This window comes from Ochrobactrum sp. SFR4 (assembly GCF_019730395.1).
Taxonomy (GTDB): Bacteria; Pseudomonadota; Alphaproteobacteria; order Rhizobiales; family Rhizobiaceae; genus Pseudochrobactrum.
The window spans coordinates 1-380,645 of record NZ_JAAPBB010000002.1; the positions used below are offsets into that span (position 1 = coordinate 1).

General features: G+C 50.6%; 377 protein-coding genes, 5 tRNA genes and 1 pseudogene. 224 read left to right on the forward strand and 159 right to left on the reverse strand.

What is annotated here, in order from left to right:
• Positions 1 to 206 precede the first annotated feature (206 nt).
• Both HBA93_RS02255 and HBA93_RS02260 read left to right on the forward strand, forming a co-directional pair.
• Positions 207 to 782, forward strand: a complete 576-nt coding sequence (locus tag HBA93_RS02255; RefSeq protein WP_286201708.1) for a hypothetical protein — start codon at positions 207 to 209, stop codon at positions 780 to 782.
• Positions 783 to 1,175: 393 nt separating this feature from the next.
• Positions 1,176 to 1,358 carry a hypothetical protein gene (locus tag HBA93_RS02260; RefSeq protein WP_121991777.1) on the forward strand — a complete coding sequence of 61 codons (183 nt, stop codon included), beginning with the start codon at positions 1,176 to 1,178 and terminating at the stop codon, positions 1,356 to 1,358.
• Positions 1,359 to 1,422: 64 nt separating this feature from the next.
• On the opposite strand, the gene HBA93_RS02265 is transcribed toward HBA93_RS02260, so the two are convergent.
• Positions 1,423 to 2,112 (reverse strand): HAD family hydrolase, encoded by a 690-nt coding sequence (locus tag HBA93_RS02265; RefSeq protein WP_221722204.1) that lies wholly within the window; start codon positions 2,110 to 2,112, stop codon positions 1,423 to 1,425.
• A 496-nt stretch (positions 2,113 to 2,608) separates the two neighbouring features.
• On the opposite strand from HBA93_RS02265, the gene HBA93_RS02270 reads away from it, so the two are divergent.
• A complete protein-coding gene (locus HBA93_RS02270) occupies positions 2,609 to 3,742 on the forward strand; it encodes a site-specific DNA-methyltransferase (RefSeq protein WP_121991775.1) in 1,134 nt (377 codons plus the stop codon).
• Positions 3,743 to 3,920: 178 nt separating this feature from the next.
• Here HBA93_RS02270 and HBA93_RS02275 read toward each other — a convergent pair whose 3' ends face one another.
• Together HBA93_RS02275 and mutY are read right to left on the reverse strand one after the other, a co-directional pair.
• Entirely contained in the window at positions 3,921 to 4,538 is a 618-nt protein-coding gene (locus HBA93_RS02275) for a class I SAM-dependent DNA methyltransferase (RefSeq protein WP_221722205.1), read from the reverse strand.
• Positions 4,539 to 4,555: 17 nt separating this feature from the next.
• Complete coding sequence (gene mutY / locus HBA93_RS02280) at positions 4,556 to 5,662, reverse strand: A/G-specific adenine glycosylase (RefSeq protein ID WP_221722416.1); 1,107 nt, start codon at positions 5,660 to 5,662, stop codon at positions 4,556 to 4,558.
• Positions 5,663 to 5,883: 221 nt separating this feature from the next.
• On the opposite strand from mutY, the gene HBA93_RS02285 reads away from it, so the two are divergent.
• The 6 genes from HBA93_RS02285 to HBA93_RS02310 all read left to right on the forward strand — a co-directional run bounded on the left by HBA93_RS02285 (position 5,884) and on the right by HBA93_RS02310 (position 13,958).
• Positions 5,884 to 6,651: a glycosyltransferase family 25 protein gene (locus tag HBA93_RS02285; RefSeq protein WP_121991773.1), complete on the forward strand. Its 768-nt coding sequence runs from the start codon at positions 5,884 to 5,886 to the stop codon at positions 6,649 to 6,651.
• 1 nt (position 6,652) lies between these two features.
• A complete protein-coding gene (locus HBA93_RS02290; RefSeq protein WP_121991772.1) occupies positions 6,653 to 7,942 on the forward strand; it encodes an O-antigen ligase family protein in 1,290 nt (429 codons plus the stop codon).
• A gap of 9 nt (positions 7,943 to 7,951) precedes the next feature.
• The gene (locus HBA93_RS02295; RefSeq protein WP_121991771.1) at positions 7,952 to 8,461 is read left to right on the forward strand and encodes a DUF721 domain-containing protein; all 510 of its coding nucleotides are present in this window, start codon (positions 7,952 to 7,954) and stop codon (positions 8,459 to 8,461) included.
• A gap of 178 nt (positions 8,462 to 8,639) precedes the next feature.
• A complete protein-coding gene (locus HBA93_RS02300; RefSeq protein ID WP_221722206.1) occupies positions 8,640 to 9,302 on the forward strand; it encodes a DsbA family protein in 663 nt (220 codons plus the stop codon).
• Between the two features lie 135 nt (positions 9,303 to 9,437).
• The gene (smc, locus tag HBA93_RS02305; RefSeq protein ID WP_221722207.1) at positions 9,438 to 12,902 is read left to right on the forward strand and encodes a chromosome segregation protein SMC; all 3,465 of its coding nucleotides are present in this window, start codon (positions 9,438 to 9,440) and stop codon (positions 12,900 to 12,902) included.
• A gap of 162 nt (positions 12,903 to 13,064) precedes the next feature.
• Positions 13,065 to 13,958: a cation diffusion facilitator family transporter gene (locus HBA93_RS02310; protein WP_122093355.1), complete on the forward strand. Its 894-nt coding sequence runs from the start codon at positions 13,065 to 13,067 to the stop codon at positions 13,956 to 13,958.
• Between the two features lie 58 nt (positions 13,959 to 14,016).
• On the opposite strand, the gene HBA93_RS02315 is transcribed toward HBA93_RS02310, so the two are convergent.
• Positions 14,017 to 14,364, reverse strand: coding sequence for a VOC family protein (locus HBA93_RS02315; protein WP_221722208.1), 348 nt, complete (start codon positions 14,362 to 14,364; stop codon positions 14,017 to 14,019).
• A gap of 348 nt (positions 14,365 to 14,712) precedes the next feature.
• Between HBA93_RS02315 and ppdK the strand changes: the two genes are divergently transcribed.
• Together ppdK and HBA93_RS02325 are read left to right on the forward strand one after the other, a co-directional pair.
• On the forward strand, positions 14,713 to 17,379 hold the full coding sequence (ppdK, locus tag HBA93_RS02320) for a pyruvate, phosphate dikinase (RefSeq protein ID WP_221722209.1): 2,667 nt from the start codon (positions 14,713 to 14,715) through the stop codon (positions 17,377 to 17,379).
• Positions 17,380 to 17,476: 97 nt separating this feature from the next.
• Positions 17,477 to 18,355 (forward strand): polysaccharide deacetylase family protein, encoded by an 879-nt coding sequence (locus HBA93_RS02325; RefSeq protein WP_221722210.1) that lies wholly within the window; start codon positions 17,477 to 17,479, stop codon positions 18,353 to 18,355.
• Positions 18,356 to 18,377: 22 nt separating this feature from the next.
• Here the strand turns inward: HBA93_RS02325 and HBA93_RS02330 are convergent, their stop codons facing one another.
• Positions 18,378 to 18,758, reverse strand: coding sequence for a hypothetical protein (locus tag HBA93_RS02330; RefSeq protein WP_221722211.1), 381 nt, complete (start codon positions 18,756 to 18,758; stop codon positions 18,378 to 18,380).
• Positions 18,759 to 19,149: 391 nt separating this feature from the next.
• Between HBA93_RS02330 and HBA93_RS02335 the strand changes: the two genes are divergently transcribed.
• On the forward strand, positions 19,150 to 19,998 hold the full coding sequence (locus HBA93_RS02335; RefSeq protein WP_163026141.1) for a DUF1499 domain-containing protein: 849 nt from the start codon (positions 19,150 to 19,152) through the stop codon (positions 19,996 to 19,998).
• A gap of 90 nt (positions 19,999 to 20,088) precedes the next feature.
• On the opposite strand, the gene HBA93_RS02340 is transcribed toward HBA93_RS02335, so the two are convergent.
• Complete coding sequence (locus HBA93_RS02340; RefSeq protein ID WP_221722212.1) at positions 20,089 to 21,009, reverse strand: MBL fold metallo-hydrolase; 921 nt, start codon at positions 21,007 to 21,009, stop codon at positions 20,089 to 20,091.
• Positions 21,010 to 21,195: 186 nt separating this feature from the next.
• On the opposite strand from HBA93_RS02340, the gene puuE reads away from it, so the two are divergent.
• From puuE to HBA93_RS02380, 8 genes are all read left to right on the forward strand, one after another.
• Positions 21,196 to 22,113, forward strand: a complete 918-nt coding sequence (gene puuE, locus HBA93_RS02345) for an allantoinase PuuE (RefSeq protein ID WP_221722213.1) — start codon at positions 21,196 to 21,198, stop codon at positions 22,111 to 22,113.
• A 1-nt stretch (position 22,114) separates the two neighbouring features.
• Positions 22,115 to 22,621: an ureidoglycolate lyase gene (locus tag HBA93_RS02350; RefSeq protein WP_221722214.1), complete on the forward strand. Its 507-nt coding sequence runs from the start codon at positions 22,115 to 22,117 to the stop codon at positions 22,619 to 22,621.
• A 149-nt stretch (positions 22,622 to 22,770) separates the two neighbouring features.
• Positions 22,771 to 24,252, forward strand: coding sequence for a xanthine dehydrogenase small subunit (gene xdhA, locus HBA93_RS02355; protein ID WP_221722215.1), 1,482 nt, complete (start codon positions 22,771 to 22,773; stop codon positions 24,250 to 24,252).
• Positions 24,249 to 26,618, forward strand: a complete 2,370-nt coding sequence (gene xdhB / locus HBA93_RS02360) for a xanthine dehydrogenase molybdopterin binding subunit (RefSeq protein WP_221722216.1) — start codon at positions 24,249 to 24,251, stop codon at positions 26,616 to 26,618. Before xdhA ends, xdhB begins: the two co-directional genes overlap by 4 nt.
• Positions 26,619 to 26,624: 6 nt before the next feature.
• The gene (gene uraD, locus HBA93_RS02365; protein WP_221722217.1) at positions 26,625 to 27,146 is read left to right on the forward strand and encodes a 2-oxo-4-hydroxy-4-carboxy-5-ureidoimidazoline decarboxylase; all 522 of its coding nucleotides are present in this window, start codon (positions 26,625 to 26,627) and stop codon (positions 27,144 to 27,146) included.
• Between the two features lie 27 nt (positions 27,147 to 27,173).
• Positions 27,174 to 27,530, forward strand: coding sequence for a hydroxyisourate hydrolase (gene uraH / locus HBA93_RS02370; protein WP_121991886.1), 357 nt, complete (start codon positions 27,174 to 27,176; stop codon positions 27,528 to 27,530).
• An 82-nt stretch (positions 27,531 to 27,612) separates the two neighbouring features.
• Positions 27,613 to 28,434: a DUF2793 domain-containing protein gene (locus tag HBA93_RS02375; RefSeq protein WP_221722218.1), complete on the forward strand. Its 822-nt coding sequence runs from the start codon at positions 27,613 to 27,615 to the stop codon at positions 28,432 to 28,434.
• Between the two features lie 414 nt (positions 28,435 to 28,848).
• Positions 28,849 to 30,714, forward strand: coding sequence for a polysaccharide biosynthesis protein (locus tag HBA93_RS02380; protein ID WP_221722219.1), 1,866 nt, complete (start codon positions 28,849 to 28,851; stop codon positions 30,712 to 30,714).
• Here the strand turns inward: HBA93_RS02380 and HBA93_RS02385 are convergent, their stop codons facing one another.
• Positions 30,715 to 31,701: an MraY family glycosyltransferase gene (locus HBA93_RS02385; protein ID WP_502910019.1), complete on the reverse strand. Its 987-nt coding sequence runs from the start codon at positions 31,699 to 31,701 to the stop codon at positions 30,715 to 30,717. It abuts the gene before it with no gap.
• Between the two features lie 336 nt (positions 31,702 to 32,037).
• Between HBA93_RS02385 and HBA93_RS02390 the strand changes: the two genes are divergently transcribed.
• The 6 genes from HBA93_RS02390 (at position 32,038) to HBA93_RS02415 (ending at position 39,312) form a co-directional block, all read left to right on the forward strand.
• A tRNA-Gln gene (locus HBA93_RS02390) sits at positions 32,038 to 32,112 on the forward strand.
• Positions 32,113 to 32,550: 438 nt separating this feature from the next.
• Complete coding sequence (locus HBA93_RS02395) at positions 32,551 to 33,705, forward strand: GGDEF domain-containing protein (protein ID WP_121991756.1); 1,155 nt, start codon at positions 32,551 to 32,553, stop codon at positions 33,703 to 33,705.
• A gap of 275 nt (positions 33,706 to 33,980) precedes the next feature.
• The gene (locus tag HBA93_RS02400) at positions 33,981 to 34,727 is read left to right on the forward strand and encodes a DUF2865 domain-containing protein (RefSeq protein ID WP_221722221.1); all 747 of its coding nucleotides are present in this window, start codon (positions 33,981 to 33,983) and stop codon (positions 34,725 to 34,727) included.
• Positions 34,728 to 35,316: 589 nt separating this feature from the next.
• Positions 35,317 to 36,324 carry an ABC transporter substrate-binding protein gene (locus HBA93_RS02405; protein ID WP_121991754.1) on the forward strand — a complete coding sequence of 336 codons (1,008 nt, stop codon included), beginning with the start codon at positions 35,317 to 35,319 and terminating at the stop codon, positions 36,322 to 36,324.
• Between the two features lie 226 nt (positions 36,325 to 36,550).
• Positions 36,551 to 37,621: an ABC transporter ATP-binding protein gene (locus tag HBA93_RS02410; protein ID WP_221722222.1), complete on the forward strand. Its 1,071-nt coding sequence runs from the start codon at positions 36,551 to 36,553 to the stop codon at positions 37,619 to 37,621.
• A complete protein-coding gene (locus tag HBA93_RS02415; RefSeq protein ID WP_221722223.1) occupies positions 37,618 to 39,312 on the forward strand; it encodes an ABC transporter permease subunit in 1,695 nt (564 codons plus the stop codon). Before HBA93_RS02410 ends, HBA93_RS02415 begins: the two co-directional genes overlap by 4 nt.
• A 68-nt stretch (positions 39,313 to 39,380) precedes the next feature.
• Here HBA93_RS02415 and HBA93_RS02420 read toward each other — a convergent pair whose 3' ends face one another.
• Positions 39,381 to 40,568 carry a pyridoxal phosphate-dependent aminotransferase gene (locus tag HBA93_RS02420; RefSeq protein WP_221722224.1) on the reverse strand — a complete coding sequence of 396 codons (1,188 nt, stop codon included), beginning with the start codon at positions 40,566 to 40,568 and terminating at the stop codon, positions 39,381 to 39,383.
• A gap of 239 nt (positions 40,569 to 40,807) precedes the next feature.
• Between HBA93_RS02420 and HBA93_RS02425 the strand changes: the two genes are divergently transcribed.
• The 8 genes from HBA93_RS02425 to ycaC all read left to right on the forward strand — a co-directional run bounded on the left by HBA93_RS02425 (position 40,808) and on the right by ycaC (position 48,051).
• Complete coding sequence (locus HBA93_RS02425; protein WP_221722225.1) at positions 40,808 to 41,050, forward strand: hypothetical protein; 243 nt, start codon at positions 40,808 to 40,810, stop codon at positions 41,048 to 41,050.
• Positions 41,051 to 41,121: 71 nt separating this feature from the next.
• Positions 41,122 to 41,709 carry a hypothetical protein gene (locus HBA93_RS02430; RefSeq protein WP_122093371.1) on the forward strand — a complete coding sequence of 196 codons (588 nt, stop codon included), beginning with the start codon at positions 41,122 to 41,124 and terminating at the stop codon, positions 41,707 to 41,709.
• 154 nt (positions 41,710 to 41,863) lie between these two features.
• Positions 41,864 to 43,162: an extracellular solute-binding protein gene (locus HBA93_RS02435; protein ID WP_221722226.1), complete on the forward strand. Its 1,299-nt coding sequence runs from the start codon at positions 41,864 to 41,866 to the stop codon at positions 43,160 to 43,162.
• Positions 43,163 to 43,259: 97 nt separating this feature from the next.
• The gene (locus HBA93_RS02440) at positions 43,260 to 44,243 is read left to right on the forward strand and encodes a carbohydrate ABC transporter permease (protein WP_353619310.1); all 984 of its coding nucleotides are present in this window, start codon (positions 43,260 to 43,262) and stop codon (positions 44,241 to 44,243) included.
• A gap of 13 nt (positions 44,244 to 44,256) precedes the next feature.
• Entirely contained in the window at positions 44,257 to 45,099 is an 843-nt protein-coding gene (ugpE, locus tag HBA93_RS02445; protein ID WP_221722228.1) for a sn-glycerol-3-phosphate ABC transporter permease UgpE, read from the forward strand.
• 19 nt (positions 45,100 to 45,118) lie between these two features.
• Complete coding sequence (locus HBA93_RS02450; RefSeq protein WP_221722229.1) at positions 45,119 to 46,222, forward strand: sn-glycerol-3-phosphate import ATP-binding protein UgpC; 1,104 nt, start codon at positions 45,119 to 45,121, stop codon at positions 46,220 to 46,222.
• Positions 46,223 to 46,237: 15 nt separating this feature from the next.
• Positions 46,238 to 47,263, forward strand: coding sequence for an endonuclease/exonuclease/phosphatase family protein (locus HBA93_RS02455; protein ID WP_353619311.1), 1,026 nt, complete (start codon positions 46,238 to 46,240; stop codon positions 47,261 to 47,263).
• Positions 47,264 to 47,424: 161 nt separating this feature from the next.
• Positions 47,425 to 48,051, forward strand: coding sequence for an isochorismate family cysteine hydrolase YcaC (gene ycaC / locus HBA93_RS02460; RefSeq protein ID WP_022710061.1), 627 nt, complete (start codon positions 47,425 to 47,427; stop codon positions 48,049 to 48,051).
• Between the two features lie 51 nt (positions 48,052 to 48,102).
• On the opposite strand, the gene rpoN is transcribed toward ycaC, so the two are convergent.
• Positions 48,103 to 49,413: an RNA polymerase factor sigma-54 gene (gene rpoN, locus HBA93_RS02465; protein WP_221722230.1), complete on the reverse strand. Its 1,311-nt coding sequence runs from the start codon at positions 49,411 to 49,413 to the stop codon at positions 48,103 to 48,105.
• 93 nt (positions 49,414 to 49,506) lie between these two features.
• On the opposite strand from rpoN, the gene HBA93_RS02470 reads away from it, so the two are divergent.
• Both HBA93_RS02470 and HBA93_RS02475 read left to right on the forward strand, forming a co-directional pair.
• Positions 49,507 to 51,171: an FGGY-family carbohydrate kinase gene (locus HBA93_RS02470; RefSeq protein WP_286201710.1), complete on the forward strand. Its 1,665-nt coding sequence runs from the start codon at positions 49,507 to 49,509 to the stop codon at positions 51,169 to 51,171.
• 58 nt (positions 51,172 to 51,229) lie between these two features.
• Positions 51,230 to 53,596 carry a heavy metal translocating P-type ATPase gene (locus tag HBA93_RS02475; RefSeq protein ID WP_221722231.1) on the forward strand — a complete coding sequence of 789 codons (2,367 nt, stop codon included), beginning with the start codon at positions 51,230 to 51,232 and terminating at the stop codon, positions 53,594 to 53,596.
• Positions 53,597 to 53,646: 50 nt separating this feature from the next.
• On the opposite strand, the gene betB is transcribed toward HBA93_RS02475, so the two are convergent.
• The 3 genes from betB to betI form a co-directional block, all read right to left on the reverse strand.
• The gene (gene betB, locus HBA93_RS02480; RefSeq protein ID WP_221722232.1) at positions 53,647 to 55,110 is read right to left on the reverse strand and encodes a betaine-aldehyde dehydrogenase; all 1,464 of its coding nucleotides are present in this window, start codon (positions 55,108 to 55,110) and stop codon (positions 53,647 to 53,649) included.
• Positions 55,111 to 55,287: 177 nt separating this feature from the next.
• The gene (gene betA / locus HBA93_RS02485; RefSeq protein ID WP_221722233.1) at positions 55,288 to 56,937 is read right to left on the reverse strand and encodes a choline dehydrogenase; all 1,650 of its coding nucleotides are present in this window, start codon (positions 56,935 to 56,937) and stop codon (positions 55,288 to 55,290) included.
• A gap of 10 nt (positions 56,938 to 56,947) precedes the next feature.
• A complete protein-coding gene (betI, locus tag HBA93_RS02490) occupies positions 56,948 to 57,556 on the reverse strand; it encodes a transcriptional regulator BetI (protein WP_221722234.1) in 609 nt (202 codons plus the stop codon).
• A gap of 203 nt (positions 57,557 to 57,759) precedes the next feature.
• Between betI and HBA93_RS02495 the strand changes: the two genes are divergently transcribed.
• Both HBA93_RS02495 and HBA93_RS02500 read left to right on the forward strand, forming a co-directional pair.
• The gene (locus HBA93_RS02495) at positions 57,760 to 58,788 is read left to right on the forward strand and encodes an asparaginase (protein ID WP_286201711.1); all 1,029 of its coding nucleotides are present in this window, start codon (positions 57,760 to 57,762) and stop codon (positions 58,786 to 58,788) included.
• Positions 58,789 to 58,902: 114 nt separating this feature from the next.
• Positions 58,903 to 59,373, forward strand: a complete 471-nt coding sequence (locus tag HBA93_RS02500) for a GreA/GreB family elongation factor (protein WP_221722236.1) — start codon at positions 58,903 to 58,905, stop codon at positions 59,371 to 59,373.
• 19 nt (positions 59,374 to 59,392) lie between these two features.
• Here the strand turns inward: HBA93_RS02500 and corA are convergent, their stop codons facing one another.
• Positions 59,393 to 60,391, reverse strand: coding sequence for a magnesium/cobalt transporter CorA (gene corA / locus HBA93_RS02505; protein ID WP_122093382.1), 999 nt, complete (start codon positions 60,389 to 60,391; stop codon positions 59,393 to 59,395).
• A 278-nt stretch (positions 60,392 to 60,669) separates the two neighbouring features.
• Between corA and HBA93_RS02510 the strand changes: the two genes are divergently transcribed.
• Positions 60,670 to 61,956 (forward strand): CynX/NimT family MFS transporter, encoded by a 1,287-nt coding sequence (locus HBA93_RS02510; protein WP_286201712.1) that lies wholly within the window; start codon positions 60,670 to 60,672, stop codon positions 61,954 to 61,956.
• Positions 61,957 to 62,002: 46 nt separating this feature from the next.
• Here the strand turns inward: HBA93_RS02510 and HBA93_RS02515 are convergent, their stop codons facing one another.
• Positions 62,003 to 62,365, reverse strand: coding sequence for a DUF2267 domain-containing protein (locus HBA93_RS02515; protein WP_121991882.1), 363 nt, complete (start codon positions 62,363 to 62,365; stop codon positions 62,003 to 62,005).
• A gap of 225 nt (positions 62,366 to 62,590) precedes the next feature.
• Between HBA93_RS02515 and HBA93_RS02520 the strand changes: the two genes are divergently transcribed.
• A complete protein-coding gene (locus HBA93_RS02520; RefSeq protein WP_121991881.1) occupies positions 62,591 to 64,096 on the forward strand; it encodes a helicase HerA-like C-terminal domain-containing protein in 1,506 nt (501 codons plus the stop codon).
• A 47-nt stretch (positions 64,097 to 64,143) separates the two neighbouring features.
• On the opposite strand, the gene HBA93_RS02525 is transcribed toward HBA93_RS02520, so the two are convergent.
• From HBA93_RS02525 to HBA93_RS02540, 4 genes are all read right to left on the reverse strand, one after another.
• Entirely contained in the window at positions 64,144 to 64,737 is a 594-nt protein-coding gene (locus tag HBA93_RS02525; RefSeq protein WP_221722237.1) for a class I SAM-dependent methyltransferase, read from the reverse strand.
• Between the two features lie 49 nt (positions 64,738 to 64,786).
• The gene (locus HBA93_RS02530) at positions 64,787 to 65,923 is read right to left on the reverse strand and encodes an aminotransferase class I/II-fold pyridoxal phosphate-dependent enzyme (protein WP_221722238.1); all 1,137 of its coding nucleotides are present in this window, start codon (positions 65,921 to 65,923) and stop codon (positions 64,787 to 64,789) included.
• Between the two features lie 27 nt (positions 65,924 to 65,950).
• Positions 65,951 to 66,589 carry a helix-turn-helix transcriptional regulator gene (locus tag HBA93_RS02535; RefSeq protein WP_286201713.1) on the reverse strand — a complete coding sequence of 213 codons (639 nt, stop codon included), beginning with the start codon at positions 66,587 to 66,589 and terminating at the stop codon, positions 65,951 to 65,953.
• 109 nt (positions 66,590 to 66,698) lie between these two features.
• The gene (locus tag HBA93_RS02540) at positions 66,699 to 67,409 is read right to left on the reverse strand and encodes a L,D-transpeptidase (RefSeq protein ID WP_121991735.1); all 711 of its coding nucleotides are present in this window, start codon (positions 67,407 to 67,409) and stop codon (positions 66,699 to 66,701) included.
• Positions 67,410 to 68,037: 628 nt separating this feature from the next.
• On the opposite strand from HBA93_RS02540, the gene HBA93_RS02545 reads away from it, so the two are divergent.
• The 4 genes from HBA93_RS02545 to HBA93_RS02560 all read left to right on the forward strand — a co-directional run bounded on the left by HBA93_RS02545 (position 68,038) and on the right by HBA93_RS02560 (position 71,832).
• On the forward strand, positions 68,038 to 68,634 hold the full coding sequence (locus tag HBA93_RS02545) for a superoxide dismutase (protein WP_221722239.1): 597 nt from the start codon (positions 68,038 to 68,040) through the stop codon (positions 68,632 to 68,634).
• Between the two features lie 176 nt (positions 68,635 to 68,810).
• A complete protein-coding gene (locus HBA93_RS02550) occupies positions 68,811 to 69,245 on the forward strand; it encodes a c-type cytochrome (protein WP_121991734.1) in 435 nt (144 codons plus the stop codon).
• A gap of 147 nt (positions 69,246 to 69,392) precedes the next feature.
• Positions 69,393 to 70,331: a cytochrome c gene (locus tag HBA93_RS02555; RefSeq protein ID WP_121991733.1), complete on the forward strand. Its 939-nt coding sequence runs from the start codon at positions 69,393 to 69,395 to the stop codon at positions 70,329 to 70,331.
• A 172-nt stretch (positions 70,332 to 70,503) separates the two neighbouring features.
• Positions 70,504 to 71,832: an acetamidase/formamidase family protein gene (locus HBA93_RS02560; protein WP_221722240.1), complete on the forward strand. Its 1,329-nt coding sequence runs from the start codon at positions 70,504 to 70,506 to the stop codon at positions 71,830 to 71,832.
• 76 nt (positions 71,833 to 71,908) lie between these two features.
• Here HBA93_RS02560 and HBA93_RS02565 read toward each other — a convergent pair whose 3' ends face one another.
• The 4 genes from HBA93_RS02565 to msrB all read right to left on the reverse strand — a co-directional run bounded on the left by HBA93_RS02565 (position 71,909) and on the right by msrB (position 76,014).
• A complete protein-coding gene (locus HBA93_RS02565) occupies positions 71,909 to 72,823 on the reverse strand; it encodes an MBL fold metallo-hydrolase (RefSeq protein ID WP_221722241.1) in 915 nt (304 codons plus the stop codon).
• A gap of 194 nt (positions 72,824 to 73,017) precedes the next feature.
• A complete protein-coding gene (locus HBA93_RS02570) occupies positions 73,018 to 73,362 on the reverse strand; it encodes a hypothetical protein (RefSeq protein ID WP_502910021.1) in 345 nt (114 codons plus the stop codon).
• Between the two features lie 88 nt (positions 73,363 to 73,450).
• The gene (locus HBA93_RS02575; protein WP_221722242.1) at positions 73,451 to 75,547 is read right to left on the reverse strand and encodes a S9 family peptidase; all 2,097 of its coding nucleotides are present in this window, start codon (positions 75,545 to 75,547) and stop codon (positions 73,451 to 73,453) included.
• 47 nt (positions 75,548 to 75,594) lie between these two features.
• Complete coding sequence (msrB, locus tag HBA93_RS02580) at positions 75,595 to 76,014, reverse strand: peptide-methionine (R)-S-oxide reductase MsrB (protein ID WP_121991729.1); 420 nt, start codon at positions 76,012 to 76,014, stop codon at positions 75,595 to 75,597.
• Positions 76,015 to 76,816: 802 nt separating this feature from the next.
• On the opposite strand from msrB, the gene HBA93_RS02585 reads away from it, so the two are divergent.
• Positions 76,817 to 77,245 (forward strand): Ros/MucR family transcriptional regulator, encoded by a 429-nt coding sequence (locus tag HBA93_RS02585; RefSeq protein ID WP_022710037.1) that lies wholly within the window; start codon positions 76,817 to 76,819, stop codon positions 77,243 to 77,245.
• Between the two features lie 87 nt (positions 77,246 to 77,332).
• On the opposite strand, the gene HBA93_RS02590 is transcribed toward HBA93_RS02585, so the two are convergent.
• A complete protein-coding gene (locus HBA93_RS02590) occupies positions 77,333 to 77,611 on the reverse strand; it encodes a cytoplasmic protein (protein ID WP_221722243.1) in 279 nt (92 codons plus the stop codon).
• Between the two features lie 539 nt (positions 77,612 to 78,150).
• On the opposite strand from HBA93_RS02590, the gene HBA93_RS02595 reads away from it, so the two are divergent.
• Together HBA93_RS02595 and HBA93_RS02600 are read left to right on the forward strand one after the other, a co-directional pair.
• A complete protein-coding gene (locus HBA93_RS02595) occupies positions 78,151 to 78,441 on the forward strand; it encodes a helix-turn-helix domain-containing protein (protein ID WP_221722244.1) in 291 nt (96 codons plus the stop codon).
• A complete protein-coding gene (locus HBA93_RS02600) occupies positions 78,438 to 79,244 on the forward strand; it encodes a DUF6456 domain-containing protein (RefSeq protein WP_221722245.1) in 807 nt (268 codons plus the stop codon). Before HBA93_RS02595 ends, HBA93_RS02600 begins: the two co-directional genes overlap by 4 nt.
• Before the next feature lie 82 nt (positions 79,245 to 79,326).
• Here HBA93_RS02600 and HBA93_RS02605 read toward each other — a convergent pair whose 3' ends face one another.
• Together HBA93_RS02605 and HBA93_RS02610 are read right to left on the reverse strand one after the other, a co-directional pair.
• Positions 79,327 to 79,758 carry a SufE family protein gene (locus HBA93_RS02605; protein WP_121991724.1) on the reverse strand — a complete coding sequence of 144 codons (432 nt, stop codon included), beginning with the start codon at positions 79,756 to 79,758 and terminating at the stop codon, positions 79,327 to 79,329.
• A 203-nt stretch (positions 79,759 to 79,961) separates the two neighbouring features.
• Complete coding sequence (locus tag HBA93_RS02610; RefSeq protein ID WP_122093393.1) at positions 79,962 to 80,378, reverse strand: DUF5330 domain-containing protein; 417 nt, start codon at positions 80,376 to 80,378, stop codon at positions 79,962 to 79,964.
• A 428-nt stretch (positions 80,379 to 80,806) separates the two neighbouring features.
• Here HBA93_RS02610 and HBA93_RS02615 point away from each other — a divergent pair, with 428 nt between their 5' ends.
• From HBA93_RS02615 to HBA93_RS02625, 3 genes are read left to right on the forward strand one after another with little or no spacing between them, the layout of a single operon-like run.
• Positions 80,807 to 82,864: a sensor histidine kinase gene (locus HBA93_RS02615; protein ID WP_221722246.1), complete on the forward strand. Its 2,058-nt coding sequence runs from the start codon at positions 80,807 to 80,809 to the stop codon at positions 82,862 to 82,864.
• Entirely contained in the window at positions 82,839 to 83,885 is a 1,047-nt protein-coding gene (locus HBA93_RS02620) for a peptidoglycan-binding domain-containing protein (protein WP_221722247.1), read from the forward strand. Before HBA93_RS02615 ends, HBA93_RS02620 begins: the two co-directional genes overlap by 26 nt.
• Before the next feature lie 31 nt (positions 83,886 to 83,916).
• Positions 83,917 to 84,258, forward strand: coding sequence for a DUF1491 family protein (locus HBA93_RS02625; protein ID WP_221722248.1), 342 nt, complete (start codon positions 83,917 to 83,919; stop codon positions 84,256 to 84,258).
• 72 nt (positions 84,259 to 84,330) lie between these two features.
• Here the strand turns inward: HBA93_RS02625 and HBA93_RS02630 are convergent, their stop codons facing one another.
• From HBA93_RS02630 to HBA93_RS02645, 4 genes are all read right to left on the reverse strand, one after another.
• Complete coding sequence (locus tag HBA93_RS02630) at positions 84,331 to 85,407, reverse strand: DUF2336 domain-containing protein (protein WP_221722249.1); 1,077 nt, start codon at positions 85,405 to 85,407, stop codon at positions 84,331 to 84,333.
• 185 nt (positions 85,408 to 85,592) lie between these two features.
• Complete coding sequence (locus HBA93_RS02635) at positions 85,593 to 86,141, reverse strand: DUF1254 domain-containing protein (RefSeq protein WP_221722250.1); 549 nt, start codon at positions 86,139 to 86,141, stop codon at positions 85,593 to 85,595.
• On the reverse strand, positions 86,138 to 86,722 hold the full coding sequence (locus tag HBA93_RS02640; protein WP_221722251.1) for a DUF1214 domain-containing protein: 585 nt from the start codon (positions 86,720 to 86,722) through the stop codon (positions 86,138 to 86,140). The genes HBA93_RS02635 and HBA93_RS02640 overlap by 4 nt, the downstream gene beginning before the upstream one ends.
• Before the next feature lie 103 nt (positions 86,723 to 86,825).
• Positions 86,826 to 88,928 (reverse strand): transglycosylase domain-containing protein, encoded by a 2,103-nt coding sequence (locus tag HBA93_RS02645; protein ID WP_502910022.1) that lies wholly within the window; start codon positions 88,926 to 88,928, stop codon positions 86,826 to 86,828.
• Between the two features lie 446 nt (positions 88,929 to 89,374).
• On the opposite strand from HBA93_RS02645, the gene HBA93_RS02650 reads away from it, so the two are divergent.
• From HBA93_RS02650 to HBA93_RS02795, 30 genes are all read left to right on the forward strand, one after another.
• Entirely contained in the window at positions 89,375 to 89,854 is a 480-nt protein-coding gene (locus tag HBA93_RS02650; RefSeq protein WP_221722253.1) for a hypothetical protein, read from the forward strand.
• Between the two features lie 7 nt (positions 89,855 to 89,861).
• Complete coding sequence (locus tag HBA93_RS02655) at positions 89,862 to 91,133, forward strand: DNA-packaging protein (RefSeq protein ID WP_502910023.1); 1,272 nt, start codon at positions 89,862 to 89,864, stop codon at positions 91,131 to 91,133.
• Positions 91,134 to 91,163: 30 nt separating this feature from the next.
• Positions 91,164 to 92,375 carry a phage portal protein gene (locus HBA93_RS02660; RefSeq protein ID WP_221722255.1) on the forward strand — a complete coding sequence of 404 codons (1,212 nt, stop codon included), beginning with the start codon at positions 91,164 to 91,166 and terminating at the stop codon, positions 92,373 to 92,375.
• Positions 92,372 to 92,743 (forward strand): DUF6107 family protein, encoded by a 372-nt coding sequence (locus HBA93_RS02665; protein WP_221722256.1) that lies wholly within the window; start codon positions 92,372 to 92,374, stop codon positions 92,741 to 92,743. The genes HBA93_RS02660 and HBA93_RS02665 overlap by 4 nt, the downstream gene beginning before the upstream one ends.
• Positions 92,733 to 93,236 carry an HK97 family phage prohead protease gene (locus tag HBA93_RS02670; protein ID WP_221722257.1) on the forward strand — a complete coding sequence of 168 codons (504 nt, stop codon included), beginning with the start codon at positions 92,733 to 92,735 and terminating at the stop codon, positions 93,234 to 93,236. Before HBA93_RS02665 ends, HBA93_RS02670 begins: the two co-directional genes overlap by 11 nt.
• A gap of 57 nt (positions 93,237 to 93,293) precedes the next feature.
• Complete coding sequence (locus HBA93_RS02675) at positions 93,294 to 94,571, forward strand: phage major capsid protein (RefSeq protein WP_286201715.1); 1,278 nt, start codon at positions 93,294 to 93,296, stop codon at positions 94,569 to 94,571.
• A 106-nt stretch (positions 94,572 to 94,677) separates the two neighbouring features.
• On the forward strand, positions 94,678 to 95,241 hold the full coding sequence (locus HBA93_RS02680) for a head-tail connector protein (protein ID WP_221722258.1): 564 nt from the start codon (positions 94,678 to 94,680) through the stop codon (positions 95,239 to 95,241).
• The gene (locus HBA93_RS02685) at positions 95,238 to 95,573 is read left to right on the forward strand and encodes a phage head closure protein (RefSeq protein WP_221722259.1); all 336 of its coding nucleotides are present in this window, start codon (positions 95,238 to 95,240) and stop codon (positions 95,571 to 95,573) included. The genes HBA93_RS02680 and HBA93_RS02685 overlap by 4 nt, the downstream gene beginning before the upstream one ends.
• A complete protein-coding gene (locus HBA93_RS02690; protein WP_175576060.1) occupies positions 95,570 to 95,737 on the forward strand; it encodes a hypothetical protein in 168 nt (55 codons plus the stop codon). Before HBA93_RS02685 ends, HBA93_RS02690 begins: the two co-directional genes overlap by 4 nt.
• A complete protein-coding gene (locus HBA93_RS02695; protein WP_221722260.1) occupies positions 95,734 to 96,165 on the forward strand; it encodes a DUF3168 domain-containing protein in 432 nt (143 codons plus the stop codon). Before HBA93_RS02690 ends, HBA93_RS02695 begins: the two co-directional genes overlap by 4 nt.
• Positions 96,166 to 96,168: 3 nt before the next feature.
• A complete protein-coding gene (locus HBA93_RS02700) occupies positions 96,169 to 96,582 on the forward strand; it encodes a phage major tail protein, TP901-1 family (protein WP_221722261.1) in 414 nt (137 codons plus the stop codon).
• Positions 96,579 to 96,929, forward strand: coding sequence for a gene transfer agent family protein (locus HBA93_RS02705; protein WP_286201716.1), 351 nt, complete (start codon positions 96,579 to 96,581; stop codon positions 96,927 to 96,929). Before HBA93_RS02700 ends, HBA93_RS02705 begins: the two co-directional genes overlap by 4 nt.
• Positions 96,930 to 96,946: 17 nt before the next feature.
• On the forward strand, positions 96,947 to 97,135 hold the full coding sequence (locus tag HBA93_RS02710; protein ID WP_221722262.1) for a rcc01693 family protein: 189 nt from the start codon (positions 96,947 to 96,949) through the stop codon (positions 97,133 to 97,135).
• Positions 97,132 to 97,701: a phage tail tape measure protein gene (locus HBA93_RS02715; protein WP_221722263.1), complete on the forward strand. Its 570-nt coding sequence runs from the start codon at positions 97,132 to 97,134 to the stop codon at positions 97,699 to 97,701. The genes HBA93_RS02710 and HBA93_RS02715 overlap by 4 nt, the downstream gene beginning before the upstream one ends.
• Before the next feature lie 11 nt (positions 97,702 to 97,712).
• Positions 97,713 to 98,345 carry a DUF2460 domain-containing protein gene (locus HBA93_RS02720; protein WP_221722264.1) on the forward strand — a complete coding sequence of 211 codons (633 nt, stop codon included), beginning with the start codon at positions 97,713 to 97,715 and terminating at the stop codon, positions 98,343 to 98,345.
• Positions 98,345 to 99,232, forward strand: a complete 888-nt coding sequence (locus HBA93_RS02725) for a phage/gene transfer agent baseplate hub protein (protein WP_221722265.1) — start codon at positions 98,345 to 98,347, stop codon at positions 99,230 to 99,232. The genes HBA93_RS02720 and HBA93_RS02725 overlap by 1 nt, the downstream gene beginning before the upstream one ends.
• Positions 99,232 to 99,669 carry an NlpC/P60 family protein gene (locus HBA93_RS02730; protein ID WP_502910024.1) on the forward strand — a complete coding sequence of 146 codons (438 nt, stop codon included), beginning with the start codon at positions 99,232 to 99,234 and terminating at the stop codon, positions 99,667 to 99,669. The genes HBA93_RS02725 and HBA93_RS02730 overlap by 1 nt, the downstream gene beginning before the upstream one ends.
• Before the next feature lie 33 nt (positions 99,670 to 99,702).
• The gene (locus HBA93_RS02735) at positions 99,703 to 103,500 is read left to right on the forward strand and encodes a baseplate multidomain protein megatron (RefSeq protein ID WP_221722267.1); all 3,798 of its coding nucleotides are present in this window, start codon (positions 99,703 to 99,705) and stop codon (positions 103,498 to 103,500) included.
• Between the two features lie 321 nt (positions 103,501 to 103,821).
• Positions 103,822 to 104,175 (forward strand): hypothetical protein, encoded by a 354-nt coding sequence (locus HBA93_RS24480; RefSeq protein ID WP_502910014.1) that lies wholly within the window; start codon positions 103,822 to 103,824, stop codon positions 104,173 to 104,175.
• Between the two features lie 153 nt (positions 104,176 to 104,328).
• The gene (locus tag HBA93_RS02745) at positions 104,329 to 105,009 is read left to right on the forward strand and encodes a response regulator transcription factor (RefSeq protein ID WP_121991702.1); all 681 of its coding nucleotides are present in this window, start codon (positions 104,329 to 104,331) and stop codon (positions 105,007 to 105,009) included.
• A gap of 88 nt (positions 105,010 to 105,097) precedes the next feature.
• Positions 105,098 to 106,426, forward strand: coding sequence for an ATP-binding protein (locus tag HBA93_RS02750; protein WP_221722424.1), 1,329 nt, complete (start codon positions 105,098 to 105,100; stop codon positions 106,424 to 106,426).
• A 158-nt stretch (positions 106,427 to 106,584) separates the two neighbouring features.
• The gene (locus HBA93_RS02755; RefSeq protein WP_221722268.1) at positions 106,585 to 107,031 is read left to right on the forward strand and encodes an RT0821/Lpp0805 family surface protein; all 447 of its coding nucleotides are present in this window, start codon (positions 106,585 to 106,587) and stop codon (positions 107,029 to 107,031) included.
• Between the two features lie 142 nt (positions 107,032 to 107,173).
• Complete coding sequence (gene ccmI, locus HBA93_RS02760) at positions 107,174 to 108,367, forward strand: c-type cytochrome biogenesis protein CcmI (protein ID WP_221722269.1); 1,194 nt, start codon at positions 107,174 to 107,176, stop codon at positions 108,365 to 108,367.
• 62 nt (positions 108,368 to 108,429) lie between these two features.
• The gene (gene ccmE / locus HBA93_RS02765; protein ID WP_221722425.1) at positions 108,430 to 108,867 is read left to right on the forward strand and encodes a cytochrome c maturation protein CcmE; all 438 of its coding nucleotides are present in this window, start codon (positions 108,430 to 108,432) and stop codon (positions 108,865 to 108,867) included.
• Between the two features lie 95 nt (positions 108,868 to 108,962).
• Complete coding sequence (locus HBA93_RS02770; RefSeq protein WP_221722270.1) at positions 108,963 to 110,951, forward strand: heme lyase CcmF/NrfE family subunit; 1,989 nt, start codon at positions 108,963 to 108,965, stop codon at positions 110,949 to 110,951.
• 5 nt (positions 110,952 to 110,956) lie between these two features.
• On the forward strand, positions 110,957 to 111,460 hold the full coding sequence (locus HBA93_RS02775) for a cytochrome c-type biogenesis protein (protein WP_221722426.1): 504 nt from the start codon (positions 110,957 to 110,959) through the stop codon (positions 111,458 to 111,460).
• A 127-nt stretch (positions 111,461 to 111,587) separates the two neighbouring features.
• Positions 111,588 to 113,120 carry a Do family serine endopeptidase gene (locus tag HBA93_RS02780; protein ID WP_221722271.1) on the forward strand — a complete coding sequence of 511 codons (1,533 nt, stop codon included), beginning with the start codon at positions 111,588 to 111,590 and terminating at the stop codon, positions 113,118 to 113,120.
• A gap of 87 nt (positions 113,121 to 113,207) precedes the next feature.
• Positions 113,208 to 113,918 (forward strand): response regulator transcription factor, encoded by a 711-nt coding sequence (locus HBA93_RS02785; protein ID WP_022709997.1) that lies wholly within the window; start codon positions 113,208 to 113,210, stop codon positions 113,916 to 113,918.
• Positions 113,915 to 115,333 (forward strand): sensor histidine kinase, encoded by a 1,419-nt coding sequence (locus HBA93_RS02790; RefSeq protein WP_221722272.1) that lies wholly within the window; start codon positions 113,915 to 113,917, stop codon positions 115,331 to 115,333. The genes HBA93_RS02785 and HBA93_RS02790 overlap by 4 nt, the downstream gene beginning before the upstream one ends.
• Before the next feature lie 242 nt (positions 115,334 to 115,575).
• On the forward strand, positions 115,576 to 118,506 hold the full coding sequence (locus tag HBA93_RS02795; RefSeq protein ID WP_221722273.1) for a bifunctional [glutamine synthetase] adenylyltransferase/[glutamine synthetase]-adenylyl-L-tyrosine phosphorylase: 2,931 nt from the start codon (positions 115,576 to 115,578) through the stop codon (positions 118,504 to 118,506).
• Between the two features lie 2 nt (positions 118,507 to 118,508).
• Here HBA93_RS02795 and HBA93_RS02800 read toward each other — a convergent pair whose 3' ends face one another.
• Positions 118,509 to 120,893, reverse strand: a complete 2,385-nt coding sequence (locus HBA93_RS02800; RefSeq protein ID WP_221722274.1) for a PAS domain-containing sensor histidine kinase — start codon at positions 120,891 to 120,893, stop codon at positions 118,509 to 118,511.
• Positions 120,894 to 121,253: 360 nt separating this feature from the next.
• On the reverse strand, positions 121,254 to 123,893 hold the full coding sequence (gene pepN / locus HBA93_RS02805) for an aminopeptidase N (RefSeq protein ID WP_221722275.1): 2,640 nt from the start codon (positions 123,891 to 123,893) through the stop codon (positions 121,254 to 121,256).
• Between the two features lie 272 nt (positions 123,894 to 124,165).
• On the opposite strand from pepN, the gene HBA93_RS02810 reads away from it, so the two are divergent.
• Positions 124,166 to 125,122, forward strand: a complete 957-nt coding sequence (locus tag HBA93_RS02810) for a DMT family transporter (RefSeq protein ID WP_502910015.1) — start codon at positions 124,166 to 124,168, stop codon at positions 125,120 to 125,122.
• A 5-nt stretch (positions 125,123 to 125,127) separates the two neighbouring features.
• On the opposite strand, the gene HBA93_RS02815 is transcribed toward HBA93_RS02810, so the two are convergent.
• Positions 125,128 to 126,426, reverse strand: a complete 1,299-nt coding sequence (locus HBA93_RS02815; protein ID WP_221722276.1) for an MFS transporter — start codon at positions 126,424 to 126,426, stop codon at positions 125,128 to 125,130.
• Positions 126,427 to 126,800: 374 nt separating this feature from the next.
• Positions 126,801 to 127,706 (reverse strand): uracil-DNA glycosylase, encoded by a 906-nt coding sequence (locus HBA93_RS02820; protein ID WP_221722277.1) that lies wholly within the window; start codon positions 127,704 to 127,706, stop codon positions 126,801 to 126,803.
• Between the two features lie 358 nt (positions 127,707 to 128,064).
• On the opposite strand from HBA93_RS02820, the gene HBA93_RS02825 reads away from it, so the two are divergent.
• A complete protein-coding gene (locus HBA93_RS02825; protein WP_221722278.1) occupies positions 128,065 to 129,729 on the forward strand; it encodes an electron transfer flavoprotein-ubiquinone oxidoreductase in 1,665 nt (554 codons plus the stop codon).
• A 210-nt stretch (positions 129,730 to 129,939) separates the two neighbouring features.
• Here the strand turns inward: HBA93_RS02825 and HBA93_RS02830 are convergent, their stop codons facing one another.
• The 4 genes from HBA93_RS02830 to HBA93_RS02845 form a co-directional block, all read right to left on the reverse strand.
• Entirely contained in the window at positions 129,940 to 130,980 is a 1,041-nt protein-coding gene (locus tag HBA93_RS02830) for an endonuclease/exonuclease/phosphatase family protein (protein WP_221722279.1), read from the reverse strand.
• Positions 130,981 to 131,094: 114 nt separating this feature from the next.
• Positions 131,095 to 132,621, reverse strand: a complete 1,527-nt coding sequence (locus HBA93_RS02835) for an AMP nucleosidase (RefSeq protein WP_221722280.1) — start codon at positions 132,619 to 132,621, stop codon at positions 131,095 to 131,097.
• A gap of 86 nt (positions 132,622 to 132,707) precedes the next feature.
• Positions 132,708 to 132,884 (reverse strand): hypothetical protein, encoded by a 177-nt coding sequence (locus HBA93_RS02840; protein WP_022712261.1) that lies wholly within the window; start codon positions 132,882 to 132,884, stop codon positions 132,708 to 132,710.
• The gene (locus tag HBA93_RS02845) at positions 132,881 to 133,084 is read right to left on the reverse strand and encodes a hypothetical protein (protein WP_121991690.1); all 204 of its coding nucleotides are present in this window, start codon (positions 133,082 to 133,084) and stop codon (positions 132,881 to 132,883) included. The genes HBA93_RS02840 and HBA93_RS02845 overlap by 4 nt, the downstream gene beginning before the upstream one ends.
• 407 nt (positions 133,085 to 133,491) lie before the next feature.
• Here HBA93_RS02845 and HBA93_RS02850 point away from each other — a divergent pair, with 407 nt between their 5' ends.
• Positions 133,492 to 134,211, forward strand: coding sequence for a glutathione S-transferase family protein (locus HBA93_RS02850; protein ID WP_221722281.1), 720 nt, complete (start codon positions 133,492 to 133,494; stop codon positions 134,209 to 134,211).
• Between the two features lie 51 nt (positions 134,212 to 134,262).
• On the opposite strand, the gene HBA93_RS02855 is transcribed toward HBA93_RS02850, so the two are convergent.
• Positions 134,263 to 134,607, reverse strand: coding sequence for a DUF2147 domain-containing protein (locus tag HBA93_RS02855; RefSeq protein WP_121991688.1), 345 nt, complete (start codon positions 134,605 to 134,607; stop codon positions 134,263 to 134,265).
• 400 nt (positions 134,608 to 135,007) lie between these two features.
• On the opposite strand from HBA93_RS02855, the gene HBA93_RS02860 reads away from it, so the two are divergent.
• A complete protein-coding gene (locus HBA93_RS02860; RefSeq protein WP_121991687.1) occupies positions 135,008 to 135,268 on the forward strand; it encodes an SEL1-like repeat protein in 261 nt (86 codons plus the stop codon).
• 75 nt (positions 135,269 to 135,343) lie between these two features.
• On the opposite strand, the gene HBA93_RS02865 is transcribed toward HBA93_RS02860, so the two are convergent.
• Positions 135,344 to 135,994 carry a YitT family protein gene (locus HBA93_RS02865; RefSeq protein ID WP_121991686.1) on the reverse strand — a complete coding sequence of 217 codons (651 nt, stop codon included), beginning with the start codon at positions 135,992 to 135,994 and terminating at the stop codon, positions 135,344 to 135,346.
• A 521-nt stretch (positions 135,995 to 136,515) separates the two neighbouring features.
• On the opposite strand from HBA93_RS02865, the gene HBA93_RS02870 reads away from it, so the two are divergent.
• The gene (locus HBA93_RS02870; protein ID WP_121991685.1) at positions 136,516 to 137,175 is read left to right on the forward strand and encodes an antifreeze protein; all 660 of its coding nucleotides are present in this window, start codon (positions 136,516 to 136,518) and stop codon (positions 137,173 to 137,175) included.
• A 114-nt stretch (positions 137,176 to 137,289) separates the two neighbouring features.
• On the opposite strand, the gene HBA93_RS02875 is transcribed toward HBA93_RS02870, so the two are convergent.
• A complete protein-coding gene (locus tag HBA93_RS02875; RefSeq protein ID WP_221722282.1) occupies positions 137,290 to 138,030 on the reverse strand; it encodes a helix-hairpin-helix domain-containing protein in 741 nt (246 codons plus the stop codon).
• 407 nt (positions 138,031 to 138,437) lie between these two features.
• Positions 138,438 to 139,508 (reverse strand): porin, encoded by a 1,071-nt coding sequence (locus tag HBA93_RS02880; RefSeq protein WP_221722283.1) that lies wholly within the window; start codon positions 139,506 to 139,508, stop codon positions 138,438 to 138,440.
• A gap of 638 nt (positions 139,509 to 140,146) precedes the next feature.
• Between HBA93_RS02880 and HBA93_RS02885 the strand changes: the two genes are divergently transcribed.
• The 4 genes from HBA93_RS02885 (at position 140,147) to HBA93_RS02900 (ending at position 143,400) form a co-directional block, all read left to right on the forward strand.
• A tRNA-Ser gene (locus HBA93_RS02885) sits at positions 140,147 to 140,236 on the forward strand.
• A 200-nt stretch (positions 140,237 to 140,436) separates the two neighbouring features.
• The gene (locus HBA93_RS02890) at positions 140,437 to 141,516 is read left to right on the forward strand and encodes a porin (protein WP_221722284.1); all 1,080 of its coding nucleotides are present in this window, start codon (positions 140,437 to 140,439) and stop codon (positions 141,514 to 141,516) included.
• A 286-nt stretch (positions 141,517 to 141,802) separates the two neighbouring features.
• On the forward strand, positions 141,803 to 142,729 hold the full coding sequence (locus HBA93_RS02895; protein WP_028233875.1) for a tyrosine-type recombinase/integrase: 927 nt from the start codon (positions 141,803 to 141,805) through the stop codon (positions 142,727 to 142,729).
• Between the two features lie 311 nt (positions 142,730 to 143,040).
• Complete coding sequence (locus HBA93_RS02900) at positions 143,041 to 143,400, forward strand: DUF423 domain-containing protein (RefSeq protein ID WP_502910016.1); 360 nt, start codon at positions 143,041 to 143,043, stop codon at positions 143,398 to 143,400.
• A 144-nt stretch (positions 143,401 to 143,544) separates the two neighbouring features.
• Here HBA93_RS02900 and HBA93_RS02905 read toward each other — a convergent pair whose 3' ends face one another.
• Entirely contained in the window at positions 143,545 to 145,593 is a 2,049-nt protein-coding gene (locus HBA93_RS02905; protein ID WP_121992967.1) for a lytic transglycosylase domain-containing protein, read from the reverse strand.
• 183 nt (positions 145,594 to 145,776) lie between these two features.
• Between HBA93_RS02905 and HBA93_RS02910 the strand changes: the two genes are divergently transcribed.
• From HBA93_RS02910 to smpB, 3 genes are all read left to right on the forward strand, one after another.
• Positions 145,777 to 146,076 carry a hypothetical protein gene (locus tag HBA93_RS02910; RefSeq protein WP_221722285.1) on the forward strand — a complete coding sequence of 100 codons (300 nt, stop codon included), beginning with the start codon at positions 145,777 to 145,779 and terminating at the stop codon, positions 146,074 to 146,076.
• A 557-nt stretch (positions 146,077 to 146,633) separates the two neighbouring features.
• A complete protein-coding gene (gene dapA, locus HBA93_RS02915; protein WP_122092916.1) occupies positions 146,634 to 147,518 on the forward strand; it encodes a 4-hydroxy-tetrahydrodipicolinate synthase in 885 nt (294 codons plus the stop codon).
• A gap of 337 nt (positions 147,519 to 147,855) precedes the next feature.
• Positions 147,856 to 148,332 carry an SsrA-binding protein SmpB gene (gene smpB / locus HBA93_RS02920; RefSeq protein WP_121992884.1) on the forward strand — a complete coding sequence of 159 codons (477 nt, stop codon included), beginning with the start codon at positions 147,856 to 147,858 and terminating at the stop codon, positions 148,330 to 148,332.
• A gap of 47 nt (positions 148,333 to 148,379) precedes the next feature.
• Here the strand turns inward: smpB and HBA93_RS02925 are convergent, their stop codons facing one another.
• Positions 148,380 to 149,084: a uracil-DNA glycosylase gene (locus tag HBA93_RS02925; RefSeq protein ID WP_221722286.1), complete on the reverse strand. Its 705-nt coding sequence runs from the start codon at positions 149,082 to 149,084 to the stop codon at positions 148,380 to 148,382.
• A gap of 15 nt (positions 149,085 to 149,099) precedes the next feature.
• On the reverse strand, positions 149,100 to 149,672 hold the full coding sequence (locus tag HBA93_RS02930; RefSeq protein ID WP_022711959.1) for a LabA-like NYN domain-containing protein: 573 nt from the start codon (positions 149,670 to 149,672) through the stop codon (positions 149,100 to 149,102).
• A 486-nt stretch (positions 149,673 to 150,158) separates the two neighbouring features.
• Here HBA93_RS02930 and rpoZ point away from each other — a divergent pair, with 486 nt between their 5' ends.
• The 11 genes from rpoZ to acpS all read left to right on the forward strand — a co-directional run bounded on the left by rpoZ (position 150,159) and on the right by acpS (position 162,582).
• On the forward strand, positions 150,159 to 150,560 hold the full coding sequence (gene rpoZ / locus HBA93_RS02935; protein WP_022711960.1) for a DNA-directed RNA polymerase subunit omega: 402 nt from the start codon (positions 150,159 to 150,161) through the stop codon (positions 150,558 to 150,560).
• A 367-nt stretch (positions 150,561 to 150,927) separates the two neighbouring features.
• Positions 150,928 to 153,162, forward strand: a complete 2,235-nt coding sequence (locus HBA93_RS02940) for a RelA/SpoT family protein (protein WP_121992881.1) — start codon at positions 150,928 to 150,930, stop codon at positions 153,160 to 153,162.
• A 17-nt stretch (positions 153,163 to 153,179) separates the two neighbouring features.
• Positions 153,180 to 153,758: an orotate phosphoribosyltransferase gene (gene pyrE, locus HBA93_RS02945; protein WP_022711962.1), complete on the forward strand. Its 579-nt coding sequence runs from the start codon at positions 153,180 to 153,182 to the stop codon at positions 153,756 to 153,758.
• 295 nt (positions 153,759 to 154,053) lie between these two features.
• Positions 154,054 to 154,776: a helix-turn-helix domain-containing protein gene (locus tag HBA93_RS02950; RefSeq protein ID WP_286201744.1), complete on the forward strand. Its 723-nt coding sequence runs from the start codon at positions 154,054 to 154,056 to the stop codon at positions 154,774 to 154,776.
• Positions 154,777 to 154,967: 191 nt separating this feature from the next.
• Complete coding sequence (locus HBA93_RS02955) at positions 154,968 to 156,545, forward strand: peptide ABC transporter substrate-binding protein (RefSeq protein WP_221722287.1); 1,578 nt, start codon at positions 154,968 to 154,970, stop codon at positions 156,543 to 156,545.
• Positions 156,546 to 156,798: 253 nt separating this feature from the next.
• Positions 156,799 to 158,379 (forward strand): cytochrome ubiquinol oxidase subunit I, encoded by a 1,581-nt coding sequence (locus HBA93_RS02960; protein ID WP_121992879.1) that lies wholly within the window; start codon positions 156,799 to 156,801, stop codon positions 158,377 to 158,379.
• Positions 158,380 to 158,400: 21 nt separating this feature from the next.
• Positions 158,401 to 159,549 carry a cytochrome d ubiquinol oxidase subunit II gene (gene cydB / locus HBA93_RS02965; protein ID WP_286201719.1) on the forward strand — a complete coding sequence of 383 codons (1,149 nt, stop codon included), beginning with the start codon at positions 158,401 to 158,403 and terminating at the stop codon, positions 159,547 to 159,549.
• Between the two features lie 33 nt (positions 159,550 to 159,582).
• A complete protein-coding gene (cydX, locus tag HBA93_RS24715; RefSeq protein WP_221722288.1) occupies positions 159,583 to 159,780 on the forward strand; it encodes a cytochrome bd-I oxidase subunit CydX in 198 nt (65 codons plus the stop codon).
• Positions 159,777 to 161,114, forward strand: a complete 1,338-nt coding sequence (gene hemN / locus HBA93_RS02975) for an oxygen-independent coproporphyrinogen III oxidase (RefSeq protein WP_221722289.1) — start codon at positions 159,777 to 159,779, stop codon at positions 161,112 to 161,114. Before cydX ends, hemN begins: the two co-directional genes overlap by 4 nt.
• A gap of 491 nt (positions 161,115 to 161,605) precedes the next feature.
• Positions 161,606 to 162,187: a DUF2062 domain-containing protein gene (locus HBA93_RS02980; protein ID WP_221722290.1), complete on the forward strand. Its 582-nt coding sequence runs from the start codon at positions 161,606 to 161,608 to the stop codon at positions 162,185 to 162,187.
• Positions 162,184 to 162,582 carry a holo-ACP synthase gene (gene acpS / locus HBA93_RS02985; RefSeq protein ID WP_221722291.1) on the forward strand — a complete coding sequence of 133 codons (399 nt, stop codon included), beginning with the start codon at positions 162,184 to 162,186 and terminating at the stop codon, positions 162,580 to 162,582. Before HBA93_RS02980 ends, acpS begins: the two co-directional genes overlap by 4 nt.
• A 39-nt stretch (positions 162,583 to 162,621) precedes the next feature.
• On the opposite strand, the gene HBA93_RS02990 is transcribed toward acpS, so the two are convergent.
• The gene (locus HBA93_RS02990; RefSeq protein WP_221722292.1) at positions 162,622 to 163,071 is read right to left on the reverse strand and encodes a GNAT family N-acetyltransferase; all 450 of its coding nucleotides are present in this window, start codon (positions 163,069 to 163,071) and stop codon (positions 162,622 to 162,624) included.
• A gap of 476 nt (positions 163,072 to 163,547) precedes the next feature.
• On the opposite strand from HBA93_RS02990, the gene lepB reads away from it, so the two are divergent.
• The 4 genes from lepB to recO all read left to right on the forward strand — a co-directional run bounded on the left by lepB (position 163,548) and on the right by recO (position 166,940).
• A complete protein-coding gene (gene lepB, locus HBA93_RS02995) occupies positions 163,548 to 164,333 on the forward strand; it encodes a signal peptidase I (protein WP_121992872.1) in 786 nt (261 codons plus the stop codon).
• A gap of 54 nt (positions 164,334 to 164,387) precedes the next feature.
• Positions 164,388 to 165,092, forward strand: coding sequence for a ribonuclease III (gene rnc, locus HBA93_RS03000; RefSeq protein ID WP_121992871.1), 705 nt, complete (start codon positions 164,388 to 164,390; stop codon positions 165,090 to 165,092).
• A gap of 165 nt (positions 165,093 to 165,257) precedes the next feature.
• Positions 165,258 to 166,202 carry a GTPase Era gene (gene era, locus HBA93_RS03005; RefSeq protein ID WP_122010529.1) on the forward strand — a complete coding sequence of 315 codons (945 nt, stop codon included), beginning with the start codon at positions 165,258 to 165,260 and terminating at the stop codon, positions 166,200 to 166,202.
• A 12-nt stretch (positions 166,203 to 166,214) separates the two neighbouring features.
• Positions 166,215 to 166,940 (forward strand): DNA repair protein RecO, encoded by a 726-nt coding sequence (recO, locus tag HBA93_RS03010; protein ID WP_075654596.1) that lies wholly within the window; start codon positions 166,215 to 166,217, stop codon positions 166,938 to 166,940.
• On the opposite strand, the gene HBA93_RS03015 is transcribed toward recO, so the two are convergent.
• Positions 166,941 to 168,173, reverse strand: coding sequence for an MFS transporter (locus HBA93_RS03015; protein ID WP_221722293.1), 1,233 nt, complete (start codon positions 168,171 to 168,173; stop codon positions 166,941 to 166,943).
• 366 nt (positions 168,174 to 168,539) lie between these two features.
• Here HBA93_RS03015 and nadA point away from each other — a divergent pair, with 366 nt between their 5' ends.
• The 6 genes from nadA to panB are packed head-to-tail and all read left to right on the forward strand — an operon-like array spanning position 168,540 to position 174,181.
• On the forward strand, positions 168,540 to 169,616 hold the full coding sequence (gene nadA / locus HBA93_RS03020; protein ID WP_221722294.1) for a quinolinate synthase NadA: 1,077 nt from the start codon (positions 168,540 to 168,542) through the stop codon (positions 169,614 to 169,616).
• 10 nt (positions 169,617 to 169,626) lie between these two features.
• Complete coding sequence (locus tag HBA93_RS03025; RefSeq protein ID WP_221722295.1) at positions 169,627 to 171,192, forward strand: L-aspartate oxidase; 1,566 nt, start codon at positions 169,627 to 169,629, stop codon at positions 171,190 to 171,192.
• Complete coding sequence (nadC, locus tag HBA93_RS03030) at positions 171,192 to 172,055, forward strand: carboxylating nicotinate-nucleotide diphosphorylase (RefSeq protein WP_221722296.1); 864 nt, start codon at positions 171,192 to 171,194, stop codon at positions 172,053 to 172,055. Before HBA93_RS03025 ends, nadC begins: the two co-directional genes overlap by 1 nt.
• Before the next feature lie 37 nt (positions 172,056 to 172,092).
• Complete coding sequence (gene panC / locus HBA93_RS03035) at positions 172,093 to 172,950, forward strand: pantoate--beta-alanine ligase (protein ID WP_221722297.1); 858 nt, start codon at positions 172,093 to 172,095, stop codon at positions 172,948 to 172,950.
• A 17-nt stretch (positions 172,951 to 172,967) separates the two neighbouring features.
• Complete coding sequence (locus tag HBA93_RS03040; protein WP_221722298.1) at positions 172,968 to 173,375, forward strand: ASCH domain-containing protein; 408 nt, start codon at positions 172,968 to 172,970, stop codon at positions 173,373 to 173,375.
• Positions 173,372 to 174,181: a 3-methyl-2-oxobutanoate hydroxymethyltransferase gene (gene panB, locus HBA93_RS03045; RefSeq protein WP_221722299.1), complete on the forward strand. Its 810-nt coding sequence runs from the start codon at positions 173,372 to 173,374 to the stop codon at positions 174,179 to 174,181. The genes HBA93_RS03040 and panB overlap by 4 nt, the downstream gene beginning before the upstream one ends.
• Here panB and HBA93_RS03050 read toward each other — a convergent pair.
• Genes HBA93_RS03050 through ygfZ form a run of 3 tightly spaced genes read right to left on the reverse strand, consistent with a single transcriptional unit; the run spans position 174,172 to position 176,679 of the window.
• Complete coding sequence (locus HBA93_RS03050) at positions 174,172 to 175,176, reverse strand: NUDIX hydrolase (RefSeq protein ID WP_221722300.1); 1,005 nt, start codon at positions 175,174 to 175,176, stop codon at positions 174,172 to 174,174. The genes panB and HBA93_RS03050 overlap by 10 nt on opposite strands.
• Complete coding sequence (locus tag HBA93_RS03055) at positions 175,169 to 175,789, reverse strand: YfbR-like 5'-deoxynucleotidase (RefSeq protein WP_221722301.1); 621 nt, start codon at positions 175,787 to 175,789, stop codon at positions 175,169 to 175,171. Before HBA93_RS03055 ends, HBA93_RS03050 begins: the two co-directional genes overlap by 8 nt.
• A complete protein-coding gene (ygfZ, locus tag HBA93_RS03060) occupies positions 175,789 to 176,679 on the reverse strand; it encodes a CAF17-like 4Fe-4S cluster assembly/insertion protein YgfZ (RefSeq protein ID WP_502910025.1) in 891 nt (296 codons plus the stop codon). The genes HBA93_RS03055 and ygfZ overlap by 1 nt, the downstream gene beginning before the upstream one ends.
• Positions 176,680 to 176,832: 153 nt before the next feature.
• On the opposite strand from ygfZ, the gene HBA93_RS03065 reads away from it, so the two are divergent.
• Together HBA93_RS03065 and HBA93_RS03070 are read left to right on the forward strand one after the other, a co-directional pair.
• Positions 176,833 to 178,167, forward strand: coding sequence for a dihydroorotase (locus HBA93_RS03065; protein WP_221722302.1), 1,335 nt, complete (start codon positions 176,833 to 176,835; stop codon positions 178,165 to 178,167).
• 175 nt (positions 178,168 to 178,342) lie between these two features.
• Positions 178,343 to 179,323 carry a phosphatase PAP2 family protein gene (locus HBA93_RS03070; protein ID WP_221722303.1) on the forward strand — a complete coding sequence of 327 codons (981 nt, stop codon included), beginning with the start codon at positions 178,343 to 178,345 and terminating at the stop codon, positions 179,321 to 179,323.
• On the opposite strand, the gene HBA93_RS03075 is transcribed toward HBA93_RS03070, so the two are convergent.
• The 4 genes from HBA93_RS03075 to HBA93_RS03090 all read right to left on the reverse strand — a co-directional run bounded on the left by HBA93_RS03075 (position 179,280) and on the right by HBA93_RS03090 (position 181,591).
• Positions 179,280 to 180,086, reverse strand: coding sequence for a hypothetical protein (locus HBA93_RS03075; RefSeq protein WP_286201720.1), 807 nt, complete (start codon positions 180,084 to 180,086; stop codon positions 179,280 to 179,282). The two genes, HBA93_RS03070 and HBA93_RS03075, sit on opposite strands and share 44 nt — an antisense overlap.
• A 92-nt stretch (positions 180,087 to 180,178) precedes the next feature.
• On the reverse strand, positions 180,179 to 180,436 hold the full coding sequence (locus tag HBA93_RS03080; protein ID WP_022712213.1) for a hypothetical protein: 258 nt from the start codon (positions 180,434 to 180,436) through the stop codon (positions 180,179 to 180,181).
• Between the two features lie 231 nt (positions 180,437 to 180,667).
• Positions 180,668 to 181,054: a TIGR02301 family protein gene (locus HBA93_RS03085; protein WP_121992859.1), complete on the reverse strand. Its 387-nt coding sequence runs from the start codon at positions 181,052 to 181,054 to the stop codon at positions 180,668 to 180,670.
• A 57-nt stretch (positions 181,055 to 181,111) separates the two neighbouring features.
• Complete coding sequence (locus tag HBA93_RS03090; RefSeq protein ID WP_286201721.1) at positions 181,112 to 181,591, reverse strand: NUDIX hydrolase; 480 nt, start codon at positions 181,589 to 181,591, stop codon at positions 181,112 to 181,114.
• A 37-nt stretch (positions 181,592 to 181,628) separates the two neighbouring features.
• Between HBA93_RS03090 and HBA93_RS03095 the strand changes: the two genes are divergently transcribed.
• Positions 181,629 to 182,426 carry an SOS response-associated peptidase gene (locus HBA93_RS03095; protein WP_221722430.1) on the forward strand — a complete coding sequence of 266 codons (798 nt, stop codon included), beginning with the start codon at positions 181,629 to 181,631 and terminating at the stop codon, positions 182,424 to 182,426.
• 161 nt (positions 182,427 to 182,587) lie between these two features.
• The gene (locus tag HBA93_RS03100) at positions 182,588 to 183,235 is read left to right on the forward strand and encodes a LysE/ArgO family amino acid transporter (protein WP_286201722.1); all 648 of its coding nucleotides are present in this window, start codon (positions 182,588 to 182,590) and stop codon (positions 183,233 to 183,235) included.
• On the opposite strand, the gene HBA93_RS03105 is transcribed toward HBA93_RS03100, so the two are convergent.
• Positions 183,209 to 183,391 carry a hypothetical protein gene (locus HBA93_RS03105; protein ID WP_122092893.1) on the reverse strand — a complete coding sequence of 61 codons (183 nt, stop codon included), beginning with the start codon at positions 183,389 to 183,391 and terminating at the stop codon, positions 183,209 to 183,211. The two genes, HBA93_RS03100 and HBA93_RS03105, sit on opposite strands and share 27 nt — an antisense overlap.
• 367 nt (positions 183,392 to 183,758) lie before the next feature.
• Between HBA93_RS03105 and cysS the strand changes: the two genes are divergently transcribed.
• The 4 genes from cysS to rarD all read left to right on the forward strand — a co-directional run bounded on the left by cysS (position 183,759) and on the right by rarD (position 188,441).
• The gene (gene cysS, locus HBA93_RS03110) at positions 183,759 to 185,273 is read left to right on the forward strand and encodes a cysteine--tRNA ligase (RefSeq protein WP_221722304.1); all 1,515 of its coding nucleotides are present in this window, start codon (positions 183,759 to 183,761) and stop codon (positions 185,271 to 185,273) included.
• Positions 185,255 to 185,743, forward strand: a complete 489-nt coding sequence (locus tag HBA93_RS03115) for a GFA family protein (RefSeq protein ID WP_122010513.1) — start codon at positions 185,255 to 185,257, stop codon at positions 185,741 to 185,743. Before cysS ends, HBA93_RS03115 begins: the two co-directional genes overlap by 19 nt.
• 46 nt (positions 185,744 to 185,789) lie before the next feature.
• Positions 185,790 to 187,403 carry a citramalate synthase gene (cimA, locus tag HBA93_RS03120; RefSeq protein WP_221722305.1) on the forward strand — a complete coding sequence of 538 codons (1,614 nt, stop codon included), beginning with the start codon at positions 185,790 to 185,792 and terminating at the stop codon, positions 187,401 to 187,403.
• A gap of 117 nt (positions 187,404 to 187,520) precedes the next feature.
• On the forward strand, positions 187,521 to 188,441 hold the full coding sequence (rarD, locus tag HBA93_RS03125; RefSeq protein ID WP_221722306.1) for an EamA family transporter RarD: 921 nt from the start codon (positions 187,521 to 187,523) through the stop codon (positions 188,439 to 188,441).
• A 70-nt stretch (positions 188,442 to 188,511) separates the two neighbouring features.
• Here rarD and pssA read toward each other — a convergent pair whose 3' ends face one another.
• The 4 genes from pssA to HBA93_RS03145 form a co-directional block, all read right to left on the reverse strand.
• Positions 188,512 to 189,336 carry a CDP-diacylglycerol--serine O-phosphatidyltransferase gene (gene pssA, locus HBA93_RS03130; RefSeq protein WP_121992854.1) on the reverse strand — a complete coding sequence of 275 codons (825 nt, stop codon included), beginning with the start codon at positions 189,334 to 189,336 and terminating at the stop codon, positions 188,512 to 188,514.
• Positions 189,336 to 190,034, reverse strand: a complete 699-nt coding sequence (locus HBA93_RS03135; protein ID WP_122092888.1) for a phosphatidylserine decarboxylase — start codon at positions 190,032 to 190,034, stop codon at positions 189,336 to 189,338. Before HBA93_RS03135 ends, pssA begins: the two co-directional genes overlap by 1 nt.
• Before the next feature lie 286 nt (positions 190,035 to 190,320).
• Complete coding sequence (locus HBA93_RS03140; RefSeq protein ID WP_121992852.1) at positions 190,321 to 192,207, reverse strand: ABCB family ABC transporter ATP-binding protein/permease; 1,887 nt, start codon at positions 192,205 to 192,207, stop codon at positions 190,321 to 190,323.
• Between the two features lie 215 nt (positions 192,208 to 192,422).
• Positions 192,423 to 193,733, reverse strand: coding sequence for an Ig-like domain-containing protein (locus HBA93_RS03145; protein WP_221722307.1), 1,311 nt, complete (start codon positions 193,731 to 193,733; stop codon positions 192,423 to 192,425).
• 336 nt (positions 193,734 to 194,069) lie between these two features.
• Here HBA93_RS03145 and HBA93_RS03150 point away from each other — a divergent pair, with 336 nt between their 5' ends.
• Positions 194,070 to 194,675 (forward strand): LOG family protein, encoded by a 606-nt coding sequence (locus HBA93_RS03150; protein WP_121992850.1) that lies wholly within the window; start codon positions 194,070 to 194,072, stop codon positions 194,673 to 194,675.
• 104 nt (positions 194,676 to 194,779) lie between these two features.
• On the opposite strand, the gene HBA93_RS03155 is transcribed toward HBA93_RS03150, so the two are convergent.
• From HBA93_RS03155 to purF, 3 genes are all read right to left on the reverse strand, one after another.
• Positions 194,780 to 195,319, reverse strand: coding sequence for an AAA family ATPase (locus tag HBA93_RS03155; RefSeq protein WP_221722308.1), 540 nt, complete (start codon positions 195,317 to 195,319; stop codon positions 194,780 to 194,782).
• Between the two features lie 191 nt (positions 195,320 to 195,510).
• Positions 195,511 to 196,251, reverse strand: coding sequence for an SDR family NAD(P)-dependent oxidoreductase (locus HBA93_RS03160; RefSeq protein ID WP_075654620.1), 741 nt, complete (start codon positions 196,249 to 196,251; stop codon positions 195,511 to 195,513).
• Positions 196,252 to 196,312: 61 nt separating this feature from the next.
• Positions 196,313 to 197,887: an amidophosphoribosyltransferase gene (gene purF, locus HBA93_RS03165; RefSeq protein WP_121992847.1), complete on the reverse strand. Its 1,575-nt coding sequence runs from the start codon at positions 197,885 to 197,887 to the stop codon at positions 196,313 to 196,315.
• 449 nt (positions 197,888 to 198,336) lie between these two features.
• Here purF and HBA93_RS03170 point away from each other — a divergent pair, with 449 nt between their 5' ends.
• Both HBA93_RS03170 and HBA93_RS03175 read left to right on the forward strand, forming a co-directional pair.
• The gene (locus HBA93_RS03170) at positions 198,337 to 198,954 is read left to right on the forward strand and encodes a TetR/AcrR family transcriptional regulator (protein WP_121992846.1); all 618 of its coding nucleotides are present in this window, start codon (positions 198,337 to 198,339) and stop codon (positions 198,952 to 198,954) included.
• Positions 198,951 to 200,171 (forward strand): DUF418 domain-containing protein, encoded by a 1,221-nt coding sequence (locus HBA93_RS03175; protein WP_221722309.1) that lies wholly within the window; start codon positions 198,951 to 198,953, stop codon positions 200,169 to 200,171. Before HBA93_RS03170 ends, HBA93_RS03175 begins: the two co-directional genes overlap by 4 nt.
• A gap of 55 nt (positions 200,172 to 200,226) precedes the next feature.
• Here the strand turns inward: HBA93_RS03175 and HBA93_RS03180 are convergent, their stop codons facing one another.
• The 9 genes from HBA93_RS03180 to rpsF all read right to left on the reverse strand — a co-directional run bounded on the left by HBA93_RS03180 (position 200,227) and on the right by rpsF (position 209,100).
• Positions 200,227 to 200,802, reverse strand: coding sequence for a CvpA family protein (locus tag HBA93_RS03180; protein ID WP_121992844.1), 576 nt, complete (start codon positions 200,800 to 200,802; stop codon positions 200,227 to 200,229).
• A gap of 299 nt (positions 200,803 to 201,101) precedes the next feature.
• Positions 201,102 to 202,505, reverse strand: coding sequence for a DNA repair protein RadA (gene radA, locus HBA93_RS03185; protein WP_221722310.1), 1,404 nt, complete (start codon positions 202,503 to 202,505; stop codon positions 201,102 to 201,104).
• A gap of 11 nt (positions 202,506 to 202,516) precedes the next feature.
• Positions 202,517 to 204,028, reverse strand: coding sequence for a replicative DNA helicase (locus HBA93_RS03190; protein ID WP_121992842.1), 1,512 nt, complete (start codon positions 204,026 to 204,028; stop codon positions 202,517 to 202,519).
• 196 nt (positions 204,029 to 204,224) lie between these two features.
• Entirely contained in the window at positions 204,225 to 204,893 is a 669-nt protein-coding gene (locus HBA93_RS03195) for a hypothetical protein (protein ID WP_221722311.1), read from the reverse strand.
• Positions 204,894 to 205,093: 200 nt separating this feature from the next.
• Positions 205,094 to 206,383 carry a cyclopropane fatty acid synthase gene (locus tag HBA93_RS03200; protein ID WP_221722312.1) on the reverse strand — a complete coding sequence of 430 codons (1,290 nt, stop codon included), beginning with the start codon at positions 206,381 to 206,383 and terminating at the stop codon, positions 205,094 to 205,096.
• Positions 206,384 to 206,704: 321 nt separating this feature from the next.
• Complete coding sequence (rplI, locus tag HBA93_RS03205) at positions 206,705 to 207,274, reverse strand: 50S ribosomal protein L9 (RefSeq protein ID WP_121992839.1); 570 nt, start codon at positions 207,272 to 207,274, stop codon at positions 206,705 to 206,707.
• A gap of 42 nt (positions 207,275 to 207,316) precedes the next feature.
• A complete protein-coding gene (locus HBA93_RS03210; protein ID WP_121992838.1) occupies positions 207,317 to 208,276 on the reverse strand; it encodes a DUF2232 domain-containing protein in 960 nt (319 codons plus the stop codon).
• A 150-nt stretch (positions 208,277 to 208,426) separates the two neighbouring features.
• Complete coding sequence (rpsR, locus tag HBA93_RS03215; RefSeq protein ID WP_022712184.1) at positions 208,427 to 208,675, reverse strand: 30S ribosomal protein S18; 249 nt, start codon at positions 208,673 to 208,675, stop codon at positions 208,427 to 208,429.
• Complete coding sequence (gene rpsF / locus HBA93_RS03220; RefSeq protein ID WP_022712183.1) at positions 208,675 to 209,100, reverse strand: 30S ribosomal protein S6; 426 nt, start codon at positions 209,098 to 209,100, stop codon at positions 208,675 to 208,677. Before rpsF ends, rpsR begins: the two co-directional genes overlap by 1 nt.
• Positions 209,101 to 209,556: 456 nt before the next feature.
• On the opposite strand from rpsF, the gene fabD reads away from it, so the two are divergent.
• The 7 genes from fabD (at position 209,557) to gmk (ending at position 217,297) form a co-directional block, all read left to right on the forward strand.
• On the forward strand, positions 209,557 to 210,501 hold the full coding sequence (fabD, locus tag HBA93_RS03225) for an ACP S-malonyltransferase (RefSeq protein WP_221722313.1): 945 nt from the start codon (positions 209,557 to 209,559) through the stop codon (positions 210,499 to 210,501).
• 107 nt (positions 210,502 to 210,608) lie between these two features.
• Positions 210,609 to 211,346: a 3-oxoacyl-[acyl-carrier-protein] reductase gene (fabG, locus tag HBA93_RS03230; protein WP_121992837.1), complete on the forward strand. Its 738-nt coding sequence runs from the start codon at positions 210,609 to 210,611 to the stop codon at positions 211,344 to 211,346.
• 453 nt (positions 211,347 to 211,799) lie between these two features.
• The gene (locus HBA93_RS03235; protein WP_121992836.1) at positions 211,800 to 212,036 is read left to right on the forward strand and encodes an acyl carrier protein; all 237 of its coding nucleotides are present in this window, start codon (positions 211,800 to 211,802) and stop codon (positions 212,034 to 212,036) included.
• A 409-nt stretch (positions 212,037 to 212,445) separates the two neighbouring features.
• Positions 212,446 to 213,708: a beta-ketoacyl-ACP synthase II gene (fabF, locus tag HBA93_RS03240; protein ID WP_122092879.1), complete on the forward strand. Its 1,263-nt coding sequence runs from the start codon at positions 212,446 to 212,448 to the stop codon at positions 213,706 to 213,708.
• Between the two features lie 472 nt (positions 213,709 to 214,180).
• Entirely contained in the window at positions 214,181 to 215,434 is a 1,254-nt protein-coding gene (mltG, locus tag HBA93_RS03245) for an endolytic transglycosylase MltG (RefSeq protein ID WP_502910026.1), read from the forward strand.
• 108 nt (positions 215,435 to 215,542) lie between these two features.
• The gene (locus HBA93_RS03250; RefSeq protein WP_221722314.1) at positions 215,543 to 216,472 is read left to right on the forward strand and encodes a YicC/YloC family endoribonuclease; all 930 of its coding nucleotides are present in this window, start codon (positions 215,543 to 215,545) and stop codon (positions 216,470 to 216,472) included.
• A gap of 165 nt (positions 216,473 to 216,637) precedes the next feature.
• On the forward strand, positions 216,638 to 217,297 hold the full coding sequence (gene gmk, locus HBA93_RS03255; RefSeq protein ID WP_122092877.1) for a guanylate kinase: 660 nt from the start codon (positions 216,638 to 216,640) through the stop codon (positions 217,295 to 217,297).
• A gap of 51 nt (positions 217,298 to 217,348) precedes the next feature.
• On the opposite strand, the gene rsmA is transcribed toward gmk, so the two are convergent.
• The 6 genes and pseudogenes from rsmA to lptF all read right to left on the reverse strand — a co-directional run bounded on the left by rsmA (position 217,349) and on the right by lptF (position 225,530).
• A complete protein-coding gene (gene rsmA, locus HBA93_RS03260) occupies positions 217,349 to 218,176 on the reverse strand; it encodes a 16S rRNA (adenine(1518)-N(6)/adenine(1519)-N(6))-dimethyltransferase RsmA (RefSeq protein WP_121992833.1) in 828 nt (275 codons plus the stop codon).
• Positions 218,177 to 219,220, reverse strand: a complete 1,044-nt coding sequence (gene pdxA / locus HBA93_RS03265) for a 4-hydroxythreonine-4-phosphate dehydrogenase PdxA (protein WP_221722315.1) — start codon at positions 219,218 to 219,220, stop codon at positions 218,177 to 218,179.
• 95 nt (positions 219,221 to 219,315) lie between these two features.
• Positions 219,316 to 220,218 carry a SurA N-terminal domain-containing protein gene (locus HBA93_RS03270; protein WP_502910027.1) on the reverse strand — a complete coding sequence of 301 codons (903 nt, stop codon included), beginning with the start codon at positions 220,216 to 220,218 and terminating at the stop codon, positions 219,316 to 219,318.
• Between the two features lie 655 nt (positions 220,219 to 220,873).
• Positions 220,874 to 223,081: pseudogene (locus tag HBA93_RS03275) on the reverse strand (LPS-assembly protein LptD); the annotation flags it as partial.
• A 158-nt stretch (positions 223,082 to 223,239) separates the two neighbouring features.
• Positions 223,240 to 224,328 carry an LPS export ABC transporter permease LptG gene (lptG, locus tag HBA93_RS03280; protein WP_121992830.1) on the reverse strand — a complete coding sequence of 363 codons (1,089 nt, stop codon included), beginning with the start codon at positions 224,326 to 224,328 and terminating at the stop codon, positions 223,240 to 223,242.
• Positions 224,325 to 225,530, reverse strand: coding sequence for an LPS export ABC transporter permease LptF (gene lptF, locus HBA93_RS03285; RefSeq protein WP_221722317.1), 1,206 nt, complete (start codon positions 225,528 to 225,530; stop codon positions 224,325 to 224,327). Before lptF ends, lptG begins: the two co-directional genes overlap by 4 nt.
• A 279-nt stretch (positions 225,531 to 225,809) precedes the next feature.
• Between lptF and HBA93_RS03290 the strand changes: the two genes are divergently transcribed.
• The 4 genes from HBA93_RS03290 to HBA93_RS03305 all read left to right on the forward strand — a co-directional run bounded on the left by HBA93_RS03290 (position 225,810) and on the right by HBA93_RS03305 (position 229,368).
• Entirely contained in the window at positions 225,810 to 227,297 is a 1,488-nt protein-coding gene (locus HBA93_RS03290) for a leucyl aminopeptidase (RefSeq protein ID WP_221722318.1), read from the forward strand.
• A gap of 331 nt (positions 227,298 to 227,628) precedes the next feature.
• A complete protein-coding gene (locus HBA93_RS03295) occupies positions 227,629 to 228,234 on the forward strand; it encodes a hypothetical protein (RefSeq protein WP_221722319.1) in 606 nt (201 codons plus the stop codon).
• 130 nt (positions 228,235 to 228,364) lie between these two features.
• A complete protein-coding gene (locus tag HBA93_RS03300) occupies positions 228,365 to 228,814 on the forward strand; it encodes a DNA polymerase III subunit chi (RefSeq protein WP_221722320.1) in 450 nt (149 codons plus the stop codon).
• A complete protein-coding gene (locus HBA93_RS03305; RefSeq protein WP_221722321.1) occupies positions 228,814 to 229,368 on the forward strand; it encodes a hypothetical protein in 555 nt (184 codons plus the stop codon). Before HBA93_RS03300 ends, HBA93_RS03305 begins: the two co-directional genes overlap by 1 nt.
• Before the next feature lie 175 nt (positions 229,369 to 229,543).
• Here HBA93_RS03305 and HBA93_RS03310 read toward each other — a convergent pair whose 3' ends face one another.
• Both HBA93_RS03310 and HBA93_RS03315 read right to left on the reverse strand, forming a co-directional pair.
• A complete protein-coding gene (locus HBA93_RS03310; RefSeq protein ID WP_221722322.1) occupies positions 229,544 to 231,451 on the reverse strand; it encodes an ABC-F family ATP-binding cassette domain-containing protein in 1,908 nt (635 codons plus the stop codon).
• A 77-nt stretch (positions 231,452 to 231,528) separates the two neighbouring features.
• Positions 231,529 to 232,041, reverse strand: a complete 513-nt coding sequence (locus tag HBA93_RS03315) for a DinB family protein (protein WP_075654823.1) — start codon at positions 232,039 to 232,041, stop codon at positions 231,529 to 231,531.
• A 344-nt stretch (positions 232,042 to 232,385) separates the two neighbouring features.
• On the opposite strand from HBA93_RS03315, the gene ndk reads away from it, so the two are divergent.
• On the forward strand, positions 232,386 to 232,808 hold the full coding sequence (gene ndk / locus HBA93_RS03320) for a nucleoside-diphosphate kinase (RefSeq protein ID WP_075654638.1): 423 nt from the start codon (positions 232,386 to 232,388) through the stop codon (positions 232,806 to 232,808).
• A 185-nt stretch (positions 232,809 to 232,993) separates the two neighbouring features.
• On the opposite strand, the gene HBA93_RS03325 is transcribed toward ndk, so the two are convergent.
• From HBA93_RS03325 to HBA93_RS03350, 6 genes are all read right to left on the reverse strand, one after another.
• Positions 232,994 to 233,788 (reverse strand): YbaY family lipoprotein, encoded by a 795-nt coding sequence (locus tag HBA93_RS03325; RefSeq protein ID WP_075654639.1) that lies wholly within the window; start codon positions 233,786 to 233,788, stop codon positions 232,994 to 232,996.
• A 464-nt stretch (positions 233,789 to 234,252) separates the two neighbouring features.
• A complete protein-coding gene (locus HBA93_RS03330) occupies positions 234,253 to 234,729 on the reverse strand; it encodes a molybdenum cofactor biosynthesis protein MoaE (protein WP_221722323.1) in 477 nt (158 codons plus the stop codon).
• Positions 234,730 to 234,733: 4 nt separating this feature from the next.
• Positions 234,734 to 234,991, reverse strand: a complete 258-nt coding sequence (gene moaD, locus HBA93_RS03335; protein WP_121992957.1) for a molybdopterin converting factor subunit 1 — start codon at positions 234,989 to 234,991, stop codon at positions 234,734 to 234,736.
• 8 nt (positions 234,992 to 234,999) lie between these two features.
• Positions 235,000 to 235,578 (reverse strand): CDP-diacylglycerol--glycerol-3-phosphate 3-phosphatidyltransferase, encoded by a 579-nt coding sequence (pgsA, locus tag HBA93_RS03340; RefSeq protein ID WP_221722324.1) that lies wholly within the window; start codon positions 235,576 to 235,578, stop codon positions 235,000 to 235,002.
• 253 nt (positions 235,579 to 235,831) lie between these two features.
• The gene (gene uvrC / locus HBA93_RS03345; protein ID WP_286201746.1) at positions 235,832 to 237,886 is read right to left on the reverse strand and encodes an excinuclease ABC subunit UvrC; all 2,055 of its coding nucleotides are present in this window, start codon (positions 237,884 to 237,886) and stop codon (positions 235,832 to 235,834) included.
• 38 nt (positions 237,887 to 237,924) lie between these two features.
• Complete coding sequence (locus tag HBA93_RS03350; protein ID WP_221722326.1) at positions 237,925 to 238,707, reverse strand: SDR family oxidoreductase; 783 nt, start codon at positions 238,705 to 238,707, stop codon at positions 237,925 to 237,927.
• A gap of 413 nt (positions 238,708 to 239,120) precedes the next feature.
• Between HBA93_RS03350 and HBA93_RS03355 the strand changes: the two genes are divergently transcribed.
• Positions 239,121 to 239,771, forward strand: coding sequence for an outer membrane protein (locus HBA93_RS03355; protein WP_221722327.1), 651 nt, complete (start codon positions 239,121 to 239,123; stop codon positions 239,769 to 239,771).
• A gap of 107 nt (positions 239,772 to 239,878) precedes the next feature.
• On the opposite strand, the gene HBA93_RS03360 is transcribed toward HBA93_RS03355, so the two are convergent.
• Positions 239,879 to 240,106 carry a hypothetical protein gene (locus HBA93_RS03360; protein WP_221722328.1) on the reverse strand — a complete coding sequence of 76 codons (228 nt, stop codon included), beginning with the start codon at positions 240,104 to 240,106 and terminating at the stop codon, positions 239,879 to 239,881.
• Between the two features lie 110 nt (positions 240,107 to 240,216).
• On the opposite strand from HBA93_RS03360, the gene HBA93_RS03365 reads away from it, so the two are divergent.
• Positions 240,217 to 240,867, forward strand: a complete 651-nt coding sequence (locus tag HBA93_RS03365; RefSeq protein WP_121992820.1) for an outer membrane protein — start codon at positions 240,217 to 240,219, stop codon at positions 240,865 to 240,867.
• Between the two features lie 78 nt (positions 240,868 to 240,945).
• On the opposite strand, the gene HBA93_RS03370 is transcribed toward HBA93_RS03365, so the two are convergent.
• The 4 genes from HBA93_RS03370 to HBA93_RS03385 form a co-directional block, all read right to left on the reverse strand.
• Positions 240,946 to 241,548 (reverse strand): glutathione S-transferase family protein, encoded by a 603-nt coding sequence (locus HBA93_RS03370; protein WP_221722329.1) that lies wholly within the window; start codon positions 241,546 to 241,548, stop codon positions 240,946 to 240,948.
• 21 nt (positions 241,549 to 241,569) lie between these two features.
• Entirely contained in the window at positions 241,570 to 242,199 is a 630-nt protein-coding gene (locus tag HBA93_RS03375; RefSeq protein WP_502910028.1) for a ribonuclease T2 family protein, read from the reverse strand.
• 226 nt (positions 242,200 to 242,425) lie between these two features.
• A complete protein-coding gene (locus tag HBA93_RS03380; protein ID WP_121992818.1) occupies positions 242,426 to 242,863 on the reverse strand; it encodes a phage portal protein in 438 nt (145 codons plus the stop codon).
• Positions 242,864 to 242,968: 105 nt separating this feature from the next.
• Positions 242,969 to 243,853, reverse strand: a complete 885-nt coding sequence (locus HBA93_RS03385) for a 23S rRNA (adenine(2030)-N(6))-methyltransferase RlmJ (RefSeq protein WP_121992817.1) — start codon at positions 243,851 to 243,853, stop codon at positions 242,969 to 242,971.
• A gap of 319 nt (positions 243,854 to 244,172) precedes the next feature.
• Here HBA93_RS03385 and HBA93_RS03390 point away from each other — a divergent pair, with 319 nt between their 5' ends.
• The 3 genes from HBA93_RS03390 to HBA93_RS03400 all read left to right on the forward strand — a co-directional run bounded on the left by HBA93_RS03390 (position 244,173) and on the right by HBA93_RS03400 (position 247,746).
• Complete coding sequence (locus tag HBA93_RS03390) at positions 244,173 to 245,024, forward strand: DMT family transporter (protein ID WP_221722330.1); 852 nt, start codon at positions 244,173 to 244,175, stop codon at positions 245,022 to 245,024.
• Positions 245,025 to 245,126: 102 nt separating this feature from the next.
• A complete protein-coding gene (locus tag HBA93_RS03395) occupies positions 245,127 to 247,283 on the forward strand; it encodes a molybdopterin oxidoreductase family protein (protein ID WP_221722331.1) in 2,157 nt (718 codons plus the stop codon).
• Between the two features lie 16 nt (positions 247,284 to 247,299).
• Positions 247,300 to 247,746 (forward strand): GNAT family N-acetyltransferase, encoded by a 447-nt coding sequence (locus HBA93_RS03400; protein ID WP_353619314.1) that lies wholly within the window; start codon positions 247,300 to 247,302, stop codon positions 247,744 to 247,746.
• Positions 247,747 to 247,814: 68 nt separating this feature from the next.
• Here HBA93_RS03400 and HBA93_RS03405 read toward each other — a convergent pair whose 3' ends face one another.
• The 3 genes from HBA93_RS03405 to purM form a co-directional block, all read right to left on the reverse strand.
• Positions 247,815 to 248,327, reverse strand: coding sequence for a DUF992 domain-containing protein (locus HBA93_RS03405; RefSeq protein WP_121992813.1), 513 nt, complete (start codon positions 248,325 to 248,327; stop codon positions 247,815 to 247,817).
• A 330-nt stretch (positions 248,328 to 248,657) separates the two neighbouring features.
• Positions 248,658 to 249,299 (reverse strand): phosphoribosylglycinamide formyltransferase, encoded by a 642-nt coding sequence (purN, locus tag HBA93_RS03410; RefSeq protein ID WP_221722332.1) that lies wholly within the window; start codon positions 249,297 to 249,299, stop codon positions 248,658 to 248,660.
• Positions 249,296 to 250,396 (reverse strand): phosphoribosylformylglycinamidine cyclo-ligase, encoded by a 1,101-nt coding sequence (gene purM / locus HBA93_RS03415; RefSeq protein ID WP_221722333.1) that lies wholly within the window; start codon positions 250,394 to 250,396, stop codon positions 249,296 to 249,298. Before purM ends, purN begins: the two co-directional genes overlap by 4 nt.
• A gap of 516 nt (positions 250,397 to 250,912) precedes the next feature.
• Here purM and HBA93_RS03420 point away from each other — a divergent pair.
• Both HBA93_RS03420 and hdaA read left to right on the forward strand, forming a co-directional pair.
• A complete protein-coding gene (locus HBA93_RS03420) occupies positions 250,913 to 252,004 on the forward strand; it encodes an AI-2E family transporter (RefSeq protein WP_502910030.1) in 1,092 nt (363 codons plus the stop codon).
• A gap of 247 nt (positions 252,005 to 252,251) precedes the next feature.
• Positions 252,252 to 252,971: a DnaA regulatory inactivator HdaA gene (gene hdaA, locus HBA93_RS03425; RefSeq protein WP_221722334.1), complete on the forward strand. Its 720-nt coding sequence runs from the start codon at positions 252,252 to 252,254 to the stop codon at positions 252,969 to 252,971.
• 116 nt (positions 252,972 to 253,087) lie between these two features.
• On the opposite strand, the gene HBA93_RS03430 is transcribed toward hdaA, so the two are convergent.
• Positions 253,088 to 253,990, reverse strand: coding sequence for a hypothetical protein (locus HBA93_RS03430; protein ID WP_221722335.1), 903 nt, complete (start codon positions 253,988 to 253,990; stop codon positions 253,088 to 253,090).
• Positions 253,991 to 254,406: 416 nt separating this feature from the next.
• Here HBA93_RS03430 and HBA93_RS03435 point away from each other — a divergent pair, with 416 nt between their 5' ends.
• The 3 genes from HBA93_RS03435 (at position 254,407) to HBA93_RS03445 (ending at position 255,681) form a co-directional block, all read left to right on the forward strand.
• Positions 254,407 to 254,745 carry a COG4315 family predicted lipoprotein gene (locus HBA93_RS03435; RefSeq protein ID WP_353619317.1) on the forward strand — a complete coding sequence of 113 codons (339 nt, stop codon included), beginning with the start codon at positions 254,407 to 254,409 and terminating at the stop codon, positions 254,743 to 254,745.
• Positions 254,746 to 254,868: 123 nt separating this feature from the next.
• Entirely contained in the window at positions 254,869 to 255,324 is a 456-nt protein-coding gene (locus HBA93_RS03440; protein ID WP_221722336.1) for a GNAT family N-acetyltransferase, read from the forward strand.
• 96 nt (positions 255,325 to 255,420) lie between these two features.
• A complete protein-coding gene (locus HBA93_RS03445; protein ID WP_116089179.1) occupies positions 255,421 to 255,681 on the forward strand; it encodes a DUF2171 domain-containing protein in 261 nt (86 codons plus the stop codon).
• Positions 255,682 to 255,747: 66 nt separating this feature from the next.
• Here the strand turns inward: HBA93_RS03445 and HBA93_RS03450 are convergent, their stop codons facing one another.
• Together HBA93_RS03450 and HBA93_RS03455 are read right to left on the reverse strand one after the other, a co-directional pair.
• Positions 255,748 to 256,362 (reverse strand): methyltransferase family protein, encoded by a 615-nt coding sequence (locus HBA93_RS03450; protein ID WP_221722337.1) that lies wholly within the window; start codon positions 256,360 to 256,362, stop codon positions 255,748 to 255,750.
• Positions 256,363 to 256,511: 149 nt separating this feature from the next.
• On the reverse strand, positions 256,512 to 256,844 hold the full coding sequence (locus HBA93_RS03455) for a YnfA family protein (RefSeq protein WP_221722338.1): 333 nt from the start codon (positions 256,842 to 256,844) through the stop codon (positions 256,512 to 256,514).
• Between the two features lie 253 nt (positions 256,845 to 257,097).
• Between HBA93_RS03455 and HBA93_RS03460 the strand changes: the two genes are divergently transcribed.
• Positions 257,098 to 257,676 (forward strand): hypothetical protein, encoded by a 579-nt coding sequence (locus HBA93_RS03460; protein ID WP_286201726.1) that lies wholly within the window; start codon positions 257,098 to 257,100, stop codon positions 257,674 to 257,676.
• A 59-nt stretch (positions 257,677 to 257,735) separates the two neighbouring features.
• Here the strand turns inward: HBA93_RS03460 and HBA93_RS03465 are convergent, their stop codons facing one another.
• Positions 257,736 to 258,857 (reverse strand): linear amide C-N hydrolase, encoded by a 1,122-nt coding sequence (locus HBA93_RS03465; RefSeq protein ID WP_502910031.1) that lies wholly within the window; start codon positions 258,855 to 258,857, stop codon positions 257,736 to 257,738.
• Positions 258,858 to 259,035: 178 nt separating this feature from the next.
• Between HBA93_RS03465 and HBA93_RS03470 the strand changes: the two genes are divergently transcribed.
• On the forward strand, positions 259,036 to 259,872 hold the full coding sequence (locus tag HBA93_RS03470) for a hypothetical protein (protein WP_286201727.1): 837 nt from the start codon (positions 259,036 to 259,038) through the stop codon (positions 259,870 to 259,872).
• Between the two features lie 57 nt (positions 259,873 to 259,929).
• Here HBA93_RS03470 and HBA93_RS03475 read toward each other — a convergent pair whose 3' ends face one another.
• The 18 genes from HBA93_RS03475 to HBA93_RS24485 all read right to left on the reverse strand — a co-directional run bounded on the left by HBA93_RS03475 (position 259,930) and on the right by HBA93_RS24485 (position 270,422).
• Positions 259,930 to 260,487, reverse strand: a complete 558-nt coding sequence (locus HBA93_RS03475) for a cysteine hydrolase family protein (RefSeq protein ID WP_221722340.1) — start codon at positions 260,485 to 260,487, stop codon at positions 259,930 to 259,932.
• Between the two features lie 136 nt (positions 260,488 to 260,623).
• Positions 260,624 to 261,223 (reverse strand): type VI secretion system-associated protein TagO, encoded by a 600-nt coding sequence (locus HBA93_RS03480; protein ID WP_221722341.1) that lies wholly within the window; start codon positions 261,221 to 261,223, stop codon positions 260,624 to 260,626.
• A 117-nt stretch (positions 261,224 to 261,340) separates the two neighbouring features.
• Positions 261,341 to 261,727 carry a hypothetical protein gene (locus HBA93_RS03485; RefSeq protein ID WP_221722342.1) on the reverse strand — a complete coding sequence of 129 codons (387 nt, stop codon included), beginning with the start codon at positions 261,725 to 261,727 and terminating at the stop codon, positions 261,341 to 261,343.
• A 104-nt stretch (positions 261,728 to 261,831) separates the two neighbouring features.
• The gene (locus HBA93_RS03490) at positions 261,832 to 262,449 is read right to left on the reverse strand and encodes a GGDEF domain-containing protein (protein ID WP_163026117.1); all 618 of its coding nucleotides are present in this window, start codon (positions 262,447 to 262,449) and stop codon (positions 261,832 to 261,834) included.
• Between the two features lie 608 nt (positions 262,450 to 263,057).
• Positions 263,058 to 264,083: a tyrosine-type recombinase/integrase gene (locus HBA93_RS03495; RefSeq protein ID WP_221722343.1), complete on the reverse strand. Its 1,026-nt coding sequence runs from the start codon at positions 264,081 to 264,083 to the stop codon at positions 263,058 to 263,060.
• Positions 264,067 to 264,318: a hypothetical protein gene (locus HBA93_RS03500; RefSeq protein WP_075654663.1), complete on the reverse strand. Its 252-nt coding sequence runs from the start codon at positions 264,316 to 264,318 to the stop codon at positions 264,067 to 264,069. The genes HBA93_RS03495 and HBA93_RS03500 overlap by 17 nt, the downstream gene beginning before the upstream one ends.
• A gap of 153 nt (positions 264,319 to 264,471) precedes the next feature.
• Positions 264,472 to 265,347 (reverse strand): hypothetical protein, encoded by an 876-nt coding sequence (locus HBA93_RS03505; RefSeq protein WP_221722344.1) that lies wholly within the window; start codon positions 265,345 to 265,347, stop codon positions 264,472 to 264,474.
• The gene (locus HBA93_RS03510; protein ID WP_221722345.1) at positions 265,344 to 265,529 is read right to left on the reverse strand and encodes a hypothetical protein; all 186 of its coding nucleotides are present in this window, start codon (positions 265,527 to 265,529) and stop codon (positions 265,344 to 265,346) included. The genes HBA93_RS03505 and HBA93_RS03510 overlap by 4 nt, the downstream gene beginning before the upstream one ends.
• Entirely contained in the window at positions 265,526 to 266,212 is a 687-nt protein-coding gene (locus HBA93_RS03515) for a DUF551 domain-containing protein (protein WP_221722346.1), read from the reverse strand. The genes HBA93_RS03510 and HBA93_RS03515 overlap by 4 nt, the downstream gene beginning before the upstream one ends.
• Positions 266,212 to 266,631, reverse strand: a complete 420-nt coding sequence (locus HBA93_RS03520) for an HNH endonuclease (RefSeq protein WP_286201728.1) — start codon at positions 266,629 to 266,631, stop codon at positions 266,212 to 266,214. The genes HBA93_RS03515 and HBA93_RS03520 overlap by 1 nt, the downstream gene beginning before the upstream one ends.
• Positions 266,619 to 266,852: a hypothetical protein gene (locus tag HBA93_RS03525; protein WP_221722347.1), complete on the reverse strand. Its 234-nt coding sequence runs from the start codon at positions 266,850 to 266,852 to the stop codon at positions 266,619 to 266,621. The genes HBA93_RS03520 and HBA93_RS03525 overlap by 13 nt, the downstream gene beginning before the upstream one ends.
• A complete protein-coding gene (locus tag HBA93_RS03530; RefSeq protein WP_151157913.1) occupies positions 266,849 to 267,274 on the reverse strand; it encodes a recombination protein NinB in 426 nt (141 codons plus the stop codon). Before HBA93_RS03530 ends, HBA93_RS03525 begins: the two co-directional genes overlap by 4 nt.
• 541 nt (positions 267,275 to 267,815) lie before the next feature.
• The gene (locus HBA93_RS03535) at positions 267,816 to 268,151 is read right to left on the reverse strand and encodes a hypothetical protein (protein ID WP_221722348.1); all 336 of its coding nucleotides are present in this window, start codon (positions 268,149 to 268,151) and stop codon (positions 267,816 to 267,818) included.
• Positions 268,151 to 268,972 (reverse strand): ERF family protein, encoded by an 822-nt coding sequence (locus tag HBA93_RS03540; RefSeq protein ID WP_221722349.1) that lies wholly within the window; start codon positions 268,970 to 268,972, stop codon positions 268,151 to 268,153. The genes HBA93_RS03535 and HBA93_RS03540 overlap by 1 nt, the downstream gene beginning before the upstream one ends.
• Positions 268,969 to 269,157 carry a hypothetical protein gene (locus HBA93_RS03545; RefSeq protein WP_221722350.1) on the reverse strand — a complete coding sequence of 63 codons (189 nt, stop codon included), beginning with the start codon at positions 269,155 to 269,157 and terminating at the stop codon, positions 268,969 to 268,971. Before HBA93_RS03545 ends, HBA93_RS03540 begins: the two co-directional genes overlap by 4 nt.
• The gene (locus HBA93_RS03550) at positions 269,154 to 269,354 is read right to left on the reverse strand and encodes a hypothetical protein (protein WP_221722351.1); all 201 of its coding nucleotides are present in this window, start codon (positions 269,352 to 269,354) and stop codon (positions 269,154 to 269,156) included. Before HBA93_RS03550 ends, HBA93_RS03545 begins: the two co-directional genes overlap by 4 nt.
• Positions 269,354 to 269,629, reverse strand: a complete 276-nt coding sequence (locus tag HBA93_RS03555) for a hypothetical protein (RefSeq protein WP_221722352.1) — start codon at positions 269,627 to 269,629, stop codon at positions 269,354 to 269,356. The genes HBA93_RS03550 and HBA93_RS03555 overlap by 1 nt, the downstream gene beginning before the upstream one ends.
• Positions 269,630 to 270,293: 664 nt before the next feature.
• Positions 270,294 to 270,422, reverse strand: coding sequence for a YHYH domain-containing protein (locus HBA93_RS24485; protein WP_221722353.1), 129 nt, complete (start codon positions 270,420 to 270,422; stop codon positions 270,294 to 270,296).
• 394 nt (positions 270,423 to 270,816) lie between these two features.
• Here HBA93_RS24485 and HBA93_RS03565 point away from each other — a divergent pair, with 394 nt between their 5' ends.
• The 3 genes from HBA93_RS03565 to HBA93_RS03575 all read left to right on the forward strand — a co-directional run bounded on the left by HBA93_RS03565 (position 270,817) and on the right by HBA93_RS03575 (position 272,856).
• Positions 270,817 to 271,011, forward strand: a complete 195-nt coding sequence (locus tag HBA93_RS03565) for a hypothetical protein (RefSeq protein ID WP_221722354.1) — start codon at positions 270,817 to 270,819, stop codon at positions 271,009 to 271,011.
• On the forward strand, positions 270,953 to 271,561 hold the full coding sequence (locus HBA93_RS03570) for a GNAT family N-acetyltransferase (RefSeq protein ID WP_221722355.1): 609 nt from the start codon (positions 270,953 to 270,955) through the stop codon (positions 271,559 to 271,561). Before HBA93_RS03565 ends, HBA93_RS03570 begins: the two co-directional genes overlap by 59 nt.
• 554 nt (positions 271,562 to 272,115) lie before the next feature.
• Positions 272,116 to 272,856 (forward strand): outer membrane protein, encoded by a 741-nt coding sequence (locus HBA93_RS03575; RefSeq protein WP_221722356.1) that lies wholly within the window; start codon positions 272,116 to 272,118, stop codon positions 272,854 to 272,856.
• Positions 272,857 to 273,194: 338 nt separating this feature from the next.
• On the opposite strand, the gene HBA93_RS03580 is transcribed toward HBA93_RS03575, so the two are convergent.
• Positions 273,195 to 273,581 carry a helix-turn-helix domain-containing protein gene (locus HBA93_RS03580; protein ID WP_221722357.1) on the reverse strand — a complete coding sequence of 129 codons (387 nt, stop codon included), beginning with the start codon at positions 273,579 to 273,581 and terminating at the stop codon, positions 273,195 to 273,197.
• A 103-nt stretch (positions 273,582 to 273,684) separates the two neighbouring features.
• On the opposite strand from HBA93_RS03580, the gene HBA93_RS03585 reads away from it, so the two are divergent.
• From HBA93_RS03585 to HBA93_RS03630, 10 genes are read left to right on the forward strand one after another with little or no spacing between them, the layout of a single operon-like run.
• A complete protein-coding gene (locus HBA93_RS03585; protein WP_221722358.1) occupies positions 273,685 to 273,924 on the forward strand; it encodes a hypothetical protein in 240 nt (79 codons plus the stop codon).
• The gene (locus HBA93_RS03590; protein ID WP_156831396.1) at positions 273,921 to 274,280 is read left to right on the forward strand and encodes a hypothetical protein; all 360 of its coding nucleotides are present in this window, start codon (positions 273,921 to 273,923) and stop codon (positions 274,278 to 274,280) included. The genes HBA93_RS03585 and HBA93_RS03590 overlap by 4 nt, the downstream gene beginning before the upstream one ends.
• Positions 274,277 to 274,576, forward strand: a complete 300-nt coding sequence (locus HBA93_RS03595; protein WP_221722359.1) for a hypothetical protein — start codon at positions 274,277 to 274,279, stop codon at positions 274,574 to 274,576. Before HBA93_RS03590 ends, HBA93_RS03595 begins: the two co-directional genes overlap by 4 nt.
• On the forward strand, positions 274,569 to 274,877 hold the full coding sequence (locus tag HBA93_RS03600) for a hypothetical protein (RefSeq protein WP_238481584.1): 309 nt from the start codon (positions 274,569 to 274,571) through the stop codon (positions 274,875 to 274,877). The genes HBA93_RS03595 and HBA93_RS03600 overlap by 8 nt, the downstream gene beginning before the upstream one ends.
• A gap of 48 nt (positions 274,878 to 274,925) precedes the next feature.
• The gene (locus tag HBA93_RS03605; RefSeq protein ID WP_221722360.1) at positions 274,926 to 275,279 is read left to right on the forward strand and encodes a RusA family crossover junction endodeoxyribonuclease; all 354 of its coding nucleotides are present in this window, start codon (positions 274,926 to 274,928) and stop codon (positions 275,277 to 275,279) included.
• Entirely contained in the window at positions 275,276 to 276,175 is a 900-nt protein-coding gene (locus tag HBA93_RS03610) for a phage replication initiator YdaU family protein (RefSeq protein ID WP_221722361.1), read from the forward strand. Before HBA93_RS03605 ends, HBA93_RS03610 begins: the two co-directional genes overlap by 4 nt.
• The gene (locus tag HBA93_RS03615) at positions 276,135 to 276,584 is read left to right on the forward strand and encodes a hypothetical protein (protein WP_221722362.1); all 450 of its coding nucleotides are present in this window, start codon (positions 276,135 to 276,137) and stop codon (positions 276,582 to 276,584) included. Before HBA93_RS03610 ends, HBA93_RS03615 begins: the two co-directional genes overlap by 41 nt.
• Positions 276,584 to 277,069 carry a helix-turn-helix domain-containing protein gene (locus tag HBA93_RS03620; RefSeq protein WP_221722363.1) on the forward strand — a complete coding sequence of 162 codons (486 nt, stop codon included), beginning with the start codon at positions 276,584 to 276,586 and terminating at the stop codon, positions 277,067 to 277,069. The genes HBA93_RS03615 and HBA93_RS03620 overlap by 1 nt, the downstream gene beginning before the upstream one ends.
• Positions 277,070 to 277,079: 10 nt before the next feature.
• On the forward strand, positions 277,080 to 277,343 hold the full coding sequence (locus HBA93_RS03625; protein ID WP_221722364.1) for a DUF2312 domain-containing protein: 264 nt from the start codon (positions 277,080 to 277,082) through the stop codon (positions 277,341 to 277,343).
• 9 nt (positions 277,344 to 277,352) lie between these two features.
• A complete protein-coding gene (locus HBA93_RS03630) occupies positions 277,353 to 277,892 on the forward strand; it encodes a hypothetical protein (RefSeq protein ID WP_116088213.1) in 540 nt (179 codons plus the stop codon).
• Positions 277,893 to 277,995: 103 nt separating this feature from the next.
• Here the strand turns inward: HBA93_RS03630 and HBA93_RS03635 are convergent, their stop codons facing one another.
• Positions 277,996 to 278,157: a hypothetical protein gene (locus tag HBA93_RS03635; RefSeq protein WP_221720123.1), complete on the reverse strand. Its 162-nt coding sequence runs from the start codon at positions 278,155 to 278,157 to the stop codon at positions 277,996 to 277,998.
• 65 nt (positions 278,158 to 278,222) lie between these two features.
• Positions 278,223 to 278,474 carry a hypothetical protein gene (locus HBA93_RS03640; RefSeq protein ID WP_221720124.1) on the reverse strand — a complete coding sequence of 84 codons (252 nt, stop codon included), beginning with the start codon at positions 278,472 to 278,474 and terminating at the stop codon, positions 278,223 to 278,225.
• Between the two features lie 905 nt (positions 278,475 to 279,379).
• Between HBA93_RS03640 and HBA93_RS03645 the strand changes: the two genes are divergently transcribed.
• From HBA93_RS03645 to HBA93_RS03725, 18 genes are all read left to right on the forward strand, one after another.
• Positions 279,380 to 279,901, forward strand: a complete 522-nt coding sequence (locus tag HBA93_RS03645; protein WP_221722365.1) for a helix-turn-helix domain-containing protein — start codon at positions 279,380 to 279,382, stop codon at positions 279,899 to 279,901.
• Entirely contained in the window at positions 279,885 to 281,456 is a 1,572-nt protein-coding gene (locus tag HBA93_RS03650) for a terminase family protein (protein WP_221722366.1), read from the forward strand. The genes HBA93_RS03645 and HBA93_RS03650 overlap by 17 nt, the downstream gene beginning before the upstream one ends.
• Positions 281,450 to 281,953 carry a hypothetical protein gene (locus HBA93_RS03655; RefSeq protein ID WP_221722367.1) on the forward strand — a complete coding sequence of 168 codons (504 nt, stop codon included), beginning with the start codon at positions 281,450 to 281,452 and terminating at the stop codon, positions 281,951 to 281,953. Before HBA93_RS03650 ends, HBA93_RS03655 begins: the two co-directional genes overlap by 7 nt.
• Positions 281,943 to 282,146 (forward strand): hypothetical protein, encoded by a 204-nt coding sequence (locus HBA93_RS03660; protein WP_022710425.1) that lies wholly within the window; start codon positions 281,943 to 281,945, stop codon positions 282,144 to 282,146. The genes HBA93_RS03655 and HBA93_RS03660 overlap by 11 nt, the downstream gene beginning before the upstream one ends.
• Position 282,147: 1 nt before the next feature.
• A complete protein-coding gene (locus HBA93_RS03665; RefSeq protein ID WP_221722368.1) occupies positions 282,148 to 283,863 on the forward strand; it encodes a portal protein in 1,716 nt (571 codons plus the stop codon).
• Complete coding sequence (locus HBA93_RS03670; protein WP_116088206.1) at positions 283,860 to 284,168, forward strand: Bbp19 family protein; 309 nt, start codon at positions 283,860 to 283,862, stop codon at positions 284,166 to 284,168. The genes HBA93_RS03665 and HBA93_RS03670 overlap by 4 nt, the downstream gene beginning before the upstream one ends.
• A gap of 15 nt (positions 284,169 to 284,183) precedes the next feature.
• The gene (locus HBA93_RS03675) at positions 284,184 to 285,038 is read left to right on the forward strand and encodes a hypothetical protein (RefSeq protein ID WP_221722369.1); all 855 of its coding nucleotides are present in this window, start codon (positions 284,184 to 284,186) and stop codon (positions 285,036 to 285,038) included.
• Positions 285,039 to 285,070: 32 nt separating this feature from the next.
• On the forward strand, positions 285,071 to 286,090 hold the full coding sequence (locus HBA93_RS03680) for a major capsid protein (protein ID WP_022710429.1): 1,020 nt from the start codon (positions 285,071 to 285,073) through the stop codon (positions 286,088 to 286,090).
• 45 nt (positions 286,091 to 286,135) lie between these two features.
• Positions 286,136 to 286,336: a hypothetical protein gene (locus HBA93_RS03685; RefSeq protein WP_221722370.1), complete on the forward strand. Its 201-nt coding sequence runs from the start codon at positions 286,136 to 286,138 to the stop codon at positions 286,334 to 286,336.
• 4 nt (positions 286,337 to 286,340) lie between these two features.
• Positions 286,341 to 286,463 carry a hypothetical protein gene (locus tag HBA93_RS24105; protein ID WP_286201729.1) on the forward strand — a complete coding sequence of 41 codons (123 nt, stop codon included), beginning with the start codon at positions 286,341 to 286,343 and terminating at the stop codon, positions 286,461 to 286,463.
• Complete coding sequence (locus HBA93_RS03690; protein ID WP_221722371.1) at positions 286,460 to 287,035, forward strand: phage connector family protein; 576 nt, start codon at positions 286,460 to 286,462, stop codon at positions 287,033 to 287,035. The genes HBA93_RS24105 and HBA93_RS03690 overlap by 4 nt, the downstream gene beginning before the upstream one ends.
• Entirely contained in the window at positions 287,035 to 289,422 is a 2,388-nt protein-coding gene (locus HBA93_RS03695; protein WP_221722372.1) for a phage tail protein, read from the forward strand. The genes HBA93_RS03690 and HBA93_RS03695 overlap by 1 nt, the downstream gene beginning before the upstream one ends.
• Before the next feature lie 47 nt (positions 289,423 to 289,469).
• A complete protein-coding gene (locus HBA93_RS03700) occupies positions 289,470 to 289,943 on the forward strand; it encodes a hypothetical protein (RefSeq protein ID WP_221722373.1) in 474 nt (157 codons plus the stop codon).
• Complete coding sequence (locus HBA93_RS03705; RefSeq protein ID WP_221722374.1) at positions 289,943 to 292,747, forward strand: lytic transglycosylase domain-containing protein; 2,805 nt, start codon at positions 289,943 to 289,945, stop codon at positions 292,745 to 292,747. The genes HBA93_RS03700 and HBA93_RS03705 overlap by 1 nt, the downstream gene beginning before the upstream one ends.
• A 77-nt stretch (positions 292,748 to 292,824) precedes the next feature.
• Complete coding sequence (locus tag HBA93_RS24110; RefSeq protein WP_286201730.1) at positions 292,825 to 295,851, forward strand: hypothetical protein; 3,027 nt, start codon at positions 292,825 to 292,827, stop codon at positions 295,849 to 295,851.
• Positions 295,852 to 296,132: 281 nt separating this feature from the next.
• Positions 296,133 to 296,855, forward strand: coding sequence for a hypothetical protein (locus tag HBA93_RS03715; RefSeq protein ID WP_221722375.1), 723 nt, complete (start codon positions 296,133 to 296,135; stop codon positions 296,853 to 296,855).
• Positions 296,856 to 296,970: 115 nt separating this feature from the next.
• Positions 296,971 to 297,363, forward strand: a complete 393-nt coding sequence (locus HBA93_RS03720; RefSeq protein ID WP_221722376.1) for a hyaluronate lyase N-terminal domain-containing protein — start codon at positions 296,971 to 296,973, stop codon at positions 297,361 to 297,363.
• 69 nt (positions 297,364 to 297,432) lie between these two features.
• The gene (locus HBA93_RS03725) at positions 297,433 to 299,187 is read left to right on the forward strand and encodes a hyaluronate lyase N-terminal domain-containing protein (protein WP_221722377.1); all 1,755 of its coding nucleotides are present in this window, start codon (positions 297,433 to 297,435) and stop codon (positions 299,185 to 299,187) included.
• Between the two features lie 141 nt (positions 299,188 to 299,328).
• Here HBA93_RS03725 and HBA93_RS03730 read toward each other — a convergent pair whose 3' ends face one another.
• Both HBA93_RS03730 and HBA93_RS03735 read right to left on the reverse strand, forming a co-directional pair.
• Entirely contained in the window at positions 299,329 to 300,393 is a 1,065-nt protein-coding gene (locus HBA93_RS03730; protein WP_221722378.1) for an acyltransferase family protein, read from the reverse strand.
• Positions 300,394 to 300,787: 394 nt separating this feature from the next.
• Entirely contained in the window at positions 300,788 to 301,090 is a 303-nt protein-coding gene (locus HBA93_RS03735; RefSeq protein ID WP_075657625.1) for a DUF982 domain-containing protein, read from the reverse strand.
• Between the two features lie 94 nt (positions 301,091 to 301,184).
• Between HBA93_RS03735 and HBA93_RS03740 the strand changes: the two genes are divergently transcribed.
• The 3 genes from HBA93_RS03740 to HBA93_RS03750 all read left to right on the forward strand — a co-directional run bounded on the left by HBA93_RS03740 (position 301,185) and on the right by HBA93_RS03750 (position 302,584).
• Positions 301,185 to 301,937 carry a glycoside hydrolase family 108 protein gene (locus HBA93_RS03740; RefSeq protein WP_286201732.1) on the forward strand — a complete coding sequence of 251 codons (753 nt, stop codon included), beginning with the start codon at positions 301,185 to 301,187 and terminating at the stop codon, positions 301,935 to 301,937.
• Positions 301,934 to 302,194 carry a hypothetical protein gene (locus tag HBA93_RS03745; protein WP_221722379.1) on the forward strand — a complete coding sequence of 87 codons (261 nt, stop codon included), beginning with the start codon at positions 301,934 to 301,936 and terminating at the stop codon, positions 302,192 to 302,194. The genes HBA93_RS03740 and HBA93_RS03745 overlap by 4 nt, the downstream gene beginning before the upstream one ends.
• A gap of 96 nt (positions 302,195 to 302,290) precedes the next feature.
• On the forward strand, positions 302,291 to 302,584 hold the full coding sequence (locus HBA93_RS03750) for a hypothetical protein (protein ID WP_116089428.1): 294 nt from the start codon (positions 302,291 to 302,293) through the stop codon (positions 302,582 to 302,584).
• Here HBA93_RS03750 and HBA93_RS03755 read toward each other — a convergent pair.
• The 8 genes from HBA93_RS03755 to HBA93_RS03790 form a co-directional block, all read right to left on the reverse strand.
• Positions 302,571 to 302,798, reverse strand: a complete 228-nt coding sequence (locus HBA93_RS03755; RefSeq protein WP_116089427.1) for a hypothetical protein — start codon at positions 302,796 to 302,798, stop codon at positions 302,571 to 302,573. The genes HBA93_RS03750 and HBA93_RS03755 overlap by 14 nt on opposite strands.
• Before the next feature lie 119 nt (positions 302,799 to 302,917).
• Positions 302,918 to 303,127, reverse strand: coding sequence for a cold-shock protein (locus HBA93_RS03760; protein ID WP_028233511.1), 210 nt, complete (start codon positions 303,125 to 303,127; stop codon positions 302,918 to 302,920).
• A gap of 307 nt (positions 303,128 to 303,434) precedes the next feature.
• Complete coding sequence (locus HBA93_RS03765; RefSeq protein ID WP_022710448.1) at positions 303,435 to 303,611, reverse strand: EsV-1-7 cysteine-rich motif-containing protein; 177 nt, start codon at positions 303,609 to 303,611, stop codon at positions 303,435 to 303,437.
• A 279-nt stretch (positions 303,612 to 303,890) separates the two neighbouring features.
• A complete protein-coding gene (locus HBA93_RS03770) occupies positions 303,891 to 304,145 on the reverse strand; it encodes a hypothetical protein (protein ID WP_151159697.1) in 255 nt (84 codons plus the stop codon).
• Positions 304,146 to 304,405: 260 nt separating this feature from the next.
• Positions 304,406 to 304,482: transfer RNA gene (locus tag HBA93_RS03775), tRNA-Arg, on the reverse strand.
• Positions 304,483 to 304,506: 24 nt separating this feature from the next.
• Positions 304,507 to 304,818 carry an ETC complex I subunit gene (locus tag HBA93_RS03780; protein ID WP_163026116.1) on the reverse strand — a complete coding sequence of 104 codons (312 nt, stop codon included), beginning with the start codon at positions 304,816 to 304,818 and terminating at the stop codon, positions 304,507 to 304,509.
• A gap of 92 nt (positions 304,819 to 304,910) precedes the next feature.
• Positions 304,911 to 304,987 (reverse strand) — tRNA-Pro (locus HBA93_RS03785).
• 160 nt (positions 304,988 to 305,147) lie between these two features.
• Positions 305,148 to 306,326, reverse strand: a complete 1,179-nt coding sequence (locus HBA93_RS03790; RefSeq protein WP_221722380.1) for a cystathionine beta-lyase — start codon at positions 306,324 to 306,326, stop codon at positions 305,148 to 305,150.
• 288 nt (positions 306,327 to 306,614) lie between these two features.
• Between HBA93_RS03790 and HBA93_RS03795 the strand changes: the two genes are divergently transcribed.
• The 5 genes from HBA93_RS03795 (at position 306,615) to HBA93_RS03815 (ending at position 312,457) form a co-directional block, all read left to right on the forward strand.
• Positions 306,615 to 307,472 (forward strand): phosphatase PAP2 family protein, encoded by an 858-nt coding sequence (locus HBA93_RS03795; protein ID WP_221722381.1) that lies wholly within the window; start codon positions 306,615 to 306,617, stop codon positions 307,470 to 307,472.
• Between the two features lie 287 nt (positions 307,473 to 307,759).
• A complete protein-coding gene (locus HBA93_RS03800) occupies positions 307,760 to 308,791 on the forward strand; it encodes an amino acid ABC transporter substrate-binding protein (RefSeq protein WP_121992950.1) in 1,032 nt (343 codons plus the stop codon).
• A 370-nt stretch (positions 308,792 to 309,161) separates the two neighbouring features.
• Positions 309,162 to 310,355, forward strand: a complete 1,194-nt coding sequence (locus HBA93_RS03805) for an amino acid ABC transporter permease (RefSeq protein ID WP_075655871.1) — start codon at positions 309,162 to 309,164, stop codon at positions 310,353 to 310,355.
• A gap of 1 nt (position 310,356) precedes the next feature.
• Complete coding sequence (locus tag HBA93_RS03810) at positions 310,357 to 311,511, forward strand: amino acid ABC transporter permease (protein ID WP_121992796.1); 1,155 nt, start codon at positions 310,357 to 310,359, stop codon at positions 311,509 to 311,511.
• A gap of 196 nt (positions 311,512 to 311,707) precedes the next feature.
• Positions 311,708 to 312,457, forward strand: a complete 750-nt coding sequence (locus HBA93_RS03815; RefSeq protein WP_033315959.1) for an amino acid ABC transporter ATP-binding protein — start codon at positions 311,708 to 311,710, stop codon at positions 312,455 to 312,457.
• Positions 312,458 to 312,512: 55 nt separating this feature from the next.
• Here the strand turns inward: HBA93_RS03815 and HBA93_RS03820 are convergent, their stop codons facing one another.
• The gene (locus HBA93_RS03820; RefSeq protein ID WP_121992795.1) at positions 312,513 to 312,890 is read right to left on the reverse strand and encodes a glyoxalase superfamily protein; all 378 of its coding nucleotides are present in this window, start codon (positions 312,888 to 312,890) and stop codon (positions 312,513 to 312,515) included.
• A gap of 88 nt (positions 312,891 to 312,978) precedes the next feature.
• Here HBA93_RS03820 and HBA93_RS03825 point away from each other — a divergent pair, with 88 nt between their 5' ends.
• A complete protein-coding gene (locus tag HBA93_RS03825; protein ID WP_221722382.1) occupies positions 312,979 to 313,392 on the forward strand; it encodes a GNAT family N-acetyltransferase in 414 nt (137 codons plus the stop codon).
• Here the strand turns inward: HBA93_RS03825 and HBA93_RS03830 are convergent.
• Positions 313,387 to 313,749, reverse strand: coding sequence for a VOC family protein (locus HBA93_RS03830; protein ID WP_221722383.1), 363 nt, complete (start codon positions 313,747 to 313,749; stop codon positions 313,387 to 313,389). The two genes, HBA93_RS03825 and HBA93_RS03830, sit on opposite strands and share 6 nt — an antisense overlap.
• 16 nt (positions 313,750 to 313,765) lie before the next feature.
• Entirely contained in the window at positions 313,766 to 314,293 is a 528-nt protein-coding gene (locus HBA93_RS03835; protein WP_221722384.1) for a GNAT family N-acetyltransferase, read from the reverse strand.
• A gap of 195 nt (positions 314,294 to 314,488) precedes the next feature.
• Between HBA93_RS03835 and HBA93_RS03840 the strand changes: the two genes are divergently transcribed.
• A complete protein-coding gene (locus tag HBA93_RS03840; RefSeq protein ID WP_221722385.1) occupies positions 314,489 to 314,911 on the forward strand; it encodes a VOC family protein in 423 nt (140 codons plus the stop codon).
• Positions 314,912 to 314,986: 75 nt separating this feature from the next.
• Here the strand turns inward: HBA93_RS03840 and HBA93_RS03845 are convergent, their stop codons facing one another.
• Positions 314,987 to 316,228 (reverse strand): FAD-dependent monooxygenase, encoded by a 1,242-nt coding sequence (locus tag HBA93_RS03845; protein ID WP_221722386.1) that lies wholly within the window; start codon positions 316,226 to 316,228, stop codon positions 314,987 to 314,989.
• Between the two features lie 180 nt (positions 316,229 to 316,408).
• Positions 316,409 to 316,666 carry a zinc-finger domain-containing protein gene (locus HBA93_RS03850; protein ID WP_121992791.1) on the reverse strand — a complete coding sequence of 86 codons (258 nt, stop codon included), beginning with the start codon at positions 316,664 to 316,666 and terminating at the stop codon, positions 316,409 to 316,411.
• A 399-nt stretch (positions 316,667 to 317,065) separates the two neighbouring features.
• On the opposite strand from HBA93_RS03850, the gene HBA93_RS03855 reads away from it, so the two are divergent.
• Complete coding sequence (locus HBA93_RS03855) at positions 317,066 to 319,270, forward strand: RNA degradosome polyphosphate kinase (RefSeq protein WP_502910032.1); 2,205 nt, start codon at positions 317,066 to 317,068, stop codon at positions 319,268 to 319,270.
• On the forward strand, positions 319,267 to 320,790 hold the full coding sequence (gene ppx, locus HBA93_RS03860; RefSeq protein WP_221722387.1) for an exopolyphosphatase: 1,524 nt from the start codon (positions 319,267 to 319,269) through the stop codon (positions 320,788 to 320,790). The genes HBA93_RS03855 and ppx overlap by 4 nt, the downstream gene beginning before the upstream one ends.
• A 62-nt stretch (positions 320,791 to 320,852) precedes the next feature.
• Here the strand turns inward: ppx and HBA93_RS03865 are convergent, their stop codons facing one another.
• Genes HBA93_RS03865 through rnd form a run of 3 tightly spaced genes read right to left on the reverse strand, consistent with a single transcriptional unit; the run spans position 320,853 to position 322,546 of the window.
• Positions 320,853 to 321,182, reverse strand: coding sequence for a dihydrofolate reductase family protein (locus HBA93_RS03865; protein WP_221722388.1), 330 nt, complete (start codon positions 321,180 to 321,182; stop codon positions 320,853 to 320,855).
• 18 nt (positions 321,183 to 321,200) lie between these two features.
• A complete protein-coding gene (locus HBA93_RS03870; RefSeq protein WP_221722389.1) occupies positions 321,201 to 321,389 on the reverse strand; it encodes a dihydrofolate reductase family protein in 189 nt (62 codons plus the stop codon).
• A 2-nt stretch (positions 321,390 to 321,391) separates the two neighbouring features.
• Positions 321,392 to 322,546: a ribonuclease D gene (gene rnd, locus HBA93_RS03875; protein WP_221722390.1), complete on the reverse strand. Its 1,155-nt coding sequence runs from the start codon at positions 322,544 to 322,546 to the stop codon at positions 321,392 to 321,394.
• A gap of 417 nt (positions 322,547 to 322,963) precedes the next feature.
• Between rnd and aspS the strand changes: the two genes are divergently transcribed.
• Complete coding sequence (gene aspS / locus HBA93_RS03880) at positions 322,964 to 324,751, forward strand: aspartate--tRNA ligase (RefSeq protein WP_221722391.1); 1,788 nt, start codon at positions 322,964 to 322,966, stop codon at positions 324,749 to 324,751.
• 123 nt (positions 324,752 to 324,874) lie between these two features.
• Here the strand turns inward: aspS and HBA93_RS03885 are convergent, their stop codons facing one another.
• Entirely contained in the window at positions 324,875 to 326,116 is a 1,242-nt protein-coding gene (locus HBA93_RS03885) for an aq_1923 C-terminal domain (RefSeq protein ID WP_121992787.1), read from the reverse strand.
• Between the two features lie 254 nt (positions 326,117 to 326,370).
• On the opposite strand from HBA93_RS03885, the gene parC reads away from it, so the two are divergent.
• Complete coding sequence (gene parC, locus HBA93_RS03890) at positions 326,371 to 328,623, forward strand: DNA topoisomerase IV subunit A (RefSeq protein WP_221722392.1); 2,253 nt, start codon at positions 326,371 to 326,373, stop codon at positions 328,621 to 328,623.
• 77 nt (positions 328,624 to 328,700) lie between these two features.
• The gene (locus HBA93_RS03895) at positions 328,701 to 329,129 is read left to right on the forward strand and encodes a GNAT family N-acetyltransferase (RefSeq protein ID WP_122092839.1); all 429 of its coding nucleotides are present in this window, start codon (positions 328,701 to 328,703) and stop codon (positions 329,127 to 329,129) included.
• A gap of 136 nt (positions 329,130 to 329,265) precedes the next feature.
• On the opposite strand, the gene HBA93_RS03900 is transcribed toward HBA93_RS03895, so the two are convergent.
• The 4 genes from HBA93_RS03900 to hemB all read right to left on the reverse strand — a co-directional run bounded on the left by HBA93_RS03900 (position 329,266) and on the right by hemB (position 332,934).
• Positions 329,266 to 330,153, reverse strand: coding sequence for an aminoglycoside phosphotransferase family protein (locus HBA93_RS03900; RefSeq protein WP_221722393.1), 888 nt, complete (start codon positions 330,151 to 330,153; stop codon positions 329,266 to 329,268).
• Positions 330,154 to 330,213: 60 nt separating this feature from the next.
• Positions 330,214 to 330,969, reverse strand: coding sequence for an arginyltransferase (locus tag HBA93_RS03905; RefSeq protein WP_122092837.1), 756 nt, complete (start codon positions 330,967 to 330,969; stop codon positions 330,214 to 330,216).
• Between the two features lie 316 nt (positions 330,970 to 331,285).
• The gene (locus HBA93_RS03910; RefSeq protein ID WP_121992782.1) at positions 331,286 to 331,756 is read right to left on the reverse strand and encodes an RDD family protein; all 471 of its coding nucleotides are present in this window, start codon (positions 331,754 to 331,756) and stop codon (positions 331,286 to 331,288) included.
• 173 nt (positions 331,757 to 331,929) lie between these two features.
• Complete coding sequence (hemB, locus tag HBA93_RS03915; protein WP_221722394.1) at positions 331,930 to 332,934, reverse strand: porphobilinogen synthase; 1,005 nt, start codon at positions 332,932 to 332,934, stop codon at positions 331,930 to 331,932.
• A gap of 214 nt (positions 332,935 to 333,148) precedes the next feature.
• Between hemB and HBA93_RS03920 the strand changes: the two genes are divergently transcribed.
• The 11 genes from HBA93_RS03920 (at position 333,149) to HBA93_RS03970 (ending at position 345,489) form a co-directional block, all read left to right on the forward strand.
• The gene (locus HBA93_RS03920) at positions 333,149 to 334,216 is read left to right on the forward strand and encodes an enoyl-CoA hydratase/isomerase family protein (protein WP_221722440.1); all 1,068 of its coding nucleotides are present in this window, start codon (positions 333,149 to 333,151) and stop codon (positions 334,214 to 334,216) included.
• A 27-nt stretch (positions 334,217 to 334,243) separates the two neighbouring features.
• Positions 334,244 to 334,675, forward strand: a complete 432-nt coding sequence (locus tag HBA93_RS03925; RefSeq protein WP_221722395.1) for a DUF6163 family protein — start codon at positions 334,244 to 334,246, stop codon at positions 334,673 to 334,675.
• Positions 334,676 to 334,854: 179 nt separating this feature from the next.
• Complete coding sequence (locus HBA93_RS03930) at positions 334,855 to 335,400, forward strand: hypothetical protein (protein WP_121992780.1); 546 nt, start codon at positions 334,855 to 334,857, stop codon at positions 335,398 to 335,400.
• A 326-nt stretch (positions 335,401 to 335,726) separates the two neighbouring features.
• The gene (locus HBA93_RS03935) at positions 335,727 to 337,034 is read left to right on the forward strand and encodes a L,D-transpeptidase family protein (RefSeq protein ID WP_122092834.1); all 1,308 of its coding nucleotides are present in this window, start codon (positions 335,727 to 335,729) and stop codon (positions 337,032 to 337,034) included.
• A 457-nt stretch (positions 337,035 to 337,491) separates the two neighbouring features.
• A complete protein-coding gene (glyA, locus tag HBA93_RS03940; RefSeq protein ID WP_022710481.1) occupies positions 337,492 to 338,799 on the forward strand; it encodes a serine hydroxymethyltransferase in 1,308 nt (435 codons plus the stop codon).
• Positions 338,800 to 339,012: 213 nt separating this feature from the next.
• Positions 339,013 to 339,495 carry a transcriptional regulator NrdR gene (gene nrdR / locus HBA93_RS03945; protein WP_121992777.1) on the forward strand — a complete coding sequence of 161 codons (483 nt, stop codon included), beginning with the start codon at positions 339,013 to 339,015 and terminating at the stop codon, positions 339,493 to 339,495.
• A 219-nt stretch (positions 339,496 to 339,714) separates the two neighbouring features.
• Positions 339,715 to 340,887 carry a bifunctional diaminohydroxyphosphoribosylaminopyrimidine deaminase/5-amino-6-(5-phosphoribosylamino)uracil reductase RibD gene (ribD, locus tag HBA93_RS03950; RefSeq protein ID WP_221722396.1) on the forward strand — a complete coding sequence of 391 codons (1,173 nt, stop codon included), beginning with the start codon at positions 339,715 to 339,717 and terminating at the stop codon, positions 340,885 to 340,887.
• 26 nt (positions 340,888 to 340,913) lie between these two features.
• Positions 340,914 to 341,522, forward strand: coding sequence for a riboflavin synthase (locus tag HBA93_RS03955; RefSeq protein WP_122092832.1), 609 nt, complete (start codon positions 340,914 to 340,916; stop codon positions 341,520 to 341,522).
• 415 nt (positions 341,523 to 341,937) lie between these two features.
• Positions 341,938 to 342,399 carry a 6,7-dimethyl-8-ribityllumazine synthase gene (locus HBA93_RS03960; protein ID WP_221722397.1) on the forward strand — a complete coding sequence of 154 codons (462 nt, stop codon included), beginning with the start codon at positions 341,938 to 341,940 and terminating at the stop codon, positions 342,397 to 342,399.
• A 1-nt stretch (position 342,400) separates the two neighbouring features.
• Positions 342,401 to 342,907, forward strand: a complete 507-nt coding sequence (gene nusB, locus HBA93_RS03965) for a transcription antitermination factor NusB (RefSeq protein WP_121992774.1) — start codon at positions 342,401 to 342,403, stop codon at positions 342,905 to 342,907.
• Between the two features lie 443 nt (positions 342,908 to 343,350).
• Positions 343,351 to 345,489: a sodium-translocating pyrophosphatase gene (locus tag HBA93_RS03970; RefSeq protein ID WP_221722398.1), complete on the forward strand. Its 2,139-nt coding sequence runs from the start codon at positions 343,351 to 343,353 to the stop codon at positions 345,487 to 345,489.
• Positions 345,490 to 345,812: 323 nt separating this feature from the next.
• Here HBA93_RS03970 and HBA93_RS03975 read toward each other — a convergent pair whose 3' ends face one another.
• On the reverse strand, positions 345,813 to 346,325 hold the full coding sequence (locus HBA93_RS03975) for an outer membrane protein assembly factor BamE (protein ID WP_075655863.1): 513 nt from the start codon (positions 346,323 to 346,325) through the stop codon (positions 345,813 to 345,815).
• An 89-nt stretch (positions 346,326 to 346,414) separates the two neighbouring features.
• Between HBA93_RS03975 and HBA93_RS03980 the strand changes: the two genes are divergently transcribed.
• The 6 genes from HBA93_RS03980 to HBA93_RS04005 all read left to right on the forward strand — a co-directional run bounded on the left by HBA93_RS03980 (position 346,415) and on the right by HBA93_RS04005 (position 351,700).
• Entirely contained in the window at positions 346,415 to 346,954 is a 540-nt protein-coding gene (locus HBA93_RS03980; protein WP_122092922.1) for a ubiquinol-cytochrome C chaperone family protein, read from the forward strand.
• Between the two features lie 56 nt (positions 346,955 to 347,010).
• Positions 347,011 to 347,586, forward strand: a complete 576-nt coding sequence (locus HBA93_RS03985) for a DUF177 domain-containing protein (protein WP_221722399.1) — start codon at positions 347,011 to 347,013, stop codon at positions 347,584 to 347,586.
• 335 nt (positions 347,587 to 347,921) lie between these two features.
• Entirely contained in the window at positions 347,922 to 348,998 is a 1,077-nt protein-coding gene (plsX, locus tag HBA93_RS03990) for a phosphate acyltransferase PlsX (RefSeq protein ID WP_121992771.1), read from the forward strand.
• Positions 348,999 to 349,350: 352 nt separating this feature from the next.
• Positions 349,351 to 350,322, forward strand: coding sequence for a beta-ketoacyl-ACP synthase III (locus tag HBA93_RS03995; RefSeq protein WP_221722400.1), 972 nt, complete (start codon positions 349,351 to 349,353; stop codon positions 350,320 to 350,322).
• A 147-nt stretch (positions 350,323 to 350,469) separates the two neighbouring features.
• Positions 350,470 to 350,796 carry an integration host factor subunit alpha gene (locus HBA93_RS04000; protein WP_022710773.1) on the forward strand — a complete coding sequence of 109 codons (327 nt, stop codon included), beginning with the start codon at positions 350,470 to 350,472 and terminating at the stop codon, positions 350,794 to 350,796.
• A 379-nt stretch (positions 350,797 to 351,175) separates the two neighbouring features.
• Complete coding sequence (locus HBA93_RS04005) at positions 351,176 to 351,700, forward strand: MerR family transcriptional regulator (RefSeq protein WP_022710774.1); 525 nt, start codon at positions 351,176 to 351,178, stop codon at positions 351,698 to 351,700.
• Positions 351,701 to 351,766: 66 nt separating this feature from the next.
• Here HBA93_RS04005 and HBA93_RS04010 read toward each other — a convergent pair whose 3' ends face one another.
• A complete protein-coding gene (locus tag HBA93_RS04010) occupies positions 351,767 to 352,186 on the reverse strand; it encodes an META domain-containing protein (RefSeq protein ID WP_221722401.1) in 420 nt (139 codons plus the stop codon).
• 181 nt (positions 352,187 to 352,367) lie between these two features.
• Between HBA93_RS04010 and HBA93_RS04015 the strand changes: the two genes are divergently transcribed.
• From HBA93_RS04015 to HBA93_RS04030, 4 genes are all read left to right on the forward strand, one after another.
• Positions 352,368 to 352,811: a MarR family winged helix-turn-helix transcriptional regulator gene (locus tag HBA93_RS04015; protein WP_286201734.1), complete on the forward strand. Its 444-nt coding sequence runs from the start codon at positions 352,368 to 352,370 to the stop codon at positions 352,809 to 352,811.
• A gap of 175 nt (positions 352,812 to 352,986) precedes the next feature.
• Positions 352,987 to 354,630, forward strand: a complete 1,644-nt coding sequence (locus tag HBA93_RS04020; protein ID WP_502910033.1) for an MFS transporter — start codon at positions 352,987 to 352,989, stop codon at positions 354,628 to 354,630.
• A 27-nt stretch (positions 354,631 to 354,657) separates the two neighbouring features.
• Positions 354,658 to 355,704, forward strand: coding sequence for an HlyD family secretion protein (locus tag HBA93_RS04025; protein WP_221722402.1), 1,047 nt, complete (start codon positions 354,658 to 354,660; stop codon positions 355,702 to 355,704).
• Between the two features lie 29 nt (positions 355,705 to 355,733).
• The gene (locus HBA93_RS04030) at positions 355,734 to 356,267 is read left to right on the forward strand and encodes a GNAT family N-acetyltransferase (RefSeq protein WP_121992768.1); all 534 of its coding nucleotides are present in this window, start codon (positions 355,734 to 355,736) and stop codon (positions 356,265 to 356,267) included.
• Positions 356,268 to 356,284: 17 nt separating this feature from the next.
• On the opposite strand, the gene HBA93_RS04035 is transcribed toward HBA93_RS04030, so the two are convergent.
• Both HBA93_RS04035 and HBA93_RS04040 read right to left on the reverse strand, forming a co-directional pair.
• Positions 356,285 to 356,596 carry a hypothetical protein gene (locus tag HBA93_RS04035; RefSeq protein WP_286201736.1) on the reverse strand — a complete coding sequence of 104 codons (312 nt, stop codon included), beginning with the start codon at positions 356,594 to 356,596 and terminating at the stop codon, positions 356,285 to 356,287.
• A gap of 94 nt (positions 356,597 to 356,690) precedes the next feature.
• Positions 356,691 to 356,942, reverse strand: coding sequence for a hypothetical protein (locus HBA93_RS04040; protein ID WP_121992767.1), 252 nt, complete (start codon positions 356,940 to 356,942; stop codon positions 356,691 to 356,693).
• 254 nt (positions 356,943 to 357,196) lie between these two features.
• Between HBA93_RS04040 and HBA93_RS04045 the strand changes: the two genes are divergently transcribed.
• From HBA93_RS04045 to HBA93_RS04060, 4 genes are all read left to right on the forward strand, one after another.
• On the forward strand, positions 357,197 to 357,952 hold the full coding sequence (locus HBA93_RS04045; protein ID WP_221722403.1) for a glycosyltransferase family 32 protein: 756 nt from the start codon (positions 357,197 to 357,199) through the stop codon (positions 357,950 to 357,952).
• Positions 357,953 to 357,965: 13 nt separating this feature from the next.
• Positions 357,966 to 358,751 carry a glycosyltransferase family 25 protein gene (locus HBA93_RS04050; RefSeq protein WP_221722404.1) on the forward strand — a complete coding sequence of 262 codons (786 nt, stop codon included), beginning with the start codon at positions 357,966 to 357,968 and terminating at the stop codon, positions 358,749 to 358,751.
• Positions 358,752 to 358,790: 39 nt separating this feature from the next.
• On the forward strand, positions 358,791 to 359,615 hold the full coding sequence (locus tag HBA93_RS04055; protein ID WP_221722405.1) for a glycosyltransferase family 25 protein: 825 nt from the start codon (positions 358,791 to 358,793) through the stop codon (positions 359,613 to 359,615).
• Between the two features lie 75 nt (positions 359,616 to 359,690).
• Positions 359,691 to 359,767: transfer RNA gene (locus HBA93_RS04060), tRNA-Pro, on the forward strand.
• A 179-nt stretch (positions 359,768 to 359,946) separates the two neighbouring features.
• Here the strand turns inward: HBA93_RS04060 and HBA93_RS04065 are convergent.
• The 4 genes from HBA93_RS04065 to HBA93_RS04080 all read right to left on the reverse strand — a co-directional run bounded on the left by HBA93_RS04065 (position 359,947) and on the right by HBA93_RS04080 (position 361,901).
• Entirely contained in the window at positions 359,947 to 360,219 is a 273-nt protein-coding gene (locus HBA93_RS04065) for an LptA/OstA family protein (protein ID WP_121992763.1), read from the reverse strand.
• 230 nt (positions 360,220 to 360,449) lie between these two features.
• Entirely contained in the window at positions 360,450 to 360,935 is a 486-nt protein-coding gene (locus HBA93_RS04070; protein WP_221722406.1) for a DUF3060 domain-containing protein, read from the reverse strand.
• 73 nt (positions 360,936 to 361,008) lie between these two features.
• Entirely contained in the window at positions 361,009 to 361,353 is a 345-nt protein-coding gene (locus HBA93_RS04075; RefSeq protein ID WP_028233603.1) for a DMT family protein, read from the reverse strand.
• 248 nt (positions 361,354 to 361,601) lie between these two features.
• Positions 361,602 to 361,901: a hypothetical protein gene (locus HBA93_RS04080; RefSeq protein ID WP_075655621.1), complete on the reverse strand. Its 300-nt coding sequence runs from the start codon at positions 361,899 to 361,901 to the stop codon at positions 361,602 to 361,604.
• Positions 361,902 to 362,344: 443 nt separating this feature from the next.
• Here HBA93_RS04080 and HBA93_RS04085 point away from each other — a divergent pair, with 443 nt between their 5' ends.
• A complete protein-coding gene (locus HBA93_RS04085) occupies positions 362,345 to 363,979 on the forward strand; it encodes a phosphoethanolamine transferase (RefSeq protein ID WP_221722407.1) in 1,635 nt (544 codons plus the stop codon).
• Positions 363,980 to 364,047: 68 nt separating this feature from the next.
• On the opposite strand, the gene HBA93_RS04090 is transcribed toward HBA93_RS04085, so the two are convergent.
• Positions 364,048 to 364,341, reverse strand: coding sequence for an AAA family ATPase (locus HBA93_RS04090; protein WP_221722408.1), 294 nt, complete (start codon positions 364,339 to 364,341; stop codon positions 364,048 to 364,050).
• 53 nt (positions 364,342 to 364,394) lie between these two features.
• Positions 364,395 to 364,646, reverse strand: a complete 252-nt coding sequence (locus HBA93_RS04095; protein WP_121992758.1) for a GlsB/YeaQ/YmgE family stress response membrane protein — start codon at positions 364,644 to 364,646, stop codon at positions 364,395 to 364,397.
• A 352-nt stretch (positions 364,647 to 364,998) separates the two neighbouring features.
• Here HBA93_RS04095 and HBA93_RS04100 point away from each other — a divergent pair, with 352 nt between their 5' ends.
• Entirely contained in the window at positions 364,999 to 366,135 is a 1,137-nt protein-coding gene (locus HBA93_RS04100; protein ID WP_221722409.1) for a GGDEF domain-containing protein, read from the forward strand.
• A gap of 326 nt (positions 366,136 to 366,461) precedes the next feature.
• Here the strand turns inward: HBA93_RS04100 and HBA93_RS04105 are convergent, their stop codons facing one another.
• The 4 genes from HBA93_RS04105 to HBA93_RS04120 all read right to left on the reverse strand — a co-directional run bounded on the left by HBA93_RS04105 (position 366,462) and on the right by HBA93_RS04120 (position 371,318).
• Positions 366,462 to 367,784, reverse strand: a complete 1,323-nt coding sequence (locus HBA93_RS04105) for an O-antigen ligase family protein (RefSeq protein ID WP_286201737.1) — start codon at positions 367,782 to 367,784, stop codon at positions 366,462 to 366,464.
• The gene (locus tag HBA93_RS04110) at positions 367,781 to 369,325 is read right to left on the reverse strand and encodes an undecaprenyl-phosphate glucose phosphotransferase (RefSeq protein ID WP_221722410.1); all 1,545 of its coding nucleotides are present in this window, start codon (positions 369,323 to 369,325) and stop codon (positions 367,781 to 367,783) included. Before HBA93_RS04110 ends, HBA93_RS04105 begins: the two co-directional genes overlap by 4 nt.
• Positions 369,326 to 369,567: 242 nt before the next feature.
• Positions 369,568 to 370,707, reverse strand: a complete 1,140-nt coding sequence (locus HBA93_RS04115; protein ID WP_353619315.1) for a glycosyltransferase — start codon at positions 370,705 to 370,707, stop codon at positions 369,568 to 369,570.
• A 47-nt stretch (positions 370,708 to 370,754) separates the two neighbouring features.
• Positions 370,755 to 371,318: a polysaccharide biosynthesis/export family protein gene (locus HBA93_RS04120; protein ID WP_116088154.1), complete on the reverse strand. Its 564-nt coding sequence runs from the start codon at positions 371,316 to 371,318 to the stop codon at positions 370,755 to 370,757.
• 419 nt (positions 371,319 to 371,737) lie between these two features.
• Between HBA93_RS04120 and HBA93_RS04125 the strand changes: the two genes are divergently transcribed.
• Positions 371,738 to 373,996 (forward strand): Wzz/FepE/Etk N-terminal domain-containing protein, encoded by a 2,259-nt coding sequence (locus HBA93_RS04125; RefSeq protein WP_286201738.1) that lies wholly within the window; start codon positions 371,738 to 371,740, stop codon positions 373,994 to 373,996.
• A gap of 88 nt (positions 373,997 to 374,084) precedes the next feature.
• On the opposite strand, the gene HBA93_RS04130 is transcribed toward HBA93_RS04125, so the two are convergent.
• A complete protein-coding gene (locus tag HBA93_RS04130) occupies positions 374,085 to 375,230 on the reverse strand; it encodes a GNAT family N-acetyltransferase (protein ID WP_221722411.1) in 1,146 nt (381 codons plus the stop codon).
• 2 nt (positions 375,231 to 375,232) lie between these two features.
• The gene (locus HBA93_RS04135) at positions 375,233 to 375,445 is read right to left on the reverse strand and encodes a DUF2842 domain-containing protein (RefSeq protein WP_075655607.1); all 213 of its coding nucleotides are present in this window, start codon (positions 375,443 to 375,445) and stop codon (positions 375,233 to 375,235) included.
• Positions 375,446 to 375,710: 265 nt separating this feature from the next.
• On the opposite strand from HBA93_RS04135, the gene HBA93_RS04140 reads away from it, so the two are divergent.
• Positions 375,711 to 376,724, forward strand: coding sequence for a COX15/CtaA family protein (locus HBA93_RS04140; RefSeq protein WP_502910034.1), 1,014 nt, complete (start codon positions 375,711 to 375,713; stop codon positions 376,722 to 376,724).
• A gap of 30 nt (positions 376,725 to 376,754) precedes the next feature.
• Here HBA93_RS04140 and HBA93_RS04145 read toward each other — a convergent pair whose 3' ends face one another.
• From HBA93_RS04145 to speB, 3 genes are all read right to left on the reverse strand, one after another.
• Positions 376,755 to 377,606 carry an aminoglycoside phosphotransferase family protein gene (locus HBA93_RS04145; RefSeq protein WP_221722412.1) on the reverse strand — a complete coding sequence of 284 codons (852 nt, stop codon included), beginning with the start codon at positions 377,604 to 377,606 and terminating at the stop codon, positions 376,755 to 376,757.
• Positions 377,607 to 377,624: 18 nt separating this feature from the next.
• Positions 377,625 to 378,557 (reverse strand): N-acetyl-gamma-glutamyl-phosphate reductase, encoded by a 933-nt coding sequence (gene argC, locus HBA93_RS04150; RefSeq protein ID WP_221722413.1) that lies wholly within the window; start codon positions 378,555 to 378,557, stop codon positions 377,625 to 377,627.
• Between the two features lie 191 nt (positions 378,558 to 378,748).
• Positions 378,749 to 379,699 (reverse strand): agmatinase, encoded by a 951-nt coding sequence (gene speB / locus HBA93_RS04155; protein WP_116088148.1) that lies wholly within the window; start codon positions 379,697 to 379,699, stop codon positions 378,749 to 378,751.
• Between the two features lie 176 nt (positions 379,700 to 379,875).
• Here speB and HBA93_RS04160 point away from each other — a divergent pair.
• A partial coding sequence (locus HBA93_RS04160; RefSeq protein WP_221722414.1) for a 5'-nucleotidase, lipoprotein e(P4) family occupies positions 379,876 to 380,645 on the forward strand: 770 nt, incomplete at its 3' end.

The window sequence follows — 380,645 nt, forward strand, 5'->3', positions numbered from 1 at the left end:
TTTTTGGATAAAATGCGCGATAACAAAGATGGCGCATTCCAAAAAGTGTGAAACGGTTTTTGGATAAAATGCGCGATGATGAAGAATTTACGCATCCGATAAAGAGTGGAACTCTTCGGAAGATGCGGAAAACGAGACAACAGAACAGTTACGGCGCATTGCCGGAGCGGTTCGCAAACAGGTTCAATATTCAGAAAGACCGGTTTATGCAGAAAACTACCTTCGGACGTTTAAATCCTCTTTCATTGCGGTTTACCCGTTTGGGTGGAGCTGCTTTGCTTGGTTTGTTTGTTGCCGGTTGCTCAACCAGCGGCAGTCAGCAGGGCACTGTGTCCACATCCGGTGAGCAGCGTGTGACACAGGCGGATTTGCAGGCCTATTGTCCGCGCGTCAGCCTGCGTGAGGGAACGTCATTCTTCAGTACCTATGAAAAGGGCGGAAACGGTGACAGCAGCCGTGTGATTTATCAGGCATCGATCAGTGATGTGACACGGGATTGCCGGCGGGATAATGGTACGCTGACAATCACTGTTGCAGCCGCAGGCCGCGTTGTACCAGGGCCGAAATTCCGTAACGGCACAATCAATATGCCGATCCGTGTTGTGGTGATGGAAGGCGATAAAGTGCTCTCCACAAAGCTGCATAAACAGGCAGTTGCGATGAATAATTCACAGTCGGCAACGCAGTTCCTGTTTACGGGGGCGCCGTTCAGCGTGTCTGAAGCATCGGCACGTCAGGTGCAGATCTTTATTGGTTTTGACGAAGGCCCGAACAAGGGGTAATCTGAAGTCACAACAGTTAAAAATGCCGTATTCCTGATAAGGAATGCGGCATTTTTTATTGTGCTGAAGCACAATGCAGATCGGTGATATTGTTAAAACCTGCAGGCAGGCGCGGTATTCTGTCTGGTATTTGCCAAGTGTCTAAAATTAGTGCATAAATTATTTACTATAGGTTCATATTGCCGTGGGTTTTGAAGACCGGAAAATCTGAAAGCTTCTTACGGTAAATAAAACTTTTATCTGAAAAATATTATTTAATATCAATTATTTGCGAATTTTTTGTCAGTGATTTGTCCGGCTTCCGGATCCGCTTACGGGAAAATACCGCCTGTTCATCGTTAAAGCGATGAAAGAATGAAACTATTTGTAATCTCTAACGTTTAGACTGCTGACATGATGACAGTATATGAACTCATTCAGGAACCAACCGACACCTGGGCCATTTTTGAAATGGATTCCGGTGAACCGGTTATGATTGAAGGCCGTCCGATGATTGGTCTCAGCGAGGCAGAAGCACAGCAGATTTATGCTGCACTGACTGCTCCCGTGAAAGACGCGAAGAAATCAGCAGCCTGATCATCACGATATAAAAAAAGGGCGTGCTGCAAGCACGCCCTTTTTTGCATATTTCACGAAGTTATCAGAAGCCTTCGTTCCACTCTGCCATAGCTTCAATCACGGCAGGCAGATCGCGGTGGCGGTTAATTACGGTTTCCGCACCAGCCTCAGTCAGCTTGTCTGCATGACCCGGATAGGTGTGAGCACCGCCGGTAAAACCGATGACCCGCATGCCTGCAGCGCGTGCCGCATGGATGCCATGGCTTGAATCTTCAATCACAAAACAGCGTTTCGGATCGGCGTTGAACTGTTGTGCCGCATAAGTGTAAACATTCGGCGCAGGCTTTGGTTCTTTATTACCAACTTCACGTGATGCATAAATATGCGGGGCAAATGCATCATAAAGCGTTGAACGCTTGAGCATCAGTTCCAGAGATTCCGAATTGGAATTGGAGCAGATGGCTTTCGGATATTTCAGCTGGCTCACCACATCTTCGATACCGTCGACGGTCAGCAGTTCTTTGGTAATCCGCTCTTTCATGATCTTGCGTGATTTTTCAATCAGTGAAGCTGAGATCGGAATAGAGGATTCCCGTTCAATTTCCATCAGAATGCTCGGCCATGTCAGACCGGCAAAACGCTCGGCAATTTCCTCCGGTGAAATCGGATAGCCGGCATCGGTCAGAAGTTCGGATTCGACCTGTGCGGCAATATACTCGGAGTCGACCAGAACACCGTCACAGTCGAAGAGGATCAGCTGGGGTTTTGACATGAAAAATCCGTAAATGTTCAGAAGCTGCAAAAGCCGGAACAGGGTTCTGCAACAAAGGGGAGGGAGGACGAGCACTGTTTATACTAAAAGCATTTCCAGCAAAAGTGGGAACCGGTTTTGCGTAGGATAATGCGTATAAGTGAAAAATTAGAGCAGTCCAACAATTCAGCCTTAACTGGGCTGCTCTAAAACGATTGAGGGTCAAAATGATAAAAGAAATTGCCGGCTCTTCTGTGTTTCATCAGCAAGGCAAATCAGCAAGCAAAATCGGGTGGTTTGTGGTGCCTGATTTTAAGCTTTGGAGCCGCAATTTTGCCAAGTGTTAAAAATTACTAAACATTTACAGTGGTTTGTGAGTACTATTTTGTGTTGATTTTAAAGAAAATTGACGATTTTCGCGCTTCATAACGGTTTTTAACAATTCGATTAACCCCATGTTTACCCTGTTCGGTAACCATAAGGACAGTAAAGCGTTCCTATGTTTAGCGAGTATCACATGTCCGTTGTTCGTCTTGTGAAAGATCTGCCAGAAGCTGCACCGCGCTCGGTCTGGCTCGATACAATTCTTAAGGGTGACTGCGTAGCTGCGCTCGATCGTTTGCCGGATCATTCGGTAGATGTGATCTTTGCTGATCCCCCTTACAATCTTCAGCTTGAAGGTGCTCTGCACCGTCCGGATCAGACCAAGGTCAATGCAGTTGACGACCATTGGGATCAGTTCGACAGTTTTCAGGCTTATGATGCCTTTACCCGTGCATGGTTGCTGGCCTGCCGCCGTGTGCTGAAGCCAAACGGCACCATCTGGGTTATCGGCTCCTATCATAATATTTTCCGCGTCGGCGCATCGCTGCAGGATCTGGGTTTCTGGATGCTCAACGATATTATCTGGCGTAAAACCAATCCGATGCCGAATTTCCGTGGCCGTCGTTTCCAGAATGCGCATGAAACGCTGATCTGGGCATCCCGTGATCAGAAGAGCAAAGGCTATACGTTTAACTACGAAGCCATGAAAGCCGCTAATGATGATGTGCAAATGCGCTCTGACTGGCTGTTTCCGATTTGCACCGGCGGAGAGCGTCTGAAGGATGATAACGGCGATAAGGTTCATCCGACTCAAAAGCCGGAAGCATTGCTTGCCCGTATTCTGATGTCCTCATCGAAGCCTGGTGATGTGATCCTCGATCCTTTCTTTGGCTCCGGCACCACCGGTGCGGTTGCCAAGCGTCTCGGCCGTCATTTTGTCGGTATTGAACGTGAGCAGTCTTACATTGATGCGGCAACCAAGCGTATCGAAGCTGTTGAGCCTTTGGGCAAAACCGAGCTGAAAGTTATGACCGGCAAGCGTGCTGAACCACGCGTGGCTTTCGTCAGCGTGATTGAAGCCGGCCTGCTGCGTCCGGGTACAGTTCTGTGTGATACCAAACGTCGTCATGCAGCGATTGTTCGTGCAGACGGTACCCTGTCTGCCAATGGCGATGCCGGTTCCATTCACCGCATGGGTGCCAAAGTGCAGGGCTTTGATGCCTGCAATGGCTGGACATTCTGGCACTATGAAGAAAATGGTGTGTTGAAGCCTATTGATGCACTGCGTGCCGAGATCCGTGTGAATATGGCTCAGGCTGGCTCATAAGCCACTGCTTCATAAAACGAAGGGCAGAATACCGGCACCCGATACTGGTGTTTTCTACAGTATTTTGCGCTGGCCGGATATGTTTATCACAGGCCACGCATAATTATCGGACTGACCTCCAGAGATGTCTGATCTTTAAAGCGCCGGTGCAGCACCGGCGCTTTTTTTATGGGCTGCTTCAGGTGGTTTTACGGCAGAGCCATACTGTGTGATTGCCGCAATGCGGGTCATTCTCCACATATTGCATAACGTCAAAACCGTTGTCGGACAAAAGCGTGCGATATTCTTCCGGTGCGAGGCTGGAGTGATACAGTGGCTGGCCTTCAAGAGTGCCGATTGCTTCGCCATTTGAAGTACCACTGGTAAACATCAAGACGGCATCCTCTTGAGCGTGTACTGCAAAGCGGGGGAACATCCGGCGCTGCTCATCGCGTTGCAGATGGAAAAAACTGTTCCATGCGAGCATGCCGTCAAATTTCTGCGGCAGAGATAGCTCACGCATATCTGCGACCAGCCATTGCTGCTGCGGGAAGCGGGTGCGGCAGATGTCTATCAGGCTGGCAGAACTGTCGACGCCGGTCAGCTGAAAGCCTGCCCGGATCAGGTGGCCAGCCATAGGTTCGCCTGCACCGCAGCCAATATCCAGAACTGAGCCTTGATGAGGTAATAGGCTGGTAAAATGTTTCAGCCATTGGGTTTCCATCAGGCCTTTGGCAGCATTGTCACGCCGGATATGATCCCATTTCTGCGCATGAGTTTCATATAGCGGAATAATGTTTTCTGCGTCTTTGGACATAGCATTTTTCCGGTTGTTTAGTTGAAGGCGTCAGGAAGAGCCGCACTGATGGCTTTTTTCATCACTGTCGGCAGCGCTTCTTCGCTAAGGTTGTCCTGAGCAACCCACCAGCTGTTATTGCTTGGCGGTACTACAGTGACATCGGCCTTATAAACGCTGAGACGCAACTCAAAATGTGTAAAAATATGGGTGATGCTGCCACTTGACTGCCACTGCGCTGCAAAAGGAGCATGCTCTGCACTGGTTAGTTGCGCAATATGCTCAGGTGCTGTGCTTTCCTCCGCTGCAATCCAGTCACTGTTGGGTACTTCGCTCATACCGGCCAGCAAACCTTTGTCAGGGCGTTTGCGCAGATAGACTTCACCTTGAGGGGACACAATAATAAAGGCCGCACCATAGCGGACAGGCCGCACCTTTTTCGCTGCTTTCACAGGATATAGCTCCGGTTCGCCTTCCACGAGTGCTTCGCAATTTTCATTCAACGGGCAGAGAATGCAGGCCGGTTTTTTGGGTGTGCAGATCGTGGCACCGAGATCCATCATCGCTTGTGCAAAATCACCGGGGCGGGTTTGCGGAGTGAGTTGCTCTGTAAATTGGCGAATTTCACTCTTGGCCTGAGGCATCATGGTTTTGATCGCAAACAGGCGGCTGACCACGCGCTCGACATTACCGTCAACAACTGCAGCCGGAATATCAAAGGCAATGGCGGCAATGGCGGCAGAGGTGTAATCGCCGATGCCCGGCAATTGTTTGAGACCTTCCACACTCGCCGGAAACTGCCCTTTATACTGAGAGGCCACCATATCCGCGCATTTTTTTAAATTGCGGGCTCGGGAATAATAACCAAGTCCAGCCCAACCGCGCAGCACATCGTCTTCAGTGGCAGCTGCAAGCGACTGCACGTCCGGCCACAGGCCGGTAAATTTCAGAAAATAAGCTTTAACCGCTTCAACCGTCGTTTGTTGCAGCATGACTTCCGATAACCAGATGCGGTAAGGGTCAGGACGCACACCTTGTCTGTGCTCAACGGGAGTTACACGCCATGGCAAAATACGGTGATGACGATCATACCATGCCAGCAGCTTTTGCGCAGGAGCATTATCTCCTGACACGGACAAAGGCATCGTTGAATTGTTATTGGTGAAGGCTTGGAGGCGCTTTTTCGTCATATTGTGTCAATAAATGATCTGTTTTCGGAATGCACCGGAAATTATTTTTAGCTTGTGCTTACAATGTGAAACCGTTTTGATTATGCAACAGATAGTTTGACTATTGAAATATTGCTGAATAGCACAATTTTATAAACCTCATTTTGTTGATGGAATAGTATCCGAAAGGCTTGATATTGCAGAACAAACAAAGCTTTCCGGTCTATGTTCTCAATCTTGACCGTTCAAAAGACCGCTGGGATTCGTTGCTTGATCATGCACAAAAAAACGGTATTACGCTTCAGCGCGTGCCGGCGATTGACGGTAAATTGCTCGCAGAAGCGGATAAACGCTGTTTTGATGATGCGGCTTTCCGACGCGATCACGGGAAGGTTGCCTCTTCTGCGGAGATTGGCTGCTATTTCAGTCATATGAAAGCTCTGGAAATGATTGCAACCGGCGATGCGCAAGCCGGAGTGATTATTGAAGATGATATCCGGTTTTCTGAAGCATTTGTTCCGGTTGTTGAAGCCGCAACGGACTTGCAGGGCTGGGATGTTATCAAGCTTATCCATAACCGTCTTGTAGGCTTTCGCGCGGTTGAAAATCTCACAAATGATGTGGCGATCGGGCGTACTACCCACGGACCGCTTGGCAATGCCGGAGCCTATATTGTTTCAAAGGAGGGGGCCGCAAAAGTGCTTAAGGCACTGCAGGTGATGCATCTTCCCTATGATGTTGCACTGGAACGCGGCTGGGCGGGTTCGTATGATTTCTTCACTGCCAGCAGGGCTGTGGTGAGCAATGCCAATGAAAGCGCTTCAACAATATCCGAGGATATTAAAACCTATTCACGGGCAAAATTACCGGCCCATAAACGGATCGGTACATTATTCTTTCGTATGAAAGACTATTTGCAAAGACTGTTTTACAGTTTCCAAAAAACGAATATCCGGCAACGGTGATATGCGAATTCTGCAAAAAAACTTTCTGATACGCCGCCGTATTGATCTCTGGCTTTTATGTCTGGCGGCAATAGCAATGCCGGTCCGTTATGCTCTCGGGCCGATTATCCTGTTCGTGTATAGCTGTATCGGTTGCTATCTGGCTTTGTACAAACATCGCTGGCACCGGATGTATGGTGCGCATTTTTATGTCCTGATATCTGCCTATATGATCTGGAGCCTCAGCCTGATGGCATGGCGTGGTGAACTCAGCATCGCTAACCGGCAGGTGGGATATGTACTGCTGTTATGGCTCTATTCCTTTGCCGGACTGGGGATGGTTCTCATCCGTGATCCGCTAAAAATACTCGCATTCGGCTCCCGCATCGGGATCATTTTGTGTGCAGTAGTGGTTGCAGGAGAGGCGTTATTATGGGGTGGCCGCATCGGTGTTGGCGGTAATCCTGCTGTTTTTGCCTATGCAGCAGCAATTTCGGCAGTTGCAGCAACATTACCGATAAAAAATGCTCCTCGTCTTTTACCGAACGGGCCATGGTATCTGATCATTGGTACAGGGATTGTCTTTGCCTCCGAAACCCGTGCAGTTATGATTACGCTGGCCTTGCTGGCAGTATTTGAAATCATTGTGCTGATCGGCCGTATTGCCAGTCATAAGGTAAAAATCGGCAGTTCGCTCATTTTTGCTGCCTGTCTGACCGCCGTCTTTACTGTTGGTCCTGCTGCCGGAGTCCTGTCGCAGCGCTTTGCCGGTATGGTACATTATTATGAAACCGGTGACAGCAGCCAGTGGGCGGATAAATCCTCTGCAGATACACGCGAGCAGATGTGGCGCGGTGCGGTGAAGGTTGTTAAAAAACATCCTTTGATCGGAGTTGGTTCGGAACAGAAAATGCCAGAGGTGCGGGCAGCTCTGGGCGATCAGGCAACTTTGCTTGACGGCTATATCCATGTGCATAATTCAGTTTTTGATGAATTACTGGTCAATGGTGCAATCGGCTTTCTGTTGCTGCTGGCAGCGGCAATATCCGGCTTCATTTTCTTCTGGCGGAATAATTCAGACTGCACGGTCCGGCGTGTGTTGATTTATTTCACAATCAGCTGGGGCAGCTATGCTATGCTGCATAATCCGCTTCTGCATGAGACCAGTATTGCTGTGACTATGTTCTTTTTTAGTGTGGTTTATGCGGGTACAAGTCGCAATATTTTGCGACGCAACAGTGAAGCCCGCAATGCTCTCGCATTTTATAACCGAGAAGAATCATCGCCCGTTGCGGCAATAAAACCGGCATAAAGGACAGAGATGAGCAGAGAGGAAAAATCGGGTTTTAAACCTCTGGCAGACACGGCCGGTAGCGTGCTCGATCCTGTTTTGCGCAAACGTGCCGGTATTAATTTGTCGCTGATACAGGCATGGGAAGATGTGGTTGGTCCGCAGATCGGCGCGCAGTCGCGTCCGTTGCGCATTCTCTGGCCACGGCGCGCCCATGAGGATGATCCGTTTCAGCCGGCAACGCTGATTATTGGTTGTGAAGGTATGGCGGCGATGCGCATTCAGCATTCCAGCGGCGAGATCATCAATCGTGTGAATTCTTTTCTGGGCTTTGCAGCTATTGCCCGCATCCGTATTGAGCAAAAATCCGTTGCTCCGGCAGCGCAACGCAAAGTCACGCCACTGATGCCGGTTGGTGCGCCTGCCGAGAAAAAGCTGGCGCAGGCAACAGTCGGTATTGAAGATGAGGCTTTACGTGCTTCATTGATGCAGCTTGGTCGTAATATTCTGGCTGAAAAGGCCAATAAAAAGCCGCGCTAGAGCATTTGTGAGCTAAAAGCAGGAGCCGCTCTAGCCATAGTGCGTAATGGCAAGTTATTGCCCGTTAAGTCTCTGTAGACGCACTGTTTATTAAAAACTCTTAAGCTGCCTGACAAAATTCGGGCATTTTGCTCTACTATCGAAAATTAATAGCAACGTGAATGAACGGGTGATTCGTATGATGTCTCAACTGAACCGCAGACAGCTTCTTGGAACTGCAGCTCTTGCAACTGCGGCATTGTCTGTATCTGCTGCCGGCAGTGCTGTGGCACAGACAGATGTCCCGAAGTCTGACGGCTCTGTCGATATGAAAAAACTGCTCGAAAAAGGTGCACTTGAGGATAAAGTGCTGGGGCAGGCTGATGCACCGGTAACAATCGTTGAATATGCATCTATGACATGTTCGCATTGTGCGGCTTTCGCTGTGAATACCCTTCCGGCAATTGAAGAAAAATACATCAAGACCGGCAAAGTACGTCTGATTTTCCGCGAATTCCCGTTTGATCCGCGTGCAACGGCTGCTTTTATGCTGGCACGTTGCGCACCGGATGACCGCTATTTCCCGATGGTGGATGTGCTGTTTAAACAGCAGATGCAGTGGGCTGCGGCCGATGATGCACAGGCTGCATTGCTGCAAATTTCAAAACTGGCCGGTTTTACACAGGAGACATTCAATGCCTGCTTGACGAACCAGCAGCTTCTCGATGATGTGAATGCGGTTCGTGAACGTGGCGCTGAGTTCGGAGTGAATGCAACGCCTACATTCTTTATTAATGGTCAGAAATATTCCGGAGCTCTTTCGGTTGAACAGATGTCGGCAGTTATCGACTCTATGCTCTGAACCTGATGCATATTCATGCAGCGGGGGCTTTTTTGCGCCCGCTGCATTTTCATATTTAAAAAAAATAGTGTCTGATTTTATTCCGCTCTTTATCGCTTTGTTTTTACCGCGTCCGGTTGCACGGAGTGCCGGCTGATGCGTTTTACCAAGCTGCGCCTTCTCGGATTTAAATCTTTTGTCGAGCCGATGGAATTCGTCATTGAAGGCGGATTGACCGGTGTTGTCGGACCGAATGGCTGCGGCAAATCCAATCTCGTTGAAGCCCTGCGCTGGGTTATGGGTGAAAACTCCTATAAGAATATGCGCGCTTCCGGCATGGACGATGTTATTTTCTCCGGTTCCGGCACACGTCCTGCACGCAACAGTGCGGAAGTCACACTCTTTCTCGACAATAGCGACCGCTCTGCTCCGCCATCCTATAATGACGTGGATGAGCTGCAGGTCTCGCGCCGTATTGAGCGTGAATCCGGTTCTGTCTATCGCATCAATGGCAAGGAGGTCCGTGCCAAAGATGTGCAATTGCTGTTTGCTGATCAGTCTACAGGCGCGCGCTCACCATCTATGGTCGGGCAGGGGCGTATTGGTGAATTGATTCAGGCCAAGCCGCAGGCAAGACGTGCATTGCTGGAAGAGGCTGCCGGTATTTCCGGTCTGCATTCCCGCCGCCATGAAGCCGAATTGCGTTTGCGTGCTGCTGAAACCAATCTTGAGCGTCTGGAAGATGTGGTTGGCGAACTTGGCACACAGATCGAAAGCCTGAAACGCCAGTCGCGCCAAGCCAATCGTTTTCGTGCACTCTCTGCGGATATTCGTGCGGCAGAAGCGATTTTGCTGCATCTGCGCTGGTCGCAGGCCAAGCAACACGAGGGTGAGGCACAAAGCGCGCTGTCTACGGCAACATCTCATGTTGGGGCCATGGCGCAGGCGCAGATGATTGCCGCCAAAGAGCAGGCCATTGCCGCGCAGCATCTGCCGGAGTTGCGTAATCAGCAGGCATCCGCATCTGCAGCCTTACAGCGTCTGACGATTGCGGTTTCGCAACTGGATGAAGAAGCGACGCGTCTGACACAGCGCCGGTCTGAGCTGTTAAAGCGTCTTGAACAGCTGAGTTCTGACATCACTCGTGAAGAGCAGATGTTGCAGGAACATGCTGCTGTACTTGAGCGTCTGGACGATGAAGAGCAGGATATTCGTGAGCAGAACGAGGCTTCCGGCGATCGTGCGATTGAAGCGGAAGAACTATTGTCTGCCGCACAGGAGCAATTGCAGGGGCATGAAGCCGAGCTGGCGCAGATTACCTCGGCTCGTGCGGAAGCCGCAGCAGAGCGCACGCAGAGTGAACGGCTGGTACGTGATATTGCCGAGCGTAATGAGAGGCTATCTGCGCAGTTACGCACAGTTGAACAGGATATTGCTGCGCTGGAAAACCAGCTGAAACTTCTGGCCGGTACGGAAGAAAAAGCCGCAAGAGTAGCACTGGCTGAAGAAGCCGTTCAGGCTGCGGAAGAACAGGCGCTGGCTTGCGAAGAAATGGTAGAACTGGCGCGGGAAGCTGAAACCGGCCACCGCCAGCCATTGGCGCATGCGCGCGAAGAGCTGAACCGGATTGAAACCGAAGCACGTACTCTGGCCAGTATTCTCAATAGCGGCCAGTCCTCCACCTATATCGCTGTTGTTGAGCAGATGCAGGTGAAAAAGGGTTATGAGACTGCGCTTGGAGCTGCTTTAGGCGATGATCTCGAAGCGCCGGCTAATCCGCAGGCGCCGGTTTTCTGGACGGATATTGATAACCAGAATAAGCGTGATTTTGGTCAGCTGCCGCAAGGGGCGGTGCCGCTCAGCACTGTGGTGGACGCACCTCCGGTATTGCAGGTACGTTTGTCCCAGATTGGTCTGGTAGACGACAGTGAAGGTGCAAATCTTCAGGCGCAATTACAAAGCGGTCAGCGGCTGGTGAGCCGTGAGGGCAGCCTCTGGCGGTGGGATGGTTTTACAGCACGTTCCGATGCTCCGACTGCCGCCGCACAACGGCTGGCACAGAAGAACCGTCTGGCGGAACTTGAGGCTTCGGCTGTTACTGCGCGCAACCGTGTAACACAGGCTGAAACGGCCTTGCGTCAGGCCGAAACGGCTTTGCGTGAGGCAGTGGAACGTGAGCGCAGCCTGCGTGACCATTGGCGTGCCGCGCAGCGTGAACTGGCGCAGGCGCGTGACATATTGGCGGAGGCCGAGCGTGTTGCGGGACAACTATCCAGCAAACGGGCAGCGCTGGATGAGGCGAAAACCCGCCTTAGCGATAGTCTGGAAGAAAACACCATTCAGCTCGAAGAAGCACAGATCAGGCTTGATGATCTGCCGGATCTGGCTGCATTGAACCTGAAAATGACATCGCTGACCACGCAGGTCATGGCCGATCGCGCTGCAATGACTGAAGCACGAGCCGCGCATGATAATCTGCGCCGTGATGCAGAGAACCGTCTGCGTCGCTTGGAAATGATCGGGCACGAGCGCAAAAGCTGGCAGTCGCGGGCGGAAAATGCCCGCAGACAGATTACAGCGCTAACAGAACGCAGGGCTGAAACCAGTGATGAAGCGGAAGATCTGGCCGAAGCACCGGCAGATATTGAGGAGCGCCGCCGCGAGCTGCAAAGCGCAGTAGAGGATGCTGATGCGCAACGTAAAGAAACCTCTGACCGCTTGAGTGTTGCCGAAACCGAACAGGCCAAGCTGGATAAGCGCGCAACACTGGCTATTCAGGAGTTGGCCTCATCGCGGGAAATGCGGGCGCGTGCGGAAGAGCGTCTGGCGGCTGCAGAAGAGCGCCGCAAAGATACTGAAGCACGTATTGTTGAGGTGCTGAATTGTGCACCGCACGAAGCCTTCCGGCATACAGGTCTGAATACCGGTGATCCGCTGCCGGATATGGATCAGACCGACCGTCAGCTTGACCGGTTGAAGATTGAGCGTGAACGTCTCGGTGCGGTAAACCTTCGTGCCGAAGAAGAACAACGGGAATTGTCCGAACGGCAGGATGCGATCATCAATGAACGCGAAGACGTTATCGAGGCGATCAAAAAACTGCGTCAGGCCATTCAGAGCCTGAATAAAGAAGGGCGTGAGCGCCTTCTGGCTGCGTTCGATGTGGTCAATGAGCAGTTCCAGCGTCTGTTTACGCATCTTTTCGGTGGCGGTACTGCGGAGCTGCAATTGATTGAATCGGAAGACCCGCTGGATGCCGGTCTGGAAATTCTGGCACGTCCTCCGGGTAAGAAACCGCAGACCATGACATTGCTTTCCGGCGGTGAGCAGGCGCTGACAGCAATGGCGCTGATCTTTGCAGTGTTCCTCACCAATCCCGCGCCGATCTGCGTGCTGGATGAGGTGGATGCACCGCTTGATGATCATAATGTGGAACGCTATTGCAATCTGATGGATGAAATGGCCGCTTCCACACAGACGCGTTTTGTTATCATTACCCATAATCCGATTACCATGGCGCGCATGGATCGTTTGTTTGGTGTGACCATGGCCGAGCAGGGCGTGAGCCAGCTGGTTTCTGTTGACCTGCAAACCGCTGCTGCCATGCGCGAAGCCGTTTAAATATCTGCTGCTAATAGCTTTTTTGTTACAACATTGCCGCTGTTAAATTGAGCTTATCGACTTTTCTCCTGAATTGCTGAATTCAGTAGACACCCCATCTGAATGTTGAAATAGTCTTGTATATTAGAGGTGTGTAAGCTTCTTTGAAGCAAAGGGTTGGTAATGAGCGGTGATCATAATCATGCGGATGTGAGTGCAACGCCTATCCCCAGGCTTTGGCTTGCTTTAGGCCTGACCGGTAGTTTCATGATTGCCGAGATTATCGGCAGTTATATTACCGGAAGTCTGGCACTGCTGTCTGATGCCATGCATATGGCGACGGATACTTTCGCTCTGGCACTTGCGCTAATCGCGATTTATCTGGGACGGCGTGCGGCGGATATTTTCCGTACCTATGGCTATTCCCGTTTTGAAATTCTGGCGGCAGCAATCAATGCCGTGCTGTTATTGCTCGTCGCATTCTATATTCTCTATGAAGCTTATGAGCGTCTGTATCAGCCTGCAGAAGTACAGTCTGTCGGCATGATGGTTGTTGCGGTTTTCGGGCTGATTGTGAACCTCATTTCAATGCGGCTGCTCAGCGGCAAGAAGGATGAGAGCCTGAATGTCAAAGGCGCTTATCTTGAGGTTTGGGCGGATATGCTGGGCTCTGTCGGTGTCATCGCCGGCGCGGTGATTATCTATCTGACGGGCTGGCAATGGGTGGACTCGGTTATTGCTGTCGGTATCGGTTTCATGGTGTTTCCGCGCACATGGGTGCTGCTCAAGGAATGTATCAATATTCTGCTGGAGGGCGTGCCGGTCGGACTGGATTTGCGCAAGCTGGAACAATCTGTGTTGGGCGTTTCAGGTGTTGCGGAACTGCATGATCTGCACGTCTGGTCGCTGACCAAAAGCCAGCATTCCCTGACCGCACATATTGTGCTGCAACCTGAGGCGAATGGTGAAACGGTGCGCCGTGCAGTTGAGCAGGTGTTGCAGGAGCAATATGATCTCCATCATACGACTTTGCAGATGGAAGCGGAAAACTGCGCCCGTGAGGAAGATATTCACTAAACGAGCATGGCATCATTTCTGGTGCCATGCCTGTTATTAATACGGTATCTGATAAGGCTTAATTCTCGCTCCACACGGCCAGTTCATTACCGGACGGATCAGTGAAGTGGAACCGGCGGCCACCGGGAAAACTGAATATAGGTTTGACAATTTTGCCGCCTGCTTTTTCAACATCAATCAGTGTCTGTTCCAGATACTCAGAATAGAGCACCGGCAGTGGCTTGGCATTTTTCGCCTCATCGCCCTGATAAAAACCACCGTCTAATCCTTCGGAGTGGGCGGCATAATCGGGGCCGTAATCGGTGAAGCTCCAGCCGAAGGCATCAGCGTAAAAGGCTTTGACGTCCTTCAGACCGCTCTGGCCTGCAGGCATTTCTATATAGTCGAGTTTTCCGGTTTTACGCATATTGATCCCCGAAACAAGGTTGAGAATGGCACTTCTTGATAGCAGATTCCGTATCGTTTTCATGTGCCGGAATCAAACTCTCAGCTGATTCCGTTAAGTTGCGGAAATGCAGATGAAATCGCTTTCTGTGCCGCCGTAAATTATTCATCTGTTCAGACAATAAACCGGAAACGAATTCCGCAAAATCGATTTAAACAAATATACAAGCATTGCGTTGCGCTTTGTTACCGTTTTTCTGTATTTTTCAGTAGCCCGCGGCAGTGCTATCGCTTAAGCAGAATGCGTGTATCCGGTATCGGTTATCATGACTTACATTCAGCCTGAGCCGGACATAACAGGAGGACGGGAATGGTTAAGTGGGTATATCACTTCGGTGACGGCAAAGCTGATGGCGCTGCAAGTGATCGTAATCTTCTGGGCGGTAAAGGTGCGAACCTTGCTGAAATGAGCAGTCTCGGACTGCCGGTGCCTCCGGGCTTTACCATTACCACCGATGTCTGCACCTATTATTACGACCATGACCGGACTTATCCTGAAATTCTGAAAGATCAGGTCAAAGCTGCGCTGGAACATATCACTGCGCTGACCGGTCGCCGTCTGGGAGATGCAACCCGTCCGCTTCTGGTTTCAGTTCGTTCCGGTTCCCGTGCATCCATGCCGGGTATGATGGATACGGTGCTTAATCTCGGCCTCAATGATGATACGGTTGCTGCAATCGCAGCCGAGGCCAATGATGAGCGCTTTGCCTATGACAGCTATCGTCGCTTCATTCAGATGTATTCGGATGTGGTGCTGGGCGTTGACCATTCCTTCTTTGAAGAAATTCTCGATGATGCCAAAGCCAGTCTCGATCTGGATGTCGATACCGATCTGACTGCAGACGACTGGCGCGGTGTGATCGACCAGTACAAGGCCAAGGTTGAGGAAGAGCTGGGTGAGCCGTTTCCGCAGGATCCGGAAGCGCAGCTTTGGGGTGCGATCTCCGCCGTGTTCTCCTCATGGATGAATGCCCGCGCGATCACCTATCGCCGCCTGCACAATATTCCGGAAAACTGGGGCACTGCCGTTAATGTGCAGGCCATGGTCTTCGGCAATATGGGTGATACATCGGCAACCGGCGTGGCCTTTACCCGTAACCCTTCCACCGGTGAGCGCAAGCTCTATGGCGAATTCCTCGTTAATGCGCAGGGCGAAGATGTGGTGGCCGGTATCCGCACCCCGCAGAATATCACCGAAGAAGCCCGTATTGAGGCCGGTTCCGAGCGTCCGTCGCTTGAGAAACTCATGCCGGACGCATTTGCTGAATTTCTTAAAATCGCTGATCGTCTGGAGCAGCATTACCGCGATATGCAGGATCTGGAATTCACCATTGAACGCGGCAAGCTCTGGATGCTGCAGACCCGTTCGGGTAAGCGCACTGCTAAAGCCGCGCTGAAAATGGCCGTGGAAATGGTCGGGGAAGGGCTGATCGGCAAAGAAGAAGCCGTCAACCGTATTGATCCGGCATCGCTGGATCAGCTGCTGCATCCGACCATTGATCCGAGAGCCGAACGCCATGTCATCGGTATCGGCCTGCCAGCCTCTCCTGGGGCGGCAACCGGTGAGATCGTGTTCTCTTCGGAAGATGCGGAACAGCTGAAATCAGAAGGTCGCAAAGCCATTCTGGTGCGCATTGAAACCAGCCCTGAAGATATTCACGGTATGCATGCGGCGGAAGGTATTCTGACCTCGCGCGGCGGCATGACCAGCCATGCGGCCGTGGTTGCGCGTGGTATGGGTAAGCCTTGTGTTTCCGGTGCCGGTACGCTGCGTATTGACTATCGCAATGGTACGATGCTGACCGCAGGCGGTACGTTCAAAAAAGGCGATATCATCACCATTGACGGCGGCAGCGGGCAGGTGCTGAAAGGCACTGTAGCGATGCAGCAGCCGGAGCTCTCCGGTGACTTTGGCAAGCTGATGGTTTGGGCAGATGAAGCCCGCCGCATGAAAGTACGCACCAATGCGGAAACACCGGCGGATGCCCGTGCAGCGCGATCCTTCGGTGCGGAAGGGATTGGCTTGTGCCGTACCGAGCATATGTTCTTCGAGGGGCCGCGTATTCTCGCTATGCGTGAGATGATTTTGGCGTCGGATGAAAAAGGCCGCCGTGTTGCGCTGGATAAACTCCTGCCGATGCAGCGTGATGATTTCACCGAGCTGTTTGAAATCATGCAGGGGCTGCCGGTCACAATCCGTCTGCTCGATCCGCCATTGCATGAATTCCTGCCTAAGACTGCGGAAGAAATCGCCGAAGTCGCCAATGTCATGGGCGTTGATGTCGACAAACTGACCGAGCGTGCGGAAAGCCTGCATGAGTTTAACCCGATGCTTGGACATCGCGGTTGCCGACTGGCTATTTCCTATCCGGAAATTGCTGAAATGCAGACCCGTGCGATTATTGAAGCGGCGATTGCCGCTGCCAAAGAGACCGGTGAAGCGGTTATTCCGGAAATTATGGTGCCGCTGGTCGGTATCAAAGCCGAGCTGGATTTTGTGAAAGCGCGGATTGATAAAGTGGCCGCACAGATCATTGCCGAGAGCGGCGTGCAGGTTGATTATATGGTTGGTACCATGATCGAACTGCCGCGTGCAGCCTTACGGGCAGGGGAACTGGCCGAGACGGCTGAGTTCTTCTCCTTCGGCACCAATGACCTGACACAGACCACTTTTGGTGTATCGCGTGATGATGCTTCATCCTTCCTCACCCAATATCAGGCGCTGGGCATTATCGAGCAAGATCCGTTTGTAACGGTGGATTTCGACGGGGTCGGCGAACTGGTGCAACTGGCCGCTGAGCGTGGTCGCAAACAGCGGGCCAATATCAAGCTTGGTGTTTGCGGTGAACATGGCGGCGATCCGGCGTCGATTGGCTTTTATGAAAAGACCGGTCTGGATTATGTGTCCTGCTCTCCGTTCCGCGTGCCGATTGCACGACTGGCTGCGGCGCAGGCAGCCATTGCGGCAGCGAAGTAATTTTGTAAATAATCAGAATGATGCGCCGGATGCTTCATCCGGCGCATTTGTAGTTTATGGTGCTATAAGTTCATCACTGAATCACGAGCCGTGCGAGATGTCTGTCATTAAATCCTTAGTATTGGGCTTAAGCCTGAGCATTGGTACAACTGCTGCGTTTGCAGCGGATGAAGCCTTACTCTCGTCTAAAATTTCGCAGCGCCATCTGATTATTGAGCCGCAGCTTAATCTTGCAGGAAAATCAAATCCGATACAGGTGGCACTGACACTGGATGCCTGTTCGGGCGATGTCGACCATCGTATTCTTGATGTTCTGGTGAGGGAGAAAATTCCGGCGACCTTGTTTGTGACTGCGCGCTGGCTGCGCCGTAATCAGGCGGCGATTGAAGTGCTCAAAGCGCATCCGGATTTATTCGCGATTGAAAATCACGGGGCGGAGCATGTGCCTGCAATTACCGTGCTGAAAACCATGTATGGTATTCCGACAGCCGGTACACCTGCTGCAATTGAAGCAGAGGTCAAAGGCGGTGCGGACAAGATCACTGCAATCTTTGGCAAACAGCCGCAATGGTACCGTGACGCGACAGCCCGTTATTCCACTGATGCAGTGCGCCAGATTGAGGGCATGGGCTATAAGGTTGCCGGTTATTCGCTTAATGGTGATCGCGGCGCATCCCTGCCTGCGGCAACGGTTGCCAAACGTATATCCTATGCCAAAGACGGTGATGTGATTATTTCACATATCAATCAGCCGAAACGTGTCTCCGGTGCCGGTGTGGCAGAAGGTATTCTGGCGCTGAAGAAGAAAGGCGTGCAGTTCAGGCTGCTGCGGGATATGACCGCGCACGCGGCACCGAATGTGGTGAGTGAAACTGCGCCGCCCAATGAATCTGTTTCGCAGAAAGATAATAAAACCCATTCTAAAATAAAGACAAAACCTGCATCGGCAGAGCCTGCTCCGGTCTCTGCGCAATGATATAACAAGTGTTTGAATGATTTCAGAAATCGTTCTTTAGCTTGCCCATAACGGCAGCATAATTGCGGCCGAGGCTTTCAAACAGAACATTATTGCCCGAGAGCGGTGCGTGGGAAAGAGTAATCCCGTCATTCAGTAAAGTAACGAAAACAACCTGATCCTGCATGGCGGACGGCACAAGAATGGCACCGATACGTTGCGCATTGGTAGTGTCCAGCGCAGGCATATTAAACAGGACTTCACCGCCGACAATTTCAGCAGCTTTGGCCAGCGACAGATCAAAGCCATCGGTCAGAACATCCTGAGCGCCGAGGGCAAATTCAACTTCAACTGCTTCTAAAGACGCGTTCTCCTCAGACGCGGCTATCAGGTTTTCGTCGGTGGAGGAGGGCGTTTGCCTCATTGGGGGAGCGTCTCCGGCTGTATAATTCTTCTTATCCGCAAACTGATTGTGGCAGTTTGTGGATTTGATGCAATCTCATTTTAGTGATTTGTTATAATATCATGATAAATAAAAATATTTCTCTTTTATCTATCGTTAATCACAGATCTTTACCTCTTTTGCTACCTGATGAAATGAACAGTTCTTGCAGGCGGTGATGCGGATCGCGTATTGTTTATGCTCGGCAGACCCTGAATATTGTGCGAAGCGCCTTCGCGGGACTGATTTCTTTACCCGCCTCGATGCGTAAAACAAAGAGACAGAGCGGTTTTACGATTCCGTGTTTACCGGAACCGCTCTATAACCGGCAGTGCGGCAAGTGATGCTTGAAAATTATTACATCCGGCGCAAAGTGAGACGTCGTTCCTCGCGGTCGGCGAAATATGCACCGGCTTGCGCTTTAGCCGGTCTGGGGTTGCTCATCGCTGCGGTTACAGCACATCGTTTCGGTTTGATACAGCAGCCGGATCTGGTGTTTATTGTGACACTTGCGGTATTTTTTGCTCTGGTGGCTTTGCTGCTTTCAGCTAAATCTTTTTATAATTTATGGCGCAGCGGCGATGCCGGAGGGCGGCGGGCCATGCGCGCCTGTTTTATCGCGCTGGTCACGTTGACCCCGCCTGCGCTCGTGCTGGGGCAGATCAGCGGCACACCGCGTATTCATGATGTTTCCACCGATCTCGAAAACTCTGTGCAATTCAATACTGTTATGAGTAATGAGCAGGATTTACTACAGGATTATAAGCCGGATTTTCGCGTGCAGCTGCTTCAAAAACTGGGGCTGGGTGATCTGACTGTGCAAAATAGTCTGAGTACCGATGCTGTGCCGGATATGTTGCAGCAAATTTCTGCCTATCCGGAAGTGAGTGGCAGGCAATATGACAGTGCGCAGGATCACGTCTTAAAAGCTGTGCTTAAAGTGTTGAAGGAGCAGGGATTTGCTGTAGGGCGCACGTCCGGTATTGCCGGTGAGGACATGGATGTGAGTGTCGAGGCAACTACCAAAACCTTCATTCTGGGTTTGCACAGCGATGTGGTGGTGCGGCTCAGGGACGAAGCCGAACAAACCACAGTTGATATGCGTTCTGTCTCGCGTTACGGGCGCTATGATATGGGGTTCAATGCCGGATTGATTGATACATTTTTTAATGCACTTGATCTGGAAATGCGCAATGCCGTGCCGGATGCACCGGAAGAATAAGGATTAGAGCGCCGTGCGCCCTTTTGGTGCACAAAAACCGCTCTAACACTTTATATGTACGGCATAATTTTACCTTAAACTGATCCAGGTTTAAGGAATTATGCTGTGAGCCGGCCGGTAGAGACTATCCGGCATTGGGTCGCCATCTGTAACAACCAGCCCGCGAGATACCAGATCTTCCAGATGGGCAAACACCGAAAGCCCCGCAGCGCCAAAGAGGCGCGGATCGGTGTCACGATAGATTGCAGCAACCATCTGAGCGATGGTTTCATCACCCTGCATCACACGCTCGAGTACTGCCCGTTCACGCATCTTACGATGTGTTTTTAGTCCGCGCAAAAAACGGTGCGGTTTGGCAATCGGTGCGCCATGCCCCGGAAAATACAGAACATCCTTTCGTTTGAGCAGCTTTTCCAGAGAGTGCATATAGGCGCGCATTGAGCCGTCCGGCGGTGCGACGATCGTGGTTGCCCATGCCATGACATGATCGGCGGAAAACAGAATGCCACGATCATTCAGGGCAAAACAGGCATGATTGGCCATATGACCGGGGGTATGGATTACCTCTAATGCCCAGTCAGAATTGGTGAAAATCTCACCGTCTTTGGCGCAAATATCAGGTGCAAAATCTGTGTCCACACTGGCATCCAGTGCATTGCTCTCGCCGTCAAATAACGGGCGGGCAGACTGATGCGGGCCCTGTGCAACAATGGTCGCGCCTGTCTCGCGCTTCAGCCTTGAGCTAAGTGGTGAATGATCGCGATGGGTGTGGCTGACAAAAATATGGCTGAGCGGTCTGCCCGCAATGATGCGCAGCAAGGTTTCGAGATGCGCTTCATCTTCAGGCCCCGGATCAATAATGCCGAGCTGGTCTTTGCCGATAATATAGCTGTTGGTACCAAAACCGGTAAATGCATTGGCATTATTCACGGTAACGCGCAGAATATCCGGTGCAATCTGTACCGCTTCACCATAGGCCGGATCAAATTGCGTATCGAATTTCAGAGACATCAAAGAGACTTTCCGGCAGGCATCACGATAATAACAGAGTGTCTATAAAGGCTTTTCGGAGACTTGTCCTGCTTATCCGCCCGATATAGTATAATCGACAATTATTGTTAAAATTGTCGACAATTTAACATTGACAAAAGCGTGGTTGTTTTATCAATCTGCGCAAAGACAATTGGGGAGCAGAATATGCAGAAATGTGGTGATCGGGAATTTATCGGTTATGGCCGTCATACACCGGATCCGCGCTGGCCGAACGGCGCACAGATCGCGGTGCAGTTTGTGGTTAATTATGAAGAGGGCGGCGAAAGCTGCATTCTGGACGGGGATGCCGGTTCCGAATGCCTGCTCTCCGAAATTGTCGGCGCGCAAAGCTGGCCGAAACAGCGCAACCAGAATATGGAATCGATCTACGAATATGGTGCCCGTGCCGGTTTCTGGCGGTTGTGGCGCATGTTCACCAAGCGCAATATGGATGTGACAGTCTATGGTGTGACCAAAGCGATGGAACGTAATCCGGAAGCCGTTGCAGCGATGAAAGAAGCGGGCTGGGAAATCGCCAGTCATGGTCTGCGCTGGCTGGAATATAAGGATTTCACAGAAGAAGAAGAACGCCGTCATATTCAGGAAGCGGTACGCCTGCATACAGAACTGACCGGCGAGCGTCCTTACGGTATCTATCAGGGCAAACCTTCCGACAATACGCTGCAGCTGGTGATGGAAGAGGGTGGTTTTGTCTATTCCGCTGATTCCTATGCCGATGAACTGCCTTATTGGATCGAAGGGCCAAAAGGGCCGCATCTGATCGTGCCTTATACGCTCGACACCAATGATATGCGTTTTGCCACGCCGCAGGGCTTTAATGCCGGTGACCAGTTTTTCAATTATCTGAAAGACACCTTCGATGTGCTTTACCGCGAGGGCGGGGAAGGCGCACCGAAGATGATGTCTGTCGGTCTTCACTGCCGCCTTGTTGGCCGTCCGGGGCGCGCCGCAGCACTGGAGCGCTTTTTGGATTATGTGCAGTCCCATGACAAAGTCTGGGTCGCCAAGCGTATTGATATTGCCCGCCATTGGCACGAAAATCACAAACCGGCAGGGCAATAAAATGGAACTGATCAATTTGCCGGTACAGGCTTTGACGCCGGAAAATTTCGCACCTTTCGGGGATATTATCGAAACCGGTTTGGGTGAAGTTAAGCTCATCAACTGGGATATTACCGAACGTCACCACGCGCTGGCGAAAGCCGATGTTATTGGTGAGGATGCTCATGTTTTGATTAATATCTTCCGCAGCAAGCCTTGGGAGCTGCCGCTGACCATTAAGATGGTTGAACGGCATCCGCTGGGTTCACAAGCCTTTATGCCGCTGAGCGGACGCGACTATCTGGTGGTGGTTGCAGATGATAATAATGGTGTTCCGCACACGCCGGTGGCATTTCTGGCGCGGGGCAATCAGGGCGTGAATTATCACCGCAATGTCTGGCATCATCCGCTGCTGGCACTGGATGAGACTTCGGATTTTCTGGTGGTTGATCGTGGCGGTGCAGGCAATAATCTGGAGGAATATTACTTCCCGCAGCAAAATTTCACGATTTCTGGCAGGAGTATTTGACCATCCGGTCAGATGCTTCGAATCCACATAGTTTAAAAGCGGCATGAAACAGATCGGAAATGTCGCTTTAAAACGCAACTCAAAGCTAATTTGCCGCATTTGTCACGCCACATCTTGACGAGTATTCAGAGGCGTAACAATCTGGTTGTATGACACAGATGATCCGTTTCTTTCTGAATGGTCACCGGCAGGATGTTCAGATCCGGCCAGATACAACGGTTCTGGAATGGTTGCGCGGGGAGGCGCGGCTCAAGGGAACGAAAGAAGGCTGTGCCGAGGGGGATTGCGGGGCGTGCTCCGTTTTAATCGGCACAGATATGGATGCTATTGCGCAGGCTGACACTGCGGCGGGTGAACCACAATCAAACAAGGATGACGGAGCGTTTCGCTACCGCGCTGTTAACAGCTGTATCCTCACAATGGGGCAGCTGGACGGCAAAGCTTTGGTCACAGTTGAGGGGTTAAAAACCACACAGCTTCATCCGGTGCAGGCAGCAATGGCCGAAAACGGTTCGTCGCAATGCGGTTTCTGTACACCCGGTATTGTGATGTCGCTGAGCGGACTGGCTGCGGATTGTGCCAGTACCGGTGCCAAAGCCAACGATCAGCTGATCCATGATACGCTGGCGGGTAATCTCTGCCGTTGCACCGGTTATCGCCCGATTGTCGAAGCTGCACGCAAGGTGATTGCAGAAGGTGGCGCACCGGTAGCACAACCGCTTTCCGGTTCTTTACAGGATATCCGCCCGCAATCGGGTTTCAGCCATAATGGCTCAACCTACCATCAGCCGCAGACACTTAAAGAACTGGTGGAACTGCGCGCGCAATATCCGCAGAGCCTGCTGCTGGCTGGCGGGACTGATCTTGGTGTGGCGCTGGCCGATTATCACAGTGACTGGAATGAAGTGATCTCGACGGCGCATGTGCGTGAATTGCGCGATATCCGTGAGGATGCAACGTCCTTCCGGTTTGGCGCTGCGGTGACATGGGCGGAGGTGCTGAAGACTATCGGCAATCATTACCCGTCACTCACTATTTTGCTGCGCCGTTTCGGCTCTGTGCAAATCCGCAACCAGGGCACGATTGGCGGTAATATCGGCACGGCCAGTCCGATCGGGGACGGGCCGCCAGCGCTGATTGGTCTTGGCGCTGAGATTGAACTGGCTGGTGCTCATGGTAGGCGCACATTGCCGCTGGAAGATTTCTTTCTTGATTACCGCAAAACAGAATTGCGCAGTGATGAGGTGATTGCCTCGGTCACGCTTCCGAAGCTGGCTGCCACACAGGATTACCGCGTTTATAAAATCTCCAAGCGCTACGATCAGGATATTTCCACTGTTTGCGGTGCATTTCGTGTGACGCGTGAGGGCGGTATTGTAACAGATGCCCGTATTGCCTTTGGCGGTATGGCAGCGATACCAAAACGGGTGAAAAGTGCCGAGCAGGCGCTGACCGGCAAGGCGCTGGATGGAGCTGCAGTTGCGGCCTGTGCGCAGACTATTGCCACAGAGCTTGCGCCTTTAAGTGACTGGCGCGGCAGTGCCGAATACCGGCTGATGGTGGCACAAAATCTGGTTGAGCGCCTGCGCCATGATCTGGCCGGTGAAGTGGTGGAGGTGATGGCACTATGATCGCACTTAATCAGCCTTTTCCGACGCCGGAAAACGTAGGCAAAGTCGAGCGCAGTATTGTCGGACATGGTGTTGTTCATGATTCCGCGAGCCGCCATGTGGCGGGTGCCGCAATTTATATTGATGACATGCCGGAGCTGCCGGATACGCTTCATGCGGCTTTTATCTTATCACCGGTTGCCCATGGCCGGTTGAAAAGCATGGATGCTAGCGAGGCTTTGGCGCAGGCCGGTGTTATCGGTATCTGGGATGTGCATGATATTCCGGGCATCAATGATGTTTCGCCGGGGCTTCCCGGTGAACCGCTTTTTGCTGAGGAACTGCTTGACCATCAGGGACGGGCAATTGCGGTGATTGCCGCGACCAGTTTTGAGGCGGCCTATAAGGCAGCCAAGCTGGTGAAGCTGGATATTGAAGAACTGCCACCGGTGCTGGATGTGGAAGAAGCACACCGGCAAAAGAGTTATGTGATTCCGCAACAGGTGGTGCAACAGGGCGATGCCAAAACCGCCATTACCAATGCGGAACATCAGTTTTCCGGCCGTCTTTCCATGGGCGGACAGGATCATTTCTATCTCGAAACCCATATTGCCTATGCCATTCCCGGTGAAAACTGGCCGCAGGAAAACGGCGATATGCTGGTGCATTCCTCGACCCAGCATCCGAGCGAAGTGCAGCATCATGTGGCGCATGTGCTGGGGCTTCATGCCCATGCGGTAGAATGTCAGGTGCGGCGTATGGGTGGCGGCTTCGGCGGTAAGGAGAGTCAGGCGACGATTATTGCCTGTGCTGCGGCACTTGTTGCAGCTAAAACCGGACGCCCGTGTAAAATGCGTCTCAAGCGCCGCGATGATATGATCGCCACCGGCAAGCGCCATGATTTTGTGGTGCATTGGCAGGCCGGAACCGATAGTCGCGGGCGGATCAAAGGACTGGATATTGAGTTTCTTGCCCGCGCCGGAAACCTGCCGGATCTCACAGGGCCGGTGATAGCCCGTGCGCTGACCCATGCTGATAATTCCTACTTCATTGAACATGCGCATTTCATCGGCCATGCTTGCAAAACCAATACTGTGTCCAATACGGCATTTCGCGGCTTTGGCGGGCCGCAGGGAATTATCGCGATTGAAGCGATTGTCGATACGATTGCCCGTGAGTTGAAACTTGATCCCAATCAACTGCGTGCTATCAATTATTACGGTGACGAGACAGGTGATGAAACGCCTTATGGGCAGAAGGTTGAAGATAACCGGCTGGTACAGGTAACCGAAACTCTGCTGAACAGCAGCGAATGGCAAAAACGGCGTGCGGAGATTGATGCCTATAATGCGGGTAATCCGCTGATCCGTCGCGGGCTGGCAATGATGCCGGTGAAGTTTGGTATCTCGTTCAATCTCACAGCGCTCAATCAGGCGGGTGCTCTGGTGCATGTCTATCAGGATGGTTCGGTTTTCCTGAATCATGGCGGCACGGAAATGGGGCAGGGATTGTTTGTCAAAGTCGCGCAGGTGGTGGCTGAAGTGTTCCAGATTGATCTGGACATGGTGCGTATCTCGGCGACAGCGACCGGCAAAGTGCCGAACACCTCAGCAACGGCTGCTTCGACCGGTTCTGATCTCAACGGTATGGCAGCCTTTAAAGCAGCAACGGCAATCAAAAGCCGCATGACTAAGGTCGCTTCAGAACATTATGGTACTGAAGAAAGCGAGATCATTTTCCGTGGCAACCGTGTCTATGCGGGCAATGAATCCATGTCTTTTGGCGAACTTGCCAAACTCACATGGTCAAAGCGTGTGCAGCTTTCGGAAGCTGCCCATTATGCGACGCCGAAAATTCATTGGGACGGCAAGACGATGCGCGGTCGCCCGTTTTTCTATTTCACCTATGGTGCGGCTGTTGCCGAAGTGGCAGTGGATACTCTGACGGGTGAAACGCGCTGCCTGCGGGCGGATATTTTGCAGGATGTCGGCTTTCCGCTTAATCCGGCGATTGATCTTGGCCAGATTGAAGGTGCTTTCGTGCAAGGGATGGGCTGGGTCACTTGTGAGGAGTTATGGTGGGATAAAGCCGGACGGTTACGCACGGCAGGCCCTTCGACCTATAAAATTCCGGGATCGCGTGATGTGCCGGAAATCTTCAATGTGCGGATATTAGAAAATGCACCGAACCGCGAGGAAACGGTATTCCGTTCCAAAGCTATTGGCGAACCGCCGCTGATGCTTGGCATTTCCGTCTGGCTGGCAATCCGCGATGCCATTGCTTCGATTGCGGATCACCAGTTTTCACCGGAGCTGGATGCACCGGCCACACCGGAAACCGTGCTGAAATCGATCATGAAACTGCGCCAGCGGCAAAAGCAGGAATAGTTCGTTATGAATTTGCAGGAATTGAATAGCTTACCTGAGGCAGATTTTATCGCTGCGCTGGGCGGTATTTTCGAACATTCCCCTTGGGTGGCAGAAGCTGTGGCGGGAGACAGGCCGTTCGCTTCTGTTTCTGCCTTGCATCAGGCAATGGTGCAGGCAGTTGAAAAAGCAGGTGTGGCCAGGCAATTGACGCTGATCCGTGCGCATCCCGATCTGGCGGGGAAAGCTGCCCGTGCAGGCAATCTGACTGATGCTTCCACTAACGAGCAGAAGGAGGCAGGGCTCGACCGGCTGGATGATGCGGAATATGAGCGGTTTCATCGCCTGAATGATGCCTATAAGCAGCGCTTTGACTTTCCTTTTATTCTTGCAGTGCGTGGTTTCGACGGCAAAGGGCATGACAAGCATTCGATCCTTGCCAGCTTCGAAAGCCGTTTGCAGAATACACCGGAGCAGGAAATTTCTGAGGCACTGCGGCAGATTGCGCGTATCGCAGAACTGCGGCTGGGGGATATGCTTGACCAATAAAATATATGCAGCAGAAAAGGTATGGTTATGGCAAAACTCTCAACCCATGTTCTTGATACTGCCCATGGCAAACCGGCTGCCGCAATGCGTCTTGAGCTTTATCGGGTGAAGGGCAGTGGTGAGCTGGAACTGATTAAACGGACGGCAACCAATCTTGATGGCCGTACCGATGAACTGCTGCTCAATGAGACAGAAATGTGCATAGGCACTTATGAAATTCAGTTTCATGTGGCCGAATATTTTGAATCGCAAGGTGCGGATCAGGCGAAGCCGCCATTTCTTGATTTGATTCCGATCCGGTTTGCGATTGCTGATGAGAGTGCCAATTATCATGTACCGCTGCTGGTCAGCCCGTGGGCCTATTCCACCTATCGCGGCAGTTAAGGGCCTGACGGGGTAAATCTATCCCCGTCTTTCATTTTATCCGTAGACTTTTTTCGTCATTAAACAGCGGGAAACAGCGGATATGGAAACAACCCCTAATCTGAAAATGCCTTATATTCTGCCCAGTCAGGCGCAGAAGCACGTCACGCATAATGAAGCTCTGCGTTATCTCGATGCTCTTTTGCATCTGTCTGTTTTAAGCCGGCAATATTCCTCACCACCGGCAACTGCGCAGGAAGGTGATCGCTACCTTGTGCCAGCAGGGGCTGCGGGTTTATGGGAGGGGCAGGTGGGTAATCTTGCTGCTTTCATGGATGGCGAATGGTTCTTCTTCGTACCTTTGCGCGGATGGATCATGCATATTGCCGATGAAAATGCACTATTCATATTTACCGACAGTCAATGGCGGGCGCTTCTGAATCCGCAGCCTATGGCCGGCATCAACACGGAAGCTGATGCTTATAATCGTCTGGCTGTAGCCTCTGATGCAGTTTTGTTGACACACAATGGCGCAGGGCATCAGTTGAAAATCAATAAAAACCTACGCGAGAATACAGCCTCTCTTTTGTTTCAGAGTAACTGGACCGGTTATGCTGAAATGGGAATCACCGGTGAAAACAATTTCAGCATTAAAGTTGCTGATGATAGCGGGCAATGGCGGCAGGCATTGCGGATTGATAGTGCAAGCGGAAATATAGCAATAGGCTCAGTCTGGCCAACAGTGCCTTTGCATGTCGACGGGGCGATTCGTCCCGGAAATTATGAAGCAGGCATTTTACCGGATGCTGAACAAAGCGGTGCCGGAGCACTTATCTTTATAAAAACTGATCAGGTCAGGAAGCTTGCTTTCAGCGATGGTCAGCAGTGGCTTTGGATCGATAATAATCAGCCGGTTACTTTATAGCATTGTTAATATTACATGATTTTGTTGCGCGGTTTCTAAAAAGTACCAACTGATTTAGCTTGTCAGACCGCGCAACTGAAACGAAACTGGTGAATCATAAATGCTGAATAAATTTCTTTTACGAAATCCATGAAAGCTTGATTGGTAAGGCAGAGACCGATGGTTCAATTTAGAAAAATTGAAGAAAAACAATAGTTTTTGTTTTTCGGTCATTCATTGCCTTTCTGCTTGGATTTTTTGTGAATACAGGGAGATTGGCTGGTTTTGATATAAGTATTTTGTTAGTCAGTATGAGTGATACATTTAAATAAATTCAAATACTTGATTGATTTCATCATGTTATTTTGTTGCCCGATTGTATTTGTGAAAGCAGGGGATGAATTTTGCTGAAGAATAAGGTGAGAGACTGACCATATGAAAACAGCAAGTTTTTCCAGACGGATTGCAGGACTTCCGCGATTTGTAAAGCAGCTTATCATGCTTGGCATGGATGTGACCTTGCTGCTGCTTGGCGTTTATGTTGCTTATGTTCTGCGCTACGGTTTCCTGTTCGTACCGAATATCAAGCAAATATTGCTGATGCTTGTAGCGCCGCTGGTCGCTGTGCCTGTTTTTATCCGCTATGGTCTTTATCGTTCAGTTATCCGCTATCTTCCGGAAAAGGCGATTTGGTCTATCTTTCAGGCAACTGCCGTTGCGGCTTTACTGTGGGTTGCTGTAGCCTTCCTGACCGAAATGACCGGCGGAACGGGCGTTCCGCGTTCTGTTCCTTTGATCTACTGGTTGGTGATTACTATTTTGGTTTCCATCTCCCGTTTCGGAGCCAAATGGATTTTGCGCGACAGTACAGGGCCTGTGTCACGGGAAGTGGCTTTGATCATTGGCACCGGTGAGGCAGCGCAGCAGCTGGCAGCGGCATTGCGAGTTCATCGTGACACTTATGTGGCCGGTTTTATTGACCGGGATCCGTCATTGCTCGGTATGGATATTGCGGGAACCCGTGTTTATGCACCGGCATCTATAGATGATCTGGTTAAGAATTATGGTGTTTGTCAGGTTGTTATTTCGGATCCGTCGATGGGAGAGGCGGAGCGAAAAGCCTATGCCAGTATTTTGGGGCGCCTGAAAATTCGCACCAGTATTTTGCCACCGATTGCAGATTTGTCGCGTGGGAAATATCTGGTTGGTGCACTGCGTAATATTGAAATTGATGATTTGCTGGGGCGCTCGCCGGTGCCGCCGGATGAGGCAATGTTGCAGTCGATGATTGAGGGGCGCTCAATCATGGTGACAGGCGCGGGCGGTTCTATCGGCAGTGAATTGTGCAGCACTATTATAAACTGGAAGCCGCGCAAGCTGGTTTTATTCGAAGTCGGGGAATTTGCGCTCTATCAGCTGGAGCGTAAACTGAAATCTGTCGCGCATTGCGAAATCGTTCCGGTATTGGGTTCTGTAACTCAGCAGGAATTATTAGAGAACGTCATACGCTCTCATGGGATTGATACGATTTATCATTGTGCAGCCTATAAGCATGTACCTTTGGTTGAGGCGAACCCGCTTGAAGGTATCCGCAATAATGTCATGGGCACGAAGGCTGTTGCTGACGCCGCGCTGAAAACCGGCGTGGAGCGCTTTGTTTTGATTTCATCAGATAAAGCCGTTCGTCCGACAAATGTAATGGGTGCAACGAAAAGATGGGCAGAATTTGTTATCCGTCATTATGGAGACCTTGCGCAGCAAAAAGGTGCAGCACAGTCATTTTCGAGTGTGCGTTTTGGTAATGTTTTAGGGTCTAATGGTTCGGTTGTACCGCTGTTTCGTGAACAGATTGCTGCAGGAGGTCCCGTAACACTGACCGATGAAAATATGACCCGTTATTTTATGTCGATCCGTGAGGCGGCAGAGCTGATTATTCAGTCTGGTGCGGTAATTAAAAGTGGCGAGACGGCTTTGCTGGAAATGGGAAGTCCGGTGAAAATCAGAGATTTGGCTGAAAATATGATCCTTATGGCCGGATTATCTGTGCGTGATATTAAAAATCCTGACGGGGATATTGCAATTCGGGTGACCGGTATTCGTGAAGGTGAGAAGCTTTACGAAGAACTGTTCTATGATCCGGACAAAGCATTGCGCACCCGCCATCCTAAAATACTTTGTGCGGAAAAACGCGGTACAAAAGCCAGCGAGATACCGCAGCGCCTGCCGCAGATGCAACAGTTCCTTAATAACAACGATGCGGAAGGCGCTAAAGCACTGCTGTTCGATTACATCCGTCAGTAATCAAACTGTTTTGCGGAAAAACAGGATTAGCAGTGTTGTAAGCACAATTGCGCCTATCAGGCCGGATAGCTGCCCCATAAAGGTGCCGGACCATAATACGGCTGCTGTGATTATGCCCAATATCAGATTGAGCATCGCTAGGTTGCCGGTAACAAAATATACGGATTTTCCTGAACGTTTTGCGATCTGATAGGCATGGGAAGAGTGAGCCTGTAATATGTTCTCACCCTTGCTGAGACGTAGAATAATCGTGCTGCCTGCGTCGAGAATATAATAAAGCGGCAGAATGAGAGCGGGAATAATGCCTGCTTGTCCGGCAAAGAGCAGAAACACTGCACCGGTAATCAGACCAAGTGGCAGACTGCCGGAATCACCGAGAAAGATTGAGGCTGGCGGGCGGTTAAAAACTGCAAATCCTGCGAGAGCGCCAGCCATCGCCAGACTAATAGCTGGTATTGCAGGTTCTTGAAGAAATATGGACGAAAGAATTCCGAGCAGGAATAATGGAATTCCAATTCCGGTGACAGTCAGCCAGTCCAGACCGTCCATAAAGTTGGCGACATTAATACTGCCGAGGATGGCGATGGTCAAAAGCAGTATCTCGAGCCAATAGGAAAGAAGCTCGGATAGGAGCCGGAAATCAGCGCCTAAACTGTAAACAGCAAACATTGCGGCGAGAAGCTGCAGAGGAAGTCTTGCACGTACAGACAGTTCTTTTTGGTCATCCAAATAGCCGGTAACCCAGACTAGCGTGGCCGCAATGATCAGGCTGATGCTCATCCGTGCTGGTATCATTTCCGATAGGCCAAAAATAATAAGTGCAAATATGAAAACCGGAATACAGGATAATCCGCCGATTTGTCTGGCGGGAACAGAATGGTTGGAGCGCGGATTGAAGCCTGCAGAAAGAAAACCTGCAGGAAGCCTGTGTTTTAAAATTAGGAGCAGGAGCGTGGAAAAGATGAAGCAAAGAGGAAAAATCCACAGATAAGCTGACAAGCTGCTGTCTCCCAAGGGGTAAGATAATCCGGCAAGCGGTTGGATGTGGTATCTAATCTGAAGCAGGTTGCCTGAACCCGCCAAAAAAATCGGATCGCAGTCAAACTTTCTCAAGTGATATTGTCTTTACGCGTTTGTGAACAGCTTTTCCAGAACGTTGAGGAGCGCTAAAGTTGTGAAATGGTGGTGGTGAAATGTATTTTTGACATCAGAGAAATTTGCTTTGTTTTAAAATGTAAAAATCTGATTTCAATGCATTGCACAATGGATTTCTTGCGGCTATAAGCCGGTTCATCCGCCACGGAATCTCTCCGTGATTTGTTTTGGGGCGTAGCCAAGCGGTAAGGCAGCGGTTTTTGGTACCGCCATCCCCTGGTTCGAATCCAGGCGCCCCAGCCAATTTTCCCCGCATCACGATTTTACGCATTTCAGAGTGCAGTAATTTTTTCGCATCTTAAAAACTTTGTATTCGTAATGCTGTCACTACGCTGGCTATCTTCAACTTGGATATGTACTGGGAGCAGAATGGATAAAACTAAGTTTTTTATAATATAGTTTAAACAGTCTGTCTGAACTCAATAATATTAAGTTTTTCTGAAATATATCTTATTTTGTTATCTGCTATTCAAAATATCGCTTTTTGCGTTAAAAGATGATAGCGGGATATTTTTGCATAATGTTATGGAAATGTGATGCTCTCTGACATGGCGGCACACCTTATGAATATGTTTGGTTTACAGAGCCGCATACTGACATCTTCCCCTTGACGGGCAGGACTCTGAGATAAAGCGCATTCCGGGAGTATTTCGTTTGTCGACGTGAAGGATTTGATTGTCGATGCCCATTCAATACCTGGCAGATATTGATCCAAATTCATTATTTACCGTAAACGCTATTTCTCTGGCAGCGTTTGCGATTGCTTTCTTTTGTATCTGGCTGAAGCAGCGTGACAGAACCTACTGGTTATACTGGGTGGCAGCGAATACAGTTTTGTCTGTAGGTTTTACAGCATTTGTTATTATTGATCGTACAAAGATGTTGCAATTGATTGTTGTAAACAGCTTTATGGTCATGGGGATAGCGCTGCGATGGCAGGCTTTGCGCAGTTTTTTTTACCGTAAAAATTATATTGAGATTAATTTACTCATTATCTTGATTTTACTGCTGCCTTATCTGTTTTCGGCCTATCTGAGCAACAGATTCATATTTGGTTTTGTCAATTTTATTTTTCTGGTTGAAATCATTTTGGTTATTCGTGAGCTGGTTCGGCCGAACGGTGAGACTTTGCCATCCCGCTGGGGGTTGATTATTGCTTACGGAATTGTGGGCGGTGCATTTGTCTCACGCGTGTTGCAGGGATGGATCTTGGGGCCGCAAAATATGACCCTGTTGCCGCAAGACGGCTTTCTTACAGCTATGCTTCTGATAATTTCGGTGCATATTGTTGCGAGCGGTGCCTTCGCGATATCGATTGCCTATGAACGCGGAATTTCTGAGCTCAAGCAGATGGCTCTGCTTGATCAGCTGACAGGTCTGTATAACCGCCGGGCTTTCGAGCTGACTTTGGCGGAGCGTGATCCTGCGGATGGTTCACTCGCTTTGATTTTGCTGGATATCGATCATTTTAAGCGGATTAACGACCAGTTCGGTCATGCTGCCGGTGATATTGCTTTGCAGCGTTTTTCCGGAATTCTGATGACAGTTTTCCGGAAAAAAGACTTTATTGCCCGTATAGGCGGAGAAGAATTTGCTGTCATTCTGCCCGATACGGCGATGAGCGAAGCCTATGAATTTGCCGAGCGTGTTCGTCAGGCAGCCGAGAATGATGCGTTTGAGCATGGTGACGGTATTGTGCGCCTGACAATTAGCGCCGGGGTCTGTCAGGCAGTGGCAGGTGTAACCTCTTTTTCCGATATGACAAAAAAAGCAGACATCAGCCTGTATATAGCTAAAAATAATGGTCGTAACCGGGTTGAAATATTTGCTACATGATTCACCGGTAAAGCTTTGTAATTCTTTGCTCAATTCGGCCGTTATATAAACATGCGGAGGGGACTGTGGTTAAGTGGAGGATGTCAAAAAGGTTCTGTGTTCCGGTTGTGACTGCGCTTATGGTGCGTTGGATTACGTTCCGTCAGATATTGCTTCTCATACTTACCCTGATTGTAACGGGCGTAGTCTCTCCTGCTCTTGCTGCGACATGTTCTGATAATTCGCTGATTGCTGCCGATATAATTTTAAAGCGCCAATTAACTGCCTTGAAAAATATGGAACGCGGCCGGAAATGTACGGCTGAAAATGCTCAAGGCGGCTTTTTTAATGCTTGCCGTGATTTAGCTCAGCGGCGCGGTGACATACAAAAGCAGTTACAGAAAAGTGCTGCGGCACTGGCAAAATGCAGTGGTACATCTGCCGTTGCAGTAATATCAAAACCAAGCGGGCAGGGCAGTAAAACCCAGCTTGCCAAAAATACCAATCTGTTTGGCGGCCAATATTCAGGGACACCATTATTATTTTGTGTGCGTCTGTCTGACGGATATTATTTTCCGGCGCCGCATTCACAATATGCCCGAAGTGATAAGATCAAAGAGACTTTGGCGCAGTGCCGTTTCATTTGCGAAACACCTGACGTCAATTTGTATATTTTGAGCGATCCTGCTGCCGAAACGGCAGATATGGTATCTGTCGATAAGCGTGAATCTTATGTCAATCTGAGCTCTGCTTATGCCTATCAGGCCTCAGAGAGTTTTCAGAAATGTAACTGGGCAAAATATTTTTCCTATATTGAACAGGTGCGGACAAGCTCCGGAAAATCCAGGAAAAAAACCATTATATCTGAAAAGCCGGTGAGTGTGCCGGTTTCGGTTCCGGTTATTGAAAACGATATATCCGACCGCACTGTACGGATTGTCGGGCCTGCTTTTTTACAGGACGGTAATGACAGGCTGGCCAATCTGGGAAGCAGGCGGGAGCAGCCGGCGGCTGGCACAGAGGTTTTTAACAGTACAGAGTGATCGATTTTGTCTCATGAGAGAACTGGTCAGATGCGATATTTATTGCCGTTAAAAGGACAATAAATATCGTAGTTTTAATGCTTGTTTGTTGAAATGTTTATTATGACAAAATGCGCTGTTTTTTGCCGCTTACGGACATGCGCATGAACCAAAGCACAGGCACAGTTTTGAGATTATCCTGATGGGGACGGCTTTTGATCCGTTGCTCGGCTCTGATTTTTATACAAGATCGTGAATGCAATGCCGGTGTGGAAAACACGCCTGTAGCCACAGACTTTAGAGTATTCCGTCGTTAAATGGTCTCATTCAACGGCCGCGATAATATGACCAATCCGGAATTCGGAAGCTGACCTGACAGATTTACTTTTCTGTGAGGTTGTGCGGAGCATTGTTTAAAGAATGGTCTCATTTTGAGATCATGTTAATGCGACCAATGAAGCAACGGGAATGAATGCAGCGGGAGGGGGCACGCGCAGTGTGTTCCGGTGTGTTTTCAAAATTTCGCATTGATATCTGTGGCTATTTCATCATTATGTGCGGGAACTTTTTATAAAAACTCAAACAAAATCCATGGGATGGGGGCTTTGATATGCGCAAGACTTATCTGAAAACTCTGGGTGCGCTGGCCGCAACTTTGATGGCCGGTTCTGCACTGGCCGAGACGCTGACGGTTTATACTGTTTATGAAGAAGATGAGGCCGCAGCTTTCCTCGCCGAGGCGAAAAAAGCTTTGCCTGATCTGGATATTAATATGCTGCGCCTTTCCAACGGCGACCTTGTTGCGCGTATCATTGCCGAACAGGCAAATCCGCAACATGACGTGCTGTGGGGCGTTGCAGTTACCTCGCTGTTCAATCCTGAAATTATTAAAACGCTGGAGCCTTATAAACCTGCGAATATCGATGCTGTACCTGCACAATTCCGTGACAAGGAAGACCGCTGGTTTGCGGTTACCGGTTATATGGCTGCTTTTTGCGTCAACAATGAGCGCCTGAAATCCAAAGGCCTGACAATGCCGAAGTCATGGGCCGATCTGACTGACCCTGCCTTTAAAGGTGAAGTGGTGATGCCAAACCCTGCATCATCCGGTACCGGCTATATCCAGATTGACTCGCTGATCCAGCAGATGGGCGAAGAAAAGGGCTGGGCTTTCCTCGACAGTCTGGACAAGAACGTAGCGCAATATATCAAATCCGGTTCCAAGCCGTGCAACGTCGCTTCAATGGGCGAATATACTGTGGGTGCCTCTTTTGAGCTGCGCGCAATCAAGAATATTGCCGAGGGCTATCCGATTACCATGGTAATCCCGTCGGAAGGCGCAGGTAATGAGCTGGAAGCCAATGCGCTGGTCTCAACATCCAAGAACAAAGACGCAGCTAAGCGTTTTCTGGACTGGACTGTGAGCAAGCAGGCTGCCGACGAATATTACAAGTGGAAAGCCATTGTAACGATTCCGGGCGGCGCAATGCCGGACAAGTTCAAAGAAGCCGGTCTTCCTGAAGATGTGTCCAAGGTTATGTATGCAGTTGATTTCAAAGCCGCAGCCGATGATCGCACAAAGATCATTGAAACATGGCAGAAGAAATACGAGCGTTAATTGTTAAACAGACCGGACAGCCTTGCAGCTGTCCGGTCTTGTTCTTTATCTTCAAAAGTTTCGAACGAACTGCTTTCTGCGCCGTAAAAAATATATGAAAAGCAAAGATTTAAAGCTGTCGCTTGAATCAGTCTGACAAGCATCTGCATGAAATGTCATGCATCGGGGAATGCGCAGGGATTTTCATCTGCGCCCATAAAAACAAAATACCAAAGGAAATATACCAATGGATTTGAACATTCAGAATGTCATTAAAAGCTATGGCGCAGTGAAAGCCCTTGATAATGTTTCTCTGAATATTCCGCATGGTTCTCTGGTATGTTTTCTCGGGCCTTCCGGTTGCGGCAAGACAACCTTGCTGCGTGCTGTTGCGGGGCTGGAAGATATAGATTCCGGCAGGATTATGCTGGGTGACAATGACTTGTCACATTCGCCCGCGCGGTCGCGTAATTTCGGCGTTGTGTTTCAGTCCTATTCGCTGTTCCCGCATATGACGGCGGCGCGCAATATTGCCTACGGGCTTGAGTGCCGGAACTGGACAAAAGCACAGATCGCAGCGCGTGTGCGTGAAATGCTGGATCTGGTGCATCTGGCTAATCAGGCCGAAAAACTACCGGCGCAAATGTCCGGCGGTCAGCAGCAGCGTATTGCTATTGCCCGCGCACTGGCTCCCAATCCGTCACTCTTGCTGCTTGATGAGCCGCTTTCCGCGCTGGATGCAAAGGTGCGTGAGGAATTGCGCAATGAAATCCGCGCGCTGCAAAAGCGGGTTGGTATTACCACCATTATGGTCACACACGATCAGGAAGAAGCTTTGGCTATGGCTGATGTGATCGTGGTGATGAAAGACGGACATATTGAGCAAACCGGTACGCCGCAGACGCTCTATCAGCAGCCTTTAACCAGCTTTGTTGCAGATTTTATCGGCCGTATGAATATTTTGCCGCTGGATAAAGTTGCCGGTAACAGCCTGCATTTTGCAGATAAAGTGCTCAAGCTGGATACCGCAGCAGAGTCCCGCTCCGTACCTGTGAGTAAAGTCGGTATCCGTCCTGAGGCTGTCAGTCTGCTGCCTGCAACGCAAACCATGCCGGATGATAATCATTTTCCGGCAACAATCCGCAGCCAGATTTATCTGGGGCATATATCGCGGCTGGAAGTAGTGCCGGATAAACGGCCGGATGTTAAAATCAGTGTGGAAATGCACGGCACCTCCAACAGAGCAGGGTACTTGCCGCAAACAGGTGATGCAGTAACGCTGCACCTGCCTGCAGATGCTTTACGGGTGCTGTCATGAGCAGCGCTGAGGCTTCTGTAACCACAACGACCGGTGCCGGTTTAAAGCGCGGTCTGTTCAGCGATAATTTTATGTCATGGGCTGTCACTATTGGTGTCACAGCACTGATCCTGATTTTCCTTGTTATGCCGCTTTGGGCAATTTTGGTGCTGGGTTTCAGCACGCCGGAAGGTTTTGGTCTCGGCAATTTTACCCGCACTTTCACAACCGCGCGTTTCTGGACGCTGGTGCTGAACAGTCTTGGTATGGCACTGACCTGTACCATTATTGTGACCGGCATGGCCTATGCCTATGCCTATACGCTGCAGCGTGCCCATGTACCGTTTAAATCCCTGTTACGGATGGCGGCACTTATTCCGCTCTTTGCTCCGTCACTTGTGCAGGCGCAGGGGCTGGTGCTGCTGCTCGGTCGTAACGGTATTCTCAACCGCTGGATGGGCATGGATATTGATATCTATGGTTTCTGGGGGGTGGTGATTGCCAATGCGCTTTATGCTTTCCCCTATGCTTTCCTGATCCTCTCGGCAGCGCTGGCTGTCAGCGATGCGCGGCTGCATGAGAGTGCGGAAGTGCTGGGGGCAGGGCCATGGCGCATTTTCCGTACGCAGACTTTACCCGCAACACGCTATGGTTTGGCTGCCGCCTGTTTCGTGGTGTTCAATCTGGTGATGACCGATTTTGGTAACCCGATGGTGATCGGCGGCGATTTCAACGTATTGGCTACGGAAGTCTATAATCAGGTGATCGGGCAGGCGCAGTTTGGTCTGGGTGCGGTTATCGGTATTGTGCTGCTGATGCCTGCCATTGCCGCCAAGATTGTTGAAAAACGCCTGACTAAACAGCAGCAGGCGCTGCTCACCTCACAGGCGCGGCCAATGGTTGTGCGTCCGTCTGGTAAACGTGATCTGCTGCTCGGGCTTTATGCTTATTTCACAATGGCGCTGATCCTGAGTGTCATTCTGATTGTGGTGCTGGCAAGCTTCGTCAAGCTCTGGCCATATAATATGAGCTTTACGCTTCAGCATTATCAGTTCGATGTGCAAAACGGCACTGCGCCTTTGTGGAACAGTGTGAAAATCAGTCTGGCAACGGCTGTGCTGGGCGTTGCAATTGCCGGTATGACTGCAATTGCGGTGCAGAAGTTCAAGAATCCGCTCACCGGCCCGCTGGCATTTCTGGCCATCTTGCCGTCAGCCGTTCCGGGTATGGTGCTGGGGCTTGGTTATGTGCTGGCCTTTAACAATCCGTCCAACCCGCTGCATTTCCTCTATGGCAGCTTTGCGCTGATCATTATTCTCAGTGTCTATTATAACCATGCCCACGCATTCCTGATTTCCTCAACCAGTCTGAAACAGATCAGCGGCTCGTTTGATGAAGCATCAACCATGCTCGGTGGCAGCGTGCTGACAACACTGCGTAAAGTGACACTGCCGCTGTTGTGGCCGACATTGCTGGGCGTGGGTGTTCTGTTCTTCATGCGCACCATGGTATCGCTGTCTGCGGTGATCTTTCTCACCACGCCGGCAACGCAGGTCGCTTCAATCTCAGTGCTGCAATTGTCTGATCGCGGGGCGGTCAATCAGGCGGCGGCTTTCTCGGTCTGTATTATGCTGATTGTGATTGCAGCTTTGCTGATCGTGCGCGGTATCCTCTGGGCATTTGGTGCCAAGCATGTGACACTGATCCGCTAAAACCGATATGAAAAACAAAAAAGCCCGCCTCATCACTGAGGCGGGCTTTTGAATTTACTACAAACCAATCAGGCCGCTTTTTCCAGCGTAATACGCTGTGCTAGCCGCACCATTCCGGCGCAGGCTGCATCAATCTGGTCATCTGCGACGCTGAGGCTGAGGCGCAGGAAGCCAACCAGATTGCTGCCGAAGGAATCGCCGGGCATTGTTGCAATCTTTTCTTCTTCCAGCAGGCGCATGGCAAACTCCGCACCGGTCATGCCGGTGGCGCGGATATCTGCCAGAATGAACATGCCTGCCTGCGGGATCTTGCAGGAAATTCCGGCCTGACCATCTAGCCGCTCGGAAATCATCTGCGCACGGCGGTAAAAATTCTCCAGCATTTGCTGAGCGGCTGTTGCAGGACGGTTAAGCGCATAGGCAGTCATATCCGCAATGAAAGGCTGCACGCCGAACAGTAAATATTCTGACAAAGGCAGCAGGCGATCCGTAAATTCTTCCGGTCCGATGCACCAGCCGCTGCGGAAGCCCGGCGCGGAATGGGATTTGGAAATCGAGGCAACCACAACGGTACGCTCGGCCAGTTCTGGCAGATCAAGCGGAGAAGCAAACTCACCCTCAAAGACCAGCAATTCATAAACCTCGTCGGAGATGATCCAGAGGTTGTGCTTGCGGCAGACTTCCCCGATGGCTGCGATTTCCTCACGGCTCAGCATGGCGCCGGTAGGGTTATGCGGTGAGTTGAGCAGCAGCACGCGCGAACGTGGTGTGATTGCTTTTTCCAGATCGGCAGCCTGCAGGCGGAAGCCGTTGGTTTTACTGACCGGCACATAGACCGGTGTGGCACCGGTTGCTTTAATCACGCCTTCATAAGTCGCATAGCACGGATTGGTGGTGATGACTTCATCACCTTTTTCGGCCAGACCAAGCATGGCAATTGCCAGTGCGCTTTGTGTGCCCGGAAAGCAGAGAATCTGCTGCTGGCTGATCTTGCGGCCGGTGCGCTTCGAATATTTGTCAGATAAAGCTGCAAGAATCGACGGCTCGCCGCGGCCACTGGTGTAGCGGGTGCGGCCTGCGCGCATGGAGCGGGCAGCCTCATCAATCATATCGGCGGGTGTCGGAATATCCGGTTCACCGATAGTCAGCTCTATAATATCTTCGCCTGCGGCTTTCAGCTCGCGGGCGCGCATATGGACAGCCCATTTGTGTGAGCCTTTACTGCTCAAACGCTCGGTAATACGCGCATAATGCATCTTGAGCGCTCCTCCGTATTTTTATTCATGCTTGCTGCATCTTTTAATAGTCCACGCGTTGTATCGCATGAACTGAAGATAAGACCAGTGTTGTTTCTGCATGACATCAGAAAAGTGCATAAATTATGATGGGAATTATTACGTCGCATTATAATGTATTAAAATCTTAAAGCTTGTCATGCGCGGGCAGAGTTTATAACGATCACTGATAATTTTATAATCTGACCGGTGAAACTTCTATGACCAATACCAATCTCACGCTTTTTATCTGCGACCTGCTGAGTGCCGCCGGTTCATTCACACTGCTGATCGGTTTGCTGGTCGTTCTGTTCTCCACATCCCTGCATGGTGATGCGGGTCAAAGCGATGACAAGGGCTTGGTTGTTAAAGCATCCAAACATTTCAGAACCGGTTTGATTCTGGCAATTCTGGGTGCGCTGCTCCTGACAATGTCGGCATCATTTGAGCTGATAGTTTATTAATGTACTGAACAACAGCCGGAGGGGATGTAATCCGGCAGTTGTAATACGCATATCCGGAGGGGAGCTTGCCAATGGCAGCGGATATTCTTGTCAGTCAGGCTGATGTTTTCTCGCATATGCGCATTATCAACGGCATGGGCATAAGCCTGTGCCTGTCGCGCTTGCTGGTCTTCGCGTCCAAATTTATTCAGCACCCTTCGAAGAACAAGATATCCTATATACACATCGGCTGGGTACTGGTCGTATTTTTATGGATTATTCAGTTCTGGTGGGATTATCTCATCGAGAGCAACAACAAAACCTACGACATTGTTACTTATATCTTAGAGCTGTTCTATGTCTTTGGTCTGTTTTTCATCTGCGTTACCCTGACGCCGGATGACATTAAAGAATACGGGGATTACGAGACCTATTTCTTTTCGAGAAAGAAATGGCTTTTTGCCCTCTTTATTTTCATCAACAGCATGCAGTCTTTCGAACAGATCAGAACAGCCTTCATTAAAAATGAAACTGATAATATGGTCGTTCTTCCGGTTATCATGGTGCTGGAAACCATCGTTATTCTGATTGCGATGAATATTAAGCGCAGGCGATTTCAATATGTGATGATAGGCCTGTTATTTTCCACGATCATTCTGGATTTCATTTTCCTGTCGTGAGGTAGGACAATTTAGGTTTGCACAGGGCAGGCAGTGGCAGATTTATGCAGCTCGCCGGTTTCGGTGTGTTTCATAAATCTGATTCATTCCTGTTAATTCGGTGTCATATCCACCCTCTATTGCGGAACCAGTTTTTCAACAAACGGGATCTGCAATGTTCAGAAAACTTTCTATCGCCGCTTTGACACTCACCGTCTCTGCTACATCGTCAATGGCTGCAACCAATATCAGCTGGTGGCATGGCATGGGCGGCGCGAATGCTGACGTGATTAATGAGATCTCCAAGCGCTTCAATGAATCCCAGCAGTCCTGCGCGCTGACACCGGTTTCCAAAGGCTCTTATGAAGAAGCTCTGGCCTCCGGCATTGCTGCATTCCGCTCCGGCGAACAGCCGAATATTCTTCAGGTTTTTGATGCCGGTGCAGCCACTATCATCAATGCAAAAGGCGCAACTGTTCCTGCTGAAGACCTGATCAACAATGCCGGTTACAAGTTTGATCGTGAAGCCTTTATCGAAGGCGTGCGCTATTTCTATGCGGCTCCGGATGGCAAATTCGTTGGTATGCCGTTCAACTCCTCCGCGCCGATCATGTATATCAACACGGATGCGTTGAAAAAGGCTGGTGTTGAAGCGCCGAAAACCTGGGAAGAGTTTGAAGCCATTGCGCCAAAGCTCAAAGAAGCAGGCTATATCCCGCTGACCGCTTCGCAGCTGACATGGCAGTTCACCGAGAACTTCTTCTCTCGTCAGAACATTCAGTTCGCCACCAATAATAACGGTTATGACAGCATTCAGGACACCAAACTCAATGTGACTGATCCGAACCTCATCATGATGTTCGATAAGCTGAAAGACTGGGCTGATAAAGGCTATTTCGGCTTCTACGGCGCGGGCTGGGCAGACAATCAGAAGCCTTTTGATGAAGGTAAAGTTGCTTTCTGGATTGGTTCTTCCGGTTCTTTCGGTGGTCTGCAGAAAACTGCCAAAATGGAATTCTCCGCCGACTTCCTGCCATACTGGAAAGCCGTTGACGGTGCAGGCACCAATACATTTATCGGTGGTGCGGCTCTGTTCGCCATGGCCGGTAAACCAGACGCAGAAAATAAATGCGTTGCTGACTTCTTCCAGTTCCTGACTTCGCCGGAAGTGCAGAAATATTATCATCAGGCAACCGGCTATGTGGCAATCACCAAAGCTGCATATGAACTGGCTAAATCTGAAGGCTATTACGAAAAGACACCGGTTGCCGAAGTCGGCATCAAGCAGCTGATGCTGCCGTCGGGTGAATGGTCGAAGGGGTACCGCCTCGGTTTCTACCCGCAGATCCGTACCATCATGGAACGCGAATATAACCGTATTTTCTCTGGTGAAACCACTGTTAAACAGGCTTTCGAGACAGTTGAAAAAGAAGGCAATGACTTGCTGACCCGTTTCGCAAAGACCGCGAACTAACAACTGAGATTTTCTCAATGTGATGAGCGGGGTCGGAGCAAATCATGCCTGACCCCGTTTTTAATAGATGCTTCTCAAAAAGACGGGGATTTGCCGCGTGGCATATATCCAGATTTCTCAACCATCAAAACTCGCTGCGTTTTTCTCGCGTTTGCCGCTGATTGCCCCACTGTTCGGTAATGCAAAACAGACAGAAGCAGCCAAGCGCGTGCAGTTTAATTCACGCCTGCTGCCCTATCTTCTGCTGGCACCGCAGCTGGCTGTCGTTTTGATTTTCTTCTACTGGCCGTCTGTTCAGGCCATTCAGTCGTCCTTCTATATTGAAGACCCGTTCGGCTTCGGTGCGACCTTTGTCGGATTAGAAAACTATACGGATGTGCTGGTCAGCCCTGAATATCGTGGCATTGCTGGTTTTACGGTGATCTTTACGATTATTGTGACAGCCCTGTCGCTGGGCATTGGTATGTTGCTGGCGGTAAAAGCTGATGCGGTTATCCGTGGCAATGCTGCCTATAAAACAGTGCTGATCTCGGTCTATGCCATTGCGCCGCCGGTTGCCGGTCTCATCGGGATGATGATCTTCGACCAGCATATCGGCCCGTTTGTAAAAATGGCTGCGTGGTTTGGCTGGGATATGAAAGTCGGGCTGAACTATTTCGATACTGCTTTTGCGATGATCGTCGTCTCGGTTTGGAAGCAGATTCCATATAATTTCATCTTCATCTTGTCAGGCTTACAGGCGGTTCCCGCCTCGGTGCGCGAAGCAGCGGTGATGGATTGTCGCTCCGGTGCCCGTCGTTTCCGCACGGTTATTCTGCCTTTGCTGGCGCCGACCGTGTTCTTCCTGCTGATTATCAATATCACCTATTCGCTGTTCGATACTTTCGGTGTGATCGACGTGATGGTGAAGGATAAAGCCGCCAATAACCCGATTACGCTGGTCTATAAAGTATTCATGGACGGCTTCCGCGGCAATGATATCGGCAGTTCTTCCGCACAATCCGTCATCCTGATGGTGGTCGTGTTTACCCTGACCATCGTGCAGTTCCGCTTCGTCGAGCGGCGCATCCACTATAACTAAGCAGGCTATAAAGATGCATAAAGTTAAAATTACCGATCATCTGATCCTGCTTGCCGGAGCGCTGTTTCTGATCCTGCCGGTGGTGGTGGCTTTCACCACCTCCAGCCATACGGCAGCGGATATTCACTCCAATGGTCTGTCTCTGAGCTGGGGCGGCAACTTCACGGAGACCTATGAAAAGGTGCTGACCCGTGAGGGTGGTTTCACCGGCCAGATCACCGGCTCGCGGATGTTGCTGAACTCGCTGATCCTCGGCCTCGGTTTTGCAATCGGCAAGATTGTGCTGTCGATGCTCGCGGCCTATGCGATTGTCTATTTCCGCTTTCGCTTTGCCACGCTGGCATTCTGGCTGATTTTCACCACGCTGTTGCTGCCGCTGGAAGTACGTATCGTGCCTTCCTATCAGGTGGTGTCGTCCTTCGGTATGCTCAACAGCTATTCAGGTCTGATTGTGCCGCTGCTGGCCTCGGCTACGGGTACTTTCTATTTCCGGCAGTTCTTTAAATCGGTGCCGGATGAATTGCTGGAAGCTTCCCGCATAGACGGGGCAGGGCCGGTGAAGTTTTTCATTGATGTGCTGCTGCCACTATCGCGCACCATGATTGCCGCGATGTTTATCATCATGTTTGTCTATGGCTGGAACCAATATCTCTGGCCAATGCTGGTGACGACTGATGAGAGCTTCTTCACGCTGATGCGCGGTATCAAGCAGATTTTGCAGGTGTGGGTCGGGGCGCAAATTCCGGATTATAACGAAGCTTTTGCTCTTGCCGTGCTGGCCATGGTGCCGCCGGTGCTGGTGGTTGTGGTGTTCCAGCGCTGGTTCATCAAAGGCCTGACCGAGAGCGACAAGTAAGAGATTTTAGGAGCCTTCAATGGCACAGGTTAAAATTGAAAATGTATCGAAAATCTATGCGGGCGGCATCAAAGCCGTCAGCGCAGTAAATATCGATATTAAAGACGGTGAATTCATTGTTCTGGTCGGGCCTTCCGGCTGCGGAAAATCCACGCTGCTGCGTATGGTGGCAGGACTGGAAGCCATCTCGGAAGGTGAGGTTGCAATCGGCAACCGTACCGTGAATGAGGTGGAACCGGCAGATCGTGACATTGCCATGGTATTCCAGAATTATGCGCTTTATCCGCATATGAGCGTCTATGATAATATGGCTTATGGTCTGCGTAATCGTAAAACGCCGAAAGCCGAGATCGAGGCGCGTGTGGCAGAAGCTGCACGGATGCTGGAGCTGGAACCTTATCTGCCACGCAAGCCGCGTGCGCTTTCCGGTGGTCAGCGCCAGCGTGTGGCGATGGGGCGTGCGATTGTGCGCAAGCCTGCGGTGTTTCTGTTTGACGAGCCGCTGTCCAATCTTGATGCCAAATTGCGTGTTTCCATGCGCGGAGAAATCCGTCAGTTGCAGCGTCGTCTTGGTACAACCTCGATTTATGTGACCCATGATCAGCTGGAGGCGATGACACTGGCTGACCGTCTGGTGGTGCTGAATGGTGGTGAGATCGAGCAGATCGGTGCACCGCTGGAGATTTATCACAAGCCCGCATCGATCTTTGTCGCCAGCTTTATCGGTTCACCGGCAATGAATCTTGCTGACGGTACTGTACATCAGGAGCAGCTGATGCTGGGCGAAGATATTCTGAAACTCGGCACAGAGCCATCCGTGCAGGGCGAGCTGACAATCGGTATTCGTGCAGAAGATTTGCATATCGCTGAAGCGAATGAGCAGGCCATACAGTTCCGCACCGAATATGTGGAAGAGCTGGGCGCACAGCGTATCGTGCATGGTTATGCGGGCAATCAGAAGCTGGTCGCCGCACTGCCCCCGCAGGCTGAAATCCGCGACCAGATGCGACTGGCGGTAGCAAGTGAAAAACTGCATTTTTTTGATAAGCAAACCGGTAAACGCATTGAGTTGTCGCAAGCCGCAGCAACTGCTGTAAAAACAACCCAAGCTGTTTCTGCCTGAAATCTGAGAAATGATATGACTGAAGTAATGACTGTTGAAACCATGGTCCGCGCTCGTGTTGCTGCTCTGGATGTGCCATCCCATGAAGAGCGCCAGAGCATCACGCAGCTGGATAAAACCATGGCTGCCCATGACGCCAAGCTGGTTGCAATGGAGTGTATGACCCGTGTGGAAACCGGTGGTCAGGTTGCTTCAACCGCACCGCTGGCGTTTCCGTTTAATGTCACGGCGTGGAATCTGGAGCGTTGTCTTTTTCCTGAGGAAAGTGCTGTGAAAATGCTGGCAGAAAAACCGGCCGTCGCACTGTTGACCGAGATGGATAATGGCATGGCGCGCACCGCGCAGAAGAATATGACAGCGGAAGTCGCCCGCCATATGGGTATGGAATATGCTTATGGCGTGGAGTTTATCGAGCTTGGCCTTGGCTCGGAGATTGAGCATTCCTTCTGTAAAGATGATTTCAATGAAAAAGGTTTCCACGGTAATGCGCTGATGTCCTCTGTGCCGATGCAGCGTATTTTTGTGCAGCGTCTGGCCGGTGAGCGCCTGTGGTTCTTCAATGGTGGCGATCAGCCCCGTCTGGGAGAACGCAATGCAATAGGCGCAGTGATTGAAACCGTTGACGGGCCGTTTCTCGCGGTGTCCGTGCATCTGGAAAGCGCATCTCCGGCAGCCTATCGCGAAAAGCAGGTGGCGCAGCTGATTGATGCGCTGGAAGCAGAATTTGGCGCTATGCCAACACTGATCGGCGGCGATCTCAATACCGGCAATCATGCGGAAGGTGACTTCGAGGCGGAGGGCTTGTTCCGCGTCGCTGCTGAACGCGGCTTCACCCGTCACAGCGGTGCGCTGGATCAGATGACCACACGTCCGAGCCTGATTACACGCTGGCCTGATCGCGCCATGAAACTGGACTGGTTCCTGAGCCGTGGTCTGAATATTACTGAGAGCCGCATCATTTCTTCACTGGATGATAATCAGCGTCCGCTTTCCGATCATGATCTGATTGTTTGCCGTGTTGATGGTTTCAGCGCTGCATAAATCGTGTTGATATGCCGGAGGGAAGCCTGTCTTCCTTCCGGTTTTGTAAAGAGCCTGATTGTCTCTTTATTGGGACGTTGTGGTGCCAAATAGCTATCTTTTGAAGTTTTCGTCTTACGGGTAGGTTCATTTCATCAACTTGAAACCATGGAGTTTTGAAAATGTCTAAGCCTTATAACCGCCTCGATAAAGACAATGCAGCCGTTCTTCTCGTAGACCATCAGACAGGTTTGCTGTCGCTGGTTCGTGACATTGATCCTGATAAATTCAAAAACAATGTGCTGGCACTTGCTGATCTGGCAAAATATTTCAACCTGCCAACCATTCTCACCACATCTTTCGAAGATGGCCCGAACGGCCCGCTCGTACCTGAGCTGAAAGAGCTTTTCCCGAATGCGCCTTATATTGCCCGTCCTGGTCAGATCAATGCCTGGGATAACGAAGATTTCGTAAAAGCCGTTAAGGCAACCGGCAAGAAGCAGCTGATTATCGCTGGTGTTGTGACCGAAGTTTGTGTGGCTTTCCCTGCGCTGTCGGCTTTGGCTGAAGATTTCGAAGTGTTCGTGGTGACCGATGCGTCCGGTACATTCAACGAGATCACCCGTCATTCCGCATGGGATCGTATGAGTGCTAACGGTGCACAGCTGATGACATGGTTCGGTCTTGCCTGTGAGCTGCACCGCGACTGGCGTAATGATGTGGAAGGTCTGGGCACTCTGTTCGCAAACCACATTCCGGATTACCGCAACCTGATTAACAGCTACAACACTGTTAAAGCTTCGAAGTAATCTTCTGAGCCCATAGCTTAAGGATAAGGCCGCGCAATTGATTACGCGGCCTTATCTTTTTGGGGCATGTAGTTTCATTTCCCGCCGTCGTTTTGCGGAGGAGGGAATGCCGATTTCCTCTCGATATTTGGCAACTGTCCGGCGAGCGATCACAATACCTTCTGCATCAAGTTTTTGCACAATGGCCTCATCAGACAAAACGCTGTCGATGTTTTCCTGCGCAATCAGCGTGCGGATTTTGATGCGCACAGCTTCCGAGGCAATGTCATCGCCGGTTTTGCCCCTGATCGCCGAGTTGAAAAAATAGCGATATTCAAACAGACCTTGCGGGGTCATCATATATTTCTGATTGGCAACGCGGCTGATGGTGCTTTCATGCATCTCAATAGCATTGGCCACCATCTGCATTGTCAATGGTTTGAGCGCAACCGCACCGCTTTCCAGAAAAGCCTGTTGGTGGGTGATGATTTGCTCGCCGACATTGAGCACGGTCTGTGCACGCTGATCGAGAATACGCGTCAGCCAGTTGGCCTTTTGTTTGCAGGCACGCAGAAACTGCCTTTCATCTTTGGAAAGATTATTGTCACTGAGCTTGCGGCTATAATTTTCATTCATCAGTACACGGGGCAGAGCTTGCGGATTGAGCGTGATGCTCCATTCGCCGCTTGGCGTCTTGGTAACCAGCAAGTCAGGAATAATGGTTAGCGCAGGTGTGCTGTCAAAAATTAGGCCGGGTTTGGGGTTCAAACCACGGAGTTCGTCCAGTAGTTCTGCCAGTTCTTCATCATCTGCATCGCAGAGCTTTTTAAGTGTTGTGAAATCACGTTTCGCTACCAGATCAAGATGCTTAAGCAGAATGGCCATTTCTGCAGTCAGGCGATCATCGGCAATGAGTTGCAGGCGCAGACATTCCGCCAGATTGCGGGCGAAAAGCCCTGCTGGTTCAAAAGCCTGACATTGGCGCAGAACACGCATAACCTGTTCCGGTGTCACATTCAGGTGCTTGGCGATCTGCGCCAAGTCTGCATGGAGATAACCGGATTCATCCAAAGTCTCGGCAAGCGCTTCGGCAATATGTCGTTCGGTTTTGTCTCTGATACTCAGATTGATCTGCTCGGCCACATGGTCCTGCAGGGAATGTTGCACGGTGCCGAAATCTTCAACTGAATATTCTGAAGAGCCGGAGGGGGGCAGTGCACCGCTTGGCGCTCTTTGCAAAAGCGGATTGGCTTCTATTTCACTTTGTACAAAGTCTTCCAGCTCAGCACGGCTCATTTGCAGCACTTTGAGCGATTGCTGCATTTGCGGTGTCATGGTCAGCGATTGGGTCTGCCGCAAAACGGGCTTGGAAGAGAGAGCCATTGATCTGTTTATAGCACTCTTTTCAGTGCTATTGATACGTCATGAAATTGTTGTAAGCACGGAATCAAAGTTTTCTTCTGTGCATGAGGATTGATGATGCGCCACTATATTGGAATTGATGTCGGAACCGGCAGCGCCAGAGCAGGGATTTTTGACAGCAAAGGCCGGTTACTGGGCACTGCAGCTTGTGTCATTGAAACCTTTCGCCCGCAGGCGGATTTTGCCCAGCAAAGCTCGGCGCATATCTGGGCATCGATCTGCTCGGCTGTGAAAAACGCAATGGCTGAAGCCGCAATCGCTGCTGACAGTGTTGCCGGTATCGGCTTTGATGCCACCTGTTCGCTGGTTGTTGCGGATGCGGAGGGCAAGCCGGTCACTGTTAGCCCGAAAGGCGAGTCGGATCAGGATGTTATCCTGTGGATGGATCACCGCGCGATTAATGATGCCGAAGAGATCACCGAAATCGGCGGTAAGGTGCTGAACCATGTCGGCGGTCGTATGTCGCCGGAAATGGAACTGCCGAAAATCCGCTGGTTCAAGCGTGAACTGCCGCAAAGCTGGACGCAGACCGCTGCTTTCTGGGATTTGCCGGACTGGCTGGTGCATCGCGCGACCGGCACCGATATGCGCTCGCTTTGCTCACCGGTGTGCAAATGGACTTATCTCGGCGATCGGGGCAAAGCCGGTGAGGGCTGGGACAGCGCGTTCCTTGAGAATATCGGCCTTGAAGAACTGGGAGACGACAATTTTTCAGCCATTGGCAACCGCTTTGGTGCGGCCGGTGAACTGGCCGGAAAATTGTCGGAACAGGCCGCAACGGAGCTTGGTCTTAAAGCTGGTGTCGCCGTTTCCACCGGCCTGATCGATGCTTATTCCGGTGCGCTCGGCACGCTGGCTGTTGCAGACAGTGCCGGTGTGAGTGCAACGAAACAGCGTCTGGCGCTGATCGCTGGCACCTCAACCTGCCATATTGCGCTGAGCAAAGAGCCGGTATTTGTCTCCGGTGTTTGGGGGCCATATTATTCTGCTCTGCTGCCTGATCTCTGGGCAAATGAAGGCGGGCAGTCGGCAGCTGGTGCTTTGATTGATGCTGTGATTGCACGTCATGCTGCGTCCGTTAAACTGGCGGCAGAAAATCCGGGTAAGCGCATTGCCGATCTGCTGGATGCGCATCTGGCCAAAATGGCTGAAGAAACGGCTACTCTGACCCGTCACCGGCATGTACAGCCGGATTTCCACGGCAACCGCTCACCGCTGGCGGAAAGCTGGCGCAAAGGCGCGATTGTCGGCCTGACACTGGATCACGAGCTTGATGATCTGGCGCTGGATTATCTTGCAACCATTCAGGCGCTGGCCTATGGCACAAGGCATATTCTTGAAGAAATGCGCCATGAAGGCATGGAGATTGACACGCTGGTGGTCTCCGGCGGTCTGGCTCGCAATCAGCTTTATTTGCGTGAACATGCGGATGCCACCGGCTGCCGCGTGTTGGTACCGGAGCAGGCCGAGCCGGTGCTGCTGGGTTCTGCCATGCTTGGTGCAGTTGCCAGCGGTGATTTTGTCGATTTGCCGGAAGCAATGGCGGCAATGAGCGGTAAGGGTGAAGTGCTGGAGCCACGCACCGGTGTAATCGCTAACTATCACGATGCGAAATATCTGGTTTATCGTCGTATGCAGATGGATTATGCCGATTATGCAGAACTGATGGACGAAAATCCGGTTGCTGATGATGAGGAAGAAGCTGAATCTATAGCTTGACCTTGCTATAGTGGGAACCTTTATCCTGCCTGTTAATTGACAGGCAGGAGAGATTCTTATGAAGCATACTGCATCGCATACGACCCATGCCGATGATGCGCATCACGGGCATCATCACGGCGACCATGATCATGGCAATAAAGTGAAAGATCCCGTCTGCGGGATGATGGTCGATCCTGCCGCCGGCAAGCCGCACATGACCTATAAGGGGCATGAATATCATTTCTGCTCAGATAGTTGCCACGGTAAATTCAAAGCTGATCCTGAGAAATATCTCACTGCACAATCTGCTGCCGCACCTGCAATCAAAGGGGCGCAATATACTTGTCCGATGCATCCGGAAGTTATCCGCGATGAACCGGGCTCATGCCCGATTTGCGGTATGGCGCTGGAACCGGTTATGCCGTCGCTTGATGACGGGCCTAACCCTGAACTTATAGATTTTACACGCCGCTTCTGGGTAAGCGCGATCTGTTCTATTCCTTTGCTGATAGTCACAATGGGACCAATGCTTGGTTTGCCGATCCGTGAATGGATCGGGGAGCAAAGAACGGTCTGGCTGGAGTTTATACTGGCGACACCGGTGGTGCTCTGGGCAGCGCTGCCGTTTTTCAAACGAGGGGTCGACTCGTTTAAAAATCGTAGCCCGAATATGTGGACGCTGATTATGATCGGTGTCGGAGCCGCCTATCTTTACAGCGTGGTTGCAATCCTGTTTCCGGATATGTTCCCGCATTCCTTCCGTGGTCATGGCGGTTCGGTTCCGGTTTATTTCGAGGCTGCTGCGGTTATTGTTACGCTGGTCTTTCTCGGTCAGGTGCTGGAACTGCGCGCTCGCGAGCGTACAGGTTCGGCGATCCGCGCTTTGCTTGATCTGGCGCCGAAAACTGCACGCCGTATTGCGGCTGATGGCAGTGAAGCCGATGTGCCTCTGGATGAAGTGCAGGCCGGTGACAAGTTACGTATCCGCCCCGGTGACAGCGTGCCGGTAGACGGTATCGTGGTGGAGGGTCGTTCCTCTGTCGATGAGGCGATGATTACCGGCGAACCGGTGCCGGTTGAAAAGACCGAAGGCGATAAAGTGATCGGTGGTACCGTGAATAAAAACGGCTCGCTGGTCATGCAGGCGGAGAAAATCGGCGCAGAAACCATGCTGTCGCAGATTGTGGATATGGTGGCCAAAGCCCAGCGTTCCCGTGCGCCTATTCAGGGGCTGGCTGACCGGATTTCGTTCTATTTTGTGCCGATGGTTATTGTCGTTGCAATCCTTTCCTTTATCGGTTGGGCGCTGTGGGGGCCGGAGCCGAGCATGATCTATGCCATTGTGGCGGCGGTTTCGGTGCTGATTATCGCTTGCCCCTGTGCGCTGGGACTGGCAACACCAATGTCTATCATGACCGCAACAGGACGCGGCGCGCAGGCTGGTGTGCTTATCAAGGATGCCGAGGCACTGGAGCGTATGGCGAAAGTGGATACGCTGATTGTTGATAAAACAGGCACACTCACAGAAGGTCGTCCGAAACTGACGGATGTGGTGGCGGTTTCCGGTGTCGATGACAACACGCTGTTGCAACTGGCCGCGAGCCTTGAGAAAGGCTCAGAACATCCGCTGGCGGAAGCCATTGTTGCCGGTGCCGAAGCAAAAGGGTTGAAGACCGATAATGTTGATGCCTTTGAAGCGATTACCGGCAAAGGTGTTGCTGGTACGGTAAAAGGGCGGGCAGTTGCGCTTGGTAATCCTGCGATGATGCAGGATATGGGGCTGGATATTGCTGCCATTCAGGCGCAGGCCGATACATTGCGGGCAGAAGGTAAGACTGCGATGTTTGTTGCTGTTGATAACAAGCTGGCTGGTCTGGTTGCTGTGGCTGATCCGATTAAGGAAACAGCCGCAGAGGCTATCCGCACACTCCATGCGCGCGGTTTGAAAATCATTATGGCAACCGGTGATAATGAACGCACGGCGCGAGCTGTGGCGGCTAAACTTGGCCTTGATGATGTGCGTGCCGATGTGCTGCCGGAAGATAAAAAAGCACTGGTTGATGAGTTGCACAAACAGGGTAAAAAAGTCGCAATGGCAGGGGATGGTGTGAATGATGCACCGGCACTGGCCGCTGCTGATGTGGGTATTGCTATGGGCACGGGTGCTGATGTGGCCGTGGAAAGTGCGGGGATTACGCTGCTCAAAGGTGATCTCACCGGCATAGCCCGCGCGCATCATCTGGCAGAAGCGACAATCCGCAATATCAAGGAAAACCTGTTCTTTGCTTTTGTTTATAATGCGCTTGGTATTCCGGTGGCAGCGGGGCTGCTCTATCCGTTCACCGGAACTTTATTGTCGCCGATGATTGCAGCAGCGGCGATGAGCTTGTCCTCTGTCTCGGTGATTGCCAATTCATTGCGGCTGAGAGCATTGAAACTTTGAATAAAAAGAAAGCGGGCAAAATGCCCGCTTTTTACTTTTCTGAAGCAAACTCAGTAAGGGCTGTCGACCTTACCGGTTTCCACATAGACCGTTTTGATCTGGCTGTAATGGGAGAGGGCGGCGAGGCCGTTCTCGCGGCCGATACCGGAGTTCTTATAACCGCCGAATGGTACTTCCACCGGTGTCAGATTATAAGCATTAATCCAGCAGGTGCCGGCCTTGAGCGCCGCGATCACACGATGGCCGCGGGCGCTGTCTGCGGTGAATACACCGGCAGCAAGGCCAAATTCTGTATTATTGGCGCGGGCAACGACTTCATCTTCATCGCTGAAGGTCAGAATGCTCATCACAGGACCGAAGATTTCTTCCCGTGCAATGGTCATATCATCGCTGACATTGGTGAAAATCGTCGGCTCGATATAGAAACCGTTTTCCAGTCCCTGCAAGGCCGGCACGCCGCCGCCGCAAGCGAGAGTTGCGCCTTCAGTCTTACCCTTTTCAATATAGGACAAGACCTTGTCGCGCTGGGAAAGGCTCACCATTGGTCCCATCTGGGTGTTAGGATCAAGCGGATCACCGATCTGAATAGCGCGGGTGCGCGCAACCAAACGGGTTACAAAGCGCTCGGCAACAGCCTCATGCACGAAAACGCGGGTGCCGTTGGAGCAGACCTGACCGGTGGAATAGAAATTGCCAAGCATGGCGCCGCCAATAGCATTTTCCAGATCGGCGTCATCAAATACGATCAGCGGGGATTTGCCGCCGAGTTCCATGGTGACCTGTTTCATCTCGCTACCGGCCTGAGCCATGATTTTCTTGCCGGTCGGCACGGAGCCGGTGAGCGAAACTTTGGCAACTTTAGGATGGCTGATCAGTGCGCTACCTGCGTCACCAAAGCCCTGAACTACGTTGAAAAGTCCGTCCGGCAGACCGGCATCCTTGTAGAGCTGTGCGAGTGCCAGAGCTGACAGCGGTGTATTTTCTGATGGTTTGAACACCACTGCATTGCCCATTGCCAGAGCAGGGGCAGATTTCCACGAGGCGATCTGGATCGGGTAATTCCATGCGCCGATACCGACGCAAACGCCCAGTGCCTCACGGCGAGTATAGGCAAAAGGTCCGCCAAGTTCGACAAACTCGCCATTGAAACCGGAAATCACACTGCCGAAATATTCCATCGCATCGGCACCGGAGGCCGCATCGGCCACCAAAGTTTCCTGAATGGCTTTACCGGTGTCCAGTGTTTCCAGTTCCGACAATTCCTGATTGCGCTCGCGCATCAGGTCTGCAGCACGGCGCAGGATGCGGCCACGCTCAACAGGCTTGAGTTTTGCCCATTCAACCTGCGCTTTGGCTGCGGCTTCAACAGCCTGATCGACAATGGCCTGTGTCGCGCCATGCAGGCGGGCAATGACTTCGCCGGTGGCAGGATAGATCACATCAAAAGCACGTCCTGCCGTGTCTTCAACAAACTGACCATTGATAAAATGTGAGGCTTGCGGCTGTGCGCGCATGGGAAATTCCTTCAAATTCTTAGAACTTTATGAATTAGAGCATAGCTCAAAAAGTGTCAGGCCGTGGCGAAAAGGGTGTTTTCGAGAACCGGAACGCAATGTACCTGTAGTGTACATGAGTACCGGAAGCGCAGAAAATGCCTTTTGCAGACCGGCATGGCGGTTTTTAGCATGCTCTTAGCGATCGGATACTTGCCAGCGCGGATTGACCCACGGTTCTTGGTTCGAACGTGGCAGCGGTGTTTTGCCTAAGATATGATCTGAAGCCTTCTCACCGGTCATGATCGACGGGCCGTTGAGGTTACCGTAAGGCACGCGCGGGAAAATTGAACTGTCAGCCACGCGCAGACCTTCAACACCAATCACACGGCATGCCGGATCAACCACAGCCATCGGGTCGTTGACTGAACCCATTTTACAGGTGCCGCATGGATGGAATGCGCTTTCTGCATGGTCGCGGATGAAATTATCCAGCTGTTCGTCTGTGACCTGATCATCGCCCGGCTGAATTTCCCGCCCGCGATAGGCATCAAAAGCCTGTTGGCCAAAGATTTCGCGGGTGAGGCGGATGCAATGACGGAAGTCGCGCCAGTCATCGGGATGTGACATATAATTGAACAGGATTTTCGGTTTCTCTTTTGGATCATTGGAGCGCAGTGTGACCGAACCGCGCGATTTGGAACGCATCGGCCCCACATGTGCCTGAAAACCGTGGCCGCCTGCTGCTGCTTTACCGTCATAGCGGATCGCAACCGGCAGGAAGTGGAACTGGATATCCGGATATTCCACACCCGCAGCCGAGCGCACAAAAGCCGCGCCTTCAAAATGGTTGGTCGCGCCGAGACCGGATTTGAAGAACAGCCACTCCGCACCGATACGCGCTTTGGAAAACAGGTTGAGGCTGGAATAAAGTGTAATCGGCTGCAGGCATTCCTGCTGCACATAGACTTCCATGTGATCCTGCAAATTCGCGCCGACACCGGCACGGTCTGCCACGACTTCAATGCCGTGTTCGCGCAAATGATCCGCTGGGCCAATACCGGAAAGCATCAGCAGTTTTGGCGAATTGATGCTGGAAGCAGCTATAATCACTTCGCGCTTGGCTTTGATAACACTGACCGTACCGGATTTTTCGATCTCAACGCCGGTCGCGCGGCCATTCTCGATTACAACTTTGCGGGCGAAAGCACTGACCAGTGTCACATTGCGGCGCTTAAGGGCAGGGCGCAGATAGGCATTGGCGGTTGACCAGCGACGGCCGTGATGGATGGTTTGCTCCATTGGGCCGAAACCTTCCTGTTTCGAGCCGTTATAGTCATCTGTTGTTTCAAAACCAGCTTGTTTTCCGGCGTCGTTGAAAGCTTTAAACAACGGATTGCTGCGCTTGCCGCGCTGCACATGCATCGGACCATTGGTGCCGCGCCAGCCTTCCTCACCGCCATGGGAGTGTTCCATGCGCTTGAAATAAGGCAGCACATCCGCATAGGACCAGCCGCTGGCGCCACTCTCCGCCCAATGGTCGAAATCTTTGGCGTGTCCGCGCACATAGACCATGCCATTGACGGATGAGGAACCGCCGATGACCTTGCCACGTGGGGTGACGAGACGGCGGCCGTTAAGGTGCGGTTCCGGTTCGGTGTTAAAGCCCCAGTCATAAGTGGACATATTCATCGGGAAAGACAAAGCTGCCGGCATCTGGATCAGCGGCCCTATATCGGTGCCGCCATATTCGATGACGATTACAGAATGCTTGCCGTCTTCCGACAGGCGATAGGCCATGGCAGAACCGGCAGAACCGGAGCCGATAATAACGAAATCTGCTTCCATATTGGTTTCCTTAATGCTGGTTGCTGACGGCTTTCGGCGGGTTCTGTACCAGTTGGACGGTGATGTAATCCTCAACCAAAGCAATGGCTTTGGGCGCTTCCGGTGCGTCGGCACCGAGCGCATGGCGGATATAAAGGCCGTCGATGAGAGCGCCGGTACCTTCAGCAATATGTTGCGCGGTCTGTTTGTCTGTGAGTTGCTCCAGAGCAAAGCTCAGGTTGGAATGCAGGCGGCGGGCATAAATCCGCAACAGACGGCGCATCTCTAGTGATTGCTTGGCATGGGCATAGAAGGTGAGCCATGCGGCAATCGTTTCATGGGCAAACTGTGAGGCAGAAAAATTCACGCTGATAATTGCAGAAAGCCTTGCACGCGGGCTGTCTGCTGCCTGTAAGGCGAGGCGCAGATCAGAGCCGAGCTCGCTCAGCAAGTGACGCATCGTGGCTAATAGCAACTGGTCTTTGCCGCCGAAATAATGGTGCGCGAGCGCTGCTGATACACCGGCTTTGCGGGCGATTTGCGCAACAGTCACATCAAGCGAGCCCCGCTCACCGATTGTCTGAATGGCGGCCGAAATCAGGTCTTTCCGGCGCAGCTCCTCCATTCCTATCTTAGGCATGTCTGACTCACAAAATTGTTTGGATTGGACTGATTATCGTTTTTATTGATTGATCAGTCAATCAAGAGTTTATTATCGTTTTATTTCAATACTATGACGTGATTATAAAATGAGAAAATCCGCCACCTGATGAGATTGATGCGTTTTGACGGCATAAGACTATTTTGCTAGAGCACCGGCAGTGAATGATGCGGAGTTTTAAAATGGCAAATCCGGTTTTGGTTGAAGTTGTGCGCGGTAAAGTGGTGGAAAGCCGTCACAGCGGTGCGCTGGCGCTGTTCGATGGTGACGGTAAGACCGTTCTGAACATCGGCGATGTAACGCGCCCGACCTATCCCCGTTCGGCAATCAAGGCTATTCAGGCGCTGCCATTTGTGGAAAGCGGTGCTGCTGATGCCTATGGTTTCGGCAATGAAGAACTGGCTATGGCTTGCGCTTCCCATTCCGGTGAGCCGGAACATGTGGCGCGTGCGGCCTCGATGCTCGCGAAGGCCGGTTTGTCCTGTGAAGATCTGGAATGCGGTGCGCATTGGCCGTCTGACCAGAAAGTGCTGATCGAAGTTGCCCGCAGCGGCAAGGAGCCGACTGCGCTGAATAATAACTGCTCCGGTAAACATGCCGGTTTTCTCTGCACCTGCGCGCATATGGGCCTGAAGGTCAAAGGTTATGTGCAGGCTAATTCGCAGATCCAAACCATTGTGCGTGAAACCATGCAGGAAGTGACCGGCGCGGTGCATAATGCTGATGAATATGGCACGGATGGTTGTTCCATCCCGACCTATGCCATTGGTCTGGATGCTATGGCGCATGGTTTTGCCCGCATGGCAACCGGTACAGGTCTGGCACCTGTTCGCGCTAAAGCCGCCAAGCGCTTGCTGGATGCCTGTATGGCTGCGCCGTTTTATGTGGCCGGTAGCCGTCGCGCTTGCACTGAGCTGATGGAACTCGCACCTGGTCGTATTTTTGTTAAAACCGGTGCGGAAGGTGTGTTCTGTGGTGCTGTGCCGGAGCTGGGCTTGGGCTTTGCCATGAAATGTGATGACGGCACCACTCGTGCAGCAGAAGTGATGGTGACACGTTTACTGGCGCAGCTTTTTGCCAAAGATGCAGAACTGTCAGGCAAGCTGGAAGCACGTGCAACGCGCCGTATGAGTAACTGGAATGGTATTGATTTCGGTTATATTGCACCATCAACTGCTCTGGTTGATGAATTGAAAGACGTTTCTTTCTGAAAATAAAAAATACTATAAGTATTTGATAATTAAGCCGCGCATCATAAAGATGTGCGGCTTAATTGTTTTGCCGCATGGCTTGCTTTTATTGCGGTTACTTCCTACCTTTCAACTATGAGCAGAGCTTTTACAAAAGAACAGGACGATGTTCCTTCCGGTTTGGTGGAACGTCCGGTCAGTCACCACCGCAATCTGGTTACTCAAAACGGCCTCAGACTGATTGAGGCTGAACTGTCACGTCTGCAAACCGAATTGGGGCAGGCGACAGCCAGCGGGGATAAGGCCGCAATTGCTCATGTCTCCCGCGATCTGCGCTATTGGACAGCGCGGCGGGAGAATGCAGAACTGACACTGGCCGATAAAGACGGTGAAGTGATCCGCTTCGGTATGCAGGTCATTGTTGAGAATGAAGATGGTCGTCAGCAAAACTGGATGATTGTCGGTGAGGATGAGGCGGAGCCGTCTAAAGGCACGATCTCACATATTTCACCGCTTGCTGTTGCCTTATTCGGCAAAGGCAAGGGTGATCTGGTGACTGTGAATGGTCGCGAGTTGGAAATTATTGATTTTAAAGCCATCAATTAGGATGAGTTGCCGGCCCTGTTCAGAGCCAGCCTTTTCTGCGGAAGAAGTAGAGCGGGATCAGTGCGGAGATAACCATCAGCCCCAGCGCTGCGGGATAGCCCCATTTTTCTGATAATTCCGGCATGAAGCTGAAATTCATGCCGTAGATCGAAGCGATCAGTGTCGGAGGCATGAAACCCACCGCTGCCACTGAGAAGATTTTGATAATCGCGTTTTGTTCAACCGAGATCAGCCCGACAATTGTATCGAGCAGGAAATTGATTTTGTTGTTGAGAAAATCAACGTAATTCTCAAGCGACTGCGTATCGCGTTCCAGTGTTTTCAGCCATGCACGGGTATCTTTGGCCTGTGTCTTGGGAGAACTGTTAGCGGTAATATAGACCAGCAACCGGCGAATGCCGGACAGACTTTCACGCATCCTTGAGAGAAATGTACCATGGGCGCCGATTTCATTGAGAATTTCGCGAAAATTCTGGGTCGACATTGGTCGCCTGTTATCCGGACGACGGTAAATGCGGTGTGACGCATTGTCGATTTTTTCGCTCACCCCTTCAATAAAATCTGCAAGGCGGTTGGTATTGGTCTCGATAATGCCAAGCAAAACACAAAGACTGTTGGTGCGGCTGTTAATCAGGCCGTTACCGCTTTTGGCTGTGCGTGCAACATAGAGCACAAAGGATTTTGGCTGCGCATAACGCACGCTGATGAGCAGTTTATCCGTCAGAATGAAAGTGACAGGGCTGACAATCCGGTGGTCATCTTCTGCAAGATGCAGGAATGGTGCTGTCAGATATTGCGCGCCGTTCTCACTATAGAACCGGCTGGATTCTTCAATTTCCCCCATGTCTTCCCGCGTCGGGATGGGAATATTCGCCCATTTTTCAACCTGACTTTCCTCTTCGGCAGTCGGATTGACCAGATCAATCCAGAGTGATTTTTGCAGAAGATCGTCCGTAATCTGTGTGGCAGGTTCAACCGGAATGAGAAGGTCGCCGTTGCGATAATATACAGTCAGCATCTTTGCTCAAAAATCCCTGTCAATAAAATGAAACAGCACTATAGCTGTATATATGTAAATAAGGCATGTCGATGCCGCAGACATATATCGGCATACTGTGGACACATCCCGCGGTTAGAGATATATCAATCAGAGTTCAAATAACTGACTATAGCACCGGCTCAAAAAACGGAGCCGGTTTTCGCAAAGCGCGATGCATAGTTTCAATAATTTAGAGTGTTTTTCGTGCGTGTGAATGAATGCACGATGCTCTGAAGAAAAACAGGAATAGTAATTTCATGTCTGTTACGGGCGAGCCGCTGCTGGCTGAAGGTAATCTGAATACGATAACTGAAACAGCAATATCAGAGTCCGTTCAGTCTAAGCCGGCATCATCTGCCCGTCACAGCATGACGCCGGTTTATCGTTTTCTTGCAGGCCTGTGTCTGGTGCTGATTGCCCTGAATCTGCGTCCGTTATTCTCAAGTTTTTCAGCACTTCTGCCTGAAATTATTGCTTCGACAGGTATCAGCTCTTTAACTGCAGGATTGTTAACGACTTTACCGGTTTTTTGTCTGGGGTTCTTTGCACCTTTAGCTCCTAAATTTGGTGAGCGTATCGGCATGGAGCGTACATTGTTGCTGGCAGTGTTGTTGTTGGCCTTTGGTACATTCCTGCGTGGCACCGGTCCGGTTACATTGATGTTTGCCGGTACAGTGCTGGCAGGAGCCTGTATTGCAACCTGTAATGTGTTGCTGCCCGGTATTGTGAAGCGTGATTTTCCTGACAAAGCAGCTTTGCTGACCGGTTTTTATACGATGGCGCTGAGTGGTGGTGCGGCAATTGCCGCTGCGGTGACGTTGCCCGTTTACAGGGCACTTGATAACTCATGGCAGCAGGCACTGAGCCTGTGGGCGGTTCCGGCACTGATTGTCGGTGTGCTCTGGGGTGTGCTGACTTGGCGTGTGAAGCATCAGCGTGCGGCCAATAAAAGCAAGGTAACCGGATTATGGCGTGATAAGATCGCGTGGCAGCTGACCTTCTTCATGGGCTTGCAGTCATCGCTGGCTTTCACTGTGTTCGGCTGGTTGTCACCGATCCTGCGTGAGCGCGGGTTGGACGGTATTACGGCTGGTGCTGTGGTTTCCGTCTCCATTGGCATGCAGCTGATTGCCTGTCTGATTGTGCCGACAATTGCGGTGCGTTCACGCAATCAGAGCCTTTTGAATGTGATACTGATTGCCTTTGCGACTATCGCTATGCTGGCCATGTTGTTTATGCCGCTCTGGTCGGTCTGGTATTGGGCAGTTCTGCAAGGAATCGGTCTTGGCGGACTGATTGCTGCGGCTATGACTGAAATCGTGCTGCGCTCGCCAAATCCGCGTGTGGCTTCACATCTGTCCGGCATGGTGCAATTTGTCGGTTATATGATTGCATCGGTTGTGCCGCTGCTGATCGGCATTATCCATGATCTGACCGGAACTTACACAGCCAGTGCCATGCTGTTTGTGGCTATCGGTGTTGTGGCGGCATGGAACGGCTGGGGAGCAGGGCGCGCTCTGCATGTGCAGGCCGACAGTGAGTAAATAAAAAAGCCCCTCGAAAGAGGGGCTTTTTGCTGAGGTAATGGCCTCAGATAAACTGGCCGAGACCCGGAATAGAGTTCACAACATCATCAACTGTCTGTGCGCCGGCTTTTTCTTTCGCAAAAGCAATGGTTTCTTTCGCTACGCCGGTGATTTCACCCATACCGAGACCAGCACCCATCAGCTTGGAGCCAAGGCCCATAACGCCGCCCATCATATTGGAGAGGAAGCCGCCTTTATCTGCCGAGGCAATCAGTTCCTGTGCGCCCGGAATACCGGCGATCAGCGCGCCGACTTTATCCTGCGGGCCTTCTTTTTCGAGAAAGGCAAGGATCAGGCCGACAGCTTTTTCTGCTGTTGCGCCATCAACACCAACATTATTGGTAATACGTGAAATCAGCTCTTCCATGATAGTCTCCCAAAAATTGACGTTTACGTAATAAGCACTCTGCGGTGATGAAATCAAGCCTGCTCTGATGCCGGTGTACCATAAAATGCAATGAGCAGGCAGGAAATAGCCCGTGAACAGGTGGCAGAATATTGTTCTGATGTTACAGGATGATTATAGATTATAATGATCTGTGCCGTGGCTCAGATTATTCGGCGTGAAAATGAACGGATGAGGAGTATGTCGATGCCTGCTGAAGGAAGCATTTTTCTGGGTGCCAGTCGTAAACCGGATAATAGTTACCAGCAACCGGAAGAACTGGCATTGAAATATGCCAACCGGCACGGGCTTGTGACGGGCGCTACCGGTACCGGTAAAACCGTGAGCCTTCAGGTTATGGCTGAGGCTTTTTCCGCTGCCGGTGTGCCGGTTTTCTGTGCGGATATTAAAGGCGATTTGTCCGGTATTGCGGCCGTTGGCGAGAAAAACGATTTCTCGGTAAAACGTGCAGAAGAGATTCACCTTGATCCTTATGAAATGCATGCCACGCCGGTAATTTTCTGGGATATTTTCGGCGAGCAGGGACATCCGATCCGTGCTACGATTTCGGAAATGGGGCCTTTGCTGCTTGCACGTCTGATGAACCTGACGGATGCGCAGGAAGGCGTGCTGAATATTGCTTTCCGTGTGGCGGATGAGGAGGGGCTTCTGCTCCTTGATATGAAAGATTTGCAGTCTCTGCTGACTCATGTGGCCGAGCGCGCGCCTGAACTTTCCATCCAATATGGCAATATCAACAAGGCATCGGTCGGTGCAATTCAGCGCTCGCTGCTGGTGCTGGAGCAGCAGGGCGGCACGTTCTTCTTTGGCGAACCTGCACTGAGCATTTCTGATCTGATGCGTACAACAACAGACGGGCGCGGCCTTGTCAGTGTGTTGGCTGCTGACAAGCTGATGATGAATCCGCGGCTGTACTCTACATTTCTGCTCTGGCTGATGTCGGAGCTGTTTGAGCAATTGCCTGAGGTTGGAGATCCGGAGAAGCCGCGTCTTGTGTTCTTCTTTGACGAGGCACATTTGTTGTTTGATGAAGCGCCAAAGGCTCTGCTGGATCGTATTCAGCAGGTTGTGCGCCTGATCCGCTCCAAAGGCGTGGGCGTTTATTTTGTGACACAGAATCCGCTGGACGTGCCGGAAGTTGTGCTGGCGCAACTCGGTAACCGCGTGCAGCATGCGTTGCGTGCCTATACGCCGCGCGAGACAGCGGCGGTTAAAACCGCTGCGGATACATTCCGGCCTAATCCGGATTTTGATACATTCAAAGCGATTACATTACTGTCTACCGGTGAGACGCTGGTCTCGACCTTGCAGGCAAAAGGTATCCCTTCCATGGTGCAGCGCACTTTGATGCGTCCGCCTGCATCGCGGATCGGGCCTTTGACAGCGGATGAGCGGGCGAAACTAATCGCAGCCAGTCCGGTTGCCGGTCAGTATGACCGTGCAATTGATCGTGAATCTGCCTTTGAAATTTTGCAAAAACGCGCGCAGGAAAAAGTCGCTTCAACTGAGCAGCAGCAGGCGGAGCAGGATAGCGGCAGCTGGACAGATTATCTGTCATCCACATTGGGCGGCGGCAAACGCGGCAGTCGTCAGACCGTTGCGGAAACCGCAGTGAAAAGCGTGGTGCGGACTGTGAGCAATTCGCTCGGCCGTGCCATTGTTCGCGGTATTCTGGGCGGTTTCAAACGCTGATAAAGAATACGCCCTGCTGATGAAGCAGGGCGTATTCTCATATGATCTTATTTTTCTGCGGACACATGCAGCCAGTCGGTTGGCTCATTATCATAGCCGCTGCCGGTCATTTCCGTGATCTCAATCCGGCGCCAGCCAAACTGTGCATAGAGCTCTGTCAACCATTCAGCCGACGGATAGTTGTAAAACCGGCCAAAACGATCCCGGCCTTCCGCTTCTCCGGCTTTGAAACTGGCATAGAATATGCCGGAAGGTTTTAATGCTGTATGGATATTGCCGATTATCGCAGGCAGTGCGGCACGCGGAACATGCAGCAAACACGCATTTGCGAAAACACCGTGATACTGTGCCTGTGCATCAATATCTTCAAACAGCAAAACACTGACCGGATGGTTGAGGCGCCTGGCAGCTTCCGCAGCAATTTCCGGTGTGCCGTCGGTCGGATGCACATCAAAACCGCGTTCCAGCATATAACTGCTGTCCTGACCACCGCCGCAACCCAGTTCCAGAATGGAAGCACCCGCAGGCAGGCGCTCCAGAAAGTTATCAAGCTGAAGAACTGCCGGTTCCCGCCCGCGGGATGCATAGGTCTCAGCTTCACTGGCATAAAAACGGATTGTGTCATTATCTCTGGCAGTCATAACGCAATCCTTTCCATGCGATGTCTTGAAAACAATGCCTGTTTTAAGCTTATTGATGTGCTTGTAAATATGTGCGCCAGGCATCAAGACCCGCGCTGATATTCTTGCGTCCGAAACCAACGCGAAAGCGGTCGGTTGCTACCGGCAATAATCCGGAGGCAAAGAGCGAAGATGACAGCAGCAGAACACCTGCTTCTTCAACCAGATGACGGCAATGCTCATCAGTGCTGTCTTTTCCCAGATAGCGGGCAAAGCCGACACAACCGCCATCCGGTGCCTGCCATTGATAGAGATGCGGATATTCATTGAAAAACGTGCCTAGTAATTGCAGGTTTTCACTGCATAAAGTGCGGTTGCGGCTGATAATCTGATCACGGGCTTTCAGTGCAATGACGGCAAGGATTTCACTTGGTGCAGAATTACTGATGGAAAGATAATGTTTCATCTTCTCCATCCGCGCCAGAAGGTCATGGTCACGACAGGCAATCCAGCCTATACGTAAGCCCGGCAGGCCATAGGCTTTAGACATCACATTGAGTGAAATGCCCTTATCGAAAAGTTCGGCAGCTTGCGGCAGTTGTTTTGCTGGGTCGCGCTCCAGTCCGCGATAGACCTCATCGCTGAACAGGTGAATATCCCGCTCTTTGCAAAGTTCAACCAGTGCCGTGAATGTTTTTTGATCTGCAATCGTACCGGTCGGATTATTCGGGAAATTGACCGCGATCAGGCGGGTATTCGGGCGCAGGGCTTTTTTGACATCTTCAATATCCAGCCCCCAGTTGTTTTCCGCACGAAGCGGCACGCCGGAAACCTGTTTACACAGAGAGACAGGCAGTGTCTCCATCGACTGGTAGTTGGGCACGGTGATAATCGCATGGTCGTCAGACCCGAGTAATGCCAGCATAGCGCAGTAAAGGCCTTCTTCGGCACCGGCAAAGCACAGAATATCGTCGCTGGTCAGCCCTTGATAGGTGGAAGCGATTGTCTCGCGCAGAACAGGTTTGCCCCATGTTTCGGTATAGCCGAGGGTGAGTTTTTCCCATGCTTCGCGATCTGTATCATCTGCCAGCACCAGCAAATCAGACATGCGCATGGTTTCTGCGTCGCTGGCTGTCATGTGGTAGCGCGCTTTAAACTCCCAGCGTGAGAAATGTGTTTCCAGCCGGAAATCCGGTAATATAGCCATAGGTTCCCTCCGATATAATGCTGAATTTTATGAGGTTTTTTGATCGCGTATTTCGTTCAGATAATTATAGATGGTTGCTCTTGAGCTTCCCATCAGGGCGGCCAGATGCTCTGCCGCATAGCGCGTTTCAAAGAGTCCGTGCTCTTCAAGAGCGGCAACAAGGGCGATCTTGTCTGCTTTTTTGAGAGCTGAAACAGCAAGTTGCTGTTTTTGTAACCATTGGTGAAAGGCAAAGCTGATTTGTTCGCGCGGATCACGGGCAAATAAGGCATCAGGCCGGTTCAGCTGCGGAGTGATGAAGGCAGATAACATGCGTTGTGCCGCGTCCAAATGAGACACATCAAGATTAATGCAGAGCAGAGCATCTGCCTTGCCCTGAGTATCGCGCAAAATTGCTGTGACGGATTTGAGTTTCTGCCCGCTGTCACCGGTCTTCTCGTAAGGGCCGAGTATGGCTTCTGCCGCGTAGCTTGCCGGATCATCGTCCAGCATTGAGAGATCACCGCTTTTACGTCCGGAAAAACTGTTCCAGATTGCAGCAATTTTACCTGTTGCCAGATTGTGCAACACAATCTCTGCATGGGGGTAGAGCAAGGCATTGAGTGCCATGGCAATCGGTGTGGCCATAGTCAGATAATCGGGCGATGATGTTTGATTATGAGTCATAATTAGATTTAAAGTCTAAATTTGAAATTATGTCAAATTTAAAATGAATAATAAAAAAGCCGGACTGCAATACAGTCCGGCTTTGAGGAAAGGTTATCGGATAAAAGAATCACAAAACCAGAATTGGTGTTTTATTCGGTACGCGGTCATAGAGATCAATCACGTCCTGATTGACCATGCGAACACAGCCGGAAGACACGGCTTTACCGATCGACCACCATTCCGGATTACCGTGGATACGATAAAGCGTATCAACACCATCCTTAAAGATATAAAGGGCGCGTGCGCCAAGCGGATTGGTCAGTCCCGGTGCCATACCGCCATTGCGGGCACTGTATTTTTCCAGCTCCGGCTGACGGCCGATCATATCATCCGGCGGAGTCCAGCGCGGCCATTTACGCTTCCATTGAATAAGTGCGCGGCCGGACCATGAAAAGCCCGCACGGCCGATACCCACGCCATAACGCAGTGCCTGGCCATCCTGCAGAACCAGATAGAGAAAGCGGTTTGCGGTGTCGACAATCACTGTTCCCGGCATTTCACCTGTCGGATCCTGAACGAGCTGGCGGTAATATTTAGGGTCAATTTTCTGAAACGGCACAGCAGGAATTGAATAGCCTTCGTCTTCAACCGCCGCATACATGCTTGCATAAGGGCCGGTTGCGACGCTGTTATTGACAGGCGGAGCGACCGGAGCCGGACCGCCGGTCATGTCGATCACCGGTATATTACGGCTGATCTGCGTACAACCTGCCAGACCGGCAGCGGCTGTGACCGACAGCGCCGACATAAAAGAGCGGCGGGATAAAGATTTTTCCATATTTAAACCAGTCTTTTCAGAACGTTTTTAAATTATGAGTGTGTACCTGATACATACAGCGGTTAAATCCGCGAGAGCACATATTCAGGCACGACCCGACAGAGCCGTTCAATCCGTGTCGCAAAGGGCAGCAAACGGAACGGTATAATGGCCTGACGGCCGGAAAGGTGGATCTGCCTGAGAATTACGCTGTGTGAAAATATGGTGAGGATTCCGGCAGAGCATTCCTTCATAAAGCTGGTCAAAAATTGCCACAATATGGCTAAGAACTTATGAATTTTTAAGATTACACACATGCTTATATATCTGTTGCTGTCTTGCAACAGGAAATGTTATGTTATTACTATGGGGATCATGAATTATACAGTGCAGCAACATTCAAAGATGTGTTCTTGAGCTGCTGCCGTTGTGGTAAAAAACGGTTTTCATGTAATCGTTTGGTTTTATTGCAGCTTTGATTGAGCGATTACCCACAGTCTCATGTGATAATAACTTAAAATTTCCGTGATTTTTCACAGAACCGGCGTTCTCTGCATTGCCCGCGTGCCTGTGTCGGCCTATGTAATACAGGCATGAAGAATTTGGGTGGCGGAAACTTGAAGCCGCCCACACCAAGAGGAGAAACACCATGGCTTTTGAATTGCCTGCTCTGCCTTATGACTATGATGCGCTTACCCCTTATATGTCCCGTGAAACTCTCGAGTTTCACCATGACAAGCATCATCAGGCCTATGTAACCAATGGCAACAAACTGCTTGAAGGTTCGGGTCTGGAAGGCAAGAGCCTTGAAGACGTCGTTAAAGAAAGCTACGGCAAAAATCAGGCGCTCTTCAACAATGCCGGCCAGCATTACAACCATATCCACTTCTGGAAATGGATGAAGAAAAACGGCGGCGGCAACAAGCTGCCTGCTAAGCTGGAAGCTGCAATCAAATCCGATCTCGGCGGTTACGACAAGTTCCGTGAAGATTTCATCGCTGCCGGCTCCGGTCAGTTCGGTTCGGGCTGGGCATGGTTGTCGGTCAAAGACGGCAAGCTGGAAATTTCCAAAACACCAAACGGCGAAAACCCGCTGGTACACGGCGCGACACCAATTCTCGGCGTCGACGTATGGGAACATTCCTACTACATCGACTACCGCAATGCGCGTCCGAAATATCTGGAAGCTTTCGTCGACAGCATGATCAACTGGGATTATGTGCTTGAGCTTTACGAAAAAGCTTAATAATTCGGCCTGATGAAAAGCCTCCTTCGGGAGGCTTTTTTATTGTTACAAAAAATTAATCTGATGAACTGACGTTTTTATAGATATTCTAAATCGCATTACTATAATCATTCTAAATTGAGTGTTGTGCTGGCAATATTCAAAAAGCTCATATTTGCGATTAAAGGACGCTGTTCATGCAAAAATCTTTGGCAATTTTTTCTGCTTTATTCATGATGACAACTGCGGCTTCAGCGTCACCTGTGACTGACCGTCAGGCGTTGATGAAAGATGTTGGCCGCTCAATGGGTGTGCTGGGACCAATTATGAAAGGCGACAAGCCGTTTGAAGCGGAAGCCGTTCAGGCCGCGCTTGAGCAGCTGAAAGCAGATGCCATTAAGATGGATGCTGAAAAGCTGTTCCCGAAGGGATCGGAAAGCGGTGATACTGCTGCTGCACCTAAGATCTGGGAAGATGAAGCCGGTTTTAAAGTTGAAATTGAGAAATTCCGCACAGCGACTGCAGCCGCTGCGGATGCCAAGCCGCAGGATGTTGATGCACTCCGTGTTAGCATGAAAGATGTCGGTGCAAGCTGCGGCACATGCCATCAGGCTTATCGCATCAAAAAATAACAGGCTTAGCCTGACATGCATCCCGAAAATTGTTTCGGGATGCATGTTCACTTAAAGCGATCAATGTTTTCAGTCTGAAATCATATTGGAAATGTTACAGGCGCTGCGCAGATTATTCCTTGCGCTATAACAGGGTAAAAATTTGATATGAAACGTAAATTGATATCCGCTGCTTTGCTTTGTGCTGTTACCGGTGCCGGTGTTTTCTGGTTTCTGACGCAGCCTGTGCATGTTGACCGCGCCGCGCTGGACAAGCTGGCAGCAGGGGATGTCAAAAACGGCGAACAGGTTTTCTATGCAGGCGGCTGTGCTTCATGTCATGCGGCTCCGGGGGCAACCGGTGATGCCAAGCTGGTTTTATCCGGCGGTCATGAACTGAAAACTGATTTCGGGACTTTCATTGCACCGAATATTTCACCGTCTGCCGCCGGTATCAAAGACTGGACATTGGCTGAGTTTGCCGATGCTATGCTGGAAGGTACAGGGCGCAACGGAGAACATCTCTATCCGTCCTTTCCTTATACATCCTATACCCGCATGAAATTGCAGGATGTGGCGGATCTTTATGCCTTCATGAAAACTCTGCCGGCTTCTGATGAAGCATCGAAACCGCATGAGCTTGGCTTTCCGTTCAATGTGCGCCGCGGGCTTGGCCTCTGGAAAATGCTTTATCTGAATGATGCGCCTGCCGTTCAGTTGAATAATCCGGATGCGCAGCTGCAACGTGGGCAATATCTTGTAGAAGCCATGGGGCATTGCGGCGAATGCCATACGCCGCGTAATGCATTTGGTGGTTCTGATACAGCGCAATGGCTGGCCGGTGCTGTTTCGGCAGAAACTGACAGTCAGGGAAAGCGCGGTGTCGTGCCGAATATCACAGGCGGTGAGGGCGGCATTTCCGGCTGGAGCGCTGGTGACATTGCTTATGGTCTGGAAAGCGGATTTACACCGGATTTTGACTCGATGGGAGGTTCAATGACCGATGTGATCGCCAATACTTCAAAGCTTCAGGCTTCTGATCGCGAGGCAATTGCCGCTTATCTCAAAGCCATTCCTGCCCATAAAGATGGTTATGTTTCTCAATAGGTTAACCGTGTTTCTGCCTCACAGCTTTGTCATTACTTAAACGGGTTGTTGTCCATTAGCATGATCGTGCCGGTCGGCATATTTCTGTCGGACAGAAGGAATTGCCGCATCCGGAAGAGTGTGAAGCCTGTCTGTTCGCCTGAACAGCGCATCGTTTCTGGAGGATGCAGGAATGCAAAATGATAAAAGCCGGCAGAAAAGCACTGCCTGTCGCACAGTCTATGTAACCGAACTCACCGATGGTATTCTTGACCCTGAGCGCGCTATGCTCGGGCCTGTAGCTGATGGCGGTACGATTATCGCCAATACTGCGCCCGGTTGCTGGGGGCCTATGATTACCCCCGCCATTCGCGGCGGTCATGAGGTAACGCGGCCCGTAGCTGTTGAAGGTGCTGAAATCGGTGATGCTATTGCCATTCGCATCCGCTCACTTGTTGTAACATCTGGTGCTACGGCTTCCGGTTCGGACAGTGTGGTGACAGGTCGCAATAATGGTGATCCGTTCTGTGCTGCTGTTTGTGCGGAATGTGGTACGGAATGGCCAGACACCCATATTGAAGGCATCGGCCAGAGCGCTATCCGTTGTGACAAATGCGGAGCCGATGCCACGCCGTTTAAGATTGAAAACGGTTATACAATTGTCTTTGATGACGAGCGCAGCATTGGTGTAACTGTCGGAAAAGCCAGAGCCGAGGCCATGGCACCGGATGCGGCAAAGATTATGGCGCTGCCGGATACATCCATTCAAAATCCGGTTATGACTTTTGCTCCCGCTGATCTGGTCGGAGTTGCCACACGTCTGCGGCCTTTCCTCGGGCAGTTGGGAACAACACCTTCAAAAGCGATGCCTGATTCCCATAATGCCGGTGATTTCGGTTCGTTTTTGCTCAATGCGCCGCATAAATATGCACTGACACCGGATGAATTGGCGCGCAACAAAACTGACGGCCATCTTGATGTAAATTCTGTACGACAAGGGGCGATACTGATTTGTCCGGTGAAAGTGCCGGGCGGCGGTGTCTATCTGGGCGATATGCATGCATTGCAGGGTGACGGGGAAATTGCCGGTCATACCTGCGATGTCGCCGGCGTGGTCACACTCGAGGTGCATGTTATCAAAGGACTGGCGATTGACGGGCCCCTGCTGTTTCCTGTGGCTGAGGATGTGCCTTATCTGGCTCGTTCTTTAAATACCATTGAGCGGCAGCGTGCCGAGGCGCTGGGCAAGACCAATGGCGTAACAGCAATAGAGCGGGATGCGCCGATTACCGTGATCGGCAGCGGGGCTACGCTGAATGAAGCGACAGAGAACGGCCTGAAACGTGCGGCGGATCTTTTTGATGTTACGGTTCCTGAAATTATGAACCGTGCAACAATGCTTGGTGCGATCGAAATCGGCCGTCATCCGGGAATTGTGCGTGTTACATTCCGTATGTCGCTGAAAAAGCTGGAAGAGAAGGGGCTGGCCGGGTTTGCCCGCTCACTCTATGATCTTGGCTGATCTGCTCCTGCAGAATGGTTTAAAAGAAAAGCACCGGAATTTCCGGTGCTTTTATATTTCAGAGATGGGAGACGGATTATTCCCACTCCATTTCGCCCTTAATGACTTTGGCACCTAGCTCAAGGCTGGATATGCCACCCAGATCAGGATAGCGTTTTTTCATAGCTGCAATCAGTTCTTCACTGTTTTTGGCTTTGGCCTGTTCTTCCTCAAAAGCCACCAGATAGTCTTTGGTGAAGGTAACCGCAGAAATATCGGTTTTTGAACCGGCGCTCATATGGGCAGGTAGGACAATTTCAGGATTGCGTGCCGCAATGGCATCAAGGGTTTTGATCCATGCCTGACGCTGTTCTGCTTTTGGTGTATCAGCAAGCCATACATGTTCACCGGCAGTGACCAGAACGCCGCCGAAAACAGCCTTCAGAGAAGGTACCCAGAGATAACGGCGGTTCGGCATATTCTCCGCATCAATGATCTCGATTTTTTTACCTTCCAGATACAGCTCTTTGACGTCTGAAGCCTCAGGCATCACCACATCAGCCAGCGTCTGCGGGCCGTTTTCTTTCAGCTGCGGACCCCAGACTTTCAGTTTACCTTCCACATTGCCTTTAATGGCTTCAACCGTCGCCGGTGCTGCAATCACTTTTGCATCGGGAAACGCGGTTTTGACTGGGCCGAGGCTGAAATAATAATCAGGGTCGCTCTGGCTCACATAGATTGTTGTCAGTGTTTTGCCGCTTTCCTTGATTTTCTCTGCGAGAGCTTTGCCGTCTGAAAGTGTGAAGCCGCCATCCAGCAGAACCGCTTCTTTTTCGCCGGTCAGCAGAACGGGTGTGCGGAGAAAGCCATTTTCATCTGCCTGAAAGAATTGCCAGTTCAGTGCTTTATTTTCCTGCGCATGGGCAGAGGATACGGAGAGGGCGGAGGTTGCGATTGTTGCCGCAAAAGCTGCTTTGCTCAGAAATTGTGTTGCTGTTTTTAAGAATGTCATGGTTTTTCCTTCACCGGAGGGATGATATCGGTGTTACGGAAATTAAGGAGCTAAGCGCCGCTGACAAGAAGGCATGTAAAAATCCGCAGGTTACGGCAAAGTAACCGGTCGCGGCTAAAAAGCGGGATTTAAAGGGTTTTCAGCAGATTCCGCTTTGTTTCATCACAGTAAACACAGTGTATATAGCGCGGTTTTCAGCGTTTCAGGCATTTGGCTGCGCGGGGCAGGCCTGCGCTATAGAGACTTTGCATTGTGTACAGCCAGCCTTTGCATTCTTCCAGCGAGGAAAAACAGCGATAGCGGCTGATCACTTCCGGATAGTCGCTGCTGACAAAAGCGCTTTCGCCAAGCCCCTGAAAAATGCCGACAATAACACCGCTGCCACGCGGAGGCGGATTGCAGCGCTGCCCTGCATATTCGCTGACATTTTTACGAACCGCGGCTTCTGCCTGCGGTGTTGAGATGGTGGACAGAGCCAGAATGCTAAAAGCGGACACGCAAAGCTGTAGCCCGCTTTTGCTGAGGAAATTCAGAGACATGAATGGCATGGCTTAATCCTTTCCTGTTTTCGGAAGGCATGGCAGAGCAGAAAATTCTGCTCTGCCGGTTCATATCTTTATGCGCTTGTTACAGTCTGTCTGCAACCTTAAGCGCGAAAGCATAATTATAGGCGACTTCTTCCAGCTGCGAGAAACGCCCTGAAACACCACCATGGCCTGCTTCCATATTGATTTTGAAAAGCACAGGATTGCCGCTGGTGGACTGATCGCGCAGTTTAGCAACCCATTTTGCCGCTTCCCAATAGGTAACACGCGGGTCTGTCAGGCCTGCTGTTGCCAGTATCGGCGGATAATTCTGCGCGGAAACATTGTCATAAGGGGAATAGGCGGCAATGGTGCGGTAGTCCGTTTCCGATGCAATCGGATTGCCCCATTCCGGCCATTCCGGCGGGGTCAGTGGCAGGCTGTCATCCAGCATAGTATTCAGCACATCCACAAACGGCACATCGGCAATAATCCCGCCAAAGGCTTCCGGTGCCATATTGGTGATAGCGCCCATCAGCATACCGCCTGCCGAACCGCCATGGGCGATAATCCGGTCATGACGGGTGAAATTCTCTGCCACAAGATGTTTTGCTGCGGCGATGAAGTCAGTGAATGTATTGACCTTATGCTCCCGCTTGCCATTCTCATACCAGGCAAAGCCTTTATCTTTGCCCCCGCGAATATGGGCAATGGCATAGATAAAACCACGGTCAACCAGAGAGAGGCGTGTGGTCGAAAAACTTGCCGGAATGGAGCTGCCATAAGCGCCATAGCCATAGAGAAGACATGGTGCAGAACCGTCCAGCGGTGTGTCCTTATGGGCGAGAATGGAAACCGGCACCAGTTCACCATCTGCCGCCGGTGCAAGGAGCCTGCGGGTGACATAATTTTCAATCACATGGCCACTTGGCACTTCCTGCGTTTTCAGCAGCACGCGTTCGCGTGTGACCATATTATAGTCAAAGAGTTGGCTTGGTGTGGTCATGGATGAATAGGAAAAACGAATTACATCCGTGTCATATTCAGCGCTGCCATGCAAACCAAGCGAATAGGCTTCCTCGTCAAAAGCAATGGCATGTTCTGCTCCGCTGATCCGTTCACGGATAACAATGCGCGGCAGGCCATTATTACGCTCCAGCCAGACCAGATGATCTTTATACGCTCCAACATCCAGAATAATCGTGCCTGATTTCTCGGCAACGACTTCTGTCCAGTTTTGTTTTTGCGGGGCGCTGACCGGTGCGGACATAATCTTGAAGTCCTTCGCACCGTCAATATTGGTGAGAATATAGAAAACGTCTCCGCCTTCTGTGAGGCTGTATTCAATACCGGTTTCGCGCGCTGCCACGAGCTGTGGCTTTGCCTGCGGATCATTGGCCGGTATCAGCCAGACTTCAGAGGTTTCATGATCCTGAATATTGATGAAAACAAAATCATTCAGTGAGCTGCCGGAAACATTCATGAAAAAACCGGCGTCTTTTTCTTCATAGATCAGCGTATCCTGACCCTGTTGCGTGCCGGTAAGGTGATAGAATAATTTGGCAGGGCGATGATTATCATCCATCTGCACATAGAAAACACCCTGACTTGCTGCATCCCATACAGTTCCGCCTGCCGTTGATGTCAGCAGATCCGCATTGTCTTCCAGCGTGGAGAGATCGCGGATCTTGATGTCATAAAATTCGGAGCCTTTAGTGTCCGCGGACCATGCCAATGCTTTATGGTCAGGCGAATAGTCCAGTCCGCCAAGGCTGAAATAAGCAAGGGATGCGGCTTCCTTGTCGCCGTCAATCAGAATGGTTTTGTCGCCGCCATTCCGCGGGATTCTGAAATATTGCGGATGCTGACCGCCGGTGACATAGGAGATACCATACGCATAGGCACCGTCTTTGACCGGCACACTGGAATCATCTTCCTTGATGCGCCCCTTCATTTCCGAGAACAGTTGTTTCTGCAGATCTTGCGTATCTGCCATTAAAGCTGACTGATAGGTGTTTTCAGCTTCAAGATGTGAACGGATTTGTGTATCCAGCAGAGAAGGATCACGCAGAACATCCTGCCAGTTGGCAGCGCGCAGCCAATGATATTCATCTTGGCGGACAATACCGTGGCGCGTGTCGCTGAACGCCTTCTTCTCAGTTGCTGGGGCGTTGTGCTTAGGGAATGAATGCTGGTTCATACTGTTTCCGGTATTGTTGCCAAAATAAGATGCAAAACCTGAGGCTGTCAGGCTTCAGTAAAATATAATGCTGTGCCATTCATGCAAAATCGCAGTCCGGTTGGTGCAGGGCCGTCAGGAAATACATGGCCGAGATGTGCATCACAATCGGCGCAGCGTATTTCTGTACGGTTCATACCATAGGAATGATCCTCAAAGGCATTGACAGCTTCCGGCTCAGCCGGACGGACGAAGCTCGGCCAGCCTGTTCCTGAATTGAATTTATCTTCTGAATTATAGAGCAGACGGTCACAGCAGATACAGTGATAAGTGCCGTGGAGTTTGAGGTCAAAATCAGGACTGGAAAATGCACGTTCTGTGCCGTGCTGGCGCGTGATTTTATATTGCTCCGGTGTGAGCTGTTCACGCCATTCGGCATCTGTTTTCTGAACTTTAAGCGGGCGTTGGGGCATGTTTTTCTCAGACATGGTGGTTCTCCGGCGGTTCAGTGTACATTCGGAAAGTATAATGCGTTGTTGCACCGAATGTGCGTTATTCAAAGAGGCAGGTCAGAAGAGCAGGTCTGATCTGGTTTACTCAGGCCTGTCCGTGTTCAGAATAGTCATTTTTCCAATATATGGGGATATTAACCGCTTTTTAAAAGGTGAATATACAACTGTGTATTTTCAAAGGCATAATATGAAACTGCACAGGCGTTTGACCTGTTTGTGCAGCGGATAATCTTACAAAAGCAGATTTTTTTGAAAAAATCGTTGTATAAAATATCTGTTGTCATGAATTGCCAGAAAAATGACTTAATATAGAAATACAGGTTTTTTTGATAGAATAGCAAATATCCGCAAAATTGCTTCATATCGTAGTGTTTGCTGAGTTTTACTGTAGTTTGTTTCGAGAGGCGAAATTTCACGTTTGAGGTGAATTTGTTTGCTGGAGATAGTTTCAGAGGCATGTTTTTACATTGTACTACGTGTATAGCAGGCTCAGATTGATTATCTTCAGGCGAGAAGAGAAATAGTTTTCTGTTTTCGACAGGTTTGCAGATATTAATTCTCGTGATTTTGAGTGTTGAAATTTAATTATTTAGTCAAAAATTGCAGCATCACTTAACAAAATTGTGAAATAAATTGACATTTTACAAATTTTACAGATATGAGAAGATGATTGCGGGTGGCAAGCTAAGGTTAAACTGGTTGATTGGTGAATGGATAGAATTCTCATGTATTTTCAGAGAGTTTCCAGTCAGCAATATTTATAGGTAAAGGAAGTATAATGGAACATCCAGAGACTGTGGTTTCTGCTGACGAACTGCTGCTCAGTCTTACAGCTGATGTTGTTGCCGCTTATGTCAGCAATAACTCTATACGTGCCGGTGAAGTGCCTGCATTGATCGCTGATGTTCATGCAGCATTTGCCCGTTCAGGTGTTCGTGAAGAAGTGGTTGCCGTGGTTGAAAAGCCTAAACCGGCAATCAGCCCTAAGAAATCAGTTCACGACGATTATATTATCTGCCTTGAAGACGGTAAGAAGTTTAAATCGCTGAAGCGTCACCTGATGACCCATTATAATCTGACACCGGAACAATATCGTGAGAAATGGGATCTGGATCCTAACTATCCGATGGTTGCGCCGAACTATGCTGCAGCCCGTTCGCAGCTTGCCAAGAAAATGGGACTTGGTCGTAAGCGTAAAGCTGCCTGATCCGGCCTGCATCTCTGCAAAGAGATCAAGAAATAAACAACGGCACGAAAGTGCCGTTGTTTTTTTATGAGAACTTGTCCGTTATTATTAAAGCAGTTGCAGCAGGCGGGTTTGAGCTTGTTTTAGAGCAATGTGACGGTTGAGATCGTAACTCCAATGCTTGTTGAGACCTTTTAGCCGCTCTCTTTTGATGAGCCGCGATAGTTTTGCTGCAATATTTGCTCTTTTTTCGGCTGGAGCATTTAAGGCTTGCTGCAAGTCGATGCCGCAGCTCATTTGCAGAGCAAATGATTGTGCTGCCTGAAGTGCATCTTCTTTACGATTTTCCAGAAATAATTGTTTTTCCTGTTGCAGTGTGGCTGACATTGTTAATCCCCGTTTTTATGACGGGAATTATGATGTTTTACTGCCGGTGGGGGATAAGCAGATATGATTAAAATTAAAATGTAGTATTTGTTGTTTGAGTATTATTTCTATAATTAAAATTTATTGTTTAATAAAACATTTGTATTTAATGGCTTATCTTTGTTTATATGTTCTTTTTTAATATTTGTTGTTTGAATTGAATTATATATTTATATTTTAAATCTCAGTTTTATCTTCGTATAAGGTTTTTATATTATTGATATGTCGTCTGCGGAGGGCATATGTTGAACAATTTTTCAGATTTTTTATCCGCTCACACGGATTCACTTGGTGTCTTGCATAATTTGCCGGAACTATCGCGCTTGCATTATTTATCCGGCGGACAGGAAGCGCATTGCAGACAGAATAGTATTAGTAACAAACGCATGACAGAGAATGCGTTGTATCTGGCTGACCTTATGCAAAGAAACAGCAGTGTTAAAGGCCAGCTGACAAGCAGGGAGCGGCAAGTGCGCGCCTGGAATTTGTGCGGAGCATTAATGACGCTGTTGTCCGTGTTTTTTCAGGTGTCCCTGCAAGATTTGCGTAGCCCGCAACGGGGCACTTGTCATGTCGCCAGAATCCGGCAATTCGGCATGTATATCGCACATACGATGTTCGGCCTTTCTATGTCTGAAGTGGCCTATGCATTTTGCCGTGAAAGAACCACGGTTAAACATGCCTGCCATTTGATTGAGGACATGCGGGAAAATGAGAAATTTGATCGCAATGTCAGTTCGTTTGAATATCTCATTCGGGCGCTTTATCCGTGCGGGAGTGCAGGCGAATGAGCAAAACCATCACTGCATTATCCCCGACAGATCAATATTCTGCTTTGCGGTTACTCAGATTTTTGCTGCGGTCACCGGCAAGGCTGGAAGGAGAGGAAGGGTGCCGGTTATTGAGCGGTGAGGAGGGCGGTACAATTGCTTGTGACGAACCGGTGTTGCAGCAATTGCTGAAAGGCGGGTTGGTAAAAGCAACACGAGATAAAATCACCCTGGAACTTACAGGACGGGATCTGCTGAAGAAGCTGAAGAAAGCCGTTGAAGCGAAACAGTCTCAGGAACCTGTTGTACAGACGGCAGGTGAAAACATCCGGTCTCGTTCCGTCAATAATGCCGAGTCCCCGTTGGCTATGCTTTACCGGAAGAATAAGCAGACAGGCCGGCGTTTTCTGAGTGATGACGAATTTCATGCCGGAGAGCGGTTGAGAGCCGATTTTACGCGCGGAAATATGATGCCACGGATTTCTGCCAATTGGGATGCGAGTGTCGCCGGACGTGTCAGGGGAGAACGGGGAGGCGCAGCCGAATTGAGTGATAACGCACTGGATTGCCGGGATCGGGTGAATAAGGCGCTCATTGCCGTAGGGCCGGAATTATCCGGTATATTGCTGGATATATGTTGTTTTCTCAAAGGGTTGGAATTGGTGGAACGTGAGCGTTCATGGCCGGCGCGTTCAGGAAAAATGATGCTGAAAACAGCACTCAGCATTTTGCACCGCCATTATAATGCAGGGCGACTGCCGGAAGGGGGAGCTTTACCAGTAACCTATCACTGGGGAACACCGGATTACCGGCCTTCACTTTAGTTATTTGTTGCAAGTTCAAAACAGAACATGCGCATCGATGAAACCGGTGCGCATGTTTTAGCATAATGCATGACGGGAAATATCAGGCGGCGTTTTGCAGGGCGCTTTGTGCGTCATTGCGCACACGCTGCACCATGGAGCGCAAGCCGTTGGAACGCTGTGGTGTCAGATGTTCATCAAGGCCCAGGCTTTTAAGCACATTTTCTGCATCAATTTTCAGAATGGAAGATGCAGTTTCGCCGGAATAAAGGGCAAGCAGGATCGCAACCAGACCGCGGACAATATGCGCATCGGAATCGCCTAAGAATTCCATAACCGGATCGGTACCCTGACCTTTTCTGGTCAGCAGCCAGACCTGACTGACACAGCCCGGAACTTTATGATCCGCATCGCGGGCTTCTTCCGGATAGGGCTGTAAATCGCGTCCCAGTTCAATCACATAGCGATAGCGGTCTTCCCAGTCGTCAAGAAACTCAAAGTCCGACGCAATCGTGCTGATCTTTGAATTTGTCATAGGTCTCTCCGCATTAACTGAAGCATGCCGCGCAAAAACGAAAATTCGTTCCGCTCAAGGCATGCAGATAAATATACACTTGGCGCGGCTTATAGACCATTTTTATGGCAATTGGAAAGTTCCGGTTCTGACGATCGCAATAACCAGAGCGCCGGTCACCCCATTGGGCGCACAAAACTCGCTCTAACACTTTAAATTATGTTCTATCCGGGACGCTGCGCAGGAACAGGAATTTTGAACGCAGGTGCCTGCTCTGTTACTGGCGGAACGGGTGGTTGGTTGTTTTGCGGAGCGCTACCGGATAAAACCTCTTTCGCGCGGATTAATGCCTGTTCACCACTTTGCTGAACCGCTGCTTTTCCGGCAATACAAAGAGCGGGATTACGCTCACAAAATGTGCTGATTTCTTGCAGGGTTTTACCGGCCTGCAGCCATTGCTCCACGAGATCGGGACTGGCAGAGGACGGAGCCTGTTGCTGGTGCTCTGAAGACGGATGGTTTTGTTGCGTTTGTGCCTGTGGCGCTCGTGGTGGCTGTATGTCTGTTGACTTGCCTGTCAGTCCGGGCATCAGCAGAAAAACGCCCCCCAACCAGAAAATGCATTTAAGCAGAAATCTCATGATCTTTATTCCTGCCTGTTTGCACGGTCCTGTCGGGTTGCTGAGCGTGATAAATATATAAGTTTAAATTATTCATATAATTATCAGTTGTTTAGTCTGTTTCATCTCAAGGTTTTCAGGCAAGCGAGAAACAATGGTTAAAGCATGAGACATATTTCTGAAGATTCTGATAAAATGTTTTTAAGATTGTCTTGCCATGCGGAGGAGCCGGAAATATTCCGTTTACCATAGGGGCAAAAGCTGCTCCTTTTTCGCGGAAAAAAGGCTTTCACGGGCATCACGCTCCGCCGTTTTATCTATTCCTTAAAGTCTGGGCGTCCATTCTGTCACTGTTCGGTGACTGTTTTTTCACTCCGGTGAAATGAGACAGTTGAAGTGAGATTGTGTCAGAGTGAGTATGCTGCGTGTACGGCATTTATGCGAAAACAATGAAAATGATTAAAGGCGGTATGCATAATACCGTTGCGGATCATCACCTGTTGACGCAGGAAAATGCGGAATTCCATGCTTCTGTTACCGCTGTTCAATCCCGTAAGTCCGACCATTTTTCAGCATTTGATTTGCGCTGCGCATTGCTGTTGTTTCCGCTTTTTCTGGCAATGGCTTTTTACAGTATTTTCCCGACCGCTTCGCTCAACGCATTGTTGTTTACCGCTCTGTCTTTTACCGGCATATCCGTTCTTTTGCTGGCAGCGCAGGCATTTGGTATCCGCAACAGCCTGACGGGTCTTGTTGCTTTGTCATTCTATAGCGCAGTACTGGCTTTTACCGCTCTGTTTGCAGGTGCGGAGAATGGTCTGGTCTGGGCGATGGTTCTGGCATTGCCGCTTGAGATCTGGCTGGTAACGCGCCATCGTGCAGCGGCTGTTGCCGGTGGTTTGATCACTGTTGTCCTGATGGCAACATCCCTGACTAAAGGTATCAACACACAGCTGATGCTGCCGGCTGGTGTCTCAACGACTTTCCTGTTCATCTATGTCGGCGCAATTTTGCTGCGGGTGATGCGTTTGGCGCTGCCAGTTGCAGCAGTCCGGCAGAATACAGCATCTGCTCATAATGCGGACAGCGATCTGGAAACAGCGCTGGATGCTCTGGTTATCCGTCTTGATCAGGACGGTCATATCCGTACTTTGTCGGATCGTTGTATTGAGCAATTTGGTGTTGATCGTGCAGTCCTGACCGGCACATTGCTTCTTGACCGTGTGCATGTGGCTGACCGCGTTCAATATCTTGCATTTCTGAATGGCCTGAAGCATGGCAATTCACCGATGAAACTCGGTGGCAAAACAGAGATTCGTCTGCGTTGCGTGGAACCTGCTCAAGGCAATAAAAACGAACAGCCTAAAATCTATTTCAATATATTTGAAATGGAAGGTCAGGCAAAAAGCACGGCTCAGAATGAGCAGGATGCCGGTTTCCTGATTGTTGCGCGCAATCTTGCACAGGCACAGGATACGCAGCAGCATATCGTTCAGCAGAATACGACCATTGAGAATCTGGAAACCTCACGCGGACGTTTGCTCGGTGCCGTCAGTCATGAGTTGCGCACGCCGCTGAATTCGATCATCGGTTTCTCTGATCTGCTGTTGCATGATGTGGCCGGACCTTTGCAGAGCGACAAGCAGCGCGAATATATTGACCTGATCCGCAAGTCCGGCAATCATCTGCTGGAAGTTGTCAACGGTATTCTGGAAACTTCACGCCTTGAGGCCGGCCAGTATCCGGTTCAGCATGAACGCTTTTCTGTGCAGGACAGCGTAACAATGTGCAGTTCCATGCTTATGCCGATGGCCGAGAAAAAGGGCGTTATTCTCTGTGACCGCATTCATCCGGATGTGACGGATATGATTGCTGATCGCCGTGCAATTCGTCAGATTTTGATTAATCTGGTGTCCAACGCCATTAAATTCACGGATCGCGGCGGTTGCGTAACCATTGATGTGATGCCAGATGAGACAAAGCGCGGCTATGCAGGCGCTGAGCGTAGTCTGGTTATCTCCGTTTCTGATACGGGTGTTGGGCTGGAAGCGCATGAGATTGAACGTCTGTGCCAGCCATTTACCCAGATCAATAATGCACAGACCCGTATGCAGGAAGGCTCAGGCCTCGGACTTTATCTGGTCAAAGGTCTTGTCAGTCTTCATCAGGGTGAGATGAATATTCACAGCCGCAAGGGCCAGGGCACAACAGTTTCAATCAGGTTGCCGCAAACAGCACAGCAGGTTGTGGATAAGGCCGGATTGGTTGCAGGCACGGCCGCAAATCAGGCATCATCGCATCCTATGCAGCAGGCTGACCGGATGCAGACAAATACAGTTTCAACCGATATTCGCAGCGCTCTTGAGCAGGTGAAAACAGCAATTATTAATCTTCAGGCCGAACAGACTGAATATAGTCAGGCAGAAAGTAGTTATGACGGAAAAACAGAGCCGCAGCGGTACGAAACGCAAGGGGACTTCCATGCGCAAAAACGCAAAACGGCGTAGTTTTGGCAGACGTTTTTTTGATGCATGCCTGACCGGCGTGTCACGCATGGCATTGGCTGCCGGTGATATAGTCGCGCGCAATCCTGTGGTAGCCGGTGGTGCAACCGCATTTCTGGTGACGCTTGGTTTTGTTGCCAGCAATGCGATCTGGTATCAGCCGCAGGCGCATGATGGTGTCTTCTTTAAAACACGGCCGGAGCAGGTTTTTCGTGCCGTCGCAAAAGACAATAGCGAAGCAGCACGCAGGCTGACAGGCAATGTGGCTGCGCAGGAACCCGTGCGCCAGATTACCGGTAATGAGGCTGCGCCGGCAACTGAGAAACCGCAAGTCGTTGCGACTTTGCCCGAGACAACTGTTGACGGCGGGGATCTGCCGGCTCTGGCGCCGAATGGCGACAAGCAGGTTGCGATTATGCAATATAATCTGAAGCAGCTTGGCTTCTACAGTGGCAATGTGGATGGTCTGACAGGGCCGCAAACCCGTGCTGCGCTTGAGCAATGGCAGAATGTTCAGGCCAAGCTGGCACCGGATCAGAATAATGCGGCTAAACCTGCAGAGAAACAGCTGAGCATCGAGGAGGCCATTGCTGTGGCCGTGCCTGTAGCCAGACCTGAGACTCGGTCTGGGACCCGGCCTGAAAATCTGACTGAAAACAGCGCACGTGCTGTGCCTGTTGCAGAAAAACGATCTGCCCCGATTATGGTCAGAACCGCAGAAAAAACACCGGTACAGGCTGTACGGAGTAATTCTGCGTCACAGAATACAACGGAGACAACAGCTGTTGTTCAACCGGTATCCGTAAGAACATCATCCGGCCAGACAGTCAGTGCTGAGGAGCTGGTGCGTATTCAGGCGGGGTTAAAAGCATTCGGGAATGATATGGTTGTCGTGGACGGTGTTCCGGGCAAAACCACAGAAGATGCTATCCGCGAATTTCAGAAACTGTTTCGCCTCAATGTCAGCGGTAAACCTGATTCTGAGCTGATCGGAAAAATGCGTGAAATCGGCCTGATTAGCTGATGTGATATGCAATGAGCAGGTATTTCAGTCCATGCGTCTGACAAGTGAATTCTGGGTTTCCGCATTCATGCGCCGCGTGCGCATGGCTGATGGTTTCGCTTATCTGGTCAGGCGCGGTGCTGCTGAGGCCGGCGCAATCTTTATCAAGATCCGCAATCGTGACGGTAATTTTGATTTATATATGCCTGCGCCGCAAAGCGAATATGATCCGCAGCGTGCGGATGAGCGCCGTTTTGTTTTATATCAGCACAGCGAAGACGAGCAGTTGATTAATACGCAGCTTGAAAAAGAGCTGCGCTTTGATCCTGATCTCTGGCTTGTCGAGGTTGAAGATTGTGCTCAGGCTGCGGAATTGCTGACCACAGGCCTGTAAATTAGAGCACCGTGCGCCCAATCGGGCACACAAAACTCGCTCTACACTTTAAAAATTAATGCTCTAATCGGATTATTGTGCTTTTTTGTGCGGGAAAGTACCGTCATTATTGGCTGCACTGGTAAAACTTTCCGATGCACGCTCAGCCAGATCGCGCAACTGGTTGCGCAGACGCTCATTCGTATCATCTGTTTTCCAGCGTTTTACAGCTGCAGCTGCCTGTTCAGAACTGATAGAGCGGTAAATATGGACAAATTCCCGCAATTGCTCACGCTCACCGTGGATTGTACCAAGAACAGCAGTCAGGATCAGATAAGTATCCTGTGCAGTAAGACCAATAGCTTTAAGCGCCAGCGGCAGCTGGGAATTCGGCCATGAACCGATAATGGTTGCGGCACGCGCATAGCTGACATCCAGCGCATCGGCCAGTGCGGTGCGGAACATGTTTCCGTCTATCAGCAGCGCCATATCAATAAGATATTCCGCCCGTGCCGGTTGCAGATATGAAGACAGCGACAGAGCACTGAGATCATATGCCGGCAATGATTGTGTTGCGGCAGGGGGAGCGGTATGGGTTGTTGCCGCCGGTTTGCTCTCTGGGCGTTTGTTTACAGGTGTTGCTGAAACATAATGCGCTTCCTGTACATCCGCTATACTGGTTTCCACGGCAGCAGGTACGGTGGGAGCAACTGCTTCTGTAGTCAGTGTCTGGCTGATAAGCTGGTCGTCAAAGCTCTCAAGGATTGGCAGCAGCAGCGGATCAACCGGCTGACGGCGTGCAATGATACGGGCGTGAGACAGGCCGTGCTGGCCGGTAATGTCCATGAGGTCGGCAGTTGTCAAAACAGGCGAGCGCAGCAGGAGCGGAGCAGCGACTTCAATACTGTCATTGGCGAGAGCCAGAACCAGCTTGCGCGGGGCTACATCATGCTGGGCAAGAATAGCTGAGACCTGACGACGGGCACGCGGCGTGGCTGTTTCCAGCAGTGGTAAAGCCAGATCTTCAAATTGCTGACTTTCGTAGCGCCCCGGACGGGTGAGGGACGTGAAACCTGCCACGGCAGCAGCCAGCAGATCATCGGTCTTGTGGTGTGCGGAATGACCACTTCCGGATAATACTTCCAAAGCGCGGAACTGATCGGTGGTCACGCGTATTTACCCCTTACGCCTACGCAACACAGACAAAATACACCTCTCCCTGTTGAAAATATAAGGAGAGCTTTCTGCACTTTAAGGGAGAACACTTAGCAATGAATTAACCATCGGTGCGTTGATGGTAATTTACTGACCTGTAAATCAAATATTTTTCGGGAGACGCGGCATCGCAGATATCTTTAATTCTCAATCGAAACACTCATGCATTCTGCAGATTTAAGAAATTCTCCAGTTTCATCTTGCCATGTCGCATCCGGCTCGAAGACCCTTAGCACTGCAATCGCTTCATTAACGGACTGGGTGATAAGCACCGATTGTTCCAGTTGCTGCGGAATGCTTTGTTCGAGCAGGATTTTCTGTAGAGGTGAGACAATCAGCAGATCGGTGGTTGGTGACACCTGATCATTGAGGCTGAAAGTGATATCGCCTACATGATTGTAAATTGCCAGTGACCAGAACGGCACTTTACCGACAGCGCTGATATGGACCGGTCCGTTGGTCAGATCAAAGCGGCATGCAGCACTGCGCATTAGCGGATCTCGGCGCTTTGCCCAGTTCGCGCCCTCCAACCTGTGAAAACTTTCTGCGGGACCAAGTGCTTCCACCCGTTTCCATAGAGTTTCTGAGGCATCATCAGGCACGAGCAATATAATCGCAATATGAACGATGGCAGCGCCGATGAGGCCGAGAGTGATGGCATAGAGAAACTGCAACAGCGAATGTCTCATCGTCCGGTTCCTTTGCAGCTGTCCTCTGCCAAAGAGAGTACCGGCATTTGCGGATTTTCAAAGCCAATGGATGTACCCAGATCGGTATCATACAGAGTCATTACCAGCTGATAGGGGCGCGATGTATTAATCGCCAGCCAGTTTCCCGATTGTGCGGAGGGAGAGACAGAGATGAGGAAACTTGAGTCATGCTGATACCAGATCATCTGGCTATGCAGCTCCTGTGGAAACCCTTCCTTTTGCGCGAGGGGCAGGTCGTACAAATCGCTGGCATAAAGCGTCCAGAAACGGAAGGCGGGGGCTTTGCCCTGTAAATGATAGGTGCAGCGTGGATCAAGTTTTGCACCATTCACATCATGTCTCAGAACAAAACGCTGCCCTTCGGCAGCGCCCAGCGGCAGCAATGCGGCGCGGCTGCGTTGCGCGCGGGCATAGGGATCAGCGTCGGCGCTGCCATAGAGTGGCGAAGCATGCCATTGTCCGATTGTAAGCTGATTGAAACCTTCAAAATTATTGAGAGCATAAAGCGCACTGGCTGCGCCGCCCGCCAGAGCAATCAGGCAGGTTAATACTGTCAGCAATATGGTTCTTAAATTGCTCATGGAGAATCTATAAAACACGTCCGGTTAAAATTGCCTGTCATTATCAGGTGGCCGGATTAAATGGCCGGTTCATTTCAATGAATCAGAGTGACGATAAAGTCGTGCGAATCCGCTGCGGTGTTTCATAGGTGCGGAATTTTTCGTTCAGACTGCGCATAAAGCGTGTCGTTTCCGAGGACAGAACACGCGGATAATCCGGAACTGTGTTTGGCAATTTCTCACCGGCGCCGCTGCTTTGTGCTACCAGTTTCGGATCAGCTGGCTGTGCCGGTTTCGGGAACGGATTGCTGATGCCCGGAATTGGTTTCAGGTCAATATTCTGATGCGCCTGCATCATCATCATCTGCCATGTCATGGCAGGGATAATACCGCCGGTCAGATTATTCATCGGTGCATAACTGTCATTGCCGAACCAGACGGCCGCCGTGTAATTGCCGGTATAACCGACAAACCATGCATCACGATAGCTCTGGGTGGTACCGGTTTTGCCTGCAACCCGTGTCATTGGCAAAGCTGCACGTCTCGCCGTGCCGCGCTCCGGCACCTGCACCAGCATGGAATTCATTTCAGAGGCAGCCTTTTCAGACAGCACACGCTTTGGCTCCGGTGTATCCCGCTTAAAGTCCCAGAGAATTTTACCCGCCGGATCGGAAACTTGTACAATACCGTGACGCATGCCTGCAAAGCCACCATTGGCAAAAACGCTGAATCCGGTGGCCTGATCCATCACTGTCATGCCGGATGTGCCAAGCACCATGGTTTTGTGATCGGAGATTTCTGATTCAATGCCCATCGCTTTGGTGAGTGCTACAATCGGCTTTGTTGTCAGGTAGTCTTTGGCAAGGCGCACCGGCACCGTATTATAGGATTTGACCAGAGCGGTTGCGAGATCGACACGGCCAGCAAAGGAGCGGCCGTAATTGCGCGGCATCCAGTTGCCCCATGCAATCGGCGCATCGGAGACGATCGTATTCGGGGTCAAGCCCTTTTCCATAGCAACGGCATAGACATAGGGTTTGAAGGAAGAGCCGGCCTGACGGAGCGCCTTGGTTGCGCGGTTGAACTGGCTTTCACCATAATCGCGCCCGCCGACAATTGCCCGCACCGAGCCGTCATCGGCGATCACTACGGTAGCTGCTTCAGTTACCTTATATTCGGCACCATACTGGCGCAGGTGAAATTCAATCGCATCTTCGGCAGCTTTCTGGATATTGCGGTCTAATGTGGTGCGCACCACCAGATTATGCTGCGGGATAGTACGTGTGATTTTTTTCACCTCGTCAAAAGCCCAGTCCAGAAAATAGTCGGGATTTTCACCCTTTGCGCGGTCAACAACACTGGCAGGATTGCGTCGTGCATAGGCCAGCTGACCTTCGCTCATAAAGCCTGCATCAGCGAGATTGGACAGAACAACATTAGCGCGCGCACGGGCGGCGGGCAGATTGACATGCGGGGCATATTTCGCCGGGGCTTTGAAAAGACCAGCCAGCATTGCTGCTTCTGCCAGAGAAACATCTTTGACATTTTTACCAAAGTAAAATTCGGAAGCCGCTGCAATGCCGAAGGTGCCGCCACCCATATAAGCGCGGTCGAGATAGAGCTGCAGGATTTCCGTTTTGCTTAAATTGGCTTCCAGCCAGAGTGCAAGAAAGGCCTCATTGATTTTGCGTTTCAGCGTTCTTTCATTGGAGAGAAACAGGTTTTTCGCCAGCTGCTGAGACAGGGTGGAGCCACCCTGAACCACACCATTGGCACGCATATTCTGGGTGAGCGCGCGGCTTAAGCCCCAGAAATCGATGCCGATATGTTCATAAAAACGGCGGTCTTCAGTCGCCAGAACGGCTTTGATAACATGATCCGGCAATTCAGCGATGGGTACTGCATCACGATGCATGATGCCGCGCTGGCCGATTTCATTGCCATAGCGATCGAGAAAAGTGACGGCGTAATCGTCTTGCGCACGCCAGTCTTTCTTGGTTTCCTCGAATGCAGGCATGGCCAGAGCAAGCAGAACAACGCTGCCGAGAACGCCAAACGTAAAACCCTCATCGGCAATTTCTACAAAAAGCCGTTTCCAGCCGCGCACGCGGAATTTGCGGGAAAATATAGTGGCGGCTTCCCAGAACGTAGCAAAATGTGAGCGCAATCTATACAGGCTGCTATCCAGCCAGGCATCAATAGCCATCAGAAACGGGCTGCGGGTCAGGCGGCGCGTTTTTCTGGTCTGGTCATTTTTGTCAGTCTGTTGGCTCATAACCGAAAAATAACCCGTTTTGCTCGCTGAAAGAGGGGCGATAATGTCCCATTCTAGCACATCCTTATGAATGGCCAATAAAGCAGAAGTGCCAATGAAGGGTTTAAAATTATGCTTAACGAATAAAGCTATTATCTCAATGCGATAAATATTTCGGTAAAATTGAATGTGAAGAAATCACCTGTGAAAGCAGAAAAATAGGAATTTTATCCTTGACGGCGTCACGGTGTTGCAGTAGGTTTTCTATACAGTCAGAGAAGTGTGGCTGAGACAACTCAATAGAATTTGATAGGGCGTGGCATTCGGTGCTGCGCTTTTTTGTTTTGAAATTCTGAAGCCGGTTATGCGTTTGGAAAAAAGCGGAATCGGTGCAATCGATGCCAAAAAATATCGGGCCAGAAAACAGAGAGACGACTAAGCCGCAATATAATGCGGCTCATGAGCGTTTGCAGGCTGTTCATCGGCTGCAGCGGCGCTACCGGATTGCCGGACAGGACATGGCTTTTCTGCTGAGGATACAACCGGACATCTACCTCAGGCGGTTGAAAAAGGCAGGGCTGGACAGCAATGCGAGTGGTTTGCCGCAGCTTGATATCGAAGACCTGCTGATTAAAATTAATACGGAATTGCAAAACTTCTCTAAAGCCGATGGCCTGCCGGAAAAGAATGCGGTTGAAGCTTTGGCGTCGCTGGCAAAGGCGGTGAAGAGTATCAGCGAATTGTCCAAGGAAACGCGGGCAGAGCAGCAGGGAAACCAGCAGGAGCAAAACAATGAGACAGGCGGTGTGAAGCCGGAGGATGTACGTGAAGCCCTCAGCATCATCAGCGCCAGAATTACTGAACTCCGAACTGCTTGAACTGCTGATCAATGCGGGCATTGATGCGCAGACCATTGTTGCAACCAGTAAAGAATGGCTGTTTCAGGGGCGGTTGGCGCAGCTTCCAGTTTTCCCGCGTAATGACTGGCGCAGTTGGGTGATTATGGGCGGGCGCGGTTCGGGTAAAACCCGCGCCGGTGCAGAGTGGATCAGCGGTATGGCGCAGGGGCTGGCACCTTTTTGTGACAGAGCTTGCGGTAATATTGCTTTGGTGGGGGAGACGCTTGCCGATGTGCGTGAGGTAATGGTTGAGGGGCCTTCGGGTATTCTTTCCGTATCACGTTTGCAAAGGCCGAGGCTGGAAACGACACGGCGCAGATTGGTCTGGGAAAGCGGGGCGGTGGCTTCCTTTTATTCGTCAGAAGATCCGGACAGTTTGCGCGGGCCGCAATTTTCTGCTGCATGGTGTGATGAACTGGCGAAATGGAAAAACCCGCAACAGACATGGGATATGCTGCAATTCGGCCTGCGTCTCGGCGATTTCCCGCGTCAGGTGGTGACGACTACACCGAAAATGCAGGCTCTGTTGCGCGATCTGTTGAGTGATCCGGCAACGATCATGACCCATATGCGCACGGATGAAAATGCGGCGCATCTGGCACCGGCCTTTTTGTTGGCCATGCAGCAGCGTTATGCGGGTACGGCTTTGGGGCGGCAGGAACTGGATGGTGTGCTGATTGCAGACCGTGAAGATGCGCTATGGTCGCGGGAGCAATTGGAGACGCTACATGATCCGCAAGTGCCGGAATTGCAGCGCATTGTCATTGCGGTTGATCCGCCTGCAACTTCAACCAAGAATTCTGATGCCTGCGGTATTATCGTCGCCGGACTGGATGCGGATGGTTTGGCCTGGGTGCTGGATGACGCAACATTGCAAGGCGTGAAGCCGCATCAGTGGGCAGCGCAGATTGTGCAGTTCTACCATCGCTATCAGGCTGATCTGGTGGTGGCGGAGGTCAATCAGGGCGGTGATATGGTGATGGCCGTGATCCATGCGCAGGATACATCCGTTGCGGTGAAGTCTGTGCGGGCGCAGCGAGGCAAATATCTGCGCGCTGAGCCGGTGGCAGCACTCTATGAGCAAGGGCGTATCCGCCATGCACGCCGCTTTCCTGAACTGGAAGATGAGATGTGTGACTTTGCCGTGAACGGGCTGTCTTCCGGTCGTTCGCCAGACAGAATGGATGCGCTGGTCTGGGCGCTGCATACGCTTTTGCTTCAGGATACGCATAAGCCGAGAATCCGGCAGCTTCGATAAATTTTATAATTAAGGTCGAGTGAGGTGAACATGGCTTGGAAATGGCCGTGGCGGCATAGTGCTGCCCAAACGCAGGAGCAGAAAAGCGCACAGGTGCCTTCTGTAAAAATGCAGCAGGGTTTTGTCGCGCTGCATATGGATGCGCAGGCACGCTGGACAAGCCGCAATTATATGGCGCTGTCGCAGCAGGGTTTTATGCGCAATCCGATTGTGCATCGCTGCGTGAAAATGATCAGCGATGCCGCGGCCAATGTGCCGTTGTTGCTCTATCAGGGTGAGACCGAGCTTGAAGATCATCCGCTGTTGAGTTTGCTGCGTGCTCCCCATGAGGGGGCTTGTGGTTCCGGCTTTTTCGAGCAGCTTTACGGGCATCTGCTGCTATCCGGCAATGCCTATATCGAGCGGCTGGATTATGACGGGCAGCCAAAGGAACTGCATCTGTTGCGCCCAGAGCGTGTGACGATCGAGAGCGATAGCAATGGCTGGCCGCAGACTTTGCTCTATCGCAATAATACCACCAGCCGCCGTATCAGCCTGAATTTTGGTTCCGATACGGGGTTGTCTACGCGGGCGCTGCATTTGCGGTTGTTTCATCCACTGGACGATCATTACGGTTTTCCACCTTTGGAAGCCGCTTCTATGGCACTGGATATTCACAATGCCACGGCGGCCTGGAACAAGGCGCTGCTTGATAATTCTGCGCGGCCTTCCGGTGCGCTGGTCTATGCGCCGAAAGATGGCGGTAATTTAAGCGAAGAGCAGTTTGACCGGCTGAAGACCGAGCTGGAGGAGGGCTATACCGGTGCCGGTGGTGCAGGAAGGCCGCTGCTTCTGGAAGGTGGGCTGGACTGGAAAGCCATGGGACTGTCGCCCAAAGATATGGATTTCATTGAGGCCAAACATGTTGCGAGCCGGGAAATTGCGCTGGCTTTTGGCGTGCCGTCGATGCTGCTCGGCATTCCCGGTGATAACACCTATGCCAATTATGCCGAGGCCAATCGTGCTTTTTACCGGTTGACCATTCTGCCGCTGCTGACCCGCACTGCGCAGGCTTTGAGCAACTGGCTATGTCCTTCTTTTGACGCGGATTTACGACTTGAACATGACCATGACCGTATTGACGGGCTTGCCGAGGAGCGGGAAGCCTTGTGGCGGCGCATTGGTGCGGCGGACTTCCTGAGCGATGCGGAAAAACGTCAGGCCGTTGGCTATTCTTCTGAGCCGGAAGGAGGAGTGCTATGAACCTCTTCAACCAGCCGGACGCACTTACTCAGGAACAATGGATATGGCTAGCCAAAATCACCGGCGCGGTGAGCGGTTCGGCCGTTTCGCTGGCCTATATGCTGCCAAAGGGCAAACGCGAGGCGGCAATCCGTTTCGCGGTTGGCCTTATGTGCGGCATGATTTTTGGCGGTGCGGCGGGCGTTAAAATCGCAGACCACCTGACATTGAGCAACAGCCTTGGACAGGCGGAGCTGATGTTGATGGGCTCTGCTGCTGCAAGTTTTGCTGCATGGACAGCGCTCGGTTTTTTCAAACCCTTTACCGACCGGCTGAAAAATCAGGTTGGTGGTTCCGTCCGGCAGGAGGGGGAGCGCGATGAAGGCTAAGGCAGAGCAGTCTTTATGTTTCAGCGGTTATGCCAGCCTGTTTTCGCTCACTGATTTGAGTGGTGATATTATTGAGCGCGGTGCTTTTGCCAAGTCTCTGCAGCGTGGCGGCAGCGTGCCAATGCTCTGGCAACATCAGGCCGACAATCCCATTGGCATCTGGACAAAAATCACCGAGGACCAGCGCGGTCTTTATGTTGAGGGGCAGTTAACGCAAGGCGTGGCACGAGCTGACGAGGCTTGGCAGCTGATATCCGAAGGGGCGCTGGATGGCTTGTCGATCGGCTTTCGCGCTATTCGCAGCAAGAAGTCAGCCTCCACCGGAAAGCGGCATATTCTGGAAGCCGAGCTTTGGGAAATATCGCTGGTGACATTTCCGATGTTGCCGCAAGCGCGTGTTCATCCGGTGCAGAGCAAAAATCACGATGATATGAGTTCCGCGCAGATTATCCGCCATGCGGCCGCCTGTCTGAAAGCGCAAACTTCTTTTTGAAACCTCCGTCCGGTCGGTTTGTACCGTCTTTTTACACCAAGCCCGAAGGGACAGGAAATGACGATCAAACATAAAGCAACAGCAGCGCAAACACAGGTGCTGGAGATTAAGGCGCTGAATAGTCAGCAGGAAGTCGGGCAGGCTTTTGGTGAGTTTATGCAGGCCTTTGAAGGATTTAAACAGGCCAATGATGAGCGTCTGACACAGATTGAAAAACATGTCGGTGCGGATGTTCTGACCGTTGAAAAGGTAGAGCGTCTCAACCGTGCAATGGATGAGCAAAAGGCGGCGCTGGATCAATATGTATTGAAACAGGCGCGTCCTGCGCTTGGTGGCGAGACACGATCACTGCTCGGTGGTGTTGTGCAGGAGCATAAACAGGCTTTTGACAATTATGCCCGTCGTGGTGATGAGCAGGCTTTGCGCGGGCTTGAACAGAAAGCGCATTCCTATGGTTCGGGGCCGGACGGCGGTTATCTTGTGCCGTCTGAACTCGAAACAGCGATTGGCACACGTCTGGCCGCACTTTCTCCGGTGCGTGGTCTTGCAACTGTGCGACAGGTTTCTGGCGCGGTACTCAAAAAGCCGTTTTCCATCAGCGGCCCTGGTACTGGTTGGGTTGGTGAAGAGGGCACACGCCCGCAGACTACCAATGCCAAGCTTGCCGAACTACAATTCCCGACCATGGAAATTTACGCCATGCCTGCAGCGACAGCCAGCCTGCTGGATGATGCAGCGGTAGATGTGGAACAGTGGATTGCCGCCGAGGTTGAAACAGCTTTTGCCGAGCAGGAAAGCGCTGCCTTCATCAATGGCGATGGTGTGAACAAGCCTCATGGTTTTTTGGCCTATGATACGGTTGATGAAGCGTCATGGGCATGGGGTAAACTTGGTTGCCTGAAGACGGGCGTTGCCGGTGCGCTGCCTGCAACCAATCCGTCTGATTTGTTGATAGATCTCGTCTATGCGCTGAAATCCGGCTACCGCCAGAATGCCCATTGGATGATGAACCGTAAAACCCAGTCTGCGCTGCGCAAGCTGAAAGACAGCAACGGTAATTATCTCTGGCAGCCGCCGGCGTCTCTTGGACAGAAGGCTTCCTTTATGGGCTTTGGTCTGGTGGAAGCGGAAGATATGCCGGATATTGCCACGGATAGTACGCCGATCGCATTTGGTGATTTTGCACGTGGTTATCTGATTGTCGATCGCATCGGTATCCGCGTGCTACGCGATCCGTATTCTGCCAAACCATATGTGTTGTTCTATACCACCAAGCGTGTCGGCGGTGGTGTGCAGGATTTTGATGCGATCAAATTGCTGAAATTTACAGCGTAAGTTTGCTGGCGGGGCGGTTTTGCTCGACCTTTGCAAAACGGCATGAATCATTCTGTCAGAGAGTGATTTTATCTTACTGAATCTATTATAAATTACAGGAGATAGCATGGTTCTCCAACTTATAACGCCGCCGGTAAAAGAGCCGGTGACGACAGCAATGTTGCGCGATTTTTTACGACTTTCTTCCGATCAGGAAGAGGAAGTACTGGAACGGCTGATCCGCACTGCGCGGGAGGTAATCGAGCAGCATTGTAATCTGGTGATGCTGCCGCAGTGCTGGCAGTTGCAGCTCGCCAACTGGCCGCAATCGAGCAGAATTGCGCTCTATAAAGCGCCGGTAATATCCATCGATAAAGTACAGGGTTTTGCTGCCGATGGTAGTGAGGTTTTGTTTGGTGAGGATGATTGGCGTCTGGATACGGAGAGCCGTCCGCAACGGTTATATTTACGCAGGCCTCCGCATATTACCATTGCTCGAGGACTTGAGATTGAGCTGACTGCCGGTCTGGCGAATGAGCCTTCAGGTCTGCCTGAAACATTGCGCCATGCCTGTGTGGTGTTGGCAGCGCATCTCTATGACAACCGCAATTCTTATGAAGCGGTGATGCACAATCTGCCGGATATGGTTGCACAACTCGTGTCACCATGGTTGCGTCGGGGGCGGTTATGAACCTGCAATTCATTGATGCGGGGCAGTTCAAAACATTTCTGAACCTGCAAGAGAACCGCCCGCTCTTCGATGAGACCGGCGGTTATCAGGAACGATGGACGGAAATTGTCACGCTCTGGGGCAGGATTGAGCCGAAGAAAACCGGCAGCCAGAACTTTGCCGGACAGGCTATTCCCCATGTCACTCATCTCATCACAACCCGTTATCGCAGCGATATTGCGGTCTCCATGCGTCTCACGCAGGGGACAAGGCACTTCATGGTGCTTGGCTTGCACGACCCCGATGAAAGCCAACGCTATCTCATTTGTTCTGTTCGAGAGGAAATCCGATGAATTTTTCTATGCGTTTTATCTTTGAAGCTTTGCTGCGCACATTGCGTCTTGTCGGCTTGCAGGCCTGTGAGCAAGCTCTGTCCAATAAACGCGACGGGCTGTTTCTGAAAAGCTCTGAGCCTAAGGCGCCACCTGCTCAAACCGAACAGGACAACAAGGGATGAATGGCGCAGCGTTTGTTTTACAAAAGGCAATATTGGCGTGGCTGCAAGCCGCGCCTTTGCTGATGGAGAAACTGCACGGGCAGGGCATCTACGATCATGTGCCACCCCATGCGCAGTTTCCTTATATCAGCTTTGGCCAAAGTCAGATCTATGCCTGGGATACCGATAGCGGCACTGGCGAGGAGCACAATCTGGTGCTGCATATCTGGGCGCGTTCCAATGGCCGCAGGCAGGTGCTGGAGCTGATGATGCTGGTGGAAGGGCTGATGGAGGCTTTGGCAAGCAGCCAGCAGAAGCCGGATATCGGCGGTTATCATCTGGTCAATCTGACTTTGCAATCCTCACAGACCCGCAATGACGACTTGCGTGACGGCTACAATGGCCAGTTACGTTACCGTGCGGTGACTGAAAAAATTGAAGGAGCGTAATTAATGGCAGCTCAGAGAGGGAAAGACCTGTTGCTGAAAATTGCAGCGGCAGGTGACACATTCCAGACCTGTGCGGGTTTGCGCAGCAAGCGCATTGCTTTCAATGCAGAGACGGTTGATGTGACAGATGCTGATGCTACAGGGCGTTGGCGACAATTGCTGGCTGGCAGCGGTGTGCAGCGTGCATCGGTCAGCGGTGCCGGTATTTTTAAAGATGCAGCATCAGATGCGCTGATCCGCACGGCGTTCTTCAATGGTGATATTCTCAACTGGCAGATTATTGTGCCGGATTTTGGCACTGTCAGCGGTTTGTTTCAGATCACCGCGCTGGAATATGGCGGGGTTCATGATGGCGAGGTGACATTTGAAATCGCGCTGGAATCTGCCGGCCTTATCAGTTTCGGAGTGCAGCCATGATGGTCAATGCCAGACGCGGTGAAATTGCCGCCGTTTTGAATGATAAGGATTGGGTTTTGTGCCTGACACTTGGTACATTGGCTGGTCTTGAGGCTGCCTATGAGACAGAAGACCTTTCTGCTCTGATCGCCCGCTTTTCAACAGGCAGTTTGAAGTCTGTAGATATGATCCGCATTGTCACTGCAGGTTTGCGTGGTGGCGGTCATGATGTGGCCGAGGATGATGTGGCGGATATGCGGATTGATGGCGGGGCTACCGGCTTTGCGCGACTGGTGGCGCAATTGCTGGAAGTGACTTTTGGCATGACTGCTGAAAATCCGGAAAACACAGCACAATCAAAAAATTAGAAGCCGCAATTGAATCAATGTCTTTCCCCTGGGATGCGCTGATGCATTTCGGGTTGGGACAATTGCGGCTGTCGTCACGGGATTTCTGGCAGTTGAGCCTGCCCGAGATCAGGGCGCTGAGCCAGTCCATACGCGGTGGCAGGAAAGCGCCATCGCGTGATGTTTTAAACACGCTGATGCGGGCTTTTCCGGATGGTGAATCATGAATGATACAGGCACACAACAATCAGTCACGGTTTCGGTTGAGGCAGATACCAGTGGTTTTGACCGTGCGCTGGATAATTTGCAGAAGCGTTCCGGCTCATTCGGGCAGAGCCTGACTTCGGCTTTCAAAAGCGCAGTCACATCCGGCAAAGGGTTGGACGATGTGTTGCGCGGGCTGGCATCGAATATGGCCTCCATGGCGCTGGATGCGGGAATGAAGCCATTGCAGGGATTATTTTCCTCGATGTTCTCCGGTCTGATGGGCGGGCTTGGCGGCTTGGGTGGGGTTAAACCTTTTGCCAAAGGCGGTGTGGTTTCCAGTCCGACATATTTCGGACTGGGCAGTGGTTTCGGCGTGGCCGGTGAGGCAGGAGCTGAAGCGATTTTGCCATTGGCACGCGGCAGTGACGGCAGTCTTGGCGTGGCTATGGGCAGTGGTGGTGGCGGGCGAGCCATGCAGATCAATTTTAATATGTCATCGCCTGATGCTGCTTCGTTCAGCCGCTCGGAAGCACAGGTCAGTGCCATGCTGGCGCGTGCAGTACGCCATGGCACCAGACGCATGTGAAAGGGCACATTATGCAGGATTTATCTTCATTTCATGATGTGCATTTTCCGCTTGGTGTTTCCTTCGGTGCAACCGGAGGGCCGGAATGGCGTAATGAGATTGTGGGACTGACGTCCGGCCATGAAAAGCGCAATGCGCGCTGGTCAATGTCGCGCCGCTTTTATGATGCCGGAACGGGGTTGCGTTCGCTCAACGATCTGCGCGATGTTCTGCGTTTTTTTGAGGCGCGGCGCGGTTCGCTCTATGCCTTCCGGTTTCGCGATCCGTTTGACCATCTCTCATCGGAGCAGGATGCGCCGCCGCAACCAACAGATCAGTTTCTGGGGCGAGGAGATGGCATTACAAGACAGTTTCAGCTGGCGAAACATTATGGAGATTATCAGCGCATTATCACCAAACCGATCGTAGGAACTGTGCAATTAGCAGTGGAGGGGGAGGTGCTTGCGGGGGATGCATTCAGCGTGAATTATCTGACCGGCATAGTGGAAATTCACGAGGACCATGTGCCGCCGCCGCAGGCAAAGGTGACGGCGGGTTTTCTCTTTGATGTGCCGGTGCGTTTCGATACGGATCGCCTGAGCGCCAGTATTGCCAGCTTCAAAGCCGGTGAAATTCCGTCCATTCCGATTGTTGAGGTGAAGTGATGCTGACACTGGATCCGGAATTTGAATCACATTTGCAAGGTGATGTGACAACGCATTGTTTCGCATGGATTTTACGACGCAAAGACGGAGCAGTTTTCGGCTTTTGCGATCACGATAAATTCTTGCCGGTTAAGGGTATAAATTGCTTTCCGCAAAGCGGGATGAATGGATCTGAAGCCGGAAGTCAGATGGGGCTTTCCGTAGATAGTTCTGAGATTGAAGGCGCGCTGACCAGTGACGCTTTGAATGATACGGATATTGAACGCGGGCTCTATGACGGTGCAATAGTCGAGACTTATCTGGTCAACTGGGCGCAGCCGGAGCAGGCGGTGCTTTTACGCAGCAGTATGATTGGTAAAATCACCCGCAGCGGAATGAGTTTTACGGCTGAGCTGAAAAGCAGCGCCGCTCTGCTGGATCGTGTTTTCGGACGACGTGCCAAACGCGGTTGCGATGCGGAATTTTCAGATAAGCGCTGCGGCATCAATCCTGCCGATCCGCGCTATGCCGGTGAGGGCATTGTAGAAGACGTGAACGGACAGGATATGACTGTTTCAGGTTTGGGTACTTTTGCAGCGCACTGGTTTGAGCGGGGAAAGATCACTTGGGCAAGCGGCCAAAATCAGGGCAGCACAAACAGTGTTGTCTCGCATCTGAGACAGGGAGACACTGCCAGTCTGATCCTGCAGGATTTGCCGGTCTATGAAGTCCAAATTGGTGATCGTTTTCGTGTGTTAGCGGGATGTGACAAGAGTTTTCAGCACTGCCGTGATCGCTTTGCCAATCATGAGAATTTTCGCGGCTTTCCACATATTCCCGGTAATGATGCCGCCTATTCTTTTGCAGGCGGTGAGGGCAATTTCGATGGCGGGGTGCTGGTGCCATGATGACAGGGCCGGTTAATGACAGGGTTTTAGCGATTGCTGAAGAATGGCTTGGTACACCTTACCGGCATGGTGCCAGCCGCTTGCAGGTTGGCTGTGATTGTCTCGGATTGATACGTGGCATCTGGCGGGAGCTTTATGGCACGGAGCCTGAGGATACGGGTACTTATTCCCGCGACTGGGCGGAACTAAGCCGTGATGAACCGCTGATTAATGCAGCACGGCGACATATGCATTTGAAGCCGCTCTCTGATATCGAAGCCGGTGATCTGCTGATTTTTCGCTGGCGGGACGGTGTATCCGCCAAGCATTTAGGTGTTATGGCGGAGAATAACCGTTTCATCCATGCCTATGAGGGGCATAGCGTGACACTTTCCGCACTGGTTCCGCAATGGCGGCAGCGCATCGCCGGTGTCTTTGCATTTCCAGAGAGTTGTTAGAATCCTTCGGTTTGAAGACAGGTCATCTTTTTCATGAGTACACTGGTTCTTCAGGCGGCAGGCGGCATGATAGGCGGGTTGTTCGGCCCTGTTGGTGCGGCAATCGGCAGTGCTATCGGTGCGATGGGCGGCTATATGGTCGATACTGCGCTGATTAATTCAACGCGGCGTATTGAAGGACCGCGCCTTTCCGGTACGCGTCCGATGCAGGCGGAGGAAGGGGCGGCACTGCCTGCTGTGTATGGCACAATGCGTGTCGGTGGTACTCTGATCTGGGCAACACGTTTTGAAGAAGACAAAACGACCACCCGTCAGGGCGGAAAGGGTGGTCCGAAGACGACAACCTACAGCTATTATGCCAATGCTGCTTTTGCGGTGGCGCAGGGCGAGATTTCCGGCATCCGGCGCATCTGGGCGGATGGTAAAGAGCTGGATCAGACGCAGGTAACAGTCCGTATTTATAAGGGCACTGAAATCCAGCAGCCCGATCCGCTGATTGAGGCGCGGCAGGGAGAAGGCAAGGCACCTGCCTATCGCGGCACTGCCTATGTGGTTTTTGAGCGCCTGCCGGTCGATGTCTATGGTAACCGGTTGCCATTGCTGCAATTCGAAGTGGTGCGCAGTGTCGGCAGATTGGCACAGGATATTCAGGCCGTGGCGCTGATCCCCGGAGCAACGGAATTTGGCCTGTCGCCGCAGATGGTACGCGACGAGCCGCGGCCCGGTGAGACACGGGCGCTGAACCGTAATACTCTGCGCGCGCAGAGTGACTGGTCAGCATCGCTGGATGAGTTGCAGGCATTATGCCCGAATTTGAAAACTGTGGCGCTGATCGTGCCGTGGTTCGGTACGGATTTACGTGCCGGAGAATGCCGGATTTTGCCCGGTGTGACAGCGCAGGCAGCTAGGAAGCCGAGCCATGAATGGCGCGTGAATAATGTTGACCGCTCTGGTGCGCATCTGATTTCCGACAACGGGAGTGAAAAAGCCTATGGCGGTACGCCTGCCGATTTTTCCGTAATTGCCGCGATCAAAGATGCACGGCAACGTGGGCTGAAAGTCACTCTCTATCCGTTTATTATGATGGACATTCCGGCAGACAATCAGTTGCCCGCGCTTGATGGTGAGGGCTTTCAGCCAGCCTATCCGTGGCGGGGCAGAATTGGCGTGCCGGCAGGATCAGATAAAACGTCACAAGCGGGAATGCAGCTGGAGCGTTTTACTAATGATGTCTGGGGCTATAAGCGTTTTATCCGCCACTATATTGATCTTGCTCGTAATGCCGGTGGTGTGGATGCATTTTTGATCGGCTCGGAACTGCGTGGCCTGACGCAAATCCGCAATGAGCAGAATGAATTTCCTTTCGTTGTACATCTCTGTGAACTGGCTGATAATGCACGCACATCTTTAGGTGTCGCCTGCAAAATTACCTATGGTGCGGATTGGTCAGAATATTTTGGCTATCACCCGCAGGATGGCAGTGGTGATGTCTATTTTCATCTTGATCCGCTCTGGGCGCATCCGGCAATTAATGCCATCGGTATTGATAATTACATGCCTCTGAGCGATTGGCGTGATGGTGATGAGCGCAGTATTTATCCTGCCTTGCCATCTTCGGCGTATGATGAGACCGCTTTGCAAAGTGCTATTGCCGGAGGTGAGGGATATGACTGGTATTATGCCTCGGATGCGGACAGACGTGAGCGCAAACGCACGGCAATAACGGATGGTCTGGCGGGTAAGCCTTGGGTGTTTCGCTACAAGGATTTGCGCGCATGGTGGCAAAATCAGCATTTCAATCGCATCAACGGTGCAGAGCAGGCGCAGCCGACAGCTTGGCAGCCAATGTCCAAACCATTCTGGTTTACCGAGCTTGGTTGTGCTGCGGTTGATAAAGGGCCGAACCAGCCGAATGTATTTCCTGACCCGAAATCATCTGAAAATGCCTCGCCTTATTTTTCTGACGGGTCGCGCAGTGACCTTGCGCCGGATCGTTTTCTGCGCGCGCATTCTGCCTATTGGAATGCTGCAGGAGATCATAATCCGGTGTCACCGCTTTATGGCAGCACAATGCTTGATCCCGAGCAGATTTATGTCTGGGCGTGGGATACGCGACCGTTTCCGGAATATCCGTTGAAGGCTGACATCTGGGGGGATGCCGCCAATTGGGCGACAGGGCATTGGCTTAATGGCCGTTTGAGTGGTGTGGCGCTGGATGAATTGTTGCTGGCATTGCTGAAAGATGTTGGACTGGAAGGATTAGCGGATTGTCGTGGGGTTGAGGGCTATTTGTCGGGCTATACTGCCGACAATCCGGCCAGCGGGCGGGCATTGCTGGAGCCGCTGATGGATGCATTCGACGTGGTGGCTTTTGAGCAGGCCGATGAACAGCATAAGCTGGTATTCCGTAGTCTGTCACAGCGTCTGCAACCGCTTGTGCTAGAAGATTATGCACTGGAACGTGATGACCAGTGGCCGGTTCGCACATTGGAGGATGTCGAGGAACTGCCTGCCAGTGCTGAAATCTATTTCAGTGATCCCTTGCGCGATTATCAGTCCGGCAGTGCTTTGGCGCAAAAGTCCGGCTGGCAGCGTGCAGGGCATGAGAGCCTGTCTTTGTCTGCCGCAATGGAAAGCGGGCAAGCACAGGCATTGGCTGAGAGTTGGCTGGAACGAAAACGAGCGGAACGCCGGACAGTTAGTTTCTCTCTGCCGTGGACACAGGCTCAATTGACAATAGGTGACAGGGTGCGTGTGCCGGAATTGGCTGGCAATCGTGATTACCTGATCGTGAGTTTTGAAGACGGCGCGGCACGGCGTGCTAAAGCTGTGGCACTGGCTCCTGTTTTGCGTCGTCCGGACCGTACCCGTATGCCAGCGGTTCCTGATTCCGGTGGTGGTGTGACCGCCGGTCCGCCACTGTTTCACATGCTGGATTTGCCGATGTGGCCTGGTGTTGATAGTGAACAACATCAGCTTCGTATTGCCTGCTATGCAAAGCCGTGGCGGGAGGTGTCGCTTTATGTTTCGCCAGAAGCGAGTGGTTATCAGTTGCGCACAGCAATCCCCTATGCTGCAATCATGGGGGAACTGACAACAGAACTCACAGGATCACCAAGCGGTCGCCTTATGCACCAGCAGAGCTTTGATGTGCGGCTTTATCACGGGGAGTTGCATTCTCAATCCTTATTGCAGGTGTTGAATACCGCCAATACAGCTCTGGTGCAAAATAGCGCAGGCGGGTGGGAGGTTCTGCAGTATCAGAAGGCAGAGGAAGTTTCTGCCGGTCATTGGCGGTTGAAGTCTTTGCTGCGCGGGCAATCGGGTACAGAGCCGGAGGCCAATATTACAAAATCTGCAGGTGCACCCTTTATTCTTCTGGATGATCGGGTTGTTCCTGCAGGTTTACAGAAGGCTGAAAATGGTCTGATGCTGAACTGGCGGGCAGGACCATCCGGCCGGGATTTCTCGGATGATTATTTCAGTACCCAATCCGCTGCCGGTGGCATGAAAGCTTTAAAGCCTTTGAGTCCGGTTCATGTAAGATACAGACCCCAGCTGAACGGGGATATGTATTTTCAATGGATCCGGCGCGGGCGCATTGATGCTGATAGCTGGATGGGGGAGGATATTCCTCTGGGAGAAACTGCGGAAAAATATCTGGTGCAATTGTGGCAGGGTGAGGTGCTTTTGCAAAAAGCGGAAGTAACCCGGCCGCATTATGTTTATTCCGGTCAGCTGCAACGCGATGTGCATTTGCGTTTGGAGGTCGCTCAGATCAGTCAGAGTTTTGGTGCCGGAGAGGCAGCGGTAATATCGTTCCGTTACTAAAATCCGCTCCGGAAAAAATATCTCTCAATATACACGTTGAGTTGAAAATATGCGGATCCTTCGTAATTGACAGTTTTTAATCAATTTGGCAGCTTTGCCGCAGTTATGAAGACTTTCGTTTTTAGGAAACTAATGTTAACGAAAGAAAAATCTAAGCATTTCCGGCAGTACAACAGAATGATTGTGCCGGAAGTAAAGTGAAACGATGAGAGCGGTTCCCGTGAACCAGTCGTTAATGGAAACGCTCCGGATGGGTATCGTTTGTTGGATGTACAAGCTTGTTCATTCAACATTCAGGTAAGAGGCGTTAAAGTGAGCGTTATGATGACACAGAAACCAGTTCGCACATTTTTCGCTGCTTTTACTCTGCTCGCCGGTATGACCGCAGCAGTTTTTACAAGCATTGTTCCATCTGCGGGCGCCGCAGGCTTGCAACGGCACGTACCTGCCGGTTTGCAACAGGCGCAGTCCGCATCATCCCAGTCGCGTATCATTCGCGTTGCCGGTGATTGTGCTGCTATCGGGCAGCAGGTTGCTGCACAGCAGGGCGGTACACTAACCAAAGCAACAGCAGCTGTACAGAACGGCGCGCCGGTCTGTATCGTGGTTGTGCTGGTTCCCGGACGTGACGGGGAACGCCCACGTCGCGTGGAAGTTGCTGTACCGGCTAAATAAGGCGGAAACTTTAAAGTTTCACATATAATTTGCAGGCCGCTGGCCTGCACCTCTCCGGTTTGCTCATTCTTGTAATGTGCTATAAGACAAATGTTGTCTGCGTGGCAGGCAGCATGCTGTATTGTCGCTCCGAAAGTCTGAAAAGGTTTGCTGATGAGAATTCTGATTGTTGAAGATGATAAGGATCTTAACCGTCAGCTGGCTGAAGCTCTCCGTGATGCGGATTATGTGGTCGATTGTGCTTTTGATGGCGAAGAGGGTCATTTTCTTGGTGATACTGAGCCATATGATGCAGTGATACTGGATATCGGTCTCCCGCAAATGGACGGTATCAGTGTTGTGGAGCGCTGGCGTCGTGAAGGTCGTTCCATGCCGGTGCTGATGCTGACAGCGCGCGATCGCTGGAGTGACAAGGTGGCCGGTATTGATGCCGGTGCCGATGATTATGTGGCGAAACCATTCCACATTGAGGAAGTTCTGGCACGGTTGCGTGCATTGATCCGCCGCGCGGCAGGTCATGCTTCATCAGAGATTGTCAGCGGCAAGCTTGTGCTGGATACAAAGGCGTCCAAAGCGACAGTTGACGGCACAGCGTTGAAGCTGACCTCTCACGAGTTCCGGCTTTTGTCTTATCTTATGCATCATATGGATGAAGTTATTTCCCGTACAGAACTGGTGGAACATCTATACGACCAGGATTTTGATCGCGATTCCAATACGATCGAGGTTTTTGTCGGACGTCTGCGTAAGAAAATGGGCGTGGATATGATCGAAACTGTTCGCGGAATGGGATATCGCATCCGCTCTGACAATAACGATGACAGTAAAGATTAAGATGCCGCTGTTTTCCGGGAAAGTCTTTGCTCTCGGTTTGCGCTCGCTGGCTTTGCGTGTGGTGACACTGTCAACATTATGGGTCATTATTGCCCTTGTTGTTGTTGCTACGTTTATTCAGTCGCTTTATCGGGATGCTGCGGAACGTAGTTTTCAAAGTCTTTTATCGGCACATCTTTATAGTCTCGTCGGTGCAGTCAGTCTGACACCGGATGGGGAACTTTACGGCAGGCCCGAGCTTGGTGAAATACGCTATGCAAGCGTAGGTTCAGGCTGGTATTGGTCGGTTGACCCTGTATCTGCAAGTGTGCGCGGTCATCTGGGGTCGGTTTCACTTGGCACCAAAATAATCCCTGTAAAGTCAGTTTCTGAAGCGCCTTTTGACCAGTCCTTTATGCGCAGCTATGTCGTACAAACCAGCACCGGTGAAGAGCTTTCTGTTGTTGAGACAGAAGTTGTTCTCGACAGCACGGACAAAATTGCCCGTTTTCGCGTGATGGGAAATCTGAATGAAGTAAAAGAGGAAGTCAGCGATTTCCGCAACCGGCTTTATATCTATCTGGGGTTGTTCGGTCTTGGCAGTATTCTGATTAACGCGGCGATTATCCTGTTTGGTTTGCGGCCGTTGGATCATGTGCGCCGTACTCTTGCAGACATTCGTGAGGGGCGAAGCAATCGTGTGGACACAGATTTGCCTTTGGAAATCGCACCGCTCGCGCAGGAAATGAATGCCCTGATAGAAAATAATCACCGTATTGTAGAGCGTTCGCGGACACAGGTGGGAAATCTTGCACATTCTCTGAAAACGCCGCTTTCCGTGCTGATGAATGAGGGGCGCAATATTGGCGGGCGTCAGGGACAGCTTGTAATAGAGCAAAGCGATGCGATGCAGGTGCAAATCCAGCATTATCTGCAGCGCGCGCGCGTTGCAGCGCAGCGGGATAGCGTTGTGTTCAGGGCTCCGGTCACGCCGGTGCTGGAGCGTATGATTCGTGTGACGGCTAAGCTTAACCCGCATTTAAACGTTAGCTTTTCCAATCAGTTCCGTGCTGCAATTTTTGCCGGCGAAAAAGAAGATCTCGAAGAGATCGTCGGAAATATTATGGAGAATGCTTCTAAGTGGGGACGTTCAAAAATTCATCTGTCACTGCGTTCTGTACAAAAATCAGATATAAACGACGGCGCAGGTAATTTGTTTGAAATCCTGATTGAGGATGACGGAGCCGGTTTGCCTGCGGATAAAATGGCCGAAGCTCTGAAACGTGGAAAACGCATTGATGAAAGCAAGCCCGGTACAGGTTTGGGGCTGGCAATTGTTCAGGATACGGTCAGGGAATATGGTGGAACTTTGGGGCTGGGTAAAGCATCGTTGGGTGGTCTTGCAGTACAAATTACTTTGCCTGCAGTTTTAAGCTAAGCTTTGCTTTTACCGGATTTCAGGTATAAATGGCTGCAGTCAGGGCGCGTTATTCCTGATTTTGTTTTATGTTGAGATCTCAAGGGAATGATTGCAGAGTGTGCTTTCAGTAGTCATAATGCCCTGCAAAGCGTTGCTGACAGGATGTTAAATTGCTCATGAAGTCGTCTTCCGTAGGTATATTGCGTAAACTTACTTTTATTCTGCCGCTGTTCGCTCTTACAGCCTGCTCCACATTGAACGCTTCAACATCAGGTTCGCCATCCGGAAATCCGCTAGCCGGAGGATCGGTCAGCAATGCTGTGCTTGCGCCGATGGGCAATGGTATTCTGGGGGCTGCCGGTTCGCAGCTCGCGGCTTCTGACCGCAGATCAGCAATTGAGGCGGAATATAAAGCGTTGGAATATGCGCCGAAAGGTGAAGCGGTTTCATGGAAGGGGCGTTCAGGTAAAGCGTCCGGCGAGGTAACTGCTGCACAGCCATATCAGGTCGGTTCTCAGAATTGCAGGCAATATAGCCATAGTTTCACTGTGGACGGAGCGCCGCAGCTGGTACGCGGCACCGCCTGCCGCAATGATGATGGCAGCTGGACTCCGCTGACCTGATTTTGTTCGGTGCAAAACTTGTTTGTGGCAGGTTTTGCACAGAGCTGAACTGACGGACAGCTTTGCGGCCAAATGACCTATACCCCGATAATTTGCCAACAGGCTGTTGGTTTTACCGGGCAGGTAGATTAAGTCTCCGGTCATGGATTTCTGGCTTGTTTCTGCACTTTTAACTTTCGCTGCAATTCTTATCGTCATGTTGCCTCTGACACGAAAAGACACCGTGTCCGTGGCTGAAGGCGAGGAAGACCGCTCGGTTTATATTCAGCAGCTGAAAGAGATTGATTCCGATCTGGCGCGAGGTCTGCTGGATGAGCAGTCGGCCGAGCAGGCTCGACTCGAAATATCCCGTCGTATTCTTAAAAACGACCGTCGCATGACGGATGCGGCTGCTGGCGTTGAAGGCAAAAGCACAGACGCTGCTGAAAAGAAATATCTGTTCAGTGCAAGCGACCGTTGGGCGATTATTCTTGTCTTATTGTTCATTCCGGCAGTCAGCTGGGGTGTTTATGCTGCAATCGGTACACCTGATCTGCCTGCTCAGCCTCTGGCTGAACGCAAAAATAGAATGATTCAGGATAAAAGTGCAGCCGAACTGATCGCGCAGGCTGAAGCGCATTTGGCAACAACGCCGGATGATGGCCGTGGCTGGGCGATACTTGCGCCGATATATCTGCGCATCGGTCGCGTTGACGATGCTATTAATGCCTATCGCAAGGCTCTGGAACTGCTTGGTGATGATGTTGATCGTCTGATCGGCCTAGGGGAAGCGTTGACGATTAAAGCCAACGGGCAGGTCACTGAAGAGGCACTTGCTCTCTTCGAAAAAGCCGGAACAATCGAGCCGTCTGACATGCGTCCGCCTTTGATGAAAGCACGGGCATTGCTGCAGGCCGGTAAACGGGATGATGCAATCAATGTCTTGCAGATTATCCTCAATACGTCTCCTGAAGATGCTCAATGGCGTGCTGATATTGAGCAGACGATTGCCAATCTGAAAGCAGGCGCTGCGGCTCCTTCAACTGCGCAATCGCCAGCAGTACCGGCACCGGGGCCGACGGCTGAAGATGTGGAAGCTGCTGCCACCCTGAGTGAGCAGGGACGGAAAGATATGATCCGCTCAATGGTGGATGGTCTGGCCGCAAAACTACAAGATAATCCGACAGATATTGATGGCTGGGAGCGTTTGCTGCGCGCATATGTCGTGCTTGGTGAGCGTGATAATGCTGCTGAAGCTTTGCGAAATGCTGTTAAAGTTCTGCCGGAAAATGACCGGAAGCGTCTTACTCAGGTAGCAACCCGGTTAGGACTGGATACGACGGGAGTTCAGAAGTGACCCATAGTCAGATATCGGCATCATCCTCTGCAGAAAGCCGCACGCGGCGGGTTTCACAGGTTATGCGCAACCGCAAACGTAAGCGTCTGATTTTGATCTCCGGTGCTATGGCTGTTCTGGCACTGGCAATTGGTCTGGTTCTGATCGCCTTCAGTCAGGATATTCGCTATTTCCGTACCCCTGATGATGTGACGGCTGAAGATATTGCATCGGGTGCGCGTTTCCGTCTTGGTGGTCTGGTCGAGGCTGGTTCTGTGGTCCGTGGCGCTGATAAAAATGTGCAATTTGCCGTCACAGATACGCTGAAACAGGTGACTGTCACCTATGAGGGTATTCTGCCGGATCTGTTTCGTGAAGGACAGGGTGTTGTCGCAGAAGGCCGCTTTACACCCGATGGTGTTTTTATTGCAGATAATGTTCTGGCAAAGCATGACGAAAATTACATGCCGAAAGATGTTGCGGACAGTCTGAAAGAAAAAGGTGTCTGGGAAGGGAACTAAGCTGCTCTTAAGCAGGCTGTGTTTGAACCTCCCATTCCAAAAGCTGAATATTGCGTGTTTCGGATGCGCAATATTCAACAGGCAGGATAAATAGAATGAGCGTTGAAATCGGACATTTCGCACTGGTACTGGCACTGGCTTTGGCCTTGGTGCAGTCCTTTTTGCCGGTCATCGGAGCAAAACGGAATGATTCCCGGTTGATGAGCGTTGCAGAGCCTTGCTCTGCGGCCGTGTTTGCATTGGTTCTGTTATCGTCGGCAATGCTGGTACATGCCTATGTTACTTCTGATTTCTCAGTGCTTAATGTGGTTGAAAATTCCCACTCGCTGAAGCCTTTACTGTTTAAAATTACCGGAGTCTGGGGCAATCACGAAGGCTCGATGATGCTCTGGGTGCTGATTTTGACATTTTTCAGTGCGCTGGTTGCTGTCTTCGGCAGTAATCTTCCGAACACATTGCGGGCTAATGTTCTGGCTGTGCAGGGATGGATTGCTACAGCATTCTTAAGCTTCATTCTTTTCACATCCAATCCGTTTATCCGGATTATTCCGGCACCGATTGAAGGGCAGGATCTCAATCCTATCCTGCAGGATATCGGCCTCGCCATTCATCCGCCGATGCTTTATCTCGGCTATGTCGGCTTTTCAGTTTGCTTCTCCTTTGCTGTTGCTGCGCTGATTGACGGTCGTATTGATGCCGCATGGGCGCGCTGGGTACGACCTTGGACGCTGACTGCGTGGATTTTTCTGACCGGCGGTATCTCAATGGGCTCTTACTGGGCTTATTATGAGCTGGGCTGGGGCGGCTGGTGGTTCTGGGATCCGGTTGAAAACGCATCCTTCATGCCATGGCTGATCGGCACTGCGCTTCTGCATTCCGCAATTGTAATGGAAAAACGCGGCGCTTTGAAAATCTGGACGATTTTGCTGGCTCTGCTGACATTCTCATTGTCATTGCTTGGTGCATTTCTTGTTCGTTCGGGCGTGCTGACCTCGGTACACAGCTTTGCCACCGATCCGGGGCGTGGCTTGTTTATTCTCGCTATTCTGGTGTTCTTCATCGGTGGCTCACTGGCATTATTTGCCTTGCGTGCACAGACATTGACGACCGGAACCATGTTCCAGCCGGTGTCGCGTGAAGGTGCGCTGGTGCTGAACAATCTGTTCCTGAGCACGGCCACAGCAACTGTGCTGATCGGTACGCTTTATCCGTTGTTGCTGGAAGCAATGACCGGAACCAAAATTTCCGTCGGCGCTCCGTTTTTCAATATGACTTTCGGCCCGCTGATGATCCCGCTGCTGGCAGCCGTACCATTCGGCCCGCTGCTGGCATGGAAACGCGGCGATCTCTATGCGGTGGCACAGCGCCTGATGTGGGTTTTCGGCCTGTGTCTCCTGAGCGTGGGACTGGTTCTTATTCTGATTGATCCGCGTGCTGTCTGGGCTGCTTTCGGTATTGGTCTGGGCATGTGGGTTATTCTTGGCAGCCTGATGGATATCGTGACCAAAGCCGGTTTTGGTAAGGTTGAGCTTTCGCGGGCATTTCCGCGTTTGTTAGGGCTTCCACGTTCAGTATTCGGTACAGCACTGGCCCATATGGGGCTTGGTATCACTTTGCTGGGCATCGTGATCGTAACCAGTTTCGGTACGGAACAGGTTGTCACTATGAAACAGGGAGAAACGGTTGCTTTCTCCGGTTATCAGTTGCGCTATGATGCACAGCAGCCTTTTGCCGGTTCGAACTATACAGAAGATCAGGGATTGTTCTCTCTGCTCGACAGCAGAGGCAATACAATCGGCAATGTTATGGCTGCGAAGCGCTTTTATCCGGCGCGTAATATGCCGACAACTGAAGCCGGTATTCTGACCCGCGGAGTTAATCAGTATTATGTTGCGCTGGGCGATGCTCTTGAAAATGGCGGCATGGTCGTGCGTCTCTGGTGGAAACCATCAGTCACACTGATCTGGCTTGGCACGGTTGCCATGGTTCTTGGCGGCCTCTTATCTCTGATGGACAGACGTCTGCGTGTCGGTGCTCCGGCCAAGGCAAAAAAGACGGTGAAAGCAGTAAGCGGGGTGGCATGATGAGCATGTTGAAAAATCTGTTCAGTCGCTCCTTATGCATCTTGCTCATTACTGTGAGCATTGCCGCCGGTAGTTTTCTGACTGCAAATGTTCAGAATGCATGGGCGGTTAATCCGGATGAAATTCTGGCTGATCCTGTGCTGGAAAAACGTGCGCGTGATCTCTCTGCCGGTTTGCGGTGCATGGTGTGTCAGAACCAGTCGATTGATGATTCCGATGCCGATCTGGCGCGTGATTTGCGGTTGCTAGTGCGTGAGCGTCTGGTGCAGGGTGACAGCGACGAACAGGTTATTGATTTTCTGGTGTCACGGTATGGCGAGTTCGTGCTTCTCAAGCCGCGTCTCGACAAGCAGACAATCATCCTGTGGAGTTTCCCTGTCGTTATTCTGATTATTGGTATCAGCGTTATCTGGTTTTCGCGCCGTAAAGCCGGCAGCACGCAGCCGCAGATTGTTCCGCTGAATGACGAGGAAAAACAACGTCTTCAAAATCTTCTGGACGGCAAATAACCGGAATTTCGTAACCTTACGAAAAATTCATGTTTCAGAAATTATCCGGTAATGTTCACTAAGCTATCTCTTGTGAGGAATAGTTGATAATCTTTAGCTGGTTATCTGCCCTCTCAGGAGATATTTTATGTCTGATATTAAGTCATCTTCCCGTCGCCCGCTGACCCACATTTTCTTGTCCGCCGCTCTGGCCGGTACAATTCTGGCGACTGGCCCTCTGGCATCAATCTCGTCTGCGCAGGCAGCTCCGGTCAGCGTGACCGCTCAGGCACAGCCGGGTTTTTCTGAACTGGTTGAAAAAGTTCGCCCTGCCGTTGTGAGTGTGCGCGTGAAAAGCGATGTGCAGAACACACGCAACGACCGCACCCAGTATTTTGGCGGTAATGGTCTTGACCAGTTACCGGACGGCCATCCTCTGAAGCGCTTCTTCAAGGAATTCGGCAACCCTTATGGTCCTGATGGTGAGCAGGCACGCCCGAATAAGCGTCAGAAGCGCGGTGATCGCGGCCATGCTCGTCCGTTTGCTCAGGGGTCAGGCTTCTTCATTTCTGAAGACGGCTATGTCGTCACCAATAATCATGTTGTGACAGACGGCGATTCATTCTCCGTTGTGATGGATGACGGCACCGAACTTGATGCCAAGCTGATCGGCACTGATGCTCGTACAGATCTTGCCGTGCTGAAAGTCGATGACAAGCGCAAATTCACTTATGTTGCTTTTGATGATGACAGCACTGTCAAAGTCGGTGACTGGGTTGTCGCTGTAGGTAATCCGTTCGGCCTTGGCGGCACTGTGACTGCCGGTATCGTTTCTGCCCGTGGCCGTGATATTGGTGCAGGCCCTTACGATGATTTCATCCAGATTGATGCGGCGGTAAACAAGGGGAATTCCGGCGGTCCTGCTTTTGATCTGACCGGTAAGGTTGTCGGTATTAACACTGCGATCTTCTCACCGTCGGGCGGCAGTGTTGGTATTGCTTTTGCAATTCCGGCATCCACTGCAAGCAAGGTTGTGGATCAGCTGATTAAGAAGGGCTCGGTTGAGCGTGGCTGGATCGGCGTTCAAATTCAGCCGGTAACCAAGGAAATTGCAGATTCACTCGGTCTTGCTGAGGATAAAGGCGCAATTGTTGCCGAACCACAGGCTGACGGCCCTGCCGCTAAAGCGGGTATCGTTGCCGGTGATGTGATCACGGCTGTGAATGATGAAACCGTGAAAGATCCGCGTGATCTGGCAAAGAAAGTTGCTGCGATTAATCCGGGTGAAAAAGCCAGCTTGACGATCTGGCGCAAGGGTAAGGCTGAAACTGTCAGCATTGACATTAAAGCCTATCCGGATGACCAGAAACAGGGTGACAAGGGCGCTGCTACATCATCGGGCGAGAGTGAAACTCTTGATGATTACGGCCTCACAGTCACTCCGGATGACAGCGGTAAAGGCGTTGTTGTAACCGATGTTGATCCGGATAGCGATGCAGCTGACAAGGGTATGCGCGCCGGCGATACAATTGTGACCGTGAATAATAAGGATGTAAAATCTGCATCTGACATTAACGCAGCGATTAAAGATGCTGTGAAAAACGGACGCAAGGCAGTTCTGCTACAGGTTCAGCGTAATGGCCAGAACAGCTTTGTTGCTCTGCCGGTTGATCAGGGCTGATCTGTTCTGATAGGTTGAGACATGTAAAGGCGGTGCTTAAACAGCGCCGCCTTTTCAAACATTTACACTCTGCTTTGAGGGTTGCTGATGCGTATTTTGATTATTGAGGATGACCGCGAAGCGGCACGTTATCTGGAAAAAGCATTTGCTGAAGCCGGACATATTGCTGATGTCGCCGGTGATGGCGAAACCGGCTATACGCTGGCAGAGAATAATCATTATGACGTGCTGATTATTGACCGGATGCTGCCGAAGCGTGACGGGCTTTCTGTCATTGCCGGATTGCGTGCACAGGGGCAAACCACACCGGCGCTCATTCTTTCAGCTCTGGGGCAGGTGGATGACCGTGTGACAGGCCTGCGTGCCGGCGGCGATGATTATCTCACCAAGCCTTATGCATTCTCGGAGCTGCTGGCGCGTGTTGAGGTTTTACAACGCCGTGTCAGCCCGAAAGAGGCAGACACAGTATACCGCGTTGGCGATCTGGAACTTGACCGTCTGTCTCATACGGCGCGTCGTGCCGGAACCGAGATCAATTTGCAGCCGCGCGAATTTCGCCTGCTGGAATATCTGATGCGCCATGCGGGGCAGGTGGTTACCCGCACGATGCTGCTGGAAAATGTCTGGGATTATCACTTCGATCCGCAAACCAATGTGATCGATGTCCATATCTCACGCCTGCGCTCCAAAATCGAAAAAGATTTTGACGAGCCTTTGCTGCATACAGTGCGCGGAGCCGGTTATATGTTGAAGGCGGGAACATCCGCAGCCAAATCCAAAGTGGCGGACAGCCAATGATGAGCCGGCTGAGCGCCTTGCTGAGCACGACAGCCGTCCGGCTGTCGGCTTTATATTTGTTGCTGTTTTTGCTCAGTGCGATGGCACTGTTTTTCTATATGACCAATCTGTCGGTCAATTTTCTGACTGCACAGACACAAAAAGCTTTGCTCGATGAAGTGACAAGCGTCACGCAGTCTTATGAGCGCGGTGGTATTCCGCTGCTGGTGCGCACGATTGACCGGCGCTCCCGCCAGCCTGGTGCTTTTCTTTATCTGATTTCTGATCCCGCAGGGCGTATTCTCTCCGGCAATGTGGAGAGCCTTGAGCCGGGTGTGCTGGATATTAGCGGTATGTCAGACCGGCCATTCACCTATATGCGCTATGGCGAGCAGGGCAGTGCTGAGAAACACAAGGCGATTGCGATTGTCTTCGCTATCCCGAATGGTATGCGCGTTCTGATCGGCCGCGATCTGAGCGAGCCGGAACTGTTCCGCGATATTATGCGCCGCGCTTTGGTGCTGGCATTGGGCATCATGGCGATTGGCGCTTTCCTGATTTGGTATTTTGTCGGGCGCAGGGCACTGCTACGGCTCAAACAGGTGTCCAGCTCTTCACAACGCATTATGGCGGGTGATCTGGGTGAGCGTCTGCCGGTCAGTGGTTCCGGTGATGAATTTGACCGGCTGTCGATCAATCTGAATGCTATGCTGGGGCGGATTGAAGAACTGAATGACGGGCTGAAACATGTCTCTGACAATATCGCTCATGATCTGAAAACGCCGCTGACCAGACTGCGCAATAAGGCGGAAGCCACACTTTCCGGCCAGAAAGACAACACGGAATACCGCGTGGCTCTTGAAGATATTATTGCCGAATCCGATCAGCTGATCCTCACGTTTAATGCGATCCTGATGATCTCGCGCCTTGAGGCCGGTTACTCATCCGAGAATATGGAAGTGCTGCCGGTTAATCCGATCCTGCATGATGTGGCAGAGCTTTACGAACCGGTTGCTGAAGATGCGGGACTGGAGCTTGTGGTTGAGGCCGGTGCGGATATCAGCCTGCGGATCAATCGTGAACTGGTTGGTCAGACTATTTCCAATCTGATTGATAATGCGATCAAATATTCACCGGTCGCAGATGAGAGCGGTGAAAACCGGACAAAGATCACCGTGGCGATGAAGAAAGAGGGCGATCAGGTATTGATCAGCGTTGCCGATCAGGGCGCGGGTATTCCGGAAGCGATGCGCGAACAGGCGACAGAGCGTTTTGTGCGTCTTGAGGAAAGCCGTACACAACCGGGCTCCGGTCTTGGACTCAGTCTGGCAAAAGCGGTGATGAAACTGCATGGCGGCAGTCTGATGCTTGAAGATAATTCACCGGGACTGCGGGTTGTTCTTGCTTTTCCTGCCCTGCCTGAGACAAAACAGTAATCAGGCAGGAATCTACAGCGCATCCCGAAAAGTGCGTAGCGGTTTTCGGATAAGATGCGCGTGGAAACAGGAAGCGCATCCCGAAAAGTGCGTAGCGGTTTTCGGATAAGATGCGCGTGGAAACAGGAAGCGCATCCCGAAAAGTGTGAAACGGTTTCGGATAAGATGCGCGGCAACAAAGGGACAGAGCATTTCTTCTGTTTTAATTGAAACGGGAAATGCTCTGGGGGTGAAATTGCAGCATGACCGGTGTTTTGTTTTTTGATAGTTCGCTGAAATCTCTGACAGTTCCCGATCCGCAACAGGCAAAGATTTACCTGCAAAATTTAAAAGGAGCGGCCACAGAGCGCGGATGCAACGCTCTGAGCCGCTATCTCAAAGCCACAGATGAAACCGGATTTTTAGCAGCAATTCTCGATTGCTCATCCTTCCTGAGGGAAGTGACAGAAACCTGTCCTGAAATTCTGGAAAGCCTGTTTACCGCGCCGCTCGATGCACTGCTGGCACAGGCATTAGAGCAGATCTCTGCTCTGGGTGCTGATCCGGAAATGACGGAAAACCGGTTGATGACGGAACTGCGCCGTCTCAAGAAAACTGCCCATGTGCTGATTGCACTGGATGATCTGGCAGGCTTTGCCGATGTGATGCAAACCACCAATCGCCTGAGCGATCTTGCAGAGGCAAGCCTGCGTGCTGCCGTACAATTCTTGCTGCTTGAAAGCGATACAAAAGGCAAACTGGCTCTGCCGGATCGTAACCATCCTGAAAAAGACAGCGGGCTGATTGTGCTCGGTATGGGTAAGTTCGGCGCAAGAGAACTGAATTATTCTTCCGATATTGATCTGATTATTTTTATCGACAGCGCCCGTCCGGCAATTACTGATCCCTATGAATGTGTTGATCTGTTCTCACGCATGGCGCGGCGGCTGGTCAAGATTTTGCAGGACAGAACGGCGGACGGCTATGTCTTCCGTGTGGATTTGCGTCTGCGCCCTGACCCCGGAGCAACGCCGCTGGCTATTCCGGTGAGCGCGGCACTGCATTATTATGAGGGGCGCGGCCAGAACTGGGAACGCGCCGCGATGATTAAAGCACGTCCAGTCGCCGGTGATATTGCTTCGGGTGAGCAGTTCATCAAAGAACTCGCGCCCTATGTCTGGCGCAAATATCTTGATTATGCGGCGATTGCCGATATTCATTCGATCAAGCGTCAAATCCATGCGCATCGCGGTCATGGCGATATTGCCGTGCGGGGCCATAATGTGAAACTCGGACGCGGCGGTATTCGCGAGATCGAGTTTTTCGTGCAGACCCAGCAGCTGATTGCAGGCGGGCGCTTTCCTGAATTGCGCGGCTCACAAACTTTGGCGATGCTCACCAAACTTTATGAACGTGGCTGGGTGGGTGAAAATGCCCGCGATCAGCTGAGCCGCAATTATCAGTTTCTGCGCAATGTTGAGCACCGTATTCAGATGGTGGCTGATGAACAGACACATATTCTGCCGGAGGATGATGAAGGTTTCAGCCGCATCGCTTCGATGATGGGCTATCCGGATAATGAAAGCTTCACAGCAGAGTTTCTGGCTGTTCTGCGTACTGTCGAAAAACATTATGCGGCATTGTTTGAGCAAGCGCCGGAACTTGGCAGCAGTGGCGGCAATCTGGTCTTTACCGGTGAGACGGATGATCCCGATACGCTGCAAACCCTGTCACAGCTTGGTTTTGAGCGTCCGAGTGATATTTGCCGGATTATCCGCACATGGCATTTTGGCCGTTACCGCGCAACGCAAACGGCCGAGGCGCGTGAACGCTTAACCGAACTCACACCAGCCTTGCTGAATGCCTTTGCAGCAACCGAGCGTGCCGATGATGCTCTGCTGCGGTTTGATGGTTTTCTGCAAGGTCTGCCATCCGGTATCCAGCTTTTCAGCCTGCTACAGTCCAATCCGGCGTTACTTAATCTGTTGGTTTTGGTGATGAGTGCTGCACCACGACTGGCCGAAATTATCACCCATAAACCGCATGTCTTTGACGGTATGCTGGACCCGCGCATTTTCTCCGAATTGCCAACGCGCAGCTATCTCGAAGAGCGGTTGGATACTTTCCTCACCCATGATGAACCTTATGAAGAAACGCTTGACCGTTTGCGTATATTTGCAGCTGAGCAGCGTTTTCTGATTGGTATCCGCTTGCTGACCGGCGCGATTGACGGTGTGCGTGCGGGCAGGGCATTCTCTGATCTTGCCGAGCTGATGATTGACCGTGCGCTGAGTGCGGTGATGAAGGAATTTACCATCCGCCATGGCCAGATTGCTGGTGGCCGTATTGCAGTGCTGGCCATGGGTAAACTGGGAAGCCGCGAACTCACCGCCGGTTCTGATATTGATATCATACTGCTCTATGACCATGATGCGGATGCTGACTATTCAGATGGTGAGAAGCAGCTTGCTGCATCGCAATACTATATCCGTCTGACGCAGCGTCTGATCGCGGCATTGTCCGCACCTATGGCCGAAGGCGTGCTTTATGAAGTGGACATGCGTCTGCGCCCTTCCGGCAATAAAGGACCTGTTGCAACCCATATTGAGGCTTTCGGCAAGTATCAGCGCAATGATGCATGGGTATGGGAACATATGGCGCTGACCCGCGCTCGCGCTATAGCCGGTGACCAGTCATTCCGTGATGAAATTGATGCGGAGGTTGATGCTATTCTCGCCATTCCTTCCGAGGTGAAAAAGACCGCCAAGGAAATGACCGATATGCGTGCACTGATTGCCAGTGAAAAGCCGCCGCGTGATAATTGGGATCTGAAGCTGCGTTCTGGCGGTTTGATTGATCTGGAATTTATCGCGCAGTTCGCAGTGCTGACAGGGCAGGTGGCGACAGATATCCGTCACACTTCCACAGAATTAAATCTGCGTCATCTGAAGCCGGATTTTTCCAGTCCTGCACTGGCCGAAGAACTGGCCGCAGCCCATCATTTCTATAGTAATCTTACGCAGATTATCCGTCTCTGTGTTGACGATAATACGGGGCGGGAGGATTATCTGCCGGGCTTGCTGGAACTGCTGTGCCGCGCCGCTGAATTGCCGGATATTGCCCATGTTGAGCATCAGCTGGATCAGACAACCGAACTGGTCGCCAAAGCCTTCAAACAATTGCTGAAAGGCTAAAATTAAGCTGCTACATCGCCACTGGCAGGAGCGTTGAGCGTTGGTGTTTTGCGATCCGGAATGCGCACAGAGACAATTGTGCCCACACCTTCGGTTGAGCAGATGCGCAGCGCACCATTATGCAGCTCAGCCAGCGAGCGCGAGATAGCAAGACCAAGGCCGGAACCCGTATGGGTCTTGGTGAACTGATTTTCCACCTGTTCAAACGGATGACCGAGTTTCTTCAGCGCGTCACGCGGAATACCGCAGCCGGTATCTTTAATGGTGAGGATCAGAGCACCGTTAGTCTTACGTGCCCGCACCAGAATATTACCGCCGTCACCGGTGAATTTCACAGCATTGGACAGCAGATTAATCAGCACCTGCTTGATCGCGCGGCGGTCAGCGCTGGCGGTAATCGTATCGGCAATACTGGTTTCAACCGTAATATGTTTTTGTTCAGCTTGCAGGGAAACCACACGCACGGTTTCTTCAATCAGCGGATAAAGATCAATCTCTTCGCGATCCAGTGAGAAATGTCCGGCCTCAATCTTCGACATATCGAGAATGTCATTGATAACATTGAGCAGATAATTGCCGCTGGTATGAATGTCGTGAATATATTCTGCGTAACGGTCAGAGCCGAGCGGACCAAACGTACCGGCAGAAATCATTTCGGAGAAGCCGATAATCGCATTGAGCGGTGTGCGCAATTCATGAGACATATTGGCAAGGAATTCGGACTTTGCACGGTTCGCGCTTTCCGCACGTTCCTTTTCCGTCGCATATTTTGAAGCCAGCTCTGACAGCTCGCGCACGCGGTCTTTCTCCGCTTTACGGGCAAGACTCAGATCCTGAATGGTTGCCATCAGACGACGCTCACTATCCACCAGACGTTCCTGATGCAGCTTCAACTGGGTAATGTCTGTGCCAACCGATACCAGACCGCCGTCCTGTGTGCGACGTTCGTTGACCTGCAGCCAGCGGCCGTCACCAAGCTGGCGCTCGAATGTCTGTGCACCGCTACGGTCATTTTCATTGGCCATGCGGCGTTCAAAAGCGGCAGGGCGCAGCAGCGGCTGAATATCTTCGCGCGTTACACCGGCCTTGAGTGCTGTGGCAGGCAGGCCTGCATATTCATTATACTTGCCGTTGGACATGACCAGACGGCTCTCAGCATCCCAGAGAACGAAAGCCTCGGAAATGCTTTCAATCGCCTCACGGATACGCAGGTCAGCCTCGGCTGTAGCCTGCGCAAAACGGTGCTGTTCGCTCACATCAAAGGCAATGCCAACAAGATGCACATCGCCTTCATTGGCGATTTCCGCACGTACGCGCATCCACACCCAGTAGCCGTCGGCATGGCGCATACGCAGCACTTTATCAACCTGACGCAATTCGCCGGACATAACCTGTGTGGCGATTTCGTAAAGATCACCGTCAACAGGATTAACGATGGCTGCAACATCACCGAATGACAGAACGCTGTCGACCGCTTCATAGCCGAGCATTTCATACATGGAGCGCGACCAGTACATGCGTCCGCGCGCCATGTCCCAGTCCCAGAGACCGCAGCGGCCGCGGGCCAGAGCCAGATCAATTCGCCTTTGAATCTGATGGGAGAAATCATCGGCATCGCGGGCACGCGCTGCCTGAGAGAAATAGGCATAAAGAATAGCCAGCAGAACACCGGCGGTTGCGGCAAACAGGGTAATATTCAGCGAGAGAATCTGTCGCCAGTCTTTAAAAATTACTTTTTCAGTATTGAAAGCAATAACAGAAAAGGCACCGGCCGCAGCAGCCTGCACATTTTGCGGTTCAACTTTTTCAGCAGCTGCAAAAGCAGCTTCACTGCGGTATTTTACAGGCAAAACACCGGCGCGGCTGCCAAACATCAAGAGCGGCTGTGCTTCGGTGAACAGCGTCTCCGCCTGAATGCCAAGCAATTGGCGGCTGCTCAGAGCGGCAACGATTTTTGAATTTTCATCGAGAATGGCAAGTTCAAGACCTGCATTAATCAAGCCCTGCGAACGCAGCTCAACCAGTAAATTCTGGATAGAGCTATAGTCACCGTCGCTGTCCGCAGGTGGAACAGTTTCGATCTGCTTTTGCAATTTTGAAGCAACATGCGCGGCAGTCAGCGCCATTTCATGGCGGGCATCACTTTCGATCTCGTCGCGCTGGTTGAGCAGCGACAACATGCGCGCACCGGCGAGAATAATCAGAAAGGCAATAATCAGCACCGGCACGACGCGACGCAGTAACGGCTCAAGGGAAAGGAGCTTGCGGTAGGCAGGGCCCGACAACAGATAAACATAACCGGAAAGCTTGAAACGCTTGCGCGGGCTTTGTCTTTCTGAGGTGTAACGGACACCATTCGGCGCGCGGTACGCGTCGGTATTTGCCATCCTGTGGCCCCTCATCTGAGTGGTTGCTTTTGAAGTGATTCGGGGTGGGAAATCCGAATAACCCTAATGAATCAAATGTGATTCGCTGTGTCCAGTGCTTTTAATTAATAATTAATAAAAAACCTGCGCCGATTCGAAGATGATTCGATCAGTTCTCGGAAGGTGACACATGAGGTCAGTGCTGCATGATTCTGATTTGATTCAGAAATACACTGCCGTTCAGTTTTTATCGTAAAACATTGTGTTCTTTTTAAAGCGTTTCCTGAAAAGCAGGAGATGGACTTGTGCAGTTGTGTGCATAGTCAAATGTGAAGAAATGAGATGCGGAAGTGCCGGTTTGCCTTCCGCACCCTTATTTTGTCAGGCGAGCATACGTTCTGTAATATCACGCACATCGGCGGAGAGGTTTTCAGCCTGAGCGATGGTTTCCAATGCTGTTTTCAGATGCTCGCGGCGTGCCGGTTCCAGTGTTTTCCATGAGCGCAGGCTGGTCAGCAGGCGCGACGCCAATTGCGGGTTTTCGCGGTCAATTGTCAGGATCAGATTGGTGAAAAACGCATAGGTTTTGCCGTCCGGCCGGTTGAAGCCGGTCGGATTGCCTGCTGCAAAGGCACCAAGCAAAGCGCGTGTTCTGTTCGGATTGTCGAGAGAGAACAGCGGATGCTGCATCAGTTGCTGTACAGTTTCCAGCGCATCAGGTGCAGGGCGGCGCGCCTGCACACCAAACCATTTGTCCATCGCCAGCGGTACATTGCCATAGTCTTTCTCAAACTGTGCCAAGGCTTGTGTCGCATTGTCATGACCGTAAAAGCGATGCACCAGCAAGGTCAGAGCTGCAATCTTGTCTGTCATATTGTCGGCATCAGTGAATTGGGCATAGACTCGTGCAGGCTCTTTATCCGAGGCGGCAAGATAGTTCAGCAAGACTGCTTTAAGCGCACGTTTTCCAGCGCCTTTCGCATCGGGCGTGAAAGGTGTGTTATCTTGTAAGCTCTCATAAGTTTTGGCGAATAGTGCGGCATTCTGCGTGGCAATTGCAGAGAGTAATGCTTCTCTGCTGCTGCGGATCAGGTCAGGATCAATATTGCTGCCAAGCTCGCGGGCAATATCCGCTTCTTCCGGCAGTGAGAGGCATAGCGCACGGAAAGCATGATCCAGCGTCTTATCCTGCACCAGTTCAGCCAATAATTCTGCCAGTGCCGGATCAAATGCGACCGGCTCCTGCAGACGCAGTTTTTCAACATTACTCATAATGGCGGTGTTCATCAGCTGATGGATAACCTGCCAGCGACCAAACGCATCACTGTCGTGGCGGGCAAGAAACAGTTGCTCTTCACGGCTCAGTTGCTGGCTGAGATGCACCGGCGCAGAGAAACCGCGCAACAGCGAGAGAGCCGGTTTTTCAGCAATATTGTGAAATGTCCAGCTTTGTGAAGCTTCACGCAGATGCAGAACATCGCCTTCAAGTCCTGCGCCCTCATGGGAAGAAACAGCAATATCTTTGCCATTGGCACCGATCAGCCCGAATTTGACCGGAATATGCATGGGCTGCTTATGGCTCTGGCCCGGTGTCGGATCCGTCTTTTGCCCCAAAGTGAGGCGCAGGCTCCGGCTTGCGGCATCATAGTCACTGCTAACAGTCACAAGTGGTGTGCCTGCCTGATCATACCACAGCGCAAAATGGGCGAGGGAGCGACCGGTCACATCCTCAAAACATTTGATGAAATCCTCAATCGTCGCAGCTTCACCATCATGACGGCTGAAATAGAGATCAAGACCTTTATAGAAAGACGCATCACCGATAATGGTGCGCAACATACGGATCAGTTCACTGCCTTTTTCATAAACGGTTGCCGTGTAGAAATTATTGATCTCCCGATATTCTTTCGGCCGTACCGGATGTGCCAGCGGGCCGCCGTCTTCCGGAAATTGCTGCGCCTTGAGAATTTTCACCTCGTCAATGCGATGAACAGCGCGGGAGCGCATGTCGCTGGAAAATTCGTGGTCACGATAGACCGTCAGCCCTTCTTTCAGGCAAAGCTGAAACCAGTCACGGCAGGTAATGCGGTTGCCCGTCCAGTTGTGGAAATACTCATGGGCAATCACTGCTTCGATACCGGCATAATCCGTATCAGTGGCGGTCTGCGGATCAGCTAGAACATATTTATCGTTAAAGATGTTCAGCCCTTTATTCTCCATCGCGCCCATATTGAAATCAGACACGGCAACAATGTTGAAAATATCGAGATCATATTCGCGGCCATAAACTTCTTCATCCCAGCGCATTGAGCGTTTCAGCGCATCCATTGCATAAGTCGCGCGGTCTTCATTGCCATGCTCGACATAGATATTCAGCGCGACTTGTTTACCGGACATTGTGGTGAATTGATCACTGATCGACCCAAGATTACCAGCAACCAGCGCAAAAAGATAAGATGGCTTAGGATGCGGGTCATGCCACAGCGCATAATGACGACCATTGGCGAGATCACCATTTGCTTCAAGATTGCCATTGGAGAGCAGAATTGGCGCAGCCTGTTTGTCTGCCTCAAGACGAACAGTATAGACCGAGAGAACATCCGGCCGGTCGGGGAAATAGGTTATACGGCGAAACCCTTCCGCCTCACATTGGGTCGTATAGACATTGCTGGAACGATAAAGCCCCATCAGTTGCCGGTTGGTTGTCGGATTAATCCTTGTCACAATCTCCAGCGTAAACGCGCTCTGCTGCGGCAGGGAGCGGATGGTGAGCAGTTCCGGCGTTGCAATATAATCGCTGACCGGTTGTCCATTAATGTGCAGGCTCGCCAGTTCCAGCTCATCACCGTCCAGTATCAGCGGCGCGGTGAGGGAAACGCCATCGCGCCGCTCAATCATCATACGGGCTGTGACAATGGTTTTTTCCGGATCAAGCTGAAAATCCAGCTCTGTTTTGCGTATCAGGTAATCTGACGGGCGGTAATCTTCGAGGCGAAAGACATGACCTGTATCGGTACGCATAACTGCTCCTGCACTGACTTTGAATATTGTGCAGGGAGGTTAGGCCATTTTTTTGGCAGGCGAAACCGCAATCATTGTGAAAATTTTTGCTTGTTCAAAACAAGTATTTATTATGCCCGTTTTTTGAATATGTGACAGATCATTGTCTCTATTGGAATAGTTGTAAATTTAGCAAATAGTGCTGGAAAACTGGGCTCAACCAGCTATGGTGTTTGCATATAAAAAGAGGGAGTCTGCCGTACGAATTTGTCGGCAGTTAAGGAATTTTCATTGTGAATGCCCCTGAGCGCCATCTGCCTTTGGCAGATACACCCGCCGCTGCAGCTGAACCAAGACCATTGCTTGGTATTGCCTGCAAAGTTACATCTGTCTTCATTTTTGTGCTGATGTCGACACTGCTGAAATCCGCAGAAGGCATACCTGCGGGGGAACTGGTATTCTTCCGCTCGTTCTTTGCGATTTTTCCGGTTGTGATCTATCTGGCCTATACGCATCAGCTGCAAGGCGCGATGCAGACTTCGGATATTTTCGGTCATATCTGGCGCGGGCTAGTCGGGGTTATGTCCATGCTCAGCGGGTTCTATGCTCTGACCTTGCTGCCACTGCCGGAAAGCATTGCCATCAATTACGCATCCCCGCTGATGATTGTTGTGCTCAGTGCAATCTTCCTGAAGGAACAGGTGCGCATTTATCGCTGGAGCGCGGTGCTGGTCGGTTTTGTCGGCGTCCTGATTATTGTTTGGCCGCGTCTCAGCCTGTTCTCCGGCGGTGGTGTGAGCCATGGTGAGGCGGTCGGTGCGGTCTTTGCGCTGATCGGGGCTTTATCATCGGCCGTTGCCATGATGCTGGTGCGCAAACTGGTGAAGCGTGAGCGTACCGCAACGATTGTGATTTATTTCTCGCTCACCTCAACGGTGATTGCATTATTTACAATGCCCTTCGGCTGGGTTGTACCGCAAATGTGGCAACTGGCACTGCTGATCGCTGCGGGTTTTGCCGGAGGTATTGCGCAGATTTTCCTGACCGAATGTTACCGTCACGCAGATATGTCGACCATTGCTCCGTTTGAATATACATCCATGTTGCTCGGTCTTGGTATCGGCTATGTGGTTTTCGGCGATGTACCGACTCTGCCGATGCTGATCGGTAGTGTAATTGTTATTGGTGCAGGGATTTTCATCATTTTCCGCGAGCATAAACTGTCAGGTAGAAAACTGAGAAGGCACTGAGAATTTCAGTCCTTCATGTTTTCCGTTGAACTGTTTTCTGCCGAGGTTTCTTCTGTTTCTTCCTCAGGCACATCACTGCGCGGATCCATCTGATAGCTTTCAGGCGTATTGATATTCTTGGTCGCCTGATATTTGAACTCAGTTTTCTGATCGCTGATGGCAGGGCGCTCGCGCAGGCTGATACGCCACAAAGCATGCAGGCCATAGGCGGCAAAACAGATAATCAGCGTCACCGGCATACCGGTCTTGCCAAAGCTCTCCATCATCCGCGCTGCAATCTGCGGGCCGATCACATTGCCGATGCCATAAACAATCAGCAAACCGCCGGAAATTTTAACGAATTCATTGGCTTCCGCATAGTCATTGGCATGAGCGACATTGAGGCTGTAAATCGGAAACAACACCGCCCCCATCAGGAAAATGACCATATAGCCGCTCAGGCCGTCTGCCGGTGAAAACAGCATCAGCACCAGAGACAGAATAACGCCGATAATACCGCTCAGCACCATGACATAACGGCGGTCGACAAAATCCGAAAAACGCCCCAGCGGATATTGAAAAATAGCACCGCCGATCATCGCTGTGACCAGCATGGTCGCGATGCTTAGATTGTCGAGACCATTCATCTGGCCATAAATCGGTGCCAGAATATTCCACGCACCGGCAATAATGCCGGACACGAGGGAGCCGACAACGGCTGCGGGAGAGCGCTTATACAGGCCTTTAATATCCAGCGAAACCTGTGTCAGGGGCTTAGGCGATTCCGCGCGTGACAGGGCGGTCGGGATCAGGGCAAAGCTGTAAATAAGGGTGCAGATGATGAACAGGGTTTGCGTGGAAGGATCACCAAAAGGCAGAATATACTGACCGGACATAGTGCCGACCATGGTGGTGATCATATAGACTGAGAAGATCATACCGCGGCTGTCATTATTGACGCGCTCATTCAGCCAGCTTTCCACCACCATATAACCACCGGCCAGAGAGAAACCGGCCAGCCCGCGAAAGGCCATCCATGCGATCGGGTCGATAATCAGTGAGTGCAGCAGAAGCGACATGCCGAGAATGGTCAGCAAAACTGTAAAGACGCGAACATGGCCGACATTGCGCACAAAGATCGGCACCACCAGACAGCCCGCTGTAAAGGCGAGGGAATAGAATGTCCCCATCCAGCCGATTGTAATGGTTGACCAGCCTTCCATACCAGCGCGGATCGGCAGCAGCAGGCCTGCCAGACCACCGGCCATAAGCATCAGAAGCGTACTGAAAAGAAGCGCTGTAATCGGCAACAACTGAGCTGGCATGGATTTATCCGGACACTGAACCTGAAAGAGCAGGCTATCGTAAATGCGAAAATATTCAGCGACGCTTTATTGTAAAAAACAATGCAGGGATACTGGCATTTTTAGTCGGGAATGAAATTCTTTTTCACGGATGTTTATGTCGCATTTAAACTGGTGATGCAGCTAGAGCGGTTTACGTCCAGACTGGATTATAGCGCTCGCTCCAGATTCTTTATTTGGTCGCATTATCACGGGCGTCAGGTTGATCCAGCTTGACTGTGAAATGCTCTAGAGCGCCGTGTGCCAGACTTGGCACACAAAACTCGCTCTAACACTTTAAAATGAGAGCATAATTTTACCTCAAACTGATCCAAGTTTAAGGAATTATGCTCTGGTCAGACGGCACTTTCGGCCAGACGCATTTTGACCATCAGCCAGTCTTCCCATGCGAAGCGTTTTTGAGCCGGTGTGCGCAGTAAATAATCCGGATGCAGGCTTGGCATAATCGCAATGCTCTGCTCTCCGGCAGTCGTGAGACTGTGCCAGTTGCCGCGCAATTTATAAATCGGCTCACGGGAGCCTGTCAGGGCTTTGGCAGCAGGATCACCCAGTGCAACAATCACTTTAGGTGCAACCAGTTCAATCTGCCGGTCAAGGAACGGGCGGCATAAGTCCAGTTCCAGCGGTGTCGCAGGGCGATTGCCTGGCGGGCGCCATGGCAATGTATTGGCCAGATAGGCTTGCTCGCGTGTCAGATTAATAGCTGCAAGGATGCGGTTGAGCATCTGCCCCGCAGGGCCGGAGAAGGGAATACCTTCCAGATCATCATCACGCCCCGGCGTATCACCGATCACCATCAGTTCTGCATCTGCAGTACCGTCTGCAAAGCAGATATTCTTGGCGGTGAATTTCAGACGGCAGCCGTCAAAACCGGCCATTGCCTGCTGCAAGTCATCAAGACTGGCCGCGCTGCGGGCAAGTTTACGGGCATTTTCCAGCAAAATTTCCGGTGCAATTGCGGCCTGTGCAGGCATAGATGCTGCGGCCTGCGGCTTTTGCTGGGTGCGGTTTGCCGGCGGTGCATCACTGCGTGCCTGAGACTGCATGGCACCAGCCTGTGCAGGTGTGACATTGCGCACAGAATTATCAGGCTGGGATGTACGTTTCGGCTGTGCAGCTGCCAGTGTTGCAGCCTCTGCAAAACGATCAATTGGTGCATCAGCCAGCGCGGAATCCACTCCGGCTTCCGCATAGAAGCGAATCAGATCTTCCCAGTTAGCTGTGATTGCAGTGTCTGACACACGATTGTTCCGGTTGCAGGCTTGTTTACAGTTCTGAGGTCGCAAATTGCAGAAGCTTTGGCAAGGGCTTTCGGGCATGCCTGTTCAAAAACCATTTACATTGACGTAAACGTCAATATTATAGTGATCTGTTAGTGAACAAACGTCATGATCTGAGACGATTTTGGACAATAGGACGCATTTGAACTGTGTTACAACTCTGTATCAGGTGGGGATGAAGCATTTCATCGTCCTTTGATCAGCACGATAATGCGGCAATTAAAAGAATAGAACGAGCGCAGCGGATGTGATGAACACGATACGCTCTGGTTATAAAAAAACGGGAACCCAAGCTGCGCCCGATGCTATGGAGGTATAAATGAACAACGAACACGAACTTCCTGAACGGGAAAGTATGGAGTTCGACGTTGTGATCGTCGGCGCAGGCCCTGCCGGTCTTGCTGCGGCGATCCGTTTGAAACAGAATAATCCGGAACTCTCCGTCGTGGTTCTGGAAAAGGGCGGGGAAGTCGGTGCGCATATTCTGTCCGGCGCTGTTGTTGATCCGGTTGGTATCGACAAGCTGCTGCCTGACTGGCGCGAAGAAAGCGACCATCCTTTCAAAACTCCGGTAACGGATGACCAGTTTCTGGTGCTCGGACCTGCGGGTTCTGTAAGGCTGCCGAATTTCGCAATGCCGCCGCTGATGAATAATCATGGCAATTATATTGTGTCGCTGGGCAATGTAGCGCGCTGGCTGGCTACCCATGCTGAAAATCTCGGCGTGGAAATCTATCCGGGCTTTGCTGCTGCCGAAGTGCTTTATAATGATGCAGGTGCTGTAACCGGTGTCGCGACCGGTGATATGGGCGTGGAACGCAATGGTGAACCAGGGCCGAATTATACACGCGGCATGGAACTGCATGGTAAATATGTGCTGTTTGCAGAAGGTGCACGCGGCTCGCTCTCCAAGCAGGTTATTGCAAAATACAAACTGGATGAAGGCCGTGAACCGGCCAAATTTGGTATCGGCCTGAAAGAACTCTGGCAGATTGATCCGTCGAAGAGCAAGCCGGGTCTGGTGCAGCACTCTTTCGGCTGGCCGCTGGATATGAAAACCGGTGGCGGTTCCTTCCTTTACCATCTGGAAGACAATCTGGTGGCTGTCGGTTTTGTGGTGCATCTCAACTACAAGAACCCGTATCTGTCACCGTTTGAAGAATTCCAGCGTTACAAGACACATCCGACGATCCGTCCGACCTTTGAAGGTGCCAAGCGCATCTCCTATGGTGCGCGCGCGATTACTGAAGGCGGCTGGCAGTCCGTGCCGAAGCTGACATTCCCCGGCGGTGCGCTGATCGGCTGTGCGGCCGGTTTTGTGAACGTGCCGCGTATCAAAGGCTCGCATAATGCGGTGCTGTCGGGAATTCTTGCGGCGGATAAGGTTGCGGAAGCGATTGCTGCCGGTCGTGCGAATGATGAAGTTATCGGCATCGAAAATGAATGGCGTGACAGCGCTATCGGCAAAGACCTGAAGCGTGTTCGCAATGTTAAGCCGTTGTGGTCGAAATTCGGCACCATTATCGGTGTGGCGCTGGGTGGTCTGGATATGTGGACAAACCAGCTGTTCGGCTTCTCCTTCTTCGGTACGCTGAAACACGGCAAGACCGATGCGGCGGCATTGGAACCGGCGGCTAAACACAAGCCTATCAGCTATCCGAAGCCTGATGGTGTGGTGAGCTTTGATCGTCTGTCGTCAGTGTTCCTGTCGAGCACCAATCATGAAGAAGATCAGCCGGTTCACTTGCAGGTTAAAAATCTCGAACTGCAGCTGAAGTCTGAGCATGATGTGTTTGCAGGGCCTTCAACACGCTATTGCCCTGCGGGTGTTTATGAATGGGTTGAGAAGGACGGCAAGGAAACTTACGTCATCAATGCGCAGAACTGCGTACATTGCAAAACCTGTGACATCAAAGACCCGAACCAGAATATTAACTGGGTTACGCCACAAGGCGGCGAAGGACCGGTTTACGCAAATATGTAATATTTGCAGTAATAAACCGTGTCCGTCTCGACCGCCGTAATCAAGAATGTCGGCGAAGGACCGGTTTACGCAAATATGTAATATTTGCAGTATTAAGCCGTGTCTGTCTCGACTGCCGCCAGAAAAATGTCGGCGGGTCCGGTTTGAGTAAACATGAATAATACAAAAACGGCGCCCTGAAAGGCGCCGTTTTTTATTGAGAAATCAGCGTCAGATGCTGACGGCTTCCGGTGCCGTTTGCGGGCTGTCTTCCGCCGGTTCGGAAACTGAAGTCGGAACTGAAAACTCCAGCAGTAACGGAAAATGGTCTGAGCCGAGCGCTTCACCGGTGCGGATATTGTGTAGTTTCACAGTCTCGTTGATGAGAATATGATCGATCGGTAATCCGACCCAGTGGCGCAGGCTATCCGGCAGACGGGTTGTCAGCCATGTCGCACCTGCACCAGCAATGCGTTTGGTCTCGGTGAGCATTTCGTACTGGCGCAGATTGTAACTCCACGGGGCAGCATTGAAATCACCGGCAATAATCACCGGAATACCGTGAGGATTGGCCATAGGCTCCAATGCAGGGCGCAGCATTTCAAACTGCTGTACCTGTTTAAACGGCCATGGCCAAGACTGATGCAATGACGAGACCAGCACATTGGTACCGCCAAGATTAACAAGAGCGGTGGCCAATACGCCGTCACCGGTGCAGACCGGAGAGCCGAAATCGGCAAAAGGACGGCGCGAGAGAATGCCGACGCCCCATTTTTTCGGCAATGTGCCGCATTGGTGACGGTAAGGATAGTTGCCTTCCAGTATTTTAAGCCATGGCTGCCACTGCTCAGAGCCTTCCTGATAGGTGATGATATCCGGATTGTTGCGGGCAACAGCCTGCAACAGAGCTTTCGGATCAGCATTATTTTGCAGCAGATTAATCTGCATCAGCCGGTAGGTGACATTCCCGTCTTGCGCCGTTGCCGGCTGTGAAGAACCGGCCCAGTTCACCGTTGTTGAAAAGGCGCTGAGGCCGAGCAGTGTCACCATTGCCGCTTCACGGCGCAGGCTGGTGAAAAGCAGAAAAATCCCGCCAAGAGCCATGATTGCTGCAATATGGGCGCGAAAATGCGCAAAACTATCCAGAGCCGGATGCACACGGCCAAAGAATCCCAGTACCAGTGGAACCGAGAGCAGGACTAAAAAGATCAGCAGTGCAAAGAGCAGGGGAGATGTGCGTTTTGAAGCAGGAGTTAGTTTTTCACCGGACATAGAGACCACAGAGCAAGAGAAACAAGAATGACAGCACTGTTGGCTGTGAAAAGCAGCTTTATCAAGGCGCACTGCTCTGTAAACAATCTTGCAGAGCAGTGTTGATTGAAGCGTTTACTGGAATGCAGTCTCGAAGAAGCTGCGCAATTTGCGTGAATGCAGACGGTCTTGCGGCATGGCAGCAATTTTTTCCATTGCGCGGATGCCGATCTGCAAATGCTGTGCAACCTGTTTCTTGTAGAAGTCGGTCGCCATGCCCGGCAATTTCAGCTCGCCATGCAGCGGCTTGTCAGACACACAGAGCAAAGTACCGTAAGGCACGCGGAAGCGGAAGCCATTGGCCGCGATCGTGGCAGATTCCATATCCAGAGCCACAGCGCGGGACTGGGAGAGCCGCTGTACAGGGCCGCGCTGATCACGCAATTCCCAGTTACGGTTGTCAATCGTGGCAACGGTGCCGGTACGCATGATGCGTTTCAGTTCATAGCCCTCAAGACCGGTGATTTCCTCCACCGCATCTTCCAGAGCAACCTGAATTTCTGCCAGTGCAGGGATCGGCACCCAGATCGGCAGATCATCATCAAGAACATGATCCTCACGCACATAAGCATGAGCAAGCACATAATCGCCGAGCTGCTGGCTGTTGCGCAAACCGGCGCAGTGGCCAAGCATCAGCCATGCATGCGGGCGCAATACGGCAATATGATCGGTAATGGTTTTGGCATTGGACGGGCCGACACCGATATTGACCATTGTAATGCCCGAACCATCCGGCTTGACCAGATGATAAGCCGGCATTTGCGGCAGGCGCGCAGGTTCTGCACCTTGTGAAGGGGAGTTGTTACCGGCAAAGGTAATCAGGTTGCCCGGTTCAACAAATTTGGTGAAGCCGCCGCCGCCTTCTGCCATTAGTTTGCGGGCATAGGTGCAGAACTCGTCCATATAGAACTGATAGTTTGTGAAAAGCACATAGTTCTGGAAATGCGACGGACTGGTCGCGGTGTAATGCGACAGGCGTTGCAAAGAATAATCCACACGCTGACCGGTAAACGGTGCCAGCGGCATGACTTCCAAAGTCTGGAACTCGGTATCACCATTGGCAATACTGTCATCGGTATTGCCGAGATCCGGTACATCAAACATATCACGCAGCGGATATTTGAAAGCATCGGATACAGATGATTCTACATAAGTGCCTTCCAGAAAGGCAAAATGCAGCGGGATCGGTGTGGTGGATTCCTGAACGGTGACCGGCACACCATGATTTTTAATCAGCAGACGGATTTGTTCCATCAGGTAACTGTCAAAAAGATCGGGACGGGTCAGCGTGGTGGCATATTCACCCGGCAGGCTCACATGGCCATAGGCCAGACGCGTATCCACATGAGCGAAGCTGGCAGTTGAAAAGCAAAGCTCAGGGTAGAACGCGCGGAAACGCTGCGGTGCAACTTCGCCTTTGGCAACCTTATGAAAGGCATCGCGCAGAAAGGCAGTATTCCGGTCATAGAGAGCACGCAATGCGTCAACCGCAGCGCGGGCATCCGTAAATGATTGAGGAGCGACTGGCTCCGGTGTGGCTATGCCCGCAGAAATCAGATCTGAAACAGGGTTGCCCGAAAAAGTGTCGATTCTTTTGCTCATGCGCTACTATAAGCCGGAATTCTTACAGTTTATATGGCAAGCTTTATGCTGTGGCTCCGGTTTTGCAGAATGGTTAAATGCGGGAATTATTTCTGCAGGCTGACAACAAGAACCAGACCGGTTGCTGTAACTTTTCCGCCGGTATTGGCGGCAATGCCGGTAAAAGCAGCAACAGGCGCTACGAAGAATAAGCTGAACACCGCAATGCGCATGGCGAGATAGCATGTGTCGGTCAGAGTGCTGAGAAAATTCGCGGACATCATGGCAGCATCTCCTTTTCCTGTGATTTTGTGAGTGTAACGGCTTGTGCAGGGCGGGAGATTTCGGTTTTCAGGAAAGAATGCGATAATGTCTGAGCCAGATGACCGGTGCGGTTTGTATGATTTTCATTCATCAGCAGCAGGCTGAGAAATACCGTGCCGAGTGCGAACAGGCTGATAATGGTAAACCGGTGATACAACATCGCTTAGCCCCCTTTGGTCGAACATGTCGCTGCGGATATGATAATGTGCGACACAGTCTGGTCAGAAATGATCCTGTTATCCGTAAACTAACGGTCGCGGGCTGAACTCTTGCTGAGAGGGGCGTTCATCGGGCGTTCAAATTCCTGAAATTGCATTAAGCATATATTTTTCAACGTGAAACGAAATTTGGTTTTATGGATTGCCTAATCTGTAGTCGTGACTATATATTGTTTATTGCCGGACAATCACGCATATAATCATGCTGTTTGTCCTTACCGGTTTAACCAGAGCATAATTTCTTAAACTTGAATCATTTCCAGTTGAAATTATGCTCTCATTTTAAAGTGTTAGAGCGATTTTTGTGCGCCCGACGGGGCTCCGGCGCTCTAGTCAGGAGCAGATCTCTATGAGTGCCGATCCTAAAACCCAGACGAAGCCGATTGAACTTTATTACTGGCCGACGCCAAACGGCTGGAAGATCAGCATCATGCTGGAGGAACTGGGTGTTCCTTATGAAGTGAAATATGTGAATATCGGTAAAGGCGATCAGTTCGAGCCGTCATTTTTGAAAATCGCACCGAATAACCGTATGCCAGCGATTATTGATCCCGAAGGGCCGGGCGGCCAGCCGATTTCGGTTTTTGAATCCGGCGCTATTCTGCAATATCTGGGGCGTAAATTCGGTAAATTTTATCCGGCTGATGAACGCAAGCGCGTAGCCGTCGATGAATGGCTGATGTGGCAGATGGGCGGTCTTGGACCAATGTCCGGTCAGGCAGGACATTTCCGTGTCTATGCACCGGAAAAGGTCGAATATGGTATTAACCGCTATACGAATGAAGTGAACCGGCTCTACGGCGTGCTGAACCGCCAGCTTGAAGGCCGCGATTATATTGCCGGTGATTATTCCATTGCGGATATGGCCTGTGTGGGCTGGATCAGTGCCTATAAAAACTATGACCAGAAGCTGGAAGATTTCCCGAATCTGAAACGCTGGTACGAAGCGGTCACAGCCCGTGCAGCGGTGCAGCGCGGTATGGAGCTGGGCAAAGCCGAGCGTGAGAAGAGCAATCTTGCTACGGATAAAGCTGCGCAGAGCGTTTTGTTTAATCAGAAAGCGCGCTGACTATAAAACAAAGCGTTGCGCGATCATCATCCGCAACGCTTTTCATTTGTCTTACTGGCGTGCCAGTTTTTCGGTCTTGCAGATCAGTCCGCCTGCCACACAACCGGCCAGCGATAAAGTGCTGCCGCTGACACTGGCTTTGCCGGAATAGGTCTTGCCTTCGTCAAGCTTATTGACGGTGCCTTTATAGCTGCCGTCTTTACCGTTCATCTTGCCGATGGATTTGCCTTTATACTCACCGTTCAGCACGGTGCCGCAATAATCCTCGCCGCCGCAGCTTTTATATTCAATGATAGTGCCGGATGTGCGTTTCCACGTGCCGACAATTGGTTCCGCTGCCAGAGCAGGGCCGAACGACAGTGTCAGGGCTGTCATTGCAAACAAGATTTTCTTCATCAGTTCCTCCCGAAGATGCGTAATATGTGATGGCATATTGTTTACGCTCACGTAAACGTAATCCAAAGAATGACACTTGAAAAGAGCCGATTTTGCGCTGTGGCAATCGCACCGCTTTTACACATCGTAACCAGCTGATGTGATTATTGGTTAGCGGCAGGTTTAAATTTTCTTGCGCATAAAAACCGTGATTTTTGCAGAAGTCCCGCAAAACCAGCAGAGTTATTCTTAATGAATTCTGATATTTACCCATTGTTGGGATTTTGTTGATTGGCCGTTAAGGATGGTATTTAACGGCGGTTTCAATTCTTTCCGTCATCTTGTTCATAACAACAGCAGAGATCTGCACGGCCTTTCCGGCTTTAAGCGGACCGCAGTTTAACAGGACAGGATAAGAATAATGTTTGCACGTTTCAGCACAAAGTCAGAGAATAATATCAATGCCATGCAGGCCGAAATGCTGTTTGAAACCGGCATGATGTATTATGCAGGGCGTGATTGCGTGGCAGACCGCATCGAGGCTTATAAATGGTTTAATATTGCTGCCATCCGCGGTGATGACCGCGCTCTGCCAATGCGTAGTAAATTGTCAGAAATGATGAGCAAGCCGGAACTGGTACGCGCCTTGCGTGAGGCACGCGAATGGATGGCGCGTCACTGATCCCGCCATCCGGTTTCTTCTAACTTGTAGCCAGATACCGACTTCACTTTAACTTGTGGCCAGATAACGGCTTTGTCAGCTTGTGGCCAGATACCGGCCGGGCTTGTGGTTGATTGCAATAATAACATTCATGACCACAGCGCCGATCAGCGAAATCGCAACCTGTTGCGGGGACAGGTAAAACAGCGATACAGCCATCAGTAGCAGATCCAGAGTAAGCTGCGACCAGCCTGCGCGGATATTGTAATTATCCTGCAAATAAAGAGCCAGAATATTGATGCCGCCGACACCGGCACGGTGGCGGAACAGGGCAAGCACGCCCATTCCCATCAGAGTGCCGCCCATAAAAGCTGCAAAAACCGGTTGCAGGTTGGAGAAATCCACCCACATCGGGAACAGCCGCGTAAAGAGCGACATCAGTGCTACCGCCACAAAGGTGCGGATTGTGAAGCGCCAGCCCATGCGCTTGATAGCCAGATAATAAAAAGGCAGGTTGATAAGGAAAAATACCAGAGCAAACTGCCAGTTGGTTGCGTAATGCACGAGAAGAGCCACACCGGCTGTGCTGCCGGTCATCAGTTTGGCTTGCGCATAAAGAGTTAGTCCGAGGCTGACAAAGCTGGTGCCGATCAGCATCGCCACAACATCTTCATAGAAGCGGTGTCTCTCGGTCACAGATATTGGTGATAGAGCCGGAATCGCATCCGGAGTTGTGACTTCAGCCATGAAAAAAGACCCTGCAACATGCTGCTGCGGCGTATTTTAAACGTCGGACAGGATATTGTTTAAAAGAAAACTGAAAAATAGCAGAGCCTTCATTGATCTCTGCTACAGGCATTATTTAGCCGATAATCTGTGCAAAATCAGCGGTGAGAAAATTGTTATTTTTAGTCCGGCAATAGCGATTTATAAGCAAAATCCGGCTTTTTATATGCCAATAATTGCGCGGATATTATGCCTGAGGCAAAGATGCGGTGGTTAGGGAGAATATGTATAAGCCAAGTTAAAAAGGGCAGTTGAGCGTGATTTACTGCGCAAGAATGCATCTGATTTATAATTTGTTGCATCTCAGGATATTATAAAAATGCTATGTTTGAGGGCTACAATATAAACAATCACGATGCTGTCTCACAACGCGTCAACACTTTTCAGAAATTGTGAAAAGGTTTTGCGTGCGGAATATTATACGATATTGACAGAAAAACGCTTTAGGCACAGTGTTTTAAAACCTAATCAGGAGAACAGAGATGAAAATTCAAACTCTCAGCCGCCTTGGCGGTGCAGCATTGCTGACAGGAATGGCCGTCTTTGTGCTGTCTTCACCGGCAAGTGCGCTGACAATGGCAGAATGCAGCACGAAATATCAGGCTGCAAAAGATGCCGGTACACTGGGTACGATGAAATGGAATGATTTCCGTAAAGCGCAGTGTGGCACTGATGCGGCTGCAACTCCGGCACCGGCTGCTCCGGCGAAACCGGCAACAACTGCTGCAAAGCCTGCCAAACAAGCTCCTGCTGCTGATAGCGCAGATGCCGCTAAGGGGCTGACAATGCAGCAGTGCTCTGCAAAATATAAAGCAGCGCAGGAAACAGGTCTGGCGACCGGTCTGAAATGGAATGCTTTCCGTAAGGCTGAATGCGGCCCTGGTGCTGACCCTGAAAAAGTAACATCCGTATCAACAAAAGAGCCGGCAGCTCCGACTGTTGCTGCGCCAAGCGGTGTTAAATTCCCGTCTGCGGTTTCTGCAAAATATGCGACTGAAACTGAAGGCAAGCAGCGTATGAAAACCTGTTTGGATCAGTATTATGCCAATAAGAGCGCGAATTCTCTGAATGGTCTGCGCTGGATCCAGAAGGGCGGCGGTTATTACAGCCTTTGCAATGCACGTCTGAAGGGCAATTCCTGATCTATTTATCAGGCCTAAACTATGAAAATAAAAAGACCCGCCTCAGTTTTGAAGCGGGTCTTTTTGTAAAGATTGCATTTTGCGCTGAATTCAACACACCTGCCAAAACGTGCTTCAGGCTTTTTCAGTTTTCTTTGCGGGTTTGGATTTGGCTTTTACCGCGGCGGGTTTTGTTACTTTTTTAACCGCACGCTTTGGCGCTTCTGCAGCAGCAGCTTTACTCATCAGTTTCTTTGCTTGAGCAACCCAGTTTTCCCGTTCAGCACGTCCGGCAAAACCGGTGGTGCGGTTCAGCCATGTGATCTGATCCGTATTCAGATCGGTAAGCTGGTCATAATGGAAAATACCGGCATTATATAATTTGGTCTGAATTGCGTTCCCTATACCGGTAATCTGGGTCAGATCGTCAGCTTTATCCTGTCGCGGTTTCTTCAGGCGCTCCGGTTCGGAAGGGGCTGGCGGTGCCGGCGTTTCTGCTGCCGGTGAGGGCGCTGCAACTGCTTCGGCAGGATTTGTTTCCGCAACTTTAGATGCAATATGAAGAACGGGACTATGGGCAGGGCCGACCGGTTCCGCATCCGGTACAATCTTTTGCGTGGCTTCGGTGGTTTCTGTTGCAGCCGGTGTTTTAATGACCGGTTGTGCCGCACTCTCTTGTTTGGATGGGCTTGCCTTCACCGGTGCTGCGGGAGCCGGTTTTTTCTCAGGCTCTTTGCTCTTGGGCGTGACTGCTGTTGCAGGCGGGATAATGCTTGCTGCCGGTTGCTTTGCCTTTGCCGTCGTAAGCTTGCTGTAAATTAAACCAAGGAAGAATACGATTACACCGATCAGGGCGATCCAGAGTAAAAAATCCATATAATTCTCCTTGTGAAACGTGTCGGGCAGGGCAAATGAATGCGGATACATTCTGATTTATCCTGATAAGCCTGCTGATTATCATTAGCTGTTTTAAAGCAGTGCAGAGGATAAGTGTGCTGTAAAATATAGCAGATCACCGGCGACTACAAAATGCCACGCATTATAAAGCGTGGGGATAAAGACCAGACATATAAATACCGCTTGTTATTTAAAGTCAGTTTTAGAGCATGTCGCGGAAAAGTGGGGCCGGTTTTATGATAACAACAGGCGCAAAATAAAGAGGCAGAGCGAGTGCAGCGGATACAATTAAACGCGACGCGTTTTAGGGCGTACAAAACAGAAAACCCGGCAGCGTGAGCTGCCGGGTTTTCTTTAACCTTACGGTCTGTTCTAAGTCGTAAAACTTAGAAAGAACGCTGGAAGCGGATCATACCACCCCAAGCATCTTCGCCGCGAACAGCTGTAGCATACTTGTCGGTGTCTTTCCATTTGGTGTAGGAAACTTCAGGAGTAATTGTGAAGCCTGGAACCAGCTGGTAAGCTACGTTTGCAGTGTAAGCCTGTTTGCCGAAATCTTCGTAAGCAGCCTGCAGGTTGAAAGTAGCTTTGTCGGTTGCCTTGTACTTCAGACCACCCCAGACAGCCCAATCGCCGCCCCAGTTGCCGTACATGCCAACAGCTTCTTCATAAGAAGCGTAACCGCCCTGTACCCATACGGAGAATACGTCAGTTACGTTTACATCGAGGCGAACTTTACCAGCCCACTCTTCGATTTCAGAGTCGTAAGCTGCAACACCAGCGATCGAACCCCAAGCCTGTTCGAACTTCAGACCACCAACAACGTGTGGCATGTAGTCGTCGATTACGCCGTCATAAACGTTGCCGTTGATGTCGGAGAATGCTGTAACTTTTTCACCCTGTTCGGCAGAGATGATTGCCGAGAAGCCGTTACCACCGGTGAAGGTGTAGCTGATCAGGTTGGTGTCGTATGCGCCTGGCGATACAACGTCATCGTTGATTACATCGCCGAGGTAGCCGGAGAATGTGTGGAATGCGGATTCATCTTTACCGATGCGCAGACCGCCCAGTTCGATGTAAGCATATTTCAGCTTGTTCTGTTTGTTTGCGCCGTCGCCGAATTCAAAACGGTTTTCGGTGAAGGTCTTCAGAGTGCCGAGTTCGGTTTCAGTCGCTGTGTGTGTACGCAGTGTGAAACGGGTGTTGGTCGACCATGTCTTACGGTCACGACCAGTGTACACATCGTCGCCGCCTTTGAAGTCAGCGCGAACATAACCGGAAAGACGCAGGCAGGTTTCTGTGCCTGGAATGTAGAAGTAGCCAGCGCCGTAAGCGTCGCAAACGCGTACATATTCTACAGCTTCTGGTTCTGGTGCAACGATGGCGTCGGCAGCCTGAGCGCCGGTTGCTGCAACGAGAGCGGCAGCGGAGCCGAGAAGAAGGCTCTTAATGTTCATTTCTGACCTCCAGTCAAAGTTTTAAATGGGTCTGGGCATTTTGTTTTGGCTGAAGGACAACCTGTCCCCATCCCCTTGGGTGAAAAAGTCGCTACCGAAGCGCTCCTTCTTCTGCCCTCAAGATACTCGTGCTCAGTTTCGTTGCAACACTGAAAACGCATAAGTAGGGGGTAAGATGTTGCTATCGGCATATCGTGTTGCAGAAAAGACACGAAACACACCCTAGGTACCGGATTTTATTTATGTTTTGTTTATATTTATTAAAATAAATTAACGAAAAATTGCTGCTTTTGCGGGGTTTTCTGATGTTTCCACAGGCTGAAACAGCGCCACGTCCCGGGGAGGACTTGAATTGATCTGCCTGGTTTCATCCTCCTTAAGACATAAAACTGGCAAGTGATTTGCCCTGTTCGCGTCAGTGAATCGGTTACCTGATACCAAGGGCTTTGATTCTGTGATTTTGATTCCGTTTCTATGCATTTTGAAGCCGGCTTCTCTTTTTAGAGGGCAGAAAGAGCGTAAAACTATCAGAATTTAATGCCTTTTTTGAATTCCGCCTGTTGATGGATAAGATTTTTTTGCTCCTGATGCGTAAAGTGCTTGAACTCATGATTATTACCGGCTATTGCGCCTTTACCGGAGAGGTGGCCGAGTGGTCGAAGGCGCTCCCCTGCTAAGGGAGTATACCCGGAAGGGTATCATGGGTTCGAATCCCATCCTCTCCGCCATTGTTTCATTGATAGAATGGCTTACAGGCAGCTGGCAGAATTTATTCTTGCCGGTTTTTTTGTTTTTTACACGCTTTTATCCCGTATTTTTTGACTACCGATTTTAGACGTTCAAAAATAAATAATTCTGGTCGTTTTAATAACTTATTGAAAATATTGATTTTTATTGGATGATGCATGTTTCTGACTGGAGGTCAGAAATGAACATTAAGAGCCTTCTTCTCGGCTCCGCTGCAGCTCTCGTTGCAGTATCCGGCGCTCAGGCTGCCGACGCCATCGTTGCACCAGAACCAGAAGCTGTAGAATATGTACGCGTTTGCGACGCTTACGGCGCTGGCTACTTTTACATTCCGGGCACAGAAACTTGCCTGCGCATCTCCGGTTATGTTCGTTTTGATGCGTCTGCTGGTGATGATCCTTATTCCGGCAAGGACAGCGACACTTGGGGTACAAACACCCGTTTCACGCTGCGCACACACACTGCTTCGGAAACTGAACTCGGTACTCTGAAAACTTTCACCGAAAACCGTTTCAACTTCGGTGACGGCGAACAGGGCAGCCATACTCTGAAGCATGCTTACATTCAGCTGGGCGGCCTGATGCTCGGTAAAACTGACTCAGCTTTCCATAGCTTTACCGGTTACCTCGGCGACATCATCAACGATGACGTGGTAAGCGCAGGTCTCTACAATACCAATCTGGTTAGCTACACCTTCACAGGCGGTAACGGTTTCTCGGCAATCATCTCCGCCGAACAGGGTGAAAAAGCTAAAGCTTTCAGCCATGGCAATTCACTTCCGCTCGCTTATGACGCTGTAATCGACGATTACATGCCACACGTTGTTGGTGGTTTGAAGTTCGAACAGGCTTGGGGTTCGATCGCCGGTGTTGCAGCTTATGATGCAGAAATCGAAGAATGGGCAGGTAAGATCCGCCTCGACGTAAACGTAACAGACCAGTTCTCCGTATGGGTACAGGGCGGCTATGCTTCTTACGAAGCTCCAATCGGCATGTATGGTAACTGGGGCGGCGATTGGGCCGTCTGGGGTGGCGCGAAGTTCAAAGCAACTGACAAAGCTACCATCAACGTACAGGCTGCTTACGAAGATTGGGGTAAAACCGCTGTTGCTGCAAACGTAGCTTATCAGCTGGTTCCAGGTTTCACCATCACTCCAGAAATCAACTACACCTCTTGGAAGGGTGATCACCCAGTACGCGTACTTGGTGGAGCTCCTAAGGATGCTTTCGGTGGTATGATCCGCTTCCAGCGTTCTTTCTAAACCATTGGTTTAGTTTAAAAAAAGATACCAGCGGCTATGTCGCTGGTATTTTCGTCTCACACGGGGCGTTCAAGCGGGGACCATCTTTAACGAGATGCGCTTATACAAATACCAGATGTAAATTTTTGTATTGATGGGGCGGACTAAGACTTTTCGAGGGGGCATTTCAGAAACTCAACCAGAGTGGTTTTATCATGCTGACCTCACAAAAATGTTACTCAGACTTGTGTTATGTTCTTATTGGTTCTAAAGCTCCAAGTCGATCAAACGGCTGGGGGGCCTTATGATGGAGCTGAATCGGGACATTTCTTTCGAAAATTCTGAGAATTTTACGCCTGTAATGGGCTATAATCTCAGTTTTACGTCATCCAATACAAAAACACATCGCATTGTGAATCAGTACTCAGTTACTGATTTGTCCGAGCGCTATCTCAATATTTTATGGGACGACGGGTCGCATAAATATAATGTGAGATTGTTTCTTGGTGAAATTAATGAAATTCTGAAGGGGGAGCGTTTCAGCGGCTTTAGTCAGGAAATGCTCGACAGAATTATCGGTTCCCTGCGTGAACGCAATAACAGCAATGCAACCATTAATAGAAAAATGGCTGCACTCAGCAAGTTGTTGCGAAAGGCGTATAAGATGGGGGACATCTTTAGCCTGCCGGAATTCATTCGTCAGAAGGAACGGGCAGGGCGAATTCGTTTTCTTGAACTTGAAGAAGAAGCACGTCTTTTCGCGGCGATTAAAGCGCGTTGCGAAAACAGCTATCGTCTGGCCGTATTTTTGGTCGATACAGGTTGCCGTCTTGGTGAAGCAATCGGCCTGACCTGGAATGATTTACACGATCCGCGTGTCACTTTCTGGCTTACCAAGTCGAACCGGAGCCGTACTGTTCCCTTGACCAAACGTGCCAGAAAAACCTGTAAAATACCGGTTGAGCGTCATAAAGGGCCGTTTTCTATGCTGACGCAGGTCGAATTCCGCGCAGTGTGGAATGATGCCAAATATGAAGTCGGGCTTGGTACAGATACACAGGTTGTGCCGCATATTCTCCGTCATACATGCGCATCGCGCCTTGTGCGCGGCGGTATTGATATTCGTCGTGTTCAGATGTGGCTTGGTCATCAGACATTGCAGATGACAATGCGTTATGCCCATCTTGCGACCAATGATTTAGACAGCTGTGTAAAGGTGCTGGAAGTTCGCTAGGCAATTCAGAGTAATTTATGCTGTTTCCTGTCGTACTGGTTAGCTGATTTGGAGGATACTAACGGCAGTATGTTGTACTCAGGAAACCGGAATGATGTTGCGGATTTATAAAACATACATGTCCGTCATTCAGAAAGATCAGTTCTCGGTAGTCGGGCGAACTTGATGATCTGCTCTAAACTGTTATAGAAGCATTGTTTTCCTGAGTAAGAATGCGCTTTGATACGGACTCTTTGACGACAGCCATTGATTAAAGTTGCGCTTATCTGCATTGATGACGGGCAGATAATCAAATTACAGGATTTATGAAAATGACTGCTGGCGTTGAACGTCTGTTTCTGTTTTTCTCCGGTTTATCCGGTGCTGCTGCAATGACAAGCTATGCAGCATCTGCACACGGCGATCATGCGTTTTTAGGTGTTGTAGCGCCGATTTTGCTGGGGCATGCAGCTGCTTTTTTTGGTTTTTCTTTTTTAAGTGTACGCAGTCGCGCCATTTACTGGGCTGGTATTCTCGTGTTGCTCGGTCTTGTCTTATTTGCTGGTGATTTGATTCTGCGTGATCTGACAGGCAACAGATTGTTCGCTATGGCCGCGCCGACAGGCGGTACTTTGATGATTGGCGGTTGGCTGATGACGGCTCTGTGCGCATTCATCCCTGTAAGAAAATAATATTATCTCCGTTGTTTTCTCCGGAACATCTTAAATTGTAAGATATTTCGGGCTGGAAAAGTTGGATATTCCATACAAAAAAGCCGCGCTGTACGTTCACAGCGCGGCTTTTTTGATAGTTATAGCCAAAAATTACCGGAAAATTTAACCGCGACGACCGCTTACCAGATCCTGCTGAATATTGGCATTGCCATAGAGACGGGATTTATAAACGGCGTAATTCTCCATCACCCGCTGCACATAGTTACGGGTTTCTGTGTATGGAATACGCTCGATCCAGTCGACAACCTGATCGAGATTCTGCCCGCGCGGATCACCATATTTGGCAATCCATTCACTGGCGCGTCTCGGGCCTGCATTATATCCGGCAAAAGTCAGGATATAAGAACCGTTGAAACGCTCAATCTGTTCACCGAGATAATGCGCACCTAAAGTAGCATTATAAGCGGCATCCGTGGTCAGGCGCTTATCGGAATAAGCAAGACCTGCGCGCTGGGCAACGCCTTTTGCTGTTCCCGGTAACAATTGTAGCAGGCCACGCGCACCGGCGCTGGAAACTGCTGAAATATTGAATTCGCTTTCCTGACGGGCTATCGCATAGGCGAGGGCGGCGCCGGAGCCTTTAATATTCGCATTGGCCGGAATGGCACCGGTCGGATGAGATAATGCACCGACATCAAGGCCGCGACCGGCTGCGATCTTGCCGACACGCAGAGACAGGTAATGATTGCTGTTTCGCTCGGCCATAACGGCGAGAAGAGCCAGTTCCCCTGTGCTGCTCAATTCCTGCGCCATGTTTATGTACAGGCTCTGTGCCCGATTGCCATAACCGATGGATTCCAGTCGGCGGATTGCGCGAACCGGTTCACGGCTGTCAAAACGCTCACGGTCTGCAGCGCTTGGTTTCGGATAAGGCAGCTGCAGAACATTATTACCAAGTTTGGCTGCAGCCAGCTGGCCGTAAAATGATGTACCGTAATAGGATGCGCGCTGATACATCTGCTTTGCATTGCCGCCACCACCGGCTTCTGCGGCACGACCCATCCAGTAATAGGCGCGGGATGCTGACATCGGACGCGAGGAAATTTCGGCAATACGGCTAAAATGTTTCTGCGCGGTAGAGGCATCATTCAATGCACGCAGAGCATACCAGCCCGCATGGAATTCTGCATCTGCAGACATTGTCGGTGTTTCCGCACTGTGTGCTGCGGCTAAGCGATAAGCGATTTGCGGTTTACCGATATCCAGCAATTCACGGGATAAAACGCGGCGCTCAATCCACCATGCATCCGGATCAACCAGGGATTTGGCATCTCGCGGTGCCTTCAGCATCAGATTGGCGGCTTCCGTATAGCGTTCAGAACGGCGCAGATACTGGATTTTTGCAAACAAAAACGCAGGATTTGACTGCCATGAACTATGTACAGCATTGAGCTTTTGTGCCGCATCCGGTGCACGCTTGCTGACTGAGACATATGCTGCATAAAGCGATTCCGCATTGGCTGATGCGGCTAAGCGTGATGCTGATGACAGGCGGTTATCATAAAGCATGCGCAGAAAACGTGCCTGATGATCCTCTTTGGTCAATACGCCGGAAAATTCGCGTAAAATCAGCGTTTCATCTTTTGTATCGAGCTTGGCACGCGCCCACCATGGGGCAAGTAACTGGCGTGCCTGAGCACGGTTTCCGCTGGCAAGATAAGCACGACCCAGCAGGATCATACCTTCCGTAGTTTGTGGCTTACGGTTTCCGAGATAGGAAAGAATTGTGTTCGCAGAGGCGTTTTCACGGTAAAGTGCCCGTTCAGTGTTGCGCTGAACTGTTGTCATGCCAGGCCAGTCGCGCAATTCTGCGGCAGCCGCAACATAGTCAGCACTCGACAAGCCGTCAGCACCGGACAAGGCCAGAGCCCATGTCAGGATATGGCGGTCGAGATCACTGGCGGACATGCCATTGCGGATTGCCAGCGCACGGCGTGCATCTTTTGAAGACAGGGCATCCAGCGCGGTTTTCAGGCTGCCGCTCATAGCGGCCGGCGCCTGTGTGCGTGGTATGGTGGCAGTGGTCGTCGGATCCGGCCGCATCATCGGAGCAGGCATATTACGCATTGCCGTTGGTGCAAAAGGGCGCAGCAAAGGCGTCGGCACATTCTCAGCTTCCTGAGCGCTGGCTGTCAGTACATTTCCCGCCATGCTTGCACTTAAAAGTGTAAGGGCTAAAAAAAACTGATCTGGTCGCTGTCCGAAAAGTGCAAATTTACGCATTACAAATCCGTTATAACCCTGTTGAAGCAAATTTAAGGCAGATTTTTAAGATATCCGAGTGAAAACTGAGAGTTATCGAAAAATTGTTTTATGTGTTCAGAGGCTCTGAATATGCTTTTGAATGCTGCCGGTCTTTCCAGAGCATGTCTCCCAAAAGTGGATGCCGGTTTTGGAGGCAAGACATGCGTTGAATTAAAAGATGGAGCGAGCACTGTAGATCAGATTATACGGAGCACGCTCTGTCACCGGAATATAAGCCATACCTGTGAAGGCAATGTTAATGAAGCCTTACCTGAAAGACGGGGTGGTATGGTTTTTAACAATAAATTCATCGTGATTTGCGCCCCAATTTTGCCGGTATTGACTGATGTTTCTCAGAAGGTTGGGGATAAAATGCAAATCACTTGCTAACAGGTTTTCGTCGATATGCGTAAAACATTTCGTCGGAGTGACGAAATATGCGTTTATATTTATCATAGCGATGAAATGCTCATGAATATGTGTAAATTTGCTTGATGCAGCAGTTGTGCAGGACTATGGTGCAGCACTTTTCACGAACAGGTGGTGGTGCCATCATTCTGTATGCGGCTGCAAGGCCTGTATGGATGGTCGTTCTATGGCATTTGTAGTGAATATAATAACATTCTTATAGGCTGTATATTAGAAATCATCATATATGCGGTTTGAAATTACATACTGTCAGAGCAGGGCTTTTTTGATTTTGGAAAATTGAAAACTGTCCGGAGATGCGGGGCTGATTATGTCAGGCCGGATTTCCTTCTGCATATCTGATCTTCAATAATAGAGCGTGGTGCACCCGATCGGGCGCACAAAACCCGCTCTAACACTTTGAAATTAGAGCATACTATTCCGGATTGAAAGTCCGGCGTAATAAACTGCATTATCGGTCGATTTTTCGCTGATATGTAATTCATATTAAAACACAGGCAAACTTTTGGGAGTACCCGATGCTTAAGGGCTCAATCACGGCTATCGTCACACCTTTTACAGAACAGGGTGGTTTTGACGAAAAAGCGTTCCGTGGCCTTGTAAACTGGCAGATCGAGGAGGGGACGCATGGCTTTGTACCGGTTGGTACAACTGGCGAAACTCCGACACTGTCCCATGATGAGCATAAACGGGTAATCGAGGTTTGCGTTGAAGAAGCGAAAGGCCGTGCGCAGGTTATAGCCGGCGCCGGTTCTAATAATACTGTTGAAGCCATTGAGCTTGCCCAGCACGCACAAAGCGCTGGTGCTGATGCTGTTCTGGTTGTGACACCTTATTATAATAAGCCAAATCAGCGCGGGCTGTATGCGCATTTTTCCGCTGTTGCCAAAGCGATTTCTATTCCGCTGGTGATCTATAATATTCCGGGACGCTCGATCATTGATATGACACCGGAAACTATGGGCGCGCTTGTGCGTGATCATAAGAATATTGTTGGCGTAAAGGATGCAACCGGTAAAATTGAGCGTGTCTCAGAGCAGCGTGCAACTTGTGGTACGGACTTTATTCAGTTGTCCGGCGAAGATGCAACGGCTCTGGGTTTCAACGCTCATGGCGGACGCGGCTGTATTTCTGTAACATCCAATATTGCACCACGTCTTTGCGCGCAGTTTCAGGAAGCCTGTCTGGCCGGTGATTATGCAACAGCACTGACAATTCAGGATCGTCTGATGCCGCTGCACAAGGCCTTGTTCATGGAGCCGAACCCGTCTGGTGTGAAATATGCACTGGCACGTACCGGACGCATTACTAATCACCTGCGTTTGCCTTTGATGCCGGTAGAGGCTGAAACTGCAGAGAAAATCGATGCGGCGCTGCGTCATGCAGGCTTGCTGAATCACTAGAGCGCCGTGTGCCAGACTTGGCACACAAAGGCCGCTCTAACACTTTAAAATTAGAGCATAATTTTACCTTTAATTGATTCAAGTCTAAGGAATTATGCTCTAACCCTGCGCATCCGGCATAACTGAACAGTTTACGCTGTTTATTTTGCTGCAAATCATCTATCGCCTGCCGGTACATGAGTATTGAACCGGCAGGCTTTTTTATATTCAGCTTGCTTCAGTTTAAGCCGGAAAAACTCTGGATTCTATAGTGGTCGCATTATCACGGTCGTCAAGTTCATCCAGCTTGACTGTGAAATGCTCTAGTAAAGTTGCGGATCAGATATATATTGCTGCCATGAATACGAAAAAAAATGCACCTGCACGCAAAGTCATCGCAGATAACCGCAAAGCGCGTTATAATTTCGAGATACTTGAAGTGATTGAAGCGGGCCTCGTTCTCTCGGGAACCGAGGTTAAATCTTTGCGTTCCAATCAGGCGAATATCGCTGAAAGCTATGCCAGCTTTGAGAATGATGCGTTCTGGCTGATTAATTCCTATATTCCTGAATATACGCAAGGCAATCGTTTCAATCATGATCCGCGGCGGTTGCGCAAATTATTGCTCAGCGAGAGAGAGATTGTGCGTCTGGCCAATTCCATCGCCCGTGACGGGATGACAGTTGTGCCGTTGAAACTCTATTTCAATGAGCGTGGCCGTGCGAAGCTCGAAATCGCTCTGGCACGCGGTAAGAAATTGCATGACAAACGCGAGACAGAAAAGAACCGTGACTGGAATCGTGAAAAATCACGATTGCTCCGTGATCGCGGGTGATCCCCGAAAGATTAAAACCCTGTTTGAGACAGGGTTTTTTTATGAGCTTATTTCTGGGGATTGTCGTTCAGATAGTCGCGCACATTGCTGAATACGTTACGGAACATGGCCTCTGTGAGAACGCCGGTATTGGTGTTGTAGCGCGAGCAGTGGTAGCTGGAGAAAATGCGCAGCTTTCCGATATCTGTTTGCGCGCCATGGCCGAATTTATGTTTTGAGACCGGCTGGCCAAGGGCACGGATTGTCGATTGATGGGCAATGGTGCCAAGCGTGACAATCGCCTGCAAGTTAGGCAGGCCGGTAATAAACGGTGATAAAAACTGGCGGCAGGTATTGATCTCGGCGCCGGTCGGTTTGTTCTCCGGCGGCACACAGCGAACGGCATTGACGATGGCGCAATCATTGAGCGTCAATGTATCATCAGGGCGCGCTTCGAAATTACCCTGAGCGAAGCCATAATCTTTCAATGTGGAATAGAGCAGGTCACCCGCATAATCACCGGTAAAAGGGCGGCCGGTGCGGTTGGCACCGCGTAAACCCGGTGCAAGGCCGATAATCAGCAGGCGTGCCCGTTCGGCAAAAGCGGGCAGGGTCGTGGTGCAAACTGCTGTTGCACTGTTCTGCGGATCTGTCGGCAGAAAAGCAGGAACCGGAGCATTATGCCATGAAGGCTCATTGCCCCGCCAGACTTGAATAAAGTCGTGAAGGCGGGGGCAGAAAGCGCAATCGCGGGATGGTTCCGGATACTGCAAAGCGGTCAGAAGAGCTTAGTACAGCTCTTCTTCCTCTTCAAAGCGGCGGGCCGGACGCTCACTGGCTTCGCGGCTGATTTCAGACTTCAGAGTTACCAGATCAAGGAAATGGTCTGCCTGACGACGCAATTCATCGGAAATCATTGGCGGCTGTGTTGTGAGTGTTGAAACAACACTCACTTTGCGGCCGCGACGCTGCAAAGCTTCTACGAGGCAGCGGAAATCGCCGTCACCGGAGAAGATCACAAAATGATCGACAGTTTCAGTCAGTTGCATGGCATCGACAGCAAGTTCGATATCCATATTGCCCTTTACCTTGCGGCGGCCGGTTGCATCAGTAAATTCTTTGGCAGCTTTGGTAATGACTTTGTAGCCATTGTAGTCGAGCCAGTCGATCAGGGGACGAATGGATGAATATTCCTGATCTTCAACAAGTGCAGTATAGTAATAAGCACGCAGTAAGTAACCGCGCTTCTGAAAAGCTTTCAACAATTTGCGGTAATCAATATCAAAGCCAAGTGTCTTGGATGCAGCGTAAAGATTGGCGCCATCGATAAAAAGCGCGATTTTTTCGCGTGAATCAAACATTTTGATAATTATCCATTCTTCAGCAAATAATATTTTGCTGATTAATTGTCCGCACTTTTCAATTTTTAGTTTTGAAAAAAGCCTCTCCTAGTTTGCGTTCTAAGGCGCATCTACAGAAAGGCAAGCAATCACAGGTTGTTTTTATTGTCGTATTTGGAAAAGTCAGGGAAAATGTGTGATTAAGATATCACAAATATCATATAAATGAAATCTATTCATTTGGGAGCAAGAGTATAAACGATTTAGAGGACTTTATTGCATCCGTTTGAAGGACCTCGGAACAGTGAAGTTTTTAAAAGATCGGGAGCGATTCTGTGGGGTTTTGTGACGGAAAGATGAAGGTTAGTGGCGGGCAGAGCTGTGTTTGCGCACAGATATAGAAAATCAAAAACGACTCTATGTGCGCTTTTGCTTGTTTTTTGTGTCAAGTGGCGTTATGGAAATCGGGAATTCCTGAATTAATTTTGAGATATGAAAGGGGCATCCATGGCCCGCGTTACCGTTGAGGATTGCGTTGACAAGGTAGACAACCGCTTTGAGCTGGTTCTGCTTGCCAGCCATCGTGCACGTCAGATCTCACAGGGCGGTCAGATTACCATTGATCGCGACAACGATAAAAACCCGGTTGTTGCGTTGCGTGAAATCGCTGACGAGACCCTGTCACCGGGTGATCTGAAAGAAGACCTGATCCATTCGCTGCAGAAGCATGTGGAAATTGACGAACCGGAAGCGCCGGCACCATTGCAGATCAGCGGCGCTCTGGATGAGCTGGGCGGTGAAGTTGTTGTCGGCGCTGAAGACATTGTGACATTCGACAGCATGAGCGAAGAAGATCTGCTTGCTGGTATCGAAGGTCTGGTTGCACCGGAGAAAAGCGACGATTACTGATTTTTGTTGAGGCGCTTTAAGCTGTTTCAACAGATATCCGGCTTTGTTTTCAGGTTGCCGGTATCAGTAAAGATCGGATTATTAAAGCGCTGCAGATCACTCTGCGGCGCTTTATTTTGTGCGTACAAAACTCGATCTAACACTTAAATTAAGAGCATTATTTTAACTTCAACTGATTCAAGTTTAAGAAATTATGCTTTGGCCGTTAAAATGCCGCATGAAAAATGCCGGAACATGCCGGATTATTAGATACTTTAAAATCTGTAGTGCTTTGTGCCGGTTGCGTTTTACGGTAAATTCCGGAGTCGTGGCGCCGGTGTCGTTATGTATGATTTGTTGAATGTGCGGGTAAGAGGAGAGCAGGCTGATGATGCGCCAATATGAGCTGGTTGAGCGGGTGCAGCACTATAAGCCTGATGTGAATGAGGCGCTGCTGAATAAGGCTTATGTTTATGCGATGCAGAAACATGGCAGTCAGAAACGTGCGTCCGGCGATCCGTATTTTTCCCATCCGCTGGAAGTTGCGGCAATCCTCACAGATATGCGTCTTGATGAGGCAACCATTGCCATTGCGCTGCTGCATGACACAATTGAAGATACCGATGCGACCCGTGCTGAGATTGACCAGCTGTTTGGCCCTGAAATCGGCAAGTTGGTTGAAGGTCTGACCAAGCTTAAAAAACTTGATCTGGTTTCCAAAAAAGCCGTACAGGCGGAAAATCTGCGCAAACTTCTGCTGGCGATTTCCGACGATGTGCGCGTGTTGCTGGTGAAACTGGCTGACCGTTTGCACAATATGCGCACCCTTGGTGTGATGCGCGAAGACAAACGTCTGCGCATTGCCGAAGAAACCATGGATATTTATGCGCCGCTGGCCGGTCGCATGGGTATGCAGGACATGCGTGAAGAGCTGGAAGAACTGGCATTCCGTTATATTAATCCGGAAGCATGGCGTGCGGTGACTGACCGTCTTGCGGAGCTGATGGAAAAGAACCGTGGTCTTCTCAGTAAAATTGAGACAGATCTGGCGACATTGTTTGCTGAAAAAGGCCTGCATTCTGATGTTTCCAGCCGGCAGAAAAAGCCATGGTCGGTTTTCCGTAAAATGGAAACCAAAGGCCTGTCTTTCGAGCAGTTGTCCGATATTTTCGGCTTCCGCGTAATCGTTGATAGTGTTGATGATTGTTACAAGGCGCTGGGGATTATTCACCGCACTTGGTCAATGGTGCCGGGGCGTTTCAAAGATTATATTTCAACGCCGAAACAGAATGATTACCGTTCGATCCACACCACAATTATCGGGCCGTCCCGTCAGCGTGTAGAGCTGCAAATCCGCACCCGCGCCATGGATGATGTGGCGGAATATGGCGTGGCAGCCCATTCGATTTATAAAGACGGCCGCAGCAATACGGTGCCGACCGCGATTTCAACAGAATCCAATGCCTATGCATGGCTGCGCCGTACGATTGAAGCCCTGTCTGAAGGTGATAATCCGGAAGAATTTCTCGAACATACCAAGCTGGAATTGTTTCAGGATCAGGTTTTCTGCTTCACGCCGAAAGGCCGCCTGATTGCTTTGCCGCGTGGTGCAACACCAATTGATTTTGCCTATGCGGTGCATACGGATATTGGCGACTCCACCGTTGGTGTGAAGATCAACGGCCGCATGATGCCGCTGATGACCGAGCTGAAAAACGGCGATGAGGTGGATATTATCCGCTCCAAATCACAGGTGCCGCCTGCAGCATGGGAATCCATTGTGGTTACCGGTAAGGCGCGTTCGGCAATCCGCCGTGCAACCCGCGCTGCTGTTCGCAAGCAATATTCCGGTCTGGGTATGCGTATTCTGGAGCGGGCATTCGAGCGCGGTAACAAGCCGTTCAGCAAGGATTTGCTCAAGCCTGCACTGGCACGACTGGCACGCAAAGATATCGAAGATGTATTTGCAGCGGTTGGTCGCGGTGAGCTGGCTTCCGGCGATGTGCTGAAAGCGGTTTATCCGGATTATCAGGATACGCGCGTGACAACGGGCAGCCCTGCGAAAACCGGCGAGAAGGGCTGGTTTAACCTGCAAAATGCTGCCGGTATGATCTTTAAGGTACCGGAGGGTGGTAGCACTGAGGATGTGCAAAAGCAGGCGGCAGCGCAAAATCATGCTGTGCCGATCCGCGGTGCAAATTCGGATCTGCCGGTACGTTTCGCGCCGGAAGGCGCAGTTCCGGGCGATCGTATTGTCGGAATTTTGCAGCCGGGTGTCGGGATCACTATCTATCCGATCCAGTCTTCTGCATTGACCGCCTATGATGACCAGCCGGAGCGCTGGATTGATGTGCGCTGGGATATTGACGGCGAAATGCATGAGCGTTTTCCTGCGCGTATCTCCGTCTCCGCTATTAACTCGCCAGGGTCACTGGCAGAGATTGCGCAGGTTATTTCAGTCAATGATACCAATATCCACAATCTTTCCATGGTACGCACCGCGCCTGATTTTACAGAAATGATTATGGATCTTGAGGTTTGGGATCTCAAACATCTCAACCGCATTATTACGCAATTAAAAGAAAGCGCCTGTGTGAGCGATGCACAGCGCGTTAACGGATAAGAGGTAAGAGGTAACTCATGAATACTGAAGATGTGCTGGGTGTGTTTCGTGAGGCAGGTGCCATTCTTGAAGGGCATTTTATTCTGACTTCCGGTCGCCGCAGCCCTGTTTTCCTGCAAAAGGCGCGGGTGTTCATGCATGCCGACAAAACGGAAAAACTGTGCAAAGCACTGGCTGAAAAGATCAAAGCCGCTGACCTCGGCCCGATTGATTATGTCGTCGGCCCTGCAATTGGCGGTCTGATCCCGTCTTATGAAACTTCACGCCATCTCGGCGTGCCGTCGATCTGGGTGGAACGTGAAAATGGTGTGTTCAAACTGCGCCGTTTCGAGCTGCCGGAAGGTTCCCGCGTTGTGATCGTGGAAGATATTGTGACCACCGGCCTTTCGATCCGCGAGACAATTGATACGCTGCGCGATCTGAAAGCCGAAGTTGTGGCTGCCGCCTGTATTGTTGACCGTTCAGCGGGTAAAGCCGATGTGGGCACCAAGCTGATCGCACTGGCTGAATATGAAGTGCCATCCTACGATAAGGATAATCTGCCGCCGGAACTGGCTGCACTTCCTGCTATCAAGCCGGGAAGCCGCAATATCTGATTGCAAATGTGGCTTTGTGCCATGAGGTGCAAAACCACTGCCTGTTTGTTGCCGGAGCGCATTCCGAAAAATGTGAAGCGGTTTCGGGATAAAATGTGTGTAAAGTAAAAAGCTGGCGCGTTTTTTGACGCAGGCTTGATCGGGATATAGAAATTACTACGTATTCATGGCATGAGGAACCTATTCTTCATACATGAAAATTTTCCTGCACGTCGCATTTTATTTTTACTACGCACAAACCCCGTCGGGGCACTAACAAGGCATCATCGTGGTTTCAGTTCTTACTGCTCAGACAATGCACAATCAGCGTCACCGGGATCCGTGCGGTGCCTGTGCTGATTGTGAAGTGCGTAAAATGGCTATCTGTGCCGCTTTGCAGGATGATGCGCTGTATGCGTTGGAGGCAATCATGTCTTCACGCAAGCTTGAAACCGGCGAGATGCTGGTGGAAGAGGGCGCACCGAAGCTGAAAGTTTTCAGCCTGACTTCCGGTCTGTTGCGGTTGTTTACATTGCTGCCGGATGGTCGCCGTCAGATTTCCGGCTTTCTCTATCCTGGTGACTATCTCGGTCTGGCGGATGACGGAACGTACTCCCAGACAGCAGAAGCTGTTGTACCATCCACATTATGCTGTTTTTCCGTGAATGAGATGGATGATCTGATGGATCAGCATCCGGCATTGAAAGACCGGCTCTATGTGATGACGCGGGAAGCTTTGCGCCAGTCGCGGGATAACCAGCTGGTGCTGGGGCGTCTTGCACCGGTTGAAAAACTGGCTTCTTTCCTGCTGGTTCTGTCTGCACAGGCGAAACGTGTCGGCAGTCCGGACAATCCTGTGCATTTGTCGATGAACCGCACGGATATTGCGGATTATCTCGGCCTGACAATTGAAACGGTCAGCCGGTGCTTCACCAAATTGCGCACCCAAGGGCTGATCCATCTGCCGGATGCCAATACAGTGAGCATTCTCTCGCATCGCTCATTGTCGGCGGTTGCCGGTACTGAATATAAAAGTTGATTTTCCGGTTCTCAGACATTTCAGGGTATACTTGTCCGGCAAGCTGAACAGCTTCATGTCGTTATGCGAAACTGTTTCGCAAACTCAGACTTTTTGCCGTATTTATTGGGATTTTATTGTTCAGGCACATGCGTAATATCGGTGCCGGAGAGGATATTTTTTTAAATCATTTATAATTCAGAGGAGGGGTTATGTTCCGTCCGTTTTTATATTCAGGGCTTTTATTATCTGTATTTTCCGGCTTTGCTCAGGCTGAAACTGTTATCAACCGTGGTAATGATACTGATCCGGCATCTCTGAACCAGCAACTCACAGTGACAGTCGGGGAGGCACGCCTTTTTTCTGATTTGTATCAGGGATTGCTGACTGAGGATGCTAAAGGCACAATCATTCCCGGTGTGGCGGAAACATGGGAGGTTTCTCCTGACGGGATCACCTATATTTTTCATCTGCGCAAGAATGCGAAATGGTCAAACGGTGATCCGGTAACTGCGCAGGATTTTCTGTTTGCATTCCGGCGGATAATGGACCCTGCAACGGCTGCGCCTTATGCCAATGTGCTGTTTCCGATTAAAAATGCTGAAGCAGTTGCAACAGGTAAAATGCCTAAGGAGCAGCTTGGTGTGGACACACCGGATGATTATACGGTGAAATTTACACTAAAGGCACCGACACCTTATTTTCTGCAGCTTATGACGCATCATACAGCACTGCCTTTGCACCGCAAAAGCGTTGAAAAATACGGCGAAAAATTCACCATGCCCGGCAATCTGGTAACCAATGGTGCCTATCAGCTGATCAGTTTTGTGCCTAACGACAAAATCACCATGAAGAAGAACCCGTATTATTATAATGCTGATAAAGTTAAAATTGATGTGGTGAACTGGCTGCCTTTTGAAGACCGTTCCGCTTGTATGCGCCGGTTTGAGGCGAAGGAAGTCCAGACATGCTCTGATGTGCCGGCTGAACAGATGGATTATGTCCGGAAGACTTTTGGCAGTCAGTTACATATTGCGCCGCAGCTGGGCAGTTATTTTCTGGATATTAAGGGAAAAGACGGCAGCCCGCTGAAAGATGCCCGTGTGCGCCGCGCTATATCCATGGTGATTGACCGGGAATTTATCGCCCGTGAGGTCTGGCGGGGGACAATGCTGCCTTCTTATTCTTTTGTACCGCCCGGTATTGATAATTATATCAGCGGAGGAGTGAAGCAGACCTACGCGAATGAAGATATTCTGGATCGTGAGGATAAGGCAAAGACCCTGCTGCAGGAGGCAGGTGTGACCCCGGACAGTCTGACGCTAGAGCTGTATTATAACACTTCAGAAAATCACAAGAATGTAATGGCTGCCATTGCGGATATGTTGAAGAATATTGGCATCACGGCCAGGTTGAATGAAATGGAGGGTACAACCTATTTCAATTATCTGCGGGAGGGCGGAGATTTCAATTTGGCACGGGACGGTTGGATCGCTGACTATAGTGATCCGCAAAGCTATCTGTTTCTTTACAAAACCGGCAGCAGTTTCAACTATCCGAAATGGTCTGATAAAGCTTATGATGCATTGCTGGATCAGGCTTCGGTCACAGCAGATCTGAAGGCACGTGCGGTTATTCTTGCGGATGCGGAACGGCTGTTGCTGCGAGAACAGGTCATTATTCCGTTGCTGACTTATGCATCACGGGCGCTGGTCTCGGATCAGGTTGAGGGCTGGCAGGATAATATCAAGGATGTTCATGCCACACAGTGGTTGTCGCTGAAACAATAGCGGCCGCGTATATTTAAATCAGGTTACGTTTTCGTGTTGCGGCGTTGAACCGGAAATAAACAGGCGTTTTTTGAACGGGCGGGGGTACTCCGCCCGTTTTTTGTTTTTTAGCCATTGATCCAGATCAATGCGCTTTTTCACACCTTTGTTACACCAGCGATAAGGGAGGACGGTCCGTTTGCGGAAAACGGGTCCGGCAAGCTGCTTTACTGTTGCGGAGCAGCGGTTATCCGAATGATAAAAGGCTGGAAGTATGATTGACTTTACTGTCGTTGATCTGTCGCGATTGCAGTTCGCTGCAACGGCGATGTATCATTTTATTTTTGTCCCCCTGACGCTCGGCCTCTCATTATTGATGGCGATTATGGAGAGCGTTTACGTCATGACCGGTCGCGACATCTGGCGTCGCATGACCATGTTCTGGGGCGTTTTGTTTGGCATTAACTTTGCCATGGGCGTCGCCACAGGCATCGTGATGGAGTTTCAGTTCGGTATGAACTGGAGCTATTACAGCCATTATGTCGGCGATATTTTTGGTGCGCCGCTGGCTATTGAAGGCCTGATGGCGTTCTTCCTGGAAGCCACATTTATCGGCCTGTTCTTTTTCGGCTGGGCGCGTCTGTCGCGCGTGGCACATCTGGCAGTCACATGGCTGATGGCACTTGGCGCCAACTTCTCCGCCTTGTGGATTCTGATTGCCAATGGCTGGATGCAAAATCCGGTCGGCGCGGTTTTCAATCCTGATACAATGCGTATGGAAGTCACCGACTTTATGGCTGTGCTGTTCAATCCGGTTGCACAGGCAAAATTCGTGCACACGGTGAGTGCCGGTTATGTGACCGGTGCCATGTTCATCATCGCAATCAGCAGTATCTATCTGCTGCGTGGCAAACATGTGGAACTGGCAAAGCGTTCTGTGACCGTTGCCGCTTCTTTCGGTCTGGCTGCTGCTTTGTCGGTCGTCGTGCTGGGTGACGAAAGCGGTTATGTGGCTACCGAACAGCAGAAGATGAAAATCGCTGCGATGGAAGCCATGTGGGAAACAGAACCTGCACCGGCCGGTTTTAACCTGTTCGCCATTCCGGGTGACGGCAAAAACAGCTACGAAGTGCATATTCCTTATGTTCTCGGCCTCATCACCACCCGCAGTCTGACAACGGAATTGCCGGGCATCCACGATCTGGTGGATATGGCTGAAAAGCGCATCGAAAACGGTATCAAAGCTTCTGTCGAGCTGGATCGTATCCGTGCAAACCCGAATGATGCTGAAGCCCGTGAAGCTTTTAAGGCCAACTGGCATGATCTCGGCTATGGCCTGCTGCTGAAGCGCTATCGTGATGATATTCAGAACGCCACACCAGAGGAAATTCGCAAGGCTGCGGAAGATACAATCCCGAGTGTCGGCACATTGTTCTGGTCGTTCCGTGTCATGGTGGCGCTGGGCTTCTATTTCATCGCCTTCTTTGCAATTGCCTTTGTTTTGGCGAGCAGACATCGCATCAATGAGCATACTAATCGCGCACTGCTTAAAATTGCCGTGCTCTCACTGCCTTTGCCGTGGATTGCGATTGAAGCAGGTTGGATTGTTGCTGAATATGGCCGCCAGCCTTGGGCAATCGAGGGCGTGCTGCCGACATTCTATGCGGCTTCCAATCTCACTATGACTGATCTGGTCATCAGTCTTGGTTTCTTCCTGACCGTCTACACCACTTTGTTATGCATCATGATCTGGCTGATGGTTCGTACCGTCAAAGCCGGACCAAAAGAACCGGTACGCCCTGATGTCGATATGGCACAGGATGCGGCCATCCTGAATATGCAGAACAACGGTTAATCAGGCGAAAGGAGCAAGATAATGACAAATATTCCTTTAGATTATGAAACAATGCGCCTGATCTGGTGGTTGCTGCTCGGTGTTCTGCTGATCGGTTTCGCGATCATGGACGGCTTCGATCTTGGCGTGGGCACTCTACTGCCTTTCGCGGCTAAAACCGATGAAGAGCGCCGTATGCTGGTCAATCTGATCGGCCCGACATGGGAGGGCAATCAGGTCTGGCTGATCCTCGGCGGCGGCGCGATTTTCGCCGCATGGCCTGCACTCTATGCGGTATCATTCTCCGGCTTTTATCTGGCGATGATCGCTATCCTGCTGGCGCTGATCCTGCGTCCTGTTGGTTTCAAATTCCGCAGTAAAGTGGAAAATACCGCATGGCGTTCCACTTGGGACTGGGCTCTGTTCATCGGCGGTTTTGTACCGGCTCTGATTTTCGGTGTTGCTGTCGGTAATGTTCTGCTTGGTGTGCCGTTCCGTTTTGATAGTGCCATGCGCATTTATTACGACGGTAATTTCTTCGGTCTGCTGACACCTTTTGCACTGCTGTGCGGTCTGGTCAGCCTGACCATGCTGGTTGCCCATGGCGCAACAGTGATTGTTGCCCGTGTTCCGGGTGTTGTGGCTGAACGGGCGCGCAGCTTCGGCAAGATTGCAGCTCTGCTCAGCGTGGTTCTCTTTGCACTTGCCGGTGTCTGGCTGGCCTTTGGTATCAATGGTTATGTCGTGACATCTGTGCAGGATGTTGCGGGGCCGTCCAATCCGATGCTCAAGACTGTGACAACCGGCTCCGGTGTCTGGCTGGAAAACTACACCAAACATAGTTGGATGCTGATTGCGCCTGTGCTCGGCTTTGCCGGTATGGCTATGAGCTTCATTGCTCTGCATTGCCGCAAAGGTACGCTGGCTTTCCTGTGCAGCAGTGCCGGTATTTTCGGGATCATCAGCACAGCGGGCGTGTCACTGTTTCCGTTCCTGCTGCCAAGCTCGGTAATGCCAAATGCAAGTTTGACGGTGTGGGATGCATCTTCCAGCCATCTGACTCTGTTCATCATGCTCATCGCGACGGTGATCTTCCTGCCGCTCATCCTTCTCTATACCAGTTGGGTCTATAGCGTGATGCGCGGACCGATTACGAAAGACAGTGTCGATAATACGCCTAATGCTTACTAACCCTTTGAAGAGACAAGAAAAAGGAACAATGAAATGTGGTACTTTTCCTGGATACTTGGATTGGGACTTGCCGCTTCCTTCGCAATTTTCAATGCCATGTGGTTTGAGTTGCGCAACGACGTGCTGGTGCGCGCCCCGGCGCTTGCGCCGAAAATGAAAGATATGTCGGCTGCGCCGAAAATGAAACTGAACGAACAGGCAGCTGTTGCCGGTAAAGGACAAACAGTATGACGGAGATTGCGGCAAGACATTATGCTTCTCTTGCCGTACCCCGCTATACATCTTATCCGACTGCCGCAGATTTCACTCCGGCGGTCGGTAAAGATCAGTATGAGGCGTGGTTACGGCGTTTGAGGCAGGGGGAACCGGTTTCTCTCTATCTTCATGTGCCTTATTGTCGTGACCTCTGCCACTATTGCGGTTGTCACGCCAAGATCGCGCGACGTGATACCGTGATTGAGGCCTATGCCGATATACTGATCCGCGAAATTCGCCAGTCGGGGCAATATCTGACTGAACGCCCGAAAGCTGTTCATCTGCATTGGGGCGGTGGTACACCAAGTATTCTAGGTGGCGAGGGGATTGCCCGTATCACGCAGGTGCTGCGTGAACAGTTTGATTTTGCGGATGATATGGAACATGCGATTGAGCTTGATCCACGCAAAGTTGACAAGAAACTGTGCCGTGATCTGGCGCAGGTTGGTGTCAATCGTGCCAGCCTTGGCGTGCAGGACCTTAATGCGGATGTGCAGCAGGCCATTGGCCGTGTGCAGCCGATTGAGCAGGTTGAATCCGCTGTCAATTCGCTGTGGCAAGTCGGTATAACCAGCCTGAACTTTGATCTGATCTACGGCCTGCCTTTGCAAACGGTCGCTACATTACGTGAGACTTGCGAACGCGTGGCGGCATTCCGACCGAGCCGTATTGCCTGTTACGGTTATGCGCATTTGCCGGCGCGTCGTGCCAACCAGCGGCTGATTGATACCAGCCTGTTGCCCGATGCCGATGCCCGTTTTGAACAGGCGCAGATCGTTGGTGAGACGTTTATGGCTATGGGGTATGAGCCTGTCGGTATTGATCATTATGCTCTGCCGTCTGATGCATTGGCCGTAGCCGCAAAGGCCGGGCAATTGCGACGCAATTTTCAGGGTTATACGGATGATGACTGCCCGACACTGCTCGGTTTCGGCGCATCATCTATCTCGCAGTTCCGTGAAGGCTACACGCAGAATATTGCGGATATCGGCCAGTATAAGGCTGCGGTGCTGTCTGAACGGGCGCCGGTAACACGCGGCTATGCATTTAACGATTCTGACCGGTTGCGGGCGCAGATCATTGAAAAGCTGATGTGCGATTTCCGCGTTGATTTGAATGATGTTGCAGCAGGTGTGAATTTTTCTGATGAACTCGCATTACTGCGTCCGCTGGCTGCCGATGGTATTGTCACGGTTCAGGGCTCAGTGATTGTGATGGCACCGGAACATCATTCGCTGGTGCGGCTGGTCGCAGCAGTATTTGATGAATTCCGCAAGGAATGTGCACATAGCTTTAGTATGGCCATATAAAACCGGCCGGGTTTCAGCATGGCCATCTGATTTTGGCCATGGAAAGAGCTTCGCATTAGCCGCGGGGGCGCGGGCAGATGCGGAGAAGGCAGAGACTGCAGGCTGAAGGGGTAAGCTTCAGCGCGGATTTTGCCTGCAAGAGGCATCGCCTGATCAGCCACGGGGGCGCGGCGGATCAGTGCGATGCTTTTTTGTATTCAAAAAGGCAGTGCAGATTATACGTAAAACTGCCTTTATATTATTGGAAAATGCAGTTTTCGCGGGGACGTATAATCCCGTCTCAAGACGCATTATTCAGGCGGCATACTACCTCTTGCCGCATTGCCGCAGTGCATTCCTCATGCGATAACTATTTGAACTGTTAAAAAAGTCTTAATTCTCGTATAATTGAGATAGCTTCACGGGAGTTTCCCGCCTATGAAGCGAAGCAGTTATGTCTGCGCATCAATGCAGATATACTCAGATTTAGTTAAGGATGGTGGCAGAAAGTCATGTTGTTCAGACGCAGAGAACCCTTGAGTTACAGGGAGCGCCTTCGCACAATGATCTGGCCGCGCAGTTCTTTCTCGCGCTCAATGCGCTATATGGGCAAGCGTATCACCCGTATTACTGCCAGTCCTCATGCGGTTGCAGCTGGTCTGGCTGTTGGTGTTTTTGCGGCTTTTACTCCGTTTTTCGGTTTCCATCTTATTCTTGCGATTGTTCTCGCTTACCTCATTGCCGGTAATATTGCTGCCGCTGCGATTGGCACTGCGCTGGCAAATCCGCTGACAATTCCGTTTATCTGGGGTGGCACCTATGAAGTCGGCCGGATGATCGTTGATGAAAACGGTCAGGCACAGGCTTTGCCTTTGACCCGAATTTTGGAAAGCGAAATTTTTAAGCAGATGAGCTTTGCTGAACTGTGGCAGCCGATTTTGAAGCCCATGCTGTTCGGTTCGCTGGTGCTTGGGCTTGGCTGTGCGCTGGCTGTTTATGTGGCAACGCGCTGGGCAACGATCAGTTATCGTCATAAGCGGCTGCAGCGTATTTCATTAAAGAAAAATCTGGCAGAGCAGGGCGCTTCCCGATGATTATTGGTATCGGCAGCGATCTGATTGATATCCGCCGCATTGAAAAAACACTTGAGCGTCACGGTAGCCGCTTTACAGAGCGAGTGTTCACGGAGCGCGAACGTGCCAAGGCTGCAAGCCGCAAGCGTCAGGCTGATACCTATGCCAAGCGTTTTGCCGCCAAGGAAGCCTGTTCCAAAGCTCTGGGCACCGGCCTGTCTCATGGTGTTTTCTGGCGGGACATGGAAGTGATTAATTTGCCCTCAGGCAAGCCGACTATGCACCTTACCAATGGCGCTGAAGTTCGCCTGCAATCTATGATGCCGCAAGGCATGAAACCTGTTGTGCATCTGAGCATTACAGATGAATATCCGATGGCGCAGGCTTTTGTGATTATTGAAGCCGTACCGGCTTAAAAACAGCGCCCGCTTGATAAATACGGGCGCTTTCGCACATTACAGCATTTTGCGATATTGAATAAAACCGGATTTATTGGCAACACGGTCATAGAGCGCCATCGCATCCGTATTGGTCTCATGGGTCAGCCAGTAGACGCGTGAGCAGTCTGCTTCCGCTGCAGCTTTATAAACATGCTCAATCAGTGCGCGGCCAAGACCTTTACCACGAGCATCCGGATTGACGTAGAGATCCTGCAAATAGCAGTAGCCGCCTGTCGACCATGTGGAGCGGTGGCGGATATAATGTACGAAACCGGCAATTTTACCGTCAATAATTGCCAGCGCACCATTCATAGGTTCATTCGCATCCAGCAATCTTTGCCAGCTTAAATCGGTGATGTTGTCGGCAATACTGGTCTTATAAAAATCCTGATAGGCTTTCCATAAAGGCAGCCATGCGGCTTTATCCTGCGCCGTAAAAAGACGGATCTCTACGGATTGTGACATGATTTTTGTATTCCCCTGAATTTGTATGCAATGCTGACGATTTTTGAATGAGACCGGCTGAGGCTGATTTTTGATATTGCGACACAGAAACCATCACGGGAAATCTGCGCTAACCAGAGCTAAAATGCCAGCCTGTGCAATAATTTGAACAATTTTCAGGATCAGAACGGTTCGTCTTTTAATCTTGAATTATGGTCAGTAAAAGCAAGAGCCGGTATGGAGAATTATACCGGAAAACCGGCCTGTAGCATGCCGCAGAAAAGTGGGTGCCGGTTTTCCGGTAACGGCATGCGCCAAACCAAAGCCATGCCGCAGAAAAGTGGGAACCGGTTTTCCGGTAACGACATGCTCTGGATGCGGGTTTTATGCAACGCAGGCGGGGCGCAGTCCTTTGAGTTGCGAGTTCATGATTGCTTCATGGCTTTGTAGAGGTTAAGAGTCGCACAATAAACGCGCAGAAGCGGAGAAAACCCAGCTTGTCTAACAAGAATGAAGTGAAAAAGTCCGGCGGTGTTGGTGAACTCGTCAGTATTATTGTGCAGGCTTTGCTGCTGGCACTTGTGATCCGTACCTTGTTGTTTCAGCCATTCAGCATTCCGTCAGGCTCGATGCGTCCGACGCTTCTGGAAGGTGATTATCTGTTCGTTTCCAAATATGCCTATGGCTATTCGAAATATTCCCTGCCGCTGTCACCGGATCTGTTTGAAGGCCGCATATGGGGTGCTGAGCCGAAGCGCGGTGATGTTGTCGTATTCAAGCTGCCAAGCGATACCAATATTGATTATATCAAACGCGTAATCGGCTTACCTGGCGACAAGATTCAGGTACGCGACAGCGTTGTTTATATCAATGATGTGGCAGTGCAGCGTGAGAAGGTTGGCGAGATTGCCAATCCTGATGTGACCGATGAAAACCGTCCGATTGAAGTTTATCGCGAGACATTGCCGAATGGCATTTCTTACGAAACGCTGGATGTGAATCCGAATGCTATGGGTGACAATACGCGTGTATTCGAGGTACCAGCCGGTCATTATTTCATGATGGGCGACAATCGCGATAACTCGCTGGATAGCCGCTATTCTGTAGGCTATGTGCCTTATGAAAATCTTGTTGGCCGTGCCAATGTGATCTTCTTCTCCATTTCCGGAAAATACAGCCCGCTGGAACTGTGGCGCTGGCCAACCAATCTGCGGTTTGACCGCTTGCTGAACTGGGTCGGTGCAACGGAAGATCCAAAATCCGTTGTAACGACAAATAACTGATGTGTGTTTTGACTAAATTAAAGAACAATAATGTTGCCGGTCAGGAGCCTGACAATGGTTTCTGATCGCCAGCGTATAAAAATACTGCAAGAAAAAACCGGCCATATTTTTATTGATCATGCGCGCCTTGAGCGCGCATTGACACATTCCAGCGCGCGGCCGCAATCCGGCTCTAACTATGAGCGGCTGGAATTTCTCGGTGACCGCGTTCTCGGACTGATTATAGCGGAAATGCTGTTTGCGGCTTTTCCCGATGCGCCGGAAGGTGAGCTGTCCGTGCGCCTGAATGCGCTGGTCAGTGCTGAAGGCTGTGCATCTGTTGCCGATGAAATCGGTCTGGGTGACCTGATCGAAACCGGTTCCGACATCAAAAGCCTCAATGACAAGCGTCTGCTGAATGTGCGCGCCGATGTGATTGAAGCGCTGATTGCCACGATCTATCTCGATGGTGGCATAGAGGCTGCACGCGGTTTTGTGCTGAAATACTGGGAGCCGCGCTCCAGAGTGAGCGATGCTGCGCGTCGTGATGCTAAAACTGAATTGCAGGAATGGGCGCATCAGCAGGGTAAACAGCAGGGCAAATTGCAGCCTGTTTACCGCATCGTCAGCCGCACTGGTCCCGACCATGAGCCTGTCTTTGTGGTGGAGGTAGCAATTTCCGGTTTTCAGCCGGCAACCGGAACAGGACGTTCCAAACGTATTGCCGAGCAGGATGCCGCTGAAAATCTGCTGCACCGCCAAGGTGTCTGGCAAAAATAACTGATCTTATAAAGTTTCCGTATTTGCGCTAAACTTAAGCACATCCCGAAAAGTGGAAACCGGTTTTCGGAATAAGATGTGCGCTAAACTTAAATAGAGCTCGTTAAACCTGCGCAGGTTCTTCAGAGCATTTCCGATACAGCGCTTGGCTTAAAAGAGATAAAAATGACTGAAATCAACCATCCGCAGGGTGACAGCACAACCACAGCAGAAGCACAGACCCGTTCGGGTTTTGTGACGCTGATTGGTGCGCCGAATGCGGGCAAATCCACTTTGGTGAACCGCTTGGTCGGCACCAAAGTGTCGATTGTGACCCATAAGGTGCAGACCACCCGTGCTCTGGTGCGTGGCATTATCACTGAAGATCAGACACAGATCGTGCTGGTTGACACACCGGGTATCTTCAAGCCGAAGCGCCGTCTTGACCGCGCTATGGTCACAACCGCATGGGGCGGTGCCCGTGATGCCGATCTGGTGCTGATCCTGCTCGATGCACAGGGCGGTCTGAATGAGTCAGCTGAGGCTCTGCTGACCAGCCTTGAAAACACGCATCAGAAGAAAATTCTGATCCTCAATAAGGTGGATCGTGTTGATCCGCCAAAGTTGCTGGAACTGGCACAGGCTGCCAATGAGAAAGTGAAATTTGAAAGCACTTTCATGATTTCGGCGCTGAACGGTTCGGGCTGTAAAGACCTGCTGAAATATCTGGTCGCCCAAATGCCTTACGGCCCTTGGTATTATCCGGAAGATCAGATTTCCGATATGCCGATGCGTCAGCTTGCTGCGGAAGTAACCCGTGAGAAGCTCTATCTGCGCCTGCATGAGGAACTGCCTTACTCCTCAACGGTAGAAACCGAAAAGTGGGAAGAGCGCAAAGACGGTTCGGTACGTATCGAACAGGTTGTTTATGTCGAGCGCGACAGCCAGAAGAAAATTGTTCTCGGCCATAAAGGCGAGACGATCAAGGCAATCGGTCAGGCATCCCGCAAGGAAATGTCTGCTATTCTCGAGCAACCGGTTCATCTGTTCCTGTTCGTGAAAGTGCGTGACAACTGGGGCAATGACCCTGAGCGTTACCGTGAAATGGGTCTGGAATTCCCGAATTCCTGAGGATAGCTGATTATGGAGTGGCGCGACGAGGGCATCATTCTCGGCACAAGACGGCATGGCGAGAGCAGTGCCATTGTGGAGGTGATGACCCGTGCCCATGGCCGCCATATGGGTGTGGTGCGCGGCGGCCGCTCCAAGCGTATGCAGCCGATGTTGCAGGTCGGTAATCATGTTTCGCTACATTGGTGGGCGCGGCTCGATGAGCATCTGGGTTCTTATCAGATTGAACCTTTGAGTTTTTCCGCAGCGCGGCTGATTGATTTGCCGGTGGCGCTGTTCGCTATTCAGCTGGCCGCAGCGCATTTGCGTTTGCTGCCGGAGCGTGACCCGCACGAAAATCTCTATGAGACATTGCAGCTCTTGCTGGAGCATTGTGACACGCCGGTAGCTGCCGGTGAGCTGTTGCTGCGTTTTGAACTGATGTTGCTGGAAGAGCTGGGCTTCGGCCTTGATCTAAAAAGCTGTGCCGCAACCGGCGGCACAACTGATCTGATTTATGTCTCGCCGAAAAGCGGACGAGCCGTCTCCCGCGATGCCGGTGCGCCTTGGGCAGACCGGTTGCTGGCGATGCCGGAATTTGTTTGTAATTCGCGGGTACGGGCAGAGACTGTGCCGGATATTTGTACAGCGTTTAAACTGACCGGCTTTTTCTTCACCCGCCATGTGTGGGAGCCGCGCGGTCAGCAACAGCCGGAGTCGCGCTCCGGCTTTATTTCTGCTTTAAATCGGGCAGCTTAATCAGGCTGCCGCGAGTACAGGACGCTGTACTGCTGTTTCACGGATCGGCAGATGGATAAGCGCCGCAAACAATCCGAGAATAATGCTCAACCACCACACCGCATCATAGCTGTTGTAAATCTGGTAGAGCGTGCCGCCGAGCCAGACACCGATGAATGAGCCGATCTGGTGGGAGAAGAACACCATGCCGCCCAGCAGGCCGAGATGGCGTGTGCCGAACATGGTGGCGACAAGACCATTGGTCGGCGGTACGGTCGAGAGCCAGAGCAGCCCCATAACGCCTGAGAAGATCAGCACACTGGTGCCGGACTGCGGCAGCAGAATAAAACCGGCGACGAGTATCGAGCGCAGCAGATAGATCAGCGCCAGCATTTTCGGCTTGGAATGAGTCTGGCCGAGGAAACCTGCGCCAAGCGAACCGATAATGTTGAAAAAGCCAATCAGTGCCAATCCCCAGACAGCATAATGTTTATCCACGCCGATATCGGAAATATAGGCCGGAAAATGCGTGGTAATGAAAGCCACCTGAAAGCCGCAGACAAAGAAACCGGCTGTCAGAAACAGATAGCTTTTGTGGCTCAATGCTTCTTTGAGCGCCTCGGCAACAGTTTGCTTGGCACTCGTGTCCGGCATCCGTGCATTAGAGGCATTACCGCGCAGCGGGATGGCAAGCAATGGCACCAGCAGCATAGCAACACCCAGCCAAACCAATGCATCCGACCAGCCAAAACGCTCAATCAGACCCAGTGAAATTGGTGCGAAAGCGAACATACCGGCAGAACCGGCAGCAGTGCCCAGACCAAAGACCAGACTGCGCTGCTGTGCGCTGACGTGACGGGCAAAGGCCGAGAGAATAATCCCGTAAGAGCCGGCGGCAACACCAAGGCCAACCAGCACGCCGCCACCGATATGCAGGGCAATCGGGGCATCCGCATGTGCCATCAACAGCAGGCCGGAAGCATAAAAAATGCCGGACATCAGCAAGACGCGCCATGAACCGTATTTATCGGCAATCATACCGAAGATCGGCTGACCGGCACCCCAGAACAGGTTCTGCAATGCCATAGCCAGACCATAGGTGCTGCGATCCCAGCCCTTGTCCCCGATGATCGGCAGCTGGAAAAAACCCATGGCCGAGCGCGGGCCAAAGGTCAGAAAGGTGATGAGACAACCGGCTATAATGATCAGCCAGGGCATGGAAGGGCTTCGATAGTCTTGGGAGGGAGTGGACATGCTGTGCGTTCTTTCAGCGGAGATGCTGGTAAATCTATTGTGTAATAGTGATTACATTATTTTTTTTACGCTTGAAAGAGGTTTGAGTGAGAATGCTTCATCCGCTTGGCTTGTTAATTGATTTTGCAGTGTTTTCAAAAGGTCGGGTACTTGGGTTTTGCACTGTCAGCATAAGTTGATGATTTATTTTACTCACTTTGAGCAAAATAATTCCTTGTCATGAAACTGTAATAAGCATAAAGATTCGCGCCACGGTTTAACCGCTTTTATTTTTCAAATCTTTATACTCATTCTGAGTATAAATGATCGGTGGCGGTTAAGGGGAAAAGGAGAGGGCAGCTTTAGTGCTGCTTTATGAGGCAGATTATGACCACAGCCACCACAAAAGAGAACCTGAGTAAAGGTGAAATCCGCAGCGCGGCAGAACGTTTTGGCGTTTTGGAAATGCCGTCTCTGGACTATACACCGGAGATCGCTGCAGAAACCGAGCATCTCTATCAGCGCGTGGCGCATCATATTCCGCGCATCGAGTGGCCTGCCTATGCGCCTTATGTAGCGGCGATCAACCGCATCAAAAAACAGCGCAACGCCGTTATCCTTGCCCATAATTATCAGACACCGGAAATCTTCCATTGTGTGGCGGATATTGTCGGCGACAGCTTGCAGCTGGCGCGTGAAGCTGCCCGTGTTGATGCCGATATTATCGTGCAATGCGGCGTGCACTTTATGGCGGAAACTTCAAAACTGCTCAGCCCGGAAAAGACCGTGCTGATACCGGATATGAAGGCAGGTTGTTCGCTGGCGGAATCCATCACCGGTGCGGACGTGCGTCTGCTGCGCGAGACCTATCCGGGCGTGCCGATTGTCACTTATGTCAACACTTCTGCTGATGTGAAGGCCGAGAGCGATATTTGCTGTACTTCTGCCAATGCCGTGCAGGTGGTGGAGAGCTTCGGCGTTGATCGTGTGCTGTGCATTCCTGATGAGTTTCTGGCGCAGAATGTGGCGGCGCAGACTTCCGTGAAAGTGCTGACATGGAAGGGGCGCTGCGAAGTGCATGAACGCTTTACAGCGGATGAGTTACTGGCGTACCGCGCCGCCGATCCGTCGGTGCAGATTGTTGCCCATCCGGAGTGCCCGCCGGAAGTGGTGGCTGTGGCTGATTTTGCTGGTTCCACTAAAGGCATGATTGACTATGTGCGCGACAATCGTCCGGCCAAGGTGATGCTGGTGACCGAATGCTCGATGGCTTCCAATATTGCTGCGGAAGTACCGGAAGTGGAATTCGTCAAACCGTGCAATCTCTGCCCGCATATGAAGCGCATTACTCTGCCGAAAATTCTCGACACGCTGGTGAATATGAGCGGTGAGGTTTTTGTCGACGCAACAATGGCTGTCAAAGCGCGGCAGGCTGTTGAACGTATGATCAATCTGAAAAACTGACGGCGTGACGATGAGCACGAAACCCAATCAGATTATACCCAATCAGATTATAATTGTCGGCGGCGGGCTGGCAGGGCTGTTTTGCGCCCTGCAGCTCAATCCTTTGCCAGTCACGGTGATAGCGGCTGCTCCTATCGGGCAGGGCGCATCTTCCGCATGGGCGCAGGCCGGTATTGCTGCGGCTGTGTCATCCGATGATACGGTGGAAAGCCATGTAACCGATACGCTGATCGCCGGTGACGGTATTGTGGATGAGGATGTTATCCGCATGATGGCCTCTTCGGCCTCAGATCGTGTGCATGATCTTCTCGAACTCGGCGTGCCGTTTGACCGCGATCTGGCAGGTCATTTGCAGGTTTCGCGTGAGGCCGCGCACAGCCATAACCGTATCGTGCGTGTGCGTGGCGATATGGCTGGCCGTGCAATCATGCAGGCACTGGTTGCCAAAGTGCGGGAAACACCATCCATTACGCTGATCGAAAATGCTTCGGCCTATCAGCTGATTTCTGATGCAGCTGGTATCAGCGGCATTACTATCCGCCGTACAGATGGATCGGATCAGATTTTGCCTGCCCGTCAGGTGGTGATTGCCAGCGGCGGTATCGGCCATCTCTATCAGGTGACCACCAATCCGGCTGAGGCCAGCGGTTCCGGTATCGGCATGGCGGCACAGGCCGGTGCGCTTTTGGCGGATATGGAATTTGTGCAATTTCACCCGACAGCGCTGGATGTGAAGGCCGATCCGGCACCTTTGGCAACAGAGGCTCTGCGTGGACACGGCGCGCATCTCGTCAATAAAGCCGGTGAACGCTTTATGCTGCGTCACGACAGGTCAGCAGAAATGGCGCCGCGCGATGTGGTCGCACGCGGTATTTATGAAGAGGTGATGAGCGGTCGCGGTGCTTATCTCGATTGTACCAAGGCAATCGGAGAGAGTTTTGCGCAGGAATTCCCGACCGTTTATGCCTATTGTCAGGCGGTCGGTATCGATCCGGCACGTGATCTCATCCCCGTTGTGCCTGCCGCGCATTATTTTATGGGCGGTATCCTCACTGATATGGATGGCCGCACAACGGTTAAAGGTCTGTGGGCTTGCGGCGAGGCTGCCTCCACCGGCGCACATGGGGCCAATCGCTTGGCGTCTAATTCTCTGCTTGAAGCGGTGGTGTTTGGCGCACGGGTAGCTGAGGCGATCAGGCAATTGCCGCAGGAAGAATGTGCGTCTCAATCTGTCGTGCAGGTTTTGCCAGCTGCGAATAAACAGGATTGCACTGAGGCCATGCAGCAATTGCGGGCGGTGATGAGCCGCAGTTTCGGCGTTATCCGCAGGCAGGATCAGATGTTGCAGGGGCTGCAACAAATCCGGCAACTGGCACAGGATAATCATGATCCGCTATTCGCCAATTGCTTGGTGACTGCCGAAGTCCTGGCCGTATCGGCTTTGGCTCGCAAGGAAAGCCGTGGTGGCCATTATCGCAGCGACTATCCTGAGAGCTCGGTCATCTGGCAACATCGCTCAATGATGACTTTGCAAGACGCCCAAGAGACCTATCAAAAACTAGCGGAAACTGCCTGATGAAAACTGCTTATCCTTCTGTTCTGCCGCGCCCGCTGGTTGAAGAGGCTGTGCGCCATGCGCTGCTCGAAGATCTGGGACGTGCCGGAGATATTACCAGTCATGCCACGATTGCCCCTGAGAAACAGGCAACAGCGATATTGACCAGCCGTGAGGACGGTGTACTTGCCGGTCTGGATTTTGTGCGTGCCGCTTTCGCACAGATTGATCCGTCTTTGGAGGTTTCGGTCGCTGTCACAGATGCAACCCGCATCAAAGCCGGACAAGAAATTGCCCGTATCAGCGGCAATGCCCGATCCATTTTGTCGGCTGAACGTGTGGCGCTCAATTATCTGATGGTTCTGTCCGGCATTGCGACTTACACGGCACGTTTCGCGGACAAGATTGCGCATACGCAGGCGAAAATTTGCGATACGCGCAAAACCATGCCCGGCATGCGCTCATTCGCAAAATATGCGGTGCGATGCGGTGGTGGTGCTAATCACCGTTTCGGCCTCGACGATGCAGTGTTGATTAAGGACAACCATATTGCCGTTGCAGGCGGGGTTAAACAGGCGATTGAAGCCGCCCGCAGCTTTGTCGGACATCTGGTGAAGATCGAAGTTGAAGTCGATACGCTGGAACAGATGGAGGAAGCGCTGTCTGTGCAGGCCGATGTGATTCTTCTTGATAATATGCTGCCGAAAACCCTTGTTAAGGCTGTAGAAATTAATGCCGGACGCGCAAAACTTGAGGCGTCGGGCAATATTAATTTTGACACCGTAAAAGCCGTTGCCGAGACAGGCGTTGATTATATTTCAACATCAAAAATCACAATGTCTGCACCAACCTTGGATGTTGGTCTGGATATTGTTGTTGAATGATGAGACAGAGCCGTTACGACTATCGGGAAATGAGCATATGCAGCTGATACGCACGATTTCAAATTTACGGACGGCTCTCAAGGCTGAGCGGAGCCGTGGCAAGAGCATCGGCTTTGTGCCGACGATGGGCTATCTGCATATCGGCCATCTCACCTTGGTTAAAAACAGTCAGCAGCATTGCGATGTGTCTGTGGTATCAATTTTCGTCAATCCCACGCAATTCGCGCCTAATGAAGATCTGGCGCAATATCCGCGTGATCTGCCCCGTGATCTGACACTGCTGGAAGAGCGAGGCTGTGATTATGTTTTCGCGCCTGATGTGAATGAGATGTATCCGGACGGCAGCGGTAAAACATCGACCTATGTTGACGCTGGAGAGCTTTCTACCATTCTGATGGGAGCATTGCGCCCGCATCATTTCCGTGGTGTGGCAACAGTCGTCAGCAAGCTGTTTAATATTGTGCAGCCGGATAAGGCCTTTTTCGGTGAGAAAGATTATCAGCAACTGGCAGTTATTAAACGTATGGTGGCTGATCTCAATCAGCCGGTGGATGTTGTGGGTGTGCCAACCGTACGTGAAGCAGATGGTCTAGCCTGTTCATCGCGCAACAGTCTTTTGAGTGCGGAAGACCGTGCTGCCGCTGTTATCCTGCCGCAGGCGATGCAATTGGCTCAAGCCTTGGTGGATCAGGGCGAGCGTTCAGTTGCGGCATTGCGCCAAGCTGTTGTTGATAAATTGCAGCACGAACCGCGCGGTGAGATTGAGGCCGTGGATATCCGCGATGCAGAAACACTGGCTGAAACAGCGGAGCAGCTCACCGCACCGGCAGTATTGCTGCTGACTGTGCGTTTTGGCAAAACCCGTCTGATCGACCAGCATGTGCTGCGTTTTTAAAACTTAGCGAGAGTGCCTTGAAAATCAAAGCTCTGTCTGTGGTTACACCTTCCGGAACTCTCATTGCGCGTGGCGAGAAAACACTGGAAGTCCGTCGCTGGTATCCGGATATCACACCGGATGAGGATCTGCTGATTATCGAAAACCGGCATTATCTTCGTCAGGACGGTGAAGAAGATTCGGATGGGCATGCTGTTGCTTTAGTGCGAGTGAAGGCTGTGCGGGCATTTGAACGAACGGACATCGCTGCGGCTTGCGCTTCTTACTATGAGGATGGTTGGTTGGCGTGGGAGCTGACAGATATACGTCCGATATCGTGCGATCAGAAGGTAGTCGCCGCCAGAGGTATTTATCAGGTTGAGTTGGGCGATGTGTTGTTGACGTCCGGCACGCTTGAGCAGGAAGATCAAGGGAGAGAGCCATGAGTGTTCAGAAACAAATCCGCCGTATCACGGTGCCGGAAATCCGTGCCCGCAAGGGCGGTGTGCCACTGGTATCCCTCACGGCTTATCATGCCCATACAGCTGCCATTGTCGATCGTTATGCGGATTTTATGCTGGTTGGCGACAGTGTCGGCATGGTGATGCATGGCATGGAATCGACCATCGGTGTGTCTCTGGAAATGATGATTATGCACGGACAGGCGGTCATGCGCGGCTCATCCCGTGCGCTGGTTGTGGTGGATATGCCGTTCGGCTCCTATGAGGAAAGTCCGCAGATCGCTTTTCGCAATGCGGCGCGGATCATGGCGGAAACCGGTTGCGGTGCGGTTAAGCTCGAGGGCGGCGTACAAATGGCTGAGACGATCAGCTTTTTGACCAAACGCGGCATTCCGGTGCTGGCACATATCGGTCTGACCCCGCAGGCTGTGCATGTGATGGGCGGCTATAAAGTGCAGGGGCGCGATCAGGCGCTTTGGGATCTGATTAAGCAGGATGCGCAAGCCGTTGCCGATGCTGGTGCTTTTGGCATTGTACTGGAAGGCATTGTCGAGCCGCTGGCGCGTGAGATTACGGCGCAGGTTGCGGTGCCGACTATTGGGATCGGCGCATCAGCGGAGTGTGACGGGCAAATTCTGGTGCTGGAAGATATGCTCGGCCTGAATGACAAGCCTGCCAAATTTGTCCGTCAATATGGTGCTATTGGTGCAGCCATTGACGAGGCGGTGAAAGCCTATGCAGAAGATGTGAAAAGCCGCAGCTTTCCTGATGAGCGGCATATCTACCGCTGAGACAGCGTTACTTTTAAGCCAGGTGCAGGGCGCTCCTCCAGAACCGCACGGCGGAAACGGTAGAGCGCAGCCGGTCTTCCGCGTTGCTGGCTGAGGCTGGCACCGGTCGGCTCTACCAATTCAGCATTTTCCACTAGGCGGCGGAAATTTTGCTTATGCAGATGACGGCCGGAGATCGCCTCAACAGTTTCCTGCAAGGCGGTGAGGGTGAAACAATCGGGCATCAGCTCAAAGATTACCGGACGGTATTTCAGTTTGGCACGCAGGCGGGCAATTGCGGTTGCGAGAATGCGGCGATGGTCAAACACCATGGCTTTGCCGGTATGGCGTTGCAATTCATCCAGCTGTGCATTTGCGCTGACTGTGCCGTCTATGGTTGCTTCCCGCACCAGACCTGCTTCATAAAGCAGCTCGTAGCGCTCGAGTACGCGCTCCTCATCCCATTGAATACCATCGGTGCCGAAGGCAAGGCGCAGACGTGTCAGGCGTGGTAGCTGATGCAGATCATAGGCCGGATGGCTGCGCTTGTCGCTCTGCGCCCAGTCACGTAAGGCGGGGATAATAAGCTGATCGATGAGTGGCGGCTTGCCGCTGCGCCAGTCTTCCCAAGGCAGAAAATCATACCAATATTGCCAGTCATTTTCCGGCTGTTCACCGCTTTGGCGGGTCAGCGCCAGATAGCCGACAGAAATCACATGGGTATCATCGGTGGGCGTTGAAGACTTGGCACGACCACGGTCGCCGAATGTATAGAGCTGTTCCACATAGCCGAGGCGCAAAGCGGTCTGCGCTTCCACCCATAGCCGCAAACCCATTTCCAGTGTGCGGTGTTTCAGCGGGTCAAACCGCCCGTAAGGCAGCGAAAGCGCGCCGGAAACCTCATGAGCTACGGGCATTTCATGGTCATCTGAACAGAGAATAACCGGACGGTTATTGCTGATTGTAACAACTGCAGCACTCAAACCCACCTCAACGACAGCGGAAACATCATCCATGAATTTGTGTCTCCAATGTGTTGAATCGGTTGATAAAAGCCTGTTCTACTTCGGCGGTCGGTCGTGGTGATAAATCAAAGTGACCGGCATAGAAACCACGCGGACGACCAAAAAACTCTGCGGCCTCTGCCGTGCTGAAACCGGCCAGTTCTGTTGCTTCAAAATAAGCGGAAACAATGTCGGCTTTCTTAATCGCTTTTTTTAAAACTACAGGCACGGTTGCTGGTAAGGAAAAGCGCAGATGAATGGCAGTTTCCAGTCGTGCTTCAATCTGTTTATAGGCACCGCCCATCACCGCCTTGAAGGGCGAGATCATATCGCCGATCACATATTCCGGCGCGTCATGCAGTAAGGCCAGCAGCTGATGCTGCAAGGGAGCATCCGGATTTTGCTCACGGAAAATCTGTTCCACCAGCAGCGAATGCTGCGCCACGGAATAGGCATGATCACCACGGGTCTGGCCGTTCCAGCGGGCAACGCGTGCCAGCCCGTGGGCAATATCACTGATTTCAATATCCAGCGGCGAAGGATCAAGCAAATCCAGCCTGCGGCCGGACAACATACGTTGCCATGCCCGAACCGGTTTTGTTTTGGAACCGCCGGATACTGCCATTAGTCTGCTGCTCCTTCAGGAAATGTGAATTTAGCATAGGCAGGGATTGTCAGGCTGACCTCCGTTTCACCGGCGAGCAGCGGAATATTTTTATCCATTGCGTCTTTCACGCGGTCGATGCGAACCAGAGCGAGTGCATTGTTGCCGTTGACACTACGCAAGGTTCCGACTTCTTTGCCGCCAGCAGTAATGGGCGTGTCGGAAGCGGGCAGATTGGCCTGCGCCGTCACCTGCAAAATCCGGCGCCGTGCAGTGCCGCGATGCTGCATACGCGACACAACTTCCTGTCCGACGAAACAACCCTTCTTGAATGACACGCCGCTAAATTGCTCGAAATTAATATCATGCGGGAAAACATCATTCATGATGAAATCCGCACCGCCTTCGGCAATGCCATAGTGAATACGTAGAGCTGCCCATGCATCGCGCTCAAGCTGTGTTGCAGGGGAGGTGTTGCCGCTTTCAGCATAAAGACGCAGGACTTGTGCTTCTTCCGGGAAGCGCTCATCGCGCACGGCCTGATAATTCTCGCCGGCAATTGAATCACTTTCTGAACTGCCTGAATCAGTTTTCCAGCTAATTCTGATAATTGATTCATTTAAAACAATAATTTCAGCTTTGGCACGCAGGCGATAGAGCACGAGGCGCTTGGAGAAAACCTCTGATCCTTCTTTCGCAAGATCAATGCGGAAGCCGTCTTCAATGCGCGAGATCAAAAAATCGAACTGGATTTTACCCTGCGGGCTAAGCAGTGCCGATGCACGCAAGATGCCGTTTTCGAGGGAACTCAGATCAGCTGTGAAAATGGATTGCAGAAAAGCTTCCGCATCGGGACCGCGCACAAGGATTTGTGTACGGTCATCGAGATTTCCGGTTGATCCGGTAAACAGAGTTAAAGGTTCTGTCGTTGTCATATCAACTTTCCGGTTTATAAAGCAGTGCAGATGCAATTATCTTGATATTCATCGCTTTGTTACGTAAGCCGCATTGCGAGTAATCGCAAGTCAGGAACAGCGAGTTATCGCAAGACAGGAGAGCCGTGAATGACCACAACATTCGATACGATTTTCAAAGGCGCAACGGTAGTCAATCATGACGGTAGTGCCGTCCGTGATATCGGTGTTAAAAACGGTCGCATTATTGCTATCGGCTCCCTGTCAGAGAATGCCGCAGGCGAGGTTATCAACTGCACCGGCCTGCATATTCTGCCAGGTGTTGTGGACAGTCAGGTGCATTTCCGCGAGCCGGGTCTGGAGCATAAAGAAGATTTGCAGACCGGTTCGCTTGCAGCTGTACTTGGCGGCGTGACCTCTGTTTTCGAAATGCCGAATACCAAGCCGCTGACAACTTCGCCGGAAGCGCTGGCTGATAAAGTCAAGCGCGGCACACATCGCATGCATTGCGACTTCGCTTTCTGGGTTGGCGGTACACGCGACAATGCCAAAGATGTAGCAGAATTGGAGCGCCTGCCGGGTGCTGCGGGTATCAAAGTGTTCATGGGCTCTTCAACCGGTGACCTGCTGGTGGAAGATGACGAAGGCGTGGCGTCTATTCTCCGTAATACGCGCCGTCGTGCAGCCTTCCACTCGGAAGATGAATTCCGCCTGCGTGAGCGCGAAGGTCTGCGTGTTGAAAATGATCCGTCCAGCCATCCGGTCTGGCGCGATGAGATTGCAGCTCTGACCTGCACCCAGCGTCTGGTGCGCATTGCCCGCGAAACCGGCGCGCGCATCCATGTGCTGCATATTTCGACTGCGGAAGAAATTGAATTCCTGAAAGACTACAAAGATGTGGCAACCTGTGAGGCGACACCGCATCACCTGACACTGTCTTCGGAAGATTATAAGACACCCGGAAATCTCATTCAGATGAACCCGCCGGTACGTGATGCACGTCATCGTGATGGTATCTGGCATGGTATCGGACAGGGCGTTGTTGATGTGCTGGGCTCCGACCATGCACCACATACGCTGGAAGAAAAGCAGAAGCCTTATCCGGCATCACCATCCGGCATGACCGGTGTGCAGACGCTGGTGCCGATCATGCTCGATCATGTTAATGCCGGTCGTTTGTCGCTGGAACGCTTTGTTGATCTGTCGTCACATGGCCCGAACCGTATTTTCGGCATGTCCCGTAAAGGTCGTATTGCAGTCGGTTATGATGCGGATCTGACAATTGTTGATATGAAACGCAGCGTGACGATCACACACGAACAGGCTGGCTCGAAAGCTGGCTGGACACCATATCACGGCAAGACAGTCACCGGCTGGCCGGTTGGCACAATCGTACGAGGCCATAAAGTGATGTGGGAAGGCGAGATCGTTAATCCTGCACTCGGTGAGCCGGTTGAATTTGCCGAGGCTTTGCCGAGAGGGTAATACCCGGGGCTTTGCCGAGACATTAAGAGAAGCGGCTTTGCCGAGAGGAAAAATAAAGCTCGCTTTGCAGAAAATTATAAGAGACCGCATTATCCGATAATGCGGTCTTACGCATTTTAGAGTGCGCTTCTTTAGATTTACGACTGATCAATGAGTTTGTGTTTATTGATGCAGTATGAAAACACAATCATCTGTCCTGCATCATTATTTTCGGCCTGTAGAACTGGCTCTGCTGGCGATTACCCTTATTACACTGTTGGCAGATGCGCTGTTGATCCTGAGTTCAGGACAGAAGGTTTTTTATTTCGCTTACAGTGCGCAGCTTGTATTTGCTGCATTAATGTTCGGATTAAGTTTTATATATCGCAGAAATGGCCGCAGCGAACTGATCGGCGCAGTCACCATGTGTACCGGTCTGTTTGTGGTTTTTACAGCAGCCATGGGGTTGCTGAATTATTTGTTTTTGCCAAATTTACGCCCGTCACTGGACTTGTGGCTTGTCTCTCTGGATGCCAAACTCGGCTATAATTGGGTAGAGGCTGTAACATGGAGTGTCAGCCATCCGCTGATTAATGATATTCTCCGTTATGCATATACATCCAATCTCTACCAGATTGTTGTGCTGATAGTGCTTTTAGGCTTCAGCGGTCGTATCTATGCTTTGCACGGAATGATTATGACGCTGACACTGAGCGGCGCGTTCACCGTTCTGTTCTGGATATTATTTCCGTCTATCGGCCCCAGCGCGCTGTTTCCGTTGCCGGAGGCAGTTACATCCGTTTCACGGCAGATTGTGGGCACATCTTACGGGAATGAGCTGACTAATCTTTTGCAAAACGGCACGGAAGTTATTCTGCCGAATGATACGCGGGGGCTGATTTCATTTCCGTCTTTTCATACGGTAATGGCACTGGCGGGCATTTGGTATTCCCGTTCAGTTAAATGGCTGTTTCCGTTTTTCCTGCTTTTGAATTTAGCAGTGCTGCCGGCTGTTTTGGTTCATGGCGGACACCATCTTGTTGATATACCGGCAGGTATGGCTGTTTTTGTTCTGTGTGCATGGGCAACAGAGCGTTTTCAGCAACGCTTTGACAGGCAGGGAAAAACGATTGTTAGTCGCCGGCTACAAAAAACTTCCATGAGCCATCCGGCGTAATGCCGAGACGGTAGAAAATATAGGCGCCGACGCCCTTCATTTCCTCAAAATCACCGGCAGTCACAATCTGATACAGCTCAACCATCTGCCGGTCGTCCAGCTTGTCCAGCGGGTAGGCGAAGAAATATGGCCAGACATAAACTTCATTCGGTGTACCGGCATCGAGATGCGCATAGCCGGACTCAAGCAGGTCTACGAGAATGGCCAGCAGTTCCTGACCATTGCTGTCACCGGAAAGGCTTTTGAGAAATTCCAGTGGCGTGCCGTCATATTCACCGAGCGAAAGCATCGGGCTGGTTTCTCCACCGTCACCGAGCAGTGGCTTTAAAGCGTCAATCTTTCCGGCTTTGGCAATATCAAGAATTTTCTTGCGGGTATCCTGCACTGCTTGCGGAAGCTTGGAATAGTCATAGGAGACTTCCGGAATCTTGCCTTCCGGTGAAACATGCGGACGGGTAATATCGCGTTCCGGATTGCCGTTTTCAGAGGCAGCGCCGGATTCAGGTGCTTTATAGGTTTCAGTCGGAACCTGACGCAATGGTCCCGGCAAAGGCACCTGCGCCGGATTGACCTCTTCGCCGTCTTCACCGGCAGGTGTTTCGCTCAAAGCTAAAATCTGCGGTTTTCCGCTTAGTGTTCCGGCGGAGGCCGGTACTGAGACTGATGCGGCAATCATGGCCAGAGCCAGACCGGAGAGGAAAGACGTGCTCAGAAACTTGTCTGAACTGAGCTTGCTCAGCCAGTGGCGGGATGAAAGCAACATCAGAAACTCCGGAAGAGAAATATATATTCAAAATAAATGTTTACGGCATCCAGTAGCATAAATTATGGCGGATGCCGACTGTGCCCGGGAAATTACTGCAAAATACGGTTGGGCAGAAATTCACCGGCAATGATCTGCTCGCGCAATTTATCGAGCAGGCCAAGCGCCGCATCTTCGCCTGTGCTACGCAGAAGTTCGGTCAATGCATTGGCAAAAGCAGCCTCTGCGAGAATCTCGGGTTCAATGCCTTCTGAAATCCCGTCAGCCCAGGCTTCATGCTGATATTCGATCGCCGCCTGTTTTTTCTCATGGGCAATCAATTCATCGAGGTCTGTCGGAGCATGATTCATTAAAATATCACCTTGGCTTTATGCCGTTGGACACTGCATCGCAGAAGACGGACAGGACTTAGCTAAAGAAAGTGCTGTCATAGAGCCATTCAGAGCAGAAACGACTATCTGAAGACCGTTTCTTACACCATCAGCCGATGCATCACCATCAATAATTTAATCTCTTGTTAACAGATTGCGATGGTTTGTGAATGGCAGATTTCGCCTTTATTGCAATGAATGAAGTTTTGGTTAATTGCCGTAATGGGCAACCAGCCCTTCAGAGAGCTTTTCGCCCTGTAATTTAAACCGGTCGATTGCTTTCAGGGCCTGATCGGTGCACTGGCTGTAATTATCAGCATAGCTGCGGTAGTTGTTATTGAAAGCTGAGACCAGATTTTTACGTCGTGTTTCATCCGCTTTTTCAGCGGTAAGCAACTCATTCATCTGATCGCGCCAGAGACTGGTTTTGTCACCGCAAAGATTGCTCAAATAGTGGAGCGAACCGAGGGTGCCTGCCAGTTGGATCATCTGGCTTTCATAAGGCGGACCGCTGGTTTCCTGTGTTTGTGCCTGTGCAGAAATACCGGATGCAGAAAATCCTGTAACCAATAATGAGAAAACAAGAAATCTGGTCATACACATACTCCGCGACTTCACTATAAATTGTGCAGTAATCAGGCTGTTTCAAGGCGTTCAGCCTTCTTCCTGCAGAATACGGCGCGCAAAAGCCAAAGTGCTGACGGTAACAATATGCTGCACCATATCCTCAATTGTCAGCCAGTGCAGCGAAACGGCATCATCACCGGCCTGTTCCTGTCCGCTCAGATCATAAGCGCGAAAAATGCAAAGATTATAGACCTTGCCGTAAAGCCCTTCCTGAGACAGATCAATCGTATCAACCAGTCGCAGGCGGCTGCAGCGCAATCCGGTTTCTTCCGTGAGTTCACGCCGTGCGGCCTGTTCGGCATTTTCTCCGGCTTCTACCCCGCCACCCGGAAAGGCGAGCGAGCCTTTGAGCGGCTCCTTGCCGCGTTTCACCAGCAGGAAACGGTTCTCCTTACGGCAGATGATGGAAGCACCATGGGCGATGAGCGGCTGAGGGGAAATGTCCTGTGTCATAGAATGAGTGGTAAAAACCTGCCCGCTGATTTGCAAGCTTTGTTTGGCAGGCATCTTGACCTTTGTGATAAAACTCGCAACACCAAACATTATGTGTGGACGTTTTGCATTACTGGCAGCGATTGATGAGGTGGAGGCGCATTTCGGCGTGATTGTCGATGAAGCCTTTCCGCCGCGCTATAATATTTCACCGACACAACCGATCATGATTGTGATGGCCGGAGAAACACCGGTACCCGGCAGCAACAGGCCGGATCGTATCGCAATGCTGGTGCGCTGGGGATTTGTGCCGTCATGGACAAAAGACCCGCTGAACTTTCCGCTGATGATTAATGCCCGCTCTGAGACAGCGCATGAAAAGCCGTCTTTTCGTACAGCTATGGAACATCGTCGTAGTTTGCTGCCGGTAACGGGGTTCTATGAATGGCGTAAACTCGGTGACGGCAGAAAACAAGCCTATTGGATACGCCCGCGCCATGGCGGAACCATTGCATTTGGCGCTCTGATGGAAACATGGGTGAGTGGCGATGGTTCGCAGATGGATACGGCAGCCATACTGACGACGGCTTCCAATAATGCATTATCGTATATTCATGACCGCCTGCCGCTGGTGATACAGCCTGAGGATTATCTGGAATGGCTGGATTGCAAGCGCAACCGCGCCAAAGATGTGCAGCATTTGCTCCGGCCTGTACAGGATGATTTTTTTGAAGCGATTCCCGTATCGGATAAGATCAATAATGCCCGTTACTTCGGTACAGACGTACATGAGCCGGTAGAAGAACTGACAGTTTCTCAGGAACCAATCGTCAAAAAGCCGGCTAAACCTAAAAAGTCTGCTGTAAAAAAGAAAACAGATGACAATGACGATCAGTTCAGTATGTTTTGATTAATTCTTTCAAAAACATAACCTACAGTGCATCCCGAAAAGTGGTTGTCGCCTACACGGGGAAATCAGTCCACCGGACTGATTTCTTGTCCCGCTTCGATCGGATAAGATGCACGTTGATGTAAAGTTTGCATCCCGAAAAGTGGTTGTCGGTTTTCGGAATGCGTGTTGAATCTAAAAAGAACGGGTTTGTCGTGGGAACTGCAGCAATTTCGGGCTTTCTGCTCGGATTATCCTTGATTGTCGCCATCGGCGCGCAAAATGCCTATATTCTGAGACAGGGACTGCTGCGCCAGCATGTGTTTATTCTCTGCCTGATCTGTGCTTTGTCTGATGCCTTGCTGATTGCCGCAGGCGTTGCAGGGCTTGGCACACTGATCGCAAAGTCTCCTTCATTGATTATGGTGGTGACGGTTGGCGGCGCGGCGTTTCTTTTCTGGTACGGCTTTTCCGCTTTTCGTCGCGCCATGCATCCTGACGGGTTGCTTGCTGGAAATGGCGGCGCTGTCAGTTTGAAAGTTGCCGTCGGGACTTGTCTTGCGCTGACATTCCTCAATCCGCATGTCTATCTCGATACGGTCGTGCTGGTTGGCAGTCTCTCTGCCCGTTTTGAAGGGCAGACGCGTTTGGCCTATGGGCTGGGTGCGGTAACAGCCTCATTTGTCTGGTTTTTCTCGCTCGGTTATGGTGCGCGGTTGCTGCAGCCGTTTTTCGCCAAACCATCCGCATGGCGTATTCTCGACTGCATTATCGGCATCATTATGTGGGCGATTGCGTTTAGCCTACTTGGTCGCCTGTTGTGGCCTTAAAGTCTTATCCGACGGCAGATAAGAGACGTGCAGCCGCTTTTCATCGTGGTGGCTGCGCGGTGCCGACCTGAGAGCTGCCGCCAAAAAGGCCGGGCCGATTGCGCGGTATTGTTCTGTAAGCTGATCTTTTTTAGATGTGCTGAATATCTTTTTCATGATGTTTCCTTCCCTTACTCAGAGCTCTCATTATCGTGAAAAATGGGACTGAAGCATGGCTGGAAATGTGCAAATCTGAGCGCAAATCAGGGTATTGTCACGGCGGTTATGCAACTTGCCATGATTGTCACCGGTAACAAAAATCTCAGAGCTCTCTCTTGACGCGACGCAGGATCAGAGAGATAAGTGCTGTCATGAAAACACCATTCGCAAACACCATTTGTATTATTGCGGTAATTATTCGCTAGCAGATTGCTGGCTCGGATGTTTTCGTCTTCCTTTTCCTTTTGAAGCAGACAAATGCACCGGCCAGCAGGCTGCGCAAATCTTGTTTGTGCTTTAGAACCGTATGTTAAAGGGAAGTCAGATGTCTGCCACTGAATTGCGTTTGTATAATACGCTGACCCGCAGGAAAGAGGACTTTGTTCCGATCAATCCTGACCATGTGCGCATGTATGTCTGCGGCCCGACAGTTTATGACTTTGCTCATATAGGCAATGCGCGTCCGGTGATCGTGTTTGATGTGCTGTTTCGTCTGTTGCGCCATGTCTATGGTGAGAGCCAAGTGACTTATGCGCGTAATCTCACGGATGTTGATGATAAGATCAATGCCCGTGCCGTACGCGATTATCCTGATCTGCCGCTCAATGAAGCTATTCGCAAAGTCACGGAAAGCACCAATGCGCAGTTCCAGAGTGATGTAACGGCGCTTGGTAATCTGGAGCCTTCCAGCCAGCCGCGTGCAACAGAACATCTGGAGGAAATGCGCCAGCTGATCGAGCGTCTGATTGAGCGCGGTCATGCCTATGTAGCCGATGATCATGTGTTGTTTGCGGTTAAAACCATGACAGGTGAGCACGGCCCGCGCTATGGCGCACTTGCCCGCCGTTCACTGGATGAGATGATTGCCGGTGCGCGCGTGGATGTTGCTTCCTACAAGCGCGACGAGATGGATTTCGTGTTGTGGAAACCATCCAAACAAGGAGAGCCGGGCTGGCCGTCTCCGGCCGGTATTGCAGTGAATGGTCGTCCGGGCTGGCATATTGAGTGCTCGGCCATGTCGATGGCTAAATTGCTGGAACCGTTTGGCGGCGGTCTGAAATGCGATGATCCGCTGAAAAATACCTTCGACATTCATGCCGGTGGTATTGATCTGGTATTTCCGCACCATGAAAATGAAATGGCTCAGTCATGCTGCGCTTTTGGTTCAGAGCGCATGGCTAATATCTGGATGCATAACGGTTTTCTGCAGGTCGAAGGTCAGAAAATGTCCAAATCTCTGGGCAATTTCATTACCATTGACGATGTGCTGAAATCTGAATTGCCGCAATTGGCCGGCCTTGTTGTGCCGGAAGACTTCCGCCGTCGCTGGACCGGCATGGCCGCGCGTCTTTCCATGTTGCAGACCCATTATCGTGAGCCGATCAACTGGACGCAGCAGCGTCTGAATGAATCCGGTGAAGAACTGGCCAAGTGGTATCAGTTGGTTGCAGAGCAGTCTGCCAAGCCTGATGCTGCAAAAGCTTCGGTCTTCGCTGATGCCGTAGGCGATGATTTGAACACATGGGCAGCGCTCACCGAGTTGCGTAAAGCCTATAAGCAGGGTGATGTGGAGGTGTTGGTTTCTGGTCTCAATCTGCTTGGCCTTTATGATGCACAATTGCTGGCTGAAGCTGCGCAATATTTGTTCAGCAATGCCGCAGATGTCGACACTGCGGATGTTGAAAGACAGATCGCTGAGCGTTTGGCATTCATCAACGGGAAAAATTGGGCGGAAGCTGACCGTATTCGTGACTCATTGCTGGCACAGAATATTCAGCTGAAGGACGGAAAAGATCCGGTTACGGGAGAGCGGGTGACATCATGGGAAGTGAAACGCTGAGTGAAGTACCCGTCGTAAGCGGCGGCTGCCAATGTGGCACTGTGCGCTTTCGCGTAAAGGGGCAGTTGGGCAGCGCATCCATCTGCCATTGTCGTATGTGTCAGAAAGCATTCGGCAATTATTACGCGCCGCTGGTTTCCGTTAAGGAAGGCACATTGGAATGGACGCGCGGAACACGAAAACTGTTTCGCTCGTCCAACCATGTTGAGCGCGGCTTTTGTGCCGATTGCGGTACACCGCTGACCTATGAAGCGCCGGACGGACTGGCGCTTTCAATCGCTGCCTTTGATCAGCCGCAAGACATTGTGCCGGAGGTGCAATGGGGGCTGGAGGGCAAATTGCCTTATCTGGATCAGCTGAGCGCTTTGCCCGCCTATACGACGGAACGTGATCCGGAAAGTATCGAGTTTGTACGCACGCTGGTGTCTTATCAGCATCCCGATCACGATACGGACACATGGCCGCAATAAGCAACAAGCAAGGCACATAAATACGGATATGGAGGAAAGAACAACAATGAAAAAAGAGCGTATCTATATTTATGATACTACCTTGCGCGACGGCCAGCAGACACCGGGAATTGACTTCTCCGTATCTGACAAGAAAGCCATTGCCGCCATGCTGGATGAATTCGGTGTGGATTATGTTGAAGGTGGTTATCCGGGTGCAAATCCGACAGATACGAGCTTTTTTCAGCGTAAACACACCTCACGGGCAAAGTTTGCTGCTTTCGGCATGACCAAGCGTCCGGGTGTTTCCACCTCCAATGATCCGGGCATGTCTGTACTGCTGCAGGCTTCGAGCGATGTTATCACCTATGTTGCTAAGAGCTGGGACTATCATGTGCATCTGGCGCTTGGTTGTTCTCTGGAAGATAATCTGGAATCGATCACTTCATCAGTCACTGCTGCGCGTATGGCCGGTAAGGAATGTATCGTCGATTGCGAGCATTTTTTCGACGGGTTTAAGGCCAATCCTGATTATGCGCTGGCTTGCGCCAAGGCGGCCTATGGTGCCGGTGCGCGATGGGTGGTGCTGTGCGATACCAATGGTGGTACGCAACCGGGTGAAGTTGGTGATATTGTCCGTGCTGTTAAGAGTGTTGTACCGGGTGAGTGTCTGGGCATTCATGCGCATAATGACACGGAACAGGCCGTTGCCGTGTCACTGGCCGCAATTGATGCCGGTGTGCGGCAGGTGCAGGGCACGCTCAATGGTATCGGTGAGCGTTGCGGCAATGCCAATCTGGTTACGCTGATCCCGACACTGATGCTTAAACCTGTCTGGGCAGACCGCTTCGAGGTCGGTATCAGCATAGATGCTCTGGCGGGTATCACAAAACTTTCCCGTACCTTTGATGATATTCTCAATCGCGCACCGAATGATCAGGCGGCTTTTACCGGCAGTTCAGCCTTTGCCACAAAAGCAGGCATCCATGCCTCTGCTTTGCTGAAAGATCCTAAGACCTATGAACATGTGCCGCCGGAAATGGTGGGCAATCATCGTCGTGTTATGGTGTCCGATCAGGGCGGCAAGTCCAATTTTATTGCAGAGCTCAACAAGCGCGGTATTCAGGTTGCCAAGGATGACCGTCATCTTGATACGCTGATTGCGCTGGTCAAAGAACGCGAAGCGCAGGGTTATGCTTATGAAAGTGCAGATGCGAGTTTTGAACTGCTCGCCCGTCAACAACTTGGTGCGGTGCCGCAGTTTTTCCGTGTTGAAGCTTTCCGCTGTATGGTTGAGCGCCGCTATGACAGCAATGGCTGCCTGAAAACCGTGTCGGAAGCGATTGTAAAAATCATCATCGACGGTGAGGAACATTTGTCTGTTGCGGAAGGTCATGGTCCGGTTAACGCGCTTGACCTTGCATTGCGCAAGGATCTTGGCCGCTATCAGGAGGAATTGGCCGATCTGGAACTGGTCGATTTTAAAGTGCGTATCCTCAATGGCGGTACGGAAGCGATCACCCGCGTTCTGATCGAGTCGCATGATGCCAGCGGCCAGCGTTGGCGCACAGTCGGTGTGTCCGACAATATTATTGATGCATCCTTTCAGGCACTGATGGATTCGGTCGTTTATAAGCTGATGAAAAATCGCGAGCTTGCGGGACATATTGCAGCAGAATAAAATTTGCCGTTTGCGGATAAAGTAAAACGGGAGTACCGATTGTTACTGATGTAAATGTAATGAACGGCTCCCGCTGTATGATAAAGCCCGAGACCGGAAATCTGAGGACAACTTGTTATGAATGACCGGTCTCAACAGGCGATGCCGGAAGCAACGCGTGGTTTTATCTTCGCGATGCTGGCCTATTTGTTTTGGGGACTTTTCCCGTTTTACATGAAGGCCGTCGCCCATATTCCGGTTGTGGAGGTGCTGGCGCACCGCGTGATCTGGTCTTTGCCTGTAGCGGCCGTCATTTTGGTTTTTATGGGACGTACCAAGGATGTCGGTGCCGCATTGCGTAATCCGCGAACATTGGCAATGGCTTGTCTGACAGCCTCCCTGATCACACTGAACTGGGGCGTTTATGTCTGGGCGATTTTCAATGATCATGCGCTGGATGCCGCACTTGGTTATTATATCAACCCGCTGGTCAATGTGCTGCTCGGCGCAATTTTCCTTAAAGAGCGTCTGACAAGAGTACAGCTGGTTGCTGTATTCCTTGCCGCTGCTGCGGTGGTGTTGCTGACAGTAGAGCAGGGCGGTTTGCCTTGGGTATCTATCATTCTGCCACTGTCATTCGGCTTTTATGGTTTCTTCCGTAAATCTCTGCCGATCGGCCCGTCACAGGGCTTTATGCTGGAAGTGATCATTCTGTTCATTCCGGCCAGCGCCTATGCAATCTGGCTGTATACACAAGGGCAGGATCATTTTGTTACCGGTACACCAGCGGATATTTCTCTGCTGATGCTGGCCGGTGTGGTGACTGCTGTGCCGCTGATTATGTATGCCATCGGTGCGAAACTGCTGCGCTACACCACGCTGGGGCTGATGCAGTATATTACGCCGACCATGCTGTTCCTGATCGCTGTTTTCGCTTTCAAAGAACCATTCAACACAACGCAACTCTATGCATTCGCACTGATCTGGGCAGGTTTGATCCTCTATACATGGTCAATCCTGAAAGAGGCGCGGGCAGATAAAATCGCTGCCAAAGCATAAAACAAAATAGCAGAGTTAAATAAAAAGCCCCTCATTTGAGGGGCTTTTTATGGCTGTTGTCTGAACCGGTTCATACCTGATTTTCAGAGGATTTTTTTTCTTCGGCCATTAAGCGGCGCCTCCATGCCAATGCACTGAAAGGCAGGAATACCAGATAGGCCAAGGCCGTCAGTGTCAGTGTCTGCCAGGTAAAACTCATCAGAAAACCGGCATAGATTACCACGCCGAGGATCAGCGGCATCACAAAATCACGGCGGATAAAGCTGCCTGCGGTTTTGCCGTTATAAACCGGCAGACGACTAACGAGCAAAAAGGCAATCACAATCGTAAAGCCTGCGGTACCATAGGCCAAAGCCTTACTTGGCAGTACGCCGAGAAATCCGGAATAAACCGGCAGCAAAACCAGCATAGCACCGGCCGGTGCCGGAACACCGATAAAATAATTGCCTTGCCATGCCGGCCGGTTCGGATCTTCCAGCATTACATTAAAGCGCGCTAAGCGCAGGCAGCAGGCAATTGTATAGATCAGCGCCGCAATCCAGCCGAACGAACCGGCCTGATCCAGCATAAACAGATAAAGCACCAGTGCCGGAGCCACGCCGAAATTCACGATGTCGGCCAGAGAATCCATCTGGGCACCGAATTTGGAAGACCCTTTCAGGAGCCGCGCAATCCGTCCGTCAATACCGTCGAGAAAGGCCGCTAACAGCACCATGGCCACGGCCTGTTCGAAACGATGCTCAATCGCCAGACGGATACCGCTTAACCCTGCACAGATCGCAAGAACGGTAATCAGATTAGGAATAATAATCCGCATCGGGATTTCGGAAAAGCGCGGACCGCGCCCTTCCGTATTGCCATTTGGATCCAGCGGCGGGAAAGGTGCTTCAAGCATCAGGCAATCCGCACGGTTGGCGCAGTGCGCGTTTCATCAAATTCTGCCAGAACGGTTTCGCCTGCCACAGCCGTCTGGCCGACAGCAACACGGGCTACAGCGCCTTTTGGCAGATAAATATCATTTCGCGAACCAAAGCGGATCAGGCCGAAACGCTCACCGGTTGAGAGATCATCGCCGGTTTTCGACCAGCAAACGATACGACGGGCCACCAGACCGGCGATCTGCACCACGGCAACGGTACCATGGGCACTGTCGATCAGCACAGAATTGCGCTCATTCTCGGTGCTGGCTTTGTCCAGTTCTGCATTCAGAAACTTACCCGGACGGTGCATCACGGCAGTGATTTTGCCGCGTACCGGCGCACGGTTAATGTGTACTGAAAACACATTCATGAACACACAGATACGCAGCATCGGCTCTGTACCCAGATCCAGCTCTGCCGGAGGGACACACATGCCAACGGAAGAAATCTTGCCATCCGCAGAGCTGATGACGAGCTTGTCATCCAGCGGCGTGATACGCAGCGGATCACGGTAGAAATAAATGCACCAGATGGTCAGCACCATCCCTACCCAGAACAAAGGTTCCCACAACCAGCCAAGCAAAAGCGATACAACAAAAAATGCTGCAATAAAGGGGTAACCCTCACGGTGGATAGGAACAAAAGTATTGCGAATGGTATCGGACAGGCTCATCGGTTTTCCTCAGATTTTCCGCTTCAATAACGCAAAGTAACAGCGTTTAAAATGATTAAGCGCAATCAGCGCAATAAAATTCATGATATTCGTGTTTTATCATAACAAAATGCGCACAGAACATCACTGTAAGCATCCGTTCTGATTTTTACATTCCGCGTACAGACGGAATCAAAACGGTTCAGGTGATGATAACACCACCGGAACCGTCGCCATTGCTGCTTGTATAACAATGAACAGCCAGCGCGAACATCTGCTGCCATCATAGAGGATCATCCGTGCCCTGTCATTCTCCAGCAGGAGCACCGCGGGTCACAACACCAAGTTCGTCACTTTCACGGACCTGACGCAGACGTGCTTCCGCTTCATCAGCTTCACGCTGACGATCCCACATCGATGCATAGAGCCCGCCTTGTACCAGCAAATCACGATGTGTGCCGCGCTCGGCAATCTGCCCGTCTTTAAGCACAATGATTTCATCAGCGCTGATAACAGTCGACAAACGATGCGCAATCACCAGAGTGGTGCGGTCACGGCTGACCAGATCCAGAGATTGCTGAATATCCTGCTCGGTTGCCGTATCCAGCGCCGAAGTCGCCTCATCAAGGATCAGGATCGGCGGGGCTTTCAGAATTGTGCGTGCAATCGCTACGCGTTGTTTTTCGCCGCCGGAAAGTTTCAGACCGCGTTCACCGACCATCGACTGATAGCCTTCCGGCAATAGCTGGATGAAACGGTCGATCTGTGCCAGCTTGGCAGCCTGTTCCACTTCCTGCTCTGTTGCCGACGGGCGTCCATAGCGGATATTATAGGCAATTGTATCGTTAAACAGCACGGTATCCTGCGGCACCATACCAATCGCATGGCGCAGGCTGACCTGTGACACATCGCGGATGTCCTGCCCGTCAATTGTCACCGAACCCTGCTGCACATCATAGAAGCGGTACAGCAGGCGGGAGATAGTTGACTTGCCCGCACCGGACGGCCCTACAATCGCAATGGTCTTGCCGGACGGCACTTCAAAGCTGACATTGCGCAGGATCGGACGGGACGGGTCATAGGCAAAACTGACATTGTTGAAACGGATTGCCCCTTGCGAGACAGCCAGAGCCTGTGCTTCCGGTTTGTCTTTGACCTCTTCCTCAACTTCGAGAAGGTCAAACATCTGTTCAATATCGGTAAGACCCTGACGGATTTCACGATAAATGAAGCCGATCATATTCAGTGGCAGTGACAGCTGCATCAACAGCGCATTGATGAAGACAAAATCACCAAGTGTATGCGTTCCGGCCTGTACTTCGCGGGCAGACATCACCATCAGGATCATCATGCCGACACCGAAAATCACGGCCTGACCAAAGTTCAGCCAGCCAAGAGATGTCCATGTCTGGGTTGCCGCTTTTTCATAGCGCGCCATTGAGCGGTCATAGCGCTCGGCTTCCATCGCTTCATTGCCGAAATATTTGACGGTCTCAAAATTCAGCAATGAGTCAATTGCTTTGGTATTGGCGTCCGTATCGGAATCATTCATCTCCCGGCGGATATTAATGCGCCAGTCACTGGCTTTGACTGTGAACCACATATAAAGCCAGACCGTTGCCGCCACCACGATGAGATAGCTGACACCATAGGCAAATCCGAAAATTGCAGCTGTCAGTGCAAATTCCAGCAAGGTCGGCACCGAGCTCAGGATAGTGAAACGCACAATGGTTTCGATGCCTTTGACACCGCGTTCAATCACGCGGGACAGGCCGCCGGTACGACGCTCAAGATGAAACCGCAGCGACAATTTATGCATATGCACAAAAGTGCGATAGGCAAGCTGACGCACCGCATATTGCCCGACGCGGGCAAATAATGCATCGCGCAGCTGGTTCAGGCCGGCCTGAATGATACGTGCCAGATTATAGGCAACGACCAGCATCAAAGCACCGACAAAAATCTGCGGCACCCAGCTTTCCGGTTTAAAAGAGCCGTCCAGCGCGTTTGTCGCCCATTTGAAAAAATAAGGTACCAGCATCAGCACAAATTTGGCGATGACCAGATAGAATGTCGCCCAGACGACCCGCATTTTGAGATCATGACGCTCACTCGGCCACATATATGGCCAGAGTTTCGCCAGTGTTTTCAGGGTCTGACCGGATTCTGCCGAGACTGTTTTTTGTTTTTTCATAATTTCTTTTAACGCCACGGACGACCCGCTGCCGTCGCCCTCATTCTATAAGCATTTCTTTTTCCGCAATGCTGCGTGCGGTTTTCTGCTTGTCCTATCATGTCTGCGGGCATGATACGAACAAAACTGCTGCACAATGTTGTGAAACTATCAGGACGAGCAGAAGCACATCATTATTTTATGCGCTGTCTCTGCTCGTATTTCAACTTGTCACTTTACGGTAGTTTCTGCTTCACATCCTGCTCGCTGAGCGGGGTTTTTGGCATGACGAAAACCTGCCCCGGCCAGATCAGGTCAGGGTTTTTAATCTGATCGGTATTGGCCAGATAAATCGTGGTATAACGCGTGCCGCTGCCATAAGTACGCTTGGAGATTGTCCAGAGATTATCGCCTTTGCGGATAATCACTGATCCTTCTGCTTTTTCCAGAGGCTGCGCCTGTGTCTCCTGGGCGGACGGGTTGCCGGTTGTGGCCTGTGCGGCATCAGGTGCGGTTTGCGCTGCAATTGCGGGAGCAACAGCAGCAATATTCTCACCGGCTTCACGGCGGAACGGAACACGCGCTGTCGCCAGAATCTTCCCGCCTTTATCCATCAGATCGGCACGAATAATATAGTCACCAACAGCAAGAGGTTGCTGGGTCTGCACCAGATAGCGCCCCTCCGGAGTGATGATTGCTGTGCCAAGCAAAGTCTCATTCGCTGAAACATTAACTGTCTGACCGCCGCGTGCATGACCGGCCACAAATACCGAGCGGCCTTCAATCTCCACAGCTTCCACGGCAATGCTGACATCATCCTGCGAGTTGCCTTCTGCCAGCCCGCCCTGTACCGCCTGCGACGGCAGCAGGGTAACTGCAGTATCACTGCCATGTGCTGCTGCCGGTGCATCTTTATTTTCTGGTGTCTGCGCAGCATTTCCGCCGCTGGCCTGCGGTGTGGTAATCATGCGGCTGGCCTGACCCGGTTCTTCAACAAGTGCGAGAACCTGACCATCCGGTGTTGCAGGAACGGAGAGGATCGCGGTCTGCTGTGATGTTGCAACGGAGTTATCTTCCGCGGTTGCACGCAGAACCAGCTGATAATCGCCGCTTTTCAGTGCCTCATCCAGAATAATAGCAAAGTCACCGTTCTCGCCTGCTTTGGCCGAGCCGAGTACACGGGTTTTGGATATGACATCAACCACAGAATTTGGTGCAGCTTTACCGGCAATAACCAGTGAGCCGTTGCCTTCTAGACGCAGCACATCAAAAACCGGAACTGTAACACTTTGTTCCGGTGTTGCTTTTTCGGAAGGCGATGGTTTGGTATCTTCTGGTGCAGCAGCATTGCCCGCAACAGGCTTGTCAGTCTGGGCAAGGGTTTCAGGCTGAGCAGTCGTGGCAGACTTGTTATCTGTTGTTGTTTTTGAAGCAGGCGCCTGCGGAGGCTGGTCCGTTTTCTGCGGAGCCATGCTGAAATATGCGAGAAGACCACCTGCTATAACTACAGCAGCAAAACCGGCAAGCGCATAACGACTATTCTGCATACGGGACTGACCCTTTTAACACCAAGCTTAAAAAAATATTATAACATGCTGTGTCTGCTTATAAATCCAAATGTATAAGCTGCATATTTGCCAACAACTAGCGCTTTTTTATTGTTACAGCAAGAATATCACATATCAGCACCAAAATTCTTGTCACATATTACAAGATAAGATGTCCGGCTTGCATCGTTCTCTATGCAAGCCCATGATTTTAAAAAGACTTCGGAAACAGTGGTGAAAGCACCGATATTTTATGCGGATTTTCACCAACCAAATTCAGAACCGAATTCACGATAGAAACTTGACGGCAAACAGCCCGCACGCGAAAAAGAAAGCATGAGTAAGATTCGATCAATATGTGTCTATTGCGGTTCTTCAACCGGCAATAATCCGGTTTACCGGGAAGCAGGGCTGGCTCTTGGCCGCTCGATTGCAGAAAATGGTCTTCGCCTGATTTATGGCGGCGGCACAAAGGGAATTATGGGTGCGGTTGCGGAAGGCGCTTACAAAGCCGGCGGCAAAGTCACCGGTATTATTCCGACATTCCTTCTCAATAAAGAAGCTGACGGCAAACAGAATGAAATGCTTGATGAGCAGATCATTACCGAGAATATGCATCAGCGCAAACAGCTGATGTTTGAACGCTCTGATGCGTTTGTAACACTGCCGGGTGGTATTGGTTCTGTTGAGGAAATCGTGGAAATGATGACCTGGGCACAGCTCGGCCATCATAAAAAGCCGATGGTTTTCGCCAATATCAATCATTTTTGGGAGCCGATGATTGCCATGCTCGATCATATGCGCACAGAAGGCTTTATCCATACCGGCCATCGTGTGCAGCCAAAAATACTCGATACTGTGGAAGAGATTATTCCTTATATTTTTGATGCAGCCGCTAAAGGTGATGCATCGGGTGATGAAGAGATTATCGCCCGTATGTAAGCGGAGTTTACGACTATTAGAGCACCGGGCGCGCCGTTGGGTGCACAAAACTCGCTCTAACACTCTAAAAAGCCCGCTTTTGAGCGGGCTTTTTGTTGAAGGCATTAAGCTGTGTGGGTGAGTATGAAATCTGCCCGTGCCTCAGCATCTGCCTTGGGTAGTTCCATTAGAGTGAAGCCATAGTTTTGATAGACTGCCAGCATGGCCTCAAATGTGCGTTCAGCCTCTTGCGGTGATTGCTTGCGCTCTTCATCTCCCTGATAAATCTCTGGCCAGTGCGGCGCGATGAAAGCGGTTTTATTATAGTGAAAGTGCTTCACTGCCTGATGCACATGATCCGGCACAGGCAAGCCTGTAAGATTGAGATAGCCGGCAATATCGGCCATGCCGCGGTCAAAGAAATACGGCCTGTCAGATACTGCCTGTGTGGCCAGCAGGTGAGAGCGCATTTCCCATGACAGCATCATTTCCGCGAAGAGTGCGGGATCAAGCCATGGCAAAGCCTTGCCGCTGATTTTCACCTGATCCTGAATGATATGTCGTCCGGCTTCCTGACTATGCTGATAACCCCGCTGTTTGAGAATGTTGAGCAGGGTGGTTTTGCCGGAGCCCGGGCCGCCGGTAATAATATAAAAATGATCCATGACAGATCCTTCTGTTTTCAGAGAATTGAAAAATTGGATAGTTCAGGGGGAAGGCGGCAGGATAAAAGGAGGCAGCAGGGAGCTGCGAATAAAAAGGCCGCGAAGAAAATTATATGATTGAAAAGACTGGATAGAAAAACATTTCTGGCCGGTAATTAATAATCCGGCCAGATGATTTTAGGTCATAATACTTATGATGGCATGTGATATTGCAGGAATTTATCCTGCCGTACATCATAAAGCTGACCGGTAATGGTCAAAGCCGGATCGGCGAGCTGCACAATTTTAGCAGCCACATCGGCCGGATGCGGCAATGTTTCCGGATCTTCACCCGGCATTGCTTTGGCACGCATTGCTGTGCGCGTAGCCCCCGGATTGACGGAGTTAACCCGCAACGGCATTTGTTTGGTCTCTTCAGCCCATGAGCGCCCCATCACTTCCACCGCAGCTTTGGAAGCTGCATAGGGTGCCCAGAATGCGCGCGCTGTATGGGCAACACCGGATGACATCAGAATAGCACGGCCGGCATCAGAACGACGCAACAGCGGATCAACCGAGCGGATCAGACGCCAGATTGAAGTGAGGTTGGTGCTGATAACATTGTCAAAAACCTTGGCTTCCACATGTCCGACCGGAGAGATTGTGCCAAGCACACCGGCATTGGCGACGAGAATATCCAGCTTGCCCCAGCGGTCGTTGATAGATGAACCAAGCAGATCGAGTGCAGGCATGTCTTTCAGATCAAGCGGGACAAGCGTTGCTGTATTCCCCATTGCCTGAATTTCATCATCCAGTTCTTCAAGGCCGCCGACAGTCCGCGCAACTGCAATGACATGGGCACCGCGTTTCGCCAGTTCCAATGCCAGAAAATAACCGATGCCGCGGGATGCGCCGGTCACCAGTGCTGTGCGTCCGCTCAGATCAAAGCTCATAAAAATCCACCCGTTTCAGTCTGTATAATGTAAAGGCGGCTGAAAGCCGCCTTTTAGGATTTTAGCCGTTGCTGGAAAGTAATGCGAAATTGTGGATATTCGACAATTCTTCCTGATCGACCAAACGGGTCGGATAGTCGCCCGTGAAATAATGGTCAGTAAATTGCGGGGCTTTCGGATTGCGTTTCTCGCCGCCGACTGCCTCGTAAAGACCGTCAATGGAGAGAAATTCCAGCGAATCCGCGCCAATATAATCGCACATTGCCTGCAGATCCGGATATTGGTTGGCCAGCAGCTTGTCTGCATCCGGCGTATCAATACCGTAGAAATCCGGATGATGGATCATCGGAGAGGCCACACGGATATGCACTTCCTTGGCTCCGGCATCGCGGATCATCCGCACGATTTTCATCGAAGTGGTGCCGCGCACAATGGAGTCATCCACCAGCACAACACGTTTGCCTTCAATGATCGCGCGGTTTGCTGAATGTTTCAGCTTCACGCCGAGGGCGCGGATCTGCTGTGTCGGTTCAATAAAGGTGCGGCCGACATAGTGATTGCGGATAATGCCGAGCTCAAACGGAATACCGCTGGCTTGTGCATAGCCGATTGCTGCCGGAGTGCCGCCATCCGGCACAGGTACAACAACATCCGCTTCAACGGGGGCTTCTTTTGCCAGATTAATACCGGCATTTTTACGCGCAACATAAACATTGCGGCCGCCGACAACAGAGTCAGGACGGGCAAAATAAACATATTCAAACAGGCATACACGTTCCGGCTTGCGGTTCGACGCTTTGATGGATGTGGTGCTGATAGAGCCGTCTGCCTGTGTTTCGCAGATAATGACTTCGCCGTTTTCCACATCACGGATATATTTTGCGCCGATAATGTCAAGTGCGCAGGTCTCAGAACAGAAAATCGGCTTGCCGTCGAGTTCGCCCATAACCAGCGGACGGATACCGACAGGGTCGCGTGCTGCAATCAGTTTGGTGCGGGTCATAGCGAGGATCGCATAGCCGCCTTCAACCTGACGGATCGCATCGACAAAACGGTCGCTGGATGACGCGAGGCGCGAACGGGCGATAAGATGCAGTACAACTTCAGAATCGGAAGTGGACTGGCAGATCGCACCGGAGGCAATCAGATGACGGCGCAGGCTCAGACCATTGGTGAAATTACCGTTATGGGCAATGGCGATGCCGCCGACTTCCAGTTCGGCAAACAGAGGCTGCACATTGCGCAGTACAGTTTCACCGGTGGTGGAATAGCGCACATGACCAATCGAAAGATTGCCCGGCAGTTGTTTCAGCGTTGCCGGATTGGTGAAGTGATCACCCACCAGCCCCATGTGACGTTCGGAATAGAATCGTCCTTCATGATAGGAAACAATACCGGCCGCTTCCTGTCCGCGATGCTGCAGGGCATGCAGGCCGAGAGCTGTCAGCGTTGCCGCATCCTCATGGCCCAGAATGCCAAAGACGCCGCATTCTTCATGCAAGGCGTCTTCATCAAAGGAGAAACGGGAAGAGTTCTGAAGCGGTTCTGTGCCGCCGCTCTCTCCTGTGTGAGAGGCGCAGATCTTCTGAGAATGATCTGACGAAATATGGGCGGTTTCACCGGAATGACTGATCATAGCCGCTGGGCCTTTCGATTGCAGAGCAATTAAAAATGCTCTCTATCATAAGAGTGCTTTTACTGCATAGTCCCAAAACCGAAAGCTTTCCGGTTGCAGTGCCATGCAAAAGGAACAATTCAGAGCATTGCGCAGAGTTCAGACGGCTGAGGCTCAAAATGCAGCTCTGATGAAAAGTCTGAGCGGGACATCAGGAAGAGGGTGTTCGGGAGGCTATTATGTTTTCTGCTGTTCTCAGCAGGAAAATAGCTCCTTAGCAGACATTACTCCCCATATGTCTCTGATTTTCAGCCTCATATATGGCGGTTAGTCCTTAGACACAACAGTTCTCCTCAGGTTTTAAACAATAGCACAATTTGGTCGCAGGCTGTGTGGTTTATTTTATCACTTGCGCAAGCTGCGATTTCAAATTAATAAACCGAGCGTTCAGTCTATTTTAGAGGTGCGCTATGCGCGTGACAGATCCTGAAAAACATCAGGCAAAGAAACAGATGATTTTAGATGCGGCGAAAGCCTGTTTCGCAGAGCAGGGGTTTCACCAGACCAGCACGGCGCAGATTTGTGCGGCAGCAGGTGTCAGTACCGGAAATCTGTTTCATTATTTCTCAAGCAAGAAAGCAATCATCGCTGCGATTGTTGAAGAGGATTTGCAGCAGACCCAGATATTTGTTGCGGCATTGCGCGAGCAGGAAAATCTTGTGGCCGCATTGGACGCTTTTTTTGATGTGGTGCTGGATGTTGCTTCCGACCCTGCACAGGCGTCGCTGGCTTTGGAAATTGCCGCAGAAGCCGGGCGGGATGCGGAGGTCGGTGTATTGTACCGGCTGAGCACACGGGTGATGCGTGAAGAACTGGAATATCTGGTCAGTCTCGGAATGGAGCGCGGACAGTTCAGCCGGCAATTTTCTGCTGCTTCGGTCGTACATTGTCTTATGGTGATGGTGGACGGTATTTTCAGCCGTGTTTCTGTTGATCCGCAATTTAAGCCTCAGGAACAGAAAGCAGCATTGAAAACAATGATGACGGGTGTGCTTGATCTTGCAAATGACAGGGAAGCGCAAAAATGAAATCGGATGTCCCGTCTCAGACTGCAAAACCTGCATCCCGTATTGCGGATGTTGATGCCCTGCGCGGTTTTGCGCTGCTTGGCATTTTACAGGTCAATATTATGGCTTTTGCCTCGGTTTTCTACGGATTGCCGACGGGAGGGCCGGAGCAGAGCATTGGCTTTAATGATCTGGTGCAGCTGATTATCTCAACAATCTTTGAGATGAAGTTCTATCTGTTGTTCTCTTTTCTGTTCGGCTATAGCGTCACACTGCAAATGCAATCGGCAGTGCGTGCCGGAGAGGCTTTTATCCCGCGTTTTTTACGGCGTCAGGCCGGTTTGTGGATTGTCGGTCTGCTACATGCAGTTCTGCTTTTCCACGGCGATATTCTCACGACCTATGCTGTGCTTGGCGTTATCCTGCTGATCTGGCGTAATAAGCTTGACCATACGCTTGTGAAAAGTGCTGTTTGGTTGATTGGTATAACAGGAATGCTATGGGCACTGCTGGGTATGCTGCAATGGATGGCATCTGATTTGCAGGATCCTGCGCAGGATCTGCTGAACGCACAATATGCTTATATGGCTTATAGCGGCAGTTTTGGCGCCGTTATCATGCAGCATATCAATGAGCTGCAGGTGATGTGGGTTATTCTGTTGCTAATACAGGCTCCCTGTGCGTTGGCCATGTTTTTACTCGGTTTTCTGGCAGGCAGGCATCAGTTTCTGGCACAACCGGAGCTGTACAGACCTTATCTGAAGCCGGCAATTAAAGCAGGGCTGTTTATCGGGCTTCCGGCATCGCTGATCACGGCACTGACGGCTTTACTTGGCAGTGGTACGCAGTGGGAAATCTTTGGTCTGGCACTGAGCCTTGTGACTGCACCGCTGCTGACTTTTGGTATAATCGCGCTGATGCTCCGGTTTTTTGGTACAAAACACGGTCAGTTCTGGCGTGATGCGCTGGCTCCGGCAGGACGCATGGCACTGTCCAATTATTTGCTGCAATCGCTGATATGCAGTTTCATTTTCTACGGTTTCGGTCTCGGATTGATCGAGAAAACAACGGCAATTATCAATGTGCTGATTGGCTTGTCTGTTTTTACAGTCCAGCTGTTTGTGAGCCGGTGGTGGATGCGCCATTATTATTACGGGCCGCTGGAATGGCTGCTGAGGGCTTTGACAATCGGGCGCTGGCCGGATTTCAGAAAGCCGAATGCCAGACTGGGAGTGTAACAAAAACGCCGGCAGATTTATCTGCCGGCGTTTTTGTTAAATATGTGAATTGGATTTAGTTTGCCGGTTGAGCCGGTACATCATTCTCAGGCACATCCTGTGCGGAAGGCTGGGTGCCTAATTGCGGCTTCAGGCGCTCAATGATTGCGGTTTCAGGATCTTCCGGCAGCATATCCACCAGCTGCTGGCCAAGGGAATCCAACATCGGCTTGGATTTGGCATTGGTGATCCAGCCTGGCTGATCTGTAGCCACAAGCCAGTTGAAGAACAGCATTGCAACCACAACCAGCAGAACACCGCGTGCCGCACCGAAAATGAAACCCAATGTGCGGTCAAGTGCACCAATACGGCTGTCGATGATGAAATCGGCAATTTTCATGGTGATGATTGAAACAACAATCAATGTTACCAGAAAGACTGAGCCGGCTGCCGCAATGTTCAGAATGGTTTCATTGCTGATATATGGCTGCAGGTAAGGCACGACAGGCTTATAGAAGAAATAGGCGGCCAGAGCTGCCGCAGCCCAGGATGCCACCGAAAGCACTTCGCGCGAAAATCCGCGTACCATGGCCAGAATGGCTGATACGAGGGTTACCCCGATAAGAATTCCGTCTAGCAATGTAATCGGCATCCTGCCTAATTCCTCTGTGTCGGTCTGTCCCTCGGGACATATAATTTTGTGCGGGCATAATTGCCGCAGCTCAAAGATTTACAGTGTCTCGCGTCAGTCCGATAGAGTTGTGACACTTTTGTCGTCGAAAATTAACCTGAATTTCTTTCATAAATCACTAATTCGGGAGCCGATTGCAATTTAAAGCCGTTATAGCCTGTAAAAATACAAGCTATGTGGGGTTGCTAATGCCTCGCATACATCATTTTAAGTTGCAGAGAACCTATGATTCCCGAATTTTCTGTAGCGATAGACCTATGTTAATCGCGGTTCTGCGCATTCTTTCCGGGGCCTGAAGCTGCAATACGTGCCACCAGATCGGGCAGGGAGCCGGTTTCTGTCAGCGTGAAATTGCGTGGTTTTGACAATTCACCTCCGCCGACTGGCAGTACAGCTTGTTTAAAGCCGAGTTTCTCCGCCTCTTTGATACGCTGAGCCGCATGGGCAACGGCACGTACTGCGCCTGAGAGACTGACTTCACCAAAATAAACGCTATTGGCAGGCAGCGGAATACCGGCAAGCGACGAGACAAGCGCTGCGGCCACAGCCATATCAGCTGCCGGTTCGGAAATACGATAACCACCGGCTACATTGAGATAGACATCATGCTGGCCGAAGCGCACGCCACAATGGGCTTCCAGCACGGCAAGGGTCATGGAAAGACGGCTGTTATCCCAGCCGACAACGGCACGGCGCGGTGTGCCGAGTGTAGATGGTGCCACAAGTGCCTGAATTTCCACGAGAACGGGGCGTGTGCCTTCCATTCCGGCAAAAACCGCAGCTCCCGGAGCCTTTTCATTGCGTTCACCGAGAAAGAGTTCCGACGGGTTGGAAACTTCCCGCAAACCCTTATCGGACATTTCAAATACGCCGATCTCATCGGTCGGGCCAAAACGGTTTTTGACAGTGCGCAGGATGCGGTAATGATGGCCGCCTTCGCCTTCAAAATACAAAACGCCGTCAACCATATGTTCGACCACACGCGGCCCCGCAATCTGACCTTCTTTGGTCACATGGCCGACCAGTACCACGGCAGCACCGGTTGATTTGGCATAGCGGATCATCGCCTGCGCACCGGCACGTACCTGCGTCACCGAACCCGGTGCGCTGTCAGCCGCATCTGTCCACAGGGTCTGGATGGAATCAATAATCACCAGATCAGGGCGTGGTTTGGTATCAATGGTCGCGAGAATATCCTCGACATTGGTTTCTGCTGCCAGTTCCACAGATGTGTCTGCGGCATGCAATCTCTGAGCGCGCAGGCGAATCTGTGCCACAGCTTCTTCACCGGATACATAGATGATGCGGTTGCCGCGACGTGCCAATGCGGCCGCAGCCTGTGTGAGCAATGTCGATTTGCCAATGCCCGGGTCACCGCCGACCAGCAGTGCGGAACCGCGGACAAAGCCGCCGCCGGTTACGCGATCCAGTTCACTGATGCCGGATTGAATGCGCGGTGCATCTTCAATCTCACCGGAGAGGGTGGTGAGCGCAACGGCACGGCCTTTGCGCATCGCCATTTTGCCCGGACCCGAGCCGATGCCGCCGGATGTGCCTTCTTCGACAAGTGTGTTCCACTCACCGCAGCCGTCGCATTTGCCTGCCCAGCGCGAATGCGTTGAGCCGCAATTCTGGCAGATGAACTGAATCCGGTTTTTAGCCAAGCTCTTATCTTTCAGTGATCGTCATATTGTTCAGGCAGATAAGTGCCTTCGGCCAGATCGGTAAAGCGCGTGAATTCCGACTGGAAGGCGAGTTTTACAGTACCAGTAGGACCGTGACGCTGCTTGGCTATGATCACATCAGCCGTGCCTTTGACCTTCTCAAAGTGCATTTTCCATTCGTCATATTTCGGATCGAATTCATCACGTGGTTCAAGGTTTTTGACGTAATATTCTTCACGATACACGAAGAGCACAACGTCCGCATCCTGCTCGATGGAACCCGATTCACGAAGATCGGAGAGCTGCGGGCGTTTGTCTTCACGGTTTTCTACCTGACGGGAGAGCTGTGACAGAGCAATAATCGGCACGTTCAGCTCTTTACCAAGGGCTTTAAGACCCGTGGTGATTTCGGTGATTTCCTGCACACGGTTTTGTGCCGAGGCTTTGGACGAACCGGTCATCAGCTGAATATAGTCAATCACCAGACAATCAAGGCCGCGCTGACGCTTGAGGCGGCGGGCACGCGCAGACAACTGCGCAATGGAGATACCACCGGTCTGGTCAATATAAAGCGGAATACGCTGCATCGTCTGTGTACAGGCGATCAGCTTTTCAAAGTCGGTTTCAGAGATTTCACCGCGACGGATTTTGGATGAGGAAACTTCTGTCTGCTCAGAAATAATACGGGTTGCCAGCTGTTCGGCGGACATTTCGAGCGAGAAGAAGCCGACCACACCACCATTGATGGCTTTCATTGAGCCGTCAGCCAGCTGTTCACCCTGATAAGCGGCAGCAATATTGAAGGCGATATTGGTGGCAAGGGAGGTCTTACCCATGCCCGGACGTCCCGCCAGCACGATCAAGTCGGAAGACTGCAGGCCACCCATCTTACCATCCAGCATGTGGATGCCTGTGGAAACACCGGAGAGATGTCCGTCACGCTGGAAGGCAACGCCCGCCAGATCAATCGCGGTTTTAACGGCTTCGTTGAAAGGCTGGAAGCCGCCGTCATAGCGGCCGGTTTCCGCCAGTTCGAACAGGCGGCGTTCCGCATCTTCAATCTGGCTTCGCGGTGCCATATCGACCGGCGCATCATAGGCGACATTGACCATTTCCTCACCGATGCCAATCAGCGAGCGGCGTGTGGCAAGGTCATAGATCGCGCGGCCATAATCTTCCGCATTGATAACGGTTACCGCTTCGGCGGCAAGGCGCACCACATATTGAAATACAGTCATGTCGCCGACTTTATCATCGGCTGGCAGGAAGGTTTTCATGGTCACAGGATTGGCCATTTTACCGACGCGGATCAGCTCGGATGACAGTTCATAAATACGGCGATGCAGCGGATCGTAAAAATGCGGCGGCTTCAGAAAGTCCGAAACACGGTAGAAAGCATCATTATTAATCAGGATCGCGCCGAGAAGAGCCTGTTCCGCTTCGATATTATTCGGGGCTTCGCGGTAAAGCGAATTCTGGGTGTCCCGTGTCTCTTCAAGTTTGTGAACCGTCGCGTCAGCCATAAAGTTCTGGATCCTTTGCCGCAATCAAGCGGGAATTATCCGGCAAAAAGCCGGACATCAGAGTCTGTTGAAATATGAGTGTAAACAATCTGCCGGTGCAGTTGAAGCGGCTATACCATGATTCACAGCGATTCACAGGCTGCAGCTGCAAGAACTGCCTGTCAGATAGTCATCGCATGGGGTCTTTTAACGGGGATCAGTCCGCAGTGGCCAGCAAAGACTGGTGATAGCGGAGCTGGAACTGTCCGGTCAGAAGAAAAATATAGGCTGCTAATTCGCTCAGTTCTTCAAGGTTTTGAGCGGCTGCGCCGGTCAGGCCGGTTGTGAGGCCAAGATGCTCTTCTGCTGCTGTTGAAATCATCATGCACAGCGTTGCCAGTAAAAATGCCCCCCATGGCAGGCCGCCGGATTGCTGCAATGGTTTGAGCAATTTATGGGAGCCGTTTTTCAGCATCAGAACAGCGAACAGCAAAACAGAGGCAATCAATGCCGGCATGATGGCCGGTTTGTACCAGAGCTGGCCGGATGAGAAGAAAGGGCCAAGCTCGGAAATGCTGATCGGCTCAAGGAAAACCGCACCCCAGCTCAGCTCCCGAACTGCGCAGATAAACCAGATCAGTGCCGCACCACGCCAGAACCATTTCCAGTCAGAACTGCCGGATTTTTGAAAAATCAGTGCCTGTATCATACCCAGAAACAGCAAAGCTGCCTGAGCATTCTCAACGGGGCCGTTTTCCCATGAAGTCCATGCAGGGAGAATGAGTGCCAGCGGATAGGAAGCGAGAAGAACCAGTAATCCTGCAGATAAGACAAACAGGGTTGTTTTATTCAGGCGCGGGTGCAGCTTGGTTTGCACGCTGGGCATCAGATATTTATCCTTGAAACAACAGCGCTCCGAAAGATGCGATGCAGGTTTCAGATAAAAGAGCGCGTAAAAGCATACAGATAAATGTCTGAAGCGCACCAGCGGTGCAATCGCAAGAACTTCACAATCTCTTGATAAAAACTTGATGAGCGGCAGAGTGTCGTCAATTTGTCACAAAAGTGCAGCCGTCGGCCGGCGTTTTAATAAACCAGATGTTTCGGGCTGGCTTTCTCGCTGCTGCTGTCATTACAGGCTTTAAACTTACGCATTTCCAGCCGCTTAAGCCGTTTTTCTTCCTGCTCAATGTAATTGCGGGTCAGGGGCACTGCATCCTGTTTGTGTGCTAGCTGTATCTGAAATACCATCATATTCTGCCAGCGGAAGGCGGATTCCGAGCCTGCCAGATAAAATTCCCACATCCGGCAAAAACGCTCATCATAAATGGCTTTTGCTTTGTCGCGGTTTGCCATGAAAGCTTCACGCCATGCTTTGAGCGTTTCCGCATAATGCAGGCGGAGAATTTCGATATCCGTAATAATCAGCCCCGCATTTTCAATATGCGGCAGGACTTCCGAGAGAGAGGGGATATAGCCGCCGGGGAAAATATATTTACGGATAAACGGATTGGTGACGGAAGGCTCGTCACTGCGGCCGATAGAATGTAACAGCATGGAACCATCCGGTTTTAGCAGCCGCGCAACCTGCTGAAAAAACTCGGCATAATGGGTAACACCCACATGTTCAAACATGCCGACAGAGCTGATCCGGTCGAATTGCTGGTTCAGTTCGCGATAATCCTGCAACAGAAATTGCGCCTGTTGATGCAGCCCGCGCGTTTTTGCCCGTTGATTGGCAATCTGGAATTGTTCCTGAGACAGGGTTACACCGGTAACATCCGCATCAAGAAATTCAGCAAAATACAGACCCAAACCACCCCAGCCACAGCCGATATCCAGTAATTTATCCTCCGGTTTGATTTGCAGCTTGGCTGCGATATGCCGCTTCTTGGCCAGTTGTGCTTCTGCAAGAGTGGTTTCAGGTGTTTCAAAATAGGCGCAGGAATATTGCTTATCGGGATCAAGAAACAGATCATACAGATCGCCGCTCAGATCATAGTGCCGTTGCACATTTCTGGATGAGCGTGCCAGCGTGTTCATTTGCTGTAATGGCCTGAAAACTTTGCGCAATCTGGTTAAAACACGCATCCACGGCTCTTTTGCCGCCGTGGGGCCGGTATTCTCAAAGACCAGCCGGAGAAAGCTGTAAATATCGCCTTCCGGAAAACTGATATCCCCGTCCATGAAGCATTCGCCGAGCTTCAGTTCCGGATCAAGAGCGATCGCTCTTTCCGCTGCTTTATTGTGAAAGATAAGCGTGACATGCGGTGCAGCGCTGTTGCCGTAAGTGTGTGTCGTGCCGTCGGCAAATTGTACTTTAAGATCGCCGCTTGAGATCAGCTTGTTCAGAACCGAATGCAGCATGCTACTCATGTTTCATCCTCCTCCGATCTTGCAGAACCGGTTGAGCGACGGATGAAGCGGCGAGTTTCCGCGCTTGTATCCGTTTTCGAGCATTTCCAGCAAAAAGTGCGAAGCGGTTTTTCGTTGGACAATGCGTCAATACAAAGAGCTGGACCGGTACAGCACGTTAAGAATAACCGGTTTTATTGTTCTGGAAAGAGCGGGGCAGAAATAATTACGGAGAGTGTAATCATTTTCGCGTGATGGTTTCATAAATAAACGGGTAATAAAAAAGCTGCACCGGATGTCCGGTGCAGCTTTTCAGATGCGAAATCTGTAGAAAAACGCTGATTATGCGTTTTCTTCGCCGTCGAAGTCTTCGTCGAAAACTTCTTCAGCCAGAGGAGCTTCTTCGATGCCGTAGATTGCAGCAGCAGTCGACAGATCTTCACCTTTTTCCTGACGCAGAGCTTCGTCAGCTGTACGTGCGATGTTGATGGTGATTGTTGCCGATACTTCCGGGTGCAGAACGATCGAGATTGTGTGAATGCCGATTGTCTTGATCGCGTGGTTCAGGTCAACCTGGTTGCGGTTCAGCGAGAAGCCTTCAGCGGTTACAACGTCAGCAACGTCACGTGTCGAAACCGAACCGTACAGCTGACCGGTTTCACCAGCCGAGCGAACAACGATGAAGCTTTTGCCGTCCAGCTTGTCAGCAACGGCCTGTGCTTCGGTTTTGCGTTCCAGATCACGGGCTTCGAGCTGAGCGCGCTGGGATTCAAAACGAGCCATGTTGGCTTCGTTGGCACGCAGTGCCTTGCCCTGCGGGAGCAGGAAGTTACGGGCAAAGCCGTCTTTTACAGTAACAGTATCGCCCATCTGACCGAGGCGGCTGATGCGTTCAAGCAGGATAACTTTCATTGGACTATTCCTTGAGTGTTTAAGTTCTGAATGTGTTTATGGTTATGAATTCTGAGACGGATCTTTGGAGAGCGGGGCACCGCGCGATGTATCGAGCAGACCGAATATCATGAAGATCAGTGCAGAGAATGCGAAGACGATGAGCAGAAAATAGGCTAGCCACAGCGCAAACGGACGCCATGTGGCACCGCGTGTCCGCCAGTGAATAATTGCCAGACCTGCCATGATGAAGCCCGAAGCAAGCGCACCGGCAAAAGTGGTGGCGATCATGCTGGCAGGGCCGGACAGGAACATGGATCCGGCAAAGGTAAGAGCGAAAACCAGCAAAGCAGGTCGCGGCATACGCAATGTTGCAGGCCAGTTATCGCGCGGGCGACGCAGCACACCGGAGCGTTCAGTAATGCGCAACGCGAGATAGAAATTAGCCGTCAGGAACATCAGGCTGGTCGCAGCCTGAATAGCAGGCAGGCCGAACAACAGGAACTGCTGCAGCATTTCACGGAAGTCGTCGCTCGCATTGAACTGCGGATCGGAAGCCTGCAGGCTTGCAATCATCGCGCCTGTCAGTTCACGCACCATCTCTTCGCCATAGCCGATAATGGAACCGACGATAACAAAGCTGACGGAAATCAGCAGAGCGAGACGGAACATGATGTCCGGCAGCGGATACCATACCAATGCATCTTTAGGGCCGCCCAGTTCCTGAGCAGGCCGCGCAAGACCGGCAAGATAAGCGCCGGTTGCAGCAGGGATGAAACTGGTGAGGGCAATCAGAACCGCAACCATAGGTGCGGCGAAAATCGCAACGGCAATGCTCGCTGTAGCAGCGGCAATCAAACCGGCGGCGGTGCCCCAGCCAAGCGCGGCGATAAAAATAGGAAGAGGGGTGAGGACATAGAGAACCATAGCAAGGCCGCTTTGGACCAGCACACCAGAAGCCAGCAGCGCGGCTGCAAGCCCCGCCAGAACTCCGGTTCCGATATGTTTGCTATTGTAGTTCATCTTAATCCTGCTGTCCTGCCCGGAGGTTTCCGGTTGCAGTTAGAGAACGATCGCTTCAGTGCTCTGTTCCCAACCTGACCTTGCGGCCACTAAATCATTATTTCTGAAGGTATGAAGCGGGGCGTGCGGACACGCCCCGAATCAAAAATCTTATTTCACAACATATGGCAGCAGGCCGAGGAAACGTGCACGCTTGATCGCTTTTGCGAGTTCGCGCTGTTTCTTCTGGCTTACAGCTGTAATGCGGGAAGGAACGATCTTGCCGCGTTCAGAAATGTAACGCTGCAGGAGTTTGATGTCCTTGTAATCGATCTTCGGTGCGTTAGGACCTGTGAATGGGCAGGTCTTACGACGACGATGGAACGGACGACGGGTCGGGATCTGATTGATATCAACCATTATTCTTCTCCTTCACCGGCAGATTCGTTGTCGCGTGGACGACGCGGACGGCGTGGACGATCGTCATCACGGCCGAAACGGTCTTCACGTTCACGACGGTCATCACGACGGCTCAGCATTGCTGACTGGCCTTCTTCGTGTTCTTCAACACGAATGGTCATGAAGCGGAGAACGTCTTCGTTAATACGCATCTGGCGTTCCATTTCAGCAACTGCAGCAGCAGGAGCATCGATGTTTACCAGTGTGTAGTAAGCTTTACGGTTCTTTTTGATACGATAAGTCAGAGGACGCAGTCCCCAGCTTTCGATTTTCCCGACTTTACCACCGTTAGCTTCAAGAACGCCCTTGTACTGTTCTACCAGTGCGTCAACCTGCTGCTGCGAGATATCCTGTCGGGCAAGGATCACATGTTCATAAAGAGCCATTGTCTTTGCCTTTCTTCAAAAAACCACCATCCGGATCAACGGCTAAGCCTCTGCGACTTGTCTATATCCGTAAAACGGAGAAGAAAGGACGCGGGTCGAGACGATCGAGAGCGGAGACACGGGAGGTTGAAATCGCTAGAATTTCTCCGGATATTTAAATCCGGCCTCCGTTCAGCCCCCAGCTGATGCCGGACAATGACGAGTGCCTATTAGTGGCTTTTTGAAAATTTTGCAACCGGCAAAAGCAAAGCTATGCGCGTTGTGTCGCTTATGCAGGCAAAAACACGGGTTATCGCAGCGATGCATACGGGTTTTCAGGCGCGAAGACTTGACTTGAAAGCAGCTGAAAGGCACAGGGCTTTGCAGTTATAGATAATTTTATCGTATCCGCAGGTGCAATATAATATATATGTGTGTGCGGATCGCCAAACACAGATACAAAATAAAGAGGCTTTAATGACTGTAGCATTTACATTTCCGGGACAGGGCAGTCAGGCTGTCGGTATGGGTAAGGCTTTGGCTGAAACCTATCCGGAAGCGCGCGCTGTTTTCGAAGAAGTTGATGATGCGCTCGGTGAAAAACTCTCAACCCTGATGTTTGAAGGGCCGGAAGACCAGCTGACGTTGACTGCAAATGCCCAGCCTGCGCTGATGGCAGTTTCGATGGCTGTTATGCGGGTGCTGGAATCACAGGGATTAAAGCTGCAGGATAAAGTCGCTTATGTTGCCGGTCATTCGCTCGGCGAATATTCGGCTCTGTGCGCTGCCGGTACATTCTCCATTTCCGATACCGCCCGTTTGCTGCGTATCCGCGGCAATGCAATGCAGGCTGCCGTGCCGGTTGGTGAAGGCGCGATGGCTGCAATCATTGGTCTTGAACATGCTGATGTTTTTGCAATTTGCGAACAGGCCTCCGCAGAAGGTTCGTGCCAGATCGCTAATGATAACGGTGGCGGCCAGCTGGTTATTTCCGGCTCCAAAGCTGCTGTTGAACTGGCTGCCAAGCTGGCATCTGAGCGCGGTGCAAAGCGCGCAATCATGTTGCCGGTCTCCGCACCATTCCATTCCAGCCTGATGGCTCCTGCTGCCAATGCAATGCGTGAAGCGCTGGCAACTGTGAATAAGCAGGCACCTGTTGTGCCGGTAATCGCCAATGTGCGCGTTGCTCCGGTTAAGGATCCGATTGAAATTGCTGATCTGCTGGTTGAGCAGGTCACAGGTCAGGTGCGCTGGCGCGAGACCGTTGAATGGTTCGCAGGTCACGGCGTGACAACGCTTTATGAAATCGGCTCAGGCAAAGTGCTGACTGGCTTGGCACGCCGCATTTCCAAAGATGTAACCGGTGTGACTGTCGGCACTGCTGAAGAGATTGATGCTGTCCTGCAAGCTCTGCTTGCATAACTTAAGATGCAGACGCTGCTGGCGTAATTGCTCAGATTTTTAAGCGCTGAAAATAATGTTATAAAGCGGGCTAAGATTGTCCGCGTACCAGAATTCAAGAGGATTTCATGTTTGATCTGACTGGCCGTAAGGCTCTCGTAACCGGTGCAACCGGCGGTATCGGTGAAGAAGTAGCACGCGCGCTGCATGCACAGGGTGCTATTGTTGCTCTGCACGGCACCCGCGTTGAAAAGCTGGAAGCGCTGGCCAAAGAACTGGGCGAACGCGCTTATATCTTCCCTGCGAACCTTTCGGACCGTGAAGAAGTGAAGGCACTTGGTCAGGCTGTGGAGAAGCAACTCGAAGGTGTCGATATTCTGGTCAATAATGCCGGTATCACCCGTGATGGTCTGTTTGTACGTATGAGCGATGCAGACTGGGATGCGGTGATCGAAGTGAACCTGACTTCCGTATTCGGTCTGACCCGCGAGCTGACCCATCCTATGATGCGTCGCCGCTTTGGCCGTATTATCAATATTACATCCATCGTCGGTGTAACCGGTAATCCGGGACAGGCCAATTACTGCGCTTCAAAAGCCGGTATTATCGGCTTCTCCAAATCGCTGGCTCAGGAAATTGCGTCACGCAATGTGACTGTGAATTGCGTTGCTCCGGGCTTTATTGAGTCGGCTATGACCGAAAAGCTCAATGAGAAGCAGAAAGACACAATCATGTCGGCTATCCCTATGAAGCGCATGGGGCAGGGTGCTGAAATCGCATCGGCCGTTGTCTATCTGGCAAGTAATGAAGCCGCTTATGTGACGGGCCAGACCCTGCACGTAAATGGCGGTATGGCCATGATCTGATGAAGATCCGGCCGGTTTCTGAACGGTTCCGGCCGGAATAATCATGAATAAAAGAACTTTAAAAAGCTGATAATACAGCAATAAAGCGCTTTTTTCTGTTGTTTTAACGGTTTTTGCTCTGTTTCGCTGTGGTTGCTTGTTAAAATGGACTTTGCCAAACAGCAGAACCGTGATAATGCCCCGAATATTGCTGCGCTGCATGTTTTATGTTTCGCGGCGGCAGCAGTGATAAAATATGATTGCGCTTCAACGGCGCAGCAGTTAAATCGCTGCAACTGAAATATATTGTATAATGCGCCTGAAATGCATTTCTGTTTCAGGCATTATGCAGTAGGAATATCCACAGGATGCTTTTCATTGTGATGAATGTTGCAATGGTGAGTTATCTTAACACTTGATTACAATCAGCCATGCCGCTACCAAGGCTATGGTATTAACAGGTCGAGGTCCGACATGAGCGACACCGCAGAACGCGTCAAGAAAATCGTTGTTGAACATCTGGGCGTAGATGCCGAAAAAGTAACTGAAGGCGCAAGCTTCATTGATGATCTGGGCGCAGACAGCCTGGACACAGTTGAGCTGGTAATGGCTTTCGAAGAAGAATTCGGCGTAGAAATTCCTGATGATGCAGCTGAAACCATCCTGACGGTCGGCGACGCTGTTAAATTCATCGATAAAGCTTCTGCTTGATTATTCGTATAATCGGCAGGCAGATATCGGGCCGGAAGATCATATCTTCCGGCCCTTATCGTTTGAGCAAAGATATATATTTCAATAAGGCTGGAGCATTTCACAGCCAAATTGTTTCAATTTGGCTGCAGTGAGAATGCGATAAATAAAAGCAAGAGCGAGCGTAGTGATCCAAACTGGGTGTTACCACTCTGGGCGTTATTTAAACAGTTCGTGAGCCTGATATGCAGTTCTATTTGCGGATCTGTAATTAATTACTCCACAAAAGCACTGTAACAATCTATTAATTCTGCGTAATTCTAACGCTTGATCGATTCCGGTCGGGATATTACGCAGTTGATTAATCTGCGCTGCCTGCAACTGATATTGAATCAGTGAGAGACAGGATCAGGCGCGGGGAAGGATACATATGAGAAGAGTCGTCGTTACCGGTCTTGGCCTGGTGTCACCTTTGGCAAATGGTGTTGAAGAAACCTGGAAGCGTTTGCTCGCAGGCCAAAGCGCAGCGCGCCGCGTGACCGAATTCGAAGTTGACGACCTTGCCTGTCAGATTGCCTGCCGTATTCCTGTCGGCGATGGCACAGACGGCACATTCAACGCTGATCTCTATATGGAACCAAAGGAACAGCGTAAAGTTGATCCTTTCATCGTCTATGCGGTCGGCGCTGCCGATCAGGCTCTGGATGATGCAAACTGGCATCCGGAAAGCGATGAAGACCAGATCCGCACCGGCGTGCTGATCGGTTCCGGTATCGGCGGTATCGAAGGTATTGTTGAGGCCGGCTATACGCTGCGCGACAAAGGTCCGCGCCGTATTTCACCTTTCTTCATTCCGGGTCGTCTGATCAATCTGGCTTCCGGCCATGTTTCGATCAAGCACAAGCTGCGCGGCCCGAACCACTCTGTAGTCACTGCCTGCGCTACCGGTACACATGCTATCGGTGATGCTGCCCGTATGATTGCTTTCGGTGATGCTGATGTGATGGTTGCAGGTGGTACAGAATCTCCTGTCAGCCGTATTTCGCTGGCCGGTTTTGCTGCCTGTAAGGCGCTGTCTACCAAGCGGAATGATGATCCGACAGCGGCATCGCGTCCTTATGACGAAGACCGTGACGGTTTTGTTATGGGTGAAGGTGCAGGCGTTGTGGTTCTCGAAGAGCTGGAACATGCGCTGGCACGCGGTGCGAAAATCTATGCAGAAGTGATCGGCTACGGCATGTCCGGCGATGCTTATCACATCACTGCGCCAAGTGAGAACGGTGAAGGCGCGCAGCGCTGCATGGAAGCTGCCCTGCGCAGTGCCAAAATCACACCGGATGCTGTTGATTATATCAATGCTCACGGCACCTCGACCATGGCTGATACGCTCGAACTGGCTGCTGTTGAACGTGTTGTCGGAGATTCAGCCTCGAAGATTTCCATGTCCTCGACCAAGTCCTCGATCGGTCACCTGCTCGGTGCAGCGGGTGCGGCAGAAGCGATTTTCTCGACACTGGCAATCCGCGATAATATTGCGCCTGCAACACTCAATCTCGACAATCCGTCGGTCAGCACCAAAATCGATCTGGTGCCGCATAAGCCGCGCGCCCGTCAGATTGATATTGCTGTGTCGAATTCGTTCGGCTTCGGCGGTACCAATGCTTCGCTGATCCTGCGTCGTTATCAGGCCTGATACAGCATTTTAGCTGAGGGAATGAAGAGGCCGCTTTCAGTGAAGGCGACCTTTTATTAAGAGCTATATTGGGACGGCTAAAGCCGTTTTTGAACGACAGACACAAGCAATCCGTATTTCAGATCAAAATACTCTCTTAAATATGGATTCTTTCTGTCGAAAGCTTTGTTCACGGGTTGCGGCATTCGTGCTTTTGCCGCAATTATTGTGCCCACTAAGTGAAGAAACTAAAAATACAGATTAATCGGCTCAGGCCTTTGGTTGTAATTGCCAGCAGGTCGGGTTGAACCGGAGTGTAAGTGTGACGTCAGACCAATCATCTGAAAATAAATCTGCTGGTCAGCCTGTCGTTTCTGATAGTGCTGCTCAGAATAGTGCGTCACCATCTCATACGGGGAGCGCTGCACCTGCGAGCGCTCATAAGCCTGTTACTTCTGATGAAAATGCAATTGTTGCACCGGTTTCTCCGGAAATCGCCGCAGCACCTGCTGCGCCTGCTTCAGCTCCGGCAGCAACGCCGGCTCAGCCGGAAGCCGCTGTAAAAGCTGAAAAATCCGTGACACCCGATGCAGCTGAACCGGCAACAGGACCTTTGGTTCTGAAATCGGCAAGCGAAGCACTGCGTCCTGAACCGGGCACACCACCACCAGCACCGAAGAAGCGCAAACGTTCGCGTCATGCCCGCAGCCAGATTGTGGTTTTTGCCAATTTCATGCTGTCTATGCTGGTTTTTCTGGTGATCGGCATGGGCGCCTTGTTCTATTTTGGCAAGGTTCAGTTCACAACTGAAGGGCCTCTGTCACAGGATTCAACATTCTTTGTGAAGCGCGGCAGCGGTATTATTGAAATATCCGACCAGCTGGAGCGCGCAGACCTGATTACCGATGCGCGGATTTTCCGCTATGGCGCACGCGCTTATGGTCTGGAAAAGAGTATGAAGGCCGGTGAATATGCCATTCCTGCCCGTGCTTCCATGCGTGATATTATGAATATCTTTGTTGAAGGTAAGTCGCTGATGCATTCAGTGACCATTCCTGAAGGCCTGACCGTCCAGCAGATTTTCGACCGTATTGCCAATAGCGAACTGCTTTCCGGCGACCTGCCGAAAGAACTGCCGGTTGAAGGCAGTCTGGTAGCAGATACGCTGAGCTTCACACGCGGTACACCGCGTGAGGAAGTGGTCAATCGTCTGAAAACCGCGCAGGCCAAACTGGTGGATGAAGTCTGGGCCAAGCGCCGTGACGGTCTTCCGGTCAAAGACAAAAATGAATTTGTGACATTGGCTTCCATCGTTGAGAAGGAAACCGGTGTGGCATCCGAGCGCCCGCATGTGGCTTCGGTTTTCGTGAACCGTCTGAATACGGGTATGCGCCTGCAATCCGATCCGACAATTATTTACGGTATTTTCGGCGGGCGCGGCAAACCTGCAGACCGCCCGATCTATAAGTCGGATATCGAAAAAGAAACGGCCTATAATACCTATATTATCAAAGGCCTGCCGCCGACACCGATTGCTAATCCGGGGCGCGATGCTCTGGAAGCTGTCGCTAATCCGCTGGATACCCAGGATCTGTATTTCGTGGCGGACGGTACCGGTGGTCATGTCTTCGCGGCAACGCTGAAAGAGCATAATGAAAATGTGCGTAAATGGCGTGATGTTGAGCGTCAGCGCAAGGAAAATCCGGCGGCAGGAACAAATGGCACTGCAACTACGTCGGCTCCGTAAAACTTGTAATTAAAGGCATAGATAAAATATGATGCCGTCCGGCCATCCGGACGGCATTTTTGCAAAAGCCGGTTTCAAAGATAAACGGCGCAGATAACGGGTTTTAAGATGACAGTACAGAGCATGACCGGTTTCGCCCGCCATACAGCGACATTCATGTCGGGTGCGGATGAGAATGCGCAGACGCGGATCAGCTGGGAAATTCGTTGTGTGAACGGTAAAGGGCTTGATGCCCGTTTTCGTATTCCGAACGGTTTTGATGATCTTGAATTGCAATTGCGGTCAGCTTTGGGACGCGTTTTTGCCCGCGGATCGTTTCAGGTCAGCCTGACAATTGAAGAGCCGGAGGCGCAGACGGCGCTGGTTATCAATGAAGATTTGCTGAGCAAGGTTATGCAGACAGCGCAGCAGTTGCAGAACCAATATGGTCTGGCACCCGCCAGTGTGGATGCTGTGCTGAACTTGCGCGGTATTCTGGAGCCGCCGCAGGCTTTGAGCGACGATGCTGGGAAAGCAGCATTGAAAGCCGTATTGCTGTCATCCTTTGATGAAACACTGGATGCGCTGAAACTGATGCGTTTGCAGGAGGGCAAGCGCCTGTTCGATCTGCTTGGCAGCCATGTTGACCGGATTTCGGAACTGGCAGTGCAGGCGCGTCAGGATGCGTCCCGCAGTGCTGAAGCGATCCGTGAGCGCCTTGCCGGGCAGGTGGCATTGCTGCTGGATGCTATGAACAGCAATCGCAGTGCGGCGATTGTGCTGGATGAACAGCGTCTGCATATGGAGGCCGCATTTCTTGCCACTAAAGCTGATATTCAGGAGGAGCTTGACCGGCTGGATATGCATGTGGCTGCGGCACATAAATTGCTCAACGACGGCGGCCCTGCGGGGCGTAAGCTCGATTTTCTGTCGCAGGAATTCAATCGCGAAACCAACACGCTGTGTTCAAAGTCCAATGCAGCAAGCATTACCGCAATCGGCCTTGAGCTGAAAGCGGTTGTTGATCAGTTCCGTGAACAGGTTCAGAACCTTGAATAGTAAAGATTGCAAGCGTTTCTGCTCCGCGTATAGTGAAGATCAGGTAATGCTTTAATAACTAAAAAACGCCGCAATTGCTGTGAAAAGAGAGAACAAAAGAGACATCATTGCGGCGCAATGATATCAGACATAGCAGTAAGCAGAGAATCTGGAGCAGAATAGATTATGGCCATCTCCTTCGTGGAAAATGCTGTCGCACGACGCGGCCTTATGTTGGTCATTTCTTCGCCGTCAGGCGCGGGTAAGTCAACGATTGCACGTTTGTTACTGGAAGACCGCGATATGGATCTTTCCCTGTCCGTGAGTGTGACAACCCGTCCGCGTCGCGCCAGCGAGATTGAGGGCGTTCACTACCACTTTAAAAGTGTGCGTGAATTCGAGCGCCTGCGGGACAGCGATGCCCTGATTGAATGGGCAGAGGTGCATGGCAATTATTACGGAACGCTGCGTGAGACTGCGGAAAACGCGTTGGCAGACGGCCGTGATATGTTGTTTGACATTGACTGGCAGGGTGCGGAACAGCTTCAGGCCAAAATGCCGGCCGATGTCGTATCGATCTTCATTCTGCCACCGACCATGAAAGAACTTCAGATGCGTCTGAACCGCCGTGCGGAAGATACGCCTGAAGTGATTGAAACACGTCTGAACAATGCGCGTTTTGAAATCCAGAAATGGAGCAAATATGATTACATTGTTATCAACGAAGATCTGAACCAGTCCTATGCTGCTGTGAAGTCCATTGTTATGGCAGAGCGTCTGCGCCGCGACCGCCGCCCGGGTTTGTTTGAATTCGTGAATGGTTTGCTGGAAGAGCAGCCTTCTTAAGTTCCCAATAAATCTGAAAAGAAAAACCGCCGTAAGGCGGTTTTTTATATCTCAGAGCTGGTTTGCAAGATGCACAAATTCTTCGACGCTCAGTGTCTCTGCACGGCGTGTCGGGTCAATGCCTGCTTTATTGAGCAGGGCTTCACCACCAAGTGGCTTGAGGCTCTGGCGCAGCATCTTGCGGCGCTGACCGAATGCCGCTTGCGTTACCCGTTCCAGAAGCTGCGGCGGGCAGGCCAGCGGCTCTTCACGTGGGATCATATGCACAACGGCAGATGTGACTTTCGGCGGCGGTGTAAAAGCCTGCGGCGGCAGATCAAAGGCGATTTTAGACTGTGTGCGCCATCCGGCCAGCACACCAAGGCGACCATAGGCATCATCACCCGCACGGGCAACAATGCGCTCGGCAACTTCCTTCTGGAACATCAGGGTCATAGAGCTGTAAAAAGGCGGCCATGGCTCGCTCAGCAACCAGCCGATCAGCAATTGCGTGCCGACATTATAAGGCAGATTGGCGATGATTTTCGGCTTTTTGGCCGGATCAGGAAATAGCGCCTTAAAATCCTGCTGTAATGCATCGCCGGAAATGACACGTAAACGCCCCGGATATTCCGCAGCGATTTCTTCCAGAGCAGGCAGGCAACGCTCATCACGCTCGATTGCCGTGACAATGCCGCCCTGTGCAAGAATAGCGCGTGTCAGGCCGCCAGGGCCGGGGCCGACTTCAATCACCGGCTGATCCTGTAAGTCACCGGCCTGTCGGGCAATTTTGGATGTCAGATTGAGATCGAGCAGGAAATTCTGGCCGAGGGATTTTTTGGCATTCAGTTCGTGACGTTCAATCACATCACGCAGTGGCGGCAGATTATCAATGCTCATTCAGTCTTGTATCCGTTTATGATTATGTGCCAGTTCTGCTGCCAGTTTGAGCGCGGCGATCAGGCTGTCCGGTCGGGCAATGCCGCGTCCTGCAATGTCAAACGCAGTCCCGTGATCGGGAGAGGTGCGGATGAAAGGCAGGCCGAGTGTTACATTGACCGTTTCATCAAAAGCCAGCGCTTTGGCAGGAATTAGTGCCTGATCGTGATACATACAGATTGCCGTATCATAGGTTGTCAGGGCTTGTTTGTGGAACATTGTATCTGCAGGCAGCGGGCCCCGAATATTGATGCCTTCGCTTTTGAGCTGCTCAATAGCAGGGCGGATCACAGCATCATCCTCATGGCCGAGCGCTCCGCCTTCACCTGCATGTGGATTGAGACCGGAGACTGCAATGCGCGGATTTTTGATGCCAAATCGTGTGCGCAGATCATGCTCTGTAATGCGAATGGTTTCAATGATCGCAGCTGTTGTCAGTGCTTCCGGCACTTTATGCAGCGGAATATGAATTGTCACCGGTACAGCACGCAAGTGTGGGCCTGCGAGCATCATGACAGGGCGCACTTCAACTCCGAGATGGCGCGAAGCCAGATGGGCAAGAAATTCCGTATGCCCCGGAAAGCCAAAACCAGCTTCGTAAAGCGGCTTCTTGGCGATAGGGCAGGTTGTGACTGCACTGGCTTGACCATCGAGCACATAATGTGTGGCGCGTTCAATCGCCTCGATAATACCGGCGGCATTGGCGGTCTGCGGCACGCCTGGCTTGTCAGTTAGGCGGTTGGCCAGAGGCACAACAGGCAGATAATGGCAAAAGCGTTGTGTTGCTTCAGACGGCTGGCAGATGCTGAAAGGAATATCAAGACCGAGCTGTCTGGCTCTTGCTGTCAGCAAAGACGGATCGGCAAGGATGAAAAATGGTGGCAGCGCGTGTTTTTCCCGCTGCGCCCATGCGGTGAGGGCAATATCCGGCCCGATGCCGGACGGGTCGCCGATGCTCAGAGCAACCGGTGCTATGGAAGCCTCTCCATGTTGCGGAAAAACCATTTTATGCTCCGGTTCTGCTGTGTCATTAGGCCGTAAATAGAAATACTTAAAGCAGATCAGCCACGCAGTAGTAATCTCTGCGTGGCTTTTTGGGGTCAGCGATTAACGATTTTCGCTTTTTCACGCAGCTCTTTAAGATATTTCTTGCTGATTTCTTCAGCTTTCTTTTCCTGATCTGCATTACTGCCGGTGCCTTCCATGGAGAAGGTCAGCTGTGCAACGCGGTCATCCGATACAGTGCGCTTGGCACAAACAGCAAGGAATTCAACGCCTTTATCAGTATCCTGAACTGCTGTTGGACGGCCTACAGCCGTTGCTTTCAACTGTTTTGACCATTCTGGTGGCAATTGCAGTTCCAGATGCTTGCCGAGATCGCGCACGGTCACATCCAGCATGCCCTTGGTCTGGGAGCGTGTTGTTTCACAGCTGGAGAAGCGGTTGCGCAGGGCATTGGCTTCTGAACGGCGTTTTGCCATCGTGCCTGCCGAGCGGCTGGCGGCAGGTACAACGAAAATTACCTGCTGCAATGTGTATTCACTGGTTGAAGGCTTTTTACCGCCATCTTTCAGCATGCGCTGAACAGCATCCTGCTCGCTCATCATGCCTTCGGAGCGGAAACGCGCACCGATCGCACGGCTCCATCCCATCTGCACCATGATAAAGGTTTTAAAATGCTTCGGAGTGATACCGGCCTGATTCATCAGCTGGTTAAGCTGCGCAACGCTCATTTTGTTGCGCGAAGCAAAACCTGCATAAGCGGTTTCAATTTCCTGATCAGACACAACAATACCGCGTGATTTCATTTCCACGCGTTTGAGCATTTCTTCAACAAGCTCATCCTGAGCCAGCTTGTTGAGATTGCCGCCGCGGCGCTGCAATTTAAGGAAGGCCGCACGGTTGGCAATGTCCACATTGGTAATCGGATTGCTGTTGACGATCACTTTAATTTCGGCAGCTTTGGCAATGCCGGTAAATTCCGTCATGCTCAAAGCCGTCATTGCAACAGTACCGGCAAACACAGCAGCCAGAATGCGTTTATTAAAATTCATGCTCATAGTAGCAAATTTCATACCTGGTTTCCCGTTCCGTGCCTCAGGACGTGATCGTCTCCTGATAGGGAGAAGTAATAGATAAAATGATCTCTGTTGTCACATCCTGTCAGGATTTTCATTCTTGTATAGATGAGCAGTTGCAGTGAAACAATCTCTCATCTGTTTAAGAATGCATGAAAACAGCGAATTTCGACCCCGTTTATACCCGCTCTTACCTAAAATTGCGCAGACAATCTTTATTCCCCGCAGTCAAAGCCTGTGAGATTGCTGTCCTTATCCCCCGTCTGCATATCTGTATTTCGTAGTACAAATGCGCTCCGAATGTGGCATAGGCTGTAAATCGTACGATTTTATGATGTGTTTACTGAATAATTTGCACGTAAAAAAGCAGGTTTAAAGCATTTCCGGCAAAAGCGCTCAACACCTGTACAGGGAAATCACCTCACGGGACTGATCTCGGATACTGCTCTGATACGCAGGATAATGGGGCAAAATAAAAGTTGAAGCGGTTCTGGTAATTCTGCTTAACCGGAGCCGCTCTAAATAAAATTACGGCCCGCATAAAGCAGGCCGTAATATAATTTCGGATTGTCAAACGGGCTTAGAATGAACTACCCAGATCGCCCAGTGTACGGAAGGAAATATTGAAGCCGACCGAGTGGGAAATCTTATCCTGACCCGGACTGCGTGTCTGAATATAGGCCATCGAATAAGTGAAGCATTCATCATCATAGGCCAGACCGGACTGAGCACGTACCAGAGTTTCTGATACGATATCATAGGTACCGGAACCAAACACGCGCCAGTTTTCCTTGAAGCGTGTTGACCCGCTCAAACTGACTTCCTGACGATCATTTGCGTAGCCATAATCCGGTTGCTTGGCAATATAGGCATATTTAACCGAAGCCTGAACAACCTGTCCGCTATAGCTGGTTTCCACTTCACCGCGTTTGACTTCAAAATTATCTTTGTCAAAGCGTCCGCGTGCCGCAAAAGCGAGACCGGAATTATTGGACATGCCAAGCATTGCAACATAGTCGGAGCGCTTGCCCTCAAGACCGGAATCCGCACCGGCACCGACAAAATCGCTCTCGGCAAAGGAGTTCAGGCCACCCAGCTGGAATGACTGACCGGCAAGACCATGAATGGACCAGCCATTATTCATATTGCCGGAATAACGCAGACCAAGATTGGCACGTGTGCCGCCTTCAACGCGGTCATAACCGGAGAACTTGTCACGCTGGAAAAGACTGGTCGCATCAAAGACAAAGCTCTGTGCATCTTCGTTCGGCAGACGACCGGCATAAGGCTCGTCATTACGAACAAAAATTTGTGCTGTCGGCTCCAGCACTTGTGTCATGCTGGTTGAGGAGAACAGAATTGGCCAGCGTACTTCCAGACCTGCAGTCGCCATGCCGCGGAAGGCCTGCGAACGGACCTCATTGACTGTTCCGAAAGTGTCATTGGTATCAATACCGATCGCATCACCACGCAGAGCGAGGAGAGGGGTAATGACCAGGCCCTGTTCAGTAATGAAAGTCCGCTTCCATTCCGCTTCTGTGGTCAGGCGCGCACTGGTGCCTTTCATGCCATTCAGGAAACGGGCTGCATTGTTCTGATAAATTGTATCAGATGTTTCGCGATAAATGCCCTGCAGATTGCTGGTAATAGTCAGTTCGCCGCCATAGACGGAGCCCGGAACAGTATAAAGATAGTCAACGCTTGGCAGTACCCAAGGCTGTTTTGAATCAATAGCATAAGGAGAGTTTGTATTCGGGTTAATGGCGCTGTCCAGCACATCTTCCTGAACTTTGAACTTGTACAGGTTAATATCAAGATGATTGCGACCGGATATACCGCGCAGATAGACATTGGATGTCAGTGTTTCGCCACTATAACCGCTGATTTTATAGGTGCGGCTGAAATTCTTGTCGGTTTGGGCGATGACATCCCAACCGAAACTCCAGCGCGGATTGATTTTGAAATCACCTTTGGAGGCAGCCATCGCGCGGAAGCGTTCCTGCGCGTCAACTGTTGTAGAGCTGAACTCACCCGGTTTCGCCTGATAAATACCGGCTACACGGATATTATATGAGCCGTTTTCAAGACGATGACGCCATTCGGTTTCACTTAAGAAGCCCTGTTTGGTCAGACCTGTACCATAAGTGGTGATGTCGTAATTCGGAGCGAGATTCCAGAAATAACCTGCGCGTACACCGAAGCCGAGCTCGTCTTTATAGAGGAAACTCGGGAACAGGAAGCCGCTCTTGCGTTTGATGGTCGGGTCCGCAATTTCGAAAGCAGGCAGGGCAAAAAGCGACTTGCCGAACATTTCAAAACGGCCGCCTTCAAAACGGACAGTTTTCTTGGTGCCGTTCCAGATGATTTTCTTGGCTTTGACTTGCCAGAGAACCGGCTTGCTCGGGTCTTTTTCACAGGCACGGCAGGCAGTGTAAACGCCATTATTAAATGTAGTGATTTCACCGAGGCTGCGTTCCGCGCTTTCCGCTGCAAAACGTGTGTCATCCACGGTTTCAACGCGCAGGCCGTTTACAAAGCCGTCGCGGAAATCATCCGTTACATCAATTTCATCCGAATAGATACGGTTGCCGTCTTTTTCGACAATTTCAACATTGCCTTTAGCAACCATGCGCTTGGTTTTTTGATTGTAAACAACCTGACGTGCAACCAGACGATTGCCGTCATATTCAATCTGAACATTGCCCGCAGCGGTAACTGTATTCTGATCGCGGTCGACAACCAGATTATCCGCCTGCAACAGCATTTTAGCATCAGGATTGGTCTGATACTGGCTGCCGAAGTCATCAGAAGGCGCTGCTTCCTGACTGTAAGCCACGGAAGACATGGAAATGATCACAGAGGTGGAAAAAATGCACGCCAGAGCTGTCCCGCGTGCAAGACGCGCGAAATACTCAGATACTACCGTGCGGGAGCTACTCAATCCCACTAACCATCCTCCTTATGGAGCAAAAAGGAGATTCCAAAAAATGTTGCAATCAATACCGGTACCCATGCCGCTACAAATGGCGGCACGAATCCTGCCGTGCCAAAGGCTTTGGCAAGTACAGTTACGACATAAAGCACGAACCCCGCAATGATACCACCCAGAATCATTGCCCCGGACTGGCCGGAACGAACAAATTTCAACGAGACTGTTGCTGCAATCAGCGTCATGGCCATCAAAAGAGCAGGCAAGGCCAGCAAAGACTGGAACTGCATGTCAAAAGCTGTGGCCGAAAAGCCGAAAGAACGGGCGACTTCAATTTTACGGGGCAATTGCACGAATGGAATCGTGTCGGGTGAAGAAAGTTTTTCTTCGAGATATTCCGGTTTTAACTGGGTCGGAATCTTTGTGGATAAAAGTTCTTTAGGTTCCTGACCCTCGACAATATGCGTCACATTGGTCAGGTTCCAGTAACCGTCTTCCAGCTGAGCATCACGGGCGTCAAAGCGCTCTTTGATTGTCTTGTCTTCATTGAAGACAAAAAAGCTGACATCGGTCAGATGCGTTCCCTCTGCGAGAATGCCCTTGGCGCCGATAATGGTTTCCTGCTCATCAAATTTCTGACGCAGCCACGGATCGCGCAGCGCTGTAACCTGATTAACATTGCCGTTTTGCCAGCGTGTGCTGATTTCCATTGATTTTTCAAAACCATAAGCCGCAAGCGGATTAATGATGAAAATGGTGATGAGTCCGAACAGGAAGGCACCAAGACAGGCAGGCAGCAGGAACTGCCATGCGGAAACACCGACTGATCGTGCAACAACCAGCTCATAGCGGCGGTTCAGCGAAATCAGCGTGGCCATAGCCGAGAACAGCGCCACAAACGGAATAACCTGTTGCATAATGAAAGGGATGCGCATGGCAGAAAGCCCGAGTGCTGCCCATGCCGAATAATCGGGGAGGGCAGCCAGCTTGCTGGCATTCTCCGTGAAGTCGAGCAACAGTGACAGCGCAAAAATACCCATCAGGAAATACAGTGTGGTTTGCACATAGCGCATGAAAAAATAGCGTCCGAGCGTCCAGCCGATCATGACTGACCTCCTGATGTATTTTTTCTGCCGGCAAAACGCTCATAAAGCGGGCGCAGGCGGGCTGTTAATTGTTCGGTGATATCCTGAATTTTATCTGCCCATGAGGTCGGCAGGCTAAGCGAGCGCCCGCTGAACAATGCATAGAGACAAACAGCAATGACGCCGAACGGAATAAGATACATGACCGGCACATAGCTCAGATTCTTCTCGGCGCGGTCAGACACAAAATATCCTGCCCAATAGACGATCAGAGAAAGCGAAATCGCCGAGAAAGAAGCGGAAACTCGCGCTTCACGATGGGAGCGCGCATCGCCTGCCAGAACCAAAGCAATCATGGCGAAAACGAAAGGATAGAGCCAGTTTGTCAGACGTTTATGCAGTTCCGCGCGATATTGCAGCGGCTTGGTCTGAAAAATCGGATCATTCTTATCCGGATTGATGAGATAGGACAGGTGACGGTCTTTGGCATAAAGAACCATATCACCGCTTGAATCGGTGAACTGGCTCAGATCAAATGCATATTGATCGAATTTAATGATGGAGACGTTGCCGGTTTTAACTTCCCGGCGCTGAATCTCACCATTATTCATCAGCAGAACGTCATTGCCGTTATTATTGGCGATAGCACCGTCCAGTGCATAATAAACCAGATCCGTATTGGCATCGCGGGAATCGGCGATGAACATGCCGCCGATGCTGCCGTCTGATTTGCGCTCGGCAATCTGCACATAGAGATTGTCAGACAATCTGCGGAAGCTGCCTTCCTGCACAACCACATTGATCAGATCAGCGCTCGCATTGGCCAGCATGGAACGCATATTATAGCGTGCATAAGGGTCGACGAAATTAGCGACCAGAAATGAAATAACCGCAAGCATGGCAGCAAACAGCAGTACCGGCCGGATAACGGCCGTACGCGGGCTGCCTGAGGCATTGATAACAACCAGTTCCGAATCCTGATTCATGGTGGATAGCGTCTGCGTGATAGCAATCACCAGTGCAAACGGCATCACCAGAGGAATGACCGACGGAATGAACAGTGAGAAAAACTGGACGGCTGTTGCCAGAGACTGACCGCTGGAGGTCAGGAAATTGATACGCTGCAATACCTGCACAGTCCACGTAATGCCGATGGCCGCGCAGAACACGGCCAGAAACATTATTCCCACGCGGCGCAGGATGTATCGCTCGATCAGTTTCATACGCTGAATTTACATCCTGAACCTTAGGGCTGAACCTGTTATTAGCTGCAAGTTATACGAATTTTCCGGCATCTTATAATCGTTAAAAGTCGGCACGCAAACTCTTGTCATATTATCCGTGTTTATCATAATCGGGTCTTGGCTAAAAATAGACAAAGAAATTAGGTTAACAAAACACTTATTCGTCAGAGATGGTAATTTATGGCTTGTGGTTTGGTCTTGATAGAGCCACACAATGCATTGAGTTATGCGACTCTGTTTTTACCTATTGGAGTTATTATGTCCAAAAATCCAGTCATCAAGTTCTCGAATTTTTCAGAAAAGCTGAAAGATGTCGTGATTGTTCCCGTGAGCAAAGACGGTTCGGTTGCCGCGCAGGCAAATCATGTTGGCGGCGAAGGTTTCGTTTCCGGCCTGATTACCAAAGCCGGTTTCAAGGGCAAACTTGGTGCAACGCTTGAAACTTACCTTGCAGACGGTGCAGGCGCAGAGCGTCTGGTTCTGGTTGGTATCGGTGATCCTGCCAAGCTGAAAAATGATGACTGGCTGAAAATCGGCGGCGCGGCATTTGCGAAAATCGGCAAATCTGCTGAAGCCAATGCAATTCTTGCAATTGACGGTCTGGAAATTTCGGCTGAAGCAGCCGCGGATTTTGCTCTGGGTGCACAGCTGCGCGCTTATCGCTTTGATAAATACAAAACCAAGAAAAGCGATGACAAGGCAGAAGCCAAAGACGTTAAGCTGACCATTCAGGTTGCTGATGCTGCCGGTGCGGAAAAAGCTTACGAAGCTGCAGCTGAAATTGGTGAAGGTGTGTTGCTGGCACGCGATCTGGTCAATGAGCCTGCCAATGTGCTTGGACCTGTGGAGTTCGCGGCGGAAGCAGAAAAGCTTGAGAAACTCGGTGTTAAAATCACTATCCTCACCGAAAAAGAAATGAAAAAGCTTGGTATGGGCTCGCTGCTGGGTGTTGCTCAGGGTTCTGTTCGTCCGCCGCGTCTTGTGGTGATGGAATGGAATGGCGGCAAAGCCAAAGACAAGCCGGTTGCTTTTGTCGGTAAGGGTGTTGTGTTTGATACCGGTGGTATCTCTATCAAGCCTGCACTCGGCATGGAAGATATGAAGGGTGATATGGGCGGTGCCGCAGCAGTAACCGGTCTGATGCGCGCTCTTGCCGGACGTAAGGCTAAAGTGAATGTTATCGGCGTTATCGGTCTCGTGGAAAACATGCCGGACGGTAATGCACAGCGTCCCGGCGATATCGTCACCACCATGTCCGGTCAGACGATTGAAGTCATTAATACCGATGCGGAAGGCCGTCTGGTTCTGGCCGATGCACTGTATTATACCGCCAAGACCCATAAGCCGCGCTTCATGATCAATCTGGCTACTCTGACCGGTGCGATTGTGATTGCACTGGGCACACAACATGCAGGCCTGTTCTCCAATGATGATGAACTGGCAGAACAGCTGTTTGATGCCGGTCAGAGCAGCGGTGAGAAACTGTGGCGTATGCCGCTCACCAAGGAATATGACAAGATCATTGATTCCAAGTTTGCAGATATGCGTAACTCGGCCGGTCGCCCTGCCGGTTCGATCACAGCGGCTCAGTTCCTGAAGCGTTTCGTAGGAGATACACCTTGGGCGCATCTGGATATTGCCGGCACGGCGATGGATTCACCTGCCAGCGAGTATAATGAATCCTGGGGTTCGGGCTTTGGTGTCCGCGTTCTGGATCGTCTCGTTCGGGATCATTACGAAGGCTGATACGTATTCTTCGTGTCACATGATTGGAAAAGCCGGTGTTCGCACCGGCTTTTTTGTATTCTAGAGCAGAGCGCGGAAAAGTGGACACCGGTTTTCCGATAACGGTATGTGTAAAAGCAAGGAGACAGAGCGAGTGCCGTGGCTATGATTAAACGCGATACGCTCTGGCAGAAATATATACCTCAATAAAAATTGACTGCCGGAGTATGAATTTTAATTGTGCGCAACAACAAGAACTTGTTAAGATGTCATAATATGTTCATTGAGATGCTGTGTCCGCCGGTTTTGGCACCCCTGAGGGACAGGCTGGCTGTTTATTCCGGATAATATTGTGTTTCCATCTTATGCCTCGCGCAACTTCATCAGTGTAATGCTGGTATTGCTTATATTGAATGTTCTGTTCTTTTTCTTCGTGACCGATTTTGACAATCTTGTCGTCGAAATGGGAGAGGCCGGATTGCTCGAAAATTTGCAGCTGGTTTATCTCGGTCTTGCCGCGATAGCTTTTTTTATCGGCGGCCTGCGCACTGAAGGGCCTGCGCGAATGTTTGCAATCGGTATGTCCGTACTGATGTGGATTTTTTTCTTCCGTGAGTTTGAAGTCGAGCCGACAGGGCCGGTGAGCAATTACATCAAATCCCATGCATTCCGCTGGCATGAGGCGATTATCGTTATCGCCTTTACTGCTGTTTATGTTTTCCGGCATTCAGACTATGTGCGCCCTGTTCTGACCTTTGTTTTCAGCCGTAAAGCATGGCCTTTTTATCTGGCAGCCGCACTCATCGTTCTCGGTGAGGTTTTTGAGAAAATGCACGGTCTCGCTTTCAATGAGTTTCTGGAAGAAGTTCTGGAAAGCCTGAGCTATTTTACACTGCTGTGTCTCGGTGTGCGCAGTATTACTGCTCCGCAACAGGTGCCACGTTCAGCAACCGCCTGAGCATAATCTGACCGGTTTTTCTGTATGAAGCGGCCTGTCTGATCGACAGGCCGTTTTGTTTCTGGTTTAAGCTGTTATCCGGTAGATTTGAGATGCGAGAGGTAAGGGGCGCGGTTCCCTGCATTGGCTGATGGCGGAAATCCTGTTTTATCATCTGACTGAATCCGTTCTGGATGAAGCTTTGCCCGGGCTGGTTGATCGCTCGTTAGAGCGGGGCTGGCGTGTGGCAATCCAGATGACATCAGAAGAGCGTCGCGATGAACTCGACCGTTTGCTGTGGACATGGAGCAATGTTTCATTTCTTGCCCATGGCACAGATACACAGCCCCATGCAGAACATCAGCCTGCTTTGCTGACAACCACCACGGATAATCTGAACGGCGCTACAGTGCGTTTTGTTGTTGAGGGCGCGGAGATAACTGGTGCTGAGAATTATGATCGTCTGGTGGTTATGTTTGACGGCCACGACGCTGCACAGCTAACGAAAGCGCGTGAGCAATGGAAGAGCCTGAAAGCCGCAGGACATCAGCTGACCTATTGGCAGCAAAATGCTGATCGTCGTTGGGAGAAAAAAGCCTGATGCGTATTTTTTGTATCTTGTTATTTCTCGCTGGTCTGGCAACCGGGGTGATCTGGCCGTGGGCGCAGCGTCATTTCGGTGGTGAGGAAATAGGCACATGGGTGCTCTATCAGCGCGAAAGCGGTTATCAGTCTGCGAAAGTGCAATTGAAGCCTGAAGATGCACCTTTGCGTATTTTTGTTGATGCGCAACCAATGCAGGGCGCAACCAGCGGGCAAAAACCTTCAGTGCTGAATCTGGCAGTGTCGCGCGATAGTGTGCCGGTGCTGGGGGAGCGTCTCAATTATAGTCCGAAGAGCGGTAATGAACAGCGTGACTTGCCGCAAAGCGGTGCGGTGATCCGTCAAAGCGCCAAAGACATGGAAACTCTGCAAGCGGGGACTTATGAATTCAGCGTGCGGGCGGTGGAAGACGGCTTGTCGCTGACGCGTGCTGATCTGGTTTTGCGTCGCGGTGCTCAGCCGGTAGATGAGAATATTGTCACTATGGGCGTGGTAATTATGGTTGCCGGCCTCTACGGATTTATGCGTTTGCGCAGGCGTTCCAAAGTTTAAACCGTACAACTGAATATAATAAAAGCCCGCCGTTTCACAGAACCGGCGGGCTTAATTTTTTAGAGCGTGTCGCGTTTAATCGAACACAGAGCACTCGCTTTGTGTTCTTGTTTTTACGCATATCGGGAAGACCTGTACCCGCTTTTCCGCGACATGCTATAGCTCAGATGTACTTTTAATCGGCCATGGCCTCTTCATATTCTGCGGAATAGGCCAGCCATTTTTCTTCAGCATCAGCCAGTTTGGTTTCGGTCGCTTTCAGATCAATATTGAACTGCACGGCTTTCTGGGCATCCTTGGTGTAAAGCTCAGGATCTTCCAGTTTGCCCTTCAGCACCTGAATCTCTTTCTGCAGTTTCTGCATTAAAGACTCGGAATCATTAATCTTTTTCTGCAGCGGCTTAAGCTGTTCACGCTTCTGTGCAGCCTGCTTGCGCTGATCAGCTTTGCTGAGTTTCGGTCCTTCTTCAACAATAGCGACCTCCTGAACATCCTCAGCCGTGCTGTTTGGTGTGCTTTTATCGCTGAGCACCAGTGAGCGATAATCATCAAGATCGCCGTCATAAGGTTTGACTGTACCATTACGAACCAGCCAGAGACGATCCATCGTCGCTTCGATCAGGTGACGATCATGGGCGATGAGGATAACAGCACCTTTGAAATCATTCAGTGCGTGCACGAGTTCTTCGCGGCTGTCGATATCCAGATGGTTGGTCGGCTCATCGAGGATCAGCAGATTAGGGCCGTGGAAGGTCGCAAGCCCCATCAGCAGACGTGCTTTTTCTCCACCGGAAAGCTCTTTGGCTTTGGTGAGCATTTTTTCCGTTGCCAGTCCCATCTGGGCAACACGGGCCCGCACTTTAGCTTCCGGTGCATCCGGCATCAGCTTACGCACATGCTCGATGGCATTGTCTTCCGGCACCAGATCATCAAGCTGATGCTGGGCGAAGAAGGCCACTTTTAGCGCCGGTGAAAGGGTCAGCGTACCGCCTTCCGGTTTCAGTCGTCCGGAGATCAGCTTTGCCAGAGTGGACTTACCGTTACCATTGGAACCGAGCAGGGCAATGCGGTCATCATTATCAATACGCAATGAAAGATTGCGCAGGATAGGCTTGCCGGTTTCATAGCCGACATCCGCATTTTCCAGCGCAATAATCGGCGAGGCTGCAACCTTGTCCGCTTCAGGAAAGCGGAATGGCTGTACATGCTCGTCATAATGCACAGCAATCGGCTTCAGCTTTTGCAGAGCTTTCAGGCGGGATTGTGCCTGACGTGCTTTGGAAGCCTTTGCGCGGAAGCGCTCCACAAAGGATTCCATATGTTTGCGGTGAGCTTCCTGCTTAACACGCTGCTTCTGCTGCAATTCCAGCATTTCAGCGCGTTGGCGCTCGAACTGATCGTAATTGCCCTTCCAGAAAGTCAGCTTCTTATTTTCCAGATGCAGAATAGAACTGGTCGCCGAGTTCAGCAGATCACGGTCATGGCTGATGATGATGACCGTGTAAGGATAGCGCTTGATATAATCCACCAGCCACAACACGCCTTCAAGGTCGAGATAGTTGGTTGGTTCGTCAAGCAGCAGCAGATCAGGCTGGGCAAACAGCACGGCTGCCAGAGCCACACGCATACGCCAGCCACCGGAGAAGGATGAAGCAGGGCGCAGCTGTGCTTCCGCATCAAAACCAAGGCCGGAGAGAATGGCGCTGGCACGGGCTTCCGCTGAATGAGATTCAATATCGGCAAGACGGATATGAATTTCAGAAATACGTGCCGGATCAGTCGCCGTTTCTGCTTCTTGCAACAGAGCCAGTCGCTCTTTATCGGCCTTCAGCACAATCTCGATCAGAGACTCTTCTGTGCCGGGTGCTTCCTGCGCAACCTGACCGATACGGGTGTTTTTCGGAATAGAGATATCGCCGGTATCTGACGATAATTCACCGGTAATCACCTTGAACAGCGTTGATTTGCCCGTGCCGTTGCGGCCGACAAAACCGGTCTTTGAACCAGATGGGAGTGTTGCACTGCCATGGTCGATGAGGACGCGTCCGACCATGCGGACGGTTATATCATTAAGGATCAACATAGAGCGGTTTTGCACGGGATATTGCAATTGTGCAAGAGGCAAAAACGTCCGGTTATGCTTGCGCAGAGGCGAAAATATCAGACGAAGCGGCGACCGGATTCCGATTTCTGGAAAATCATCATATCCAGTTCCGGTGCTGTATGTTTCAGCATGGTGAGGGCAGCATGAACCTGCCCGCGATAATGGGTCTGATGGTTGAACATATGGGCAAGGGCAGGGGCAAGCCGCTGGCTGATGGTGCGCATATCGCTCATATTGAGAAACACAAAACGCCCTGAAACTTCGGCAGGTGAAAGTCCTTCCAGCCATTCCAGAATGCGCGTATCTTCCTGCAGACGGGCAGCGCGCAGATCGGACAAAGCCAGATAGAGAATGGCATCTGCAGTTTTGGGGTGATCACCTTCACCGGTAAAGCGCTTCATCCATAGTCTGTCATTGCCCAGCAGATGATTAAGCGTGGCATGGACGGATTTGTAAAACAGGCCTGCATCCTGCCGGTATTCGCTTTCAGTCAAAGCCGCAACCGCGTCAAAAAGCTGTTTATTGGCCCAGCCGTTATAGGCAGCAAGCATCAGAAAATGTTGCTTCATCATCAAGCTCTCATCAAAAACCAAAAACAGCAAAAGACAGCCCGTGCAACACAGAATCGCTGTTATTGTCATGAGCCTTGTTAACTATAACCTGTCTTTGCACTTATAGCAGGCTAAATCACTTTATTATCAGTGCCTTGTCATTTTTCTGAAGCATCCGGTAATTATGCAGGATGCTGCAGGAAAATCTGCACATAAGGTGCAGAGCCTTCATCGGGTAAATACGAACAAGACAGGCGCCGTTTTCAGCAGCATTTTACAGCAGGTTTAATGATCTTATTTGACTGTAAAAGGCTGTGAGGGTATAGAACGGCACCTTTCCTCAAAATATATACAGGACAAAAATGGCCATCGAACGTACCTTTTCCATGATCAAGCCAGATGCAACCAAGCGCAACCTGACCGGTGCAATCACCGCCAAGCTCGAAGAAGCTGGTCTGCGTGTTGTTGCTTCCAAGCGCGTATGGATGAGCAAGCGCGAAGCTGAAGGCTTCTACGCAGTGCATGCAGCACGTCCTTTCTTCGGTGAGCTGGTTGAAACCATGACTTCCGGCCCGACAATCGTTCAGGTTCTGGAAGGCGAAAACGCCATCCTGAAAAACCGCGAAGTTATGGGCGCAACCAATCCGGCAGATGCTGCTGAAGGTACAATCCGTAAAACCTTCGCTCTGTCGATCGGTGAAAACTCGGTACACGGTTCCGATGCTCCTGAAACAGCTGCTCAGGAAATCACCTACTGGTTCTCTTCGACAGAAATCGTTGGCTAATCTGATTAGCCTCTGATTTTATAGCATTTGCTAGCCAAAAGCGGGTACCGGTTTTGCGTTGGATAATGCGTCTAAGAAAATGAAAAAAGCGCTGCAGCAATGCGGCGCTTTTTTATATGCAGAGATGTAAAAAAAACGGGCACGCTTTTGAAAGCGTGCCCGTATTAATTCAAAGATCAAACAAATCAGCTGTTATTGGCAAGACGGGCAAGTTCCAGCCCGTTATCTCCCAGCAGATAGAGTTTGCCGTTATTAATGCTGAACTGACGGGTCTGTTTCAGTACATCGAGAAATTTGGTTTCCTGATCCATCAGGGCAGGCGGGCACTGCATGAATGTCGAGCCGATGGTGCCGAAATTCAGCGCTTCACCGGTAATGGTTGCCTTGCCGAAATAACGGTTGCAACCGCCGGAGCCGGAAACTTCGCCGCTCGGGGAAATTGACAGCGTTGTCTGGGCAAAATCAATCACACCGGCGCCACGGATATCCTCTGTGAGCCATTCATGATTTTCCAGTGTCAGCGGTGTTTGCAGGCTGGTATTCTTGCGCACATTGACAACGCGGATTTCATAGGCGCTGTCAAATTTTTCCGGATTAAACTCATGACGTGTGTCATTGATGAACCACAGAGTATCACCGGCACTGATACGTGCCTGCAAGGCATATGTATGCTTTGCAACGAGCTTGGAAGAATCGAATTTTAGTTCAAACGGAATTGGCGCGGATGGAATATTGCTAAGCTGCTGTTCGGCAATTACCTGTGCCGGAGCATCAGCGAGTGAAACATCCAGCAACTGTACATTCAACGTAGCCTCAGGGGGCAGGGCAATCCGCTCGCGATACATGACAGTGCCACGTATTGTTTTTTCAGATGCGATGCTCTGCGTCGGCATGGTTGAGGAAAGGATCATTGCGCTGCCGCCTAAGACGGCAAGTCCTATCAGGGATGCAGCAATGATGCGCGCTTTACCAATCAACATATTCTGTCCTGTTTGTTGCACTGCCAGCTTAGACTCTCTCCGTGTTCCAGAAGTTGTCTGAGCGGGCATTTTAACCGGCGGTATATTAACGCCAAATGACTAAACACATAATTTACGTTAAGTTTTAACCTTAACACGTGTCACTATGTGGTTTTCCTCATCGTTTAGCTGCCGGAAATCTTCTTTGATCTGTTTTGAATTTTGAAAATGCCGGACGACTAAAAAATGTTTACCGTGATTTAAACCGGTAATTCTGGAATCAATGCATATCCATGAGTCATAAGTGCTCTCCGGATTTTTAGGATCAAATCCGGATAAAACACGAGTTGAATCATATAAATATGCTGTATCAGCTACTGCCCTGATTTTATGGTTTACTTATGGCAATGCAAGTCAGTGCAAATAATTTCACAAGAGTGTAAAATATTCAAATGTGATTTTGGCTCAGGCAAAGCTGAGTTGTCTTAATTCTGCCAGCGCTTCTTCATGTCTTCGTCGCTGGCTTTGGTTTTGACCCAGCCCGATTGCGGATCGCCGTTCTCGGGAGCAGGGGCAATCAGATGTTCTTTCTTCCAGAAAGGTGCATCGCTCTTGAGATAATCCATCAGAAATTCTGCGGCTTCAAAAGCGGCCTGCCTGTGTTTGCTGGCAGTTACAACAAAAACAATCTGCTCACCGGCTTTGATAAGACCACTGCGATGCACGATGGTAATGCCTTGCAGCGGCCAGCGTTGCGCGGCATCGGCAGCAATGCGCGCCAGCTGAGCTTCTGCCATGCCTGGATAATGTTCAAGCTCCAGCGCCTGAAGTGTTTTATTCTCGTCACGGCAATAGCCGGTAAAGCTGACAACCGCGCCGATATCCGTGCGCCCTTCGGTCATACGGGCAGTAAGGGCAGCCGCATCAAAGTCATCCTGCGAGACAAGAATAGTCGGCTGCATTTTGTTAGCCTCCGGTCATCGGCGGGAACAGGGCAATCTCATGTGCACCGGCAATCGGTGTATCATGCTCCACATGTTCCTGATTGATCGCTACGCGGATCACATCGGAAAAGCGTAAGGCATGCGCATAATTTTCATCAATGCCGGAAAGATGGCTCAGCAGGTCAGATACGGTTTTGACAGTCTGAGGCAGATCGAGAATCTCGTCAGATTTGCCGATCTGCTCCCGTACCCATGCAAAATAAACCAGTTTGACTGTCATAACGGCCATCAGATCATGTGTTTGATACCGGCACGGAAATAGTCCCAACCGGTATAAAGTGTCAGAATTGCTGAAATCCACAGCAGGATCAGCCCTGTTTCAGTTGTATAAGGCAGGATTTTGTCACCGGCAGGGCCGGCAAGCAGAAAAGCCAGCGCAATCATCTGAATTGTGGTTTTCCATTTTGCCAGCTGCGAAACCGGTACGCTGACTTTCAGATCCGCCAGATATTCACGCAAACCGGAAACCAGAATTTCACGGCAGAGGATGATAATCGCAGCCCAGAGTGTCCAGCCGGCAATGGTGCCGTCAGCGGCCAGAAGCAGGAGAATTGCGGAAACCAGCAGCTTATCTGCAATCGGGTCAAGCATACGGCCGATGCTGGATGTCTGTTTCCACATACGTGCCAGATAACCGTCGAAGAAATCCGTGATGCTGGCGGCAGCAAACAGACCAAGCGCCCACCATCTTGCGGTGTCACTGCTCTTCAGGTGGCCTTCGAGAAAAAAGCACAGAACCACAAGTGGCACAGTAACGATACGTGCGTAAGTAAGGATGTTGGGCAGTGATAATGTGTGTTTACTCATAGTCCCCTAAAACCCGTATTCTGGATAAGCATGAGCGGGAAACTCATGACTGGAGAAAGTGAACCTTGCGGCTCATGAAAGTTTTTTAGATGCACATCTTGTCCGAAAATAGTTTCACCACTTTCGGGATGTGTTTTACGCTACACGACAAATCATTGTCAGCTGGTTACCATCAATCCCGCAATAGGGTAAAAAGCAACACTCAGACCGGCTTTTTAAGGCTTATTATGTGCATATTGCGTCAGATAACCCATTATTGATCGCGGAAGTGGTCGTAAATGGTCTGCGCCAGTGCTTCCGAGATGCCTTCAACCTTCATGAGGTCTGCCAATGCTGCGCCTGCAACTGCTTTTGCCGTGCCGAATTCATGCAGCAAAGCTCGTTTGCGCGAAGGGCCGATACCACCGATCTCATCCAGCGGACTTTTGATCATTTCTTTCTTGCGCTTTGCCCGATGGGTGCCGATGGCAAAACGGTGTGCTTCATCGCGCATACGCTGAATGAAATACAGTACAGGATCACGCGGTGGCAGGGTGAATGATGGTTTGCCGCTGACAAAGAACCGTTCACGCCCTGCTTCACGGTCAACGCCCTTGGCGATACCGATGGATATGACCTTATCATTGATGCCAAGTTGCGTAAGAATATCACGAACCGCACCGACCTGTCCCTGACCGCCATCGATCAGAATAACATCAGGCCACGCAGGGAAACCGTCATCCGTAATGTCGTCTGCATCGGTTTCATTCTCTAAGAGTGTCTTTGGAGCCTGCTCCTCCAGCTCTTTCATATGATCTTTTATCAGCCTGCCAAAACGGCGCTCAATCACTTCGCGCATCATTCCGAAGTCATCGCCCGGTGTAATCTCCGTGGAGCGGATATTGAATTTGCGATACTGGTTTTTGACGAAACCGTCCTGTCCGGCGACAATCATGCCGCCCACAGCATTGGTGCCCATGATGTGAGAGTTATCGTAAACCTCAATACGGCGCGGAATGCGCGGCAGCTCGAAGGTCTCAGCCATAGCTTTCAGCAGACGCGCCTGTGATGAGGTTTCGGCCAGCCTGCGCCCCAGCGTTTCGCGGGCATTGGTCATGGCGTGGTCGACGAGGTCTTTCTTTTCACCGCGCTGCGGCACATTGAGCGTCACACGGCGTCCGGCAGACGCTGATAAGGCTTCTCCGAGTAGTTCCTGTTCTTCCACCGTTTCAGACAGCAGGATCAGTTGCGGGCAGGGTTTATTGTCGTAAAACTGGGTGATGAATGCGCCAAGCACTTCCGCCGCCGACAGGGAAGGATCAGCCTTCGGGAAATAAGCGCGGTTGCCCCAGTTCTGTCCGGTGCGGAAGAAAAAGACCTGAATACAGGCCAGTCCGCCTTCCTGATGAATGGCAAAAACATCAGCTTCATCCACGGTTTGCGGATTGATACCCTGATGGGACTGGATATGAGACAGGGCCGACAAACGGTCGCGGAAAATAGCGGCACGTTCAAAATCCAGCTCCTCAGCGGCAGCACTCATCGCATCACGCATCTGCTGCTGCACAGCTTTGCTGCGGCCGGAGAGAAAGGATTTTGCCTCCCGTACCAGTTCTGAATAATCCTCGTCGCTTATTTCATGGGTGCAGGGGCCTGAACAGCGCTTGATCTGATGTAGCAGGCAAGGGCGCGTGCGGCTTTCGAACATAGAGTCGGCACAACTGCGCAACAGAAAGGCACGCTCCAGCACATTGATCGTGCGTGTGACAGCACCTGCAGAGGCAAAAGGACCGTAATATTCGCCTTTACGGGAGCGCGCACCGCGATGTTTAAAAATGCCAGGTGCGCGGGTGTCGCCGGAAATCAGAATATAGGGAAAGGATTTATCATCCCGAAGCAGAACATTAAAACGCGGACGTAAGCGCTTGATGAGATTCGCTTCCAGCAGCAGCGCTTCTGTTTCCGTGCGGGTAACGACAAATTCCATAGTTGCCGTTTCGCGGATCATGCGGGCAATACGATTGCTATGCCCCTGACCGCGGGCATAATTACTGACACGCTTCTTCAGGCTTTTGGCCTTGCCGACATAGAGCACGTCACCCTCACGGTTGAACATGCGGTAAACGCCGGGATTGTTCGGAAGTTTTTTCACAAAAGCATTGATGACATCCGGCCCGCTTAAATTCTGGGTGGCCGCATCAAATTCATCCAGCGCGGAATCCCAGCGAATATTGCTGGCCAGCGCAGATGCAGAGCTTACCTCTTCGGGGAAGTTGTCTTCGTCATCTCCGGCATCATCTGTCAGTAAGGCATCCTCATCCGGCTCCATGTCCGGATGGGCAATATCATTGCCGTTTATGCTTTGTGTCATTCCGAAATACCTGCAATATCCGGCGTTTCCCATGCCAGATGCTGTCCGCCGTCCAGCGCGATCATTTGTCCGGTGACGGAGCGTGTTCTCCACAGATAGTCAATCGTCGCGGCAAATTCATCGAGCAACGGTGCTTTTTTTAACAGCACTGCATCAACCTGCTTTTCGAAATCCTCAATATGTTGTCTTTCGCTCGGCAATGTCGGTCCAGGGCCTATCGCATTCACGCGGATTGCCGGTGCCAGCGCCTGTGCCAAAGTGCGTGTTGCTGTCCATAATGCGGTTTTGGACAGGGTATAGGAAATGAATTGCGGATTGAGCTTCCATACGCGCTGGTCGGTAATATTGACAATCAGTCCCTGTTTATCTTCCGGTAAAGCTTCTGCCATAGCTTGTGCCAGAAAAACCGGTGCTTTGAGATGCACCGCAAAATGACGATCCCAGAGGTCATGGGTGAGGGTGCCGATACGGTCGTCTTCAAAAACGGAAGCATTATTGATCAGCAACTCCACAGGGCCGAAATGTTTTGCCGCTTCGCCCATCAGCGCTGCCACTTGTGTATTGTCTGACAAGTCTGCTGTCACGATTGCTGCTTTGCCGCCTTTATCGCGGATGCGTTGCACCAGCGCCTCTGCCTGCGTGGTTGAGCGGTTGCAATGAATGATAACCGGATAACCGCGTGTGGCCAGATCCTCAGTTATATGGCTGCCAATACGCTTTGCGCCGCCGGTAATCAGAGTGACGGGTAAAACTTCAGACATAGTCCGCTTGGCAGTCATTGGGGGCAGGCTCCTTTGGTTATGGCATATCAGGCGGCTGGAATGATTCTGGCTGCGTTTTCATGCAAATCAGCAAACATGATTGCATAATATCACGGAATAACCTGTTTTAGCGTGAAGGAAAAATGGCTGATAAAAATTCTGTAAAATATTGGCGGCAGTCTGTCTGAGCGCATGAATTTTTTGTTGCTAATAATAATATTTGAAAAACATGATAACTATTTAATATTTAAGGAAATGTTGCTTTGTTGCACCATCTTTTCCTGTTCATTTTTTCTGCCGTTTTTTGGTCGCTTTTGTGCATTTTAGCAAGGTGCTCCTGTTGGAAATAACAGGCAGAGTGCGGGAGTTGAGTATATTTTTTGGTTACTCCGGTACTCATTTTTAAAATTGGAATATTGCAAGGAAATTTTATGAAACATTTTAAAATCCTGACACTTGTTACTGTTTCTGTTCTTTCAATTGCTGCTCCGGCTTTGGCTGCCGATGCGATCCGTTCGCAGCCTGCTGCACCTGAGCCGGTTGTGCAGACACCGCCGCAGAACACTTGGGAAGGCGGATATACCGGTATTTATCTCGGTGGCGGCGCGAATAATTTCAAAAACAAATCTGCTGCCGGTAATCTGAAAAACAAGAATGTTAAAATTGGCGGTTATGCAGGCTGGAATTTCCAGAATGGCAACATTGTTTATGGTGTGGAAGGTGATGCCGGTTATAACGGTACAAAGAAAACCAGAGACGGCTTGAGTGCCCGCAGTGGTTTTGACGGTTCTCTGCGTGGCCGCCTTGGCTATGATATGGGAGCGGTTATGCCTTATGTAACCGCAGGTGTGGCCGGTACGCAGGTTCGTTACAGCAATGGTGTGGATTCGGATAAGAAATTCCGCGTTGGCTGGACAGCAGGTGTCGGAGCCGAAACCATGCTGACGCAGAATGTCAGCGCGCGTGTTGAATATCGCTATTCCGACTTTGGTAAGAAAGATATCACACTGGGCAATGTTGCTGTACCTGCTGCAAAATTGCAGAGCCACGATATCCGGCTTGGTATCGGCTATAAATTTTGAAAATCACGCTTTCTCCGCAGATTCGCATCCGCTCGTTCGGCTGACCGGATTCGGATAAAGAATGATCCGGATCATCAGCAATAAAAAAGACGAATGTCGGGACGCGGTTAAGAGGCAGTAAAGAAGGCCGGAATTTTTTGGCCTTCTTTTTTATAAGTAAAACAAGATATAAATTTATTATCAAATGGTTGTGATGTTTTTAGTCCATACCGCATCGTTTTCTGATGACATGTTTCAGCCATAATAAGGCCGGTTTTTTTCCATGCTACGGCATTTCTGCTGCCGTAATTCAGCGTCATCTTTTGCCTTGTTAAGCAATCTTCTTTCTCCCGCATGAAAATGGATCAGAAGGAAGACGGGGCGTATCGCGTTCAGTTCAGCCGTTACAGGTCAGGTCTGGAGGCTTCGCTGTACAACAGTTTAGAAATTTATAAGGACAAGGCGTATGCGCACTATCAAATCTCTGGCACTTGCTTCTGTTGCGTTGTTGCCGCTTTCGGCCACAGCTTTTGCCGCAGATGCGATTCAACCGCAGACATATGAGCCGGCACCGGTTGTAGATGTTGCTCCTCAGAGCAGCTGGGCAGGCGGTTATACCGGTCTGTATCTTGGCTACGGCATTAACAAATTCAAAACTGACAACTATGTTGGTGATCTGAAAGACAATAATGCCAAATTCGGTGGTTATGCCGGCTGGAACTTCCAGAACGATAATATCGTTTACGGTGTGGAAGGTGATGCCGGTTACAACTGGGCCAAGAAAGAAGAGCTCGGTCTGACTGCTAAAAGCGGTTTTGAAGGCTCGCTGCGCGCCCGTCTTGGTGTCGATATGGGGCCGGTTATGCCTTATGTGACAGCCGGTGTTGCCGGTACGCAGGTTAAATTCTCCGATGCAACCTCATCGCAGGATAAGTTCCGCGTTGGCTGGACAGCCGGTGCCGGTGCTGAAACCTTCCTGACACAGAACGTAACAGCCCGTCTGGAATACCGTTATTCCGATTTCGGCAAGAAAGACTTCCAGCTGGATAGCGGCACAGTCAATGACGGTGGTCTTCAGACCCACGATATCCGTCTGGGTGTTGGCTACAAGTTCTAAAACACGTCTTATTTAACTGAGACGAATTCCAATAAAAAAGCCGGGAAGCAATTCCCGGCTTTTTTGTTATTTATTATTTTACGCGGCTTTCGGCAATTGTGCCGCCAGTTCCGGATGCACTTCTGCAAAGCGCTTAACCCAGCGTTTCAGTTTCGGACGGCCGCGTTCCCAGCCATTGCCGAAGCGCAAAGTAAGATAACCAAGCGTTGCGGCAATGGCGATGTGACCGCCATGGATTTTGGTGCCGATACGCGGCGCTGTTTCATTCAGCAGATCGAGCGTGCGTTCCGCCTTTTTCCAGTACCAGTCCAGCACCGGCTGATGCACGATTTCTTCAGGGCGCATACGGCGTTCATAGACATGCGCTACCAGCACATCAGCAAGACCATCTGCAATTGCTTCAAATTTTTCAGCATCCAGACGCTTCTCAGCATTACGCGGAAACAGCTTGTTGCCGGAAATGCGGTTGAGATACTGGGTGATGACGCGGCTGTCGAAAACAGTTTTGCCTTCCGGTGTAACCAGCGTCGGAATTTTGCCGAGCGGATTGGCGGCAATCAGTTCTGCCGGTTCTTCGCTGGTCACGACAATATGTTTTTCCAGTTCAATACCGGCATATTGCGCTGCAAGACGCACTTTGGCACTGAAAGGCGAGGAAGGGGAGGTATAAAGTTTGTGCATGTTGAAACCTGAGATAAGAGATCAGTGATTAGGTAGCAGAGTAACGGAACGGCTGCGGCAGGAATTACGATCCACTTCGCCGCATGAACGGAATTTGAGGCCTTTATCCATACAGATACGTACCTCTTGAAGACGTCTGCGATTACAGGTCACAGCAATTGCATCTGCTGGCAAACCCGGATTCGCGGCAATGAAAGCTTTTTCAATAAGCTGCGGATCAACATTGCGCGGGCTTGCGACATTGCGCAAAGCAGGCGGAACAGTCACAGCCTGATAGGCATTACGCAGTGTGGTGAAGTAATCGCGCTGGCTGATCCCCGCACAGGTACCGTGTTTGCGCCATTCATGGCGCATCAGGCCGGCTGCGGGCATAATATCGGACAGAGATGAAACAATATCCCGTGGTACCGTGTCATTAGCCTGCCGGTGATCGCAGCTTTCAGGAAAACCGCGATCATATTGCGGCCACAGGCCATGAACGATGAACCCGTAATTACGGCCGGTGCCGCATTGCTGGCGGGCATTGGAACGATTGCCATTATCGGCGCAATAGCTTGGTGACCAGCTGAGTGACAGGACATAGAAGTCAAAATTCGCATTGTCCGATGCTGCTGGCGTATCTTGCGGTTTAACTGGCTGGCGCTGCGGGATTTTGTTTTCCGGCTTTAAAACCGGTCTGTCCTGATTGTTCAGAGGCTTTAGTTTGCGCAGATCATTGCCCATGCTCTGCATCAGCTTATCACTGAGAGATTGCGCTGATGCCGGTGAAGTAAAGGCGAGAGCAGAGGCAAGCAAAGCCGTTGCAACAGAAAAACAGCCCGTTTTGCTATGTGCAAACGGGCTTTGTGCTTTCAATCGGATGCGTGACATATGCGGATCAGCGAAGCACGCGGCAGCGGCCGTCATAGACGAACCACTTGTCAAAACCGTCCACACAGGATTCGATATTGCGTCCCATGGATGCGAGTCCCTGACTTTCCTCTACCATATACCAGATATTACGGTTCTCTCCATTGGACAGAACGGCAGTGGCACGGCAATAATGGCGCTCAATACCTGACGGGTAGGTTTTTGGATCATAGCGTGTTGCGCTGACATTGCTGACTGCATTAATGCTGACAGCAGGCATTTCCGGCACACCGCGCACAAGGCGGTCGAACTGTGCGACTGCGCTGTTGATGACGCTTTGTTCGTGGCAGACAGGGTCAGTCACGGCAGGGGCAGTTGCAATATAATCCGCGGCCTGAGCCTGGGAAAAAGATCCTGCTGACAGACCTGCAAACAGCGCGAAAGCAAAAGCGGAGCGTAATGACATGAATCTGTCCCTGTTTTAAAACTCTTAACACGAGTTTTTGCCATATTCCTGTGTCGGGTCAAGTCTCAACAGCGCACAAGAGAGTGATCATTGAAGAATGAACGCTTATTTTTCCGTGGGTTCTTCGCCGTTGATCCATTCAATCTTATAACTGCCCTGATTATTCTCTCCGAAAAGCGCTGCCAGCCATGGTGAGATTTTAGTCATTTCCTCCTGAAGCAGATAAGGCGGATTGATGACAATCATACCGGTACCGTCAAAACGCGGCTCCTGCGACGGTGCACGCACTGCCAGTTCCAGCCGCAGGATTTTTGGCAGACCGGTTTCTTTTAAGTTAGCGATGAAGCGGTTAACCTCGCGGCGGTCTTTCACCGGATACCAAAGGGCATAGGTGCCGGTGGCAAAGCGGCGGTGCGCTTTCATCAATCCCTCGACAAGGCGGTCAAATTCTCCGGCAATTTCAAATGGCGGATCAACCAGCACCACACCGCGTTTCTCTTTGGGCGGCAGATGTGCACCCAGTGCCAGCCAGCCATTCAATTCGGTGACACGGGTCTGGTAATCGCCTTCAAATAAAGCGGCCAGTGTTTTGAAATCCTGCGGATGCAGTTCCAGTGCCGAAAGGCGATCCTGCGCGCGCATCAGTTTTCGTGTCAGTAATGGTGAGCCCGGATAATAACGCAGGTTGTTGCCTTTGACGGTGCTGTTTTCCTGCTCAATGACATCGAGATAAGGCGCGATCAGTTCCAGCACTGCGGCAGGAATGCTGCCTGCTGCTTTGGCGTCAAAAACCTGCTCGATACCGCTGCGCCATTCCAGTGTTTTACCGGCTTCCACGCCACTTAAGTCATAGCGGCCGATGCCTGCATGAGTGTCGATCACGCGCAGGGCGGCTTCCTTGCGTTGCATATAAAGCAGCACACGGGTCAGAACGATATGTTTAAACACATCGGCAAAATTTCCGGCGTGATAGGCGTGGCGATAATTCATATTCAGTATTTCCGGTGTTCGAAAGCGCGGTGCTGAAGGCGGGATTCAAAGCAGGACGCTTTGTCATGGTCAATGCCATATATCTGTTCAGACGGGATTATGCCATAACCAGCATACCGGATGTGCAGTCAATCTGATTCTGCCTTTTAAACCGGTTATGTAACAGTCCGGTGACGCTCAGCAGTTTCAGGAAAAGTGGTAACCGCTTCCGCGGGGAAAATAGTTCGCAGGACTATTTTCTAATCCACTCAGATCCGTCCGAAACTGCGTAAGTAAACAACCTAGAGCGGTTTATCGATTAAGAAAAGAAAACGGCTCTATGTCTGGTTTTGTCGTTCTGATCGTTCTTTTCGGCGCATTGCTGCATGCGAGCTGGAATGTCATCGTCAAATCAGGCACAGATAAATATCTCAATGCCGTTCTGGTCTGCGGTGCTGCCGGTCTGGTGGCGCTGGTGCTGATCCCGTTTTTACCCCTGCCATTAGCCCCTAGCTGGCCTTATATGATTATATCAACCATTTTTCAGGTCTGTTACCTGTTCATGGTTGCTGCCGCCTACAGCAACGGGGATATGAGTCTGGCCTATCCGCTAATGCGTGGGACACCGCCTTTACTGGTTGCCATGGCAGCAGGCCCGATGATCGGTGAAGTGCTCGGTGCCGGACAATGGCTGGCAATCGGATTTATTTCCTGCGGCGTCTTAACAATGGCTCTTGGCAGCCGCCAGAAAACGGCGGCAGGGCAAAACACGTCCCGTACGGTGATAATCGCGCTGGTCAATGCCTTATTCATTGCGGGATATACGCTGGTGGATGGTATTGGTGTGCGTGTATCCGGTAATGCGATATCCTATACGCTCTGGGCATTCCTGTTTAACGCAATCCCCGTGGTGAGCTGGGGGATATGGAAATATCGCGGAGAGCTTGTCGGGCATATCAGGCAGCGCGGCCATCTGGCGATGATCGGCGGTGCAGGCACGCTAGGCTCTTATGGTCTGGCACTCTGGGCAATGACCATGGCACCGGTTGCGATGGTTGCAGCCTTGCGCGAGACCTCAATTCTGTTCGGTATGATCCTTTCTCTCTTTTTGTTACGGGAGCATATCAGCCTGAAACGTCTTGCCGGAGCTTTGCTGATTGTCTGCGGCACAGTGCTGATGCGTCTGGTCTGACAGGACTGACATCTGATAAAAATAAAGCTGTGCTGATTTATCGTCTGTCGAAACTGCTATATTTTTGTATGGTGCTAAAATAACTCCTTCAGGAATTCTTACATGACATTGCGCGTTGCACCCCAAATCGGCCATTCGGCCTGTCCGCATGATTGCCCTTCCACCTGCGCGCTCGATGTTGAAATTCTGGACAGCCATACAATCGGGCGTATTCGCGGTGCCAAGGATAACAGTTATACGGCAGGCGTTATCTGCGCGAAGGTCGCGCGTTATGCCGAGCGCGTTCATCATCCTGAACGCCTGCTGAAACCGCTGATCCGCAAGGGTGCCAAGGGAAGCGGGCAGTGGCAGGAAATTTCATGGGCTGACGCACTGGATCTGACCGCAGAGAAATTTCTGAAAGCCGAAGAGCAATATGGTTCCGAGAGTATCTGGCCGAATTATTACGCCGGAACTATGGGGCTGGTGCAGCGCGATTCTATCAACCGTCTGCGCTATGCCAAAAAATATTCCAATATGTTTTCCAGCTTCTGCACCAATCTGGCATGGACAGGCTATATGGCCGGCACCGGTGCTCTGCGCGGGCCTGATCCGCGTGAGATCGCCAAGTCCGATTGTGTGGTGATCTGGGGAACCAATGCCGCTGCCACGCAGGTCAATGTCATGACCCATGCAGCACGCGCCCGTAAAGAGCGCGGTGCGAAAATCGTGGCAATTGATGTTTATGAAACCGCGACCATCCGGCAGGCGGATATCGGCATTGTGCTGAAACCCGGCACTGACGGGGCCTTTGCCTGTGCGGTGATGCATGTGTTGTTTCGCGACGGCTTGGCGGATTGGGATTATCTTAACCGCTATACGGATGCGCCTGAGCAACTGGAACAGCATCTGCAAAGCCGCACACCGCAATGGGCGGAAGCGATCACCGGTGTATCTGTTGAGGATATTGAAGCTTTTGCTCAGTTGGTGGGAACGACAAAACGTACTTATTTCCGTCTGGGTTATGGTTTTTCCCGCCAGCGCAATGGCGCGGTGAATATGCATGCTGCTTCCTGTATCGCCGCTGTAACCGGCGCATGGACAATGGAGGGCGGTGGCGCTTTCCATTCCAATTCCGGCATTTTTGGTATGGATAAATCGGAGATTGAAGGCTCCGCATTTGCCGATCCGTCGGTCAGATCGCTGGATCAGTCGAAAATCGGCCGTGTGCTGACCGGTGACGCAGAAGCGCTCTATGGCGGGCCTCCGGTGATGGCAATGCTGATCCAGAACACCAATCCGGCCAATGTTGCGCCGGAACAGCGTCTGGTACGGCAGGGCTTTATGCGGGAAGACCTGTTTACCGTGGTGCATGAGCACTTCATGACCGATACGGCGAAAATGGCTGATCTCGTGCTGCCTGCCACGATGTTTCTGGAGCATGATGATATTTATCGCGGCGGCGGTCAGCAGCATGTTTTGCTGGGCGCGAAGCTGATTGAAGCAGCAGGTGAGGCTCGGGAAAATATCTATGTTATCAACGAACTGGCCAATCGCTTAGGCGTTGGTCATCTGGATGGTTTCAATCTGCCTGCGCGTCAGCTGGTCGATAATCTGCTGGCTAAAAGCAATATGCCGGATTTTGAAACCATGCGGGAGCAACGCTGGCTTGATAAGCAGCCGGATTTTGAAAAGTCTCATTATCTTGATGGTTTCGCATGGCCGGACGGTAAATTCCGCTTCCGTGTGGACTGGCAGAAACAAACGTCACCGGATCGCCCGCCGCAAGCTATGGGACTTCAGGGGCCTTTTGCGGACATGCCGGAATTTCCGGATTATTGGGCAAGTAACGAACTGGCCGATCCGCAGCACCCGTTTAAGCTGACCACATCACCGGCACATAATTTCCTCAATTCGACCTTTGCGGAGACTCCAACTTCTCTGGCAAAGGAAATCCGGCCGCAACTGCTGATCCGCGACGATGATGCGGCAGAGCTGGGGCTGGAAGACGGTGCGCGGGTACAGATCGGCAATCAGCGCGGTGAGCTGATACTGCATGTCAAAATCCAGCAGGCCACTGATAAATTGAGCGGCAGTAAAAAACTGCGTCGTGGTGTTGTGGTTTCGGAAGGCCTGTTCCCGAATTCATCTTTCGAAGGCGGTGAGGGGATTAATATTCTGACCGGTGCTGATGCGGCTGCGCCGCATGGCGGGACGGCGTTCCACGATATTAAAGTCTGGATACGTCCTCTTATGGAGCAATCGGTGAAGGCTGCCTGATCGCCGGAGGAAATTTGTGCTTATCAGAACGCTTATTGAAAGCGATATACCCTGTTTGCAGAAGCTTTACCGCTATCTGGCAACAGATAATGCAGAGATACCTCTCCCGGAGGCCATTGCGCGCTGGGAGTTGTTGAAGTCCTATCCGAACAGCAATATTTTCGTCGTTTGTCTGGAGAACATTCCTGTCGCATCATGTACTTTGGTTGTTATTCCAAATCTGACGCGTAACGGTATGCCCTATGCACTGATCGAGAATGTTGTGACGCATGAGGATCATCGCAAGCAGGGATATGGCAGGGCAGTTCTGCACAGAGCAATTGAAGCCGCATGGCAGGCCGGCTGCTATAAAGTCATGTTGATGACAGGTTCGAAACAATCGTCAACACTGAAGTTTTATCAGGATGCAGGCTTCGAGCAGAGTAAAACAGGCTTTCAGATCAGAAGACCTAAAACAGCCTGAGATTTCCCGAAACAAAAAAAAGCCCGCGCCGGTGACAGCGCGGGCTTTGTGCAAAGCATAGCTAAAAATTAGCCTTCATATTTCAGGCGGAAGTTGGAAAGTGCAACAGCAGCATTCAGACCCTTCTGACCCTGAATGGAGATCGGCTGCAGAGAAATGTTCTTCCATGTGCCACCGGTCAGGACATTGGTGCCTGCTCCGATACCGATCGTTGCATTGGCCGATGCGCCGACATAGCTGCCGCGCAGTGCGCCTTCAGGGCGAACGGTTGGTGCCCAGACAGCCCATGCCAGCTGGCCGGCATTGTAGAAGCCGATATCCACGCCGATTTTGGTGATCTGGCCGCTATAGCGCTCGGCAGGTGCGCCGCGCTGTGCAGGCTGGAATACGCAATCCAGATCCTGACGGCTGCCAATGATAACACCGATTGACGGCTGGAAATCGCAGGTCAGAACGCCGACTTCCGAACGTGGCTGAACAACGGCATTGCGGGAGGAAGCCATGTCGGCAGCAGATGCTGAAACAGCAAAAGTACCGGCGGCAAAAAAGGCCATAAGTGCAACAGAGTTACGGAGAGACATGATATCTTCCTCTTCTTATTTTTAGACGCATCCATGAAAGTGTAAAATAGCTTCCGGTTAAGATGCGTGTTGATACAACCAGAGCATTTCACAGTCAATTTGACGGCTGTGATAATGCGATAAACTAAAGAATCCAGAGCGAGTGCCGTGATCCAACCTGGACGTAAGCTGCTCTAGTTAAAGCGTTTGACCGCTCAAAGTCTCTGCCTGAAAAGCGAACCATAATGACGGGAATCATCTGATTGCTGAACATGCAGCACAAATGTGATATGTGGCTATTTAGGGTAATATCGTGGCACGTTAAGAGGAAATTAACAATTTGTTATTTCATCACGCGCTAATGAGTATCTGTGTTGCTGATTTGCCATGCTTTTCAGAACCGGAAGCCATAGCGAAATTACGCAGAGCCTGCGGATAGAGCTGATGCTCTGCGGTCAATACGCGTGCTGCCAGCGTTTCAGCTGTATCGCCCTCAGTAATGGCCACCGCTGCCTGCGCAACAATCGGGCCTTCATCCATGCCTTCAGTTACCAGATGCACGGTGCAACCGGCCAGTTTCATGCCGGTATCCAGCGCACGCTGATGTGTGTGCAGACCCGGAAACAGCGGCAGAAGGGAAGGGTGAATATTGAGGATACGTCCTTCATAAGGCGCAATGAACCGGCCGGAAAGCAGGCGCATATAGCCTGCAAGGCAAACTATATCCGGAGCGATTGCAGCCAGTTGCGCAAGAATTGCATCTTCATGTGCTTCTTTGGAAGCATAGTCTTTGCGGACAAAAACATGGGTCTTGATGCCTGCGGCCTGAGCTTTCGTCAGACCGCCTGCTTCTGTCTTGTCGGAGATGACGGCAACAACTTCTGCCGGATAATCCGGTGCTTGTGCCGCGCGGATCAGCGTCTCCATATTGGAGCCGCCGCCGGAGATAAAAATGACCACGCGTTTGCGCGGAGCTGAAGGCGCGTGGCTCATAGGGAAAGTGTGCCCTGATAAACGACGCCCTGATCTTTTGCCTCACGCGCAATCATGCGGCCGAGTGTGACAACAGTTTCGCCTTCGGCTTTCAGCGCCTGAGCAACTGTTTCCGCTTTGTCAGCAGAGACAACAACAATCATGCCGACGCCGCAGTTGAAGGTACGCAGCATTTCATGCGCGTCAACACCGCCGGTTTTGGCCAACCATGAGAAAACAGCGGGAACCGGAATCGCAGACAGATCAATTTCAGCCGCCAGTGTTTCCGGCAAAACGCGCGGAATATTGTCAGGGAAGCCGCCGCCGGTAATATGTGCAAGTGCTTTGATCGCGCCGGTCGAGCGGATAGCCGATAGCAAGGATTTTACATAGATACGGGTCGGGGTGAGCAGGGCTTCGCCCAGTGTTTTATCGGCAGCAAAAGGCGCTGCATCCTGCCAGCCAAGACCGGACAGTTCAACAATGCGGCGTACCAGCGAGAAACCGTTGGAATGAACACCGGAAGAACCAAGACCAAGAATAACATCTCCGGCTTCCAGATCACCGGCAGGCAGCAGCTGACCGCGCTCTGCCGCGCCAACCGCGAAACCGGCGAGATCATAATCACCTTGCGCGTACATGCCCGGCATTTCAGCGGTTTCACCGCCGATCAGCGCACAACCGGATTGCAGACAGCCTTCGGCAATGCCCTTAACAATTGCTGCACCCTGTTCAGGATTGAGTTTGCCGGTAGCAAAATAATCGAGGAAGAACAGTGGCTCTGCGCCCTGTACCACGAGGTCGTTGACGCACATGGCAACCAGATCAATACCAACTGTATCGTGACGATCTGCATCAATAGCAATTTTCAGCTTGGTGCCGACACCGTCATTGGCCGCTACCAGAACCGGATCTTTAAAGCCTGCGGCTTTCAGATCAAACAATCCGCCGAAACCGCCGATTTCCCCGTCAGCACCCGGACGGCGCGTGGAACGCACCAGAGGCTTGATCTTGTCGACCATGCTGTTGCCCGCATCAATATCCACACCGGCATCGGCATAGGTCAGGCTATTTTTCGCGTCAGCGGCTGCAGAGGATGGGGTTTTCGACTGTGGCATTGGTAGCTCCCGATACACAGCGCAGCCGTAAGGCCGATGGAAGAACGGCAGGGCAGGCTGCGGTTAATGCTTCAAGCAGGCGCAATGACACGAGATTGCTTTATCCGCAAGCATCTTTCGTCATTTTTAACTGATAAACACCATGTTATGAGATGAGCAGAGCATATGTCGCAGTCAATTTACTCTGTCGCTGCAATGAAAGCAGGCGTGATAGGTCGCTAGAGCGGTTTACGTCCAGATTGGATCATAACGCTCGCTCTAGCTTCTTTATTTGGTCGCATTATCACGGGCGTCAAGTTGATCCAACTTAACTGTGAAATGCTCTATCTTGACCGGAGGCTGAAATGCGACATATTCAGACTTTTTGAGCAATGGCGGTTTTATATGAGCAAATCGGATACCACACCACCTAAATCGCCATCCTCCCGTGCACCACGGGCAAAATCGGAGGCGCTGGTAAAAACCGTGCCGCAACAGGTTATCATTCCTGCGACTGAGAATGAAGTTCGTCTGGATGTGCAGGTCAGTGCACTCGGTGCAACAGTTCGTAAGCAGGCTTTTTTCTGGCTGTTTGCAACAGTCGTTTTTATTCTTTTCCTGACGGTGTTCAGTTCTATTTTGCTGCCATTTGTCGCCGGACTTGCTCTGGCTTACTTTCTTGACCCTGTGGCCGACCGGCTTGAGCGTTTCGGGATGTCGCGTCTGGTGGCAACCGTGGTTATCCTGATTACCTTCGTCTTTGTGCTGGTGCTCGGGCTTATCATCATCGTGCCGGTGCTGGTCACACAGCTGGCCGAGTTTATTTCGAAATTTCCGGGTTACTTTACGCAGCTCCAGTCGCTGATCGCCCATCAGGATTCCGAATGGCTGCAGAAATATCTCGGTATTAACAGCACAGTCATCAAAGATAATCTGAGCGGATTCCTGAAACAGGGAGCCGGTTTTCTAACCACTTTGCTGCAATCGCTGTGGAATTCCGGCAAGTCGCTGATTGATATTGCCGGTCTGTTTGTGGTGACACCGGTGGTTGCGTTCTACATGCTTCTCGATTGGGACCGCATGGTCAATACGATTGATTCATGGGTGCCGCGCGATCACGTGAAAACTGTGCGCCAGATCGCCCGTGAGATGAATGACGCGATTGCCGGTTTCATCCGAGGTCAGGGCACGCTGTGCCTCATTCTCGGAACGTTTTACGCTGTCGGCCTGACACTTACCGGTTTGAATTTCGGCTTGCTGATCGGCCTTTTCGCCGGTCTTATCAGCTTCATTCCCTATATCGGCTCGATTGTCGGTCTGGTGCTGGCAATTGGTGTGGCGCTGGTGCAGTTCTGGCCGGATTGGGTGATGGTTGTTATCGTCGCCTGTGTGTTCTTTGCAGGCCAGTTTATTGAAGGCAATATTCTGCAGCCGAAACTGGTGGGCAAATCCGTTGGCCTGCATCCGGTATGGCTGATGTTTGCTCTCTTTGCCTTCGGTTCGTTCCTTGGCTTCACGGGGATGCTGATTGCTGTGCCTGCTGCGGCCGCAGTCGGGGTGCTGGTACGCTTTGCAATCGGGCGTTATCTGGAATCTCCGATGTATAAAAGCAGTAACGGAGAAAACTGAGCCGGAAGTTTTCAACAGCTTTGTCCACAGGCTTGTGGGTCACGGGGATAAGCTCAGACAACCGGCGCATTCGTGCCGGTTGTGCTTTTCTAAAGGGGGGAAAGCAGTTACTGCATCATTCTGACCTGTATTTTGAAGATTTGACAGGTTCTGTGATGGAACAGCTTGAACCCCGCCCCGAAATCATGTGATGAATTTGTATGATTTGTAAGCAGGCCGGAATTCGGGCTAATAATTTTGGGTAATTATGTCTGCTGAGCACCGACAAATGCCGCTCATTCTTCAGCATGAGCCAGGCTTTACGCGCGATGATCTGGTTGTTACCGGATCGAACCGTGCGGCTGTCGATCTGATTGATCGCTGGCCGGACTGGCCTTCGCCTGTCGCACTGCTTGTCGGACCAGCCGGAGCCGGTAAGACACATCTGGCAGCCATCTGGCGCAGTCAGAATGATGCGGCAATCCTCGATCCTCATGATATTGATGCACAGTCACTGGAAATCGCTGCACAGCGTCCGGTGCTGATTGATGATATCGGTGCAGAAGCTTTTGATGAAACCGGTCTGTTCCACCTGATTAACACTATTCGGCAGACTGCAGGCAGCTGCGAAAACGGTCAGTCGCAGGCATCACTGCTGATGACATCGCAATTACAGCCGTCGCAATGGAATGTGTCGCTGCCTGATCTGGTCTCCCGTCTGAAGGCTGTGACGATTGTCGATATTTCCGAGCCGGATGATTATCTGCTGAGCACAGTGATTTACAAGCTGTTCGCCGATCGTCAGGTCAGTGTTGATCCGGCGGTTATTAGCTATATTGTCAGCCGTGTTGAGCGCTCGCTCGACAGTGTGATTGTGCTGGTTGATCTGCTCGATCATATGGCTCTGCAGCAAAAAAGCCGGATTACCAAAGCGCTGGCAATACAGGCTTTGCAGGCAATGGCGGATGCATTGCCTGAGCCGCGCTAGAACATTTCCAGCAAAAGTGGGAAGCTTTTGCTTCAGGAAATACTCTGGAGCGGGCGCTATGATCCAATCTGGGCGTAAACCGCTCTGGGGTATCTGATTATTCTGACAATGATTATCTATTTGCCGACCGGCTGTTGCGGATAAACCGGCGCAACCAGTTTGCTATTCTGTGTTTTCTTAGCGGCGCTGTTATTATCAGCTGTTGCCGCAGAGCGGATTGATCCTGTCGTCATGCCGGAATGTTGGGCCGCTTGCGGTGCGGAGACTGCACGGAATGAGCGGGTCTGTGCCTGCTGATTTTTAATAATCAGCTGATCTTCCTGCACCCAGCCGATAATATTGGTGGATGGTACAACCACACGGTGCCAGCGTCCGACCTTGGCATAGGAGCGCATCTCACGGCCTTTTTCGACGCGTCCGACAGTCTTGGCCTTATCCCATGCTTTTTCATGAATGGTCAGAGCTTGTCTGGCAATAATCGCTTTCGGCACTTTGAATGCACCGCTGGCATTACGGCTGTTGTCATCTGTTGCGGATTTTCCGACCGGCGGCAAAGCGGGCATGGTGTGCTGCGGTGCAGGTTTTGGCGGTGTTATCTGAACTGCTGCCGGTTTGCTATCCGGGCGCGGTGCAAGAACGGCCACTTGCTTTGGCTGCTCTTTTTGTTCGCTGGCAACGCTCTGACCGATATTCAGCGGTGGCCTGCGTATCGGAGACGGCGGCGTCGCAGTGGGTTCAGTATTTCTGGCTGTTTCCGTATTTCTGCTTTGCGTCTGCACCGATCTGCGCTCTGAACTGGCTGTTGCAGACGAGCCGGAACGGGATGCAGAACTATTGGTCGCCGTGCGGAACAGGCCTGATACACTGGCAGAAGGGCTGCGGCTTTGCGAGGTTGCCCAGAGTGCTGCAGCACCAATCACCACAATAGCACCAACGGTCAGAACTTCCGTTGCGGAGTGACCCGATCTTTTACCGCGCGTAGAGCGCTTTTTGCGGGAAGTGGTTTTTCTCGGAGCCATATGTCTGCGCCTTTATATCGGTCAGCATTCAGATGCACTGAACCAAGCTGAGTATTTCGAATCTGCCTGCACTCAAACTACCGCGCGAATCTTCGTATTTGGTTACTATGCTCACCTTTTGTTCTCTGTGTCTGACGTGAAATAACTTATTTTTGGCACAATATCGGCCTGAAACAGTCCCGAAGCAGGCGCAGCATTTTTGCCGCGGCCGCTTCTGACCGCGCCCGGATTAACCTGCTATCTGCAGCCGGCGGCTACAAACGGCCTGTGTACAGAGGAAAATATGGAGCGTATGAAACAAAATGAAAAAGCTTGTTTTAACACTGAGCGTTCTCGGTACCGTTCTGGGATTGTCAGCAGCGCCGGTATTTGCGGGACAGACCGCAACGGCTGCTTCGAAAACTGACATGACGAAAATGCAGCATGGTACGGATAAAGCTGCTGGCGGGCCGGGCATGATGACGGATGCGGCTGGCGGAAAAATTCTGACCACTGCAGAAGGGCACACGCTGTATACGTTCGACAAGGATAGCGGCGGCATGTCCAATTGCGATGCCTCATGTCTGAAAATCTGGCCGGCATACCACGCTTCAGCGAAAGCCAAGGCGGTTGCACCATGGTCCAAGGTGAAAGCCTCGGACGGTAAGGATATGTGGGCCTATAACGGCAAGCCGGTTTATACCTATATTAAAGATAAAAAAGCCGGTGACATTGAAGGTGATGGTGTCGGTGGTAACTGGCACATTATTAAATAATATTTTGCGTTCCCGCTCTGAGATCAGGTCTTGCTCATCAGATTTAAAACCTTGGTGGGCAGGGCTTTCTGTGTGCTATGTTCCCCGCACAACAGGAATGAAAAACTGCATTGAGGGAGTGATATGGCACATATTTTCCGGCGGGCTGAAGAACGGGATCTCATTGAAATTGTAGCCATGCTTGCCGATGATGTTTTGGGAGCAGAGCGTGAGGATCAATCCGTTCCGCTGAACAAAACCTATCTGGATGCCTTTGCCGCAATCGGGCGGGACGAGAACCAGTTCTTACTGCCTGTCGAAGCTGACGGGCAGGTTGCCGGTTGTCTTCAGCTCAGTTTTATCCCAGGTCTTTCAAGGCTTGGCATGTGGCGTGGACAGGTGGAGAGTGTGCGGATTGCAACGGCTTTTCGCGGGCAGGGCTTAGGCAGGCAGATGCTGGAATGGGCAATCGGTCAATGCAGGGAAAAAGGCTGTGGTCTGGTGCAGTTGCACACCGATGTCTCGCGCAAAGATGCGATCCGTTTTTATGAACAGCTTGGTTTTAAAGCCAGTCATGCCGGAATGAAGCTGACTCTCTAAAATATTTGTAATCATCTGCATCGAATATGCTGCTGCTGCGTTACTGTCAGACCGGAGTATTTTTTCTGAACCGTTTTGAAACAGGAGATACAATCAATGGTAGATACTGCAAAAATCAAAGAGCATTTTGAAGTGATCGGTGCAGACGGTGTTCACGTCGGCATTGTCGATCATGTGGAAGGCGACCGTATCAAGCTCACGAAAAACGATGCCGGTGCGGGTGCACATCATAAGCACCATCATTATATTTCGTTGGGGCTGGTTGCTGATATTGAGGGGAACAAGGTTCGTCTTTCAGCCAATGCTGATGTTGCGATTACTTTCGAGGAAGAGAAAGACGGTAAAGCCGCTATGTGAAGCTGCTCCGGTTCTCCGATAATCAAACCCGCCATTTCCTGAATGGCGGGTTTTATTTTTGCATGTTTAATAAGTGTAGAACAGGATTGGTATGAAACCTGCTGTCTGCAAATGCTCGACCGTTTCAAAAAACGGAAATGCAACAAAGAACACCAGCCCGTCAAAGAACGTATTATAAAGCGTTTTCGGACGGATGGTCAGAGTTTCCACATCTCTGTAACCGGAGAACCGCGGGAAAAAGCGTGGTACTTCAAGCTTGTAATCCCGATAGGGCTGGCCGAAGCTGTTTTCGAGATAGCCTTCCTCGGCAAGGATAACGAACAGGAATGTGATGTAGCAGGTGATTGCCAGCAGAAGCGCAACACCAAGACTGCCGGTGAGGCAGCCGATACCAAATGCACCGATGGTGCTGAAAACATAAAGCGGATTGCGGCTCAGGGAATAGGGGCCGGTGCGAATGATCTGCGCTCCTTTATGCCCGCCGATATATAATGTGCACCACATGCGGCCGAGAATAGCCACCATGATAAAGCCGAGGCCGAAGGCTTCAATATATTCATGAGTGCCGCGCGGCCATGCAGAGCGTACGAAAAGCAAGGCAAGGAACAGGAGAATAATAATAACCGCTACAGCAAGTCGCCGGCGTGCCTGATAGCGGCTCATTTCTTTCATGGATTGCATTGGGCAGGACCTGTGTCTGTGGATTTACTATCATGGAAACAGAGTCATTATCGCAGAGAGGGTCGTCTGTTATGACGATCATGTACCTATTCTTCAGAAAGCGGATTATTTTATGTCCGCAATTAATCATTTGCTCAAATGAAGAATATTTAACCACGCGGTCCAAACAGGATAATGCCTGCACCGGCGAGCGCCAGCATACCGCCGGTAATGTCCCAGCGATCCGGCGGGAAATCTTCTGCCAGCCGCAGCCACAATAATGAGGCGATAATATAAATCCCGCCATAAGCCGCATAGGCACGGCCGGCTGCCTCTGTATCAATAAAAGTGAGCAGCACAGCAAACAGGATCAAAGACGCAATTCCCGGTAGCAAAAGCCATACGGGTTTATCCAGTCTCAGCCATGCCCAGAAAGCAAAGCACCCTGCAATTTCAGCAACCGCAGCTAAAGCATAAATAAGGATTTGTGAGACGGGGTTCATAGCCGGCGGTGCTCCTGATATTTTCATGCAATCTCATAAAGCATAATAATCTTGCAGCCTTAAGAAATCGCACAATCATTTCAAAGCGGAACAGAGAGTGATGAGATTGTTCATTTGCTGTTCAATTTCTGTGTTCTAGAACCGGTACTGCGAGCGTATATTGGTAAGACTGCTTCGGTGGCCGGAAACTGTATCTGCTCTTTAGTTTAAAGGCTTCACCATGAGTATCAGCTCATACAGGAAGGAAATTCAAATGAGCACAATGTCGATTGCGACAAATCTGTCCCGCGCCGTGTTGTTTCTGGCCGTTGTTGCCGGTGCTTACACGGTTGATACCGGAACAGCATCAGCTCAGGAAGTACGGCAATGTGCTTCTGAGGGGGGCGTCTGCCGCATTCCTTATCCGACAGAAGTAATTTACGGCAACGGAAGACGGGCAACATCGCGCTTTATTAATCAGCCGCAGGTGCGTTGCTCGAACTCTGTCTTTGGTGATCCTGCACGCGGCAGAGCCAAAAGCTGCTCTTATGTTGTTCGTGATGACGGACGTGACCGCGGCGGTTACGGACGCGATCGTGACGGATATGGCCGTGATCGTGATCGGGATCGGGATGGTCGTGGCGGCTATGGACGGGATCGTGATGATGACCGTGAATGGCAGCGCTGTGCACGGGAAGGCCAGTATTGTGATTTCTCCGGCCGCAAGCGCGTACGTTACGGCACACAGGATCGCTTTGTTGAGCGTATATTCCGTGGCGGCGTAAATTGTGACAATCGCACATTCGGTGATCCGGATCGCGGCTCAGCGAAAAGCTGCTATGTCCTTGATTGAGATTGATGCATAGTGAACCCGATAAAAAACCGGAGCTTTTCAGCTCCGGTTTTTTGTTTTTACTTGGCGAATTCAACTGCAGGCGGCGTCAGTTTTGGTGCGAATACAGCTTTTTTCAACTCTTTTGCATTCAGATCAAATTTTTTGATATCGATCTCGCGTAACACCTGATCGTCATACATTTTGATATAGTATTTTTGGTTTTTCAGATCTGCGATTGTTGACCATTGTGTATATTCCAGCGGGATCTGGGAGTCTTTACCCATCTGAATCCAGCCTTTCGGAATATCAAAATTGTTGAGAATGTGCTCAGTCAAGCGAACACTGTCTGTACCGCTTGCTTCTTTTGCGACCGTCTGCACATAGGCAGTTGCGCGGACAAAGCGGGAAGGTGGTGTGGAGTCGCCCGGCAATCCCATCAGGCCGGAACCCTGACCGAGCTGTGTGAATTTATGTCCGCCGATTGTCATCGGTTCCGCATTAATAGCGGACATTTTCAGATAATTGCGCAGATTGGTCAGATGCCAGTCAAAAGACGGCGAGTTGGTCATGACACCAACCGGATTGTCATAGACCTTGAGTTTGCCGTCGACCGGTTCGATAACCAGTGAAGCGCCGGTGGCATCATGGATTGTGTAATGAACCGGAGGAGCAATTCCCATTTCCGGATGCACCAGATTAATCACGCTGATGTCGCTGATTGCAGCTTTTACTTCTTCCACTGTGGCGTAATTGGTCAGAATCCAGCTCAGAACATCCCATGGTGCCAGAGATTTGGCCGGATCAGTTTTTGTGCCGTCCGCATAACCGGCAAATTCAGGGAAATACAGAATACCGCCTGCGAGGCCTTTTTCATTCATGCCGTCAACAAGAGTGGATTCTCCCAGAGCATTCATGCCAATGGCGCCGTATTTGCCCTTCCAGCTCATGCCGGGTTTCCCGTCAGCTCCGGTTGTACGCAGCGTATAGGCGCGCGGAATAACCAGTGCATTGGATTTCAGCTCCATACCGAATTCCATGGTGCGGGCATAAATGCCGCTGCCGTCTGTTGTCGGTAACAGGAAGCTGGTGCAGGCAGCCGCCGCATACGGAGCTGAAACAGCAGCGATAACTGTCAGGGCCGTGGCGGATTTTACAAATTTGTTCTTAAGGACGTTCGGGAAACTCGGTTTCAAAAGGATGCTCCTTTCAGAGAAATGGACAAAAACGTTTATCACGCATTGTGTGAATCAGATGTGAAGAAATCTATTGAAAATTCGATTTAATCTTGATCTTATTTTGGAAGTTTCTCAAAGTGTAAATATAGACAGTGCAGTTATATCGTTTTGCAGATATTCCTTATTGAGGGGAAGTAAAAATATGAAGTGTTTATCCGGAATCAGTACTGCACATATTATCTTTGCTGCATGTATAAGTGCTGCAAGTATCGCCAGCGGGCAGGCTTTGGGCGCGGATGTTCTGGCGCCGCAACCTGCGGCCAAGTTTGACGAGCGGCGCTGGAAGGTGATTGTCAGTCCCTATATTTGGACCGCTTCACTGGATGGTCATGCTAATGTTGCCGGGCACCGTACCAATATTGATGTGCCTTTCTCGGATATTTTTAAGAATCTTGATTTCAGTGCCATGGGCAATGTTGAGGTCACAAACGGCCTTTTTGGACTTTATTTTGACGGGCAATATACCAAAACCAGTCAGGATGAATCGTTCCACGCACAGACTCTGGGGGCGGATGTGACGATGACAACGCTCTCTGCGGGGGCGTTCTTCCGCGCTGTTGAAGTGCCGCTCGAAGGCACGACTGTTTTCGGTGCGCAGCGGGTTTTTGCTGTTGAACCGACTGCCGGTCTGCGCTGGACACAGCTTAAAGTCGATTTCATGCTGGATCGCTGGTCTGAGCGCCGCAAACTGGAATGGACGGATCCGTTTGTCGGAGCGCGTATTCAGGCGGATCTGACAGATCGCTGGCATTTGTTTGCTGAGGCTGATGTTGGCGGTTTTGGTGCGGGGGCAGATTTGAGTGCGCAGGGGCAGGCCTATCTCGGTTATCGCACGCATATCTTTAATCAGCCGGCATTATTGCGCTTCGGCTACAGGGCACTCTATCAGGATTATGACGGCGGGGATGTACTCGGTCACAGATTTAAGTGGAATGTTACCGAGCACGGGCCTGTTGCCGGTATCTCACTGGTCTTCTGAGTTTCATGATACTTAGCCGCTTGCCCGTGTAAACGGGCAGGCAGCCTGCTTTGTTGTTCAGAAGCTGATTTCAGAGGATGGCGTAACGGTTACTGACGCGGATCCTGTACCAAAGCCATCGAGTGTTTCATTATGGTGCCTGATAATATCCGTATAGAGCAGAGTATCGGAATCTCCGGTTATATGACCGTCTGCAATCAGGGTTATGTCATAACCAAGTGATATGGCACGCCTGACTGTTGTATCAACGCAGAACTGCGTCATGCAGCCTCCGGTAATCAGATGTGTGATTCCGTGGTCTTTTAACCGGTCCGCAAGTTCTGTTTCGAGGAATGAGTCCGAATATTTTTTATGAACAAGGATATCAGTACCTGTGGCTGCGATTTCCGGACGCAACTCCCATCCCGGAGTATCTTTTTCAAGCCTGTGGCCTTTGTCGCCGTCGTGCTGGATCAGAATAACGGGAACATTGGCCTGATGTGCTTTTTGCTTTAGCGCCTGAAGTCTGAATACGGTTTGATCCAGAGCCGCTTCAAGCTCGGGCTGTCGTTGTGCTGAAGCTTTACCGGCGATGATTGCGTTCTGAACATCGATAATCAGGAGTGCTGTTGTCATTCTGTCCGAAACCTTGTTTTGAAATTTGGTTGCTATCCCTTGTGAATTAAAATAGCTGAAACCGGACTAGTTATAAATATTCTGCATGGGTTTCTGTCTGAAATTGTGAGGATATGCGTGCTTCATTTGCCATGCTTTATTTTTTGCTGAGTGCATTCCACCCGCAGGTCTTCGCAATCTTCGCAGCAACATCTTCAACATCAGCCAGATCAAACACGACCTCGACAGGTGGTGTGTCTATACGCACGGACAGCGTGTTGTCATTTTTCAGCTGTTTTATGAATGGTACAGACTCTTCATCTGACCACAGACCAACTGACATGAAGTTTGCTGAACGTTCCCATAATGTAGTTTGTGGAACTTCAGCGCCTGTTTGATGGGTAACTTTGGCAGTTTCTGCCGCGCTGGAAGTGCCGGTCGTAATAATTGCAGAGGTCGTAAAATTCTGACAGCGAAGCCCGAGAGCGACTGAGTTGAGCATGACGATTTTATTCTCACTGCCTCTGGGCAGCAGAAAAGCGGATATTTGCGCATCGCCGTCAATGGCGGAACCGGCTTCGGAGATGTGCCAGCCATGAGACGGAGAGGGCTGATCGGATTTGGGGAAAAGCCCGTCAAAACATGCGAGTCTCTGTGCAGAATCTTCAATCACACTGCACGTGTCTGGTGAAGTCTGCGCGACAGCATTGGGTGTCCATAATACAAACATAGCCATGCCGGTCATTATTGTGCGCATTTATGCCCCCGTATTCCTCCTTACAGCACTGCAAATCATGGCTGTAGATAAACGGAACAGACCCGCAGAATAGTTTTCCTGATCCGCGAAGCTATTCCGTTTATTTTCGTTGTCAGATCAGGCCGTTTTTTTGCGGCGCAGAAGTGTAGCAATGCCGCCAAGGGACAGACCAAGGCCCACGCCAATCAGGCCGAAGCTTAATGCATTGGAACCAATATCGGATTGGTTGGCCGATGCAATAGATGCTGCTGCTGTTGTAGCATCGGAGCCACCGGCTTTTGCATCCATCATCGCGACCATGCCCGGTTCGGAGCATTTAGGCAGAAGGGAATTCTTTGCTTCCACGCTGTTTGCATATGTATCCGACACGATTTTCTCGCATCTTTGCTGATCTGCAAGCGAAACAGAACTGGTGCCGAATTGCAGGTACAAGCCGCCTGCAAGGGCAAGAACGCCGAGGCCGGTCAGGATGACAGAGCGGGATGAGGAGTTTGCCTGAGCCATTAAGATTACCTTATTGTTTTATAATGTTCGGAATAGAGTTTGAGTTTTACGCCAAGGCAAGTTTTTTTTCAGCATTCTATGCTGAAAAAAGCAGATATCAGGTCTTATGCAATAATCAGATTGCGCCCCTGACGCTTGGCAATATACATTTTCTCATCTGCCTCCAGTAAAGACTGATCGAGATTAAATCCGGCAGCACACAAAGTGACACCGATACTGGCTGTGATGCTGACAGTTTTATTGTCGGAAGCGACAATGCGCAGAATACTTATTTCCCGCCGGATATTCTCTGCATATTGATAAATAAGGCTGACATCCGGACTGCTGATGAAGACGCCGAATTCCTCGCCGCCGAGCCTCCCCGCAAAACCGTTTTTTAAGCTCAGACGATTGAGCAATGCCCCGATACGGCGCAATGCCGCATCACCGGTTGCGTGGCCGTAGGTGTCATTGATAGTTTTGAAGTGATCCAGATCGATAAATAGCAGTCCGCCGGTTTGCTGATCGTTGCTCGCAGTAATGAGCTTATCGAAAAAAGTGGAGCGGTTCAGAACGCCGGTTAAACTGTCTTCCCGCGAGTGTTTGATGAGCAGCGCATTGGCTTTTTCAAGTTCGCCCTGAATTTCCAAAGCTTTATTTCGCGCAATCCTGAGGCGTTCAGTATTCAGATAGTGTAAAGCGGACATCGGAATGGCTGTCGCGAGCGGGCAGACAATCGTCATGATTAGTCCTGCGCCGGCTAGTTGTCCCCCCATCATGGGGACAAAAATACTGGTAATAATGAGGGTAAATATAAGCGCCAGCGCACCTGTTGCTAATGCTTTAAATAGAATGCGCCAATAATTAATCATATTTCGTGCTTCAGTATTGAAAGTCCGGCAGGAGATAAATCGCGGGAGTTACTTTTAGCACGCCAGCTTCATTTTCTATAGATGCTAATGAAACTGATTTTTACGTCGGTCACGCAGCTTTTGTTACAACGGAAATATTATGAGATATCAGATTAAAAGATGGGAAACTTAATTCTTTAAATGAGCTTTTTATTATTATTCGGGGAAGAGCAGCTTCTGGCTGTGTATGACAGGTATTTGCGTATTTGAATCGCCGCAACGCAGGCGGGATAAGACATGAACCGGATGAAGCACCGGAAGTCTGTAATCTGAAATCTTATATAAATATGGAGTGAATGGCGATCCCGACTGGATTCGAACCAGTGACCGTCGGCTTAGAAGGCAGGAACTAATTTAATTAAAACAATGCTTTAAATGTAAAATGAGGCTGTTTAGCTGGTTAGAAGATCAATGGGTTACAGTGAATTTGTAAACTAAAATCACTGCCCCTTTTTCTCCATTTTTAGAATCACTGCGTCGTTCGTTTGCTCATCATGCGCGAGATAGTGGGCTTCCAGCACTCTGGTCACGTCTTTGATAGAATGGCCGGAAGCTGCAGCAATTTCCTCAACAGTGGCTCCGCTTCTACGTGCCTTTGTGATGAAAGTTCCTCGCAGATCATGAAAGGTTACGCCGCTGATCCCAGCTCTTTTAATGGCGCGACCCCATGAGGTTTTAAACCCGTCGCTTGTCCATGGTGTCCCCTGACTGCTCGTGAGTATTGTCACAGACTGTTTGTCCATAGAATCAAGCATTGTTTTTAAGGTTGAATACACGCGAATTGTTACGCGCTTTCCTGTTTTGGATTGCTTTAGCCGGATGTGTTGACCGTCATATGCTGACCACGTGAGGTTTAGGATGTCGCCTTGTCGTTGGCCTGTCCATAAGGCCAGCATTAGGGCATGGATCAGGTTGTCGCTGAGTGCTTTGTTTGCAAGTTCGATCTGTTCATCTGTCCAAATGATATCAGCGCGAGTGCCTTTCCAGAGCCTGCCGCCGCCAGTGCACGGATTGCGAGTAATAAGCTCCATATCAAGCGCCCATGAAAAAACGCGCTTCACCACCGCCCATGCCCTGTCAGCTTTGCGTGGTGTCTGTGCCATGGTATCTCGCCAGTCCTTAAAGACAGATCTAGCACCATGCTCATTGAGGGCGATGATCGGCATATCACCAAACTCGGATGATAATTGAGCCAGAAAAGGATCATAATCCCTTTGGCTGACTGCGCTGAGATCCATGTAGGCCGGTGAGGACTTATACTGGACAATCAGGCCAGCAAGGCTGTCGTTATCTGGTTGCACAGCTGCTTTGGAAATTGCGTTAAACTCAGAAACAAATCCCGCAGGATCTCTGATCGGATCAACTATAAGACGCGGGCCACCTCGCCATGCATAGTAGTACGTTTGCGTTTTACCGCCGACCAAACGCTTTTTGACTTTATGCAGCCCTTTAAGTGGTACGCGCATGTTTTCGTGCTTTCCATGCCTCTAAGGCTGACATTGTAGAATAATCGGTATTGCGATCCAATGAAGTCAACCATTCATCAAGGCGTAACCGTAAAAACCTTTGTCCTCGCGTTGAAGGTGTAAGCGCCACCGGTCGGACTGGGCAGACTTCCTTGAAGGTTTCTGTGGAGAGGCCGCAATATGCTGCAGCTTGATTTAATGGCATAGCTGCAGGCCAGTAAGGCTGGTTTTTCATGTTCCATCTCCTTCCGGTGCGAGTGGTGAGGCGGCGAGCATGGCTCTCAATGCTTCGACCACATCATTTGCCTGCTGAATAACCTGATCCGTAGAAATGTTGGGCTGATATCTGTCCCATAAGGCAAGAGCGGCTTTCGCTCGTTCTATTGTCTCATCCCTTGTCATTGCTGGCCTCCACGTTGAGGGCGGCATCAATTGCGTAGTCCAAATCAACGCCATTAATTACATAGTTCTCAGGCGTTACACCTGCGAAAACTCCGCCCTTCCTGATTGTTTCCACATCGCGAGAGCGCAGATACTGGTATCTGGCTGCATCCGCTTTCAGGTCTGCGGCTGGTGCTGGTGATGCGTAGAGGGGCATTGAGTGTTTTTCTGATCTCTGCTTTGATACTGAAATAACTTTAACTTTAGGCCAATGCATTGCAAAAACATTGAAGCTTTTAGCATCTGCCCAAAAGTCCGGCACTTGGTAGTCATCCTTCAAAGAGTTTACTTTGTCAGCAACTGCTTCATGGCTATCAATATCAACTCCAATCAACTCGCAAAATGCAAACCAGTCTTTTGATTTTTGCTCGCTGTCCTGCTTTTCGTTATTTAAATGGCGCAAATACTTCCGTGCAAACCTATCCATGCGAAACGCCAATTCCTCAGCGTCTTTTGTTTTCTGCTGCTCTGCCGCGATGATTTCAACGGCTTGCGAGTGAAGGACGTATTCTTCTGGGTACATGGCCTCTACGCTACCCACGGGAACCATTTCAGAGTTCCCGCCATAGTGGTCAATAAGCGTAAGACGCACCAACTCCGGCACGTCTGGCACGGCGCGGCGCAAGTCCTTCTGTCTTTCAATTTCATTAAGAAGCCCTCGGATTTTCTTATCCCGAGCAACCCGCATTTCATGCTCCCTCTTCAGTGCCGCGCATAGCAGTTTGACAATTTTGCGAGGGAGTTCGTGCAGTAGGCGCATAGCGTGGTGATTGGTGGCGAGGCTGATTAATGCTTCTGTTTCGTCTTGTGTTGGCAGCTTCATTTACCTTCCTCCTGCGCCAAGGCTGCGCGGCCTGATGGGGTTAAGCAGAAGCATCCCCGTTCAATATCGATTTTGTAGAATTCTTTTTCAGATAATATTATTAACTCGGCAGGGTGTGGCATGTGATCGACTGCGCGTAAAGATAATCCGTCGAGTATACGGAGTGCCTCTATCAGCTTCATTTACCGGCCTCCGTGTTCGGGGCGGCAGGTAAAGGCATCCAGTGGGTTGGTGTCCATGATGCGCCGAATACAGTCCATCTGCCGAAGGATTTGTGACCAACATTGACGGGAACTTCTCGGCCACATTTTACGAGAGGCCAGTCAGCACAAGCCAGTAGCAGCATCTCACTATTCGGCGCGGTCTCAATCGGCTGCCACTGGTCGCCCAGTGCTGGTTCGGCAGATAGGGCGCGTATTTCACTTTTTAATTGATCTCGCCACTTCTGCTCGAAATCTCTCTCAAACACATCAATAATACGAATGATCTCCTCAAACGCCTGTCTCCGCACCGCCGCCACGTCAACGGGCTTGGTCAACGCTTCGATTTCACAAGCCATTTTATCGAGCCTGTCCCAAACATCATTATTCAGGATACTTTGTTCTGGATCGTGACCATTGATGATTTGCTCAAGGTCAGTGCTTGTTTGATTAATAATGAGATTGCGTGATGTGTTAGCGTGGCGCTCTTCTTTCGTAGGCACCTCTACAGCACAAGGCGCAGAGAGGTGTGGAAGGGCGGAAGTGAGAGCTGCAAACATCTGGTCGTCTGTAAGGTATGTTTTTTTGCATCGTTCAAAAACCGCCTTTTTAGCAGCCTGCACAGCCTCATCCGGTATATGCGCTGTGGTGGGTGTATCTGACATTACATGCGCTCCTTTGGCTGGATTGGCTCATAAAGTGAGCGGCGGTGCTGAACTATCTTGGTGAGTGGCGGCTTTGGTTGTTTCTTGCCGGAAAGCTTTGATGACGGGCGCTTTGCGCCGATATGCTTCCCGCGAACGCTTGCAACTTTTGCTTTCTCTGCTACGTCCTGCCTTGTTTTTTTAATGTGGCAGTGAGAATGCGCTGGGGCTAAGTTGCTTTCACGGTTTTCGCCACCGTTAATCAGTGCAATTCGGTGATCCGCATCCCATGTTTCAAACGGGACTTTGATCGGCAGATTGCAGCAGTGGCAGATACCATTTGCACGATCAAAAACCCTTTCGCGCACACGTGGCGGGATTTTCGTGTCGTCTGTCTTGCCAACCCATTCTTTGATTGAACGAGCCATCAGCGCCCCCAATCCAGAGAGCCATTGCGATATGGAATGCCGCGCTCAATGGCAACGATTACAGCTGTGGTTCTGAGCAATTCACGCTCAAGATGGCTGTATCGTTTCTTATCCTTCTTGGCTTTGGCGATGGTGGCCTTGAGAGTTTCAGCGGTGGCGCGAAGCTGTGGCAGCGGGTCGTCCTGAAGGCCGAGAAGCTTGCGCAGTTTTGAAATGAGGAACTGAATAATCATGCTGCCTCCATAAGGTAGCCTTGGCGGCGTGTGTCGGTGAGGGGGATATGATGATCGGCGCACCATGCCAGCGCGTATTCGAGCAAAGAGGCAGCGCGTTTAACTGACATGCGGGCGGTGCTTTCGCGAATATTTACGAATTCACCTTCAAGCCCCGGCACGAACTCAACTTCGCCTTGTGTTGCTTTTGTGTGGCCGGAAACGAGCAGAACTTTCCATTCTTCTGGCTTTCGCGGTTTGCCAGCCCACTCAAAGCCAGACTTCGCAATGTCAGAACAAATTGAATGAAAGAAATCATTCTGGCCTCCGCTTCTGGTTGGTGGTGCGAATGTCGCTGTGTGGCCGTCAGGGAGAGCCATGAGTGCTCGGATTGCATTCTGGCGAACTTGCGGATTTACGATTGTGTAACGCTGCTTTTCCATGAGGCACCTCAGAATGGGAATGATTTGAAAATTGTTGCGTTATGCATCGTCTTCCCATCCTTTGATGCGCGACCACGAATAGGTTGAGACAACGCTCTCTCTGCACCCCATCCTGATTTTAACCTTGCGTGAACCGTGGACACAGGCAGCCCTTTGATTTCGCACCATTCAGCGAGGGTTTTCTCTTCATTCTTGATCGTGATAAACCGAGAAGACCGTCGATTGCGTGCTTGCTCAACAGTGGTTGCCCATCGACAATTATCGGGAGTGTAATCTCCGTCGTTATCAATTCTCTCAATGGAGTGTTTTGGTGATGGCCTGCGCCCCATATCTTGTAGGAAGTTGACGAAATCATTTGACCATCGTTCGCAAACAGATACCCCGCGCGCACCATACAAATGAAACCTGTTGTTCTTGAGGTTTGTGCATCGCGCCCTCATGTTCATCCAAATTGAATATTCAGGAGAATATTTACCTGCCGTTTTGTACCCGTGGCGGTAATTCCTTGCCGTACCCTTTGGGGGAATGAGTTCTATTGTATTCAAAACGGCACCTCGTCGTGATCATCCATGCCGCCGTAGCCGCCTGATTGCTGTGCATAGGACTGTTCGGACTGGCGTGATTGGCTCTGCTGGCTGGATTGCTGTGTTTCGCGCTGATCTTGTGGAATAAACGCACTGATCAGGATGCTTTCTCTGCCGTCCTGACCTGAGACACCGGCAGGGTTGAATGTCTTTTTGAGCATGATGAAATAGCTTTGATCTTCATCATTTTGCATGAGTGCGCCGACACTTTCCCACCGAGCTTTTTCTTGTCCTGAATTCCGATCAGTGTAGGAACCGACTTTGACAGCGAGGTCGCGGATTTTCTTAGCCATTATGCGTTGTCTCCGAATGCCTGGGCGTAGGTTTCAAATTCGTTTGCAAGCGCATCCATCCAAGCGCGTGGCCAGCGTTCACCGGTTGCTCGGCTGCGATAATGTTGCTTGATGGCTTCAAGCCTGACGAGTGACTGGCAATCAGCCATATCGGCGCGAACATCTTTGATCAGGCGGCTCCATGCATCATCACCATTCGCATCGGCACGTTTCAGCGCGGCACTGGATTTGCTCGGAGCGGAGGAACGCTGATCATGATTGATGATTTCACCGGTTGCTGATCCGTCATCGTCTTCACCACCGACACGGATATTGAGCAGAGCGCAAGCCGCATAACGCTTGCCATAGCTGACTGAGGAACCAACCGCCTGCACAGCGTTCTTGCTGCCGCTTTTATCCGTTGGCAGTTTCAGGTCTGTGCTGTCGTCGTGGCCTTCTTCGTGATGGAGAATGGCGGTGACGGTAATTGCATCCTGCTCGACTTTGGTTTTGAATGACAAAGCAAAGCCATGCTTGGCAAGCACCGGCTGGATGCCGCTCTGAATATCTTCCCAAAGACCATAGGCGCCGTTGTTGCTTTTGCCGTTTTTCTCAATGGCTGGCAGTTCAGGCTGCATACGGGCGAAGGCAGCATTGAAGGCCGCTTTTGCATTGCGCTCGATAACGCGCTCCTGCATCTGCAAAAGACGCTCCATCTTGTCGATATCAACATTTGGATTCATGGCAGCGCGTTCAATCACCTGAATGATCGCGGCGACTTCACTCTGCTGAACAGGCTGGAGGTCTGTTGCTTGTTCGATTATTGCGGGTGCGGCGCTCATGCTGCCAGCTCCTTATTGTTTGTGAGATCGAGATAGATTGAGCGAATTTCTTTGCGCGCATCATATGGGAGAGGGCGCGCTAAGAGGTCACCGGCTGCCTTGATGCGAGCCTCTGCGGGTGCATCGGGGCTGATCGCCGTCAGGTATAAGTCTGCCTGCTCTGTGGTGAGGTGATCGGCCATCATGCAGCCCTTAGTGCTGGCGTATTGATTTTTTCGATCTTGTAACCAAGCGCTTCCGCAAGGCGTTCGAAGTGCTCGGCAACGTGTGAGCCAGCCATTGGCCAGTCCTGAGTTGCGCCGGACAGCCGGAACGCATGCGCCATAGCGGCATCTTGAGAAATATTAGCTGCGAGAGTGGAGACGCGGTAATAATTGACCATCATGCAGCCCTCGGAAAACGGACTTCTTCATCTTCAATGAGACGCGTGAGCAGGTCGTCGTCGCGCTCAGCTTTGTCCGCGATCATGTGGACGAGAAATTGCGATGCGCTCTCACCTTTGGACAGGTTTTCACCGTCGACATAGACCGCGTTCACTTCAAGAACCGGCTCGCCGTTATCCCAGATCAGGGACACATCGACTTCACATTCAAAATCCTGAAACAGTGTAATGCCGAGAACTTTATCGCTCAGATCGGTGCAAAACGGGTATCGCATGTTTCTCTCCATCGTTTAGCGGATCGGCGGGTGCTTCTTCGCGCTGTTGATGAATTGAATGTACGATAATCATACATTGCCGTCAATCTAAAATGTATGAAAATCGTAATATTTCTTTGTGGTCGCGGTTGCGCCACGCCCCAACCATGCTAGAATCAGAATGCAAAAAGGCGCTGAGGTTATTAAGCCTCAACGCCCTTAAGCATCACTTCAAAGCATGAATGATGGCTGCTATACCGAAGAGGCATGAAGCCACATTCAGTTTGATAGCAATGATGATCAGAAGGTTTTTATGCTTTCGCATTTTAATGCCCTCGGATCGTTCCGGAACGATACCTGAAAGGGTTTCGCTCAAGTACCGTAGTGAACGGATAAGCCGCCGTTCGTACGATTACCGGCCTGCCAAAGGATGTCGCGATCATCCTTTGGCAGCTCCCATGTGGAACCATTGGAGAGAGCGCCTCAATCATAGCGAAAGAAGCCAAACGTCCAACAGCATGGGCTGCGCTGACCCAAGCCATGTTATCGATTAATTCCATCTAATCGGCATCAGAGTGAGTGCGCAGTCATTTGATTTTCTCTGATTCATCGGGCTAAGTCGAGTCAACTCAGGGCAGCAAAAAGCCCGCACGTGGCGGGCTGATTTCATTCTATATTGTCCGGCTTAATGGCAATGATAGATGCCAGTCTTGCGCTCTGTGTGGCAGCCTTTTGAATCCGTTCCGCCGCTATGTGCCAAAGCTGATGCAGATCCGATTAAAAGTATGGATAGGCTGATTACGAATTTGCGCATGTGATGTCCCCCTAATGCTTGAATCGCTCAATGAGCTTAGTGCGTGTTAAATAATAGTCTAGCGCCATTCGGTCGCATTAGCGCAAAAGAAAAGCGCCGGAGTGACCGGCGCAGGGACGGATGGTGAGATGCATATATCTACAAAGAGTCTATCATGCCCGATTAAGGTGTCGAATTGTAATGACAGGAAGTGAGTTTTATGATGTTGATTTCAATTCGATTTGAATTATTTTTATTAAGATGAACTGGCTTATGAAGCCTTATATCCAAACCGAAGATATACGGCTTCGTATCATATTTTGTAACTTTTGTCAAGTCGTATCACGGTGTTGACATAGATGGTTATTATTGGTTTTAGATAGATAAATTTCGGAAGCTTGATTAGGAGGTCAATATGGCCACAATATCAAAAGGCGGTTTCCTCGGCTTATTCAGATGGCCATTAAATGCGCCTAGTAAGTCTAAAAATGTGAACCAGATTGCGATGCGCGCCTTTAAGGCGACCAACGGTCCAACAGAAGAACTGCGTAATGTTTATAGAGCGTATTTGGAAAACAAAGCCAAATCAACAAAACGCAGAACAGATTGAAGCTACCTTAACGGAACTGCCAGCTCTTGAGTATAAGCCTCTTCATGAAGCCCATGAAGGGGCTTTTTCATGTGGTGAGAATGAAATTGATCGGTGGTATAAAAAGAAAGCCAGAGATGAACATAAAAAATTCAACTCTCGTGTAACTGTGGCTAGCTTTGAAAACTCTTCTGAGCCCGTAGCAATATATGCTCTGACCGTTAGGTTGGAGAATGAGAAAAGCCTAACTGTTAATGACAAGAAGAAATGGGGCGATTACAGAAAGGTAAATAATCTTTTTATTTGTCTCAATTTAGATTATTTGGCCGTCAGTAGAAAATATCAGCGCAGAGGCGTCGGCCGTATCGTAATGGGGCGTGTTCTTGAGGAGTTTGCTACGGTCGCTCAGACAAGCTCGATTCAGCTTATGACTGGGCGGGCAATTGATGCTGATATTTTTAAATTCTATCAACAGTTGGGATTTCAGGTTTACGGCTCAGATACTCGGCAACCCTTTATGCATCTACCCGTTCAGTCTGTTCTGGCGTTGATCCAGCAGGAGGGACAGTGACAGATGGCTTTTGAGATATAATATTTGTTGCAGAATGATTAGCCCGCCCATTGGTGGGCTTTATTGTATGAGTTCCGGCTGACTGTAGATCTTATAATTCCCCGTATTTGCGCTACCCCAAATCCCTACGCCACCACATCTAGTGCATCCTTAACCATCCGTTAAAAATCTGTTCGCTTGCGTTAAATCGTTCTTGATATGTTCACTGTATCTGGTCAAGATAAAGCTGAATCAGTCGCTAGGAGTTTGTGTAATGGCTGAACTGTTTGTGGTGCAGAGTTTTAATCAGGCTAAAGGCTGCTACTCGCCTGATGTTCATATTAGTGCACTTGAGAGTTGCAATTTAAATCGATTTTTAACTAATAAATTACCAATAATGTCTCCAAAAATTTTAGTATAGTTATTAGGACTTTCATCTAAGCTGTTGATTATCAATTTATATTATAATTCCAAATGTATAAGGTGTTTCTTGGTGTCTTGTGTTGTATTTTTGCTATATTGAATAGATGTATTTTGACGTATTCTGAATTCACTTCAATAAATAGGGGTGAATTATGAAACGTATATTATTAGCTTCTACCGTTCTTTTTGCTGCAAGCTCAGCCTATGCTGCTGATGCAGTTGTGTACTCGGAGCCGGCGCCAGTTGTCGCTGACACCTTTTCATGGACTGGCGGATACATTGGTCTGAACGCCGGTTATGCTGGTGGCAAATTTAAGCATCCAATTACCGCTCAGAGCTTTGATAACGATTGGTATGATATCGGCTCTGGTTCAGTAGACATCACATCAAGCGGCTTCATTGGTGGTGTTCAGGCTGGTTATAACTGGCAGTTTGACCAGACAGTTGTTGGTCTCGAAACAGACTTTCAGGCTTCTGGCCTGAAGGGTGAAGTTTCTGGCAGCCTTACCGATGGCTCTGACGTTATTGGAGCTGAACTGGGCACCAAAGTTAAATGGTTCGGTACAACTCGTGTTCGTCTTGGTTATCTGCCAACAGAACGCTTCATGATTTACGCAACTGGTGGTGTGGCTTACGGAAAAGTTGAAACCTACGGATCCGTTAATTTTGATGGTGACGTGGTTGGTTTCTCCAATTCCAAATCGCGTGTAGGATACACCGTTGGTGCTGGCGCTGAATACGCTATCAACGATAACTGGACAGTAAAAAGCGAATATCTCTACACTGATCTAGGCAAAATGAAATTCAGCCTTGGTGACGAGGACGCACGCGTAAACGTTACAACAAAATCGCCATTCCATACTGTTCGTATTGGTGTGAATTATAAGTTTTAATTTGTACCCACTTATGAAGAAAGCCACCCACATCGGGTGGCTTTTTTTATGTCTATCTGTAGCATTGGTGGCAATTATTTAGTACGTAAAACTGAAATTCGTTCTTGCTATGTTCTAATTTTCTGGAATGATAAGCGCTTGCGGGAAGCGAGATTCTTGCAAGTGCAGTTAGCGTATTGTGAGAGGTTATCCACGGAGTTGGTGAATGATTAAGTTTGCTCGCATCCAAAAAGGAAAAGAAGCTGATAAGCTGGAATTGCTACGTGTGGCTACGCTTAATGGCGGCCTGCTGGCGGCTATGAGGAAGGTTGATTTTCAAGCTAAGGAATTAGCTGAATCTATGGCTTTGGCTCACGGAGGGGAGTGGCAAGCTCGTGTTGATCATCAGAGGATGACTGTTCTTGTTTGGAAGGCTGACGATTGATGACCGTATCAATCACCGAGAACACAACTTCCACGCCGCGCTGATCCAGACCTTCAATCCGGTGCAGGGTTTGGAGGATTTCGCTGTCACTGCGAATTGGAGGTTCATCAAAGCTTAATGGTGAGGCTGCTTCGATAAACTCTGCAATTTTAGGAAGTTCGCTTACTTTGACTGCTCTGCTGCCCTTCAATATTTGGGTAATCTGAGGATGAGCCAGCCCAAGATGTTCGGCTAAACCGGACTGTGTTTTACCTGTCCGTTTCAGCCCGCTTTTTATCCAATTAATTAATTGCTCAGTCATTCTGTCCATGCGTATGATTTTCGCACATATCGCTTGAGTAGTGTTGTAGGATTATCGTAATTTTCCACTTGAACGAATTGTATGATTATCGTACATTCATTCTATGAGATACGAACCAGCTAACTCAATCATCATTAAACTTGGCGGCTTAACGGCTGTCTCAAAAGCGGTCGGTGTAACGCCTCATACTGTTATGCGTTGGCGTATGCCTAAGCACACAGGCGGCACAGGCGGCGTTATTCCACATTGGCATATTGAGGCAATTTTAGAGTTTGCTGAGAAAATCAAAGTTAAGCTCACTGAAGCTGATTTTGCGCCAGTAATTAAAGGTCGCGCAGCATGAGCCACGCGACCCCATTTATCACGCAACATTCCGGATTTTTAACCGCGCTTGCTGAAAGCGGATATTCCGCATCTCAAGCAATCGCCCTTACTTCTTGTGTTGAAGCATTTGAGCTATCGTTGCTTGGTTCTGCTGTATCTGATCCAGTTGCTGCTGAATGCCAGAACACATCTCTTCCAGAGCAAGGGACAAATCCCACATCTTCGGATCATTCGCCGCTACGCGAATGTGGTTTGTGCGTATTTCCGTCAGGATCTTCTTTGCTCGTTGATAGCTCATTGTCGCCCCCTCTATCAGTTCAGAATGTTGAACATGAATTCATGTCGCCTGAACTGAGTCAAGGAGGGGCAAAATGATCTCTTCTTTCTATTTCATATCACCGGTCACTCCTCCCACCGGTGAGGCCGAGGCGGCTCTTTGCCCCCGCTTGATCGTCTCGGCCATCAATTCCCGTCCTTTGGCGGTGTATCTGCGCATGTCTGTTTTTATTCAGTATGCGCAGAGCAATCTTTCCCACTGGCTCCATGCACTGGTTGCTCCTGTCTCGTCTCAAGTTGTCGCTGATTTGAAACGTAACAAAGGAGCTACCCATGAACGTGGGAATTTCATCCAAGAACGTGGATTTTTCAGCCAAGGAGCCGACGATGACTGATGTCGATATGGCCGCTTCTCTGCTGGACGAAATCATTGGTCAGCGCGGTGTTCGCGAAACGATCAAGTCCATGTTGGAGCGGGCGTATTCAGATTTAAGTAAGCGCAATGGTGCGTGGACGCGCCGCAGAGTGAGGGCTGTCTTCAACAAAGAAGCTAGCAGGATTGAAAACAGAGAAATCGAAGAAATGAAGGCAATCCTCGATGGGAGAAGAAAACAAGCCGCATATCGCGCCGAAACCGCCCGTCTTGCTTCGTTGGCTGTCATTCAGTCGGCGGCACAAGATTGCGGTCAGCTTTAGAACATGGGCTGCAGGTGCAGCCGAATGGATTTGTCCGGAGTTGAGAGAATGATGAAATTTGAATTGCCATTCCCTCCCACTGTTTGGGACATCTATGTCGGTTGGGGCAAGACCCGCCGCAAGTCGCCTGAATATGCCAAATGGGTGCAGGATTGCGGCTGGTTTATCCGTGGACGCAATGACCGGATTGATACACCGTTTTCACTCTGTGTTGCCCTCAAGCGCCCGCACAGTCGGATGGACTTAGACAATCGTCTCAAGCCCATTCTTGATGTTCTCCAACATTATCAAGTGATCAAGAACGACAATCTCTGTGAGCGTATCACCATGACATGGGATGCGGACATCAAAAGCGATTGCGTAGTCATTGTTCAACGCGCTGAGGAGGCGCTGGCAGCATGAGCCGGTGGTTCAGACACTATGCAGGTATGATGCGTGATGAAAAGCTCGTTACTGTAGCCATTCGCTCAAAGCAGTCTGTTGAGCGCGTTGTCTGGGTATGGGGTGCCATTCTCGAAAGCGCAGCGGAGGTTGATGATGCTGGACGATTTGAAGTCGATGCCGCCGAGGTCGCTTACTTTCTGCGCGCGGATGAGACTGACATACTCAATGTTATGGATGCCCTTGAGCAGTCTGGCCGCATTGCTGCCGGTTGTGTGGTCAAGTGGGGCGACCGTCAGTATCAGTCGGATAAGTCCGTCGAGCGCCAAGCTCGTTATCGTGAGCGGCAACGGGCAAAAAAGAGCAATAATAACGAGGTCTTGGAAAACAGTGACGTAACGGTGACGTCACGTGACGGCGTGGTGACGCCCCAAGAGACAGATACAGAAACAGATAATACTTCTTCACTACGTTCAGAAGTTAAGGCGCGAGCGCCCGAAAAAGCATCTGTCCAAAACGAATTGATGAAGGTCTTAGATCAGGATCACGCCAAGGCTGTGATCGATCACCGAAAAGCTCTTCACAAACCGCTGACGTTGCGCGGGGCTGAACTTCTCGCCAAGCAATTCGCCAAATGCTCAGACCCGAACGCCGCGGCTGATGCGATGATTGAGAACTGCTGGCAGGGCTTCAAGCCTGAGTGGCTGATTAATCGTCAGCAGGCGCAGCGCCGCGATAATCCGGCCAGCCGCAAATTAACCCACACCGATATCTGGGCTGATGCCCTGCGCGAAGAAGGGATTCTCCCGAATGAACCAGATAGCCACAGCACAGACGTACTCGATGCAGGTTACGGAAACCGACATCAAGAAAGCAATGTACATCCTCTCCGTATTGCCAGCGCGGGGCGCTACTGATCCGAACCTGACCCGTGGTGTTTATCTCAAGGCGCTGGAAGGTGTGACCCGTCACAGTCTGGAAGTTGCAACAGATAACATCATCAAAGGCCACTCCAATCTCGAGCATGGTTTCATGCCATCACCACCAGAGCTTCGCCGCGAGTGCGAACGAGTGATGAAGCCCATCAATGACAGTGAGCGATATGTGCGTGAAGTCGATCAGGCAAGGGCAGAAGCCAAAGGTCGTAAGCATAGCAGTCCAGTCGACGCGACCAAAAACAGAGACATTCTGGCCGTGAATATCGATCACGGCACATGGACAACCACGGGCAGGCGCACATTCCCAGACGGTTCATTGTGGGAAGCCAAGACAGGCACGGTTTATGGACCGGTCAACAATGCATTCAAACAGGCAGGAGCCGCATAATGAAAACAGAAGTGGATTTTGGATGCCGCGGCTCCAGTGTTGAGAATGTTAGTATCTATCGCGGGATGAATCCTAAACTTGTTCGCCGCGTGTGGGCAGAGCGCAGACGTGCTGAAGCAAAAGCAAAGCTGGCCACGGTAACGAAAAAATCCGCCCCAAGGATTAAGGATACCGTTGATGCAGCGCCTATGCCGGAAGTTTATGAAGCTGCACAGCAGGCCATTGGAATGGGCTTCGATAGCGTCAAGCAAGCCCGTGAGATCGTGGCGTATCTGTATGAAATTCCTGTTGAGCAAATGAACGCCAAAACGCGGCAACACAGAATTTCAAAGGCGCGTCACGCAGCCATATGCGCAATCAAACTGCGCTGGCCTGAAACATCCCTGCCATTCCTCGCCAAGCACTTTGATGTCGATCACACGACAATTCTGTACGCACTTAAAAAACAAGGCATTGAAACCGCAAACCCAGCATTAGCAGCATAAGGATTAAGCCATGAGTGACGACATTACCGGCGATAGCACACAGACAATCGCAGTTGGACAGCTTCGCGCTTTCATCGAGCGCATTGAACGGCTTGAAGAAGAAAAGAAAACTATCAGTGATGATATCAAAGAGGTTTTCGCTGAGCTCAAAGGCTCAGGCTTTGACACCAAGGCTGTTCGCGCAATCATCCGGGCTCGTAAGAAGGAAGCGCATGAGCGTCAGGAAGAAGAAGCGATGATCCAGCTTTATATGGACGCGTTGGGAATGGCTTAAGGAAACAGAATGGCAGCACCATCAAAAGAACAGCGAAAAGCAATCTCCCGAGGCGAAGTGGGAACACTCAAATCGGATATTCGTGTGCATCGTGTTCCGAACCCGTTTTATTCACCGGATCATTCAGGCGAGAGCTGGAACCCGCCGAAGATCAAAGCCTATGTGAATATCAAGGAGAGTGCGGTTGGCACACTCTATTCACGCGGCCATATCAATGACGCGCAATGGGCGGCGGCTGGCCGGTTCCGTCAATATTGGGAGCGGTCAGGCGCGAAAGGCACAATTGCCATTGACTATGGCCGTGAGCAAGTGGACGGCGGCAAGGGCATTGACCCGTTGCCGGATAGCATGATTGATGCGGTACAGCGGTTAAATGAATGCAAGCCTGTGCTTGGTCGGAAGGCTTTTGATCTGATGATCAAGGTTGTCGGGCAGGGGATGGAGATTTCAGACATCGCCACGAGCCAGCGTGAGAAGACCACTTATAGCGATTATGTGAAAGACGGGCTTGATGCGCTGGCTGTGCATTGGGGATATAAAACACAATAGGATGTTGCCCGCTTAAGCGGAATATACTATATTTTGTATTGTGGTGATTTGCGTGTAACGACAAATCCGACTTGAGAGGCAGCTTAAAGGCTGCCTTTTTGATTCAGGATTTTATCTTATACTTTGAAAAAACAATTCCAAAAGAGAAGGTAAGCGCAATACCTATAGCAATTCCCATAACTGTGTTGTCGGAAGAAGAGACGATAAGTGAAGCTGCTACAACAAAACCAATTATCGCCCCAAAAATGAAACCCGTTACGGTCATTTCTGTCCCCTTCTAATCTAGTTTAGTATTGAGTAATTACTGTCAAGTTATCAAAGCTAGTTCTTTTATGTGGAAGAAACTGCTCCGCCTTCATTTTCCCACTCGTTTATCTCTTTGGTTTCGTTAGGATAATTGAAGATATGGCGTCGTAATATGATGCGTAAACGCCTTTCATCATATGTGCCTCTTTCAAATCGATGAACAAGTAAACGCTCTGCGATAATATCGTTTTCCGCAAGTTCACCGGTAATGCGTACTTCATCAAGAAGACGAGCAAGCATGTTCAGATTATGTGATGTTAAATAAGTGGAAGACATGCTGTCCTCCTTTGGTTGCGGCTCCAGTGTGCTGAGCCATCAATGGCAGCGCTGGATAAAAAACAGCGCTTAAAGAGGATGTGCTTATTTTAGATAAATAGCAACTAAGGCGACTTAGTGGTGCTAATAGGATTGAAATATTCCCTATTTAATTCAAAAACTTATTTAGAACACAATCCACTTCTATAGATAAGTTCAGGCAATGCTAATGAGCGCTGGAACGCGTCTGTCGCTCGCAAATGTCTTCATCAATTTAAGCTTTTGACCACGGATGTACTGGCACTGGCAATTTAATGATGAGTAGGAAGGTCGGTGCAGTTTTGCCCCGGCCTTTTTTATTTTTGGATGAATACCGTATTTCTTACTGGTTGATTTGTTCGTATTTTTATCCGCGTAGTAAGAGTACAGAAATGAGGACTAGGGTAGGCGCGAAAACGCCTACCTCCATTAGTTAGCCGATATTTTCGGCTATTTCTTTTGCTTGCCAGTATCTTTTACTTGGGTAAGGAAGCGACCTGTCATTGTGCTAGATGACGGCTCAATAACGGTTGATCTGTCCTTCTTCGGTTTTCGCACTTCGCGATTACCGCGAATTTGGCCTTTTGCCATGATGGACACTTTCTTGCTTATGAGCGGAAAATTCCAGAAATGGGCAGATATCTGCTCAGATCATTTTGCTCAACAATTAATCGTATCATTAATATTGGTCGAAGGCGCTTTAATTCGTAAGAATTTGGTGTTTCGTCAGTTCAGGTTGCGTAGACTAGCTTGGTCGGCGGGAAATAATTTATGAAATTCCTAGAATTCACCTTTCAATCATTCTGGCACTTTATCGGTATGGTCATTCTCATGTGGATGGCTCTCGCTGGCATTGCATGGATTGCAGCCGCAGCAAGGGGTAAGTGATGACTGATGAAGCGCCGGTAACAGGCAGGCCGACAGATTATCAGCCGGATTATGCTGCACAGGCAGAAAAGCTTTGTCTGCTTGGTGCTACAGATAGTGAAATCGCTGATTTCTTCGGCGTATCAGTCCGTACTATTCATCGCTGGAAAATCGAGCATGAAGAGTTTTGTCACTCCATAAAAAGCGGCAAAGAAAAAGCCGATGAACGCGTTGAGCGCAGCTTGTACCAGAAGGCTACCGGTTACGATTACACCGAAGAGCAAGCAATCAAGATCAAGGTCGAGCAGCATAAGGAAGAGGTCGAGGTTGTGCAGGTTACTAAGCATGCTCCTGCCGATACTACAGCTGCAATCTTCTGGCTTAAAAACCGCCGTAAAGATCAATGGCGCGATAAGCAGGAGCATGAAGTGACTGGCAAAGACGGTGCGCCTCTCAATGAGGGGATGGACACTCGTGCGCTAGCTAAGGCAGTTGCTCTCGTGCTTGGCAAAGGAATAAATCCGGATGCAGCCAGCGATTGACCTGAAAGCGCTGGAAAGCGTTCTTGCGCAGTTGTCAGATGATGACCGCAAGCAGATTGAAGAGCTGGTATCTGCTGAATTATCAAAGCCTTTCATTCCTAATCCGGGGCCGCAGACAGAAGCACTGTTAAGCAAAGCTGACATTCTGCTGTACGGTGGCGCTGCTGGTGGCGGCAAAACTGCTCTCATGGTCGGCTGTGCTGCAAATGAGCATTCACGTGCCCTGATCGTTCGTCGTGAGGCTGTACAGCTTGATGGCATTATCAATTTCTCACGAGAGATACTTGGAGAGCTTGGCCGGTTCGCAGGTGGGAATGAAAACCTCTGGAAGCTGAAAGACGGCAGGCAGTTAAAATTTGCCGGTATCAATCAGCCTGACGATTGGCGCAAGCATGCTGGTAATGCTCGTGACTTCATGGGGTTTGATGAGGCTGGTGAGTTTCTACGTGATCAGGTGTTCTCACTCATTGGCTGGTTGCGTTCTACGAAAGAAGGTCAGCGCTGTCGTGTTATTCTCGGCTCTAATCCCCCACGTGGTGGTGAAGGCGATTGGCTAATCGAGGAATTTGCCCCGTGGCTGGACCCTCTACACTCAAACCCTGCCAAGGACGGTGAGTTGAGATGGGCAATCCGTGTTGGTGGCGAAACTGAATGGGTAGCAGAGCAGGGCGAATATCAACGCGGCGAAGAAACCTATACTGCGATGTCGCGCACATTCATTCCGGCTCGACTAGATGATAACCCGTATCTGAAAGACACAAATTATCGCGCTGTTCTGCAAGGGCTTCCAGAGCCATTACGTTCGCAGCTTTTGAAAGGGGACTTCCTCGCCGGTCGTACTGATCATGAATGGCAGGTAATCCCGACTGAATGGGTAAAGCTGGCGCAGGAGCGCTGGCGTAAAGCAGCTGAACGGCGCAGAAGAATGATAGCCTTGAGCGCTGATATTGCGCTTGGTGGACAGGATAATCTTGTCCTTGGTTCAATTCATGAGGATAACTGGTTTGCGCCTCTTAAGGTGATCAGCGGCAAGAATGTCAAAGATCCGATTGAGATTTCATCGCTGATGATGAAAGACCGACGAGACGACGCTGATTTGTCCGTTGATCTGACGGGTGGATGGGGTTCTGGGCCGCGGTCTCACTTGCTCAATCATCACAACACTGATTGCGCCGGTATCGTTTATTCTGCAGCGAGTGGCGCTCGAACCTATGACGGTAAGTTTGGTTTCAGGAATCTACGCGCTGAAATGTGGTGGAAGGTGCGGGAGGCGCTCGACCCAGAAGGCGGACACGATGAAAAACTCATGCTGCCCGATGATCCGAGGCTACTGGCAGAACTCACAACACCACGCTGGAAGTTAACCGGCACTGATATCCTGATCGAAAGCAAAGAAGACATTAAAAAGCGCGTGGGTTCATCGCCTGACCGCGCAGATGTTATTTGTCAGCTATGGCACCGGAAACCGTATGCTGCATTGATTGCTGTTGCGAATAAGCCACCTACTGGCGGATGGCAAACTGTCGCGGAAGATGATGAAATTCTGACATGGTGAAGGTAGAAATCAGAGCCGGAAAACTACGTGATATTTGTTACGTGGCGGCGAACCTGCGCGAGCAAGATCGACGTGAGATATTCGCAACGGCGATACTGGAAAGCGGTACACAAGCAGGCGCAACGTCTTATCTCTCATCGCCTAACTGGTGCTGGACTGCTTGGATTGATGGGCAGCCGGTCGCTGCCTTTGGTGTATCCATTGGCAATTACATATACCAGCCGCATCTGCGATATGCGTGGGCTTACGGCACAGAAAAGTTCAAGCGGGCAACGCCTGCAATCACACGATTTTGCTTAAATGAATGGCCTGAGCGGTTAATCGCTGAGGGCGTAACGCGCGTTGAGATCAGATCATTAGCTGATCATGACCTCGCGCATAAATGGTTATCCAGCATCAGAGCGCGAAAAGAAGCTGACATGCTAAATTATGGCGTGAACGGTGAGGCTTTCGAGCTTTGGGCGTGGTTGAAAGAGGACTGGCAAGATGTGCTTTAAACCTGATACCCCGAAAATCCCTGATGCACCGGCAGTGCCTGACGCGGATGCAGAGGCAGCAAAGTCTCGTCGTGCCAATGAAATGGCCGCTGCAGAGCAACAGCAGGGACGTGCAGCAACAATCATTACCACGCCGCTCGGTGCGCAGGATTACGGTAAGAACCTGAAGCGCACAACAATCGGCGGTATGTAATATGGGTATTGCTGACGACATCATGCGTATGCAGCAGCAAATGGCTGTTGAGCGCTATTATTGGGAAGCCACATGGCGCGATGTTGTCACTCTGTGCATGCCTTATGCCTCCCATAAATACGAATTGAACGGGATGAACATTGCTTCATCGCTGACCGGTACAGCGCAACAACCGCAAGCAGCTCAGCGGAGCAAAGAAATATTCGATGCAACCGCAGCATGGTCTCTTGACCGGTTGAATGCTGGAATGGAAAGCCTGATTGCACCGCGTGCCCAGAAATGGCACGCGTTCTCGCTTGATGATCCGTTTTCACCAGATCCGACTGATCTTGAAGAGGAATGGCTTGACCGGCTGCGGGATTACCATTTCACAGCGCGGTATGATGCGAAGAGCAATTTCGCGCTGGCTAATCAGAAGGCAATTCGCGGGGCGTGCGGACTTGGCACAGGTATTCTGTATCTGGAAGAGAATATCGGCCGCCGTGGCATTGATACGGTCAAAGTACCGTTTTTCTACCGCTCTATACCGGTGGTTGAAACATATCTGGGCATTGATGCTTACGACGATGTTGATAAGTGTATCCGCGTCTTTGAACTGACAGCGCGGGCTGCTGAGGGCTATTTCTCACAAGAAGGCGACAGCCTGCCGGAAAAGGTGAAATCCGCTCTCACCAACAAACCAGACCAGCCATTCACGTTCATTCATTGTGTTATGCCGCGTGAGGAAGCAGGAGAGCATAAAGACAAGCGTCGTCATCAGCCATATGCCTCATTCTGGTTAGAGGTTGAAAGCCGTCATCTGATCCGGTCGAGCGGCTTCTTCACATTCCCGTATCAGGTGATGTGGTGGGATCAGACGGACGGTTCGCCTTATGGCCAGTCTCCTGTCATGGCTGCGCTCTCTGAAATCAAAATGCTGCAGGTGATGGGCAAGACTGTTGCTCAAGTCTCGCAGCAGATGATTAAACCGCCGATGGCAACTATGCGGGGTATTTATAATCAGCGCCTCAATCTGAATGCTGGGGCAGTTAACGCCGGTATGCTGGATGAACAGGGGCGCTTGCTGGCACAGCCAATTATTCAGGCGCAAAACCCGACATTTGCCGAGCGATTGATTGAAGCCAAACGCCTGTCTGTCCGTGAGAGTATGTACATCAACCTTTTCCAGACAATGGTTGATAACCCTCAGATGACAGCGACCGAGGCATTGCTCCGTGCGAATGAGAAGGGTGAATTGCTCGGCCCTGCTGGTGCAAAGATCGAAACAGGTATTGCTGGTGCGATTGATCGTGAGGTTGATATTGTTCAGCGCAAGGGCGCGTTTGAACAAGGCTCACCGCTTGAACCGCCTTCATCTGTTGGTGGCAAGAATGTCGGTGTGAAATTCACTGGCCCTCTGGCTCGTATGCGTCGCATGGCAGAAATGCAGGGCATCGAACGTGTTTTGCAAATGGCAACTGTTGTCGGTGAATACGATCGTTCAACGCTCATGAAAATCGATGGTGACGAAACACTCGAACTGACCCGTGAAATCAACGGCGCACCACGTAAGATGTTTAAACGTGATGAACTGGTTGCTGAGCAGCGCCAAGCAATGGCACAGCAGCAGGAAAGCCAAGCAGCTCTTGCCATGATGCAGGGAGCTGCGACAGCTGCCAAGGATGCAACGCCAGCGATGCAGGCAATGGCACAAGCTAACGGGATGATGCCGGCATGACGTGGCGCAACGTTTCCAAAACCCGCCAAATACTTCCGGCACAAACAGAGCAACAACTTCATGCCGCTTATCTTGAAGTGTTCGGAAAACACACTGAGGCAGCCCAAATTGTGTTGGCTGATCTGGCCGCGCAGACCGGTTTTTATATGGTTGAGCCGCCTGATGCCGATCTCTCACTTTACCAAGCCGGTTATAGCGCCGGACAACGAGCCGCCTTCGGGCGGCTTTTTCATTTCCTGTCTCTCAGTGATGAACAATTGAGAGCTTTGGAAGAAGCCGCTCGCGCAGAAGCCGAGCACCTCTAAACAAGGATAATCATTATGGCAGACGAGAATGGGCAGGTGGAAACATCTACAACCGCTCAGAATGCAACCGTTGTTACTGATCAAGGGTCGAATGGTAGCAGCGTTGACTGGGTGGCTGGCCTTCAAATTGAAGATAACCGCACTTTAGTCGAAGCGAAGCAGTGGAAGACGGCAGATGATGCGATCCGTTCGTATCGTGAGCTGGAAACCCACGCAAGCAAGGCCTTGAAAGTGCCAGAGGCAGATGCCTCGGCTGATGATTGGAATGCGTTCTACGGCAAGTTAGGACGACCTGAAACGCCGGATAAGTATGAGCTTAAACTCAACACTGAAGCTGTGCCGGAAGGTTTCCCTTATGACGAAAAGAGCGCGATTGAATTCCGTACATGGGCGCATGAGGCCGGTTTAACGCCTGCGCAAGCCCAGACATTGCATGACAAATTCGTTGGGATGCAGGCCGGAGGCTTTACTGCGGCACGCGATGCCATGGCGAAAGCCGAAGGCGATACCCACCGTGAAATCGTTATGCAGTGGGGCGATCCGGATACTGACGGCTACAAGCAGAACCTCGAATATACGAGCCGCGCTATTGGCCAGTTGGGTCTGAAGGATGAACTCACCCGTCTTGGGGCATTGTCGGTTGATGGAGCTGTTCTCAGCCCGAAGATCGCCTTTGCACTCTCCAAAGTTGGCAAGGAAATGTACGGCGAGGACACAACTGTTCTCAATGCCGGTGGCACAATCAGCAATCCATTCTCAGCCGAGCATGAAAACCTGACACAACAGGGACAGCTCGTTCGTGACGATCCGTCAAAAGCCAGATCACTGATCCGTGCAGCAGGTGGAAACCCTGCTGATTACGGCCTGTAAGTGACGGCAGCCATTCAGGAAAGGTTATAGCAATGGCTACTACCCGCATTTCGGACGTTATCGTCCCTGAAGTTTTCTATCCATACATGATCAAGCGCACAAAAGAGCGTGGCGCAATCTTCCAGTCCGGTATTCTTCGGAACGATGCCAATATGGCTAAATTCCTGATCGGTGGGGGCAAGACGTCGAACGTGCCTTTCTGGCGTGATCTGACCGATGTTGACAGTGATATTGGTTCTGATGATCCGACACAGCTCAGTGTTCCGGGCAAAATCGAAGCCGGTAAAGATGTGGCTGCTCGTCATGTCCGCACCAAGTCGTGGTCATCCATGCGTCTGTCTGGTGTATTGGCTGGTGACGACCCAATGAAGGCGATTGGCAATCTTGTCTCAGACTGGTGGATCCGCAATCTGAATACGCTGTTGGTTGCCTCGCTCCATGGTGTGTATCTGGACAATGTGGCCAACGATTCCGGTGATATGGTCAACAATATCGGGATCACAACCGGCACGCCCACAGACGCAAATCTGATTTCTGCTGAAGCTATCCTTGATACAAAGCAGACAATGGGTGATGCGGCGGAAGATTTGTCGACGCTGATTATGCACTCGGCAATTTACACCCGCCTGCAGAAACAGAACCTCATCGACTTTATCCCCGATGCGCGCGGAGAAGTTCGCTTCCCGACATATCTCGGCTATCGTGTTGTTGTGTCCGATACTGCAAAGATCATCAGTAACGGTACGGGCAACCCAACCAGCTATGTGACGTATCTGCTTGGGAATGAAGCAATCTGCTTCAACGAACAGGCGATGAGCACAAGTCCGAATATCGAAATTGACCGCAAGCCTGAACAGGGTAACGGCGTTGGCGGTGATATTCTCTATACGCGCCGTCAGTTTGTTCTGCACCCTTACGGCATCAAATGGACTGATGCCAGCGTGGCGGGAGAGTTCCCGACAACCGCAGAGATGGCAACAGCCGCCAATTGGGATCGCGTTTATCCAGAGCGCAAGCAGATTCCGATCAGCTTCCTCGTCACCAACGGCTAATCGAACTGGAGGGCAATTGCCCTCCTTTTCTTTTTGGAGATTTCCATGAGCAAAGATATCGAGTTTCAGCGCGAAAAGACGTTGCACGAATTAAATTTGGAGCAGCGCGAGATCGACCGTTCTATTCGTGAAACGAATATCGAAGCGGCTAATGCAGCAGGCAAAGCCACTCTCGATGTTTTGAACAGACACAGACCAGACGGTAAGCGCATGCAGAAACCCGTCCGTGCACCGGTGACGGAATAGTGCAATGGCGGCATATAGCCCTCCGTTGTCATGGTGGTATCTGAAAAAGCAGAAGCAGCGCCGCGACGCGCAGCAAACCCAGCCGCCACCGCCTCCTGCACCAGAGCCAGAAGGTGAGGAAGCATGACCCCCACTGATATCTGCAATCAGGCGCTCGATATTCTCAAAGAGGCTGAGATTACCAGCCTTGAGAATGATAATCGGCCAATTGTCCGCTGGATGAAGCGTAATTTCGATACATCCCGAGATAGCTTGTTATCTCGCTATGATTGGAATTTCGCGCTCCACCGCGTGTCACTGGCTGTGGATACAGTTGCACCTGCGTTCGGCTGGCGACACGCTTTTACAGTTCCGCACGACTGCCTGAGAGTGTTGCCGGTAACAGCTTGCGGAAAGTCAGAAGGCACACCGATCCGTCATGAGGTTGAAGGCTCTCGGATTCTCACAGATGCACAAGGACCGCTTAAGGTTCGCTATGTTCGACGTACTGAGGATTATGATCGGTATCCAGCTGCATTCGTTGAGGCGCTGGCAGCTTACATCGCGATGAAATGCGGCCACTGGGTCACAGGGAAAGTGTCCTATGTGCAAGTAGCCCAAGGCCTCTACCGTGAAGCGATTGATTCAGCATGGCGCATTGATGCGATAGAAGGCACCAGTCCGCGTGCCGCTGATGATGATTGGGTGGCGCAGCGCTAATGGCTTATTATTCACATACGGCTACATTTGATAAAGGCTGGACGAGCCCACTTTTAGGGTCTCGCTCTGACGTTGATTTCTGGCTATCGTCACTGTCGTACTGTGTGAATTTTAATGTACTGACACATGGCGGGCTTCGTCGCCGGTCTGGTACGGTATTTATTGCAGAAGTAGCAGACAGCAACCAGCTGACACGATTGCTACCATTCCGCTTTTCAGAAGAACAGGCATATGTCCTTGCACTAAACGGAAACGGGACGATGCGCTTCCTGTCTGAAAGAGCGCAGTTATATTCTGGCGCTTCTCCGTATTCCATTTCGCATCCTTATTCCGCTTCGAGCCTGCAAAGATTGAGCTACGATCAGTTCAATGATGCTGCATATTTTGCGCACAAAGATGTAAGCCCGAAAAAACTGCTCCGCGCCGGTGATGTTATTTGGTCAATGGAGGATGTCGTTTTCAATGACGGCCCTTACATGGACAAAGAAAATGTCTCTACAACTCTGCGCCCGGGAGGTGATGGTGGCGTAAATATTGTGGGACACAGTTCTAGCACCAATACAGGAACAGGATTTCAGCAGTTTGATCTGGCAAGTCCAGAAGCCGTTGATAACTACTGGGTAACAGGGGCAAACTCAGAATTCATGTATGACAGCCCGAATGGCTGGGAATTCCAAGGGTGGGACGGTACAGATTGGGTCGTGCTGCATGTCGTTGAAGGCGAAAGCGGCTGGTCACGGCGTGGACGACATTATTTTGAAACCGACAACAAGCGGGCATTTTCAAAGTATCGTTTCAATTGGATGGGGCCGCAGGGAAATGATTCAACTGAACTGCGTTGGGGTGACATTGGCCTTCATCGGCTGGCAACTGAACAGGTACCAACAACGCTAACTGCATCCTCAACAGCCGGCATCAATAACGGTAATGGATTCCATACCACAGATGTAGGGCGCACAATTCGGTATGTCGGGCCATCGGCACGGTGGCAGTGGGCAAAAATTACTGGCTATATTTCAGCGACGCAGGTTTTAGTCCAGCTGTATGGACATAAGCTGTTCAACACTGCCCCGATTGCATCATGGCGTATGGGATCATTTTCACCGTCCTCAGGCTGGCCAGCATGTGTCAGGCTGTTCAATGAGCGTTTGATGTGGGCGAGGACGAATAGTCAGCCGGTAACGGTCTTCGGCTCTAAACAAGGGGTCTTTGACGATTACGGATTGAGTGAGCCAAATGTAGAGACTGATGGGCTGGCCATAACTCTACTATCATCAAATCAGAATGAAATCCTATGGTTGGCTGACGACGAGGATTTGGTAACAGGCTCAGCAGGTCAAATTCGAACTGTTGGCCCCGCTGATCTGAATAAAACATTCTCGGCGGTGAATATATCTCAGCGCAAAGGCCCTACGAGCGGCGCAGCAGCTCTCAAGCCTCTGTCGATTGGTGGCGTTACAATTTATGCCGGCATAGGTGCGACGAAGATACGTGAACTCGTTCTGGGCGACCAAAACCGTTATGTCGCACCGGAATTATCTCTGCTTGGGGAGCATCTGTTTAAAAGCGGGATTATCGATTGGGGCTATTGTGAGCGCCCTGATCCGCAAATTTACTGCGCCATGGCAGACGGGTCTCTGGTTTCAGTCACTTATGACAGGGAGCAGAAGGTTGTCGGTTTTGCAAAACATGAAATCTCAGGCGGCGCCGTTGAAAGCTTGGCAATTATTCCGGGGGAAGAAGAGGGCTTTGACGATGTTTATCTCTGCGTCCGGCGGTCAATCAATGGGCAGCTAAAACGCTATATCGAAGTTCTTGAGCGACCATTTGATGGCGATATTGATACTGTCGAAAACGCATTTCATGTCGATTGCGGAGCCAAGTATAACGGCTCTGAGATCAGTACCATTACAGGTCTTGGGCACCTTGAAGGTGAAGTAGTTGCGGCTCTGGCTGATGGCAGTGTGGTCAACGATTTGCAGGTTTCAGGCGGGAACGTAACGCTTCCTTTTCCCGCTGCGAAAATTAGCATTGGCCTTAAATATAAAAGTCGAGCGATCACACAACCCGTAGCAGGCCCCCAACAAGATGGCACACTATTCGGACGTAACCGCACCATCATTGCGGCAAGCATTGATGTCTTGAACTCAGGCGCGGCAAAAGTCGGATCAGCTGGCGGTGAGAATTGGCAACCGATCTTACATGAGCAGCTGCTGAAAACAGGTGATAGCCTTTTCGGAAGCGCGATTGAACTTCGCACCGGATTCGTGCCTTGCGACCTATCAGGATCATGGATGGAGGGCGGCGGCAAGCTTGTCTTTGAAACAGATGAGCCATTGCCGTTGCTTGTCCGGTCACTGGTCTTGCAATTGGAGAGTACCCCTTAATGTGTTTTGACCCACTCTCAATGACGCTCATAGGTGCAGGTGTCTCGATGGCTGGACAGGTAGCCGGAGCCAGTGCGCAATCCGCCTCATATAAATCACAAGCAGCATATGCTGACCGTCAGGCGCAAATGGCAGCAGAGAAGGGAAACTATGATGCGAACCTTCAAAGCCGCTCCAGTGACCGGCAGCTCGCATCTATGCGGGGTCAGTATCTATCAAGCGGTATCGCGTTGTCTGGCTCTGCAATTGATGTGCTGCAGGACAGCGCAACTGAGGCGAGCCTAGATGAGCAGGCTATTCGCTACGGCGCTCAGGTACAAAGCGACAATTACCGGTTCCAGTCAGGACTTGCTCGGTCAAATGCAAAGAGTGCGATGACGGGGGGGTATATGGGGGCATTGGCCACAGGTGTGAATGCTTTCACAGGCATCAGCCAGACGAACCAGCAGCGCACAATGATTTCAAATCCTTATACTCAATATCAACGTGCTCGTAGTGGCGCGATCCAAGGTATGTTTTAATGGTTCAAATCCGTCCGATTGAAGCTGGCCATACCATTGATATTGGCGGCGTTCCTGACACACGCGTAGATAACAGCATTGGTCAGGGCTTGGCGCAGGTTGGTAACGCAATCAGCAATCATGCAGACATGCAGAACCAGATGGCTTTGCGTCGTCAGCAGATGGAGCAGCAGGTTGATGATTTTGCTACCAATCAAGCTTTTCAACGCTGGCAGGATGATAATGCATTAGATTTCGCCAAGCAGCAGGAAGGCATGGCCCCTTCAGGTAAAGGGTTCACTGATAATGTGTCGGGCATCTATACCAAGCGGTCAGAAGAATTTTTGAAATCTGTACCGGACAGCCTCAAACCCAAATTTGCTGAGCTGGTTTCCACTGCACGAAACCAATGGATCGACAAAGGAGCGGCTGCAGAAATCGATCAGCGAAATAACTGGTATCGCACAAGTATTACAGAGCGCCAGCAGACACTGCAAAATCAGGTTTTTAACGATCCGGCCATGTTTGATGCGGCAAAGCAGGACGCGCACCGCACTATCGATGCTTCTGGCTTGTCACCGACTGAAAAAGAAAAGCTTAAAAAACAGGCTGACGAAATGTTTTCGCTGACCATTGGTGAGCGGGAAGTGCGTGAAGCTCAAGCAAATCCTGCTTCAATTACTGGTGCAGCTGATCGGCTTGGGGTGCCTGCTGTTGGTGGCGATGCGATTGGTGTTGTGGTCGGGAAAATCATCGGTGTTGAAAGCGGTGGCAATGCCAAGGCAAAAAATCCGAACTCATCAGCAGCCGGTTTGGGGCAGTTCATTGATAGCACATGGCTCAATATGGTGCGTAAATACCGCCCAGATATTGCCGGCGGAAAATCTAATGCGGAACTCATTGCCCTAAAAACAAACCCGCAACTCTCCCGCGAGATGACAACAGCCTATACACGGGAAAACGCTCAATTTCTTGCAAACCAAGGCATTCAGCAAACCCCGGGGAATATTTACCTTGCCCATTTTCTGGGGCCACGCGGCGCTGCTCAAGTTCTTAAGGCTGATCCGAATGCTTCAATAGAAAGTATTGTTGGGCCAGCGGTTGTTCAGGCGAATGGTTTTCTCCGAGGTAAGTCTGCCGGTGATGTAGCCGCATGGTCAGCAGGTAAGATGGGAGGCAAAACCTCTTCGGCGGGGCAGACACCTGCTGATCCGCGCTTTGCTAATTTGTCGCTGTCTCAACGTCTATCGCTATATGATCAGATGAATGCCGCCGCACAGCGGGGGCAGACAGCTATCGATGCGCAGGCAACCGCCACCTACAATAGCGAGAAAGGTGCTTTGCAGCTTGGTATCCAGACGGGTGAAATTTCCAGCGCTCAGCAAATCTTATCGAGCCGGATGAATGATAGCGATAAAGCTACGCTTCTGTCGGCTTTGCGATCCCGTCAGGGCGATCAGGTTATGACAGCTCAGGCGATGGCTGACTTCCAGAATGGTGTGCTCAGCCTTGATCCGTACTCGTCGGATGGAAAGAAGAAGGTGGATGCAATTGGCGGGGTTATCAATCAGGCTGTTGCGCTGGAGAATAGACAGGCAGCGCTTGAATCATTGGTGGTTCAGTCTGGCACAGTGCCGCAATCAACGATGAACCAACTCCGCGCCGGAGCAGAAAGTCAGGTTCCTGATGAGGTCGAAACCGCTTTACAAGCAGCCTCACGATTTTCACAGATCAATCCGTCTGCACTTAGTCGCCGTGACGGCGGGAGTGCAGTTCAGAAGAAAGTTGATGACTTTGACTATTATGTAAATACGCTTAATCTGTCGTCGTCTGATGCAGCGCGGCGCATCGCTGAGCAGAATGATCCGAATAAAATTCGTGAGCGTAAAGCATTAGAGCCAGCTGCCAAAGAGTTCAGGAAGCAGATCGAGAACACGGATATTGGCGCAATTTTCGATGATAGCTGGTTGCCTTTCAATGACCCGAAATTAGGTTTCAACGAGCAGCAAGCTGCGGGGATTGCGGCTGATTATCTAGCGATTGCAGAAGAGCAGTTTTACGCATCTGGCGGCAATCCGGAACTTGCAAAGAACCGCGCCGATGCTGAAATGAAGCGGTTGTACGGGACAACAGAAATCACTGGCACGAAGTCCGTGATGAAATACCCGCCGGAAAAATTCTGGCCAGCAAAGCCAAATGACGGCGACCCGTATGGATATGTTAAAGATCAGCTTATCAATGATCTGGCGCAGGCATTTCCGAATGATCAATTGCTCAATCCAACAAAGGGGAATGATGGCTATCGCGGATTAGTTGAAGGGCGCGAAGTTTTTATCCGGAATGAAGACGGACTGACGGAATATCGCACAATGACACGCGATAGCATCATGAGCCGTATTGTACTGGTATCAACACCTGAAACCGGCTCAGAAGTGAAGTCCCATCAATTGCCCGGCTACACCGTTCTTTACAAGGATGAGCAGGGGAATTTGCAAACCCTTTATGGCAAACAATGGCGACCAGACTTGTCTGTTGTGTCAGCTGCAGCACGAAAACAACAAGATAAGCGACTTGAAACAGCTACGCGAAATCAAGTTAGTGGCCTCGGAATGGCTGAGTATATGAACGGCGGCGATATCCCAATGGGGGCAAGTTCTGCATGGGATAATCCGGAGGCACAGCAAGTTTTACCTCAGCCAACAGTTCCTAATATTCCTGTGCCGGCAAGCCAAACGCCGACTGTGAAATCCGGTCTTAATCAGCAGCGCACTCAACTATTCCAAAACGCCAAAGATAGCGGCTTACTGAATGCAGGTGGTAATTGATGCCTTTTTATGAACCTGCAGTTCGTGTGCAAAACCTGACAAATGTTGCGCCTGCTGATGTAGCGCAAGACCCGACCATGGGCGAGACAATGGCAGCAGCCTTTCGTTCGGATAATATGGTCACATCTTATATCACTTCGCGAGGCATGTCAGACCCTTACGAAATCGAACAAGGCTTCAATGCCATCGATTATGTCAAGGATGATCCGGATTTTGCACCATATGTGGAACGCTTCTCAGGCGTGTTTAATCAGAGAGCGGCGGATGCGTTGAAAATCCAAATTCAACGTGAAGTCTCGGATCGCAGAACTCTGGATGCTGCTGGCATCCACGGTACAATTGCTTCACTAGCTGCTGGCGTGTTTGACCTTCCAACGCTTTTACCTATTGGCGGTGGCGTGCTTGGTGCAGCAAAGAGCGCGGCCGGAACTGCGGCAGGGGCAGCAATTGGTGCTGGTATTGACGCCACTGTGTCCGAAGCTGGTTTGCAGCTGACACAGCAGACACGCACTGGCGAAGAAAGCGTCTTTAATATTGGTGGTTCAGTTCTGCTGGGTGGAGTGCTTGGAACGCTGGCAGGCCGGTATCTATCATCCACTGAGCTGTCTGGGCTTAGTCGTAAGATCGAACAGCAGAATAAAGCTTTTGAAGAAGCTGACATGGCGGCGTTCGGCGGTGGCAGCGCACAATCAGCTGGCGCTGCGGCCGTAAACAAAGGCCCGACTGAAATTAAAGATGAAGCACTGATCAAGAAGTTTTGGGGTGTTCGCTCTCAAGACCCTCTTATCCGTTCGCAGCTTTCAGATTTTGATGAGGCGAGATCGACTGCACGACAGCTGGCTGAAACCCCGCTGGAATACAAAGCCAATGCTGAAGGTGTTGCGACAGAAATCGGGGGCTCTGTAGAAACTCGAATGAAGATGTGGCAGGCACCGCTGGCGGATACTCTGCAACAGATCGATACAGCATACGCAAAATATTTTCACAATGCGCCAGATCCGACCGGATGGCAGCGCCGCCTTGCTCCAATACGCTCTGAAATGCAGCGCATAACCGGCGGTGATAAGATGACCTTCAAGCAGTTTAAAGAGGAAGTGGGGCGGGCGGCGTTTAGCGGCGACGCGCATGCCGTTCCTGAAATTGCGGAAGCGGCAAAAATCTACCGGCAGATTGACGATGCAATGAAGCGAGCCGCCATTGAAGCCCGCTTGCTGCCCGAAGATATTGCCGCTGCAGGCGATGTATCGCACCTGTTTCGTATGTATAACAAAGATAAAATTGCTGCGTACAGAACTGATTTTGCGCGTATCCTGAATGATTATTTTGTGTCGAAACGAGATGCTGCAGCGCGGATCAGTGACGCTGAAAACGTCGCGAGGCAAGCTAATGTAAAGGCTGATGCAGCTGCCAAGAAGGCGGATGAATTCTCACGCCTGTCGGATGATGAGATCACAGATATCGTTGACCAGACCATAGATACAATTCTGGGTAACGCTGATGGTCGCATCCCATATGACAGCATTGTCTCGGGGCCACGTGGCCCATTGAAAGAGCGTCTTCTGCGCATTGAAAGCACGAAGATACAGGAGTTCCTCAATACCGATATTGAAGAGGTGCTCCACGCTCAGGTGCGCACTATGTCTGCGGATATTGAACTGACCAATAAGTTCGGTTCACCGGACATGGCAGAGCAAATCCGCAAGATCAACGATGAAGCCAATCGTAAGATTGCTGCCGTGGATGGTATGCTTGATAAAGAGGGAAAGGCAGCTACTCCCGAGGTGAAGGCTAAAGAACGCGCGCGTCTCGAAAAAGCCCGCAAGAGTGCAGTGCGTGATATTGAAGGCATGCGCGACCGTATCCGTGGCCAGTATGCCTTACCATCAAATCCAGATGGTATTGTGCTTCGCGCCGGTCGTGTGGCACGTAACCTTAATTACTTGCGCTTGCTGGGAGGCATGACCCTCTCAGCTTTCCCCGATATGGCTGGCATTGTTTTTAAGCATGGCCTGACCTCGACTTTCCGTGATGGTTTCTTGCCTCTTGTATCGAATATTAAAGCTGTTCGTCTGGCAGGCAAAGAGGTCAAGGCAGCTGGTACTGCTCTCGATATGATCCTTGATAGCCGTGCAATGTCGTTGGCCGAAATTGGCGACGACTTCGGGCGTGGCAGCAAGTTTGAACGCGCCGTTAAATCTGCCGGTACTCGCTTCGGCGTTGTATCGCTCATGGCTCCATGGAACGCCGTGATGAAACAGTTCAGTGGTATGATCGTTATGACCAATATGCTTCATGCAACCGAAGCTATTGCCAAAGGTGCAGCCACAGCAAAGCAGATCAGGAAACTTGGCGCTGCTGGCATCAATGCCGATCTTGCTGAGCGAATTCATAAACAATTCAAGAAGTACGGCGAAACACACGACGGCGTGCTGCTGGCAAAAGCGGGAGATTGGGATGATCGTCTGGCGCGAGAAGCCTTTCGAACGGCCGTAGTGCGAGATGTTGATCGGATCATTGTAACGCCCGGGCAAGATAAACCGCTCTGGATGAGTACAGAACTAGGTAAGACAATTGGCCAGTTTAAAAGCTTCAACGTGTCTGCCATGCAGAAAATTACCCTCTCAGCAATCCAGCAACGTGATGCGGATACATTGGCCGGCATTGTTACTGCCCTCTCACTCGGCGCGATGACCTATATGGCCAAGCAGCTGACAGCAGAACGAGAGCTTTCAGACGATGCGATGGTTTGGGCAACCAACGCATTTGACTGGTCTGGTCTGAGCGGCTGGATGATGGATATAAATAATATTGCTGAGAAGGCTAGCCGTGGCCGTGTTGGGCTATCTGGTATCACCGGCGAACAAATGAGCCGCTATCAGTCACGTAATGTGGTTGGCGCATTCCTCGGTCCGACACCGGATGCAGTCTCTGATATATTCCAAGTGTCGGGCTCCATCTTTGCTGGCGACACATCAAAAGCCGATCTGCATAAAATCAGAGGGCTATTGCCGTTTCAGAACCTGTTCTATGTTCGGGGTCTTCTGAATAAAGTCGAGAATGAAGCAGGTGATGCGATGAATCTGCCAGAGACAAGGAAAAAGTGATTGTTTTTGCTAACCCTTCTCGCCGTCCTCGCATTTTTTCCTATGATCTTTGCAGGGTTGATGACCATTTCAGCCGTCCGCAAAAAGGAATATGACTTCGCCATAAAATCAGGCGCTATCTTTATTGTATGTCTTCTGATTGTCGTTATGGCACCCAAGGGTAAACCGCATATGTCAGATGGTTGTCGATCATACGGACGCTTTGCGTCCGATTGTTAAATTCTTTTCGCATTCTGAATATTTTGCCTCGCTCATGCGGGGCTTTTTTTATGGAGCTTTCCATGACTGTACCCGTGCCAGACCAGCTAGAGTTCATTTCAGATGCAGATGGGGCGCTTAAGGATTTTCCATATCCGAGGCGCTTTTTGCAGGCTGATGAAGTTGTGGTGACATTGCGCGATGCCGACGGCCTTGAGATACCTCAATATCTCAACCAGCATTACTCTATCGTTGGAAGTTCATGGCCGAGTGGCGGCACTGTGTCTTTCTACAACGCGCCCGCTGCCGGTCTAAAAGTCGTCCGCACCCGTATGACGCAGGCCAAGCAATCCGTTGATTTGGAGAACAAACAGAGGAATGATGCGAAGGCGGTTGAGCTTCAGCTTGATCGCCTGACAATGGCGATACAAGATCGGGACAGTCGAATTTCTTTGATTGGCGATGGCCTTGTCAGGGAACGACTAGAGCGCATTGCTGCTGATTTATTAGAGAGGGCGCAACGTATCGCTGCGGATGCGTTGGAGCGCGCAGAACGTATCGCCGGAGATCGGCAGCTCCAATCGCAGATTGACGCTATTTTCCGTCAGCTTAGTCAATTTGATGTCATGGTTGCACGTGCTGAGGCTGCGGCCAATTCGTCAGAAGCAGCTGCGCAGACAGCTCAAGACCTTGTGGAGGCTGCCGTGTCTGGGTCTATCGGGTTTCAGCCGGGGCTGGCTTATGACTTTGGATGGACTTCAGACACCAGCACATATTTTGACAGGGATTTCGGAGGTATCTCATGACAGGGGAAGAGGACATCGATGCCGGAGAAATAGCTTCAGATTCGGAGAGTTATGATTTTGGGTCTGTCTCAACGCCAATGGAATATTTCGACAATGATTTTGGAGAACTGGAATAATGGCAAAAGCAACTGTTTTACGTTTACGCAGAGGGACAACCCCCGATCATTCCGCATTCACAGGTGCCGTGAGTGAAGTCACACACAACACTGATACCGGACGTTTGCATGTGCACGATGGCACAACTGTGGGCGGCATTCCATTAGCCAGATTGGATGAATTACCCGAAGGTGACGGCAACGGGACCGTGACGTCTGTTGATCTGTCGGCACCGGAAGGTTTCGAAGTTTCTAGCCAGCCAGTTACTGGCTCGGGAACTCTGACCTTCATATTTGCAAACGGTTATCAGGCGTTTACGACTGCGGAGTCTGAACGCCTTGAGTTGCTTGATCCCACCAAGGTTATGCAGCTGGAAACGACCATCGATTACGGAACGCTGACAGACGTCTAATTTCGTCAATTCAACTGATCATTGTTCACCGCCCATGAGGCGGTTTTTTATTGCCCGAAAGGAACTCACATGAGCACCGAAGTACGCTGGCGCCGAGGAACTGATGCACAGCACACGGCATTCATTGGCGCAATGAGTGAAATTACACACGACACAACGAATAATAACCTCCGTGTGCATGACGGCACGACCGAAGGCGGGCATGCTACACTGATGGCGCGCGAAAAGGGAGCCGCAGGAGGCGTTGCTACGCTTGATGAAACTGGCAACATTCCAATTGGACAACTCAGTAATATTCCGGAAAGCTTCAATCAAATTTTTGATAATTTAGCAGATGCTCAGGCGGCGATAGTACCGAATTCAGTCGCCATTATTGAGACCGTCAATGACGTTGGTTCAGATAGGCGTGGCGGGAAGTATGAGCGCGTCCACGCCGAGCCAACTGGTAAGAAGCTTCAAACCGCTGACGGAGCTTGGTGGTCCTTTATGGGCTTTCTGCGCCCCGGAACGGGAGCCGTTGCCCGCCCATATGTTCAGAAAATTGCAGAAGTTTTCACGCCACAAGACTATGGCGCTCTTGGTGATGGTACCGCATCGGATAATAAGCTTGCTGATGCCGTTGCTGCTGCTGTAGCAGAGAGCAAAACTCTTATCATCCCTGGTGATGTTCCTGCTGGTTATTACTCAATATCATCGCCCCTTATTGTGGATATGTCCTCCAGCATATCTATGACCGAGCGAAAACGACCCGCTATTCGCGGAGAAAGCGCAGGGAATACGATTATTCGTTATAGTGGTTCCGGTGCTTGTTTGAGATTAGAGGGGGCAAGCGTACAGGGGGAGGGGCATCACAGCCTTGTCAATGTTTCTGATATAACCATGATTGGCCCCGGATATACATCGTCAGGTGTTTACGGCGTCGAGGCTATCCATCAAGCATACTTACGATTTGATCGTGTAACGGTCGATGGCTTCGATATTGGTCTGAATGCGAAAGATTTGGAGTTTTCTAAGTTCAATGCCTGTAATTTTCGATGGAATAAGCGTGGAGTATTTCTTGACTCGTCTGGAAGTGACCCAAATAGCAGCCATCCTAACGGAAATACATTCAGAGACTGCGAAATTAGTTTAAACTCTCAATACGGTTTATATGCAATTGGAGGTACTCAAGTCGGAATAATCGATAGCCATATCCAATACAACGGAATTCCCGGAGGTTTTGCTCCCGGAGACGTTAGTGCGTGGGGAGTGCGTGTCCAGAACGCAGGCTTCCAAGGTGGTGTAGGTCTAAATATGTCTGGTTGTTATGTTGAGCATAACACAGGATTGGCTGACATCTGGTTGAACAGCGACGGATTTGCTGGTGGGCCTCTTATCAATCCTGTAGTCCACAATATTATATCGACTTCTTTTTCTCGTGTTACACAGACAGGCTCCCTGCCTGATGCCCCAGCGCCGTACAATATCTATGGTTCGTTTGCCGACGCATCTGCTGGAATTAGTAAGCTGAATGTTATTGGTTGCGCTTTCAAATACTACAATGATTACGTCCCTAACGCAGCTAACAAGGTTATCTATTTTGATCCGGCCGCCGCGGCTATGGACCCCGACCATCTTTACGAAGCTGGCAATCTATACATGTCTTCACTTGAAAAGCCCGACTTCATAGGCAACCAATCGGAAAGTCTTATTACGACGTCAAAGACGCTGCCTGCGACGGGATGGCCCGGACAGATAATTATAAATTCTGCCAACGGGTACCCATACATCTGGACAAGCACAGGTTCAGGTTACTCTTGGCGAATGATGAATTTATCGGCATGAGTAGGTATGACCTCATATTAGCGGCATATCGTTCTGATCAGATTTCAGAAGCGCAATGGCAGAGGCACCTCAGTGATGAGGTCTTTCGACAGTGGCTTGCATCTCATCAAAATGATCGTCCACTTCAAATCAATCTTAATCCTAAGCACTTTTGATTTGACGGGGACGTATGTAGAAGAGCCGACTTAAAGGCTTTTCTACATATTCATAGCTTACTTTGCTAATTGAGAATGTCAAAAATACACTCAACACTATGTAAACGATGGTTACAAACGTGTTGCCACCTGTATTCCAGCTTCCCAAGATCATTAGAGAGAGCAAAAGGGCAATTGGGTGCCACATATATATTGAATATGAAATGTCACCCATTCTCGAAAATGCTGTTTTCTTAAGTGTGTGAGTGGCTTCATAAGAAATCATTGCCGCTATAAAAATGGCAGATGGTATGCCCCAGAAAATAACTCGCAACGTTGCGTCGAAGGCAATGGCATTACCTCCAAAATAGAGGCTTGAGCAAAGTGCGGCTACGGCAGCAGCGCAAATCCATGCCATCGGCCTTTTTAGAGTGCGTAGAGAAACAAACATTCCAATCAAGATCCCCATCGAGAACTCAAGCGAAAGGGGATCGAATATTTGCCACTGCGGTAGCAGTGCAGCCTTGGCACCGGCGACGAAAAACACCTGCAAAAGCGCCCACGCTATGAATGCTTTCCGTTTGTGGCGTCCAAACAACAAAAGGATTGTTGCTACAATATAAAACTGTATTTCATAAACCAGTGTCCACGCAACCGGGTGAGCTTCTGGCTTTGAGAGCAGAAAAATAGAAGACGGGTTATTCAACAGTGTGGTGACAGAATTATCAGAACCGGGTGTTGCTGGGAGAATTAGACACGCAACAAGCGTCATCCAAAATAGCGGATAAACTCGCACCATCCTTCGCACTAAGAAGTCTGTAGCGTTAAATGCCGTATTTGCATTTGTTGTGTCGGTTTCTATTCTAGACACTACAACGCAGATAACCACACCACTCAATACGAAGAAAACATCTACTCCAATATGTCCGAAGAGATGAGTGAACTCTGCTACGTTTGCAGCCCACTTTGATCCAGTTACGGCACCGGCCATATTAAACAGATGCATTACAAACACGAGAAGCGCAGCGATGCCACGAGCTATCTGCAAACTAATTAAGCGATTGTCCGCCATAATCCCCCGCGGCTTTATCGGCACTATTCATTCGGAATACTACTGATTAACACAGACTATAATGTTTTGCACGTGTGATTATAGACCAAACTTGCATAGCAAGCACATTCGATTAGGGTCTTTCACCGACCCTGATGTCGCCATTCTCGCAATGGGCGATGAGGCTGTAATCGAATGGCAGGACGCTTCTGAATACCGGCGTTTGCATCCGCTTCTCAATCAAGTGGCCACTCATCTGTCTCTTACTCAGGAGCAGATCGATGCAATGTGGCAGCAAGCCTTAACTGTCTGACTATTGCTCTTTCATTAATAATTTTATCAGCCTTTGAAGAGGTATTTATTGCAGTGAGTAAGCCCGAGCACGATACGCCTCAGACTTACTCACAAAATTTAGTTAAGCAGACAACTGCCCACTATTTGATGATTTTTCAATTGCCCAAGGTATGGGGGCGGTAGGAGTATCAAGAATACCACGCTTGCGGGCAAAACCTTTAATCGCATTTTGCGCCGCAATCACTGGCTTTATACCATCATGTGCGTCGCAGCATGCCTTCCAAGCGGTGTCATATATCAAATCGCGATCATTCTCTGGCCATTCATGTAGGAACATAAGTGCATCGTGAACACTGGCAATCTCTAACGTTAAATAACGTCCATTTTTAACGTAAACGGGTTTGTCAAACAAACGGTCGCTCACAAAAACCTCCTTAATACGAACGATGTGTTGGTGTGACGCGCTCGATTTAGTGAGTGGATTTTTCATCTCAAGGGTATTTTTAGAAAGGAACGCTATGCGTGAGACCTTAACGACCGCGCTTGACCTGATGTTTGGTCATGAGGGCGGCTATGTGAATAATCCGAAAGACCCGGGAGGTGCTACGAAATACGGCATTACACATAGGACATTAGCCGCACACCGTGGTGTTGCCAGCGTTACACCGGCACAGGTCAAAGCGCTCACCAAGGAAGAAGCTGCAAAGATTTATCGGCGCTCATATTGGGTGCAATCCGGCGGCGATCTGCTTCCGGTTGGCATTGACTTCATGGCTTTTGATTATGGGGTGAATAGCGGACCCGCTCAGGCGGTTAAATCACTGCAGCGTGTGGTTGGTGTGACTGCGGACGGCATTGTTGGCGGTCAGACTGTCGCGTCCGTGAAGTCTTATAAAGGCGATCTTATTGCGGCATATGCTGCTGAACGCCTCCGGTTCATGAAAACCCTGAAAACATGGCCGACATTCGGGCGGGGTTGGCAAAAGCGGGTGATCAGTGTGGAGGCGCAATCACGTCAGCTCATACGGGGATTCCAAGTAAATACCGATGTGAATACTTCCTCGGCTAAGGCCAACCCCAAAGATCAATCTCTCATGGAAACATTTAAAAAGCCAGAGGCATGGGCATCAATTGGTGGTCTTTTATCCGGTCTTGGCGGTATGGCTTCCGGCTCGGGTCCGATCCAGTGGGCGCTTGCTATCATCATGGTCGGGGCATTTGCCACCGGTGCATATTTCCTCATCAAGCGCTTGCAGGATCAGGCGGCATGAAGATCAACTTTCAACACATCACTGGTGCGGTTATCGGAGGGGCAGTTTCAGGCCTCTTTTTTTATGCGCTTGGGAAATATGACGGCAAGCAGGATGCAGCATTGAAAGCCGCTCAGGCCGTGACGCAGGCAATCCAGAACAGGGCAGGGATTAATGAGACAATCAACAATATGGACAGCGTTGCTCTGTGTGTTGAGCTTGGCGGGGTGCGCGACCAGTGCGAACAATTGCGCAGGCTGGCAGAAAATCAGCCTTAAACCGGAAACGGCGGTCTATCTGGCTGGCAATGACCAGAGCGCAGGCAAGGGCGTTGCTGGTCATAATGCATACGGGAAAAAGGCGGGGTGCTGGTGATGTCGCCAACAGAGAATGATTTCGATCTTCGTTCCCGCGTTGTAAATCTTGAGCAGCAGCTGACCGGTATTCTCCCGCGCCTTGTGGTTCTGGAGAAGTTTCAGGTTCAGTCTGAAATCGCAGATGCACGCAAAGATGAGCAGTGGAAGCACATGGACAACCGGTTCAACGATCTTGAGAAGAAAATATCCGGTGTAAGTGATACTCTGGCTAAGGTCGTTTGGCTTATAATAAGCGCTCTGATCCTTGGGGTTGTCAGCTTCATGATAAAGGGTGGTTTTAATGTGGCTTAATGTTGCTCTTTGGTTTTGATTTCTTTGTTTTTGAAGGCGGTGTGATCGCTGCTTGAGCAAGTCTTTGTGCTTTTAATCGCGCGGTCTTCTCATCACGAAGTTTCACATTTTCTTCGATTTCATCGGAGATACGTGCATGAACACTGCTTTGAAGCTGCGTTTTCTCAAAGGCAATTTCTGCATTTTGACGTAATAAGCTATGCATTGATTTCATCTGGTAGCCAATCTTGATGTGAGAAATAAAAAAGGCCAGACAAAAATGCCTGACCTCTCATTATGTGTATTCTCTCCAGTGCCAGTACATCCGTGGTCAAAGGAGTGAGTTACACCAAGTTATGCTGCTTGCAGATTGCAAGCTGACATTTTGCCCGACTTATTATCACGCTCAAGGTCGTAACCGAGCTTCTGGCCTTCAACGATTTCACGCATTCCAGCGCGTTCAACGGCTGAAATGTGAACAAATACGTCTGCATTGCCGTTGTCAGGCTGAATGAAGCCGAATCCTTTAGTGGAATTAAACCATTTAACTGTGCCGGTGGTCATAATGAACCCTTTCATAGCAACATAAGGTGCTCATAACGCAGGATAGCGTTACGAGTATGATGGCGATTTTTGAGATGAAAGGTTCGTTAAGGGCGCAGATGCTGCGCAAAAAGCAAAGCTAAACAAGTAAAATATCGATAACACCAATATGGACTATTAATATTTTTTGTCAATCATTAGTTTTTAATTTTATTTATATCAATTTTAAGTTGTAGTTGAAATTAAGCAGTACGACCCAATATGAGTTGGTCAATCCCTCATGTTGGAGAATTGTAACAGCAGTCTATAGAGCTTTAGTATATGTATGTCACTTAACTGTTTTATTGCCGTCCTCTTTGTGTTCAAAGCAGAACCATTCAACTCCATAGCGACCGTTAAAGCCAAAGCTCCCCCACTTTTTGCAGCCTTCATGCATGCACCAGTGGATATAGAGTGCCTCCTGTTTGGCCGGTTTGTTTTCCCATGGCGGGGTATTATCACTCATTGTGCCGAGTCCTCATTCAAAATAGCCTCCTCATACCGTCATCCTCCTGATAAATAAAATACGATCCTTGCAGATCGACCTGACCAGCAAGTATATCCACGCTACTGATGCCGCGATAACCGCAGACATGGCACCTTATTCGACGTGGCATAGTGAGTATTTCGGTCTCTTCCCCGCACATCATAGCCATGAATCGCGACGGTATATCTCTGACCCGTCCACACCCTCCACAGGTCAGGCGCAGCAGGTCAAGATGACTTAAGCTGCGTAAAGTTGGCATCATGCCAGCCCTCCGGTAAAGCCGGACATTTCATCCTGCCGAACCATGGCCATACGCATCTGACCTTTGCAGCCTCGTGCCTTGCATCGGGCGCGTTTCTCTATCTCATCCAGATATAATTGTTCGCGTCCTTTGGCTGTGCAGATTGTGGCCTTGTTAATGTAAACAAGCCTGCTGCATTTTTTACAGATCATTTCCAGCTTTTGAGTGTCAGATAAATCACTGACCCTGTAATTGGTTTTCCAGTTGCCCATTTAGGCGCACTCCTCCGTGGCGCAAACGAGTGCGCAAAAGCAGGGTATAAGTTTTAATAATCTCTAATTTGTTCTACAAATGTTCTCAAAACGCGAAAGAGTCAACAGGGATTATTCATGGCCTGACAGAGCTGTGAATTGCTGTGAATTGTTAATGTGGGGTGGTGACCGTGAGAACAGAAAATGAATAAAAATGTAAACCGGTAGAAAAAAGCTGTAAACCAGCCTTTGTCGCAATATCAATAAGGTATTGATTTATATGGCGATCCCGACTGGATTCGAACCAGTGACCGTCGGCTTAGAAGGCCGGTGCTCTATCCAGCTGAGCTACGGGACCGCATATTCTGAAAGCGGTATGTAATTAGTGTGTCCAAGGCTGCTGACGGTCAAAACGGAAATTATCCGTGTAAGACACTTTGCGGCGTTTGGCTTCTTTTGGCTCTTCAATCCGGTAGGCAATGCCGTATTTCTGCGCATAAGCGATGGCTTCTTCGAGGCTCTCGAAGCTCATGCGGATCTGGCTTTTCATATCACGGGAAGAAGTATAACCCATCAGCGGTTCAATTTTACGGGCTACTTCAGGCTCATATTCAAGAAACCAGGCTTCGGTCTTGGCTTTACCGGATTGCATGGCAGTCTTGGCTGGACGATAAATACGGGCAACCATATTCATATACCTCAGGGCACAAAAGCGACCGTCAAATCTTATATTTGCTGGTCTGTTAAACGAGAGACAAATTTCACTATAATATTCAATATTTGTCATGGTCGGAGCGAGAGGATTCGAACCTCCGACCCCCTGATCCCAAATCAGGTGCGCTACCAGGCTGCGCTACGCTCCGCTATCCTCAAAGGATAAGATGTGTCTAGAATTTTCAGGACAGGAGTGCAAGAGGCAAAACGGCAGTTCCAACCAAAAATGCATGAATGTCACACTATAAAAGCGGAGACAAAAGCACTGTTTTGTCTCCGCTTTTAGAAGCTTCCGTATTTTACGGATTATCAGGCTGTAAACGTCGCCTGAAGTCCCTGTTGCAGATCGGCAATCAGATCCTGTGTATCTTCAAGCCCGATTTGCAGACGGATCACCGGTCCTTCATAGCTTTTTGCAGCAACTGTCCGGTCTCCGAGCTGAACATGCACAGCCAGACTTTCATAGCCGCCCCATGAATAGCCGAGGCCGAATAATTTCAGCGCATCGAGCAATTTGTGGGCTTCTTGTTTGCCGCCTGAAGCGAGAACCACAGAGAAAACACCGCTGGCACCTTTGAAATCACGTTTCCACAATGCGTGATCCGGGTGGCTTTCCAGCGCAGGATGCAGCACACGGGCAATCTGAGGCTGCTGTTCCAGCCAGCGGGCAATGGTCAGGGCGCTTTGCTGGTGATGGTTGAGACGGAGCCCCATGCTGCGCAGACCACGCAGAATTTGATAGGCGTCATCGGAATTTACGCACATGCCAAGGGCTGTGTAAGCGTTTTCCAGCTGTTTCCAGCATTTTTCATTCGCTGAAATCATGCCGAACAGAATGTCGGAATGTCCCGAAGGATATTTTGTTCCGGCATGGATTGTAATGTCGACACCAAAATCAAGCGCTTTGAAATAAAGAGGTGTAGCCCATGTATTATCCATCATCACGACGATATCGTGCTGATGTGCTGCTTCGACGATTGCCGGAATATCCTGAATTTCAAATGTATTGGAGCCGGGTGATTCTGTGAAAATGACGCGTGTATTCGGGCGGATCAGTCCGGCAATATCCGCACCGATATGCGGCGGATAATATTCGATCTCAACACCATATTGCTTCAGCAATGTATTTGCGAAACGGCGCGTCGGATTATAAATCGTATCAACGAACAGAACGTGATCTCCGGCTTTCAGAAAAGCCAGCAGAGGAACGGTAACTGCAGCCAGACCGGACGGAACGAGCAAAGTGCCTGCCGAACCCTCCAGTTCGTCAATCGCACAGCATAAGGCGTCCGTTGTAGGGGTGCCATGTGTGCCATAGGTATATTTCTGGTTTTCCGTTGCCATGGTCGCGGCATCCGGAAACAGGACAGTTGAAGCGCGCACAACCGGCGGATTGACAAAGCCGTGATATGCATAGGGATCATTACCGCAATGGGTAAGCATTGTGTTGATACCTAAATCCCCCGTACCCTTTTCTGATTTGACCATAAAAACGCCTCCTGCTGCCTGTTAGTCTGTATTATCTCGTGTGAGTCTTCGTTATTTGTGCCGTGACGGAATCGCTTTTTCTGAAAATATTCGTGTTTTCAGTGTGTTAGCAGTGCCGTTTTTCATTTTCAGCACTAAGCCGGAAAATGGCAGTTGTGACTAGAGCATAATCTTTGTGCTTTGTCCTGAAACCTTATGCTTTATTTGAGAGAAGCGATAAAACGAATTTACAGCACAGTAAGAGATGAACAATTTTATTGATTGCAGCAGTTACGGTGTGAGAGTTTTATGAGTTTACTATATGAATTTTCAGAATTGAAAACTTCGTTTCAGGCAGGGCTGGAACGGCGAAAGAACCAATTTAAGCATCAGGCTGAACATGAGGGCATTTATCAGAATGCGGCCGGTCTGTGGTCTTATCAGGTGACACTGTTTCTGCTGGTTATGATTGCGGGAGCTGGCCTGCTTTTACCTTTTGACGGGGATTTGTCCCGACTTGCTGTTTCAGTACATTGGTCGCCTGTAAAGCTTTTGAAGTCTTTGACGAATCTCGTACTGGCCGCCCCCTATGTTGCATTATTCACCGTCATTATTGCAGTTTGTCTGTTGATGCGGCACAGATTGCGCGGGCAGGAGGGCTATCGCCTTAAAATTCCTGAAATTCTGCAAAACTATAATCGTCTGGGCACAATTGCCGGTCAGAGCCTGTTCGGTATTTCTGCGATTCTGAGTGCCGGACTGATCGTGAATATTCTCAAGTATTTTGTAGGCAGGCCGCGCCCGTTTCTTATTGATAGTGCAGGGCCTTTTGGTTTCAAGCCGTTTGATTTCAGCCATGCTTATGTCAGTTTTCCGTCCGGTCATGCCTGTACGGCAGCTGTATTGGCCACACTGCTGGCGCTGTGGTTTCCGCGTTACCGTTTCTTTGCTTATGCAGGTCTGGCGCTGATTGCCTCAAGCCGTGTTTTCGTTCAGGCGCATTATCCGAGTGATGTTGTGACCGGCTTTGCTATCGGCACGGCTACCACCTTGATTCTGGCGCGGTTTCTGGCGCAATCCGGTCTGCTGTTCCGTCTTGGGGAAGGGCAGTTATTTCCTGAGTTGAAAAATATAATCAGCAGAAGAATCAAGTTGCAGGGCGCTTAAGGTAAGGTTTTTGAGGCAGAGCAAGCTGTGTTCGGGGAGCGGGCTGAACAATTTTCCGTGTTTGGACCCTTGACCTGTCGAAAATAATAGCTTTCGATAGACACAGTTTTAGACGCATCCCGTTTCCGCCTTGCGGATCACAGGCTGAACTAAACCGGTTAAAGCCGGATATCAGGCTGTCAAAACGAAAAGCAGATCCGGTTCAGGTTTTGCCGGATATGACAGAATGCCGAAATTGATTTTTGAATGCTGATAATAAGTTTAACGATAATGAGGGTGAGCATCATATGAAAAAGTCAACTTTACTCAAATTGGCCGGTGTGGCTGCTTTGACCGTTACAACCTCTGCAGCAATTGCCGGCACATTGGATGATGTGAAGAAAAAAGGCTTTGTACAATGCGGCACCAATACGGGTTTGCCGGGTTTTGCCGCCCCGAATGATAAGGGGGAATGGTCTGGTTTCGATGTTGACTACTGCCGTGCTGTGGCGTCGGCTATTTTCGGGGACAAAACCAAGGCTAAATTTACACCGCTGAATGCTAAGGAGCGCTTTACTGCGCTGCAATCCGGTGAGATCGACATTCTTATCCGCAACACAACCTGGACAATCAGCCGTGATACGTCTCTCGGTTTGGAATTTGCCGGCGTGAATTACTATGATGGCCAGGGCTTTATGGTCAACAGTAAGAAACTTCCGGATATTAAATCAGCATTGCAGCTGTCAGGCGCATCTATTTGCGTTCAGGCCGGTACGACAACTGAAATGAACATGGCCGATTATTTCAAGGCCAATAAGATGGAATATAATCCGGTCGTCTTTGAGAAAATCGAAGAAGCCAATGCTGCTTATGACAGCGGCCGTTGCGATGCTTACACAACGGATCAGTCCAGCCTTTACGGTGTGCGTCTGGCGCTTTCCAACCCTGACGATCACGTCGTTCTTCCGGAAATCATATCCAAAGAGCCGTTCGGTATTGTTGTCCGTCAGGGCGATGCACAATGGGCAGATGTTGCGCGCTGGGTTCACAACGCGCTTCTGAATGCGGAAGAAGCCGGCATTACTCAGGCTAATGTTGAAGAGATGATGAAGTCTGATTCACCTGAAATCAAACGACTTCTCGGAACAGAAGCTGAAACCAAGATCGGTGTCGATCTGGGCCTTGATAATGACTGGGTTGTGAAGATTGTTAAAAATGTCGGCAATTACGGCGAGATTTTTGAACGCAATATCGGCACATCAAGCCCGCTGAAAATTGCCCGCGGTATTAATGCGCTGTGGACCAAAGGTGGTCTGCAATATGGTATACCAATCCGCTAATATCGGCGTATAATTGGAATAAGCACCTGCATCACATCATGTGATGCAGGATAGCTTTCTGTACCTGAAATAATTGAAACATTGTAATTTTGTGCCGTCTGAAGCGTATTCCGAAAATCGGAAGCCGGTTTTCGGGCAAGATACGTGTAAAAGCAAATAGCTTGAGCATGAAACGCTTTTCGACGTGCAATAAAAACAAAAGATAGCTGAAAGATTGTACCGTTATTTTAGGTACCTGCCGATATGGCCGTAATCCCTGTGTGAATTTTATAATTGATAATCCGGCTATAGGCAAAAAGGCGCAGGGGGCTTTTTTAAATATCTGGTCAAGTATCCGGTCAAATATCTGACAGCAGAGCATGAGGTGCGCATGGCAGATCAAAGCGCCGTAACCGGCAAGCGACAGGAAACACAAGTTTCCCTCCTGAATAATCCGAAAATGCGCGGATTATTTTATCAGGCGGTTGTTTTTATTTCAGTTTTTGCTTTGATTTATTGGATAATAGGAAATACAGCCGCAAATTTGCAGAGGCTGAACATTGCATCCGGTTTTGACTTTCTGAAAAGTCGTGCAGGTTTCGACGTCAGCCAGTCGCTGATCAGTTATGATGCGGATTCCAACTATGCACGGGCCTTTGTGGTCGGTCTTCTGAATACGCTTTATGTTGCTGTACTGGGCATCATAACAGCTTCGGTCATCGGATTTCTGGTTGGTATCGGGCGTCTCTCGGGAAACTGGCTGATCGCCAAAATCTGTACCATTTATGTCGAGACTTTTCGTAATATCCCGCCATTGCTCGTGATTTTCTTCTGGTATTTCGGCGTGTTGTCAGTTCTGCCGGAAGTGCGCGGCAGCTATGCTTTGCCGTTTGATACTTATCTGAACAAACGCGGTTTTTTCTTTCCGTCCATAATCTGGGGCGAGAATGCATGGCTTATATTCGCGGCTTTCGTCGCCGCTGTTATTGCAGCCTTTGTCATTCATCGCTGGGCACGTTTACGTCAGGCAAAAACAGGGCAGATTTTTCCGTTCTGGCGTGTTGCTCTGGCACTGATAATAGGATTGCCGGCGCTCGCATTTTTTATCACGGGAATGCCTGTCAGCTTTGATATTCCGAAGCTTGGCTCATTCAATCTGACCGGCGGTACACAGGTAAAACCTGAGTTTTTGGCGCTTTATCTGGCGCTGTCATTCTATACGGCATCCTTCATCGCAGAGACAGTGCGCGGCGGCATCAAGGGGGTTAGCAAGGGGCAGTCAGAGGCAGCCGCAGCTTTGGGTCTGCGCAGACCGCAGGCGATGCGCCTTGTTGTTGTGCCGCAGGCGATGCGGATTATCATTCCGCCTTTATCGAGCCAATATCTCAATCTGACGAAAAACTCGTCTCTGGCTATTGCTATCGGCTATCCGGATTTGATGGCTGTCGGCGGTACGGTGCTTAACCAGACAGGGCAGGCGGTAGAAGTTGTGGCGATCTGGATGGCGGTTTACCTCGGCATCAGCCTCATTACCTCTGCATTCATGAACTGGTTTAACGCGAAAATGGCATTGGTGGAGCGGTAAGATGACAAATTCAGACTTACAATATGTACGCTCGCAAATGGTTGATCCGATGCCGGCACCTGCCAGTCAGAAAGGCATTGCTTCATGGATGAAAGAAAACCTGTTTTCGAGCCTTAAAGATACCGTTCTGACAATCATGGGTATTTCGCTGATTGTCTGGTTTCTGCCGGGATTGATAAACTGGCTGTTTGTCAATGCTGTCTGGGCGGGGACTGACCGCACATTCTGTACCACAACGGTGCAGGGCGGTTTGCAGCCGGATGGCTGGTCGGGTGCCTGCTGGGCTTTTGTCGATGCAAAGCTCCAGCAATTTCTCTACGGGCGCTATCCGGTTGATGAACGCTGGCGGGTGAAACTCGTGGCGCTGGTTTTCGTGATTTTGCTGGTGCCGATGCTGATCGGTAAACTGCCGCATAAAATGCTGAACGCAGTTCTGTTGTTCCTTGTTTTTCCGGTCTTCACCTATTTCCTGCTGGTGGGCGGTTCATTCGGACTTCGCTATGTCGAAACATCGCTCTGGGGTGGTCTGCTTGTTACACTGATCCTGTCCGTAGTGGGGATTACCGTATCGCTGCCGATGGGTATTTTGCTGGCTTTGGGGCGGCGTTCCAATATGCCGGTTATCAAGGCACTTTGCGTGATTTTCATTGAAGTTATCCGCGGCGTGCCGCTGGTGGCATTGCTGTTCATGGCCAGTGTAATGCTGCCATTGTTCATGCCGCCGGGTACCAGCTTTGATAAGTTTTTGCGTGCGCTGGTCGGCGTATCATTATTCGCTTCCGCCTATATGGCTGAAGTCATTCGCGGCGGTTTGCAGGCGATTCCGTCAGGGCAATATGAAGGCGCGGATTCGCTGGGCTTAAGCTATTGGCAGAAAACTCTGTTCATTATCCTGCCGCAAACGCTGAAACTTGCTTTGCCGGGTATTGTGAACACGTTTATCGGCTTGTTCAAAGACACAAGTCTTGTTTACATTATCGGTATGTTCGACCTGCTTGGAATCGTCAGGCAGAATTTTTCGGATGCCACTTGGGCAACACCGCAGACACCGGCAACGGGTCTTGTTTTTGCCGGATTTGTATTCTGGATTTTCTGTTTCTGTATGTCGCGTTATTCGCTATATATGGAGCGAAGGCTGGATACGAGCCATCGGTAAGCGGCTGCGGAAAACCGGGAGTTGGTTTTTCGCTTACAGCTGCCAAAGAACAGAAATGGTTTCATTCAGACGGATGAAACCATTCAATCGGGAATACCATCAGCATTATTGCTGCGGATGGTCAGTGAGGGAATAAAGAATGAGCATGCAATCGGGCGCTTTGCTGAAGCCGACGATGGAAGAAACGGGAGCAATCATGGAAATATCCAAAACCGATGTCGCAGTCGATATTGTCGGAATGCATAAGTGGTATGGTGAATTCCATGTGCTTCGCGATGTTAATCTGCGGGTAATGCGCGGGGAGCGTATTGTCGTGGCAGGACCTTCCGGTTCCGGTAAATCAACGATGATCCGTTGCATTAACCGCCTTGAAGAGCATCAGAAAGGCCAGATCATTGTGGACGGCAAAGAGCTGACCAATGATCTGAAAAAGATCGATGAAGTGCGTCGCGAAGTCGGTATGGTTTTCCAGCATTTCAACCTGTTTCCGCATCTGACAATTCTTGAGAATTGCACACTTGCTCCGATCTGGGTGCGCAAAATGCCGAAGAAGCAGGCAGAAGAAATCGCGATGCATTATCTGGAACGCGTTAAGATTCCGGAGCAGGCCAATAAATATCCGGGGCAGCTTTCCGGTGGTCAGCAGCAGCGCGTGGCGATTGCCCGTTCACTCTGCATGAAGCCGCGTATTATGCTGTTCGATGAGCCGACCTCTGCGCTTGATCCTGAAATGGTCAAGGAAGTGCTGGACACCATGGTTAGCCTCGCTGAAGAAGGCATGACCATGATCTGCGTAACCCACGAAATGGGCTTTGCGCGTCAGGTTGCCAACCGCGTGATCTTTATGGATCAGGGGCAGATTGTGGAACAGAATTCGCCATCCGAATTCTTTGACAATCCGCAGCATGAGCGTACCAAGCTGTTCCTCAGCCAGATCCTGCACTAATTTTCAGAAACATATTAAAACACCCGCAATGAAAATCGCGGGTGTTTTTTATTATCTATTCGTCATGCGGGCCTTCGCAGAACTGGATACGATTGCCGAACGGATCAATCACAGCCAGAACCCGACCCCATGGCTCATTTTCTATACCGGGGCGCAGGAAACGGTATTTACGACTGCTGATTTCCTTATGCAGGGTATCGACACCCTGCATGCGCACGAAAATATTGGCGCCGGGGCTGCCATCGCCATGATGTTCGCTGAGGTGCAACACCAGATTGCCGCGCGAAACCTGCATATAGAGCGGCATATTTTCAGCAAAGCGATGTTCCCAGTCACATTGAAAACCCAGATAGTCGAGATAAAATTCTTTGGCTTTCTCAATGTCGAAAATTCTGAAAATAGGGCAGACCTGCTCAAACTGGACATTGCTCATAAAATGTTCTCCGGTGTGTTTAGCCGTGACTATAAAATATGCCTGTAAAATTCATATTAAAACTATACAGGCAGCGATGGGAGAAAAAATGCAATATCAATGGCTGAACCAGCTGGAGCAAAAACACCATCATAGTTTCTTTGAACTTTACACAAAGGAATGGTGGACGCAGAGCCGTTCTTATGATGATGCGATTAATATGCTTGTTCATTGCGATCTGATTATCGCCTGTTGTGATATGCAGGATCGCGTCATTGGTTTTGCCCGTGTGCTGACGGATTATACTTTTAAAGCATTGATTTTTGATGTGATTGTGGATGAATCCACGCGCGGACAGGGGCTTGGACAGGAAATTGTCTTACGCATCATTCGGCACCCTGATCTGCAAAAAGTTCAGAGTTTTGAACTCTATTGCCCTGAACAGCTGGTTCCGTTTTATGAAAAACAGGGCTTTGTAAAAGGCTCATCTTGTCTGATGTTTCATCAGGTAAAGCCTTTATAATCTCTGCATCAGCTCGATACGATTGCCGAACGGATCGTTGATATAGGCACGAAGATAACCGGTCAGCGGTTCATCCTCTGTCGATTCAATCTGATGTTCTGCGAGCATTGCTAAAAATGCTGACAAGTCATCAACCAGAAAAGCCGGGTGCGCTTTTTGTGCGGGAGCAAAGCCGCGCTCAACGCCGAGATGAACTTTAAGATCACGCAACTCAAACCAGCAGCCGCCGCGTTTTGCCAGATTGTCGGGTTTGGGAACTTCCGTCATACCTAACAGGCCGCTATAAAATGTACGGGCTTTGTCCTCACCACCGGCAGGCATTGCAAGCTGAATATGATCCAGTCCGAGTATCGGCATTGTTTTCTCCTGTTGTTCAGGCAGGCAAGGCCGGTTGTATCAGTACATAATTTTCATGGCGCTCACCGGGAAGTTCAAACCAGATTGAACCCTGCCTTTGGAAACCCTGTTTCCTGTAGAAGTGTAATGCAGGGTGGTTATCATGCAAGACCGAAAGCCAGATATGGCCAATATCCTGTGCTTTTATCGCTTCACGTGCCTGTTGCATGAGGGCGGAGCCGATACCGCTTCCGGCATGACGGGCTCTGACATAAAGTGTGCTGATCTCTGCGGCTGTTGTCAGCGCATGCAGGCTTTCGGGCAATGCGGCATGATAATCAATGGCAATATAGCCGAGCAGGTGACCATCCTGTTCCGCGACAATGATCTGTTTTGCGCCATCCGCGATCAGCTGATCAAAATATTGCGGCGTAAAACGCTGCAGTACATATTCAGCAAAAACAGTGCTGATACCTGCCTTGGCATAGGTATGCAGCCAGACTTCGATGGATAAAGCTGCAAGTTTTGCAGCGTCGAAGGATTTGGCTGTGCGATAAATTATCAAATCGGGCTCCTGTCTCAATCTGTCTGATTTGGTGTAATATGCTGCCACTGGAGCGTACCCCGAAAAGTGCGAAGCAGTTTTCGGGGTACACGTAAAACAAAGAATTAGAGCGGTTCTACTGATTCAATATTAACCGGAACCGCTCTGCCGCAGAAGTTAAACAGGCTTGCCAAATATTCTGAGGAGGAAATTATAATGAGCAGACTGATATTTGTGAACTTTCCCGTGCGTGATCTCGATAAGTCGATCAGCTTTTATGAGGCAATCGGAGCACGGAAGAATGATATGTTCTGCGATGAAACCGCAGCCTGCATGGTTTTATCGGACGTTATTCACGTTATGCTGATAACCCATGATAAATTCCGCCAGTTCACACCCAAGAACATTGCCGATGCACATACTGTCAGCGAGGTTCTGGTGTGTGTTTCAGCATCGGACAAGCAGGAGGTAGACCAGCTAGTCAGCAAAGCTGCGTCTGTCGGTGGCAAGGCAGATCCGTCAGCTGTGCAGGACTATGGCTTTATGTATGGCCGCAGTTTTGAAGATCTGGACGGCCATATATGGGAAGTGATGTGGATGGACATGGAAGCTGCAAAGCAGGCCATGGCAAAAGACTAAACTATTCCCTGTCCCGTTCTGATCGCAATGTTAGTTTTTGAACAACGGGGCAGAGCCTGAAAAATATGATGCGGTTCAGGATGTAATGTCAGCCGCATCATATTGATAAAGCCAGTCCAGATCGCGCAGGAAGTCTTCCGGTTTGCGTATTTTAAACAGCATGTTACGACCGAGAGCCACAGGGCCGCTGGCGTGATAGGCAAAACGGTTGAGCTTGCCGCGGCGGGCAACTTTGGCAATGCGCGCCAGTCTTTGTTTTTCAAAAGCAGCGAGAGCTTCGCTGTGATCACTTTGCTCCGGTGAGAGATGTGCTGCGAGCGAGGCCGCATCTTCAATAGCCATTGCTGCACCCTGTGCCGCAAATGGTGTCATCGCATGAGAAGCATCGCCAAGCAGCACAAGGCGCTTATCAATCACCAGCTTTGGCTCCGGCATTTCAAACATCGGCCAGAATGTCCATTGCGGTGCGGCTTTGATTACATCGCTGACAGCCTGAGACCAGCCTGAAAAACTGCGGATCAGAGCGGCGCTGTCGCCTTTCATATCCCAGCTTGTGCCGATATCTTCACCATCAGTAATCGCGACAAAATTAAAGGCTTTACCGTTTTTAATCGGATAGGCAATCAGATGTGCGCCCTGACCAAGCCATGCAGAAACACTGAGTGTATCTTTGAGACTATCAAGAAAACTCTGCGGCAGCTGTTCAGCGGGCAGGGTGGTGCGCCAGGCTATGTGGTCTGTGAATCTTGCGCGGCTGTCATTTTGCGTGGCCGCATTATTCGCCACAAGTCCGGCACGCTGCGCTGACCACACACCGTCGCAACCGAGCAGCAATTGCCCGCTATAGTCGGTAATCTGATCGTTGAGATCAACGCGGATCGTCACTTTGTCTTCTGAAATGTGATGGGACAGCACATTAGCCCCGAGATGCAAAGTAATCTGCGGATGCGCGCGCACGGCCTTGAGCAGAACTGCCTGCAAATCTGCACGATGGCAGGTAATATAGGGCGCATTCCAGCGTTGTTCTGCCTGGCTCCCAAGTTCCATGCGAATAAGCGGTTGTGCTTTCACACCGTCCATCAGATAGAGCGCGTCAGGGCTGACGGCATGGGGCAGCAGGTCTTCCATAATGCCCAAACGGGCAAGAAGCCGCGTGGCATTGGGTGCCAGCTGCAAACCGGCTCCGACTTCGGAAAGTGCCGGTGCCTTTTCCATCATCAGCACGGAAAAACCCCGCTCTGCCAGAGCCAGAGCCGTGGTCATACCGGCAAGTCCGGCACCGGAAATAAGAATACGCTGATTATTCTGGTTTTGCATGGTTGCCCTCACAGCCGTTGAGGCAGATGCCGGAAATATCTGAACGGGATTTTATCCCGCTCTTATCCTTGCACAACGGCATCTACAGAAACTGAAGCGTGGTGTCAGAGCAGTCTGAAAGAAAATAACATCTGCTCTGAAGGTGAAAAACGGGGCGCATTTTCACGGAGGCAGGCAGGATTATTCTGCAGCAGCAACCTGAGGATCGTTGAAGGTGCAGCCGGCAGGCACAGTCTTATCTGCGCTCAGGGATGCATCGTGACGATAAAGGGTTGAGCAATAAGGGCAGACAACTTCTTCCTCATCGCCCATATCGAGAAACACATGCGGATGGTCGAATGGCGGATTGGCGCCAACGCACATGAATTCTTTAACGCCGATGCTGATGGCATTGTGGCCGGCATCGTTCTGAAAATGAGGGATGATATGATCTGACATATGACGACTCCAGTGATGGTATCACCTTAAAGCATTTATGCTTTGAGCGGAATCACTCGCCACATCAATGCGGTAACAACAAAGCGTGAGAGAGACAGCAGGCGGAACCTTGATGCCGGCAGCGCTCGGACGCATAATTTGGCTCTGATGTATCGCGAATAATGCAGGAGCGGAAGTGTTTTTTATAGTTTCTGCTGTAATCTCCGCTTTGTTAAGAATTTGTCATACAGAATGCATAAACGAACCTTAACAGGAGCACTGTTTAGAGGATCGAATATCGTCCGGTCTTTCCGGTGATTTCTGAGAGCCGACGATTTCAGAGGGATTGTTAACGTGTCGCATAAAAAAAATCATGGATCGGTTAAAGAGGCTGAACCTGTGGGTAATATGCCGGCATTAATGGCCAAGACAGATATTATTGCTGTTTCAGATATGTCTGCCGATGATGCTGTGCGGAATCTGTCTGACAGTCCGGAGCGCTTTGTCAATCGTGAGTTCTCATGGTTGCAGTTTAATAAGCGCGTATTGGCAGAGGCTGTGAACAAACATCAGCCGCTGCTGGAGCGGTTGCGTTTCCTGTCGATTTCGGCGGCCAATCTTGATGAATTTTTCATGGTGCGTATTGCCGGTCTTGCAGGGCAGGTGCGGGCAGGTGTGGCCACACGTTCAGCCGATGGCCGCACACCGCAGGAGCAGCTTGATTTTGTGCTGGCAGAAGTTGCCACTTTGCAGGTTGCGCAGCAGGAAACGCTGCAAATGCTGCGTCAGGAACTGGCTCAGGAAAATATTGAGATCATCCGTTCTGACCGCCTGAAAAAACACGACAAGAAATGGCTTGAACATCATTTTCTGGATACGATCTTTCCGGTTCTCACGCCTTTGTCGCTTGATCCGGCGCATCCGTTTCCGTTTATTCCGAATCTCGGCTTCTCGATGGCGCTGCAATTGTCGCGCATAACCGACAAGCACCCGATGGTGGCGCTGTTGCGCCTGCCGGTGGCGCTCAGCCGTTTCGTGCAGATACCGTCTGAGGCGGGTATCTATCGCTTTATCACGCTTGAAGATGTGGTGAGTCTGTTCATTGAACGCCTGTTTCCGGGCTATGAAGTGCGTGGCGCCGGTACATTCCGCATCATTCGCGACAGCGATATTGAAGTGGAAGAAGATGCTGAAGATCTGGTTCGCCATTTCGAAACTGCGCTGAAGCGCCGTCGTCGCGGACGGGTTATCAGTATTGAGTTCGACAGCGATATACCGGAAGCGCTGCGGGTGTTCATGACCATGGAGCTTGGTGTTTCCGAGAGCCGTGTGAGTATTCTGCCGGGTCTGCTGGCGCTGAATATGATTTCGGAAATTGTTGCTATTCCGCGCGATGATCTGAAATTCACCCCTTATAACCCACGTTTTCCTGAGCGCATCCGTGAGCATGGCGGCGATTGTTTAGCGGCAATCCGCGAGAAGGATATTGTCGTTCACCATCCTTATGAGTCCTTTGATGTTGTGGTGCAGTTTCTGCGTCAGGCGGCACTTGATCCGAATGTGCTGGCCATCAAACAGACGCTCTACCGCACCTCAAACAATTCGCCGATTGTACGTGCGCTGATTGATGCGGCGGAAGCCGGTAAGTCGGTGACCGCGCTGGTGGAGTTGAAAGCACGCTTTGACGAGGAAGCGAATATTCGCTGGGCACGCGATCTGGAACGTGCGGGCGTGCAGGTGGTCTTCGGCTTTATCGAGCTGAAAACCCACGCGAAAATGTCGCTCGTCGTGCGCCGCGAGGATGAAAAACTGCGCTCTTATGTGCATCTTGGTACGGGTAACTATCACCCGATCACCGCGAAGATTTACACTGACTTGTCTTTCTTCACATCTGATGCCGATACGGCGCGCGATGTGGCGCATATTTTCAATTTCATTACCGGTTATGCGCAACCGGCAGATGTTATGAAACTGGCTATCTCGCCTTTTACATTGCGCCGCCGGATTCTGAAACATATTGAAAATGAGATTGAACACGCGAAAGCGGGTCGTCCGGCGGCGATCTGGATGAAAATGAATTCGCTGGTTGATCCGCAGATCATTGATGCTCTCTATAAAGCCAGCAGTGCAGGGGTGCAGATTGATCTGGTGGTACGCGGCATTTGCTGTCTGCGTCCGCAGGTTCCGGGTCTGTCAGACAATATCCGCGCCAAATCCATTGTTGGTCGTTTTCTTGAGCATTCACGTATTTTCTGCTTCGGTAACGGGCAGGATTTGCCGTCCAAAGATGCAATTGTCTATATAAGCTCGGCAGATATGATGCCGCGAAACCTTGACCGCCGCGTGGAAACGCTGGTGCCTGTTACAAATGTGACCGTGCATCAACAGATTTTATCGCAGATTATGCTTGCAAATCTCTACGATAATCAACAAAGCTTTGAGGTACTTTCAGACGGAACCTCCAAGCGGATTAAACCCGTGGACGGGGAAGAAGCTTTTAACGCTCAGGAATATTTCATGACCAATCCCAGCCTGTCCGGTCGCGGCAAGTCTCTGAAATCGTCAGCACCGCGTTTGATTGCGCGTCACAACCGCGTTCGCGCAGAGCGAAACCGTAACGCATGACTTTGTCTCTGGCACAGGGCCGCTTGAAAGGTCTGGAACCGGTCGCAGTTATTGATATCGGTTCCAACTCCGTGCGTATGGTTATCTATGAAGGTATTGTGCGTTCTCCGACAATTTTCTTTAACGAGAAAATTCTGAGCGGTCTGGGTAAAGGACTGGCACAAACCGGACGTCTGAATGATAAATCGGTCGCCAGTGCGCTTGAGGCGCTGCGGCGTTTTCGTGCGCTGGCCAAGCAGGCCGGTGCGACAAAAATCTATACAATTGCCACAGCGGCTGCGCGTGAAGCAGAAAACGGGCCGGATTTCATTGCACGGGCGGAAGAAATTCTGGGTGAAAACATCCAGATTCTCTCCGGCCGCGAGGAAGCCTATTATTCAGCACTTGGTATTATTTCCGGTTTTCACCATCCGGACGGTATCGCCGGTGACCTTGGTGGCGGCAGTCTCGAACTGGTTGATGTGCATGGCGACAATCCTGACAAGGCAATCGGCAGCGGCATTACATTGCCGCTTGGCGGTTTGCGCCTGCAGGATTTGTCCGGTGGTAAGATAACGGAAGCTGCGAAAATCACCCGCAAATATGTCGGTGATGTCGAGTTTCTGAAAGAGGGCAAAGGCCGCACATTCTATGCGGTGGGCGGTACATGGCGAAATCTTGCCAAGCTGCATATGAGTGCCAAACATTATCCGCTGCATGTCATGCATGGCTATGCGATGGATCCGGAAGATGCCTATCACTTCCTCTATCGTGTGGCGCGGTTTGATATTGATCATATGCGCGGCATTGAGGCTGTGTCGAAAAACCGCCGTCAGCTGTTGTCCTATGGTGCGACAGTGCTGATGGAAGTTGTTAAGCGTATGCAGCCGGCACAAATTGTGTTCTCGGCAATGGGCGTGCGTGAGGGCTATCTGTTCTCCTTGCTCGCTAAAAAAGAGCAAAAACTCGATCCTCTGCTTTCCGCTGCTGAAGAGCAGGCGGTGCTGCGTTCGCGCTCACCGCGCCATGCGCACGAGCTGGCGGACTGGACCGGCTACGCGTTTGAGCAGCTTGGTTATGACGAGACCGAGGATGAATATCGTTATCGCCGTGCGGCCTGTCTGCTGGCCGATATCAGCTGGCGCGCGCATCCCGATTATCGCGGCCCGCAGGCGCTTAATATTATTGCCCATGGGTCATTCATCGGGATTGACCATCCGGGGCGTGCTTATATGGCGCTGGCCAATTATTATCGCCATGAAGGTGTAATGGATGATGATGCCGCGCCGGAAATCATTCGCATTGCAACGCCGCGTCTGCGCGAGCGGGCTCGGGTTCTGGGTGCATTGCTGCGTGTGGTTTATTTGTTCTCTGCCTCAATGCCGGGAGTAATCCCGCAGCTTAAATGGCGGCAGGAAGGCGATGTTCTGGCGCTGGTGGTGCCGGAGGTCTATCGTGATCTGGTATCAGAGCGACTGGATAACCGGCTGAATGTTCTGGCTAAGGTAACCGACAAGACGCTTCGTTTTGCGGTTGAATAAAGCTAAAATATTGCATTGCAGCATTGAAATAATAAAAAGCCGGATGATCAAATCCGGCTTTTTTACATCGTTTTGTCGAATGTATAACGACCTTGCAGCAATCCGCTTGGAAAAGCCTGATGGCCGGTGAGTTTCCATTGGTTCAGGGACATATCACCTTCAAACAGTCGCACACCTTTGCCGGTTGTGGCCGGTATCCAGCTTAAAGTCAGTTCATCAGCCAACTGTTGTTGCAGATCTTGGCGCACAACATTACCGCCATCGAGACAGACATGCCTGAGACCGCGCGCAGACAGTTCCGGCAGCAGATCGCCGAGTGTGCTGTTGAAGCTGGTTTCGCCATAAAGCGGTGCCAGCGGGCGGCTGGTCAGCACAACAACCTGTGCCCTCATAAAGTCAGAAGCCGAATGTCAGCACTGTGTCCAGGTATTGCGTCCCATAATCAATACATCAACGTCAGTCATTAAAAGCATTATAGCTGTATCTTCAGACGGATCAGCTTCGACCACGGACAGCCATGACAGATCATTGACCGGACCGGCAATATAGCCGCCCAGACTTATGCCAAGAAAAACGCTGACTTTGATCTTGGCACTCATGTTTAATCCAGCGGAACTGCCTTGATCTTACGGTTTTCAAATTTGATGCCGATTTTTCCTTCAATCATTTGCAGTGCTTTTTCACCGAAAAGCTCACGACGCCAGCCCTTCAGTGCCGGTACATCCGCTGCATTACCCTTGGCAGCAATCTGGTCAATATCATCGGAAGAGGCAACAACCTTCGGTGCTACACCGTGATCTTCGGTAATGATTTTGAGCAGCAGCTTGAGCACATCTGAAGCGGCACCGGTGCCTTCCGGCGCATTATATTGCTTCGGCAGGCGTGGCATATCCTCTTTCGGAATGCTCAGTGCTTCATTGATCGCTTCAACCAGCCCCTGTGCATGAGAGGAACGCTCCCAGCCTTTCGGAATGGTACGCAGACGGGACAGCGCTTCCGCATCGCGCGGCTGTTGCTGGGCGATTTCCTGAATCGTATCGTCTTTGATTACACGGCCACGCGGCACATTGCGTTCGCGTGCGGCACGTTCACGCCATGCGGCAACCTTCTGCATGGCGGCCAGTTCGGCAGGCTTGCGCAGGCGGATTTTCAGACGCTTCCACGCATCGTCAGGATGCATGTCATAGGTCTCGCGGGCGGTGAGAATGCGGATTTCTTCGCTCACCCAGTCATTGCGGCCTTCTTTGGTCAGGCGATCCTGCAAATAGAGATAGACATCACGCAGATGGGTCACATCAGCCAGCGCGTAATCCAGCTGTTTGTCGCTCAGCGGACGGCGGCGCCAGTCGGTAAAGCGGGACGACTTGTCCAGATTTACGCCGGTGATACGGGCAACCAGCTGGTCATAGGAAATGGCATCGCCAAAACCGCAAACCATCGCCGCGACCTGTGTATCAAATACCGGCTCAGGGATCAGATTTCCGAGGTGGAAAACGATTTCAATATCCTGACGGGCAGCGTGAAACACTTTGACGACAGATTTATCCGCCATCAGGGCGAAGAAAGAGCTGAGATCAATGCCCGGTGCCAGCGCGTCCACCAATGCCGTTGTGTCCGGCGATGCCATCTGGATCAGGCAAAGTTCCGGCCAGAAAGTGGTTTCACGAATGAATTCGGTATCCACAGTGACAAAATCAGATTTTGAAAGCTGTGAAACGGCCTGTTCAAGACCCTGTGTTGTCGTAATAAGTTCCATGATTTTTCTATAAACAATCACAATAGCTTTGTCGCGGGGGCGTAAGCTTAAAAATCACATATGTTGTGACTTAGAGTATTTCCAGCAAAAGTGGGAACCGCCTTCGCGGGGAAATCAGTTCGCCGGACTGATTTCTTTTCCCACTTCGATGCGTTCGGAAATGCGTGAAAATAATAAAGCCAGAGCGTTTCAGACGATTCTATCGTAGCTGGGACTACTCTGGCTGCAATTCGCAGGGGGCTGCTGTCTGTTGCTCACAGTTGTAAGCGGTTATAGAACATTCAGAATGAATCAATTTGGCTGTAGAAGGGTCTGACACTTGACTTTTCGTGGCCAAAATGCGCTTGTCCGACAACATAAAAATCAGATTTTATCTGCGATTTTACGTTTCTTTACACTCTTCTGAAGGCAGAAAACATGCATCGTTACCGCAGCCATACCTGCGAAGCCCTCCGCAAGTCGGATGTCGGCCAGACAGTTCGTCTTTCCGGCTGGGTTCATCGTGTCCGCGATCACGGCGGTATTCTCTTTATCGATATTCGCGACCACTATGGTTTGACCCAGATCGTTGCTGATCCGGAAAGCCCGGCATTTAAAGTTGCTGAAACCGTTCGCGGTGAATGGGTGATCCGCGTTGACGGTGAAGTAACCGCCCGTGCTGATGAGGCTGTAAATCCGAATTTGCCAACCGGTGAAATCGAAATCGTTGCCAAAGAGATCGAAGTTCTGGCTGCTGCCAAGGAGCTGCCTCTGCCGGTATTCGGTGAGCCGGACTATCCGGAAGATATCCGTCTGAAATACCGCTTCCTCGATCTGCGCCGCGACACGCTGCACAAAAACATCATGAAGCGCACCAAGATCATTGCATCTATGCGTCGTCATATGAACGAGATCGGTTTCAACGAATTTACGACACCGATCCTGACCGCTTCTTCACCTGAAGGCGCGCGCGACTTCCTCGTGCCGAGCCGTATTCACGAAGGTCAGTTCTACGCGCTGCCACAGGCACCGCAGCAATATAAGCAGCTGTTGATGGTGGCTGGTTTCGACCGCTATTTCCAGATCGCACCTTGCTTCCGCGATGAAGATCCGCGTGCAGACCGTCTGCCGGGTGAGTTCTACCAGCTCGATCTTGAAATGAGCTTTGTCACTCAGGAAGAAGTCTGGGAGACAATGGAACCGGTTATGCGCGGCATTTTCGAAGAATTTGCTGAAGGCAAGCCGGTAACCCAGCAGTTCCGTCGCATTGCTTATGATGACGCGATCCGCACCTATGGTTCGGATAAGCCTGATCTGCGTAACCCGATTGAAATGCAGGCCGTGACCGGTCACTTTGCCGGTTCCGGTTTCAAAGTGTTCGCAAACATGATCGCTAATGATCCTAAGGTTGAAGTATGGGCTATCCCTGCGAAAACCGGTGGTTCGCGCGCTTTCTGTGATCGCATGAACTCATGGGCGCAGGGTGAAGGTCAGCCGGGTCTCGGCTATATCTTCTGGCGTAAAGAAGGCGATAAGCTTGAGGGTGCAGGCCCGATTGCCAAGAATATCGGTGAAGAACGCGTTGAAGCGATCCGTACCCAGATGGGTCTGGAAGATGGTGATGCCTGCTTCTTCGTGGCTGGTCTGCCGTCGAAATTCTACAAATTTGCCGGCGATGCCCGTAACCGCGCAGGTGAAGAACTGAACCTCACAGACCGTGATCGTTTCGAACTGGCCTGGATCATCGACTTCCCGTTCTATGAGTGGGATGAAGACAACAAGAAGCTCGACTTCGCGCATAACCCGTTCTCCATGCCGCAGGGTGGTCTGGAAGCGCTGGAAACGAAGGATCCGTTGTCGCTCAAAGCCTATCAGTACGATCTGGTTTGTAACGGTTTTGAAATCGCATCCGGTTCGATCCGTAACCAGCTGCCGGAAGTTATGGTCAAAGCCTTTGAACTGGTTGGTTTGAGCCAGCAGGATGTGGAAGATCGCTTCGGCGGCCTCTACCGTGCATTCCAGTATGGCGCGCCTCCGCATGGCGGCATGGCCGCCGGTATCGACCGTGTGGTTATGTTGCTCGTTGGTGCGAAAAATCTGCGCGATATCTCGCTGTTCCCGATGAACCAGCAGGCTGTTGATCTGCTGATGGGCGCACCGGCAGAAGTTACACCGGCTCAGCTGCGTGATCTGCATATCCGTGTGAACCCGATCAAAAAAGACTGATCTGTTTCAGGGTTAAATATTAAAAACGCCGCGTCTTAACGGACGCGGCGTTTTTTATTGCGCAATGTTCAGGCAATAAAAAACCCGGCTAAAAGCCGGGTTTCTTGTTCAGTTCAGAAGAACTTACTGGTTGGCAGTCAGTTTAACAGCCAGCAGGTCCAGAAGCTTCTTAGGGTCAGCAGTTGCAGTTGCTGCGATCAGAGCGAAGGAAACAGGCGCTTCCGGCTTTGCAGCAATTGTCAGAGACTTAGGATCGTCAAAATAGGTGTTGACGGCAGTCGTTGCCTGCATGGCGAAATCCGCATGGCCGAGATAGCCAACCATGATCGGCGCAATGCCTTTGATCTGGTTGACCATGTCTTCCTTGGAGATACCCTGCTGCTTGGCATAATAGTCGAGCAGTTTAGGGGTGAGGGATGAATCGTCATAGCGGATAGCCATGTTGCTGATCGAAAGCTGCTGGATCAGACCGAGCATTGCCATACCGGCTGCATCGGAATTTTCCTTATTTGCACTCATTTCAGCGCTGGCCTGCTGTACGGATTTGATGAATTTTGCATCATAGCCGCCAAGCTTCATTGTGGTGTCGAATTTGCCGACATCCTTGACGTCAAATTCCATTTTGTCGATGGCCAGATCGCCTTTTTCCGGTTCCCATGAACCAGTGGAGGTTACTGCCATGCTCAGCTGTTTGTAGCCAAGGTCGATCATCGGATTTGGTGTTTGCGAAGCTTCATCATTGCCGGCGCTTGCATCCGCACCTTTGCGCAGTGCATCCATTTTCTCGATGTCGAGATCAATGGACTTGATACCAAAGCTCATCGAGACCGGTGTGCCTTTTGTATAAGGGGATGAGCTGGCATAAATATCTTTCATGCTGACCATGTCCTCACCATCTTCGTTGATGGTAAAGCTGTCGGCCTTCATGGTTTGATAATACAGCATTTTGACAACAGGATCCTGTTCGTCATCTGCTGCGAGATAGAGTTTGCCGATTTCAACGCCCTTCAGAGTGAAGGTGCTCTTGTCGTCTTTTTTCTCAAAATCCTGCAGGGTTGCTGTTTCTGCGGTGTAGGCACCTTTGTCGTTTTCAGCAACATCTGTCAGAACAATGTCACCAACGGTGAAACTGCCCATTTCAGCGGATTTGAAATCGATTTTTGTGTCGCGCAGGGTAACAGTTGAACCGTCGGTGTCGACTTTGCCGAACTCGATTTTTGTACCCTGTTCTTCAAAGCGAGCCTGCAGACGCTTGGCTACATCATTTCCGTCCAGTGCATAAGCTGAACCAGCAAAGATCACAGTGAGTGCTGTAGCAACGGAAAGAGTGCGGGCTGCGGTATATAGCGGTTTCATAACCGGCATCAGAGGCTCCTTAAGTGTTGACCTGAATATTACATACGAAATACTGTCATTGCCTAATAACATGGCAATTTTGTCATTTTCGTAACAGCCCGTTTATTTTACTGCAAGTCACACTTGAGGATGATCGAAAATCTGTTGTCATTATCGTTGTATTTTTGACGAAATAACGAGAATAATGCGGAAAACCGGCCTATTCACTGTGTGTAAACGCATCCTGACTTGCCGCAGAATCAGCCGCTTGCTAACCATATTCCATGGGAAATAATTTGATTCCGCCTTCAGGCGGCGACGATCACGTTGAAACAGTTGATCTGAAATCGGCGCTCGAAGAGCGCTACCTTGCCTATGCGCTGTCCACGATCATGCATCGTGCGCTGCCGGATGTGCGCGATGGTCTGAAGCCGGTTCACCGCCGCATCATGCATGCCATGCGTCTGCTGCGTCTTAATCCGGGCAGCTCTTACGCGAAATGCGCGCGTATTGTCGGTGACGTGATGGGTAAGTTCCACCCTCACGGCGATGCTTCTATTTATGATGCGCTGGCGCGACTGGCGCAGGATTTTGCCGTGCGCTATCCGCTGGTAGACGGGCAGGGCAACTTCGGCAATATTGACGGTGATAATCCGGCGGCTATGCGTTACACCGAAGCACGCATGACCGAAGTGGCGTCACTGCTGCTTGAAGGTATTACAGAAAACGCCATCGATTTTCGTCCGACTTATAATGAGGAAGACGAAGAACCGGTCGTTCTGCCCGGTGCTTTTCCTAACCTTCTCGCAAACGGCTCCTCCGGTATTGCTGTAGGTATGGCCACCAATATTCCGCCGCATAATGTGGCGGAGCTGTGTGATGCCGCGCTGCTGCTGATCCGCAATCCGCAGGCAACAGTTGAAGAACTGGTGCAAATTGTTCAGGGACCTGATCTTCCGACCGGCGGTGTGTTGGTTGAGCCAAAAGAGAATATTCTTGAGGCTTATCGCACAGGCCGCGGCGCATTCCGCGTGCGTGCGAAATGGGAGAAGGAAGATCTCGGTCGTGGTACATGGGTGGTGGTGATTACGGAAATTCCGTATCAGGTGCAGAAGTCACGCCTGATTGAGAAAATCGCTGAACTGCTGCTGGCGAAGAAATTGCCGTTGCTCGACGATATCCGTGATGAATCGGCTGAAGATATCCGTATCGTACTGGAGCCGAAGAACCGTACAGTTGATCCTGAATTGCTGATGGAATCGCTGTTCAAGCTCACCGAGCTTGAAAGCCGCATTTCGCTGAATATGAACGTGCTTTCCCATGGCAAAGTGCCGAATGTTCTCTCGCTGGGTGGTGTGCTGAAAGAATGGCTGGAACATCGTAAGGAAGTTCTGCAGCGCCGTTCACAATTCCGGCTTAATGAGATTGAAAAGCGGCTGGAAATTCTGGGCGGTTATCTGATTGCCTATCTCAATCTGGATGAGGTTATCCGCATCATCCGTGAAGAGGATGAGCCGAAACAGGAACTGATGCGCACCTTCAGCCTGACAGACATGCAGGCTGAGTCGATCCTCAATATGCGCCTGCGTTCTCTGCGCAAGCTGGAAGAATTTGAAATCCGTAAAGAGTTTGACGGGCTGACACTTGAAAAAGCGCAGCTTGAAGAATTGCTTGGTTCGGAAATCAAGCAGTGGAAGGCGATCAGCGGCGAAATCAAAAAGGTTCGCGAGACCTACGGGCCTGAAACACCGTTGGGTAAGCGCCGCACGCAATTTGCCGAAGCGCCGAGCCATGATCTGGAAGATATTCATCAGGCGATGATCGAGCGCGAGCCGGTCACGATTGTGGTATCAGAAAAAGGCTGGATGCGCGCCATGAAGGGACATCTGGCAGATTTCTCCAGCCTGTCCTTTAAAGAGGGCGATAAACTGCAGCTGGCTTTCCATGCCGAAACCACGGATAAGATTGTTGTTGCAACGACCGGTGGTAAGTTCTTCACCATCGGAGCCAATACTTTGCCGGGTGGTCGCGGCCATGGGGAGCCCATCCGTATCATGGTCGATATGGACAATGATCAGGATATTCTGACCGCTTTTGTTCATGATGCATCCGCGAAATTGCTACTGGCCTCTCATGAGGGCTATGGCTTCATGATTAGCGAAAGCGAAGTCATTGCCAATACCCGTAAGGGTAAGCAGATCATGAATGTGAAACTGCCGGATGAGATGAAAATCTGTCAGCGTGTGACCGGTGATACCATGGCTGTTGTCGGTGAAAACCGCAAAATGCTGGTATTCCCGCTGTCCGAGCTGCCGGAACTCGCGCGTGGTAAAGGTGTACGTCTGCAGAAATACAAAGACGGCGGTGTGTCCGACATCCGCAGCTTTGCTATCGAGCAGGGGCTGACATGGCAGGATTCCGCTGACCGCACATTCACACGCAGTAAAGAAGAATTGCTGGAATGGACGGGCGCGCGCGCTTCTGCCGGACGTATGGTGCCGAAGGGTTTCCCGCGCACCGGTAAATTCACATCGTAAAATTTGATCAGAACGGTTTCTTGTAGGGATGAAACCGTTCTGATTGCCGATAAACCAATGGGAAGAAACCTTTAGCCATGCCTGCTGAATCAAAATATCAGGTGCTGCATCAGATTCCGGATGTGCAGACTTATTGTCATTTACGTGCTGCAAGCGGCCTGAGTGCAAAAACAAATGACGCAGCCGAGCGCGGTCTGAAGAATTCATTATTCGCTGTGCAGATTGCTGATGGTGATCAGATTATCGGCATGGGACGCGTCATCGGTGACGGCGGCACAACCTATCAGGTTTGCGATATTGCGGTTCTGCCTGACTATCAGGGGCAGGGACTTGGCAAGCGGATTATGCTTGAGATCAAAGCCTATCTGGATGAACATGCGCCGGAGAGTGCCTATGTCAGCCTGATTGCTGATGGTCCGGCGCAACATCTCTATGCACAATACGGCTTTGCGCCGGTTGCGCCTGCTTCAATCGGCATGGCGTTTAAGGTTGGTCGCAAGGCTTAAATCCGCTTCAGTCCTGATACCATCACTCTGAGATGAATCTTATTGTGAGAGTATTTTCTTAATATACTGAAATGGTTTTATAATTTTAAAAGATAAAAGCCCTTTTGAGGAGACGGGTGTCTTGGCAAGAGGGCTTTTATAGATCGGCAAGCAATTGCTCAATTGTGTTGAGTGAAGACCGGACAACCTGCGGATTGGTATTTCGATAATATGGCAGGGCGATCACGGCCATGGATAGTGCCCAGCCTTGAGCTCGTTTCCACGCAGCATCGTCAGCTTTGACGGCCTCACGGAAAACCGCACGGCTGTCAGTGGTCAGAAAATTCCAGGCAACCATCATATCACATGCGGGATCACCAACGCCGAGGCCGCCAAAATCAATGACCGCGCTGATACGCCCATTGCGAACCAGCAGATTGCCTGCGTGAATGTCGCCGTGGATCCAGACAGGCGCATATCTCCATTCGTCTGCTTTCAGTGCTTGTTGCCAAAGAGAGAGAGCGGCTTTGGTGTTGATCATGTCATGTATCTGGTCAAGCGCTGTAAGATATTGCTCATTTCTGTTTTGTAGCGGAACACCACGATAAAAATTATGTTCGCCCGGAACAGGGCCGTCTGTTGCATTCAAAGACTGCAAATCATTGATGAAGCATGCCAATGTTACGGCCGCCTGATGAAAATCAGAAACTGTAGCTTCTATGGCATTCTTACCTTCACGCCACTGACAGACTGACCATGGATAAGGGAAATCTGTGGCAGGTACACCATTGGCCAATGGCAGTGGAATTTCACAATGCAGATGCGGAGCAATGACAGGTAGCCAGCGCTGTTCTTTAAGAATCTGCACTGCTGCTTCCGGACGTTGCGGAAGGCGGACAACCAGATCATCACCAAGCCTGTACATGGAATTATCGGTACCCGCGCTGAAAACTTCTTTCAGCGGTAAATTTTGCCATTGCGGAAACTGGGAGGCAATCAAGCGCTGTATTAGCGTCAGATCGGTTTTAATCTTATTGGCATGCATAACAGGTTTTGCTTTGTCCGGTTATTGTCAGTTGCGGAACTGATATAATGATAAAATCCGTTATTCCGCAATTTCCGTACGCAGCCATCCATTGGTTGTGAGATGCTCCTGCGGTTTGAAGCGGGTTTTATAATGCATCTTTTCAGAACCGTTGACCCAGTAGCCCAAATAAACATGCGGCAGGCCAAGCGCATTGCAGCGCATAATATGGTCGAGAATAATATAGGTACCGAGTGAGCGGTCAGCCAGTTCCGGATTGAAGAACGAATAGACCATCGACACGCCGTCGCCCATCACATCGGTGAGGGCGGCAGCAATCAGCGGACCTTCGCCTTTGCCTGTAATCATCGTATCAGCGCCACGCATACGATATTCGATGATCTGCGTGTTCACATGGCTGTCCTCAACCATCATCGCATAATCAAGCACGGACATTTCCGACATGCCGCCATTATGATGACGGTGATTAAGATAATCATGGAAAAGGGAATATTGCTCGGAACTCGGCTCAGCTTTATTGGCAAAGCCGATGAGATCCTGATTACGTTTCCAGATGCGGCGCATGGAGCGCGTCATCTGAAATTCACCGGCGAGAATTCGCACGGACACGCAGGCATTGCAGCTTTCACAGGCGGGGCGATAGGCGATATTTTGCGAACGCCGGAAACCGGCCTGTGTCAGCAGATCATTGAGTTCCGGCGCACGGCTGCCAACCAGATGTGTAAAAACCTTCCGCTCTGCGCGATTGTCCAGATACGGACATTCAGACGGGGCGGTGAGATAAAATTGCTGCGGTTGCGGTTGATGTTGTGTCATGTTTCGCCTGTCAAAACGCAATAAAGACGAATTGTAAAATTCCCGTCTGTAATTGTGCAGTTAAAGGCCTGCAGAGTGGTTAATAATAATTGAAAACGAAGATATGTAAAATCCCGCTTTTGTGATTGAGCGCGCGGGGCGCACCGTTGGGCGCACAAAACTCGCTCTAGAGCGGGTTACATCCAGATTGGATCACAGCACTCGCTCTAGATTCTTTAGTTTGTCGCATTTCATAGCGCATAAAGGGCGATAAAAAAGCTGGTAAAGAAAACAGCGCGGAGATACCCGCGCTGTTCACGTTCAGCTTGTCATCTTGTTACGGATTGGTACGGACAATCACCGCGCCGAGCAGCATATCATGTACGCCGCGTTTGTAATCCAGAAACAGAGTTGCCAGCAGGATCAACGGGGTGAGCACTGCGCAGGAAGCCCAGAACAAGACCGAGTGAACCACTGCAAACAGACCGTCGACCTGATGGCCGTCCATACGCTCGATGCGAATACCCATCATCCGCATACCTGTGGTGGCTTTATTACGTCCGCCGACTGTAAAATATACATAAGGCAGCGCCACCAGCGGCAGCAGGATGCCATAGAGCATCCAACCCAGACCCAGGGTCAGAATACCCAGAAAAGCGATGACGATCGCGACAGGGATACACAGCAAAAGCACAATGAAATAGTCGATCGCAAAGGCGAATACACGTCTGGTGCGCACACCTTCATACAGGCGGCGGTCTTCAAAACGCGGCAGAACAATATCATTATGGATTGTTCGGTCATTCATCGGCTTATGGTTTCTCCTTTTAAACTTACAATCAGGGAGATAGGAAGCCGCAGTACCGATTTCAAGATTGCCCGCCGGTAAGCCCTCTGCCGGTAAGCCTTCTGAATGCAATACGAAATAAAAAGCACATTTTGCCTGAGGCTGAATGCGCTTTTATAAAAACATAGACGGGATCAGGCGTTTTTGAGTTTCTCAGCCACTTCCAGAGCGAAATAAGTGAGAATACCGTCGCAACCGGCGCGTTTGAATGCCAGCAGGCTTTCCAGCATCACTTTCTCTTCGTCGATCCAGCCATTCTGACCGGCAGCTTTGATCATCGCATATTCACCGGAGACCTGATAGGCGAAGGTCGGCAGGGCAAACTGGCTTTTGATACGGTGGATAATATCGAGATAAGGCAGGCCCGGCTTGACCATCAGCATATCCGCGCCTTCCAGCACATCCTGCTCGGCTTCGCGCAGCGCTTCATCCGTATTGGCCGGATCAAGATAATAGGTTTTCTTGTCACCTTTGAGCACACCTGCCGTGCCGATTGCTTCACGATAAGGGCCATAGAATGCAGAGGCGAATTTGGTCGCGTAGGACATAATCGGCAGATGTTGGAAACCATTGGCATCCAGTGCATCGCGGATTGCGCCGATACGGCCATCCATCATATCGGAAGGGGCGATAATATCCGCACCGGCTTCAGCTTGTGCCAGCGCACCGCGCACAACCATCTCAACGGATTCATCATTGAGTATAATACCGTCGCGTAAAATTCCGTCATGGCCGTCCGTGGTGAAAGGATCGAGCGCAGCATCGGTAATAATGCCGATTTCAGGAACTTCCTTTTTGATCGCACGGGTCACCGAATTGATGAGATTGTCAGGATCGGCAATATAAGAGCCGTCCTGCGTTTTAATGTGCGCCGGTTCATTCGGGAAAGGTGCGATGGCCGGAATACCAAGTTTCGCAGCTTTTTCTGCCTGACGCACAGCCATATCCACGGAGTAACGATGAACACCCGGCATTGCGGCAATCGGCGAGGTGACATTGCTGCCCTCACAGACAAAAAACGGCCAGATCAGATCATTGATGCTTAAACTGTTTTCCTGAACCATACGGCGTGACCAGTCGGTACGGCGCGTACGGCGCAAGCGGCGGCTTTGGGTGATCTCATCAATGTTACGCATCATGTCTTTTCCGTATTTCGGCCCATGAAGCTGCAATTTCCTGCAGCGCAGACTTCGATGAGGGAGCCTTAACACCCAAATCGTGGTTACAGCTTGATAAAAACAATTTTTGAGGTGTGAAACATTGCCGCGCTTGCTTTACTCACTTATGAATCATGCTCAATGCGGGAAAGGAAAATCAATGAATAAGGTGCATCAGAGCGGAGGAAGCGGCGTGATGATATCTGATTTCAAGGAAAATTTCGGCGGCGATGATGAAGTTGCTTTTACTATGCAAGGTTCTGCAGGACTGATCCGGCTGACCCGTCCGAAAGCGCTGAATGCCCTGACACACAAAATGGTGCAGGCAATGGAGCGCGCCTTGCTGCATTGGGCCGATGATCCTCAGGTGAAAACTGTGATCGTTGAAGGCGAAGGGCGTGCATTTTGTGCCGGTGGTGATGTTGTGGCTGCCTATCATGCAGGCAGAAACGGTGCGCCTGCTTATGATTTCTTCCAGGATGAATATCGCCTCAACCGCCTCATCGGCTCCTATAAAAAACCTTATATTGCTTTGCTTGACGGCATTACCATGGGGGGCGGTGCCGGAATATCCGTCCATGGCTCACACCGGATTGTGACGGAGAATACGCTGTTTGCCATGCCGGAAAGCGGGATCGGTTTTTTCACCGATGTCGGCGGCAGTGCGTTTTTACCTGCCTTGCCGGACAAGTTCGGCTTTTATCTCGGCTTAACCGGCTCGGCGATCCGCTGGGGAGATTGTTTGCAGAGCGGGATTGCCACTCACGCTTTGAAGGCCGAACAGTTGGCGGAGTTGCGTGCGCGGCTGATCGGCGGTGAACAACCGGATGATATACTCTTGTCTATGCAATCTGATGTGCCGGACTGGGAAATGCCGGAACAGGACAGGGGGCTGATTGCCCGATGCTGTACGGCGGAGAGTGTGGAACAGGTTCTGGCACAATTCTCAACAGCAGGAGAGGCGGGTAGTGAGAAGGCCGCAGCCATTGCGGAACTGCTGGGTAAACGTTCACCAACCAGTCTGAAGGCGATTTTTACACTTTTTCAGGATGCCGAAGCATTTATTCGTGCAAACAGAGAGCTGAGTTACAGCGCGCGCTTGGATAGGCAGATGCAAATAGAGTACGCTCTGGCAGAGATTCTGCTGCAAGGGCATGATTTCTATGCCGGTGTCGGCGCTGTTCTGATCGACAAGACCGGTAATCCGGTATGGAAACCTGCAACATTGGCGCAGGTGCAATTGCCGGACTTTTTTAACGCTTAAAGACAATAAACAAGGGTAATGAGCCGCATGATGGATGATCAGCTGAGATTGCGCACGGGAGATTCAGCCCTGCATAGCTGGTTCATTCTGTTTATCCGGTTTGTCGCGTTGGTTTGTCTTGTCGGCGGTGTTTATTACTGGCTGCGGCTGATCGGTCTTTATCCGGGGCTGTTATGGCGTTTCGATCTGATGCCGTGGCAATGGCAGACAGTTTGTGTGAGTCTCGCGATTGCGCTGCCGATTGTTGCGACGGGGTTGTGGATTCGTGCCTCATGGGGGGCAGTGTTGTGGGTGATTACTGCTGTGGCTCAGGCCTTGATTTACACAGTTTTTGCACGTTTTTTTGAATATTTTCCGGCACTGGCGGCGGTCAATATTGCGTTTCTGCTGATCTATGTCGCTTTTCGTATCGGCCTGTTTTTGCAAGGCAAACGTGCACTGGCAGCGCCTGTTCATTAAAACATGGGTAATGACCGGATTGAGAAAGCCGGTTGTTAACCACTTGTTAGCCCTGTGGCTTAAGCCGAATTTCACCGCTGTTTCTTAAAGTCTCCTCAGGCAAATTTCAGTTTTCTGCGCGCTTCGCATTCGGAGGCGGCGGGCTGATCTTGTGCTTTGGAAAAGCGGAGACAAGCTGCATGCAAACGCAAGAGCCGTTTCAGACATCATTATCCGGTGCCGGATATGCAGGTTCCCGTTCTGCTGAAGGAACAGGCTTGCAGGTTCTGTGTCTGGAGGTTGAGCGGCAGCTGAACCGGCATTATAAGCGGGTTCTGGCATTTTTTGACGATGCTTTTTCCGGTCGGCAGGATTATCCGCTGAATGCCGAACAGGCATTGATGCTGTTTTGTATCAGTCTTGGTCTGCGTGATACCGTCCAGCTTTACCGTATGGTTGAGCCTGTCACATCGCAATCAGTGGTGATGCTGGCAAGTCTGTTTGCACAAGGTTATGCGACCTCCGGTGCGGATGAGACTGCGGCAGGCGGAGCGGATCTGGCTGTTCTTGAGCTCACAGAAAAAGGACAGGCAGTGGCAGACGGCCTCTATGAGCTCTATACTTATGTGTTTCTGGAGACATCGGGCAGGGAAGTGCCGGATGCTGCGCGTTTGGCTTCTATGCATAACTCTTTGAGGCGATTGCAAAAATTCAGTCACATGCATGGCAGAGCTATTGAGCAGTAACACTGGCAATCCTGACAGTTCTGATCGTTGCGAAATGGCCACATTCACTTATTAAGCTTATCTTGTAATAATAATTTTCAGTTTGTGATGAATGCTATGACTTGCCGGAATAGGTGCAGACATGTTTAAGCCACAAAACTGTTTATAGCGGTTAAGTCCGGCAGGATGTTTGTGTATCAGCAACGGATGCAGGTTTAGTCAGTTATACTGCTATTCGGGTTTGTTTTAGTTCCAGAGTTGAAGTTGAGCGCATCCCGAAAAGCGGGACTGTCTCATGCGGCCAGCTATTCCGGTGTGCCACGTTACGGCGGATTGAGGATCAAAGAATGAAGCATAATGTAAAAGACAGCAAAACAACCAAGGCGCTTGACCGCCGTTTGTTTTTGCGGGGCGCTGCCGGTCTGGGACTGGCTGCTTTGTCGGTGCCGGCAGTTTCTTCTGCGGCACTTGCTCAGGCTGTCGGCCTGAATGATGTGCTGTCATCCGGCCGTCGCGGTAACTGGAACGATACATTCGATGCACGCGGCACCGGCGGTGCCAAAGCCATCGCCACCAATCAGCCGATTATGAGCCCGCAGACGCTGAATTATATCAGCGAAGCGATCAATCAGTATAATAATATTGTTGCCAATGGCGGCTGGCCGGTTGTGCCGGGCAATGAGCGCCTGCGTCTCGGCATGAAAAGTCAGGTTGTGCCGATCCTGCGTCAGCGCCTGATGATCTCCGGTGATCTGCCTCAGGGCATCGGTGCTTCCAATTCTTTTGATACTTATGTGGATGCGGCCGTAAAGCGCTTTCAGGCGCGCCACGGTCTGCCTGCTGACGGCGTGATGGGCGATGTGACCTATAAGGCGCTCAATGTCAGCGCCGATGTCCGTCTTGGTCAGTTGAATACTAATCTGCAGCGTCTTGGCTCGCTGGCTAATGTCGATCAGACACGTTTTGTCATGGTCAATATTCCGGCAGCACAGATCGAGGCGATTGAAAATGGCCGCGTAGTACAGCGCCATACCGCAGTTGTCGGTAAGATCGACCGCCAGACACCGATCCTGACTTCAAAAATCCATGAAGTGATCCTCAATCCATACTGGACAGCGCCAAAGTCGATCATCCGCAAGGATATCATTCCTTTGATGCGTAAAGATCCGCAATATCTGACCAAGAACAAGATCCGCCTTTATAATGGTCAGGGACAGGAAGTTCCGCCGGAAACCGTTGACTGGAACACGGAAGATGCAGTGAAGCTGATGTTCCGTCAGGATCCTGGCAAGATCAATGCCATGGCTTCGACCAAGATCAACTTCCATAACAGCCATGCTGTTTATATGCATGACACACCGCAGAAAGGCACTTTCAACAATCTGATGCGTTTCGACTCGTCAGGCTGTATTCGTGTGCAGAATATCCGCGATCTGGATGTGTGGCTGTTGAAAAACACCGGGGGATGGGATCGTCAGACCATCGAAGACACAATTAAGAGCGGTCAGAATAATCCGATTCAGGTGGCTGACCCTGTGGCTCTGTATTTTGTCTATATTTCCGCATGGTCTACCGGTGACGGTATTCCGCAGTTCCGCGATGATATTTACAAGATGGACGGCGCTTCGGAACTGGCTATCGGTACCGCTATCTGATCTTGCACAGCCTGAGGTCGCAATAATGCTGGTGCAGTTCCAAAAAATGTACCAGCCGGATGACCAGGCAGAATACATGATCCCTTAATACTCGTCTGAATTTAAAGCCGCCTTCGGGCGGCTTTTTTTGTATTTAAACGATATAAATGGGACTTTAGCCGTTTTACGTCATGGCATATCGCCTGCTGGCCATGGAGCAGGTGTTACAAGTGTGATATTGCCACCCGACACAGGAGTGAGTTAACCCGTAAACAACATTGAATTTACGTGCTTTTTGTTCTGCATTTTGATATGCGGACAGACATTGAGCGTATCCCGAAAAGCGGGAGCCGGTTTTCGGATAAGATACGCGTCAAAAAATAGCGAGGAATTCCATGACCGTCGCAAACAGGCGGCGGGAGTGGTGTCTGATTGACTTTTGACTGGGAATTTGACTGGGAACCGGAAGGAATAGGATATGTCGCAGGCGAACAGTGCTTCTCTCGAAGCATTCTTTAATAAGGGTCTTGAAGAAGCGGATGCTGAAATTTTCGGCGCAATCCGCAAGGAGCTTGGCCGTCAGCGTCACGAAATCGAGCTGATTGCATCGGAAAATATCGTTTCCCGCGCAGTGCTTGAAGCTCAGGGTTCAATCCTCACCAACAAATATGCCGAAGGTTATCCGGGTAAGCGTTATTATGGCGGCTGCCAGTATGTTGATATCGTTGAAGAACTGGCGATTGAACGTGCGAAGAAACTGTTCGGTGCAGAATTCGTCAACGTGCAGCCAAATTCCGGCAGCCAGATGAATCAGGCTGTATTCCTCGCGCTGTTGCAGCCAGGCGATACATTCATGGGTCTGGATTTGAATTCCGGTGGTCACCTGACCCACGGCTCTCCGGTCAATATGTCCGGTAAATGGTTCAATGTCGTATCCTATGGTGTGCGTGAAGATGACCACCTGCTGGATATGGATGAAGTGGCACGTCTTGCCCGCGAACATAAGCCTAAGCTGATTTTGGCTGGTGGTACTGCCTATTCCCGCATCTGGGACTGGAAGCGTTTCCGTGAAATCGCCGATGAAGTCGGTGCATATCTGATGGTGGATATGGCGCATATTGCCGGTCTGGTTGCTGCCGGTGTTCATCCGTCACCAGTGCCGCATGCTCATGTCTGCACCACCACCACCCACAAATCCCTGCGCGGTCCGCGCGGTGGTATGATCATGACCAATGACGGTGATCTGGCCAAGAAGTTCAATTCGGCTGTATTCCCGGGTCTTCAGGGCGGCCCGCTGATGCACGTGATTGCCGGTAAAGCGGTTGCACTGGCCGAAGCACTGCAGCCTGAATTCAAGCTCTATGCGCAGAATGTTGTGGCAAATGCCAAGGCTCTGGCAGAGAACCTGAAGAAAAATGGTCTAGATATCGTTTCCGGCGGCACCGACAACCATCTGATGCTGGTTGACCTGCGTCCGAAAAATGCGACCGGCAAGCGCGCTGAAGCAGCGTTGGGCCGTGCCAATATCACCACCAACAAAAACGGTATTCCGTTCGATCCTGAGAAGCCTTTTGTGACTTCCGGTATCCGCCTCGGCACGCCGGCCGGTACAACCCGCGGCTTCGGTATCAAGGAATTCGAACAGATTGGTGATATGATCACTGAAGTGCTCGACGGTCTTAAAGCTGCCAATTCCGATGAAGGCAATGCAGCTGTTGAACAGGCTGTTCAGAAGAAAGTTGTGGAGCTGACCGAAGGCTTCCCGATGTATGGCTATCTGGGCTAAGCCGGTTGTGACTATGTTGTAATTTCAGACGCCGCGTATCACATAAGTGTTACGCGGCGTTTTTGTCTGTGCAGCTTGCCGGACATAGCTGATGACAAAGCAGCCTATCTGCTTTAGATAATTTCAATCTGAGTGAATTATAGTCGTTTACAACCTGTCAGGCTGGAATGGCTGCCGTGCTGCAAGGCGCGGTAACAAGTTGAGAGTTTAGCCATGCGCTGTCCGTTTTGTCAGTCTGAAGATACGCAGGTCAAAGATTCCCGTCCGGCGGAAGACGGTTCGGTCATCCGCAGACGTCGCGTCTGTTCTGTATGTGGCGGCAGGTTCACGACATTTGAGCGCGTACAATTGCGCGAACTGATGGTGGTCAAGAAAAGCGGCCGCCGTGTGCCTTTCGACCGCGATAAACTGATGCACTCAGTGCAGGTTGCGCTGCGCAAGCGCGAGGTGGACAGTGACCGCGTGGAACGCGCTGTTTCTGGTATTGTGCGCCAGCTGGAAAGTTCCGGCGAGGTTGAAATTCCGTCGGAAGAGATCGGCCGTCTGGCGATGGAAGCACTGAAGGGCGTGGACGACATTGCCTATATCCGTTTCGCTTCCGTTTATCGCAATTTCAGTGTTGCCAAAGACTTCCACAATGTCATTGATGAGCTTGGCCATCCGGAAAATGCTGCACCGGCAGATAATGAAGAGTAAGGTCAGAGTGCGTAATACACTCTATCTGTTGGCAGATTTCTGCTTTTAAATAAGAATTTGAGGCATGGATGTTCGTTGAACCTGATGCCTCTTGTGAACTGAATGCATCTTGGCAACTGAAAATTATTTCGGGTCAGATGCGTGTTAAAGTAAATAGGTTTTGAATCTGTTTTGCTTAAAGGCAGGCGGTACAAAACACTCCGTACTGGAATTTGGCATATGAATGAACCTCAGAACGCGACAGCCCGTCAGACCCATTCTGGCGAGGGAAGTGCATCGGAGCTTGATAAGCGCTTTATGGCGGCTGCAATCCGCTATTCACGCCGCCATCTTGGTATTACGGGAACCAATCCTTCTGTGGCGACGCTGATTGTAGCGGATAACGGCCACGGGCCGGTGATTGTCGGGCGTGGTGTGACGGCTGAAGGCGGACGTCCGCATGCAGAAACACAGGCGCTGGCTGAAGCCGGAGAACTGGCAAAGGGCGCTACCGCCTATGTCACGCTGGAGCCTTGCGCCCATCACGGCCATACACCGCCTTGCGCATCCGCTCTGGTCACTGCAGGTATCAGGCGTGTGGTTGCTTCGAGCAGCGATCCTGATCCGCGTGTTGCAGGTCGTGGTTATCAGATTTTGCGCGATGCAGGGCTGGAAGTTGTTACCGATGTTTGCCGCGAGCAGGGCGATGATGAACTGGCAGGTTATCTGTCACGCTCTTTCCGCAAGCGTCCGGAAGTGATGCTGAAACTGGCGCTGTCGGTTGACGGCTATGTCGGTTGCGTCGGACGTGGTCAGATTGCCATTACCGGTGCGGTCAGTATTGCGCAGGTGCATATGCGCCGTGCCCAGACCGATGCGATTATGATTGGTGTCGGAACGGTTATAGCGGATGATCCGGTTCTGAATACCCGTTTGCCGGGGCTGCAGGATCGTTCGCCGATCCGCGTTATTCTCGATAGCGAATTGCGTATTCCGCTCACATCCAAACTGGTGCGTTCCGCGCGTCAGGTGCCTTTGTGGATTGCCGCCAGAAATAATGCTGATCCGGCAAAACGCCAGCAGCTGATTGAAGCCGGATGCCGCATTCTGGCGACGGAATGCGAGGATGAAAAAATTGCTCTGCCGGAATTGCTGGATGACCTTGCAGCGCAGGGTATTGCAACAGTCATGGTTGAGGGCGGTGCAGTCGTTGCGCAGGCTTTCCTTGCTCAGGGACTGGTTGATAAGCTGATGATTTTTGACGGCCCGAACCCGATCCTTTCCAACGGAGATGGTCAGGCGCTGGCGGTTGAGGGTTTGCAGGCTTTCATTGATGCGGATTTTGTCAAAACCGGCGAGAGCCATTTTGCGTCAGATGTTTTGAGTGAATACAAGCGCAAAGCAGGTTTTTGATAAGCAGGGAATGAGAAGGATTTCTTATGTTTACAGGCATTGTTACAGATATCGGTGAAGTTGCTGAAATCAGCCCGATGGATGAAGGCGTAAGACTGCGTATTGATACGCATTATGACCCGAAAACCATTGAGATCGGTGCATCTATTGCCTGCTCGGGTGTGTGTCTGACTGTTACCCGTCTGCCGGATATTGAAAGCAATGCCTGCTGGTTTGAAGTGGAAGCATGGGAAGAAGCCCTGCGTCTGACCACGATCAGCGAATGGAAAGCCGGACGCAAAATCAATCTGGAGCGTTCGCTGAAGCTTGGCGATGAAATGGGCGGTCATCTTGTATCCGGCCACGTTGATGCCATGGCGGAAATTATCAATATTCAGCAGGAAGGTGAGGCGGTGCGCTTTACCATCCGCGCACCGGAAGCGCTGGCACCGTTTATTGCGCAGAAGGGCTCGGTGGCACTGGACGGCACATCGCTGACAGTCAATGGCGTCAACGACAATGAATTTGATGTGCTGCTGATCCGCCATTCGCTGGAAGTCACCACATGGGGCACACGTCAGGTCGGCGACAAGATCAATATCGAGATCGACCAGCTGGCACGTTATGCAGCCCGCCTTGCGCAGTTTAAGGCATAAATCTCTTTTTTGTAACAACCGGACGGGATGCCGCTTATCTGCATAAGCGGCATCTTTGTTTTATACGTGCGACAAAATCACTGAAAAGCTGCAAACAGGGATTACTTTTCAACCGCAATGCTGTAGAGCAGCAGTTATTACCGTTCAGGCGTTGCTTTAACTCAGTTGTGCAGACATCGATCTGTCGCAGCAGGGTCTCGCTGTTGTTGCGGGCAAAAAGCATATTGAAAAATGTATGGCTGCTTACATTGTAAGTGCCGCAGGTTTCTATAGAATATGATTTATATACGTTCCCGTAAGCAGCCTGCGCCTGCGGGAAAGGATGCAGTGTTCTTAACCTGAGGCAGTTTCAAATAAACCGCTCTGGTAGTCGTGGATTCAATTGCTTTAAAGGCAGCTGATTATGGAGAATGAGATGACCGGAAATCTGGCCTATCCGCCGCATATTCTGATTGTTGAAGCCCGTTTTTATGATGCGCTTTCTGACGCGCTTCTGGATGGTGCCAAAGCGGCGCTGGATGAAGCCGGTGCGACTTATGATATTGTGACGGTCATGGGCGCACTTGAAGTTCCTGCGGCTATCTCTTTCGCTCTCGATGCCGAAGCCGGCGGTGGCACAGAATATGATGGTTATGTTGCGCTTGGCACTGTCATTCGCGGCGAGACTTATCATTTTGAAATCGTTGCCAATGAATCCTCGCGCGCATTGACAGATCTGTCTGTGGCGGAAAGCATTGCGATCGGTAATGGCATTCTCACTGTTGAAAATGAAGAGCAGGCCTGGGTCCGCGCCAAACGCAGTGAAAAAGACAAGGGCGGTTTTGCAGCGCGCGCTGCCCTGACGATGATTGATTTACAGAAAAAATTTGGAGTCTGATATGACCGCCCCTCATGCGACGCCGCAGAATGCGCCGCGCACCGCCAATAAGCGAGGCGTCGCACGCCTTGCTGCCGTTCAGGCACTGTATCAGATGGAAGTTACCGGCACAGGCGTGCTGGACATTGCTGCCGAATATGAAAATTTCCGTCTTGGCAAAGATATTGACGGTGATCAGTATCTGGAAGCTGACCCGCAATGGTTCCGTGCCATTATTGCCGGTGTGGTTGCCGACCAGCGCGTGCTGGATCCGATGATCCGTCAGTCGCTGACCGAAGACTGGCCGCTGTCACGCCTTGATTCGACCCTGCGTGCGATTTTACGCGCGGGTATTTGGGAATTGCGCACGAAAAAAGAAGTTCCGACAGCTGTTATCGTCTCCGAATATGTAGATATTGCCAAAGCTTTTTACGCAGAAGATGAGCCGAAACTTGTCAATGCTGTGCTGGATCGTCTGGCATTCGAGATTCGTGGTGACAGCCGCGGCACCAGAAAAACACCGCGTTGATGGTGTTTGGCAGGGGTGATTACCTCTGCGGCGTATTTAAAAGCCATCAGAGCCGGTACAATATTGTGCCGGCTTTTTATATTGCCGGTACTTGCTCGGTTCCCGTTTTTAAAACAGGCACTTGACCTTTGTTACAGGCTTTCGCATCCTGCGCACAGAATACCGGAAGACAAGCCTGAAGCATGCTGATCAGACAGATGCTGAATAAACATAATCCTGAAGACTGAAACATCAGAGCAGGATTGTGGGGTAAATCAAACTACCGGACTCTGAATTGAAATAACTGCCCTCTGTTTCTGTCTGAACAGACTGTGAGCATTTTCTGAAGCGCACTCCGCGCTTTAAATGACTGCTGTACCTTGCTCCATGCCGTCCTCCGTTATCGGGAGATAATCCGGTTATTATTCCGGAATTATGAAGGCCGAAGAATAAGGGGAATACGCATGGCAGTTCTCATACTCATTCTTATTTGTGGCATTCTCGCACTGGTCTATGCAGGCTGGGCAATCCGCTCGGTACTGGCATCGGATGCGGGTAATGCGCGGATGCAGGAAATTGCAGGAGCAATCCGCGAGGGTGCACAAGCCTATCTTGCACGTCAGTATATGACGATCTTTTTCGTCGGTGCGGTGGTTTTTCTCATTACATGGTGGTTGCTGGGTGCCTATGCGGCTTTCGGCTTTCTGATCGGGGCGGTTTTGTCCGGCGTGGCCGGCTTTATCGGGATGCATGTCTCCGTGCGCGCCAATGTGCGCACAGCGCAGGCGGCTTCGATGAGTCTGGCAGGAGGGCTGGAGATTGCCTTCCGTGCCGGTGCAGTCACAGGTATGCTGGTGGCAGGTTTGGCACTGCTTGGTGTTGCCGGTTATTACACATGGCTCACGGCAATAATGGGTTATGCCTCCGGTGACCGTGTGGTGATTGATGCCTTGGTGGCGCTTGGCTTCGGTGCTTCGCTGATTTCCATCTTCGCGCGTCTCGGCGGTGGTATTTTCACCAAGGGTGCCGATGTCGGCGGCGATCTGGTCGGCAAGGTTGAGGCCGGTATTCCCGAAGATGACCCGCGCAATCCGGCAACGATTGCCGATAATGTCGGCGATAATGTCGGTGACTGCGCCGGTATGGCTGCGGATTTGTTTGAGACCTATGCGGTGACTGTTGTTGCGACTATGGTGCTGGCGGCGATTTTCTTTGCCGGTACACCATTACTGCCAACGATCATTCTCTATCCGCTGGCTATTTGCGGGCTTTGCATTCTCACATCCGTTGCCGGTACATTCTTTGTGCGGCTCGGTACGGATAATTCCATTATGGGGGCTTTGTATAAGGGGCTGATTGCGACCGGTCTGCTGTCTGTGGCAGGGCTTGCTGTAGCAACCACGCTGACCATCGGCTGGGGTGAGGTCGGTACTGTTGCCGGTATTTCCATCACCGGTACAAACCTGTTCATTTGCGGACTGATTGGTCTGATTGTCACCGGCCTGATTGTGGTGATTACGGAATATTATACCGGCACAAATAAGCGTCCGGTTAATTCTATTGCGCAGGCCTCTGTCAGCGGGCATGGCACCAATGTTATTCAGGGACTGGCCGTATCGCTGGAATCAACGGCATTGCCAGCGATTGTTATCGTGTTCGGTATCATTACCACCTATCAGCTGGCCGGATTGTTCGGCACGGCGATTGCGGTGACAGCGATGCTCGGCATTGCCGGTATGATCGTAGCACTCGACGCCTTTGGCCCTGTAACCGACAATGCCGGTGGTATTGCGGAAATGGCGGGGCTTGATCCGGAGGTGCGCAAGGCAACGGATGCGCTGGATGCGGTAGGCAATACCACTAAGGCGGTAACTAAGGGCTATGCCATCGGCTCGGCCGGTCTTGGTGCCTTGGTATTGTTTGCAGCTTATTCCAATGATTTGGCATTCTTTGCAGCAAACAGTCAGAACTATCCGTATTTCAGTGATATGGGGCCAGTCTCTTTTGATCTCTCCAACCCTTATGTGGTTGCAGGACTGATCTTCGGCGGTCTGATTCCCTATCTGTTTGGCGGTATTGCTATGACGGCAGTCGGTCGTGCTGCGGGATCGGTGGTGCAGGAAGTGCGCCGTCAGTTCCGGGAAAAGCCGGGAATCATGAGCGGTACGGAGCGGCCGGATTATGCCCGCGCGGTGGATATTCTGACCAAAGCTGCGATCCGCGAAATGATTATTCCGTCTTTGTTGCCGGTACTGGCGCCATTGGTGGTTTATTTCGGTGTGCTGCTGATTTCCGGATCCAAGGCTTCCGCATTCGCGGCGCTCGGTGCTTCTCTGCTCGGCGTGATCGTCAATGGTTTGTTTGTGGCGATTTCCATGACCTCCGGCGGCGGCGCATGGGATAATGCCAAGAAGAGCTTTGAAGACGGGTTCACCGATGCAGACGGTGTGAAGCATATGAAGGGCTCGGAAGCGCATAAGGCTTCGGTTACCGGTGATACTGTCGGCGATCCTTATAAGGATACGGCAGGGCCGGCGGTTAATCCGGCAATCAAGATCACCAATATTGTGGCATTGCTGCTGCTTGCAGTACTGGCGCATTAGAGCATTTCACAGTCAAGTTGGATCAACTTGACGTCCGTGATAATGCGGCAAATTAAAGAATCTAGAGCGAGCACTGTGATCCAATCTGGACGTAAACCGCTCTAGAGCATATTCCGAAAAGCGGAAGCCGCCTTCGCGGGGAAAACAGTCCACTGGACTGTTTTCTTACCCCGCTTCGATCGGATAAGATACGCATAAAAGCAAAGAGATAGAGCGCCGTGAGTTCGATTAAACGCGACATGCTCTAGTAAGAAATGAAAAGCGCCGGTGAGAATATCTCACCGGCGTTTTTGTTCTCATCACTGCAATCATGCAGAAATATTTTAGATCGTACCCGGCAGGGAGGTCGGCATTTTGCCAACGCCCTGAATGAGCTGACCGATAAAGCTCTGATCTTTACCGCCGGTCGGTGTTGTGCGGGAGATGAAGTCGAAGACTTTACCATCCTGCAGACCATAATGGGCGATCTGAGAGACTTTGCCATCCTTGTTGAAGTAAACAGCAAGAATGCGGCGGTCGATGATTTTAGGCGCCATGAACTGCGCAACACGATAACGCTTCTGCGAAATATAGTAGAAGACTTCATTATCAAATGTAGCAGTTGTTGACGGGGTGCCGAGCGTCAGCAGAACCTGCTCACGACTGGAACCGACAGGAACAGAATCAAGCGCCTGTTCATCAAGGACGTAACCTTCAGTCAAAGTTTCTGAAGGATTGAGCGTGCTTGCGGTATTGCAACCGGCAAGCCCGAGCGAAAAAAGCACGGCTGCGCCTGTAATGAGCAAGCTTCTGCTGCGGTTTTGTGCGAAAATACGCTGCAACGACGACATCTCCATAACCATTATCCCAACGGTACTTCCGTATCCAGATGAACTTGGGTAAACCACCTTGCATCCGGATGCAACAAAAGCATGGGCGTTAAATGATGATTCTTAATTTATTAAGACGCAAATCCCGAGTAAATGAAGCAATTACACTGTTGATTTATGAAAAAATCGTGGCGGCAGCACGACAAAAACGCTTCTATGCCGAATTTCTTGTGCCCGATACGCCGATCGGCCGCTATGAAATGCTGTCATTACATGTGTTTTTGCTGATGCACCGGCTGAAATCTGAAGATCCGGCATTGAAAGAACTGACACAGGACATTGCAGAAGAGTTTTTCAAAGATGTCGACCATTCCCTGCGCGAACTTGGTATCGGCGATCAGGGCGTGCCGAAGCGCATGAAAAAACTGGCGCGCATGTATTATGGCCGTGTGCTGAGCTATGCTGAGGCAATCGATAAGAATGACAGCGCGGCTCTGGCTGTCGCTCTCGGACGTAATGTGCGTCCGGACCTGACCGAGGCCGGTAAAGAATGGGAATATAGTGAAGCAATGGCCGCTTATGTGATGCAGGTCTACGCGCATTTGCGTGAGCAGCCGGACAGCAGCTTCCTTGAAGCAAGCTTCAGCTTTGCATAAATATTACAAATACAAGCGCCGTTATTGGACCGGCGTTGAAACGAAATGGACTTATCATGACTAAACATAACGGGTCGGGAAATACGGGCTTAAGCCATCCGGTTCCGGTGGCACATGTACCGCCTAAGGGCATGACCGTTAAGATCGAAGCCAATGAAAAAGAGCGCGCTTTACTGGCTGCCAATCATGAATTGCTGTCGGTTGATTCATTCACAGCAGATTTTTTGATTACGCAGTGGAAGAAAGACGGCATTAAAGTGCGTGGTCATATCGAAGCGCAGATCGTGCAGGCTTGCATTGCTACGCTTGAGCCGATCAGTGCAACGATCAGTGAAGATGTGGATACGGTTTTTGTGCCGGAAAACTCCCGCCTTGCCCGTATTCGTCTGGATGAAAGCGGTGAAATGCTGATTGATGCCGAAGGTCCGGATATGCCGGAAACCTTTGAAGGTGACCGCATTGATATTGGCGCTGTGGCTGAAGAATTCTTTGAACTGGCGATTGATCCTTATCCGCGTAAAGCCGAGGCGGAATATGTAGAAATCATCGAAGATGACGAAGATGAAGCCGCAAGCGATATCAAGCCGGATTCGCCTTTTGCCGGTCTGGCCAAGCTGCGTGACAAAAACTGAGATTCTGTTTTTAAACAGCGGATGCTTCGCGTGATTTGAATAGTCAAAGCCTGTAAAGTGCTTTATATTCAAAAACATGCTGTGGGAGCTGCCGTTTCGCGGAATGGTGTCTGCGTGCCAAAATTAAAAATAAGTTGTGTGCGCAGGCAAAAAAGTTATTTTGCAAAATTCAGGGCGGGTTGCAGTGCTGTATAGGGCTGCAACTTCGCAGATGAAAAAGACGAAGATATTCACGTTTGCTTTGCGGACGCGGAATATACATTTAAATCATGCCGGACAGGCAGCCTTTATGGCAAACCCGTGTGGTTTTGTGAGGACCGGTATAGGACGATCAAGTGGTCACAATTTCTATTGACGCTATGGGGGGCGATTTTGGCCCTGAAGTGGTTATCCCCGCTGCGGCGAATGCACTGGAGCGTCATCCTGACATCCGGTTTGTTTTTTATGGCTTAGCAGGCCAGGTCGAACCTTTTCTGGATAAATTTCCTAAACTGAAAGCTGTATCGGTGCTGCATATCAGCGAAACCGCGGTGCAGATGGACGATAAGCCTAGTCAGGCTTTGCGCAATGGTCGCGGCAAATCCACGATGTGGCAGGCGATTGAAGCGGTGAAAAACGGCGAAGCCGATGTTTGTGTATCCGCAGGCAATACCGGCGCACTGATGGCAATGGCGAAATTCTGCCTGCGTATGATGGCTAATATTGAACGTCCGGCGATTGCGGCGATCTGGCCGACCACGCGTGGCGAAAGCATTGTACTGGACGTGGGTGCGAGTATTGGCGCCGATGCCCGTCAGCTGATTGATTATTCGGTGATGGGTGCCGGTATGGCACGCGCCTTGTTCGAAATTAAGCGCCCGACTGTCGGTCTGCTCAATGTTGGTGTTGAGGAAGTCAAAGGTCTGGATGCAATCAAGGAAGCGGGCGCTGCTTTGAAGGCAACACCGCTGCCGGGTTTTGAATATAACGGTTTTGTCGAGGGCGATGATATCGGCAAAGGCACAGTCGATGTTGTTGTGACGGAAGGTTTTTCCGGCAATATCGCTCTGAAAACTGCCGAAGGTACTGCCAAACAGATTGCGGCCTATCTGCGTGGTGCGATGAGTCGTACATGGATGGCGAGGATCGGTTATATTTTTGCCAAAGGCGCATTTAATCGCCTTAGGGAAAAGATGGATCCGAACAAGGTCAATGGCGGTGTATTTCTCGGTCTCAACGGTGTGGTTATTAAAAGCCACGGCGGCGCTAATGTTGACGGTTTCTGTTCGGCGATTGAGGTGGGTTATGACATGGTGCGCAATGGTCTTATGCAAAAGATCGAGGCGGATCTGACCACATTTTACAGCCATTACAAAGCTGATGATGCTGAAGTGACCGGCGATACGGCAGACGCAACTGCAAAACCGGCCTGATCCTTTAATTTAGAGCATTTCACAGTCAAATTGGATCAACCTGACGACAGTGACAATGCGACAACTAAAGAATCTAGAGCGAGTGCTGTGAGGTAATCTGAACGTAAGCCGCTCTATCGTAAATTCGCCTTATATGATTTCCATATAAGCGTTTATTCTGTCAGTCATTGCTTTCCGTTCAGGCATTTGTAATGACTGACACTATATTGCAATTATCCGGCGATAAATTCACGTCAGTGTCTCGCCGGACGAGCACGCACAAAATCAATATATGTATCCGGTGTCGTCGGATGGCTTGCTTTGCGCCAGATGCCCGACAAGATGCCCGATATGTCAGACAGGAAAATTACTGATGATCAGATCCGTCGTTAAAGGCATTGGTGCAGCCACACCGGAACGCGTTGTAAAAAATGCCGAGCTGGAAGGGGTTGTCGAAACATCCGACGAATGGATCGTTCAGCGTACAGGCATCCGCCAGCGCTATATTGCTGCTGAGAATGAAACGACTGTATCTCTCGGCACTAAAGCCGCACAGGCTGCTCTGGAAAATGCCGACCTGACAGCGGATGATATTGATCTCATTATTCTGGCGACCTCCACACCCAATCATACATTTCCGGCCAGCGCTGTTGAAATTCAGAATGCACTGGGTATGAAACACGGCTTTGCCTTTGATATGCAGGCTGTGTGCAGCGGCTTCGTCTATGCGGTGACAACGGCTGATATGTATATCAAGAGCGGTATGGCCAAGCGCGTATTGGTGATAGGCGCGGAAACATTCTCGCGTCTTCTCGACTGGAAAGACCGCACGACCTGCGTATTGTTTGGTGACGGAGCGGGTGCGCTGGTTCTCGAAGCCGGTGAGGGCAATGGTCTGACCTCTGATCGCGGTGTGCTGACAGCCAACCTGCGCTCTGATGGTTCCCATAAAGAAAAACTCTATGTTGATGGCGGCCCTTCAACAACCGGGACCGTCGGTCACCTGCGTATGGAAGGCCGTGAAGTTTTCAAGCATGCAGTGGGCATGATTACAGATGTGATTGAAGCCTCTTTTGCAACCACCGGCCTGAGCGCTGAGGATATTGACTGGTTCGTTCCGCATCAGGCCAATAAGCGCATTATTGATGCCTCTGCCAAGAAACTGAACATTGCCGAGCATAAAGTTGTGATTACCGTTGATCAGCATGGCAATACATCAGCAGCTTCCGTGCCGCTGGCTCTGGCGACCGCTGTAAAAGACGGGCGCATCAAAAAAGGCGATCTCATTTTGCTCGAAGCAATGGGCGGCGGCTTTACCTGGGGTGCGGTTTTGCTGCGTTGGTAGGGCGCTCAAACAGCATTTCAATGCCTTGTTGACTGAAAAGAAGTTTCATACGGTACAAAAGTCTGCTTGACCATCGGCGTTGCATCTGTGTAACCTGTTGCACATACAAGATATTATCACCTTTAACGCTAGCCGAGTAGGTTCATCATGGGGGGTAAGACTGTCACGCGTGCCGATCTGGCTGAAGCTGTCTATCGCAAGGTAGGGCTTTCACGTACGGAATCTGCGTCGCTTGTTGAAATGATTCTTGACGAAGTCTGTGATGCCATTGTGAATGGTGAAACTGTTAAGCTTTCATCTTTTGCAACATTTCAGGTCCGCGACAAGAATGAGCGCATTGGCCGTAATCCGAAAACCGGTGAGGAAGTTCCAATTCTGCCGCGTCGGGTTATGACCTTTAAAGCATCAAATGTGTTGAAACAGCGTATTCTGGATCAGCATCTTGCCCGTCAGGGTAATAAGGCCAAGGCCTGATTATCTGCCTTGTTTAAAGGCTTCTGATTTTGAAACACCGGCTGCATATGTGGCCGGTGTTTTGCTTTCTGCACATATCATGGAGGATGAGGACCTGTCTCTGCACTATGAATAATACGGATTTTTAAACCTTGATAGCTTTTCCGCTTAAGGCATTATGCAGCCTGCGATTTTTGCATTATGGTAAGTGATAATAAGAATCATTGTAAATGCCGAACAAAGTGCCGCGGTCAAAGCCGGATTCTCGACTTTTCTGTCAGGGATAGGCCTGTTTTTTATAAGTTTATATGCGGAATGCCTTGTTTTTGCAGGAAATGTGATTCATTCAAGTTGTGTATCGTTTGAGTGATACTCCTTTACGACCGGAAAGGGGCAGTACATGAATAAAAGTCCTGATGCGTTTAAGACGATCAGTGAGGTAGCGGAAGATCTGGATTTGCCGCAACATGTGCTGCGTTTCTGGGAAACGCGCTTTACCCAGATCAAGCCGATGAAACGCGGCGGCGGACGCCGCTATTACCGTCCGCTGGATGTGGAGCTGCTCAAGGGCATCCGTCATCTGCTCTACGATCAGGGTTATACAATCAAAGGTGTGCAGCGTTTGCTGCGTGAAAATAATGCACAATTCATCATTGCGCTCGGTAATGGTGATGTTGCTGCCGTTGAGGCGATAACACGTCAGAAGCAGGCAACAGCTGCGCAGGATGCTGCGATTGATGATTATGATCCGGAAGAACAACGCCAGTCTTCAGGCGGCCGTAAATTATTCGGCCTGTTGCGCGGCGATGAAGAAGGGCCGATGGGTGCTGATTCCAAACGCCTGAATAAAGACAACCGTACTTTGTTGCAGGAAGCACTTTTCGATTTGCTGGAATGCAAACGCCTGCTCGATCAGGTGCGGTAAAGGCTGGCAATTTTTATTTTTAGAGAGCGGGGTGGTTCAAACCACCCCGTTTTTGTTTTTATGATCTCAGGCGCGCTTCAGGCGAAGTACTTCACGATTTTTTGCATCAACCAGGATCAGCTTGTTTTTGCTGATTTTCCAGCTTGTGACCAGATTGAGTGCAGCATGAAATTTGGAATCCTGCTGCATCATCGGTGGCGGGCAGGCCATCAGTGTTGCACCAACGGGCAGCACCTTTACTTTATCGCCTTTAATTTCCATGCCGCCCATATAGCGGTTACAACCGCCACTGCCGGAAATCTTGCCATCCTGCGCAATATCAAGGGTGGACTGCACTTTTGCATGAACTTTATGTCCCTGAATGCGCTCTGTAATCCAGTTGCCGTAAATTCCGGATTCTGCGGCATTGGCGGTACTGAATCCTGCGAGCATTAATCCTGCAGAAATCACAGCAGATTGAAAGAGTTTGGTGGAGCTGAACGCCATATTTGTCCTCGTTATGAAATGATTTGCTTGCGGATAAGGGCATGTGAACCCGACTGTCTGATGTTTGTCCACCTTAAATACAGTGATGAGTAAACGCTTATCGCGCATATCGGGTTGCAAAATGCTTTAAATAAAATTATATAGCATAATAATTGTTAGCTTCCTACCTATGTGTGTGCTCATGAAACCTGCAATCGTTCAGAAACGTGCTGATTTGCTTACGGATATGTCCGTGGCTGGTCGCAAATTACGCACTTTATTTGATGCATTCGCGAAAGAGCACGACATGACATTGTCCCGTGCCCGCACGTTGTTTTTGCTTTCAACCCATAAATGTATGACGCAGACCGAACTGGCTGCAGCATTGGAGATTGAGACACCTACACTGGTGCGTTTGATCGACGGGTTGGAAAAGCAAGGGCTGGTCACACGGCGTGCCGTGGAAGGCGACAGACGCGCCAAACATATTATTCTGACCGAGGCGGCTCATGATCAGGTGGAAGAATTGCATATCGTTGCCGAACAATTGCGCATCCGCATTCTTCAGGATCTGAGTGAGGCTGATCTGGATGAAGGTTTACGCATTATGCGGGTGATTTTGAAGAATATGGAAGCGATCAGCTGATTTTATCATGGCAGATATAAGAGTAACCGGAGAGGACGAGCCCGAAGAGGCCGGAGATGATGCCGATGCAGTGCTGCATCCGGCAAAAGCCGGTGTGCAGGAAACGGAAAAACCATCAGCTGAAGCTGTGCCGGCCACCACACAACAGATCGTAAAACCGGCACTTGTGGAGGAAGTGGTAGAGGCACCTGCATCCGATGCTCCGCAGGCTTCTGCTGCGCCGCCTGTACCGCCGGCAAAACCGTTTCTGCTTTCTGCTGCTTTTGTGTGTGCATCTCTGCTGATGTGGATCACACAGGGCATTGGCCTGAATATGGTTGCGGTCAATATCCCGCAATTACAGGGCGGACTTGGCGCTACGACTGCGGAAACGACATGGCTGCTTGCTGCCTATATGGCACCGAATGTCAGCCTGACACTGTTCCTGATGAAAATCCGCACGCAATACGGGTTGCGCCGGTTTACAGAACTGGGGCTGCTTACTTTTGTGGTGGTTACATCACTGCACTGGTTTATCCATGACCTTAACTCGGCATTGATTGTACGGTTCTTTTCGGGGGCTGCGGCATCCCCTATGTCGACGCTCGGCTTTTTCTATATGCTTGAGGCGTTTCCTCCGAGTAAGAAAATGAGCTGGGGACTGTGTCTGGCTTTAACCTGTACGACACTCGGTGCACCGCTTTCGCGCATTATTTCTCCGATATTGCTGGATACCGGTCTGTGGCAGCAGCTTTATATGCTGGAAATCGGTCTTGCGATGCTGTGTTTTGCGACGGTCTATACACTTAAGCTGACACCAATTCCGCATCAGAAAGTGCTCGAAAAGCTGGATTTCATCAGCTATCCGCTGATTGCAACCGGCTTCGGACTTTTGGCAATGATGCTGGTTGTCGGCCGTTTATACTGGTGGCTTGAGGCTCCGTGGATCGGTATCTGTCTGGCTGTTGCTTTTGCGGCTCTGGCATTGGCTGCCGCGATTGAATTCAATCGTGAAAATCCTCTGATTAATATCCGCTGGCTGACCAGCAGACAGACGCTGACTTTTACCGGTATGTTGCTGGTGTTTCGGCTGGTGCTTTCAGAGCAAACAGCCGGTGCCACAGGGATGTTTCAGGCACTGGGTATTTATAATGAGCAAAGCACCGGCCTTTATTGGCTTCTGATTATCAGCTCGTTTATGGGCGGCATCAGTTGCGCTATGGTTATCCGTCCGGGGCGTGAAGCCTATATTTATGCGGTCGCGCTGATATTGATTATGACCGGTGCATTTATGGATGGTCATGCCAATAATCTGACCCGCCCTGAAATGATGTATCTCAGTCAGGGGATGATTTCATTTGGCGGAGCTTTATTTCTGCCACCTGCCATGGCGGCAGGGCTGGTAAGTGCGCTGAAAAACGGACCGGCCTATATAACCAGCTTTATTGTGATTTTCATTTTCACGCAGAGTGTGGGCGGGCTGTTCGGTTCCGCAGTCTTCGGCAGCTTTGTGACATGGCGTCAGCAATTCCACCTCCGCGGGCTTTACGACCAGCTGGTTCTGACCGATCCGCAGGTTGCGCAACGTATCGCGCAGCTTTCCGGTGCTGTGACAAAAGTCATAACAGATCCTGTTTATGTGCAGGCTGAAGGGGTAGCACTTTTGGCGCAGCAGGCTGTGAAAGAGGCCGTTATATTATCCTATAATGATCTGTTTCTGCTCGTTTCTGCTATTGCTGCACTGACTTTGGCCATTCTGATTATTCGTCGCGCTGTTTTCCCCGTAATCGGGAAACTCTGGCGCTTGATGCACGGGCGCGCAATTGCGCAGCCCGTATAAGTTGATTTTGATTTGTGAGTATCTGAAATGCAGAAGATTTTTCGTAATTCGGCAACATTGTTTATTCTGGCTATTGGCCTGTGTGGCGTATTGTTCATTCTTTATGCCTGGCAGCTGCCGCCGTTTCGCTCCTCTGTCCAGATGACAGAAAACGCCTATGTCCGCGGGCAGGTAACGGTGATCAGCCCACAGCTTGCTGGTTATATTACCAATGCGCCTGAGCGTGATTATCTGCGTGTCAAAAAGGGTGAGGTGCTGTTTACGCTGGATGACCGGATTTATGTTCAGAAACTGAAGCAGGCAGAAGCCATGCTGGAGACACAAAAAGCAGCACTTGCAAATTCGGAGCAGGATCGGTTGGCCGCAGAAGCGCGCACGCGCTCCGGCGAGGCTGTTCTGAACAGCGCGAAAGTGACATTGAATGTGGCCGAGGCGAATTATAATCGCGTAACACCCTTGCGTAAAAGCGGGGTGATGACCCAAAGCAATGAAGATCAGTCCTTATCAGCTTTGGAGCAAGCACGCGGTGCTGTCAGTCAGGCAGAAGCAGCGCTGGATGTGAATAAACAGGATGTACAATCCATCATTGTTCGCAGACATTCTCTTGAAGCTGCCGTTACCAATGCAGAAGCTGCAGTTGATCTGGCCAGAATTGATCTGAGCAATACAAAAATCACTGCGCCTCAGGATGGTGTGCTTGGGGAAATCGGTGCGAAACCGGGCCAATATGTTAATATTGGTGCACAACTGACAAATCTTGTACCGGATAAAAAGTGGATTATTGCTAATTTTAAAGAGACCCAGTTTTACGGCATGAAAGCCGGCTTGCCGGTGACATTCACTGTGGATGCATTAAACCATGAGAAAATGACAGGTCATATTGAAGCATTTTCTCCGGCAACAGGCTCGGAATTCAGTGTTTTGAAAGCGGATAACGCGACGGGAAATTTCATCAAGGTAACGCAGCGGCTGCCGGTTCGTATTGCGATTGATAGCGGACAGGAGCAGGTAGGGCGTCTGGTTCCGGGAATGTCGGTTATCGTCAAGGTTGATTCCGGAGCCGCAGCGAAATAATGCTTGCATGACAACAAAACGAGGTCTGAATGCAAACTATAGAGATACGCCCGCTTACACGTGATGAGGTTGTATCTGTCTGGCAGATTGAGCGGCGCGAGATTATTCAGGAAGTTTATCGCTTTGCTGATGGCCGCTTACATTTACATTCAGAGTTTTATGATACACGCGACTGGCCGGAAGGAGAGCCTGAGCTCTATACCCCGATCCTGCTGGAGTGTTACGATCATGGCGGTGCATTTCTTGGTGCTTTCGCGGAGGAAAAACTGGTTGCGGTCGCTGTTGTTGATGCGCGGCCGGTTACGGATTATCCGCAATACCGGCAGCTGTCTTTTTTACATGTCAGTCATGATTGGCGCGGGCGCGGATTAGCCTCGCGCCTCTATCGGCAATCTATGGAAATTGTCAAAGAGCAGGGTGCAGAAGGATTCTATATTTCTTCAACCTCAACGCGGCATACGGTCGAGTTTTATCTGCATCAGGGCGGCCATCCGATAGGACAGCCGGATAAGAGGCTATATGCTCTGGAGCCGGATGATATTCACCTGATCCATAAATTCTGATTTACGACATTTGGGCTTTATTTTTTGCAGCGCTGTTTTCCAAGCTGGACTTTAAATTGTCTTGGTCCTACCAGCCCGGCCTTTGCCGGAAGCGTGATAATTGTTGCTTTTATTGAGCAATTGCCTGCGACCACCAAATACTGATCTTCACTCTGATAAACGACTTTGGTGACAGCTTGTTGCGGAGACAATGTTTCTGTAACCGCAGAGATGACAGCATTCATTTCAATGGCGCGCTGATACTGCGGCGCTAGAGCTGCCACTGATGCAGAACTCAGCCCCGACAGAAAAAATGCTGTTGCAATCAATTTGAGAAATATGATGCGCATACTGAATCCTTTGCCGGTTCTCGGGGCCTGATAATGACTGTTGAAGTTGCATAGAGTGCGAATGTTCAGTGGATAATAAACAGAAAATCAGGCTTTAATCATCACTGAAATCAGGCACTTCGCCAAAGCTTGCTAACAGGCGCGGCGCGTTCATATCGCCGCTTTCCTCATCAACCAGCACAGCATAGGCCGCAACACCAATAAACCGGCCAGACATAGATGTGGCAATCTTAATGGCTCCTGCCTCACTGGAAGCAGGGCGCATTTCCGCCGCAACAAGTTTCTGGTTGTTTCTGCGGAACGGCATAATGATATATTTTTCAGGGTTTTGTGCGGCGAGAGACATTATAGAATCCTCTATTTGTTCCTATAATGTTCTTGTTTTTATATGCGGTCAAGCGCAATTTTAAAAGCGATGAAAATTAAGCACTAGCGGAAATAGTTCACATTTGATGCGGCTTTGAACCGCTCAGGAAATAATTGCATTTGGTGTCAGAGCTGAAAAATGGAGTGAGGATAACAGTATAAGGACGGTTCTATAAAACATTTACAAACTGCAATTTTGGTTTAGTTAGAGCAGACCGGCGTAATGAGGAATTGATGTCAAATATTGTGAACACAGTTTGGATCGGCAAACAGCTTGGCCCAATTCATGCAGCTTGTTTGAGATCGTTTTTACGCAATGGCTATGATGTCGTATTGCATTCTTTCGGAGTGCCGGAAGATGTTCTTGAAGGTGTCAGATTATTTGATGCAAGCAAGCTGATGTCTTTACAGGAAATTGAAATTTTTCGAAAAAACAGCAGACTGGCTTTTGCCTCTGACATTTATCGCTATCGCATTCAGCGAGAAAATATGGGGCTTTATGTTGACTGTGATGTTTATTGCCTGAAGCCTTTTGCCGAAGCTGAATATATTTTCGGTTGGGAAAGTTCCGAGCTGATATGTAATGCTGTTCTTAAAATTCCTGCTGAAAGCCATTTATTAAAAAAAATCCTGGAGGCCTCCGAGGATAGTTACTTCATTCCTCCGTGGCTGAAGACCCGCCGAAGAAACAGGATGATATTGCGGAAAAAACTTGGATTTCCTGTTCATGTAGCAGATCAGCCTTGGGGTGTTATCGGGCCGCAGCTTTTAACACATTATGTTCGTGAACTGAATTTGACGGATCATGTATCGAGCATAGACACATTTTATAATATGCATTTCGAATGTACAAATTTGCTTTATGAACCAGGACTTTCAGTTCTTAACCTGACATCAGGACGTTCATCTGCACTTCATTTGTATAGTTCCCGTTTGAAACTAAATAATATTCCTGCGGGTAGCCCGATGGATGAAATTCTGAATTCATGATGCTGGGTGACATATGAAAACACTTGTTATTAATCTGGACAGAAGTGCTGACAGACTTGCTCATTGTCACCATCAGTTTAGTCAATTGAAACTGCAATTTGAAAGAGTTCCGGCGGTGGACGGACGTAATCTTGAGCCGGATGATATTGCAAAGATTGGTCTGAGTGAGGATTGGCCAAAGCCCACTCCGTCAGAGTTCGCCTGTTTTATGAGCCATCGGAAATGCTGGGAGCTTCTGGTTGCCAGCAATGACAAATATGCAGCAATTTTCGAAGATGATATAATTCTGACCGCAAAAGCTGCTGATTTTCTGAAAAATGCGAACTGGGTTCCAGCCGGAATTGATTTGCTGCGGTTCGAGACTTTTAAAATGAAGGTTTATTTTAAAAGATGGGAACAGATTTCTGTTCATGACCGGCATTTAAAAAGAATGTTGAGTTTTCAATCCGGTACAGGCGGCTATCTTATCTCCAGAGAGCTTGCTGTGCAGTTGCTCTCATTGACGCGGCAATATATGCCGGCTCCGATTGACCATTTCTTGTTCGATCCGCGCTGTGAGGTTTATGCGCAGAATAATATTTATCAAATGGTTCCCGCGATCTGTGCTCAGGAACAGGTTCTGACACCTGAAGCTCTGCTTCTGGGGCAAAATATTGAAGAGCGCTCTGTAGTTCACATGGTGCAAAAAAAACGGGGCACCCTTTCGAAAAAGCAAAAAATTATCCGTGAGCTTAAAAGAGGTGTTTCCAAAGTGAAGCGTTTTGCGACAGAAAAAAGAATGATTATTGACGTTCTCTGATGTTGATTTATTGAGCTGAAAAAGCCGGGGGAAGCATCTATGAAATGTTATCTGATCAATCTTGATCGTGCACCGGAGAGAATGGCGCGAATGTCAAAGATGCTTTCTGATCTGGATATTCCGTTTGAGAGGGTTTCTGCGATTGACGGGCAGAAATTTTCACTGCAGGAGCTTTCTGATTACAGATCGCAAGGTGTCGCGGGCTTTGACTTATCGGCAGGTGATATTGCTTGCGGTGCAACACACTTGATGATTATGAGGAAAATCATTGCTGGTGCCGATGAATATGCTGCCGTTATGGAAGACGATATATACGTTTCAGCAGATGCAAAGGATTACCTTTGTTCGGATAGTTGGATTCCGCAAGATGCTGATCTGGTTAAGCTTGAAACGTCTTTGATGGTGACAACTATTTCAAGCAAGCGGATTAAGCTGAATAAAACACGCTATTTATCGCGTCTTTTGTCTCATCATTCCGGAGCGGCTCTGTACATTATCAGCCGGAAAGCTGCCAAAGAAATTGTCGACCGTTTCACACCCGGAATGGATTGTATAGATGGCGATGTTTTTGGAAAATCACTTCACAGGCATAATATTTATCAAATTGTTCCTGCTTTAGGGCGGCAGGCAGCGGCAGGGACTTCAAAAGGTGAAGGCTGTCTTATCAGTGACATAGAGCTGCAACGTGGGCACTATCCGGACAAGACGGTTATAACCGCAAGCAATGATGAGAAACCTAAAGGCCTTAAAAAAGCTAAACGTGAATTGACCAGATCAGTCACTAAAATCGGACAGGCAATTTTATTCATCAGGCTTTTGCTAATGAAAGGACATATCCTGCGGAAGATACCTTTCAAGGCATAAAGAGTCTTCCGTTGTTCTTTGCGAGCTTTAATCTCTTGCCAAAAAAGCCTTTCTATTCTAGGGCTTTTAGGTGTTCGGAGCGTAGCGCAGCCAGGTAGCGCACTTGACTGGGGGTCAAGGGGTCGTGGGTTCGAATCCCGCCGCTCCGACCATGTTTCAAAGCTTGAAACCGATGTAAAACGGCTCACCTGCCTTCAAAAGGATAAGCCGCACAGATGTTTATTGCCTCGACATTAAATCTTTCGTTCATAGCCTGATTGGCATGGTTTTGTTTCGCCGCTATTCCTGAAAACAGCAGTAAAATCAGAACATGGGAGAGGGAGCTATCGGATCATTTTTTCGCTGTGGCGACAAATGTGTCCGTGTAGACTGTTATTTTGTCAGGTGCCGTAACCAGTTTCGCTTTATTTGTTTTGATTTCTGTGGCTCCCAATTTGATAACCACATTGCCGCTGAACTGGGAGACAGTTTTTGATAACTGTTTTGTCTGGTCTGCATTGATTGTAAAAGCAGGGCGCTTCGCAGTTGTTGATGCAGCCTCAGCATTTGCGCTCATGGCGAAAGCGGATAATGCAGTTATATAAATAAGTGAATAAGAGCGCATTATGAATTCCTTCATTCGAAAAGAAGGAAATGAGAACATAGTTCCTCAGTGGTGAAAACCACAATTAAGTGGGAGGAAAGAGCCGGATAGAGCGGTAAGCAGACCCTGTGACCGGTTTTAAATATTACATTGCCGCATCAAAACAGTCAGGGATGATTGTTTTCCCTGACTGTTCTTACCTGATATAATCGGCAGATTGCTATGAATGTGCCGGAAGCAGGCAAACAAGGTTAGTTGGCTTTCCTGACCTCGTGATCGGCGCCGTAAATTGAAATCGCCGGATCTTTAACACCTGATGCGACAGACCAGTTGATTTTATGGCCAACACCTCCGACTTCGATTTTGGTGTCACTTTCCAGGGTAACATTCACCACATTTTGTGCACCGCTCACTTCAAGCTCTGCCCTGTCATTATCATTGGAGCGTAATGTGGCTGTGACTTCATGGTTGGCCACGTCTACAGAGAGGTCATTCACACGACCACCGGTCACTTTATTATTTGAACCGGTCACTGATACATCATTGGCTTCTTCAAATGTCACTTGATGATCGCTGCCGTGAATAACAACATCATCACACCGGCCGGTGAGTTTGATCGTATTCTTCACACCGTAAATGCCGATATCATTCGAAGAACAGGCAATATCACGTGTAATACCAGAGCCTTCAACGGTCAGTTCCTCTGCGGATGCTGCGCCTGAAATAAGAACACTCATTAAAGTGATTGCGGAAATATTCAGTTTCATCGTGTCACTCTCTGTTGAGGGAAGGGAGGTATTTTGTATATCTCTAAAATGGCCCTTTAAATACAAAAAAAGCGCCAAGGCAGATAAATGCAAAACCAATCATATGATTTATGGTTATGCTTTCCCCCAGATACAGCACGGAAAATCCGGCAAATACACTGAGAGTAATGACTTCCTGAATGGTTTTGAGTTCTGCGGCACTGTAGATGCCATGCCCCATTCTGTTGGCCGGAACTGCAAGGCAATATTCAGCAAAAGCGATCAGCCAACTGACAATTATGACCAGCAAAAGCGGTTTGTTTGTAAATTTGAGATGCCCGTACCAGGCAAATGTCATGAAGATGTTGGATGCGCAAAGCAGTAAGATCGGCTTGAGATAATCAGCCATATGTGCCTCGGTGTGATTGGCAGCAGTCCTGCTCAGCATGAAATCATTTTGACAGGCTGAGGAGTTCTGGCAGGCAGGAACGAAATAAAAGATGGTGCGAACAGCCTGAGTTCTTATCGGTTTGTTTTACCTTTGAACAGATCGCTTCCGAGGCCGGGAAAAACACCTTTACGGACAGATAAAGACAGAAAGCTTCTCTGCTTTGATCTGCCCGTGGCGCATTTATGATATCTGACAGAATATGCCGCTTAAGGAACTTCGTCATAGGCGACAATGCCGCCTTCGCTTTCCAGTGTTGAAAGCCGTCGTGCTTCGGATCGTGTAAATTTCAATCTCACGCCAATACCGCCGCCATTTTCCGGAATAAATACAGCTCCGGCATCTTCAAGGGCTTTTTGCAGCGCTGCAAGGACAGTTTCATCCGGTGTTTCAAGTTTTCGTTCAAATAACTCAATCACACGGATATCAATGCCTGAGAATGATGACAGTCTTTCACGGCTGAGTTCAATTAATGCGCGGGCAGCTTTAGATTGCGGGCCGGTAATCATCACAAGTCTGTCCTTCTGACTGCAGTGCCGCAGGAAAGTCTCTGGCGGTCACCGTAAGCGGTTGAGAAATAGAACTTTATTCACTCCATCATAGCTCAGTTACGGGAAGTTGAAACAAGACTTTTTGAAGCGGTGCGAATAAAGCGGTGAGGTATATTCCGGAGCCTGAAAACTGATTAGGGGAGCAGGAGCTTTATCTGAATATACTCCTGCTTTGATTGAGATGTCACAATTTCGCCCGGAAGCCGGTGCTTCAATTTTGGAGAGGAAATCTCAAAGGTAAAATTTATAACTTATTGTAATTTATTGATTTTTATAAAAATTTTCAAAACGCTCATTTTTATTCAAACGATTTTGATCCGCTTTGTAGCTTGCTCAAAAACGTGTTGTTTCTTGATAAAGATATTGAATCTGTGCGTTTTTTAACGTCGAACAGGTGAACTATGAAATTCAAAAGAATTTCTGTTGCGAGCAATCTATTATGTTTCATTACGGCCATTTATATTACTGTATTTTTTAACCGCGCCGCTTTCATTTTCATTGCGGATCATCTCAAAGGAGATTTTCTGAGTACCGGTATTATTGCTGCGGTATTATTTTTGCTGACCTATTGTTTGCTGGTTTTATTTTCAGCGCCATATCTCATCAAACCTGCATTGATTTTCTTTGTGACGGTGTCTGCAGCCGCTGCATATTTTATTGATCATTTCGGCGTTCTGATTACACCGAATATGATTGAAAATGCTGCGACAACCACAAAGGCTGAATCCGGTCATCTGATTAATTCGCATTTTGTAATCAATATGCTGCTTTATGCCGGTCTGCCGTCCGCACTGATTATCTGCGTGAAGGTCAGGCACCGGCCTTTCGTGCAGAAATTATGGGTCAATACTTTGCTGATCAGTGGTTGTCTGATTGCCGGTATTGCTTTGCTTCTGACAGATTTTGGTGCTTTTTCTTCGATGTTTCGCGAGAAAAAGGCGGAAATCACCGGCAGGCTTAACCCGCTTGCGCCGCTCAGCAGTACCATTCGTTATTTCGTGAAGGTCAATGATGAGCGCACCTATATTGCTCAGCCGCTCGGCACAGATGCTGTACAGACCAAACCATATCGAGAGGGCAATAATAAAAAGCGGTTGACGGTGATTGTGGTCGGTGAAACAGCACGGGCACAGAACTTCAGTTTCAATGGCTATGACCGGGACACAAATCCGAAGCTCCGTGAGCGTGGTGTTCTGAATTTCACCGATGTCAGCAGTTGCGGTACAGAGACCTCTGTTTCAGTGCCATGCATGTTTTCCCCGTTTCCGCGTACGGAATATAGCAGTAAGAAATTCCGTCAGTCTGAAAACTTGCTGGATGTGCTCAAACATGCCGGTATTCAGCCTTTATGGATTGAAAATAATACCGGCAGTAAACGTGTCGCAGATCGCATTGAAACAATTGATATGAGCCTTCTGCAGGAAGGTAATCCGAATTGTGCAGGCGGCGAATGTTACGATCAGGTGCTGGTAGACACACTGGCATCACGGCTTGAGAGTTTTCAAACCAATACTGTTGTCGTGCTGCATATGCTTGGCAGTCATGGCCCTGCTTATTACCGGCGCTACCCGCCGGAGCAGGAAATCTTCAAACCTGCATGCCGCACATCTAATTTCGCTGACTGCACTCAGCAGGAAATTGTAAATTCCTACGACAATACAATCGCTTATACCGATAAAATATTGGCGGAAATTATTGATTTATTGAAATCCAGAGAAAGTGAGTTTGCCTCATCGATGATCTATATGTCTGATCATGGTGAATCTCTTGGCGAGAAAGGGCTGTATCTTCATGCCATGCCTTATTTCATCGCACCGCGGGAGCAAACGGCTATTCCGTTTATCAGCTGGTTTTCACCGGACTTTCTGAGAGAGAATGACCTGAAACAGGCTTGCCTCAAAACTCTGGCAGATTATCCGGCATCTCATGATAATCTGTTTCATACGGTGCTGGGTTTAATGAATGTAAAATCGACCGTCTATGACAGGGATATGGACATCTTCAATACTTGTCGCGGTGACGGAGCTGCTTCCTGAATATCAAAACAGCGCCGGAAATTTCCGGCGCTGTTTTATTGAGCTTCAGTCAGGGAGTATTGCGGTTGTTACCAGCGCGTATCATTCCGGCAGCTGGCAACAAGAAAGCCAAGCACAAAACCGGCAATACCTGCTGTGCTCAGGATTGTCGTAGCAGTGCCCGGATTCTCGCGGATGACAGATACGGTTGCCTGCCCCTGTTCTTTGATGGTTGAGGCTGCACGGTTCAGGCGGGTGCGAGCTTCGTCTGCAACTTCCTCACCGCGCTGTTTCAATGATTTGCTCATCGCATCAATCTGCGCACGCAGTTCTGCAATCTGTTCTTCCATTGCCTGACGGGCATTGTCAGCATTATCTGCCATTTTCATTCTCCGTAATCATTGACTGTGGAATGGAGTGTTGACCGGCGGAGGAGTTACCGCCGGATCATGCGCCCCGCTGCAATCAGAATACATGCTCCGATAAAACCGGCGATCAGGTAGCCGAGCCAGCCTCCGAGTACAACGCCGAACAGGCCGAGCAGGGCATTGGCGACAGCAGCGCCGATAATACCCAGAATAATATTCATGAAAACGCCGTGGTCGCTTTTCATAAACATTTCGGCCAGCCAGCCGGCCAGACCACCGATGATTATGGCTGCAATCCAGCCGATCTGAGCATCTTCCATGGTATATCCCTCATTATTGACGTTCAGCACATAGTAAAAAGATGGTCTTTGTCTGCAGGAATTTAATGTGCAGACAAATGCAGAGTGAAATATCTGCTCAGGATGAAAACGTGCGGAATGGGTTTTGGTTCCCGTAAAGAGGGGGAACCGTGAATAGAAGAACCTGCAGTTGCTTATATGCATGAAATAAATTTTATGTTGCTTGATGAAAGCCGTTAAAATAATTATCAGGAGAATAAAGACCGGCATATGGGAGTGCAGCCTGAATACAGGGAGCATGCAGTCGGAGGGTGTGTGGGATGAGTAAATCCGGGCAGTTTTCCGGCTCAGAGAAAAAGAAAACTGCTTTGCTATGATTTATCTGCCGCCGATTTTCTTCTTTTTGTTTTCACTGATGTTTTTCGGTGTGTGGCGTCTTGAACGGACACGGCCGCATCTAGGACTATTTGGCTGTGCTTTTCTGCTGGTTGCGCTGGGCACATTCGTTCAGGTCATATTTGTTCCCGCAGATATCGGTCAGAATGCCGTTTTATCGGCAGTTTTATATGTTGCCGGCGTTTTATTCTTTTCCCATGGTGTATTGATCCGGTCAGGCAGAAAATTGCCCTATTGGTTTCATGCTCTGTTTATGATCGCAATTGTCGGCAGCACATTTTATTATTATTATATCGAACGAAATCTGTTTTACCGGATTTATATTATCAATCTGGGGATAGGGGCGATCTTTCTGGCCACGGCCCTGCAGGCGCGTTTTTTGTTGCGCGGTCATTCCGGTGATAAATTATTGTTCTGGCTGATCTTAGCGCTCGGTCTGCATTTCTTTCCTCGCACAATTATGACCGCAGAAAGAATGGCGACCTCGCCGGTCATCGAGTTTTCTGCCGGTTCGTTCTGGCTGGTGTTGCAATTTACTATATCTGTCATAGGCGTCATTACAGGTATCGGGCTGCTGGCTGTCACATTTATGGATATGATTGCGGAGCTGCGCAAAGAGCGTGACACAGATTCTCTGACAGGTCTGGCAAACCGCCGGCTGTTTTCCCGGCATGTTGAGACAATGATGGGCAGGGGACGCTCATTGGAGAAGCCTATGTGCTTTGCAATGATCGATGTGGATCATTTCAAACTTTATAATGATGTTTACGGTCATGCTGCAGGTGATGAAGCTTTGAAACATGTTGCCGGTACAATCAGAGCTACGCTGCGCCACAGCGAGGATATGGCGGCAAGAATTGGCGGTGAGGAATTCGCGCTGTTCTTTTATGATTGTACAACTGAGCAGGCCGGACAGCTTCTCGAACGGCTGCGTGAGCAGATTGCTGCATTGAAGATCGAGCATGAAGGCTCACTGGCCTCAGGGGTTCTTACAATCAGCGTCGGCGTTGCGGAACTTGAAAATAATGAGGATTTCGAAAGTCTGTACAGACGGGCTGACGTGTCGCTTTACAGCAGTAAAGCGACCGGCCGTGATCAGGTGACTTTGGCCTGATTTCTGTGACAAGAAAATCCGGCCGGACGTCTGCGGATCAGAAGAAAAAATACCAGATCAGCACAACGACAAAAAACGGAACACCCATCATCCACAAAATACCGGCTCTCAACATCTTAGCTCTCCCTCATTGTTGTGGTTCGGTTACAGGGATGTAACGTCAGTGCCGGTGGTTTGGTTCCGCAGAATATAAACGCATTACAAGCAGGGTGCAGTTGACCGGCTCCGGTTAAAACACGTCACGAAAAATGTGAGGTGCTTTTCGTGATGCGCATAAAAACAAGGAATAGAACATTTCGCCGGATGTAATCAAAACCGGAAATGCTCTATCGTCTGCGAAGAGCTGAGAGGTTGTGGTACAGTTGCGCTGCAGATGTGCGTTGGAAACGTGCCTGTTGCTGATAGCGTTGTTCAAGCCCTGCGCAACCCCAGATAATGCCGGTTATCAGATAGAAATGCCGCCAGTGATCGATATCGATCACATTGCCGATCAGTATATGACCGATAAATGCAACATAGGCACAGAGCAGATAAGGCTGCCATGGCCGCTCCCGCAGCATCAGCCTGAAGCCGAAACCCAGTGTGAGCATGGTCAGGATAATGAAAGCCAAAAAACCAAGCCAGCCATAGTCCAGCAATGCCTTCAGCCAGATATTATGTGTGTCTTCTCCGAACATGGGGCCGAATTCCAGCGGACCTATGCCGAAGGGTTTTTCCATAGACAAAAGAAAACCCAGCCAGTGCCGCGCAAAGCGTCCCGTGCGGGCGCTGTCATAATCCTGTTCAAGGCGCGCGCGCTGGGTGAACAATTCGCTGATTTGCGGAATTTGCAAGGCAATCAGCAATGTAAAAGCAAGAAGAACAATTGCTGCGATGCTGATCAGGATGATTTTGCCGCGAAAGTGCTGGTTCTTGCTGCTGATGAACAGCAGGGCCGGAATAAGTAATAAGGATACAGCAAGCATACCCCATGCTGCACGGGAAAAGGACAACAGCACAGCAAGTGTCAGCAAAAGAAACAGTGCCCAATAGAGTAGGCTTTTCCGGAACGGGCGTGTCAGAACCTGATAAATGCACCAGTTAATAGGCAGGATCAGAAAAGGACCGAAGACATTCGGATCCTGAAAAGCACCTTTAGCGCGGCCGTAAAGGGTGAACAGATCTGCAGCAGGGATCAGATTAAGATAGCCGCCAATACCCAGCATGCCTGTAATGACCGCGGCTGTCAGATAGCCGGTGAACAGTGGTTGCAATCTGCGCCAGTCGCTTTCAGTGACTGCGGCGAAAAACACGCTGGTAAGCGCCAGAAAATAAGACACAGCAATATAAAGCGGTGCTTTCTTCAGATCAGCCATCTGAAAAATCGAGAGCACACCGCCAATATTGAACAAGGTGAGCAGCAGCAGCAATGCCAGCGAATGAACACTCAGCCTGAGACCAAACAGCAGCCACAGGCTGATGAGCCCTAACATCAGAATTTCATAAGGCCCGGGTTCAAAGAGGACGAAGCCGCTGAAAAATACGCCTGTAGCCAGCGACAACCGGGCAAGCCACTGTATTGCAGCTTGTCGCTGGCCGCGCTCCTTCAGAGCATGGAATGCTGCATCTGAAGCGGAATGCGTATGCGCAGGCTGGGGCGGATAGTTCAATAGGCGTTTTCCGTATTCAGCAGGCGTATAGGGGTAAGAAACAGGATTTTCAGGTCGAATAGCAGTGACCAGTTCTCAATATAATTGAGATCATATTCCGTGCGCATCACGATTTTCTCAGGCTTGTCGATTTCGCCGCGCCAGCCATTGATCTGAGCCCAACCGGTTACACCCGGTTTGACTTTATGACGGGCAAAATAGCCGTCAACCACATCATTATAGAGCATATTGTTGGAATTGGCGCTGACCGCGTGAGGACGAGGGCCGACGAGTGAAAGACTGCCGCCTAAGGAGTTGAAAAATTGCGGTAATTCATCAATCGAAGTTTTGCGGATAAAACGGCCGACACGGGTTACGCGGCTGTCATTCTTGGAGACGGCCAATCTTGCAGTAGGATCGCACTGGTCGCTGTACATCGAGCGGAATTTCCAGACATTGATCACTTCATTATTAAAGCCGTGACGCTTTTGTTTGAAAATCACAGGGCCTTTGCTGTCGAGCTTGATTGCGATAGCGGTCGCCAGCATGATTGGTGAGAAAAGAACAATTCCAAACAGGCTGAAGATAATATCAAACAAACGCTTGGCGATAGCATCCCAGTCGTTGATAGGTTTGTCGAGAATATCCAGCATTGGCACGGAGCCGATATAGGAATAAGCACGTGGTCGCAGGCGCATATTGGCAGCATGGGCAGAAAGGCGGATATCCACCGGCAGTACCCAAAGCTTTTGCATCAGTGTCAAAACCCGTTCTTCCGCAGATATAGGCAGAGAGACGATCAGCATGTCAATGCGGGCGACACGGGCAAATTCGATAAGTTCTGAAATATTACCAAGCTTGGGATAGCCGGCAACAACCGGCGGGGAACGACGGTCACCGCGATCGTCAAAAATACCGCAAATACGGATATCATTATCCGGCTGCTTGTTGAGTTCGAGAATGAGATCTTCCGCATTCTGACCGCCGCCGACAATAACCGCACGCCGTTCCATGCGGCCGCTGCGGGCGAGCATGCGCATCAGTCTGGCTGCGAGAAAACGCGATGCAACGAGAGCAATAAAACCGGAAATCACAAATCCGGCAAACCAGATACGGGAATAAACGGCAGAAATTTTCAGCAGAAATGCCACAATAGCCATAACGGCGAAAACACCGGCCCAGCAGATAATCAGCCGGCCGAGATAACGAAACGGCTTGCGCAGCACTGAAGGGCGATAGCCGGAGCTGAACTGGGCAAAGATAACATAGAGCGCGGCTGCCAGAACATTCGCAAATAAATATTCCAGCATATGGATGCTGCTGGCGCCGACATAGCTGAGGTAAACACCGGTGCCGCACAGAGCGACAATCACAAACTCCCAGATGCGCATAAGTCCTGTGAACAGAGCGGGAGAAATGCTTTCGTTTTTGTATTGAGCAGCCACTTTCATGGCCAGCGGGCTCAACTCGGCTTTTTCAGTTGGTGTAAAAGATGCACCTGAGTCAGGTTTTCTTTGCAGCACCTTCCTGTCAAAGTTTCCTTTATTTTTTTTCTCATTCATTGATGCACCGGCATATTAAAGTTTTGCTCACAAGAAATATAAGCACTGTATCCGTGATGAGAGTTGCTTTTTTCTTATTTTTCTCGAGAGAACGCGTAGTTTGAGGTTGTAAACTGGGTTTTCATGTATTGTGGTTGCCGGATAGTAAATATCCGCAATATTGCTTTATTAGAGTAATTTTATGCGAATAATATTTATATTATACTGAAATACGGAAGTTTTACATAGCTCTTACAGGTAATTTAGTTGATGCAATAAAATTGTTCAACTGCATGAGCCATATTTTCCCTGCTGAAACGTGAGCGTAGCAGGAGGGTATCCGGCATCGTTTCCTGGTAGCGCGCTGGGAAAGCCAGAACTTCGCGCATTCTTACGGCAATTGCACCGGCATCCGGCTTGCAAAGCGCATTGCTGTCCGCGCCGAATATTTCAGCAAGGCCACCGACATCTGTTGCAATGATACTACGCTGTGCTGCCAGAACTTCCAAGACAATATAAGGCAGGGATTCAGCACGTGAAGGCAGTACAAAGATGTGACCGTGCCTTAATGCCTCCCGTACCGGCATTGCCGGATAAAAGCGGATATGATTTTCCAACCCGAGTTGCGTGGCAAGCGCCTGATAGCTCTGTTTTTGCGGCCCGTCTCCGATCATGGCGCCGCTGGCAACCGGCTGGTTGTTCGCCTTTGCTGTCTTGTTCAGTTCCGCCAGAGCGCGGATGAAAAGATCGGGGCCTTTCAGATCGCGCATCATGCCGGTAAACAGAAAATCTGCGGCATCAGGCTCAGGTGTAACCGGAGTAAATTCATCTTTGCTGATGCCGTTACGGATGACGGTGTGAGCGCAGCGCGGATGCCCGACCTTTTCCTGATAGGTATTTTCCTCATAGGCTGAGACAAAGATCAGGCCATCGGTGATCCGTTCCTGGAGACGCTCTGCTGTGAACATGATCTTACCGGCAAGGGATGCCGGATCAAAATGCAGGCTGCCGCCATGAGGAGAGTAAAATCTGTGCGGGCGCAGAGTCCGGCTTTTATGGATGCCTATCGTGCCGAGACGGGAGTAAGTTCCGCCTTTTGCGCCGTGCCCGTGCACAATATCCGGTTGAAGCTGCTTCAGTAATTTGCGCGTGCTTATAATAGCGCCGATATCACTGAGACCTATTCTGCGGCTGATGGGGATACGATGCAGCCCCAGTTTCAGATCAGGCACCATACTGGCAAATTGCTGTTGCTCAAGAGCGCCGTCTTCGCATAACTCGCAAATGACACCGACCTGATGGCCGGCGGCATTCTGCATGGCAGCCAGATCACGTATATGGCGGAACACGCCGCCTGTAGGGGAACGGAAGCAATGGATAATCCGCAAAGATTTTTGCTTCACAATAACCTCGCCTCAGGAAGGATGAATGCTGGTTTTATCCGTGGCGGTCAGAATAACCGTTCACGGACATAGATGGTATCACCTGGCAGGATCGGGTCTGTAATGCGCACACGTCCGGTAAAGATTTTACCGTTGATCTGACGGGTAATATCGACGCTCTCCTGATTGGCGCGTGGTGTAAAGCCGCCGGACGCAGCGATGGCCGTTTGCGCGGTCATGCCCGGCACGTAAGAATATTGTCCTGCGCCACCGACTTCACCCATGATAAAGACCGGCCGGTAACGGTCGATTTCTACGCTGACGTCAGGATTGCGGATATAGCCGCCGCGCAGCTTAGAAGCGATAGTGGCTTCAAGCTGTTTGACTGTTTTGCCGCGTGCAGGAACGCTGCCGATCAGCGGGAAGGCAATATAACCGGACTGGTCGACAGAATATGTATTGCTTAATCCCGCCTGTTCAAAAACGGTAATGCGCAGACGGTCACCGGAGCCGAGGATATAAGGCTGGTTTAGCGCTTCGTGGAATGCCGGAGGAGCAGGGCGATAGCTGGTGCAGCCTGACAATACCAGACAGGTTACGCCCAAAGCTGCCATAAAAACACGTGTTTTCATTCTGCTCTTTTCCTTATCCCGTTCTGATTGCTTTGGTGTCAGAACCCACCAAAGCATGTCGCAGCTAAATGGTTTCATTTAGCGTTCGCGCACATGCGACAATTAAAAGAATCTAGAGCGAGCGCTGTGAATTTGATTAAGCACGACATGCTCTAGTTCATATTAGTATATGTTCAGGTTCCGTTGCGCATTTCATAGCTGTGCAACTGACATCTGTCTGATGGTGATTATTGAATTATTAGGGTTAATATGGCGTAAAGACTAAAAGCTAAAATTCGTTGCGATGATAAAATTATCTTTAAATACAAACTGCTAAAGTAAAGCCCTGATACTTTCTCAATATGGAGGATGAGGGGAGATTGCCGGATTTAACCCTATAGTTACCTTGATGATTTACCATTAGAGTCCTGTTCAGGATTATGGGGATCGGGTCAGTGATGCGCGATGCAGCAGAAAATGCGGAAATTGATATCGGAGCGCTGTTCGCCGCTCTGAAGCGCAACTGGCTGTTCATTGTTTTGGGCGCACTGCTGTTTGCTCTGCTGACATGGGGTGTTGCGCAATTTCTCTCTCCTTATTACCGCTCCGAGGCGCGTATTCTGATTGAAGCACGGGAAACTGTCTTCACACGTCCGAATATCGGTTCCGAAACGGATCGTCCGCTACTGGATCCTGAGGCTGTTAAATCGCAGGTAGAGTTGATTAACTCTGCGAAAATCCTTGCAAAAGTGGCAGCTGATCTGAAGCTTGAAGATTATGCGGAATTCTATCCGAAAACCATGTCGCCGGTGAAACAGGTTCTGGTCTTGCTGGGATTGCGCCCTGACCCGCGCACGATTCCGGTGTCAGAACAGGTTCTCACCCGTATGCGTGAGAATTTACAGGTCTATGCTGTAACCGGCTCACGGGTGATTGTGGTTGAGTTTGTCTCCAAAAATCCGCAGATCGCTGCCGATGTTGCCGATAAAATTGCAGAGGAATATATTGCAGCACAGGCCGCTGCCAAGCGTCAGCTGACAGGTGATGCAACCGGCTGGCTGGAGCCTGAAATTGAACGGCTGACGAAGAAAGTGCGCGAGGCGGAAACCAAAGTCGCAGATTTTCGTGCGGCAAGTGATCTGCTGAATACCAGCAATAATACTTCCCTTGCCACGCAGCAAATGTCCGATATCTCATCGGAGCTGTCGCGACTGAAAGCAGAACGTGCGGCCAGTGAAGCGAAAGCTGAGAGCATTCGCACTGCACTTAAAAATGGTGTGCCGGTCAACAGCCTGCCGGAAGTTATGTCCTCCGGCATTATGCAGCAGCTGAATGAGCGCCGCGGAGCGCTGATGGCTGAGATTGCCAATCTGTCGACAACGCTGCTGGACGGGCACCCGCGTATTCAGGGCTTGCGTGCGCAGCTCGCTGATCTTGACCGGCAGATCCGGCAGGAAGGCAATACAATTCTGAAAAGCCTTGATAATGAGGTGACGACTGCCCGCAGCCGCGAGCAGGAGCAGACCCGTGAACTCAACCGGCTGAAAGCACAGGCCGCCGAGGCTGGCAGTCAGGAAGTTGAACTGCGTGCTTTGGAACGTGATGCCGCCGCCCAGCGCGATTTGCTGCAAGCCTATCTGGCGCGCTATCGCGAGGCCTCCAGCATTGCTGACCGTACAGATCAGCCTGCGGATGCACGGATTTTTTCAACGGCAACTGTAGCAGGGGCACCGTATTTCCCAAAAGTGCTGCCTATGGTCAGCATGAGTTTTGTAGCAGGCTTGTTGCTGTTATCGGTTTTTGTTTTGCTGCGCGAGCTTTTCAGCGGTCGTGCAATGACAACAAGTCCTGTCAGAGCTGACAACAGGCACAATCTCTGGGGGGACGAATATGGTGCTGTTGCACAGAACTTTAGCCCTGCGCATAATGAAACTGCTCAGCTTGATAATAAGCTGATTGCGCAGCCGGCTCCCGATCCTGTTTCCGATACAAATGAGATGCCTGATAAAAATGAGATGGTAGAGCACCCTATGGCCCGTCCTGAAATTGATGTCGAAACAATTCAGCGTATCTATGACAGCTATACTGTGTCTGAACCGGATGCCACGGAAGAACCTGATCCGGCATCCGATGATATTTATGCGCCCAATGGGGTTGCGGCGATTGCCAGCCGTCTGATGTTGCAGGAACGCCGTCGCATTATCCTGATTTCGCCGGAAGGTGATGCCGGATCTGCCGGCAGTGTGCATTTGCTGCGTGAACTGGCTGATCGCAGCCTGCGGGTACTGCTTGTGGATATGACCGGCAATGGCGCTGTCAGTCAGGCAATGCTGGATGGCAACAGACCTGCCGGCATTACCGACCTTCTGCTCAATGTGAAGCAGTTTACCGATATTATTCATGGTGATTTATATTCGGATGCGGATGTAATTCCGACAGGTCTTTCTGATCCGAAGACCGCAATGGCACAGGCCGAACGTCTGCCGGTAATTTTTGAAGCGCTGGAAACGGCCTATGATTTTGTTCTGGTGGAAACCGGTGCATCCTCTGCCGAACAGGCGCTGAACCTTGACAGTGATACATCCGTCTTTGTGATGAATGTGTTTGACAGCGAGGATCAGGCTGTGGCGCAGACGGCACTGGCATTCCATGAGGCAGGTCAGGACGATGTAACCATTCTGATGGTACCGCACGCCTAGAGCATAATTATCTAAAATTATGCTTTGACTTTAAAGTGTTAGAGCGAGTTTTGTGCGTACAATGGGTGCCGGCGCTATAAAAGCCGGATTAAGCGTTTTTACGCAGCTTACTGCGCAGCTTTTTCACCAGCGGCCAGAGATATTTGTTGGTTTTAATACGATAGACAAGACCTGAGCGCAGCTGATTGAGTGTTGCGCTCAAACGGCCTTTGAATGTCAGCGCGATATGGCTGTCATAAAGCGGCTGCTCAATATCGCACCAGTCACGCTTATATTTTTCCTCGCCGATACCGAAGCTGAAATAATCCAGCTTTTCATCAATGGCACCGGCAATCGCTTCATAAAACAGAAAATCTCCGGGACTGGCGGTGACCAGATCATCATCGGCGAAAGCACCAAATTCCACAGTCAATCCGCGTTGCAGTGGTGTCTGACTGTCAGGGCTTTGCCAATAAGCACAGCCAATGACCGCACGCGGTTTTCCGGCAACTTCAAGAACATGCAGGCGATATTGTCTGCGCGTGTCATTTTCCGGTGCGGCAAAAAGTTTCCGGAAAAAGCGGTTCAGGTCATCGCCGGTAAAGCTGTTGGCAATGCCTTGTTTGGCAAAGCGCTGGCTTTTCATCGCATAAAAATCATTGAATGCAGCGCTGTTTTCCGCATCACCTTCTGCTGTGTAAATCCGCCATGCACCTGTTTCATCATAACGACGGGCATGCTGGCGGTGCTTTTTGCGTTTGCGTGAGGCATTGCTGCGCTCAAGCACAGTGTCAAAACTGTCTGGCAGCGAGGCAATCAGCGCCGGATTCGGATTGCGCTGATGGGAGAGGCTGAGCAGCGGATTATTATATCCGAGCCAGCTCTGCATCTGACGGGTGAGGGACAGCAGTGTAATATCCGGCCGCGCTTCTTTCAGACAGGCAATCAGTGCAGTGATATGGTCTTTGCTGATGTGTTGCGCAAAAGCCGGAAACAGAACCGGAAAATTGCAATTGGCATGGGAGCCGCCGGCAAAGCGCGCAACATGCTTGTGGTTTAGTTTGATAACCTCAAGCGGTAATAATAAAGCAGGGCTGTCCTCGATAAACAGCGCCAGCACAAGGCAGTCAGGATTTACATTTTGCTGCCAGAGCCGTGTCCAGAGTGCGGACTGGGCTATACCATGCACCGTCTTGTCATTGCTCCAGAGCGGCAAGGCATCATGAATATCGGAATAACAGACAGTGCGGAACATAATCAGCGGGCTTTAGGCGGCTGAACCATCCACCACAACAGATACATGGCCGGAAGTATCCACAAAAAGCCGGTGAAGAAGAAATAAGCAAGCTGTACCCAGACCGAGGATTGGCCAAGATGGGCAACCGCAATCATGGTTGCAAGCAGCGCATAAACTGCAATCAGCAGAACAAGCAGCACGGTTCCGATCAGTTTTTTCAATCTTACAGGCATATTTCTCTCTCCGTCACCACTCTCATACACCAGACAGTACTGAATCTGAAATGGTTTTCGTCTCCGGTTTGACGCTGCATTTATGAAAGTGGTCAATAAAAACAGCGTCTGCGTGTCGCGTGTTGTTGTCTTGTATTCGCGGTGCGCATGCGGCATGTATCTGCGGGGGCAAAACTCAGTCGGAGCAGGATTGATGATAACAGATTATGCCGCATTACCGGCAACACAACAGCCGGTCAGTGCCAACCACGACAAGAACCGTAAAATGGTACGGTGGTGGCTTTATGCGGTGTTCGTTGTACTGATCGCAATTGTCATGGTGGGTGGTGCAACCCGTATGACCGGCTCCGGTCTGTCTATCACCGAATGGAAGCCTATCCATGGCGTTATCCCGCCGCTGAACCATGCGGAATGGCTGGAAGAATTCGATAAATACCGCCAGATCCCGCAATATCAGCAGATCAACAAGGGCATGGCACTGGAAGAGTTCCAGTTCATTTTCTGGTGGGAATGGGCGCATCGTATGCTGGCGCGTTTCGTCGGCTTTCTGGTGGCTGTTCCGCTGATTTTCTTCTGGGTAACAGGCCGCCTGCAGGACGGTTTGAAAGCGCGGATGCTTGGTATTCTGGCGCTGGGCGGTTTGCAGGGTGCTATCGGCTGGTGGATGGTGGCATCGGGTTTGAGCGTGCTGACATCGGTGAGCCAGTATCGTCTGGCTGTGCATCTCACTATGGCCTGTATTATTATTACCGCCGTGTTTTATGTTGCGCGCGGGCTTGCTGAATATACGGAAAAACCAGCGCCGCGCGGTTTGCAACGCTTTGCTGGCTGGCTGGTTCTGGCAATTCTGGTGCAGATTTATCTTGGCGGGCTGGTCGCCGGGCTGCATGCCGGTCTGACCTATAATACATGGCCGCTGATGGATGGCGCAATTATCCCTTCAGACCTGTTCATCAACCAGCCCTACTGGCGCAACCTGTTTGAAAATCCGAAGACTGTGCAATTCATTCACCGGATGTTTGCCTATACGGTGTTGGTGCTGGCTGTGCTGCATGCTGTACAGGCGCATCGCCATGCTGCTGGTACAACTCACGCGCGACGCTCTGTTGTGCTGCTCGGCCTGATCCTGATGCAGGCGGCAATCGGAATTATCGCCTTGCTGACAATGGTGCCGATTGAGTGGGGGCTGGCGCATCAGGGCTTTGCATTGGTGGTGCTGAGCTTTGCTGTCGCCCATTGGCGCGCCTGTAAAGGTGCTTATGAAATGCGTGCAGCGTAACAAAAAAAGCCCCGCAAATGCGGGGCTTTTTTATGGATACAGCTGATGTCTTAACCTACGCAGCGCGGTGGCAATTTTCAGTTCACGTTCCTCATCTGCAGCATTGCCGTCTTCATGATGCCATGCGGCTGAGAGGCAGCCATAGCAAAAGGTATAATCAAGAATATAGGCCGCAGGCTTGTTGATGATCCCTGCGAAATATTGTGCCATTTCTGCAGCGCGTTGCATATTGAGGCACAAATCATCACGGTCGAGCGGATTGTAGAACAGATTGGCGCAATCAAAGGCAGCATCACCGCACAATCCGTGCGGATCAATTGCCAGCCAGCCCCGTGCACTGCGAATAATATTCTCATGATGAAGATCGCCATGCAGGGCGATGATTTCATGAGGCTGTCTTAGCAGGGATGCCGCGAGATCAGCTGCTTCCGTGTAAATATCCGCAGTTTTTCCCGCCAGATCAAACAGGCTTTTGAAATGCTTGAGCAGCGGCTGTAATTCAGACGGCAGAACCCGACCGGAGGTACTGTGTAAAGCGCGAACCACTTCGCCGGCAATACGGATGGCATCTGCATCATGGCCGGCTTCAAGATGGGCTTTGAGGTCATAGTCACCGGCATATTCTAGCAACATCATCACCGGATCATGCGTGAGGCCGAGCAGCCTGATAGCACCATGTCCGTCACGCTCGCGCAGATAATAGGCACCGCGCAATTCTTCATGGCCGGCAGGCTTGAGAACTTTAACAATCACCGGAGACTGTTCTTCTCCGGTGATTGTTGCTTTCCAGATATGGCTGGAATTGGTGTCAGCGAGCAGTGTTGCAGAAGCAATCTGCCAATGTGCCGGAAATACTGGCTTTATCACTGCTTGCTGTTCCATAGGCGATGAATGCTCCGGTTAACGCAGACCCAGCATCAGGTTCATATTCTGCACGGCTGCACCCGATGCACCTTTGCCGAGATTATCCAGCACGGCGACCAGATTGATCTGCTTGCCGCCTTCAGAACCGAAGACATAAATATTCATACCATCTGTATCTGCCAGCATTTCGGCATCCACACGCGCCATTGCGCTGCTTTCTTCAAGCGGGACGACGCGCACGATTTTCTGACCGGAATAATGTGCCTTCAGCTCATTATGCACATCTTCCATCGTCGGTTTGCCCTTGAGCAGATCCAGATGGACCGGAACCTGCACAATCATGCCTTGTGCAAAACGGCCGACACTTGGTGCAAAAATCGGCGCATGGTCGAGTTTGCCATACATTTGCATTTCCGGCAGATGCTTGTGCTTGAGTGTCAGACCATAGAGGAAATTGTTTTCCTTCATATGTTCCGGATGGTTCACATCTTCCATCTGGGCAATCATCTGCTTGCCGCCGCCGGTATAGCCGGATACCGCATTGACGGTGACAGGGTAATCGCTGTTCATCAGCCCTGCATCACGCAATGGGCGGATGAGCGAGATTGCGCCTGTCGGATAGCAACCCGGATTGGCAACCAGACGGGCTTCGCGGATACGCTGCGCCTGCAATGCTTCGAGCTCTGCAAAACCATAAACCCAGTTGGAATGGGTACGGTGCGCGGTCGACGTGTCGATAATACGCGTGGAATGGCCTTCAAGCAGGATCACCGCTTCACGCGAGGCATCATCCGGCAGGCAGAGAATAGCAATATCAGCCGAGCGCAGCAGGTCAGCGCGCAAATCTTTATTGCGTCGTTCTTCTTCCGGAATAGAAAGGACTTCCAGATCAGTGCGACCGGCAAGGCGGGTGCGGATCTGCAGACCCGTTGTGCCATGTTCGCCGTCAATAAAGATTTTCGGTTTCATTTGAATTTTGCCTTAATGGTAGAGAATTCAGAGTGTTAGGAGTTATTGCTGAATCATTCTGTCAAGCAGTTGATTCATCCTGTGAGACTAAAGCATTTCCGGCAAAAGCGGGAACCTGTTTTACCGGAGGACAATGCGTAAAATCAAACAGTTGGAACGGTGCCAGTGATTCAATATTCACCGGAACCGCTTTAGCGCGCGGCTTTCTTTTCCGCAAGCAGCCCCAGATAATGCATGGCAATTGTCGCGCCTGCAATGGCTGTTATATCGGCATGATCATAGGCCGGTGCAACCTCTACAATATCAGCGCCGACAATATCAAGTTTGCCGAGCTGACGCAGCACCGAGAGCATTTTTGCCGAGGACGGGCCGCCCGCAACCGGTGTGCCTGTACCGGGCGCATAGGCCGGATCAAGGCAATCAATGTCGAAAGTGACGTAGGTTTTGCGCCCCTGTGTACGGGTTTCAATCGCCTGCACAATGTCTCTGGCGCTCATATCTTCAACATCGTGACCATAGAGAATTTGGATGCCGCAATCTTCCGGTGCATGGGTGCGGATACCGATCTGGATGGATGCAGCCGGATCAATAATACCGTCGCGTACAGCGCGGGCAACAAATGAGCCGTGATCGATACGCTTACCATCATCAAACCAGGTGTCCTGATGAGCATCAAACTGCACTAAGGCCAGCGGGCCATATTTCGCGGCATGAGCTTTGAGGATCGGCCATGTCACAAAATGATCGCCGCCAAGCGACACCAGAAAAGCATCATTGGCGATCAGTTTAGCGGCTTCCTGTTCAATTGTTGCCGGTGTCAGCTGGTGATTGCCGTAATCGAGCAGGCAGTCGCCGTAATCAATCACTGCCAGATTTTCAAACAGATCGCGCTGAAACGGATATTGCGGATCATTATCAAAGATCGCTGCAGCACGACGGATTGCCTGCGGACCAAAACGGGCGCCCGGCCTGTTGGAAACGGCTGCATCAAACGGAATACCCCAGACCACCGCATCGGCATTGTTTACATCTTTACTATAGAGACGCCGCATAAAGGAGAGGGCACCGGCATGAGTAGGGTCGGTTGCGGCTCCCTTGATCGTCTGAGCCGTAAAAGCATTGTCGATGGATTTATGCGCCATGAAGTAACACCGTAAGCTGAAACAAAACTGACGATACAAGCTGTAGCGTCTTTTGGCGGGCTGATAAAGCGGCGTCCGATATTTAAATACTGAGAATTATCGGGCGCAGAGTTGCGATTGTGAGGTGTCCCGTTCTGCCTGCAGATAGTGCTTTTCTATTCATCCGAGGGGACATTATGCAAAGCAGGGTAATCAATGTTTTTGTGGTTTCAGCACTGGTAGTTTTAACAGCAGGCTGTGTCACGGATCAGAAAGCGGCACAGGCTCAACTTGAGCAACAGGCCGTGCTGGGTTTGAACTGGGTCCAGCAATCAGGTGAATATGAAGCACTGGCCTATCAGGCTTTCAATGCTGCCCGCAGAGCGTTTGATGCGGCAAAGGTGGAAGACGGGCGTAAGAAGGCTGTGATTGTTGATCTGGACGAGACAATGATCGACAACTCTGCTTATGCCGCATGGCGGGTGGAGAATGGTGTGCCTTATACCAAGCCGACATGGGCGCGCTGGATGGCGGCGCGACAGGCAACGGCCATTGCCGGGGCTGTGTCTTTCGCCCGTTATGTCAATTCCCATGGCGGGCGGATATTCTATATCTCCAATCGGGACGATACATCCTATGCAGCGACTGTCAGCAATCTGCAAAAGCTTGGTTTTCCCGGTGTATCGCGTGAAACAGTTTTGCTGCGCACTGAACAGTCAAACAAGCAGGCGCGTTTTGATCGGGTAGAATCCAAAGGCTATGATGTTGTGGTTTACGCCGGTGACAATCTCAACGATTTCGGCGCACAATTCTACGGCAAGAATAATAGTGAGCGCCAGTTGCTGGTTGCTGCACAACAGAACAAGTCCGGCTCAAAATGCCTCATGCCGCCAACCCCGAACCCCCGCCCCCCCCCCCCCCCCCCCCCCCCCCCCCCCCCCCCCCCCCCCCCCCCCCCCCCCCCCCC

Coding starts and splice junctions, on each gene's coding strand:
- HBA93_RS02255 (WP_286201708.1), top strand. CDS start 207: ATGCAGAAAACTACCTTCGGACGTTTAAATCCTCTTTCATTGCGGTTT.
- HBA93_RS02260 (WP_121991777.1), top strand. CDS start 1,176: ATGATGACAGTATATGAACTCATTCAGGAACCAACCGACACCTGGGCC.
- HBA93_RS02265 (WP_221722204.1), bottom strand. CDS start 2,112: ATGTCAAAACCCCAGCTGATCCTCTTCGACTGTGACGGTGTTCTGGTC.
- HBA93_RS02270 (WP_121991775.1), top strand. CDS start 2,609: ATGTCCGTTGTTCGTCTTGTGAAAGATCTGCCAGAAGCTGCACCGCGC.
- HBA93_RS02275 (WP_221722205.1), bottom strand. CDS start 4,538: ATGTCCAAAGACGCAGAAAACATTATTCCGCTATATGAAACTCATGCG.
- mutY (WP_221722416.1), bottom strand. CDS start 5,662: ATGCCTTTGTCCGTGTCAGGAGATAATGCTCCTGCGCAAAAGCTGCTG.
- HBA93_RS02290 (WP_121991772.1), top strand. CDS start 6,653: ATGCGAATTCTGCAAAAAAACTTTCTGATACGCCGCCGTATTGATCTC.
- HBA93_RS02295 (WP_121991771.1), top strand. CDS start 7,952: ATGAGCAGAGAGGAAAAATCGGGTTTTAAACCTCTGGCAGACACGGCC.
- HBA93_RS02300 (WP_221722206.1), top strand. CDS start 8,640: ATGATGTCTCAACTGAACCGCAGACAGCTTCTTGGAACTGCAGCTCTT.
- smc (WP_221722207.1), top strand. CDS start 9,438: ATGCGTTTTACCAAGCTGCGCCTTCTCGGATTTAAATCTTTTGTCGAG.
- HBA93_RS02310 (WP_122093355.1), top strand. CDS start 13,065: ATGAGCGGTGATCATAATCATGCGGATGTGAGTGCAACGCCTATCCCC.
- HBA93_RS02315 (WP_221722208.1), bottom strand. CDS start 14,364: ATGCGTAAAACCGGAAAACTCGACTATATAGAAATGCCTGCAGGCCAG.
- ppdK (WP_221722209.1), top strand. CDS start 14,713: ATGGTTAAGTGGGTATATCACTTCGGTGACGGCAAAGCTGATGGCGCT.
- HBA93_RS02325 (WP_221722210.1), top strand. CDS start 17,477: ATGTCTGTCATTAAATCCTTAGTATTGGGCTTAAGCCTGAGCATTGGT.
- HBA93_RS02330 (WP_221722211.1), bottom strand. CDS start 18,758: ATGAGGCAAACGCCCTCCTCCACCGACGAAAACCTGATAGCCGCGTCT.
- HBA93_RS02340 (WP_221722212.1), bottom strand. CDS start 21,009: ATGTCTCTGAAATTCGATACGCAATTTGATCCGGCCTATGGTGAAGCG.
- puuE (WP_221722213.1), top strand. CDS start 21,196: ATGCAGAAATGTGGTGATCGGGAATTTATCGGTTATGGCCGTCATACA.
- HBA93_RS02350 (WP_221722214.1), top strand. CDS start 22,115: ATGGAACTGATCAATTTGCCGGTACAGGCTTTGACGCCGGAAAATTTC.
- xdhA (WP_221722215.1), top strand. CDS start 22,771: ATGACACAGATGATCCGTTTCTTTCTGAATGGTCACCGGCAGGATGTT.
- xdhB (WP_221722216.1), top strand. CDS start 24,249: ATGATCGCACTTAATCAGCCTTTTCCGACGCCGGAAAACGTAGGCAAA.
- uraD (WP_221722217.1), top strand. CDS start 26,625: ATGAATTTGCAGGAATTGAATAGCTTACCTGAGGCAGATTTTATCGCT.
- uraH (WP_121991886.1), top strand. CDS start 27,174: ATGGCAAAACTCTCAACCCATGTTCTTGATACTGCCCATGGCAAACCG.
- HBA93_RS02375 (WP_221722218.1), top strand. CDS start 27,613: ATGGAAACAACCCCTAATCTGAAAATGCCTTATATTCTGCCCAGTCAG.
- HBA93_RS02380 (WP_221722219.1), top strand. CDS start 28,849: ATGAAAACAGCAAGTTTTTCCAGACGGATTGCAGGACTTCCGCGATTT.
- HBA93_RS02395 (WP_121991756.1), top strand. CDS start 32,551: ATGCCCATTCAATACCTGGCAGATATTGATCCAAATTCATTATTTACC.
- HBA93_RS02400 (WP_221722221.1), top strand. CDS start 33,981: ATGGAACGCGGCCGGAAATGTACGGCTGAAAATGCTCAAGGCGGCTTT.
- HBA93_RS02405 (WP_121991754.1), top strand. CDS start 35,317: ATGCGCAAGACTTATCTGAAAACTCTGGGTGCGCTGGCCGCAACTTTG.
- HBA93_RS02410 (WP_221722222.1), top strand. CDS start 36,551: ATGGATTTGAACATTCAGAATGTCATTAAAAGCTATGGCGCAGTGAAA.
- HBA93_RS02415 (WP_221722223.1), top strand. CDS start 37,618: ATGAGCAGCGCTGAGGCTTCTGTAACCACAACGACCGGTGCCGGTTTA.
- HBA93_RS02420 (WP_221722224.1), bottom strand. CDS start 40,568: ATGCATTATGCGCGTATTACCGAGCGTTTGAGCAGTAAAGGCTCACAC.
- HBA93_RS02425 (WP_221722225.1), top strand. CDS start 40,808: ATGACCAATACCAATCTCACGCTTTTTATCTGCGACCTGCTGAGTGCC.
- HBA93_RS02430 (WP_122093371.1), top strand. CDS start 41,122: ATGGCAGCGGATATTCTTGTCAGTCAGGCTGATGTTTTCTCGCATATG.
- HBA93_RS02435 (WP_221722226.1), top strand. CDS start 41,864: ATGTTCAGAAAACTTTCTATCGCCGCTTTGACACTCACCGTCTCTGCT.
- ugpE (WP_221722228.1), top strand. CDS start 44,257: ATGCATAAAGTTAAAATTACCGATCATCTGATCCTGCTTGCCGGAGCG.
- HBA93_RS02450 (WP_221722229.1), top strand. CDS start 45,119: ATGGCACAGGTTAAAATTGAAAATGTATCGAAAATCTATGCGGGCGGC.
- HBA93_RS02455 (WP_353619311.1), top strand. CDS start 46,238: ATGACTGAAGTAATGACTGTTGAAACCATGGTCCGCGCTCGTGTTGCT.
- ycaC (WP_022710061.1), top strand. CDS start 47,425: ATGTCTAAGCCTTATAACCGCCTCGATAAAGACAATGCAGCCGTTCTT.
- rpoN (WP_221722230.1), bottom strand. CDS start 49,413: ATGGCTCTCTCTTCCAAGCCCGTTTTGCGGCAGACCCAATCGCTGACC.
- HBA93_RS02470 (WP_286201710.1), top strand. CDS start 49,507: ATGATGCGCCACTATATTGGAATTGATGTCGGAACCGGCAGCGCCAGA.
- HBA93_RS02475 (WP_221722231.1), top strand. CDS start 51,230: ATGAAGCATACTGCATCGCATACGACCCATGCCGATGATGCGCATCAC.
- betB (WP_221722232.1), bottom strand. CDS start 55,110: ATGCGCGCACAGCCGCAAGCCTCACATTTTATCAATGGTCAGTTTGTT.
- betA (WP_221722233.1), bottom strand. CDS start 56,937: ATGGAAGCAGATTTCGTTATTATCGGCTCCGGTTCTGCCGGTTCTGCC.
- betI (WP_221722234.1), bottom strand. CDS start 57,556: ATGCCTAAGATAGGAATGGAGGAGCTGCGCCGGAAAGACCTGATTTCG.
- HBA93_RS02495 (WP_286201711.1), top strand. CDS start 57,760: ATGGCAAATCCGGTTTTGGTTGAAGTTGTGCGCGGTAAAGTGGTGGAA.
- HBA93_RS02500 (WP_221722236.1), top strand. CDS start 58,903: ATGAGCAGAGCTTTTACAAAAGAACAGGACGATGTTCCTTCCGGTTTG.
- corA (WP_122093382.1), bottom strand. CDS start 60,391: ATGCTGACTGTATATTATCGCAACGGCGACCTTCTCATTCCGGTTGAA.
- HBA93_RS02510 (WP_286201712.1), top strand. CDS start 60,670: ATGTCTGTTACGGGCGAGCCGCTGCTGGCTGAAGGTAATCTGAATACG.
- HBA93_RS02515 (WP_121991882.1), bottom strand. CDS start 62,365: ATGGAAGAGCTGATTTCACGTATTACCAATAATGTTGGTGTTGATGGC.
- HBA93_RS02520 (WP_121991881.1), top strand. CDS start 62,591: ATGCCTGCTGAAGGAAGCATTTTTCTGGGTGCCAGTCGTAAACCGGAT.
- HBA93_RS02525 (WP_221722237.1), bottom strand. CDS start 64,737: ATGACTGCCAGAGATAATGACACAATCCGTTTTTATGCCAGTGAAGCT.
- HBA93_RS02530 (WP_221722238.1), bottom strand. CDS start 65,923: ATGGCTATATTACCGGATTTCCGGCTGGAAACACATTTCTCACGCTGG.
- HBA93_RS02535 (WP_286201713.1), bottom strand. CDS start 66,589: ATGACTCATAATCAAACATCATCGCCCGATTATCTGACTATGGCCACA.
- HBA93_RS02540 (WP_121991735.1), bottom strand. CDS start 67,409: ATGGAAAAATCTTTATCCCGCCGCTCTTTTATGTCGGCGCTGTCGGTC.
- HBA93_RS02545 (WP_221722239.1), top strand. CDS start 68,038: ATGGCTTTTGAATTGCCTGCTCTGCCTTATGACTATGATGCGCTTACC.
- HBA93_RS02550 (WP_121991734.1), top strand. CDS start 68,811: ATGCAAAAATCTTTGGCAATTTTTTCTGCTTTATTCATGATGACAACT.
- HBA93_RS02555 (WP_121991733.1), top strand. CDS start 69,393: ATGAAACGTAAATTGATATCCGCTGCTTTGCTTTGTGCTGTTACCGGT.
- HBA93_RS02560 (WP_221722240.1), top strand. CDS start 70,504: ATGCAAAATGATAAAAGCCGGCAGAAAAGCACTGCCTGTCGCACAGTC.
- HBA93_RS02565 (WP_221722241.1), bottom strand. CDS start 72,823: ATGACATTCTTAAAAACAGCAACACAATTTCTGAGCAAAGCAGCTTTT.
- HBA93_RS02570 (WP_502910021.1), bottom strand. CDS start 73,362: ATGTCTCTGAATTTCCTCAGCAAAAGCGGGCTACAGCTTTGCGTGTCC.
- HBA93_RS02575 (WP_221722242.1), bottom strand. CDS start 75,547: ATGAACCAGCATTCATTCCCTAAGCACAACGCCCCAGCAACTGAGAAG.
- msrB (WP_121991729.1), bottom strand. CDS start 76,014: ATGTCTGAGAAAAACATGCCCCAACGCCCGCTTAAAGTTCAGAAAACA.
- HBA93_RS02585 (WP_022710037.1), top strand. CDS start 76,817: ATGGAACATCCAGAGACTGTGGTTTCTGCTGACGAACTGCTGCTCAGT.
- HBA93_RS02590 (WP_221722243.1), bottom strand. CDS start 77,611: ATGTCAGCCACACTGCAACAGGAAAAACAATTATTTCTGGAAAATCGT.
- HBA93_RS02595 (WP_221722244.1), top strand. CDS start 78,151: ATGACGCTGTTGTCCGTGTTTTTTCAGGTGTCCCTGCAAGATTTGCGT.
- HBA93_RS02600 (WP_221722245.1), top strand. CDS start 78,438: ATGAGCAAAACCATCACTGCATTATCCCCGACAGATCAATATTCTGCT.
- HBA93_RS02605 (WP_121991724.1), bottom strand. CDS start 79,758: ATGACAAATTCAAAGATCAGCACGATTGCGTCGGACTTTGAGTTTCTT.
- HBA93_RS02610 (WP_122093393.1), bottom strand. CDS start 80,378: ATGAGATTTCTGCTTAAATGCATTTTCTGGTTGGGGGGCGTTTTTCTG.
- HBA93_RS02615 (WP_221722246.1), top strand. CDS start 80,807: ATGAAAATGATTAAAGGCGGTATGCATAATACCGTTGCGGATCATCAC.
- HBA93_RS02620 (WP_221722247.1), top strand. CDS start 82,839: ATGCGCAAAAACGCAAAACGGCGTAGTTTTGGCAGACGTTTTTTTGAT.
- HBA93_RS02625 (WP_221722248.1), top strand. CDS start 83,917: ATGCGTCTGACAAGTGAATTCTGGGTTTCCGCATTCATGCGCCGCGTG.
- HBA93_RS02635 (WP_221722250.1), bottom strand. CDS start 86,141: ATGAGACATTCGCTGTTGCAGTTTCTCTATGCCATCACTCTCGGCCTC.
- HBA93_RS02645 (WP_502910022.1), bottom strand. CDS start 88,928: ATGGCTATTGATGCCTGGCTGGATAGCAGCCTGTATAGATTGCGCTCA.
- HBA93_RS02650 (WP_221722253.1), top strand. CDS start 89,375: ATGCCAAAAAATATCGGGCCAGAAAACAGAGAGACGACTAAGCCGCAA.
- HBA93_RS02660 (WP_221722255.1), top strand. CDS start 91,164: ATGGCTTGGAAATGGCCGTGGCGGCATAGTGCTGCCCAAACGCAGGAG.
- HBA93_RS02665 (WP_221722256.1), top strand. CDS start 92,372: ATGAACCTCTTCAACCAGCCGGACGCACTTACTCAGGAACAATGGATA.
- HBA93_RS02670 (WP_221722257.1), top strand. CDS start 92,733: ATGAAGGCTAAGGCAGAGCAGTCTTTATGTTTCAGCGGTTATGCCAGC.
- HBA93_RS02675 (WP_286201715.1), top strand. CDS start 93,294: ATGACGATCAAACATAAAGCAACAGCAGCGCAAACACAGGTGCTGGAG.
- HBA93_RS02680 (WP_221722258.1), top strand. CDS start 94,678: ATGGTTCTCCAACTTATAACGCCGCCGGTAAAAGAGCCGGTGACGACA.
- HBA93_RS02685 (WP_221722259.1), top strand. CDS start 95,238: ATGAACCTGCAATTCATTGATGCGGGGCAGTTCAAAACATTTCTGAAC.
- HBA93_RS02690 (WP_175576060.1), top strand. CDS start 95,570: ATGAATTTTTCTATGCGTTTTATCTTTGAAGCTTTGCTGCGCACATTG.
- HBA93_RS02695 (WP_221722260.1), top strand. CDS start 95,734: ATGAATGGCGCAGCGTTTGTTTTACAAAAGGCAATATTGGCGTGGCTG.
- HBA93_RS02700 (WP_221722261.1), top strand. CDS start 96,169: ATGGCAGCTCAGAGAGGGAAAGACCTGTTGCTGAAAATTGCAGCGGCA.
- HBA93_RS02705 (WP_286201716.1), top strand. CDS start 96,579: ATGATGGTCAATGCCAGACGCGGTGAAATTGCCGCCGTTTTGAATGAT.
- HBA93_RS02710 (WP_221722262.1), top strand. CDS start 96,947: ATGTCTTTCCCCTGGGATGCGCTGATGCATTTCGGGTTGGGACAATTG.
- HBA93_RS02715 (WP_221722263.1), top strand. CDS start 97,132: ATGAATGATACAGGCACACAACAATCAGTCACGGTTTCGGTTGAGGCA.
- HBA93_RS02720 (WP_221722264.1), top strand. CDS start 97,713: ATGCAGGATTTATCTTCATTTCATGATGTGCATTTTCCGCTTGGTGTT.
- HBA93_RS02725 (WP_221722265.1), top strand. CDS start 98,345: ATGCTGACACTGGATCCGGAATTTGAATCACATTTGCAAGGTGATGTG.
- HBA93_RS02730 (WP_502910024.1), top strand. CDS start 99,232: ATGACAGGGCCGGTTAATGACAGGGTTTTAGCGATTGCTGAAGAATGG.
- HBA93_RS02735 (WP_221722267.1), top strand. CDS start 99,703: ATGAGTACACTGGTTCTTCAGGCGGCAGGCGGCATGATAGGCGGGTTG.
- HBA93_RS24480 (WP_502910014.1), top strand. CDS start 103,822: ATGATGACACAGAAACCAGTTCGCACATTTTTCGCTGCTTTTACTCTG.
- HBA93_RS02745 (WP_121991702.1), top strand. CDS start 104,329: ATGAGAATTCTGATTGTTGAAGATGATAAGGATCTTAACCGTCAGCTG.
- HBA93_RS02755 (WP_221722268.1), top strand. CDS start 106,585: ATGAAGTCGTCTTCCGTAGGTATATTGCGTAAACTTACTTTTATTCTG.
- ccmI (WP_221722269.1), top strand. CDS start 107,174: ATGGATTTCTGGCTTGTTTCTGCACTTTTAACTTTCGCTGCAATTCTT.
- ccmE (WP_221722425.1), top strand. CDS start 108,430: ATGCGCAACCGCAAACGTAAGCGTCTGATTTTGATCTCCGGTGCTATG.
- HBA93_RS02770 (WP_221722270.1), top strand. CDS start 108,963: ATGAGCGTTGAAATCGGACATTTCGCACTGGTACTGGCACTGGCTTTG.
- HBA93_RS02775 (WP_221722426.1), top strand. CDS start 110,957: ATGTTGAAAAATCTGTTCAGTCGCTCCTTATGCATCTTGCTCATTACT.
- HBA93_RS02780 (WP_221722271.1), top strand. CDS start 111,588: ATGTCTGATATTAAGTCATCTTCCCGTCGCCCGCTGACCCACATTTTC.
- HBA93_RS02785 (WP_022709997.1), top strand. CDS start 113,208: ATGCGTATTTTGATTATTGAGGATGACCGCGAAGCGGCACGTTATCTG.
- HBA93_RS02790 (WP_221722272.1), top strand. CDS start 113,915: ATGATGAGCCGGCTGAGCGCCTTGCTGAGCACGACAGCCGTCCGGCTG.
- HBA93_RS02795 (WP_221722273.1), top strand. CDS start 115,576: ATGACCGGTGTTTTGTTTTTTGATAGTTCGCTGAAATCTCTGACAGTT.
- HBA93_RS02800 (WP_221722274.1), bottom strand. CDS start 120,893: ATGGCAAATACCGACGCGTACCGCGCGCCGAATGGTGTCCGTTACACC.
- pepN (WP_221722275.1), bottom strand. CDS start 123,893: ATGCGTACCGATACAGGTCATGTCTTTCGCCTCGAAGATTACCGCCCG.
- HBA93_RS02815 (WP_221722276.1), bottom strand. CDS start 126,426: ATGCCAGCTCAGTTGTTGCCGATTACAGCGCTTCTTTTCAGTACGCTT.
- HBA93_RS02825 (WP_221722278.1), top strand. CDS start 128,065: ATGAACAACGAACACGAACTTCCTGAACGGGAAAGTATGGAGTTCGAC.
- HBA93_RS02830 (WP_221722279.1), bottom strand. CDS start 130,980: ATGTCCGGTGAAAAACTAACTCCTGCTTCAAAACGCACATCTCCCCTG.
- HBA93_RS02835 (WP_221722280.1), bottom strand. CDS start 132,621: ATGAGCAAAAGAATCGACACTTTTTCGGGCAACCCTGTTTCAGATCTG.
- HBA93_RS02840 (WP_022712261.1), bottom strand. CDS start 132,884: ATGATGTCCGCGAATTTTCTCAGCACTCTGACCGACACATGCTATCTC.
- HBA93_RS02845 (WP_121991690.1), bottom strand. CDS start 133,084: ATGTTGTATCACCGGTTTACCATTATCAGCCTGTTCGCACTCGGCACG.
- HBA93_RS02850 (WP_221722281.1), top strand. CDS start 133,492: ATGAGTGCCGATCCTAAAACCCAGACGAAGCCGATTGAACTTTATTAC.
- HBA93_RS02855 (WP_121991688.1), bottom strand. CDS start 134,607: ATGAAGAAAATCTTGTTTGCAATGACAGCCCTGACACTGTCGTTCGGC.
- HBA93_RS02860 (WP_121991687.1), top strand. CDS start 135,008: ATGTTTGCACGTTTCAGCACAAAGTCAGAGAATAATATCAATGCCATG.
- HBA93_RS02865 (WP_121991686.1), bottom strand. CDS start 135,994: ATGGCTGAAGTCACAACTCCGGATGCGATTCCGGCTCTATCACCAATA.
- HBA93_RS02870 (WP_121991685.1), top strand. CDS start 136,516: ATGAAAATTCAAACTCTCAGCCGCCTTGGCGGTGCAGCATTGCTGACA.
- HBA93_RS02875 (WP_221722282.1), bottom strand. CDS start 138,030: ATGGATTTTTTACTCTGGATCGCCCTGATCGGTGTAATCGTATTCTTC.
- HBA93_RS02880 (WP_221722283.1), bottom strand. CDS start 139,508: ATGAACATTAAGAGCCTTCTTCTCGGCTCCGCTGCCGCTCTCGTTGCA.
- HBA93_RS02890 (WP_221722284.1), top strand. CDS start 140,437: ATGAACATTAAGAGCCTTCTTCTCGGCTCCGCTGCAGCTCTCGTTGCA.
- HBA93_RS02895 (WP_028233875.1), top strand. CDS start 141,803: ATGGAGCTGAATCGGGACATTTCTTTCGAAAATTCTGAGAATTTTACG.
- HBA93_RS02900 (WP_502910016.1), top strand. CDS start 143,041: ATGACTGCTGGCGTTGAACGTCTGTTTCTGTTTTTCTCCGGTTTATCC.
- HBA93_RS02905 (WP_121992967.1), bottom strand. CDS start 145,593: ATGGCGGGAAATGTACTGACAGCCAGCGCTCAGGAAGCTGAGAATGTG.
- HBA93_RS02910 (WP_221722285.1), top strand. CDS start 145,777: ATGCTTTTGAATGCTGCCGGTCTTTCCAGAGCATGTCTCCCAAAAGTG.
- dapA (WP_122092916.1), top strand. CDS start 146,634: ATGCTTAAGGGCTCAATCACGGCTATCGTCACACCTTTTACAGAACAG.
- smpB (WP_121992884.1), top strand. CDS start 147,856: ATGAATACGAAAAAAAATGCACCTGCACGCAAAGTCATCGCAGATAAC.
- HBA93_RS02930 (WP_022711959.1), bottom strand. CDS start 149,672: ATGTTTGATTCACGCGAAAAAATCGCGCTTTTTATCGATGGCGCCAAT.
- rpoZ (WP_022711960.1), top strand. CDS start 150,159: ATGGCCCGCGTTACCGTTGAGGATTGCGTTGACAAGGTAGACAACCGC.
- HBA93_RS02940 (WP_121992881.1), top strand. CDS start 150,928: ATGATGCGCCAATATGAGCTGGTTGAGCGGGTGCAGCACTATAAGCCT.
- pyrE (WP_022711962.1), top strand. CDS start 153,180: ATGAATACTGAAGATGTGCTGGGTGTGTTTCGTGAGGCAGGTGCCATT.
- HBA93_RS02950 (WP_286201744.1), top strand. CDS start 154,054: ATGCACAATCAGCGTCACCGGGATCCGTGCGGTGCCTGTGCTGATTGT.
- HBA93_RS02955 (WP_221722287.1), top strand. CDS start 154,968: ATGTTCCGTCCGTTTTTATATTCAGGGCTTTTATTATCTGTATTTTCC.
- HBA93_RS02960 (WP_121992879.1), top strand. CDS start 156,799: ATGATTGACTTTACTGTCGTTGATCTGTCGCGATTGCAGTTCGCTGCA.
- cydB (WP_286201719.1), top strand. CDS start 158,401: ATGACAAATATTCCTTTAGATTATGAAACAATGCGCCTGATCTGGTGG.
- cydX (WP_221722288.1), top strand. CDS start 159,583: ATGTGGTACTTTTCCTGGATACTTGGATTGGGACTTGCCGCTTCCTTC.
- hemN (WP_221722289.1), top strand. CDS start 159,777: ATGACGGAGATTGCGGCAAGACATTATGCTTCTCTTGCCGTACCCCGC.
- HBA93_RS02980 (WP_221722290.1), top strand. CDS start 161,606: ATGTTGTTCAGACGCAGAGAACCCTTGAGTTACAGGGAGCGCCTTCGC.
- acpS (WP_221722291.1), top strand. CDS start 162,184: ATGATTATTGGTATCGGCAGCGATCTGATTGATATCCGCCGCATTGAA.
- HBA93_RS02990 (WP_221722292.1), bottom strand. CDS start 163,071: ATGTCACAATCCGTAGAGATCCGTCTTTTTACGGCGCAGGATAAAGCC.
- rnc (WP_121992871.1), top strand. CDS start 164,388: ATGGTTTCTGATCGCCAGCGTATAAAAATACTGCAAGAAAAAACCGGC.
- era (WP_122010529.1), top strand. CDS start 165,258: ATGACTGAAATCAACCATCCGCAGGGTGACAGCACAACCACAGCAGAA.
- recO (WP_075654596.1), top strand. CDS start 166,215: ATGGAGTGGCGCGACGAGGGCATCATTCTCGGCACAAGACGGCATGGC.
- HBA93_RS03015 (WP_221722293.1), bottom strand. CDS start 168,173: ATGTCCACTCCCTCCCAAGACTATCGAAGCCCTTCCATGCCCTGGCTG.
- nadA (WP_221722294.1), top strand. CDS start 168,540: ATGACCACAGCCACCACAAAAGAGAACCTGAGTAAAGGTGAAATCCGC.
- HBA93_RS03025 (WP_221722295.1), top strand. CDS start 169,627: ATGAGCACGAAACCCAATCAGATTATACCCAATCAGATTATAATTGTC.
- nadC (WP_221722296.1), top strand. CDS start 171,192: ATGAAAACTGCTTATCCTTCTGTTCTGCCGCGCCCGCTGGTTGAAGAG.
- panC (WP_221722297.1), top strand. CDS start 172,093: ATGCAGCTGATACGCACGATTTCAAATTTACGGACGGCTCTCAAGGCT.
- panB (WP_221722299.1), top strand. CDS start 173,372: ATGAGTGTTCAGAAACAAATCCGCCGTATCACGGTGCCGGAAATCCGT.
- HBA93_RS03050 (WP_221722300.1), bottom strand. CDS start 175,176: ATGGATGATGTTTCCGCTGTCGTTGAGGTGGGTTTGAGTGCTGCAGTT.
- HBA93_RS03055 (WP_221722301.1), bottom strand. CDS start 175,789: ATGGCAGTATCCGGCGGTTCCAAAACAAAACCGGTTCGGGCATGGCAA.
- HBA93_RS03065 (WP_221722302.1), top strand. CDS start 176,833: ATGACCACAACATTCGATACGATTTTCAAAGGCGCAACGGTAGTCAAT.
- HBA93_RS03070 (WP_221722303.1), top strand. CDS start 178,343: ATGAAAACACAATCATCTGTCCTGCATCATTATTTTCGGCCTGTAGAA.
- HBA93_RS03075 (WP_286201720.1), bottom strand. CDS start 180,086: ATGTTGCTTTCATCCCGCCACTGGCTGAGCAAGCTCAGTTCAGACAAG.
- HBA93_RS03080 (WP_022712213.1), bottom strand. CDS start 180,436: ATGAATCATGCTCCGACAGACCTCGATGAATTGATTGCCCATGAGAAA.
- HBA93_RS03085 (WP_121992859.1), bottom strand. CDS start 181,054: ATGACCAGATTTCTTGTTTTCTCATTATTGGTTACAGGATTTTCTGCA.
- HBA93_RS03090 (WP_286201721.1), bottom strand. CDS start 181,591: ATGCCTGCCAAACAAAGCTTGCAAATCAGCGGGCAGGTTTTTACCACT.
- HBA93_RS03095 (WP_221722430.1), top strand. CDS start 181,629: ATGTGTGGACGTTTTGCATTACTGGCAGCGATTGATGAGGTGGAGGCG.
- HBA93_RS03100 (WP_286201722.1), top strand. CDS start 182,588: ATGCGTGTTGAATCTAAAAAGAACGGGTTTGTCGTGGGAACTGCAGCA.
- HBA93_RS03105 (WP_122092893.1), bottom strand. CDS start 183,391: ATGAAAAAGATATTCAGCACATCTAAAAAAGATCAGCTTACAGAACAA.
- cysS (WP_221722304.1), top strand. CDS start 183,759: ATGTCTGCCACTGAATTGCGTTTGTATAATACGCTGACCCGCAGGAAA.
- HBA93_RS03115 (WP_122010513.1), top strand. CDS start 185,255: ATGGGAAGTGAAACGCTGAGTGAAGTACCCGTCGTAAGCGGCGGCTGC.
- cimA (WP_221722305.1), top strand. CDS start 185,790: ATGAAAAAAGAGCGTATCTATATTTATGATACTACCTTGCGCGACGGC.
- rarD (WP_221722306.1), top strand. CDS start 187,521: ATGAATGACCGGTCTCAACAGGCGATGCCGGAAGCAACGCGTGGTTTT.
- pssA (WP_121992854.1), bottom strand. CDS start 189,336: ATGCTTGAAGCACCTTTCCCGCCGCTGGATCCAAATGGCAATACGGAA.
- HBA93_RS03135 (WP_122092888.1), bottom strand. CDS start 190,034: ATGAGCCTGTCCGATACCATTCGCAATACTTTTGTTCCTATCCACCGT.
- HBA93_RS03140 (WP_121992852.1), bottom strand. CDS start 192,207: ATGAAAAAACAAAAAACAGTCTCGGCAGAATCCGGTCAGACCCTGAAA.
- HBA93_RS03145 (WP_221722307.1), bottom strand. CDS start 193,733: ATGCAGAATAGTCGTTATGCGCTTGCCGGTTTTGCTGCTGTAGTTATA.
- HBA93_RS03150 (WP_121992850.1), top strand. CDS start 194,070: ATGAGTAAGATTCGATCAATATGTGTCTATTGCGGTTCTTCAACCGGC.
- HBA93_RS03155 (WP_221722308.1), bottom strand. CDS start 195,319: ATGGATCATTTTTATATTATTACCGGCGGCCCGGGCTCCGGCAAAACC.
- HBA93_RS03160 (WP_075654620.1), bottom strand. CDS start 196,251: ATGAGCTTTGATCTGAGCGGACGCACAGCACTGGTGACCGGCGCATCC.
- purF (WP_121992847.1), bottom strand. CDS start 197,887: ATGATCAGTCATTCCGGTGAAACCGCCCATATTTCGTCAGATCATTCT.
- HBA93_RS03170 (WP_121992846.1), top strand. CDS start 198,337: ATGCGCGTGACAGATCCTGAAAAACATCAGGCAAAGAAACAGATGATT.
- HBA93_RS03175 (WP_221722309.1), top strand. CDS start 198,951: ATGAAATCGGATGTCCCGTCTCAGACTGCAAAACCTGCATCCCGTATT.
- HBA93_RS03180 (WP_121992844.1), bottom strand. CDS start 200,802: ATGCCGATTACATTGCTAGACGGAATTCTTATCGGGGTAACCCTCGTA.
- HBA93_RS03190 (WP_121992842.1), bottom strand. CDS start 204,028: ATGGCTGACGCGACGGTTCACAAACTTGAAGAGACACGGGACACCCAG.
- HBA93_RS03195 (WP_221722311.1), bottom strand. CDS start 204,893: ATGCCCAGCGTGCAAACCAAGCTGCACCCGCGCCTGAATAAAACAACC.
- HBA93_RS03200 (WP_221722312.1), bottom strand. CDS start 206,383: ATGAGTAGCATGCTGCATTCGGTTCTGAACAAGCTGATCTCAAGCGGC.
- rplI (WP_121992839.1), bottom strand. CDS start 207,274: ATGAAAGTTATCCTGCTTGAACGCATCAGCCGCCTCGGTCAGATGGGC.
- HBA93_RS03210 (WP_121992838.1), bottom strand. CDS start 208,276: ATGAACTACAATAGCAAACATATCGGAACCGGAGTTCTGGCGGGGCTT.
- rpsR (WP_022712184.1), bottom strand. CDS start 208,675: ATGGTTGATATCAATCAGATCCCGACCCGTCGTCCGTTCCATCGTCGT.
- rpsF (WP_022712183.1), bottom strand. CDS start 209,100: ATGGCTCTTTATGAACATGTGATCCTTGCCCGACAGGATATCTCGCAG.
- fabD (WP_221722313.1), top strand. CDS start 209,557: ATGACTGTAGCATTTACATTTCCGGGACAGGGCAGTCAGGCTGTCGGT.
- fabG (WP_121992837.1), top strand. CDS start 210,609: ATGTTTGATCTGACTGGCCGTAAGGCTCTCGTAACCGGTGCAACCGGC.
- HBA93_RS03235 (WP_121992836.1), top strand. CDS start 211,800: ATGAGCGACACCGCAGAACGCGTCAAGAAAATCGTTGTTGAACATCTG.
- fabF (WP_122092879.1), top strand. CDS start 212,446: ATGAGAAGAGTCGTCGTTACCGGTCTTGGCCTGGTGTCACCTTTGGCA.
- HBA93_RS03250 (WP_221722314.1), top strand. CDS start 215,543: ATGACAGTACAGAGCATGACCGGTTTCGCCCGCCATACAGCGACATTC.
- gmk (WP_122092877.1), top strand. CDS start 216,638: ATGGCCATCTCCTTCGTGGAAAATGCTGTCGCACGACGCGGCCTTATG.
- rsmA (WP_121992833.1), bottom strand. CDS start 218,176: ATGAGCATTGATAATCTGCCGCCACTGCGTGATGTGATTGAACGTCAC.
- pdxA (WP_221722315.1), bottom strand. CDS start 219,220: ATGGTTTTTCCGCAACATGGAGAGGCTTCCATAGCACCGGTTGCTCTG.
- HBA93_RS03270 (WP_502910027.1), bottom strand. CDS start 220,218: ATGACGGCTTTGAGCATGACGGAATTTACCGGCATTGCCAAAGCTGCC.
- lptG (WP_121992830.1), bottom strand. CDS start 224,328: ATGATCGGCTGGACGCTCGGACGCTATTTTTTCATGCGCTATGTGCAA.
- lptF (WP_221722317.1), bottom strand. CDS start 225,530: ATGAAACTGATCGAGCGATACATCCTGCGCCGCGTGGGAATAATGTTT.
- HBA93_RS03290 (WP_221722318.1), top strand. CDS start 225,810: ATGTCCAAAAATCCAGTCATCAAGTTCTCGAATTTTTCAGAAAAGCTG.
- HBA93_RS03300 (WP_221722320.1), top strand. CDS start 228,365: ATGGCGGAAATCCTGTTTTATCATCTGACTGAATCCGTTCTGGATGAA.
- HBA93_RS03305 (WP_221722321.1), top strand. CDS start 228,814: ATGCGTATTTTTTGTATCTTGTTATTTCTCGCTGGTCTGGCAACCGGG.
- HBA93_RS03310 (WP_221722322.1), bottom strand. CDS start 231,451: ATGTTGATCCTTAATGATATAACCGTCCGCATGGTCGGACGCGTCCTC.
- HBA93_RS03315 (WP_075654823.1), bottom strand. CDS start 232,041: ATGAAGCAACATTTTCTGATGCTTGCTGCCTATAACGGCTGGGCCAAT.
- ndk (WP_075654638.1), top strand. CDS start 232,386: ATGGCCATCGAACGTACCTTTTCCATGATCAAGCCAGATGCAACCAAG.
- HBA93_RS03325 (WP_075654639.1), bottom strand. CDS start 233,788: ATGTTGATTGGTAAAGCGCGCATCATTGCTGCATCCCTGATAGGACTT.
- HBA93_RS03330 (WP_221722323.1), bottom strand. CDS start 234,729: ATGCAGCCGACTATTCTTGTCTCGCAGGATGACTTTGATGCGGCTGCC.
- moaD (WP_121992957.1), bottom strand. CDS start 234,991: ATGACAGTCAAACTGGTTTATTTTGCATGGGTACGGGAGCAGATCGGC.
- pgsA (WP_221722324.1), bottom strand. CDS start 235,578: ATGAGTAAACACACATTATCACTGCCCAACATCCTTACTTACGCACGT.
- uvrC (WP_286201746.1), bottom strand. CDS start 237,886: ATGGAGCCGGATGAGGATGCCTTACTGACAGATGATGCCGGAGATGAC.
- HBA93_RS03350 (WP_221722326.1), bottom strand. CDS start 238,707: ATGACTGCCAAGCGGACTATGTCTGAAGTTTTACCCGTCACTCTGATT.
- HBA93_RS03355 (WP_221722327.1), top strand. CDS start 239,121: ATGAAACATTTTAAAATCCTGACACTTGTTACTGTTTCTGTTCTTTCA.
- HBA93_RS03360 (WP_221722328.1), bottom strand. CDS start 240,106: ATGCGGGAGAAAGAAGATTGCTTAACAAGGCAAAAGATGACGCTGAAT.
- HBA93_RS03365 (WP_121992820.1), top strand. CDS start 240,217: ATGCGCACTATCAAATCTCTGGCACTTGCTTCTGTTGCGTTGTTGCCG.
- HBA93_RS03370 (WP_221722329.1), bottom strand. CDS start 241,548: ATGCACAAACTTTATACCTCCCCTTCCTCGCCTTTCAGTGCCAAAGTG.
- HBA93_RS03380 (WP_121992818.1), bottom strand. CDS start 242,863: ATGTCATTACGCTCCGCTTTTGCTTTCGCGCTGTTTGCAGGTCTGTCA.
- HBA93_RS03385 (WP_121992817.1), bottom strand. CDS start 243,853: ATGAATTATCGCCACGCCTATCACGCCGGAAATTTTGCCGATGTGTTT.
- HBA93_RS03390 (WP_221722330.1), top strand. CDS start 244,173: ATGTCTGGTTTTGTCGTTCTGATCGTTCTTTTCGGCGCATTGCTGCAT.
- HBA93_RS03395 (WP_221722331.1), top strand. CDS start 245,127: ATGACATTGCGCGTTGCACCCCAAATCGGCCATTCGGCCTGTCCGCAT.
- HBA93_RS03405 (WP_121992813.1), bottom strand. CDS start 248,327: ATGTCTCTCCGTAACTCTGTTGCACTTATGGCCTTTTTTGCCGCCGGT.
- purN (WP_221722332.1), bottom strand. CDS start 249,299: ATGAGCCACGCGCCTTCAGCTCCGCGCAAACGCGTGGTCATTTTTATC.
- purM (WP_221722333.1), bottom strand. CDS start 250,396: ATGCCACAGTCGAAAACCCCATCCTCTGCAGCCGCTGACGCGAAAAAT.
- hdaA (WP_221722334.1), top strand. CDS start 252,252: ATGTCTGCTGAGCACCGACAAATGCCGCTCATTCTTCAGCATGAGCCA.
- HBA93_RS03430 (WP_221722335.1), bottom strand. CDS start 253,990: ATGGCTCCGAGAAAAACCACTTCCCGCAAAAAGCGCTCTACGCGCGGT.
- HBA93_RS03435 (WP_353619317.1), top strand. CDS start 254,407: ATGCAGCATGGTACGGATAAAGCTGCTGGCGGGCCGGGCATGATGACG.
- HBA93_RS03440 (WP_221722336.1), top strand. CDS start 254,869: ATGGCACATATTTTCCGGCGGGCTGAAGAACGGGATCTCATTGAAATT.
- HBA93_RS03445 (WP_116089179.1), top strand. CDS start 255,421: ATGGTAGATACTGCAAAAATCAAAGAGCATTTTGAAGTGATCGGTGCA.
- HBA93_RS03450 (WP_221722337.1), bottom strand. CDS start 256,362: ATGCAATCCATGAAAGAAATGAGCCGCTATCAGGCACGCCGGCGACTT.
- HBA93_RS03455 (WP_221722338.1), bottom strand. CDS start 256,844: ATGAACCCCGTCTCACAAATCCTTATTTATGCTTTAGCTGCGGTTGCT.
- HBA93_RS03460 (WP_286201726.1), top strand. CDS start 257,098: ATGAGCACAATGTCGATTGCGACAAATCTGTCCCGCGCCGTGTTGTTT.
- HBA93_RS03470 (WP_286201727.1), top strand. CDS start 259,036: ATGAAGTGTTTATCCGGAATCAGTACTGCACATATTATCTTTGCTGCA.
- HBA93_RS03475 (WP_221722340.1), bottom strand. CDS start 260,487: ATGACAACAGCACTCCTGATTATCGATGTTCAGAACGCAATCATCGCC.
- HBA93_RS03480 (WP_221722341.1), bottom strand. CDS start 261,223: ATGCGCACAATAATGACCGGCATGGCTATGTTTGTATTATGGACACCC.
- HBA93_RS03485 (WP_221722342.1), bottom strand. CDS start 261,727: ATGGCTCAGGCAAACTCCTCATCCCGCTCTGTCATCCTGACCGGCCTC.
- HBA93_RS03490 (WP_163026117.1), bottom strand. CDS start 262,449: ATGACGATTGTCTGCCCGCTCGCGACAGCCATTCCGATGTCCGCTTTA.
- HBA93_RS03495 (WP_221722343.1), bottom strand. CDS start 264,083: ATGCGCGTACCACTTAAAGGGCTGCATAAAGTCAAAAAGCGTTTGGTC.
- HBA93_RS03500 (WP_075654663.1), bottom strand. CDS start 264,318: ATGAAAAACCAGCCTTACTGGCCTGCAGCTATGCCATTAAATCAAGCT.
- HBA93_RS03505 (WP_221722344.1), bottom strand. CDS start 265,347: ATGAAGCTGCCAACACAAGACGAAACAGAAGCATTAATCAGCCTCGCC.
- HBA93_RS03510 (WP_221722345.1), bottom strand. CDS start 265,529: ATGAAGCTGATAGAGGCACTCCGTATACTCGACGGATTATCTTTACGC.
- HBA93_RS03515 (WP_221722346.1), bottom strand. CDS start 266,212: ATGTCAGATACACCCACCACAGCGCATATACCGGATGAGGCTGTGCAG.
- HBA93_RS03525 (WP_221722347.1), bottom strand. CDS start 266,852: ATGATTATTCAGTTCCTCATTTCAAAACTGCGCAAGCTTCTCGGCCTT.
- HBA93_RS03530 (WP_151157913.1), bottom strand. CDS start 267,274: ATGGAAAAGCAGCGTTACACAATCGTAAATCCGCAAGTTCGCCAGAAT.
- HBA93_RS03535 (WP_221722348.1), bottom strand. CDS start 268,151: ATGGCTAAGAAAATCCGCGACCTCGCTGTCAAAGTCGGTTCCTACACT.
- HBA93_RS03540 (WP_221722349.1), bottom strand. CDS start 268,972: ATGAGCGCCGCACCCGCAATAATCGAACAAGCAACAGACCTCCAGCCT.
- HBA93_RS03545 (WP_221722350.1), bottom strand. CDS start 269,157: ATGATGGCCGATCACCTCACCACAGAGCAGGCAGACTTATACCTGACG.
- HBA93_RS03550 (WP_221722351.1), bottom strand. CDS start 269,354: ATGGTCAATTATTACCGCGTCTCCACTCTCGCAGCTAATATTTCTCAA.
- HBA93_RS03555 (WP_221722352.1), bottom strand. CDS start 269,629: ATGCGATACCCGTTTTGCACCGATCTGAGCGATAAAGTTCTCGGCATT.
- HBA93_RS24485 (WP_221722353.1), bottom strand. CDS start 270,422: ATGCGCAAATTCGTAATCAGCCTATCCATACTTTTAATCGGATCTGCA.
- HBA93_RS03565 (WP_221722354.1), top strand. CDS start 270,817: ATGGCCACAATATCAAAAGGCGGTTTCCTCGGCTTATTCAGATGGCCA.
- HBA93_RS03570 (WP_221722355.1), top strand. CDS start 270,953: ATGTTTATAGAGCGTATTTGGAAAACAAAGCCAAATCAACAAAACGCA.
- HBA93_RS03575 (WP_221722356.1), top strand. CDS start 272,116: ATGAAACGTATATTATTAGCTTCTACCGTTCTTTTTGCTGCAAGCTCA.
- HBA93_RS03580 (WP_221722357.1), bottom strand. CDS start 273,581: ATGACTGAGCAATTAATTAATTGGATAAAAAGCGGGCTGAAACGGACA.
- HBA93_RS03585 (WP_221722358.1), top strand. CDS start 273,685: ATGAGATACGAACCAGCTAACTCAATCATCATTAAACTTGGCGGCTTA.
- HBA93_RS03590 (WP_156831396.1), top strand. CDS start 273,921: ATGAGCCACGCGACCCCATTTATCACGCAACATTCCGGATTTTTAACC.
- HBA93_RS03595 (WP_221722359.1), top strand. CDS start 274,277: ATGATCTCTTCTTTCTATTTCATATCACCGGTCACTCCTCCCACCGGT.
- HBA93_RS03600 (WP_238481584.1), top strand. CDS start 274,569: ATGACTGATGTCGATATGGCCGCTTCTCTGCTGGACGAAATCATTGGT.
- HBA93_RS03605 (WP_221722360.1), top strand. CDS start 274,926: ATGATGAAATTTGAATTGCCATTCCCTCCCACTGTTTGGGACATCTAT.
- HBA93_RS03610 (WP_221722361.1), top strand. CDS start 275,276: ATGAGCCGGTGGTTCAGACACTATGCAGGTATGATGCGTGATGAAAAG.
- HBA93_RS03615 (WP_221722362.1), top strand. CDS start 276,135: ATGTACATCCTCTCCGTATTGCCAGCGCGGGGCGCTACTGATCCGAAC.
- HBA93_RS03620 (WP_221722363.1), top strand. CDS start 276,584: ATGAAAACAGAAGTGGATTTTGGATGCCGCGGCTCCAGTGTTGAGAAT.
- HBA93_RS03625 (WP_221722364.1), top strand. CDS start 277,080: ATGAGTGACGACATTACCGGCGATAGCACACAGACAATCGCAGTTGGA.
- HBA93_RS03630 (WP_116088213.1), top strand. CDS start 277,353: ATGGCAGCACCATCAAAAGAACAGCGAAAAGCAATCTCCCGAGGCGAA.
- HBA93_RS03635 (WP_221720123.1), bottom strand. CDS start 278,157: ATGACCGTAACGGGTTTCATTTTTGGGGCGATAATTGGTTTTGTTGTA.
- HBA93_RS03640 (WP_221720124.1), bottom strand. CDS start 278,474: ATGTCTTCCACTTATTTAACATCACATAATCTGAACATGCTTGCTCGT.
- HBA93_RS03645 (WP_221722365.1), top strand. CDS start 279,380: ATGACTGATGAAGCGCCGGTAACAGGCAGGCCGACAGATTATCAGCCG.
- HBA93_RS03650 (WP_221722366.1), top strand. CDS start 279,885: ATGCAGCCAGCGATTGACCTGAAAGCGCTGGAAAGCGTTCTTGCGCAG.
- HBA93_RS03655 (WP_221722367.1), top strand. CDS start 281,450: ATGGTGAAGGTAGAAATCAGAGCCGGAAAACTACGTGATATTTGTTAC.
- HBA93_RS03660 (WP_022710425.1), top strand. CDS start 281,943: ATGTGCTTTAAACCTGATACCCCGAAAATCCCTGATGCACCGGCAGTG.
- HBA93_RS03665 (WP_221722368.1), top strand. CDS start 282,148: ATGGGTATTGCTGACGACATCATGCGTATGCAGCAGCAAATGGCTGTT.
- HBA93_RS03670 (WP_116088206.1), top strand. CDS start 283,860: ATGACGTGGCGCAACGTTTCCAAAACCCGCCAAATACTTCCGGCACAA.
- HBA93_RS03675 (WP_221722369.1), top strand. CDS start 284,184: ATGGCAGACGAGAATGGGCAGGTGGAAACATCTACAACCGCTCAGAAT.
- HBA93_RS03680 (WP_022710429.1), top strand. CDS start 285,071: ATGGCTACTACCCGCATTTCGGACGTTATCGTCCCTGAAGTTTTCTAT.
- HBA93_RS03685 (WP_221722370.1), top strand. CDS start 286,136: ATGAGCAAAGATATCGAGTTTCAGCGCGAAAAGACGTTGCACGAATTA.
- HBA93_RS24105 (WP_286201729.1), top strand. CDS start 286,341: ATGGCGGCATATAGCCCTCCGTTGTCATGGTGGTATCTGAAAAAGCAG.
- HBA93_RS03690 (WP_221722371.1), top strand. CDS start 286,460: ATGACCCCCACTGATATCTGCAATCAGGCGCTCGATATTCTCAAAGAG.
- HBA93_RS03695 (WP_221722372.1), top strand. CDS start 287,035: ATGGCTTATTATTCACATACGGCTACATTTGATAAAGGCTGGACGAGC.
- HBA93_RS03700 (WP_221722373.1), top strand. CDS start 289,470: ATGGCTGGACAGGTAGCCGGAGCCAGTGCGCAATCCGCCTCATATAAA.
- HBA93_RS03705 (WP_221722374.1), top strand. CDS start 289,943: ATGGTTCAAATCCGTCCGATTGAAGCTGGCCATACCATTGATATTGGC.
- HBA93_RS24110 (WP_286201730.1), top strand. CDS start 292,825: ATGGGCGAGACAATGGCAGCAGCCTTTCGTTCGGATAATATGGTCACA.
- HBA93_RS03715 (WP_221722375.1), top strand. CDS start 296,133: ATGACTGTACCCGTGCCAGACCAGCTAGAGTTCATTTCAGATGCAGAT.
- HBA93_RS03720 (WP_221722376.1), top strand. CDS start 296,971: ATGGCAAAAGCAACTGTTTTACGTTTACGCAGAGGGACAACCCCCGAT.
- HBA93_RS03725 (WP_221722377.1), top strand. CDS start 297,433: ATGAGCACCGAAGTACGCTGGCGCCGAGGAACTGATGCACAGCACACG.
- HBA93_RS03730 (WP_221722378.1), bottom strand. CDS start 300,393: ATGGCGGACAATCGCTTAATTAGTTTGCAGATAGCTCGTGGCATCGCT.
- HBA93_RS03740 (WP_286201732.1), top strand. CDS start 301,185: ATGCGTGAGACCTTAACGACCGCGCTTGACCTGATGTTTGGTCATGAG.
- HBA93_RS03745 (WP_221722379.1), top strand. CDS start 301,934: ATGAAGATCAACTTTCAACACATCACTGGTGCGGTTATCGGAGGGGCA.
- HBA93_RS03750 (WP_116089428.1), top strand. CDS start 302,291: ATGTCGCCAACAGAGAATGATTTCGATCTTCGTTCCCGCGTTGTAAAT.
- HBA93_RS03755 (WP_116089427.1), bottom strand. CDS start 302,798: ATGAAATCAATGCATAGCTTATTACGTCAAAATGCAGAAATTGCCTTT.
- HBA93_RS03760 (WP_028233511.1), bottom strand. CDS start 303,127: ATGACCACCGGCACAGTTAAATGGTTTAATTCCACTAAAGGATTCGGC.
- HBA93_RS03765 (WP_022710448.1), bottom strand. CDS start 303,611: ATGAGTGATAATACCCCGCCATGGGAAAACAAACCGGCCAAACAGGAG.
- HBA93_RS03770 (WP_151159697.1), bottom strand. CDS start 304,145: ATGGGCAACTGGAAAACCAATTACAGGGTCAGTGATTTATCTGACACT.
- HBA93_RS03780 (WP_163026116.1), bottom strand. CDS start 304,818: ATGAATATGGTTGCCCGTATTTATCGTCCAGCCAAGACTGCCATGCAA.
- HBA93_RS03790 (WP_221722380.1), bottom strand. CDS start 306,326: ATGGTCAAATCAGAAAAGGGTACGGGGGATTTAGGTATCAACACAATG.
- HBA93_RS03795 (WP_221722381.1), top strand. CDS start 306,615: ATGAGTTTACTATATGAATTTTCAGAATTGAAAACTTCGTTTCAGGCA.
- HBA93_RS03800 (WP_121992950.1), top strand. CDS start 307,760: ATGAAAAAGTCAACTTTACTCAAATTGGCCGGTGTGGCTGCTTTGACC.
- HBA93_RS03805 (WP_075655871.1), top strand. CDS start 309,162: ATGGCAGATCAAAGCGCCGTAACCGGCAAGCGACAGGAAACACAAGTT.
- HBA93_RS03810 (WP_121992796.1), top strand. CDS start 310,357: ATGACAAATTCAGACTTACAATATGTACGCTCGCAAATGGTTGATCCG.
- HBA93_RS03815 (WP_033315959.1), top strand. CDS start 311,708: ATGGAAATATCCAAAACCGATGTCGCAGTCGATATTGTCGGAATGCAT.
- HBA93_RS03820 (WP_121992795.1), bottom strand. CDS start 312,890: ATGAGCAATGTCCAGTTTGAGCAGGTCTGCCCTATTTTCAGAATTTTC.
- HBA93_RS03825 (WP_221722382.1), top strand. CDS start 312,979: ATGCAATATCAATGGCTGAACCAGCTGGAGCAAAAACACCATCATAGT.
- HBA93_RS03830 (WP_221722383.1), bottom strand. CDS start 313,749: ATGCCGATACTCGGACTGGATCATATTCAGCTTGCAATGCCTGCCGGT.
- HBA93_RS03840 (WP_221722385.1), top strand. CDS start 314,489: ATGAGCAGACTGATATTTGTGAACTTTCCCGTGCGTGATCTCGATAAG.
- HBA93_RS03845 (WP_221722386.1), bottom strand. CDS start 316,228: ATGCAAAACCAGAATAATCAGCGTATTCTTATTTCCGGTGCCGGACTT.
- HBA93_RS03850 (WP_121992791.1), bottom strand. CDS start 316,666: ATGTCAGATCATATCATCCCTCATTTTCAGAACGATGCCGGCCACAAT.
- HBA93_RS03855 (WP_502910032.1), top strand. CDS start 317,066: ATGGCCAAGACAGATATTATTGCTGTTTCAGATATGTCTGCCGATGAT.
- ppx (WP_221722387.1), top strand. CDS start 319,267: ATGACTTTGTCTCTGGCACAGGGCCGCTTGAAAGGTCTGGAACCGGTC.
- HBA93_RS03865 (WP_221722388.1), bottom strand. CDS start 321,182: ATGAGGGCACAGGTTGTTGTGCTGACCAGCCGCCCGCTGGCACCGCTT.
- HBA93_RS03870 (WP_221722389.1), bottom strand. CDS start 321,389: ATGAGTGCCAAGATCAAAGTCAGCGTTTTTCTTGGCATAAGTCTGGGC.
- rnd (WP_221722390.1), bottom strand. CDS start 322,546: ATGGAACTTATTACGACAACACAGGGTCTTGAACAGGCCGTTTCACAG.
- aspS (WP_221722391.1), top strand. CDS start 322,964: ATGCATCGTTACCGCAGCCATACCTGCGAAGCCCTCCGCAAGTCGGAT.
- HBA93_RS03885 (WP_121992787.1), bottom strand. CDS start 326,116: ATGCCGGTTATGAAACCGCTATATACCGCAGCCCGCACTCTTTCCGTT.
- parC (WP_221722392.1), top strand. CDS start 326,371: ATGGGAAATAATTTGATTCCGCCTTCAGGCGGCGACGATCACGTTGAA.
- HBA93_RS03895 (WP_122092839.1), top strand. CDS start 328,701: ATGCCTGCTGAATCAAAATATCAGGTGCTGCATCAGATTCCGGATGTG.
- HBA93_RS03900 (WP_221722393.1), bottom strand. CDS start 330,153: ATGCATGCCAATAAGATTAAAACCGATCTGACGCTAATACAGCGCTTG.
- HBA93_RS03905 (WP_122092837.1), bottom strand. CDS start 330,969: ATGACACAACATCAACCGCAACCGCAGCAATTTTATCTCACCGCCCCG.
- HBA93_RS03910 (WP_121992782.1), bottom strand. CDS start 331,756: ATGAATGACCGAACAATCCATAATGATATTGTTCTGCCGCGTTTTGAA.
- hemB (WP_221722394.1), bottom strand. CDS start 332,934: ATGATGCGTAACATTGATGAGATCACCCAAAGCCGCCGCTTGCGCCGT.
- HBA93_RS03920 (WP_221722440.1), top strand. CDS start 333,149: ATGATATCTGATTTCAAGGAAAATTTCGGCGGCGATGATGAAGTTGCT.
- HBA93_RS03925 (WP_221722395.1), top strand. CDS start 334,244: ATGATGGATGATCAGCTGAGATTGCGCACGGGAGATTCAGCCCTGCAT.
- HBA93_RS03930 (WP_121992780.1), top strand. CDS start 334,855: ATGCAAACGCAAGAGCCGTTTCAGACATCATTATCCGGTGCCGGATAT.
- HBA93_RS03935 (WP_122092834.1), top strand. CDS start 335,727: ATGAAGCATAATGTAAAAGACAGCAAAACAACCAAGGCGCTTGACCGC.
- glyA (WP_022710481.1), top strand. CDS start 337,492: ATGTCGCAGGCGAACAGTGCTTCTCTCGAAGCATTCTTTAATAAGGGT.
- nrdR (WP_121992777.1), top strand. CDS start 339,013: ATGCGCTGTCCGTTTTGTCAGTCTGAAGATACGCAGGTCAAAGATTCC.
- ribD (WP_221722396.1), top strand. CDS start 339,715: ATGAATGAACCTCAGAACGCGACAGCCCGTCAGACCCATTCTGGCGAG.
- HBA93_RS03955 (WP_122092832.1), top strand. CDS start 340,914: ATGTTTACAGGCATTGTTACAGATATCGGTGAAGTTGCTGAAATCAGC.
- HBA93_RS03960 (WP_221722397.1), top strand. CDS start 341,938: ATGACCGGAAATCTGGCCTATCCGCCGCATATTCTGATTGTTGAAGCC.
- nusB (WP_121992774.1), top strand. CDS start 342,401: ATGACCGCCCCTCATGCGACGCCGCAGAATGCGCCGCGCACCGCCAAT.
- HBA93_RS03970 (WP_221722398.1), top strand. CDS start 343,351: ATGGCAGTTCTCATACTCATTCTTATTTGTGGCATTCTCGCACTGGTC.
- HBA93_RS03975 (WP_075655863.1), bottom strand. CDS start 346,325: ATGGAGATGTCGTCGTTGCAGCGTATTTTCGCACAAAACCGCAGCAGA.
- HBA93_RS03980 (WP_122092922.1), top strand. CDS start 346,415: ATGATTCTTAATTTATTAAGACGCAAATCCCGAGTAAATGAAGCAATT.
- HBA93_RS03985 (WP_221722399.1), top strand. CDS start 347,011: ATGACTAAACATAACGGGTCGGGAAATACGGGCTTAAGCCATCCGGTT.
- HBA93_RS03995 (WP_221722400.1), top strand. CDS start 349,351: ATGATCAGATCCGTCGTTAAAGGCATTGGTGCAGCCACACCGGAACGC.
- HBA93_RS04000 (WP_022710773.1), top strand. CDS start 350,470: ATGGGGGGTAAGACTGTCACGCGTGCCGATCTGGCTGAAGCTGTCTAT.
- HBA93_RS04005 (WP_022710774.1), top strand. CDS start 351,176: ATGAATAAAAGTCCTGATGCGTTTAAGACGATCAGTGAGGTAGCGGAA.
- HBA93_RS04010 (WP_221722401.1), bottom strand. CDS start 352,186: ATGGCGTTCAGCTCCACCAAACTCTTTCAATCTGCTGTGATTTCTGCA.
- HBA93_RS04015 (WP_286201734.1), top strand. CDS start 352,368: ATGAAACCTGCAATCGTTCAGAAACGTGCTGATTTGCTTACGGATATG.
- HBA93_RS04025 (WP_221722402.1), top strand. CDS start 354,658: ATGCAGAAGATTTTTCGTAATTCGGCAACATTGTTTATTCTGGCTATT.
- HBA93_RS04030 (WP_121992768.1), top strand. CDS start 355,734: ATGCAAACTATAGAGATACGCCCGCTTACACGTGATGAGGTTGTATCT.
- HBA93_RS04035 (WP_286201736.1), bottom strand. CDS start 356,596: ATGCGCATCATATTTCTCAAATTGATTGCAACAGCATTTTTTCTGTCG.
- HBA93_RS04040 (WP_121992767.1), bottom strand. CDS start 356,942: ATGTCTCTCGCCGCACAAAACCCTGAAAAATATATCATTATGCCGTTC.
- HBA93_RS04045 (WP_221722403.1), top strand. CDS start 357,197: ATGTCAAATATTGTGAACACAGTTTGGATCGGCAAACAGCTTGGCCCA.
- HBA93_RS04050 (WP_221722404.1), top strand. CDS start 357,966: ATGAAAACACTTGTTATTAATCTGGACAGAAGTGCTGACAGACTTGCT.
- HBA93_RS04055 (WP_221722405.1), top strand. CDS start 358,791: ATGAAATGTTATCTGATCAATCTTGATCGTGCACCGGAGAGAATGGCG.
- HBA93_RS04065 (WP_121992763.1), bottom strand. CDS start 360,219: ATGCGCTCTTATTCACTTATTTATATAACTGCATTATCCGCTTTCGCC.
- HBA93_RS04070 (WP_221722406.1), bottom strand. CDS start 360,935: ATGAGTGTTCTTATTTCAGGCGCAGCATCCGCAGAGGAACTGACCGTT.
- HBA93_RS04075 (WP_028233603.1), bottom strand. CDS start 361,353: ATGGCTGATTATCTCAAGCCGATCTTACTGCTTTGCGCATCCAACATC.
- HBA93_RS04080 (WP_075655621.1), bottom strand. CDS start 361,901: ATGATTACCGGCCCGCAATCTAAAGCTGCCCGCGCATTAATTGAACTC.
- HBA93_RS04085 (WP_221722407.1), top strand. CDS start 362,345: ATGAAATTCAAAAGAATTTCTGTTGCGAGCAATCTATTATGTTTCATT.
- HBA93_RS04090 (WP_221722408.1), bottom strand. CDS start 364,341: ATGGCAGATAATGCTGACAATGCCCGTCAGGCAATGGAAGAACAGATT.
- HBA93_RS04095 (WP_121992758.1), bottom strand. CDS start 364,646: ATGGAAGATGCTCAGATCGGCTGGATTGCAGCCATAATCATCGGTGGT.
- HBA93_RS04100 (WP_221722409.1), top strand. CDS start 364,999: ATGATTTATCTGCCGCCGATTTTCTTCTTTTTGTTTTCACTGATGTTT.
- HBA93_RS04110 (WP_221722410.1), bottom strand. CDS start 369,325: ATGAATGAGAAAAAAAATAAAGGAAACTTTGACAGGAAGGTGCTGCAA.
- HBA93_RS04120 (WP_116088154.1), bottom strand. CDS start 371,318: ATGAAAACACGTGTTTTTATGGCAGCTTTGGGCGTAACCTGTCTGGTA.
- HBA93_RS04125 (WP_286201738.1), top strand. CDS start 371,738: ATGGGGATCGGGTCAGTGATGCGCGATGCAGCAGAAAATGCGGAAATT.
- HBA93_RS04130 (WP_221722411.1), bottom strand. CDS start 375,230: ATGTTCCGCACTGTCTGTTATTCCGATATTCATGATGCCTTGCCGCTC.
- HBA93_RS04135 (WP_075655607.1), bottom strand. CDS start 375,445: ATGCCTGTAAGATTGAAAAAACTGATCGGAACCGTGCTGCTTGTTCTG.
- HBA93_RS04140 (WP_502910034.1), top strand. CDS start 375,711: ATGGTACGGTGGTGGCTTTATGCGGTGTTCGTTGTACTGATCGCAATT.
- HBA93_RS04145 (WP_221722412.1), bottom strand. CDS start 377,606: ATGGAACAGCAAGCAGTGATAAAGCCAGTATTTCCGGCACATTGGCAG.
- argC (WP_221722413.1), bottom strand. CDS start 378,557: ATGAAACCGAAAATCTTTATTGACGGCGAACATGGCACAACGGGTCTG.
- speB (WP_116088148.1), bottom strand. CDS start 379,699: ATGGCGCATAAATCCATCGACAATGCTTTTACGGCTCAGACGATCAAG.